Annotated in this window: 368 protein-coding genes, 5 tRNA genes and 32 pseudogenes (2 of these 405 cut by a window edge); 259 read left to right on the top strand and 146 right to left on the bottom strand. The window is 31.4% G+C overall.

Features of this window, described 5'->3' with window-relative positions:
* The 3 genes and pseudogenes from AC0L4B_RS03145 to AC0L4B_RS03135 form a co-directional block, all read right to left on the bottom strand.
* Window positions 1–587, bottom strand: partial view of a choice-of-anchor L domain-containing protein gene (locus AC0L4B_RS03145; RefSeq protein ID WP_473438510.1) — the beginning only. 5,041 nt of this gene lie to the left of the window's left edge; the window shows 587 of its 5,628 coding nt (coding positions 1–587); it begins with the start codon at window positions 585–587; its stop codon lies off the left edge, out of view.
* A gap of 182 nt (window positions 588–769) precedes the next feature.
* Window positions 770–3,132, bottom strand: a pseudogene (gene pbpC / locus AC0L4B_RS03140) (penicillin-binding protein 1C).
* 36 nt (window positions 3,133–3,168) lie between these two features.
* Window positions 3,169–8,750 (bottom strand): annotated as a pseudogene (locus AC0L4B_RS03135) (alpha-2-macroglobulin family protein).
* A 256-nt stretch (window positions 8,751–9,006) separates the two neighbouring features.
* On the opposite strand from AC0L4B_RS03135, the gene amaB reads away from it, so the two are divergent.
* The 3 genes from amaB to AC0L4B_RS03120 all read left to right on the top strand — a co-directional run bounded on the left by amaB (window position 9,007) and on the right by AC0L4B_RS03120 (window position 12,318).
* Window positions 9,007–10,560 carry an L-piperidine-6-carboxylate dehydrogenase gene (amaB, locus tag AC0L4B_RS03130; RefSeq protein ID WP_289044594.1) on the top strand — a complete coding sequence of 518 codons (1,554 nt, stop codon included), beginning with the start codon at window positions 9,007–9,009 and terminating at the stop codon, window positions 10,558–10,560.
* 184 nt (window positions 10,561–10,744) lie between these two features.
* Complete coding sequence (locus AC0L4B_RS03125) at window positions 10,745–11,689, top strand: OmpA family protein (RefSeq protein WP_473438509.1); 945 nt, start codon at window positions 10,745–10,747, stop codon at window positions 11,687–11,689.
* A 14-nt stretch (window positions 11,690–11,703) separates the two neighbouring features.
* The gene (locus AC0L4B_RS03120) at window positions 11,704–12,318 is read left to right on the top strand and encodes a hypothetical protein (protein ID WP_473438508.1); all 615 of its coding nucleotides are present in this window, start codon (window positions 11,704–11,706) and stop codon (window positions 12,316–12,318) included.
* 106 nt (window positions 12,319–12,424) lie between these two features.
* Here AC0L4B_RS03120 and AC0L4B_RS03115 read toward each other — a convergent pair whose 3' ends face one another.
* From AC0L4B_RS03115 to AC0L4B_RS03100, 4 genes are read right to left on the bottom strand one after another with little or no spacing between them, the layout of a single operon-like run.
* Window positions 12,425–13,555 (bottom strand): DUF5929 domain-containing protein, encoded by a 1,131-nt coding sequence (locus tag AC0L4B_RS03115; RefSeq protein WP_473438507.1) that lies wholly within the window; start codon window positions 13,553–13,555, stop codon window positions 12,425–12,427.
* A 23-nt stretch (window positions 13,556–13,578) separates the two neighbouring features.
* Entirely contained in the window at window positions 13,579–14,205 is a 627-nt protein-coding gene (locus AC0L4B_RS03110) for an HD domain-containing protein (RefSeq protein WP_473438506.1), read from the bottom strand.
* The gene (locus AC0L4B_RS03105) at window positions 14,206–14,961 is read right to left on the bottom strand and encodes an SDR family NAD(P)-dependent oxidoreductase (protein WP_028291521.1); all 756 of its coding nucleotides are present in this window, start codon (window positions 14,959–14,961) and stop codon (window positions 14,206–14,208) included.
* A gap of 12 nt (window positions 14,962–14,973) precedes the next feature.
* Entirely contained in the window at window positions 14,974–15,849 is an 876-nt protein-coding gene (locus AC0L4B_RS03100) for an aldo/keto reductase (protein WP_473438505.1), read from the bottom strand.
* Between the two features lie 158 nt (window positions 15,850–16,007).
* On the opposite strand from AC0L4B_RS03100, the gene AC0L4B_RS03095 reads away from it, so the two are divergent.
* From AC0L4B_RS03095 to AC0L4B_RS03025, 15 genes and pseudogenes are all read left to right on the top strand, one after another.
* Window positions 16,008–17,009: an AAA family ATPase gene (locus AC0L4B_RS03095; RefSeq protein ID WP_473438504.1), complete on the top strand. Its 1,002-nt coding sequence runs from the start codon at window positions 16,008–16,010 to the stop codon at window positions 17,007–17,009.
* A 97-nt stretch (window positions 17,010–17,106) separates the two neighbouring features.
* The gene (locus AC0L4B_RS03090; RefSeq protein WP_473438503.1) at window positions 17,107–17,973 is read left to right on the top strand and encodes a DUF58 domain-containing protein; all 867 of its coding nucleotides are present in this window, start codon (window positions 17,107–17,109) and stop codon (window positions 17,971–17,973) included.
* A gap of 14 nt (window positions 17,974–17,987) precedes the next feature.
* Window positions 17,988–19,661, top strand: coding sequence for a hypothetical protein (locus AC0L4B_RS03085; RefSeq protein WP_473438502.1), 1,674 nt, complete (start codon window positions 17,988–17,990; stop codon window positions 19,659–19,661).
* The gene (locus AC0L4B_RS03080) at window positions 19,661–20,665 is read left to right on the top strand and encodes a vWA domain-containing protein (RefSeq protein WP_473438501.1); all 1,005 of its coding nucleotides are present in this window, start codon (window positions 19,661–19,663) and stop codon (window positions 20,663–20,665) included. Before AC0L4B_RS03085 ends, AC0L4B_RS03080 begins: the two co-directional genes overlap by 1 nt.
* Window positions 20,666–20,711: 46 nt before the next feature.
* Entirely contained in the window at window positions 20,712–21,749 is a 1,038-nt protein-coding gene (locus AC0L4B_RS03075) for a VWA domain-containing protein (protein ID WP_473438500.1), read from the top strand.
* 57 nt (window positions 21,750–21,806) lie between these two features.
* Entirely contained in the window at window positions 21,807–22,193 is a 387-nt protein-coding gene (locus AC0L4B_RS03070; RefSeq protein ID WP_473438499.1) for a hypothetical protein, read from the top strand.
* A gap of 26 nt (window positions 22,194–22,219) precedes the next feature.
* Window positions 22,220–22,666: a hypothetical protein gene (locus AC0L4B_RS03065; protein ID WP_473438498.1), complete on the top strand. Its 447-nt coding sequence runs from the start codon at window positions 22,220–22,222 to the stop codon at window positions 22,664–22,666.
* Between the two features lie 26 nt (window positions 22,667–22,692).
* Window positions 22,693–24,477 (top strand): BatD family protein, encoded by a 1,785-nt coding sequence (locus tag AC0L4B_RS03060; protein WP_473438497.1) that lies wholly within the window; start codon window positions 22,693–22,695, stop codon window positions 24,475–24,477.
* Window positions 24,474–24,722: pseudogene (locus AC0L4B_RS03055) on the top strand (tetratricopeptide repeat protein); the annotation flags it as partial. The gene AC0L4B_RS03060 and the pseudogene AC0L4B_RS03055, both read left to right, overlap by 4 nt.
* An 84-nt stretch (window positions 24,723–24,806) precedes the next feature.
* Window positions 24,807–25,268, top strand: coding sequence for an SH3 domain-containing protein (locus tag AC0L4B_RS03050; RefSeq protein ID WP_473438496.1), 462 nt, complete (start codon window positions 24,807–24,809; stop codon window positions 25,266–25,268).
* A gap of 59 nt (window positions 25,269–25,327) precedes the next feature.
* Window positions 25,328–25,612, top strand: a complete 285-nt coding sequence (locus tag AC0L4B_RS03045; protein ID WP_473438495.1) for a hypothetical protein — start codon at window positions 25,328–25,330, stop codon at window positions 25,610–25,612.
* A 96-nt stretch (window positions 25,613–25,708) separates the two neighbouring features.
* The gene (locus AC0L4B_RS03040; RefSeq protein ID WP_473438494.1) at window positions 25,709–27,286 is read left to right on the top strand and encodes a SulP family inorganic anion transporter; all 1,578 of its coding nucleotides are present in this window, start codon (window positions 25,709–25,711) and stop codon (window positions 27,284–27,286) included.
* A 23-nt stretch (window positions 27,287–27,309) separates the two neighbouring features.
* A complete protein-coding gene (locus AC0L4B_RS03035) occupies window positions 27,310–27,936 on the top strand; it encodes a carbonic anhydrase family protein (protein WP_473438493.1) in 627 nt (208 codons plus the stop codon).
* 12 nt (window positions 27,937–27,948) lie between these two features.
* Window positions 27,949–28,631, top strand: a pseudogene (locus AC0L4B_RS03030) (DUF2490 domain-containing protein).
* 104 nt (window positions 28,632–28,735) lie between these two features.
* Window positions 28,736–30,597 (top strand): annotated as a pseudogene (locus AC0L4B_RS03025) (SulP family inorganic anion transporter).
* Here the strand turns inward: AC0L4B_RS03025 and AC0L4B_RS03020 are convergent.
* The gene (locus AC0L4B_RS03020; protein ID WP_473438492.1) at window positions 30,598–31,140 is read right to left on the bottom strand and encodes a CvpA family protein; all 543 of its coding nucleotides are present in this window, start codon (window positions 31,138–31,140) and stop codon (window positions 30,598–30,600) included. It lies immediately after the preceding pseudogene.
* Between the two features lie 51 nt (window positions 31,141–31,191).
* On the opposite strand from AC0L4B_RS03020, the gene AC0L4B_RS03015 reads away from it, so the two are divergent.
* The 7 genes from AC0L4B_RS03015 (at window position 31,192) to AC0L4B_RS02985 (ending at window position 39,737) form a co-directional block, all read left to right on the top strand.
* Window positions 31,192–31,548, top strand: coding sequence for a hypothetical protein (locus AC0L4B_RS03015; RefSeq protein ID WP_028291537.1), 357 nt, complete (start codon window positions 31,192–31,194; stop codon window positions 31,546–31,548).
* 141 nt (window positions 31,549–31,689) lie between these two features.
* The gene (gene pheS, locus AC0L4B_RS03010; RefSeq protein WP_473438491.1) at window positions 31,690–32,709 is read left to right on the top strand and encodes a phenylalanine--tRNA ligase subunit alpha; all 1,020 of its coding nucleotides are present in this window, start codon (window positions 31,690–31,692) and stop codon (window positions 32,707–32,709) included.
* A gap of 173 nt (window positions 32,710–32,882) precedes the next feature.
* Window positions 32,883–33,386, top strand: a complete 504-nt coding sequence (locus AC0L4B_RS03005; protein WP_473438490.1) for a GbsR/MarR family transcriptional regulator — start codon at window positions 32,883–32,885, stop codon at window positions 33,384–33,386.
* Between the two features lie 16 nt (window positions 33,387–33,402).
* A complete protein-coding gene (locus tag AC0L4B_RS03000) occupies window positions 33,403–34,533 on the top strand; it encodes an efflux RND transporter periplasmic adaptor subunit (protein ID WP_473438489.1) in 1,131 nt (376 codons plus the stop codon).
* Between the two features lie 22 nt (window positions 34,534–34,555).
* A complete protein-coding gene (locus AC0L4B_RS02995; RefSeq protein ID WP_473438488.1) occupies window positions 34,556–37,693 on the top strand; it encodes an efflux RND transporter permease subunit in 3,138 nt (1,045 codons plus the stop codon).
* 4 nt (window positions 37,694–37,697) lie between these two features.
* The gene (locus tag AC0L4B_RS02990; protein ID WP_473438487.1) at window positions 37,698–39,116 is read left to right on the top strand and encodes an efflux transporter outer membrane subunit; all 1,419 of its coding nucleotides are present in this window, start codon (window positions 37,698–37,700) and stop codon (window positions 39,114–39,116) included.
* An 18-nt stretch (window positions 39,117–39,134) separates the two neighbouring features.
* The gene (locus AC0L4B_RS02985; protein WP_473438486.1) at window positions 39,135–39,737 is read left to right on the top strand and encodes a TetR/AcrR family transcriptional regulator; all 603 of its coding nucleotides are present in this window, start codon (window positions 39,135–39,137) and stop codon (window positions 39,735–39,737) included.
* 89 nt (window positions 39,738–39,826) lie between these two features.
* On the opposite strand, the gene AC0L4B_RS02980 is transcribed toward AC0L4B_RS02985, so the two are convergent.
* The 3 genes from AC0L4B_RS02980 to AC0L4B_RS02970 are packed head-to-tail and all read right to left on the bottom strand — an operon-like array spanning window position 39,827 to window position 44,948.
* The gene (locus tag AC0L4B_RS02980) at window positions 39,827–41,566 is read right to left on the bottom strand and encodes a thrombospondin type 3 repeat-containing protein (protein WP_473438485.1); all 1,740 of its coding nucleotides are present in this window, start codon (window positions 41,564–41,566) and stop codon (window positions 39,827–39,829) included.
* 30 nt (window positions 41,567–41,596) lie between these two features.
* On the bottom strand, window positions 41,597–42,793 hold the full coding sequence (locus tag AC0L4B_RS02975; RefSeq protein WP_473438484.1) for an HmuY family protein: 1,197 nt from the start codon (window positions 42,791–42,793) through the stop codon (window positions 41,597–41,599).
* A 37-nt stretch (window positions 42,794–42,830) separates the two neighbouring features.
* Window positions 42,831–44,948: a TonB-dependent receptor plug domain-containing protein gene (locus AC0L4B_RS02970; RefSeq protein WP_473438483.1), complete on the bottom strand. Its 2,118-nt coding sequence runs from the start codon at window positions 44,946–44,948 to the stop codon at window positions 42,831–42,833.
* Between the two features lie 93 nt (window positions 44,949–45,041).
* On the opposite strand from AC0L4B_RS02970, the gene AC0L4B_RS02965 reads away from it, so the two are divergent.
* The 6 genes from AC0L4B_RS02965 (at window position 45,042) to AC0L4B_RS02940 (ending at window position 50,491) form a co-directional block, all read left to right on the top strand.
* On the top strand, window positions 45,042–45,950 hold the full coding sequence (locus AC0L4B_RS02965; RefSeq protein ID WP_473438482.1) for a DUF6607 family protein: 909 nt from the start codon (window positions 45,042–45,044) through the stop codon (window positions 45,948–45,950).
* Window positions 45,951–47,414 (top strand): ankyrin repeat domain-containing protein, encoded by a 1,464-nt coding sequence (locus tag AC0L4B_RS02960; protein WP_473438481.1) that lies wholly within the window; start codon window positions 45,951–45,953, stop codon window positions 47,412–47,414.
* A 10-nt stretch (window positions 47,415–47,424) separates the two neighbouring features.
* Window positions 47,425–47,910, top strand: coding sequence for a DUF2271 domain-containing protein (locus tag AC0L4B_RS02955; RefSeq protein WP_473438480.1), 486 nt, complete (start codon window positions 47,425–47,427; stop codon window positions 47,908–47,910).
* Between the two features lie 10 nt (window positions 47,911–47,920).
* Window positions 47,921–48,577 carry a PepSY-associated TM helix domain-containing protein gene (locus AC0L4B_RS02950; protein WP_473438479.1) on the top strand — a complete coding sequence of 219 codons (657 nt, stop codon included), beginning with the start codon at window positions 47,921–47,923 and terminating at the stop codon, window positions 48,575–48,577.
* A 173-nt stretch (window positions 48,578–48,750) separates the two neighbouring features.
* On the top strand, window positions 48,751–50,118 hold the full coding sequence (locus tag AC0L4B_RS02945) for an NADPH cytochrome P450 oxidoreductase family protein (protein WP_473438478.1): 1,368 nt from the start codon (window positions 48,751–48,753) through the stop codon (window positions 50,116–50,118).
* A 16-nt stretch (window positions 50,119–50,134) separates the two neighbouring features.
* The gene (locus AC0L4B_RS02940; protein ID WP_473438477.1) at window positions 50,135–50,491 is read left to right on the top strand and encodes a DUF6686 family protein; all 357 of its coding nucleotides are present in this window, start codon (window positions 50,135–50,137) and stop codon (window positions 50,489–50,491) included.
* A 74-nt stretch (window positions 50,492–50,565) separates the two neighbouring features.
* On the opposite strand, the gene AC0L4B_RS02935 is transcribed toward AC0L4B_RS02940, so the two are convergent.
* Together AC0L4B_RS02935 and AC0L4B_RS02930 are read right to left on the bottom strand one after the other, a co-directional pair.
* The gene (locus tag AC0L4B_RS02935; protein WP_473438476.1) at window positions 50,566–51,699 is read right to left on the bottom strand and encodes a hypothetical protein; all 1,134 of its coding nucleotides are present in this window, start codon (window positions 51,697–51,699) and stop codon (window positions 50,566–50,568) included.
* A 21-nt stretch (window positions 51,700–51,720) separates the two neighbouring features.
* A complete protein-coding gene (locus AC0L4B_RS02930) occupies window positions 51,721–52,503 on the bottom strand; it encodes a hypothetical protein (RefSeq protein ID WP_473438475.1) in 783 nt (260 codons plus the stop codon).
* Window positions 52,504–52,615: 112 nt separating this feature from the next.
* Between AC0L4B_RS02930 and AC0L4B_RS02925 the strand changes: the two genes are divergently transcribed.
* Complete coding sequence (locus AC0L4B_RS02925; protein WP_473438474.1) at window positions 52,616–53,011, top strand: hypothetical protein; 396 nt, start codon at window positions 52,616–52,618, stop codon at window positions 53,009–53,011.
* A 152-nt stretch (window positions 53,012–53,163) separates the two neighbouring features.
* On the opposite strand, the gene AC0L4B_RS02920 is transcribed toward AC0L4B_RS02925, so the two are convergent.
* On the bottom strand, window positions 53,164–54,165 hold the full coding sequence (locus AC0L4B_RS02920; RefSeq protein ID WP_473438473.1) for an NAD(P)H-dependent glycerol-3-phosphate dehydrogenase: 1,002 nt from the start codon (window positions 54,163–54,165) through the stop codon (window positions 53,164–53,166).
* 131 nt (window positions 54,166–54,296) lie between these two features.
* Here AC0L4B_RS02920 and AC0L4B_RS02915 point away from each other — a divergent pair, with 131 nt between their 5' ends.
* The gene (locus tag AC0L4B_RS02915; protein ID WP_473438472.1) at window positions 54,297–55,238 is read left to right on the top strand and encodes a nicotinic acid mononucleotide adenyltransferase; all 942 of its coding nucleotides are present in this window, start codon (window positions 54,297–54,299) and stop codon (window positions 55,236–55,238) included.
* 402 nt (window positions 55,239–55,640) lie between these two features.
* Here AC0L4B_RS02915 and AC0L4B_RS02910 read toward each other — a convergent pair whose 3' ends face one another.
* From AC0L4B_RS02910 to AC0L4B_RS02880, 7 genes and pseudogenes are all read right to left on the bottom strand, one after another.
* A complete protein-coding gene (locus AC0L4B_RS02910; RefSeq protein ID WP_473439385.1) occupies window positions 55,641–59,150 on the bottom strand; it encodes a CheR family methyltransferase in 3,510 nt (1,169 codons plus the stop codon).
* Between the two features lie 8 nt (window positions 59,151–59,158).
* The gene (locus AC0L4B_RS02905; protein ID WP_473438471.1) at window positions 59,159–60,073 is read right to left on the bottom strand and encodes a chemotaxis protein CheB; all 915 of its coding nucleotides are present in this window, start codon (window positions 60,071–60,073) and stop codon (window positions 59,159–59,161) included.
* Window positions 60,074–60,156: 83 nt separating this feature from the next.
* Window positions 60,157–60,450: pseudogene (locus tag AC0L4B_RS02900) on the bottom strand (nicotinate-nicotinamide nucleotide adenylyltransferase); the annotation flags it as partial.
* Between the two features lie 62 nt (window positions 60,451–60,512).
* Window positions 60,513–61,403 (bottom strand): hypothetical protein, encoded by an 891-nt coding sequence (locus AC0L4B_RS02895; protein ID WP_473438470.1) that lies wholly within the window; start codon window positions 61,401–61,403, stop codon window positions 60,513–60,515.
* 92 nt (window positions 61,404–61,495) lie between these two features.
* Window positions 61,496–62,077: a nicotinate (nicotinamide) nucleotide adenylyltransferase gene (gene nadD / locus AC0L4B_RS02890; protein ID WP_473438469.1), complete on the bottom strand. Its 582-nt coding sequence runs from the start codon at window positions 62,075–62,077 to the stop codon at window positions 61,496–61,498.
* Window positions 62,078–62,107: 30 nt separating this feature from the next.
* A complete protein-coding gene (gene gmk / locus AC0L4B_RS02885) occupies window positions 62,108–62,695 on the bottom strand; it encodes a guanylate kinase (protein WP_473438468.1) in 588 nt (195 codons plus the stop codon).
* A gap of 11 nt (window positions 62,696–62,706) precedes the next feature.
* Window positions 62,707–63,567, bottom strand: a complete 861-nt coding sequence (locus AC0L4B_RS02880) for a YicC/YloC family endoribonuclease (protein ID WP_473438467.1) — start codon at window positions 63,565–63,567, stop codon at window positions 62,707–62,709.
* Window positions 63,568–63,686: 119 nt separating this feature from the next.
* Here AC0L4B_RS02880 and AC0L4B_RS02875 point away from each other — a divergent pair, with 119 nt between their 5' ends.
* Window positions 63,687–64,166, top strand: a complete 480-nt coding sequence (locus tag AC0L4B_RS02875) for an acyl-CoA thioesterase (RefSeq protein WP_473438466.1) — start codon at window positions 63,687–63,689, stop codon at window positions 64,164–64,166.
* Here the strand turns inward: AC0L4B_RS02875 and AC0L4B_RS02870 are convergent.
* From AC0L4B_RS02870 to AC0L4B_RS02860, 3 genes are all read right to left on the bottom strand, one after another.
* Window positions 64,147–65,049, bottom strand: a complete 903-nt coding sequence (locus tag AC0L4B_RS02870; protein ID WP_473438465.1) for a DMT family transporter — start codon at window positions 65,047–65,049, stop codon at window positions 64,147–64,149. The two genes, AC0L4B_RS02875 and AC0L4B_RS02870, sit on opposite strands and share 20 nt — an antisense overlap.
* On the bottom strand, window positions 65,039–65,395 hold the full coding sequence (locus tag AC0L4B_RS02865; protein WP_473438464.1) for an arsenate reductase family protein: 357 nt from the start codon (window positions 65,393–65,395) through the stop codon (window positions 65,039–65,041). Before AC0L4B_RS02865 ends, AC0L4B_RS02870 begins: the two co-directional genes overlap by 11 nt.
* Before the next feature lie 65 nt (window positions 65,396–65,460).
* The gene (locus AC0L4B_RS02860) at window positions 65,461–65,943 is read right to left on the bottom strand and encodes an OsmC family protein (protein ID WP_473438463.1); all 483 of its coding nucleotides are present in this window, start codon (window positions 65,941–65,943) and stop codon (window positions 65,461–65,463) included.
* Between the two features lie 89 nt (window positions 65,944–66,032).
* Here AC0L4B_RS02860 and AC0L4B_RS02855 point away from each other — a divergent pair, with 89 nt between their 5' ends.
* Complete coding sequence (locus AC0L4B_RS02855; protein ID WP_473438462.1) at window positions 66,033–66,488, top strand: DinB family protein; 456 nt, start codon at window positions 66,033–66,035, stop codon at window positions 66,486–66,488.
* Here AC0L4B_RS02855 and AC0L4B_RS02850 read toward each other — a convergent pair.
* Window positions 66,485–67,222 (bottom strand): PdaC/SigV domain-containing protein, encoded by a 738-nt coding sequence (locus tag AC0L4B_RS02850; RefSeq protein WP_473438461.1) that lies wholly within the window; start codon window positions 67,220–67,222, stop codon window positions 66,485–66,487. The two genes, AC0L4B_RS02855 and AC0L4B_RS02850, sit on opposite strands and share 4 nt — an antisense overlap.
* 73 nt (window positions 67,223–67,295) lie before the next feature.
* On the opposite strand from AC0L4B_RS02850, the gene AC0L4B_RS02845 reads away from it, so the two are divergent.
* Window positions 67,296–68,435 (top strand): cystathionine gamma-synthase, encoded by a 1,140-nt coding sequence (locus tag AC0L4B_RS02845; protein ID WP_473438460.1) that lies wholly within the window; start codon window positions 67,296–67,298, stop codon window positions 68,433–68,435.
* A gap of 68 nt (window positions 68,436–68,503) precedes the next feature.
* Here the strand turns inward: AC0L4B_RS02845 and AC0L4B_RS02840 are convergent, their stop codons facing one another.
* Window positions 68,504–69,304, bottom strand: coding sequence for a THC0290_0291 family protein (locus AC0L4B_RS02840; RefSeq protein WP_473438459.1), 801 nt, complete (start codon window positions 69,302–69,304; stop codon window positions 68,504–68,506).
* A gap of 225 nt (window positions 69,305–69,529) precedes the next feature.
* Between AC0L4B_RS02840 and gdhA the strand changes: the two genes are divergently transcribed.
* On the top strand, window positions 69,530–70,873 hold the full coding sequence (gene gdhA, locus AC0L4B_RS02835) for an NADP-specific glutamate dehydrogenase (RefSeq protein ID WP_054852470.1): 1,344 nt from the start codon (window positions 69,530–69,532) through the stop codon (window positions 70,871–70,873).
* A gap of 46 nt (window positions 70,874–70,919) precedes the next feature.
* Here the strand turns inward: gdhA and AC0L4B_RS02830 are convergent, their stop codons facing one another.
* The 4 genes and pseudogenes from AC0L4B_RS02830 to AC0L4B_RS02815 form a co-directional block, all read right to left on the bottom strand.
* On the bottom strand, window positions 70,920–71,243 hold the full coding sequence (locus tag AC0L4B_RS02830; RefSeq protein ID WP_473438458.1) for a hypothetical protein: 324 nt from the start codon (window positions 71,241–71,243) through the stop codon (window positions 70,920–70,922).
* Between the two features lie 21 nt (window positions 71,244–71,264).
* Window positions 71,265–71,615, bottom strand: a pseudogene (locus tag AC0L4B_RS02825) (alginate O-acetyltransferase AlgX-related protein); the annotation flags it as partial.
* Window positions 71,611–71,958: a hypothetical protein gene (locus tag AC0L4B_RS02820; protein WP_473438457.1), complete on the bottom strand. Its 348-nt coding sequence runs from the start codon at window positions 71,956–71,958 to the stop codon at window positions 71,611–71,613. The pseudogene AC0L4B_RS02825 and the gene AC0L4B_RS02820, both read right to left, overlap by 5 nt.
* A 259-nt stretch (window positions 71,959–72,217) precedes the next feature.
* The gene (locus AC0L4B_RS02815; protein ID WP_473438456.1) at window positions 72,218–73,432 is read right to left on the bottom strand and encodes an MBOAT family O-acyltransferase; all 1,215 of its coding nucleotides are present in this window, start codon (window positions 73,430–73,432) and stop codon (window positions 72,218–72,220) included.
* Window positions 73,433–73,515: 83 nt separating this feature from the next.
* Here AC0L4B_RS02815 and porZ point away from each other — a divergent pair, with 83 nt between their 5' ends.
* From porZ to AC0L4B_RS02795, 4 genes are all read left to right on the top strand, one after another.
* Window positions 73,516–75,879 carry a type IX secretion system anionic LPS delivery protein PorZ gene (gene porZ / locus AC0L4B_RS02810; RefSeq protein WP_473438455.1) on the top strand — a complete coding sequence of 788 codons (2,364 nt, stop codon included), beginning with the start codon at window positions 73,516–73,518 and terminating at the stop codon, window positions 75,877–75,879.
* Window positions 75,879–76,601, top strand: coding sequence for a DNA repair protein RecO (gene recO, locus AC0L4B_RS02805; protein WP_473438454.1), 723 nt, complete (start codon window positions 75,879–75,881; stop codon window positions 76,599–76,601). Before porZ ends, recO begins: the two co-directional genes overlap by 1 nt.
* A 4-nt stretch (window positions 76,602–76,605) precedes the next feature.
* Complete coding sequence (locus AC0L4B_RS02800) at window positions 76,606–79,011, top strand: TonB-dependent receptor (RefSeq protein ID WP_473438453.1); 2,406 nt, start codon at window positions 76,606–76,608, stop codon at window positions 79,009–79,011.
* 130 nt (window positions 79,012–79,141) lie between these two features.
* The gene (locus tag AC0L4B_RS02795) at window positions 79,142–79,504 is read left to right on the top strand and encodes a regulatory protein RecX (RefSeq protein ID WP_473438452.1); all 363 of its coding nucleotides are present in this window, start codon (window positions 79,142–79,144) and stop codon (window positions 79,502–79,504) included.
* A gap of 60 nt (window positions 79,505–79,564) precedes the next feature.
* Here the strand turns inward: AC0L4B_RS02795 and AC0L4B_RS02790 are convergent, their stop codons facing one another.
* The 3 genes from AC0L4B_RS02790 to AC0L4B_RS02780 all read right to left on the bottom strand — a co-directional run bounded on the left by AC0L4B_RS02790 (window position 79,565) and on the right by AC0L4B_RS02780 (window position 82,824).
* Window positions 79,565–80,059 carry a DUF6646 family protein gene (locus tag AC0L4B_RS02790; protein ID WP_473438451.1) on the bottom strand — a complete coding sequence of 165 codons (495 nt, stop codon included), beginning with the start codon at window positions 80,057–80,059 and terminating at the stop codon, window positions 79,565–79,567.
* Window positions 80,060–80,072: 13 nt separating this feature from the next.
* Window positions 80,073–80,936 (bottom strand): cupin-like domain-containing protein, encoded by an 864-nt coding sequence (locus tag AC0L4B_RS02785; RefSeq protein WP_028607599.1) that lies wholly within the window; start codon window positions 80,934–80,936, stop codon window positions 80,073–80,075.
* Window positions 80,937–81,003: 67 nt separating this feature from the next.
* Window positions 81,004–82,824, bottom strand: coding sequence for a TonB-dependent receptor plug domain-containing protein (locus tag AC0L4B_RS02780; RefSeq protein ID WP_473438450.1), 1,821 nt, complete (start codon window positions 82,822–82,824; stop codon window positions 81,004–81,006).
* Window positions 82,825–82,903: 79 nt separating this feature from the next.
* Here AC0L4B_RS02780 and AC0L4B_RS02775 point away from each other — a divergent pair, with 79 nt between their 5' ends.
* Window positions 82,904–84,391 (top strand): aminotransferase-like domain-containing protein, encoded by a 1,488-nt coding sequence (locus AC0L4B_RS02775; RefSeq protein ID WP_473438449.1) that lies wholly within the window; start codon window positions 82,904–82,906, stop codon window positions 84,389–84,391.
* Here AC0L4B_RS02775 and AC0L4B_RS02770 read toward each other — a convergent pair whose 3' ends face one another.
* The gene (locus tag AC0L4B_RS02770; protein ID WP_473438448.1) at window positions 84,392–84,853 is read right to left on the bottom strand and encodes a putative signal transducing protein; all 462 of its coding nucleotides are present in this window, start codon (window positions 84,851–84,853) and stop codon (window positions 84,392–84,394) included.
* On the opposite strand from AC0L4B_RS02770, the gene AC0L4B_RS02765 reads away from it, so the two are divergent.
* A complete protein-coding gene (locus AC0L4B_RS02765) occupies window positions 84,813–85,022 on the top strand; it encodes a helix-turn-helix domain-containing protein (protein WP_473438447.1) in 210 nt (69 codons plus the stop codon). The genes AC0L4B_RS02770 and AC0L4B_RS02765 overlap by 41 nt on opposite strands.
* Before the next feature lie 58 nt (window positions 85,023–85,080).
* Here AC0L4B_RS02765 and AC0L4B_RS02760 read toward each other — a convergent pair whose 3' ends face one another.
* The gene (locus tag AC0L4B_RS02760) at window positions 85,081–86,499 is read right to left on the bottom strand and encodes a flotillin family protein (protein WP_473438446.1); all 1,419 of its coding nucleotides are present in this window, start codon (window positions 86,497–86,499) and stop codon (window positions 85,081–85,083) included.
* A gap of 8 nt (window positions 86,500–86,507) precedes the next feature.
* Window positions 86,508–87,083 (bottom strand): hypothetical protein, encoded by a 576-nt coding sequence (locus tag AC0L4B_RS02755; RefSeq protein WP_473438445.1) that lies wholly within the window; start codon window positions 87,081–87,083, stop codon window positions 86,508–86,510.
* Window positions 87,084–87,292: 209 nt separating this feature from the next.
* On the opposite strand from AC0L4B_RS02755, the gene AC0L4B_RS02750 reads away from it, so the two are divergent.
* Both AC0L4B_RS02750 and AC0L4B_RS02745 read left to right on the top strand, forming a co-directional pair.
* Entirely contained in the window at window positions 87,293–88,552 is a 1,260-nt protein-coding gene (locus AC0L4B_RS02750) for a Y-family DNA polymerase (RefSeq protein ID WP_473438444.1), read from the top strand.
* Window positions 88,553–88,676: 124 nt separating this feature from the next.
* Window positions 88,677–89,117, top strand: a complete 441-nt coding sequence (locus tag AC0L4B_RS02745; RefSeq protein ID WP_028291585.1) for a LexA family protein — start codon at window positions 88,677–88,679, stop codon at window positions 89,115–89,117.
* A gap of 71 nt (window positions 89,118–89,188) precedes the next feature.
* Here the strand turns inward: AC0L4B_RS02745 and AC0L4B_RS02740 are convergent, their stop codons facing one another.
* The 7 genes from AC0L4B_RS02740 to AC0L4B_RS02710 form a co-directional block, all read right to left on the bottom strand.
* A complete protein-coding gene (locus AC0L4B_RS02740) occupies window positions 89,189–89,467 on the bottom strand; it encodes a F0F1 ATP synthase subunit delta/epsilon (protein WP_028291586.1) in 279 nt (92 codons plus the stop codon).
* 60 nt (window positions 89,468–89,527) lie between these two features.
* Window positions 89,528–91,036: a F0F1 ATP synthase subunit beta gene (gene atpD, locus AC0L4B_RS02735; RefSeq protein ID WP_054852482.1), complete on the bottom strand. Its 1,509-nt coding sequence runs from the start codon at window positions 91,034–91,036 to the stop codon at window positions 89,528–89,530.
* 178 nt (window positions 91,037–91,214) lie between these two features.
* Window positions 91,215–92,834, bottom strand: a complete 1,620-nt coding sequence (locus AC0L4B_RS02730) for an SGNH/GDSL hydrolase family protein (RefSeq protein ID WP_473438443.1) — start codon at window positions 92,832–92,834, stop codon at window positions 91,215–91,217.
* Between the two features lie 3 nt (window positions 92,835–92,837).
* Window positions 92,838–95,675: a TonB-dependent receptor gene (locus AC0L4B_RS02725; protein WP_473438442.1), complete on the bottom strand. Its 2,838-nt coding sequence runs from the start codon at window positions 95,673–95,675 to the stop codon at window positions 92,838–92,840.
* Window positions 95,676–96,163: 488 nt separating this feature from the next.
* Window positions 96,164–98,011 carry a glutamine--fructose-6-phosphate transaminase (isomerizing) gene (gene glmS / locus AC0L4B_RS02720; RefSeq protein ID WP_473438441.1) on the bottom strand — a complete coding sequence of 616 codons (1,848 nt, stop codon included), beginning with the start codon at window positions 98,009–98,011 and terminating at the stop codon, window positions 96,164–96,166.
* A gap of 6 nt (window positions 98,012–98,017) precedes the next feature.
* Window positions 98,018–99,655 carry a DUF4270 domain-containing protein gene (locus AC0L4B_RS02715; protein ID WP_473438440.1) on the bottom strand — a complete coding sequence of 546 codons (1,638 nt, stop codon included), beginning with the start codon at window positions 99,653–99,655 and terminating at the stop codon, window positions 98,018–98,020.
* A gap of 29 nt (window positions 99,656–99,684) precedes the next feature.
* The gene (locus AC0L4B_RS02710) at window positions 99,685–100,494 is read right to left on the bottom strand and encodes a glycogen/starch synthase (RefSeq protein ID WP_289044541.1); all 810 of its coding nucleotides are present in this window, start codon (window positions 100,492–100,494) and stop codon (window positions 99,685–99,687) included.
* Window positions 100,495–100,603: 109 nt separating this feature from the next.
* Between AC0L4B_RS02710 and panC the strand changes: the two genes are divergently transcribed.
* From panC to AC0L4B_RS02655, 11 genes and pseudogenes are all read left to right on the top strand, one after another.
* Window positions 100,604–101,452, top strand: coding sequence for a pantoate--beta-alanine ligase (gene panC, locus AC0L4B_RS02705; protein WP_473438439.1), 849 nt, complete (start codon window positions 100,604–100,606; stop codon window positions 101,450–101,452).
* 13 nt (window positions 101,453–101,465) lie between these two features.
* A complete protein-coding gene (gene panD, locus AC0L4B_RS02700; protein WP_473438438.1) occupies window positions 101,466–101,816 on the top strand; it encodes an aspartate 1-decarboxylase in 351 nt (116 codons plus the stop codon).
* Between the two features lie 36 nt (window positions 101,817–101,852).
* Window positions 101,853–102,771: pseudogene (locus AC0L4B_RS02695) on the top strand (lysylphosphatidylglycerol synthase transmembrane domain-containing protein).
* Between the two features lie 36 nt (window positions 102,772–102,807).
* Window positions 102,808–103,953, top strand: a complete 1,146-nt coding sequence (locus tag AC0L4B_RS02690; RefSeq protein ID WP_473438437.1) for an alpha/beta hydrolase — start codon at window positions 102,808–102,810, stop codon at window positions 103,951–103,953.
* Window positions 103,954–103,956: 3 nt separating this feature from the next.
* A pseudogene (gene radA / locus AC0L4B_RS02685) lies at window positions 103,957–105,320 on the top strand (DNA repair protein RadA).
* 395 nt (window positions 105,321–105,715) lie between these two features.
* Complete coding sequence (locus tag AC0L4B_RS02680) at window positions 105,716–111,853, top strand: GEVED domain-containing protein (protein ID WP_473438436.1); 6,138 nt, start codon at window positions 105,716–105,718, stop codon at window positions 111,851–111,853.
* A 28-nt stretch (window positions 111,854–111,881) separates the two neighbouring features.
* The gene (locus AC0L4B_RS02675) at window positions 111,882–114,770 is read left to right on the top strand and encodes a PQQ-dependent sugar dehydrogenase (protein ID WP_473438435.1); all 2,889 of its coding nucleotides are present in this window, start codon (window positions 111,882–111,884) and stop codon (window positions 114,768–114,770) included.
* A 128-nt stretch (window positions 114,771–114,898) separates the two neighbouring features.
* The gene (gene ileS / locus AC0L4B_RS02670) at window positions 114,899–118,303 is read left to right on the top strand and encodes an isoleucine--tRNA ligase (protein ID WP_473438434.1); all 3,405 of its coding nucleotides are present in this window, start codon (window positions 114,899–114,901) and stop codon (window positions 118,301–118,303) included.
* 4 nt (window positions 118,304–118,307) lie between these two features.
* Entirely contained in the window at window positions 118,308–118,691 is a 384-nt protein-coding gene (locus AC0L4B_RS02665; RefSeq protein WP_028291600.1) for a TraR/DksA family transcriptional regulator, read from the top strand.
* A gap of 107 nt (window positions 118,692–118,798) precedes the next feature.
* Complete coding sequence (locus AC0L4B_RS02660) at window positions 118,799–119,422, top strand: hypothetical protein (protein ID WP_473438433.1); 624 nt, start codon at window positions 118,799–118,801, stop codon at window positions 119,420–119,422.
* Window positions 119,423–119,482: 60 nt separating this feature from the next.
* Window positions 119,483–120,139, top strand: a complete 657-nt coding sequence (locus AC0L4B_RS02655; RefSeq protein WP_473438432.1) for a lipoprotein signal peptidase — start codon at window positions 119,483–119,485, stop codon at window positions 120,137–120,139.
* Here the strand turns inward: AC0L4B_RS02655 and AC0L4B_RS02650 are convergent.
* From AC0L4B_RS02650 to AC0L4B_RS02635, 4 genes are read right to left on the bottom strand one after another with little or no spacing between them, the layout of a single operon-like run.
* Window positions 120,111–120,677 (bottom strand): 5-formyltetrahydrofolate cyclo-ligase, encoded by a 567-nt coding sequence (locus tag AC0L4B_RS02650; RefSeq protein ID WP_473438431.1) that lies wholly within the window; start codon window positions 120,675–120,677, stop codon window positions 120,111–120,113. The two genes, AC0L4B_RS02655 and AC0L4B_RS02650, sit on opposite strands and share 29 nt — an antisense overlap.
* Window positions 120,678–120,683: 6 nt before the next feature.
* The gene (locus AC0L4B_RS02645) at window positions 120,684–121,652 is read right to left on the bottom strand and encodes a succinylglutamate desuccinylase/aspartoacylase family protein (RefSeq protein ID WP_473438430.1); all 969 of its coding nucleotides are present in this window, start codon (window positions 121,650–121,652) and stop codon (window positions 120,684–120,686) included.
* Window positions 121,653–121,654: 2 nt separating this feature from the next.
* Window positions 121,655–122,533: a 30S ribosomal protein S6--L-glutamate ligase gene (gene rimK, locus AC0L4B_RS02640; protein ID WP_028291605.1), complete on the bottom strand. Its 879-nt coding sequence runs from the start codon at window positions 122,531–122,533 to the stop codon at window positions 121,655–121,657.
* A gap of 2 nt (window positions 122,534–122,535) precedes the next feature.
* Window positions 122,536–122,958, bottom strand: a complete 423-nt coding sequence (locus AC0L4B_RS02635) for an ATP-dependent zinc protease family protein (RefSeq protein ID WP_473438429.1) — start codon at window positions 122,956–122,958, stop codon at window positions 122,536–122,538.
* Between the two features lie 148 nt (window positions 122,959–123,106).
* Here AC0L4B_RS02635 and uvrC point away from each other — a divergent pair, with 148 nt between their 5' ends.
* From uvrC to AC0L4B_RS02585, 10 genes and pseudogenes are all read left to right on the top strand, one after another.
* A complete protein-coding gene (gene uvrC / locus AC0L4B_RS02630) occupies window positions 123,107–124,900 on the top strand; it encodes an excinuclease ABC subunit UvrC (RefSeq protein ID WP_473438428.1) in 1,794 nt (597 codons plus the stop codon).
* Window positions 124,897–127,140: a patatin-like phospholipase family protein gene (locus AC0L4B_RS02625; protein ID WP_473438427.1), complete on the top strand. Its 2,244-nt coding sequence runs from the start codon at window positions 124,897–124,899 to the stop codon at window positions 127,138–127,140. Before uvrC ends, AC0L4B_RS02625 begins: the two co-directional genes overlap by 4 nt.
* 334 nt (window positions 127,141–127,474) lie before the next feature.
* Entirely contained in the window at window positions 127,475–128,632 is a 1,158-nt protein-coding gene (locus AC0L4B_RS02620; protein ID WP_473438426.1) for a homogentisate 1,2-dioxygenase, read from the top strand.
* A gap of 85 nt (window positions 128,633–128,717) precedes the next feature.
* Window positions 128,718–129,881: a 4-hydroxyphenylpyruvate dioxygenase gene (gene hppD / locus AC0L4B_RS02615; protein ID WP_028291610.1), complete on the top strand. Its 1,164-nt coding sequence runs from the start codon at window positions 128,718–128,720 to the stop codon at window positions 129,879–129,881.
* A 142-nt stretch (window positions 129,882–130,023) separates the two neighbouring features.
* Window positions 130,024–130,805, top strand: a pseudogene (locus AC0L4B_RS02610) (DUF3108 domain-containing protein).
* Window positions 130,806–130,812: 7 nt separating this feature from the next.
* Entirely contained in the window at window positions 130,813–131,736 is a 924-nt protein-coding gene (locus AC0L4B_RS02605) for a tryptophan 2,3-dioxygenase family protein (protein ID WP_473438425.1), read from the top strand.
* On the top strand, window positions 131,694–133,046 hold the full coding sequence (locus AC0L4B_RS02600; protein ID WP_473438424.1) for a peptidoglycan DD-metalloendopeptidase family protein: 1,353 nt from the start codon (window positions 131,694–131,696) through the stop codon (window positions 133,044–133,046). The genes AC0L4B_RS02605 and AC0L4B_RS02600 overlap by 43 nt, the downstream gene beginning before the upstream one ends.
* Window positions 133,012–134,655, top strand: coding sequence for a glucose-6-phosphate isomerase (gene pgi / locus AC0L4B_RS02595; protein WP_473438423.1), 1,644 nt, complete (start codon window positions 133,012–133,014; stop codon window positions 134,653–134,655). Before AC0L4B_RS02600 ends, pgi begins: the two co-directional genes overlap by 35 nt.
* 158 nt (window positions 134,656–134,813) lie before the next feature.
* Window positions 134,814–137,426 (top strand): TonB-dependent receptor, encoded by a 2,613-nt coding sequence (locus AC0L4B_RS02590; protein WP_473438422.1) that lies wholly within the window; start codon window positions 134,814–134,816, stop codon window positions 137,424–137,426.
* Between the two features lie 103 nt (window positions 137,427–137,529).
* Window positions 137,530–137,964 carry a hypothetical protein gene (locus tag AC0L4B_RS02585; protein ID WP_473438421.1) on the top strand — a complete coding sequence of 145 codons (435 nt, stop codon included), beginning with the start codon at window positions 137,530–137,532 and terminating at the stop codon, window positions 137,962–137,964.
* A 64-nt stretch (window positions 137,965–138,028) separates the two neighbouring features.
* Here AC0L4B_RS02585 and AC0L4B_RS02580 read toward each other — a convergent pair whose 3' ends face one another.
* Window positions 138,029–139,099 carry an endonuclease/exonuclease/phosphatase family protein gene (locus tag AC0L4B_RS02580; RefSeq protein WP_473438420.1) on the bottom strand — a complete coding sequence of 357 codons (1,071 nt, stop codon included), beginning with the start codon at window positions 139,097–139,099 and terminating at the stop codon, window positions 138,029–138,031.
* A gap of 141 nt (window positions 139,100–139,240) precedes the next feature.
* On the opposite strand from AC0L4B_RS02580, the gene AC0L4B_RS02575 reads away from it, so the two are divergent.
* From AC0L4B_RS02575 to AC0L4B_RS02565, 3 genes are read left to right on the top strand one after another with little or no spacing between them, the layout of a single operon-like run.
* Complete coding sequence (locus tag AC0L4B_RS02575) at window positions 139,241–142,051, top strand: carboxypeptidase-like regulatory domain-containing protein (RefSeq protein WP_473438419.1); 2,811 nt, start codon at window positions 139,241–139,243, stop codon at window positions 142,049–142,051.
* A gap of 40 nt (window positions 142,052–142,091) precedes the next feature.
* Window positions 142,092–143,522 carry a DUF5689 domain-containing protein gene (locus tag AC0L4B_RS02570; RefSeq protein ID WP_473438418.1) on the top strand — a complete coding sequence of 477 codons (1,431 nt, stop codon included), beginning with the start codon at window positions 142,092–142,094 and terminating at the stop codon, window positions 143,520–143,522.
* A 56-nt stretch (window positions 143,523–143,578) separates the two neighbouring features.
* Window positions 143,579–143,956, top strand: a complete 378-nt coding sequence (locus tag AC0L4B_RS02565; protein ID WP_473438417.1) for a hypothetical protein — start codon at window positions 143,579–143,581, stop codon at window positions 143,954–143,956.
* A 124-nt stretch (window positions 143,957–144,080) separates the two neighbouring features.
* Here AC0L4B_RS02565 and AC0L4B_RS02560 read toward each other — a convergent pair whose 3' ends face one another.
* From AC0L4B_RS02560 to AC0L4B_RS02545, 4 genes are all read right to left on the bottom strand, one after another.
* Entirely contained in the window at window positions 144,081–144,470 is a 390-nt protein-coding gene (locus AC0L4B_RS02560; protein WP_473438416.1) for a plastocyanin/azurin family copper-binding protein, read from the bottom strand.
* Between the two features lie 24 nt (window positions 144,471–144,494).
* Window positions 144,495–144,662: a hypothetical protein gene (locus AC0L4B_RS02555; RefSeq protein WP_473438415.1), complete on the bottom strand. Its 168-nt coding sequence runs from the start codon at window positions 144,660–144,662 to the stop codon at window positions 144,495–144,497.
* Window positions 144,663–144,783: 121 nt separating this feature from the next.
* Window positions 144,784–145,611, bottom strand: coding sequence for a helix-turn-helix domain-containing protein (locus tag AC0L4B_RS02550; RefSeq protein WP_473438414.1), 828 nt, complete (start codon window positions 145,609–145,611; stop codon window positions 144,784–144,786).
* A gap of 36 nt (window positions 145,612–145,647) precedes the next feature.
* On the bottom strand, window positions 145,648–146,553 hold the full coding sequence (locus tag AC0L4B_RS02545) for a histone deacetylase family protein (RefSeq protein ID WP_473438413.1): 906 nt from the start codon (window positions 146,551–146,553) through the stop codon (window positions 145,648–145,650).
* A gap of 128 nt (window positions 146,554–146,681) precedes the next feature.
* Here AC0L4B_RS02545 and AC0L4B_RS02540 point away from each other — a divergent pair, with 128 nt between their 5' ends.
* Window positions 146,682–147,026, top strand: coding sequence for a hypothetical protein (locus AC0L4B_RS02540; protein ID WP_473438412.1), 345 nt, complete (start codon window positions 146,682–146,684; stop codon window positions 147,024–147,026).
* 94 nt (window positions 147,027–147,120) lie between these two features.
* Window positions 147,121–147,621, top strand: a complete 501-nt coding sequence (locus AC0L4B_RS02535; protein ID WP_473438411.1) for a hypothetical protein — start codon at window positions 147,121–147,123, stop codon at window positions 147,619–147,621.
* A gap of 57 nt (window positions 147,622–147,678) precedes the next feature.
* On the opposite strand, the gene AC0L4B_RS02530 is transcribed toward AC0L4B_RS02535, so the two are convergent.
* From AC0L4B_RS02530 to metG, 4 genes are all read right to left on the bottom strand, one after another.
* A complete protein-coding gene (locus AC0L4B_RS02530; protein WP_473438410.1) occupies window positions 147,679–149,799 on the bottom strand; it encodes a Tex family protein in 2,121 nt (706 codons plus the stop codon).
* An 88-nt stretch (window positions 149,800–149,887) separates the two neighbouring features.
* A complete protein-coding gene (locus AC0L4B_RS02525; protein WP_473438409.1) occupies window positions 149,888–150,592 on the bottom strand; it encodes a YiaD family glycine zipper/OmpA-like lipoprotein in 705 nt (234 codons plus the stop codon).
* 5 nt (window positions 150,593–150,597) lie between these two features.
* Window positions 150,598–151,068, bottom strand: a complete 471-nt coding sequence (locus AC0L4B_RS02520; protein WP_473438408.1) for a lipocalin family protein — start codon at window positions 151,066–151,068, stop codon at window positions 150,598–150,600.
* Window positions 151,069–151,173: 105 nt separating this feature from the next.
* A complete protein-coding gene (gene metG / locus AC0L4B_RS02515; RefSeq protein WP_473439384.1) occupies window positions 151,174–153,285 on the bottom strand; it encodes a methionine--tRNA ligase in 2,112 nt (703 codons plus the stop codon).
* A 100-nt stretch (window positions 153,286–153,385) separates the two neighbouring features.
* Between metG and AC0L4B_RS02510 the strand changes: the two genes are divergently transcribed.
* The 4 genes from AC0L4B_RS02510 to AC0L4B_RS02495 all read left to right on the top strand — a co-directional run bounded on the left by AC0L4B_RS02510 (window position 153,386) and on the right by AC0L4B_RS02495 (window position 156,239).
* On the top strand, window positions 153,386–154,300 hold the full coding sequence (locus AC0L4B_RS02510; RefSeq protein ID WP_473438407.1) for a S66 peptidase family protein: 915 nt from the start codon (window positions 153,386–153,388) through the stop codon (window positions 154,298–154,300).
* Complete coding sequence (locus AC0L4B_RS02505; protein ID WP_473438406.1) at window positions 154,300–154,656, top strand: YraN family protein; 357 nt, start codon at window positions 154,300–154,302, stop codon at window positions 154,654–154,656. The genes AC0L4B_RS02510 and AC0L4B_RS02505 overlap by 1 nt, the downstream gene beginning before the upstream one ends.
* Before the next feature lie 79 nt (window positions 154,657–154,735).
* Window positions 154,736–155,446 (top strand): zinc metallopeptidase, encoded by a 711-nt coding sequence (locus tag AC0L4B_RS02500; protein WP_473438405.1) that lies wholly within the window; start codon window positions 154,736–154,738, stop codon window positions 155,444–155,446.
* A gap of 79 nt (window positions 155,447–155,525) precedes the next feature.
* A complete protein-coding gene (locus AC0L4B_RS02495; RefSeq protein WP_473438404.1) occupies window positions 155,526–156,239 on the top strand; it encodes a Bax inhibitor-1/YccA family protein in 714 nt (237 codons plus the stop codon).
* A 66-nt stretch (window positions 156,240–156,305) separates the two neighbouring features.
* Here AC0L4B_RS02495 and AC0L4B_RS02490 read toward each other — a convergent pair whose 3' ends face one another.
* The 3 genes from AC0L4B_RS02490 to AC0L4B_RS02480 all read right to left on the bottom strand — a co-directional run bounded on the left by AC0L4B_RS02490 (window position 156,306) and on the right by AC0L4B_RS02480 (window position 158,822).
* Window positions 156,306–156,986, bottom strand: a complete 681-nt coding sequence (locus AC0L4B_RS02490) for a response regulator (RefSeq protein ID WP_473438403.1) — start codon at window positions 156,984–156,986, stop codon at window positions 156,306–156,308.
* Window positions 156,976–157,779 carry a sensor histidine kinase gene (locus tag AC0L4B_RS02485; RefSeq protein ID WP_473438402.1) on the bottom strand — a complete coding sequence of 268 codons (804 nt, stop codon included), beginning with the start codon at window positions 157,777–157,779 and terminating at the stop codon, window positions 156,976–156,978. The genes AC0L4B_RS02490 and AC0L4B_RS02485 overlap by 11 nt, the downstream gene beginning before the upstream one ends.
* 608 nt (window positions 157,780–158,387) lie before the next feature.
* Window positions 158,388–158,822, bottom strand: a complete 435-nt coding sequence (locus AC0L4B_RS02480; protein ID WP_473438401.1) for a hypothetical protein — start codon at window positions 158,820–158,822, stop codon at window positions 158,388–158,390.
* Between the two features lie 210 nt (window positions 158,823–159,032).
* Here AC0L4B_RS02480 and AC0L4B_RS02475 point away from each other — a divergent pair, with 210 nt between their 5' ends.
* Window positions 159,033–159,614: a phage tail protein gene (locus tag AC0L4B_RS02475; RefSeq protein WP_473438400.1), complete on the top strand. Its 582-nt coding sequence runs from the start codon at window positions 159,033–159,035 to the stop codon at window positions 159,612–159,614.
* A 272-nt stretch (window positions 159,615–159,886) separates the two neighbouring features.
* Here AC0L4B_RS02475 and AC0L4B_RS02470 read toward each other — a convergent pair whose 3' ends face one another.
* Window positions 159,887–160,621 carry an SAM-dependent methyltransferase gene (locus AC0L4B_RS02470; protein WP_473438399.1) on the bottom strand — a complete coding sequence of 245 codons (735 nt, stop codon included), beginning with the start codon at window positions 160,619–160,621 and terminating at the stop codon, window positions 159,887–159,889.
* Between the two features lie 581 nt (window positions 160,622–161,202).
* On the opposite strand from AC0L4B_RS02470, the gene AC0L4B_RS02465 reads away from it, so the two are divergent.
* A complete protein-coding gene (locus tag AC0L4B_RS02465) occupies window positions 161,203–165,870 on the top strand; it encodes a T9SS type A sorting domain-containing protein (RefSeq protein ID WP_473438398.1) in 4,668 nt (1,555 codons plus the stop codon).
* A gap of 96 nt (window positions 165,871–165,966) precedes the next feature.
* On the opposite strand, the gene AC0L4B_RS02460 is transcribed toward AC0L4B_RS02465, so the two are convergent.
* Window positions 165,967–166,437: an Lrp/AsnC ligand binding domain-containing protein gene (locus AC0L4B_RS02460; protein WP_028290624.1), complete on the bottom strand. Its 471-nt coding sequence runs from the start codon at window positions 166,435–166,437 to the stop codon at window positions 165,967–165,969.
* Window positions 166,438–166,653: 216 nt separating this feature from the next.
* Window positions 166,654–168,017, bottom strand: a pseudogene (locus AC0L4B_RS02455) (saccharopine dehydrogenase family protein).
* A gap of 75 nt (window positions 168,018–168,092) precedes the next feature.
* Here AC0L4B_RS02455 and AC0L4B_RS02450 point away from each other — a divergent pair.
* Together AC0L4B_RS02450 and pckA are read left to right on the top strand one after the other, a co-directional pair.
* Window positions 168,093–168,485: a DUF423 domain-containing protein gene (locus AC0L4B_RS02450; protein ID WP_473438397.1), complete on the top strand. Its 393-nt coding sequence runs from the start codon at window positions 168,093–168,095 to the stop codon at window positions 168,483–168,485.
* A 63-nt stretch (window positions 168,486–168,548) separates the two neighbouring features.
* Window positions 168,549–170,165 (top strand): phosphoenolpyruvate carboxykinase (ATP), encoded by a 1,617-nt coding sequence (gene pckA / locus AC0L4B_RS02445; RefSeq protein ID WP_473438396.1) that lies wholly within the window; start codon window positions 168,549–168,551, stop codon window positions 170,163–170,165.
* 80 nt (window positions 170,166–170,245) lie between these two features.
* On the opposite strand, the gene AC0L4B_RS02440 is transcribed toward pckA, so the two are convergent.
* Complete coding sequence (locus tag AC0L4B_RS02440) at window positions 170,246–170,995, bottom strand: uroporphyrinogen-III synthase (RefSeq protein ID WP_028290620.1); 750 nt, start codon at window positions 170,993–170,995, stop codon at window positions 170,246–170,248.
* Window positions 170,996–171,018: 23 nt separating this feature from the next.
* Entirely contained in the window at window positions 171,019–171,612 is a 594-nt protein-coding gene (locus tag AC0L4B_RS02435; protein WP_473439383.1) for a DUF4271 domain-containing protein, read from the bottom strand.
* Window positions 171,613–171,765: 153 nt separating this feature from the next.
* Between AC0L4B_RS02435 and AC0L4B_RS02430 the strand changes: the two genes are divergently transcribed.
* From AC0L4B_RS02430 to AC0L4B_RS02420, 3 genes are read left to right on the top strand one after another with little or no spacing between them, the layout of a single operon-like run.
* Entirely contained in the window at window positions 171,766–172,491 is a 726-nt protein-coding gene (locus tag AC0L4B_RS02430; protein WP_473438395.1) for a polyprenol monophosphomannose synthase, read from the top strand.
* Window position 172,492: 1 nt separating this feature from the next.
* Window positions 172,493–173,839, top strand: a complete 1,347-nt coding sequence (locus tag AC0L4B_RS02425) for a dihydroorotase (RefSeq protein WP_473438394.1) — start codon at window positions 172,493–172,495, stop codon at window positions 173,837–173,839.
* A gap of 35 nt (window positions 173,840–173,874) precedes the next feature.
* A complete protein-coding gene (locus AC0L4B_RS02420) occupies window positions 173,875–174,258 on the top strand; it encodes a DUF4296 domain-containing protein (protein WP_473438393.1) in 384 nt (127 codons plus the stop codon).
* 3 nt (window positions 174,259–174,261) lie between these two features.
* Here AC0L4B_RS02420 and AC0L4B_RS02415 read toward each other — a convergent pair whose 3' ends face one another.
* Both AC0L4B_RS02415 and AC0L4B_RS02410 read right to left on the bottom strand, forming a co-directional pair.
* The gene (locus AC0L4B_RS02415; RefSeq protein ID WP_473439382.1) at window positions 174,262–175,101 is read right to left on the bottom strand and encodes an NAD-dependent epimerase/dehydratase family protein; all 840 of its coding nucleotides are present in this window, start codon (window positions 175,099–175,101) and stop codon (window positions 174,262–174,264) included.
* Between the two features lie 5 nt (window positions 175,102–175,106).
* The gene (locus tag AC0L4B_RS02410) at window positions 175,107–175,277 is read right to left on the bottom strand and encodes an NAD-dependent epimerase/dehydratase family protein (protein WP_473438392.1); all 171 of its coding nucleotides are present in this window, start codon (window positions 175,275–175,277) and stop codon (window positions 175,107–175,109) included.
* Between the two features lie 86 nt (window positions 175,278–175,363).
* Between AC0L4B_RS02410 and tyrS the strand changes: the two genes are divergently transcribed.
* Window positions 175,364–176,674 (top strand): tyrosine--tRNA ligase, encoded by a 1,311-nt coding sequence (gene tyrS / locus AC0L4B_RS02405; RefSeq protein WP_473438391.1) that lies wholly within the window; start codon window positions 175,364–175,366, stop codon window positions 176,672–176,674.
* Window positions 176,675–176,805: 131 nt separating this feature from the next.
* Here the strand turns inward: tyrS and AC0L4B_RS02400 are convergent, their stop codons facing one another.
* From AC0L4B_RS02400 to AC0L4B_RS02390, 3 genes are all read right to left on the bottom strand, one after another.
* The gene (locus AC0L4B_RS02400; protein ID WP_473438390.1) at window positions 176,806–177,783 is read right to left on the bottom strand and encodes a LuxE/PaaK family acyltransferase; all 978 of its coding nucleotides are present in this window, start codon (window positions 177,781–177,783) and stop codon (window positions 176,806–176,808) included.
* An 86-nt stretch (window positions 177,784–177,869) separates the two neighbouring features.
* A complete protein-coding gene (locus AC0L4B_RS02395; protein ID WP_473438389.1) occupies window positions 177,870–178,787 on the bottom strand; it encodes a T9SS type A sorting domain-containing protein in 918 nt (305 codons plus the stop codon).
* A 92-nt stretch (window positions 178,788–178,879) separates the two neighbouring features.
* On the bottom strand, window positions 178,880–180,586 hold the full coding sequence (locus AC0L4B_RS02390) for a T9SS type A sorting domain-containing protein (protein ID WP_473438388.1): 1,707 nt from the start codon (window positions 180,584–180,586) through the stop codon (window positions 178,880–178,882).
* Between the two features lie 278 nt (window positions 180,587–180,864).
* Here AC0L4B_RS02390 and AC0L4B_RS02385 point away from each other — a divergent pair, with 278 nt between their 5' ends.
* Both AC0L4B_RS02385 and AC0L4B_RS02380 read left to right on the top strand, forming a co-directional pair.
* On the top strand, window positions 180,865–181,548 hold the full coding sequence (locus tag AC0L4B_RS02385; protein WP_473438387.1) for a response regulator transcription factor: 684 nt from the start codon (window positions 180,865–180,867) through the stop codon (window positions 181,546–181,548).
* Between the two features lie 74 nt (window positions 181,549–181,622).
* Window positions 181,623–182,585: a sensor histidine kinase gene (locus tag AC0L4B_RS02380; protein WP_473438386.1), complete on the top strand. Its 963-nt coding sequence runs from the start codon at window positions 181,623–181,625 to the stop codon at window positions 182,583–182,585.
* Here the strand turns inward: AC0L4B_RS02380 and AC0L4B_RS02375 are convergent.
* Window positions 182,566–183,621, bottom strand: coding sequence for a glycosyltransferase (locus AC0L4B_RS02375; RefSeq protein ID WP_473438385.1), 1,056 nt, complete (start codon window positions 183,619–183,621; stop codon window positions 182,566–182,568). The two genes, AC0L4B_RS02380 and AC0L4B_RS02375, sit on opposite strands and share 20 nt — an antisense overlap.
* A 186-nt stretch (window positions 183,622–183,807) precedes the next feature.
* Between AC0L4B_RS02375 and trmB the strand changes: the two genes are divergently transcribed.
* From trmB to AC0L4B_RS02340, 7 genes and pseudogenes are all read left to right on the top strand, one after another.
* On the top strand, window positions 183,808–184,482 hold the full coding sequence (gene trmB, locus AC0L4B_RS02370; protein WP_028290608.1) for a tRNA (guanosine(46)-N7)-methyltransferase TrmB: 675 nt from the start codon (window positions 183,808–183,810) through the stop codon (window positions 184,480–184,482).
* A gap of 3 nt (window positions 184,483–184,485) precedes the next feature.
* Window positions 184,486–185,043 carry a LysE family transporter gene (locus AC0L4B_RS02365; RefSeq protein WP_473438384.1) on the top strand — a complete coding sequence of 186 codons (558 nt, stop codon included), beginning with the start codon at window positions 184,486–184,488 and terminating at the stop codon, window positions 185,041–185,043.
* 74 nt (window positions 185,044–185,117) lie between these two features.
* Window positions 185,118–185,452 (top strand): annotated as a pseudogene (locus AC0L4B_RS02360) (MGMT family protein).
* Between the two features lie 222 nt (window positions 185,453–185,674).
* Window positions 185,675–186,814 (top strand): Mrp/NBP35 family ATP-binding protein, encoded by a 1,140-nt coding sequence (locus tag AC0L4B_RS02355; RefSeq protein WP_473438383.1) that lies wholly within the window; start codon window positions 185,675–185,677, stop codon window positions 186,812–186,814.
* Window positions 186,815–187,051, top strand: a complete 237-nt coding sequence (locus AC0L4B_RS02350; protein WP_028290604.1) for a NifU family protein — start codon at window positions 186,815–186,817, stop codon at window positions 187,049–187,051.
* A gap of 203 nt (window positions 187,052–187,254) precedes the next feature.
* Complete coding sequence (locus AC0L4B_RS02345) at window positions 187,255–188,307, top strand: NAD(P)/FAD-dependent oxidoreductase (protein ID WP_473438382.1); 1,053 nt, start codon at window positions 187,255–187,257, stop codon at window positions 188,305–188,307.
* A gap of 13 nt (window positions 188,308–188,320) precedes the next feature.
* The gene (locus tag AC0L4B_RS02340) at window positions 188,321–188,656 is read left to right on the top strand and encodes a 2Fe-2S iron-sulfur cluster-binding family protein (protein ID WP_473438381.1); all 336 of its coding nucleotides are present in this window, start codon (window positions 188,321–188,323) and stop codon (window positions 188,654–188,656) included.
* Window positions 188,657–188,792: 136 nt separating this feature from the next.
* Here AC0L4B_RS02340 and AC0L4B_RS02335 read toward each other — a convergent pair whose 3' ends face one another.
* From AC0L4B_RS02335 to AC0L4B_RS02320, 4 genes are all read right to left on the bottom strand, one after another.
* Complete coding sequence (locus tag AC0L4B_RS02335; RefSeq protein WP_473438380.1) at window positions 188,793–189,971, bottom strand: acyl-CoA dehydrogenase family protein; 1,179 nt, start codon at window positions 189,969–189,971, stop codon at window positions 188,793–188,795.
* Between the two features lie 372 nt (window positions 189,972–190,343).
* Window positions 190,344–191,057: a tRNA1(Val) (adenine(37)-N6)-methyltransferase gene (locus tag AC0L4B_RS02330; RefSeq protein WP_473438379.1), complete on the bottom strand. Its 714-nt coding sequence runs from the start codon at window positions 191,055–191,057 to the stop codon at window positions 190,344–190,346.
* A 76-nt stretch (window positions 191,058–191,133) separates the two neighbouring features.
* Window positions 191,134–191,664 carry a ribosome maturation factor RimM gene (gene rimM / locus AC0L4B_RS02325; RefSeq protein WP_028290599.1) on the bottom strand — a complete coding sequence of 177 codons (531 nt, stop codon included), beginning with the start codon at window positions 191,662–191,664 and terminating at the stop codon, window positions 191,134–191,136.
* 71 nt (window positions 191,665–191,735) lie between these two features.
* Complete coding sequence (locus tag AC0L4B_RS02320) at window positions 191,736–192,233, bottom strand: 30S ribosomal protein S16 (protein ID WP_473438378.1); 498 nt, start codon at window positions 192,231–192,233, stop codon at window positions 191,736–191,738.
* Window positions 192,234–192,378: 145 nt separating this feature from the next.
* Between AC0L4B_RS02320 and AC0L4B_RS02315 the strand changes: the two genes are divergently transcribed.
* The 19 genes and pseudogenes from AC0L4B_RS02315 (at window position 192,379) to AC0L4B_RS02225 (ending at window position 208,361) form a co-directional block, all read left to right on the top strand.
* A complete protein-coding gene (locus AC0L4B_RS02315; RefSeq protein ID WP_473438377.1) occupies window positions 192,379–193,080 on the top strand; it encodes a DUF6252 domain-containing protein in 702 nt (233 codons plus the stop codon).
* A 188-nt stretch (window positions 193,081–193,268) separates the two neighbouring features.
* Window positions 193,269–193,718, top strand: a complete 450-nt coding sequence (locus AC0L4B_RS02310) for a ferritin-like domain-containing protein (protein WP_473439381.1) — start codon at window positions 193,269–193,271, stop codon at window positions 193,716–193,718.
* Window positions 193,719–193,865: 147 nt separating this feature from the next.
* Entirely contained in the window at window positions 193,866–198,257 is a 4,392-nt protein-coding gene (gene dnaE / locus AC0L4B_RS02305) for a DNA polymerase III subunit alpha (protein ID WP_473438376.1), read from the top strand.
* A 144-nt stretch (window positions 198,258–198,401) separates the two neighbouring features.
* Window positions 198,402–198,719: a thioredoxin gene (trxA, locus tag AC0L4B_RS02300; RefSeq protein WP_028290594.1), complete on the top strand. Its 318-nt coding sequence runs from the start codon at window positions 198,402–198,404 to the stop codon at window positions 198,717–198,719.
* 89 nt (window positions 198,720–198,808) lie between these two features.
* On the top strand, window positions 198,809–199,354 hold the full coding sequence (locus AC0L4B_RS02295; protein ID WP_473439380.1) for a ClpP family protease: 546 nt from the start codon (window positions 198,809–198,811) through the stop codon (window positions 199,352–199,354).
* Window positions 199,354–200,283: a DUF58 domain-containing protein gene (locus AC0L4B_RS02290; RefSeq protein ID WP_473438375.1), complete on the top strand. Its 930-nt coding sequence runs from the start codon at window positions 199,354–199,356 to the stop codon at window positions 200,281–200,283. Before AC0L4B_RS02295 ends, AC0L4B_RS02290 begins: the two co-directional genes overlap by 1 nt.
* 64 nt (window positions 200,284–200,347) lie before the next feature.
* Window positions 200,348–200,421 (top strand) — tRNA-Asp (locus AC0L4B_RS02285).
* Window positions 200,422–200,846: 425 nt separating this feature from the next.
* Complete coding sequence (locus tag AC0L4B_RS02280; protein WP_473438374.1) at window positions 200,847–201,020, top strand: hypothetical protein; 174 nt, start codon at window positions 200,847–200,849, stop codon at window positions 201,018–201,020.
* Between the two features lie 61 nt (window positions 201,021–201,081).
* Window positions 201,082–201,255 (top strand): hypothetical protein, encoded by a 174-nt coding sequence (locus AC0L4B_RS02275; RefSeq protein WP_473438373.1) that lies wholly within the window; start codon window positions 201,082–201,084, stop codon window positions 201,253–201,255.
* Window positions 201,256–201,316: 61 nt separating this feature from the next.
* Entirely contained in the window at window positions 201,317–201,490 is a 174-nt protein-coding gene (locus tag AC0L4B_RS02270; RefSeq protein ID WP_473438372.1) for a hypothetical protein, read from the top strand.
* Between the two features lie 61 nt (window positions 201,491–201,551).
* A complete protein-coding gene (locus AC0L4B_RS02265; RefSeq protein ID WP_473438371.1) occupies window positions 201,552–201,725 on the top strand; it encodes a hypothetical protein in 174 nt (57 codons plus the stop codon).
* Between the two features lie 68 nt (window positions 201,726–201,793).
* Window positions 201,794–201,967 carry a hypothetical protein gene (locus tag AC0L4B_RS02260; protein ID WP_473438370.1) on the top strand — a complete coding sequence of 58 codons (174 nt, stop codon included), beginning with the start codon at window positions 201,794–201,796 and terminating at the stop codon, window positions 201,965–201,967.
* A gap of 75 nt (window positions 201,968–202,042) precedes the next feature.
* On the top strand, window positions 202,043–202,219 hold the full coding sequence (locus tag AC0L4B_RS02255) for a hypothetical protein (RefSeq protein WP_473438369.1): 177 nt from the start codon (window positions 202,043–202,045) through the stop codon (window positions 202,217–202,219).
* Between the two features lie 48 nt (window positions 202,220–202,267).
* Window positions 202,268–204,304, top strand: a complete 2,037-nt coding sequence (locus tag AC0L4B_RS02250; protein WP_473438368.1) for a tetratricopeptide repeat-containing sensor histidine kinase — start codon at window positions 202,268–202,270, stop codon at window positions 204,302–204,304.
* 3 nt (window positions 204,305–204,307) lie between these two features.
* Window positions 204,308–204,985, top strand: coding sequence for a response regulator (locus AC0L4B_RS02245; RefSeq protein WP_473438367.1), 678 nt, complete (start codon window positions 204,308–204,310; stop codon window positions 204,983–204,985).
* A gap of 339 nt (window positions 204,986–205,324) precedes the next feature.
* A pseudogene (locus tag AC0L4B_RS02240) lies at window positions 205,325–205,682 on the top strand (BlaI/MecI/CopY family transcriptional regulator).
* A gap of 2 nt (window positions 205,683–205,684) precedes the next feature.
* Window positions 205,685–206,968, top strand: coding sequence for a M56 family metallopeptidase (locus tag AC0L4B_RS02235; protein ID WP_473438366.1), 1,284 nt, complete (start codon window positions 205,685–205,687; stop codon window positions 206,966–206,968).
* Window positions 206,969–207,125: 157 nt separating this feature from the next.
* Window positions 207,126–207,878 carry a PDZ domain-containing protein gene (locus AC0L4B_RS02230; protein ID WP_473438365.1) on the top strand — a complete coding sequence of 251 codons (753 nt, stop codon included), beginning with the start codon at window positions 207,126–207,128 and terminating at the stop codon, window positions 207,876–207,878.
* Window positions 207,879–207,884: 6 nt separating this feature from the next.
* Window positions 207,885–208,361 (top strand): hypothetical protein, encoded by a 477-nt coding sequence (locus tag AC0L4B_RS02225; RefSeq protein WP_473438364.1) that lies wholly within the window; start codon window positions 207,885–207,887, stop codon window positions 208,359–208,361.
* A gap of 31 nt (window positions 208,362–208,392) precedes the next feature.
* Here the strand turns inward: AC0L4B_RS02225 and AC0L4B_RS02220 are convergent, their stop codons facing one another.
* The 3 genes from AC0L4B_RS02220 to AC0L4B_RS02210 are packed head-to-tail and all read right to left on the bottom strand — an operon-like array spanning window position 208,393 to window position 211,408.
* Entirely contained in the window at window positions 208,393–209,265 is an 873-nt protein-coding gene (locus AC0L4B_RS02220) for a hypothetical protein (protein WP_473438363.1), read from the bottom strand.
* 50 nt (window positions 209,266–209,315) lie between these two features.
* Entirely contained in the window at window positions 209,316–210,446 is a 1,131-nt protein-coding gene (locus tag AC0L4B_RS02215; protein ID WP_473438362.1) for a glycosyltransferase, read from the bottom strand.
* On the bottom strand, window positions 210,446–211,408 hold the full coding sequence (locus AC0L4B_RS02210; RefSeq protein ID WP_473438361.1) for a lysylphosphatidylglycerol synthase domain-containing protein: 963 nt from the start codon (window positions 211,406–211,408) through the stop codon (window positions 210,446–210,448). The genes AC0L4B_RS02215 and AC0L4B_RS02210 overlap by 1 nt, the downstream gene beginning before the upstream one ends.
* Before the next feature lie 49 nt (window positions 211,409–211,457).
* Between AC0L4B_RS02210 and AC0L4B_RS02205 the strand changes: the two genes are divergently transcribed.
* From AC0L4B_RS02205 to AC0L4B_RS02110, 20 genes and pseudogenes are all read left to right on the top strand, one after another.
* Window positions 211,458–212,087 carry a cell envelope biogenesis protein OmpA gene (locus AC0L4B_RS02205; RefSeq protein ID WP_473438360.1) on the top strand — a complete coding sequence of 210 codons (630 nt, stop codon included), beginning with the start codon at window positions 211,458–211,460 and terminating at the stop codon, window positions 212,085–212,087.
* Window positions 212,088–212,641 (top strand): annotated as a pseudogene (gene ruvC, locus AC0L4B_RS02200) (crossover junction endodeoxyribonuclease RuvC).
* Window positions 212,642–212,675: 34 nt separating this feature from the next.
* Window positions 212,676–213,851: a radical SAM family heme chaperone HemW gene (hemW, locus tag AC0L4B_RS02195; RefSeq protein WP_473438359.1), complete on the top strand. Its 1,176-nt coding sequence runs from the start codon at window positions 212,676–212,678 to the stop codon at window positions 213,849–213,851.
* An 81-nt stretch (window positions 213,852–213,932) separates the two neighbouring features.
* Complete coding sequence (locus tag AC0L4B_RS02190; RefSeq protein ID WP_473438358.1) at window positions 213,933–214,682, top strand: cyclase family protein; 750 nt, start codon at window positions 213,933–213,935, stop codon at window positions 214,680–214,682.
* Window positions 214,679–214,996: a DUF4230 domain-containing protein gene (locus AC0L4B_RS02185; protein ID WP_473439379.1), complete on the top strand. Its 318-nt coding sequence runs from the start codon at window positions 214,679–214,681 to the stop codon at window positions 214,994–214,996. The genes AC0L4B_RS02190 and AC0L4B_RS02185 overlap by 4 nt, the downstream gene beginning before the upstream one ends.
* A 2-nt stretch (window positions 214,997–214,998) precedes the next feature.
* Window positions 214,999–215,319, top strand: coding sequence for a DUF4230 domain-containing protein (locus tag AC0L4B_RS02180; RefSeq protein ID WP_473439378.1), 321 nt, complete (start codon window positions 214,999–215,001; stop codon window positions 215,317–215,319).
* On the top strand, window positions 215,310–215,678 hold the full coding sequence (locus tag AC0L4B_RS02175; protein ID WP_473438357.1) for an MmcQ/YjbR family DNA-binding protein: 369 nt from the start codon (window positions 215,310–215,312) through the stop codon (window positions 215,676–215,678). The genes AC0L4B_RS02180 and AC0L4B_RS02175 overlap by 10 nt, the downstream gene beginning before the upstream one ends.
* A gap of 112 nt (window positions 215,679–215,790) precedes the next feature.
* Entirely contained in the window at window positions 215,791–216,063 is a 273-nt protein-coding gene (locus AC0L4B_RS02170) for a hypothetical protein (protein ID WP_473438356.1), read from the top strand.
* Between the two features lie 150 nt (window positions 216,064–216,213).
* Window positions 216,214–216,609 (top strand): response regulator, encoded by a 396-nt coding sequence (locus AC0L4B_RS02165; protein WP_473439377.1) that lies wholly within the window; start codon window positions 216,214–216,216, stop codon window positions 216,607–216,609.
* Window positions 216,610–216,611: 2 nt separating this feature from the next.
* The gene (locus AC0L4B_RS02160; RefSeq protein WP_473438355.1) at window positions 216,612–217,151 is read left to right on the top strand and encodes a heme NO-binding domain-containing protein; all 540 of its coding nucleotides are present in this window, start codon (window positions 216,612–216,614) and stop codon (window positions 217,149–217,151) included.
* Window positions 217,132–218,742, top strand: a complete 1,611-nt coding sequence (locus tag AC0L4B_RS02155) for a sensor histidine kinase (RefSeq protein WP_473438354.1) — start codon at window positions 217,132–217,134, stop codon at window positions 218,740–218,742. The genes AC0L4B_RS02160 and AC0L4B_RS02155 overlap by 20 nt, the downstream gene beginning before the upstream one ends.
* Window positions 218,743–218,745: 3 nt before the next feature.
* Entirely contained in the window at window positions 218,746–219,879 is a 1,134-nt protein-coding gene (locus AC0L4B_RS02150; protein WP_473438353.1) for an FIST signal transduction protein, read from the top strand.
* Window positions 219,879–220,925, top strand: a complete 1,047-nt coding sequence (locus tag AC0L4B_RS02145; protein ID WP_473438352.1) for a sensor histidine kinase — start codon at window positions 219,879–219,881, stop codon at window positions 220,923–220,925. Before AC0L4B_RS02150 ends, AC0L4B_RS02145 begins: the two co-directional genes overlap by 1 nt.
* A gap of 4 nt (window positions 220,926–220,929) precedes the next feature.
* On the top strand, window positions 220,930–221,247 hold the full coding sequence (locus AC0L4B_RS02140; protein WP_473438351.1) for an Hpt domain-containing protein: 318 nt from the start codon (window positions 220,930–220,932) through the stop codon (window positions 221,245–221,247).
* Window positions 221,248–221,256: 9 nt separating this feature from the next.
* Window positions 221,257–221,967: a LytR/AlgR family response regulator transcription factor gene (locus AC0L4B_RS02135; RefSeq protein ID WP_473438350.1), complete on the top strand. Its 711-nt coding sequence runs from the start codon at window positions 221,257–221,259 to the stop codon at window positions 221,965–221,967.
* Between the two features lie 211 nt (window positions 221,968–222,178).
* Window positions 222,179–222,667 (top strand): CAP domain-containing protein, encoded by a 489-nt coding sequence (locus tag AC0L4B_RS02130; RefSeq protein ID WP_473438349.1) that lies wholly within the window; start codon window positions 222,179–222,181, stop codon window positions 222,665–222,667.
* A gap of 121 nt (window positions 222,668–222,788) precedes the next feature.
* Window positions 222,789–225,401, top strand: a complete 2,613-nt coding sequence (locus AC0L4B_RS02125; RefSeq protein WP_473438348.1) for a DUF6923 family protein — start codon at window positions 222,789–222,791, stop codon at window positions 225,399–225,401.
* Window positions 225,402–225,573: 172 nt separating this feature from the next.
* On the top strand, window positions 225,574–226,848 hold the full coding sequence (locus AC0L4B_RS02120) for an APC family permease (protein WP_473438347.1): 1,275 nt from the start codon (window positions 225,574–225,576) through the stop codon (window positions 226,846–226,848).
* A gap of 234 nt (window positions 226,849–227,082) precedes the next feature.
* Window positions 227,083–227,397: a TlpA family protein disulfide reductase gene (locus AC0L4B_RS02115; RefSeq protein WP_473438346.1), complete on the top strand. Its 315-nt coding sequence runs from the start codon at window positions 227,083–227,085 to the stop codon at window positions 227,395–227,397.
* Between the two features lie 170 nt (window positions 227,398–227,567).
* Complete coding sequence (locus tag AC0L4B_RS02110) at window positions 227,568–228,344, top strand: thioredoxin family protein (RefSeq protein ID WP_473438345.1); 777 nt, start codon at window positions 227,568–227,570, stop codon at window positions 228,342–228,344.
* An 81-nt stretch (window positions 228,345–228,425) separates the two neighbouring features.
* Here AC0L4B_RS02110 and AC0L4B_RS02105 read toward each other — a convergent pair whose 3' ends face one another.
* Entirely contained in the window at window positions 228,426–230,492 is a 2,067-nt protein-coding gene (locus AC0L4B_RS02105) for a tetratricopeptide repeat protein (protein WP_473438344.1), read from the bottom strand.
* 138 nt (window positions 230,493–230,630) lie between these two features.
* Here AC0L4B_RS02105 and AC0L4B_RS02100 point away from each other — a divergent pair, with 138 nt between their 5' ends.
* The 4 genes from AC0L4B_RS02100 (at window position 230,631) to AC0L4B_RS02085 (ending at window position 233,921) form a co-directional block, all read left to right on the top strand.
* Window positions 230,631–230,903: an STAS domain-containing protein gene (locus tag AC0L4B_RS02100; protein WP_473438343.1), complete on the top strand. Its 273-nt coding sequence runs from the start codon at window positions 230,631–230,633 to the stop codon at window positions 230,901–230,903.
* Window positions 230,904–230,941: 38 nt separating this feature from the next.
* A complete protein-coding gene (locus AC0L4B_RS02095; protein WP_473438342.1) occupies window positions 230,942–231,220 on the top strand; it encodes an STAS domain-containing protein in 279 nt (92 codons plus the stop codon).
* Window positions 231,221–231,250: 30 nt separating this feature from the next.
* Window positions 231,251–232,495: an oligosaccharide flippase family protein gene (locus AC0L4B_RS02090; RefSeq protein WP_473438341.1), complete on the top strand. Its 1,245-nt coding sequence runs from the start codon at window positions 231,251–231,253 to the stop codon at window positions 232,493–232,495.
* A 232-nt stretch (window positions 232,496–232,727) separates the two neighbouring features.
* Entirely contained in the window at window positions 232,728–233,921 is a 1,194-nt protein-coding gene (locus tag AC0L4B_RS02085; RefSeq protein WP_473438340.1) for a glycosyltransferase, read from the top strand.
* 71 nt (window positions 233,922–233,992) lie between these two features.
* On the opposite strand, the gene AC0L4B_RS02080 is transcribed toward AC0L4B_RS02085, so the two are convergent.
* From AC0L4B_RS02080 to AC0L4B_RS02070, 3 genes and pseudogenes are all read right to left on the bottom strand, one after another.
* The gene (locus AC0L4B_RS02080; protein WP_473438339.1) at window positions 233,993–235,507 is read right to left on the bottom strand and encodes a cellulase family glycosylhydrolase; all 1,515 of its coding nucleotides are present in this window, start codon (window positions 235,505–235,507) and stop codon (window positions 233,993–233,995) included.
* On the bottom strand, window positions 235,501–236,685 hold the full coding sequence (locus tag AC0L4B_RS02075; protein ID WP_473438338.1) for a hypothetical protein: 1,185 nt from the start codon (window positions 236,683–236,685) through the stop codon (window positions 235,501–235,503). The genes AC0L4B_RS02080 and AC0L4B_RS02075 overlap by 7 nt, the downstream gene beginning before the upstream one ends.
* 34 nt (window positions 236,686–236,719) lie before the next feature.
* Window positions 236,720–239,808, bottom strand: a pseudogene (locus AC0L4B_RS02070) (hypothetical protein).
* 202 nt (window positions 239,809–240,010) lie between these two features.
* On the opposite strand from AC0L4B_RS02070, the gene AC0L4B_RS02065 reads away from it, so the two are divergent.
* From AC0L4B_RS02065 to AC0L4B_RS02045, 5 genes are read left to right on the top strand one after another with little or no spacing between them, the layout of a single operon-like run.
* On the top strand, window positions 240,011–241,174 hold the full coding sequence (locus tag AC0L4B_RS02065; RefSeq protein WP_473438337.1) for a response regulator: 1,164 nt from the start codon (window positions 240,011–240,013) through the stop codon (window positions 241,172–241,174).
* 49 nt (window positions 241,175–241,223) lie between these two features.
* A complete protein-coding gene (locus AC0L4B_RS02060; RefSeq protein WP_473438336.1) occupies window positions 241,224–241,718 on the top strand; it encodes a glycosyltransferase in 495 nt (164 codons plus the stop codon).
* 18 nt (window positions 241,719–241,736) lie between these two features.
* Entirely contained in the window at window positions 241,737–242,540 is an 804-nt protein-coding gene (locus AC0L4B_RS02055) for a type I phosphomannose isomerase catalytic subunit (RefSeq protein ID WP_473438335.1), read from the top strand.
* Between the two features lie 17 nt (window positions 242,541–242,557).
* Entirely contained in the window at window positions 242,558–242,755 is a 198-nt protein-coding gene (locus tag AC0L4B_RS02050) for a hypothetical protein (RefSeq protein ID WP_473438334.1), read from the top strand.
* 44 nt (window positions 242,756–242,799) lie between these two features.
* Window positions 242,800–243,378 carry a PhnA domain-containing protein gene (locus tag AC0L4B_RS02045; protein WP_473438333.1) on the top strand — a complete coding sequence of 193 codons (579 nt, stop codon included), beginning with the start codon at window positions 242,800–242,802 and terminating at the stop codon, window positions 243,376–243,378.
* Between the two features lie 52 nt (window positions 243,379–243,430).
* Here the strand turns inward: AC0L4B_RS02045 and AC0L4B_RS02040 are convergent.
* From AC0L4B_RS02040 to AC0L4B_RS02020, 5 genes and pseudogenes are all read right to left on the bottom strand, one after another.
* Window positions 243,431–244,530, bottom strand: a pseudogene (locus AC0L4B_RS02040) (DUF4407 domain-containing protein).
* Between the two features lie 117 nt (window positions 244,531–244,647).
* Window positions 244,648–246,423 carry a M56 family metallopeptidase gene (locus AC0L4B_RS02035; RefSeq protein ID WP_473438332.1) on the bottom strand — a complete coding sequence of 592 codons (1,776 nt, stop codon included), beginning with the start codon at window positions 246,421–246,423 and terminating at the stop codon, window positions 244,648–244,650.
* A 2-nt stretch (window positions 246,424–246,425) separates the two neighbouring features.
* Window positions 246,426–246,791 carry a BlaI/MecI/CopY family transcriptional regulator gene (locus tag AC0L4B_RS02030; RefSeq protein WP_473438331.1) on the bottom strand — a complete coding sequence of 122 codons (366 nt, stop codon included), beginning with the start codon at window positions 246,789–246,791 and terminating at the stop codon, window positions 246,426–246,428.
* A 282-nt stretch (window positions 246,792–247,073) separates the two neighbouring features.
* Complete coding sequence (locus tag AC0L4B_RS02025) at window positions 247,074–247,964, bottom strand: DMT family transporter (protein ID WP_473438330.1); 891 nt, start codon at window positions 247,962–247,964, stop codon at window positions 247,074–247,076.
* Between the two features lie 97 nt (window positions 247,965–248,061).
* On the bottom strand, window positions 248,062–249,450 hold the full coding sequence (locus AC0L4B_RS02020) for a dipeptidase (protein WP_473438329.1): 1,389 nt from the start codon (window positions 249,448–249,450) through the stop codon (window positions 248,062–248,064).
* A gap of 117 nt (window positions 249,451–249,567) precedes the next feature.
* On the opposite strand from AC0L4B_RS02020, the gene AC0L4B_RS02015 reads away from it, so the two are divergent.
* Window positions 249,568–249,649: transfer RNA gene (locus AC0L4B_RS02015), tRNA-Leu, on the top strand.
* A 113-nt stretch (window positions 249,650–249,762) separates the two neighbouring features.
* Here the strand turns inward: AC0L4B_RS02015 and AC0L4B_RS02010 are convergent.
* The 4 genes from AC0L4B_RS02010 to AC0L4B_RS01995 form a co-directional block, all read right to left on the bottom strand.
* Entirely contained in the window at window positions 249,763–252,660 is a 2,898-nt protein-coding gene (locus AC0L4B_RS02010) for an alpha-amylase family glycosyl hydrolase (protein WP_473438328.1), read from the bottom strand.
* A 115-nt stretch (window positions 252,661–252,775) separates the two neighbouring features.
* Complete coding sequence (locus AC0L4B_RS02005) at window positions 252,776–253,807, bottom strand: SusE domain-containing protein (protein ID WP_473438327.1); 1,032 nt, start codon at window positions 253,805–253,807, stop codon at window positions 252,776–252,778.
* 11 nt (window positions 253,808–253,818) lie between these two features.
* A complete protein-coding gene (locus AC0L4B_RS02000; RefSeq protein WP_473438326.1) occupies window positions 253,819–255,750 on the bottom strand; it encodes a RagB/SusD family nutrient uptake outer membrane protein in 1,932 nt (643 codons plus the stop codon).
* 15 nt (window positions 255,751–255,765) lie between these two features.
* Window positions 255,766–258,675, bottom strand: a complete 2,910-nt coding sequence (locus AC0L4B_RS01995) for a SusC/RagA family TonB-linked outer membrane protein (protein ID WP_473438325.1) — start codon at window positions 258,673–258,675, stop codon at window positions 255,766–255,768.
* 250 nt (window positions 258,676–258,925) lie between these two features.
* Here AC0L4B_RS01995 and AC0L4B_RS01990 point away from each other — a divergent pair, with 250 nt between their 5' ends.
* From AC0L4B_RS01990 to AC0L4B_RS01935, 12 genes and pseudogenes are all read left to right on the top strand, one after another.
* Entirely contained in the window at window positions 258,926–259,981 is a 1,056-nt protein-coding gene (locus tag AC0L4B_RS01990) for a LacI family DNA-binding transcriptional regulator (RefSeq protein WP_473439376.1), read from the top strand.
* Window positions 259,982–260,112: 131 nt separating this feature from the next.
* Window positions 260,113–261,485: pseudogene (locus AC0L4B_RS01985) on the top strand (MFS transporter).
* A gap of 4 nt (window positions 261,486–261,489) precedes the next feature.
* On the top strand, window positions 261,490–262,146 hold the full coding sequence (gene pgmB / locus AC0L4B_RS01980; protein ID WP_473438324.1) for a beta-phosphoglucomutase: 657 nt from the start codon (window positions 261,490–261,492) through the stop codon (window positions 262,144–262,146).
* Window positions 262,147–262,234: 88 nt separating this feature from the next.
* A complete protein-coding gene (locus AC0L4B_RS01975; protein ID WP_473438323.1) occupies window positions 262,235–264,541 on the top strand; it encodes a glycoside hydrolase family 65 protein in 2,307 nt (768 codons plus the stop codon).
* A gap of 20 nt (window positions 264,542–264,561) precedes the next feature.
* Window positions 264,562–266,481: a glycoside hydrolase family 13 protein gene (locus AC0L4B_RS01970; protein ID WP_473438322.1), complete on the top strand. Its 1,920-nt coding sequence runs from the start codon at window positions 264,562–264,564 to the stop codon at window positions 266,479–266,481.
* Window positions 266,482–266,523: 42 nt separating this feature from the next.
* Complete coding sequence (locus tag AC0L4B_RS01965; protein WP_473438321.1) at window positions 266,524–269,910, top strand: TIM-barrel domain-containing protein; 3,387 nt, start codon at window positions 266,524–266,526, stop codon at window positions 269,908–269,910.
* Between the two features lie 96 nt (window positions 269,911–270,006).
* Window positions 270,007–271,680 (top strand): alpha-amylase family glycosyl hydrolase, encoded by a 1,674-nt coding sequence (locus AC0L4B_RS01960; RefSeq protein WP_473438320.1) that lies wholly within the window; start codon window positions 270,007–270,009, stop codon window positions 271,678–271,680.
* A gap of 8 nt (window positions 271,681–271,688) precedes the next feature.
* A complete protein-coding gene (locus AC0L4B_RS01955; RefSeq protein ID WP_473438319.1) occupies window positions 271,689–273,110 on the top strand; it encodes an alpha-amylase family glycosyl hydrolase in 1,422 nt (473 codons plus the stop codon).
* 198 nt (window positions 273,111–273,308) lie between these two features.
* Window positions 273,309–275,264 carry a YgiQ family radical SAM protein gene (locus AC0L4B_RS01950; protein ID WP_473438318.1) on the top strand — a complete coding sequence of 652 codons (1,956 nt, stop codon included), beginning with the start codon at window positions 273,309–273,311 and terminating at the stop codon, window positions 275,262–275,264.
* Window positions 275,265–275,341: 77 nt separating this feature from the next.
* A complete protein-coding gene (locus tag AC0L4B_RS01945) occupies window positions 275,342–276,544 on the top strand; it encodes a right-handed parallel beta-helix repeat-containing protein (RefSeq protein WP_473438317.1) in 1,203 nt (400 codons plus the stop codon).
* 348 nt (window positions 276,545–276,892) lie between these two features.
* Window positions 276,893–277,699 (top strand): tryptophan-rich sensory protein, encoded by an 807-nt coding sequence (locus AC0L4B_RS01940; RefSeq protein ID WP_473438316.1) that lies wholly within the window; start codon window positions 276,893–276,895, stop codon window positions 277,697–277,699.
* Between the two features lie 200 nt (window positions 277,700–277,899).
* The gene (locus AC0L4B_RS01935; protein WP_473438315.1) at window positions 277,900–278,136 is read left to right on the top strand and encodes a hypothetical protein; all 237 of its coding nucleotides are present in this window, start codon (window positions 277,900–277,902) and stop codon (window positions 278,134–278,136) included.
* A 10-nt stretch (window positions 278,137–278,146) separates the two neighbouring features.
* Here AC0L4B_RS01935 and AC0L4B_RS01930 read toward each other — a convergent pair whose 3' ends face one another.
* From AC0L4B_RS01930 to AC0L4B_RS01890, 9 genes and pseudogenes are all read right to left on the bottom strand, one after another.
* A complete protein-coding gene (locus tag AC0L4B_RS01930; RefSeq protein WP_473438314.1) occupies window positions 278,147–279,547 on the bottom strand; it encodes a Sau3AI family type II restriction endonuclease in 1,401 nt (466 codons plus the stop codon).
* Window positions 279,540–280,709: a hypothetical protein gene (locus tag AC0L4B_RS01925; RefSeq protein WP_473438313.1), complete on the bottom strand. Its 1,170-nt coding sequence runs from the start codon at window positions 280,707–280,709 to the stop codon at window positions 279,540–279,542. Before AC0L4B_RS01925 ends, AC0L4B_RS01930 begins: the two co-directional genes overlap by 8 nt.
* Window positions 280,709–282,003: pseudogene (gene dcm, locus AC0L4B_RS01920) on the bottom strand (DNA (cytosine-5-)-methyltransferase). Before dcm ends, AC0L4B_RS01925 begins: the two are co-directional and overlap by 1 nt.
* Window positions 282,004–282,171: 168 nt before the next feature.
* A pseudogene (locus AC0L4B_RS01915) lies at window positions 282,172–282,300 on the bottom strand (helix-turn-helix domain-containing protein); the annotation flags it as partial.
* A gap of 80 nt (window positions 282,301–282,380) precedes the next feature.
* Window positions 282,381–282,551 (bottom strand): annotated as a pseudogene (locus AC0L4B_RS01910) (DNA polymerase); the annotation flags it as partial.
* A gap of 19 nt (window positions 282,552–282,570) precedes the next feature.
* Complete coding sequence (locus AC0L4B_RS01905; protein WP_473438312.1) at window positions 282,571–282,921, bottom strand: hypothetical protein; 351 nt, start codon at window positions 282,919–282,921, stop codon at window positions 282,571–282,573.
* A 125-nt stretch (window positions 282,922–283,046) separates the two neighbouring features.
* Window positions 283,047–285,362 (bottom strand): right-handed parallel beta-helix repeat-containing protein, encoded by a 2,316-nt coding sequence (locus AC0L4B_RS01900; protein WP_473438311.1) that lies wholly within the window; start codon window positions 285,360–285,362, stop codon window positions 283,047–283,049.
* A 37-nt stretch (window positions 285,363–285,399) separates the two neighbouring features.
* Entirely contained in the window at window positions 285,400–288,252 is a 2,853-nt protein-coding gene (gene polA, locus AC0L4B_RS01895; RefSeq protein ID WP_473438310.1) for a DNA polymerase I, read from the bottom strand.
* 160 nt (window positions 288,253–288,412) lie between these two features.
* Window positions 288,413–289,318, bottom strand: a complete 906-nt coding sequence (locus AC0L4B_RS01890; RefSeq protein ID WP_473438309.1) for a T9SS type A sorting domain-containing protein — start codon at window positions 289,316–289,318, stop codon at window positions 288,413–288,415.
* A 391-nt stretch (window positions 289,319–289,709) separates the two neighbouring features.
* On the opposite strand from AC0L4B_RS01890, the gene AC0L4B_RS01885 reads away from it, so the two are divergent.
* From AC0L4B_RS01885 to AC0L4B_RS01865, 5 genes are all read left to right on the top strand, one after another.
* The gene (locus AC0L4B_RS01885) at window positions 289,710–290,747 is read left to right on the top strand and encodes a tail fiber domain-containing protein (RefSeq protein ID WP_473438308.1); all 1,038 of its coding nucleotides are present in this window, start codon (window positions 289,710–289,712) and stop codon (window positions 290,745–290,747) included.
* 7 nt (window positions 290,748–290,754) lie between these two features.
* A complete protein-coding gene (locus tag AC0L4B_RS01880; RefSeq protein WP_473438307.1) occupies window positions 290,755–291,249 on the top strand; it encodes a Spi family protease inhibitor in 495 nt (164 codons plus the stop codon).
* 128 nt (window positions 291,250–291,377) lie between these two features.
* On the top strand, window positions 291,378–292,250 hold the full coding sequence (locus AC0L4B_RS01875) for a C10 family peptidase (RefSeq protein WP_473438306.1): 873 nt from the start codon (window positions 291,378–291,380) through the stop codon (window positions 292,248–292,250).
* A 230-nt stretch (window positions 292,251–292,480) separates the two neighbouring features.
* Window positions 292,481–293,701: a ComEA family DNA-binding protein gene (locus AC0L4B_RS01870; protein ID WP_473438305.1), complete on the top strand. Its 1,221-nt coding sequence runs from the start codon at window positions 292,481–292,483 to the stop codon at window positions 293,699–293,701.
* Window positions 293,702–293,736: 35 nt separating this feature from the next.
* On the top strand, window positions 293,737–293,904 hold the full coding sequence (locus AC0L4B_RS01865; RefSeq protein ID WP_473438304.1) for a hypothetical protein: 168 nt from the start codon (window positions 293,737–293,739) through the stop codon (window positions 293,902–293,904).
* Window positions 293,905–294,027: 123 nt separating this feature from the next.
* Here the strand turns inward: AC0L4B_RS01865 and AC0L4B_RS01860 are convergent, their stop codons facing one another.
* The 5 genes from AC0L4B_RS01860 to AC0L4B_RS01840 all read right to left on the bottom strand — a co-directional run bounded on the left by AC0L4B_RS01860 (window position 294,028) and on the right by AC0L4B_RS01840 (window position 298,538).
* Window positions 294,028–294,672: a response regulator transcription factor gene (locus AC0L4B_RS01860; RefSeq protein WP_473438303.1), complete on the bottom strand. Its 645-nt coding sequence runs from the start codon at window positions 294,670–294,672 to the stop codon at window positions 294,028–294,030.
* Window positions 294,669–295,448, bottom strand: a complete 780-nt coding sequence (locus AC0L4B_RS01855) for a sensor histidine kinase (RefSeq protein ID WP_473438302.1) — start codon at window positions 295,446–295,448, stop codon at window positions 294,669–294,671. Before AC0L4B_RS01855 ends, AC0L4B_RS01860 begins: the two co-directional genes overlap by 4 nt.
* Window positions 295,427–296,077, bottom strand: a complete 651-nt coding sequence (locus tag AC0L4B_RS01850; protein ID WP_473438301.1) for a hypothetical protein — start codon at window positions 296,075–296,077, stop codon at window positions 295,427–295,429. Before AC0L4B_RS01850 ends, AC0L4B_RS01855 begins: the two co-directional genes overlap by 22 nt.
* Window positions 296,078–296,080: 3 nt before the next feature.
* A complete protein-coding gene (locus AC0L4B_RS01845; protein WP_473438300.1) occupies window positions 296,081–296,746 on the bottom strand; it encodes a hypothetical protein in 666 nt (221 codons plus the stop codon).
* Window positions 296,747–296,873: 127 nt separating this feature from the next.
* On the bottom strand, window positions 296,874–298,538 hold the full coding sequence (locus tag AC0L4B_RS01840) for an MFS transporter (protein ID WP_473438299.1): 1,665 nt from the start codon (window positions 298,536–298,538) through the stop codon (window positions 296,874–296,876).
* 174 nt (window positions 298,539–298,712) lie between these two features.
* Here AC0L4B_RS01840 and AC0L4B_RS01835 point away from each other — a divergent pair, with 174 nt between their 5' ends.
* Both AC0L4B_RS01835 and AC0L4B_RS01830 read left to right on the top strand, forming a co-directional pair.
* Complete coding sequence (locus AC0L4B_RS01835) at window positions 298,713–299,942, top strand: metallophosphoesterase (protein WP_473438298.1); 1,230 nt, start codon at window positions 298,713–298,715, stop codon at window positions 299,940–299,942.
* A 52-nt stretch (window positions 299,943–299,994) separates the two neighbouring features.
* The gene (locus AC0L4B_RS01830; protein ID WP_473438297.1) at window positions 299,995–300,291 is read left to right on the top strand and encodes a thioredoxin family protein; all 297 of its coding nucleotides are present in this window, start codon (window positions 299,995–299,997) and stop codon (window positions 300,289–300,291) included.
* On the opposite strand, the gene AC0L4B_RS01825 is transcribed toward AC0L4B_RS01830, so the two are convergent.
* Together AC0L4B_RS01825 and AC0L4B_RS01820 are read right to left on the bottom strand one after the other, a co-directional pair.
* Window positions 300,288–300,914, bottom strand: a complete 627-nt coding sequence (locus AC0L4B_RS01825) for a polysaccharide deacetylase family protein (protein WP_473438296.1) — start codon at window positions 300,912–300,914, stop codon at window positions 300,288–300,290. The genes AC0L4B_RS01830 and AC0L4B_RS01825 overlap by 4 nt on opposite strands.
* Window positions 300,915–304,223, bottom strand: coding sequence for a glycosyltransferase family 117 protein (locus AC0L4B_RS01820; RefSeq protein ID WP_473438295.1), 3,309 nt, complete (start codon window positions 304,221–304,223; stop codon window positions 300,915–300,917).
* 149 nt (window positions 304,224–304,372) lie between these two features.
* Here AC0L4B_RS01820 and AC0L4B_RS01815 point away from each other — a divergent pair.
* Window positions 304,373–304,446: transfer RNA gene (locus tag AC0L4B_RS01815), tRNA-Gln, on the top strand.
* A gap of 52 nt (window positions 304,447–304,498) precedes the next feature.
* On the opposite strand, the gene AC0L4B_RS01810 is transcribed toward AC0L4B_RS01815, so the two are convergent.
* Entirely contained in the window at window positions 304,499–305,326 is an 828-nt protein-coding gene (locus AC0L4B_RS01810) for a universal stress protein (RefSeq protein WP_473438294.1), read from the bottom strand.
* Window positions 305,327–305,488: 162 nt separating this feature from the next.
* On the opposite strand from AC0L4B_RS01810, the gene rimP reads away from it, so the two are divergent.
* Genes rimP through infB form a run of 3 tightly spaced genes read left to right on the top strand, consistent with a single transcriptional unit; the run spans window position 305,489 to window position 310,028 of the window.
* On the top strand, window positions 305,489–305,950 hold the full coding sequence (gene rimP / locus AC0L4B_RS01805) for a ribosome assembly cofactor RimP (RefSeq protein WP_473438293.1): 462 nt from the start codon (window positions 305,489–305,491) through the stop codon (window positions 305,948–305,950).
* A gap of 13 nt (window positions 305,951–305,963) precedes the next feature.
* Entirely contained in the window at window positions 305,964–307,196 is a 1,233-nt protein-coding gene (gene nusA, locus AC0L4B_RS01800) for a transcription termination factor NusA (RefSeq protein WP_028289344.1), read from the top strand.
* A 39-nt stretch (window positions 307,197–307,235) separates the two neighbouring features.
* Window positions 307,236–310,028 carry a translation initiation factor IF-2 gene (gene infB / locus AC0L4B_RS01795; RefSeq protein WP_473438292.1) on the top strand — a complete coding sequence of 931 codons (2,793 nt, stop codon included), beginning with the start codon at window positions 307,236–307,238 and terminating at the stop codon, window positions 310,026–310,028.
* 76 nt (window positions 310,029–310,104) lie between these two features.
* Here infB and AC0L4B_RS01790 read toward each other — a convergent pair whose 3' ends face one another.
* Window positions 310,105–310,497, bottom strand: a complete 393-nt coding sequence (locus AC0L4B_RS01790) for an SPOR domain-containing protein (protein WP_473438291.1) — start codon at window positions 310,495–310,497, stop codon at window positions 310,105–310,107.
* Window positions 310,498–310,709: 212 nt separating this feature from the next.
* On the opposite strand from AC0L4B_RS01790, the gene AC0L4B_RS01785 reads away from it, so the two are divergent.
* The 35 genes and pseudogenes from AC0L4B_RS01785 (at window position 310,710) to tsaB (ending at window position 356,299) form a co-directional block, all read left to right on the top strand.
* Window positions 310,710–312,017 (top strand): c-type cytochrome, encoded by a 1,308-nt coding sequence (locus AC0L4B_RS01785; RefSeq protein WP_473439375.1) that lies wholly within the window; start codon window positions 310,710–310,712, stop codon window positions 312,015–312,017.
* A 74-nt stretch (window positions 312,018–312,091) separates the two neighbouring features.
* Entirely contained in the window at window positions 312,092–315,223 is a 3,132-nt protein-coding gene (locus tag AC0L4B_RS01780; protein WP_473438290.1) for a TAT-variant-translocated molybdopterin oxidoreductase, read from the top strand.
* 34 nt (window positions 315,224–315,257) lie between these two features.
* Window positions 315,258–316,715, top strand: a complete 1,458-nt coding sequence (gene nrfD, locus AC0L4B_RS01775) for an NrfD/PsrC family molybdoenzyme membrane anchor subunit (protein WP_473438289.1) — start codon at window positions 315,258–315,260, stop codon at window positions 316,713–316,715.
* A 3-nt stretch (window positions 316,716–316,718) separates the two neighbouring features.
* A complete protein-coding gene (locus tag AC0L4B_RS01770) occupies window positions 316,719–317,249 on the top strand; it encodes a DUF3341 domain-containing protein (protein ID WP_473438288.1) in 531 nt (176 codons plus the stop codon).
* A 9-nt stretch (window positions 317,250–317,258) separates the two neighbouring features.
* Window positions 317,259–317,816 (top strand): c-type cytochrome, encoded by a 558-nt coding sequence (locus AC0L4B_RS01765; protein ID WP_473438287.1) that lies wholly within the window; start codon window positions 317,259–317,261, stop codon window positions 317,814–317,816.
* A 27-nt stretch (window positions 317,817–317,843) separates the two neighbouring features.
* A complete protein-coding gene (locus AC0L4B_RS01760; protein ID WP_473438286.1) occupies window positions 317,844–319,229 on the top strand; it encodes a quinol:cytochrome C oxidoreductase in 1,386 nt (461 codons plus the stop codon).
* A gap of 30 nt (window positions 319,230–319,259) precedes the next feature.
* A complete protein-coding gene (locus AC0L4B_RS01755) occupies window positions 319,260–320,336 on the top strand; it encodes a cytochrome c oxidase subunit II (RefSeq protein ID WP_473438285.1) in 1,077 nt (358 codons plus the stop codon).
* A 33-nt stretch (window positions 320,337–320,369) separates the two neighbouring features.
* A complete protein-coding gene (locus AC0L4B_RS01750) occupies window positions 320,370–322,160 on the top strand; it encodes a cytochrome c oxidase subunit I (RefSeq protein WP_473438284.1) in 1,791 nt (596 codons plus the stop codon).
* A 111-nt stretch (window positions 322,161–322,271) separates the two neighbouring features.
* Entirely contained in the window at window positions 322,272–323,294 is a 1,023-nt protein-coding gene (gene ruvB / locus AC0L4B_RS01745) for a Holliday junction branch migration DNA helicase RuvB (RefSeq protein WP_473438283.1), read from the top strand.
* 45 nt (window positions 323,295–323,339) lie between these two features.
* The gene (locus tag AC0L4B_RS01740) at window positions 323,340–324,665 is read left to right on the top strand and encodes a cytochrome P450 (protein WP_473438282.1); all 1,326 of its coding nucleotides are present in this window, start codon (window positions 323,340–323,342) and stop codon (window positions 324,663–324,665) included.
* Window positions 324,665–325,591, top strand: coding sequence for a tRNA epoxyqueuosine(34) reductase QueG (gene queG / locus AC0L4B_RS01735; RefSeq protein ID WP_473438281.1), 927 nt, complete (start codon window positions 324,665–324,667; stop codon window positions 325,589–325,591). Before AC0L4B_RS01740 ends, queG begins: the two co-directional genes overlap by 1 nt.
* Window positions 325,592–325,691: 100 nt before the next feature.
* Window positions 325,692–327,989, top strand: a complete 2,298-nt coding sequence (locus AC0L4B_RS01730; protein ID WP_473438280.1) for an NADP-dependent malic enzyme — start codon at window positions 325,692–325,694, stop codon at window positions 327,987–327,989.
* 48 nt (window positions 327,990–328,037) lie between these two features.
* The gene (ruvA, locus tag AC0L4B_RS01725) at window positions 328,038–328,619 is read left to right on the top strand and encodes a Holliday junction branch migration protein RuvA (protein WP_028289322.1); all 582 of its coding nucleotides are present in this window, start codon (window positions 328,038–328,040) and stop codon (window positions 328,617–328,619) included.
* Window positions 328,620–328,625: 6 nt separating this feature from the next.
* The gene (gene sov, locus AC0L4B_RS01720) at window positions 328,626–335,834 is read left to right on the top strand and encodes a T9SS outer membrane translocon Sov/SprA (RefSeq protein ID WP_473438279.1); all 7,209 of its coding nucleotides are present in this window, start codon (window positions 328,626–328,628) and stop codon (window positions 335,832–335,834) included.
* Between the two features lie 60 nt (window positions 335,835–335,894).
* On the top strand, window positions 335,895–336,275 hold the full coding sequence (gene gcvH / locus AC0L4B_RS01715; protein ID WP_473438278.1) for a glycine cleavage system protein GcvH: 381 nt from the start codon (window positions 335,895–335,897) through the stop codon (window positions 336,273–336,275).
* A gap of 138 nt (window positions 336,276–336,413) precedes the next feature.
* A complete protein-coding gene (locus AC0L4B_RS01710) occupies window positions 336,414–336,638 on the top strand; it encodes a VanZ family protein (RefSeq protein WP_473438277.1) in 225 nt (74 codons plus the stop codon).
* 58 nt (window positions 336,639–336,696) lie between these two features.
* Window positions 336,697–337,425, top strand: coding sequence for an energy transducer TonB (locus tag AC0L4B_RS01705; protein WP_473438276.1), 729 nt, complete (start codon window positions 336,697–336,699; stop codon window positions 337,423–337,425).
* Between the two features lie 136 nt (window positions 337,426–337,561).
* Complete coding sequence (locus AC0L4B_RS01700; protein WP_473438275.1) at window positions 337,562–338,341, top strand: energy transducer TonB; 780 nt, start codon at window positions 337,562–337,564, stop codon at window positions 338,339–338,341.
* Between the two features lie 115 nt (window positions 338,342–338,456).
* On the top strand, window positions 338,457–340,595 hold the full coding sequence (locus tag AC0L4B_RS01695; protein ID WP_473438274.1) for a gliding motility protein RemB: 2,139 nt from the start codon (window positions 338,457–338,459) through the stop codon (window positions 340,593–340,595).
* Window positions 340,596–340,757: 162 nt separating this feature from the next.
* Window positions 340,758–342,788, top strand: a complete 2,031-nt coding sequence (locus tag AC0L4B_RS01690) for a hypothetical protein (RefSeq protein WP_473438273.1) — start codon at window positions 340,758–340,760, stop codon at window positions 342,786–342,788.
* A 526-nt stretch (window positions 342,789–343,314) separates the two neighbouring features.
* The gene (locus AC0L4B_RS01685; RefSeq protein WP_473438272.1) at window positions 343,315–344,289 is read left to right on the top strand and encodes a hypothetical protein; all 975 of its coding nucleotides are present in this window, start codon (window positions 343,315–343,317) and stop codon (window positions 344,287–344,289) included.
* Between the two features lie 92 nt (window positions 344,290–344,381).
* A complete protein-coding gene (gene cyoE, locus AC0L4B_RS01680; RefSeq protein WP_289044782.1) occupies window positions 344,382–345,329 on the top strand; it encodes a heme o synthase in 948 nt (315 codons plus the stop codon).
* Between the two features lies 1 nt (window position 345,330).
* Window positions 345,331–345,915 carry a cytochrome c oxidase subunit 3 gene (locus AC0L4B_RS01675; protein WP_473438271.1) on the top strand — a complete coding sequence of 195 codons (585 nt, stop codon included), beginning with the start codon at window positions 345,331–345,333 and terminating at the stop codon, window positions 345,913–345,915.
* 120 nt (window positions 345,916–346,035) lie between these two features.
* A complete protein-coding gene (locus tag AC0L4B_RS01670) occupies window positions 346,036–347,013 on the top strand; it encodes a cytochrome c oxidase subunit 3 (RefSeq protein ID WP_473438270.1) in 978 nt (325 codons plus the stop codon).
* Between the two features lie 24 nt (window positions 347,014–347,037).
* The gene (locus AC0L4B_RS01665) at window positions 347,038–347,418 is read left to right on the top strand and encodes a cytochrome C oxidase subunit IV family protein (RefSeq protein ID WP_473438269.1); all 381 of its coding nucleotides are present in this window, start codon (window positions 347,038–347,040) and stop codon (window positions 347,416–347,418) included.
* A gap of 155 nt (window positions 347,419–347,573) precedes the next feature.
* On the top strand, window positions 347,574–348,221 hold the full coding sequence (locus AC0L4B_RS01660) for a hypothetical protein (protein WP_473438268.1): 648 nt from the start codon (window positions 347,574–347,576) through the stop codon (window positions 348,219–348,221).
* Between the two features lie 8 nt (window positions 348,222–348,229).
* Window positions 348,230–348,976 carry an SCO family protein gene (locus AC0L4B_RS01655; RefSeq protein WP_473438267.1) on the top strand — a complete coding sequence of 249 codons (747 nt, stop codon included), beginning with the start codon at window positions 348,230–348,232 and terminating at the stop codon, window positions 348,974–348,976.
* Between the two features lie 44 nt (window positions 348,977–349,020).
* Window positions 349,021–349,566, top strand: a complete 546-nt coding sequence (locus tag AC0L4B_RS01650) for a DUF420 domain-containing protein (RefSeq protein WP_473438266.1) — start codon at window positions 349,021–349,023, stop codon at window positions 349,564–349,566.
* Window positions 349,567–349,568: 2 nt separating this feature from the next.
* Entirely contained in the window at window positions 349,569–349,799 is a 231-nt protein-coding gene (locus AC0L4B_RS01645) for a hypothetical protein (RefSeq protein ID WP_473438265.1), read from the top strand.
* A 99-nt stretch (window positions 349,800–349,898) separates the two neighbouring features.
* Window positions 349,899–350,599: pseudogene (locus tag AC0L4B_RS01640) on the top strand (ABC transporter ATP-binding protein).
* Complete coding sequence (locus AC0L4B_RS01635; RefSeq protein WP_473438264.1) at window positions 350,592–351,821, top strand: ABC transporter permease; 1,230 nt, start codon at window positions 350,592–350,594, stop codon at window positions 351,819–351,821. The pseudogene AC0L4B_RS01640 and the gene AC0L4B_RS01635 overlap by 8 nt, the downstream one beginning before the upstream one ends.
* 3 nt (window positions 351,822–351,824) lie before the next feature.
* Window positions 351,825–353,066 carry an ABC transporter permease gene (locus AC0L4B_RS01630; RefSeq protein ID WP_473439374.1) on the top strand — a complete coding sequence of 414 codons (1,242 nt, stop codon included), beginning with the start codon at window positions 351,825–351,827 and terminating at the stop codon, window positions 353,064–353,066.
* Between the two features lie 57 nt (window positions 353,067–353,123).
* Window positions 353,124–354,242, top strand: coding sequence for an efflux RND transporter periplasmic adaptor subunit (locus AC0L4B_RS01625; RefSeq protein WP_473438263.1), 1,119 nt, complete (start codon window positions 353,124–353,126; stop codon window positions 354,240–354,242).
* A 12-nt stretch (window positions 354,243–354,254) separates the two neighbouring features.
* A complete protein-coding gene (locus tag AC0L4B_RS01620) occupies window positions 354,255–355,619 on the top strand; it encodes a TolC family protein (protein WP_473439373.1) in 1,365 nt (454 codons plus the stop codon).
* Between the two features lie 2 nt (window positions 355,620–355,621).
* Window positions 355,622–356,299 (top strand): tRNA (adenosine(37)-N6)-threonylcarbamoyltransferase complex dimerization subunit type 1 TsaB, encoded by a 678-nt coding sequence (gene tsaB / locus AC0L4B_RS01615; protein ID WP_473438262.1) that lies wholly within the window; start codon window positions 355,622–355,624, stop codon window positions 356,297–356,299.
* Here the strand turns inward: tsaB and AC0L4B_RS01610 are convergent, their stop codons facing one another.
* The gene (locus AC0L4B_RS01610) at window positions 356,300–357,112 is read right to left on the bottom strand and encodes a mechanosensitive ion channel family protein (RefSeq protein ID WP_473438261.1); all 813 of its coding nucleotides are present in this window, start codon (window positions 357,110–357,112) and stop codon (window positions 356,300–356,302) included.
* Window positions 357,113–357,365: 253 nt separating this feature from the next.
* On the opposite strand from AC0L4B_RS01610, the gene AC0L4B_RS01605 reads away from it, so the two are divergent.
* On the top strand, window positions 357,366–363,836 hold the full coding sequence (locus tag AC0L4B_RS01605) for a choice-of-anchor L domain-containing protein (protein WP_473438260.1): 6,471 nt from the start codon (window positions 357,366–357,368) through the stop codon (window positions 363,834–363,836).
* Window positions 363,837–363,927: 91 nt separating this feature from the next.
* On the opposite strand, the gene AC0L4B_RS01600 is transcribed toward AC0L4B_RS01605, so the two are convergent.
* Window positions 363,928–364,128, bottom strand: a complete 201-nt coding sequence (locus AC0L4B_RS01600; RefSeq protein WP_028290217.1) for a dodecin family protein — start codon at window positions 364,126–364,128, stop codon at window positions 363,928–363,930.
* 121 nt (window positions 364,129–364,249) lie between these two features.
* Complete coding sequence (locus AC0L4B_RS01595) at window positions 364,250–365,152, bottom strand: NifU family protein (RefSeq protein WP_473438259.1); 903 nt, start codon at window positions 365,150–365,152, stop codon at window positions 364,250–364,252.
* Between the two features lie 261 nt (window positions 365,153–365,413).
* Here AC0L4B_RS01595 and AC0L4B_RS01590 point away from each other — a divergent pair, with 261 nt between their 5' ends.
* Entirely contained in the window at window positions 365,414–366,424 is a 1,011-nt protein-coding gene (locus AC0L4B_RS01590; protein WP_473438258.1) for a PorP/SprF family type IX secretion system membrane protein, read from the top strand.
* A 138-nt stretch (window positions 366,425–366,562) separates the two neighbouring features.
* On the opposite strand, the gene AC0L4B_RS01585 is transcribed toward AC0L4B_RS01590, so the two are convergent.
* Window positions 366,563–366,883 carry a hypothetical protein gene (locus tag AC0L4B_RS01585; protein ID WP_473438257.1) on the bottom strand — a complete coding sequence of 107 codons (321 nt, stop codon included), beginning with the start codon at window positions 366,881–366,883 and terminating at the stop codon, window positions 366,563–366,565.
* Window positions 366,849–367,490, bottom strand: a complete 642-nt coding sequence (locus AC0L4B_RS01580; protein ID WP_473438256.1) for an SIMPL domain-containing protein — start codon at window positions 367,488–367,490, stop codon at window positions 366,849–366,851. Before AC0L4B_RS01580 ends, AC0L4B_RS01585 begins: the two co-directional genes overlap by 35 nt.
* Window positions 367,491–367,697: 207 nt before the next feature.
* Between AC0L4B_RS01580 and AC0L4B_RS01575 the strand changes: the two genes are divergently transcribed.
* The 3 genes and pseudogenes from AC0L4B_RS01575 (at window position 367,698) to AC0L4B_RS01565 (ending at window position 371,123) form a co-directional block, all read left to right on the top strand.
* On the top strand, window positions 367,698–369,860 hold the full coding sequence (locus AC0L4B_RS01575) for a histidine kinase (protein ID WP_473438255.1): 2,163 nt from the start codon (window positions 367,698–367,700) through the stop codon (window positions 369,858–369,860).
* A gap of 2 nt (window positions 369,861–369,862) precedes the next feature.
* A pseudogene (locus AC0L4B_RS01570) lies at window positions 369,863–370,596 on the top strand (LytR/AlgR family response regulator transcription factor).
* Window positions 370,597–370,610: 14 nt separating this feature from the next.
* Window positions 370,611–371,123 carry a gamma carbonic anhydrase family protein gene (locus tag AC0L4B_RS01565; RefSeq protein WP_473438254.1) on the top strand — a complete coding sequence of 171 codons (513 nt, stop codon included), beginning with the start codon at window positions 370,611–370,613 and terminating at the stop codon, window positions 371,121–371,123.
* A gap of 203 nt (window positions 371,124–371,326) precedes the next feature.
* Here AC0L4B_RS01565 and AC0L4B_RS01560 read toward each other — a convergent pair whose 3' ends face one another.
* Together AC0L4B_RS01560 and AC0L4B_RS01555 are read right to left on the bottom strand one after the other, a co-directional pair.
* The gene (locus tag AC0L4B_RS01560) at window positions 371,327–371,575 is read right to left on the bottom strand and encodes a hypothetical protein (RefSeq protein WP_473438253.1); all 249 of its coding nucleotides are present in this window, start codon (window positions 371,573–371,575) and stop codon (window positions 371,327–371,329) included.
* Window positions 371,576–371,605: 30 nt separating this feature from the next.
* Window positions 371,606–372,400, bottom strand: a complete 795-nt coding sequence (locus tag AC0L4B_RS01555) for a DUF2797 domain-containing protein (RefSeq protein WP_473438252.1) — start codon at window positions 372,398–372,400, stop codon at window positions 371,606–371,608.
* 42 nt (window positions 372,401–372,442) lie between these two features.
* Between AC0L4B_RS01555 and AC0L4B_RS01550 the strand changes: the two are divergent.
* A pseudogene (locus AC0L4B_RS01550) lies at window positions 372,443–373,956 on the top strand (GH3 auxin-responsive promoter family protein).
* 196 nt (window positions 373,957–374,152) lie between these two features.
* Here the strand turns inward: AC0L4B_RS01550 and clpX are convergent.
* The 6 genes from clpX to AC0L4B_RS01520 all read right to left on the bottom strand — a co-directional run bounded on the left by clpX (window position 374,153) and on the right by AC0L4B_RS01520 (window position 379,674).
* A complete protein-coding gene (clpX, locus tag AC0L4B_RS01545) occupies window positions 374,153–375,385 on the bottom strand; it encodes an ATP-dependent Clp protease ATP-binding subunit ClpX (RefSeq protein WP_473438251.1) in 1,233 nt (410 codons plus the stop codon).
* 90 nt (window positions 375,386–375,475) lie between these two features.
* A complete protein-coding gene (clpP, locus tag AC0L4B_RS01540; RefSeq protein WP_028290206.1) occupies window positions 375,476–376,150 on the bottom strand; it encodes an ATP-dependent Clp endopeptidase proteolytic subunit ClpP in 675 nt (224 codons plus the stop codon).
* Between the two features lie 137 nt (window positions 376,151–376,287).
* Complete coding sequence (tig, locus tag AC0L4B_RS01535; RefSeq protein ID WP_473438250.1) at window positions 376,288–377,619, bottom strand: trigger factor; 1,332 nt, start codon at window positions 377,617–377,619, stop codon at window positions 376,288–376,290.
* Window positions 377,620–377,817: 198 nt separating this feature from the next.
* Window positions 377,818–378,171, bottom strand: a complete 354-nt coding sequence (locus AC0L4B_RS01530; RefSeq protein WP_473438249.1) for a phage holin family protein — start codon at window positions 378,169–378,171, stop codon at window positions 377,818–377,820.
* A 22-nt stretch (window positions 378,172–378,193) separates the two neighbouring features.
* Window positions 378,194–378,955 (bottom strand): alpha/beta fold hydrolase, encoded by a 762-nt coding sequence (locus tag AC0L4B_RS01525; protein ID WP_473438248.1) that lies wholly within the window; start codon window positions 378,953–378,955, stop codon window positions 378,194–378,196.
* A 5-nt stretch (window positions 378,956–378,960) separates the two neighbouring features.
* Window positions 378,961–379,674, bottom strand: a complete 714-nt coding sequence (locus AC0L4B_RS01520; protein WP_473438247.1) for a pyridoxine 5'-phosphate synthase — start codon at window positions 379,672–379,674, stop codon at window positions 378,961–378,963.
* Between the two features lie 93 nt (window positions 379,675–379,767).
* On the opposite strand from AC0L4B_RS01520, the gene AC0L4B_RS01515 reads away from it, so the two are divergent.
* The 9 genes and pseudogenes from AC0L4B_RS01515 to AC0L4B_RS01475 all read left to right on the top strand — a co-directional run bounded on the left by AC0L4B_RS01515 (window position 379,768) and on the right by AC0L4B_RS01475 (window position 389,075).
* Window positions 379,768–380,427 carry a CBS domain-containing protein gene (locus AC0L4B_RS01515; protein ID WP_473438246.1) on the top strand — a complete coding sequence of 220 codons (660 nt, stop codon included), beginning with the start codon at window positions 379,768–379,770 and terminating at the stop codon, window positions 380,425–380,427.
* Window positions 380,428–380,488: 61 nt separating this feature from the next.
* Window positions 380,489–381,298: an NAD kinase gene (locus tag AC0L4B_RS01510; RefSeq protein ID WP_473438245.1), complete on the top strand. Its 810-nt coding sequence runs from the start codon at window positions 380,489–380,491 to the stop codon at window positions 381,296–381,298.
* 99 nt (window positions 381,299–381,397) lie between these two features.
* Complete coding sequence (porG, locus tag AC0L4B_RS01505; RefSeq protein WP_473438244.1) at window positions 381,398–382,087, top strand: type IX secretion system protein PorG; 690 nt, start codon at window positions 381,398–381,400, stop codon at window positions 382,085–382,087.
* Window positions 382,088–382,145: 58 nt separating this feature from the next.
* Window positions 382,146–382,745 (top strand): annotated as a pseudogene (uppS, locus tag AC0L4B_RS01500) (polyprenyl diphosphate synthase); the annotation flags it as partial.
* Window positions 382,746–382,799: 54 nt separating this feature from the next.
* Window positions 382,800–385,415, top strand: coding sequence for a BamA/OMP85 family outer membrane protein (locus AC0L4B_RS01495; protein ID WP_473439372.1), 2,616 nt, complete (start codon window positions 382,800–382,802; stop codon window positions 385,413–385,415).
* 232 nt (window positions 385,416–385,647) lie between these two features.
* The gene (locus AC0L4B_RS01490) at window positions 385,648–386,481 is read left to right on the top strand and encodes an OmpH/Skp family outer membrane protein (protein ID WP_473438243.1); all 834 of its coding nucleotides are present in this window, start codon (window positions 385,648–385,650) and stop codon (window positions 386,479–386,481) included.
* 220 nt (window positions 386,482–386,701) lie between these two features.
* A pseudogene (locus AC0L4B_RS01485) lies at window positions 386,702–387,210 on the top strand (OmpH/Skp family outer membrane protein).
* A 67-nt stretch (window positions 387,211–387,277) separates the two neighbouring features.
* The gene (murI, locus tag AC0L4B_RS01480; RefSeq protein WP_473438242.1) at window positions 387,278–388,057 is read left to right on the top strand and encodes a glutamate racemase; all 780 of its coding nucleotides are present in this window, start codon (window positions 387,278–387,280) and stop codon (window positions 388,055–388,057) included.
* Between the two features lie 157 nt (window positions 388,058–388,214).
* A complete protein-coding gene (locus AC0L4B_RS01475) occupies window positions 388,215–389,075 on the top strand; it encodes a hypothetical protein (protein WP_473438241.1) in 861 nt (286 codons plus the stop codon).
* Between the two features lie 150 nt (window positions 389,076–389,225).
* Here the strand turns inward: AC0L4B_RS01475 and AC0L4B_RS01470 are convergent, their stop codons facing one another.
* Genes AC0L4B_RS01470 through AC0L4B_RS01455 form a run of 4 tightly spaced genes read right to left on the bottom strand, consistent with a single transcriptional unit; the run spans window position 389,226 to window position 390,860 of the window.
* The gene (locus AC0L4B_RS01470) at window positions 389,226–389,705 is read right to left on the bottom strand and encodes a hypothetical protein (RefSeq protein ID WP_473438240.1); all 480 of its coding nucleotides are present in this window, start codon (window positions 389,703–389,705) and stop codon (window positions 389,226–389,228) included.
* A gap of 1 nt (window position 389,706) precedes the next feature.
* A complete protein-coding gene (locus tag AC0L4B_RS01465) occupies window positions 389,707–390,126 on the bottom strand; it encodes a hypothetical protein (RefSeq protein WP_473438239.1) in 420 nt (139 codons plus the stop codon).
* 12 nt (window positions 390,127–390,138) lie between these two features.
* The gene (locus AC0L4B_RS01460; RefSeq protein WP_473438238.1) at window positions 390,139–390,549 is read right to left on the bottom strand and encodes a hypothetical protein; all 411 of its coding nucleotides are present in this window, start codon (window positions 390,547–390,549) and stop codon (window positions 390,139–390,141) included.
* Window positions 390,546–390,860: a hypothetical protein gene (locus AC0L4B_RS01455; protein ID WP_473438237.1), complete on the bottom strand. Its 315-nt coding sequence runs from the start codon at window positions 390,858–390,860 to the stop codon at window positions 390,546–390,548. Before AC0L4B_RS01455 ends, AC0L4B_RS01460 begins: the two co-directional genes overlap by 4 nt.
* Window positions 390,861–390,954: 94 nt before the next feature.
* Here AC0L4B_RS01455 and AC0L4B_RS01450 point away from each other — a divergent pair, with 94 nt between their 5' ends.
* The gene (locus AC0L4B_RS01450; RefSeq protein ID WP_159261367.1) at window positions 390,955–391,176 is read left to right on the top strand and encodes a helix-turn-helix domain-containing protein; all 222 of its coding nucleotides are present in this window, start codon (window positions 390,955–390,957) and stop codon (window positions 391,174–391,176) included.
* A 155-nt stretch (window positions 391,177–391,331) separates the two neighbouring features.
* Here the strand turns inward: AC0L4B_RS01450 and AC0L4B_RS01445 are convergent, their stop codons facing one another.
* Window positions 391,332–391,766 carry a JAB domain-containing protein gene (locus AC0L4B_RS01445; RefSeq protein WP_473438236.1) on the bottom strand — a complete coding sequence of 145 codons (435 nt, stop codon included), beginning with the start codon at window positions 391,764–391,766 and terminating at the stop codon, window positions 391,332–391,334.
* A 60-nt stretch (window positions 391,767–391,826) separates the two neighbouring features.
* Window positions 391,827–392,225, bottom strand: a complete 399-nt coding sequence (locus tag AC0L4B_RS01440) for a hypothetical protein (protein ID WP_473438235.1) — start codon at window positions 392,223–392,225, stop codon at window positions 391,827–391,829.
* 264 nt (window positions 392,226–392,489) lie between these two features.
* Here AC0L4B_RS01440 and AC0L4B_RS01435 point away from each other — a divergent pair, with 264 nt between their 5' ends.
* The 8 genes from AC0L4B_RS01435 (at window position 392,490) to AC0L4B_RS01400 (ending at window position 401,818) form a co-directional block, all read left to right on the top strand.
* Window positions 392,490–395,288, top strand: coding sequence for a hypothetical protein (locus AC0L4B_RS01435; RefSeq protein ID WP_473438234.1), 2,799 nt, complete (start codon window positions 392,490–392,492; stop codon window positions 395,286–395,288).
* Window positions 395,289–395,692: 404 nt separating this feature from the next.
* On the top strand, window positions 395,693–396,505 hold the full coding sequence (locus tag AC0L4B_RS01430) for a hypothetical protein (protein ID WP_473438233.1): 813 nt from the start codon (window positions 395,693–395,695) through the stop codon (window positions 396,503–396,505).
* Window positions 396,495–398,384 (top strand): hypothetical protein, encoded by a 1,890-nt coding sequence (locus AC0L4B_RS01425; protein ID WP_473438232.1) that lies wholly within the window; start codon window positions 396,495–396,497, stop codon window positions 398,382–398,384. The genes AC0L4B_RS01430 and AC0L4B_RS01425 overlap by 11 nt, the downstream gene beginning before the upstream one ends.
* Window positions 398,385–398,390: 6 nt before the next feature.
* On the top strand, window positions 398,391–399,104 hold the full coding sequence (locus tag AC0L4B_RS01420; protein WP_473438231.1) for an ADP-ribosyltransferase: 714 nt from the start codon (window positions 398,391–398,393) through the stop codon (window positions 399,102–399,104).
* 20 nt (window positions 399,105–399,124) lie between these two features.
* On the top strand, window positions 399,125–399,853 hold the full coding sequence (locus tag AC0L4B_RS01415; RefSeq protein ID WP_473438230.1) for an LEM-3-like GIY-YIG domain-containing protein: 729 nt from the start codon (window positions 399,125–399,127) through the stop codon (window positions 399,851–399,853).
* Window positions 399,854–399,859: 6 nt separating this feature from the next.
* A complete protein-coding gene (locus tag AC0L4B_RS01410) occupies window positions 399,860–400,441 on the top strand; it encodes a hypothetical protein (protein ID WP_473438229.1) in 582 nt (193 codons plus the stop codon).
* 3 nt (window positions 400,442–400,444) lie between these two features.
* A complete protein-coding gene (locus AC0L4B_RS01405; protein ID WP_473438228.1) occupies window positions 400,445–401,383 on the top strand; it encodes a hypothetical protein in 939 nt (312 codons plus the stop codon).
* Between the two features lie 36 nt (window positions 401,384–401,419).
* A complete protein-coding gene (locus tag AC0L4B_RS01400) occupies window positions 401,420–401,818 on the top strand; it encodes a hypothetical protein (protein ID WP_473438227.1) in 399 nt (132 codons plus the stop codon).
* 221 nt (window positions 401,819–402,039) lie between these two features.
* Here AC0L4B_RS01400 and AC0L4B_RS01395 read toward each other — a convergent pair whose 3' ends face one another.
* The 6 genes from AC0L4B_RS01395 to AC0L4B_RS01370 form a co-directional block, all read right to left on the bottom strand.
* Entirely contained in the window at window positions 402,040–403,071 is a 1,032-nt protein-coding gene (locus AC0L4B_RS01395) for a DUF3871 family protein (RefSeq protein ID WP_473438226.1), read from the bottom strand.
* A gap of 15 nt (window positions 403,072–403,086) precedes the next feature.
* A complete protein-coding gene (locus tag AC0L4B_RS01390; RefSeq protein ID WP_473438225.1) occupies window positions 403,087–403,962 on the bottom strand; it encodes an AAA family ATPase in 876 nt (291 codons plus the stop codon).
* A 90-nt stretch (window positions 403,963–404,052) separates the two neighbouring features.
* The gene (locus tag AC0L4B_RS01385; protein WP_473438224.1) at window positions 404,053–405,285 is read right to left on the bottom strand and encodes a phage integrase SAM-like domain-containing protein; all 1,233 of its coding nucleotides are present in this window, start codon (window positions 405,283–405,285) and stop codon (window positions 404,053–404,055) included.
* Between the two features lie 67 nt (window positions 405,286–405,352).
* Window positions 405,353–406,243, bottom strand: a complete 891-nt coding sequence (locus AC0L4B_RS01380; RefSeq protein WP_473438223.1) for a hypothetical protein — start codon at window positions 406,241–406,243, stop codon at window positions 405,353–405,355.
* Window positions 406,240–406,569, bottom strand: a complete 330-nt coding sequence (locus AC0L4B_RS01375) for a helix-turn-helix transcriptional regulator (protein WP_473438222.1) — start codon at window positions 406,567–406,569, stop codon at window positions 406,240–406,242. Before AC0L4B_RS01375 ends, AC0L4B_RS01380 begins: the two co-directional genes overlap by 4 nt.
* A gap of 89 nt (window positions 406,570–406,658) precedes the next feature.
* Window positions 406,659–407,522, bottom strand: a complete 864-nt coding sequence (locus tag AC0L4B_RS01370; RefSeq protein ID WP_473438221.1) for a hypothetical protein — start codon at window positions 407,520–407,522, stop codon at window positions 406,659–406,661.
* A gap of 99 nt (window positions 407,523–407,621) precedes the next feature.
* Here AC0L4B_RS01370 and AC0L4B_RS01365 point away from each other — a divergent pair, with 99 nt between their 5' ends.
* From AC0L4B_RS01365 to AC0L4B_RS01355, 3 genes are all read left to right on the top strand, one after another.
* Window positions 407,622–408,107 carry a hypothetical protein gene (locus AC0L4B_RS01365; protein WP_473438220.1) on the top strand — a complete coding sequence of 162 codons (486 nt, stop codon included), beginning with the start codon at window positions 407,622–407,624 and terminating at the stop codon, window positions 408,105–408,107.
* 409 nt (window positions 408,108–408,516) lie between these two features.
* Window positions 408,517–408,840 (top strand): hypothetical protein, encoded by a 324-nt coding sequence (locus AC0L4B_RS01360; RefSeq protein WP_473438219.1) that lies wholly within the window; start codon window positions 408,517–408,519, stop codon window positions 408,838–408,840.
* A gap of 429 nt (window positions 408,841–409,269) precedes the next feature.
* On the top strand, window positions 409,270–409,683 hold the full coding sequence (locus tag AC0L4B_RS01355) for a hypothetical protein (protein ID WP_473438218.1): 414 nt from the start codon (window positions 409,270–409,272) through the stop codon (window positions 409,681–409,683).
* Window positions 409,684–410,016: 333 nt separating this feature from the next.
* Here AC0L4B_RS01355 and rpsU read toward each other — a convergent pair whose 3' ends face one another.
* The 4 genes and pseudogenes from rpsU to AC0L4B_RS01335 form a co-directional block, all read right to left on the bottom strand.
* Complete coding sequence (gene rpsU / locus AC0L4B_RS01350; RefSeq protein ID WP_028283445.1) at window positions 410,017–410,211, bottom strand: 30S ribosomal protein S21; 195 nt, start codon at window positions 410,209–410,211, stop codon at window positions 410,017–410,019.
* A 103-nt stretch (window positions 410,212–410,314) separates the two neighbouring features.
* Window positions 410,315–411,178 (bottom strand): sigma-70 family RNA polymerase sigma factor, encoded by an 864-nt coding sequence (locus AC0L4B_RS01345; RefSeq protein WP_028290194.1) that lies wholly within the window; start codon window positions 411,176–411,178, stop codon window positions 410,315–410,317.
* Window positions 411,179–411,332: 154 nt separating this feature from the next.
* Complete coding sequence (locus AC0L4B_RS01340; protein ID WP_473438217.1) at window positions 411,333–414,020, bottom strand: AsmA family protein; 2,688 nt, start codon at window positions 414,018–414,020, stop codon at window positions 411,333–411,335.
* 91 nt (window positions 414,021–414,111) lie between these two features.
* Window positions 414,112–414,817, bottom strand: a pseudogene (locus AC0L4B_RS01335) (queuosine precursor transporter).
* A gap of 72 nt (window positions 414,818–414,889) precedes the next feature.
* On the opposite strand from AC0L4B_RS01335, the gene folK reads away from it, so the two are divergent.
* Window positions 414,890–416,026 (top strand): 2-amino-4-hydroxy-6-hydroxymethyldihydropteridine diphosphokinase, encoded by a 1,137-nt coding sequence (gene folK, locus AC0L4B_RS01330; RefSeq protein ID WP_473438216.1) that lies wholly within the window; start codon window positions 414,890–414,892, stop codon window positions 416,024–416,026.
* Window positions 416,016–416,495: a GyrI-like domain-containing protein gene (locus AC0L4B_RS01325; protein ID WP_473438215.1), complete on the top strand. Its 480-nt coding sequence runs from the start codon at window positions 416,016–416,018 to the stop codon at window positions 416,493–416,495. The genes folK and AC0L4B_RS01325 overlap by 11 nt, the downstream gene beginning before the upstream one ends.
* Here AC0L4B_RS01325 and AC0L4B_RS01320 read toward each other — a convergent pair whose 3' ends face one another.
* The gene (locus AC0L4B_RS01320; RefSeq protein WP_473438214.1) at window positions 416,496–417,029 is read right to left on the bottom strand and encodes an RNA methyltransferase; all 534 of its coding nucleotides are present in this window, start codon (window positions 417,027–417,029) and stop codon (window positions 416,496–416,498) included.
* 145 nt (window positions 417,030–417,174) lie between these two features.
* On the opposite strand from AC0L4B_RS01320, the gene mutS reads away from it, so the two are divergent.
* The 22 genes and pseudogenes from mutS to AC0L4B_RS01210 all read left to right on the top strand — a co-directional run bounded on the left by mutS (window position 417,175) and on the right by AC0L4B_RS01210 (window position 445,019).
* Complete coding sequence (gene mutS / locus AC0L4B_RS01315) at window positions 417,175–419,781, top strand: DNA mismatch repair protein MutS (protein ID WP_473438213.1); 2,607 nt, start codon at window positions 417,175–417,177, stop codon at window positions 419,779–419,781.
* 102 nt (window positions 419,782–419,883) lie between these two features.
* Window positions 419,884–419,955, top strand: a tRNA-Gly gene (locus AC0L4B_RS01310).
* 26 nt (window positions 419,956–419,981) lie between these two features.
* Window positions 419,982–420,065, top strand: a tRNA-Leu gene (locus tag AC0L4B_RS01305).
* A 133-nt stretch (window positions 420,066–420,198) separates the two neighbouring features.
* Window positions 420,199–422,589, top strand: coding sequence for a polysaccharide lyase 6 family protein (locus AC0L4B_RS01300; RefSeq protein ID WP_473438212.1), 2,391 nt, complete (start codon window positions 420,199–420,201; stop codon window positions 422,587–422,589).
* A gap of 11 nt (window positions 422,590–422,600) precedes the next feature.
* The gene (locus AC0L4B_RS01295) at window positions 422,601–423,668 is read left to right on the top strand and encodes a heparin lyase I family protein (protein WP_473438211.1); all 1,068 of its coding nucleotides are present in this window, start codon (window positions 422,601–422,603) and stop codon (window positions 423,666–423,668) included.
* A 181-nt stretch (window positions 423,669–423,849) separates the two neighbouring features.
* On the top strand, window positions 423,850–424,782 hold the full coding sequence (locus AC0L4B_RS01290) for a polysaccharide lyase family 7 protein (RefSeq protein WP_473438210.1): 933 nt from the start codon (window positions 423,850–423,852) through the stop codon (window positions 424,780–424,782).
* 14 nt (window positions 424,783–424,796) lie between these two features.
* Window positions 424,797–427,097, top strand: coding sequence for a chondroitinase-B domain-containing protein (locus AC0L4B_RS01285; RefSeq protein WP_473438209.1), 2,301 nt, complete (start codon window positions 424,797–424,799; stop codon window positions 427,095–427,097).
* Between the two features lie 99 nt (window positions 427,098–427,196).
* Window positions 427,197–428,306 (top strand): polysaccharide lyase family 7 protein, encoded by a 1,110-nt coding sequence (locus tag AC0L4B_RS01280; RefSeq protein ID WP_473438208.1) that lies wholly within the window; start codon window positions 427,197–427,199, stop codon window positions 428,304–428,306.
* Window positions 428,249–430,111 carry an NADP-dependent phosphogluconate dehydrogenase gene (gene gndA, locus AC0L4B_RS01275; RefSeq protein WP_473438207.1) on the top strand — a complete coding sequence of 621 codons (1,863 nt, stop codon included), beginning with the start codon at window positions 428,249–428,251 and terminating at the stop codon, window positions 430,109–430,111. Before AC0L4B_RS01280 ends, gndA begins: the two co-directional genes overlap by 58 nt.
* Window positions 430,112–430,140: 29 nt before the next feature.
* Window positions 430,141–431,415 (top strand): Nramp family divalent metal transporter, encoded by a 1,275-nt coding sequence (locus AC0L4B_RS01270; RefSeq protein ID WP_473438206.1) that lies wholly within the window; start codon window positions 430,141–430,143, stop codon window positions 431,413–431,415.
* A gap of 55 nt (window positions 431,416–431,470) precedes the next feature.
* Complete coding sequence (locus tag AC0L4B_RS01265; RefSeq protein ID WP_473438205.1) at window positions 431,471–432,238, top strand: SDR family NAD(P)-dependent oxidoreductase; 768 nt, start codon at window positions 431,471–431,473, stop codon at window positions 432,236–432,238.
* Between the two features lie 106 nt (window positions 432,239–432,344).
* Window positions 432,345–434,617, top strand: a pseudogene (locus tag AC0L4B_RS01260) (alginate lyase family protein).
* Between the two features lie 17 nt (window positions 434,618–434,634).
* Window positions 434,635–435,009, top strand: a complete 375-nt coding sequence (locus tag AC0L4B_RS01255) for a cupin domain-containing protein (protein ID WP_473438204.1) — start codon at window positions 434,635–434,637, stop codon at window positions 435,007–435,009.
* 325 nt (window positions 435,010–435,334) lie between these two features.
* Window positions 435,335–438,385, top strand: a complete 3,051-nt coding sequence (locus tag AC0L4B_RS01250) for a SusC/RagA family TonB-linked outer membrane protein (protein ID WP_473438203.1) — start codon at window positions 435,335–435,337, stop codon at window positions 438,383–438,385.
* Window positions 438,386–438,401: 16 nt separating this feature from the next.
* Window positions 438,402–439,829, top strand: coding sequence for a RagB/SusD family nutrient uptake outer membrane protein (locus AC0L4B_RS01245; RefSeq protein ID WP_473438202.1), 1,428 nt, complete (start codon window positions 438,402–438,404; stop codon window positions 439,827–439,829).
* Between the two features lie 64 nt (window positions 439,830–439,893).
* Window positions 439,894–440,718 carry a PKD domain-containing protein gene (locus tag AC0L4B_RS01240; RefSeq protein ID WP_473438201.1) on the top strand — a complete coding sequence of 275 codons (825 nt, stop codon included), beginning with the start codon at window positions 439,894–439,896 and terminating at the stop codon, window positions 440,716–440,718.
* Window positions 440,719–440,773: 55 nt separating this feature from the next.
* The gene (locus AC0L4B_RS01235; RefSeq protein WP_473438200.1) at window positions 440,774–441,475 is read left to right on the top strand and encodes a FadR/GntR family transcriptional regulator; all 702 of its coding nucleotides are present in this window, start codon (window positions 440,774–440,776) and stop codon (window positions 441,473–441,475) included.
* A gap of 22 nt (window positions 441,476–441,497) precedes the next feature.
* Window positions 441,498–442,136 carry an MFS transporter gene (locus AC0L4B_RS01230; RefSeq protein ID WP_473438199.1) on the top strand — a complete coding sequence of 213 codons (639 nt, stop codon included), beginning with the start codon at window positions 441,498–441,500 and terminating at the stop codon, window positions 442,134–442,136.
* A gap of 59 nt (window positions 442,137–442,195) precedes the next feature.
* Window positions 442,196–442,423 (top strand): hypothetical protein, encoded by a 228-nt coding sequence (locus AC0L4B_RS01225; RefSeq protein WP_473438198.1) that lies wholly within the window; start codon window positions 442,196–442,198, stop codon window positions 442,421–442,423.
* Between the two features lie 37 nt (window positions 442,424–442,460).
* The gene (locus tag AC0L4B_RS01220) at window positions 442,461–443,123 is read left to right on the top strand and encodes a hypothetical protein (RefSeq protein ID WP_473438197.1); all 663 of its coding nucleotides are present in this window, start codon (window positions 442,461–442,463) and stop codon (window positions 443,121–443,123) included.
* A gap of 46 nt (window positions 443,124–443,169) precedes the next feature.
* Window positions 443,170–443,930: pseudogene (locus AC0L4B_RS01215) on the top strand (SDR family NAD(P)-dependent oxidoreductase).
* 84 nt (window positions 443,931–444,014) lie between these two features.
* Window positions 444,015–445,019 (top strand): sugar kinase, encoded by a 1,005-nt coding sequence (locus tag AC0L4B_RS01210; RefSeq protein WP_473439371.1) that lies wholly within the window; start codon window positions 444,015–444,017, stop codon window positions 445,017–445,019.
* Here the strand turns inward: AC0L4B_RS01210 and AC0L4B_RS01205 are convergent.
* Window positions 444,999–446,036 carry a LacI family DNA-binding transcriptional regulator gene (locus tag AC0L4B_RS01205; RefSeq protein WP_473438196.1) on the bottom strand — a complete coding sequence of 346 codons (1,038 nt, stop codon included), beginning with the start codon at window positions 446,034–446,036 and terminating at the stop codon, window positions 444,999–445,001. The genes AC0L4B_RS01210 and AC0L4B_RS01205 overlap by 21 nt on opposite strands.
* A 138-nt stretch (window positions 446,037–446,174) precedes the next feature.
* On the opposite strand from AC0L4B_RS01205, the gene AC0L4B_RS01200 reads away from it, so the two are divergent.
* From AC0L4B_RS01200 to AC0L4B_RS01190, 3 genes are all read left to right on the top strand, one after another.
* Entirely contained in the window at window positions 446,175–447,221 is a 1,047-nt protein-coding gene (locus AC0L4B_RS01200; RefSeq protein ID WP_028290173.1) for a sugar kinase, read from the top strand.
* A gap of 4 nt (window positions 447,222–447,225) precedes the next feature.
* Complete coding sequence (locus tag AC0L4B_RS01195) at window positions 447,226–447,891, top strand: bifunctional 4-hydroxy-2-oxoglutarate aldolase/2-dehydro-3-deoxy-phosphogluconate aldolase (RefSeq protein WP_473438195.1); 666 nt, start codon at window positions 447,226–447,228, stop codon at window positions 447,889–447,891.
* 62 nt (window positions 447,892–447,953) lie between these two features.
* Window positions 447,954–448,796, top strand: coding sequence for a DMT family transporter (locus AC0L4B_RS01190; RefSeq protein WP_473438194.1), 843 nt, complete (start codon window positions 447,954–447,956; stop codon window positions 448,794–448,796).
* Window positions 448,797–448,798: 2 nt separating this feature from the next.
* Here the strand turns inward: AC0L4B_RS01190 and AC0L4B_RS01185 are convergent.
* A pseudogene (locus AC0L4B_RS01185) lies at window positions 448,799–450,038 on the bottom strand (3-deoxy-D-manno-octulosonic acid transferase).
* Window positions 450,039–450,158: 120 nt separating this feature from the next.
* Here AC0L4B_RS01185 and AC0L4B_RS01180 point away from each other — a divergent pair.
* The 3 genes and pseudogenes from AC0L4B_RS01180 to AC0L4B_RS01170 all read left to right on the top strand — a co-directional run bounded on the left by AC0L4B_RS01180 (window position 450,159) and on the right by AC0L4B_RS01170 (window position 452,791).
* The gene (locus tag AC0L4B_RS01180; RefSeq protein ID WP_473438193.1) at window positions 450,159–451,316 is read left to right on the top strand and encodes a DegT/DnrJ/EryC1/StrS family aminotransferase; all 1,158 of its coding nucleotides are present in this window, start codon (window positions 450,159–450,161) and stop codon (window positions 451,314–451,316) included.
* Window positions 451,317–451,417: 101 nt separating this feature from the next.
* Window positions 451,418–452,430, top strand: a pseudogene (gene galE, locus AC0L4B_RS01175) (UDP-glucose 4-epimerase GalE).
* Window positions 452,431–452,599: 169 nt separating this feature from the next.
* On the top strand, window positions 452,600–452,791 hold the full coding sequence (locus AC0L4B_RS01170) for a hypothetical protein (RefSeq protein ID WP_473438192.1): 192 nt from the start codon (window positions 452,600–452,602) through the stop codon (window positions 452,789–452,791).
* Here the strand turns inward: AC0L4B_RS01170 and lspA are convergent.
* From lspA to AC0L4B_RS01155, 3 genes are all read right to left on the bottom strand, one after another.
* Complete coding sequence (gene lspA / locus AC0L4B_RS01165; RefSeq protein ID WP_473438191.1) at window positions 452,746–453,306, bottom strand: signal peptidase II; 561 nt, start codon at window positions 453,304–453,306, stop codon at window positions 452,746–452,748. The genes AC0L4B_RS01170 and lspA overlap by 46 nt on opposite strands.
* Entirely contained in the window at window positions 453,306–454,199 is an 894-nt protein-coding gene (fabD, locus tag AC0L4B_RS01160; RefSeq protein ID WP_473438190.1) for an ACP S-malonyltransferase, read from the bottom strand. The genes lspA and fabD overlap by 1 nt, the downstream gene beginning before the upstream one ends.
* A gap of 85 nt (window positions 454,200–454,284) precedes the next feature.
* Window positions 454,285–455,841, bottom strand: a complete 1,557-nt coding sequence (locus AC0L4B_RS01155; RefSeq protein WP_473438189.1) for an NAD(P)/FAD-dependent oxidoreductase — start codon at window positions 455,839–455,841, stop codon at window positions 454,285–454,287.
* A 120-nt stretch (window positions 455,842–455,961) separates the two neighbouring features.
* Here AC0L4B_RS01155 and dnaG point away from each other — a divergent pair, with 120 nt between their 5' ends.
* Complete coding sequence (gene dnaG / locus AC0L4B_RS01150; RefSeq protein WP_473438188.1) at window positions 455,962–457,926, top strand: DNA primase; 1,965 nt, start codon at window positions 455,962–455,964, stop codon at window positions 457,924–457,926.
* On the opposite strand, the gene AC0L4B_RS01145 is transcribed toward dnaG, so the two are convergent.
* Window positions 457,909–458,544 (bottom strand): response regulator, encoded by a 636-nt coding sequence (locus tag AC0L4B_RS01145; RefSeq protein ID WP_473438187.1) that lies wholly within the window; start codon window positions 458,542–458,544, stop codon window positions 457,909–457,911. The genes dnaG and AC0L4B_RS01145 overlap by 18 nt on opposite strands.
* Before the next feature lie 96 nt (window positions 458,545–458,640).
* Window positions 458,641–459,429: an NAD(+) synthase gene (nadE, locus tag AC0L4B_RS01140; protein WP_028607289.1), complete on the bottom strand. Its 789-nt coding sequence runs from the start codon at window positions 459,427–459,429 to the stop codon at window positions 458,641–458,643.
* 91 nt (window positions 459,430–459,520) lie between these two features.
* Here nadE and gldB point away from each other — a divergent pair.
* A pseudogene (gene gldB / locus AC0L4B_RS01135) lies at window positions 459,521–460,482 on the top strand (gliding motility lipoprotein GldB).
* Window positions 460,482–460,808, top strand: a pseudogene (gene gldC, locus AC0L4B_RS01130) (gliding motility protein GldC); the annotation flags it as partial. The pseudogenes gldB and gldC, both read left to right, overlap by 1 nt.
* Before the next feature lie 77 nt (window positions 460,809–460,885).
* On the opposite strand, the gene pruA reads toward gldC, so the two are convergent.
* A protein-coding gene (pruA, locus tag AC0L4B_RS01125) for an L-glutamate gamma-semialdehyde dehydrogenase (RefSeq protein ID WP_473438186.1) crosses the window boundary here: on the bottom strand, window positions 460,886–461,373 show its 3' portion. Its footprint extends 1,141 nt past the window's final position; only the last 488 of its 1,629 coding nucleotides appear in the window; its start codon lies off the right edge, out of view; the stop codon is at window positions 460,886–460,888.

Below are 461,373 nucleotides of genomic sequence, written 5' to 3'. Positions count from 1 at the left end.
GTTGTTGTTATATTGTCAACTGTTAAAGAGGTTGGGTTTGGACAAGTTGAATTGTATATTGAGATATTATCAATTAACCAATACCACGCCCAGCTATTTGCATCATCATAAATAAATCTTACTTGCATTGCTGTATTAGCATATGGTGTAATGTCAATGTGTTGTTGGTCAGGAGTATTAAAACCACCAGCATCAGTTGTTTGAGTTAATATAGCAACCCAATTGGTTCCGTCCCAGACTTCTACTATTGCAGTGTCACTACCTATATTATTATAGTATTGGTCAAAATCTAGAAATAATGCTGTAGCTGTTGAAGTATCAAATACTGGTGATGTTAACGTTTCAACTAATAGTGTTCCGCTACCTACTGCGTCACTATCTACGATAGCTGCATTAGTACCATCTAGACTATTTGTAGAACCTTGTTGTCCTGAGTACCATGAGTCACCCGTACCATCTCCTGCATCTGTTATTGTCCATGATGTAGGTATTGAGGAGTCAAAATTTTCTTGTAAATAAATTTGTGAGTTAGCTTGCCATCCAACTAATAGGAATAGCAAAGCTAAAATGAATGTAGTTTTTTTCATTTTTATGGGATTGGTTGTTTAGTTATTATGTCCTAAAATTTTTGTATTAAAACACAGGTTGTTGTTTTAAAGGTATACTATTAAAAAGATTAATTTAAGACAGATAGATGAAATGCATTTTTTTCGATAAAACAATAGTATTCTGTTAAAAAAATAAGAATGTTCGGTGTGTTTTGGTTGTTTTATTTAGAAATTATGATGTTTTGACTCATTTCATTGCCGTTTTCATCAATAATAAAAACCTTGTGATTGCCTGTTTTAGGTGATATTGCGATATTATGAATATCATTAGTTTGACCAATATAAGTTTTGTTCAAATACCAAAAAAGAGTGCTATTTTTTTGAGAATGTGCAACTTTTAAGACGACTTCATTTACGTTTTCGTCAAAATCTTTAGGTAGAAAAATGATAGAAGATTTTTTAGGATAGATGAACTCCATTTTCACTTCGTTTTTATTAAAACAATCTGATCTGGTCGGAGGAAGAACTTTGTAAAATGGATTATTACTTTTATAGTAGTATTCCATTAAAGGTGGAAGTACAAACCAAGGTGTTGTATTAATAGCGTTGACATCCTCACATGAGGAGTTAACTTGGTAGGTGTTGCTTTTGTCTAAATGAATTAATTTGTGATAAGGACATGGTTCAGTCTTTGTTCCGCTTAATTGAATATATTGTTTTTTTATTTGATTACAATTTACTGATGCTCTATATCCACTTATAGCACATAATTCAACTTTTTTCATTTCGTCATAAGGTGTTGTAAACCATTGGCTATTGGGTAGAAGATCAAAAATGTCAAATAGGATTGGTGCAGCAGCTTGTACACCAACTAAGCCAGGTCTTCCTTCTCCATCCGCATTACCAACCCAAACACCTACAACATAATTTTTAGTAGTGCCAATTGCCCAAGCATCTCTAAATCCAAAACTAGTTCCTGTTTTCCAAGCAATTTGTTTAGAATCATCAAAAAACTGCCAATTGTCATCACCTTCAGGTCTATTGACTTCTTTCATGCTTTCATAGGTCAAGTAAATTGAAGCAGCATCAAAAAGTGTTTTTTCAGTGGATTTTGTTCCAAAATCAATGGTTTTATTTTTGTAGAAAGTAGGTTCGCAAAATTCGTTTGAAAAATATTGAGAAGAGTTATCGTTAAAATGATTAATTGTACCAGAAAATGCTGCATAACTTTTACATAAATCCCATAAGTTGCTTTCTGCTCCTCCTAGTATTAAAGATAATCCATAATGGTTTGCATTGTAGGTTATGTCTTTAAGTTGTAACGCTTTTAAGTAATGGTAAAAACGGTCTAGTCCAAATTCTTGAAGCATTCTAACAGCAGGAACATTTAATGAGCGTGATAATGCACGTTTTGCTGGTACAGCTCCATCAAAGGTTTTATCATAATTTTGAGGAGAATAACTTCCGAATTGTGAAGGGATATCTGCAACTAATGTATTTGGTAAAATGTCTCCTGCGTCTAGCATTGCTGCATATAAAAAAGGTTTTAAAATGCTACCTGTACTTCTTGGTTTATTTATAATATCTACGCTATTTTGATGTTTTTTATCTGTTGGTGCATTACCAATATAGGTTAATACTTTACGTGTATTGACATCTAAAATTAGTACAGAGATATTATGTATTTCATTTTGTTTTAAAATATTATAGTGGTTTAAAACGACTGTGTTGGATTGCTCTTGCAGTCGTTTATCAATTGTGGTGGTAACGCGTTGACCTCTGTTGGTTTTAGATATGTTTTGAAGTAAGTGTGGAGCAATTTGTGGTAATGCATAAGGTTTGTGTGGCAAAGCTTCAGCAATAGACAGGTTATAGGTTAGGCTGTCTATGGTTTCATTTTTTAATAATTTTTTGAGTAACCTATTTCTTTTGTTTAATAATAATTTTTGATTTTTCCCAGGATATATTAAACTTGGTGCATTTGGTAAAACCGCTAGTGTAGCGCTCTCTGCCCATGATAAGTTATGAGCACTTCGATTAAAGTAGCGCCAAGCTGCAGCATCAATACCAACAACATTTCCGCCGAAAGGTGCATGACTAGCATATAGATTTAAAATCTTTTTTTACTATGTTTAAGCTCTAAACGTGTTGCTAAAATTATTTCTTTAATTTTTTCAAAATAGGTTCTAGATTGTCCTTTTCTAGAAAGCCTGATTACTTGTTGTGTAATAGTACTTCCGCCACGTTTAATTTTTCCTTGACTTAGGTTTTCTTTTAAAGCTTTTACTATTGAAATTGGATTAAAACCAGGATGACTAAAAAAATATTCGTCTTCAAAAGCTATTATGCAGTCTTTAAATTTTTTAGGAATACTATCGCTTTCTGGAAATCTCCATTGACCATCCTTAGCAATTTGAGCTCCTAATAACTGATTGTTATCACTAGTAATAACTGTTGCTGTTGGGTCTTTGAATAATTTTGAAGGTAAACAGAAATAAAACAAAATCACTAATATAAATGTGATTAGTGATTTTGTTTTGTTCTTCTTTATGAAGATTAACATCTTTTGTAGGATGTTAATCATTGTATTATTGGGTGTTATCAATGATATTAAATGTCTTTATTTTTCTACCTCAATCCATTGTCCTTTATTACGAACTAAAAATTTGTTATCATACATAGCCTCAGCTTGAACACCTGGTAAATAATACTGTCCTAAGTAAGATGCGTTAAGCATTACATTAAACGTATTAGTCTTTTTAGGGCCTAAATCAAAGTAGAAATTAACACGATCGTCTCTAATGTCTGTAAATCTAGCTTGACTAGAGGTGGAGCTTCCAAAAGCTGTAAAGCGTGTGTTTACAATTTCCCAACCTGATGGAAATATTTGTGTTAATGCTACGTCATTTACGCTATAGTCTTTTGTGTTTGTAACTTGCACAGTTGCTACAAAATCTTGACCTTGTTGTAATTTGCTAATATCAATATTGTTGCCTTTTAAGTCTTTGTATTTAACATTAGCGGTTAAGCCTCGTTGTTCTGTAAGCTCTTGTCCTAATGGTAATTTACCCGAATTTAAGACACGAACATACACTACGTTGTTTTTGTTGTTTTTAACTGTTAGTGTATTATTGCCTTCATTAACAGGTAAATCACGATTTGCAATTGCGTTTTTAGTATCAATAGTTTTGGTTTTACCATTAATAGTGTAATTTAATTTAATTGCTTTACCTCCATTGGCATTTACCATTTTAGCCATAGATAATAAACTGTATGCTGTTGTTTGTGTACTCATCCAGCGTTGGCTAGAAAGGTCTTTTGCAATAGTTTCGGCTAAATTTTTAACACGTTTGTCTTTGGTTAAAATCATGGTTTCTAAAGCCATAGCTCTGTTTCTGTCTACAGACCCATAAGTGTAATAATTATATTTTTTAGGTTTAAAATTTATGTTTGCAGTACTTGATACTTGATTACTTGCTTCGGCTTGGCCAGCTAAAGCATAAGCAGCAGCTAAACGCCATTTTGCTTCGTTAGAAATTTCAGAAAATTCGCGCAACCTATTCATTGCTCCTAAATCTGGACTACCAGCTAAAGCTAAAGTATATAACCTGTAGGCTTGTGCTAAATCAGAATTATAAGATTTATAGCTAGGTCTCCAATTTTGTGCAGCTTGCTTTTGATATTTTAACCAGTTGCTTTTAAAGGTTAACGGTAAAACAAAACCTTTTTTCTCTGCTTCTAATAAAAAGTGTCCAGAATAACTGGTTCCCCAATCATTAGCGCTATTTTCTCCCATCCAATAGCTCATGCCACCATTTGGTCTTTGAAAGTGACCTAAACGCTTAATTCCGTTTTCTATATTGGTTTGTATTTTTTGTTTTTGATCAAATGGTAAGTCAAAAATATCTTGTAAAAATAATTGCGGAAATACACTAGATGTTGTTTGTTCTAGGCAGCCATGAGGATAACGGACTAAATATTCTAGGCGTCTTGTAAAGTCCATTGGAGGTAATGTTGAAAACTCAACACTTGCACTGTTTGTTCCTGTAACACCAAATGTTGAGAAATCTATAGTTTGAGTAGTGTTAGCCTCTAATGTAGTATCTAAACTTTTTGATGACATTGGATTAACGTTTTCTACATCTATTTCAACTTTGTATGAAGACGATTCACCATTTCCGTTAGCTATAACTTCTACTGTGTTGATCCCTTTAGCCTTGCTAACATCTAATTCAAAATATGCCATTTGTTCATCCGGACGTGCAAATGATAATGTTTTTTTCTGTCTCCAACTATAGTAATTCCGTCACTTAATTTCAGTTTAACTGAAACTTTCTTAACATTTGGTTCCATAGCAAAAACTGTAACTGGTAGCGTTACTTTTTCTCCAGGACTTAGTTTTCTAGGTAGTGTTGCTAATACCATTAGTGGTTTTTTAACTTGCACGGACTTGTCTGTACTACCATATGCTTCGGTTTTATTATTACCAGCTACAACCATAGTTCTGACTGAACCAACGTAATTTGGTAATTTTATTTTATGTGTTTTTCGTTGTCCAGCGTCTAGTTTAAAAGGACCTAAAAATTTAACAACAGGTTTAAATCTGTTTGCTTTTTTATTTTTTCCGTCTGCTGCACTTCCGTCTCCACCAATAGCAAATACTTGCTCAATGCTTCCGCTATAAGCGCCAACAACATCGTCAAACATATCCCAAGTTTTTATACCTAAAGCTTCTCTTGCGTAAAAGGATTGCCATGCGTTAGGTGTTTTAAATCTTGTAAGGTCTAGCAAACCTTCTTCTACCATAGCAATTGTATAAGTCATTGCTTTATTGTTTTTTTCGGAAACAAAAACTTCAAATTCTTGCTCAGGTTGAAGTACGCTAGGCATTTTTAGTTCTGGTTCTAATTTTGTGTTTGGATCTTCGACTAAAATAGGGATAATACCAAATAATCGTAATGGTAAATCGTTAGCTGTTGAAGCGTGAGGTTGTAATAATGAAATATTTACAAACACATTTGGAGCCATCTCTTTGGTGATTGGCACATCTACAGTCGTTTCTCCTTTTTGTGTTTTTACCCATTTAGTTTGAAGGACTTCAGATCCGTTTTCTATACTAATTAAAGCACGACCTTCGGTACCAGAAGGGAATGTGATTTTTGCAGTTTCGCCAACATTGTAATTGTCTTTATCAGCAAAGAAGACTAGCATTTGTGCTGCTTCTTTGTCTCCAGAAGGTTGACGTTGCCACCAGTTTTTATAGAAATACGCAGTACGTCCTGTCATGTGTCCAGAAACAGGGTCTTTAACAGTAATGTAATAACGTCCACCTTGATTGTCTGGCACATTTATATTAAAAGAAGCTTTACCACTGTTACTTGTAGTTACTTTGCTGTTTAAAAAGGGTTTATGGTAGCTGCTTGAGGTGTATTTTGATAAATTATCTCGAGACGAGTTCCACCACCAACGCCACTCTATTTTATAAACTTTGACTTCAAGATCTTTACGCTTAATAGCATTACCTTGATTGTCTACAGTTGCAATATTAAACGTGTGGTTTTGATCTGTGTAATATGAACCATAGGCTTTTCCTTTTGGTGATTTTAGTCCAACAAAAGATTTGTAAGGTGCGTATGGCATTGTAAAAGCGTCCATGGAGAAGTCTCCTCCGTTTTCAAAAGCACGAACTAAAAATTGTGCATTTAACATGCCTGGTGCGTCATGTCCAATGTTGATGTTTTTAGTTACATCTGCTAAACCGTCTGCATCTACATTACCTTCAAAAACGGTGATTTCTTCTGGGTTAAATGTTTTTGATGGATCCCTAAACACGTAATCTGGAAAGTTTTTAAATCCTGAATATGATGTGCTAAATTTTGCTTTTATTTCGGTTTTTACATTTTTTGCTGGAGCACCATGTAGCCAATTTACTGCCAGTTTTCCGTTTAACGGTGTATTGGATTGAAGTACTTTGTCTTCAAAATCTATTTTAATTTTAAGTCTATTTGGTTTTACAGTTTCGACTTTAAGTCCTTTGTAAAATTTAGCTCCACCAACACTGATTTTAGCATTCCAATTTCCTGTTTTGTCTTCGACTGCAGTCGGAATTGTAAACTGAAAAAAGTTATTAAGACCATTAGTGGTTACGTTTTTGTAAGCCAATTTACCATTAGCATCTGTGACTTCTAGTTTTACGGGATGTCCTTTTGGTAGTTTATTAGCAATGTCATTTAACATAAATGTTAAATGTATAGAGTCGCCTGGTCGCCATACACCTCTTTCGGTATAAATATAACCTTTAAGTCCACGTTGTAACGTTGCTCCTGAAACGTCAAATTTACTAAGTGATAACGAGTTTCCGTCACGCAACTTAACATACGTAGTATTATTGTCTTTAGTTATAATTGCAAATGCAGCTAAGTTATTGGTTGTAAGTTTTGCTAAACCTTCGCTATCAGAATTTGTAGTAGCTAATTCTTGTTGCTGGAAATTATATAACGTAATTTTTGCGCTAGCCTCAGGATTTGTGTTTAAGATATTAGTGACTGCAAAATGGTAGGTGTTGTTAGTACCTTTTTTTACAATAGCACCTAAATTAGAACCTATTAAATTTTGAGATATGACTTTGTTAGAATTGTAGTAAGAATCATGACAAGGGTTTTTGCGTTCTCTCCAGTTGTAGTTGTCATTACGATAACTATAAGTGATGTTATCCCAATATTCTTCTTCTTTTAGGTCTTCGTCTTCTGTGTTTGTATTACTATAATCGCCATCGTAATAATACTCATCTTCATAATAATATTCATCATCGTAATAGTCGTCTTCGTCATCATCATTATTACTTGTGTTTGCATTAGCTTCGCAATCATACAAACTGTATTCTTTTTTGTAGTCTAACTCAACACGATAGATGGCTCCTGGATCTGCTTTTATGTATTTAGAAAGATCTATGCTATAGGTTTTCCATTTACCATCGTTATGTAATGGGTTTTCAATTAATTTAATGGTGTGTTTTGCTATGCGACGACCAACACGTCTTATTTGGTGTTCGTTATTACTTTGTATATTATTGTCTTGTAAAAACTGAAGGACATTGTCTTGAAATATCTTAATAATTCTAACATCTACAGCGCTTAAATTAACCGCTTCAAAATTAAATTTTAATTCTTGAGAGTTTGGTAAAATCACACCACTATTAACAAGTTTAACTTCTGGTTTAATGTCTTCAAAAGCAATAGTTTCGCTAAAAGAATTTTTAAGTTTGTAGCCTTCAGTGTTTTTTATCCCTTGAAACACATCTACCTGAAGATTACCAGTTATTTTTGAGTTTGGATAGGCTTTTAAAACATTGCCATTAACAATAAATTTTGGATTTTTAGTATTTTGAATAGTCACTAAACCATCAAAATTTTGTTGTTTTTTAATTGGATCAGAAAAATTTATTGATAAATATTGTTCAGGAGATTGAACCACATTTACAGACATAATCTTAAAATTGTTTTTACCAGGAATTGGTAATGTATTTTCGCCAGAGTGATTTGCGCTTATGGCTTTTCCGTCCCATTTTACTAGTATTTCAGTGTCTTCAATTTTACGGTTAATACTATCTATTTTAAATTCAAAATATTTTGAAGGCATGCTTTTTTCATTCCATACAATAGTTAGTTGTTTTCCGTTTTGAGACGCTTTTATTAGCTGTTTTGCTTGCTTAAGCGTAATAATATCAGAAGATTTTGCAACACCTAAAATATATTGCCACTCTTTAGAGTAAGATTGTAAATCATTGGTTTCAATATTAAAGTTTGGTGTTATAGTTTTAAAATTGAAGGTGTACTTGTTGAAATTTGAAGGTAAATCTTTATATAACTCACCAAGATCTATAGTAACTGTATATTCTGTGTCTGGAGATAAGTTTTCGTCTGGAATAAATCGTAGAGCATGATCATTAATTACAATTGCTTTTCCTTCTACATAAGGACTGATTTTAAAAACGTCACTATCTAAAACTTGATCGGCTTCCCAACCTTCCACTATTTTAGCTAAATTGACGTTAATGTTTTCGGCTACAGATATACGACCAGATGTGGTGTAACTGATGTAGTCTCTAAATTTAAAAAGGTTGTCGGTTTCGCTTTCTTTTTGTTTACAAGAAACAATAAAAAAAATAACAAGTACTAGGGATAATAGCGACTTTGACTTCATGAAGGTAAAAATTATTAAGTAAAATAGATCTGTAATCTATATTAAAATGGTTGTTGGTTTATTGAAAAAAAGAGAAGTCATAAAGTTATAGCAAAATTTAAAATTAACACGTTAAAAGAAGATTATTTTTAAAATTAAAAAGGCCTTCAAACGTGTCAGAATAATACTGTTTATTAAATCGTTAACTCATAATTTAAACCAAACAAATATTAGTATATTAGCTAAAAATTAAATAATTCGTAAAAATCATTAAAATATGGAAGCAGTTGCTACCGATTTCGGAATAAAAGAAGCCTTAAACCAATTAGGGTTAAAAGATATAAATCAAGGAACATCTACTGGATCTGATAATTTTGGAAGTGGAGATTTAATCGCATCCTACTCTCCAACCGATGGACAGCTAATAGGTAAGGTATCTACAACGACAAGAGAAGATTATGATAAAGTAATTGCTAAAGCGTCTGAGGCATTTTTAAGTTTTAGAGCTATGCCTGCACCACAGCGAGGTGAAATTGTTAGGCAGTTTGGTAATAAATTAAGAGAGCTAAAAGAACCTTTAGGTAAATTAGTGTCTTATGAAATGGGTAAATCTTTACAAGAAGGTTATGGTGAGGTTCAAGAAATGATTGACATATGTGATTTTGCTGTAGGTTTATCAAGACAATTAAACGGTCAAACTATTCCGTCAGAAAGACCAGGTCACGTTATGCGTGAGCAGTGGCACTCTCTAGGTATTGTTGGGATTATTTCTGCCTTTAATTTTCCTGTTGCAGTTTGGGCTTGGAACACTGCTTTAGCTTGGGTTTGTGGTGATGTTTGTGTCTGGAAAGGGTCAGAAAAAGCACCACTTTGTGCAGTTGCTTGTCAAAATATTATAGCAGATGTATTAAAAGAAAACAACTTGCCAGAAGGTATATCTTCAATAATAAATGGAGATTATAAAGTTGGAGAATTCATGACTACAGATCATAGGATTCCGTTAATATCAGCAACAGGATCTACTAGAATGGGACGTATTGTTGGAGCAACAGTAGCAGAGCGTTTTGGAAAATCTTTATTAGAATTAGGAGGTAATAATGCTATTATTATCACACCAACAGCAGATTTAAAAGTTGTTGTTCCAGGAGCTGTTTTTGGAGCAGTAGGGACTTGTGGACAACGTTGTACATCGACACGTCGTTTAATTATTCATGAAACGGTTTATGATAAAGTAAGAGATGCAATTGTAGGTGCCTATAAGCAGCTAACTATTGGAAATCCTTTAGATGAAAAAAATCACATAGGTCCATTAATAGACAAGGATGCGGTAAACACGTATTTAGCAGCTATAGAAAAAGCTAAAGCTGAAGGTGGAACTGTTTTAGTAGAAGGTGGTGTTTTAGAAGGTCAAGGTTACGAGTCTGGTTGCTATGTTAAGCCAGCTATAATTGAAGCTAAAAATGATTTTGAAATTGTACAATCTGAAACATTTGCACCAATTTTATATTTAATGAAATATTCTGGAGATGTTGAAAACGCTATAGGTATGCAAAATGGAGTAGCTCAAGGATTATCTTCTGCAATTATGACTAACGAAATGAAAGAAGCTGAAAAATTCTTATCATTTGCAGGTTCTGATTGTGGTATAGCAAACGTTAATATTGGTACTTCAGGAGCTGAAATTGGAGGTGCTTTTGGTGGTGAAAAAGAAACAGGTGGAGGACGTGAGTCTGGATCTGATGCTTGGAAGGTGTATATGAGACGTCAAACCAATACAGTCAATTATTCAGACGAGTTGCCTTTAGCTCAAGGTATTAAGTTTGATTTATAAAAAATAAACGCTTTCGCGGAAATAAAAGCCACATCTAAATGATGTGGCTTTTGTGTTTTTAACCATTTTTCATTGGATTTAATCGATTATTTACAATTAATTAAGTTTTTATTAATTGTAAATGTTAAAAAATTACAAAATTTTTAATAACTTGATAATCATTAACTTAAAACCAATTATTATAATGAGTAAAAAAACCGGTTATCTTTTAGGTATTTTACTGACCATTATTCTGGGTACAATTTTGTACTGGTTTTTCTGTTGTAAACCTTGCCTTGAAGCAAATAATAGTGCTTCAAAAATAGTAACAGAAACAGATGACACGTCAGTAGAAGCAGACCTTAAAACTGCAACCATGAACGCATTTACGATTAAAGATGCTAATGGTAGTTTAGATTTTAAGATTAACGACAATTTAAATTTTAACACCTCTGGAGCTTCTATTTTAGAGCCAGTGTCTGCAAAAGTCGATACTACAGCAACAGATGTGGTTAAATATTTTAATGACAATCCAACAAAAACATTAAGCATTACAGGTCATTACAGAAGTGAGGAAACAAATAACTCGGCATTTCCTAACTTAGGATTAGCTAGGGCTAATGCTGCTAAAAATTATTATGTAGCAAAAGGCATGTCTTCAAAATCAATAAATACTTATGGTCAATTAGATGATACTTTTTATCCTGACGTAAATGGTGTTTTAAATGGACCGTTAATGTATGATGTTGTAACTACAAATGCTGAAGACCACACTGCAGAAGATGCAATAGTAAAATTAGGAGAAAGCATCAAGGCTAATCCTTTGGTGTTATATTTTGATACAGCTCAAGCATCTATTAGTTTAACACCTGCTCAACGACAAAAAGTAGCAGATATGGTGCGTTATACAGATAAAATTGATGGTGCTCAAATTAACACTATTGGTCATACAGATAATACAGGTAGCCGAACGGCTAATATTAATTTGGCTCAAAATAGAGCTGAGTTTGCTAAAGACTATTTGGTAAATAACGGTATATCAGCAAATAAAATTAGTGCTTCTTCTCAAGGTCCAGATCAGCCTATTGCAGATAATAATACAGCGGAAGGAAGAGCAAAAAACAGACGTGTAGTCGTAACTATTAACTAACAAAAATTAAAATCATGAATTTATCATTAAATATATTTAGTAGTATCCCTTGTTGGCTAATCCCTTTATTAGTAGGTGTAATATGTGCAATCTTGGGTTATCTTTTAGGTCGATTATTTGGAGGAGGAAATAGTAATGAAGACGTTGATCTTAATGTATACAAAAACAGGATAAGTAAATTAGAAACGGATTTAGCAGCTTGTAAGGCAAGTAAAGATAAAGTTTCTAGGTCATCAGGAGCGGGAAACACAGTATCTTCATTTGCTGCAAATGCAGTTGTTGCAGGTGCAGTTTCATCTCAAAAAGAAGAAGTTAAAATAGAAACAGGAGTAGTTTTTGATGCAGCAGCAGCAAAAGCAGTTTTTGGTAAAACTATTAAACAGGACGATTTAACTGTTGTTGAAGGTATAGGTCCAAAAATAAAAGAATTATTTCATAATCATGACGTAAAAACTTGGGCTGCATTAGCTGCTTGTTCAGTTGAGAAATGTCAAGAGGTTTTAAATAGTGGAGGTAAGCGTTTTGAAATCCATAAACCAGGGACTTGGCCAAGGCAAGCAGATCTTGCGGCTAAAGGATTATGGAAAGAATTAAATGATTGGCAAGACCAATTGGATGGTGGAAAATAACAATACATTTTACTAAATAAAAAAAGCCAATATTTATAAGTGTAAATATTGGCTTTTAAGTTATTAGACCTTACTCAATGCCGAAACTTTATCGGGAGAATAAAGGTTAATTGTATTTTACCTTCCTTAAAATACGAATAACTTCTTTGTATTTATGGTAGATTTCTGGATAAGCTTTCAAAAAGGGTTTCGCCTGGTTCAAATAGTTTAAAGCTTCATGAAATAAATTTAAATAACATATTAGATACGTATCAGGTAGGTTGTTTAGATCTTTTATTTCAATATTATTTAAAATTTCTTTTCTTTTTAACTTTTCTAATATTGCATTATTAGCGTTAAAAATGTGATGAAGTATTTTTTTATCAAATTGTGGAGGGTTAAAAATTAGGGTAGAATCTATGTTGTAGCTAGCATTGTCATTAAAACTTATAGTGGTTTCTTCAAGAGGGTAATATTTATAAGAATTTTGAAGCCCAAGTTTTAAATATTCAATTATTGTAAATGAATCTTCAGTGAAATTTATAGCGACTTCATCCAATGTTGAAAAAAATAATCGCACTTGTTCGTTAACTAACTCAATATCTACTCTAGAGTAAAATATTTCGTTTTTAACAACTTTTTTTATGCCTGACCAACATAGCACAAAATACTCTTTAAATACAATGTATTTAGGATTGTAATCTTGGCGTTTATTCATAAAATCAAAAACACCATCTAAAGTGTATTGTATGTTGTTTTGTGCATGATTTTCAATAGATTCAACTATTTTTGAGTTGACATCTTTTATTTCGCTTTTAAAAATTTTAGGCATGCTTATGCTGCCATCTCTAAAAAAGATTGAGCCACCATAATATTTCCAAATGTTTTTTCTTAATGAGGTTAAACCATCATTGGCTCTGATGGTAACTAAGCCTACAACCTTATGGTCAGGTAAATGTGGAAAAGGTATATTCTCATACTGTACAATGGGTGGATTGGTTAAGTAGGCGTTAATAAGGTTTTGTATTTTTGAATCGTCAAAAAAATCAACACCAATGATTTTGTTGTCTTCATCTTCAACTCCAATAACTATAAACGAATTGTTTTTTGGGTTGGAGTTTGATAGCGCACAAACATGTTTTAAAAATTTTGCTTTACCTTCCTTCTGACCAATATCAATCTTTCGTTTTTTGTCATAAAAACTATTCTCGTCGTTATGAGCAAGTAAGTTTTTAATTAAAAGACGTTTGTTAATCATGGTCAATTATGCTTAGGTTTTGTTCATAGTAAATCTAATTCTTGTTTCAAGTTTTGTCTAGCTTGATTTTCATGTTGGTCAATATAGTTTTTTGTAAAGTAAATTGTGTCTTTTTTTAAAAAGTGAGTTAGTGCTTTTTTTCTTCCTGAATTATACATAAAATCTGGGTAGATTTTATACTCTTTTCTAATATTAGATACATATTTACTGTAGGTGTCCCAATCTGAACTTAATATTTGTAAATCCAAATCTAAAATAATTGCATTATCCTGATTTTGAGTTAAAATTATATTATGTTTTTTGGTTGAAAGAATTAATTCTTGAACCGTTTTAATCCTTTTTTGTTCTACATTGATTTGTTTTAGCCTTTTTTTAGCAAAAAGTGCGCTTTTTTCTTCATTGTCATTTCTTGTTGGTTTGTAGATAATATCATGGTACCAAATTGCAAACTTAAGACTGTCTAAATCTTTATTTTCTGATTTAGACAGTTGTAAATTTTTAAGCATATCAAACAGGTGGTTTAGATTGTGATAGTGTTTGCTTTTTAGTGTATAATGTGTTTCAATTTCTTTCCATAGTACATTGGATAAGTTTTGATCACAATATTGTATTGCAAGGTTGTGCCATTCTGTTTTTAGCCAATCTATCATCTATTCCTTTTTTACTATTGTAGAGCTTGCTTGAGCAGTACAAAACATTAATAAATCTGCAATATTAACGTGTGGTGGACGTGATACCGCAAAGTGGATTGCATCAGCAACATCCTCAGGTTGTAAAGCTTTATAGCCTTTATATACGTTATCTGCTTTAGCATCACCTTTAAATCTAACTTTAGAAAATTCGGTTTCCACTAAACCTGGATTAATTGCGGTTACTTTTATTCCAAAAGGATTAAGATCGATGCGCATACCTTCTGTAATTGCAACAACAGCATGCTTACTTGCGCAATAGACATTGCCTTTTGGGTAAACTTCTTTTCCTGCAGATGATCCTATATTAATAATATGACCAGATTCACGTTTGGTCATTTGTGGTATAATGGCTTTGCTGACGTATAATAATCCTTTTACGTTAATATCCATCATGGCATCCCAATCATCTATATTTCCATCTTGGATAGCATCTAATCCATGTGCGTTTCCTGCATTGTTAATTAAAATGTCAATCTGTTTAAAGTCTTCAGGAAGAGTATTTATAGCATTAGCAACTGCTTTTTTGTCGCTAACATCAAAATTTAAGCTATGTACGTTGGTTTGTTTTGATAGCGCTTTTTGTATGGTGTCCAAGCGTTCTTGTCTACGACCACAAAGTATAAGGTTAATACCATGTTTGGCAAATACATGTGCTGTTGCACGACCAATTCCGCTAGTTGCTCCTGTAATTAAGGCTGTTTTTGTAGTATTCATATATTTTAATTTTTATGGCACTTTATGTCCTTGACTTGCTACTAAAATTAAAAACCAATCTTCTAATTCTAGGTTTATACTTGAAGCAGTATGAGCATCTGACAAGCGTTGCGTATTTGTGGTTCCTACAACGGGTAAAATATTAGCAGGATGTTTTAGTAGCCAAGCTAATAATAATTGATCTTCAGTTGCATTGTATTTTTGCAATAAAGAGCCTAATTGTTTATGTATACGTCTGGTTTGTTCGTTATCTTCTTTAAAGACAGATCCTAAAGGAGACCAAGACATTGGTTGAATATTGTTAGTTTGCATATAGTCTAAGCTGCCATCATGCATTGCAGTATGTTCTGTTAGTGAAAACTGAATTTGATTGACATCAATAGTCACATGTTTAGAAATTAAATCTGTTTGTGTGTTGGTAAAGTTTGATACACCAAAATTTTTAATTTTACCTTGTTGTTTTAAGGCTGAAATAGCTTCAGCAATAACCTCGCCTTCCATTAAAGGACTAGGTCTATGTAATAAAAGTAAGTCCAGATAGTCCGTTTTTAAATTGCTTAAAGACTGTTCGACTGACCAAATAATATAATCTTTACTGTAATTGTAATGCTTTACTTTATTTTCTGATCTTATATTTCCTAAATATTGAATTCCGCATTTAGATATTAGTTCAATTTTATTTCGGTCAATACCACTTTCTGCAAAAGCGTTTCCAAATTCTTTTTCGGTAGTATAATCACCATAAATATCTGCGTGGTCAAATGTAGTTATATGATTATCAATGCAATGATGCATTAGTTTAACCATGCCTTTAGTGTCTAATTGTTTTCCCCATTGTCCCCAAGTCATCGTTCCTGCAATCACTTTAGAGTACTTGTTTTGTGTCATAGTAAAATTTATTCAATAAAAGTAAAACATAAATTACTCTTAAAAGTCCAACAAACACCCTATTTTTAACCAATTATTAACACGTTTGCAATAAAAAAATTAACAATTTGCACCACTTGAATTTAAATAATAGTTTTTTTCTTAAAAAATAACAGATAATGGAACAAACAGGTACTATTGATATTAAATCAATTAACGAAAAAATTGAAAAAGAAAGTGCATTTGTAGATCTACTAATGCTAGAGATGAATAAAGTTATCGTTGGACAAAAACACATGGTCGAACGTTTGTTGATTGGTTTATTAGGACAAGGTCATATCTTGTTAGAAGGTGTACCTGGTCTTGCAAAGACCTTAGCAATTAATACTTTGTCACAAGCTATAGATGCTAGTTTTAGTCGTATACAATTTACACCTGACTTATTACCAGCAGATGTTGTAGGTACTTTGATTTTTAATATGAAAGAAAATGATTTTTCAATTAAAAAAGGTCCAATTTTCGCCAATTTTGTATTAGCCGATGAGATTAACAGAGCACCAGCAAAAGTACAATCTGCTTTATTAGAAGCTATGCAAGAAAAGCAAGTAACTATTGGAGACGAAACTTTTAAATTAGATAAGCCATTTTTAGTAATGGCAACTCAAAACCCAGTTGAGCAAGAAGGAACCTATCCTTTACCAGAAGCTCAAGTGGATAGATTTATGCTTAAAACAGTAATAGATTATCCTAAGCAAGACGAAGAACAATTAATTATGCGTGCTAACTTAAAAGGAAGTTGGGATAAGGTTAATCCTGTTGTGTCTGTTGCACAAATACTAAAAGCACAAGATGCTGTTAGGGAAGTGTACATGGATGAAAAAATTGAAAAATATATATTAGATATCATATTTGCGACACGTTATCCAGAGCGATTTAAATTAGATGAACTTAAACCTTTAATTTCTTTTGGAGCGTCACCACGTGGAAGTATTAACTTAGCAACAGCAGCAAAATGTTATGCATTTATTAAACGTCGTGGTTATGTTATACCAGAAGATGTTAGAGCTGTAGTTTACGATGTATTACGTCATAGAATAGGGATTACTTATGAGGCTGAAGCCGAAAATGTAACCTCTGAAGACATCATCAGTAAAATTGTTAATGTTGTTGAAGTACCATAAATAGTTTCAGTCTATACAAAGCGATTGCCCAATAGACTTACTTAAATTAATGTGTCGTTAAATTGTTAACAACGACAGAAAACTATTTACTGAATAAATGGATACTAAAGAATTACTAAAAAAAGTACGTAAAATCGAGATTAAGACACGTCGTTTGTCTGATCATATTTTTGGAGGAGAATACCATTCTACCTTTAAAGGTCGTGGTATGACTTTTTCTGAAGTAAGACAATACCATTTTGGAGATGATGTTAGAAATATTGATTGGAACGTAACAGCGCGTACTAATCAACCACACGTTAAGGTTTTTGAAGAAGAACGTGAGTTAACCATGATGATAATGGCTGACGTATCAGGATCTGAATTATTTGGTACACAAAATCAATTTAAAAATGAAATTGTTACCGAAATAGCAGCAACTTTAGCTTTTTCTGCAACACAAAATAATGATAAGATAGGATTGATTTTATTTTCTGATGATATCGAGTTGTTTATTCCTCCTAAAAAAGGACGTTCTCATGTGCTTAGAATTATTAGAGAGTTAATCGAGTTTCAACCAAAAAGCAAGCAAACCAATATTGCACAAGCTTTGAAGTTTTTAAGAAACGTCATGAAAAAGAAAGCTATTGTGTTTATCATGAGCGATTTTATCGCAGATGATTATAAGCAAACTTTAAAAATAGCAGCAGGTAAACATGATATAACTGGTATCAGGATTTTTGACAAACATGAAGAAACTATTCCAAATCTAGGAATGGTACAAATGGAAGACGAAGAGTCAGGAGAGTTGATGTTGGTTAACACCAATTCTAAAACCGTCCGAAAAAATTACGCTAAATTTTACAGCCAAAAAGTAGACTATTTTAAAGATAGTTTTGCTAAATCAGGTGCAGGAAGCGTAGCTTGCAGAACAGACGAAAGTTACGTTAAAAAATTACTAGGTTATTTTAAAACAAGAGGTTAATTAATTAGTAAAAAGTGAAAAAAGAAATACATTACAAAACAGTAACATCAATCAAAACTATAGGGTTTTGTCTTATAGCGATTGCAGTTCTGTTTTTACCTACAAGTTCTTTTGGTCAAGTTAAAACTTCAATAGACTCTACTTCAATAAAAATTGGTGCACAAGTTACTTATAAAATAGAGGTAGAAACAGACACAGCAAATAGTGTCGTATTTCCGGTAGGTCAAAGTTTTATGCCTTTAGAGATGATCGAGGCTTATAAAACTGACACTACTAAGCAAGATGCTAAATATAAGTTGATTAAAAAATATGGTTTAACACAGTTTGATTCTGGACAATATACTATACCTAAGCAAAAGGTGATTATTGCAGGAAAGCAATACATGACAGATTCACTTTTGGTCACTGTAAATGAAATTCAAGTAGATACTACAAAACAAAATCTGTATGATATTAAACCAATGATTGCAGTAGAGAAGCCAGCAAGTAATTGGTGGATTTATGTTTTGGTAGGTTTAGCCATAGCAGCATTAGTTGGGTTTTTAATATACTGGTTTGTTTGGCGAAAAAAACCATTAACAGAAGAAGAACAAATTGCGTTATTACCACCTTATGACAGAGCAAAATTAGCACTTCAAAAATTAGACGAAAGTAATTACTTAATTCAAAATAACTACAAAGATTATTATTCAGAGTTAACCTTTGCAATACGTAGGTATTTAGACGAAAAAGTATACGACAAAGCGTTGGAAAGTACAACCGATCAACTTATCACTAGATTGGAAGTGCTTAGTGATGGAAGTCAAATAGAATTATCTAAGGATGATATTAAAAAGCTTGAAACTGTTTTAAAACGTGCCGATTTAGTAAAATTCGCTAAGTCTGCTCCAGATGTAGAGTTGGCAAAAATAGATAGAACAGTTATAGATCAAGAAATAGATCAAGTTAAAGAAGCTTTACCAGAACCAACTGAAGAAGAAAAACTTTTAGATTTAGAATACAAAAAGCAACAAGAACGTAAAGACTTTAGACAAAAAGTTTGGGTAACCATTGCAGCTATTGTTTTTATGTTAGGACTAACTTTTGCAGCCTTTAGTTACAGATATGGATTTACTTATGTAGTAGATACCATACTTCAAAAAGATACTAAACAACTGTTAGAAGGTAGTTGGGTAGATAGTGATTATGGTTTTCCTCCAATAACATTATCAACTCCAGAGGTTTTAAAAAGAGAAGAAACACCTGTTCCTGATGAGCTTAAAGACAAAGTTAAAGTGTCTTCATTCGGGTTTGAGTTAGAAGATAAATTTACAATAGAAACCGTAACAACCACTTTTATTAAGTCTCCAACTGAAGAAAACGCTCCATCTGCTGAAGATAATTTATTGCAAGCAATTGAAGCTAATCTTAAGGCAATTGAAGCTCAAGGAGGAAGAAACATTATATCTAATAAAGATAAATTTAAGACGCCAAATGAAGCTGAAGGTGTTAAAACCTCAGGTACTTTACAGTATCCAATTGATGACGATAAAGAAGACTATGTAGATGGTCAGTTTGTAATATTAAGTTTTGCTAATAAGCAAGTCATGCAGCAAATTGTGATCACCTATTTAAAAGACGATATTTATTTAGATCAGGTGGTTGAGCGTATTTTGGATTCTGTAGAACTTATTCAAAAAGAAAAATAATGCTAGATACTATAACATTTGAAAATAAGATATTTTTCTGGTTGCTATTAGCGTTACCATTAGCTATTGTTTGGTATGTTTTAAAACATAAACAACAGACGGCTCAATTAAAAATATCAAGCTTAAAAGGGTTTAAAATTACCAACTCAATATTGCCAAAACTTAAGCATGTATTATTTGCTTTAAGACTATTAGCTTTAGGTTTTTTAATTACTGCTTTAGCAAGACCACGTACATCAGAGACTAACACAAAAACAAAAACAACTAGAGGTATTGATATTGTTATGGCAATCGACGTTTCTGCAAGTATGTTAGCAAAAGACTTAAAGCCAAACCGTTTAGAGGCTTTAAAAAATGTCGCTGGTAAATTTATAAAAGGACGTCCAAATGACAGGATTGGACTTGTGGAGTACGCAGGAGAAAGCTATACAAAAACACCAATAACAAGCGATAAATCTATTGTATTAAGATCTTTAGACGATATAAAATATAATACAATTATAGAAGGAGGTACAGCAATTGGTATGGGATTAGCAACATCTGTTAACCGCTTAAAAGATAGCAAAGCAAAAAGTAAAGTTATTATTTTATTAACGGATGGTGTCAATAATTCTGGTGTATTAAATCCTAAAATTGCTAGTGAGTTGGCAGTTGAGTTTGATATAAAAGTATACACCATTGGATTAGGTACAAATGGTATGGCAATGTCGCCAATTGCAATTTTACCAAACGGAAGATTTCAATATGACAGAGTACAAGTAGAAATTGATGAAGATCTGCTTAAAGATATAGCAAATGTTACTGGAGGAAAATATTTTAGAGCGACCAATAACCAAAAGCTAGAGCAAATTTATGCTGAAATTAATAAGCTTGAAAAAACAGAAATTGACGAAATTAAATTTACAACCTATGAAGAGCATTTTAGACCATTTGTCTGGATAGCTGCAGCATTATTGTTGTTAGAGTTTATTGTTAGAGTAACACTATTTAAAAGTTTTGTGTAACTGGCTTAATTTCCGCGAAAGCGAAAAAAATAAAATTAAAAAATAAATGTTTCAAATAGAAGAAAAAATATGGTTTTGGACGCTACTGGTAGTACCAGTTTTAGTTGTCTTCTTTTTGTTGCTTCAGTTTTGGAAAAAACGCACACAAAAAAAGTTTGCTAATAAAGATTTATTAAAACGTTTAAGCCCAGAGCAATCTTTATTTAAATCAATATTAAAGTTAGTCGTAATCTGTTTGGCTTTTGCTAGTTTAAGCATCGCTTTGGTTAATCCAAAAGTAGGGACTAAATTAGAAACTATTAAACGCGAAGGTGTTGATATTGTATTTGCTGTGGACGTTTCTAAAAGTATGTTGGCAGAAGATATTAAGCCTAGCAGACTTGAAAAAGCAAAGCAATTGGTGTCTAAAATAATGGATAACTTAGGGAGTGATCGTGTTGGTATTATTGCTTACGCAGGAAAAGCATTTCCGCAGTTACCAATTACAACGGACTATGCAGCTGGAAAAATGTTTTTACAAAACATGAATACAGATATGCTATCCTCTCAAGGGACTGCTATTAATGAAGCTATAAATTTAGCTAAAACGTATTATGATGATGACCAACAGACTAATCGTGTTTTAATGATTATTTCTGATGGTGAAGACCATAGTGAAGATGCTATAACAGTTGCAGAAGAAGCAAGTAAAGAAGGAATTAAGATTTTTACAATTGGTGTAGGAAATGTCAAAGGAGGTCCAATTCCATTAAGACGTAAAGGCGCATTATTAGGTTATAAAAAAGACAAACAAGGCGAAACTGTTATTACTAAATTAAACGAGCAAACGCTTAAAGATATTGCTGGTCAAGCTAACGGAACTTACATCAATGGAGCTATAACAGATAAGGTTGTAAAACAAGTTAAGGACCTTTTAAATAAAATGGATAAAAAAGAATTTGAAGCACAACAAATTGCAGACTATAAAGATCAATTTCAATGGTTTTTAGGTTTAGCAATACTGTTACTTTTAATTGATGTTTTGTTATTAGAAAGAAAAACAGCTTGGCTGAAAAAACTAAATCTATTTAACGAGAATTTATAAAACCCTTAACAGCAACATTTTTAAGTCTTTAGTATATTTACGAGTTAATAAATTTAAATGAAACACATTTTTACCTTTATAATATTACTGTTATCTATTACTGCAATAGCTCAAGATGCTGATGCGATAACAGCAGAACAAAAAGAAGCTTTAAAGCAGGAATTAAAAGCGCAAAGTTATGTAGCAGATGCTAATGACTTGGCTAATAATGATGCTTTTGTTGAAGCCGAAATGGAATACCGTAAGGCATTGTCTGTACAACCAAAACAAGCAGCAGGTGCTTATAATTTGGGACATCAATATTTTAAAAAAGGAAATTTTGAAGAAGCTTTATATAGACACCAACAAGCAGCTAAAAATGCAGTGACTAAACAAGAAAAGCACAAAGCCTTCCATAATATAGGTAATATTTTAATGGAAGAAAAAAATGTAAAGAAGCTGTAGAAGCTTATAAAAATGCATTAAGAAACATGCCTACTGATGATGAGACTAGATACAACTTTGCAATAGCAAAAGAGTGTGCAAAGCAACAAGAAGATGATAAGCCACAGGAGGACGATAAGGACGGAGAAAATAATAAAGACAAGGACGAGAATAAGGACAAGGATCAAAAAGAAAATAACGAAAAGGAACAGGAAGATAAAGATCAAAAAGATCAAAAAGATCAAGGTGATCAAGATAAAAAGGAAGGTGATAAAGATGAAGATAAAGAAGGAGAGCCTAAAGATGATAAGAAACAAGATCCAAAAGAAGGTGATCAGAAAGATCAACAAAAACAACCACAACCAGGACAAATGTCGCCTCAACAAATTAAAAATTTGTTAGAAGCTATGAATAATCAAGAACAAAAGGTTCAAGAAAAAATTAACGCGCAAAAAGTTAAAGGTGCAAAGCAAGAGACTGATAAGGATTGGTAAGTAAATCCCTATATTTGCAAAATTATATGAAATTATTACAATACATATTAGTTGTTTTTTTAACCTGCTCGACAACATTTGTAGTTGCTCAGGATAGTGATACGGTTTCGTTTCAAGCTAAAGTTAGTAAAAAACGTTTAGCATTAAACGAGCGTTTACGTGTCGATTTTCAAATGAATAGAGATGGAGACAATTTTGTACCTCCAAGTTTTTCAGATTTTGTTGTTGTAGGTGGACCAAACCAATCCGTAAGTAATTATTGGGATGGTAAACAACGTAGATTTACTAAAATCTATAGTTATTTTTTAGCACCAAAAAAAATGGGAACTTTCACCATTAATACTGCTAAAATAGAAGTTGATGGTGTGGCTTACACCACAAAACCAATAACAGTAAAAGTAACAAAAGCACAAGAAAAACCTGAAGATCCAAATGATCCTGATTATATACTTCAAGAAAGTATTCATCTTGTAACAGAGGTGTCAAAAAGTAGTCCTTATCTAAACGAACCTATTACAGTAGTTTACAAACTGTACGTTGCACCAAGAACAGGTATTAGCAATTATCGCGAAATTGAGAGTCCTAAATTTGATGGGTTTTGGAGCCAAAATCTAAACGATAAAGGTATTAAAATTCAAAACGGAACTTATAAAGGTGAAGATTATAGATTTGTAACTTTAAGAAAAGCTGTTTTATATCCTCAAAAAACTGGTAAGCTAACAATAGAGCCTATTAGCCTTGATATTACTCTTGAAGTACCAACCAATAGACGTGATATTTTTGGAAACCGAATTACAACTCAAGCACACAGGACTATAAGTGCTAGTACCAGAACAGTAGATGTAAAAGCATTACCAGAAGATGGTAAACCGGATAACTTTACTGGAGCAGTAGGAGATTTTAAGTTTAACGTTACTGCCTCAAAAAACAGTTTAAACGCAACCGAGTCTTTGCAAGCTAAGATATTAGTTTCAGGTAAAGGTAATTTAAAGTTATTTGAGTTGCCTGAATTAAAAACACCAAGCACTTTGGAGGTTTACGAGCCAGAACACCAAGAAAATGTAAGAACTTATTCTGGAGGTATGCAAGGTTCAATATCAGATAGCTATACAATTATACCTCAATACAAAGGTAAATTTCCAATACCATCTGTAAGTTTTTCATATTTTGATTTAAAAACTGAAACCTATAAACAAATAACCTCAGAAGATATTGTAATAAATGTTATTGAAGGTCCTGTCTATGCGGAAGACGATAATAACTTACCAATTTCTAGTACAGGAAAACAAGCTGTTACTTTAAACGAAGATCAGTTTGCTTTTATTAAAACTAAGGCTAATTTTCAAAATAAAGAACATCAAACTTTTTTAAATTCACCTATATTTTGGACCAGTTTGTTAGGTCCATTATTAGCCATTCCGTTAGCACTAGTTTATAGAAGAAAGCGTGAAGAACGATTGGCAGATGTATCTGGTAACCGCAAACGTAAAGCAGATAGATTAGCTAAAAAGTATTTAACAGAAGCTAAAAAAGCATTAGGCCAAAAAGAAGCCTTTTACATTGCGCTTGAAAAAGCATTACATAATTACTTAAAAGGAAGGTTGTCTATACAGACTTCGGATTTAAGTACAGAAAAAATCACAGGTTTATTAACAGAAAAAGGAGTAGAAGACCATGTTATCAAAGATTTTGAAGCGATTTTAGAAAACTGTAATCTTGCGCGTTATACACCCATAACAACAGTAACAATGCAGCAGGATTATCAAAAATCTGCCACGACAATAAACTTAATAGACAAGCAAATTAAATAACCTGTTTTATTTCCGCTAAAGCGGAAACCCTTACAAATGAAACATATAATTTACATATTTCTTTTTTCTTCGGAAGCTTAGCTGCTCAAAATCAATCTGTTTTTGAACAAGCCAATGCATTATATACCGACGGAAATTACAAAGAAGCTATAGCTAAATATGAATCTATATTAGATAGTAAACAACATGCAGCTGAGGTCTATTATAACCTAGCCAATGCACACTATAAGCTTAATAACATTGCTCCAAGTATTTATTATTATGAAAAAGCTTTACAGCTAAACCCTAATGATCAAGAGGTTTTAAACAACATGGTTTATGCTAAAAAAATGACTGTCGATGCTATACAACCAGTGCCTAAAATTGGTTTGTCAAGATTTTTTAATAAAATAACAAATCTATTGACTTTTGATAGTTGGGCAAGATTAGCAGTAGCGTTAATGGTAGCTTTTGTAATTTTATTTTTAGTATACTATTTTACATTTAGTACTGGTTTTAAAAGGCTGTCTTTTACTTTAAGTGTTATCTTTTTATTTTTATCATTAATAAGTTTAGGTTTAGCATTTCAAAAACAAACTTTAGATAAAAAAAATAATCCAGCAATTGTTTTTGCTCAAGAAAGTGAAGTAAAGTCAGAGCCAAACCTAGGTAGTGACAAAGCTTTTGTGTTACATGAAGGTACTAAAGTACAAGTTTTAGATACTATTAATGACTGGAAAAAAATTCAAATTGCAGACGGTAAAGAAGGATGGATTATAGCAACAGATATTAAATTGTTGAATAATTTTTAAATAATCCTTAACGTTTAAGTGAAGCTTTAGCATTATATTTGTTTTTATCAACAAGAAAAATGCATAAAAAGCTAATTTCCATATTTTTTATATTATTGTTTGTGGGCTTAATTACAGCTCCATCAATAATTGTTGTTATAGATGATTCTGTAGACATGTCCGAGTTTTATAGCTTGTCAGAAGAAGAGGAAGAAAACAAAAATGTTAGCTTGATTTTTATAGTACAAGATTTAGAAGACAGTTTATCAGAACATTCAGATGATGATAATATACTAGAGTACTTTTCTAAGAGTTATCCAAAACCTCACCTAAACTTAATATCTCCACCTCCCGAATTCATTTAGTAATTACAGACCAACTAGACTTTTTTTTGGAGTCTATTTAATTAATTATTAAAATATCCGTTAAGCAAGTTCTTAATGGTAAAAATGAATTTAAATATGTTTAAAACATTAAAAAATGACTTACCTGCAAGTATTGTCGTATTTTTTGTAGCATTACCATTATGTTTAGGTATTGCTTTAGCCAGTGGTGCGCCACTTTTTTCAGGGTTAATAGCTGGAATAATTGGAGGTATAGTCGTCGGAGCTTTAAGTGGCTCTAAAATTGGTGTTAGTGGTCCAGCAGCTGGATTGGCAGCAATTGTTTTAACTGCAATCGGTAGTTTAGGTGGTTACCAAAACTTTTTAGTTGCAGTTGTTCTAGGAGGAGTTATTCAAATTGTATTTGGAGTCCTAAAAGCTGGTATTATTGGATATTACTTCCCTTCATCTGTTATTAAAGGGATGCTTACAGGTATTGGTATTATAATTATATTAAAACAAATTCCTCACTTTTTTGGGTACGATGCAGAGCCAGAAGGAGCAGATAGTTTTTTAGAAACTTCTGGAGAAAATACATTCTCGGCAATATTAAATATCACAGATAATATCACAATTGGATCCATGGTCATTGGTCTTATTGGTTTAGCTATTTTGTTATTATGGGACAAAGTATTATCTAAAAAAGGTAAAATTTTTCAAATAGTACAAGGTCCTTTAGTTGCGGTTGTTTTAGGTATCGTATTTTATGTAGTAACTCAAGGTTCAAGTTTAGCTATAAATCCTTCTCACTTAGTAAGCGTACCAGTGCCAGAGGATGCAGCTTCATTTATAGGACAATTTAGTTTTCCTAATTTTTCTGCTATTACAAATCCACAAGTATGGTTAGTAGCTTTTACTATAGCATTAGTAGCAAGTTTAGAAACGTTATTGTGTGTAGAGGCAACAGATAAGATAGATCCACATAAAAATGTAACACCTACTAATCGCGAATTATTAGCCCAAGGGACAGGTAATATTATTTCTGGTTTAATCGGAGGTTTACCTATTACTCAAGTAATTGTGCGTAGTTCGGCAAATATACAATCTGGAGGTCGCAGTAAATTGTCTGCTATTATACATGGTTTTTTATTATTAATTTCGGTAATATTAATTCCAAGATTACTTAATATGATACCGTTATCAGTTTTGGCAGCTATATTATTAATAGTCGGTTACAAATTAGCAAAACCAGGCTTGTTTAAAAAGATGTATGATATGGGATGGAAACAGTTTATTCCATTTGTTGTCACAGTATTAGGTATTGTTTTTATTGATTTATTATGGGGAATCGGTTTAGGATTATTAGTTGGTATTGCAGTTATTTTAATTAAAAGCTATCAAAACTCACATTTTTTAAATATCGAAGATAAAAGCGATGGTAGACATACTATTAAGATGACATTAGCTGAAGAAGTTACTTTTTTTAATAAAGGAGCTATTTTAAAAGAATTGGAAGCGTTACCAATAGATACATATCTTGAAATTGATGTTAGAAAAACCAGATATTTAGATAATGATATTATTGAAATCTTAGAAGATTTTGCGTTTAAAGCAAAAGAAAGAAATATTGATATTCAAATCATTTCAGAACGTGGTGTTGTTGAAAACCCAGATAGTTTTATAGAGTTTTTTAAACTTAGACCATTGACAACATAACAAAATAAACAAAAGACAAATTGATGAAAGCACATACAAAAGAAACACAATCAACAATGACTCCAGAAAAGTCATTACAATTTTTAAAAGAAGGAAATCAAAGATTTCAAAGTAACTTAAAAGCTAATCGTAATTTACTAGAACAAGTAAATGATACTAGTGAAGGACAATTCCCTTTTGCAACTATTTTAAGTTGTATAGACTCACGTGTGTCTGCCGAGTTAGTGTTTGATCAAGGATTAGGAGATATTTTTAGTGTACGTATAGCAGGTAACTTTGTAAACGAAGACATTTTAGGTAGTATGGAGTTTGGTTGTAAATTAGCAGGAACAAAGCTGGTTGTTGTATTAGGACATACTAGCTGTGGTGCAATAAAAGGTGCTTGTGACCATGCAGAAATGGGTAACTTAACTAAGTTAATCGAGAAGATTAATCCAGCAGTAAATGCTGTTACAGAGCCAAAAGACGAAGGTCAACGTAATTCTAAAAATTTAGCATTTGTTGATGAAGTGTCTAAAAAAAATGTAGAATTAACAATTGAAAGAATTCACGCTGAAAGTCCAATTTTAAGTGAAATGGAAAAAAACGGTGAAATTAAGATAGTTGGAGCAATGTATGATATTAATACAGGAGCTGTTGAGTTTTATTAATAGTAGATACTAATGCATACATTTAAATCGAAAACAAAAATTATTTTAGCAACACTAACATTTATGTTAGTGTTGCCTTTTTATGGTGTAAGTCAAGAAAGTAATTTAGGAAACTGGTTAATATATATAGGTAGTAAGCAGTTAAATAACGGATGGAATATTCACAATGAAGTCCAACACCGAAACTATGATGCTGTAGGAGATCTAGAGCAATTGTTGTTAAGAACAGGTTTAGGATATAATTTAACCGAAAACAATAATAACATATTATTAGGTTATGGTTACATTCTATCAGAGAACTATGTTGGAGATACAAATGTGAAGGTATCAGTAAACGAGCATCGTATTTATCAGCAATTTACTACAAAACAAAAAATAGGTAGCATAGGTTTAAGTCATCGTTATCGTTTCGAGCAACGTTTTGTAGAAGATGATTTTAAAATGCGTTTCAGGTATTTTTAGGATTAAAAGTTCCGCTTCAAAATAAACCAGATGGTAATAATTCATTATACCTTTCAGCTTATAACGAGATTTTTTTAAACACAAAAACTTCTATATTTGATCGTAACAGGTTATATGGTGGTTTAGGATATCAGTTTAATAAACAACTTCGTTTAGAATTAGGTTACATGAATCAGTTTTTTGAAACCTCAAGCCGAGACCAAATAAATATAATAGCCTTCGTAAATTTTTAAAAGGCTATATTATTGTAGTGTAAATTAAAGCCGATAGCTTACTGTCGGCTTTTTTTATGCTAAAAAGTAGTACATTGTAATAACCAATCTAATAATATAAATTAATGAAACGTTTGTTTAGTAATATAAAAGGTGATGCTTTTGGAGGTATAACAGCTGGTATTGTGGCACTACCATTAGCTTTAGCATTTGGTGTGTCTTCAGGTTTAGGGCCAAGTGCAGGTTTATATGGAGCCATTTTTATAAGTTTTTTTGCTGCACTTTTTGGTGGTACAGCAACACAAATTTCTGGTCCAACTGCACCTATGACAGCTGTAAGTATGGTTGTTATTGCAGGTATAATAGCAACTAATGATGGTGATGTCACTAAAGCATTACCTTATATTTTATCCGTTTTCTTATTAGCAGGTTTAGTGCAAGTAGGATTAGGTGTTTTAGGTTTTGGTAAATACATAAAGTATATACCATATCCAGTAGTTTCAGGGTTTATGACAGCAATAGGTGTCATTATTTTAGTAACTCAAATTTTACCATCAATTGGTTATTATCCAAAAGAAGATACAGCATATGTAAGTCAATTTAATGCAGAAGCAGAAGAGGTTATACTTCAAAATTATTTAAATGAAGATGCTAGTAAAAGAGCTTTAGTAATAGATGACTTTAAACAAACCATAGTTAAGGCAGAAGCAATTACAGCTGCAAGTATTGATAAAGAGGCTAAAACTATTGCCAAAGCCAAATCGTCTGGAGTTTTGGGTACTTTAAAAGTCTTACCAAGAGCACTTCAAAATATAAATTGGTTAGAGTTAGCATTAGCATTATCAACAATATTTATCGTGTATGGTTTTAAAAAAATCACTACTAAAATACCAAGTGCATTAGTGGCATTAGTAGTCGTGTCAGGAGTTGCTTATGGCTTCGGTTTAGGTTATAAACCAATAGAAGAAATCCCTTCAGGTTTACCAATTCCAAATTTTGAGATAATAACAGGGTTTAGCTTTAGTAGTATTTCACCATACATATTTACAGCTTTAACATTAGCAATGTTAGGTGCAATAGATTCCTTATTAACAAGTGTTGTAGCAGACAATATGACTAAAACAAACCATAATCCTAATAAAGAATTAATAGGTCAAGGTATTGGTAATAGTATAGCGTCAATTTTTGGAGGTATTCCAGGAGCAGGAGCAACCATTAGAACCGTTGTTAATATTAATGCAGGAGGACGTACTAAATTATCAGGTATGATAGCTGGTGTAATGTTGTTATTTGTATTATTAGCTTTAGGACCGATAGCTTCAAAAATACCAGCTGCAGTATTAGCCGGAATATTAATTACCGTTGGTATTGGTGTAATGGACTATAAAGGTCTAAAAGCAATAGCAGCTATGCCTAAAGACATGAAAATTGGTCCTGTTAAACTTAGCTCAGAAGTATTAATCATGTTTATTGTTTTAGTACTGGCTAGTGTATGGGATTTAATTTTTGCAGTAGGTATTGGTTTAGTTATAGCATCATTGTTTTTTATGAAAAAAATTGGTGATTTAACAGCTCAACATTCAGATGTAAAACCATTAAAAGAAGAAGCTTGGGATGATGAAGGTGACTTTCCATCAGATTTAAAAGAAGAAGTTTTTATAAAACACATCAAAGGACCACTATTTTTGGATCAACCTCAGACTTCCAACAGTTAGCAAAGCAAATACCACCAACAGCTAAAAAAGTTGTGATTAGATTAGGACGTATGCCATATATAGACCAATCTGGTTTATACGCAATGGAAGATGTTTTACTAGACTTAAAAAGACGAAATATTGACGTTTTATTTGTCAACCTATTAAAACAACCCAAATACATGATGCAACGTATAGATATTGTTCCAGATTTAATCCCAAGTCAGCACATGTTTAAAGACTTCAATACGTGTTTAAATTGGATAAAGTCAAATGTAAAAGACGCAGTTTAACTAAGCGTCATTTTCGTTAGTAGTTTCAACAGGATCAATAATAGGATTATTATCCTCTTCGTCAGATTTAATTATTGTCGGAAAAACCATTGGAGCTAAAGACTTAACAGGAGCATATAATATAGAATCTTCAATATCGTCATCCTCAACAAAGGGGATGGCGTTATTCATTTTGTCAAAAACAATAAGAAGAACACTTAAAATCAAACCCACTTTTAAAACACCAAAAGCAGCACCTAAAAGCTTATTTAAAATTCCTAAAGACGCAAAGTCTGCTAATTTAGTCAAGGCTTTTCCTGCCAAACTAATTACCAAAATTATAATCACAAAGGTAATTGCAAAAGCAACAGTGTTAATTGTTTTCTCGTTCCATGATGTTTTATCCATTAAAAATTCAGCAACAAAATAACTAAAATGGATAGCACCATAAACACCAGCAATTAAGGCAACAATAGAGGCAAGCTCAACAAAAAGTCCCTTAAATAAACCACGTACTAAACCAAATAAAAGTAAAGCACCTAAAACAATATCAATTAAAGCCATAAAGTTAGATTTTAGACAAATATAAATTAACTTTGCGACTTTAAAATTATTATGGCAAGAGACGAAGAACTAAAACAACGTTGGGACGAAGTAGTAACCAAGCTATCAGCCCAATTTGCAGATGGAGATACCTTAGACTTGGACGCAATTATATATCTAATTGGCGTGCAAGAATTAGGACAATTAGAGCGTAAATTTAAAAAAGACCACAAATTAGACCTAATGCATATAGCAATTTGCAAACTACTAACACCATATGGTTACTACGAGTTTGATTTTGTCGATAAAGACGGTTGGCCACACTACAAAGCAAAAGAAACATTACCACACTTAAAAGCAGGAGAACAAAGCATTTTAATGAAAGAAGCCATTGTAAATTACTTTATAGAAACCCAGTATATAAAATAATTTTGGGCGTTACCCAAGGGTCGCGCTCTCGGCAGTCGCTTTTAATTTGCTTTAAGGCAAATAAAAGAGCTTCAACAAATGCCTCCATCGCTAACGCAAATCACGATAAAATTCATAAATTTGCCAACTATTTAGAAGATTATGATAGACAAGATTAAAGAACTAATTGCAGAAGCAGAAGCATTTAAAGCAGAAACTAAAGAAGACATAGAAGCCTTTAGAATAAAGCTTTTAGGACAAAAAGGTGTTGTTAAGCAATATTTTGCCGAATTTAAAAATGTTGCAAACGATCAGAGAAAAGAATTTGGTCAAGTAATTAACACCCTTAAAAATACAGCTCAAAATAAAGTTAATGCTTTAAAGGAAGAGTTAGAAAACAATACACAAGACGCTGGAATTAGTGGCGATTTATCACGTCCAGGAGAGCCAATACAAATAGGATCACGTCATCCAATATCTATAGTTAAAAATCAAATTATAGATATATTTTCTAACATTGGATTTAATGTAAGTGAAGGCCCAGAAATTGAAGATGATTGGCACAATTTTACAGCATTAAACTTACCAGAATACCATCCAGCAAGAGATATGCAGGACACGTTTTTTGTACAAACTAATCCAGATATTTTATTACGTACGCATACCAGTTCTGTACAAGTAAGATACATGGAAGATAACAAGCCACCAATACGTACAATTTCTCCTGGTAGAGTCTATCGTAATGAAGCAATATCTGCACGTTCGCACTGTTTTTTCCATCAAGTAGAAGGTTTGTACATTGATAAAGACGTTAGTTTTGCAGACCTTAAACAAACCTTACAATATTTTACAACCGAGTTGTTTGGTAAATCTAAAATTAGATTACGTCCTTCATACTTTCCGTTTACAGAGCCAAGTGCAGAAATTGATGTGTATTGGGGACTTGAAACAGAAACAGATCACAAAATTACAAAAGGAACAGGATGGTTAGAAATTGGTGGTTGTGGTATGGTAGATCCTAATGTATTAACCAATTGCGGTATTGATGCAGAAGAATATTCTGGATTTGCATTTGGAGTTGGTATAGATCGTATAGCCATGTTATTACATCAAATTAGCGATATAAGATTGTTAAGTGAAAATGATGTAAGATTTTTAGAGCAATTTAAATCTGCTTTATAGAGTATTGATATTCAGATATATAATATTAAAAGCCAACTGTTAACAGTTGGCTTTTTTATTTAACAACACTTTAACTTCGTTTAGTTCGGTTTGTTACGAACTAAAATATATTTTTGTAACTTATTTATTATAAGTCAACGTATGCTGTCTAATAATTTCAAAACATTTAATTAATGAAACAAGATATTTGCAAAGAAAAAATGGGACTAGTTGAAAAGCTTGGTGTCCATTTAGAAAACCGAGAGCAATTAGCTCCTGTTGCTGCACGTATATTATCCTATGTTATTTTAACAGGAAAAAAAGGAACCACATTTGAAGATATGGTAACTGTGTTGTGTGCTAGCAAAAGCACTATATCCACACATCTTAACCATTTACAGGATTTAAATAAAATACAATATTTCACAAAAACAGGAGATCGTAAAAAGTATTTTATAATCAAAAAAGATATCATCATACAACATATAGATAAGATGGTAGATCATTGGAGGGACGAAAAAAATATTCATCAAGAAATTAAAGAATATAAAGAGACTATCAATATTCAAAAGATAGAAAATGAAGAAGAAAAATTTGATTTAAATTTTCATGATGACTACATAAAATTTATAGACGAAGCTTCTGCTTCCATAGGTGCATTAAGAGAAAAAATAATAGACAATCAATTCGATATTTAAACTAAGCAAAAAGAAAATGAAACATAATAAAATACTAACGTTTATAGCACTAAGTGTGTTTTTAGTCATTATAAGTTGTGGCAAAAAAGATCAAAATGCGACTCCAGCAGCAACACCTCCTGCACCTTATCCAGTAGTACAACTGCAACCTAAAACAGTTACAGGTTTTACAGAGTATCCAACAACTATTGAGGGTAAAGTAAATAGTGATGTAAGAGCAAAAACCTCTGGTTATGTAGAAAAAGTTTATGTTGACGAAGGTCAAAAAGTACGCAAAGGACAGGTGTTATTTAAACTAGAAACACAATCATTAAGTCAAGATGCAGGAGCAGCAAAAGCACGTGTAAACGTTGCTCAAGTAGAAGTTAATAAACTTGTTCCTTTAGTAGAAAAAAATATTATTAGTCCTGTGCAGTTAGAAACAGCTAAGGCTAATTTAAAACAAGCACAAGCTAATTATAGTAGTGTGTCAGCTAATATTGGTTATGCAACTATTAAAAGTCCTATTGATGGTTATGTTGGTGCGATTAATTTTAGAGAAGGTGCTTTAATTAGTCCAAGTGATGCAACACCATTAACAACAGTAAGTCAGATAGATCAAGTCTATGCCTTTTTTAGTTTTAATGAAGCGCAATATATAGATCATCTGCAACGCTCAGAAGGTCAAAATAAAGCAGAACGTATTAAAAATTCGCCAGACCTAACTTTAGTTTTAGCTAACGGAAAAGAATATTCAGAAAAAGGACGTATTCAAACCAGTACAGGTCAAATTAACCAAAGCACAGGTACCATTCAAATAAGAGCAGCTTTTAATAATCCAAACGAAATTTTAACTAACGGAAACAGTGGAAAAATTAAATTTCCAGTAGAGTATAAAGACGCTATAGTTGTACCACAAGCATCAACTTTTGAGCAACAAGGTAATGTTATGGTTTTCAAACTTGGAGCAGAAAATAAAGTGCAAACGTCTATTATACAAGTAGAAGGGACAGTTGATAACCTTTATGTGGTAAAATCAGGATTAAAAACAGATGATAAAATAGTAGTTTCTGGAGTTAGTAAACTAAGAAACGGAATGGCTATTTCTCCTCAAGAAACCGCTTTTGATGAAGTAATCAAGCCAATTGAAACCTTATTTAGAAATTAGATAAACACTAAACATTTTAATTATGTTAAAAACATTTATTGAAAGACCAGTGCTTTCAACAGTAATTTCTATTATTATAGTTTTACTAGGAGCCATAAGTATTGGGACTTTACCTATTGAAGAATATCCAGATATTGCACCACCAACCATTAAGGTAACAGCAAGTTATACTGGTGCAAATGCCGAAACTGTCTTAGAGAGTGTTATTATACCTATCGAAGAGCAAATTAATGGTGTAGAAGGGATGACTTACATTACTTCTACTGCATCAAATACCGGAACTGCAGAAATTACAGTGTATTTTGATCAAGAAATGGATGCAGATATTGCTGCGGTAAACGTACAAAACCGTGTAGCTAGAGCTGCTCCTTTACTACCGTCTGAAGTAACACAAACAGGAGTTATTACGCAAAAGGTAGAAACTAGTGCGTTAATGTTTATTTCTATGTATTCTGAAAGCGATAACTATGATGCTACTTTTATTCAGAATTACTTAAAAATAAACGTTATTCCAGCCATGCAACGTATTAGTGGTGTTGGAGATGTTAGCGTGTTTTCTCAACAGGATTATGCCATGCGTATTTGGTTAAAACCAGAAAAATTAGCTGCTTATAATTTAATACCGTCTGATATTTCTGCAGCTTTAGCCGAACAAAATTTAGAGGCAGCAGCAGGATCATTAGGTCAAAATAATGGTGAGTCTTTCTCATATACACTAACCTACAGTGGTCGTTTTAAAGATGAATCACAGTACAGCGATATTGTTATTAAAGCCTTAGGTAATGGTGAGTTTTTACGTTTAAAAGATGTGGCGACTATCGAGTTGGATGCACAATCATATGCTGCAAATGCAATGAGTTTAGGTAATCCAGCTGTGTTTATGGGGATTTTTCAAACCAAAGGATCTAATGCACAAGAAATTATTGAAAATATTAAAACAACATTAAAAACCGTAGAAAGCGAGCTGCCTGAAGGTTTGGGCGTTTTTGTACCATATGATACTAGTTTATTTTTAAATGCCTCTATAGAGAAGGTTATACATACTTTATTAGAAGCTTTCCTTTTAGTATTTTTAGTGGTATTTATCTTTTTACAAGATTTCCGTTCTACATTAATTCCAGCAATTGCAGTACCAGTTTCAATTATAGGTACTTTCTTTTTCTTGAGTGTTTTTGGCTATTCCATTAACTTACTAACGTTATTTGCATTAGTTCTGGCTATTGGTATTGTGGTTGATGATGCTATTGTAGTTGTAGAGGCTGTACATGCTAAAATGGATGAAGGAGAACATAATCCTAAAAAAGCCACATTAACAGCCATGAATGAGATTTCTGGTGCTATTATCTCAATTACCTTAGTAATGGCAGCAGTATTTATTCCGGTAACCTTTGTTACTGGACCAACAGGAGTGTTTTACGAGCAGTTTGGTGTAACCTTAATTATAGCTATTTTGATTTCGGCAGTAAATGCCTTAACCTTAAGTCCAGCATTATGTGCTTTACTATTAAAATCTCATGATAATGATGAGGAAATTAAAGGTAAAGGTCCTTTAAAACGCTTTTATACCTTATTTAATCGTGGTTTTAATGCTACTATACAACGTTATGGTAACTCATTACAATTCTTATATAAAAACAAATTTGTATCAGTATTATTATTAATTATAGCAATTGTAGGTATCTATTGGGCAGCAAACACAACACCTACAGGTTTTGTACCTAATGAAGATAGAGGAATTATTTTTGCTAACATCGAGTTGCCAGCAGGTGCATCTTTAGATAGAACAGATGCTGTTTCTAGAAAATTATATTCCAAAATAGAAGGTATGGATGGTATCGTTGGTGTTAACTTTATTAAAGGTAGAAGTTTAATAAACGGTACTGGTTCCAACTACGCAATGGGTATTATTAAATTAAAAGATTGGAGCGAGCGTGAAGATGCTAGCTTATCTGCACAAGCTATTACCGGAAAATTATTTGGTGTTGCAGCAGGAGTTCCTGAAGCTAAAATTATTTTCTTCTCACCACCAAGTATACGTGGTTTTGGTAACTCAGCTGGTTTTGAGGTAAATTTATTAGATAAATTTGGGGGAGAATTTAAAGACTTAGATAAAGCAAATCAAGAATTTGCAGCTGCATTAATGAGTCATCCAGAAGTTAAATATGCACAGTCCTCTTTTAGTACAAACTATCCACAATACGAAATGGAAGTCAATGTACCGTTAGCTAAAGAAAAAGGAGTTTCTGTAAACAGTATTTTCTCTACTTTACAAGGTTATATTGGAGGTGTTTATGCATCCGATTTTTCTAAATATGGTAAACAATTTAGAGTTTACATTCAAGCCTTACCAGAAGATAGAGCAGACAAAAGCGCTTTAAATAGCATGTATGTAAGAACCGATACAGGCCAAATGACACCAATAACTCAGTTTGTAAATTTAAAACGTGTGTATGGACCACAATCGGTAACGCGTTTTAACTTATTAAACTCTACAGGAATTACAGGTGCAACAAACGATGGATTTAGTACAGGTGATGCCATTAGAGTTATAGAAGAAGAAGTAGCAAAACTACCAAGTAACTATACTGTTGCGTATTCTGGATTAACTAGAGAAGAGGTAAGTGCTGGTAACCAAACTATATTTATATTTATATTAAGTATTGTATTTGTTTACTTTTTATTAAGTGCGCAGTATGAAAGTTACTTATTACCATTTGCAGTAGTATTATCTCTACCATTTGGTGTATTTGGAGCCTATATTTCTACTAAGTTTTTAGGGTTAGAAAACAATATTTATTTTCAGATATCCTTAATCATGCTTATTGGTTTATTAGCTAAAAATGCTATTCTTATTGTTGAAATTGCATTACAAAAAAGGCGAAATGGAGAAAGTATTATTGAAGCTGCTATAGATGGAGCAAAATCACGTTTACGACCAATTTTAATGACCTCTTTTGCTTTTATACTAGGTTTAATGCCATTAGTTTTAGCTAAAGGTGTAGGGTCTGAAGGGAATAAATCTATTGGTACAGGTGCAGTTGGAGGATTACTTATTGGTACCATTTTAGGAGTATTTGTAATTCCTATCTTATTTATATTATTCCAATGGTTACAAGAAAAAATTTCGGGTAAACCAACAGTACAAACTATTGAAGACTAAAACAATGAAATCAATATTAAAACATAGAAACTTTAGTAAAGGCGCATTAATACTAGTTGTTGTATTAACACTACAAAGTTGTTTTGTAGCTCAAGATTATGTGAGACCAGATTTAGATGCTGAAACGCAAGCACTTTACAGAACCGATAATTTACCAACAGATAGCGTCTCTATTGCAGATGTATCTTGGAAAAATTTGTTTACAGATCAATACCTTCAACAATACATAACAGAAGGTTTGCAAAATAATATGGATGTACGTATCGCTTTGCAGCAAATTTTAGCAGCACAAGCTTATGCAAAACAAGGAAAAGCAGGTTACTTGCCTTCTGCAAATGTAGGAGCTAATTATACACGTCAAGAGTTTTCAGAAAATAGCCAATTTGGTTCAATTTTTAGCGGTGGATTAGATACGTATGATATTACAGCTAATTTATCTTGGGAAGCAGATATTTGGGGAAAAATTAGAAGCAATAAGCGTGCAACACAAGCTGCTTACTTACAAAGTGTCGCAGGACATCAAGCGGTAAAAACACAATTAATTTCTAGTATTGCGAATACATACTATAATTTATTGGCTTTAGATGCACAATTAGAAGTGACTAAACAGACTATTTTAACTAGAGAAAGTGGAGTAAAAACCATTAAAGCTTTAAAAGATGCTGGACAAGTAACTCAAGTTGCAGTAGACCAAAATATCGCACAGTACAATAGTGCTAAAGCTTTACAAGTAGATATTGAAGTCGCTATTTTTAAAACTGAAAATACGCTAAGTATTTTATTAGGTAAAACACCTCAAACATTTGAAAGAAGTAGTCTAGATATTCAAAATATAGATCAAGATATAGTATTAGGTGTTCCTGCAACGTTATTAAGCAACAGACCTGATGTTATGGCTGCAGAATATGGTTTAATAAATTCGTTTGAGTTAACTAATGTTGCTAAAAGTAATTTATATCCTTCATTAACATTAACCGCTTCTGGAGGATTAGAAAGCTTGGATGTAGATAATTTAATTAATGTTAATTCAATTTTCGCAAATATTATAGGCGGAATTACACAACCTATCTTTAATCAACGTAAGTTAAAAACTCAAAGAGAAGTTGCTTTTGCACAACAAGAACAAGCTTTACTTCAGTTTAAACAAACCTTGTTAGTAGCAGGAAGTGAAGTATCTAATGCATTATATACATACAAAGCCGAAACTAAAAAGTTTGAGTTTAGAAAAAATGAGGTGGAAGCGTTACGTACAGCCGAAGCCAATTCTAACGAGTTACTTAAAAATGGTTATGCTAACTATTTAGACTTATTAACAGCAAGAGAAAGTGCTTTAAATGCCGAACTTAATATTATTGACAGCCAATTACAACAACTAGTGTCTGTTGTAGATTTATATGAAGCGCTTGGTGGTGGATGGAAATAATAATGTAATAAAAAAGAAATGATAACAAAAACTCAATTGTTACAATGTGCTATAACTAAGTTTACAAGATTTGGTAGTAAACACGTTACTTTAGACGATTTAGCAACTGAGCTTGGGATATCTAAAAAAACAATTTATTCTTTTTTTAAAAACAAAGAAGACTTGGTAAAATCAAGTTTAGAAAGTTTATTAAACGAGTATAAAACCGATATAAATAGGATTGTTAATAGCAATGGTAAAGATCCTGTTTTGTGTGTTATTTTAATTTACCGTAGAGGGTTTGAGTATTTAAAGTACTTTAAACCCTCTTTTATTTTTGGATTACAAAAATATTATCCTAAAGCAAGTTTGTTGTTCGATAATTTTTCTGAAGAATTAGCGCATAAAACCATACAAGATTTACTTATTGAAGCACAAGTAAAAGGAGATATAAGACCCGAAATTGATATTGAATTAATAGTGAGAATCTATTTTTTTAGAATCGATAACCTTGTTTTTAAAGAGAATAACTTGTTTGAAATTTATACAAAAGAAGCATTGTTTAAACACTTAGTGCTTTATAATTTAAAAGGTATTACAAGTGATAATTACACTAATAAATATTTAGAACTTGAATTTTAAGCATAAAAAAGCCTTAACAGAACTGTTAAGGCTTTTTTGAGATAAACTTACAGTCACATCAAGATTGTAAGTTTAAATAAATAAAAAAATTATAATTTAAATTTCTTTAGATAGATGTCATTTATATGAATTATGTAAACTCCTTGCAATAAATTAGGTGTATCAATTATTTGATTATTAATCACATTATCATTTATAATAGGAAACGAAGGGTTAATAATATTATAAACTTTCAAATTGTAAGTGCCTTCTTTAAGCTCTTTTGTTAAATTTACATTTTGGCTTTCTAATGGTATCTCTATTAAATTATTGTTATTATTTAAGTAAGCTTGTTTACTACTAGCTCCTGAATAATATTTAAATTGTACAGCTTTATACCCCGTTTCACTATCGCCACTAGTACTATCTGGATCCAGTTTTATTAATAAATAATAAGTACTTCCATTTGTTAGTGTTTCTCCGTTTAATGTTGTGGTATATGTAATATGAATAGAGCCTGAAACAACTTGTAGTCCATCTCCACTAATTGAAGGAACATCAATATCATAATCTAAAGCAGTATCCGAAGAGTCTAATGTAGAGTTACTTGAAATGTAACATCTTATCTTTGTTGGATTTGAGCTTCCTAGACCGTCATTATCCACTATAATCTGATTTAAACTAAACACTCCATTTCCATATTCAATTTTATGTACATCTCCTTCCGAAATATCAAGAGCGCAATCAAAGCAATCACTAACCATTAATATTGTTGATAACGAAATGTCAGGGAAACCTATTTCATTATCACAAGAATCATCTATACCATCATTATCAGCGTCTACACCTGAATTAGGTGTTAAAGGACAATTATCTTGTGAATCTGGAATTCCATCATTGTCATCATCTGAGTCACAATCATTCCCTAATCCATCTCCATCGGTATCTATTTGATTTGAGTTTGAGTTGTTTGGGCAATTATCACAATCATCTCCAACGCTATCATTATCAGAATCTATTTGATTTGGATTAGATATACTTGAACAATTATCACAAGTATTTCCAACGCCATCATTATCCGAGTCATCTTGACTTGAGTTAGAAGTGCTAGGGCAATTGTCATTTATATCTAAAACACCATCATTATCATCGTCGTCACAAGCATCACCAATTCCATCATTGTCGGTATCTGTTTGGTTTGGATTAGCAGTGTTCGGACAGTTATCAATTAAATTATCAACTCCATCTTCGTCAGGGTCATAAAATGGACCAGTCCAATTTGAGTAGGATGTTTGACCTCCAGAAGTCACTTTTCTCCTATAATAAATTATAAAAGCGTTACTTGCACCAATTTGCTGTTGATTTAATGTAATACTTTGCGTTGTACCATTAAAATACATAGGCCCTTCAGATAAAGTATAAACAAAAGAATCCCATGAATAAGTGTAATATCCACTTCCACCACTTGGTGTACTTCCAATAATATCCGTACCATTCCAAGTAATAGTATTATTTGTAATTGTTTGTACTTCATTTATATAAGCCCAATTAGAGTATGATACCTGTCCATTAGAAGATACTTTTCGCCTAATGGAAAAATTAAACAACATAAAGAATTCAATTTGATTTGGTGTAAGGTTCAAATTTTGATTTGAACCAGAAATGGTATCTCTAAATCCGCTTTCAAAACTTATCCATTCCCAAGAATAAGTATATGTACCATTCCCTGTACTGGGTGTACTACCAATAAAGGTAGTAGCACCATCCCAAGTAATAGTATTATTCGTAATTTGACCTAGCATTTTTACGGAAAGCATCAATGCTATTGTAATAAAAATAATTTTTTTCATATTAATTTTCATTAGTTTATTAATAATGCTTTATTCAACTAAAAGGTCATATTGAAATTGAGGATTCCCTCTTTCTCCAGTTTCGCTTATAACAGCTGTAAATCTTAATTTATAGTAGTTACTATCAGTATCTTTTATTATGTAATATCTGTTTGCAATAACAGAGGTTTCAGCTGTTAAATAATTAACACTTCTCCAACCACTTCCTATATGTGCACGATTATTAAATACTAAATTACCTTCGTTAATATCACTAAATGAAAAATTAGTATAGGTTGGTGTTGTGTCATCTTCTACATCTATTTGGTATACGCCTACACCACTTAATGTATTATGTAAAGTATAATCTGAATAAGTTAATCCTGCGTCAAATCCTTGTGACCCATAATAAGAAAACACACCTCCTAAATCTAAATCCCAGTTAGAAGATATTGGTTCTGTTTCTATTATTAGACCATTAGTTAAACTTACACCAGTTAAATTGTAACTACTATCTTTAGTTACGGTAATTTCAGAAAAATCTGTTGTATTACTTAATGCTGCGTATTGAATAGTATAAGTGTTTCCGTCGCTTAGGATTCTAACTTTCATAAAACCTCTAGCCTCTCCAACATGATTTAATCCTCCATTCTCTTCAGTAGGTATTTGGTTACCTAAGTTTACAATATAAACATTGTTTTCACTATCAGTTGTCGAAATTTCTCCAAATGCAGTTCCTGTCAATTCTCCTTCTTTACTATCTGTAAAAGAAATACCTTCATCAAGATTACCATATTGAGAATAACTAATTGGTAGACCTTGCATTAATTCTGAGACCGTGTTTACAGTTACTGTTATATTATCTTGTTGATTTTGAGTTGCATCATATGTGTTTAAAGTCATAGGAGTGCTTAATTCTGTAGTTTCTGTAACAGATGTAATATCTGTAATACCACTTAACTCAGCAGCAGACACTAATAATGAATTATTAAGATACACTCTGTTTTCTGATCCATTATAAACAGCCAGTTCCCAAGTATCACGTTGTACTGCTACTTCTTCACCTGTACTTAAATCAAAATAGACACGATTTGATTGGTTAAATCCACCAATTGTAGGATCAATTATTCCACCTGTAGAAGCAGGAGTTGGAGTTATTGTAGGGTTTGTGCTATCATCATCACTACTACAGTTTGTAAAAGTTAATGCAGTTAAGCAGACTATTAAAGTTAAAAATTTGTTTTTCATTTTTGATTTGTATTAAAGTTTAAATTATAGGCTAGTTTTAAAAAAATGATCGACCGTTACCAATCAATCTAGAAGTTGAGGTAGACGCAGAATGAGCACCTGCGGAAATACCTGTATTAATATCGACAACATCTAAAAGATTTCTTACACCTAATGTTGTAGATAATTTAGGCGTTATATTTGTTTTTATAGATAAGTTTAACCAGGTGTATGCATCAGTTTCACCAATAAATAATTCTCCGTTAGTATCATTAAATACACCTTGTGTTTTACCGTTGTATTTAAGTTGGCTAGAAATGTTAGTGTTCCACTTTTCAATCTGATAATTAATTGAGGTTTGAAGATTTAAAGCCCATAAATAATCAGATGTGTTATTAAGTGATTTGTTTATTGCGTTAGTTGTCCCTAAGTATGTAGCTCCTAGTCCAATATTCCAGTTTTTATAGATAAAATTATTGTCTAAAGTAAATCCTAAACGCTTACTGTAATCTATGTTATCTTGTGTAAATAAAACACGACCATCATCATCCTCTGAAGTTACACTGGCAATAGCATCATTTAAGTCAATATAAAACGTATTAAACCCTGTTTTTAAATAAGCATTTTTATTAATTTTATAGCTATCCTTTAGGTTAACAAAAATGGATAGTCCATCTTCAGGTTGTAGATTAGGATTTCCTCTTACATTATGGTTAGAGTCTACAAAATAGAAGAAAAGTTCTTCAAAATTAGGTGCTCTGTAAGCAGACCCAACAACAGCTTTTAATTTTAGTTTTTCTGTAAAATCATAGGTTGAAGATAATGACCAAATAAGATGATTATTAAATTGCGAACTATGCGTAAATCTAGCTCCAGGATTTAAAGATAATTTTTTGTTTACATTAAACTCTGTGATGCTAAATAACTCATAATTTGTTATTGTATTTTTTACGACATCATTAGAGTAGTTTCCTGTAGCTATGGCATCAAAACCTGTTTGATTAGTAAATTCATAACCTAATTGGAAATTAAAGATTTCAGAATTTGGTATAATATTATTTACAAAAGCTTTGGAGTACCAAATGTTACTTGATTGGCTAACAGCATCGGTTTGTACAGATTCTGTTTTTTGGTCTAAAATATTATAGACATATTCTTTATAATTTCGTTCTTGATTTTGATAGGATAGTGATACGTTATATTTAGTATCACCAATTAAGCTACCAGATGCGTTTAAATTGCTTACCCATCTATTAGTGTTGTAATTTTTATCTAAAGCGGTTGGATTAAGTCTTCCGTCTTCATAACGTCCATTAACAGACCTATTATAGATTTCTAGGTCTTCATTAAAATACTGTAATTTGTAAAATAAGTTATGTTTACCTAGATCTAAATCAACATTTAAAGAGGTTGTAATTTGCTCTTTAGGATTCCATTCTGTACCACGCAAACCATCATTAACAACAGCTCCATCTTGTATGTTTACATAATTTGGACCTTTATAAGTATTATAAAAACCAGCGAAATCGTTTCTAGAAGCACCAACTGAATAGGATAATTTATCATTAACTTGATTAGTTACTTTAAAATTTTGAATATGTTTCCCTTTGTCAAAAAACTCAAATTCGTTACCTACAGATTCTTCTTGTAATGCTAGTTGAAGCTGCCAACCATTATCTTTTAACCCTCTTTTTGTAATAATATTAATAACTCCAGCAACTGCATTATCACCATATAAAACTCCCATTGAGCCTTCAACAATTTCAACACGTTCCACATCATCTAAATTTATTTGTGTGATATCTATGTTATTACCAACACCATTATCACTTACAATAGGTATTCCGTCAATTAATATTTTTACATACTGACCATCTAATCCAAATAAACTTACTGTAGACTTACCGTTGGAAGCGTCAGGATTAATAGAAATGTTTAAGTTATTAAATAATACATCTGCTAACGTATTTCCAGCTACATTCTCAATATCTTTTCTCTTTATGGTGTTAACTGTAAAAAGCTTTTTACTTAAAGACATAACATTGCTTTCTCCAGTAATAACTACTTCTTCTAAAACCTCAATATTAGTAGAGTCTTTTATTTTTTCTTGTGCAGAAAGTATTACCACATAAAAAAATATAAAATAAACCGTTAAATTGTTTTTATTTAGAATCATTCTTGATTAAATTTGTTACAAATATATGTCTTATTTTAATTCAGTCTAAATAAGAACTGATTTTTTTAATATAAAATTACAAACTCACTAAAAATGAAACGATTAACAATTCTACCATTACTTTTAATAGTATTTTCATTATCTGCAACTGCTCAAAACAAGAAAAAACAAGATCAAAATGCTATTAAAAGCATGTGTGGTTGCTATGAAGTAACTTTTAACTTTACCGAAACATTTAATTACAGTCAAGATTCGTTATACAAACCTTCTGATACAAAGATCGCTTCAGGATTAGAATGGGCTCAATTAGTAGAGGATAGTGATGATAAAATTTCAATCCAACACTTGTTACAAGTAGGTAGTCCTACTGCTCCACATATTGTTAAACATTGGAGACAAGATTGGTTGTTTGAAAACACCGATTTTTACATGTTTAATGGAGACAATAAATGGACGTACCAATCTAAACCTAAAAAAGAAGTTAAAAATCAATGGACTCAAAAAGTTTATCAAGTAGACGACAGCCCACGTTATGAAGGATCTGCAACTTGGGTACACGTAGATGGTAAAAGTTTTTGGGAAAACACAACAACTGCACCTTTACCAAGACGTGAATATACTAAAAGAAGTGATTATAATGTAACCTTAAGAGGTAACAGACATGAGATTACCAAATATGGATGGTTACACGATCAAGATAACGAAAAACTAATTAGAGAAACAGGAAAAGATGATGTAGTTTTAGCAAAAGAAAAAGGATATAATACTTATGTTAAAGTAGATGATAGTCGTTGTCAAGCTGCACAAGATTGGTGGAAAAATAGCCAAGAAAAATGGGCTAAAGTAAGAACAAAGTGGGATGAGGTTTTTGCAAGACACCAAAATTTAGCTTTACACGCTAAAGTTGATAATAAAGTATTGTTTAAATATTTGTTTGATGATGAAAACTACTCTACATCAGCGCAAATAAATCCATTAATAGAAAGCTTTATAATTAAATAAATGAAAAAATTAATTACAGTAGTTATACTTTTATTAAGTATACAAATCACAGCACAAGACAATATATTATTAAACCGAAAATTTTGGAATCCAACGGTTTCTGTTGCAACGGTACAATCTGAGATTGCAAAAGGTAATGACCCAACACAGTTAAATAATAATAATTTTGACCCAATGGTGTATGCTATTTTGCAATCTGCACCTAATGATGTTTTAAAGTTTATGTTGTCTCAAGAAGGAAATGATGTAAATAAGTTAACACACGACGGTCGTACTTATATTTTTTGGGCAGCTTACGCTGGTAATGATACAATAATGGAATACCTAATTAGTAAAGGTGCTAAAACAGATATTTTAGATGACCATGGATATACTGTATTAAATTTTGCTGCAAATGCAGGACAAACCAACACTAAAGTGTATGAGTTATGTATAGATAATGGTGCAGATTTAAAAAAAGATGTAAACCATGATGGTGCAAATGCTATGTTGTTAGCTGCGCCAAGTAATATCAAGTTGTCAAATTATTTTATTCATAAAGGAATTAGCGTAAAAAGTGTGGATAATAATGGAAACGGAATTTTTAATTACGCTGCTAAAACAGGTAATATCGAAGTTTTAGAAGGCTTAATTAAAGAAGGTTTAAAAGGTAATGATCAAGCATTTATTTTTGCAAGTCAAGGGACTCGTGGTAAAACTAACGGTCTTGAAGTCTATAAATACCTAGAAAGTATTGGTTTAAAACCTAATGTTAAAACAATTGAAGGCATAACTCCATTGCATAATACAGCTGCTAGAAGTAAAGATGTAGAGGTTAGTAACTACTTTATAGAAAATGGTGTAAGTGTAAATGCGGCAGATAAAAACGGTAACACTCCGTTTTTAAATGCAGTTAAAAACAATTCTGTTGAGGTTGTCACTTCACTTTTAAGTAAAGCTGATAACATTGAGTATGCTAACAAAAAAGGACAGACAGCATTAATGTTAGCAGTGCAAAACAATAATACTGCTGTTGTTAAATTATTACTATCTAAAAATGCCAATATTGATGTTACAGATGCTAAAGGTAATAATTTAGCTTACTATTTAATAGAGTCCTACAGTCCAAGAAACGCTAAAGATTTTGAGACTAAATTACAGCTTTTAGAAAGTAGTGGTTTAGACTTTACTGCGCCTCAAAAAAATGGAAACACGTTATTACATTTAGCTTTAGATAAAAATGATACTAACTTTTTAAAGCAAATCGCTCAGTTTGATGTAGACGTTAATGCTGTAAATAGTGAAGGTTACACTGCGTTACATTTAGCAGCAATGAAAGCACAAGACACTACAGTAATTAGATACTTATTATCTTTAGGAGCTGATAAAAAGATAAAAACATCTTTTGACGAAACCGTTTTTGACTTAGCTTCAGAAAACGAATTATTATCTAAAAAAGGAGTATCATTAAACTTTTTAAAATAAATAATTATCAATGAAAAATTATAAACTAATTTTTAGTCTAGCGTTACTTTGCGTCGCATTATTTTCTTTTTCAACTGTTGCAACTTCTACCAAATACAAGTGTATGGTTCAAATGACTAACTATACAGGTGAAGGTGCATATATTGCGATTTCATTAATTAATCCAGAAGGGGAATATGAAAAAACACTTTACGTACAAGGTGATGATGAAGAGTGGTACCATGATATTACACAATGGTGGAAATTTCAAGGTAAAGTGCGCACAGATATTGATGCCTTAACAGGAGCAACAATTTCTGGAGGTGAGCGTGCTATTAGCGTTATAGAAATTGAAGATTCTAAAATAGATTCTGGTTACAGCATACGATTTGAAACTGCTGTCGAGGATCAAGAATATTACACAAAAGACGTTCAGTTTTTACTAACATCGGACAGTGTAAAAAGTAAAAAAGAAGGTACAGGATTTATACGTTACATACGTTTAATGCCTAACTAAACTCATCTCTATGATCATTTCTATTTGGAGGTATAGTCATTTAGCATTAGCTATAACTTCTTTTGTATTTGTTTTTTTAGCGACAGTAACAGGAATAGTGTTGTCATTTCAACCTATTTCAGAACAGATACAACCTTTTAAAATAGATGGTATAGAGCAACTAAATGTTGCGCAAACAATTGCCACATTTAAAAAACAATATCCAGAAATTATTACTATAGAAGTAGATGCAAATCAATTTGTGTCTGCTTCTGTAATAACAGAAGAGGGTAACTCTTTAAATGGATATTTTAACCCTAAAACCGCTACGTTTTTAGGCCAAAAACCTGAGGTCTCAAACCTATTTAAGTTTACCACAAGTTTACATCGCTCGTTATTTTTAAAAGGTATTGGACGCTTTTTTGTCGGTTTGGGTTCTTTTTTATTATTTCTAATTGCATTTACTGGAGCTATATTAATTATTAAGCGTCAAAGCGGAATTAAAAAGTTTTTTGCCAAAGTTATAAATGAAGATTTTGCCCAATATTGGCATGTTATTTTAGGACGATTATCTTTATTACCAATTATAATAATAACACTTACAGGTGTATATTTATCGTTGTTAAAGTTTGATTTAATCGAAGAAAAAAAGGCAAACACAATGTTAATTTTGAAACTACTGCTGTAGCAGAAATCAAGCCTGAAACTTCAGTTTTTGAAGCTATTAGTTTAGATGATGTTGAAACTTTAGAGTTTCCATTTTCTGAAGATGAAGAAGATTATTTTATCTTAAAACTAAAAAACAAAGAACTTCTTGTACACCAATATTCTGGTCAAGTTTTAAGCGAAGTTAAAGACCCAATGGTTACTTTTTTATCTAACTGGAGTTTAGTTTTACACACAGGAAAAGGAAGTATATTATGGTCTATTGTATTATTTATAGCTTGTATCAATATCTTATTTTTTATCTATTCTGGATTTAAAATGACTATTGATAGACGTAAAAACACAGTAATACCAAAAAATAAATTTACCAAGGATAATGCAGATATTATAATACTTGTCGGATCTGAAACAGGTAGTACATACCATTTAGCAACAGCCTTTTTTAAAGGGTTATTAGATAAAGGTAATCGTGTTTTTATTTCAGATTTAAACAGTTATACTAATTATAAAAGTGCTTCACAATTAATTGTGTTAACATCCACTTATGGCGAAGGTGAAGCACCAATAAATGCTAAAAAGTTTTTAACGTTATTAAACACTATAAAACAAGAGCGTTTAATGTATTATGCTGTTGTCGGCTTTGGCTCTTTACAGTATCCTGAGTACTGTAAGTTTGCTCAAATAGTTGATGCTAATTTGCAATTGCATCCTCAATTTCAGCCTAATGTTGAACTGTTTAAAATTCATAATCAATCCGAATCCGATTTTAAAAATTGGGCTCAAAACTGGTGTCAATCGGTTAACTTAGATTTTGATGTTTCGACTATAAAAGTTTCTAATAAAGTAAGAAAAGACCAACTGTTTACTGTCGTAGATAAAACCGATATTAATATAGATAACACGTTTATTATTACATTAAAACCTAATAAAAAACTTAAGTTTAAGTCGGGAGATTTACTCTCTGTTATTCCAGAACAGGATAAGGTAGAGCGACTATACTCTATTGGTAAAGTAAATAATAACATTGTCATAAGTGTTAAAAAACATGAGTTTGGAGTGTGCTCTAATTACTTTTATAATTTAAAAGTCAACACCCAAATTAAAGCTATTGTTAAAAACAACACAAGCTTTAATATACCTAAAGCTAAAACAGTACAAGAAGTTGTTTTTATAGCAAACGGAACAGGAATTGGACCGTTTTTAGGTATGATACAACAGTCTAAACCTATCACTAAGCATTTGTTTTGGGGAGGACGTACTAAGCAGTCGTTACAGTTGTATAAAAATACAATAGATGGTAGTTTAAATAATAAATCTTTAGCTAGTTTTAATATGGCTTTATCTAAAGAAACCAATGATAAAGTTTATGTGCAAGATGTAGTAGCAAAACAGCAAGACCTTATTGCTAAGGTATTAAGCAATAATGGTGTTATAATGATTTGTGGATCTATTGCTATGCAAAATCAAGTGTTAGATGTTTTAAATAAAATAACAACTAATACATTGCAACAACCATTAAGTGTTTTTGAGCAAAATAATCAACTATTAACTGACTGTTATTAATCTTTAAAACAATAGTATGTGTAAAGGAATAGAAGCGATTAATAAAACCTCTAAAGGCGAATTAAATTTTTGTAAAAACTGTCAGCAATTTCATTTAGAATTTAATAATATTTATTTTGAATTTACACCTGTTGAGTATAATCAGTTTAGAAAATATGTAATGTTTATTGAAACGGAATACTGGGAACATAAGTATGCAAATGCTAATGTCAAACGTAAAATTCCGATACCAACGTTACAAGAAAATTTAGTTTTAATGTTTAATAGGCAAGAAATAAAAGAGCTTAAAGCTTTAGTGACTAATAAACATCAAGATATCTTTAATACCTATTTAAATGTGGATGATATAGATTATACCTTGATAGTTAATTAAACCTGAGTTTAACTAATATAAAAGCCCAACGTTAGATTAAAGTTGGGCTTTTTATTTGAAGTGATTTTAAAATTTTATTTTAAAATTATTTCATAAGGCACATCGTTGTTTAACGAGTAGTTACCTGAAATTTCTTCTACAACCTTATCGTCATTACTATTAAAGTAAGTGATTCTAAATTGTTTTATTTGATCTTGTGGATACGAGTTTATTGTTAATTCTATTAAACCACTAGCATCACTTGTTTTACTTTCTTTAAACTTGTATTCTGTTAATACATCAATTGTGACTTGTACAGCATGACCATTAACATTTAAAAATTTAGCTTTAAAAAATTGTTGCTCAATTTCTGGCTCATTAACATAGTTTAAATGCTGTTGATTAGTGTTTTGGTGTTTGTTTCGATAAAACCCTAAATGCAAGTTATTACTAACGTCATCTAAAAATGTATTGTATCCCTTTTTTTCTGCATTGTCAAAGTATTTACAAGATTCGCTAGTGTGCTGTCTTGCTACTTCTACTTCTTTGCTATATTTTTTTCTGTTGCTATAGTTTTTATATGCGACTACAGATCTTTTAAATAAGTAAAAAACAAACAGACCAGCTAAGACTTCTAAAACGTAAAATAATACAGGTAGGATATCTTGAATCCCAAAAGCCGATTCTCTTATTCCTGCAGCAATTTCTCTAGCCACACGTTCTTTTGAAAAATAAAATATGGCTCCTCCAATAGCTATAAACAAAATAACTCCAAAAATAAATTGTCCTCTGGCGTGTTTGTAAACACCCTTAACAATATCTGAGTCTGGTGTCGACGCATTGGCTAATATTTTTTTGTCTTCAAAAAAACGTCTATTTCTAGTGTGAGAACTTAACATTCCTACCAATAACTCGGCAATAACTATAGAAATAAAAATAATACCAATACCAATAACCCAAGGTGCTTGAGGTAAAATATCACGATAAATCTCGCGACTAAAATAGTATTCTAATATACAAATAACTATAAAGGATATTGTAAAAGGGACTACGTAAGCATTGGACATTATTTTGTCCCATTGGTTAAGCTTTGCTTCTTCAGGTTTTAGTACTTCAAATGTGTCTCTAGCACGTTTTGATGCCGAATTAGCTCTTGCTGCGACTTCATCAGAGATTGAGTATAAGTTTTCTGACTCGTCTGTTGATGGTTGATTCCAGTTAACAATCATAAGTTGGTTATGTGTGATTTATTATAAGCATTCAAAATCTTCTAGGTAGCTAAAAAAGCCTTCTTTCCCTTCAAATTCATTAATTTCAATTCCTCCAAAAATAGAAGTATCTTTCCATCCGACAAGGTATAATTCTGCATTATCAGTTAGTTCTAAATTATTTTTGATGTCTACAATTTTTCCAGATCTAACAGGCTCGTTAACACCATCTGTAAATAAAGCAACTATCACTTTATCATAGTCTTCAATATTTGGTTCTTTTAAAAGTTTATTGATATGACCAAACGCTAGGTCTATATTTGTAATGTCATTACCCTTATGCGGTTTGTATCCTAATATAGAAGACTCTAATGTTTTGGATAAAAAGCTTTTTAAACGAGATTGGTTTTTCTTTTTAATTTTTTCGTTTTTAGCTTTAATTTTTTCGTTGTGCTTTTTTTGTTTGGCTTGCTCTGTTAATGTTGGGTTTTCAGAGGTTAAAATATCTTCGTAAGGTTTTAATGCGCTTACTTTTAGTCTAAAAATTTCTTTAGAGTTTGGTGCAGGATTACCAATTATGGTTGAAGCAAAGTAGCCATGTCCGTTTTGGTTGATAATGTCTATTACAGCTTCATAGTCTGTTTTGTCTAATTTTTGAATACTTTGTGACGAGCCACTTCGGTCATCACCTAAAATAATCATTATTTTACAATCAGGTATGTCTTCTTCTTGCATTGCAGAGTGTGCTTTTGATGCTCCATCTACACAGGAAGTTAAGGTGATTGCTAAAAATGTTAATAGTAAAATTGGTTTAAAATTGGTCATTGTTTATTAATTTATGCTAATATATGTAATAAAAACTTACCGAATGTTACATAATCTATACTACTAATCTATATTTTTGCAGTAAATTTTTGATAATTAGTATTGTATATTTATGAAAAAAGATATTGTTATTCCTGAGGTTAAAGATGTACATGTTGCTGTTGTACAAGAACAGCATTTAGAGTATAAAACCCTAGATTGGAATGCTTATATTATTAATAATAGTGATGTAGATTTGGATACTGTTTTAATTGTGTCACAAGGCTATAATGATACTAAAATGACGCCTCCAATGCGTCATACTATTGCAAAATTACCTGCCAGAAGTTATGCTAAAATAGAATTTTTGCAAGAGAAGGTTTTAGCGTTAAATAACCAGTTTAAGGTGACTTTTTTTGAAGGTAACCAGATGTATGATAAAACGTATTTGTTTAGAAAAAACACGATTAATATTAAGGCTTTACAACCTTTACCTTTAATGCAATTAAAAGGTGTTTTGGTTAAGTAACTAATTGGGCTGTGATTGCGTTAGCGATTGCAGTGTAAATCCTTTTTATGAGGCACGATTAAAAAGATTGCAACGTAAAGCGCGACCTTTAGGTAATGCCCAAATTATAATTTAAAGTTTATAAAAAAATCCCTTTTTGCAAAGGGATTTTTTTAATCTAATTTATCGGTTAATTTTTTAAATACCTTTTTAGCATCTTTACCTTCATACAATACATCATATACTGCGTTTACTATTGGTAAACGTGTCTTTTTCTTGTTTTTTGCGTTTAATAGGTGTGCGCTTTTTGTAGCATAATACCCTTCAGCCACCATGCTCATTTCCATTTGGGCAGATTTTACGGTGTAGCCTTTACCTATCATGTTTCCAAACATGCGATTACGTGAAAATGTTGAGTAGCCTGTAACTAATAGGTCACCTAGATAGGCTGAGTTGTTTATGTTGCGTTTCATTTTATGCATTTTTTTAATAAAACGTTTCATTTCGCGTATGGCATTACTCATTAATACACTCTGGAAATTGTCTCCATATCCTAAACCATGTGCTATTCCTGCTGCTATTGCATAAATGTTTTTAAGCATTACAGCGTATTCTGTACCAATAATATCATCGCTGATTTTGGTTTTTATATAGTCGCTAGATAATGCATCTGCAATGTGCTGTGCTTTTTGTTGGTCTGCACAAGATATGGTTAGGTAAGATAATCGCTCAAGTGCAACCTCTTCTGCATGGCATGGTCCAGCAATCACACCAATATTATCAAATGGTATGTTATAATTATCATGAAAATGCTCGCCTAACAGTTTTCCTGTTTCTGGCAAAATCCCTTTTACTGCAGAAACTACTGTTTTGTTGGTAATGTCTACGGTTAGTTTTTGTAGCTCAGAATGTATAAAAGCAGATGGTACTACAAAAATTAGTACGTCTGCATAATTAGCCATTTCGTTAATATCATTACTTAGTTTTAGTTGTTCTAAATGAAACTCGACTGAGCTTAAGTAACTTGGGTTGTGTTGCTCTTTTAATAAATGCTCTTTGGTGTAAACGCTACGCATGTACCATCCTACTTCATCCAAGTTTTCGCACAGCATTTTTACAATTGCAGTAGCCCAACTTCCGGATCCAAAAACAGCGTATTTTAATTGTTGACTCATTATTTAATTTTAATAACTAATTCAAAAATACATAAAATTTAAGTCATAAATGTTAATGGATTATCAATGTTGTGTGCTTTTTGGCACAGCTTTTGAAAAGGACTATATATCAATCCTTAAAATAACAAATTATGAAAACCTTAAAACTACTTTCCGGTTTTGCTTTAATAGCAACTTTGTTTACTTCGTGTTATACAGAAGTAGCTGTAGATAATTATAACGATCCTATACCTGTTAATATAAACCAATTGCTTAATTCTCATGAGTTATGGTATGTTGCTGTTGAAGAAACTATAGGTTATGGAGAGTCTCCATTTTTGCAAATAGCCTTTACCGTATCTTTTAGAAACGGAACCCTTTACGCCAATAATAATTTAGTTGGTATTGGAAGTCAAGGTAATGGTTATGGGATACCAATTGGTTATTACAATGCTTATGATAATATCTTAGACATAGATCATGATATTGATGGATATGATAGTTTTGATGTTTATCAAATAGATAATAATACTATCGAGTTATATAATCCGTTTAGTGATACATCGTATTTTTTACATGGTTACCAACGTAATAATTTTGATTATGACTATGTGTTTTATGATAACATCCAATATTTTTTACAAGAATATGAAGCATGGGAAAAAACATATACCAGCAATTATGGTGCTTTAAATGAATTTGATAACGAAAATTATTTACAGTTTTTAACTGGAGGAAACGATGATACTTTTAGAAGTAGTCAAGATCCAAACGGAATTAATCCAAACAATTTATATTGGGATTATTCAGGGTTTTACAACGTTGGAAACGTTAGTGGTAACATGTACTTAAAAACTTTAGTTTTAGATTATGATTATTTTGATAACGAGCAGTTTGAGTTAAGTATTATAAATGATCAACGTATAAAATTATTTCATCCTTCTTCAGGAACGTTATACGAGTTTACAGGACGTGGTTATATACAATATTTAAAAGAAGGTAAGTCAATTGATACATCAAAAAGTTCAGGTCTTAAAAAACGTGTTCAGCACACCAAAAAACAAGATAATGCTAGAGAAAACTCTAGAGCATAATATTTTTATTAGTTAGTTTGTAAAAACCGTTTAAAACATTTGTTTTAAGCGGTTTTTTAATTTTTTAAGACCTTAGTGGTATAAGTATTAAAAACGCAGGAGCAAAAGTTGTGGGAATAAGAAAAATAGCTAATGAGGAGGTTGTAGAAGTTTAACAGCCTCGAACACAATTTTATACTGTTGTTAATGGTGTTGCTTTAAGTAAAATTGCAAAGCATTATTGTAATGGTGAGATCTAATACCTCAATATATTTGAAGTTAATAAGCTTATGTTAACCGATTCTGATAAAATTTATCCAGGTCAAGTATTACGTATTCCTGCTTTAGATTAATTAATACATTAGTTTATATAAAAAAAGCAATGCTTATCGGATCCCTTTTTATTTGTCTAGCATGTTATAGCTAAACTATCCATTTCTGTAGTGTGTTAAATAATTCGTCTTTTACTACGGGTTTAGTTAAAAAATCAACACAGCCTTTGTCATAACATTTTTGTTTTTCGTCTGGCATTGCATATGCTGATTGCATTATAATTTTGGCATCAGGATTTATTTTTATAACTTCTTCAATTACTTGTATACCATTCATTTCTGGCATTCTAATATCTAGTAGTATTAGATCAATGTGTTTCGTTTTTTTGTAAAGATCCACAGCGATTTTTCCGTTTTCAGCAAATATTATTTTAGCTCCTGTATCTTTCAATACTATTTTAAATAATAATCTAATTAAAGCATCATCTTCTGCTATTAAAACAGTTTTATTTTCTAAGAAACTTTTTTTACTAGTATGATGTTTTTGTATTTTTTTTGTAGGAGTATTAGTTTTGTTTAAAGGTATTGTAAATTCAAACAATGTCCCTTTATTAAATTCTGATTTTACGTTAATTTCTCCACCTAATAAAGTGACTATTCCTTTGCAAATACTTAAACCTAATCCTGTACCACCATATTGTGCATTACTTTCGTAATTTAATTGTTTAAAACGTTCAAAAATTTCAATTTGTTTGCTTTTTTTAATACCAATACCATTGTCTTTTACAAAGAATTTTACAAATTCACCTTCTACGTTAAAGCCAAAAGCAATTTCTCCTTTTTCAGAAAATTTTAAAGCATTGTTTAGTAAGTTTGATATAACTTGTTGTAAACGTTGTTGGTCCGTAATTATTTGTAAATTTTGATGCTTTTTTGGTATGTGTGTTGTAAAAACAATATCGTCTTTAAGTTTAATTAATTTTAATTGGTTATAAGTAATCTCTAGGTTTTTTACCATTTTAGAGATCTCACATTCATTTAATGATATTTTTAATTCGTTAGACTCTATTTTAGCGATATCTATTATGTCATCAATTAAATTTAATAGTTGTTTGGAGTTGCTATCTATAATTTCTAGATATTTTAATCGTTCTTTTTTTGTTAAACTATCTTTTTTTAGTAGTTCAGAAAAACCTAAAACACCATTCATTGGTGTTCTAATTTCATGACTCATATTCGCTAAAAAATAATTTTTATGCAGGTTTGCCGATTCGGCTATTCTTTTAGCATTTATTAATTCAAACTCTATTAGTTTTTGTTTTGTAATATCTTGTGCTGCACCTCTTAATCCAATAATTTTACCGTGTTTGTTTTTTACAGCTTCCCCTTGTGCTCTTAACCATCCTTCGTCTCCGTTTGTTTTAATAAGATGTAGCTCTATCACATAAGGAATGCCTGTTTCTTGCGTTTTTTTAACTGCCGTATTTAATTTTAACCAACTATCTTCTGTAAATAGTTGTTCTTGTTTTTTATAGGTTGGAGGTTCTGAATTTGGATCTAAACCATACATTTTAAAGAGTTGTTCTGTCCAATAAACTTTGTCAGATTTTAGATCTAGATACCAACCACCAACTAATGTTAGTTCTTGTATTCTGTTTAATTCGGCTTCACTTTTTTTAAGTGCTTTTTCTTTGTTTTTTAATTCTGTGAAATCTGCTATAGTTCCAGCAAATTCTCCTTTTTTTGGAGAGAAAACGTTGACTACGAAATGTTTTTTATGTTGTTTAACATAACCTTCAATAGTTTGATCCTGTCCTGTTAAAGCGGTTTGGCCATATTTTTCTAACCATATTGTGTCTATGTTATTTAAATCAGGAATAATGTCAGACACTTTTTTTCCAATGATATCTTTGGCTTTTAGATTAAATAGTTTTTCATAAGATGGATTAACATCAATATACTGCCAATCTATTGGTTTGTTGTTTTTATCTGTTATTATTTTTGCATGGACAAAGGCTTCGTTTAAATTTTTAAATAGTTTATGGTATTTTAAATCTGTATGAGCTAATTCGTCTTCGGTTTCTTTTAATTTATTAATATTATTTAAGGTGATTACTACTCCATTTATCATATTATCTGATGTAATAAAAGGACTAATGCGTTGTAAATAATAATTGTTGTCTTTGTCTTTTACTTGTTTTTCTATAACTGATAGTTGTTGTAATACAACTTTAGAGTCTTGAAGAATAGAGTGTCTTGTGTTTTCATCAAAATTAGATGTGAAACTTGACAATGGTCTGCCTAAATCAATTTCGTGTAAGTTAAATACTGTTTTTAACGCTGGTGTAAATTTTCTTATTCTTAAATCCGTGTCCAAAAATAATGTAGCAATATTTGTGTTGTCTAATAGGTTTGTTACATCATTATTAAGGTTTGTAAGTTCTTTGTTTTTTTCCTGCATTTCTGTGTTTACAGTATACAGTTCTTCGTTTACAGATTGTAGTTCTTCATTGGTGCTTTGTAGCTCTTCATTGGATGCCATTAACTCTTCATTAGAGGATTGCAACTCTTCGTTACTTGTTTCTAATTCTTCAATAACATTTTGTAATTCGGTTTTAGCTATTTTTAAGTCATTTTCTAAATCTTCTAATCTTTGATTTGAAACTTCATCAATATCAATATTATTAATAACTAAAGGTTGATTATAGTTAATAATTGTATCATTGCTAAACTCTATTAAGTAGCAATTATTTAGATTTTTATAATCTTTAGGTTGGTGAAAATTTAAGTCAAATGTAAAATTTTGATTATCAGTTTTATTTTGTACTCCTTTAATTATTACGTCTTGTTTAGTCGCTTCTAATCTTCTTATTCCGCTTCTAATAACTACAGCAACATCAGCGCTAACCATTTGTAATAAGTTGGTCTGGAATAGACCTGAGTTGTGTGATAAGCGTTTACCAGCGTCACCATTTATAAATAAAATATTAAAATCTTTATCTATAAATATTGATGCAGGACTAAATTTTTTACTTAAATATTTATGAAATACTAATTCTGGACTTTCTTTAATTTTAAGTGATTTTGTAATAGGTGTTTCTTGTGGGTACTTATAAGCTAGTGATGATATTTTTTCTGTGTTGGTTACCTTATAAGGCACTTGTTTTGATGATGAAATATTTTGAAAAATTTTCCATTTAACATCAATGGTTTTAAAATGTTTAGAGACTTCTCCTAAAGACTCACTGTTTCCTAGAAATAAATAGGCATATTGATTTAATGCAAATTGAAAATTATGCATTACCTTTTTTTGAATTTTAGAATCAAAATATATTAAAAGGTTTCTACAAGAAATTAGATCCATTCTTATAAAAGGAGGATCGTTAATCAGGTTATGATGAGAGAAAACAATCTTTTCTCTAATACGTTTTATAATTTGTATTTTATCTCCGGATCTAATAAAATACTGATCTAAATAATGTTTTTCAATTTCGTTGATAATATTTATATGGTAACGACCTAATCCTGCAATGGATAAAGCATTTGGGTCTATGTCTGTTGCAAATATTTTGAAGTCAAGGTTTAGTTGGTGAGTTCTAATATAGTCGTCTATTAAAATTGCTATAGTATAGACTTCTTCTCCTGTTGAACAGCCTGCAATCCATATCCTTATGGTTTCAGAGCTTTTTTGTTTTTACAAAGTTCTGGAATCACTTTGTTTTTTAACTGTTTAAAAGCTTCTGTATCTCTGAAAAACCTGGTAACTCCAATTAAGAAGTCTTCTTGAAGTATTTGTTGCTCTTGGGTATTACTTGAAACGTAAGTTGCGTAATCATATAAATGTTGTATGTTATTTATATTCATACGTTTTTCAATACGTCTTAATAGTGTGTTTTTTTTGTATTCTCTAAAATCTATTCCAGAGTGTTTATAAACATTGGTTAATATATTTTTAATTAAGCTTTCATTAGATGGGTTGTTTTTAAAATCATTGAGTAATAGCGGTCTGCTTACGGGATTTTTATGCAAAATTTCTGCTATTTTTTTTGGGTTTAAAATATAGTCTGCTGTATTGGTGGATATTGCAGAGTTTGGCATTCCATCAAATTGTGCAGATGTTGGTTCTTGAACAATTATGGTTCCTCCACCTTCTTTTATTGTTTTTATACCTCTAGATCCATCAGACCCTGTTCCAGATAAAATAACACCTATAGATCTGTCTTTAAATTCTTCTCCTAGAGTATGAAAAAAAATATCAATAGGTAAGTTTAAATTGTGTTTTGGACCTTTATCTAAAAGGTATAATTCTTGTCCTTTTACATGTAGATTTTTACTTCGTTGGTTAAGGTATATACAATTTGGCTTTATAGTTTGTTTGTCCTCTGCTGTATAAATAGGCATTTTAGTATGCTTACTTAATAACTCAGGCATTAAACTTTTGAAATCTGGTGATAAATGTTGTATGATTATAAATGCCATCCCTGTATTTTCAGGAATATGATCAAACAGAGTTTGAATTGCATCTAATCCACCTGCTGAAGCACCAATACCAACAACATAAAATTGAGAAGATTTTTTCTTCATTTAAATGAATTATTTCGAATAAGGGATTTCTTAAAAGAAATAAATATATTAAACAAAGTTATTATATAGTAAACTTTTATAATTTATTTATAAAATCCCATTTGGTCTAAATAGGTCCAAACGTCTTCACTTAATAACGGTTTGACATTTTTATCAGCTTTGATACTGTTACGTATTAAGGTAGAAGAAATTTCAATTATTGGTGCTTCGACAGGATGAATTTTAGGGTGATTATCAAATTGTGTTTCAGTAATGCCTTCACTTATTCTTGGATAAACATAAATGTGGTGGTTGTCTAAAATAACTTGATAGTTTTTCCATTTATGGAAGCTTTTTAAGTTGTCTTCACCCATTATTAATGAAAAATCTTTTATAGGGCAATGTATAACTCAATAGTTTTATTATTGTGTTGCCAAAATTGATTATTGTTGTACGTTTTTTACTTTTCTAATTCTAATTTTTCAAGTCTTGATTGCAAGTCAATAAGTTTTTTATTCTGTGTTTTTAATTCTTCTATTTCCTTTTGTTGTTGAATTATATAAAGAGTCAATTCTTCAATTTTGAGAAGTAATTTTGAGTCCATTTCCCCTAAAAAGATCCCGTTTTCTTCTACTTCTTTTGCGCTCGGAATATCTTTTAAATGTTTATTTTCTTTAATATGGTTTTCTACTTCTTGAAGCGATGGTAATTTGTAGTCTTCATTAAAGACAAAATCAGCCCATTCAGTTTCTACTTTTATTTCTTTAGCTCTTATGTTACCATTTACAGCTAATTTCCATTCTTCATTATTTATTGTACCTATTCCTACGTTCCCGTTATCAACGATAAGGTCTCCAGAAGGAAAATACCATTCCCCTGTAATAGGGACATCCTCGTATAAACTGGTATCGGAAATTAGGATAGGACTTTCAGGAATATCTATAATTAAAGTTTGTTCCTTTGTGATAGAACACTCAAATGAAAAATGTCCCCAACCCCCATCTGAATAGCCCCATAATTCATAAACCTTAGAGCTGATTTTTTTAAATTTCAAAACAGATTGTTTTGTTCCACTAACATTACTTTGCCAGTTAGAAATAGATACATTAGGATTTTCTCTTAATCTTATTATGGCAGATGAGTTATATTTAGTTGCAGTGCTTACATAGTTGTAATCTACGGAAATATTAACAGAATTAAAACCACCGTTGTCGTTTAAATCAATCTGAAATAGTTTATACCATTTATTTGTTGAATTTATACCTAGTGAGTATTTAGCGTTATAGTGGTCTTGTGCATTAACTTTAAAGAAAACTAATAACAATACGATTGATAAAAATAAATTTTTCATTATGTTTAGTATTTAAGAGGTTGTTTTAATTAGTGTTAAGTTGGATTTAATCGAATTTACTTAAAATTATTATAATAGGAAATATAGTAGTCTCAATACCTATAAAATCCCATTTGATCTAAATAAGTCCAAACGTCTTCAGTTAACAAAGGTTTAACGTTTTTATCAGCTTTAATACTGTTACGTATTAAGGTAGAAGAAATTTCAATTATTGGTGCTTCGACATGATGAATTTTAGGGTGATTATCAAATTGTGTTTCAGTAACGCCTTCACTTATTCTTGGATAAACATAAATGTGGTGGTTGTCTAAAATAACTTGATAATTTTTCCATTTATGAAAGCTTTTTAAGTTGTCTTCACCCATTATTAAAGAAAAATCTTTTGTAGGATGTTTTTCAGTTAAATAAGCTAGCGTGTTTACAGTGTAGTTGGGTTGCGGTAAATTAAACTCGATATCACTTTCTTTTAGTGTGTCATAGTCTTTGGTCGCTAAATAAACCATTTCTAATCTTTGATGATTATCCAACAGTGTGCTTTTCTTTTTAAATGGATTGTGTGGTGTTACAACAAACCAAATTTGGTCCAAATCACTATTTTCTACTAATTGATTAGCGATAATTAAGTGTCCAATATGTATTGGGTTAAACGATCCAAAGTATAAGCCTATTTTCATGTTTTACGTCTATGCTTAGGTGTTTTCTAATTAGCTTTTAATAAAACTTTCAACTAAATGTTCCGCTTCATTTAAAGCTTTTTCAAGGTTGTCATTTTCTATAATAACATCAAATAAAGGTGCTGTAGCTAATTCTGCACTAGCTTTAGAGATGCGCATATTTATTTTGTCTTCACTTTCTGTTTTACGCTTTTTAAGTCTGATTTTAAGCTCGTCAATACTTGGTGGTTTAACAAAAATGGCTACAGTTTGCTCCGGAAATTTTCTTTTAATACGTAATCCTCCAGAGACATCAATATCAAAAATCACATTTTTACCTAAAGCCCAAATACGTTCGACTTCTGTTTTTAAAGTTCCGTAAAAATTGTCTCGATACACTTCTTCCCACTCTAAAAAGTCATCATCTTTTATGTGCTGTTTAAAATCTTTAGCAGATAAAAAATAGTAGTCTTTACCATCTACTTCTGTTCCGCGTTTTTCTCTTGAAGTTGCAGAAATTGAAAATGCTAAATTTAATTGTTCCTGTTTAAGCAAATGTCTTACAATGGTCGTTTTTCCTGAACCTGAAGGTGCAGAAAATACAATTAATTTGCCTTGTTTTGTTGGTTGTTTAGTCAATGTAGTAGTGTTTAAAGCGCGTTTAATAATTGTTCTTTAATTTTTTCTAGTTCGTCTTTCATTTGTACCACCAATTGTTGCATTGGTGCATAATTACTTTTAGAACCTATTGTGTTGATTTCTCTACCAATTTCTTGCGCGATAAATCCTAGTTTTTTTCCGTTTGAATCCGGACTGTTTATGCTTTCGTTAAAATAGTTAAGGTGGTTATTTAGTCTTACTTTTTCTTCGGTAATATCAAACTTTTCAATATAGTAGACTAACTCCTGCTCAAAACGATTGTCATCGTATTTTTCTCTTAGTTCTTCAACGCCTTTTCTTAAACGATCTCTAACACCATCTATACGTTCTGGATCCATAACAATGACTTGTTCAAGTAAGTCTGCAATGTTTTTAATACGATCTTTAAAATCTTGTTCTAAAACCTTACCTTCATTTAGTCTATAATCTGATAAATGGTTTAAAGCAGTTTTTATTTCGGCTTCAATTTGTGTCCATTCACTGTTATCTATTTCTTCTCTAACAGTATTTAATGCATCAGGAAAACGAACAGCCATTTTGAGTAATTCCATTTCGTTACCATCATTATAAACTGCTTTTAATTGTTCCATGTACTGTTTTACAACAGGAGCATTAATTTGTGTTGAGGTATCATCAGCTGTGGTTTCTACATAAATAGAAAAATCTACCTTACCACGTACCAATTGTTTAGCAATTAGTTTACGTAAATCTAGTTCTTTCTCTCTGTAAATTGAAGGCATTCTAGCATTCAAATCTAGGTTTTTGCTATTAAGAGATTTTAACTCTATAGTTATTTTTTTTGTTGGCAATTGTAATACAGATTTGCCATAACCTGTCATCGAATAAATCATATAAACACTAATTAATTGCTACAAAGGTAAGTAAAATGTCAACGCTTAAGAAATAGAAGTTTTATTATGCGTGCGCAGCAAATTATTGTAAATTTGAGTGACCAAAAAACACTATAATTATGTACAAAAAAGATTTTGAAATAAGATGGAGTGATATTGATGCTAATAGACATTTAGCTAACTCTGCATATATAAATTACATGTCACACACACGTACTGCTTTTTTACAAGATCATGGGTTTTCTTTAATGACGTTAAGTAAAGCTGGTTTAGGTCCTGTGGTGTTCCATGAGCATGTGCATTATTTTAAAGAAGCCTTTTTAGGGCAGCCAATTACAGTAAGTCTTGAGGTATCTGGTTTAAGTGAAGACGGTATGTTTTTTAAATTTGACCATAATTTTTACAATAGTAAAGGCGAAAACTTAGCTTTTTGTGAAATTGTAGGTGCATGGATAGATTTAAATACAAGAAAACTTACAGATTTACCTGAAGATTTATTACAAATGGCTAATAAGTTTCCGCAAACGGAAGATTATAAGATATTAACCAAAGACGACATGCGTAGTCATGGTCGTGTCCCTAAGAATTTAACGGTATAACTTTAGGCTTTTTAGTTACTAAATACACACCAAAAAATATTAGTGATGATGCTATTAGCTTAACAGAGGTAATAGCATCACTACCTACTATAATAGCGTAAATACCTGCTATTAGTGGTTGTAGGTATATAAAAACAGTCACTGTTGATGCTTTTAAATGTCTTAATGCTAAAGGATTTAGTAAATAAGTTCCAAAAGTAGCGCCAACAATTACAAATGCTATTGAAAACCATATGTAAGGTGTGAAATTGGTTATGTCAATAGCTACTACATCATTAAATCCAAAAGGTAAAACCATAAAAAAGCCAATTAAAAATAACCATCTTATAAATGTAAAAGGATGGTATTTATAGGTGAGTTTTTTTATAATTATAATGTAAATACTGTAAGAGATTGCATTAAGTAAAATCATTATGTTACCTAAAAACACATTGTCTCCTGGGCTTTTAGAACCACCATAAATAGTTAAAACTGCTGCTCCTGTAAATCCAAAAACAACACCTAAAACTTTTAGTTTAGTAACTTTTTCTTTTAAATAATAAGAAGATAGTAATAATACGATAATAGGACTAGTTATCATTATTACAGAGGCATGTATTGGTGTGGTTAATTCTAACCCTTTAAAAAATAAGAGCATGTTTGTAGCCACACCAAAAAAGGCAGCATAAACCAGTGTTAAAAAGTCTTTTTGGTCTATTTTTTCTTTTGGACCTAAAAAACTGAATAACCAAAACAATATTGCTGTTCCACCAACACGAAGCACAATAAAACCAAAAGGCTTTACAAATCCACCAACCATCACATCTTTAGCAAATGTGTAGTTTAATCCATAAAGGACTTGAACGGTTAAGGCTGCTAATAATGCCCAATATCTAGCTTTCATCCAATGCTTGTTTTGTAAGTAGAGTTGTTTTTTTAGAATTACCAATAAATATCTGATTATCTATAACAATGACTGGACGACTTAAAAAGGTATAATGTTCTAGTAGATAATGTTTGTAATCTTTTTCGGTTAGGGTTTGGTCTTTTAAGCCCATTTCTTTGTATAGTTTAGCTCGTCTGCTAAATAATGCTTCATAACTACCTGCTAATGCTGCTAACTCATCTACTTGTTGAGCTGTTAATGGATTTGCTTTTATGTCTTGTAACTGAAAAGTTTCAGGAAGATTTAATTCGTTTAAAATTCTTAAACAAGTGTTACAGGTTTTAAGGTAGTATACTTTTTTCATTTGTACCGATTTTTAAACAAAGGTCGTTTTTTTTAGTAAAAAATAACTTGTTTTTGTTTTAAAAACTATGTTTGGCTTGGCGAAGCTTCCGCGAAAGCGTTATGTGTTACTGGAAAATTGCATGATCTAGCTATAAAACACATTTGATTTGCTTGATGATGTAGTTGATTGGCTTTATCTACCATGTTTTGATCTTTGACTTGTACTTTTGGGTTTAATGTAACTTTGGTAAATTGTCCACTTCCGTTGGTGTTTTCTTGCATTATGCCTTCTGGTTGGTCTTGATAATTGGTAACAACAATATGGTTGGTTGCACATAGGTGTAAATACCATAACATATGACAGGAGGCAATGGATGCTAGTAAAAGTTCTTCTGGGTTATATCTTGAGGGATCACCCAAAAACGTTGGATCTGCACTAGCCAATATAGTTTGACTTTTTTGGTCGTGATTAATGGTGTGGTTACGATTATATGCTTTGTAGTTGGTGGTGCCTTGACCTAGATTACCTGTCCAGTTTAGGGTTGTTTTATAGTGGTGTGTTTTCATGTTAATTATATTTGGTTACAAGTTAATTATTGAAAACTTATTTTTTTGAAGATTTTTAATTTACTTACTTTTGACAAAAACAGAATATTATGGACTTTACTTTTGATGTTGCAATTAAAAACAGAATGTTATTTAAGCATTTTTTAGAAAACTTTACTTTAGATCAGTTAAATAAAGTGCCTGAAGGATTTAGTAATAATATGTTTTGGAATATTGCACATACAATTGTAACACAACAGTTATTGGTTTATAAATTATCTGATGTGCCAATGCTTGTAAGTGATGCTTTGGTTGAAACTTACAGAAAAGGAACTAAAACAGAAAGACCAGTAACACAAGCTGAAGTGGATGAGGTTAAAGGGTTATTGTTTTCTACTATCGAAACCACAAAAGTGGATTATAATAATAACGTGTTTAAAACTTACACGGAATATACAGTGTCTACAAAAAGTACGTTAACTTGTGTAGATGATGCGTTGGTTTTTAATAATTTTCATGAAGGTATACATTTAGGGTATATCCTTGCGCTTAAAAAGTATGTTTAATAATTTAAATACTGATTGACAACAGTATAAGGTATAGTAAATTCTACTAGTTGCTTGGTAAAGTTACCAAGTTCAAAATTATCATATACTATAATGACTCCGTCTTCATTAAAACCAATAGTTTCGGGTAGTTTAAAATTATCTGTAGTATTGTTAACACTGGTGTAAGTGGTAAGTAGCTCTTTATCGTAATATTTTTTTACTAAAGCCTTAAACGCTTTCATGTTATTGACCATATCTTTGGTTGTCAGTGATTTTCCGTTGGATACATCAAAGTTAAAAAACTTAAATTTTAAACTGCTATTTGCTGCTCCTGTAGTAATACTACCATTCATGGAAATAGAAACTAATGCTTCGTTTTGGTAAGATACTTCACCATCTATCAAAGCTTCCCATTTTGGAAACTTAGTATCAAAATCGGCTAATAATGTTTCATTAAAATTAACATAGGCAGCATTAAAAGCGTCAATACTTTCATTGATTGTAGTCGATTTATTTTTGGCACTATCAATATTTAAAACATCACATGCAAAATTAGTTAATGTGATGTTTATATTTTTTGCAGTTTTTGATTTTCCGTTTGCTTTTGGAATAATAACCTCGACAAAAGTTTCTTTTTCTTTTGTGATTTCGGTTTCAGAGAAACTCAATTTTTCATCTTTATCACAAGATAAAGTGATTAATAAACAAGTGATTACAGTAAATACTGTTATTTTAGATGTAGTGTTAAACATAGACTAAAGGTTGGGTTCTAGTTTGAATACAACGAAGTAAAAACTATTTTTGTTGTTAACAAAAGTTTTGAACATGAAATTTAACACAAAAACGATTCATGGTGGTCAAAAACCAGATCCTGCTTATGGAGCTGTCATGCCACCAATTTACCAGACATCCACTTATGCGCAGACGACTCCAGGAGGACATAAAGGTTTTGAATACTCTAGATCTCATAATCCTACACGTCAAGCTTTAGAAAATGCTTTTGCGAGTTTAGAAAATGGATCTTATGGTTTAGCTTTTGGTTCTGGATTGGCAGCTATTGATGCTGTTTTAAAATTATTAAAATCTGGAGATGAGGTTATTTCTACCAATGATTTGTATGGTGGAACTTACAGATTGTTTACAAAAATATTTGAAAATTTCGGTATCAAATTTCATTTTGTAGGTATGAATCAAGCTAGTAATATAGAGCAATACATTAATAAAAATACAAAGTTGATATGGGTAGAAACACCAACTAACCCGATGATGAATATTATTGATATCTCTGCAACTGCTAAAATTGCCAAAAAGCATGATGTGCTTTTGGCTGTAGATAATACTTTTGCAACACCTTATTTACAGCAACCTTTAGATTTGGGTGCAGATATAATCATGCATTCAGCTACAAAATATCTAGGTGGTCATAGTGATTTAGTTATGGGAGCTCTAGTTGTAAAAGACAAAGCATTAGCAGATAGGCTGTATTTTATACAAAATGCAAGTGGCGCAATTTGTGGACCACAAGATGCTTTTTTAGCGTTAAGAGGTATAAAAACTTTACATGTAAGAATGCAACGTCATTGTGAAAATGCTAAGGCTGTAGCCGAATTTTTAAACACTCATCCTAAAATTGAAACTGTTTATTGGCCAGGTTTTGATCATCATCCAAATCATGATATAGCTAAGACACAAATGAAAGGTTTTGGAGGTATGTTAAGTTTTGTTACTAAAGGAAACGATTATAAAGAGGCTATTAATATAATTGAGAAGCTTAAGGTGTTTACTCTTGCAGAGTCCTTAGGTGGAATAGAATCTTTATGTGGTCATCCAGCCAGTATGACTCATGCTAGTATACCTAAATCAGAGAGAGAGAAAGTTGGTGTTGTTGATAGCTTAATTAGATTAAGTGTAGGTATTGAAGATGAAGCTGATTTAATAAATGATCTTAAGCAAGCTTTAGCCTAAGCATTATGTTATAAAAATAAAAAAGCTCAAGTTATTAACTTGAGCTTTTTTATGGGTTTAATTATATTTTAATCTAAGTAGTAAATATAACCAACGTTTAGCCAAACTAACCAATCATTATTTTTGTTACTGCTAAGTTGGTGGTCTAAGCCATCAATTAAATCGTTAAAATAATATTGACCACGTAAATCTAACATTAAATCAGATATAGCATTTAATTTATATCTAACACCAACACTAGAAACTATAGACCATGTAGAGCCAGATTCTGGGTTTACAGATCCAGGTTGCCAAGGAGAATAAAAATTATTGCTATCTAAAACATTTCCAACATCATTTGTTCCGTTATCATAATTAGTGTAAACTTTTGGATTATATGAAACGTAATGTGCACCTAAACTCACAAAAGGAGCAAGCTTATATCCATAAGCTTGAAAAGATCTAATACTTAAAGGGTAAAACTCTAACTGCATACCAATGTCAAAATTATTAGCTTCACCAGTATGACTTCTTAGTTTTTCAGATTCTTCACTAGTTTTTGAGTCCTCAACCCATTCACCAAAATGACTTAATTTTGTTTTATTAAATGAAATTTCTGTACGTAATTTAAAATGATCATTAAAATAATTATCAGTAGTATAGCAATTACAATTTGCTTGATATGAAAAATTAATGTAGTGTACTAAACCAATTCCAAAACCAGTATTTCCTGAGTTTGTTTCGAAATCAGTACGTACTCCAAAATCAGATTTAAATGCCACAGGACCAGTAATAACACCTATCTCATGAGAGAACCCTAACTGAGAAAATGCATTGCTTGTACATAATAAAATAATTACAGCTAGAATTAATTGTTTATAGTTAAACATAATTAGGCATATTTTTAAGAGCTATTTATTCAACAAATATATGAAATCACGACTAACATACAAATTTTACAGATAAAACGCAGTAATTAATTTTTAATTTTTTATTTATTTCGGTATCAACTATATCGATTGCGAAAATCAAAAAAATAGGTGTAATATTAAAGATAATGTATCTTTGTATTACTTTTTTACAAATAGTATAACAACATTGTAATTATTTACATAATGAAAAATAAAATTGAAGCATTTTTAGACTTAGTAAAGGAAAAAAATAGTCACGAACCAGAGTTTTTACAAGCAGTTCATGAGGTTGCAGAAACTGTAATTCCTTTTATAGAAGACAATCCTAAATATCAAGGTAAGATGTTATTAGAGCGTATGGTGGAGCCAGAGCGCACTATAATTTTTAGAGTGCCTTGGATTGATGATGAAGGTAATACTCAGGTTAATAGAGCCTTTAGAGTTGAGTTTAACTCGGCAATTGGACCATATAAAGGTGGATTACGTTTTCATCCATCTGTAAATCTTAGTATTTTAAAATTCTTAGGGTTTGAGCAGGTGTTTAAAAACTCTTTAACAACTTTACCAATGGGTGGAGGAAAAGGAGGAAGTGATTTTAATCCAAAAGGAAAAAGTGATAACGAAGTTATGCGTTTTTGCCAATCTTTTATGAGTGAATTATTTCGTCATATTGGAGCAAATACTGATGTGCCAGCTGGTGATATTGGTGTTGGAGGAAGAGAAATTGGTTACATGTTTGGTCAATATAAACGATTAAGAAACGAGTTTACTGGTGTATTAACTGGTAAAGGAGCTTCTTATGGTGGATCATTAATAAGACCAGAAGCGACAGGTTACGGTACTGTGTATTTTGCTAAAAATATGTTAGCAACAAAAGGAGATTCTTTTTCTGGTAAAACAGTTGTGATTTCTGGATCAGGAAATGTAGCACAATATGCTTGTGAAAAAGCAACACAATTAGGTGCTAAAGTTTTAACAATGTCAGATTCTTCAGGATACATACATGATGCTGATGGTATTGATGCTGATAAGTTAGCTCACGTAATGGAACTTAAAAATGTACAACGTGCTAGAATTAGTGAATACGTTACTAAGTATCCAAATGCAACTTTTCATAAAGGTGAAAGACCTTGGAGTGTTAATTGTGATATTGCATTACCATGTGCTACACAAAATGAATTAGATAAATCTGAAGCAGAAGCTTTAGTGAAAAATAATGTAATTGCTGTAGCAGAAGGCGCTAACATGCCAACAACTCCTGAAGCTATTGAAGTTTTACAACAAGCTAAAGTATTATTCTCTCCTGGTAAAGCATCTAATGCTGGAGGAGTAGCAACTTCTGGTTTAGAAATGAGTCAAAACTCGTTGCGTTACAATTGGACTAGAGAAGAAGTTGATGCTAAGCTTAATCAGATTATGGATGATATTCATGCGTCTTGTGTACAATACGGAACACAAAAAGATGGATATGTAGATTACGTAAAAGGGGCTAACGTTGCAGGATTTGTTAAAGTTGCAGATGCTATGCTTGCACAAGGTGTTGTGTAATTTTAAAATATAAATAATTTAAAAACACCCTTAATCTTTTAAAAGATTAAGGGTGTTTTATTAATAAAGGTTTTGTTATGTAGGGAAGGTTACGTTCTACAATTTCATAAATAACAATATCAGGTTTGTAATCTTTGATAAGTGTAGTGGATATTTGGTTGTAATTTTTTATATATTTAGTTTGATTAAAACTAGTGTTAAAAAACGGAATCCATGCATCACTAAAAGAATCTCTACTCATAAGTAACTTTAATTTTTTATTAGGATTACAATACGTTAAATCATCATATTTTGATGATATAGTATCGACTTTACTTGAGTTTTTTTCATTTAAATCAAAAACCTTTTCTTTTCTATTGATATTAATCATTTTTGATAAATGATTAACAGGTTTAATTGAGCTACCTACAGTGAAGTCTTTTATAAACACTTGATCTATAATATTAGTTTTATTAATGGTTTTTATAACTTCTTGATACGCATAAAACGCTCCTAAATTATTCCAATGAGAGTCAGTTTTATGATATAGTTTCTGTTCTTTTTTATGACTTAATAGTGTTTGGTGTAAATCAATATAATTAATGTTATTAACTTCAAATTCTTTTTTAATTTGATTATAAAACGTGTTGCTGTTAGATAGTTTATAAGGCAGATGCTCTTTGTAAATACTATGTTTATTTGGTGCTACAGTTACATAAAACTCGATGTTGTTTTCTTTTAAATATTCAGAAAGAGTTTTAATGTTTTTTATAACTTGTAGGATTTGTTTTTTTATATTGGGATTCGAAGGTGTTAGTTAAGACTTGTTTGTATGAATCTCCTAAATAGTACCAATTATCATGTCCAATTATCACTTTGTTAGGTAATGGGTTTTCGTTTAAAATATCAGATTTAAAGTTGAGGTATTGATTAACAAATGTTCTTTTTAATCCATAATTGCCTAAATAATAACTTTTGTAATTTTTTAATGTTAACCCAATGTTTTTTAAATTGATTTTTGGAGGTGTTTCAAATTGAGTGTTTTCATTATTAGTGATGCTTTTTTCTATTCCCAAAAACATAACAATATTAGGTGCTGTAAGCATTATTAAAAATGTGGCGATAAATAATTTATATTTTAATTTTTTCAACTGTATCATATCTAAAATTTAAAATATATAAATGGGTTGTATGCATTAGTTGCTATATAATAGTAACATAACCAAAGCATAGCTAATAACATTAATGATTTTGTTATGACATAGGATTGGTAAATAACACTGCTTTTATTTTGTTTATTAAAAAAGCAAACTATTTTCTTGTCTATGGACGTTGATAAAATCAAACCAATAATTAAGGCCAATACTACTTCTGTTGTAAAATAAAAATTAAAATAGTCGTAGTTGGTTTCGCTGTTAAAGCTAAAAGTTTTTCTAAAAAGTAAGTTGCTTGTTCAAGTGTTTCACTTCTAAAAAACACCCAACCAAAAAGAATAACCAATAATGTGTAACAATGCGCAATAGCTGAATGAGTTTGTTTTAATAAGTTAGTAAAACCAAGTCTTTCGATAATTAAAAATAAACCATGCCATAATCCCCAAATTAGAAAGGTCCAATTGGCTCCATGCCATAATCCTGTTAATGTAAATACAATTAATAAATTAATATAAGTTCTAGTCTTGGTTTTTCTATTTCCGCCTAACGGTATGTACAAATAATCTTTAAACCATCTAGATAAAGTCATATGCCAACGTCTCCAAAATGATTTTATAGATTTAGAAATATATGGATAGTTAAAATTTTCTGGAAAAGCAAAGCCAAACATTAGTCCTAAGCCAATTGCCATATCAGAATATCCAGAAAAATCAAAATAAATTTGTAGTGCATAGCAAATTAAACCTAACCAAGCAACAAGCATAGACAACTCTGCATTAGGTAAATTAAAAGCTGCATCTGCAAAAAAGGCACAATTGTTTGCTATTAGCATTTTTTTTGATAGTCCGATTATAAAGCGTTTGCACCCTTTATAAAATTGATGTGTGCCTAAATTTTTATTTTTAAGATTGTCTTTAATATCTGTATACCTAACTATAGGTCCTGCAATTAATTGTGGAAACATCGTTATATAGCAAGCAAAATCTATAAAGTTATTATTAGCTTTAATTTTTCCTTGGTACACATCTAAAGTGTAGGACATTGTTTGAAAAGTAAAAAAACTTATTCCAATTGGTAATATAACTTCAATTGTTGAAAACGAAATATTAAACGTACTATTTAATAATAATGAAGCATTATAAGTTATAAAGTAAGCGTATTTAAAATATAAAAGAATTCCTAAATTAAAAAATAAAGAGGTATAAAGGCCTGTTTTTTTATACCCATTTTTAATTAATAAGCCTGCAGAATAATCTACAGAAGCTGAAATTAAAAGCAGTAAAACTAAGTTTTTTTCTCCCCAAGTATAAAAAGCTAAGCTAAATATTAGGAGGACTAAATTCTTAAGATTTTTAGGTGCTAGATAATAGAAGCATAATGCAATTGGCAGAAATAAAAATAAAAAAATAGGGTCTGTAAATAGCATATTGTTTACTAAAAAGCTAACTTAAAATACAATAATAATCAGTAATTTTGGTTTTTGATTAATATAGCTTAAAAAATATAATAATGCGCATTTTAAAGATAGTCTTATGTTTGTTGGTATTTGCTAATACTACAGCTAATTTTGCGCAAGATTTTACAGCTGATTGGACTGGTCATTACAGTTATCTAGATATAAAGGATGTCACTAAATCACAAGAAAAATTATATGTAGCAGCAACAAATGCAGTGTTTACATATGATTTCAATTCTAGAGAAATACATACAATATCCACTATTAATGGTTTGTCAGGAGATGATATTACAAGCGTTTTATATATTGAGGATAAATCAATTTTATTAATTGGTTATGACAACGGTTTGATTCAGGTTTATGATGAAATTGATAATTCTGTTTTTAGTGTTGTTGATATATTAGAAAAACAAACCATACCTGCTGCTAGTAAAGTAATTAATCAATTTTCTAGATTTGAAGATGTTGTTTATATATCAACAGGTTTTGGTATTTCAGTCTATGACATTAATCAATTAGAATTTGGTGACACCTATTACATTGGTACTAATAATACTCAGATTAATGTCAATCAAACAACTGTTTTTAATGGATTTATTCATGCAGCTTCTTCACAAGGTATGTATAAAGGAGAGTTAACAAATCCTAATTTGATTGATGCTGTAGAGTGGCAAAATATTAACGCAAATAATTGGGTTGGTATACAAAAAGTACAAGATTATTTATATGCAGCTTCAAGTAATAATAAAATATATGAAGTTGTAAATAATAACTTTATAGAAAAAACAACTATCCAAGGTGCTATGTCAGATTTTAAATCTGTTGATAATCATTTAGTAATTACTGCTACAAATCTTGTGAAAGTATATAGTAATGATTTTAATGAAGTGTATAGTACATTAGTTGATGCTTCAGAATTCTCTAATTTAAATACAGCATTAATTGCTAATCAAAATGAAGTTTTTATTGGTACCAAAGCTATTGTAAATTCTGGTAATGCTGGATTAGGTATTTTAAAAACATCTTATTTTGATCAAGATATTTATGAAGAAATTCATCCTAGTGGTCCATTAAAAAACAGATTTTTTCAGATTAATATTAACGGTAATCATCTTTGGGGAACGCATGGAGGTCACAATGCTATTTTAAACTTTGAAATTGAAGACTATAGACGTATAGGACTTAGTTATTTTAATTCTGAAGAATGGAATAATATTCCTTACAAAACCTTTAATGAGTCAGTTGCTAATCCATTTTTTTTAACAGGAATTGAAATTAATCCATTTAATATAAATCAAGTCTATGTGACTTCTTATAATTCAGGATTAATAGAATTAACTAACAGAGAAATAACTAATTATTTTAATCAAGATAACAGTACTTTATCCCCATTTTACGCAAATTTTTATTTGACCTCTAAAGCTATTTTTAATGAAGATGGTGAACTTTGGGTTGTGAATGGAAGAGTAGATAAGCCTCTAAACATTTACTCAAATAATCAATGGTCTTCTTTTAGTTTTGAGGATGTAATTCCTGATCCTTTTGATGAAAATGGTTTTTTTGACACTGTGTTTGATGACTCAGATAACCTTTTTTTAGGAACCCATCGTTTTGGAGTCATAGGGTTAAATAAAAATGGTAATAACATTACCTTTAATCACCTTTCGGAAGAGGAAGAAGGTATGCCTTCTCCATCCGTAAAAACTCTTACAATAGACAATAATGGACAACTTTGGCTTGGTACAGATAAAGGGTTGAGAATTGTCTACAATACTGACCAATTTGTAAATGGAGACGCAGAGGTGGATAACATTGTAGTTTTGGATGATGGTGTAGCTAGAGAGCTTTTGTTTCAGCAATACATAACAGATATAGAAGTTGATGGATCTAATAATAAATGGATTGCAACATTAGATACAGGTTTGTACTATTTTTCGTCAGATGGACAAGAGACTATTTTTCATTTTACAAAAGATAACTCTCCTTTGCCAACTAATGATATTCTGGACGTAGATATTGATGATGTCAATGGTATTGTGTATATAGCAACAGACAAAGGTATGGTATCTTACAAATCGGAAGCTTCAAAACCTCAAACAACCCTAGAAAACGCTTATGTTTACCCAAACCCTGTAAGGCCAAATTTTAATATTATAAATGATAAAGTTAAAATTAGAGACTTGTCGGAAAATGTAAATATTAAAATATTAGATATTGAAGGTAATCTAGTGGCTGAAGCCGAAACAAATACAAACTCAAGATTTAAAGGGTATAATTTAGAAATTGATGGAGGAACAGCACTATGGAATGGTAAAAACCTTGGCGGAAACATTGTCGCTTCAGGAGTATACTTAATAATGCTAAACGATTTAGATACTTTTGAAACTAAAGTGCTAAAAGTAATGGTTGTTAGATAATGTTAACACCAACAAATGCAATTGTACTCTCAAAGTTAAGGTTTAAAGATAACGACCTGATAGTAAAATGCTATACCCAAAAGCAAGGTGTGGTTAGCTATTTATTAAAAGGAGTTTTAGCCTCTAAAAAAAGTAATAAAAAGGTGGCGTATTTTCAGCCATTATCTCAATTACAATTAATTACAGACTATAAGCCTAACCGTTCTTTACAATATATAAAAGATATAAAAACAGATTTTTTATATAGTTCATTACATACAAATATTTTAAAAAGTGCTATAGTTATGTTTCTTGCCGAAGTATTGTCAAATGCACTTCAAGAAGAAGAGCAAAATGATCCTTTATATAGCTACTTGCAAGCCACTTTGCAATGGTTAGATGCCAATGATGATTATGCCAATTTTCATTTATTATTTCTATTAGAACTTACTAAATATTTGGGATTTTACCCAGATCAAACAAACATAGAAATTGCAACGTCGTTTAATTTACAAGACGGAGATTTTCAAGAGATAAGTATTTCAAAATATAATGTAACTGGTCAAAATTTAACACTCTTAAAACAATTGTTAGGTACAACATTTGATGAGTTACATACTATAAAAGTTAATGCTAAGCAAAGACAATCTTTTTTAACACTTGTATTAGTCTATTTTGAGTTACATTTAGGCAATTTTAAAAAGCCAAAATCTTTACAAATCCTTAATGACGTATTTAATTAAAAATATGAAATTTACAATAAGCACGTTTATCCTTTTATTTTTCACTATATCCATGTCTTCTCAGACTATTAAAGTGCTTAATAAAACTACTAAACAACCCATTTTTGGTGTTGCTATTTATAATAAAGAACAAACCAAAAGCGAAATCTCTAATCTAAATGGGGAAGCTACTTTAGATAAGTTTTTACCCAATGAAACCATTTATTTTAAGCATATAACTCATCAATTAAAACAGGTCAATAAGGAAGCTGTAAATGGTGTCGTTTATTTGGTAGACAGTCAGCAAGGGTTGGACGAGATTATTATCTCTGCATCTAATTTTGGACAAACAAAAAAAGATATTCCAAAAACAATAAAAACCGTCACTGCTAAAAATATAAGTTTTAACAATCCACAAACAAGTGCAGATTTACTAGAAGCTACAGGACAGGTTTATATGCAAAAAAGTCAATTAGGAGGAGGAAGTCCAATGATTAGAGGGTTTTCGACTAATCGTTTATTAATTACTGTTGATGGAGTGCGTATGAATAACGCTATTTTTAGAGGCGGAAACCTGCAAAATGTTATATCAATAGACCCATTATCTATTCAAAATACCGAAGTTACTTTAGGTGCAGGATCTATTATTTACGGTAGCGATGCTATAGGTGGAGTTATGAGTTTTTATACCAAAAAACCAGAGTTTTCTTTATCTGATACTTTAGATCTTAAAAGTAATGTAATGTTGAGGTATGCGACTGCAAGTCAAGAAAAAACTGCACATTTTGATCTTAATTTAGGCTATAAAAAATGGGCTTTCTTAACTAATGTGAGTTATACAGATTTTGATGATTTAAAAATGGGAAGTCATGGTCCTGATGATTATTTAAGACCAGAATATGTAGTAACCCAAAATAATCAAGATGTCATTATCCAAAACAATGACAGTCGTATTCAAAAATTTACTGGTTATAATCAAATTAATCTAATGCAAAAGGTAAGCTATAAAGCTGCTGATGATTTAGATTTTGGATTGGGTGTTTTCTATACTACAACCTCTGATTATTCAAGGTATGATAGACTTATAAGGTATAGAGGTGAAAATCTGAGGTCAGCCGAGTGGAATTATGGTCCTCAAAAATGGTTTATGACCAATCTTAATGTTGTTAAAAGAAGTAGTCAAGCGACTTTTTATGATAATATAAAAACAACATTTGCTTATCAAAATTTTCAAGAAAGTAGAATGGATAGAGATTTTCAGGATAATGAAAGAAGTGTTAGAGAAGAGTCTGTAGATGCATTGTCTTTTAATATAGATTTTGAAAAAGCTTTAAGTGAAACATCATTTTTATTTTATGGTCTAGAGTATGTTTATAATACAGTTGGATCTACTGGCTTTACAGAATATATCGATAACAATACAGCACAGCCAACAGTGTCAAGGTATCCTGATGGAGCAACTTGGAGTAGTGCAGCTCTTTATGCAAGTTATAAGTATAAACCAAATCAAAAGTTTGTATTTCAATCAGGTTTGCGCTACAATACTGTGACTCAGAAGGCGGATTTTACAGCTAATAATGTGTATTTAAACTTACCGTTTTCAGAATCTGATAATACGTCTAATGCATTAACAGGTACTGCAGGTGTGACATGGTCACCAAACCAATTATTGCAATGGAAATTTAACCTATCGTCAGCCTTTAGAGCGCCTAATATAGACGATATTGGTAAGGTCTTTGACTCTGAACCTGGATCTGTAGTTGTGCCAAATAATAACCTAGATCCAGAGTATGCTTACAGTGGTGAATTGGGCTTGAAATTAGACTTTGATAAGATTTTTATTTTAGATATGGCAACGTATTATACGTATTTGGATAATGCTTTAGTAAGGCGTGATGGTACATTAAATGGGCAATCGCAAATTATATATGATGGCGAGTTAAGTAATGTGCAATCCTTACAAAATGCTTCTAAATCATGGATTTATGGTTTCGAAATTGGTGCTCAGATTAACTTTTCTAAAGCTTTAAGATTAACTTCTCAGTATAACGTCATTGGAGGAACAGAAGAGACTGATGGGATTGAGTTACCTGTTAGGCATGTCGCTCCAAATTTTGGAAATACGCATTTAATTTGGCAAAAAAATAAGTTTAAAATTGATGGTTTTATTAACTATAATAATGCCTTATCGTTTGAACAGTTAGCTCCTTCTGAGTATGAAAAGGATTATATTTATGCTCTAGATAAAAACGGTAATCCATATGCACCAGCTTGGTATACTTTAAACTTAAGAACGCAATATCAATTAGGTGAAGATGTTACCTTAACAACAGCTCTAGAGAACATTACAGACCAACGATATAAGACGTATTCATCAGGTATTGCTGCACCAGGCAGAAACTTAATAGTATCATTGAAGTATAGTTTATAAATACTAGTTGTTTATTTTTATAACATGAAATCAACCCAATCGTTTTCAGTAGAAGAAGCAAAAAAAGCTTGAGCATTATTGTGCTTATCAAGAGCGTTGTCATCAAGAAGTCAAGCAAAAATTGAAAAATATGAATATGATACCTGAAGCTTCAGATGTCATAATTGTACATCTTTTAGAGCATAAATTTTTAAATGAGACACGTTTTGCTAAATCCTTTGCTAGTGGTAAATTCAGAATTAAAAAATGGGGTAAACGTCGTATTGCACTTGAGTTGAAACGAAAAGAAATTACTAAGTATAATATAGATCAAGCGCTTAACGATATTGATGAGGAGGAATACCTAGAGGTTTTTAATGCTTTAGCAGAAAAAGAAGCTTCGTTAAAAGAAACTGATAATTATAAGAAAAAGAAAAAACTAATAGACTACCTATTGTATAGAGGGTGGGAGAATTATTTAGTTTACGATAAAGCTAATGAGCTTATTTTTTAGACATAAAAAAAGCCTTTCATAACTAAAAAAAGGCTTTTGTTTTATGATGTTTATATCTAATTATAGATTAAATACAGCTCCAATATTTACAGTAAACTGATTGTGTATTTTTTCTGCAGGTGTTAATGCATCAGAATTAAATTTTGCAAACGTTGTCCCAAACTCAGAGAATATACCAAATCCATCAGAGAAAAAGTAACGCATTCCAAAGTGTCCACCAAAGTTTTTAAGGCTTAAGCTAATTCCTGGGTAGAAATCAAAATTATCGCTAACATTAACAACATTACCTAAATTAGCATTAAAACGACCTTCTAACTCAAAACGATCAGTAAAATCTGCATCTAAACCATTATTTAAGTTTAAAGCATATCCTGTAACCACTCCAACAGATATGTTTTCACCAAGACCATAGTCGTAAGCTAATGTAATACCATTAACGTTATTTTGTAAATTTGCTCCAATTGACAGTTTTTGATCTCCTGTACCATCAAAAGCTTGTGCATTAACTAATCCTGTTGTTAGTATTAATGCTACTAAAAGTAATCCTTTTTTCATCTTTTTTATATACTTAATTTAAATTCTTATTGGTGTTAATTATGGCTTTCTTGTTTTTCCAATCAATCCATTTTTGACCTTTAATGCGACGCATTAAGTTGTCAAAATTACGCATTATAAAAACATTGTATATAGCTTTTGTTAAATTTTTTGGATTTCGTGCTATTGCACGTAAGCTCATTGAAAATCCGGGAGTTATATATCGCATATAATGCCAATAACCTTCTGGCATGTATAAAACCTCACCATGATTTAACTGACACTGCCATCCTTTAGCATTCTTTAAAGCAGGCCATTTGTTAAAATCAGGATTTGAAAAATTTATGTCTTCTCGAGTAATTAAGGCATGTGGTACTTTGTAAAGATGTTTGTTTTGTTTTTGATCAAACAAAATTATTTGTTTTTCACCTTCAAAATGAAAATGAAAAATATTAGCCAAGTCTATGTCATAATGCATAAAGGTATAACTATCACGACCGCCAAAAAACAACATTGGTAATCCCTTCATTAGACGTAATCCAAAGTCAGGAAACTTAAAATCTTTTTGAAGCTGAGGGACTTCTTTTAAAACATTCCACAGAAAAATTCTAAATTTTGTTGGCTCACGCTTAAGTAAATCTACGTAGTCCCTCATTTTCATTGTTGCATGAGGCTGGTTAAACCCATCTTTATAATCTACAGGCCTATCGTCGTATAATGGCACAGTTTTATCACCTGCAACAGCTTTTATATACTCTAAATTCCATTTAGTATATGCTGGCCAATCGGTAATAAATTGTTCTATAACTACAGGTTTTTGTGGCTTAAAATAATTTTTAATAAAATCCTGTTTAGTTATACTTTTTACTCTTGGTATATCTTGTAAGTCTAAACTCAAATTTAAAATTTAAGCTTCAAAGTTAATAAAACGTTATTAAAAGTAAAGTATTTGTGTGTGTTACACTTTAGTTAAAGTTATAGCGCAGTCCAAATAACACGTTGCTTGGTGGCATTGGTACAAAGCCAGCTTCAATATATTCTGCATTAAAAATATTACTAGCTGTAGCTGTTAATGTAAATTGTTTTAGGCTAATATCTATAGATGCATCCCATACATTATAACTGTCACCTGTAGTACGCTCTGCATGTTTGTAAACAATATTTTGACTTACGTTTTTAAATAGTTTTGTGCTTAAACGCGATGTAAAATGATGTTTTAACGTGTTTAAAGAGTATCTAGATAAATCTTTGTTTTGGTCTAAGATGTCATCTTCTAAAAAATTATAAGCTACTGTAAATGTTTGTTTGTAGTTGTTTATTTTGAAATTATATTTAGCATCTATTTCAAACCCTTTAGTTTTGACTTCTGCAATATTGTTAGCTGTAAAGACTTCTGTAGTATTATCAGGTCTAATAAAATCTATTAAATCTTTAGCATCACGATTAAATACTGCTGCAGAAATAGAAAGTTTTTCAGTATTGTATTTTAATCCAACTTCTTGAGCAAATGCTTTTTCTGGTTCTAAGTTTTCGTTTCCAGAGGTAAAAGAATCATTGTAATACAAGTCTGTATAAGTCGGTACGCGATAGGTATAACCAATATTACCATAAGCTTTTAGGTTGTCATTAATTTTAACTCCAACATCTAATCCAGGAAAGGCGTAAAACTTAAAGTCTGAAAAATAGGTTACAGCTATACCAGGTGTAACATCTACTGTTTCATCAAATAATTTAAATTGATGTTCAAGAAACAGATTAGACATAAAACGTTGTCTGTTACCTAGATTATTACTACTTATATAAATTTTAGATAAGTCTACACCAAAACCAGTCGTTCCTAATTCAGATTTGTAAGAGGCATTTGCTTCTGCACCTATTTTATTAGTAATATGTAAGTTTCTGTATACTGTAGGATCTTCTCTTAAATAAACATATTCATCTTGATTACGTTTCCAATATAAACGAGGTTTAATAGTTAAATTATCGGTTTTAAATTTAGTTGAAAACGCTATTAAGCTATTTTGTGTTTCTTCATACTGATCTACAGCACTTGCACGAGCATAAAACCCGTTTGCTCCAAATTTACGTTCTTGAAAAGTTGTAATCATTTCAACCGCTTTTCTCTTTTTATTAAAAACGCTTTTTACAAAGTAGTTGCTATTATCATAATCTGTATTATATCTGTAGCCTTCAGAAGTCATTTTGTCTATATGTACAATGTGTGACGAGTTTTCTAAGTTGCTACCAACAGTAACTCCAGCATTAAATTGTCCAAAAGATCCAGTTTCTAATTTTGCAGAAACGGTATTGGTCAAACTGTTTTTAGTTACAATATTAATGGCTCCAGTAAATGCATTTTGACCAAATACTCTAGCAGCAGGACCTTTAATAACCTCGATACGTTCAATAACTTCAAGTGGTAAAGCAGCATTCATGGTATGATGACCTGTTTGTGCATCGTCCATTTTTATACCATCAATTAATAATAATGTTTGGTCAAAACCACCACCTCTAATATATAAATCAGCTTGACTTCCTGCAGTACCACGTCTTCTAATGTCTACTCCAGCAACTTGTTGCAGTAAATCGGCAACATTAGTTGCGGCACTGTTTTTAATATCTGAAGCAGAAATTACAGTAATGGTTCTAGAATTTTCCTTAAATGGTAAATCTATACGTGAAGAGGTTATTATTACCGAGTCTAGTTGCTGCTCTTGTTCTAGATCCTGAGCTTGTGTTGTAAGGGAAAACAAAGCTGTTAAGATGAATAAATATTTGAATGTCATAATTAATTAATTTGGTGTTTTTTTCAGGCTGCAAATTTCGTAACTTTCCGGATCACTAAAGTAGTCCAGTTTTAAAACAATGCATAGTCCGGTTGATGGTATCTTAAAATCTTTAATTCATTTTGAAAAATCGCCTAATACAGCTATTTATATTCAGATTGCACAACAAATTATTAATGCTGTTCAACGTGGGTATTTACTAGAAGGAACTGCTCTGCCAGGAACAAGAAAGTTTAGTATCTTACTTGGTATAAATCGTAATACAGCAGTTGCTGTTTATGATGAGTTGGCTTCGCAAGGTTGGGTGGATATAGTTGCTAATAAAGGTACATTTGTTTTAATGCCAGAAAAAAAGACAGCTGCAATAAAAGGTGCTTTACAGGGTTTAGAACAATTAAAAACGTATCCTAAAGTTGCAGGTTTCAAGTTTCAATCGTCTTTTAATTTAGCATCTACTGAAGAGTTTTCGGTTAGTAAATATGTTATAAACGATGGACAACCAGATTTACGCTTACATCCAACACATCAGTTTTCAAAATGGTATAGTGCTTCCATGAAGCGTTCATCTTTAATCTCTAAATGGAATCAAACCCAAGAACAGTCTTACACTAATTTTAGCAAACAATTGGGTAATTACTTAAATGCTACCAGAGGCTTTTATATAAAACCTAATAATATAGTAAGTACACGAAGTACAGAAATGAGCCTGTACATAGTGTCACAGCTTTTAATTAAACAAGGCGATGTTGTACTTGTTGGTCATTTAAGTCATTATAAATCTAATATGATTTTTCAACAAGCAGGAGCAAATATTATTACTATTCCTGTAGATGCTAACGGAATAGATGTAGATTTTATAGAGAAGAACTTTACCAAAAACAGTATTAGATGTGTGTATGTCTGTGCTCATAGACAATATCCAACAACTGTAACTTTAACAGCAGAGCGACGATTAAAGTTGTTGCAATTAGCCAAAGCTTATAATTTTGCTATTATTGAAGATGATTTTGATTATGATTTTCAATTTGATGGCTCAGCGATGCTTCCTATGGCTAGTTCTGATGGCGCAGGAGTCGTTATTTATTTAGGACGTTTAGGACAATCTTTTTTTCCTAGTTTTCAAATTGGGTTTGTTGTAGCTCCCGAAAATATTATAAATGAAGCCAAAAATTACTTGCAAATTTTAGATAAACAAGGAGATTTAATTCAGAAACAAATCTTAACCGAATTAATTTCTGAGGGTGAAATACATCGTTTAATCAAAAAAAACATCACTATTTATAAGCAACGACGTGATTATTTATGTGCATGTTTAACGACTCATTTTAAAGATGATGCTACTTGGCAAGTTCCTACAGGTGGTTTAGCGGTTTGGATAAATTTTAAGCCTAGTATATCACTTGTGAAATTAGCAGAAAAAGCAAAAATGTACGATTTATTTCTGCCAAAAACCATCTTGTATCAAAGTAAAGCTGTTTGTGCAATACGTTTAGGTTTTGGACATTTAAATGAGGGTGAAATAGAAATTGTTATTAAAACGTTGAGACTTGGTTTTGATGCTTTGTGATTATTTTACATCAAATTCAGTGTCACAATTTGCACATCTATATTTATCTTTTGAATAGAAGGGAAGCGTACCAGAAAGAAACCCAAAGACAAAAGCAAAAAAAGATTTAAGATCTTTAATGGTAGAAAACATAGCGACCTCAGTACTATTGCAATTGGGACAATGTATAGCATTACCATCATCATCAATAGAGTATTTATTAACACTTTCTAAAATATGTTGTGCTTGCATGGCATCTGTAGATAAAACCTTTAGCTTAACGCCTCCAATAGCATTACTGACCAAAGGATCTGTATCTATAGTTATATTGTCACTTAAAAATACTTGAATACCTTCAGATTCTAGTCTTCCTTTTATAATTTGTGCTTCAGCTGTATACTGAAATTTAGCTATGGTTTTAAAAGTTTGACTCATATAACAAATGATATTATGCTTGGTTAAATATACGACGTCTGGTTTCATTTTTAAAATGAAAAGTAAAGATTTAGCTGAAATTATAGGTATAACAACTGCTAATTTATCTATCCTAAAATCAGGAAAAGCTAAAGCAGTGCGGTTTTCTACTCTGGAAGCTATTTGTAAAGCATTAGACTGTCAGCCTGCAGATATTTTAGAATATATTGAAGATTAAAAAAACCTCACTGATATAAAATCGGTGAGGTTTTTTTATTTATAATTTAATAGTAAAGTTATTCGGTCTTACTATCCTCTATTATAGCTTCTTCAATACTTGATTTATCTTTTCCTTTTAAATACTCAGGTAGATCCATTCCAGCCATATTAAACATGTCTTGTAATGGTGGTACTGATTTGTACATTCCGGATAAGAAATTAGCTGTAGATGACTTTCCGTCTTCTCCTTTTCCTCCATTTTCCCAAACGGTAACTTTATCTATTTTGATATTTTTAATAGCTTCAGCTTGTGTTTTTACTAATTCAGGAAGTTTATCGGCAATTAACAATAATACAGCGTCTTTAGAGCTGTTCCCTGCAGCTTTAACGATTTGGTCTAAACCAGCAGCTTGTTTGGTTAATACTTCGTAAAGACCTTGTGCTTCGGCTTGTGCTTTAAATAAAATGGCATCAGCTTCACCCTTTGCAATTCTTCTTATGTTTTCGGCTCTTGCTTCAGCATCAATTTCTACCTTTCGTTTATCAATTTCAGCAGGTACAATTACATCAGCCATTTGAGAGGAACGTTCACGTTCTGCTCTTGCTGCTTCGGCATCTTGTTCCGCTGCATAAGATTCTTCTAAGGCTTTTGCAGTTTGTACTTTTTCTGATGCTACTGCTACACGACCAGCTTCGGCTTCACGTTGACGACGTAATGAATCTGAATTGGCAACAGCAATTTTTGCGGTATTTTCTCCTTCTACTGCTTGTGCATTTGCAGCAGCAACTTGAGATCTTTCATCTTGTAAAGCATTAGCTTCACCAATAGATCCATCTCTATTTTTTTCTGCTACAGATTTACGAGCTGCGTTAATTGCATGTGCTGCAGCTTCTTTACCTAAAGCTTCAATATAACCAGATTCGTCTACAATATCTGTAATGTTTACGTTAATTAGTTTAAGTCCAACCTTTTTTAGTTCAGATTCAACACTTTGTGATATGTTGGTTAAAAATTTGTCTCTGTCGCTATTAATTTCTTCTATATCCATTGATGCTACTACTAAACGTAATTGACCAAAGATAATCTCTTGTGCTAGCTCCTGAATGTTGTCTTGGTTTAAACCTAATAAACGTTCGGCAGCATTTTGCATAATTCCAGGTTCTGTAGATACACCAATGGTGAATCTAGAAGGGACGTTTACACGAATATTTTGTTTTGATAATGCATTAACTAAATTAACTTCTATAGATATTGGTGTTAAATCTAAGAATTGATAATCTTGTATAACTGGTAAAATAAAGGCAGCTCCACCATGAATACATTTAGCAGATTGTCCACCACCTACTTTTCCGTATACTACTAGTATGCGGTCAGAAGGACAGCGTTTATAACGTCTTATTAGCACTATTAAAAATAGGAAAATAAATAATGCAGCTGCTATAATGGTTATAGGGAAGCCTAAATTAAAAGTGTCTTGTGTGGTTTGTAAAAACATAGGTTTAATTAGTTGTTAAGTTTTTCAATGATTAATATTCCGTTTGATGTTACAGATTTTACTTTTATTACTGTACCAGTTTTTAAATCTGTTGTACTGTCTGTTAATGCTTCTAACTCTCTTAAAGCACCTTGAATCCTGACGTGGGCTTTTCCTATATTGGATCGTTTAGCGCCAACGGTTAGGTAAACTTCTCCTATTTGGTTTATAGCATTACTGTAATTAAGTGTGCCACTATCGCTTAGTTTGCGCATGTAGTAAAACATGGCAGCCATAATAGCCATCATAATAAGTCCACAAATACTAGCAATAATTATGGTTAATGGTTTGGACAATCCAGCATCTATACACGCGATACCTGACCATCCAAAAATGGTGAAAAAACCAACTAGATTTTTAAAGGTTATGAATTGAAATCCAATTCCTGTATCTGCATCAATATCTGCGTCTACATCGCCAAAATCACCTGTGTCTCCACCAATAAAAGACAGCGCTATAGTAATTATAAAAATTAATGACGCTATTAAGGCAAGGCTCCAAAATACTTTTGAAAACATCTCTAAACTAGAAAACCAATCTAACATAAGTATAAATTTTAGTGATTAAATATAGGACGTTTAAAATTGTTACACAATTAAATATGTTTTACATTTTGTTGTCTTATTTTATTGGTAGTTGATTTATTAATTTTGTTACAATTTTTTAGTTATTAATTTTTATCAGTTTTTTAAATTTAACATTTTACAAAATATTTTTTTCAAAAAATTCAAATAGTTTATGTATTTTCGCACATATGTTTGCACTTGTGGATTGTAATAATTTCTATGCTTCTTGCGAACGTGTTTTTAACCCTAATTTACAAGGAAAACCAGTCGCTATTTTAAGTAATAACGATGGTTGTGTTATCTCACGTAGTGACGAAGCTAAAGCGTTGGGTTTACCAATGGGAGCTCCTATTTTTAAATGGGAATCCTTTTGTAAAGCTAATAACGTTACTATTTTGTCATCTAATTACCCATTGTATGGTGATATGAGTAATCGTGTTATGTCCATACTTAAACAGTTTTCACCAGATATTGAAGTGTATAGTATTGACGAATCTTTTTTAGAATTTAAAGGTTTTGATAATTACGATTTAGAGGTTTATGGACAACAAATAAAAAAACGGATTTTAAAATGGACAGGAATACCAACATGTGTTGGTATTGCTCCAACTAAAGCATTAAGTAAAGTTGCAAATAAAATTGCTCGTAAATTTCCTGTTCAGACTAAAGGGGTTTATGTTATTGATTCAGAAGAAAAAAGGGTAAAAGCTTTAAAATGGTTGAAAATTGAAGATGTTTGGGGAGTTGGAAGACAGCTGTCAAAACGTTTAAAGACTAAAGGATGTCAAACTGCTTATGATTTTACAAAACTTGACGATGATTGGGTGAAACGTAATTTTTCGGTAGTAGAAGCAAGATTAAAAAGAGATTTAGAAGGGGTAACAACATTAAAACTAGATGAAGCTGTAGATCAGAAAAAAATGATTGCCACTACTAGAAGTTTTGATTTTAGTTACTCTGATAGTAGTTATATTAAAGAACGTATAGCTACATTTGCTGTTGTTTGTGCAGAAAAGTTACGTAAACAAGGGTCAAGTTGCCATGTTATTATAGTTATGTTAAAAAGTGATAAACATAAAACCGAATTAAGCCAACATCGTGCAAGTACTAGCGTAAATTTATCTTATCCAACAGATTCTTCTTTAGTAATTAGTAATTGCGCTGTTAGTGCTGTGATGTCCATTTTTAAAAAAGGTATAAAGTATAAAAAAGCAGGTGTCATTGTTACAGGGTTAGTGCCTACAGATAATCATCAGTTACATTTATTTGATACCGAAAACCCCAAACACAAACCATTAATGCAATCCATAGATGCTATTAATGCTAAATATAAAGGTGCAGCCATTAAAATAGCTAATCAAGATTTAAAACAAACCTGGAAAATGCGTCAAGACCGACTGTCACCAAGGTACACCACAAATATTAATGACATTATAGTCGTGAAATAAAATGACTTTTATAATAAACTAATCTCACTAATAATAAGTAAATTTATAAACAGAATAATTTAGATAATACAGTATGGGTTTGCTTATAGCTTATTGTAATATCAATATATAAATAGAGATAACTATGATTGCACATAAATCTGGAAGTTTAACCTTCTATACGCCAGAAACTATTGACGGAGTTGCAGGTCAATTTTTTGATACAGGAATTTCGGCAGGATTTCCTTCGCCTGCAGAAGATTTTAAAGAACATCGTTTATCTTTAGATGAAGAATTAGTGAAAAATAAAGAAGCCACTTTTTATGCAAAAGTTAGTGGGCAATCTATGATTGGAGCTGGGTTAGATGATAACGATTTATTAGTTATAGATAGAAGTCTTGAGCCAGCAAATAATAAAATTGCAGTTTGTTTTCTTGATGGAGAGTTTACGGTAAAACGATTACGTGTGTCTAAAGACGAAGTTTGGTTACAACCAGAAAACCCTAACTATCCAATTATTAAAATAACAGAGGATAATAACTTTTTAATTTGGGGAATTGTTACTAATGTAATTAAGAAGGTTTAATTTTTAAAAAATAGAGCATAAAAAAGGCGAAACATATGTTTCGCCTTTTTTATTGTGATCTAGTAAAAGTATTAGTCTGCTAATACAATTAACTTATTGTCATTCATTTCTAGCGTACCAGAATTTATTTTTAATAGTGTCGTATTATTGTTTCCTTTTGTAAATTGGTCTTCAACCTCTTTATCTAAAGTGATATTTCCCACAATTTTAACCGTACCTTCTTTTAATATAGATACAATTGGTGCGTGATTATTTAACATTTCAAACTCACCATTAATACCAGGAACAGTAACACTTGTTACTTCTCCTTTAAATAATGTCGCTTCTGGTGATACAATTTCTAAATACATAGTCTTTTAGTTTGCAGTTTGCAGCTGTAGTTTATAGTTAACTAAATACTGCTAACTAATTTATGCCTCAGCTAACATTTTTTCTCCAGCTTCAATAGCTTCTTCAATAGACCCTTTAAGGTTAAATGCTGCTTCTGGTAAATGATCTAATTTACCATCCATTATCATATTAAAACCTTTAATAGTTTCTTTAATATCTACTAAAACACCTTTAAGTCCTGTAAATTGTTCTGCTACGTGGAAAGGTTGAGATAAGAAACGTTGTACACGTCTAGCTCTACCTACAGCCATTTTATCTTCTTCAGATAATTCTTCCATACCAAGAATAGCAATTATATCTTGTAATTCTTTGTAACGTTGTAATAACTCTTTTACTCTTTGTGCACAGTCATAGTGCTCATCACCTAAAATATCAGCAGTTAAAATTCTTGAAGTAGAATCTAATGGATCTACTGCAGGATAAATACCTAGCTCAGCAATTTTACGAGATAATACTGTCGTTGCATCTAAGTGAGCAAACGTTGTTGCTGGTGCAGGATCCGTTAAATCATCCGCAGGTACGTAAACCGCTTGTACAGATGTAATTGATCCTTTTTTAGTTGAAGTAATACGCTCTTGCATAGCTCCCATTTCAGTTGCTAATGTAGGTTGGTAACCTACTGCAGATGGCATACGTCCTAATAATGCAGATACCTCAGATCCAGCTTGTGTAAAACGGAAAATGTTATCAACAAAGAAAAGTACATCTTTACCTTGACCATCTCCAGCTCCATCACGGAAATATTCTGCTATAGTTAATCCTGAAAGTGCTACACGAGCACGAGCTCCAGGTGGCTCATTCATTTGTCCAAATACAAAAGTTGCTTTAGAATCTTTCATAGCAGACTTATCTACCTTTTGTAGATCCCATCCACCTTCTTCCATAGAATGCATAAAGTCATCACCATACTTGATAATTCCTGACTCTAACATCTCTCTTAAAAGGTCATTACCTTCTCTTGTTCTTTCACCAACACCAGCAAATACAGATAATCCACCGTGTCCTTTTGCAATGTTATTAATTAACTCTTGAATTAATACTGTTTTACCTACTCCTGCACCACCAAATAATCCAATTTTACCTCCTTTTGCATAAGGCTCAATTAAGTCAATTACTTTAATACCAGTAAATAATACTTCCGTAGATGTAGATAAATCTTCAAATTTAGGAGCAGATCTATGTATTGGTAATCCAGCATCTCCAGCTTTAGGTAAATCACCTAAACCATCAATAGCGTCTCCAATTACATTGAATAATCGTCCGTAAACATCACCACCAACAGGCATTTGTATTGGAGCTCCAGTTGAAACAACTTCTGTACCTCTACTTAAACCGTCTGATGAGTCCATTGCAATAGTACGTACTGTATCTTCACCAATGTGAGATTGTACTTCTAGTACTAATTTTGAACCGTCAGCTTTATTAATTTCTAATGAATCGTAAATTTTTGGAAGTGCAGTACCTGCGTCGAATTCAACATCGATAACTGGACCTACTATTTGAGCAACTTTACCTGTAACTTTTGACATTACTTATCTGTTTAATATTATGGTATTTAATTGAAAGAAAACACCTTCTGTTTTCGCGTGCAAAGATAGGTGTTTTAATTTAATATAAAAGGGGTTTGTTAACCTTTTTTATATACGTGAAACGTCCGCTTTTTTTATTACTAAAAAGCAGACGTTTTTATTATCATTTATAATGTGTTTACTGTAATGTTGGTGAGTATGTCACGCCAAAATCTTCAGCTTTTGCAACATTACCTGAAGCGATAAAGTTTGAGCCATAGGTTGAGTCTATAGCTTCTAAAAATTTATTAGCCATTAAAGCATAGCCTCTAGCTGTTAAGTGTATACCATCTAAACTAACCAAGCCACCTGTAGCTAAACTTGTAGTTAAGTTGTAGTCATCAAACATGATACCTGTAGAAGAGGCTTGACTTAAAATTCCGTTTAAATCAACTAAAGCTAATCCTTTTGTGCTGGCAACATTTGCTATAGTAGCATTGTAAGCATCTGTAGCTGTTTGTATTTCATCTTGTTCTGAAGTCAATAACACCCATTTGTCTTCTAATGGTAAGCTTACACCTTCTACAGAAAATTGTCCAGCTAAGGCTTGTGGTAAACCTTGTCCCATTAGTGCCCCTACATTAGCTTCGTTTATAGTTCCTATAATTGAAGAACTTGGTAATACTAATAAATCAGCTGGTGTTGCTTGTCTTGTTTGTCCATAAGTAGCACCTAAAAGGTTTGCTACTAATGGTGCGGCTTGGGCTGGTAATCCAAATTGTGCTATAAAAGCTGGAAAAGTTGGACTAGCATTTAGCTGTGCGCTAATTATTGCAGATATATCATCTAAAGTTTCGTCTTTAATCACTACAGGACTTGCTTCTGTAGTAGAAAACACAATAGCTCTTGCCGGATCTACAGCTTCAAATATTGGGTTTAGTGCACCAAATATTGAGTTTAATAATGGTATTTGTGGGCCAAAATCAGGGTTTGTAGGATCTAGAGGGTTGTGAGGTACTGTTGTAAAATGTGGTAAATCTGTAATATATGGTACATTAGTAACTACTCCATTAGGTGTTACAGCAGTTAATTGATTAACCATATCGTTAAACACAAAATCAAATGTTGTTGTCGGCGTAATTGGGTTGTAATTGTCTGATGTAGTATCACTTTCTCCTCCTGAAGTGGCATAGCCTAAAACATCATTACCTCCAATTTCTGACAAAGTAAAAAATGTTGGGTTTTGTGCAATAGCATATTCTAACATTGATACTGTTTGCGAATTTGCAAAACGCCCAAAATATGGATTTAAACTAGCGTAACCATTTAAACCTATGTGCGTACTTTTAGCGCCAGGAACACCAACGTTTTTAAAAATTCTTCCATCTGTAGCTAAGCTAATTTCTATATCTGTAGTTGGTATAGCGGGTAGAACTTCTGGTCCAGTTCCATTAAAGTATAGTCTAGGATTAGCTACTATATTGTTTTGATACACTAAGCCACCAATATTATCATTCATTAATGGTTGGTTAAAAGCGCCTCCATTTGCTACAGAAAATATTTTTGATAGTGTCTTTGGGAAAGAATCTTCCTGACTAGCTTCAAATAATGCACCATCAGTAAAACCTGCAGTAAAAGATGCGCCTAATGAGACAAAAGTTGAAAAGTCTGCTGAACCACTCGTTAATGCTGGTAGATTAGCTTCTTGCGTTGGTGGTTGATCTAAAAGCTCTTCAAAATCTTCCTCGTCGCTACATGCTGTGAAGCTAATAGCTACAGCAAGTAATCCAATATATTTTATGTTTTTGAATGTTTTCATTTCTTATAAATTATTAATCGTTAATGACGCATAGTACATAGATCCAATAAATCCTGTTCCAAATGCAGTGAAGTATTCCTGACCTGTTAAGTTAGTTGCTCCAAGTTTTATAATTGACTTTAGATTTGGTATTTTATAATTAACTTGAGCATCAACTACATGAAATTCAGGGATTATACCATTTCCAAAAGTGGCTTCCCAGAAATAGTCATCACTAAATCTATATGATACATTGAAACCAAAGTTTTCAAATACGTTAGTATGTCCAAATGAAGCTTTAAATTTATGTTCAGGTGTATTAAAGTTTGTTTGAAAATCTGGGTTTCCTGCTTTATCAAAATCTTGTTTAGTAAAAGTGTAACTTCCGCTTAAATCAAATCCATTAAATACTTTAGTGGATAATCCAATGGAGGCTCCGTATGAGCTAACATCTGCACTAGAGTTTGTATACGCACTATAAGTTTGGTAATCGCCATTTGCTAATGCTGCTACTGATAAACCATTATCACCTGCTGTACCATAAAATGGAGAAATCACAACTTCTTGAGAGATAAAGTCTTCATATTTGTTATAATAAGCACTTAAGTCAACGATAATACTTTCATATTTTCCTCTATATCCAACTTCCATTGAAGTTACTTTTTCGGGTTTGATAATATCTGGGTTTGATACCTCTAATAAGGCTGGATTTCCAGTAGCTGCAAAATCAATTACTGAACTTGCTGAATAAGAGTTGTTGTAAGCTGCAGCTCCAGTTTGAGTAACTTGAGAAGGTTGTCCGTAGAAGGTTTGTCCTTCTAAACTGATATCGTAATCTCTAGTATATCTATCAAGATTGCTAGGAGCAGAACCAACTAATATAGCTCTACCTGCATCAAGTCCTATAAATAAATCCTGTGTTGTTGGATTTCTGAAACCTGTTTGCACAGATGCTCTTACATTATGATTTCTGTTTAATGTTAATGCTGCAGATAATCGAGGAGAGAAAAAACCATCAAATAACTCTGATTTGTCATATCGTCCAGATACAGTCAGCTTTAATTCTTTTTCGCCTTCAAGTTCTAGATTTTTTTGAATTTGTGAATATACTCCAAATTCTGAATATTCAATAGGACTATCACCATCTGTGTAAATTGTACCACCAGAGTTTAATTTGTATTTTCTGTATGATCCACCAACTTGAATTTCAGCTATATCTATTAAATGACTAAAGTTGTAGTTAGCATCACTGTGGAAGTATTTTGAGGCATCCTGGAATTTTGATCCTGTTGATAAGTCAGGGTCATTGATACTTTTGTTAAATGCAGCTTTAAATTCAGGTGAGCCAGGCTCGTATCTAATAATACCATCTGATTCAATTGGATTGCCATTACCATCAATGATGGGTTGTCCATTGGTATCAATATCATAATGTTCATCTGCAACATTTCTAGCATGTTTATGCTTTTGTTCATCTGTGAATCCTCCTGGATTTCCATTTAATTCAACTCCTGCATAGGCTTCGATGTAGTCTTCAAACCAATCTTGATCATTTTTCCAAGCTCTATTTATATTGATTCCAGTAAAAACCATATCGTAAGAATCTCCTGCTTTATCAGAAACTTCATAGGCTCTAACAAAAAAGTTGTCATTTCTAACTTCTAATTTATGTTGTTGTTGGAAGAAATTATCAATATTATATCTGTTAGTACCTTGATAAATTGTTGTTCCAGTACCTACTTTTCCAACATATGATAATTCTAAACTGTTATCTTCAATTGGACGATAGTATAATCCCCAATCTGCTTTTACACTCTCAGCATTGTAAGGTGTTAAATCTCTTTCGTTATACCCTGTTCTGCTAACAACTACATCAGGTATGATTCCTAAGCCAGAAGCAGCTCTAATGTTTGTTGAAACCTCGTCTCCATAGACATTGATACCATCATAATTAGTGTTTGATCTGGTTCTTGTTGGATCGATTTTGTCAACCGTACTAGTTGCTTGCCAATCTGTACCTTTTAAGTAACCAAAGTTAACTTTAGCAGCAAATTTATCATTAAACTTGTGAGCCATTCTTAAACTTAAATCGGTATAAGGATTATCACCAGCTGCTTCTTGAGAGGTGATTCCTCTTTTAAATGAAGCACTAATGCCTTCATGGTCAAACGGGTTTTTACTTCTCATGAATAAAATTCCGTTAAATGCATTTGCTCCATATAAGGCTGATGATGCTCCAGGAAGTAATTCAACACTTAAAACATCAGTTTCAGTCATACCTACTAAATTTCCGATAGGAAAATTTAATGCTGGAGTTGAGTTGTCCATTCCGTCTACTAATTGCATAAATCTAGTATTTGCAAATGTTGCAAAACCACGTGTATTAACAGATTTGAATGTTAAGCTGTTTGTGTTTACGTCTACACCTTTTAAGTTTTCTAATCCATCATAAAAATCTGCAGAAGCTGTGTTTTTAATTTCTTTTAATCCAAATCTTTCGACAGTTACAGGTGATTCAAAAATACGTTCAGGTGTTCTAGACGCAGATATTACTACTTCATCTAACGATGTACCTTCATTAAGGACGATATTAAATTTTTGATTGTTTGAAGTAACTTCTATGTCTTTACCTGTAAACCCAACACTACTTACTTGTATTTTAAATGGAGGTTTTTGATCTGTGGTTAAGACAAAGGTACCATCAAAATCAGTCGCAGTTCCTGTTGATGTACCTGCTATTACGACATTTGCACTAGGAATAGGTTGCTGACTTACGTCGTCTACCACAGTTCCTGATATTGTTGTTTGCGCGAAAGAAAGTCCACAAAAACATAACAATATAATTGAAAGGATTGTTCTCATTTTTTAGATTTAGTTAATTTAATTACGCCAATATACGTTTTTTAACTAAATTTTAATAAAAACTCACTAAAAATTATGCGCGCATAATAAGTTATTCTAAAAATAACATGGTTAAAAGTAGTTTTTTCATAAAAAAATAAAGTGAATTTTAGGGAATTGTAAACTTTGATGATACTGTAAAAAATACTTAATAATATCTGTATTTTTAATAGGTTTTATAAATTATTTAACTGTAAAGACTATTTTAAACAGATTAATAATTGATTAGATTTTTCGAGGTTAATTGTTTTAATGCTAGAACTACCTTTGATTGTAATTTGAATATCTCTGTTTTATTGTGAATAATTAAATTTTAAATTGATTTCAGTTTTTTAAATGCTATTCTTTAGAGCCTATATTCGTTAAATTTATAGTATGCTTTAAAAAAAAGAGTTCCCTTTAAGGAACTCTTTTTTTAATGAAATCTTGATTAAAGATGTATGATTTAGTTATTCCACGGTAACGGATTTTGCTAAATTACGAGGTTGATCAACATTTTTATTTAACATTACTGCAATATGATATGATAGTAGTTGAAGAGGGATTGTTGTAAGCAATGGAGTCAGTGATTCAATAGTTTCAGGAACCTCAATGATGTGGTCAGCTACTTTTTTTACATCTTCATCACCTTTGGTAACAATTCCTATTATTTTTCCCGATCTAGATTTGATTTCTTGAATGTTACTCACTACTTTTTCGTAATGACCTCTTTTCGTAGCGATTACAAAAACAGGCATCTGCTCGTCAATCAATGCGATAGGTCCATGTTTCATTTCTGCAGCAGGATAACCTTCAGCATGTATGTATGATATTTCTTTTAGTTTTAATGCGCCTTCTAGTGCAACAGGAAAATTATATCCACGTCCTAAGTATAAACAGTTTTTAGCGTCTTTATAGGTTTGTGCTACAAGTTTGATATGGTCATCTGCTTTTAAAGCCTCTTTAACTTTATCAGGGATTAACTCTAATTCTTGTAAGTGATGATGGAAATCAGAATTAGACATGCTTCCATTGGCTTTAGCTAATTTTAAAGCTATTAAAGTTAACACAGTAATTTGTGTAGTGAATGCTTTGGTTGAAGCAACACCAATTTCTGGACCTGCATGTGTATATGCACCAGCATTAGTTTCTCTTGCTATTGAAGACCCAACAACATTGCAGACTCCAAATACAAATGCACCTTTAGATTTCGCTAACTTAATTGCAGCTAACGTATCTGCTGTTTCTCCTGATTGTGAAATAGCAATAACTACATCTTTTTCTGTTATAACTGGATTACGATACCTAAACTCTGAAGCGTATTCTACTTCAACAGGTATTCTTGCTAAATCTTCAAATATATATTCAGATACTAGTCCAGCGTGCCATGAAGTACCACAAGCAACTACAATAATGCGATTAGCATTTAAAAATTTTTCGATATTATCATCTATCCCAGCCATTCTAATGATGCCTTCTTTAGCAAGAAGTCTTCCTCTGTAGGTGTCTAAAATAGCATTAGGCTGTTCGTGTATTTCTTTTAACATGAAATGTTCATAACCACCTTTTTCAATTTGTTCAAGATTTATTTTTAATTCTTGAATATAAGGAGCTACAAGTGTATCATCTTTAATTTTTCTTATTTTCACTCCCTTTTTCATACTTATAATAGCCATTTCTTCATCTTCTAAATAAATAGCTTTTTTTGTGTATTCAAGAAAAGGAGAGGCGTCACTTGCGATAAAAAATTCATCTTCACCCATACCAATAGCAAGGGGGCTACCAAGTTTTGCAACAACAACTTCATTTGGTTTATTTTTATCAAATACAGCTATAGCATATGCGCCTACTACCTGATTAAGGGCTATTTGTACTGCTTTTCCTAATTTTACTTTTTCGTTTTTCTTTACGTCTTCGATTAAGTTAATTAATACCTCAGTATCTGTATCTGAGTGAAAAGTGTAACCTCTATTAATTAATTCTTTTTTTATAGATTCATAATTTTCAATTATACCATTATGTATAATTACTAAATCTCCAGAATTTGAGTAATGAGGATGTGAGTTTACATCATTTGGTACTCCGTGAGTAGCCCAACGTGTATGTCCAATACCTACATGACCATTAGTGCTTATCTCCTTTTTGACACGATTTTCTAAATCTATTACTTTTCCTTTGGTTTTGGCTAATTTTAAATCTGTACCATCATAAAGTGCTATGCCGGCACTATCATAGCCTCTGTACTCCAATCTTTTAAGACCTTCCATTACTATAGAATAGGCTTCTCTTTTGCCTATATATCCTACTATTCCACACATATGTATTTAGTTTTCTGGTTCTGTATAATAAATTTGAAAAGTGGCTTTTAAATCATCAGGAACTGATGTTGTGTTCCCGTATAGTATAGTTCCTTCAGGAGCTAAAGTTGTGCCTCTAGGTATTGCATTAACATCATCATCATCACTTGTGGTGTTTAATATTTTTGAAGTCGTTGTGTAATTTATATTGGTAGTTACAAAAAGTCCTAATTTGACATTAGTTGAGTCTTTAAGTAGTATATCATTTATGTGTTCTGTCAATCTTATTTTATACTTTACTCCGTTTTCATCTTCATCTCTTTCAAGTTTAGGAGAATAAATTAGATGAGAATTGAAAGGGTCTGCTGTGTTTGAACTACTATCAAATAAGTAATCAATAATAGGAGAGTTGTTGTTCAGGTTGTATAAAGTTATTCTGTCTGGTTCTACAGTTCCTGATTGATCAGGAGGTAGGTTTACATAAAAACTTAAAGTGGCTTCATTTATTAACCACTGCTCTTCTTTAGATCTAAAATATTCAAGTGCATCTTGAGTGTTATTGTCTTCGTCTATTACGTTTCCATTAAATAAATCAAGAACAGTCATGGATCCTTCAAAACCTTTTAGAAATAATTGATCATCACCTGTGGTTTCATTACCATCAGTTAACGTAACGTTTGAAGTTAAAGTTTCAAATATATTAAACTTGTTGCTATTAAGATTAAAGGTATAGGTATCTCTTTCTCTTTCGTCAGTTGTTGTGTCTTCAATATCTGTTTCGTATCTTAAATCTATTTTTGCTGTAGTATCAATGTTTAGAAAAATCATGTTTCCATCATTACTATTAATTTGTTCTACTTTAAAAATTAAACCTCTAAAAGCGTTTTTAAAGTTATTAGCACTTGATAGGTTAGGGTTTGTTGTTCCATCAGCTTGAACTAAAAGGTCTTTCCATTGGTCTAAACCATATTCTTGATTAGTTAAATCTAAATATAGTCCTGGTGCTCGATTATCTTCAAGGTCTTCAAGTTCTGTCTCCTCTAAGGGTATTTCTTGAATAGCCACATATTGATCACTTGGTAAGAAACCATTTATGTCACTCTCATATATAAGCTCTCCTTCAAAAGCGCTTAAGTTTAAATCTGTGTATGCATTTGAATAGTATGCTTGAGTTTCTTCAAAATCAGATTCTGGATCTAAATCTCTTAAAAAATATTCGTTTTTATATATAGATAATTTATACCCACTGCTTGCATCTCCAAATAATGAATCTAATGTATATGTTGTGTTGCCATCGTCGTCAGTACCTTCAACTGTAGAAAAGTAAGGAATGTAAAGTTTTACAGATTTAACCTCTAGGTTATCTTCAAATTCAGGATCTACTTCGTCTGGAACTATTTGTGTTACTATTCCAGCAGATGTAAGACCAAAATTAGGGTCGTTATATGTACCTAAAGCGTAACTGGATAAGTCATTGGTTTGAACTGGATCAATTTTTTTATTATATGCTATAAATGGAAATATTTTACTATTTGTAGTAAAGTTTTCTGCACCAGTTATGTCACTTTCTATATTTACAAAATCTTTTTCACAAGCTATTGATGTAATAGCAATAATCATCAATAGCGCTAATGGCTTGATGAAGTTTATTATGGATTTTTTCATAGGGAATTCTTGAGTATGGCAATATTGCGTTAATCTAAAACGCTAGTTGTATAAAAATTAGTGTATGCTTCGCTAAATTCATCTTTAGCATGATAACCTAAAACTGGTTTTTCTGAGTTATCTAAGTATTTAGTTAACTCTTCAGGAAGGTCTTCTGATCCAACAATTAATGCGTCAGAGCTATCTATAGCTACTTTCATTAGATTATTGTAAGTTGGGTCTTTAAGTAATTTGATTTTGTCGTCTTCGATGTTATCAAATTTAATTTTTTTGACTAAATCTGTATTTAATGTTTTTTCAAAGCCACTTTTGTAAATAGAAGTTACAATTTTACTTTCGTTAAATAAAGGTTCGTCTTTATAAAACTGCTTTAAGTATAAAGGTAATAAAGAAGCTAACCATCCATGAACATGAATAATATCTGGTGACCAGTTTAATTTTTTCACAGTTTCAATAACACCTTTTGCAAAAAAGATTGCACGCTCATCATTATCTTCAAAAAGATTTCCGTCTTCATCTGTTAAAGTTGCTTTTCTTTTGAAGTATTCGTCATTATCTATAAAGTAAACTTGTATACGTTCTTTAGGTATAGAGGCTACTTTTATAATTAAAGGCATGTCTAAATCGTTAACAACAAGGTTTATTCCAGATAATCTAATCACTTCATGTAATTGATGTCTTCTTTCGTTGATATTTCCATATCGTGGCATAAATATTCTTATTTGTCCACCTTGTTGGTTAACCATTCTAGGTGTCTCAAATGACATTGAAGAAATTTCTGTTTCTGGTAAGTAAGGCACCACTTCAGATGATACGTATAATATCCTCTTATCTTTCATATATTGTTTGGCTTTTCGGAATTATCAATAAAAAACACGCAAAAGTACAAAATTTTATGCTAATTGTTACTAAAATATTAAGTTTGCAATAGTTAATTAAATATTAATAATGCTTGTATTTACTAATAAAAACAAAATAAACGATCATATTTCTGCTTTCAAGCAGAGTAATAAAACGATTGGATTTGTCCCAACAATGGGAGCTTTACATCAAGGTCATTTGTCTTTGATCAAAGAAGGCTTGTCTAATAACGATATTATGGTTGTTAGTATTTTTGTCAATCCTACTCAATTTGACAATGCTCAGGATTTGAAAAAGTATCCACGCACTTTGGATAATGATGTAGCACTTTTAAAAACTGTGTCTAAAGATATTGTGGTTTACGCACCAAGTGTTGAAGATATCTATCAGGAAAATGTTGAAGCACAAAAGTTTAGTTTTGATGGTTTAGAATTTGAAATGGAAGGACGTTTTAGACAAGGACATTTTGATGGTGTTGGTACTATAGTCAAGCGCTTATTTGAAATTGTTACGCCTGACAACGCTTACTTTGGTGAGAAAGATTTTCAGCAACTAACAATAATTAAAAAATTAGTTGATAATTATGATATACCTGTAAATATTGTAGGCTGTGAAATACACAGAGAAGCCAATGGTTTGGCTATGAGCTCAAGAAATGTACGTTTAAAACCAGAATATAAAACAGCTGCTCCATTTATTTATAAAACTTTACAGCATGCCAAAACTAAGTTTGGCACAAAAAGTGCTAATTATGTTACACAATGGGTTGAACATCAGTTTGCAAATCATGATTTATTACAATTAGAGTATTTTATAATTGCAGACACTGACACATTAAAAACAGTTACACAAAAACATAAATCTAAAACCTATCGAGCGTTTATTGCAGTTTATGCTGACGATATAAGATTAATTGACAATATCGCTTTAAATTAATTATCTTTGCCCTATGCAAATACAAGTAGTAAAATCAAAAATTCACAGAGTTAAAGTAACAGGTGCTGACTTAAATTATATTGGTAGTATAACTATTGATGAGGATTTAATGGATGCAGCAAATATCGTTCAAGGAGAAAAAGTGCAAATTGTAAATAATAATAATGGTGCACGTCTAGAAACTTATGCTATTCCTGGTCCAAGAAATAGTGGAGAAATAACTTTAAATGGTGCAGCATCAAGATTAGTTGCTAAGGATGATATCCTAATATTAATAACATATGCGTTTATGGATATTGAAGAAGCTAAAGTGTTTAAACCTTCATTAGTTTTTCCAAACGAATCAAATAATTTACTTAAGTAAGTGTCAAAAAAAACATTTATAAAAATATTAAAAATCATGCTCCCAATTTTATTGGGAGTTTTTTTAATATACTATTCTCTGTCAAAATTATCTTTTGAAGAGCTGCTGCAGTATGCAAAAAATGCCGAATATAAATATATTTTTTTAGGTCTAATTTTCGGGTTGCTTAGCCATTTGTCAAGAGCCTATCGTTGGGTGTTTATGCTGGAGCCATTAGGTTATAAAATAAAATTAGGTAACAGCATAATGGCAGTATTTTCTACTTACTTAATTAATTATACTATTCCAAGAGCTGGTGAAGTAGCAAGAGCAACTATTCTTAAAAATTATGAAAATGTTCCTTTTGAGAAAGGATTTGGGACTATCGTAGCAGAGCGTATTGCAGACATGATCGTTATGTTGGTTATAATAGCTGTTACCTTAAGTCTTCAGTTTGATTTTATCTTTAATTTTTTAACTCAAAAATTCAATTTAACTAAAATTATTATTGCATGTGTTGCTTTAATGGTTTTAACTTTAGTGTTTGTTTTTTTGATAAAAAGAAGTACTAATGTTATTGCGTTAAAAATAAAAGGCTTCGTTAACGGGTTAATTGAAGGTGCGCTTAGTATTTTTAAAATGAAAAAAATGGGCGTTTATTTTTCATACCCTGTTTATATGGTCTATGTATATGCTAATGTTTTATGTCACAACTTTAGCTTTTAAAGATTTAAACGCATTGCCTTTTGCTGCTATATTAGTCGCTTTTATTTTAGCAACTTTTAGTATTGCAGCTACAAATGGAGGTATTGGCTCTTATCCAGAAGCTATCGTGATTGCATTTACTTTATTTAGCCTTCCAGAAGATCCAAGTCGTGCATTTGGATGGATAATGTGGACCTCACAAACATTATTGGTGTTTGTCTTTGGAGGTCTATCTTTATTATACCTTCCGTTTTTTAATCAAAACAAATAATTTGTAACTTAGACCCAAATTTAAATCGTAATTATCATGAAACGTATTTTATTGTTATTAATAACCTGTTTTATAATGTCTAATAGTATGGCTCAAACCATTTACAAAGAAATGGCTTCAGAAAAATTAGGAGAATCTAGGCAGATAAAAATACAGTTACCTCGAAACTACGATACTTCGGATAAAAAATATCCTGTAGTTTATGTTTTTGATGCAGACTATTTATTCGAGCCAGTTGCTGGTAATGTTGATTATTATAGCTATTGGGAAGATATTCCGGAAGCAATTGTGATTGGTGTAAATCAATATGATTTAAGAGAAAACGATGTGTATTTTAATCCACTAACTTCGTTGCCTGTAGAAACTGGAGCAGAGTTTTTTGAGTTTGTTAGTATGGAATTGGTTCCGTTTGTAAATAAAACATTTAGAACAGAAAAATTTAAAGTAGCGGTTGGACATGGTAAAACTGCCAATTTTATTAATTATTTTTTATTAAAAGAAGTACCATTATTTCATTCTTATATAGTCTTAAGTCCAGATTTAGCTCCTGAAATGCCTAATTTTTTAACCGAAGTTTTTCCTAAATTAGAACAAAAAACATTTTATTATTTAGCAACAACAAATAACGATTCTAAAGGAATTCAGGCTAAAACGGAAGCTTTAGCAAATACTTTAAAAGCGATCGAAAATAACAATGTATTAAAAACCTTTGATACTTTTGATGGGCCATCACATTACACATTACCAGCACACGCTATACCTAAAGCTTTAGAAAGTATATTTTTAGTGTTTCAGCCAATAAGTAAAAAAGAATATAAAGAAACCATTCTTAAATTAGATACCAATCCAGTAGATTATTTAGCTGAAAAGTATCAAATGATAGAGGATTTATTCGGAATTGAAAAAACCATTTTAATAAACGATTTCAAAGCAATCGAAGCCGCAATAAAAAAGCACGAAAAATGGGAGTATTTTGAAGATTTAGGTAAACTTGCTAGAAAAGAATATCCAGATACTTTATTAGGAAATTATTACTTAGGACGTTTTTATGAAGAAACAGGATCTCCTAAAAAAGCAATGAAAACCTATCAGTCTGCTTATGTTTTAGCCGAAATTGGAGGGATTACAAAAGATCATGTCTTAGAGTTGTCAGAACAAATTAAAGCAGATTTTGGATATTAATACATGGCTAAAGTAAAAACCACTTTTTTTGTCAAAACTGCGGAACGCAATATGCTAAATGGCAAGGACAATGTAATGCTTGTAAGGAATGGAACACCATTGTAGAAGAAGTAGTCCAAAAACCTGAAAAAAGCGACTGGAAAACACCCAGCAGCAAAACAAATAAACGCGTTTCAAAACCATTAAAGGTTAATGAGATTGATGCTTCTAAAGAAGCTAGATTAAACAGTTTGGACGCAGAGTTTAATCGTGTACTTGGAGGTGGTATTGTACCAGGATCTTTAACGCTTCTTGGAGGAGAGCCAGGAATTGGTAAAAGTACTTTGTTGCTTCAAATTTCTTTAAAACTACCTTACAAAACATTATATGTTTCTGGAGAAGAAAGTCAAAAACAGATTAAAATGCGTGCAGAACGTATAAATCCTGTTAATGACACGTGTTATATTTTAACAGAAACAAAAACACAAAATATTTTTAAGCAAATTGAAAGTTTAGAGCCTGATATTGTTATTATTGATTCTATTCAAACCTTACACTCTGATTATATCGAGTCTTCTAGCGGAAGTATTTCTCAGATAAAGGAATGTACAACAGAGCTTATAAAATTTGCAAAAGAAACTAATACACCTGTCATCTTAATTGGTCATATAACTAAAGATGGGAATATTGCTGGTCCAAAAATTTTAGAACATATGGTGGATACCGTACTTCATTTTGAAGGCGATCGTAACCATGTATTTAGAATTTTAAGAGCTCAAAAAAACCGTTTTGGATCTACTCATGAGTTAGGTATTTATGAAATGCAAGGTTCAGGTTTAAGAGAGGTGTCTAACCCTAGCGAAATTTTAATATCTAAAAAAGACGAAGCTTTATCAGGTAATGCAATTGCTGCTACACTTGAAGGAGTTAGGCCATTAATGATAGAAGTGCAAGCCTTGGTTAGTACCGCAGTTTATGGGACGCCACAACGTAGTGCCACAGGTTTTAATGCCAAGCGTTTAAATATGTTATTGGCAGTTTTAGAAAAACGTGCAGGATTTAGACTTGGAGCTAAAGATGTTTTTTTAAATATTACAGGAGGTATAAATGTTGACGATCCTGCAATAGATTTGGCTGTAGTTGCAGCTATTTTATCATCAAATGAAGACGAAGCATTGCAAGCTGATTTTTGTTTTGCAGCAGAAGTTGGATTGTCTGGAGAAATTCGACCTGTACAACGTGTTGAACAACGAATTTTAGAAGCCGAAAAATTAGGTTTCTCAACTATTTTTGTTTCTAAATACAATAAAATATCTTTAAAAGATACAGCGATCAAAATTCAATTAATCTCAAAAATTGAAGATCTTGTAGATCTAATTATAATCTAACTGATTGATTTTATAACATTAAAGTATTCCTCTCAAATAATTCAAACCTCTTATAGGTGTTCACTCAACGAAATTAATTTGCATTCTATCGAACAATTGTGGTTTTTTAAAACCAACGAAGCATCTTTGTCGTAGATATGTTGCTTTTATACTAAAAACTTTCCCTCATAGCTTTTATAAAAAAGTATAAAATTTAATAATTAATGTATTACGTTAAAGTTATGGGTTTAAAATTCTTCTTTCAAAAAAATCTTTCAAATATTTAATTTCAACCAATTTAATTGTATTTCGTCGATTTTTGTTTGTTGCATTACCTTCAAAATGTCTAAACATAAGATATCATTTATCTTCGTAAAAAGCTCATTTTCAATATTCTCCCTTTAAAATTTATTATTATGAAATTACAGATTAACAAATTTCACATAAAGTACGTATTAGTAGTTTTGTTGTTGCTTGCTTTTAAGCAAACTTTTGCGCAGTGCGTACCAAATAACTTACAAGGTTTTAATATTAACTATATTTCTAATGTTAATTTTGAAACAATTAATAATACTACTACAGGTACTACAGGTGCTTATGTGGATTATTCAGGTTCTATAAATACATCAGTTTCTCCTGGAGTTACAGTTACGGGTTCGGTTACAATTACTCAAAATGCATATAATACAAATACGAATAAAGTGGCTGTTTGGATTGATTTTAATCAAAATAATGATTTTGAAGATTCAGGAGAGTTTTTTGAATTTGTATTTACTTCAGTAAATGGTGTTGAAAATTCAATTGTTCCAATTAGTATTCCTATTCCTGTTTCTGCTTTATCAGGAAATACTAAAATGAGAATTGGTTTTTTAAATAACCCTGGAGCAGAGATATATACTTCTTGTGATTTTAGATATAAAGCTGGTGAGGTTGAAGATTATGGATTAAGTATAATGGCTTCGTCTGCTTCTCCTATTGCTGCTTGTCAAAATTTGAGCATTACTTTAGATAGTAATGGAAGTGCATCTATTATACCTTCAGATATCGATAATATGTCAAGCGATGATAACGGAATAACTAGTTATTCTTTAGATATAGATACATTTGATTGCTCTCATCTTGGAGACAATACGGTAACTTTAACAGTAACAGATGCAGATGGTCAAACAGACAATTGTACAGCAACAGTTAATGTTAGTGGGTATTCAGGAGCTTTAATTGCTCCAACATTATCGGATGTTACTGCGTCTTGTAGTTATACAGTACCAACACCAGCAGATTTGTCCTATAGTTGTGTGGATATTACTCCTGTTTTTGATAATTCTACTTCGGGATCAACAACGTTTACAAGTGATGGTACAATAACTTGGTTATATGATGATGGTAATGGTAATACGGATACAGCAACTCAGAATGTATACATTAATTTAATAGAACCAGCTAATATTGCTGTTTCTGCTATAACTCAAACAACAGCATCAGTAACTTGGGATGATGAGTTAGGAGATGAAACGTACTCAATTAGATTTAGAGAGAGTGGTGCTTTAATTTGGTCAGAAGTTGCTGTGTCAACTAATAGTTATAACATTTCGGGTTTAACAGCAGCAACAACTTATGAATTTGAAGTAGCAACTGTATGTGGTATAGCTACATCAAATTATTCAACTACTCAAAATTTTACAACATCTCCAATCAATAACGCATGTGTACCAAATATACCAAGCGCTAATTCAACTCATTACATTTCAAATGTATATTTACCAGGTGATAACCTTACAGAAATAAATAATTCATCTGGTTATGATGGTGGTTATGGCGATTACACTACTACACCTAGTGTTGATTTAACCAGAGGACAGAGTTATACAATGGAATTATCTGTATCTAATCAAATGGCTTCTGAAAATAGATCTGGTTGGGCTGTGTACATAGATTTAAATGGTGATGGTGATTTTGTAATTGGTGAAATGGTTTGGAGTAGTTCAGGAGAAGATAATTCATTGTCAGCTACAGATAACACGTTTGATCCAGGTACAATTACTGTACCTGCTACAGCTGTTTTAGGAAAAACATTAATGAGAGTAGGAACTAGAAGGTATTGGCATTCTGCTGATCCTTGTGGGAATAATGATGGTCAACCTGAGGAGTTTGAAGACTATATTGTAGATATAAAAAATGATGCAACTTCTCAAGATATTGATGTATATGGTAATAGTGTAAATATTATTTCTGGTACAACAACTACAACAACTGATAATTATACTTATTTTGGTGTCTTTGATATTAATTCAGGAGCAACAACTAGAACTTTTGAAATTCAGAATACAGGTGTTGCAGATTTAATTTTACAAGCCCCTTATGTAAGTGTTGTCGGTTCGGTTGAGTTTAGTGTTGGTAGCCAACCTTCATTAACAACATTAATGCCTGGAGAGTCTACTTCTTTTACGATAGCTTTCAATCCTGATTCAATCGCTTCATATACAGCAGAAGTTTCTGTTTTATCAAATGATGTTGATGAAAATCCTTTTGTATTTACTGTTCAAGGTGAAGGTGCACAAACATTCCCTGATACAGATGGCGATGGTGTTCCTGATAATGTAGATGTAGATGATGACAATGATGGCTTAAGTGATTCTTATGAGTCTGTATCTTGTTCAAGTTATACAAATGCCACTACCACAGATCTTGTGTTTTTAAATGAAACTTTTGGTGCAGGTACAAATCGTATTCAGATTAACGGTAATTACGCAGGTGTAACCACTACTTATTGTTATGAAGATGGTTTTGGATCATGCCCTGCGACTTATAATCCAACAAGCGTAAATGATGGTGATTATACAGTACATCATACAGTAACTAATAATAATGGAGTAACGGAAGGTATAGATGTTGACGTGTCTGATTGGGCTGAAGATTTTTGGTACGCAGGAGAGGATCATACTCCAGGAGATGTTAATGGAAGAATGGCTATTTTTAATGCAGCTGAAGATCCTGGTGTTTTTTACAGTCAAGATATTTCTGGAGTTACTATAGGTGTTCCAATTCAATTTGGATTTTATGCTATTAATTTAGATAGAGTAGATGCTCCTTCGGTCAGTACTAGACATAAGCCAGAAGTAACAATTGCGATTTATGATGCTTCGGGTAATTTATTAGCTACAGAATCTTCAGGTCTTATTGATCCTACAACGCCAGCAGGTGATTGGGTAGAGGTTTCTGCAAGTTTTACTAGTCCTGTTTCTCAATTTACAGTGGTTTTAACAAATTCTCAATTAGGAGGTCAGGGTAATGATTTAGCAATTGACGATATTTTTGTCAAACAAACACTTTGTGATTTAGATGGTGATGGAGTAGCAGATTTAATTGACTTAGATAATGATAATGATGGTATACCAAATGTAGTAGAGCTAGGTTATGTTGACGATAACTTAGATGCAACAGTATTTAACGATACAACAAACCCATGGATAGATGCTAACGGAAATGGGATGCATGATGCTTATGAAGGATTAACACCTTTAGATAGTGACGGAGACGGAATACCTAATCACATAGATTTGGATAGTGATAATGACGGAGTTTTTGATAATATTGAATATAATGGACAAGGAGATGTTGATGTAAATGGAGATGGTGTCGGAGATGGAACAGATTACCAAGACACAGTTATTAATGATACAGCAGATGATCAAGATGGAGATGGTCTATTACCTATTGTTGATAATAATGATACTGATGTAGATGGTGCTTTTGATACAGATCATGGAACTTTTAGTTATGTTATTCCTTTGGATTCTGATGGAGATGGTGTACCAGACTACTTAGATATTGATAGTAATGATGCTAGTAACGATACTTCAAACGGAAGTGATATTAGTAATAGCATATATGCGAGCTTAGATACTAATAATGACGGTATAATTGATGGTAATTTAGATGTTGATAATGATGGATTATTAGATGCTTTTGATACTAATAATAGTGTTTTTGGTTCTCCTTTAGATTTAAACGATTCATTTAGTTTGTTTTTTGATGGACGTAATGATTATGTAGAAGACAATAATGTTATTTCAAGTGGAAATGCTTCAATTATGGCTTGGATTAAGTCTGAAGGTGATAATACGTTAAATAATAATAGAGTTGTTGCTGGGCAAAGTAATTTTTACTTAATGGTTAACGATGCAGATAACTCTGTTTCTGTTGTGTTAAATGGAGGTGTAGTGTTAACATCTTCAGATATTGTAACAAATAATATTTGGGTGCATTTGTCAGCTACTACAAACGGATCAGAAACAATTTTATACGTAAATGGTGAAGCTCAAGGAGCACCATTAGGTTCTGGAGGTGTTAATTCTGATGCTTCTAATTTCACCATCGGAAAATTATCTAATGTAGATGGGAATTATTTCCATGGAGAAATTGATGAGGTTAGAGTGTTTGATATTGCATTAACCGAACAGGAAGTGCAACGTACAGTGTATCAAGAATTGGATGAGAATCAAAGTTTTAATCAAGGAAAAATAATTCCTAAAGACATATCAACAAATGCTATTGGATCTAATTTAGTACGTTATTATAAAATGGATAGTTATAAAGATGATATAACTGATAATAAAGTAACACCAACAGTTGATCAAGTTACAGGAGCTAAATTATACAATATCAAAGATGTTTATTTTCAAACAGCACCTTTACCTTACAAAACCATTCAGGACGGACCTTGGACAACAAGTTCAAACTGGCAATATGGTGACGTTTGGGATATAGATGTTGTGACAAATAATAAAGATTGGAGCATTGTAGAAATTAATAATAATATTTCTACGACAGCATCACATACTAATTTAGGTTTAGTAATTCAATCCAATAAAATATTGAGTTTGTCAGGAGATAATTTTGTGGATAACTCATGGTATTTAGAGTTAAACGGAACATTAGATTTACCAAATGATTCACAATTAATTCAATCTATAACCAGTGATTTAGTAACAGGATCACAAGGAAAAATTTTAAGAAGACAAGAAGGGTACGCTAATAAATACAGGTATAATTATTGGGGAACACCTGTTGGAACTATGGGTGTAACCTCTATTACAGATAATAATACAGCTATATCTAATACCAACAACACTCCTTTTAATTTAGATATGTTAAAAGATGGTTCTGGAACAGCAATACCGTTTACCACAAGTTATGATCAAGTAGGAAGTTTAAGTACTTATTGGACGTATACTTATCAAAATGGGTTTTCATATTATAACTGGTTAAATATAAGCGAAACAGATAACATTCCTACAGGATTTGGTTATATTCATAAAGGTGTTGGAATAGGTACTACAGATTTTCAATATTTATTTGAAGGAAAACCAAATAACGGAACAGTCGTTATTAGTGCAACAGACGCAGGAGGACCAGGTTCGGTAGGTGGATCTTCAAGAACAACTTCAGTATTGGGTAATCCTTATCCTTCAGCAATAAGTGTAGCATCATTTATTGCAGACAATAGTGCTGTTATTAGTGGTGAAGTTTATTTGTGGGAACAATGGGCTGGAGATACACATGTTTTAAACCAATACCAAGGAGGTTACGCAACGGTAAATAATCTTGCTGGTGTTAAGGCATATCAATTTATTGGTTTAAATGGTGATAGTACCGAAAGTGGAGGTGGAGCAGCCGAAGGGACAAAAACTCCAACAACGTTTTTACCAGTAGCTCAAGGTTTTGTGGTAGAAATAGTAAACAATGGAGATATTAAGTTTTTAAATTCACAACGAGTATTTAAAACGGAAGCAGCTAATGAAACGGTCTTTTTTAGACAGACTGAAACTACAGACATAACTACAACATCATCAACTCCTTCAGAAGATATCATCAAAAAAATGAGACTTCAATTAACTACTGCTGATGGTTTAGGAAGAGAAATTGTAATGGGTTTTAGTAATATTACACAGGATGATTTTGATTATGGTTATGATGCAAAAGCATATGAAACTTTTAGTAATGATTTATTAATGGTTTTAGAAACAGATAAAATGGTACTTCAAGCTTATTCAGATATAACACCAGAAAAGGTAGTAGATTTGACTTTTATAGCAGATGGTAATGGCGTTTATAATATTAAAGCAACAGAGTTTGTTGATTTTTCATCAGATCAGTCAGTATTTTTATTAGATAATTTTACAGGAACCTACTTTGACTTATCACAAGATCAAGGATATGATTTTACATCTCAAGAAGGAGAATTTTCAGATAGATTTGATATTGTGTTTCAGGAAGCTGAAGCTTTAAATACCGATCACTTTAACATTAGTGATAATGCAATTATTTATTTCAGTTCTAATGAGGATAAGTTGTTTGTAAAGCAATTAGATCAAGATCTTAAAAGCTTAACTGTATTTAATGCATTAGGACAAAAAATACTTCAATTGCAAGATGCAAAAGCTGTTGATTTACAAAACGGTATTAGGCTAAATAATACTAGTACAGGTATGTATGTTGTAGTTTTAAAGACTGATGATGATACTGTAGTAAACAAGAAAATTATAATTGAATAATCACCCATTATATTTCAAATTAATTTACATGAAAAAAAGACTACTATGGATTTCTATGTTTTTAGTGTGTTCACTAAAAGCACAAATTGCGATGACACCAAGTGCATCTGCAATAACGGCAGGATCAGATTGGTCCACAACAAAAATCACAACAGATGATGCTTTAGATTATCCATGGGAAATAACTTATGGTCCTGATGGTGATTTGTGGGTAACGGAACGCGTTGGGGAGAAAATTTCTAAAGTAAGTACAGCAACTGCTACAAATACACCTGTTACCTTGTTGGATTTAAGTGCTAAAGTTACCTATTCTAAACAAGGAGGTTTGATGGGGATGGCAATTCATCCAGACTTATATAATCCAATGGTAACGACTAATAATTATGTGTTTGTTTCGTATACATATGATGATGGTTCTGGTTTAAAATTAAGAATAGCTAGACTTGTTTATAATGAAACTTCAGGAACTTTGGTTGAAGACCCAGCATTGGCGCCAAATGGAGCTATCTTGGAAGGTATTCCTGCAAGTGGAGATCACAACTCAGGACGATTAATTTTTGGTCCTGACAATAAACTATATTATACAATTGGTGATCAAGGTGCTAATCAATTTGATTATGCCTGTAATCCAATTCTGTCTCAAGTTTTACCAACATCAACAACGGACTATGATAATTATCCAGGAAAAACGTTGAGGTTTAATATTGATGGAAGTATTCCAACAGATAATCCTACGTTGGATGGTGTCAAAAGTCATGTTTATACTTATGGTCATAGAAATGCCCAAGGTATTATTTTCGCAGAAGATGGTACATTGTATGCTTCAGAACATGGCGCAAAAGTTGATGACGAAATTAATATCATAAAATCAGGTAAAAATTACGGTTGGCCTCAAATTTCTGGTTATTACGATAATATGGCCTATACTTACTGTAATTGGTCATCTTTAAATGGTAGTTGTAATGCTGGTGATTTTAGTGATCACAATTGTCCCTCTGGAGCACAAACAGCTACAGAGTTTGAATCTTATCCAACTATTAATGATGTTCCTGTAAATTTTGAACCACCTATTGGGACTTATGGTGGTACTGTAGCAACAGATCCTCCAGGAGGTTGGTTTACATGGCCAAGTGTAGCGCCTTCAAGTATAGATATACATGAGTCTAATGTAATTCCGGATTGGGGAAGATCTCTTTTAATTCCTACTTTAAAAAAAGGGACAATTTATAGAGCAAAATTAACACCTAATGGAAATGACATTGTTGGAGATGATAATGTAGGTACTATAGACGGTTATGAAGAATTTCATTCTTCAAACGATAGATACCGTGACATAGCAATTTCACCTGATGGTTTGACAATTTATGCAGTGACTGATAATGGAGGAGGTACTTCAGGACCTTCATCAGATAGTGGTGTGTCAATAACTAATCCTGGTGTAATAATTAAAATTGAATATTTAGGACCACAAATTACAAATGTCCCTGTAGCTAACTGTCAAGATATAACAGTTACATTGGATGCATTTGGGCAAGCAACTATTATGCCTTCAGATATAGATAACGGATCTGTAAATGCAGATTCAATGTCCTTAAGTATGGATGCTTTTGATTGCTCTCATATTGGTACGCCACAGACTGTTTATTTAACCGTTTATAGCGCAGATGGAGGAGAAGATACTTGTTCTGCAACTGTAACGGTTAATAATACAACAGATGCTATTACTGCTCCAGCGTTACCAGATGTTACAGGGTACTGTTCTGTAACAGCAGATGCTCCAGTTTTGACTTATAAATGTATAGATTATACAGGTACTACATCTGATGCTACAACTTATAATACAGAAGGTACTAATGTTATACAATGGACTTTTGATGCAGGTTCTGAAGGGGTTGTTATGTCTAACCAGAATGTTATCGTCAACGCATTAGATGCTCCAACTAATGTTGTGGTTTCAAGCGTTGGTAATACGTCTGCAATATTAAATTGGGATAATTTTGATGGAGCAACATATCAAATACAATACAGACTTCAAGGTGCTTCATCATGGACAACCTTGTCTTCGGGTGTAAATTCTGTTACTATTTCTAGTTTAGATATTAATACAACTTATGAAGCACAGGTTAGTGCGGTATGTGGGTCAAGTAATTCAGATTACAGTACACCATTAGTTGTGTTTACCACTACCCAAATTACTTATTGTGCATCTCAAGGAGTTAATAATGGTCATATTTCTAATGTTTTAATTAACGGAGAAAGTACTTCTTTTATAAATAACTCATCAACAGGTGATACAACGTATACGGATTTTACAAATGTTACTCCAGTAAATTTAACGTCAGATGGAGAATCTGTTTATACATTAAATGTTAGTACCAGCTTTAACGATGCAGGTGTTGCTGTTTGGATTGATTATAATCAGGATGGTGATTTTGATGATAGTAACGAAAAAATTTGGGACGATGCTGAAGGGACTACAGGTGCTAGTCCAAGAAGTAACACCTTTGTAGTACCTTCAGGTGTTGCAGATGGTAATACGAGAATGCGAATTGCTTCAAGACAATATTGGACGCCAAGTGGTAGCTGTGGAGATGTAGTGGAAGCTAATCAGGATTCTGAAGTAGAAGATTATACTGTTAATATAGTTCCTCCAACGCTTTCGGTTCGGGATTTAGATGTAAATACATTTGTGTTATACCCTAATCCAGTTCAAGATAATTTTACAATAAAATTAGCTACTGTAGCAACAACAGATCTAAGTGTTAAATTAATGGACTTACAAGGTCGAATTATTCAACAAAAAATATTGATTAAAAATGAAAAAACACTGACTTTTAGCGAGTTAAATAAGATAAATAATGGTGTGTATTTTGTGTCAATATTAGAAGGGAATAAAACAGTAGCTTCAAAAAAATAGTTAAAATGTAATTTTATTACAGTTATAAAAGCTCCAATACATTAGTGTTGGAGCTTTTTTTATGCTCAAAAAACAGAGTTTTAAACAGAATTCATTAATTTCGCGAGTCTATAACGAAATTTGAAAAAATGAGCACAGGATTCACTGAATATAAAGGACTTAACTTACCAAACGTAGCAGAAGAAATTCTTAAATATTGGAAAGACAATAACATCTTTGAAAAAAGTGTAACAACTCGTGAAGACGCAGAACCTTATGTGTTTTTTGAAGGACCACCTTCAGCTAACGGTTTACCAGGTGTACATCACGTTTTAGCACGCGCTATAAAAGATATTTTTCCGCGTTACAAAACCATGAAAGGATTCCAGGTTAAGCGTAAAGCAGGTTGGGATACGCATGGTTTACCTATTGAGCTTGGTGTAGAAAAAGAACTAGGTATTACCAAAGAAGATATAGGTAAAACAATTTCAGTAGAGGACTATAATGCGGCTTGTCGTAAAGCAGTAATGCGTTACACAGATGTATGGAATGACCTGACTCAAAAAATGGGATATTGGGTAGATACGGACGATCCATATGTAACCTATGAGCCTAAATACATGGAAACCGTTTGGTGGCTTTTAAAGCAAATTTATTCTAAAAAGCTAATGTACAAAGGGTATACTATTCAACCGTATTCTCCAAAAGCTGGTACAGGTTTAAGTTCGCATGAGGTTAATCAACCAGGTGCATATCAAGACGTAACAGATACTACAGTAGTTGCTCAGTTTAAAGCAATTGAAAATACATTGCCAGATTTTTTACAAAACGAAGGTGATATTCATTTTATAGCATGGACAACAACACCTTGGACTCTACCAAGTAACACAGCATTAACAGTTGGTCCTAAAATTGACTATGTTTTAGTCGAAACTTATAATCAATATACTTTTAAACCAATCAATGTTGTTTTAGCAAAAGCATTAGTAAATAAGCAATTTGATGGTAAGTTTAATAAGGTTGAAACTAAGCCAGAATTATTAGAGTATAAAGATGGTGATAAAAAAATACCATATTACGTAGTAAAAGAATTTAAAGGTAACGACCTAGTTGGTATTAAATACGAACAATTATTACAATACGCATTACCAAATGATAATCCTCAAGATGCATTTAGAGTAATTGCTGGTGATTTTGTTACTACTGAAGATGGTACAGGTATTGTACACACAGCTCCAACATTTGGTGCAGATGATGCTTTAGTTTCTAAGCAAGCTACTCCAGAAATCCCACCATTATTGGTAAAAGACGATAATGGTAATTTAGTGCCTTTAGTTGATTTACAAGGTAAGTTTAGACCAGAAATGGGAGAATTTGGTGGTAAGTATGTTAAAAATGAATACTACACAGATGGTGAAGTTCCAGAACGCTCAATAGACGTTGAGTTAGCGATTAAGTTAAAAGAAGAGAATAAAGCCTTTAAGGTTGAAAAATATAAACACAGCTATCCACATTGCTGGCGTACAGATAAACCAATTTTATACTATCCATTAGATTCTTGGTTTATTAAAGTGACTGACGTTAAAGATAAAATGGTGGCTAATAATGACACTATTAACTGGAAACCAAAATCTACAGGTACAGGTCGTTTTGGTAACTGGTTAGCAAACGCTAACGACTGGAACTTGTCAAGATCTAGATATTGGGGAATTCCATTGCCTATCTGGAGAACAGAAGACGGTAAAGAAGAAATATGTGTAGGATCTGTTGAAGAACTTAAAGCCGAAATGCAAAAAGCAGTTTCAGCAGGAGTTTTAGCTAAAGATATTTTTGAAGATTTTGAAGTTGGTAATAATTCTGAAGAAAACTATGCAAAGTTAGATTTGCATAAAAATATTGTTGATGATATTGTATTAATATCACCAAGTGGACAGCCAATGCATCGTGAAAGTGACTTAATTGATGTATGGTTTGATTCTGGATCAATGCCTTATGCACAATGGCATTATCCATTTGAAAACAAAGATAAAATTGACGATAATAAAGCATTTCCTGCCGATTTTATAGCAGAAGGTGTAGACCAAACTAGAGGTTGGTTTTATACATTACATGCCATAGCAACTATGGTATTTGACTCGGTTGCCTATAAAAATGTAGTGTCAAACGGATTAGTACTAGATAAAAATGGGCAAAAAATGTCTAAGCGTTTAGGTAACGCTACAGATCCTTTTGAAACTTTAGAAACTTATGGACCAGACGCAACACGTTGGTACATGATTGCTAATGCTAATCCATGGGATAATTTAAAATTTGATTTAGAAGGTATAGAAGAGGTTAAACGTAAGTTTTTCGGGACATTATATAACACCTATTCATTCTTCAGTTTATATACAAACTTAGATAAGTTTACATACGCTGAAGCGGAAATTCCATTGGCTGATCGACCAGAATTAGACCGTTGGATTTTATCAGAGTTACATACGTTAATCCAAAAAGTAGATGAATATTATGCCGAATACGAGCCTACTAAAGCAGCACGTGCTATTTCAGATTTTACACAAGATTATTTAAGTAACTGGTTTGTAAGATTAAGCAGAAGACGTTTCTGGAAAGGCGATTATCAGACAGATAAGATCTCAGCATACCAAACACTTTACACCTGTTTATTAACCATCGCAAAATTAGGAGCACCAATTGCGCCATTTTTCATGGATAAACTTTACATAGACTTAACAAAAACAACACAATCAGAAGCATTTGAGAGTGTACATTTGGCTGAGTTTCCAAAATTTGATAAAACTATTGTAGATAAGTCGCTGGAACGTAAAATGGAGAATGCGCAAACAATATCATCACTAGTATTATCGTTAAGAGCTAAAGAAAAAATAAAAGTACGTCAGCCTTTACAAAAAATTATGATTCCTGTAGAGTCAGAACAACAAAAAGAAGAAATTTTAGCGGTATCAGACCTTATTAAGCACGAGGTTAATATTAAAGAAATTGAACTATTAGCTGATGCATCAGATATTTTAGTAAAACAAATTAAACCTAATTTTAAAGCATTAGGACCTCGTTTTGGAAAAGACATGAAAGTTATAGCAGGAGCCATAAATAAAATGACTGCTGAAGACATCAAAATTGTTGAACAAAAAGGAGAGATAGATGTCGATTGTAACGGAAAAAGTATTACATTACAACGTGAGGATGTAGAGATTACATCTCAAGATATTGAAGGTTGGTTAGTTGCAAACGAAGGTAATGTTACGGTTGCTTTAGATGTGACCATAAGTCCAGAATTAAAAGAAGAAGGTATTGCTAGAGAGCTAGTAAACCGTATTCAAAACTTGCGTAAGGATTCTGGGTTTGAAGTAACCGACAGGATTACTGTACAGCTTCAAGAAGACCAAAATATCGTGCAGGCAGTACAAGCTAATTTAGATTATATTAAGGCAGAAACCTTAACTGATGATTTAAAAATTATTAATCAATTAAATAGTGGTATAGAAATTGCTTTTGATGATGTAAATACCAAACTATTTATTCAAAAAAACTAAAATTATGGCAACAGATATAAACGAAAGATATTCTGATAAGGAATTAGCAGAATTTAAAACGCTAATTCAAGATAAAATTGAAAAAGCTAAGCACGATTTAGAGTTAATTAAAAGTGCTTATGTTAACGACCATAACAATGGTACAGATGATACCTCTCCAACGTTTAAAGCGTTTGATGAAGGAAGTGAGACCATGAGTAAAGAGTCTAACTCAGCTTTAGCCATTAGACAAGAAAAGTTTATACGTGACTTAAAAAATGCCTTAATTAGAATCGAAAACAAAACCTATGGTATTTGTCGTGTAACAGGTAAGCTTATAAACCCTAAACGTTTAGAGTTAGTACCACATGCAACATTAAGTATAGAAGCCAAAAACATGCAAAAATAAGGTTGCATAACAGTCATAATAATGCTTTATAACAGTAAAGCAATCACTAAACAAAACGCTTCAAATTAATTTGAAGCGTTTTGTTTTTATAATAAATACAACATTTTTTGAAACTTAAAATAACGCTATCACTTTTACTGTTTACTAGTTTTTTATATGCTCAAATAAGTAAAGAAAAAACATGGGAAGCCACAGCAATTAAAACGGTGAATATTTCCGCAGAAGGTGTGTTTAAAATTAATGTAAAAAATAGTCCTTCTAAAACCTTAAGTTTAAAAGCTAGAATAGAAGGCGAAAATGCACAACATTTGGTGATTTTAGATAGTATTTCATCTGAAACTTTGTTTATAAATTCAGCATATCAACCATTATTTAAAAATAATAACGATAAGCTAAGTGCGCATAAAGTTTTATCTGTTGAGTATGATCTTTTAGTGCCAAATCATATGATTTTGGATGTTAAAAGTGATATAGCATCTGTACAAGTTGTAGGCGAATACAATTATGTGTTTGTAGAGTCTAATCAAGGTGACTGCAGTTTAAAACAATTTTTAGGTAATGCAACTATTAATACTATTGATGGTAATATTGCAGTTCAGACTAATAATGCTGAGGTTACAGCGATTAGTAAAACTGGAGTTGTGCAATTTCATCAATTTAAATACGGAAAATTTAATATTAACTGTCATTCTATTAATGGAAACATCCATGTCTCCAAAACCAAAAATTAAGTCTATTTTTGTCATGTTAACTAGCTAACTTTTACAACACTTAATTTGTTTAAGTGTCCTATGATTTATGAATTTAAAAAAGCCTCTCTTTTAATTATTTCAATTTTACTTATTGATCAAATAAGTAAAATATACGTTAAAACTCATTTTGTTTTAGGCGAAGATTATACAGTGTTTAATTGGTTTAAAATATATTTTATTGAAAATAGTGGTATGGCTTGGGGAACCAAACTTAGCGATATTCTTCCTTTTATTACAGATCGTACAGCCAAATTATGTTTGACTGTTTTTAGGGTGTTTGCAATAGTTGGTATTGGATACTGGTTGATTAATACAATTAAAAAAGAGCAATCGAAAACATTAGTTTTAGCCTTAGTATTTATTTTTGCAGGTGCCTTAGGTAATATATTAGATTCTATATTTTATGGAGTTTTATTTGATGATAGTTTGTCTCAAGTAGCTACTTTTTTACCACCTGAAGGTTATGATAGTTTGCTGCATGGTAAAGTTGTAGATATGTTATATCTGCCTTTATGGAAAGGTTATCTTCCAGAATGGATACCTATAATTGGAGGAGATTACTTTACGTTTTTTGAACCTGTTTTTAATATAGCAGATGTAGCTATAAGTATAGGTTTTGGGATATTAATATTTTTTAATGGTAAAGCGTTTCCTAAAAAGAAGACGCTTAAAATGTATAAACCTGTTTTGGTGTGACACACATGTCTAAAGGAATATCACCTTCAAAAGCATCTTCAATGGTTGTTGTTTCTGCTTCAAAAAAAGACAAGCCTATTTTTAAGGTTTCGGGTTTACATTTAGCTAAAAAATTATCGTAAAATCCTTTTCCGTATCCAACTCGATTTCCTTTTAAATCAAAAGCTAATAGAGGGATAAAAACAACTTCAATTTTAGAATCTGCAATTTCAATTCCATCAACTGGTTCTGGTATGTTATAAGCGCTAAGTTTAAGTTTTGTGTTATCTGTTAATAAAAAATTATCCAGAGTATTAGTTTTAAAATCACTTTTAGAAATGATAATATTTTTATCTTTTCCAGATAAGATGTTTAGTATAAAATCGGTGTTAATTTCCTGCTGTGTTTCAATGGTTAAAAACAAGTGGTAAAAACTATGATTCCAAATGGGTAAGCCTATTAATTGGTTAGCAATAGCCATGCTAAAATCATCAATTTGATCTGTAGTTAATTGGCTTCTTAAAGCTTTATAATGAGGTCTTAATTGAGCCTTTTTCATTGTTGTTTATGTTAAAACTTCTGTAGACACATGAAATAATGCATCACCTTGATACACAATTGGAGCTTGATTGATGTTAATAACATAACCAGCGTGTTTGGATTTTACAAAATGATTAAACTTACCATAAGGATCTGTAATGTTACCAATATCATCACCAACTTTAACTTCCACACCTAATTTAACGGTTGCTTTAAACATTCCAGAATGCTTAGCTCTAAGCCAAGAACTATCAGTAATTTTCACACATTCTTTTTTAGGTTCTGATACTTTAAATTGTCGACGCAACATACCAAAATGATTTAATATACGTTTTGATCCGTTAACACCTGTGTTGGTTACTGTATTGTCCAAGTAAAACGATTTTCCGCCTTCATAAAGTAAAATAGGTTTGCCTAATTTATTACAAGCATTTCTAAAAGATTTATTTAAATTTTTAGAATACAATATAAATGGTGCTCCAAAAATTTCAGCCATTACATCATCATCTTCGTTGCCTTGCTCAATTCGTATTTGTGGTGCATTAAAACGTAAAGCTCCACCAGTATGAAAATCAACTATAAAATCTACATGTGGTATAACTTCATTAATTAATTCGTAAGCAACACGACTAGCTAATGATCCGTTTTTATGTCCTGGAAACACACGATTTAAATCGCGTCCATCAGGAAAAGCACGTTCCATGTTTATAAAACCAAAAATATTTAGAACAGGTATACAAATAGTAGTACCAATTTTGGGCTTATTAATGCCTTTAGATATTAATTGACGGACAATTTCTGTTCCGTTAATTTCATCACCATGGATACCAGCAGTAAACAATACTGTAGGTCCTGGTTTTTTTGAACGTTCAATAATTATAGGTACATCTACAGGTGTCCTTGTATGTAATTTGGCAACGTTAAAACTAACTTCTGCACTTTGTCCAGGTTTGATAGTTTCACCTAAAATTTCTAAAACGTCGTTATTATTCATATTTAATACTTGTAATTTCTTTCTATATAAGTCATAATGCTTTTGGCAATATTTTTTCCGGTAGCATTCTCAATACCTTCTAATCCAGGACTAGAGTTTACTTCTAATAATAAAGGACCTCTTTCAGATTGTAACATATCCACACCACAAACAGGAAGTTTTAATGCTTTTGATGCTTTTTGGGCAACTAATAATTCAGCTTCGCTTAACTTAATAATCTCGGCATTTCCACCACGATGTAAATTAGATCTAAACTCACCTTCTTTTCCTTGACGTTTCATAGCACCAACAACGTTTCCGTCAACAACTAAAGCACGTAAATCTGCACCTTTAGCTTCAGCAATAAATTCTTGAACAATTACTCTAGCTTCAAGACCATTAAAGGCTTCTAAAACAGATTCGGCAGCATTTTTAGATTCAGCTAAAACGACACCCAAACCTTGTGTTCCTTCAAGTAATTTTATAATAACAGGTACGCCTCCAACGTGTTCAATAACTTCTTCAACATCTCTAGAATAGTTAGTAAATACCGTTTTTGGCATTCCTATTCCGGCTTTGCTAAGACGTTGCAAGCTTTTTAGTTTGTCTCTTGATCGTAAAATGGCGTCAGAAGATGCAGTGGTAAAGACATTCATCATTTCAAATTGTCTAACAACTGCACAGCCATAAAATGTAACTGAAGCTCCAATGCGTGGTATAATGGCATCAACGTAATCTAAATATCGATCTTTGTAGTAAATAGAAGGTTTTTCTTTTTCAATAATAATATCACATTTTAAAGGATCTATTATTTCAATTTTATGACCTCTTTTTTCGCCTTCTTCTACTAAGCGATCTGTAGAGTATAAATTAGCATTTCTGGATAAAATTACAATGTTCATTGTTAGTTATTATAGTTAAAGGATTGGTTTAGTATGTCTACATCGACTAGAAATTTACGTTTTAAAAATTGTCTTCCAATTAAAACCGGAAATCTCATATCGTCTCTTGTGCTTAAAGTTAAGTTAATCTTGAATGTTTTACCAAAAAATACAACATCAGTTTTTATTTTGTATCGATTTTCTACAAAACCATTACTACTTTTTACATCTGTAAAAGTGTAGTCCTTAAAGACTTTAGTTTTACTATTAAAATTTGGGTGACCTTTACTGTAAAATGTACAATGTAAGCCATCGTCTTTTACAGCTACTTTTGAGCAATGTATGGCAGAGGTGTAAGCGCCTGTATCTATTTTGCAATCTACTTCAAATAAATCTAAGTTTGGGAAGTCGATTTTGTCTGTTCTACCTAGTGTTTTTTTAGTCATTTTTTAGGTTTAAAATGAGATGCAAGGTAATGAATAAGTCAATATTATAATTTTATTTTTAGGTTAAAATTTATAGTAAAAAGGGTTAGTTGTTTTTAAATAATTACCTTTGGTTAACTTTAAATTACACTTGATTTTTAATGTTATAATGAGCCAAACACCACTTGATATACAACTTAAAACTTTACCTGATTCTCCTGGTGTTTATCAATACTTTGATGCTGAAGGCACTATAATATACGTAGGGAAAGCTAAAAACTTAAAAAAACGAGTAAGCTCTTATTTTACTAAAAATCATGATAACGGAAAAACTAGAGTTTTAGTAAAGCGTATTGCTAGTATGAAGCACATTGTTGTCAAGACTGAAACAGATGCTTTACTGCTAGAAAATAACTTAATAAAAAAACACAAACCAAGATATAATGTCTTATTAAAAGATGATAAAAGTTATCCATGGATTTGTATTAAAAAAGAACGATTTCCAAGAGTGTTCCAAACTAGAAGATATATAAAGGATGGAAGCGAATATTTTGGACCATATACCAGTGTAAAAACCGTTTATACTTTATTGGATTTAATACGTGGTTTATACCAGCTTAGAACCTGTAATTTTGATTTATCTCAAAATAAAATAGAATCAGGTAAGTATAAGGTTTGTTTAGAGTATCATTTAGGAAACTGTAAAGGACCATGCGAAGATTATCAAACAGAGGCGTCTTATGACGAAAACATAAAAGCTATTAGAGAACTTTTAAAAGGAAATTTTAAAGACTCTTTATGGCAATTTAGGTTGCAAATGAAACAATTTGCTGAAAATTTAGAATTTGAGGAAGCACAGCGAATAAAAGAAAAAATTGAAGTTTTAGAAAACTATCAAGCAAAATCTACCATAGTAAATCCTAAAATTAGTAATGTAGATGTGTTTTCTATAGTTAGTGATGCTGGTCATGGATACATTAATTTTTTACAACTCTCTTATGGTTCTATAATAAGATCTCATACTCTAGAAATTAAAAAGAAATTAGATGAAACTGACAAAGAGCTTCTAGAATTAGCGATAATAGAAATAAGAGCACGATTCAACTCTAACTCAAAAGAAATATTTGTGCCTTTTAAAGTCAATATTGGCGAGGATATTAAAGTAACAGTCCCTCAGTTAGGAGATAAAAAGCATATTTTAGATTTATCTATAAGAAACGCTAAATATTACAGGCTTGAGCGTTTTAAACAGGTGAAAATAACAGATCCAGATAGACATGCCAATCGTATAATGGCACAAATGAAACAAGATTTACGTTTAAGTGAAGAGCCTAGACATATTGAATGTTTTGATAATTCCAACATTCAAGGTACAAATCCAGTTGCAGCTTGTGTTGTGTTTAAAAATGGTAAACCAAGTAAAAAAGACTATCGTCATTTTAATATAAAAACAGTTGAAGGTCCAGACGATTTTGCGTCTATGGAAGAAGTCGTTTTTAGACGTTATAAAAGGTTGCTTGAAGAAAATCAACCCTTACCACAGTTAATCATTATTGATGGTGGTAAAGGACAATTGTCTTCTGCGTTAAAAAGTTTAGACGCATTAGACTTAAGAGGTAAAATAGCTATTATAGGTATTGCCAAAAGATTAGAAGAATTGTTTTATCCAGAGGATCCAATTCCTTTATATTTAGATAAAAAATCCGAAACACTTAAAATCGTTCAGCAATTACGTAATGAAGCTCACAGATTTGGTATAGAGCATCATCGTAATAGACGAAGTAAACAAGCATTAAATACAGAAATGGAAACCATTCCTGGAATTGGAGAAAAAACAATAGTGCAATTATTAAAAGTATTTAAATCGGCAAAGCGTATATCAAATGCTAAAATTGACGAGTTAGAAGATGTTGTTGGAGTGTCCAAAGCCTCTAAAATTTATAACTATTATCATAAAGAATGAAACATTACCTAATAATTCTTATAATCTGTTTTACTGTATTAAATACCGTTACTGCACAGCAAAAAATGGATAGCATACCAGAAAACCCAAAAGTCGGGTTGGTATTAAGTGGTGGTGGAGCCAAAGGTTTTGCGCACATAGGTGTACTAAAAGTTATAGATAGTCTGGATATCAAAGTAGATTATGTTGCTGGTACAAGTATGGGAGCAATCATTGGTTCTTTATACGCGTCTGGTTATTCCGGAAAACAATTAGATTCAATCTTTAAAACAGTCAATTTTGACGATCTTATTAGCGATAATATACCAAGATCTGCAAAATCAATCTATGAAAGAGAAATTTCAGAGCGATACGCAATTACACTTCCTTTTGATCATTTAAAAGTACAACTTCCATCTGCGTTGTCTAAAGGGCAAAATATATTTAATTTATTAACCAAGTTAATGTTGCATGTTAGTGCACAAAATGATTTTTCTAAATTACCCATTCCTTTTTTCTGTATAGCAACAAATGTAGAAACTGGTCAGCAAGTAATTTTGGACGAAGGTAATTTGCCACAAGCAGTAAGGGCAAGCGGTACCTTTCCGTCGTTGTTTAAACCAGTAGAAATTGGAGAAGATTTATTAATAGATGGAGGCGTTGTTAATAATTATCCATTAAGAGAATTAAAAGAAAAAGGAGTAGATGTAATCATTGGTGTAGATGTGCAAGATGGATTAGCTAATCGTACAGATTTATCTTCGGCACCTCAAATTTTATTTCAAATAAATAATTTTAGAACCATTAATGATATGAAAAGAAAGTCTAAAAAGACTGATATTTATATCAAACCAGATATCACTAAATTTACAGTTGTGTCCTTTGATGATGGTCGTCAAATTATAGAAAATGGTCTTAAAGCAGCAATGGTAAATATTGAAGACTTAAAGCAACTACAATCTAAGCAGCATACCAAGCCATCTAAAAATCATGTAGCTAATACGCCAGATAGTTTGCAGATAAATTATATAGAAACACATGGCATGGAAAGGTACACAAGATCCTATATCTTAGGTAAGCTTAAAATCAGGCCATATAGTAAAATAGCCTATAAAGATTTGTTTGAAGGCACTAATAACATTGTTGGTACTAATAATTTTGATAGCTTTTTTTACGAGCTTAAACCAGAGCAAGGCAATGCGTATAAGTTAGTCACAAAAGTGACCGAAACTAAAAAAACAACATTTTTAAAACTAGGATTACACTATGATGATTTATACAAAAGTGCCATTTTAGCTAACATTACAAAAAACAGATTTTTACTTAAAAACGATGTTGCTTCCTTAGATTTAATAATTGGTGACCATGTAAGGTATAATTTTGACTACTTTATAGATAAAGGTATTTATTGGAGTGTCGGTTTAAAATCAAGATATAACGAGTTTAATCAAGGTGTAGTGGCAGATGCTTTTTTAACACCTACACAAATTTCTTCTGTTGGAATAAATAAAATAGATGCTGAATTATCAGATTTTAACACTCAATTTTACGTACAAACCTTGTTTCGTAATGACTTAGCATTGTCATTAGGTGTAGAACATAAAAAACTAAAAGTAAAAACCGAAACTATTTTATCCTCAGATAATCAAACCGAAACCGTTTTTGAAAACAGTAATTACGTCAGTCTGTTCGGAGCCTTAAAGTTTGATACCTATGATAGTAAGTACTTTCCAACTAACGGAATGTTTTTCTCAGCAGAAGGTAATTATTACCTGTATTCAACAGATTTTTCAAGTTCCTTCTCGCCATTCACAATCTTAAAAGCCGAGTTAGGCTATGCCTTCAAAGCAACAGATAAATTATCTTTAAACATCACTACAGATGGAGGCTTTAAAATAAACCCAAAAGCCAATCAATTTTTAGATTTTGTTTTAGGAGGATACGGAAATAATTTCATCAATAATTTTAAACCATTCTATGGCTATGATTTTTTAAGTATATCAGCAGATTCATACTTAAAAACAAGTATAGATTTAGACTATCATTTCTTGCCAAAAAACCATTTGATATTTTCGGCAAATTTTGCAAACGTAGAAGATAGGATGTTTGATTCAACAGATTGGTTTTCGTTTCCAGATTATTCAGGATTTGCTTTAGGATATTCATTAGAGTCTTTTCTTGGTCCAATCGAAGCTAAATACTCATACTCACCAGAGACTAAACAAAGCTACTGGTTTTTTAATCTAGGCTATTGGTTTTAATTGGGCGTTTTACCTGTAATACTTTTAGGGTATTACAGGTAACCAGGTCATCCATTATATCTTTTTTTGCCTTATATGGAAGCAAAAAAAGGATGCCATTACTACCCTTAACGCAAGGCTAGACGCATAGACTAGTAAACAAAGTTAAAACCTTTTCCATACTCATAAAATTTTACGATATTTGTTAGATTATGAAGACAATTTGGAGCGATTTATTATCTCATTTAAAATTCTTGATTAAGCGTAATCCAGAATGATCCTTCTTCCTTGTTAAGCATTTAGTAAAGCGTCACACGATTCTTAGACGTTATTTTTCAATTTAAAAATTAAAAAAATGCCATTTTATCATAAACTAGGAAAAATTCCACCAAAAAGACACACACAATTCAGAAAGCCAGACGGTTCTCTGTACGCAGAGCAGTTATTTGGTACCATAGGTTTTGACGGTATGTCTACAAACTCATATCATGAGCATAGACCAACGCAAGTTAAAGCTATAAAAAAACAATACAGTGTAGCACCAAAAATTGCTAAAAAAAATCATATACAATCCTATCGTTTAAAAGGATTTCAAGTTAAACCAGAAAACGATTATTTAGAGTCGCGTAAAACCGTATTAATAAATAGCGATTGTAGTATCATTTTGGCAGCACCAAAACAATCAACTAAAGATTATTTTTATAAAAACACAGATGCAGACGAGCTTATCTTTATCCATAAAGGGACAGGTAAGTTACGTACACATTTAGGTAATTTAGACTTCAAATATGGAGACTATTTATTAGTCCCAAGAGGTGTAATTTATAAAATGGATTTTGACACAGAAGACAATAGACTGTTTATTGTCGAGTCTAAAAGACCAATTTACACACCAAAGCGTTACCGCAATTGGTTTGGTCAATTACTAGAGCACTCTCCATTTTGCGAGCGTGATTTAAGACAACCACAAGAGTTAGAGACACACAATCAAAAAGGAGATTTTTTAATTAAAGTTAAAAAGCAAGACGATATTTTTGAAATGGTGTATGCAACGCATCCTTTTGATGTTGTTGGTTATGATGGATATAATTATCCTTATGCATTTTCAATACACGATTTTGAGCCTATAACAGGTCGTATTCACCAACCACCACCAGTGCATCAAACTTTTGAAACAGATGCCTTTGTTGTATGTAGTTTTGTGCCAAGACTATATGACTATCATCCAGATAGTATTCCTGCACCTTATAATCATAGCAATATAGATAGTGATGAGGTGTTGTATTATGTTGATGGAGATTTTATGTCTCGTAACGATATTGATGCAGGACACATATCCTTACATCCTGCAGGAATACCTCATGGTCCACACCCAGGAGCAACAGAGCGAAGTATAGGTAAAGTTAAAACAGACGAATTAGCAGTAATGGTAGATACTTTTAAACCATTAATGGTTACTGAAGAGGCTTTGAAAATTGCAGACGAAGATTACTTTAAATCTTGGTTAGAGTAAGGCTTTTATTTCCACGAAAGTGGTAAACTATTTATTATTAAAACAAAAATAATCACAACAGTGGTTATCAAAATATATATTTATTATGAGTAAAAAAGAAATTGAATCAGTAAACTACGGTTTAGAAAAAATATTTGAAGGTGCACAAGATTTTTTACCACTTTTAGGAACCGATTATGTCGAGTTTTATGTTGGTAATGCAAAACAAGCAGCTCACTTTTATAAAACAGCTTTTGGTTTTCAGTCACATGCCTACAAAGGTCTTGAAACAGGATCTACAGATCAGGTAAGTTATGTCTTAACTCAAGATAAAATTAAGTTGATGCTTACAACGCCTTTAAATAGTAAATCACCAATAAACGACCATATTGTAAAGCATGGTGATGGTGTCAAAGTTGTAGCATTATGGGTTGAAGATGCAAGAAAAGCATATGAAGAAACAACCTCAAGAGGTGCAAAATCCTACATGGAACCAACCGTAGAGTCTGATGAGCATGGTGAGGTTGTAAGAGCAGGAATCTATACTTATGGAGAAACGGTACACATGTTTGTAGAACGTAAAAATTACAAAGGCGCTTTTTTACCAGGTTTTCAAAAATGGGAATCAGATTATAATCCACCAACTGCTGGTTTAAAATACATAGACCATATGGTTGGTAATGTTGGTTGGAACCAAATGGACGTTTGGGTAAAATGGTACGAAGACGTTATGGGATTTGAAAACTTTTTGTCATTTGATGATAAGCAAATTCATACCGAATATTCAGCTTTAATGAGTAAAGTAATGTCCAATGGAAATGGACGAATTAAATTTCCAATTAACGAACCAGCTGAAGGTAAAAAGCGTTCTCAAATAGAAGAGTATTTAGATTTTTATGAAGGTGCAGGAGTGCAACACATTGCTGTAGCTACAGATGATATCTTAAAAACAGTGTCTCAATTAAGAGCCAACGGAGTTGAATTTTTATCTACACCTCCAGACGAGTATTATACGTCTGTACCTGGTAGGCTTGAAGAGTTTAGTCATGAGTTAAAAGAAGATATCGAAAAACTGAAAAGTTTAGGTATTATGATTGATGCAGATGAAGAAGGGTATTTACTTCAAATTTTTACAAAACCAGTAGAAGACAGACCGACTTTGTTTTTTGAAATAATACAACGTATGGGAGCACGTGGTTTTGGAGCAGGTAACTTTAAAGCATTGTTTGAATCTATTGAAAGAGAACAAGCGAAAAGAGGAACACTTTAAGAAATTCATAATTTAATAACAAAAAAATGCCATCAAATATTAAGATGGCATTTTTTTGTTTTATATTTTTGGAATAGTAATTGTAATCTAAGTTTTAAACAATCCATAGCTGTTTACAAATAGCTATATAATTACATGAGTTATGAAAAAACAAATACTTATAATATTAGCAATATTTACAGCAAGTGTATCTTTTGCAGTTCAACAAGAACCTGCGTTTAAAACTGGCGAATGGTTTAAGTTTAAAATGAGTTATAGCGGGTTTTTAAAAGCTGGTAATGCAACATTACAAGTTAAAGAAACTAGTTTAAATGGTAAGCCTGTTTTTCATGTAGTGGGTAAAGGGTGGACCACAGGTATGATTAAGTGGTTTTTTAAAGTAGAGGATCGTTATGAAAGTTATTTTGACAAACAAACCATATTACCTTATAAATTTATAAGAAAAATTAACGAAGGTGGTCATAAAAAAATATCCAAATTGATTTTAATCAATCTAATAAAACAGCTTTAGTATATAACAAAAAGCATGATACTAAAAAGACTCTAACAACAAAAGATAAGGTGCAAGACATGGTGTCTACCTTTTATTATCTTAGAAATAAATTAGATACAAGAACATTAAGTAAAGGAGATGAGATTAAATTAGATATGTTTTTTGATGAAGAAAACTATGGGTTTAAACTTAAATATCTTGGAAAAGAAAACCTAGATACTGACTTTGGAACTGTTGAAACATTAATGTTTAGACCATATGTAATGGCAGGACGTGTATTTAAAGAGGAAGAAAGTTTAACCCTTTGGGTGTCTAATGATAAAAATAAAATACCTTTACGTATAAAAGCAGACTTAGCAGTTGGGTCCTTAAGAGCAGATCTAGAGGCTTACAAAGGTTTAAAGCATAGCTTTAAAATTATAGTAGATTAAATAAGTAATGAGTATAGATAAGAATATAACAGACCAATTAACAGATAAATACAATGCATTGGACCAAAATGTTAATACACATTTGGATGGTTTGTTGCACAGTAAACCCATAGATTACTGGGATTATATTCAGACGGATGCACTTTTAAATTTACAAGTACAACGCACAACTTTACCAGATGAGATGGTGTTTTTAATGTATCATCAAGTTAATGAGTTGTTGTTTAAAATGATTTTATGGGAAATAGATCAAGTTGCCAAACAAGATAATATTTCAGCGTCTTTTTTCGAAACTAAAATCATGCGTATTAGTCGTTATTTTGATGTTTTAACGTCTTCATTTACTGTCATGAAAGACGGAATGGATGTAGGGCAATACAATAAGTTTAGAAGTACATTGACTCCAGCAAGTGGGTTTCAGTCTGCTCAATACAGAAAAATTGAATTTGCTTCAACAGAGCTAATCAATTTAATAGACAATAGATTTAGAGATACTATTGATAGAAACACGTCTTTTGAACATGCTTTTGAACATTTATATTGGCAAGCTGCAGGTAAAGACTACAAAACCGGTAAAAAAAGCTATACATTAACAGTTTTTGAGGACAAATACAAAGACGAATTTATTAGATTTGCAGAATTCTATAACACTCATAACTTGTGGACTATTTTTAAAGGATTACCACAAGAGGTTAGAGAAGATCAAGATTTAATTAAAGCAATGCGTCATTACGACTACACAGTTAATATAACTTGGGTAATGGCACATTATAACACAGCAAATCATTACCTAAATATAGGTGGTAAAACTGCAGAAGCAACAGGAGGAAGCGAATGGGTAAAATATATGCATCCAAAATATCAAAGACGAATATTTTTTCCAGACTTATGGAGCAAACAAGAACTGCAAGATTGGGGCAAAAATGTATAATACTTCTTATAATTACATTAGCAATATATAGTTGCAAAGAAGATAAAGTAAAACCAGTTGAAACAGTATTAGTAGAAGAACCAGAAGACGTTTATGAATTTGGTTTTAAACTAGAAGATTACGTTGTTAAGCGTGACACTATTAAAAAAGGAGATAGTTTTGGCGAGATTCTTCAGCGCAATAAAATAGATTACTCTAAAATTTTCCAAATAGCAGAACAAACAAAAGATAGTTTTGATATAAGACGTCTACAAGTTGGTAAACCTTATACGTTATTATGTTCTAATGACTCACTACAAGAGCCTAAGTGTTTTATTTATCAGCCTACAAAAACAGATTATGTTGTTATAAACTTTCAAGATTCAATACATGCTTATTCAAGTACAAAGCCAATTAAGTTTGTAGAAAAAGAAGTCTCGGGTGTTATTGAATCTAATATTTCTGAAGCTTTAGCAAAACAAGGTAAAAGTGTCTTGTTAGCCTATAAAATGTCCGATATTTATGCATGGACTATTGACTTTTTTAGACTTCAAAAAAACGATAAATTCAAACTTATTTATACCGAAAAATATATTGATGATAGCATTTACGCAGGAATAGATAATATTAAAGCAGCCTACTTCCAACATAACGGAGAACCTTTTTATGCTTTCGAGTTTGAAACTGATACAGTAAAAGGACTAAAAGATTACTTCTCTGAAGATGCTAAAAATTTACGTCGTGCTTTTTTGAAAGCACCAGTTGAGTATAAGCGAATTTCTTCTAGATACAATTTAAATCGTAGGATTGCTTTATACGGTAATCGTGTACGTCCGCATAGAGGGACGGATTTTGCAGCAAATATTGGTACGCCAATCAGAGCTACTGCAAATGGTACTGTAGTTCAATCTCGTTATAGTAAATCTGCAGGTAATTTTGTAGCAGTTAAGCATAATAGTACTTACACTACTAAGTATTTTCATATGCAAAAAAGAAATGCTAAAGTTGGTGATTTTGTAAAGCAAGGAGATGTTATTGGTTATGTTGGTATGACTGGAAATACTTCAGGACCTCATGTGTGTTATCGTTTTTGGAAAAATGGTAAAGAAGTTGATCCTTTCAAACAAAAATTACCAGAAGCTGAGCCTATTTCGGATAGTTTAAAAACGGAGTACATAAAATTTATAGAACCACTTAAAATTCAATTAGACGGAATAGATTTTATTTCGCCTATAGAAGAAGAGCAAATTTTAGATATACAAACTAGTACTGAAAATTTAATTACATATACTAACCATGACACTACCATCAATCAACCCAACAAGCACTAAAGCTTGGCAAAAATTAAAAGATCATTTTGAAGCTTCAAAAGATTTAAAAATGAAAGAGTTATTTGCTCAAAATAAAGACAGAGCAAATCAGATGACTATTAATTGGGAAGATTTTTACGTAGATTATTCAAAAAACAGAATCACTTCAGAAACTATTACACTTCTTTTAGAATTAGCTGAAGAAACTAAGTTAAAAGATGCTATACAAGCACAATTTTCTGGAGAAGTAATTAATAAAACAGAAGACAGAGAAGTGTTACATACAGCTTTACGTGCTAAAGCAACAGATACCGTTTTGGTAAATGGTGAAAATGTAATGCCAGAAATTTTTGAAGTTAAAGAGAAAATTGAAGCATTTTCTAATCAAATTATTTCGGGTCAACTTAAAGGTTTTACAGGTAAAGCATTTACAGATGTTGTTAATATAGGTATTGGAGGTAGTGATTTAGGACCTGCTATGGTAGTAGACTCATTACAGTATTATAAAAATCACTTAACAACACATTTTGTTAGTAATGTAGATGGTGACCATGTAAATGAAGTGTTAAAAACGCTAAATCCTGAAACTACATTATTTGTAATAGTTTCTAAAACATTTACAACTCAAGAAACCTTATCTAATGCCAATACAATAAGAACATGGTTTTTAGAACATGCAAAACAAGAAGATGTTGCAAAACATTTTGTAGCAGTATCTACAAACATTGAAAAAGTAAAAGCATTTGGGATAGATCAAGATAATATGTTCCCGATGTGGAACTGGGTTGGCGGACGTTTTTCGCTTTGGAGTGCAGTAGGATTAACTATTAGTTTATCTATAGGTTTTAAAAACTTTGATGCATTGTTATCTGGTGCCAACGCTATGGATACGCATTTTAAAACAGAAGAATTTGATAAAAATATCCCAGTAATATTAGCTTTACTTAGTGTTTGGTATAATAACTTTTTTAAGTCTGAAAGCGAAGCTGTAATACCTTATACACAATACTTAACTCAGTTTGCAACTTATTTGCAACAAGGTATAATGGAAAGTAATGGTAAAAGTGTAGATCGAAATGGTGCAAAAATAGACTATCAAACCGGAACTATTATTTGGGGAGAACCAGGTACAAACTCGCAACATGCTTTTTTTCAGTTAATCCATCAAGGAACTAAACTAATTCCTGCAGATTTTATAGGTTTTGCAAAATCGCTCCATGGTAACCAAGACCATCAAGATAAGTTAATGTCTAACTTTTTTGCTCAAACGGAAGCTTTATTAAACGGAAAGACTAAAGAGGAGGTTAAAGCTGAATTTGAATCTCAAAATACGTCTTCAGAAAAAATAAAACAATTAACTCCTTTTAAAGTATTTGAAGGTAATAAACCTACTAATACTATTTTAATAAAACAATTAACTCCAGAAAGCTTAGGGAAACTAATAGCGATGTACGAGCATAAAATATTTGTTCAAGGTATTATTTGGAATATTTATAGCTATGATCAGTTTGGTGTTGAGCTTGGAAAGCAATTAGCTAATAAAATTTTAAAAGAATTTGACAACGCTAATTTTGACAATCATGATGTTTCTACTCTTAATTTATTAGAATTCTATAAAAATTTAAGATAAAAAATAATAATTACGATTTTTCTTACCTTTTTTAATGTTTTATTTTAGTTTTGTTAAACTTAGTGTTAACACATTTGTTAACATTAAGTTAATATTGTAATTATATTTAGTCGTATTTTTGCAAAAGAATTTGAATAAACAAATCTTAAATTAACAAAATGAAAAACACAATTAAAGTTATGTTTTTTGCAGTAGCATTTATGTGTACTGCATTTACAATGGCCCAAAGTACTGTTACGGGAACGGTAATGGATGCCGAATTAAACTCTGCGTTACCTAGTGCAACAATTGTTGAAAAAGGAACGACAAATGGAACGACTACTGATTTTGATGGTACATTCTCACTTACTACTCAGTCTAGTTCAGGTGTACTTGAAATTTCATATGTAGGTTTTGGGAAAATTACTAAGTCTTTTAATGGAGATACTGATTTAGGTAATCTGTCTTTATTTTCGGACAACTCTTTAGATGAGGTTGTAATTGTTGGTACTGGAGTAATAGATTTAGCAGCAGGTAGACAAACACCAGTAGCTGTTTCTACTATTAGAGGAAAAGACATTCAATTAAAAGCATCTGGTAACGTTGAATTTGGTGAGTCTTTAAAAAACACACCATCTGTATATGTATCTAATCAAGCTGGAGGATTTGGTGATAGCCAAATATTTTTAAGAGGTTTTGACCAAGTTAACACAGGTTACTTATTAAATGGTCAACCAATTAATGGAATGGAAGACGGAAGAATGTACTGGTCAAATTGGTCAGGTATGAGTGATGTTGCTAACGCTGTTCAAATCCAACGTGGATTAGGAGCATCAAAATTAGCAATTTCTTCAGTTGGAGGTACAGTAAATATTGTATCAAAAACTACAGAAAATAAAGAAGGTGGTTTTATCCGTTTTTTAGGAGGTAACGATAGTTATGCTAAAGCAACAGCTTCTTATAGTTCAGGTTTAAAAGAAAGCGGTTGGGCTTACACAATTTTAGTTGACCACTGGCAAGCACACAGGAAATATGCTGCTGGTACTGCAGGTCAAGGACAAAACTATTTATTCTCTGTAGGATATAAGCCTAATGATGAGCATACTTTTAACTTCTTGTTAACTGGTGCTCCACAATGGCATGATCAAAATTACTCTAGTGATTTACAAGATTATGAAGATTATGGTGAAAAATATAACCCAAACACAGGTTTCTTAGAAGGATCTCGTTATACTGAAAGAAGAAACTACTACCATAAGCCAGTAGCAAACTTAAACTGGGATTATGAAATTAAGGAAGGATTAGAATTATCATCTGTATTATATGCATCATGGGGACGTGGTGGTGGAACCGGAAATGTTGGTAATGGAAGAGTTCGTACTGATTTGGGAGAAATTGATTTTGATCAAATTGTTGAAAATAACGTCAATACTGCTACAGATGGTGTAGGTAATTTTGGAGATTCTTACTTAAGAAGATCTTCTGTAAATAACCATAACTGGTATGGTATACTTTCTAATTTAAATGTTGAAATGAATGACAATTGGTCATTTAATATTGGTGTTGATGGAAGAACCTACACAGGAGAACACTTTAGACAAATAAATGATTATTTAGGTTTAACTGGTTATAATGATAATTTTAGAACTGATAGACCTGGTGATTACGTGATAACAGAGAGTTTTGAGGCTAATCCATGGTCTGCTTTATTTGATTATGCAGATGATGATCAAAGATATGATAGAAACTACTCTGAGTATATAAACTATTTAGGAGGTTTTGGACAAGTAGAATATAAAAACGATAGCTTTTCTGCATTTTTTCAAGGTGCTTTATCTACTCAGTCTTATCAAAGAGAAGGAAAGTTTACTGGAACTGGAGATGGTTTAGGTAAATCAGAAAAAATAACTAAAACAGGTTATAACTTAAAAGGAGGTTTAGCTTATAAATTTAATGAAAAACACTCTATTTTTGGTAATGCTGGTTTCTTTTCTCGCCAACCATTTTTAGATAATATTTTTGCAGATATCTTATACTCTAATGAGATAGTAGACCCTGAAGTTGAAAATGAAGAAATTACAGGTTTAGAAGCTGGTTATAGATTTAAAGCAGGTGAATGGAGAATTAATGTTGATGTTTACTCATCTAATTGGGGTAACAGATTTTTAACTTTTGGTACAGATTTAGAAGGAGCGGATGGTGAATTAGGTAATGATGATGATGAATTTGGTACTTACAGATTAACAGATGTTAGACAGGTGCATACAGGTGTAGAATTTGATTTTGAGTATAGACCTACCGCTTCTTCTTTAAGCTTTAGAGGTTACGGTTCTGTTGGAAACTGGAAATATGATGGTGAAACACCATATACTTTACAAAATACTGACACTGGTGATTTTATAATAACTGATGGTGTAGTTGATTTAACTGATGTAAAGATTGGTAATGCGCCTCAAACGTCTTTTGGAGCTGGTATTAGAGCTAACTTATTTGAAGGGTTATCTGTTGATATGGATTATAATATTTATTCAGATTTATATGAGTTTGTTGACCCAGAAGAAGTTGCAGCTACTGCAATAGCGGGTGGTAAATATAGATCTAAAAGATTGGCTTCTTACACCTTAGCTGATGCAGGATTAACTTACAAATTTGATTTAGGATCTAATAAAATGACTTTTAGAGCTAACGTTTATAATTTATTTAACGAAGCATATATTAACCAAAGAGATGCATTTGGTTATTATTTAGGAGTTGGAAGAACTTATAACGCTAGTTTACGTTATAACTTCTAAATCTAATTAATAATAAGATTTTAAAAGCCTCTTCAATATGAAGAGGCTTTTTTTATGCAATTAATTATTACCTTTATCCTTTAATTTAATAAACAGAAAATATATGTATTCAACACTTAAAATATTACATCGTTATTGGGCTTATTTAGTGCTTTTTATGATAGTAATAGCAACCTTTAATGCTTTATATAAATCAATTACTAAAAAAGAGTATGAAGCGCGTGATTTTAGGATGTCTTTATTCACTTTAATTGTGTCTCATATACATTTATTAATTGGCATGGTATTGTGGTTTGCTGCAGACTACTTTAGTGAAATGAGTATGGGTGAAATCATGAAGAATGCAACTATGAGATCTAATGTTGTCGAGCATCCTTTAACTATGATTATTGCTGTAGCTTTAATAACTATTGGATATTCTAAGCACAAAAAGAAATTAACCTCAAAAAATAAGCTTAAGACAATTGCTATATTTTATACTTTAGCATTAATACTAGTTTTAGCTAAAATACCATGGAAGATTTGGTTAGGTTTATAGAATCAAAAAAGCGACCCTTAGGGTCGCTTTTTATTGTGTTAATAGAAAACTAATCTTCTATATTTTATTTAGTTTTAGTGTCATTTACTTCTTTAATTAAATAAATGTATACGGGAAAGTGATCGCTAAATCCATTAGTAAATCCACCATCTGCAAAGCTTCTTAATGGATAACCTTTATAACGTCCTTTTTTATTTACTAAATAGTACTTATTAAAAATCCCTGCTTTATAGTATGTAAGGTTAGAATAATCTTTATCTAAAAATGGTTTAGTAATCATAATTTGATCAAATAAACTCCAAGCATCTCTATATGCAGTAGTACCTAAACCTTCTTTTTTAAACATATCAATATAAGGGTTGTAAATACCTTTAAAATCAACTTTGTCTTTGTTTCTTTCGGCTTTTAAAACGTCCTTAACACTAGCATTGGTAGGGTCATCATTTAAATCTCCCATTGTAATAATTTTAGCATACGGATCTACAGATTGTAAACTGTCAATAATTCTTTTGTTAAGCTTTGCAGCAGCAACACGTTTTGGTCTACTTTTAGCTTCACCACCACTTCTAGAAGGCCAATGGTTTACAATGACGTGTATTTTTTCTCCTTCTAAACGACCTGTAACTAATAATTGATCTCTAGTATTGATACGTTTTCTTGTTTTGTCATCATATATTTTAAGCGTGTGCGTGCTTTTTGTCATGACTTGAAATAATGACTTCTGATATAATAAGGCGACGTCAATACTTCTGTTGTCAGGACCGTCAAAATGTACTATGCCATAATCTTTACCAAGTAGTAAAGGGTCGTTGGCAACATCTTCAATGACATTAACGTTTTCTACTTCACAAATTCCAATTAAAGCAGGCGTGTTATTTGTAACTTCACTACCTATGTCTGCAATTACACGAGCCATGTTGTGGACTTTTTTCTTGTAGATTTCAGACCTATTAGCTTTGATTTCCATCATTGGGCTAGCTTCATCGTATTTAGTAGGATCGTTAATTGTATCAAATAGGTTTTCTAGGTTATAAAAGGCTACTGTATGGACCTTGTATTTCTTCTTTTCTTGAGCGTTTAAACTTACAAAAGCTGTAAGTAAAAATGTTGTAAACCAAAGTTTTAAGTGTGTCATTATGATTTTGTGTTATGTTAACGTTATCTTAAATACAAAACGCTTGCCAAAAGTATATATTTATTAGAAATAATGTAAATTTGCACGCTTTAAATAATCATTATTTAACGTACCAACAATTAATTAACTATAATTTATAGTATGAAAAAAAGTTATTTATTTTTCTTATTAGGGATTCTTTCAACGTTTACACTTGTTGCACAACAGACTACCGTTAAAGGTAGTGTTAAGGATGCTGTAACCGATGAGCCTATTCCTGATGTAACCGTTACCATTGAAAAATCATTATTATCAGAACAAACTGATGGTTTTGGACAATTTACCTTTACAAGTGAAATACCTCTAGGTGAACAAATTCTTAAAATTGAAAAAGAAGGTTATCAAACCAAAAGATATCCTATTATTGTTAATCAAGGTAAAACACTTGATATACAGGATATGACATTAGATGTGTCTATAGCTAACGAACAAGACTTGTTTACAATTACTTTATCTGACGACGAATTAAATGATGATACTAGTGGATCTGATAATATCTCAGGATTACTATCATCATCACAAGATATTTTTCAACGTACAGCTGCATTTGAGTTTAGCTCATCATTTTTTAGAGTTAAAGGTTTAGACTCAGATAACGCCAAGGTCCTAATTAATGGAGTAGAAATGAATAAGCAAGACACAGGTCGTCCACAATGGAGTAATTGGGGAGGATTAAACGACGTTGTACGTAACCAAGAGTTAAGTACTGGGTTGTCACCATCTGCTTATAGTTTTGGAGGTGTTTTAGGAACAACAAACATAAATACTAGAGCTTCTAATTATAGAGAAGGTGGGCGTATCACCTATTCATCTTCAAATAGAAGTTATACTAACCGATTAATGGCTAGTTATGCTTCTGGATTAATGGAAGACGGTTGGGCTTACACACTTATGGTAGGTAGACGTTGGGGAGATGAAGGGTATCAAGATGCTACTTTATATGATTCTAACTCGCTTTTTGCTTCTGTAGAAAAGAAAATTAATGATAAACACAGTATTAACTTTACTTCAATTTACGCTCCAAACCGTAGAGGTAAATCATCTCCAAATACACAAGAAGTATATGATTTAAAAGGTATTAAGTATAATGAATACTGGGGAAATTATGATGGAGAGAAGAAAAATTCGCGTATTAAAGAAGTTGAAGAACCAATTTTATTATTAAATCACTTTTGGGACATATCAGATAAGACAAGTTTAAATACTAACATTGGTTACCAATTTGGTAAAGTTGGTAATAGTCGTATTGATTATGGTGGTGGATCAAACCCAAGTCCTGCATATTATCAAGATTTACCAAGTTACTCTGTAGCAGATGAAGATTATGCTGCAGCATATATTGCTGAGCAACAATTTCTAAATGATGGACAGATTGACTGGGACAGAATAGTGGATGCCAATCTAACTAATAATATTTCTGGTACAAATGCTGCTTATGTATTATACGAGGATAGAAATGACGATAAACTTTTAACTGTTAATACCATTTTTAATACAGAATTAAATGAAAATATTTTATTTAATGGAGCTATTAACTATCGTAGATTACGATCAGAAAACTTTGCTGAAATCATTGATTTACTAGGAAGTACTACAGGAGTTTTAAACATAGATTCTTTTGATGGTTTTCAATATGACTTATTAAATCCTAATCAAGTTGCTTATGTAGGAGATAAATTTAGATATAATTACAATTTATATTCAAATGAAATATCAGGGTTTGCACAAGCACAATTTAAATACAATAAAGTAGATTTCTATTTATCAGGTAGCATAACTAAAACAGATTACCAGAGAGAAGGATTATATCAAAATGAAGCAAATGTTACTTTAGATACTGATGATAATGTAATAGCTGACAATTCTTATGGTAAAGGTGATAAAATAGACTTTACAGGTTATGGAGCTAAAGGAGGATTTACCTATAAGATTTCAGGAAAGCATTTATTAGATTTTAATGGTGGTTATATAGCTAAAGCACCTTCTTTAAGAAATACTTTTACTAACTCAAGAGCAAATAATGATTACGTTGGAGTTGTTAACGGAGTAGATATAACAGGTCAAGATATTACTGAAGAAAAAGTGATGTCCCTAGATGCAAGTTATATTTTTAGATCACCAATAGTGAAAGCTAAATTGACAGGTTTTTATACTAAAATTCAGGATGCTAACGAAACCTCTTTTTACTATGCAGATGGTATTGGTGGATTTATAACCTCTGATGGTATCGTTGAAACTAATGCTTTAGTTTCAGAGGTGTTACAAGGTGTTGATAAAAAACATATTGGTTTTGAATTAGGGATTGAAGCTCAAGTTACACCAACAATTAAGTTAAAAGGAGCAGCTTCTGTAGGAGAGTACACTTATGAAAACAATCCTAATTTATATGTGTCTTCAGATAGTCAAGTTTCAAATTTTGGAGAAGCTTATTTAAAAGATTATAAAGTTGCTGGAGGTCCACAAAGAGCAGCATCTATTGGTTTTGAATACCGTGACCCTGATTATTGGTGGTTTGGTGCTACAGCTAACTTTTTCTCAAACGCTTATATAGATGTAAGTCCATTAAACAGAACTTCTAATTTTTATCTTAATCCTTCAGATGGTTTACCATTTAATGATTATGATACTGAAATTGCTAAAGAATTGCTTAAGCAAGAACAGTTTGATGACTATATGGTAGTAAATTTAGTAGGAGGTAAATCTTGGAAAATTGGCGATAAATATGTTGGTTTTTTTGCAAGTGTAGGAAACCTTTTAGATAAAGTTTATAAAACAGGAGGTTTTGAGCAAGGTAGAAATGCAAATTATCAAGAACTTAAAGAAGATGTAAGTCTTGAAAAAAGAGTTTTTGGTCCTAAGTATTGGTATGGTAGAGGCGCTAATTACTTTGTAAATGTGTATCTTAGATTTTAAAAAAGGAAAAGAAAAATTATTAATAATTAATATTACAATTATGAAAACGAATAAATATTTAACATTAGCTTTTAGTCTTATGGCTTTATTAGCTGTCACATCTTGTGTAGAAGACGATGATTTTTCAGTGCCACAATCTCAAGGTACAGAAGAAAACAATGCTTTAAATACTTTATTGGCTTCTTCAACAGAAGTCGAAATGAGTTATGCTAAGGCTTTATATAATTCAGATCCTAATAACGATAACGATACTAGTGATGCAATACCTTTTCTAGTTGAAAATGATATATACATTAAAGGGTATATTTCTTCAAGTGATGCAACAGGAAACTTTTTTAAAGAAATATATATGCAAGACGATATAAGTGATCCTTCTGGTGCGGTAAAAATTATTTTAGAGCAAACAGATACTTATAATCAATTTAATAAAGGTCGCGAAGTTTACATAAACTTAAAAGGTCTTTATATAGGTGAAGAAAGAACTGGAAGTGGAGTAATAACTATTGGTGGTGGAACTGAATTTGACCAATATGGAGGTACAGTTACAAGATTAAACATAAATCAAATAGCTCAAAAACTTCTTCGCTCACCTATGACAGAGGATTTAATTCCTCTTGTAACTACATTTTCGGAAATAGATGATAGTAAAGTTGGTGTTTTTGTAGAAATTCAAGATGTAGAGTTTACAGACAATTTAAACGGAGCACGTTATTTTGATCCTAATGAAGTTTATGATACAGCTAGAACAATGCAAGTTTGTAATGGTTCTAATTATGACGAATTTATATTAGAGACTAGTTCATTTGCTAATTTTAAAGAACAATTATTACCAACAGGGAATGGTACAATTCAAGCTGTTGTTAGTAAAACTTTTGATGCTAGTAGTTATGTCTTAGCTTTAAATACAGCAGAAGATGTTAACATGGAAGGTGATAGATGTCTTTTGGCTTCGACTATTTTTGAAGAGCGTTTTGATGATGCAACCGCTGGAACTAATTTAGATACAACAGGTTGGTTAAATATTGCTCAAGATGGTAGTGAGTTATGGACAGAGCAAGTTTATAATGGAAATGGTTATGCTGAATTTTCAGCTTTTGGTACAGGAGAAATAAGTAATGTAGGTTGGTTAATTACTCCAGGAATAGATTTAGATGTATATTCAACTGAAACATTAACATTTCAAACAGAACATGCTTACCCAGATGCAGGTCATGATGCTTTACAAGTGTATATCTCAACAGATTTTGATGGTAATTCTGCTAATGTTGCATCTGCGACATGGATTCCTTTAGATGCTAATACAAGTTATGAGGAAGATTTTGAAGCTTGGTTTACATTTACAAACTCTGGACCAATAGATTTATCTTCTTATTCAGGAACTGGTTACATAGCATTTGTTTACACTGGAAGCGATACTAATAATTTAAACACGACATTACATATTGATAATGTTTCAGTTTCAGGTGAATAGTAAAAATTAAACACTATAAAACCTGCTACATTGTAGCAGGTTTTTTTATATCATTTATGACAACATTCGATCACTTATTTTTTACTGTTTTTACAGCCTTTAAAACACGTTTTAAACAAAAAGCAAACACTATAGCTTTGTTTTATATTTCGGCATTGCAAATCGCATTAGTTTTTGTTTCGGGTGTGTTTATAGCTACTTTTTTAACTAAAATGAATGCTTCTACCATATCTAATGATAAAGCTTGGATATTATTTGCAATTATTTCATTTATTATACATATTCAAAATTGGTTAAAGTATAATGGTAAAACTAGAAAGGTTTTAAACGCTAAATTTAACAAAAGCAAATCAAGTAAACATAATTTAGGTTTATTGTTAAGTTTGCCTTTTGTGTGTGTATTATTAGGGGTAATTCTACTTCAAAGTTTTTAAAGATCAATACATAAGTAAAAAGCCTGCTATAATTTAGCAGGCTTTTTTTATTTTAAATAAAAATATAATGGCTATCAATCATTTATTTTTAAGTCTTTAAATAATTTGAGAAGACTTTAGTAATCTACTGTACAGTTAAGGTGTACTGAGGTGTATTATTTAATGGGCAAAAATAAGTGTATTCACCTTTAGCTAATATTGTAGCTTTGCTACTTTGTGTTTCTCCGTCTTTAACAACGCTAGTGACATAAGCAGTTTTGATGTGGTTTTCTGGATTGGATGCATCAGCTCCTTTTTTGATTAGTACAAAACCAACATCTTTACCAACTGCATTATTTGCAATTTCAAATATATAAGTTCCTTCACTTACAGTTAAACCTTTTTGTGTAAACTCACCAGTGGTCTGCTCTAGTGCTACTGTTTTTACAGTATCGTTTTTCATCATTTTGTCTTGTGCATTAACAGATACTAAAAGAGTTAATGTTAATACTAAAGTTGTGATTAATTTTTTCATTGTCTTAAATTTATAGATTTGTTATTATATAATTGAATTGTCAATAATTCCTTTGTTTAATTCTGCGTCACAATAATAGTCGTGTAGTTGTTTGTGCTCACAATGCTCTTGTGGATTAACAGTTTTAGCTATATTTCGTTTAGCTTTTGTGAATATTTCTATTAAATTGAATATGGATCTTGTTGTTCTCATCTTGTATATGTTTAAGTATTATACTGCAAAGATGCGATGTGAAAGTAGATTTTAAAACGACAATATTACCTTAGTAGATGTCTATTTTTCCCTAATTGTGGTTTTGTTGTAAAAAAAGAGTTTATAAGCTGTTTTTAAATTCTGATATAGTTACCATCGTTTGTTTTTTAAACAGTCTGCTTAAATGTGAGGCGTCTTCAAAACCAATATCATAAGCAATTTGTTTTGCAGTTTTATCCGTATACATTAATTGACGTTTAGTTTCTAAAATTAACCGTTCATGTATTATTTTTAGAGGACTTTGTCCGGATTTTGAAAAACTATTGGATAGTGTTTTTGCTGATTTATTAAGTTTGTCTGCGTAAAATCCAACATGATGTGCGTCCTTAAAATGAGCTTCAACTAATAAGTTATATTGTCTTAAGGTTTCATCTGTAGATTTGACAATGGTATCACTTGTAGTTTCGGTCTTAAGCAATCTGGTAGTTTTAATAATAAACCTAGCCAAAAGCATTCTTAGCATTTCTGCTTGAATAGTATCTTGAGTTTCAATTTCTTCTAAAAACATATCATGCAACATATTAAATTTATCTTGCTCGATAGTATTTAAAGTAATAACAGGAATAGTATCGTTTCCAAAAAACAAAACACCAGCACAACCAACTTCTTTATCATGGTCTTTAATACAATAAAATTCTTGATTAAATTGATAAACAACACTTTGCTCTCCAGCTACATATTTTAACTGTTGTATTGGTGTTAATGATAAAATTTGATGTGGTTTTAAAACTAGTGGTACACCATCTACAATCAAGTCTAAACTAGAATTTTTAGTAACAATAAAGGTATATAAGCCAATTTGTTTAGAATTGGTAAACGTTTTTAAATGGCTTTGGTCAGAGATTGTTAAGATCCCGTTGGTAGAAAATTCTGTAAATGTTTTTAGCATAACCTTATAGTCTATAAAATTAGCTAATAATTACAATTAAAAATAAATATCCTGAGCTAATCTATAGGTGTTGGCATGCGCATTTACAATGGTTTTTATGTCAGGACTATAGCCTCCACCCATACTGCACATAACAGGAATGCTGTGTGTTTTACAGGTGTTTAAAACAAATTGATCTCTTGTTTTGCAACCAGCTACTGTTAAGCCTAGTTTACCTAATTTATCTGTTTTAATGACGTCAACACCACTTAAATAATAGATAAAATCAGGTTTAAAGTCTGTTATTAATTTAGGTAATATTTTTTGTAAAATTGAAAGATACTCAGTGTCTTCAACATCGTTTTCTAGAGCAATATCTAAGTCGCTTTGTTCTTTTTTAAATGGATAATTGTGTTTTCCATGCATTGAAAATGTAAACACAGACTTATCATTCTTAAATATTTCGGCAGTACCATTACCTTGGTGTACATCCAAATCTACAATTAAAATACGATTAGCTAAACCTTTATTTTGCAAGTATCTTGCACCAATTGCTTGGTCGTTTAACATACAAAAAGCTTCACCACGATTGCTGTAAGCGTGATGTGTACCTCCAGCAATATTCATAGCAATACCATGTTGTAGTGCAAATTGACTGGCTTTTATAGTACCATCTGCAATAGTTATTTCTCGCTCTATCAAAACCTCACTCAAAGGGAAGCCAATTTTACGTGCAGCACGTTGATTTAAAGTGATATTTAGTAAATTGTAATAATACTCAGGATCATGTACAGCTAAAATAGGGGCTTCATTAATCATCCTGTTAGGTTCAAAAAAGTTAGCTTCAATACAAGTGCCTTCATGCAATAATTGTTCAGGTAATAATTGATATTTTATCATCGGAAACCGATGCTTTTCTGGTAACGGATGACAATAAATAGGATGGTAAGCTATTTTTAGCATTCAAAAAGTAGTTTAAAAATTTAAAGTTAAGGCTTCCTAATTTTATAAACAATTAGGTCTGTTTAAAAACTTTAAGACACTCTTAACAAGATAAGTTATATCTTTGTCAACTAAACAAAAGTATAATAATGTCAAAGCTTAACTTTTTAGTTATAACGCTTTTATTAAGTGTCTCTACTATCTTTTTTTCAGAAGGTAAAGATACCAATATTGTACAGCATACTTTTCCGCAACATACCGTTCAAGCCAGTCCTTCATTAGACTCTCAAGGTATTATTGTAAATTCTGACATTGAGTTATCTGTTAACCTTCAGTTAGAAGATAATACCTCATTTTACAAGCAGTATGCATTGGTTAAAACGGTAAATAAAACACAACAAAATACTGTTTTATTATATCAAAAAAACTGTGCTAGTATTACTGTAGGATTATCCAAAACACAGATTATTTATCCATTTCATTGGTTTACTTAAAAGCAATACGTTTTACCCAACTATTGCAGCGCTAAGTCTTTAAAATTAAGACTTTGTGTTGATGTATTATACATTAAATCTAAAAATTAAAACCATGAAATTACCATTCACGCTACTAGCAATATTAGTAGTTTTAAGCGTATTAGTCCCTTTTTTTATATTTGTATTTAAAGGATTAAATAGCAAAACAAAAACAAAACATAAAGCCGAAAAACTATTACTTTCCAATGGGTTAAAGTATACTATGTCCGAAACTTGGAATAATAAATATATGGCTTTCGCCGAAAACCAAAACATGCTATCTTATGTTCATTTTAAAGATGAAATTAATGTGGTAAAAACCATAGATTTATCTCAAGTCAAGTCTTGTGAAATTATCTCTGATTATCAAAAAGGAAGAGATAAAGTATCAAATTTGAAGCATTTAGATTTGCAATTACAATTTATATCGCCTAAAAAAGAAGCTTTAACATTGTCTTTTTTTGATGCAAATGAGGCATTTATTGAAGATTATGAAGCCAAACGTATTCAAAATTGGCACGATATAATTGAAACTAATTTGTTTAAAGCCATTACTTTAAAACAAGCATCATAAACAAGTTTTTCTAAAGTTAAAAAGCATCAATCTCATATAAGGTTGATGCTTTTTTTGTTATTTATGTAATTTTAACTGAATCCTTTTTCTAGTAACATCAACCTCTAAAACCTTAACAATAACTTGTTGGTGTAAATGCACATGCTCATTTACATCCTTAACAAAGCTATCTGATAAATTAGAGACATGAATTAATCCACTTTCTTTAATACCAACATCTACAAAACAGCCAAAATTGGTAATATTATTAACTATTCCAGGTAATAATTGTCCGGACGATAAATCGTTAATTGTTTTAATATTTTGATTAAAAGTAAAGACTTTAGCTTCCTCTCTAATATCCAAACCAGGTTTTTCAAGTTCTTTAATAATGTCTTCTAATGTTAGTAATCCTACAGTATCAGAGCAATAGTTTTTTAAATCTATTTTTTTTAGTAGTTCTTTGTTACCAATTAAATCGTTTAAAGTTACTTTTAAATCTTTAGCCATATTTTTAACAATAGTATAGCTTTCTGGATGTACAGCCGAATCGTCTAATGGATTTTTAGGTTCTCTAATTCTTAAAAAGGCTGCACCTTGTTCAAACGCTTTTGCGCCTAAACGAGGAACCTTTTTAATATCACTTCTACTTTTAAAGATACCATTTTCAGACCTGTAATTAAAAATATTTTCGGCTAATTTTGGGCCAATTCCAGACACATAACTTAACAAAGAGGTACTTGCAGTATTGATGTTAACGCCAACACTGTTAACACAATTTTCAACAACAATATCTAATTGTTTTTGTAGTTTGCTCTGATCTACATCATGTTGATACTGTCCAACACCAATAGACTTGGCGTCAATCTTTACCAATTCAGCTAAAGGATCTTGTAAACGACGTCCAATAGATACAGATCCTCTAACGGTAACGTCGTAATCAGGAAACTCGTCTCTAGCAATCTTTGAAGCCGAGTATATACTTGCTCCAGCTTCACTAACAACAAAGACTTGAATGTCATTCTTGAAATGGACTTTTTTTACTAAAGCTTCTGTTTCTCTAGATGCTGTTCCGTTTCCTATAGCAATAGCATCAATAGTATAGGCTTCAGTTAAAGTTGCTAATTTTTTCATGGCACCAACACTATCATTTTTTGGAGCATGTGGATAGATGTTTTCATTATGTAATAAAGTCCCTTGTGCATCCAAACACACCACTTTACAACCTGATCTAAAACCAGGATCTATAGCAAGTACTCTTTTTTCGCCTAAAGGCGAACCTAACAATAATTGTTTTAAGTTTTTAGCAAAAACACTTATAGCAGATTGATCTGCTTTTTCTTTGGCGTTTTGTAAAGCTTCATTGCTTAATGACGGAAACAGTAAACGCTTGTAGGCATCACTTATTGCAAGCTCTATTTGGTCAGCACAAGCATTGTCGCTTTTTATAATTCTGCGATCAATGTTTTCTAATGCTTTAGTTTTATCTATTTCAATCTTAACTCTAATAAAACCTTCTTTTTCGGCTCTTAAAATAGCTAACAGTCTGTGTGATGGTATGCGACCTAATGCTTCTTCCCATTCAAAATAATCTCTGAATTTTTGAGCGTTTTCGTCCTCTTTTTTTGTTTTTACCACTGTCGTGGAAATCATAGCATGACGCTCTAATTGTTTACGCAAGTTATTACGTATGTCTGTACGTTCATTAATCCATTCAGCAATAATATGTCGTGCACCTTCTAAAGCATCATCAACTGTTGTAATGTCTCCTTTAACGTATTTAAAAGCAATAGCTTCTACATCATTTGCATTTTGGCTCATGATGATTTTTGCTAGAGGCTCTAAGCCATTTTTACGTGCAGTTTCTGCTTTGGTTTTTCTGCTTTTTTTATAGGGTAAATATAAATCCTCTAAAGTAACAAGATCTGTACAAGCTTCAACTTTAGCTTTTAAAGCTTCGGTTAATACGGATTGTTCATCTAAAGCTTTTAAAATTGCGGTTTTACGTTTTTCTAAAGTTTCAAATTCTTCTTTATATTTTACGATAGCTCCAATCTGTACTTCATCTAGATTTCCAGTTGCTTCTTTTCGATATCTAGAAATAAACGGAATTGTAGCATCTTGGTTAAGTAAGTCAATGGTGTTTTGAACTGACGTTTTAGGTAGTTTAGTTTTTGAAATTATATAATTTATAAGCATAAAAAAAGACCTTATTTTTTAATAAATAAGGTCTTGTAATATATCTAACTCAGTTTAATTTTCCGAATAAAATTTATAAAGAATTATATTAATTTTGAGTTTCTTGTTGTGCGTCGTTAATCATTTTTTCATTTGGTAAAATGGCAACATTTACACGTCTGTTTTTTGCACGTCCTTGTGCTGTACTATTATCGTTTATTGGTTGAGTTTCTCCAAACCAATTAGTTGTAAAACGACTGCTGCTTAAACCTTGATTAGTCAGGTAGTTTGTTACAGCGTATGCTCTGTTTTTGGATAAAGTCATATTGCTTTCTTCGCTCCCAACACTGTCTGTATGACCAACTACTAATATGTTTGTGTCTGGATATTCTTTAAATACAGAGACTAATTTGTTTAGACTAGTCTGTGATGCTGCGTTTACATTATATTTAGCTGTATCAAAAAACACACCACTATTTTCATCAAAGGTTATTACAATTCCGTCATCAACACGCTCTACAACTGCACCAGGAATTTCTTCTTCAATTTGTTGCGCTTGTTTGTCCATTTTATTTCCGATAAGCACACCAGCTCCACCACCAACAACACCACCAATAACAGCACCTAATTCTCCATTACCACCTTTACCAACATTGTTACCAATTATGGCACCTAGGATGGCTCCACCTGTGGCTCCAATAACTGCTCCTTTTTGTTTGTTATTTGCGTTTTGTACACTGCTACAGCTAGATACACTTGCTATTAAAAATATAGCTAAAGCACTTGTCGATATATTTTTTATTATAGTTTTCATAGTGTTTATTGTTTTATAAAGTTCATGTTAATAGTAAATGGTTTACCGTCTACAGTTAAGGTTTGTTCCCATCTCATATTAGTTTCTGATAATTGTGCTAAGGTTAATCTAAACCCTTGGTTAGTATCACTTTTACCTTTGGCGTCAGTAGGCTTTAATAAAAAACTATATAAGCCTGTAGTTTGATCTACTTCTTGAATTGTAAAGTTGAAATTTCTTTCACCTGTACTACAATTAGCATTATTTATAGTATATGTACCAGAGTAGTTATTTGGTATAAATTGCCATGTACTTTGTTCAAAACATTCTTTTGAAGCATCGTTTAAAAGTGTGACATTGTATGTTCCGGGTTGACTGTAGTTAATCGAGTTTAATACCCATGACCCTTTTATGGTTTTTCTTGATTCTCTTACGACTTTTGTTGATCCACAACTAAAAAGTAGACTCAAAAATAAGACGGTTACAATTTGTTTCATAATATTGGTTTTAAATTATGATACAAAGATACAACCGTCTTTGATATTTTATATTACATGATTGTTTTCATGCATTATATAATTTCCATTTTAGATAGAAAAAAATTAACTAATATGTAATCCATTGTTTACTGAAGCATCGTCAGGGTTAACAAATACCAATGCACCTTCAGCATTTTCAGTCATTAATATCATTCCTTGACTTTCTACACCACGTAATGCTCTTGGTGCTAGGTTAACTAAAACAGTAACTTTTTTACCAATAATATCTTCTGGTTTAAAGTGTTCAGCTATACCAGATACAATGGTGCGAACGTCAATACCTGTATCCACTTTTAAGACTAATAATTTTTTTGCTTTAGGCATTTTTTCTGCCTCCAAAATTGTTCCAACACGTAAATCTAATTTTGTAAAATCGTCAAAAGTAATTTCTTCTTTTTGAGGTTCGACTACTTTATTAGCAGCTTCATTTGTTTTTTTACTAGCCTCTAATTTATCTAATTGAACTTGTATGGTAGCATCTTCAATTTTACTAAATAATAATTCACCTTTACCAATTTGGTGTTCGGCAGGAAGTAAAACGTCTTTGGTTGCTATATCACTCCAAACATTAGTACTTGTGTTTAATATGTTTTTAAGTTTTGTAGATGTAAATGGTAAAAATGGTTCTGATAAAGTTGCCAATGCACTTGCAATTTGTAACGCAACGTACATAATGGTTTTAGTTCTGGCTTCATCAGTTTTAACTAGTTTCCAAGGTTCTTCGTCTGCTAAATATTTGTTTCCAAGTCTAGCTAGGTTCATTAATTCTTGACCAGCTTCTCTAAAACGGTAACGCTCTAATGAGCTTTCAATAACTGCTGGATACGCTTTAACGGTTGCTAAAGTTTCTTGATCAATAGCTTCAAATTCTGAAGGAGTTGGTACAATACCATCATAGTATTTATTGGTTAAAACTACAACACGGTTGATAAAGTTACCAAAGATTGCTACCAACTCGTTATTGTTTCTAGCTTGAAAGTCTTTCCAAGTAAAATCGTTGTCTTTACTTTCTGGTGCATTTGCAGTTAAAGCATAACGTAACACGTCTTGTTGATTAGGAAAATCTTGTAGATAATCTGGTAACCAAACTGCCCAGTTTTTTGAGGTTGATAATTTATTGCCTTCAAGATTTAAAAACTCGTTAGCAGGAACATTATCAGGTAAAATATAGCTGCCTTCTGCTTTTAACATTGCAGGAAATATAATACAGTGAAACACAATATTATCTTTACCAATAAAGTGTACTAATTTTGTGTCCTTATCTTTCCAGTATGGCTCCCAATCTTTACCTTCTCTTGCAGCCCATTCTTTTGTAGATGATATGTAGCCTATTGGTGCATCAAACCATACGTATAATACTTTTCCTTCTCCTCCAGGAACAGGTACTGGAATTCCCCAATCTAAATCTCTAGTTACAGCACGTGGTCTTAACCCATCATCAATCCATGATTTAACTTGGCCATATACATTAGGTTTCCAATCTTTTTTATGACCTTCTAAAATCCATTCGCGCAAAAATGCTTCATGCTTATTTAAAGGTAAAAACCAATGTTTAGTTTCTTTTAATGTTGGGACATTACCAGTAATTGCAGACTTAGGATTTATTAAATCTGTTGCATTGTGTGAGGTTCCACATTTTTCACATTGGTCACCATAACTTTCTTCATTACCACATTTTGGGCAAGTTCCTATTACAAATCTATCTGCTAAAAATTGGTTAGCTTCTGCATCATATAATTGTTCTGAAACTTCTTCAACAAATTCATTTTTATCATATAAAGTTTTAAAAAACTCAGAAGCAGTATCATGATGGATTTTTGCTGATGTACGAGAATAATTGTCAAAGGTAATTCCAAATTCTTCAAAAGAATCCTTGATAATTTTATGATAGCGATCTACAATTTGTTGAGGTGTAACCCCTTCTTTTTTAGCTTTAATAGTAATTGGCACACCATGCTCGTCACTTCCGCAAATAAAAGCAACATCGTTACCTGTTAATCTTTTGTATCTAGCATAAATATCTGCAGGAACATAAACACCTGCTAAATGACCAATATGTATTGGACCATTAGTATAAGGTAAGGCTGCTGTAATTGTATATCTTTTTGACATCTTTATTTTCTTTTGAAGCCGTAAAAATACGCAATTTGATAGCCATTTAGAAAAAAATGTAATTTTACAATATGACAAAAAAGAGATTACTATTGATTATGTGTTGTATGTTTTTTTCTTAGGGAATAAAACAACGTTAGCACAAAATAAAACTGAAACAAAATTGATACAGCCACCTTATTTAAAAGCAGGAGATACTGTTGCTATTGTTGCACCTTCAGGAGTTTTAAAAAATAGAAACGATGAAGTTAATCGAGCAAAAAAACTTTTAGAAAGCTGGCAATTGCATGTTGTGATTGGTAAAAATATATACAATCAAGCCGATCATTTTGCAGGAACAGATCAGGAACGATGTGAAGACTTTCAAATCGCATTGGACGATCCAAAAATAAAAGCCATTTGGTCAGCTCGAGGTGGCTATGGAACAGTCAGAATATTAGATAAATTAGATTATACTAAATTTTTAAAACAACCAAAGTGGCTAATTGGTTATAGTGATATCACAGCATTACACAATCAAATTCATAATTTAGGTGTGCAAACTTTACACGCTATTATGTGTGTAAGTTTACCAACAGATTTGTCTAATATTCAGCAAAGTATTGCAACTTTTAAAAATACCCTTTTTGGTAAACCTTTAAATTATACTTTAAAAGGATCAAACTATAACAAGTCAGGAGATGCCAATGGAGCATTAGTTGGTGGGAATTTAACTATTTTACACACCATGTTGGGCTCAAAAGAAAGCATAGATACTAAAGGTAAAATTTTGTTTATTGAAGAAATAGGAGAATATAAATACCATATCGATAGAATGTTGCAAAGTTTAAAACGAGCAGGTTATTTTGATGACTGTGCAGGAGTTTTAGTAGGCGATATGAGCAAAATGAGAAAGAATACGACCCTTTGGGGAACTTCAGTAGAGCAGCTTATTTTAGATGTTTTGTCAGAGTATGATTTTCCTGTAGCTTTTAATATGCCTGCTGGACATGAAAAAGATAACAGAGCTTTAATTTTAGGACGTGAGGTATTTTTGAAGGTTGAAAAAAATAAATCAAGTGTAGTATTTAAGCAATAATGGCTAGTCATAACGAACTTGGTAAAAAAGGAGAACAATTAGCAGTTGATTTTTTAATTGAAAACAACTATGATATTTTAGACCGTAATTACCGTTTTGCTAAAGCAGAAGTTGACATAATAGCCAAAAAAGATGTTTTAGCTATTATTGAAGTTAAAACACGATCAACCACTAATTTTGGTAATCCGCAAGATTTCGTTAAACCTAAACAAATACAACGTTTAGTAAAAGCAGTAGACCAATATGTAACTACAAATGGCTTAGATGTAGAAATTCGTTTTGATATCATTGCTATTGTTAAAGTTAATAATCAATTTAGTATCGAACATCTGAAAAATGCATTTTATCATTTTTAAGTGTTTACTGACAAAATAGCTTGCTGTTATATTGGCTCACTTTTTGTTATATTTATATTGTTAATTTAAAATAAAGAATATGTTTTCAGGATATATGGGTTATTACATTTTAATTGGTGTAATAGGTATAATTAGTGGTATTGTAAGTAATAAACTTAAAAGTAAGTTTGCATTTTATTCTAAAGTACACTTGCGTAATGGGATGACAGGTAAAGAAATTGCCGAAAAAATGTTGTCTGATAATGGGATTAGAGATGTAAAAGTAATTTCTGTAAAAGGACAATTAACAGATCATTACAATCCAACAAACAAAACAGTTAATTTAAGTGAGGTGGTTTACAATCATGCCAATGCAGCAGCAGCAGCTGTAGCAGCACATGAGGTTGGACATGCAGTACAACATGCAACAGCTTATAGTTATTTAACCATGCGATCTAAATTAGTGCCAGTAGTACAAGTCACATCTAGTATGTCACAATGGGTAATTATTGGTGGTATTGCTTTAATGGCATCCAACATTTTAGGTGCAGGTGGATTTTATGTCGCTATCGCAGGATTAGTAATGATGGGTTTCGCAACCTTATTTAGTTTTATAACCTTACCAGTAGAGTATGATGCTAGTAATAGAGCTTTAGCTTGGCTTAAAGCAAAAAATATAGTGACTCCAGATGAGTATAAAGGATCTGAAGATGCGCTTAAATGGGCAGCCAGAACCTATTTGGTTGCTGCAATTGGTGCATTAGCCTCTTTATTGTATTGGGCTATGCAAATTTTGGGTAGCAGAGACTAAAATATATTAAACCTAATAAGTAAAATTATTAGGTTTCTTTTTTTACATTTGATTAACCAATTTAAACTATCAATAATTTATGGACAATAATTTAGAAAATTATCAAGGAGGAACACATTTAACTATGGCTTCTGAAGCAGATAGAACTGCATTTTATAAAAAAACTTATGGTCACGTTGCTGGAGGTGTTTTAGCTTTTGTACTATTTGAATATTTATTATTACAAAGTGATGCTTTAGTAGAGTTTATGTTGTCAATGACGCAAGGCTATAAATGGTTGTTACTATTAGGAGGATTTATGTTAATTACAACCTATGCCGAAAGTACAGCTATGAAAACAGCTGATAAGAATAAGCAATATTTAGCCTACGGAATATACATTTTAGCACAAGCTGTTATTTTTGTGCCTATGATTTCTATTGCAGCGTTTTATATGGATTCTGGAGCAGAAATATTACAACAAGCAGCACTAGTAACTTTAGCCTTATTTACAGGTTTAACAGCGGTGGTGATGTTAACAAATAAAGATTTTTCGTTTTTAAAAGCTGGATTAACTATCGGTTTTTTTATTGCTTTAGGGTTAATTATTGCTGGAACAATATTTGGGTTTGACCTAGGTTTATGGTTTTCTGGTGCGATGTGTGTACTAGCAGCTGGATCTATACTTTATCAAACGTCTCAAATTGTAAATAAATATTCTACTGACGATTATATACCTGCAGCTTTAGGTCTGTTTGCGTCGTTAATGTTATTATTCTGGTATATTCTAAGAATTTTTATGTCAAGAGACTAATCACTTTTTAATAAAAAATTAAATTTTAAAGCGTTTTGAATTAAATTCAAAACGTTTTTTTGTTTTTTAGAAGGAATCATTTTCTAAAGAAACTAATTTGTTCTTAAGAGCATATATAACTAATCCTGCAACGTTTTTAGACTCTGTTTTTAACAATAAATTATTACGGTGCCCTTCTACCGTTCTTGGACTGATAAAAAGTTTTTCGGCAATATCACTAGTAGTTAGTTGCTTGCATATTAGAGTTAAAACTTCTGTTTCACGTTTTGTAAAATAATTAGTGTCAAAATTAGATTTTACTTTTTTGTCTGAAGGATTAGTGATGTTTTCATGAATATATTGTAGAACTTGTTGGTCATAATAAAACCCTTTAGAAGCGACTTCTTTTATGGTTTTTATCATTAATGCAGGTGTGCTGTTTTTTGCTAAATATGCAACAGCTCCTATAGAAATCATATTTAAAATAAAAGGTTTACTAAAATAGCTGGTCAAGGCAATAACCTTAATTTCAGGAAACTCTTTTTTTATAAGTTTAGTGACTTCTACACCATTAAGTTCTGGCATTTTAAGATCAGTAACTACTATTTCGGGTAAAGTTTCAGTATTACGTAATTCTTGTATTAAGTATTCTCCGTTTTCAACATCAAAAAGAACTTCTATTGCTTCATTAGTTTCTAAAATAGCTTTTAGACCTTGTCTAAACAAAAGTTCATCATCAGCTAATGCAATCTTTATTTTATCTTTCATAATTACAACGTATAATAAATTGACTTCCGTTATTTGGTGTGCTTTCTATTTTAAGTGTTCCTTTTAAAATTTTAACTCTACTTTTAATATTTTGAAGGCCTATCCCTGGTTTTTCATGTGTTTTATTGACATCAAACCCTTTACCGTTGTCTTGATAGTGTATTATAAAACCTGTTTCATTTTGTTCCATATATACTACTAATTCATTTGCTTTACCATGTATAATAGAGTTGTTAATAAGTTCTTGAACAATTCTAAATACATGTAATTGGTCGCTTTTTGATAATCTAGTTAAGGTTTCAACGTTATCTTCAATTTCTATTTTAGTGTGTTTAGAAAAGTCTTCAAATAATTCTTGTAATGCAGCCTTTAGACCAAATTCATTTAATATAGGAGGTAATAAATCGTGTGCAATTTTACGTGAGCTTTCTAAAGTTCCTGTAGTGATGTTTAATATTTGCTCTAAGGCTGTTTTTTGTTTCTCAGTAATAGTTTCATCTATAAGTAAAACATTTGTGGTTAAGCTTACAATATTTAATTTAGAACTGATAGCATCATGTAAATCCTGAGCAATACGTTTACGTTCTCTTTCTTGAATAGCGATAGAGGTTTGTAATATTTTTTGTTGATTTTTAAGTTTTAAATCAGCTTTTTCAAGTTCTTTTTGAATAATTTTTTGTCTTGAATAATGGAAAAATAATATAAGTCCAGTAGTAAGCAACACTAAAAAAATAAGACCATAGACTAGAGCGACTATTACTTGTTCTTGTCCATCGATAATGTTGTCTTCCATTCTATAAAAATTAATATTAGATATAATAAATATAATATTTTGTTTACCAACCAAATCTTCTTAATTGTTGCGTTATTATATTCAGATAAATAATCTCCTAAAATGAATATTAAAGTGCTAGTTGTCAAGTAGATTAAAACTCCTGCATTTATGTATATAAAAGCACCTTTTTTGCTTATTGAATTATAGAGATGAATAATAGAATATATAACAATAGGAAATGAGGTTATAAAAATTTCAAAAACAAAAAATTTAAAGAACAAAATAGGTCTATTAATATATTGTATTGATAAAGTTAATAAAACTAAGAGTAAAATTGTATTAACTATCTTCTTTTGAGTTGAGTTAAATAATTCTCGATAAAATAAAGATAATAGAATAAATTGTCCAATAAAATAAAAGTGAGACAAGTAAAGATTGTCTTTTGAAAAATATGATAGCGTAGATGTTAGTACTACAATAATCAAAGAAGTCCCTAAATAATAACTAAAATATTTAAAAGCCATACTTTTTTTAGAAGTATAGCTTTTAAAAAATAGTATAGCAGTAATAAAAAGTATAGCTATTCCAGTGTATTCAAAAATAGAACTTATTAATTTCATTAAATTTTATGGGTTGAATAAAGGACTATTTATATCACAATCACTTGGGCAAGGTGATGTAAAATCAAAAACGCCACTTCCTGTTAATGCATTTACAGCTGTTTCGACAATACCGTCATCACAACCTGAAGGTTTTTCGTCTTCTATAATATCACGATGAATCCCCTTACAGTCTACTTTAGTTCCAACAAGTAATAGTTTTTCTCCAAAACCGTCTTCAATTTCTTCATCAATTGCCAAATAGGCACGGACGCTACTAGAATCGACGTTTTGAAGGCTGTAGTTACCGTCGTCTTGTTTTACTAAAACGTTCATTTCAATAAAAGTCTCTATTAAATCTATAGAGGGCATCAAAAAAGCTTTACAATGCTTTGGGTTTTCAGTTTGCCATTTTTTAGCCCAATTTTTTGCATTTTCTAGTGTTACTTCATTTTTACTCATGGTTTTTTATGTTTTGGTTAAATTATATCATAAATCTAGTCATACTAATTCACATAAAAAACCGCAATACTAAAATCAGGTGTTTTTACGTGGTTTTAATACACCGTGATTATACGCTTATTAGAAATGGTTATAGGGTATAGTTTTGAGGTTGTTATTATATATATATATATTACATCTAGAACTTTTTTTAAACTAAAATTTATTATTATGGCATCAGCAGACCCACTTATAGGATCGGTCAGTATGTTTGCAGGAAGTTTTGCCCCAAGAGGCTGGGCTTTTTGCAACGGACAATTATTATCAATTTCACAAAACTCAGCTTTATTTTCAATTATAGGAACCATTTACGGTGGTGATGGAAGAACTACTTTTGCATTACCAGATTTAAGAGGTAGAGCTCCAATTCACTCAGGGAATAGTGCAGGGCCAGGACTTACACTTAGGCCTTTAGGTCAAAAACTAGGAGGCGAATATCATACCTTAACTGAGCTTGAAATGCCTAGTCACAACCATCTTGCTCAAGGAGAAATAAAAGTCAGCTCTGGTAATGCTACTCTACAGTCAGCAACTAACAACTCCTCAATTGCATCCCCAGGAAAAAGTTCTGGTAGAGATTTTGATCCATCATTAGGTTTTAATGAAGCGACGCCTGACATTGTTTTAAATCCTAATTCAAATTCTGTACAAACACAAAATAAGGGTGGAAATCAACCTCACCAAAATATGCAACCATCTTTAGCAGTTAATTTTATCATCGCTTTAGTAGGGCTTTATCCTTCAAGAGATTAATATTAAGAACAATGCTCTATTAATGTTTCTATAGAGCATTGTTTATTTTATATACCAATTTGGGGTATTTGTCATTGTATAGTACAGCTTGTATTTATTCTTTTTTAAAGTATATAACGATTTAACACAATAAGGATTGGTTATCAAAGATTCCCCGTCATTTATAAAAACATCTTCAAACACTCTAATTTTTGTGTAAATGCAAATATCTGGAGTGGTTTCAAAGTCTTGATAAAAAAAGAGCCAATCAGATTCGAAATTAAACTTAGACTTTATATTTTTATTGATTGAGAATAAAACTTTTTTTCTTCTAAGTTAATATAGTCTTTATAGTTTGTACTTGACTTAAATGCCTTTTCTTTAACATGAAATGATTTTCTAGTGCTTATTTCTATTTCTTCTGGAACTAAAATTCCTTTTTCACAAAGTTGCATTACTAAATTTTGAGTTATTGAAACTTGTGGTTCTTTTGTAAGACCTTTATCCATAGTTTCTGTAACGGCAACATGTATATGCGTTCCTTCCTTAAATTTAAAGGTTGTTGCATCTTCTATTAAGTACGCTTTTACATAGTCTTTAAAACCTAAATAATTAATTATTTGTTTTAAATTTAAAACAGAGTCTTCATGAATATCTATAAATGTAATGGAGATATCATTACTATTAAATAAAGGTAGTAATGGGATTAGTAATGTGCCTAATGGACCCGTACCTGCATAAACGATTTCAATTTTTTTGTTTTCGAAAATTTGTTTTGCCTTTTGTATTGCTTTGTATGTTCCTTTAATAAAACGAGCAGTTCTTACATAGTCTTCTAAACAATCTTTAGCATGTTTTGGAGATAACGCTAGGCCACCTCTTACCTTTGTGTCAGTTACTATAAAACTCTCAAATGTGACGACATCTAAAATTTTAGAATAAAAATTTGATAATAAATTAACAGCCTTAATTTCTTCTTTCTCTGTTTGTGAATGAATTAATAGTATAGTTATTTCTTTTAAATGCAAGTCAGAGAACATAGTGTTTTTTATGATGTTTAAAAATGTAATTAAAATTAAACAAATTATTTAGAAAAACACGTCTTATATAACTAGCGTTGCTCAAATATCATCACGTGTATAAATATCTGTTAATTTAGGACGTATAAATAGTTGTTTCCTACATACGTATAAATAATTGTTTATCCTATACGTATAAACACGTGTTTTTTTACTCGTGTATAAGTACTTGTTTTTTAAAAAGTTACAGAGGTGTTTGGTGTTAGGTAATAAAAAAATATATTTGTAACTGAACTGTAAATGCAAAAAAAGATGAAACAAAAAACTACTCAATTTTTACCCTTTAAATACTTACAATTTTTTGTAGTATTTCTTTTTTAAGCTCTCTAAGCTTAAAATCTTCGGCTCAAACTACAGAAGTATTTGAGGATGAGCCTGTTAGCGCAACCACTTTTAATGATAGTGGACAGAGTTTTACTATTGAAAATGGTTCTGGTGATAATAGTTATGACATTGAAATCTTCTCTGGAGGAGGTTGGAATGGAACTTCTGCTGATAATTATTTTATTGATAACTCAGGAGGAAGTCCTGTGCTAGGTGATGGTTCTTCTTTTACTATTAAAACTACTGATGGTACCGATATTACTATTAAAAGTTTTTATTTATTTGTTTCCAATAGAAGTATAACTGGTCCTGCAACAACAACATTAACATTTACAGGAAAGGTTAACGGTACTACTGTATATAGTAGTGTAAAAAACTCGGGTATTGTTAATGGTTCATCTTTTAATCCTAACAATGGCTTTACATTCATTGACTTTACAACTGAGGGAGGTTTAGATAATTCAAACATTGCTGTTGATGAAATAGTAATATCTTCAACAAATGATGCAGATTATTTAGCTTTAGATGCTTTTAAATGGGGAGCAGCTCCAATTTGTACAGCACCTGATATCCCAACAATTACATCAGCACCTCCAACTATATGTGATGGTGGTAGTGCTTTACTTAGTATTTCGGGAAACTTAAATGATGCAACACAATGGTCTGTTTATACAGGTTCTTGTGGAGGAACATTAGTAGCTACAACAACTTCATCAACTGTTATTGTAACACCTACACCACCAGGTACGACCTATTATATTAGAGGTGAAGGTGGTTGTGTTACACCTGGATCCTGTGGTAGCATTACTATAAATACAACTCCTAAAGAGGACGCTTCTTTTAGTTATGATGCTTCAGCATATTGTGTAGATGGTTCAGATCCAACTCCAACTATTACAGGAGTTTCTGGAGGTTCTTTTTCATCTTCAGGAGGATTGTCTATAAATACTAGTACTGGTACTATTGATGTGTCAGCTTCAACACCCAACACATATACTGTTCAGTATAATACACCCGGTTTTTGTGATGGGACAGAAACAGCTAGTGTTACTATTAATGCTTTGGATGACGCAAGCTTTAGCTACAGCGCAGCATCGTATTGTGTTGATTCTAGTGATCCGTCACCAACTATTACAGGTGTAACAGGTGGAACATTTAGTTCTACAGCAGGTCTAAGTATAAATTCTGGTACTGGAGTAATCGATTTGTCAGCTTCAACACCTAATACATATACTGTTCAGTATACAACTACAGGAAGTTGTCCAAATAGTTCAAATGTAAGTGTTACTATTAATGCTTTGGATGATGCCAGTTTTAACTACAGCGCAGCATCGTATTGTATTGATGCTAGTGATCCGTCACCAACTATTACAGGTTTAACAGGTGGAACATTTAGTTCTACAGCAGGTCTAAGCATAAATGCTGGTACTGGAGTAATTGATTTGTCAGCTTCAACACCTAACACATATACTGTTCAGTATACAACTGCAGGAAGTTGTCCAAATAGTTCAAATGTAAGTGTAACAGTTAATGCTTTGGATGATGCAAGCTTTAACTACAGTGCAGCATCGTATTGTACTGATGCTAGTGATCCGTCACCAACTATTACAGGTGTAACAGGTGGAACATTTAGTTCTACTGCAGGTCTAAGTATAAATGCTGGTACAGGAGTAATTGATTTGTCAGCTTCAACACCTAACACATATACTGTACAGTATACAACTGCAGGAAGTTGTCCAAATAGTTCAAATGTAAGTGTAACAGTTAATGCTTTACCAACAGTAACATTTACAGCACCTGCTGATTTATGTATAGATGCAGGAGAACAATCTGGTTTAGGAAATGGAACAACCACAGGTGGTGTGTATTCAGGAACTGGAGTTACAGATGATGGTAACGGAATGACGTATTCATTTGATCCGGCAATAGCAGGAGTGGGTACACATACAATAACTTACACTTATACTAATGCAAATGGATGTACAAGTTCAGCTAGTGATAGTGTTGAAGTATTTGCATTACCAGTAGTAGCATTTACAGCTCCAGAAGATGTTTGTATAGATGCAGGTGTTCAAGCAGGTTCTGTTGCTGACACTAATATTTTGTTTGGAGCAGATAATCAAGGGAATTATTTTAGTATTGATGTTGCTACGGGAGCCTCTACTATTTTAAATACAGGTTTTTCAGGAGGTTGTGGATCAGGCGTTACTGCATTAGGATATGACCCAATTAGTGGTATTGGTTTTGGAGAGGAAACCAATGGATGTGGTAGTGGTTTTATGTTTGACATTTCAACAGGAAATCTACTTGGGGTTGGTTCACCTAATGTTGGAACACCACCATATTTTCAAGGTGTAAGTATTTATAATGGAGTTTGGTACACCGTAGGTGTATCTGGAGCTCCTTTAAGTACTTTTGATCCAGTAACACAAGAATTAACAGAGGTTGGACCAACATTTTTGAATTTGAGTAGTCTAGCTATTGATCCAGGTACGGGGATTGCTTATGCTGCAGCTGGACAAGGAGTCACGGAGATTTATACGATTGATTTAATAACAGGAACGCCAACATTATTAGCTAATACAGGTGTTGTGTTAGGGAGTCTTGAGTTTCACAATGGTGTCTTATTCGCTGGTGGTGCTCAAGTTGATTCTGGAAATATTTATTCTATCAATATTACCACTGGATCTGCTACAATAATTGGGTCTACAGGTATTAATACAACGATCACAGGATTGACTTCCGTTGTAGTGTCTCAGGGTCAAGGAGCTCCTGTAGGGGGAGTGTATAGTGGTCCAGGAATAACAGATAACGGTGACGGTGTAAACTATTCATTTGATCCTGCAGTAGCAGGAGTAGGTACACATATAATAACTTACACTTATACGAATGCAAATGGATGTACAAGTTCAGCTAGTGATGATGTTGAAGTATTCGCTTTACCAACAGTAACCTTTACGGCTCCAGCAGATTTATGTATTGATGTAGGTGTACAAACTGGTTTAGGAAGTGGAACAGCAACAGGAGGCGTGTATTCAGGATCAGGAGTTACAGATGATGGAAACGGAATGACTTATTCATTTGATCCTGCAGCAGCAGGAGTAGGTACACATACAATAACTTACACTTATACGAATGCAAATGGATGTACAAGTTCAGCTAGTGATGATGTTGAGGTATTCGCTTTACCAACAGTAACTTTTACAGCACCTGAAGATTTATGTATTGATGCAGGTGTACAAACTGGTTTAGGAAGTGGAACAGCAACAGGAGGCGTATATTCAGGGTCAGGAGTGACCGATGATGGAAACGGAATGACGTATTCTTTTGATCCTGCAGTAGCAGGAATAGGTACACATACAATAACTTACACTTATACTAATGCAAATGGATGTACAAGTTCAGCTAGTGATGATGTTGAGGTATTCGCTTTACCAACAGTAACCTTTACAGCACCTGCAGATGTATGTATAGATGCAGGCGTACAATCTGGTTTAGGAAGCGGAACAGCAACAGGAGGTGTATATTCAGGAACAGGAGTGACCGATGATGGTAACGGGATGACGTATTCCTTTGATCCTGCAGTAGCAGGAGTAGGTACACATACAATAACTTACACTTATACTAATGCAAATGGATGTACAAGTTCAGCTAGTGATGATGTTGAAATATTCGCTTTACCAACAGTAACTTTTACAGCACCTGAAGATTTATGTATTGATGCAGGTGTACAAACTGGTTTAGGAAGCGGAACAGCAACAGGAGGTGTGTATTCAGGATCAGGAGTGACCGATGATGGAAACGGAATGACTTATTCCTTTGATCCTTCAGCAGCAGGAGTAGGTACACATACAATAACTTACACTTATACTAATGCAAATGGATGTACAAGTTCAGCTAGTGATGATGTTGAAGTATTCGCTTTACCAACAGTAACCTTTACAGCACCTGTAGATTTATGTATAGATGCAGGTGTACAAACTGGTTTAGGAAGTGGAACAGCAACAGGAGGTGTGTATTCAGGATCAGGAGTGACAGATGATGGAAACGGAATGACGTATTCATTTGATCCTGCAGCAGCAGGAGTAGGTACACATACAATAACTTACACTTATACTAATGCAAATGGATGTACAAGTTCAGCTAGTGATGATGTTGAAGTATTCGCTTTACCAACAGTAACCTTTACAGCACCTGCAGATTTATGTATCGATGCAGGCGTACAAACTGGTTTAGGAAGTGGAACAGCAACAGGAGGTGTGTATTCAGGATCAGGAGTGACAGATGATGGAAACGGAATGACGTATTCATTTGATCCTGCAGCAGCAGGAGTAGGTACACATACAATAACTTACACTTATACTAATGCAAATGGATGTTCTAACTCTGCTAGTGATACTATAGAAGTTATTGAAGTAGATAACACAGTATCACAGGTTGGTGTTGTTTTAACAGCCAATGAATCTGGAGCAACTTACCAATGGTATGAATGCCCTAATACTTTATTGACAGGAGAGACTGCTCAAAGTTATACACCTTCAGCAAATGGCGATTATAAAGTGGTAATTACTTCAGAAGGATGTATTGTTGAGTCAATTTGTGTTACTATTTCTTCATTAGATATTGAGACGTTTGATAGTAAACCTAAATTTGCTATGTACCCAAATCCAAGTAGCAACAATGTAAACATTAAATCTTCAATTGGTGAAAGCTTTGAAATCGTTAATTTATTAGGTCAAACGGTAAAAGTATTTAAAGTAAGTGCTAATGTAGAAAAGACTATTTATATTGGAAACTTAAGTGATGGTATGTATCTTGTTAAAGTTTTAGGCGATTCAAATATATCTGCTAAAAAGCTTATTATAAGAAAATAAGTTTTAAAAATTAGTTATAACAAAAGCGGGAATTTTTTATAAAATTCCCGCTTTTACTTTTTTAAAATATACCTTTTGACGGTTTAAAAAATAGTGCTAAATTTTAATTTGTCGTTCTATTTGCTGGTCTAGAGATATAAATGTCTCTGTTCTTGAAACTCCTGATATAGATTGTATATCGTTGTTTAATAAATGCATTAAATGCTCGTTATCCATGCACAATATTTTTATTAGAATACTCCAATTTCCGGTAGTATAGTGACATTCTAAAACTTCAGGTATTTTTTTTAGTTGTTTTACTGCATCTGGATTACTAATGGCTTTGTCAAGATAGATTCCTACAAATGCCATAGTTGTATAGCCTAATACTTTTGGATTGATTACAAATTTTGAACCTGCTATTAGTTTAGATTTTTCTAGTTTTCTAAGTCTTTGGTGTATTGCTGCTCCAGAGATACCGACTTGTCTTGCTATTTCTAAGACAGGTGTACGTGCATCTTGCATTAATGCACGAAGTATTTTCTTGTCAATTCCGTCTATGGTTATGTTGTTATTTGAAGTTTTCAATTGTCAGATTGTTGTAATTTAAAACATAAAGTTAATCATTATGTTTTAAACTGAAACTTAAATTTGAATAATGTCCTTAATGTGATTGTGTTAAGGATAGAAGTGGCATCCTTTTTTGTCATTAAAAACAAAAAAGATATAACGGATAGCCTGACCTAAGTAAATTGTTCAAAGCACTTTAAAGCTTTGAACAATTTATGTGGTAACACCCAAAGATTAAATATTTAAAGGGTTGTAGCCAAGGTATGGTACATGCTTTTCTTTAAATGTAATACCATATTCTTCCAATTCTTTTAGTATTGGTGTGTATACTTCTTTGGTAATTGGTATTTGTACTCCTGGTGTTGTTATGGTTTTGTTTAATATAGCTAAAGTTGCTATCGCTACTGGTAATCCAACGGTTTTTGCCATAGCTGTGTAGGTTTGGTCTTGACCTAAGGTTACCATTGTAGAATCTATTTGATGTTTTTCTCCATTTAGTTCGTATCCAAACTTATGGTACATTACGATCATGTCTTTATCTGTAGGATCTAATGTCCAACTGTCAAGTAATATTTTTTGTAGTATTTGTGCTGGTGTGGCTTTGTCTAATGTCACCTTTTTTGTCTTGCTAAATAGGTCTAACTCTACAAATTTGTCCCAAATAATATCATCTTGGTCTATTTTTAAGGCATGTCTAAATTTAAGCTCTACAGAATCTGTTGGACTGTAAGGTAAAAAGGCATTAACAAAGTCACGATAACTCATGTTTTTGCTGTCATCTATGGTGTAACTATCATCAGTCATACCAAGTGCTACAAAGACTTGCCAAGCTCTGGAAAACCCTACGCGACGCATGGTCCCTCTGTATAGGGTTTTAATATCATTTAATCCATAAACGCTTTGGTATTTAAGGGAATCACGATTAGCATAAGCTTCAAAACGACCATAATTTTCTACATCTAAAAACTCGGTACGTCTAAATAACCTGTTGTATGGTATGTATTTAAAGGTACTTTCTTGTAAGAATTTTGCTGCTCCACCTTGACCTGCTGTGACTACGTTTCTTGGGTTCCATGTAAATTTATAATTCCATAAATTGGTGTCACTTTCTGGTGCGACTAGTCCACCAGTAAAGGATTCGAATAAAATAATTTTTCCACCTTTATCACGAATAGAATCTATGACTTGCATCGCACTCATATGGTCCAAACCAGGGTCTACACCAATTTCGTTCATGAATACTAATCCGTTGTCTTTTGCATCTTGATCTAGTGCTTGCATTTCATTACTAACATAAGATGCTGTAACCATATTTTTTTGAAAGTAATACAATCTTTTGCAACTTCTATATGAAAACGAGCAGGAAGCATTGAAACAACAATGTCTGCATTTTTTACAGCCTCTTGTCTAGATTTTTGATCAAAAACATCTAGTGTTATAGCGGTAGCGTTTTCATGATTTTCAATCATTGCTTTTGCATTGTCTATATTGATGTCACCTACTGTTATATGAAGGTTTTCTGACGTAGATTTGTTTAATAAATATTGAATTAAATATGCGGTAGATTTTCCGGATCCTATGACTAAAATGTGTCTCATAATGAGTTTTGTTGAGTATATTTGGTTTACGAATGTAGAAAAATTTAATTGGGTTTTATCCAAAAAAATAATTATATGAATAAGCGATTGTTAATTTCAGGGAGTATTTTGGGGTTTTTAAGTGTTGTTTTTGGAGCTTTTGGAGCACATGGTTTAAAAGCTTTAGTATCTGCTGAAGCTGTTGTAACTTTTGAAACGGGAGTACGTTACCAAATGTACCATGCGATACTACTTTTAATTGTTGGTGGACAGCAATTACTTAGTAAACAAACTAAAAACTTAATATTTTATTTGGTTTTAATAGGTGTTGTGTTGTTTTCAGGTTCGATTTATGGATTAGCGACTAATACATTAACCGCTTTTAATTTTAAATCGATAGGCTTTGTAACGCCAATTGGAGGCTTGTTTTTACTAGGATCATGGCTAGTATTGATAATCAAGTTTTTAAAGATTAAACAGAATAATTAGTATTTGTTTGGCGTTTATATCTTATTAATTTTAACTTTGCACTATAAACAACACAAACAAATTATGGTAGACCATACCCAATTTACGAAATCGATTTCGTTGGAACAATACGGAATCAAAAATGCCCAAGTAAAATATCAATTATCACCAGAGCAACTTCATGATATTACTTTAGAAAAAGGTCAAGGAAAAGAATCGTCATCTGGAGCTTTAGCTGTAAATACAGGCGAGTTTACAGGACGTTCTCCAATGGACCGATTTATAGTAAAAGATAGTATTACTGAAGATAAAGTGTGGTGGGGAAATATCAACATTGCTTTTGATGCTGATAAATTTCAAAAACTATATGATAAAGTAACAGATTACTTGTCTGAAAAAGAAGTTTTTGTAAGAGATAGTTATGCTTGTGCAGATGAGAACTATAGATTAAACATACGTGTAATAAATGAGTATCCATGGAGTAACATGTTTGCTTACAATATGTTTTTAAGACCAACTAATGCTGAGTTAGAAAACTTTGATCCAGAATGGACAATAGTAAATGCGCCAGGTTTTATGGCTGATCCAGAAGTGGATGGTACACGTCAACATAATTTTGCTATTCTTGATTTTACAAGAAAAATTGCTTTAATTGGTGGAACAGGTTATACTGGAGAAATCAAAAAAGGAATCTTTTCCGCATTAAACTTTATTTTACCAGTATTTAAAAACACATTACCTATGCATTGTAGTGCTAATGTTGGTAAAGATGATGATACTGCTATTTTCTTTGGTTTATCAGGAACAGGAAAAACAACCCTATCTACAGATCCAGATAGAAGCTTAATAGGAGACGATGAGCATGGTTGGACTGCAGAAAACACAGTATTTAATTTTGAAGGAGGTTGTTACGCGAAAGTAATTAACTTATCAGGTGAGCAAGAACCAGAAATTTTTGGTGCCATTAAAAAAGGAGCTATTCTTGAAAATGTTATCATGAATGATGCTGGTGTAGTTGATTTTGAAGATACTTCTATCACGCAAAATACACGTGTAAGTTACCCAATACACCATATTGAAAACATTAAAAAACCGTCTATTGGAGAAAATCCTAAAAATATTTTCTTTTTAACAGCAGATGCTTTTGGTGTATTACCTCCAATATCTAAATTAACTCCATCTCAAGCTGCGTATCACTTTATATCTGGTTATACAGCAAAAGTAGCAGGTACAGAAGCAGGTATTACAGAACCAGTACCTAGTTTTTCTGCTTGTTTTGGTGCTCCATTTATGCCTTTACATCCAACTAAATATGCTGAGATGTTAAGTAAAAAAATGAAAGATGCTAACGTTAACGTTTGGCTTATCAATACAGGTTGGACAGGAGGTTCTTACGGAGTAGGAAGCCGAATCAAGTTAAAGTACACAAGAGCTATGATTAGTGCTGTACTTAATGGTGATTTAGGATTGTATAATTATAAGGACTATCATATCCATTCTGTTTTTGGTGTAGCACAACCTAGAAGTTGTCCTGGAGTGCCAGCAGAATTATTAAGTCCAAGAGCAACTTGGAATGATGATAAAGCTTATTACGATACAGCTTTTAAATTGTCTAATGCATTTAGAGAAAATTTCCAACAATTTGAATCTTATGCAAGCGAAGAAATTAGACGTGGTGGACCACAACGTTACGCTGAATAGTATTAAATATAGTGTTAATTAAAAGCGCCAATTGAAAATTTCAATTGGCGCTTTTTATTTTATAATAATGTGATAAAGGATTATTTTCCTTTATTAGCTTTGTCAATGTATTTTTGAAGTGCCATAGTCATAGATGGCGTTTCAGGTGTAGGTGCAGCTATATCTACACGCAAGCCTTTAGCTTCAACAGCTTTAATTGTTGTGTTACCAAATACAGCTATTCTAGTATCGTTTTGTTTAAACTCTGGAAAGTTATGGAACAAAGACTCAATCCCACTTGGACTAAAAAACACTAAAATGTCATAAGTAACATTTTCTAAATCAGATAAATCACTGATTACCGTTTTGTAAAACACAGCTTCTTTCCAGTTAATTTTTAAACCATTTAAAATTTCTGGTACTTCAGGTTTAAGTTTATCTGTTGTAGGTAATAAAAAAGTCTCGTCTTTATACTTTTTGATTAAAGGCGATAAATCGGCAAAATTACGTTTACCAACATAAATTTTACGTTTTCTGTAAACAACATATTTTTGTAAGTAAAAAGCAACTGCTTCTGACTGGCAAAAATATTTCATCGAGTCTGGCACTTTAAAGCGCATTTCTTCAGCTACTCTAAAAAAGTGATCAACAGCATTTCTGCTTGTTAAAATAATAGCAGTATAATTTTTTAAATCTACTTTTTGATGTCTAATGTCTTTTGAGGAAACTCCTTCTACGTGGATAAAAGGTCTAAAGTCTATTTTAACTTTCTGCTTTTCAGAAAGGTCAAAATAAGGCGAATTTTCTATTTTAGGTTCTGGTTGGGAGACTAAAATTGTTTTCACTTTCATATGTTGTTTCGTTTAATTTGGACCTAATAATATGTTATAAATTGGTATATAACAACGTAAGGTGCAATTTCAAGAGTGCAAAGATACAAAATAAAATAAAACAAGTTCTTTTTAAATAAATTAAGATTAGTTTTTATAAACTGAATAATACCTATTGACAGCAATAAAGTTAAGACTATAATTACTGCAAGTAAAACCGTTGAGTTTGGTTTTAAACTATATACCAAAAGGGTGTTGATAGGTAACAGAAGTAAACCAATAAAATTGCGATAGGTTAGTTTCTGAAATACATAGCTTTCTATTAAAGTATCTATGTTTAATAGCGTGGCTATTACTTTTTCAAATAAAATTTTGACTATTAAGAATAGTGCAATAAATAAACTGTATTTAAAAAGGTTTATTTGCTGGATTGTATTGTAATAATTTAAAACAAGATAAAGTAATAAGCCTATATTTAAGCTAAAATTTAAAAAAAGCAAAGCTTCAAACACATCTACAAAACGTTGTTCTTTTGCATAGTGGCTAACATATCTAGAACTAAATAATAGTTTTGAAAAATCTATAAATCGTTTGGTGAAAAGCACCTTGCTTAAGGTCACTAAAAGTAGGCAGCCCATTAAGGTTAACGTTAATATGTCCAATGTATTTACGACTCTTAGCATGTGTCAAAATTATTATTTTTAAATAGGAAAACGTCTAATAATTAAGGAATTTTTATAATTAAGTAAATTTATAAAAATGTACATTTGCCTAAATTTTAAATAGTATTGATGCAAGACGCTGTTGTAATTATACCAACATACAACGAAATTGAGAATATAGAAGCTATTATTAGAGCAGTTTTTGCACTTCCAAAGACATTTGATGTCTTGGTAGTTGATGACAATTCTCCTGATAATACTGCTCAAAAAGTAAAAGATTTACAAACTGAATTTCCTGAACGATTATCACTTGAGGTTAGACAACAAAAATCAGGTTTAGGGACAGCCTATATCCATGGGTTTAGATGGGCTTTAAAAAAACAATATCAATTTGTTTTTGAAATGGACGCGGACTTTTCCCACAATCCAAAGGATTTAATACATTTGTATGATGCCTGTTGTCAAGGTGGAGCAGATTTAGCAATTGGTTCAAGATATGTTAAAGGAGTTAATGTTGTAAATTGGCCTTTAGGACGTGTTATTTTGTCCTATGGAGCTTCAATGTATGTAAGATTTGTAACTGGTATGAAAATTAGAGATGCTACCGCTGGTTTTATATGTTACAAAAGGCAAGTGCTTGAAAATCTTGACCTTAATCAAATAAAATTTGTAGGCTATGCGTTTCAAATAGAAATGAAATTTAAAGCCAATCTTAAAAAGTTTAAAATAGTAGAAGTACCTGTGATTTTTACAGATAGAACTAAAGGCGAATCCAAACTTAGTTCTAGTATTATATCTGAAGCTATTTTTGGTGTTATTAGTATGAAACTTAAAAGTTTATTTAAATCCAATTAAAATGCAAAATCGAAAAACACTAATTAAGAATGCTAAAATTGTTAATGAAGGCACAATTTTTAATGGAGACATTTTAATTGAAGGCGACATTATAACTAAAATAGATCAATCAATTAGCCCAAAATCTGCAGATGTTAATGTGTTTGATGTAGAGGGAAGGTATGTTATTCCTGGTGCAATTGATGATCAAGTTCATTTTAGAGAACCTGGTTTAACCCAAAAAGCTAATATTGAAACAGAGTCAAGAGCTGCATTAGCAGGAGGTATTACTTCATTTATAGAAATGCCTAACACAAAACCACAAACGACAACCATTGAAAAATTAGACGAGAAGTTTGAAATAGCTTCAAAAAAAGCTTGGGCTAATTATTCTTTTATGTTTGGTGGTACTAATGATAATTTAGACGAAATTTTAAAAGTTAATAAAAAGGAAGTTGCTGGTTTAAAATTGTTTTTAGGGTCGTCTACAGGAAACATGTTAGTAGACAATCCAGAAGTTTTAGAAAAGATTTTTAAAAGTACAGATTTGCTGATTTCTGTGCATTGTGAGGATGAAGCGACTATAAAAGCAAACCTTGAGATTTATAAAGAACGTTATGGAGATGACATACCTGTGCGTTTTCATCCAATTATAAGAAGTGAAGAGGCGTGTTATATCTCGTCTTCAAAAGCTATTGAATTAGCTAAAAAAACAGGAGCTAGATTACATGTTTTTCATCTATCTACAGGAAAAGAAACAGCATTGTTTGATAATAAAACACCATTAAAAGATAAAAAAATTACAGCTGAAGTTTGTATTCATCATTTATGGTTTAGTGATAAAGATTATGATGAGAAAGGGACTTTTATTAAATGGAATCCTGCGGTTAAAACCGAAAAAGATAGAGCACAGTTATTAAAAGCTTTATTAGATGATAAAATAGATGTTATTGCTACAGATCATGCACCTCATACTTTTGAAGAAAAATCAAATGTATATACGTCAGCACCTTCTGGAGGACCTTTAGTACAACACGCATTACCTGCTTTGTTTGAAATGTATCATGATGGCGATATTACAATAGAGAAAATAGTAGAAAAGTTTTGTCATAATCCAGCTATTTTATTTGAGGTAGAAAAACGTGGTTACGTAAAAGAGGGTTATTTTGCAGATTTAGTAGTCGTAGATTTAAATAATCCATGGACCGTAAATAAAGATAATATTTTATATAAATGTGGTTGGTCACCTTTTGAAGGAACGACCTTTAAGTCAAGAATAACACACACCTTTGTTAATGGAGGTTTAGCTTATAAAAACTTTAAATTTTATGAGACTAATTATGCAAAGCGATTAACTTTTAATAGATAATAATGTACAAAAAACACCAGCTATTATATCTTTTAATGACATTAGTACTAGTGTCGTGTTATGACGTGCAAAAACCAGAAAAACCTGATGATCTAATTAGTGAAGATAAAATGGTAGATGTTTTGGTGGAAACTGTAATTATGTCTTCGGCTAAAGGTATAAATAAAAGAGAACTTGAAAATAAAGGGATTCTACCAGATTCATTTATATATAAAAAGCATAAAATTGACAGTCTTCAATTTGTAAATAGTAATAATTATTACGCTTATGATATCGAGAATTTTAACCAGATTTACACACGTGTAAAAGATAGTCTTGAAGTCTTAAGATTACACTATAAAGAGGTGCAAAAAAAGGAAGAAAAAGCCAAGAAAAAGTTACCGGTTAAGGATAAAAAGTTAAAAGCTATTCTTAAATAATGATTACTGTTTGTTATCAATTTTAAAATAACTAACAGTGTCTTTCAAACTTAAATCAACAGTCTTAAATGTATAATTTAAGGCTGTTTTTATTTTGGAGTTACCGTAATTACTTTTAGATAAAGCACTATAAGCAGTTTGTTTTGAAAGTTTTCTTCGTGATCCTGTAAGTTTGTGTAACAACCAATCCAAACGCCAACCAATAGCTAAAATAAAAGAAGAGGCTTCTTTCTTAGGAGCAGTAACATTAAGGTGTTCTGCAGTTTTATAAATAAAATGTTTAAAACTTAGGTTTTGACTTACAAGTATAAATCGTTGGTTTACTATTTCGCTTTTTAGTAATAACAACATGCAATTTACTACATCGTTTACATCCACATAACCGGTTTCACCTGTTGTATAATAGCGCATACCTTTATTGACCATAGTAATTAAAGAGCCACTACCATAGTTCCAAATTCCAGGACCAATGATAACTCCAGGATTTACAATTACTGCATCAAGACCTTCTTGTGTACCACGCCAGACTTCTAGTTCTGCACCATATTTGGTAATCGCGTAAACACTATTATCAAACTCGACGTTCCAGTCGTTAGCTTCAGTAATGGTTTTAGTTTTTACAGCAGGTGTACCTATTGCAGCAATTGAGCTAACATAGCATAATTTTTTAACCGTATTTGCTAAGCAAAGGTTAACAATGTTAGCTGTACCTTCAATATTAGTTTTGCGTAGTAATTCAAATTTGTTAGGTTCAAAAGAGACAAATGCTGCGCAATGGTAAACATAGTTTATGTCCTTAAAAGCTTCGGTTAAAGCAGGAATATCATTAAGGTCAGCTTTAATCCATTCTATTTTATCAAATAAAACATCAGGTGTTTTACTGTAGTAGTTAAAAATTCGTTTAACGGTTTCAAACTTTTTTTAGTTCTGTAAATAGCACGTACAGGTTGGTTTTCATTTAAAAGTTTAAATAATAAATGTGCGCCAACTAAACCTGTACCTCCTGTAACTAAAATCATAGGTCTAAGGTAATAAATATTAGATATTGTATGTAGTTTATAACACGATTTTTATATTTGCTTTTTCAATAATAAAACACAATAAAATGGCTAATGCATTTGTAGAAGAATTAAGATGGAGAGGAATGGTACACGATATCATGCCTGGAACCGAAGAGCAACTGGATAAAGAAATGACCACAGCCTATATTGGTTTTGACCCAACCTCTGACTCATTACACATTGGTAGTTTAGTGCCAATAATTTTATTAGTACATCTAGAAAAAGCAGGACATAAGCCTGTTGCTTTAGTTGGTGGTGCCACAGGTATGATTGGTGACCCTTCTGGAAAAAGTGACGAGCGTAATTTGCTTGATGAAGCAGCACTTAACCATAATGTAGCTGGTATAAAAGCAGTATTATCACGATTTTTAGATTTTAACTCAACTAATACAAATGCACCAGTTTTAGTTAATAACTATGATTGGATGAAGTCGTTTTCGTTTATAGATTTTGCACGTGATGTTGGTAAGCGTATTACCGTAAATTACATGATGGCAAAAGATAGCGTTAAAAAACGTTTATCTGGAGATGAAGGTAGTGTAGGGATGAGTTTTACCGAGTTTACTTACCAATTAATTCAAGGGTATGATTTTTACCATTTACATAAAGCCCTAAATTGTAAATTGCAAATGGGTGGAAGTGATCAATGGGGAAACATCACAACAGGAACAGAGTTAGTAAGACGTATGAATGTTGGTGATGATACAGCAAAAGCATATGCTATGACTTGTCCATTAATTACTAAAGCCGACGGAAGTAAGTTTGGTAAAAGCGAAGGTGGTAATGTCTGGCTAACAGCTGATAAAACTAGTGTGTATAAGTTTTACCAATTTTGGTTAAATACCACAGATGAAGATGCAGAAAAGTATATCAAAATTTTCACCTTTTTAGATAAAGAAACCATTGACGCTTTAATTACAGAACACAAAGAAAACCCTGGTTTTAGAGCATTACAAAAACGTTTAGCTCAAGAGGTGACCACTTTTGTACACAGTAAAGACGAATTTGAAAATGCACAAAAAGCAACAGGTATATTATTTAGTAAAGATTTTAAAAATGAAATTAAGCAACTAAACGAAAATTTGTTTTTAGAGGTTTTTGAAGGTGTGCCACAAGCCGAAGTGTCTAGAGATAAAATTGAAGCTGGTTTAGACATGATTGCAGCTTTATCTGCCGAAACTAACTTTTTAGCAAGTAATGGAGAAGCACGTCGTGCATTAAAAGAAAACTCGGTATCTGTAAATAAAGACAAAGTTAAAGACGATTATACAATAACTACCGATGATTTAATAAACAACAAATACGTTGTTATTAATAGAGGTAAGAAAAGTACCTTTATTATTAAAGTTAATTAAAAAACTTAATAAAATATCATACAAAAAAAGCCTGCTTAATTTAAGCAGGCTTTTTTTAGTCCAATTAGTTAACCAACCAAAAACTAATTTTTCTTATTCATAATTAGTTGGTCGTTATATGTGTGTTGTCCTTACAGTACCATTAAATTACAACCTCTAATGTCGCTGTCGTCAAAACGACCAATGATTTCAAAATCAGTGGTATTATAAGTTTTTCCTAAGTCTTGAGTGGCTATAAAACTACAGGAATTTATGTTGGCTAGATCGATAACGTTAATTCCTCCAGTTTTAGGATGATTAAAAACAGTCAGTGCATCTTCAGGATCTCTGGTTAAAATTCGCATCCATGGTGGGCAATTAAAAATTCCATGACCTTTACTATAGCCTTGACTTAGTAGTTCAGTCATGCCATATTCGCTATGTATAGCCTCAACACCAAAGCCAGTCTTTAAAATTTGGTGTAGTTCATGTCTAATTAGTTCTTTACGCTTCCCTTTCATACCTCCTGTTTCCATAATTATGGTATGTTTTAAATTAAAGGTATAAGATTCGATTAAATCCAATAAAGCAAAAGATACACCAATCAATAATACCTTTTTACCAGCTTGATCTAGTGTAATTAACGTGTCTTTAAGGGCTTCTAAATTATGTAGGTAAAAGCCACTATTTGGTTGTTTAGAGTCTTTAATTAAATGATCAACCATGTGTACTAAAGACGACCCTTCACGTTCTAAATAATTAGGCAATAAAGCTAAAATAGTATAGTCTGTAATGTCACCATAAAAATGCTTAAAGCCTTGTTTAAAGCTAGTTTCATAAAGATTTAAATCGGTAACATGATGTTTACTGGTTACTTGACCAGTGGTACCACTACTTGAAAATGTAGTTTGTATAGGGTTAGTAGAACTTAAGACTTGACGCGTTTTAAAAAATTGAATCGGTAAAAACGGAATCTCATGCAACTCATGCACATCACTTGGATTAACATACAATAGGTCACAAAACGAACGATATATAGCATTATGATTAAACTGATGCTTAAAAACCTGTAAAGCCTTGTTTTTAAATTCTGTGTCGTTGGAAATATTAAATAAGGAAGTCGTGTCCATGTTAATGTATAAAACACAAAAGTATATAAAATAAAAAAGCGTTGCTAATCTAATAGCAACGCTCTTAAAATAATAAAACAGAATGCTTATTTAATTACTAGTTTTTTAGTAGTTGTAGCGCCTTCTTGTGTTAAGTTTAAAATGTATACTCCAGATGTTAATGACGATACGTCTAAACGGTTTGCAGTTACAGTTGTATTAATAACTTGTTTACCTAAAACATCATAAGCAGCAACAGCTATTGGTTGGTTGTTTGATGTTTTAATATTTACAAATCCTGTTGTTGATGGATTTGGAAAAATTGAAAATTCAGTTGTTTTAAAAGATGTAGTTGAAAGTGTTGGGATTGTAAATGTACAAGCTGTTAGGGGTTGATTAGATTGACTAGTAGTCCAATTAGCAGGATCATTTATAGCAGTTTTTAATGTGTCTACATCTCCAGTAGTAGTTGAGCAATCATAAACACCACTATCTGATTCTGGATCTAAAGCTATAAAGTTTGCGTTTACTGTAACGACATCAATGCCATTATTTGGATTAGCAGATGTGTTAGAGCTAGTTGAATCTGAATCCCAACCACCATTCATTTGTATTCCTGCATAAAAACCTGAGATGTTTGTTCCATTAGGCACATTATTCGGGTCATAAGCAAAAACTTGGTCACCACTTGCGGATAAATTAACGTTACTATTTGCATACGTTCCGTGTGTAACTTCATCAGCTGCAATATTAGTAAATGTAACAACTGTTCCAGCAGTTAAAATAGTATTAGGAGAGGTCCAAACAAAGGTTCCTTCATTCGTTCTAAATCCACCAGATGCTTGCCATCCATTGTCAGTAAATTCTATCTGTGTTCCTGCAGGCATATCTACAAAAGTTACAAAAGAAAAACTATCTGGTGCATCAGAATTGTAACCAGTAAAGGCTATATCTCCAGCTTGAATTTGAGCACTAGCAGTAAAGACGCTAGTTAAAGTAAAAAGTAAAAAGTAAAGTTTTTTCATATTAAGTGTTGTTTATATTAATCTCAAATCTAATTAAAAAAAAGAGTTATCTAATGGTAGATAACTCTTTTAACAATAGCTTAATATAGCTTTTATTGGATTACTAAGCGCTTAGTAGCGATAGCACCTTCTTGATTAAGTTTTAAAATATAAACTCCTGTAGTTAGGTTAGAAACATCTAAACTATTATTCTGGATAGTTTGTGATAATACTTGTTTACCTAAAACATCAAATACTGTAACAGTAATAGTTGTGTTGTTTTTTGTGGCAATAGTAACTGTTCCAGTGCTAGTTGGGTTAGGATAAATGTTAAAATTATCCGCAACTTCAAATGTTTTTGTACTTAAGGTAACATCATTCCATGTTGTAGCTATTTTTAATTCATCCATTATCATAAACGGAGTTTCTGTTGCACTATCCTGACGGATTAAAAACTGTGAAAACGTGTTAGCTGTACTTGTAGAAGCTTCAGATAAATCTGCAACAGGCTCAGCTCCTCCTGGAGTAGGGTTAACCCATGCATTAACCATGTTATTGTCAATGTCGTAATTGAAAACAATAAAATTAGTGTCTCCAACATTTAAATCTGTAGCGCTAATTTGTGTTAATGCAGCACCATTACTTATTCCAACTCTATAAGTAGAAGCTCCAGTTGGAGAGATCCATAAACGTGATTCATAACTTCCAGAATCTGTTCTTAAAACAGCAAAATAACCATCTGTTGCAGCAGCATCCAAAGCAGTAATGTTCAACATGAAAGAAGCATAAACACTTCCACTTGTTGTAGGTGTAAAATCCACAACAGGATCTGCTCCTGAACCATCAAATGATATTGAGTTAGCTGTTCCTGTTAAAGGAGGGAAAGATAGACTTCCAGTTTCAATTAATACATCGTCACCAGAAAAATAATTAGTCCATGCTGTTTGTGATGCTAAAGCTTCTGTAGCAGTGTAGTTAAAACTTTCTATAAAAGGAAGAGATTGTACTTCATAAACGTTAAAAGTTGTACTAGCAGTAACAGGTGTTGTTAATGGTGTATTGCTATTGTCTACTAATTCTAAGTTAATAGTGTGTTCTCCAGTTGTTAAACCAGTTAATGTGATAGGATCAGTATCGTACTTCATTACTACAGACCCACCATCAACAGTATATTGGATGTGACCATCACCTGTTCCGTTAGCGACCATAAAATTTTGTACACTTAAGTCAACATTAACATCAGGTCCAGCTACATTATCACCATTGTTAGGAGAGGTAACACCAAGTGTTGGTACAGCAGTAGATTCTTCAAAGAAAGAAAAATCATCCCAATAAACAACTGCACTTCCATAAGTTCTAACTTCAAAATAAAAAGTATCAGCAGTAGCAGGAGCAGTTAATGTTACTGTGTATTCTGTCCAAGCATTACCGTTTGCATCAAAATAAGCATTATTTGGACCTCTTAGTTCATCAGCATTACTAGTAATATTAGACGAGCCAGCTTTCCAGTAACTCCAGATTCTTGCATCAGTTCCATCTCCAAAAGCAGCATCAACTTTATACCATAAGGATATAGTGTAAGATGTTCCTGCAGTTACACCATTTACGGTTTGACTAAGTTTAGATGTTCCTCCTGTGTGTTTAACAGCATAAGTACCAGTATGTACTTCAGTAGCCTCTTGTTCTACGCTTTGTATTAATTCGTAGTTTTCAGGAGTAGTAGTATCTGTCCAAGATTCAAAATTTCCATTGACTAATAGTTCTTGTCCATAGGACAATGTTGTAATAAATAAAGTAAGCAAAAAGTAAAGTTTTTTCATAATATATTGTGTTGTTTTTAAGGCATAAATATAAACAGAAATTTAATGTGTGGCTAATTTTAAAATGATTAGTCAATCATCTTTACATTAAAATAACATCGTTTCAATTATTTGAAAATCAATATGCTAATTACTTACTGATTATGTGTAAATTATAATTTAATACAAATTAAACTCATGTTATCTTAATGTTATTTATACTTAAATAATCAAAAGTTTTAGTATTAATTTTATCTTTACGATAACATAACTATAAAGTAAATTCAAGTTTAAATTCCATGAATAAAAAAGATATTAAAATTCTTTTAGTAGACGACGAGCCGGATATTTTAGAAATTGTTGGTTATAATTTAACTAATGAGGGCTATCAAGTAACTACAGCTAAAAATGGTGTCGAGGCAGTCAAAAAAGCTAAAAAAGAAAAACCTCAATTAATCATTTTAGATGTAATGATGCCAGAAATGGATGGGATTGAAGCTTGTGAAGCTATTAGAAAAATACCAGAATTAAGTGCAACTATAATCACCTTTTTAACAGCGCGTGGTGAAGATTATTCACAAGTTGCAGGATTTGATGCAGGAGCAGATGACTATATAACTAAGCCAATCAAACCAAAAGTATTAGTTAGTAAAGTTAAAGCATTATTAAGACGTTTAAAGTCAGAAGATGGTGCCAAAGCTTTAGTAACTATTGGTAATCTTGTTATTAATAGAGAAGAATATAAAATTGTTTTAGAAGGAAACGAAATAATTTTACCAAGAAAAGAGTTTGAACTATTATCTTTGTTAGCCTCTAAACCAGGTAAAGTTTTTAAAAGAGAAGACATTTTAGATCGTGTTTGGGGTAACGAGGTAGTTGTAGGAGGACGTACAATTGATGTACACATTAGAAAACTACGAGAAAAAATTGGTGACGACAGCTTTAAAACCGTAAAAGGTGTAGGCTATAAATTTGTAGAATAATTTTGAAACTAAAAAAGACTTATAAATTTGCATTAAAAACATCGTTTTTAATCACTGTTTTTTTAACGCTCTTTATGAGTGTTTTTTTGTACATGTATTATTCTATTAATGCATTAGTAATTCTGTTATTTGCGTTGGCAACTTACGGATTATCCTTTTTAATAATTCAGTATCGTGTAGAGCATTTTATTTATAAAAGAATTAATAAAATATACAAAGACATTACTTTGTTAGAGTCTGCTAGTTTTAGAAAAAACAGTATAACAACAGACATGGCTACTCTAACTAAGCAGATAGATCAATTTGCCAAGGGTAAAAAGTTAGAAATCGAAACTTTAAAAGTCAGAGAAGAATACCGTAAAGAGTTTATGGGTAACGTATCCCATGAGCTTAAAACCCCTTTATTTACCGTTCAAGGTTATCTAGAAACATTAATAGATGGAGCCATAAATGACAAAAATGTAGCCGAAAAATACCTAACCAGAGCCACAAAAGGTGTAGAAAGGTTAATCTATATTGTCAAAGATTTAGACATGATTACTAAGTTAGAAGTCGGAGACCTTAGTTTAAATCAAAAGGACTTTGATATTGTTCAGTTAGTACAAAGTGTGTTTGAATTATTAGAAATGAAAGCTGCTAAAAAGCAAATCACATTAACTTTTGATATGGATTATAAAAATCCTGTAATGGTAAAAGGCGATGAAGAAAGATTGCAACAGGTGTTAACAAATCTAGTTGTAAACAGTATAAAATACGGTCGAGAAAAAGGAACTACTGAAATTAGTATTGAAAGACTAGTAAAAAATAAAGTTATAGTAAGAGTAACCGATAATGGAGAAGGTATAGCAAAACAACATTTGCCAAGATTGTTTGAGCGTTTTTTTAGAGTCGATAAAAGTGGCTCTCGTAAAGAAGGAGGTTCTGGTTTAGGCTTGTCTATTGTAAAGCATATTATAGAGGCTCATGACGAAAAAATTTATGTAGAAAGCGAGCTTAATATAGGTAGCGAGTTTTCATTTACTCTCGAAAAAGCTTAAATAATTCGCTAAAATCAGTTTCATTACTAAAAATATTTAAACCCGAATAGTCGTTAGTTCTATCCAATTCGTTTAAACAAAAGTCCTTTTGTGCACAACTTGCAACAAGACCTTTTTTATCAAGGTATTTAGCAAGATATTCCTGTTCAAACTGTCCAGGAGTAGGTATAAAAAAAGCACGTTTACCCAGTTTAGCTAAATCCATAATTGTGGTATAACCAGATCTAGAAATTACCAAGTTGCAATTATTTAAAGCATGTTGTAATTCGTTGGTTTGCATAAAATTATAAATCGTAAAGGGTTGCTCTTTGCGTACCGTTTGCTTAGCTTCAATTTTACCACGTACAAAAGTAATATGGCCTTTATAATTACTAAACTCACTAAGTAGTTTTTCTTCTAATAAAGTACGTTGTGGTTCTGGTCCAGACAATAAAACCATAATATCATCCTTAGGTTTTATATCCAAAGTGTTCAATCGGCTTAAAGCACCAATATATTTAACCTTTAAGCCTTTGTTGTTAAAATCATGACCAAGTTTTCCGCTTAAATTAGGCTCATTTTCAAAATCCGGAATCCAACACTCATCAAACTCCTTTAAATAAGTATCATGAAAAAAAGTACTTAATTTAGTTGTCTTTCCGCTTAACACATTAAGTTGATGTGTAATAAAAACAGAGGGTTTAGATTTAGAGTAAACACCCATACGGTTGTCAGATATAATACCATCAATAGCATATTCATGTATAATTTTTTTAATCGCTTTTCGTTCCTTTTTAATCGCTTTTTTAATTTTAGGTAATTGCCAAAGCATAAGCCACTTAAAACCTGTTTTACTTCTAGAGTAACGCACGTTGTAAGCTGGTAACTCAATAAAAACAGCGCCTTTAAACTCCTTTTTAAGTAGCTCTAAAGCTTGACCATCACTAGCAATAATGGGCTCAAAACCTTCAGTAATCAAGGCGTTTATAATGGGTATGCATCGCGTAGCGTGACCAATTCCCCAATGTAAAGGCGCAACTAAAATTCTTTTTTTCATGTCATTAATTTGGGCGTTACCCTAAAGGGTCAGGCTATCCATTATATCTTTTTTTGCCATATATGGCAGCAAAAAAAGGATGTCATTACTATCCTTAACGCATAAAATGCTAAAATCAAAGGTAATCATAAACAAGCTTAAGTATATTTCCTTAATTTTACGCCAGAAATAACAAATAGTTAAGAAGTGGGAAGCAAGAACAAGCAAAAACGATTCAGAGAAAACGAAACCTTTGACAACGTATTCCAACCAACTAGAAGTCAGTTGGTGGATGAGGTTTATGAGCATAAAGGAAACTGGAATAAAAATGTCTTTAAAAACAACAATCCTTTAGTTTTAGAACTTGGATGTGGTAAAGGTGAGTACAGTGTTGCTTTAGGAAAAAAATTCCCAAACAAAAACTTCATAGGTATAGATATTAAAGGTGCGCGTTTTTGGAGAGGAGCCAAAACTGCGGTTGAGGATAATCTTAAAAATGTTGCATTTATACGTACGCAAATCGAGTTAGTAGAATCTGTTTTTGCCCAAAACGAAGTTGACGAAATCTGGATAACCTTTCCAGACCCACAAATAAAATACAAGCGTACCAAACATAGGATGACCAATTCTACCTTTTTAAAACGTTACAAAAACATTTTAAAACCAGACGGAATTATGAACCTTAAAACCGACTCCGAGTTTATGCATGGTTACACCTTAGGCTTATTACATGGTGAAGGTCATGAAGTATTACATGCCAATAATGATGTGTACAGACAAGAAGGAAGTCCAGAAGAGGTAACAGATATTCAAACACATTATGAAGGGATTTACCTAGAGCAAAACAAACCAATTACGTATATTAGGTTCAAAATCAAATAAGTAGTGAGTATTACTATTACCTTTTTTATAAGTTTGTTAATCGCTTTAGTAGGAGTCATTCCACCAGGACTACTTAATATGACTGCTGCAAAAATTAGTATTAAAGAAGGCTATAGTCGTGGCTTAACGTTTTCAATAGGTGTTTGTATAATAGTAATAATACAAACCCTTATAGCAGTTATTTTTGCACGCTATTTAAGTAGGCATCCAGAAATAGTACACGTATTGCAACGTGTAGCTTTTATTTTATTTGTATTGATAACAGTTTATTTTCTGCTTTTAGCAAAAAAAGAACCCAAACCAAAAAGAGAACAAGAGCGTAAAAGTAAACATAGCCAGTTTTTTTACGGTATGTTACTGTCAGGATTAAACGTCTTTCCAATTCCGTATCAAGCCTATATGTCTATTACTTTAGCTAGTTTAGGTTGGTTAACTTTTGATAATGTTAGTGTTACATCTTATGTTGCAGGAGCAGCAACAGGGACATTTGTAATGTTATATATTTATGTGTTTTTTTCAAACGCATTAAAAACAAACGCCTTAAATCCCAAAAAGGAATGAATTATATTATTGGTGCTATTACAGGCATAATATCTATCGTGACTTTAATTAATATTGTAAAAACACTATAAGTTATGAAGCCAGAAACACTAAATTTCTTTGATAAAGTGTATGAGGTGGCTAAGCTTATACCAGAAGGTCGTGTTACAAGTTATGGCGCAATAGCTAATTATTTAGGAGCAAAAAAAGCGCTAGAATGGTAGGTTATGCTATGAATGGATCACATAACAAAGACGTTCCTGCTCACAGAGTAGTAAACCGTAAAGGTTTACTAACAGGAAAACATCATTTTGATGGTACCAATCTTATGCAGCAACTTTTAGAAAATGAAGGCATAGTAGTTATAGATAATCAAATTCAAGATTTTGAAACGCTATTTTGGGATCCAACACAAGAACTTATCCAGTGAAACATTAATGATTATAATCTGTTTTAAAGGTGTTTAATATGTTATAACTTTCAACTATCACACTATAAAAAACATCAAACTAACCACTTTATTCTTCAAGGTTTAAGTAGTATCTTTGCAAACAAGAGTCAGTCTCAATACTTTAAATATTATCAAGAGTTGGTTTTAGGGTTATACAGTAGTATAATTTTTTTGTACAAACTCTTTTTTCTAGCATAAACAATGAAATTAAATAAACAAGACATCCTTAAAGCATTGCAAACCATAACAGTTCCTGGAGAAGGAGAAAACATGGTAGATAGTGGTGCAATAACTAATGTAGTTACATTTGCTGACGAAGTAATTGTAGATATTACGATAACTAATCCAGCGCTTCAAGCACGTAAAAAAACTGAAGTAGAAATCTTGCAAACCATTCACAAATTAGTGTATGATAAAGCAAAGATTAAAGTTAACATCAAAGTCGATGCACCACAAAAATCAGCACCAAATGTAATCAAAGGAAAAACCATTCCTGGTATTCAAAATATAGTAGCTGTAGCCTCAGGAAAAGGAGGTGTAGGTAAATCTACAGTAACAGCAAATCTCGCAGTTACGTTAGCAAAAATGGGCTTTAAAGTAGGTGTTTTGGATGCAGATATTTATGGCCCATCAATGCCAATTATGTTTGATGTTGAGGCAGAAAAACCTTTATCTGTAACCGTTGACGGTAAATCAAAAATGAAACCTGTAGAAAACTACGGAGTAAAAATATTATCCATTGGGTTTTTTACAAAACCAGACCAAGCAGTGGTTTGGCGTGGACCTATGGCAGCAAAAGCATTAAACCAAATGATATTTGATGCAGCTTGGGGAGAATTAGACTTCTTATTATTAGACCTTCCTCCAGGAACAGGAGACATTCACTTAAGTATTATGCAATCACTACCTATCACAGGAGCAGTAGTTGTTAGTACGCCTCAAAATGTAGCCTTAGCAGATGCTAAAAAGGGAGTCGCAATGTTCCAACAAGACAGTATTAATGTACCAGTATTAGGTATTATTGAAAACATGGCATATTTCACACCAGCAGAGTTACTAGATAATAAATATTATATTTTTGGTAAACAAGGAGCAAAACACTTAGCAGAAGACTTACAAGTTCCATTATTAGGTGAGTTACCATTAGTACAAAGTATTAGAGAAGCTGGAGATGTAGGACGTCCAGCAGCAATGCAGACTAATACACCATTAGAGCAAGCCTTTCAAGACATAACAAAAAACGTAGTACAACAAGTTGTAGACCGTAACGATAATTTGCCAGCAACAGAAGCAATTAAAATTACTACTATGGCAGGATGTTCTGCAGTTAATAAAAAATAAATGACAACACAAGAACTTAAACTAAACGTAGAAAAGGCACTAGAAGAAATTCGTCCGTTTCTTCAAAACGATGGAGGAGACATTAAGTTAATTTCCATCGAAGACAACGAGGTAACAGTGCAGCTTCAAGGCGCATGTACATCCTGTAGTGTTAATCAAATGACCTTAAAATCAGGTGTAGAAATGACAATCAAAAAGTACGCACCACAAATAGAAAAAGTGACTAATATCGCTTAAGAAAATAAATATGGCGTTACCATTATCCTGAAAAAAATCAGGATAATGGTCAGGCTGTCACTACTCGCTCTCTGCGAGGAGCTCAAACAGACCGTTCCATCCTTAACGCAGGTCAAGCTAACAAAAGTCATAAAATAGTAAATGTTGGTAATTTACCTTTGCAAGTAATAACCAATGCATCAAGGTAGACAAAAGAAAAAGTAATGATAAAAACAGATATATTAATAATAGGAGCAGGACCAACAGGTTTATTTGCAGTATTTGAAGCAGGATTATTAAAACTTAAATGTCATTTAATTGACGCATTACCACAACCAGGAGGACAATGTTCAGAGATTTATCCAAAAAAACCTATCTATGATATTCCTGCTTATCCCGAAATTTTAGCTGGAGATCTTACTCATAAATTAATGGAACAATGCAAGCAGTTTGAACCTGGTTTTACATTAGGTGAGCGTGCAGAGACTATAGATAAGCAAGACGATGGATCGTTTATTGTAACAACTAATAAAGGAACAAAACACCATGCACCAATAGTTGCGATTGCTGGTGGATTAGGTAGTTTTGAGCCACGTAAACCTAAAATTGATAATCTATCAGATTATGAAGATAAAGGTGTTGAATATATCATTAAAGAGCCAGAATTTTACCGAGACAAAAAAGTTGTCATTGCAGGAGGAGGAGACTCTGCTTTAGATTGGAGTATCTATTTAAGTGACGTAGCTTCAGAAGTCACTTTAATTCATAGAAGAAATGAATTTAGAGGACATTTAGATTCTGTAGAAAAAGTACAAGAATTAAAAAATGCAGGTAAAATAAACCTGATTACACCAGCTGAGGTTATTGGTGTTGAAGGTGAGAATAAAATAGAAGCAATAACAGTAAAGCAAGATGATAAAACGTTTACTAAATCGTGCGATCATTTTGTACCATTATTTGGGCTGTCACCAAAACTAGGACCAATAGCAAATTGGGGATTAGAGATAGAAAAAAATGCAATTAAAGTAAATAACGCTTTAGACTACCAAACTAATATACCTGGTATATATGCGATAGGAGATGTAAATACTTATCCAGGAAAATTAAAATTAATATTGTGTGGTTTTCATGAAGCAACTTTAATGTGTCAATCGGCATATCAAATTATTAATCCAGGTAAACGTTTCGTTTTAAAATATACTACAGTCAGTGGTGTAGATGGATTTGATGGTACACGTAAAGAAGCTCCAAAAGCTGTAGTTAAAAAAATAGAATAAAAATAGTAATGTAATGGTAGATCAGGACATAAACATCAAGATAACAGATAGAGATGGTGTAACGCATGAGATTGTAGCACCAACAGATATGGCTATGAATTTGATGGAAGTAGTGCGTAGTTACGAGCTTGCTCCCGAAGGCACCATAGGTATTTGTGGAGGTATGGCTATGTGTGCAAGTTGTCAATGTTATGTAGTAAGTGATACGACGCTTCCGGAAATGCAAGATGATGAAGAAGCCATGTTAAGCGAAGCTTTTAATGTGCAAGACAACTCAAGATTAGGTTGTCAAATTCAAATCACTCCAGAAATGGAAGGTTTAGAAGTTATTTTAGCACCAGAAGAATAAACAATAAAAACACTTAATTATATTAACTAATTTTCTGGCTATTTTAAATTGTCAAATATTCAATAAAAAAAGCACTTCTAATGAAGTGCTTTTTTTATTAGAATGAAGTATACTTAAAATTTTACTGGAGTACTTTTTATTTAAAAGCATTTAAACCAGTAACATCAAGACCAGTGATTAATAAATGGATATCATGAGTACCTTCATAAGTAACAACACTTTCAAGGTTCATCATATGTCTCATGATGCTATATTCTCCACTAATACCCATTCCTCCTAACATCTGTCTAGCATCTCTAGCAATTTTTAAAGCCATATCTACATTGTTACGTTTAGCCATTGAGATTTGTGCTGAGGTTGCAGTGCCATTTTCACGCATGACACCAAGTCGCCAAGCTAATAATTGTGCTTTAGTAATTTCGGTAATCATTTCAGCAAGTTTCTTTTGTTGTAACTGAAACTGACCAATAGGTTTTCCAAATTGTAAACGCTCTTTGCTATAACGTAAAGCAGTGTCATAACAATCCATAGCAGCACCAATTGCTCCCCAAGCAATACCAAATCTAGCCGAATCTAAACACCCTAAAGGTGCGCCTAATCCAGATTTATTAGGTAATAAGTTTTCTTTTGGGACTTTAACATTATCAAAAATAAGCTCTCCAGTAGCAGAAGCTCTTAACGACCATTTGTTGTGTGTTTCAGGAGTTGTAAACCCTTCCATACCACGTTCTACAACCAATCCATGGATACGTCCTTCTTCATTTTTAGCCCAAACAACAGCAATGTTGCAAAATGGTGCATTAGAAATCCACATCTTAGCACCATTTAAAAGATAATGGTCTCCCATATCTTTAAAATTAGTAACCATTCCACCAGGATTACTACCATGATCTGGCTCTGTCAAACCAAAGCTACCAATCCATTCTCCACTAGCAAGTTTAGGTAAGTATTTTTGACGTTGTGCTTCGTTACCGTATTTCCATATTGGATACATGACTAAAGACGACTGTACAGAAGCTGTACTACGTACTCCAGAATCACCACGTTCTATCTCTTGCATGATTAATCCATAAGCAATTTGATCTAATCCTGCACCACCATATTCTTCAGGAATATAAGGTCCAAAAGCACCAATATCTGCTAATCCTTGTACTATTTGTTTCGGAAATTCTGCTTTTTGAGCATAGTCCTCTATAATTGGAGACACATCACGTTTTACCCACTCACGAGCAGCATCTCTTACTAATTTATGTTCTTCGGTTAAAAGTTCGTCAAGATTGTAATAATCTGGAGCTTCAAATAAATCTGGTTTCATCTAGTTAGTATTAAAATACAACAGTTAAAAATAGTGTATTGTTTAATAACAAAAATAACGAAATCGATTGCAGGACACAATTTTTATTGTCTTTTTAAGAAAATCTAGCTCAAAATTTATGTAATTCACATTCTTGTGAAGTTTTAGTCCTACAACAACCGGTTTCATTAACAAAGTTGAAGCTTTTAAGGTGTAATCAGGATTAAATTGTTTTTAGCAAATACTACGTTACAGTCGTTATTCTGAATTTATTTCAGGATCTCATCCAAACTATTAGAGTAATTACAAGCGATACGAGTATCAATTTTAGCCAAAAAAGCAATCAAATGTTCTGCGTCAGGTCCTATAAAAAAGAAAGTACTAAACGATAACCTACATATTAAGGTAAAAGTCTTGAGTTAAATGTATATACTCTTGGGTATATTGGTGTCTTTCAATTTCAATAACTAAAGCTTCGGTTTTTATAACGCTTTCGCGGAATGAAAAAGTGAGTAGACTTCGTTTGATTTCAGAATGTTCAGAGCCTTTAACATGTAAAATACGGTTTGGGAACAATCCGACTTGAGAGGCAAGCGTAATAAAATGGGATTCTTCTTTATAAGGTATTACTACCGAAAATATACCGTCTTTTGCAAGTAGTTTAGAGACGCTATCAACCAAATGCTCAAAAGGTAAAGCATCTGTAAATCTAGCTAAGTCACGTTGGTTATTATCTGTTTTAAAATCTTCTGAATAAAAAGGTGGATTAGAAATAATCAAATCATATTGGTCTTCTATTTCTTCAGTAAATTCAGCTAAATCAGCATGGTAGCAAAATAAACGGTCAGCCCAAGGCGAAGCTTCAAAATTATCCACACATTGCTCATAAGCAAGCTCGTCAATTTCTAATGCATCAATAACTTGAGCAGCACTACGTTGTGCCAATTGTAATGATAAAACACCAGTTCCTGCACCAATATCTAATACAGAAAACGGGTTAGTGTTTAAAGGTGTCCAAGCACCTAGAAGAACACTGTCTGTACCAATTTTCATGGCACATTGATCTTGTTGTACAGTAAAAGCTTTAAATTGAAAAGGTTTGCTCATAATATATCTTCCTAAATTAATTTTAAGAGCTCATTATTTTGGTTGTAATGCTGATGTAAATTCGGCTTAAGAAGGGTTATTCCTCTAAATATAAATCAATTAAACCTTCAGGAGTTTCAACAAAAATAGTGTTGTTGGGTTTATCGACTTTACTAATAAACTCATCATTCATCGGAATTAAAATCTCAATACCATCTCTGTCAATTTCAAATAAGGATTGAGCAGTAGAGTCATTAACACCAGTTATAGTACCAACGGTTCCAAAGTTTTTGTCTTCAACGGTAAAGCCAATAATTTCATGAAAGTAAAACTTGTCATCATCTAATTCTGGCAAGACAGATAATGGTAAGTATACATTACTTTTAATTAAGCTATCTGCATCAGCTTCTGTATCTACGTCTTCAAACTTAACGCGTAGTAATTCTGACTTATGAAGCTGTGATGTTTCAATAAAAAACGGAACTAAAGAACCACGCAAATCTATTAAAATAGAGTCTAGGTTTTCATATAAACCAGGTTCGTCGGTATCTAGTTTAATAAGTAATTCGCCTTTAAAACTATATTTTTTTACAATTTTACCTAAAAAGAAACAGTCTTTAATATCCATAAAATAAAAGTGTTTTGCATAAAAAACTCCGATAAAAGCTTATCGGAGTTTAAAAGTATAAAAATTAATTTTTATTCTTCTTCGTTTGAAGCTGTAGCGTCATCTGCTGCTGCTTCAACTGCTGGAGTTGCTGCTGCAATTCTAGCTTCGTTTGCTGCTTTTTCAGCTTCAAAAGCTTTTGCCTTAGCATCAGCATCAGCTTTTGCTAAACCATCTTTTTTAGCATCTACTTTGCTAGCTTTTTCTTCAACCCATGCATCAAACTTAGCGTCTGCTTGCTCTTGTGTTAAAGCTCCTTTTCTAACACCACCTGCTAGGTGATTTTTTAACATTGCTCCTTTGTAAGACAAAATAGCTTTTGCTGTGTCAGTTGGTTGTGCACCATTTTGTAACCATTGCACTGCTCCATCAACATTTAAATCAATTGTTGCTGGGTTAGTGTTTGGATTGTAAGCGCCTAATTTTTCTAGGTATTTACCATCTCTTTTGGCTCTTGAATCTGCTGCAACGATCCAATAGTAAGGTTTTCCTTTCTTACCGTGTCTTTGTAATCTAATTTTTACTGGCATAAATAATTAATTTGTGAGGTTCTCGACCTCTATTATTAATAAGTGCGCAAAGATACTATAATTTTTTAATTTTCAAGTTTTTAATATAAATCTGTTATATATAATAAATTATTATATTTTTGAATTTCCATAAATCGCTAAAAACATGAAAAAAATAACACTCCTCCTAGTTTCAATAGTAACATTACTATCTTGCAACGAAGATTTAGTTTTTAATAGTCCCGCATTAATCGGGTATAATGATGGCGTATTGTGGGAAGCCAGTTCGTTTAGAGCTAATGTGGAAGTAAATGGAAACTTAACAATCATTGGTGTTAAAGGTGCGCAGGTTGTAAATTTAAAAGCAATACAAGCAACAGAAGGGACCTACCAATTAGGTAATACAACATCTGTAGCAACATTTGATGACGGTTTAGGTAAGGTGTTTTCAACTAATAACATTCCAGATCCTAGTGTGCAAATTTATCCTTCTGAAGGCTCTATTGTTGTAACCGAATTTAATGATATTGAAAGAACCGTATCCGGAACTTTTACATTTCATGCATTTGATAGTAGTGGATTAGATTCAGAAAATTTTAATAGAGGCTACTTTTATAATGTGCCAATATTAAATGTAAATGTAGTAGATAGTCCAACAGGTGAGACTCAGGCTTGTCTTAATGCAACTGCAGTATCAGCTACTACAGGAACTAATTTTGAAAGTAATGCAGATACTGCTTCAGATGAACAATACACGCAGTTATGTAATTCATATAAAACATCGTTAGAAGTTAAATTGCAACAATGTGGTGATCCAGATGGATCTATACAAGCACAAATTAATAGTTTAGGCGACTGTACAAATTAAACTATATGTTAATATAAATTAAAAGCCAACACGAAAGTGTTGGCTTTTTTTGTTAAATACTCTTAATCTATCTTAAACCCTGTTAAATGCTTTTGTTTGCACTGTAATACGCTGTATGTTAGTACTGCAGATGTGAAACAATAAGCATCTTAAAAAAGTTATTGAAATTTAAAATGATAAAAGATACAATGAGTTACAGTGAAGAAATTTCAAATAAGTTAAACGAATTATTAGTTAAAAATTATGATGCCGAAAAAGGGTATTTAAATGCAATTGATAATATTGAAAGCAACGATCTAAAAATGTTTTTCAAACGAAGAGCATCAGAGCGTAGCGAGTTTGCTAAAGAGTTAAGAACCGAAATATTAAGATACGGTCAAATCCCCGAAGAATCAGGTAGTTTTAAAGGGACAATGCATCGTAATTGGATGAGTTTAAAATCAACCTTTACATCTAATAACGAAGAGTCAGTATTAGAAGAAGCTATTAGAGGTGAGGAAGCTAGTTTAGAAGGGTATGATAAACTAATGAAAGAAAATAACTTACCACCAACAATAGATAATCTAATTTTAAAACATCGTAATGCCATTCAGGCAGCAATTAATACCGAAAAAGTACACGAAGAGTTAGTGTCATAATTGGATAGATAGTAGTTTGAAAAGTCAGCACATTGTGCTGACTTTTTTTATGCGTTGTTTTTTAGTTTCAGAGATTAAAAAATTAATAATTCTACGTACTTTTACATGCTCGTATTTTTCACCTAAAACTTCAAAATAAAACACTACATGTATTTAATATTTGATACTGAAACCACAGGATTACCTAAACGTTGGGATGCACCAATTACGGATAGCGACAACTGGCCAAGGTGTATACAAATAGCTTGGCAATTACATGATGAGATGGGTAATTGTATAGAGCATCAAGATTATTTAGTACAACCAGAAGGCTTTAATATCCCATATGATGCCGAAAAAATACATGGTATCTCTACTGAGTTGGCAGAAGAACAAGGTGTGCCATTAGCAGAAGTATTAGAGAAATTTAATATTGCTCTTAGTAAAACCAAATTTGTAGTCGGTCAAAACGTAAAGTTTGATTTAAATATTATGGGAGCCGAGTTTGTGCGTCAAAGTGTAGACAACCCTTTGCAAGAGCTTCCTGTTTTGGATACTTGTACAGAAGATACTGCTAACTTATGTCAAATTCCTGGTGGTCGTTATGGTAAATTTAAATTACCAACGTTAACCGAGTTACATGAGTATTTATTTAATCAACCTTTTGCAGAAGCTCACAACGCAACTGCCGATGTTGAGGCAACAACACGTTGTTTTTTAGAGCTAATTCGTTTAAAAAAATATACTAAAGAAGCTCTAGACGTTCAACCGGATTATTTCGAAAATTTTAATAAAGAAAATCCGCAAACCATCCAGCTAATAGGATTAAAGCACATTAACCTTAAAAAGGAAAGTGCAAAAATCCAAGCAAGATTACAAAAACAAAATACTAATCAGGTCTCTTCAGAAGAGATTAAGGAGAATATAAAAGACCTTCAGTCTGCCGAGTTTGTTCATTTGCATAACCACTCGCAGTTTTCAGTATTACAATCTACTATTGGTATTTCTGAAATGGTAGACTTAGCAGCACAACAAAACATGCCTGCTGTAGCCTTAACCGATCATGCAAATATGATGGGAGCGTTTCATTTTGTAAAAGCAGTAAATGGTTATAATAAATCTATAAAGGCAAAAATAGAAGAAGCAGAAGCAAGAGGCGAATCACCAAAAGCAAAACCAATTAAAGGAATTGTAGGTTGTGAGTTTTTTGTTTGTGAAGACCATCAAGATAAAACCAGAAAAGACAATGGGTATCAAATCGTACTTATTGCAAAAAATAAAAACGGGTATCATAACTTAGCTAAACTGTCATCGCATGCGTTTGTGAATGGGTTTTATTATGTGCCTCGTATTGACAAAAAATTAATAGAACAATACAAAGAAGACTTAATCTGTTTAACAGGAAATTTATATGGTGAAGTACCAAGTAAAGTTTTAAATGTAGGAGAAAGTCAAGCAGAAGAAGCTTTAATATGGTGGAAACAATTATTTCAAGACGATTTGTATCTAGAAATAATGCGTCACAACCAAGAAGATGAAAACAGAGTTAATCCAACCTTAATAAAATTTGCACAGCAACATAATGTAAAGCTTGTTGCTACAAACAACACCTATTATGGGAAGCAGGAAGATGCTAATGCACACGATATTTTATTATGTGTAAAAGATGGTGAAAAACAAGCAACACCTATAGGACGTGGACGTGGTTATCGTTATGGATTGCCAAATCAAGAATACTATTTCAAGTCTTCAGAAGAAATGAAAGCCCTATTTAGGGATATTCCTGAAGCAATTACAAACATCCAAGAAGTTGTTGATAAAATCGAAGGTTTTGAGCTAGCCAGAGATGTATTATTACCAGCGTTTGATATTCCTGACGAATTTAGACATGAAGAAGATGAAATTGATGGTGGTAAGCGTGGTGAAAATGCATTTTTAAGGCATATTACTTACGAAGGTGCTAAAAAGAGATATGGTGAGGAATTGTCTGATGAAGTTACAGAACGTTTAGATTTTGAGCTTGAAGTTATTGAGAATACTGGATATCCAGGTTATTTCCTGATTGTAGAAGATTTTATTCGTGAAGCCAGAAAAATGGACGTATCAGTAGGTCCAGGACGTGGTAGTGCAGCAGGATCTGTAGTTGCTTATTGTTTATGGATCACTAATATAGACCCATTATTATATAACTTACTTTTTGAGCGTTTCTTAAATCCAGATCGTGTCAGTATGCCAGATATTGATATAGATTTTGATGACGAAGGTCGTAGTCGTGTTATGGACTATGTAATTGATAAATATGGAAGTAATCAAGTTGCACAAATTATTACTTATGGTACTATGGCTGCAAAAAGTAGTATTCGTGATACAGCACGTGTATTAGATTTACCACTTTTTGATGCCGACAGAATAGCAAAGCTTATTCCTAATATGTCTAAGCTTAAGAAGATATTTGGATTATCTGAAAAAGAATTAGCACAAAAATTTAGAGCTGAAGATTTAGAAAAAATCAACGAGCTTTTAAATATATCTGAAGGTAGCGGATTAGAATCTGAAACTTTAAACTTAGCAAGAACCTTAGAAGGTTCTGTAAGAAACACTGGTATTCATGCTTGTGGTGTAATTATTACGCCAGATGACATTACCAAATTCGTACCTGTGTCTTTGGCAAAAGATTCAGATTTATACGTTACACAATTTGATAACTCGGTAGTAGAAAGTGCAGGTCTTCTAAAAATGGACTTTTTAGGACTAAAAACCCTAACTTTAATCAAGGATACAGTAAAAATTGTTAAAGCAAAACATGATATTTTACTAGATCCTGAAAACTTTCCGCTTGACGATGTAAAAACATTTGAGTTATTCCAAAGAGGAGAAACGGTTGGTGTGTTTCAATATGAATCACCAGGAATGCAAAAACACCTTAAGGATTTAAAGCCAACTGTTTTTGACGATTTAATTGCCATGAATGCCTTGTACAGACCAGGTCCAATGGAATACATACCAAGTTTTGTTAGAAGAAAACATGGTGATGAAGATATTGAGTATGACTTACCAGCAATGGAAGAGTACTTAAAAGAAACCTACGGGATTACCGTTTATCAAGAGCAGGTAATGCTTTTGTCACAGAAGCTAGCAGACTTTACTAAAGGTGAAGCCGATGTACTACGTAAGGCAATGGGTAAAAAGCAAATTGCTGTACTTGATAAAATGAAACCTAAGTTTATTGAGCAAGCAAGTGCTAAAGGACATGATGCTAAAAAACTAGAAAAAATTTGGAAAGATTGGGAAGCATTTGCAAGTTATGCCTTTAATAAATCCCACTCGACCTGTTATGCATGGATTGCTTACCAAACAGCGTATTTAAAAGCACATTATCCAGCAGAATATATGGCTGCAGTGTTATCTAATAATATGAATGACATCAAGCAGGTTACATTTTTCATGGAAGAATGTAAACGTATGAAGTTGTCTGTACTTGGGCCAGATGTAAACGAGTCGTTTTATAAGTTTTCGGTAAATAAAGATAATGCTGTGCGTTTTGGTATGGGAGCCATTAAAGGGGTTGGTCATGGTGCAGTAATGACTATAGTGAATAATAGAGAAGAAGATGGTCCATATACTTCTATTTTTGATTTAGCTAAACGTATAGATTTGCGTGCAGCCAATAAAAAAGCTTTTGAAAACCTTGCTCTAGCAGGAGGTTTTGACGAGTTAGGGGATACGCATCGTGCTCAATATTTTTTTAAGGATGGAAGCGAACTAACTTTTCTAGAAAAAGCTATCAAATATGGAGCAAAGCATCAAGAAAATGAAAATTCATCTCAAGTCAGTTTATTTGGTGGAGAAAGTGAAGTGCAAATAGAAGAGCCTCAAATACCAAATTGCGACACTTGGGGAACAATGGAAAAATTATCTAGAGAACGAGAAGTTGTAGGTGTCTATATTTCTGGACATCCTTTAGATGATTTTAGAACAGAAATGAAATCGTTTTGTAGTGGAACTGTTTCGTATTTTCATGATTTAGCTCCTCATGTAAATAAAGAAATCACCTTTGGAGGAGTCGTTACAGATGTGCAACATCGTGTAAGTAAGCAAGGAAAAGGTTGGGCAATGTTTACCATTGAAGATTATACAGACTCTTATGAGTTTAGAATTTTTGGTGAAGATTATTTAAAACACAGACCATTTTTACTTCAAAATACCTTTGTACATGTTAAAACGTTTGTGCGTGATGGATGGGTTAATCGTGATACAGGTAAAAAAAGTGATCCTAGGTTGCAGTTTAATAGTTTCCAATTATTACATGATGTTTTAGAAAAAAATGTCAAAAAATTATCGATTCAATTAAATATAAAAGAACTTGAAGAAGATAAAATTAAGCAGCTTAAAGAGTTAATCTCAATGTATCCTGGTAATCATGCCTTAACTTTTTTAGTGTACGATAACAGAGATAAAATTAAATTAACAATGATGAGTCGTAGACAAAAAATTAACGTTACTAATGAGTTATTAAATATTTTAAACGAAAACCAAATACATTATTTAATAAATCAGTAAAGTAGACTTAAAACCTTGTGTATAATATAAGTCAAAACAATACACCAATAGTTAAAACAAATTGTAAGCTTGTAAGCTTTGGCAAAATTTTTGACTAATATTGCATATTAACATGTAGTAAAACACAATTAAAACATAAATATTATGGCATTAGAAATCACAGATGCAAATTTCGAAGAAACAGTATTAAAAAGCGATAAGCCAGTAGTAGTAGATTTTTGGGCTGCTTGGTGTGGACCTTGTCGTATGGTTGGACCAATCATTGACGAGTTAAGTACAGAGTACGATGGTAAAGCAGTAGTAGGAAAAGTAGATGTAGATGCAAATCAGGAGTTTGCAGCAAAATACGGAGTACGTAACATACCAACAGTATTAGTTTTCCAAAATGGAGAAGTAGTAGGTCGTCAAGTTGGTGTTGCACCAAAAAATGCATACTCTGACGCAATAGACGCTTTATTATAGGTCTATTTTATTAAAGTATTGATAAAAGGTTTGCTGTAATGGCAAACCTTTTTTTATTTTAGATGAATAAAATTAAAGAAAGATTAAAAATGAGTAAACCAGTAAAAGTTCAAGACGCAATAGATAGCAAATTATTAGAAGAACGTAAAGTATTTCTTTGGGGAATGGTTGACGACAAATCTGCAAAGCACGTTATAGATAGATTATTATATTTAGATAGTTTAGAGACTAAAGATATTACCTTATATATAAATAGTCCAGGAGGATACGTAACCTCAGGATTTGCAATGTATGATTGTATCAAAGGATTAAAAAGTGATGTATCAACAGTATGTACAGGTTTAGCAGCATCAATGGGATCTATATTGTTGTCTGTCGGAGCAAAAGGAAAACGTTTCATACAACCACATGCTAGAGTAATGATTCATCAGCCAAGTGGAGGAGCACGTGGTCAAGCAAGTGATATAGAAATTACAGCTCAAGAAATTGTAAAAACAAAAGAATTAAGTGCTAAAATATTAGCTGATAACTGTGGTCAAACCTATGATAAAGTTATGAAAGACTTTAATCGTGACCATTGGATGGGTGCAGAAGAAAGTGTTGCATACGGAATTGTAGATGGTGTTACAGAATAATGAAGTTACAAGACGAACTGAATAAAGCAGGAGGATTTAAAAACCTCGAGCACTTAGCAAAGCAAGTGGTCGAGGGATTTATTTCTGGTATGCACAAAAGTCCGTTTCATGGGTTTTCAGCCGAGTTTGCAGAACATAAAATATATAATCCAGGTGAATCTACTAGACATATCGATTGGAAGTTATTTGCCAAAACAGACAAGTTGTACACCAAGAGGTATGATGACGAGACTAATTTACGTTGTCATATTATACTAGATAACAGTAGTTCTATGCACTATCCAAAAATGGATAGTTTTTCAATTAATAAGTTAAATAAAGCAGCTTTCTCTGCATTAGCAGCTGCAGCACTAATGCAAGTGTTAAAAAAACAACGCGATGCAATTGGGTTGAGTATTTACAGTGATACATACGATTTTTATGCTCCAGAAAAAGGAAGTGATCGTCATCATCATATGCTTTTGCATCAATTAGAAGAAGCTGTTAAATCAAAACCTGTCCAAAAACAAACAGAGACTTATGCTTATCTACATGAGATTGCGGAAAAGATCCATAGACGATCGTTAATTTTTGTATTTACAGATATGTTTCAGGTAACTTCTGAAAATGATAAGTTGTTTGAAGCTTTAAGACATCTAAAACATAATAAACATGAAGTTGTACTGTTTCACGTTTTTGATAAAAACAAAGAGTTAATCTTTGATTTTAATAATAAGCCTAAGCGATTTATTGATGTTGAAACTGGTGATTTTGTAAATTTATATGCAGATCAAGTTAAAGATAATTACGAAAATGCTGTAAAAAGTTATTTTGAAGAGATAAAAATGAAATGTTTACAGTATAAAATTAAATATGTGGAAGCAGATGTAAACCAGTCGTTTAACGCTATTTTGACGGCTTATTTTATAGAGCGACAAAAATTTATTTAAAAAAAGTAAAAAAAGTTTGCCACATTGATAAAGAAGTCTATCTTTGCACTCGCAATAACGCAACGGTCTGGTAGTTCAGCTGGTTAGAATGTCGCCCTGTCACGGCGAAGGTCGCGGGTTCGAATCCCGTCCAGACCGCGAAAATTGTCAAAAGCTCCGATATATTCGGAGCTTTTTTTGGCAATAAAACTTAGTTGTGTTGTTTTGATAGATGTAGTAGTCTATCAAACTGGTAGAAAGCTAGTCAATAGCTTGAACCGATGGAAAGCTTTCCTTTTTTCTTATAAGAAAATTGGGATGCTTTTTTGTTTTAAGGCATTTCGTCTTAATAAGTTGCTCTTCAACGATTTATTTGTTAATTTTAAAGTCTATTATAGCATGTGTTTTAAACTTTAAAAATCCTCTTCATTTTGTTTTTAAAAGTTAGAACACTGTAATACAGGTAGTTAAAATTGTTTTTTGTTTAATAAATTGTAACTTGTTTATCATCTATAATAGATAAATTTTTATTGCTTAAATTCAAGTATAATCAATATATAAAATTAACATTTAAATTCACTCTTATGAAATCTCTTAAAATAACAATAGTAGCTCTATTTTCGATAGTATTATTAACAGCAGTAAGCACTTTAGATGATACTTCAATAGTAACTTCAGAAACAACAGTAAAGCCAATTGAGGTTAAGTTGTTAGCAACAAACGGAATTAAGAAAAGCAAAGTACCTACTCAAGGATAGTCTTCAATTTAAATAAAGCATCTCAAACAACAAACAATTAATAGTCAAACCATTTATCATTATGAAATCTCTTAAAATAACATTAGTAGCTCTATTTTCGATAGTATTATTAACAGCAGTAAGCACTTTAGATGATGCTTCAATAGTAACTTCAGAAACAACAGTAAAGCCAATTGAAGTTAAGTTGTTAGCAACAAACGGAATTAAGAAAAGCAAAGTACCTACTCAAGGATAGTCTTCAATTTTAATACAATATATCAAACGCCATATAATTAATAGTCAAACCATTTATCATTATGAAATCTCTTAAAATAACATTAGTAGCTCTATTTTCGATAGTATTATTAACAGCAGTAAGCACTTTAGATGATGCTTCAACAGTAACTTCAGAAACAACAGTAAAGCCAATTGAGGTTAAGTTGTTAGCAACAAACGGAATTAAGAAAAGCAAAGTACCTACTCAAGGATAGTCTTCAATTTTAATACAATATATCAAACGCCATATAATTAATAGTCAAACCATTTATCATTATGAAATCTCTTAAAATAACATTAGTAGCTCTATTTTCGATAGTATTATTAACAGCGGTAAGCACTTTAGATGATACTTCAATAGTAACTTCAGAAACAACAGTAAAGCCAATTGAAGTTAAGTTGTTAGCAACAAACGGAATTAAGAAAAGCAAAGTACCTACTCAAGGATAGTCTTCAATTTAAATAAAGCATCTCAAACAACAAACAACAAACAATTAATAGTCAAACCATTTATCATTATGAAATCTCTTAAAATAACATTAGTAGCTCTATTTTCGACAGTATTATTAACAGCAGTAAGCACTTTAGATGATACTTCAATAGTAACTTCAGAAACAACAGTAAAGCCAATTGAAGTTAAGTTGTTAGCAACAAACGGAATTAAGAAAAGCAAAGTACCTACTCAAGGGTAATCTTCAATTTAAATAAAGCATCTCAAACAACAAACAACAAACAACAAACAATTAATAGTCAAACCATTTATCATTATGAAATCTCTTAAAATAACATTAGTAGCTCTATTTTCGATAGTATTATTAACAGCAGTAAGCGCTTTAAATGATGCGTCAACAGAAACGCCCTCAGAAGTAACAGAAAAGCCAATTGAGGTTAAGTTGTTAGCAACAAACGGAATTAAGAAAAGTAAAGTACCTACTCAAGGATAAGTTTATGTTATTTATCATAAATTTGACACCAACATTTTTTGAAATAAATTGATAAAATATTTTACTTTATTAACAGCTATATTAATATCAAATTTTTGTTTTGGGCAAGAGAATGATTCAATATTCTATTACAGAGGTTTATCCAAAAATGAGGATTTTTCAAATATTGAAAGGATTAAATATGCCGAAAAAGCAGTTTACCTATCTATCAAATTGGATGTTGATAGTACACTGCTAAACAGTAATAAAAACCTTTCTTATTTATATATCATTAATGAAAAATATGAAAAATTAAAAGAGATAAATTTTGCCAATATTGATTTAGCTTATAAGTTAAAAGACACTTCGTCTATTGCTAATGCCAATTATAATTTAGGTTATGCATATGAAAAGATTCAAAAAATTGATAGTTCTTATTATTACTACTTTAATGCAGCCAAACACTATGATAAATTAAAAGATTATAAGCTTCAGGCTGCTGTATTGCTTAATATGGCAAACTTGCAAGAAGCTGAAAGAGATTATATAGGAGCACAAAATAATGTGATAAAAGCAATTGAATTAGTAAAAAAATTACCAATAAATGCTTTTAATTTAGACACACAATGGTCATTATATAATACAATAGGGATAATTACAGGAGAGTTGCACCAATATGAAAACTCTATAGATTATCATAAAAAGGCTATAAAAACTGTTAATACAACTCAAGCACAATTACAACTTAGTAATGATGCTATTTATTATTACAAAGTTTATTCCAATATAAATATTGCTTCTACGTATCGTAAAAAAGGAGATTATAATTTAGCGATTACAAAATGTAACCAAATTATTCATGATACTAAATTATTAAATGAAGATCCTATAACTTATGCTTATATTTTAAATGAGCTAGCTTATTCCAAATTTTTAAATAAAGAATCTAATAATATTAAAATCGAATCTCTATTTAGAAAAGCATACAATATATGTGATTCGGTTTCAGACAAAGAACTCAAACAAACTGTTTCTATCAATTTTGCAGAATACTTTTTATCAAGAAAGATTTCAGATTCTGCTAACTATTATGCAACTATAGGTTATAAGTTAGGAAAAGAATTAAGTCATAATAAAAATATTTTAAGAGCACTTCTGTTAAAATCTAAAATTGAAAATGGTGAAGATTCAAAGCAGTATTTGTATGAGCATATTAAGCTTAATGATAGTTTAATATTGACAGAAAGAGCAAATAGAAATAAATTCATGCGTATTGATTTTGAAACCGACGAAATCAAGCAGGAAAACAAGCAAATGTCAAGAGAACGTTTGTGGTTGTTAATTACCTCTATTAGTCTATTGGTAATTCTTTTCTTTTTATATATTTTAAAAACTCAACGTGAAAAAAATAGAGAATTACAGTTAGAACGTCAACAACAAGAGGCTAATGAAGAGATTTATAACCTTATGTTATCCCAACAAAATAAAATTGATGAAGCTAGAAGTTTAGAAAAAAATAGAATTTCTAAAGATATACATGATGGCATACTTGGTAAATTGTTTGGGGTAAGATTAAGTTTGGATGGATTAAATATGAGTAAAACTAATGAAGCAACAGAAAAAAGGGGCTATTATATTACCGAATTAAAAAATATTGAAGACGAAATTAGAAAGGTATCGCACGAGTTAAATTCAGACTTCATACATCAAGCAGGTTTTTTTGATATCATAACAGCATTAGTAGAAACCCAAATGACAGCTTATAACATTAATTATACACTTGACATTCAGGATGATATTAATTGGGAGTCTTTAAATAATAAAATCAAAATTCATTTATATCGTATTTTGCAAGAAACAATGCAAAATACCTATAAACATGCCAATGCAACATTGGTCGATATTTCATTTAAGTATGAAAAAAATCTATTAACTTTAACTGTTTCAGATAATGGATCTGGATTTGATTTAAATAAGTCTAGAAAAGGGATAGGCTTAAAAAATTTAGACTCCAGAATAGAAGAAATTAACGGTAAGTTAAATATAGAAAGTGAAATTAATAAAGGAACGACAATAACTATTAAAGTTAAAGTAACAAGTCATTAACCTATGGAAAACAGTACTTTAAAAATTTTAATGGTAGACGATCATCCAATGATTATCGAAGGCTACCAACACACATTATTAGCAAATAAAAAACCTAATCAAACCTTAGATATAGACATAGCAACAGACTGTGATTCAGCTTTAGAAGCAATAAAAAAATCAAGAAGTATGGGTAAACCTTACAATATTTATTTTTTTGATATTAGCATTCCAGCTTCTCAAGATGGTATTTATAAATCCGGAGAAGATTTAGCTAAGTATATTAAACAAGTACAACCAGAAGCAAAAGTTGTCATTTTAACTATGTTTAATGAGGTGTACAGAATCCATAGTGTTATTAGATCTATTAATCCTGAAGGTTTTTTAATTAAAAGCGATTTAACCTCTAATGAGTTAGCAAGTGCTTTTGATGCTATTCAAAATAATCCACCCTTTTACACTGGTACAATCACAAATGTGATTAAACGTAGTATCTTTAATCCAATTGAAGTAGATGAAATAAATCATAAAATGCTTCATTTTTTATCTTTGGGAGTCAAAACCAAAGACCTTGTTGGACATCTTGGAATTACTTTAAGTGCTATTGAAAAACGTAAAAAAAACCTTAAAGATTTGTTTATTGTCGATGACGGAAAAGACGAAACTTTAATAACAATAGCCAAGGATAAAGGCTATATTTAAGCTATAATGTTAAAATTTTATTTTTTTCTCTTCAAAAAACATCTTAAGCTTAAGTTATTGTTAAAACGTGTGGTTTTAACCACAATAACCTTGTGGTTTTTGCCATAAAGGCTAACTTTTATATTTTCTATATTTGGATATAACTTTTAGTATAAGTTAATATTATTCCCAAACAAACTTCTTGTTTGATTAATAGCATTTTTTACATTTACACACTCAATAAAGCAACATTCCTCGATGTTGCTTTATTTATTTTTAAGCAATTTTAAACTAAAAAATTAGTTTAAACTAATTTTTTAGTTATATTTGTATTGTTGAACTATAAATTTAGTTGAAAAAATGAAAGCACTTACAAAAGCAGAAGAAGATATAATGCAAGTATTATGGCAGTTAGAAACAGCTAATGTCAAACAAATTATTGAAGAGTTACCTAAACCAAAACCAGCCTATAATACAGTATCTACAATTGTTAGGATTTTAGAATCTAAAGGTTATGTGGACTATGAAAAAAAGGAAAAGGACATTTTTATTTTCCAATATTAAAAAAACATGATTATAGTAATCAGTCTATAAATAAGTTAGTAGATAATTATTTTCAAGGATCTTTTAAAAGTATGGTGTCTTTTTTTGTTAAAAAAATGATATTAGTTTAAACGAGTTAGAATCTGTTTTGAAAGAAATTAATTCAAAAAAATAGTCATGATAGCATTTGTATTTCAAACCATATTGTTTCAAAGTATATTTTTACTAACCTATCAATTACTTTTTAAAAACGAAACTTTTTTTAATTACAATAGGACATATTTATTATTAACTTCTTTATTGTCATTAATTCTACCGTTTGTAAATATTAATGCGTTAAGTCAAGGAGGAGTCGGTAATTATTTAGTAAGCTTACCAGAAGTTATTTTATCTAATACATCATCTAGTAAAAGTTTTATTAATTATTCACAATCACTATTTAATAACTCTTTATTTAATCTTGTTACTATTTATTACGTTATAACTGTAGTTATGTTTTTTGTGTTTGTTTTCAAGCTTTATAAATTAGTTAAAGTAATTTTTAAAAATGAAAAAACAAAGATGCCTAAATACACTATCATTCATTTAAAAGATAGTATTTCAGCATATTCCTTTTTTTATTATGTGTTTTTAGGAAACCAAATCAGTTCCAGCCAAAAACAACAAATTTTAGCACATGAAAGTATCCATGTTTCTCAACGTCATACTCTAGATTTACTTTGGTTTGAAGCATTAAAAATATTGTTTTGGTTTAATCCTTTAGTTTATATATATCAAAATAAAATTAATGTTATTCATGAGTTTTTAGCAGATAAAAACGCTTTAAAAAATAATAAAACAGAATATTACCAACAGTTGTTACAACAAGTTTTTAATGTCAATAACTGTTCATTTATCAATCCATTTTTCAAACAATCATTAATCAAAAAACGAATCATTATGTTACAAAAATCAAAATCAAAACAAGTAAATTTAGCTAAGTACTTATTATTAATTCCTATGCTTTTAGCAATGTTAGTTTATGTCTCATGTTCTAACGATCAATCTACAAACCAAAAAGAAGAACAAGTTATCGAAACCAAAACTATGGATAATTCTAAGGTGTATGGCATAAGCGAGGTTGATCAGCTTCCAATATTTGAAGGCTGTGAGGTTTTAAAGGATTTAGATGCTCAGAAAAAATGTTTCTCTGAAAAAGTATCAAAACACTTATTAAAAAATTTTAATACTAAAATTGCAGAAAATAAAGGTCTAACTGAAGATGTATATAAGGTTGTTGTTCAGTTTAAAATTACTTCAAATGGAGATGTAGAAATTATTAAGGCTAGAGCTCCGCATGAGGATATAGAGTCGGAAGCTATTAGAGTAATTAATAGCTTGCCAAAACTAATTCCAGCAACTTTAAATGGTCAGCCAGTTAGTGTTAATTATGCCTTGCCTATCAAGTTTAGAATTAATTAGAAGTACTCTAGTACAAAAAGTCAAAGCTTTGCTTTGGCTTTTTGTATTTTATCTATAAAACATTTATTTAATCCATAAAGTTTAGTTTTTTTGAACAAATATTTAATTTCTCTAAAAAAATACTATATCTTGATGAAGATTATTAAAATACCTTTATATGAAAAGAGCTTTACCTTTATTTATACTTTTATTATCTGTTGTTAGTTTCTTACAGGCTCAGACAACACAGCAATGCAAAAACACATGCACGATTGATAAAATTGTTTACGAAACTGCTTTTTTAGGAGTACAATTTGGAAGTCCTTGTGATAAGGAAAGCAAAACAGATAAAGGTGTTATTATAATGAAAGTTATTGATGATACCGCTGCATCAAGTAATGGTTTACAACCTTATGATTTAGTTTTAGCTATAGATGGTTTGGAAGTTAATAGACGTGGTGATGCTATTAATGCGGTTAAATCTTATCAACCTTTTGATGCTGTTAGATTTACAGTTTTAAGGGACGGAAAAACACTAATAAAAACTATCACTTTAGGCGCAAAAACGACTAAAGTTGTACAAGAAGAAGTGTGTTGTGATCAGGCAGTAAGCTCATTATCTAAAGAAAATATTAGTCTATATCCAAATCCAGCTGTTAGTAAACTAAATATTGCTTTTAAACAAGTAGTACAAGGTCAATATAATATTGCTGTTTATATGACTAATGGTGTTTTAGTACAACAATACGATACACAATTTACTAAAGGTGATTTAAACGAAACGATTAGTGTTGATAAATTGGAAGATGGAGTTTACGTTTTAAAAATCACAAAAGACAGTAATACTTATTCAAATTTATTTGTTGTAAAAGAAATTAGTACGTTACAAGATTTAGTCATTTTAAAAAGTCGTATTTTTCCGCTATATTAGTTAATTATGAAACAAATAGCTGTTATTTTACTACTTTTAATATTGGTATCTTGCCAGTATTTTAATGTAAAAAAGACAACTTCTGAAGCTATTTTAAATGAAGAGTTAAAAACCTTCAATTGGAACGAAGTGGATAACTATCCTACTTTTTCAGTATGTGATTCATTTCAAGATAAACAAGATATCAAGTATTGTTTCGAAACTACTTTGGCTAATCATATTTCAGAGCAATTACAATATCAAACGATCATTGTCAATCAAGATGTTAAGGACACTATTATGTTATCTTTTTTAATTTCTGAAAAAGGAGAACTTCTAATAGATAATATTGAAATAGATAGTATAACCACTCATGAAATCCCTAATCTAAAAGCTTCAATTACGGAAAGTTTAAATAGTTTACCTCAAATATTTCCTGCAGTAAAACGTGGTCAGCAAGTTAAAACGCAATTTAAAATGCCTATTATAATTCAGGTGAATTAAAGGTTGGAAGCGTATTTTATTAGTTAATATTTTATAAATTAAACTTATAACCTATAGCAAAATCTATTGGGAATTGATCTTCATTGTCTTGAAAAACAGCAAATAAACTATCATATACTAGTGTTATAAAACCTGCTCCAATTTTAAAATCAGCACCAAGTCCAAAAATTAAAGGTACATCAAACCCGTTGCTTTTATTTTCAATAGTTATAATGTTTTCAGGAGATTCTGGGTCCTCATAAGTAGACTTTGTTTTTGAGGATGTATAAGTCGCAATTTTAGTTTGTGCATAAATGTTAAATGCTGTTTTGTTTATAAATCTAAAACGATAACCTAAAGCAATTTGATTTAAACTATATTCAAAATCGTTTGTTTTTAACGACGTTCTAAAATTTAAAAAACCAGAATGTGCTGGCATTGCTTTACTTTCAAAAAACTCTAATTCTGCTCCAAAATAAGTTGCTTTATTATTATCAGGATTATATACAAACGGATGGTTTGTTAATCCTCCAAAAAGTCCCAATCGAGTTTTTAATTTTAAGCTATTATCCTCAAAAGCATAGTTTGGATTACTGGCTGCATTGGCTTGATTAAAATATTTTTTTAAACTGTAAAGGGTAAATTTTGTTTTTGATGCATCAAGATTTGTTACAGATTTTAAAGTGTTTTTGTATTCAAAATCATAATTATTATTAATTTGTTTGGTGTTTTTTAGCTCTATAAGTTGTTCTGACTTATCTTTTATAAAGTATCTAAATTGACCATCAAATGTATTCCAAAGTAAATCATAATCACCTTCAACTTCAGTTTTAAGCGCTATAGTTTGATTATTGTACGTATAGTTGTCTTGTGCAAAACTTAAAGTGGTCACTAGTAAACAAAATAATAAAGTAAGTGTTTTCATGATCTAATGGATTGATTTACTGCTAAAGTAGAATTTTTTAATGTAAATCACTATTTTTTAAAGGCTCGACCTTTCCATTTGTATGTTGTAAATAAAGAAGTAAAAGCAATATAAACGCTAAAAAAAGGATATATAAAACTGCTCCATAAAAAATGATGTAATATGTTTTTATTGCTCAAAAATTGACTGGTTTTGTAAATTAATATAAAGTCTACACAGTTTTTTAGTATAAATAACAAACCAACTGATTTAAAATTAATTTGCTTTAATAATGCTATCACTAAACCAATAATTAGAATGGCATTTGCAAATAAAACCAACACACCAACTAGTTTAGCAAAAGTGTTGTTATAATTAGTGGTTTTACTTGCCCAACGTACACGTTGCTCAATTAAATCTTTTAAATTATCCAAAGGTTTTGTAATTACAATAGCATTTTTGTTTTTTAAAAACTTAACAGTATTGGGGCTATTTTGTAATGCTTTTTCCATTAAAAAAATATCGTCTCCGCTAGCAATGTTTGAGTTTCCATTAAAACCATTTAGTGTTTCAAAAAAATCTTTTTTATAAGCCAAATTTGCACCATTACTTAAAAATGGTTTTTTTATACCAAATCCTCCAATAGTTGCTCCTATAAGACTAATAAAATCTAATGCTTGAAAAGTATGTAAAAGCGATTGGTTATAGTGGTAAGTGACAGGTCCAGCAATCATCTTTACGTCATGCTTTTGGATAAAGCTTGCAAAACTAGTTAGCCAATATTTAGGTAATATACAGTCCGCATCTGTAGTAATAATCCAATCGTATTTTGCTTGTTTGATAGCGCATGTTATGGCATCTTTTTTTGGTGACTGTGTTAGGCGTTGATTTTTTAATATTTTAAAATCAATAATATGATCTTTTAAATTAAAGCAGTTGTTAATGGTGTTGATAGAAGCGTCTTTTGAGTCGTCATCTACCAAAATAATTTCAAATAAGTGTTTTGGATATTGTAATTGTGATATGGAGTTTATTAAGTGTGGTAAATTTTGGGCTTCATTTCTAAAAGGTATAAAAACAGTAAATGCGGTTTTTGGTTTTTGGTTAGCATTAGTTTCTGTTTTTATGGTGTCAAAGCCAATAATAAGACTGATTATTAATAATAGATAAAGGGATATTATAATTATAAATGTAACAACCATTAGTTTTTAATTAAATCGAATTTTAAAACATAATAACAACCAACAAGGCTTGGTATTGCAAAATTTAAGATCCACATTAAAAGAATACAACTTAAAACGGGTAATTGGGCTACGTTGACTAAACCAAATAAATATAAGGCAATGCTTCCTTTAATAACAACATCAAAAACTGAAATTGTTGGTATTATTGAAGCTAGAAAATACATACTTGATATTATGGTCATGGCTTGCAAGTATTCTAAATTCACATTAAAAAGTTTTAAAATATAGTAAAATTGAAACGAGAATATTAAATATCGTAATAAGGATAATGTCAAGCCAACGAGGCTATACTTTAAGCCTAAATTGGTTAATTTATTTTTAATCTTTATCAAATCAATTTTTTGTAATCGATACTTTGTTTGTTGTAATATAAAATAACCTAAAATTGTTAAGGTAAGTAGTATTAGTAGGCCTTTAAAAATATTAAAATAATCAAGTGATAGAGTGTGTTTTTTATAAAATAGAAGTAATCCAATACTGCCCAATAAAACAGTAATGCTAAGTTGCATTAGGTTGCCAATTAAATTAGTAAACACAATTTGTTTGCGTTGTGCTTTTTTATAATACATGGCTTTTGCACCATACTCTCCAATACGATTTGGCGTTATTAATGATGCTGTTAAAGATCCTAAACATTGTGCTGTAGCTTGCAAAAAGCTTAGTTTTTTTAGATTTGAGACTAAAAATTGCCATTTTTTGATTTCTAAAAACCAATTTAAAAACGATAAACCAAGTAGTATTAGACCATTTTTGACTGTAAATAAACGGTTTTGTGTCAAAAAAAGCACAAAACCATTAAAATCTAAGTTGTCGTTATGTGTAATTTTATGATAAATAAAATAAAAAGCACCAACAACTATACTTAATTTAATAAGTACAACAAAGAATTGTTTAGTTTTGTAAGGCAAGCTAAAGGGCATTATTAGTTGGGCAAAGTTGAGGCTTGCAAATTAAACTAAATATTACACAATGTTATCTACTATTAAACACTATTGTATTATTGTAATTACTGTTTTGGCAGTAACAACATCAAGTGCACAAATTGAAACTAGTAAATGGAAAGCCTTAATGGCTTTAGGTATTAACAGTCCATCTCAAAGTGGTTTGGTTGCACCTTTTGAAGCTAATAGTATTAATTTTCCTTCTATAAATTTAGGACTTCAACGTATGTTTACACCTCAAATAGGAGCAAAATTAGATTTTGGATACAACCGTTTTGCTAATGCAGATAATACACCAGAATTTAAAACTAATTACTCTCGTGTTAATTTACAATTTGTTTATGATGCGACTCGTTTTTTTAGTTTTTTACCTATTGATACAGGAGTTGTCTTTCATGCTGGACCAGGTTATTCTATGATTAAACCATTAGGTAACTATGGAGATAATAAAACAACGTTTTTAAACGGAATGGCTGGATTAGAATTTCATTACGGAATAAGTAGGAGTGTTTCAGCTTTTATAGATACATCATACATTTATGGTTTTGCTAAAGATTTTGATCCAATTACAGAAGGGTTTGGTTCCTTTAACGGAAACCTATTAACCGTAAGTGTTGGTATTGCTGTGTCTTTAAGTGGTTGTTATACTTGTAACTAAATGAGCAAAGAACAAATAATTTTAGGTATTGATCCTGGTACAACCATTATGGGTTTTGGACTAATAAAGGTGGTTAACAAAAAAATGAGTTTAATACAGTTAAACGAATTGGACTTAAAAAATACGATGACCATTACCTAAAACTGAAACTTATTTTTGAACGTACTATTGAGTTGATTGAAACGCATCATCCAGATGAAATTGCTATTGAAGCACCATTTTTTGGTAAAAATGTACAAAGTATGCTCAAGTTAGGTCGTGCACAAGGCGTTGCTATGGCAGCTGGATTAAGTCGTGAGGTGCCAATTACAGAGTATGCACCTAAAAAAATAAAAATGGCAATTACAGGAAGTGGTAATGCAAGTAAAGAGCAGGTTGCAAAGATGCTTCAAGGGATGTTGGGTATAAAAACCTTACCAAAAAATCTAGATTCTATGGATGGACTTGGTGCAGCTGTATGTCATTTTTATAATCAAGGTCGTGTAGAAATTGGTAAAAGCTACTCTGGTTGGGCAAGTTTTGTTAAACAGAACGAAAAGCGAGTAAAAAAGTAGTAATAATCGTTTTTACAGTTAATAACTGAATAATATGTCAGGAATATACATACATATACCGTTTTGCAAACAAGCTTGTCATTATTGTGATTTTCATTTTTCGACGTCATTAAAAAAGAAAGATCAATTGGTTTTCGCTTTAGCAAAAGAACTAGAATTACGTAAAGACGAATTTAAAAATTCTACAATTGAAACCATATATTTTGGAGGAGGTACACCAAGTATTTTGTCAACAAATGAGTTGCAATATTTAATAGATAGTGTTTATTTAAATTATAAAGTCACCGATCATCCAGAAATAACTTTAGAGGCTAATCCTGACGATTTAATTATCAATAATGTTGATACTTTAAGTTCGGCAGAAGTGCAGTCTTTGTATAAATCTAAATTTGAAGGCTTAAAAAAAACAGGTGTTAATAGACTTAGTATTGGTGTACAATCGTTTCATGAAAAAGATTTAAAACTAATGAATCGTGCACACAATGCTAGTGAAGCTAAGCGTTGTCTTGAAACTGCAACTCAATATTTTGAAAATATAAGTTTGGACTTAATTTATGGTATTCCAAACAGTACTAATCAAGAATGGATGGATAATATCCAAACCGCTTTAAGTTTTGGTATTCCTCACATTTCTAGTTACGCTTTAACTGTCGAGCCTAAAACAGCGTTGGCTAGTTTTATTAAAAAAGGAATCATTGATAATGTTGACGATGACCTAGCTCATGAACAGTTTCATATATTAATAGACCAGCTAAATCAAGCAGGTTTTGAACATTATGAGTTGTCCAATTTTGCTAAAAAAGGATATTATAGTAAAAATAATAGCGCTTACTGGTTAGGTAAGTCTTATTTAGGGATTGGACCTTCTGCACATAGTTTTAATGGTACACAACGTGCTTGGAATATTAAAAATAACACCATTTATATAAAAAAAATTAACCAAGATCAGCTTCCGTTAGAGATTGAAACTTTAACTAAAAATGATAAATATAACGAGTTTATTATGACTGGTTTGCGTACCATTTGGGGCGTTTCGTTAACTGAAGTCCAAAAACAATTTGGAGAATCGTTTTTGGAATACTTGTTGCAACAAGCTAATCAGTACATAAATAATCAAATGCTATGTATTGAGGATAATAGTCTAAAAACAACACAAAAAGGAAAGTTTTTAAGCGACGGAATTGCTTCGGATTTATTTAAATTAAGGTAATTATAACTTTTTAGCATTGGTTTTATATGTTTTTATTTTTAACTTATAGCAACCTAAAAACAAAAAATACAAGACGCTTAAATGATAACCACAATAATCATAAATACTAAAAAATATACAGTAAATTTAGCTCAACCCTTAGATATTTCAATGCCACTTCGTGCATCCAAAAGCAATGCTAATGCATGGTATATTGATGAGCCTAAAATAGAACCTGTAGTAATTAATGACTGGACAGCAAGTGTAAAGGAAGGTGCATCAATCAACTTTAATACCATCCAGTTTAATCCACATGCTCATGGTACACATACAGAGTGTGTTGGTCATATTACAGAACAATTTTATAGTGTAAATAAATGCTTAAAGCAATTTTTCTTTCTATCCGAAGTTATTTCGGTTGCACCAGAATTAGTAGGAGAAGACCAAGTGATATCAAAAGCTCAGCTTCAATATTTATTAAAACAACGTAAACCGCAAGCCTTAATAATAAGGACGATGCCTAATACAAAAGAGAAAAAATCAAGACAATATTCTAATACTAATTGGCCTTATTTAACAGAGGATGCAGCAACATTTATACGAAAAATAGGTGTTAAGCATTTGCTTATAGATTTGCCAAGTGTAGATAAAGAAAAGGACGAAGGTAAGTTGTTAGCACACAAAGCATTTTGGGATTTTAATGGTAAACTCAGGAAAAATGCAACCATAACAGAGTTTATTTATGTACCAAATAAAGTTAAAGATGGTAAGTATATATTAAACCTTCAGATTGCACCTATACAAAACGATGCAACACCAAGTAAACCCATTTTATATAAAATAGAACAATAGATGGAAACATTTTTTACACTAGTCGTTGGTGGTATTTTAGCCTTGGGTGCTTATACTTTATATGGATATTTTCAGTCCAAAAAAAGGTCTCTGCACAGTCTATAATTCTTTTAGACAAAATAAAAAAAGTATGTAAATTTATTACTGTAGAAGGTGATTTTGCCGAAATCTATCATTATGAAGACGTTAAAGAACGGTTTTTAAAATTAGTATCTAGTAAGAAAAAAGCGTTAGTCGTTATTAATGCCAAAGCTTATGTTGGTTATGATTTTAATAAAATTGAATTAACCTCTAACCCTAAAAAAAGACTGTAACGATAAGTCATTTTCCGCAACCAGAAATATTATCAATCGAAACCAATATAAATTATTACGATAAAAAAGATGGTTATTTTAATAAGTTTGAAGCTACAGATTTAACCAATCTAAGCGAAGAAGCTAAACAGCATATTATTGATAAAGTACCAGAAAGTGGTTTGTATAATGTGGCAAAACAAGAAGCGTTAGAGTCTTTATTACTTGTTGAAAATATAGTTCAAACCATTGGGTGGACTTTAGACTATTCGGCTTTAAAAATTAATTCTAAAGACAATTTAAAACTAAAAAATAAGACAATTGTATTTTTTAAATGGATATAGAACAACTCAGAGCATACTGTCTAAGTAAACCAAAATCTACCGAAGATTTTCCGTTTGATCAAGACACTTTAGTTTTTAAAGTATTAGGTAAAATGTTTGCATTAGTACCATTAAAAAAATGGGAAGCTGGATTAGCATCAATTAACCTAAAATGCGATCCTGAATATGCTATACAACTTCGTGAAGACTATCAAAGTATTGAAGCTGGTTGGCACATGAGTAAAAAACATTGGAATACTATTTATTTACACCAATCTGAATTAGATTTAGCGCTAATTACTAAGCTTATAGACCATTCTTATGACATGGTAGTTAGAGGTATGACTAGAAAGATGCAAAAAGAAATAAATTTAGAATAATGCTTATCGACAGATAAGTGCAATTAACCGAAGCAAAAAGTGTAATTGTAGAAAAGTTTAATAGTTCAGGCTCTATCTTATTAATTTTGAAGTGTTAAAACATATCAAACACATGAAATTCCCTCTTTTACAAACAGTTATAAGTGCATTTAATAAAGAAAAGAAACAGTCTATAAAACAAGTTAAGACTAAACCAACTTTTAAGACTAATAATAAAGTATTAAAGTCTAGTCTAAAACAACTTGAGTTTATTTCATTTTTAGAAATGCACCTGAGTAAGAAAGAGTTAAATAAATGTTCTTTAAATTTTTTAATTGAGTTAAGTAAAATTAAACACCAAGCAAAATCAAATACTATAAAATCTATACAATATTTTAAAGAATGATACCCTTATTTTCCATTCGTCGACACTTAAACGTCATTCACCTTGTTTAAAATCGGTCTAAACGAATATTAATTAAAATTACTCACTTATTATATTAGATTTGGTCTAAATTAATAGTCAACATACCCTCATAATGCAAAAAAACTCAAAATTCTCCTGATAGAAGATGATATGATTGAAAAAATGAAGTTAAACAGAACGACTTCAGCTTTACAATTAGATCACGAAATTATTGAAGCTAATAACGGTGAAGAAGCACTTCAGTTATTAGAAAATAAAGACAATTTACCAGACATTATATTACTAGACCTAAACATGCCAAAAATTAATGGTATTGAATTTTTAGGTATTCTTAAAAAAGACGATGTATTAAAATATATTCCTACAATCATATTAACAACCTCTAACAACCAAAAAGACTTATTAGAATGCTATAAGATTGGTGTTGCTGGTTATGTTATAAAACCATTAAAGTACGAAGATTACGTTAGTAAAATTGAAAAATTATTAGCATATTGGAGTGTAAATGAATTAATTGTGGTTTAATTATGAAAGGAATTGTTTTTACAGAATTTTTAGAACTAGTCGAAGATAAGTTTGGACTAGAAATGGTTGATAATATTATATCAAGTTCAGATCTAGAATCTGGAGGAGCATACACAGCTGTTGGGACATACAGTTTTTCTGAAATGTTACAACTCTTACAACACCTTAGTGCTAATACAGGTATCTCTATTGATGATTTATTGTTAGTATATGCTGAGCATTTTTTTGGTGTTATAGAAGAAAGTTATCCGGGTTTACTAGCAACTTATAATGACCCAATAGAAATGATTTCGTCTATTGAAAATCATATTCATGTTGAGGTTAGAAAAATTTATCCAGATGCAGAGTTACCAACTTTTGTAGTAGAGAACAAATCTGAAAACGATTTAACTGTTATCTATAAATCTAGTCGTGCAATGCATCATTTTGGTTTAGGATTAATGAACAAAACGTTCGAGCATTTTAATGCAACAGCAAACATAGAATTAGAAAAAATTAAAGAAGACGGAACTGAAGTAAGATTTGTTATTCACAAAAACTAATGAGTCAAAACCAAGTAGAGATATTACAACGCGCTTTAAAAGAGAAAAGGCTGCTAGAAAAGCAGCTGAGAAAATTCTTGAAGAAAAATCAAGAGAACTTTTTGAAACTAATCAAAAATTAAAAGAAACCAACTTTCATTTAGAAACTTCATTAACACAAGTAGACTCACAATTGCAAGGTGTTTTTGAAAACATCGTTGATGCCTACGTCATAACAGATTTATGGGGAAACATTCTAAAAATGAATGATTCTGCAGTAGCGCTTTTGGGGTTTGAAGATGCTAATGAGGATTTTAATCTTTTAGAAATGCTTAATCTTACAGAAAAAGATAAAGTACAATCTTGGTTTAAAGGGATGCTTAAACAAGGATCTTCAACAGATTTTCATGTCAATATTACCACCAGAGATAAACAACAAAAGTTAGTCCACATTAACTCTAGTTTGATTTATGATAATGATGTAGCTGTTGCTGTCCAAGGTATTGTTAGAGATGTAACTATTCAAAATAAGTACAAAAAAAGTTTAGAAGCCGAAAGACTAAAGTATAGCAATATTATTGCTAACATGAATTTAGGGCTTGTTGAAATAGATTTAAAAGGTAATATTATAATGATAAATCAGAGTTTTTCTGATATGTCAGGATATAATCAAGACGAAATTATAGGTTTTACAGCAACTGATGTTTTTACTTTAGATAATGAAGGAAAAGAATTAATAGAAGAAGAAAAAAGAAAACGTGTTAAAGGCGAGTCAAATTCTTATGAAATTAATGTCCAAACTAAATCAGGAGATAATAGGCATTGGTTAGTTAGTGGTGCACCAAATTATGATATAGAAGGTAAGCATACAGGATCTATTGCTGTGACATTAGATATTACAGATTTTAAAACACTTCAAATTCAAAAAGAAAAATTACTAACTAAGTTAGAAAAAAGTAATGACGAATTACAAGAGTATGCACACATCGTATCACACGATTTAAAGTCTCCATTACGAAGCATAAACGCATTGGTCAGTTGGATAAAAGAAGATAACCAAGGAAAGTTAGATGACGTAAGTCTTCAAAATTTTGCGCTTATTGAAACGACTCTTGAAAAAATGGAACAATTAATTACAGATGTACTTAATTATTCTAGTGTTGGTGCACAAACATCTCCTCAAGCAGATGTAAATATTAATGATTTGGTGTTGGATTTATGCCAAATTTTATATGTACCAGATCACATTAATATAAATGTTTTAAACGCTTTGCCAACAATTAAAGGAGACAAAACTAAATTACAGCAATTGTTTCAAAACTTAATAAGTAATGCAGTTAAGTTTATAGATAAACCCGAAGGATTAATACAAATAGATGTAGTGGATTTGCCAACGCATTATGAGTTTTCAATACAGGATAATGGAATGGGTATTGAAAAGAAGTTTCACGACAAAATTTTCAAAATATTTCATTCATTAAATAAAAGTAAAGACTCCACAGGAATAGGATTATCCATAGTTAAAAAAATTGTGGATTTACATGAAGGAGAAATTTGGTTAGAAAGCGAACCAAAAGTAGGTACAACCTTTCACTTTACATTAAAAAAGTAAGACATGAAAACAGTACAGTTAGTCAAACATAAAAATAAAGATTGGCAATACGTTGTTAAAAATCAAGATTTAAAAACACCTTTAGTTTTAGTGTTTGGTAATAGGTATTTGTTGGAAGATAATACGATTTATGAAGATATTAAGGCTAAATTTCCGGATGGACACATTGTTTTTGGATCTGCTTGTGCAGAGATTTCTTCTAATACTGTAAACGAAGATAGTATTACAGTAACCGCTATAGAGTTTGAAAAAAGTACGTTTCAAATCAAGACCAGTAACGTTTTAAATACAAATTTAGATAGTTTTAAAACAGGTAATGATCTAATAAAACAATTGCCACAAGACAATTTAAAGTATGTTTTAGTTGTCTCTGAAGGAAGTTTTATTAATGGTAGTCAATTAACTAAAGGGATGAGTGCATCTACCGAAGATAATTTGCTTATTACAGGTGGATTATGTGGTGATGATGCGCGTTTTGAAAAAACATTGGCCTCTTATAACGAAAATCCAAAAGAAGGAGAACTAGTTGCAATTGGGTTTTATGGAGATACACTTGAGATATCATTCTCAATTCATGGTGGCTGGACGCCTTTTGGTCCAGAGCGTACCGTTACAAAGTCTAAAGACAATATTTTATATGAATTAGATGGACAGCCTGCTTTAGATTTATATAAAACCTATTTAGGTGAAAAAGCTAAAGACTTACCAGGTGCAGCATTATTATATCCATTAAATGTTACGTCTGAAGACGAAAACCAGTCAATTGTAAGGTCTATTTTAAATATTGACGAGGCTGAAAATGCTGTGGTCTTAGCAGGTGACATTAAACAAAACTCTAAAGTACAGTTAATGATGACTAATGTAGATAACATTGCAAATGCTTCAGAGCAAGCAGCAAAACAAGCGTTAGAACATAGACAAAACAAACCAGAATTAGCATTATTAGTTAGTTGTATTGGTCGTAAATTGGTGTTAGATCAGCGAGTAGAAGAAGAAATTGAAGAAGTTATAGAAGTAATAGGTAAAGACACTGTAATTAGTGGTTTTTATTCCTACGGAGAAATTGCACCTTTTCATGGAGAGGTAGCTTGTCAACTTCATAATCAAACGATGACTATAACGTTAATTAGTGAATAATGAATTCACTATTAAAAAGACAAATTCGAAAATATTTAAGTGAAGATTTAAAAAATAATGAGCAATTAACTCAGTTTTTTAATGCAATAGATAGCTCTTACAATAATTTTGACGAGCAGTCAACTATGATTCAAAGAGCCATGTCCATTAGCTCAGACGAGTTATATGCAGCCAATCGTAAGCTACAAAACGAAGCTGAAGAGCAAAAAGAAGTTATTCAAAAACTTAAAAGTGTTATTGATACTTTAAAATTTTATAACTTAACAGAAGAAGATAATACAGAAAATGTAGAGCTAACAGGATCTAATTTGGTGGATTTTATTGACAATCAAACCAAAGAAATTGTTCAAATAAATAAACAAAAACAAGAATTATTAAACGAATTAGCCTATCAAAATCAAGAGTTAAGTGACTATGCACACATGGTCTCTCATGATTTAAAATCGCCACTACGTAGTATTGATGCTTTAACGACTTGGTTTACCCAGGATTATCAATCTGTTATTGATGAAAATGGAAAGAAAACACTTAAACTAATAAGAGATAGTGTTGATAAAATGGAAAAACTAATAAGTGGTATTTTAGAGTACTCAACTATTGGTAAAAACCAGATTGAAGTTTATGATGTAGATTTAAACAGTCTATTGGATAATGTTCTCGATATAATCCAGATACCAAATCATATTAATGTTACAAAATTTAATTTACCAATAGTCAAAGGTGATAAATATAGGTTACAACAACTATTTCAAAATCTAATTGGTAACGCTATTAAATATAACGATAAAGACAAAGGAATAATTAAAATTGGAGTAGAAGAACAAAAACAATATTGGCAATTTTATATTAAAGATAACGGAAAAGGTATTGATAGTACTTATTTTGATAAGATCTTTAAAACCTTTAATAAACTCGAAAACACACCAGATTCTTCAGGAATTGGTTTGTCTATAGTTAAAAAAATTGTCGAATTGTATGGAGGTAAAGTATGGCTAGAATCGCGAGTCAATATTGGAACAACATTTTATTTTACATTAAAAAAATAACACCATGGAACAACCAAACCAAACCTACATTGATAGCCTATCAGGTGGAGATGCTTCTTTTAAACAACAGTTAATAGATGTAATTAAAAAAGAGTTTCCGGAAGAGCAAAAAGAATATTTTGATAACTATAATACACGAAATTTTAAACTAGCAGCAGATAATGTGCATAAACTTAAGCATAAAATTAGTATTTTAGGGCTTGAAAAAGGATATGAAGTGGCTGTAAATTATGAGAATAGTTTGCTAGAAAGTAAATTTGATTATAAAAATGAATTTGAATCAATACTTAACACGATAACATCATATCTAGAGACCCTCTAAATATTATATATGAATTGTATTGTAATTGATGACGAAGCAACAGCTAGAATAATAATTTCTCAATTATGCTCAAATGTGCCAAGTTTAAATGTTTTAGAAGACTTTCCTAATGCAATGCAAGCCATAAAATACTTAAATCAAAATGAAGTTGATTTGATATTTTTAGATATTCATATGCCAGATTTTACAGGTTTTGATTTTATCGAAACACTTAAAAATCCTCCCAAAATAATATTGACGACCTCAGATCCTAATTTTGCAATCCAAGCTTTTGAGTACGATTGTATTGTAGACTATCTTGTAAAACCAATAACTCAAGCACGTTTTGATAAAGCTATTGTTAAGGCAGAAGCAAAACAAAGTACTCAAAAAAGCACTACTAATGCAGAAAAAGTAGAGTCTACTTCAGGAAACGATTTGTACGTAAACATAGACAGACGTTTAATAAAAATAGATATACCAAGTATTTATTTAGTAGAGGCTAAAGGTGATTATATTCAAGTTAAAACCGAAGACAAGAATTATACTGTACATTCTACATTAAAAAAGATAGTAGAAAAACTACCAGATGATTTATTCTTGAAAGTACACAGATCGTATGTTATTAATGTCAAAAAAATTATTGATATTGAAGATAATAGTGTCCTTATTAAAAAAGACGTAGTTCCAGTTAGTCGCTCTAACAGACCAGAATTAATGAAGCGATTAAATCTTTTGTAAAACACTGTTTTTAAGTATTTTTTTACGATTTTCTTTCAGCATAACTAACCAGTTTACTCTTAAAATTTAACAAAATATCAGATTAACTGTATTAAAAATCGTTTAACTGTTTATTTATGTCATTCGTCGACACTTAAAAATGCGCTAATCGAAAATCGTTAATTCCATAAGACATTACATTTAATTTTACCATCAAATTAATCCAATTAAGATGAGAAAATTATTAGTAGTCGTGTTAGTATGTAGCACATTTTTAATGTCTTGTTCCTCTCAAGGTGAAGACCAAACAGAAGAATTATACACTAAAAACATAAATGTAACCTATTCAACTCTAGATTATGAAGTTGTAGAGTTGCTTAATGCACACAGAATTTCTTTAGGATTAAATAGTTTAAAAATATTAGACAACGCATCAGCTGTAGCAATATCACACAACCAATATATGGTTGATCAAGGAGAAGCCAGCCATGACAATTTTTTCAGCAGATTACAACATTTAAAAGATCATGTCAATGCCAAGGCTGTGACAGAAAACGTAGCCTATGGATTTACTAATGCAGAAGCATTGGTAAACGCGTGGTTAAATAGTGAAGGTCATAGGCAAAATATAGAAAATCCTAGTCTAACAGATTTAGGTATAGCTTCTAAAAAAGACAATTCTGGTAAGCGTTATTTTACTAATATTTTTGTGAAAATATAATATTAAAATAGCTTGTCTACAGATACTTACCATTCGTCTACACTAGCAAAGCACTAATCGAAAAACATTAAAAAAAGCTAATATCTAACCTAAATTTGTAGTGTAATTAAAACCCAAAATCATGAAAAGAACTTTACCTACTTTTATACAAAAACTTACAGCGATAGCTATATTGCTTTTAAGTTTTTCTGTTAAAGCACAAAACATTCCTTTTAATTGTGATTACAGTGCTTATTTATTTCAATACAATGATGTGTATGCAATAGATTTAGCTTCCGGCAACTCTTTTCTTGCAGCAGAAGATATTACTTCTGGAAATATAAACGCAGCAGCTTATAATCCTGCAGATGGTTTTATTTGGGGATATTTAAGCACACCTTCTAATACTATAGTTAGAATTGGTAAAGACTTTCAAACAACTTCATTTATAATTCCAGAGTTAACTACAGGTAATAAATATGTTGGAGATATAAGTCCTGACGGTATATATTATTTTAAGGCAGGTGGTACAACTTACTTTAAAGTAGATTTAAATCCAAACTCACCAACATATACTCAGTATTTATCTACCGAAACGTTATCACAGAGTATAAGTATACATGATTGGGCTTTTAATGCGGTAGACGGAAACTTATATGCAGTAGAAAAAAACAGCAATATATTATACAGAATTAATCCTGCTACAAATATTGTTGAGAGTTTAGGTGAAGTACCAATTTTAGCTGGATTAAAATACACTTATGGAGCAGTTTATTTTGATGCTGACGGACGTTTTTATGTATCTGCTAACCAAACAGGAACAATATACGTTATTCAAAGTGTACAAGACTTGACTCCTTCAAGTCAAATGAGTTCTAACTTATTTGCTTTTGGACCATCAAGTGCTAGTAACGATGGTGCACGTTGTCCAACAGCTCCTGTATTACAAGAAATTTGCGATAATGGTATTGATGATGATGGTGACGGATTAATTGATTGTGACGATCCTTCATGTTCAGGATTTGGTAGTTGTGCTGTAATTCCGGCTCCAACAACAGCTAATGATGGTGGTTTAGAAAGTAATGGAAGATTATCTGAAGCTATTAATAAACGTAATTTTAATCGCGCTAAAAACAGTTATAAATTTGATCAAAAGTCAGCAAAAAGAGTGACTAAAGATAGTAGTAACACATCTGCAAACAGAGCAGCATCTAATACCAATTTTCAGTTACAAGATTTTGTACCACTAACAACTATTTACGAAGATTACGCAGTAGACTCAACACCTCTGGATTTATTAAATATTACTAATGCAACAGAAGTATATTCTGTAGATTACATACAAAATAATGCTTCAATAGCTTCTGTTTTAGCTTTAAAAACTGAAAATGGAGTTTATGAACACACAAAATATATTTGCGATAGATTATTAGGAGGCGAATTAATTTCGGTTTCAACCATGGATATTAATGGTCAGCCTTTTATTAAATCAATTATAAAAAATGTAGACGGAAGTTTTGAATACGTATTAAGTTTATCAGCTAAGCTAGCTAATAACGATGCCAACTTTGCGATTGAGAGTCACTGGAATTTAGATTTATACGAAGCAAATGTAACCTTTTACAATTTCCAAATATGGTCAGATTCGATAGACGATTTATATAGCTTAGCAGAAGAAGTTTTAATTTTATTGGATGCAGAAAAAGCAATTTCGACTTACCAATTATCAAGTCCTCCAACAGTATTTGTTAGAAAAGGAAAATATAATAATGGAGCTTTAGACCTTCAAATTATAAATACAAATGCTACCGGAAATGTTGGATTTGATTCAGGATTCAGGGTTACAGAAACTAGTGATTTTAACTACTCAAATTCTACTATAGATTTAAATCAAGATTATATAACAGAGTTAGAAGTTGCTACAGGTAATTTATTTGATATAGGATTTAGAATTGGAGATGGTATAAACACACCAGACGATTTATTTATGTCAGATGGACCTTGGGGAATTGACGATTCTGAAGCTAATACAACAGTAAATAATTACTTAGTGTCTCCAAACACAACTACTTTTGATAGTCAAGATTTTCCAATTGAAAGAAATGTGACATTAAATGCTACAACAGATACTTATGTAGCAGCATACAGAGCTTTAACACCACGTTTTAAAGCAGTTGATTTAACGGATTTTACTAGCTTTAAATTTAAAGCAAAAGGTACTGGAAATTTAGAAATCACTTTAGTAAAACAAAGTATCACAAACTGGGATGAGCAATACAAAACAACTGTTGCTTTAACTGATGCTTACCAAAGTCATGCTGTATTGTTTTCAGAGTTTACTTCTACTTTAACCCCTTCATTAGAAGCTAACGATATTGTAACTATTGTATTTACAATGGAAAGTGAGGATGGATCTGTAACCACTAAGCAAATGGATATACAAGATGTTCGTTTTTCAAGAGGAAATGCTTTATCAGTAAACGATTTTGAAACTGAAACAGTTAATACATTAGTAGCTTATCCAAACCCTATGATAGAGGCTTCTAACTTACATTTTACTAGCCAAAAATCTGAAAATGTTGAACTAATAATTTACAACCAATTAGGAAAAATAGTGTACAATACATCAGTAGAGTCATTAGTTGGAAATAATATTATACCTATAAATAGTCAAAACTTAAGTTCTGGATTATACATCTGTAAATTATCTAGTACTAACACAAACTATAAACCCTTAAAGTTGCTGGTTAAATAGTAACTGCCCATTGTTTTTTGATTGATAGCGAGGGAAACCAAAAAGTTAAATTAGTTTTATTTGGTTTCTTAAACAGGCAAGAGAGTTAACTCTTGCCTGTTTTTTTTGTAATAATTTTACAGCATTCAAACCTTATTATTCTGTATATTTAAACACAATTAACCTATCAATTTTGAATAATAAAATTAATCTTAAAGAAGCGATTTCTATTGGAATAGGCGGAATGGTTGGTGGCGGAATTTTTGCAGTGCTTGGTTTGGCAGTTTCATTAGCTAAAGGAGGCACACCTGTTGCTTTCTTATTTGCAGGTGTTATAGCTTTGCTTACTGCATATTCTTATGCTAAATTATCTAAAAAATTCCCAGACAAAGGAGGAACAGTAAAATTTGTACATCAACAATACGGAAATGGTATTTTTGCAGGAGGTATAAACAATCTACTTTGGGTAAGTTACATTGTAATGTTAGCATTATATGCCTCAGCTTTTGGGTCTTATGCTGCAGAACTTTTTACCATTACTGGGAAAAAACATTTAGATGTCCGTATTTGTCAAACAGTAATAATTATAGTTGCTTTAGTAATTAACTATTTAAGTGTAAGCTTAGTTAGTCGTATCGAGTCTATTGCTGTCGTAATAAAATTATCTATTCTAATAGCTTTTATAGCAATTGGATTTTATGGGTTTTCATTACATCCAGAACATCTACATCAATTAAAACCAAGCAATTGGGAAGCTCCTTTTTTATTGCTTTCTGGTGGTATGGTCATTTTTGTAGCTTATGAAGGTTTTGAGCTTATAGCTAATTCAATTTCAGATTTAAAAAATAGAGAACAAAATACTGAAAAAGCCTATTTTGGAGCAGTCGGTTTTGTTGTAGTATTATATGTTTTAATAGCAATAGTTACTGTTGGATCTTTGACTTTTGATAAAATTGCAGATGCTAAAGACTATGTTTTGGCTCAAGCAGCAGCTCCAACATTAGGGCAAATAGGATTTACTATCATTACTATTACAGCATTGATTTCTACATTTTCAGCGATTAATGCTACAATTTTAGGAAGCGGAAGGGTAAATTATGATATAGCCGAAGATCAAGAATTGCCAAAATACTTTTGTCGTAAGTTTTTAGGCAAACCAATAGGTTTTTTAATTACTGCAATATTATCAATCGTGCTAGTTAATTTATTTAATCTTCAAAGTATTTCAACTGCAGGAAGTGCTGGATTTTTATTAATATTTTGTTTAGTAAACTATATTGGATTTAAAAAACATCAAGAATTGAAGTCCAAAAAAAGTATTCATCTAATAGCTAGTATATTATGTTTTGTAGCTTTTTGTACACTAATTGTTCAGCAATATCAAACCAATAAAATGGGTGTGATAATTGCTGTAAGTATTATCCTGTTTTGTTTTATTATGGAGTGGTCGTATAAATCTATTACTTAAAAAAATAGATGTGTTTTTGTTATAAATAATAAAGTTTAAGACTTTTAAATTGTAGTTGCTTTATATGTTAACATTAATAGTTTCCTGTTGTATAAAAAAGGATTTAAAAAATTTACAGAATAAAAATTAAACCTTTATAGATTTAAAAAGTCTTATATTTTTAAAGCAGTATTAAATTTTAAAAAAAGACAATTGTTAAAATTAAACTTAAAGCAACCATTAGTGTTGTTAACCATGTTTTTTCTACTAGCTAGCTGTAACAAATCTAAAAGTAATACAGAGCAAGTAAATAACGACAATATTCCTGTTTATAACTTTAATCAATTAGAACCGTTATTATATACAGATAGTAATAAAACTTATTTGGTTAACTTTTGGGCAATGTGGTGTGCACCTTGCGTTAAAGAATTACCATATATTAAAGCCTATTCAGACAAACATCCAGAAGTTGAAGTGTTATTAGTTAGTATGGATTTTCCAAAGGATATAGATACTAAGCTTAAACCTTTTTTAAAGCAAAAAAAATTACAAATAAGGTTGTTATTTTAGACGACCCAGATGCTAATACTTGGATAGATAAAATAGATCCTAATTGGTCTGGAGCCATTCCGTTTACTATTATTTTTAATAATAAAAAGCGTGCGTTTTACGAGCGTTCTTTTGAAAATGAAACAGACTTAGAAACCCAAATAAATAAAATAATTAATAACTAATTTACAATGAAAAGATTAAAAGTAGTACTTACTATGGTTGCTGTTTTGGCAATTGTTTTAGTGTCATGTAAAAATAAAGAGGATAATAAAGCAGATGAAGCTGTAGCACAAGAGAATGGTAAGCATCATCCAGAAGACAGAAAAGGTCCACCTCACAATGGAGACAGAAAAGGCCCTCCTCCTGGAGGAGATAGAAAAGGACCACCAAGAGGAGGAAGTCCAGAACAAACAAAAACATTAGAAGAAATTGGTGGATATAAAATAGGTGAAATTGCTACTGATTTTGATCTTAAAAATGTTGATGGTTCAATGGTATCTTTAGCAAGTATAAAAGATGCTAAAGGTTATATAGTAACTTTTACTTGTAACGAGTGTCCATTTTCTAAGCTATATGAAGACCGTCTAATTGCATTGCATGATACGTATGCACCACAAGGTTATCCTGTAATTGCTATAAATCCTAATAGTCCAGAAAACGAAAAAGAAGCTTATGCTGCAATGCAAACTAGAGCAAAAGAAAAAGGATTTACTTTTCCTTACCTTTTTGATGGAGAACAAAAAATATATCCACAATATGGAGCAGTAAGAACACCTCATGTATTTGTTTTAGATCAAGATCGTAAAGTGCAATATATTGGAACAATAGATGATAATGCGAAGTCTCCTGAAAATGTAAAAACAAAGTATGTTGAAGATGTAATTAAAGCTTTACAAGCTGGTACAGCACCAACAACTACATTTACTAAGGCTATAGGTTGTCCTGTAAAAGCTAGCAGAGGATAATTTTAAATATTATTTTATATTAAAAAAGACAAGCTTTAAAGCTTGTCTTTTTTTGTGTTATATTTTTACTATTAAATCAATTTAGTTTTTGCCTCTAAACACTGGTTTGTCAAATAATAACCATTTAAAACGCATACCAATTTCGTTATAAGTAAAACCAGCAGCAGTTGCAGATGCTATATTACTTCGTGTTCCAAATATATTAGCCAAACAACGCTCTGAAAATTTATAACCTAATTTTCCTTGTATTCTGTAAGTGCTTTGGCTTTCGTCGTCGTCAATAAATTGTAATCCAGTAGCAGCAGTAAGCTCATAAAACCATTCTTTAGGTTTGGCTATGTTTTCATCTTTAATAAGATTTGCAAAAACCTCTGCAGCATTAAAGGTTTCTGGTGAAAAGTAAATGCTTGGTACTTGGTCTTTAAAAGTAATGTATTGGTAGTTTAGACCAGCTTTTAGTGATGGTTTTGGTAAAATATTATAATACAAAGAAGTAAACAATAAGTTTCTAGCGTTGTCATCGCTTTGTTTTGTATAAAAATATTGAGTAAACCATCCTAAATTAAAATTAGTATTTAGACTGTAATTGGCGTAGTAGTTATTTTGTACGATTTCTCGATCTATTAATTCGGCATTAAAACTTTGTATTTCACGTTTGTATCCAACCGTTAAATCTTGCAATTTAAAAGGTTTAATATTAAAAGAAATATCTGCTAAAACTTGAGTGTAGTCATTAGTTGTCGCTGTAGCTGAAGTTAATCCAGCAGTACCTTTTAAGGTTAAATTAGGTAGTAATTGATAGGAAGCACCTACGCTAAAGTCATTTGAAGTAGCATCATTATTAGTAACAGGGTTAGTTGTATTACGATAGTTGTAGCTTCCTAAGATTTTAAATTTTGTAGAAAACGGAAACTCTAGAGTGTTATTAAAAGCAAAAGCTTCATTGTCTCCATTATCAAAACTATAGGACACTTTACCTTCATAAAAAGGTGTAAATGTTGTGTTTAAATTTTTTATAAAGTTAGTGGCATCTTTTTGATTATCGTAAAATTTTAAAGTGTTTTCAGCAGACTTATATGCAGCTTCATATTTCCCTAATGCTTTTAATGCATTTGCGTTACCTAAGTTTCCGTCAAAAGATGTACTGTCATTAACCAAAATTTGATCATAATCTGTTACACTTTTTTTAAAGTCACTTTTATAAATATTAAGTGTTGCACGTAAAGCTAAAACCCAATTGTCATTAGGTTTTGTTTCAATTAAATTCGCGATAAGCGTGTCTGCAGTTTTGTATTTTTTATTCCAAATTAATGCTTGTGCATAACGCTCTGTGGTTTGTTGTGTCAGTGTAGCGTTTGAAGTTTCATTTAAACTGTTATAGGCTTGTGTACTTAAATTAAGTGCCTCTTTTTCTTTTCCTTTTAAATGAGATACTAACGCTAAACCATTTAAAGCTGTTATTTTGTTTTCAGGCTTTTTAGCTAAAATATCATATGTAGCTTGAGCGTCATCATATTTATTTGCAATTAAATACAGATTGGCTAAGTTTAATAAAGTGTCTTTGTCATTATTAAAAAGCGCAAGACTTTTTTTAAGTAATGCTTCGGCTTCATCGTATTGTTGTGCTTGTTGTTTTTGGTAAGCATAACCTAAATACATGTATTTTTTAGACGTTAGTGCGTTTGGGTTTCCTGGAGACACCTCTAAAGCTTTGTCAACATATTTTAAAGCATTTTCATATTCTTTTAAATTAGAAAGTGTGTTTGCATAACTTAATAGTGCAGCAAAACTTTTTGGATCTTCGTCTATTAAAGATTTAAAATAGGTTTTAGCTTTAGGAAAATTACTAGTCCATAATAAAGACTCGCCATAATTTAGCTTGACTTCAAAATCATTAGGGTAATCTGCCAATAGGTTTGTAAATAAAGTATTGGCTTCTTCAGGTTTACCGTTTAGACCTATAGCACGACCATAACAAAGTCTTGCAGTTTTATTGTCTGGATATTGTTTTAAAATAGACTGAAAAAAAGTTTCCGCTTTAGCGTACTTACCAGTTTCTAAATAAGTGAACCCTTCTTGCATATCTTGGGTATATCCCAAAAAAGAAGTTGATAAAAAGGTAAGTAGAAATATAAATTTAAGTTTCATGTTCTGGTTTTAAGTCATTTGCAAGTTAAGCATTCATTTCCATTCATTCATCTACACCAATTGTCGACTCGTCGAAATTCAACTGAATTTGAGAGGTTTACGTTGCATCTTTGTATCAGAAACAAACAAGAAACCAATATGGCTTTAAAAATATTAAGAGACGATAACACATTTACTTTAGAAGGGCAAATTGATGCAAGTACAGCAAGTAGTTTTCAGACTCATTTTAATATCACTCTTAATACTTTAGAAAACCTAACGATTGACATTAGTAAAGTTACCCAAATAGATACAAAAGGGGTGAATGCTTTTAAAGTTATTTATAATAATGCAAAATCATGGGATAAACCCTTTGTGATTGTTGGTCTTGGTTGTAAAGATATTTATGAAGAATTACTAAGTATAGCTTAACCACTTATATCCAAATTAAACTTTTAAACTTAAATATTATGGCACTAACAATAACACAACAAGACAATACAATTTTTTTAGATGGTGTTTTAAACACAAAAAACATTGCTAGTTTTAAAAAACATTTTAGCTATATATTAGAGTCTAATACAAATATGACATTAAATATTGAAAACGTAGAATCTATTGATATAACAGCATTACAAGTTTTAAAAGTTATGTATAGTCAAGCGATAATGAAACAAAACATGTTTTTTGTTGAAGGTGAAAATAGCGAAACTATTTACGAAGCCTTTAGTTATCCTAATGTAGCTTAATCATAATTCCAACCTTAAATCGCTATTAAGATGCAAGTTTTATCGATGTTAAAAACAAGAAAAATATCTCCAGAGCAACTGTTTATGCTAAGTGTATTGGCAGTAAATGGAGGTAACTATTTATACAACTTAATTTTAGGTCGTGTATTAGGACCAGCACAATTTGCGGATGCAGCTGTTTTAATTACCTTTTTGTTGGTGTTATCTTTTGTAGCCATGACATTTCAGTTAGTAACAGCAAAGTTTTCGGTGATTTTTGAAAATGAAACGTTTTCCAATTTTGTAGCTAAAATATACAAGCATGCTACTATTGTTGGACTGGGCTTTGGAGCTTTAATTATAATATTTGCAAAACAATTACAGGATGTTTTTAATACATCGTCCTCAAGCATGTTTACCATATTTGGAATTGGTGTACCGCTTTACTTTTTAATGAGTGTAAACAGAGGTGTGTTTCAGGGTAAAAAAGAATTCAAGTTTTTATCAATTACTTATCAAGCAGAAATGCTAAGTAGATTGATTATTACCTTAGGATTGATCTTTTTATTTAACATGCAATCATCGGTTGTGATTGCTATCGGGATTTTAATTTCATTTGGTTTTGGATTAATTCCGTTTAAGTTTAAAAATATAAAATTTAAAAATATATTAGCTATTGATGCAACGCAGTCAAAACAAGTTCGTAGCTTTTTTATAATTACTGCGTTTTATGAGCTAACACAAATTATAATTAATAATAGTGACATATTATTAGTTAAACATTACTTTGATTCTTACGACGCAGGACTGTATGCTTCACTAGCCTTAATAGGTCGTATAGTGTACTTCATAGCTTGGATGTTTGTAATGTTATTACTACCAACTGTAGTACAGTTAAAAAAAGAAGGTAAAGCAACAGCGCCAATATTATTTAAATATGTAGGTTACATAGCAGGAATTGCAACCGTTATAGTTATTGGTTGTGCTTTATTCCCCAAAACAGCAATTACCATTTTATTTGGTGACAGTTATTTAGCTATGGCTCCTTTATTATGGAAGTACGCTTTGGCAACAGGTTTGTTTGCCATCTCAAACATATTTGCATATTACTATTTATCATTAGACAGATACATTCCTGTTGTAATTTCTGGAGTATTTGGAATGCTTCAAATGGGATTAGTAATATTTTTTCATGACAGTTTAGAGCAAGTGGTGCACATGCAGATTATAGCCATGTCGTTATTACTTGTCATACAAATTAGTTTTTTTGTTTTCGACTCTAAGTTGAAACAATAGAATTGAGTGTTTTTTTAGTTTATTTTGGTTGAAGGCTGTAGTTTTTACTACAGCCTTTTTTGTTTCTTATTGGTTTTGTAACTATCTGTTAAATAGGTGAGTCTATAGATTTTTGCCATTCGTCTATACCAAAATGCATCCTGTCTAAGGTTAATAGAATAACCCTTTTTAAATGCGCAAATTTGTATTGTTATCAAAAATAAGACATTAAAAAACTATAAACACAGGTATTATGAAACTAGCAATCGTAACCGCATATCCACCAAGTAAAGTCACATTAAACGAGTACGCATACCATTTGGTTAAGCATTTTAGACAAAAAGATAATGTAACTGAAATAATACTACTTACGGACAAAACTGAAGACGCAAAAGATATCGCGTTTACAGAATATGGATGTAAAATCACAGTTAAAGAGTGTTGGGCATTTAATAGTTATACTAATATAATAAACGTTACTAAAGCTATTAATGCAACCAAACCAGATGCAGTACTATTTAACTTGCAGTTTATGAAGTTTGGAGATAAAAAAATAGCTGCAGCCTTAGGTTTAATGTTACCTTTAGTTTGTAAGTTAAAAAACATACCAAACATAGTTTTATTACATAATATACTTGAAGAGGTAGATTTAGGATCTGCAGGATTTACAAGTAATAAACTAATGCAAAAAGTATATGGTTTTATTGGTACGACTCTAACAAAACTAATATTACAAGCAGATACAGTTGCAGTAACAATGCAAAAGTACGTTGATATTTTAGAGAAAAAATATAACGCTAAAAATGTAACATTAATTCCGCATGGCACTTTTGAAGTTACTGAAGTACAACCAGATTACAGCTTACCAAAAGGTCCTTTGCAGATTATGACTTTTGGAAAATTTGGTACCTATAAAAAAGTTGAAGGTATGATTGAGGCTGTAGAAAAAGTTAGAAAGTATACAGGAATGGATCTTGAAGTTGTAATTGCAGGAACAGACAACCCAAATGTACCTGGTTATTTAGCAAAAGTAAAAGAAGATTATAAACATGTACCACAAGTGCGTTTTACAGGTTATGTAGAAGAAGTGGAAGTACCAGTGTTATTTAGCGAAAGTGCAGTAGTTGTATTTCCATATACATCTACAACAGGAAGCTCTGGAGTTTTACACCAAGCAGGAAGTTACGGTAAAGCAGTTGTAATGCCAGATTTAGGGGATTTAGCTTTATTAGTTAAAGATGAAGGTTATAAAGGTGAATTTTTTGAACCAACATCTATAGATAGTTTAGCCAAAGCAATTGAAGCTATTGTTACAAATAATGATTACAGAATTGAATTAGGTAAAGCAAATTATGAAGCTGCAACAGCTTATCCAATGGAGAAAATAGCAGGAATGTATTTGAATAATTTTGATAAAATTATTCAAAAAAAGACCAATAAAATCTAAAAAAAGCAAACAATAGATATACAGCCTACTACAGTAGATTAATTATAGTATACCTTTTTTGTCCCAAACAATTAATGCGTAATATATTTAAACGAAGGCTTTTTTGTCCCATTTTTATCAATAAACCCAAAATGTTTTTGAGTATTTTTACGCCAAGGTAGTCTACCTACAACATCGTTAGGCACAGAAGTAAAATCATATAAAGTCCAAGACATAAATTGCAAATTATTTGCTGCAATTTGTTCTTGGATTTTTTTATGGTAATTAGCCTGATCTTCATCTGAAGACCCAAAAGGTTTCCATAGTCCAGAATAAGAGGATAATCCAAACTCTTGTAAGACTAAGGGTTTGTTTGGTATTTCTTTTTTCATGGTTGTAATGGCTTCATCTAATTGTTCCAAATCTTCATAATAATGAAACGATATAAAATCAACCTTATCTTTTAAAATAGTTGCACTTTCAGTATTAGACCAGCCTATAGTTACTGGATGTACTGTATCAATTTCTTTTACCAAATTAATCATATTATCTAACCATGCAATAACATTATCTTTTCCTCTAGATTCAAAATCTAAATTAGGTTCATTTTTAATATCCCAAGCTAATAAGGCTTTGTGGTCTTTAACAGCATTTACAATAGCTTCTGCGTGACGTTGATTTAAAGTCCAACTCATAACATTATAATCTCCATAAAAGTCAAAAAGCGTTAAAACTACTTTTAAATTATTAGCAGCTGCCACATCTAAAGTTTGCTTTAATTTGTCTACTTTTTTATAATCTATCTCAGCTTTACCAAAATCTTCGTATTGCACAAACAGTCTTACCGAATTTAAGCCTGCATCTTTAATTATTTTAAAATCTTTTGCAATAGTATCTGTAGAAAAAGCATTACCAAACATGTCCCAAGGATTGGCTTGTGGATAGTAATTAATGCCTTTAATATTTAAACTATCAACAGCAATTTGTTTTGGTTGCTTATTGTAAATATCAGCTTCTTCTTTAACCAAATGTCTAATACGCCAAAAGCCATCTTCAAGCAAAAATACCATTTGGTATGTTGAGGTTTCCGTAGTTTCTAAAACCAACTTATTAGCTTTAAAAATACGTTTGTACTCGATAACATTTCGGTCTGTAATGACAGCCATTTGTCCGTCTTCACTAAAAAACTCTAAAGTAGGGTTGTGTTTTAAAGTAGTAGCTTCAATGGTAATATCTTGCTTTTTGTTTAAGTCTATAAAGGCAAATAAGTTTTCTCTTGCATTATCTGTATAATAGTCTTTTATTCCAGCAGTTTTATTGGTTTTGTAAGCAATTTGCTTAACATACCAAGCATCTAAATAATCGTTTTGTAATGCATTTAGGTTTTCGTTATCCATTGGTCGTCCTTCGTTTTGTAAAGGTTCCCAATCTATTGTAGGTAAATATTGCTCTACTTTTTTAATTTCGGTATGCAGCATTTTACTTCGGTCTGCACCAGTATTTAGGTAACTAAATAAAGCACTAACTCCAGAAATAATTAAGGCTACAAGCATAATATACGAGGCTATTAATATGGTACGCATAATATTTTTATTAATGCTTACCATAGTTTGATTGTTTTAAATTGTTTTGCTATTCCAGCAGTTTCTACACTAAAATCATAATTTCCATGACTGTAAATAGCAGGTTTTAGCTTAAAAGTTGCATAACCATTAAACGATGTCTTAGTTGACGTTTCTACTAATGTATTGTCTTTGTATATTTTAAGTTTAATATGTAATCCATCCGGAATCATTTGTTGCATAAAACTTTGTAAAGGTCCAACGGTTATTAAGCGATTTTTTTCAGAAAAATCAACTTCAAAATCTTCAATAACTTGTTTGTAACTTAAGGTAATGCTATTACTTTCAGACATACCATCAACATACGCTTTTATGCTCCAAGTATCTGCATAATCTGGATGAATCATTTTTGAAGTTGCAATGCCATCAATGGTTGTACCAGTTGTTTTTAAAACATACTGTTCTTGATTGGTAATAAAAAAGGTTACAAAAGTACCGTCACTAACTACATTATCATGTTTATCTTTTATAATAGAGGTTGTAAATGTAGTAATTTGATTTCCATCGGAATAATTATGAGGTCTTGTGGCACTTATAGTAAATCCTGTAGGGATTGTTGGCATAACATTAATGGTGAATTCTTTAGAGTTGATGCCTAAACTTTCTGACGAAACCAACATACGACCTCTTTCTTTTTTCGAATAAATATTTCTAAAAGAAATAAGGTTGTTTGTAAAAATATCATGGGTTTCTTCCGAAGATAAAAACTGATGCTTCTCGTTTACTAAAGTATTTTTAGGTACAGGATTATCTAAAGAGTCTGTTGGAATAACAACCAACATGGTGTAATCTGTTCCACCAGCTTCAATGCTTGGAGGACCAATATAGGTTTCCATGGTTGCAACTTCTGCTTTTGGAAGTATATGTAATGTTCCAGAAAGCGATTTGTTTGCATCTAAAATAGTCCAATTGATGACGCCAATTTTTTTGGTAATGTTTTCTGGAATGACATATTCTAGTGTGTTGTTTTTTATAGTCGAAGTAATTAAAGTAGAACCATAACTGTTAGAACAATAAAGCAACGGTTTGTCTGCTTCTTGTGTATTTGAAAATTGTAATATAACAGTTTGACCAACCTCAAAGTCCGTTTGTGTAGTTAAAAGTCTTATAACAGCGGAAGCTTCGTTTTGTCTTACGATTGCGAAGGATGATAATAAAATCAATCCTAAAAAAATAGATATGTTCGTTGTTTTTGCATTAATTTGGACTACCTATATAGGTGTTAATTTCTATTTTAATATAGCTAAAATCAGGATGCTCAATAGGTTGTAATTGTGCGTTGGTATGATCTATAATTCGGTTTGGTACTATTTTTTCAGAGATATCTTCGTTGGGTAAACCATTAACAAAAATGTTTTTCATACTATCGTTAATAATTTCAACTTTACCATCTTGTAAAATAGTATAATCAAAATGTTGCTTACGTTGTTGCCTTACACCAGCTTTAACAAATAAATGATCTACCCAAACCATAGTTTTGTTTTCATCATAATACGTAATTAAAAGTTGAGGTATTGTAATTTCTTGAATACCGCTATTAAAAAGGTTTCCATCTAGTATAGAATCTTTAATTTTTACTTCACTTAAAACTACATTTTTATATAAATCTGTACCAGCAACATTTCCGGCAATTTGTAAGTTAAATTTAGTGGGTTGCTCTTCAAATTCAACAGGTGTAAATTCGTCTGGATTAAATGTATCTGGAATAGAATCTTGCGTTTTGGACCAGGCAATACCTTCAAAATTAATTCTAAAACTACTAGATTCTTTAGGCATTAGTTTATGCTTGACGTGGTATTTAGCATTGTAGGTTGCTAACTGTTTGTTGTCATCATTATATAAAGTTCCTTTTAAAATAACATCAGACGGAACATTATCTATGTTTTGCACTTCACCAATAATAGCATAACTGCCATCGTAATGAACTAGTTTAGCCGAAACAACTTCTAAAACGGGTTGTTTTAAAATATCTTCATGATGGGTTGCTTCAGTTGTAATGCGTCGTCGTCCTTGATTAAAATACTTAGTAACGTTGTCTGAATACAATTGATCTGGAGGTAAATCGTTATTTAAATCATCTGGTTGTAAAAACCATTTTCCTTTAATTTTAGACAATGATTTGTAATCTGTTTTTTCAATTTTCTCTAAAGGCGTAATCCATTGACTAGTTACTTTTGCTGAGACTGTACTATCGTTTACAGCAGTGATTTCGGTTTCAATAGCATCCATTTTTGCGTAACTACTTAAAAGTCCATCAGTCACTGAAATTTCTAACATGTATTGCGCAATTGGTATGTTACTACTAGGATCAATTAAACTATGTGCTTTTTCAAATTCTTTAAAATCTAAGGCATCATAATAGGCAATAATTGCATTTTCTGGACTAAGTTGTGATTCGTTTTTAATATAGAATAAATAGACTCCGTAAAACACAACACCAGCCAAAACTAAAGACCAAAGGTGTGTGATGCGTAATACATTTCTATTAAATTTATTATAAGTAGTTGGAAACTTTAAAAAATCTGGAAGTGGTTTTTCTTTGGTTTTTAAAGCAATAACAAACAGCATTTGAATGTTTAATACGAACGCTATTAAAACGGTTAAAAAAGGCATAATTCCCCAATGAATCTTCAGCCATTTAGCAACATCTTCTTTAGGTAAAATAGCAGAAACTGGCGGAATGTTTAAACGTTCCCAAACCATAATACCATTTTCTAATTGTCGTAAACGTTGCCAACCACAGAAATAGAGAATTGGGTCGTAAAACTTATCGTTAGAAAATATATACTTTAGATTGTACTTTTCTGGCGTAGTTAAAAATTGCTGTAAAGACCCAATACCAGCAACACCTTTAAATTTTGAGTTTTCTAAACGCTCAATAGGCCTTGTCGTTAATTCTGGTAATCTTCTGGCTGAATGGTAATTTCCATCTACAGTCATGGCATCCGTTTGTGCACTTAGCCAAGCCATTTGGTCTCCAAAACCAAGCGTTAAAAATCGCCATTTATCATGATCATCTTGATTTAAGAAGTTGACAATAGGTAGCATTTTAATTTTTTGTGGTTGTGATGGTCTAAAGTAATTTAAACTCATAGTAAAAACCACCATAAAGACTAATAAGCCTGCTAATATTCCACCAATAATACGATGGTAAACAGCACCAAATTTAGATTGAATTAATGCTTTTAAATCGCCTTGAACAAAGCGATATGCAAATTCACCCATTAAAGGAATGGATAAAATGGAAGCCCAAAGTGTAAATCTATCTAAGGTTAAAATATTAAAAGCTGTTTCTCCTAACATTTTTAATGGTACAGGAGTCGTTCCTCCAGTTCCTAAAATGGTACAAATAGTAACCGATAATCCAAAAAACAGGTATCGTTTGCTATAATATCTATAAAAAATGTAGGGTAATAATATTAGTAAAATTCCCCAAGGGATTAAAAAAACACCAATCCTGAAGACGTTATTTCTAAAAAATTATCACGAGAACCATGCGGAATAGGTACTTGAGTAATTGGGTTGGCTTTAGAGTTTAACCAATACGGAAAAATACAACCTACAATTAACACCAAAGACAGCATTCCAAAGCTTACAATACGTTTGAAAAGCTTGAAAAAGCTATTCAAAAATATTTTGAAGGTTACTTCTTTCATGCTATTTACTTGCTCTCTAGAAACATCCATTAAAACCATGCCAATTAAAGGAAAAATAAAAAAGACCATTCCAAATATTGGCGTTACATGATGCGAAGTAACAGTAACTGCTATAAGCGATAAACTAGTGGCTAAATACCATTTTCTTCCTGTTTTTAACCATAAGTAGATTTCTGGCAAGGCATGCATTAAAACCGAAACACCAACAATACTGGGTAATTGCCCAAAAATATGTAAGGTTTCTACAAAAGAAGATGAAAAAACAGCCAAAACACAAGCGTAACCAGCTACTGTTTTGTTTGATGTCATTAATAAAGAAAAACGATACGTACCAGTTACAAATAAGACAATTGCAATAAGTGCAACGCTAAACATACCAAATTTTAAACCTCCAACTAAAGATAATAATCCAATGGTTTGATGTACTAACGGTGGATAACTTTGTACTGTAAAACCTGTATACCATTCATAATTCCAAGGTTCAAACCAACTATTGGCATAGTGATCTGCAAAAAACAAATGGATTAATGCATCATAAGTAGTTTCCAGTGTGAAAAATATGGAACTACCATGAAAGGATAAAGCTAAAAGTAATGCAGCAATTAAAAATTTGTTAGAAGTTTCTTTCAAGGATTGATTTTTCTTTTTCTTTAAATGACTAAGTTACAATATTGTGGTAAATATAAATAAATAATATAGTGCTTTCATTTTTAATTATCTACAGCAAATTACCATTCGTCGACACTTAATGTGTGCTTAATCTAAAGAAGATAATTTCATTACAATTCTGTACTACTTTTGGTATATCAAAAAACAACAAAACACCCTAGTTATGAAAGTATTAGCAATAGATGATCAGCAGTTGGTTTTACTGCCTTTACAAAAAAGATTAACCGAGTTAGGTTATGAAGTTAAGATTGAAACTGATGGTCAGAAGGGATTAGAGTCATATGATTCTTTTAACCCAGATTTAGTCATTGTGGACATCAATATGCCTGGATTATCTGGATTGGAAATTGTAAAATACATAAGGGTTACTAAAAAATCTGAAACACCGATAATGGTGTTGTCTGGAGATAATAAAGACGAGACCATTACAGAAGGATTTGATTTGGGTATTAATGACTACATGAAAAAACCTTTAAGTTTAAACGAGATAAGTGCACGTGTTAAACGTTTAATTGGTGCTCCAGAAGTCCAAAATATAGTTGCTAAAAGCGATGTGGTAATACAAGAACGTTGCGTAGGTGTTGTAATACCTTGTTATAATGAAGAAGAACGTTTATTAAGCGAAGAGTTTTTGTCTTATATAGATAAATATACAGGCTACCATTTATGTTTTGTAAACGATGGTAGTAAAGATAAAACACTAGAGGTTTTAAAAAATCTACAAAAAGGAAGAGAGGACTTTATTACAGTTTATGACTGTGAGAAAAATGGAGGAAAAGCCGAAGCGGTACGTTTAGGGATGTTACACATGGCAGAAAAAGAAGATCTAGACTATATAGGGTTTTTGGATGCAGACTTATCCACAGACTTAGCCGATTTTGACGATTTAGTTAAAACAATTGAAACTTCAGACTTTAAAATAGTTAGTGGGTCAAGAATATCAAGAATGGGAGCAGACATAACTAAAGAGTCTGCTAGAAAAATAATTAGTTTGACCATTAACTTCATTATCAGAAAGATTTTAAGCATGGATTTTAAAGACACACAATGTGGCGCTAAAATCTTTAGTAAAGACGTTATCCAAATTGCATTTGGTAAAAAGTTTGTTACACAATGGATTTTTGATGTCGAAATTTTTAAACGAATGAGTATTCATTTTGGATTAAAAAAAGCAAAATCAATGCTTTGCGAGCAACCATTAAAAAGATGGATTCATGCAGATGGCTCTAAGCTATCAATGAAAGATTCAGTAAAAATTATATTTCAACTAGCTCAAATTGCTTGGGTATATAGAGGAAAAAAAGCCAGCTATAGCCAAAACAACTAAGCTAGAAGTAGTACAGTAAATAAAAACCCCAAATACCTAACCTAATATCATGAAAATAGGAGTAATAATAATTTTTCATAATAACGAAACTGAAATCGATACTAATTGTTTTATCAAGCAAATCCAGCAAACCCCTAATTTAGAGCTTTGTTTAGTAAATAATAATAGCAGAGATAATACCTATAATATTTTAGAACAAATTAAAGACCAGTGTACTAATGTGTCCGTTGTAAATATTAGAAAGTTTAAGTCTGATGTGTCTGCTGTTAGAGCAGGAGCAAGATTTATGTATAACAATTTTAATCTTGATCATTTAGGTTATGCAACAACTAATCTTTTAAATACAAACCAACATGGTTTAGATGGATTGATTAAAGCAATTTCTGAAAATCAAGATTTAATTATGGAATTTAATTTAGAAAATCTTAAAAGAAGAGATATTAAATTAACCTTATTTAAAAGTTTATTTTCAATCGTTGATTATTTAAAGAAATTAAATGTAAAAAACCAATTTGTAAACTTACAAAGTTTAAGTAAGTTATAACATAATACAATTATCATTATGAAAGCATATCCTATAAAATTTAATCCTATTCTAAAAGAAAAAATCTGGGGCGGAAACAAGCTTGCTAATCTTTTAGGGAAGGCTACCAATAAAGATAATGTTGGAGAAAGTTGGGAGATATCAGACGTAAATGATAATGTTTCTGTTGTATCTAATGGATTATATCAAGGTCAAGATTTAAAACAATTAATCGCAGAGCATAAGGCTGAAATGGTTGGTGTTAATAATTTTGAAAACTTTGGTACCAACTTTCCTTTATTAATTAAATTTTTAGATGCTAAAACAGATTTGTCTGTACAAGTACATCCAGATAATCAAATGGCAAAAAAACACCATGATAGTTTTGGTAAAACTGAAATGTGGTATATTATGGATAGTGATGATAATGCAGATATTGTTTTAGGATTAAAAGATAAAGACACAAATCCAGAGTTACTTAATCACATCACAGCACAAAATGTGGATACTGTTTTTAATCGCGAAAAAGTAAAAAAAGGAGATAGTTATTTTATTCCAGCAGGAAAAGTGCACGCTATAGGAGCAGGTGTTTTAGCTGCCGAAATACAACAAACATCAGACATTACTTATCGTGTTTATGATTGGGATAGAGAGGATGATGCAGGACATAAAAGAGAATTACACACAAAGTTAGCAGCTCAAGCAACTAAACATTTTGAGTCTAACGGAAAGGCAGATTATAATTTGTTACCTAACGGAAATAGTAATTTGGTTAATTGTGATTATTTTACAACTAATATTATTGATGTAAAAAAATCAGGGTTAAAGATTACACTAATTTAGACTCGTTTATAATTTACATGTGTGTAGAAGGTGAAGTAGAAGTTACTACAGGTTTACATACCGAAACCGTTAAAATAGGAGAAACCATTTTAATACCTGCTATTGCAAAAGAAGTCGTTTTTAATGCTAAAAATGCAAAGTTATTAGAGGTGTTTATTGATAACAAAACTTCTGATTATTCAAGTAAACATCTTAAGCCTACTTTTGCTGCTTAAACCCAAAGCATTTGCTATATTTGTGCGCATCAAAAAAATAAATTATGAGCGTACTTCAAATGTTACAAGAAAGAAGCAACTCAACTTGCGAGTTATGTGCTTCTGAAAAAGATACAAGACAATATAATATTCCACCATCTTTAAACGAAACTGTAGACACTTGCTTGTTGGTTTGTGGAAACTGTTATGATCAAATCGAAAAAAACACAGAGATGGATGTAAACCATTGGAGGTGTTTAAACGATAGTATGTGGTCAGAGCACGTTTCTGTTCAGATTATGGCTTGGAGAATGTTACAAAGGCTAAGAGCCGAAGGCTGGCCAAAAGATTTGTTAGACATGATGTACTTGGATGATGATAATTTAGCAATTGCTAGATTAACCGATGAGCACAAAGACGAAGCAGATAAAATTATCCATAGAGATTGTAATGGTGTGATTTTAGAGACAGGAGATAGTGTTGTATTAGTTAAAGATCTTAAAATTAAAGGGTCTAGTCAAGTTGCTAAACAAGGTACTGCTGTTAGAAATATAAGATTAGATCGTGAGAATGCTAATTATATTGAAGGTAAAGTAGGACCTACACTTACTGTTATTATTACAGAGTACGTTAAGAAACTATAATCTTAATTAATACATACAAAAAAGGCTTCAGTTTTAATTGAAGCCTTTTTTGTTACAATGCTTTTTGTTGCTGTTTATAAAAAGCTTCCGCTTGAAGCTGCATTAAAACTCTAGCTTTTTTTGTTTGTAGTGATACAACTCATCTTCTTCTGATAAATTTGCATATATTTTATCATTAATTTTAAAATCTGCAGCAACGGATAATTGCCTTTCCTTGACGCGTTGTTCTACGACAGTTTTAATGGCAGTTTCATGATTTTCAAGTTTAAAATCATATTCTCCTTTTGGAGTCAAAAGTTTTGCTATTATTGGAGAAGTTTCGATAGCTAAAAATAATAAAAAGACAAAAAATGAAGGTAGCCATGGCAAACTGTTTAAAGCATTTATTCTGGCCATTAAACCATCAAATCCATCAATTATTGGTTGTGTATTAGCAACTTGATTATCATAATTAGTTTTAAGTTCTAATAATTCAGATTCAATTGCTGTAATTTTTTGTTTTGTATCTGTTTTAAGTGTTTGTAGTTCTGCTAAAGCAGCATCATGTTTTTCTCTTTTTTCTTTGTATACAGGTCCTTTGCCTAATTTATTTGTTCCAGAACTACCTTCAGCTTCTGCAATATAGGTGTTGTAAAGTGTATTAACTTCAGCCTCTTTAACAGTGATGTTATTTTCAAGGTTAACTATAGCTTGTTTTAGTTGTTTTTCTTTAGGTGAAAATTGTAAAGCAATAGCATCTTGGTTTTGAAGCGTCATTGCATTTTTTTCGGTTAATAAAACTTGATTGATTTCTTTTTCAAAAAGCTTTAACTCTAAAGGTTTAGATATAACTATTGCTATAATTAGTGCTAGTATTAATCTTGGAGTAGCTTGTAGCAATTCTCTAGTAAAGCTTCCTCGTTTTTTGATAGTCGAAACAATAAAACGATCTAGATTGAAAATTAATAAACCCCAAATTAGACCAAATCCAATAGCAGCATAGACATTATCAAAGACTGTAAACAATGCATAGCTTGAAGCTATAAAGGCCATTATAGCTGTAAAAAATACAGTAGCGCCAATTCCAACATACTTGTTCTGTTCGCCTTTAGATGCTGTATTAAGTAGGTCAGTATCTGCTCCAGAGCAGATAATAAAAAATTGTTTTAACATGATATGATTGATTTTGATTGATGATATCTATTAGAACGCTAAAAGCGTGTTTTTGTTACAGTTTTGAGCAAAAAAAGCTTCAAATTATATGAAGCTTTTTTTGTTTTATAACGAATATTACTCGTTTACAACTTTACCATTAACCGTTTTTATTGGTTTTTCAGACAGATGTACAGTGGACACACCGTTATTTGTATGTGATGATATGTTTAACTCTGAATTATTTTTAGCTAAATCCAAAGCCTTATCAGAGCTAATTGCTTCGCCATTATAATAAAATGAAGCGTCTTTTTTGGCTATTCTAATAATGTGATCTGTAGTGTTTATTGGAGGTGGTGGAGGAGGAAGTGTTATGTCGTCATTCCAAGTTTTTTTAAATTCTGAGACTATTTTACCAGCTTTAAAAACTTTAGTTATTTTTTGACCCGGAATTACTTTGCTTCCATCTGTTTGAGTATTAGATAATTTATTCCCTTTTTTATCTACCTCAAATCCATTTCTGTTATAATATTTAGTTTTGCTTTTTAATTTTACATAAAAATGAGTTTGCTCTTTTATATTTACAAAACCTGTGGTTTTATCAGAGTTTAATGGAGCTGGAGGAGGAGGAGGAATACTAGACGCGTCTCCTTTTTTTACTTTAGGTGATTCCGAATAGTTCTCATCATTTTTGTCTACAACCTTTATAATAACAGGCTTAAATTTATTGGACTTAGTTTTAATGTCAAATACTTGGATTATATCCCCTTTTTTGGTTTTTAAAACATTTTGTCTAGTTTCATTGTCTGGCATGTTACCATCGTTAAATAAGGTTTTAATTCCTGGGATTTTCAATTTAAAATGGGATATATCTTCTTTATTAGTTGTGCTTAAAATCAACTCTGCTATTCCTTTTTTTGATAAGTTAAGCTTACAACCATCACATTCTATTCCGTTTACCAAAAGAATTGAATTTTGAGTTTGTGTGATTTCTTGTTTAGTTAAATCTTCAGTTGGTAAATTGTTTTTTATTTGTTTTAAAGTTTCTTTTTCAACTTCTATTGTATTGCTGAAGCTGTAAATTAAAATTGCTAATAATGGAAGCAGTAGTAAACTGCGTAACCAAACGACTGATTTTGGTGTTTGTGTTTTCATAAGTGTGAAACGTTTTTTGATTGATGAATAATTGATGGCATTAACTAACGCCTGTTCTTGATGGTTTGATGAGAACGCTAGTAAAATGTTTTGATAGTTTTTAGTGTCTACTCCTTGATTTAAAACTGCTTGGTCTGCTAAAAACTCGTGATTAAGTTTAATCTCTTTTTTTAACCAATATAACAATGGATTAAACCAAAATATTATTTGTATTAGCTCAATAAGTAATACATCCAAACTGTGTTTTTGTTTAGCATGTGTTTGTTCGTGTAATAATACTTCGTGTGGAATTTGATTGTGTTCAAATTTATTTTTATTTAAAAAAATGAAGTTGAAAAACGTATGCGGAATTTCCAGTTGATATATTAAAACATTGATGAAATTGTTATGTTTAATTTTTTTATGTTTTTTAATTTTTGAAACGATACCAAGAATATTTTTTCCAAACCGAATCAAAAATAAGCTAACACCAATTGCATATACACTCCATAATATAATTGCTAAGTAATTAGTGTCTTCTGCTATTTTAAAAGGTGTATTTAATGGTGTTGTTTCTGCGTTATTAATTATCAGTACCTCATCAACAGCAGGAACTACATATTTTACAAAGTTTATAAAAGGTGTAATTATAGATATTAAAATAGCGATTAATAAATAAGCTCTTTTAAATTTATGGTTGCTTAAAAATTCTAACACTAATTTATAGAATATAAGTAGAATTAATAAGCAAGCACTGGATTTTAATAGCAGTAATACCATGATTATTTGTTTTTAATTTCATCGTCAATAATAGACCGTAATGCTTCTAATTCTGATTTGCTTAAATCAGTTTCTTTTGTGAAAAACGAGGCAAATTGTGAGCTGCTATTGTTAAAAAAGTTTTTAATCAAGCCATTAACATGCTTAGAAAAATAGTCTTTTTTATTAACTAAAGGATAGTATTGTCTTGAGTTACCAAATTTAGTGTAACCTATAAAACCTTTATCTGTCATACGTTTTAGTAATGTCGCTATAGTTGTATTTGCTGGTTTAGGTTCTGGATAGGATTCTAGTAAATCTTTCATGAAAGCCTTTTCTAGTTTCCATAAATGATTCATTAATTCTTCTTCCGTTTTTGATAATTGCATGTCTACAAGTTTAGATTAACCTCTACAAATGTAGAATAAAAATTTGATTCTACAATTGTAGAGGTGTTTTTTTGTGATTTTAGTGATAAAACAAAGTGTGGTTTTGTTTCATTATGAACAAGTTACGATTGAGTAATATTGTATGTGTTGTACCTACACTAGGTCATCCTGAACTAGTTTCAGGATCTCATCCCAAACAGAAATAACTATGTTATTACTAAAGGCACGACTAAATAAAGACTTTTTATTAAGTGATTTTTTATGAGAATTTTGGATTAGTCGCTACTTTCTAGAGCGTAAACTCTCAATAACAACCGTTGATAGGATTAGCATTCCGCCAATAAAAGTGTTCCAAGTTGGAATTTCATTTAAAAAGAAAAAAGCAATTATAATTCCAAATATTGGTTGTGTACTTCCAATAATACTAGCTGTGCTGACTTTAAAATGGTTTAAACTTTGAATAAATAATGTATGTCCAATTGCTGTGGTTACTAATGCTAGAATAATAACATACGGAAACTGAGTGTTTATGTTAGAACTATCATATATAAATAATACAGGAAGTAAAACAATACTTATTATAAATAATTGAAAAAACATTAGGCTACTACCATGGTAGGAGGTTACGTATTGTTTAAGTATTAAAATACGCATAGCATAACAGAAGGCAGAAAATAGTCCAAACAAAATCCCTTTTACGGAGTCATTTTGAATGTCTAATTCTGGAGAGAGAATGTAAATCCCTAAAAGGACCATTGCGCCTAATATAAGGTGCATGTAATCAAATTTTGTTTTAGAAAATAAGGGCTCTAATAATGCTGTCATTATTGGAAATGTAAATAAGGCTAACATACCAATAGCTACACTTGACAATTGTAGCGCTATAAAATAAGTAATCCAATGTGAGGCCATAAATAATGCGCTTAACACAAAAGCACCCAAGTCTTTTTTAGAATTTATTTTAAGGGTAATATTTTTGTATTTGCAATAACCTAATAATAAAAATAGTGCTAGACAGCTTCGCCACCAAATAGTAACAGGTGCAGGCATACTTATATAGCGACCTAAACTACCTGATGTGCTAATTAGTAGTGTTGCAAAGGTTAGTGCTAGTACGTGCTTTAAATGTTGGTCTTTCACTTTGGTTGGTTGTGTAAGCGGTAGTAGTGGCATCCTTTATTTTGCTGCCATATATGGCAAAATAAAGATATAACGGATGACGCGACCACCTTTTGCCTCCTAAAAGCAAAAGGTGGTGACACCCTAATTATTATTTATGCATTTCTGTAAAGTACTTGTAGAAATACGGAATGGTTTCTATCCCTTTTAAGTAGTTCCACACTCCAAAATGTTCGTTTGGACTGTGGATTGCATCGCTATCTAAACCAAAGCCCATTAAAATGGTTTTGCTTTTTAGTTCTTGCTCGAATAATGATACGATTGGTATGCTTCCTCCACTACGTTGTGGTATTGGTGTTTTACCAAAGGTTTCTTGATAAGCTTTGCTTGCTGCTTGGTAACCGACACTATCTATTGGTGTCACGTAACCTTGTCCACCATGATGAGGTGTAACTTTTACTTTAACGCCTTTTGGAGCAATACTTTCAAAATGTTTTTTAAATAGGTCTGTAATATTTTCCCAATCTTGGTTTGGTACTAATCGCATAGATATTTTTGCAAATGCTTGGCTTGCTATTACTGTTTTTGCACCTTCACCTGTGTAACCACCCCAAATACCGTTAACGTCTAAGGTTGGTCTAATGCTATTACGCTCGTTGGTTGTATAACCTTCTTCTCCGTAAACAGCATCAATATCTAAAGCTGCTTTGTATTTGTCTAATGAAAACGGAGCTTTAGCCATTTGTGCACGCTCGTCTTTTGATAATTCTTCAACATTATCATAAAAACCTGGAATGGTAATATGATTATTGTCATCATGAAGAGAGGCTATCATTTTAGTCAATACGTTTATTGGATTTGCTACTGCACCTCCATATAAACCAGAGTGTAAATCGCGATTTGGTCCAGTAACTTCAACCTCAACATAACTTAAACCACGTAATCCTGTTGTAATTGATGGTGTGTCTTGTGCAATCATACCAGTATCACTAATTAAAATGACATCGTTAGATAGTTTGTCTTGGTTTTGCTTTACAAATTTACCAAGGTTAACACTACCAACTTCCTCTTCGCCTTCTATCATAAACTTGACGTTACAAGGTAAAGTATTATTTTTGGTCATAAATTCCATTGCCTTAACGTGCATGTACATTTGACCTTTGTCATCACAAGCTCCTCGAGCAAAAATAGCACCTTCTGGATGTAAATCTGTTGTTTTAATTACAGGCTCAAAAGGTGGAGAGGTCCATAAATTTAATGGATCTGGTGGTTGTACGTCGTAATGACCATAAACTAAAACGGTTGGTAAATCTTTATCAATTATTTTATGTGCGTAAATAATTGGATAGCCTTCTGTTTCGCAAATTTCGACAACATCGCAACCAGCGTCTGTTAAGCTTTTTGCTACGACCTCAGCAGTGTTTACTGTATGCTCTTTATAAGCTGAGTCTGCACTTATAGAGGGAATCTTAAGTAGCTCTATTAATTCGTCAAGAAAACGTTGTTTGTTTTCTTGAACGTAAGATTTTATGTTTTTCATTTAAAAAATAGTATTGAATTTAGGTAAAAATACAAAAAGGAAAATAATTTGTTTGAAGTTATTATGAATATTCAAACTATTGTTTATATTTGCAATCCGAAATTATCGGTATAAGTTGCAGGCGTGGTGGAATTGGTAGACACGCTAGACTTAGGATCTAGTGCCGCGAGGTGTGAGAGTTCGAGTCTCTCCGCCTGTACAAAGTAAAAAAGCTTCTCATTTTTGAGAAGCTTTTTTTATGTCATTTAGTTTATATAACAAAAAAAGCTTCAGCGGACAACTGAAGCTTTTCGGGTTAAATGTATTAAATAATTATGATTTAATCAGTTTTGTGGTTTTTATTAAACCTTTATTTGTTGTTGTTTTAACAAGATATAGGCCTTTTGCTAAGTTACTTATGATAAACTTATGTCCTGCATTAAAACGCCCTTTAAAATCCTTTATTAGCTTTCCTGACACATCCATTATTTGAACGTTATTTACTATTTTATTGACCGAAAAGGAAGTACTTGACGGATTTGGATATAGTTTAAAAGTACTAGACAGTGTAAACTCCTCTGTGCTTAAGTTTTGAGGTGCTGCATTACCATAAATTTTAAATTGTCCTGCAGGAATAGTTATTGGTGCTGTTGTACTTGTAACGTTTATACTTGTACTATTAGTCGCGTCCATTAAATCATACCAAGTACCTGTTGAAGGAAAGTCAGGAGTTATATTTTGTGAGGTAACATTAAAGTTAGCTAAAATAACAACATTGTTTAATTGATCTGAAGGAATTGAGTTATCTGAAATGAAAATTCTTGGAGTTAAAGTATTAACATCAGGATTAGTTGTGTTGTTAATAACATATTGACCTTCAAAAACAGGTTGGTTTACTTTTAAATCATTAAGTCTTGCCCAATCATTATAAACTTGACTTCTTGTAGCATCTGACAACCAATTGTTGTCCCACTGAGGTTGAGGTTTTGTATCTAATTTACAGTCTCCATCTGATCCTGAAGTATCATTAACATTACCATTATTACAAGTGTAAATCGAGTTTTCCATACCTAGCTCTCCAAAATGCCATATCATTTTTGGTCCTGGAATTGTTAAACTTACAGCTCCTAAAGCAGACATTCTTGATATTGCTGTATTTAAATTGGTAACATCATGGTTTGTGTTAGTACTGTTTCCATATTGTAAATTTCTATACATTAATCGCTCTTCATCATGGCTTTCTGGATAACCAATTAATCTAGGTGCATCAAAGTTTCGGCTATTGTGTCCCATTCCGTTTATGTTACTTCCTGAAGCATAACCCATAGTTAATTGATTGTAAGGATCTGTCATTTTTCCCCAAAGCATGATTCCTTTACCTTCGCTTATTCTGTAATCAGCCCATTCTTTTTCTTCTTGTGTCCCACCTAAATGTTCGAAAATCACATAATGATCATCATCAAGAGACCAAGAATAATCTGCGTATTGTTTTAAAATAGCAACTCTGTCTGCTTGATATTGATTAGTACAATTTTCGTCCGAGTCAGTACAATTTTGGGTAAATCCTTTAGTTAAGTCCCAACGTAATCCATCAATATTAAACTCTTCAATCCAATGTTTTACTACGCGTTGAACATAATCTTGAGTTTTTGAGTTAGAGTGATTAAAATCAGAACCAACACTATAAGTGTGTGTAGCTACTTGATTAAAATAAGGGTTTTCGCTACTTGGTTCTCCCCAACCATCATTATCAGGATCGTCCATCCACATTCTAACCATAGGGTTGCGTCCAAAAGCATGGTTTAAAGCAATGTCTAAAATGACTGCAATCCCATTTTGATGACACACATCAACAAACTCTTTAAGTTTATCTTCTGTACCATAATACTTATCTAAAGCCATATGGAAAGACGTGTTGTATCCCCAACTTTCGTTACCTTCAAATTCCATTACTGGCATTAATTGAATGGCATTAACATTAAGGTTTTTGAAGTAGTCTATTCGATCTATTAATTGTTGGTAATTACGACCTCCATCAGCATTTTTGTCAAAATCTCTTATTAATACTTCATAGATTACTAAGTCCTCTTTTTTAGGTTTTTCAAAGTCAGTTACTTGCCAGTTATAGGCTGTTTGACCTGTTTGTAAAACTGTAACTTCTCTATCTTGACCTATTGGGTAACTAGGTAAGTTTGGATAAGACGATGCTGGAATAAAAGGATCGTCAAATGGAGATAATACTAACGTAGAATACGGATCTGCTGTTTTTACAAGATTTGGCGAGTTAGAAACAGGGTTTTCTGCACCAACCCAATATTGATAAGTTTCTGTTTGACCAGCTGTTAATCCAGTTAACTCTAACCAAAATTGTCCAGTTGTCGGATCTTTTTTCATTGCATAAGCAGATGTAGGTGAGTAATTATTGAAGCTTCCTGCGACATATACAAAATCTTTTAAAGGAGTCTCTAAAACTAATGTTGCAGAGGTGTTACTGGTGTAGTTAATACCGTTTTCCATATTAGCAGGTAATGCTTGAGATGTGCTGCTATTTACAAGAATTGTGAAGTTTTTAGTAACCACTTCTGTTCCTTGTGTGACTTCCAATTGACAGTATTTGTTTTCTGTTATATTAGAAAAAGAATAGTTATAAAAATTGGTAATTGCTGTATTAATAGTTGTACCATTAGCTTTAAGTACATAATTAGCATCACCATTTGAATTTTGAGCAATGATTTGTGTGTCTGAATTGCTAGTTACAACTATAACTCCGTCAGATTCTGGGTTAATCATATCTACTTGAAAAGCTCCTACATTAAATACAAAGTTTTGACAACCACCATTGTCTAATTTTAATTCTTGGCTACCGTTTGGGTTTCTAAACACTATCCCCATTTTGGTGACTTCAGTTTCTTCAGTAGCTGTTAAATTAAAATAAGTACTAGGTGTGATTGTTATACTCCAAGTTCCATCACCATTATTGGTCATTTCACCAACGCCATCATCTTGTCCCCAATTACCTACGACTTTAATTCCGTATTCGTCACTTTCATTTCCAACACCTAGATGAGCATATACTTTTGCAGGATTAACAATACTATTACAAGTAGGTGCAGTTATATCTACAGTTATGGTTACTGGTTGATTTACTAATATAGGGTTTGGATTAACAGTGACTTGGCCAAGTACTAGTAATGGTAGAAATAATAATAAGTTGAGTAATAGTTTTTTCATTTTAATATTTTTTAAAATGTGAAATTAAATTTAGTTTATAAAGAAAAAGCCTATTTACTTTTACAAGTAAATAGGCTTTAAAAGTTTTATTTAATACAATATTAAATTTATAAGATTACGGTTCTATTTCTAACGTATAAGTTAGATTAAATAAATCTATAACAATATTGTAAGTTCCAGCTGTTACAATAATATTATCTCCACCATCATCTAGAGTATTATCTAAACCTGTGTCTCCGTAGTTGGTTCCCCAATCATTGTTTAATCTTAATTTAAGTTCACCATCAGTTAAATTAACTTGAGTTACGTAAAGGTCATTACCTGCTGGGTAAAAAGTCCAGTCTGGTCCATCCCAACCATTAGGAGTTGAATCTCCAACTAGTCCCCAAATATCAGTAGTTGAAGCATCTTCCATTGTATAGGTAAGATTGTTTAAATCTAGGGTAATATAATATGTTCCTTCTGTAACAGCTATATTTCCTCCGTCAGCTTCTAAAGCGTTATCTACTCCAGTAGCTCCATAATTTACCTCCCAATCATCATCATCTCTAAACTTAATTTCACCATCAATTAAATGTACATAAGCTGCAAGTACGCCTTCTGTGTCTGTTTTGTAAAGAGGTATGTCTGGTCCATTCCATACATTAGGTGTTGCATCACCCACTATTCCCCAAGTTGTACTAAGGTCTGGAAGTCCTGGATAAGGTGTTACAGTTAAATTTATAGCTTCAGAATATACACTTGATACATTACTTAATTTAACTTCAACTTTTAGTTGTACTTGAGCTTCTACGTTAGGGGGTAATTCAAGCTCTGTTAAGAGTGCGTTTAGTTGTTGTACTGTAAAAGTTTTTTCTAAAGGCATACTTGCTGTAGCACTTTCTGGTGATGAAAAATCACCATTTTCTGTATCTATTAATACATTATATGCAAGAGGTGCTGCACTAAAACCAAAGTTTGGTTCTGTCCAAGTTACTGTTAAAGCTTCTTCATCTGCAGTAGCTTCTGTTAAAACTACTGTATTTTCTGAAACTGAAACTACAGGAATTCCGTTACTATTTAATTCGGTTATTTCCGTTTCATCGCAACTCACAAAAAGAGTTGCAATGCATAACGAAAGGACTAATTTATAAAATATATTTTTCATTTTAATAGTTATTAATAGCCTTCATTTTGAGAAAGGTTTGGGTTAACTGTTATAATACTGTTTGGTAAAGGAAATAAGTTTCTGTAGTTTGAAACAGAAGTCCCTTGAGGACTATTACCTTTAAATGGCCATAAGTAAGCATCTGTTGTAAAATAGTCATAACGAATTAAATCACTACGTCTTTGTCCTTCCCAATATAATTCTCTTGATCTTTCATCAAGTATAAAGTCTAAAGTAATGTCTCCACTTGATACGTTAGCGCTTGTGTCTCCATTAGCTCTTTCAATTAATTCGTTAATTTTTGTTGTAGCAAGATTTAAGTCACCGCCACCACCTCGAAGAGTAGCTTCAGCATAGTTTAAATAAATTTCAGCTAATCTAATTAGTGGAAGATCTGTATCTACAAAATCTCCAGCAGAATCAACACCTTGGTCACCATCACTATCTATATTTTTAAATTTAGTAACAGCATAGCCATCTGTAAACGAGGAGATATCTTCAATTTCTAAATTTTGACCATTAGTATAAAACATTGCTCTTTTATCACCTTCTATATATGTTTCTAATAGATCATTGAAATCTACATTTTCAATACTATAGGTTAAATTATCAAGATCTAAAGTGATATAATATTGTCCTGCTAAAACTGGGATATTTTGACCATCTGATTCTAAAGATAAATCAGTATCATCATCACCATAATTAGTTCCCCAATCATTATTAAATCTAAATTTTAGAGAACCATCAGTTAATTCAGTATATATTGAAAATTGGTTATTTCCAGTTTGATACATTTTAGTATCTGGGTCATCCCAGCCATTTGGTGTACCATCTCCTATGATTCCCCAATCAGACATTGGTCCTAATTCATCATTAATTTCTTGTATATCTTGAGTAAATACGGTATAGTTAAATTTTTCTTCTAGTTTTTTTGTGGTTCTATGTCCACTCCATCCACCATTAACACCAAATTCTGTGGCATCCATAGTTCCACCTATAGCTGCACGTACTAAAAATGTACTACCACCATAAGTTTGTGATCTTAATCCATCAAAATTTAAAGCGAATATAAATTCGTCTTGAGCTCCATTGGTATCATTATCAGCTAAAAATAACTCGTCATAAGCTGTACCATTACCATTAGCATCATTTATGTTAATGCTGTATCCTGAGTTTATAACGTTATTAGAATAGGTCACGCAATCTGTATAACGTGCAGTGCCAGTCCATACTTCTGCATTTAAATATAATTTAGATAATAAAGCCCAAGCAGCAACTTCATCCACTCTCCCATATTCGTTAGAGCGACCAGGTTTTAAATCTCCTTGAATATCAAGTAGCTCTGATTCTACAAAATTAAATAATTCTATTCTAGAGGCTTGTTGTGGTAAATCTGTAGATACTTCAGTTACTAAAGGAACATTACCAAATAAGTCAATTAAGTTATAATAAGCAAAAGCTCTTAAAAAACGTGCTTCTGCAATAAAACTTGACACTTCTCCACCAGCTAATGAAGCAGCATTGGTTATAAATGAATTACAAAATGATACTTCTTGAGCTAATCTATAATACATAGCTTCAGTAAAATCATTGTTACCGGACCAATACTGACCATGTAAGTCTTGTAAGCCAGCATCTCCCCAACCTACAACTGCATGATCTGTCGTTAATTCGTTTAGGTTAAAAAGCATTCTAGAATACTGAGAAAATCCTTCATTAATATCTGCAATATCTGCTTGTCCCGAAGGACCTTGTTGTCCTGTTAATGCTAGACTGGCATATAATTTTGCTAATGCACCTTTAACTTCGGTTGCATTTGCAAATACATCTTCTTCAGTAAAACTATCTGGATCAATTGGTGATTGATCTAAATCGTCGTGACATGATACCAATCCTAAGGACAGGACCATGATTACAATTAGGTGTTTAAGTTTTGTTTTCATTTTTCTTTTCTTTTATTAAAAATCAATGTTTACTCCCATTACAAATGATCTAGGTCTAGGATAAAAATTATTATCGATTCCTAAATTAATTTCTGGGTCCAATCCATTGTAATCTGTTACTGTTAATACGTTTTGTAATGATCCATAAAATCTAAACGTTGTATTTTTTACTTTATCTAAAGTATAACCAATTGTAATATTGTCTATTTTAAAGAAAGAAGCTTCTTGTACAAAGTGATCACTTATAGCTGTATTAGCATCTAATACAGTAAAACCAGTATTGTAATAATCTGTATGAATGTTTGTTAAGATATTATTGTTTGTTGCATTAGATAAAATTCCTCTATTAGCTTCAACATCATTATACATATAGTTACCTAGGCTAGCTCTTGATTGTAGTGAAAAATCCCAGTTTTTATAGTTTACATTAGTATTAAAACCCATTAGGACATCTCCAAAAGGATCTTCTTTGATGTATTTGTCTTCATCATTAATAATGTTATCACCATTTCTGTCTACAAATACACCTTCTAGTGGTGTCCCATTAGCGTCATAAACTTGTTCAAAAACATAGAAACTATTTGCAGATTCACCTTCTCTGTGTATTTGAACTGTATTACCTACACCTGTAGAGATACCTCCTTGAGGTTGGTCTGTGTTTAGTTTAGTTATCTCGTTTTCGTTTAAGGAAATATTGTAATTAACTGACCACTCAAAATTATCAGTTTTTACAGGTGTCACATTTAAATTGAATTCTAAACCTTTATTTTCCATGTTACCAATATTGGCATTTATTCGGTTTCCAAAGTTTGTGAAAGGGTCAACTAATGAACTAGCAATAAGGTCATTTGTTTCTTTCATATATGCATTTATTGATCCAGAAACACGTCTGTTAAAAAAGGCATAGTCTAAACCAATATTAAATGTTTTTCCAATCTCCCAACGTAAATCTTCATTAATAGGTTCTGGTCTGTAAGTTTGAAAAAAGCCACTTCCAAATTGATAATTTGCTGTATCTGTACTTCCGTTATAACGCGTTAAAAACTGGTAATCTCCTAGTCCGTTAACGTTACCTACTTCACCATATCCAACACGTAATTTTAATTCATTAAAAAATGAATCTTGCATAAAATCTTCTTGATGAATACTCCAAGCGGCAGCTACAGAAGGAAAAATTCCCCAACGATCATCAGGATTTAATTTTGAAGAGGCATCGGCTCTTAAAGTAGCAGTTACATAATATTTGCTATTATAATTGTAATTTGCTCTACCAAAATAAGATAATAAAACATTTTTAGATTTATCTATAAACTCAAATTGATTTCCGTCTTCTTCAGCTTCACTATCATTACTGAAATTATCGTACTCAAAAGACTGGTATGAGTATCCTCCAGCAACTGTTAAATTATGTACATCATTAAGTGTTTTATTGTAGGTTAAATAAGCATCGAACAATTTGTTATAAGAATTTTGAACATAACTTGTTTTTGATCCGTTGAATGTCTCATCAGAAGTAGGTATTAGCTCACTAGTAACAGTACGTCCATGACTATTTGATGTGTCATAACCAACATTTATAGTTGCAGTTAGAGCTTCAAAACCATGTATTTTATAATCTACTTTGGCATTTCCAACAAAACGTCTCACTTCTGCTGTATCATCCTTTAAGTTTAATAAAGCTAGTGGATTAGTAGGAGCCAAACTATTTTGGTTACCAGTTCCATTATCTAACCAAGTAAAGTATCCGCCATATTGTGAGTTAGGATCAAATATAGATTGTGTCGGGTCAAAACTTACAGCGCTTCCAATAGCACCTCTATCAACAAAAGTGTTTTCCGTGTACATTGCTCTTGCATTTAAAGCAACTTTTAAATGGTCATCTAATAGGCTAGGAGTTAAACTTAAAGATCCAGTAGTACGTTGTAAATTGTCTCCATCTAATATTCCATCATGTTCAGAATATCCTAAAGAGGCACGCATTGGTACTCCAAAAGCACTTCCTAAAGCACTAAAATTATGATCCTGTCCAAAAGCAGTCTTATAGATTTCATCTTGCCAATTTGTATTAGCATTACCTAATAACGCAATTTGCTCAGGAGAACCAATGTCGTTAATCAAAGTTCTAAACTGACTTGCAGACATGACATCAATATCATCAATTGGACTATAAACAGTTGTCTGAGAGCTAACATTAAATTTGAAATCTTTGTTTTTTCCTTTTTTTGTTGTAATTAAAACAACACCATTTGCAGCTCTTGAACCATAAATAGCGGTTGAAGAAGCGTCTTTTAAAACAACAAATGTTTCGATATCATTTGGGTTTATAAAGTTTAAAGGATTTCTTGTTCCTCCAACTCCACCATTGTCTAATGGTATACCATCAATAACATAAAGTGGTTCAGTAGTTAAAGATAAAGATCCAGCACCACGAATTGTTATACTTTGTCCTTCACCAGGTGCGCCACTTCCAGAAGTTACATTTACACCTGCAACTTTACCACTAATTAAAGATTGAGCAGATACTATAGGACCTTTGTTAAAATCTTCACTTGTTAGTAGGTCTGTTGTACCTGTAATGTCTTCTTTTTTAACACCACCATATCCAATTACAACGATTTCGTCCAAAAGCGCAGCGTCTTCAACTAATTTTATATTAAGAGTAGATTCACCATTATAAGTAATTTCTTGTGTGTTGTAACCAACGTAAGAGAATACTAAAACATCTCCTTTGTTAGCCTCAATGGTAAACTGACCATCAAAATCGGTAGTAGTCCCTTTTGTTGTATTTTTTATAACAACATTGGCAGTTGGTATGGGTAGGGCAGATGCTTGCTCTGTTACCTTACCTGTAATTGTGCTTTGAGCCAAGATTACAGTAGGAATAAACAGTAAAGCTAATAGTAGCCTTTTAAAAATTGTTTTCATACAATATTATTAAGTTAGTTTTAATTTTTTAGTATATATTTTTACTTCTCGATGATAAATCTATGTAAATTTTGTGTTAATTTTTTGTATCGATTTTGAGAATATACTACGAAAACGTTTTCGTGTTGACAACTTTTTGCGATTTTAAGAAAAATCACCTCCAAATAATGAATAATCATCACTTTGTGACTTTCGTTTTAATTAAACTAATAACTTTACGTCATTATTTTTATTAATCTACAACATTGTCATTCAGTTTAAATTTTATGAAAAAAAAGTAACCCTAAAACAAATAGCAAGAGAGTTAGATGTGTCTATTTCAACAGTATCTAAAGCCTTAAGAAATAGTATCGAAATTAGTGAAGATACACGTCAAAAAGTTCAGGCTTTTGCTAAGCTATATAATTATAGACCAAATAATATTGCACTGAGTTTAAAAAATAGGAAGACAAAGACCATAGGTATTATAATACCAGAAATTGTGCATCACTTTTTCTCCAAGGTCATTAGTGGTATAGAGGCTGTAGCCAATCAAAGAGGGTATAATGTTATTGTTGGATTATCAAACGAGTCTTTTGCTAAAGAGGTTATAAATATGGAAATGTTAGCCAACGGAAGTATCGATGGTTTTATATTGTCTATTGCTAAAGAAACTCAGCAACAGCAAGACTTTCATCATTTTACTGAAACTATAAATCAAGGGATGCCAATTGTAATGTTTGATCGTGTGGTTAACGATATTAAATGCGATAAAGTAATCGTTGATGATTCTGAAGGTGCAAAATTAGCAGTTAATAAATTAATTGCTTGCGGTTGTAAAAACATAGCAATTGTAACTACTAAAGATTATGTAAGTGTTGGTAAATTAAGGACTCAAGGTTATTTAGAAGCTTTAGAAGATCATAAAATAGCACCAAAAGCAAGCTTAATATTAAAGGTTCATGACCAATTGTTGTCTGAAGATCATCTGGATTCTTTAGAAATAGAGATTGAAAACTTATTTAAAAATAATAAAAAAATTGATGGTGTTTTTGCTGTAAACGAGCTGTATGCTATTACAACAATGAAGGTTGCTAGAAAGTTAGGTTTAACAATTCCAGACGATTTACAAATTGTTGGTTTTACAGATGGTGTTTTATCTAAACATGCAGTACCTGCTTTAACTACAGTTAGTCAACATGGTAAGAAAATAGGCGAAAAAGCAGCTGAATTATTAATCAATAACCTTGAACGTGAGGACGAAGAAGACATCTACGAAACTGTAGTTATTGAAACCGAATTAATTGAAAGAGCATCCACAAAATAAAAATTTAACATTGCTCATTTAAAATCTTTTATATCTTTACGGCATTCAAAACATATATTTTTACTTCTCAGGTAATATAGTTTTGATAAGTATAAGCTTGTCAAAATAGTAATAATTTAAACTTACTATTTATGAAAAAGCGTACCCTTGGCTTTTGGGAAATCTGGAACATGAGTTTCGGTTTCTTAGGAATTCAATTTGGTTTTGCATTACAAGGAGGCTTCATGTCTCGAATATTTCAAACATTAGGAGCAAGTAAAGACGAAATCCCATTATTGTGGATTGCAGCACCTTTAACAGGATTGTTGGTACAACCCATTATTGGTTACATGAGCGATCGTACTTGGAGTGTAAAATGGGGACGACGACGTCCTTATTTTTTAGTAGGAGCTATCTTAAGTTCTCTAGCCCTATTTTTTGTGCCTTATTCTCCAGCACTTTGGGTTGCAGCAGGATTTTTATGGATTCTTGATGCTTCCATAAATGTCTCCATGGAACCGTTTAGGGCTTTGGTAGCAGATAAATTACCTGACTCACAACGCTCGTATGGCTTTGTAGTACAAACACTAATTATTGGTATTGGTACATGGGTTGCAAGTAATTTACCTTGGATGGTATCAAAATTTGGAGTTAGTGATGCAGCAGATTTAGGTGTTATTCCAGACTCTGTAAAAATTGCATTCGCAATTGGAGCATTCGTGTTTTTAATAAGTATTCTCTACACTGTATTTACTACAACAGAATATCCTCCAGAAGACATGGAAGAGTTCGAACGTGAAAAAGCTAAAAAGAACAACTTCATTCCAGACATTTTAAACAATATTGGTAACATGCCATTAACCATGAAAAAATTAGGAGTCATCCAATTCTTTTCTTGGTTTGCTTTTTTACCATGTGGAGTTTAGCCAATCCTGCACTTACAGAGCATGTGTTTAATACACCAGCTCCAATAGAAAGTGCTTTTGATATGGCAGACACAGTACAAAAAGCAGCGTTTGATACGCAAAACACAGCGTTTCAAAAATCATCAAATTTAGTAGGTTCTGCAATGGGAATTTACGGTTTATCATCAATGGCTTTTGCATTATTATTAGTACTGTATACTTCTAAAAGACGCATCAACCGTAAGCTAGTACATATGGGATCTCTAATTTTAGGAGGTGTTGGTTTCTTGGCCATGAATTATGCTTCGCCAGAACATCTTAAGTATTGCTTTGTTTTAATTGGTTTTGCTTGGGGAAGTATTCTTTCCATGCCTTATGCCATGTTATCTAGTTCTGTGGATCCTAAAAAAATGGGAGTAATCATGGGTATTTTCAACATGTTTATTGTAATCCCACAAATTATTGCTGCCTTAGGCGGAATCAACTTTGTCTCTAGTTTATTAGGTGACGAAGCTATAAATGCAATGACAGTTGCAGGAATAAGTTTAATAATTGCAGGACTTTGCAACTTATTAATCACAAACAAAAACGCAATTACTTATCAAGCTGAAGACATTTAAAAAAATGAATAAAAAAGGATTCATATTCGATTTAGATGGTGTCATAGTGGACACTGCAAAATATCACTTTTTAGCATGGAAAAACCTTGCAAAAAGTATAGATATAGATTTTACACACGAGCAAAACGAACAACTTAAAGGTGTAAGTCGTGTAAAATCATTAGAAAAAATACTGGATTGGGGAAATAAAACCATTTCAGAAGAATTATTTACATCATTAATGGGTAAAAAAAATGAAGAGTATTTAAGCTTCATTGCAAAAATGACAGATGAAGAAATTTTACCAGATGTACCAAAAACTTTAGATTATTTAATAGAAAAGAAACAGCCAATTTCCTTAGGTTCTGCAAGTAAAAATGCAAGACCAATTTTAGAAAAGGTCAATTTACTTTCAAAGTTTGATGCTATTGTGGATGGTAACGATGTTAGTAAAGCAAAACCAGATCCAGAAGTGTTTTTAATTGCAGCAAAGCATTTAAACATGAAACCAGAAGATTGTATTGTTTTTGAAGACTCTGTAGCTGGTGTTCAAGCTGCAAATACTGCAAATATGATATCTATTGGTATAGGAGAAAAAGAGGTATTACATGAAGCAGATTATATTTTTTCAGATTTCACCGAAATTGAAAACAGCTTCATTCAAGAATTAATAAACAGATAAAACAACGTCATTCTAAACATAGTGAAGAAATCTCATCTAAAGCGTATCTCTTCATTTTATGCTTCGCAATGACAAATAAATATAAAAAATGAATCAAGATTATATACAACCAGACAATTGGTCTATCATTGAAGAAGGTTTTGATGCAGATCGCGTTAAGTCTTCAGAAAGTTTATTCAGCATCGGAAATGGTGCAATGGGTCAACGTGCTAATTTTGAAGAACAATATACAGGTCCAACCTTTCAAGGAAGCTACATTGCAGGCGTTTATTATCCTGACAAAACCAGAGTTGGTTGGTGGAAAAATGGTTATCCAGAGTATTTTGCTAAAGTACTAAATGCTCCAAATTGGATAGGTATTAATGTAGAAATTAATGGAGAACAACTAGATCTAAATACGTGTGTTTCGGTTTCTAATTTTAGAAGAGAGCTTAACATGCAAGAAGGTTGGTTAACTAGATCGTTTACTGCAATGCTTCAAAATAAATTAGAAATTGAAGTGAAAGTACTTCGTTTTTTAAGTTTAGATTTAGATGAAGTTGGAGCTATAAATTATCAAGTAACACCTTTAAATGGAGAAGCGACTATTAAGTTTCAACCGTATTTAGATTCAGGTATTACAAATGAAGATACCAATTGGGACGACCAATTTTGGGATACTTTAAACGTAAGTACAGAAAACGAGCAAGCATTTATTGAAGCAAAAACAATGAAAACAGGTTTTCATACTTGTACTTTTATGCAATCTTCGGTTTTTGTAAATAATACAAAACAAGAACAAACACCAGAAATAGATAAACAGGAAAATGCTATTTCATTTACATATACAGTTTCTGTGAATTCAGGTGAAACCGCAAGCATCCAAAAGTTTGGTGGTTATACAGTAGATAGAAATCACGATAAAAATCAGTTAGTTTCAGCAGCTAAAAAAGCATTAGATACTGCTTCAAATTTAGGTTTTCAAGCACTTTTAAATAACCAAAAAGAGGCTTGGTCAAAAATTTGGGAAATGTCAGACATCACAATCGATGGAGATGTAAAAGCACAACAAGGTATTCGTTTTAATATCTTCCAATTAAACCAAACCTATTTAGGAAAAGATTCTACCTTAAACATTGGTCCAAAAGGTTTTACAGGAGAAAAGTATGGTGGAAGTACCTATTGGGATACCGAAGCGTATTGTATTCCTTTTTATATGGCTACCAAAGATCAAAAAGTAGCAAGAAACTTACTGCAATATCGTTACAATCATTTAGAAAAAGCGATTGAAAATGCAGAGAAATTAGGCTTTAAAAATGGAGCAGCATTGTATCCAATGGTAACCATGAATGGTGAAGAATGCCATAACGAATGGGAAATTACCTTTGAAGAAATTCACAGAAATGGAGCAATCGCTTTTGCTATTTTTAACTACTATCGTTATACAGGAGATTACAGCTATATTCCAGAAATGGGATTAGAAGTCCTTATCGGAATTGCTAGATTCTGGCAACAACGTGCTACGTTTTCAACAGATAAAAACCAATACGTTATTTTAGGTGTTACAGGACCAAATGAATACGAAAACAATATAAATAACAACTGGTACACAAACTATTTAGCAAAATGGTGTATTGATTATGCGTTAGAAAATATTGATAAAGTAAAAGAAGGTCATCACGAAGATTATTTGCGTATTTCTGGTAAAACAAAAATTACAGACAACGAACTAGAAGCTTGGAAAAAAGTAGCAGATAATATGTTCTTTCCATATTCTGAAAAGCACCAAGTATACTTACAACAAGATGGGTTTTTAGATAAAGAATTAATTACGGTTGCAGATTTACCAAATCAAGATAGACCAATAAACCAAAAGTGGAGTTGGGACAGAATCTTACGTTCGCCTTACATCAAACAAGCAGATACTTTACAAGGTTTTTACTTTTTTGAAGACCAGTTTTCTACTGAAGAATTAAAACGTCATTTCGATTTTTACGAACCATTTACAGTACATGAAAGCTCATTGTCACCTTGTGTGCACAGTATTCAAGCTGCCAAGTTAGACCAAATGGATCAAGCATATACGTTCTATTTACGTACGTCTCGTTTAGATTTAGACGATTATAATAAAGAGGTAGAAGAAGGCTTGCACATTACAAGTATGGCTGGAACATGGATGAGTATTGTAGAAGGTTTTGGTGGTATGCGTGTAAAAAACGATACACTACATTTTGAACCTCGTATTCCTAAAGAATGGGAAGCATATTCGTTTAAAGTAAACTTTAGAGATCAAATTTTAAAAGTGAATGTATCACAAGCGGAAACAACTTTCGAGTTAGAAGGGAATACAGATTTAAACATTCAAGTAAATGATAATTCAGTAACAGTATCGCCAAATAACTTGGTGAAAATTTAAAACTAAACACACTAATTAAAATGAAAAAATTAATACATCTAGCATTAATAATTTTAATTAGTGTTAGTTTTTCTTGTCAGAAGAAAACTGAAAAAGTAACAACTTCAGAAGTTGTAACCGAAGTTAAAAATGATATCGAGCGTATAGAACCTCCACATTGGTGGACAGGTTTTAATAATACACAAGTACAATTATTGGTGAAGCATCCAAACATTATGGAAGCAACACCTAGTATAAATTATGCAGGCGTTTCTATTGAAAAAGTGCATAAAGCTGATAGTCCTAATTATCTGTTTTTAGATCTAAATATTTCAGAAAGTGCGAAAGCAGGACAATTCAATATTCATTTTAAATTTAATGAAGAAAAGGAACTCATTCAAACTTACGAAATTAAAGCACGTGTCAAAGAAGCTTCCGATTATCAAGGTTTTGATAGTACAGATGCTATTTATTTAATCACTCCAGATCGTTTTGCAAATGGAGATACTTCTAATGATATAAAGGAAAGTTTAAAAGAAAAAACCATCAATAGAAAAGACGATTATGCACGTCATGGTGGTGATTTACGAGGTATTATTCAGCATTTAGATTATATAGAAGAAATGGGTTTTACCCAAATTTGGTCTTGCCCATTATTAACCAATGATATGCCAGAATCGTCCTATCATGGTTATGCTATGACCGATTTTTACCAAGTAGATCCACGTTACGGAACTTTAGAAGAATACCAAGAATTAGCTGCAAAAGCGAAAGAAAAAGGTATCGGTTTAATCATGGATCAAGTAGCTAATCATTGTGGAAGTGCACACTGGTGGATGCAAGATTTACCATTTAAAGATTGGGTGAACCAACAAGATAGTTTTGAGAATAATAAACCATTAAATAATTCCAACCACAGACGTACGAGTAACCAAGATTTGTATGCTTCTAAACGCGATAAAAAAGAAATGGCAGAAGGTTGGTTTGTACCAACAATGCCAGATTTAAATCAGCAAAATCCGTTTATGGCAAACTATATTATTCAGAATAGTATTTGGTGGATTGAAACCTTACAATTAAGCGGAATCAGACAAGATACTTATCCTTATCCAGATAAAATGTTTATGTCGGATTGGGCTGGAGCTATTATGGACGAGTATCCTAATTTTAGTATTGTAGGAGAGGAATGGAGTTACAACCCATTACTAATTGCCTATTGGCAAGAAGGTCATGACAATAAAGATGGTTACGATTCTAATTTAAGATCGACTATGGATTTTGCTATGCAAAAAAATACGGTCGATGCTTTAAATGAAGACGAAAAATGGGATACTGGTTTGGTAAAAATATACGAAGGGTTGGCAAACGATTTTGCCTATGCATCACCAAAAGATATCATGGTATTTCCAGACAATCATGATATGAGTCGCATTTTTACACAATTAAAAGGAGATGTGCCAAATACCAAAATGGCTTTAAGTTATCTGTTAACCTTACCAAGAATTCCGCAATTGTATTACGGAACAGAAATCTTAATGAACGATTTTGAAAAACCTGGCGATCATGGTTTGATACGCACCGATTTTCCTGGAGGCTGGCAAGGAGATGCTGTTAATGCATTTGCAAGTGAAGGATTAACCGAAGTACAAAAAGACATGCAGTTATTCCTTAAAAAAGTATTGAATTACAGAAAATCTAGTGATGCCATTCACAATGGACAAACCATCCATTTTGCTCCATTTATGGGAACGTATTTCTTATTTAGAGTTATAGAAGGTGAAACCGTTGTACATATCATTAATAAAAATAATGAACCAATTAGTTTAGATTTAAAACGTTTTGAAGAAGTTGGTTTACAAGGCAAAACATTAAAAAACATAGTAACGAATGAAACTTTTGTTTGGGAAGATGAAATTACCTTAAACGAAAGAGGAAGTTTACTATTATCTACTAAATTATAAATTAAATGTCACCTCGAGCGCAGTCGAGAGGTCTCCATCGTAATGAAAAATATTTTATACATATTATCCTTCTTACTATTTCAATTCACCTTTGCACAGGTTACTATTGTAGTTGAAGAACTTCCAAAAGATACTCCAAAAGATGCTTCTATATTTATTTCAGGAGATTTTGAAGGTTGGTCTGGAGGACATAAAGACTACCAATTACAACAAATAAATGGACAGTATCAAATAACACTTCCTAAAACAGAACAACGCATTTTATTCAAGTTTACCTTAGGGAATTGGGAGACTTCAGAAAGCACAAATAAAGGGTCGAAAATAGATAATCGTATCTATAAATTTTCAGAAACAAACGATACGCTAAAAGTAAAAATCGCAGGTTGGAGTCATTTGTTTGATCTTCAGGAAGCATCAACTGCTTCAAAAAATGTTACTGTTTTATCCGAAACGTTCAACATACCACAACTCAACAGAAAACGTCGTGTTTGGATGTATTTACCTGCAGATTATAAAACATCTAAAGACAATTATCCTGTAGTGTATATGCACGATGGGCAAAATGTTTTTGATGCCAGTACGTCTACATATGGTGAGTGGAAAGTAGATGAAATTCTAGACAAACTATTTAAGGAAAACCTAAAACTTATTGTGGTTGCTGTAGATAATGGCGAATCCAAACGCTTAGATGAATATTCTCCATGGACACATCCAGAATATGGTGGAGGCGAAGGTAAAGCTTATGTAGATTTTATTGTGAACACTTTAAAACCGTATATCGATACTAATTTCAATACTAAAAAAGGCAAATCTAATACCGCTATTTTTGGTAGTTCCATGGGTGGATTGATTTCACATTATGCTGCTTTAAAATACCCAACAGTTTTTGGAAAAGTTGGTGTGTATTCTCCTGCATTTTGGTTTGCTCCAGCAGTTAATGAGTTTTCAAAAAAACGAGCTAATATTCAAGACACAAAAATGTACTTTTTAGCTGGAGGAAAAGAAGGTGAAAATGCAGGTTTTAATGAAATTAGCCAAACGGTTACAGACATGAATCGTATGGTTTCTATTTTAACCGAAAACGGATTTCCTAAAGAAAACATACAATCTAAAGTTGTTCCTGAAGGAAAACATAATGAAGCGCTATGGGAAAACAATTTTGAGGAGGCTATTACTTGGCTGTTTGCAGATGCGATTCAAAAAAGAGAATTTAAATCTGTTGCATTTGAAAACAATCAATTACATATTCAGGTTTCCGATGGAAGCTATTCCATGCATTTTTACCATCCCGAAATTATCGAGACTACATTCTTGCCAACAGGAGAAGTATTTAATGAAAAATCACACGCGGTTGTTTTAGATAAAGCACTTTCTGATGTAAAATTTAATGAAACAGCTTCAGAGATTCGTTTTCAATCTGAAAAATTAAAAGTAAAAATCACCAAAGCACCTTTTCATATTTCGTATTGGAAAGATGGAGAGGAAGTGACTTCGGTAAAAAATGGCTATCAAAAAACGGATGCATTTGAAACTATTCATTTTAATTTAAAATCAGATGAAGTTTTATATGGTGGAGGCGCAAGAGCTCTAGGTATGAACCGAAGAGGAAACCGTTTAGAGTTGTACAATAAAGCACATTATGGGTATGAAGATAGAAGTGAGTTAATGAATTACACCATGCCAATTGTGGTGTCTTCTAACAAGTATCTTATTCATTTTGATAATGCACCCATTGGCTTTTTAGATTTAGATAGTAAAGGAGATAATACACTAACGTACGAAACGATTTCTGGTAGAAAAACCTATCAAGTGGTGGTTGGCGATTCTTGGTTAGATCTTACTAAAAACTATACTCAGCTTACAGGAACACAACCCATGCCACCACGTTGGGCTTTGGGTAATTTTTCTAGTCGATTTGGTTACCATTCTCAAGAAGAAGTAACTGCTACTGTAGAAAAGTTTAGAGAAGAGAATATTCCATTAGATGCTATAATTATCGATATTTTTTGGTTCGGAAAAACCGTCCAAGGTACCATGGGAAACCTAGCGTTTGATCGCGATTCTTTTCCAAACCCGAAACAAATGATAAAAGAATTAAAAGACAATAATGTTAAAACTGTTCTGGTAACAGAACCTTTTGTATTAACGACTTCTAATCGTTGGGACGAAGCGGTAAAAGCAGATGTTTTAGCTAAGGATTCTATAGGAAACCCATTTACTTTCGATTTTTATTTTGGTAATACTGGTCTGATTGATATTTATAATCCGAAAGGAAAAAAATGGTTTCAAAATATTTACAAAGACTTGGCCGATTTTGGTGTTTCAGGTGTTTGGGGAGATTTAGGAGAACCAGAAGTACACCCTAAAGGATTGCAACACGCAACTGGAACAGCAGACGAAGTGCATAATATTTATGGTCATCATTGGGCAGAATCTGTGCAGGAGATGTACACACAAAACTTTCCAAACACAAGACCGTTTATTTTAATGCGTGCAGGTAGTTCGGGATCACAACGTTTTGGAATGATTCCTTGGTCTGGTGATGTAAATAGAACTTGGGGAGGATTACAATCTCAGCCAGAAATTGCACTGCAAATGGGATTACAAGGTTTGGCTTTTATGCACAGCGATTTAGGTGGTTTTGCTGGTAATAATTTAGATGATGAGTTGTATGCACGATGGTTGCAATATGGCGTTTTTCAACCAATTTACAGACCACACGCGCAAGAAGAAGTGCCTGCAGAACCTGTTTTTAGAAGTGGTAAAGCGAAAGCTTTAGCAAAACAGGCAATCGAATTACGTTACCAATTACTACCTTATAACTACAATTTAGTTTTCGAAAATAACCAAACAGGAGCACCTTTAATGCGAGCTTTATTTTTTGAAGAGGAAGACAATACGAAGTTGCAAACTATGGTATCCACATACCTTTGGGGAAATGATTTTTTAGTGACACCAATTGTAAATCCACAACAAAAAGAAGCTGAAGTGTACTTTCCTAAAAACAGTAATTGGTTCGATTTTTATACCAATAAAAAAGTGGAAGGTGGACAAACACTTACTGTTAAAACAGAAGAAAATAGCATTCCAACGTATGTTCGTGGTGGCGCATTTATTCCAACTGCAAAACCTATGCAAAGTACTGCAGAATATAATGGAACCACTTTTGATTTGCACTATTATTATGATGCTTCTATAGTTAAAAGTGAACGCAAAATGTACAATGACGATGGTGAAACCAAAAATGCTTTTGAAAAAGGAAGCTATGAAATTCTAGAATTTGAAGTGGAAACCACTGCAAAGCTTTTAGAATTAGAGTTTGAAGCAGAAACAGGTACTAATTACAAAACAACTACTAAAAACATAGATGTTGTCATTCATAATTTTCCAAAAGCACCAAAAAACATAAAATTCAATAGAAAAAAATAGAGTTTAACTATAATGAGGTTTCAAAAACATTGACTTTTCAGGTGAATTGGAATACTTCAAATGAAGTAGAAACACAAATTAAATATTAAGTATAACATGAAAAAAAACATACTTTTACTTGCAATCGCTATTCTTGCTTTTAGTTGTAAAACAGATAAAAAAGCAAAGCAAGATATTGCAGAAAATCAACAAAAAGAAGACGCTAAAACGCCTTTTGTTTGGGAAGCAGCAAATATCTATTTTTTATTAACCGACCGTTTTAATAATGGCGATAAAACGAACGATGTTAATTACAACAGAAACAAAGAAACTGCTGTTTTACGTGGTTTCGAAGGTGGCGATTTACAAGGAATCACCCAAAAAATTGAATCGGGTTATTTTACAAATTTAGGTATCAATGCTATTTGGATGTCGCCAATTGTAGAGCAAATTCATGGCGCAACCGATGAAGGTACTGGAAATACCTACGGATTTCATGGTTATTGGACTAAGGATTGGACTAATATCGATGCTAATTTAGGAAACAAAGAAGATCTTAAAAACCTAGTAAATGCTGCACACAAAAAAGGCATTCGTGTGTTGCTAGATGCAGTAATTAATCACACAGGTCCTGTTACAGAGCAAGATCCTGTTTGGCCAAGTGATTGGGTAAGAACAGATCCACAATGTCGTTACGATAATTACGAAAATACCGTTACTTGTACCTTGGTTAAAAACCTTCCAGACATTAAAACCGAAAGCAACGAAGCTGTAGAATTACCACCACAATTGGTAGAAAAATGGAAAGCCGAAGGTCGTTATGACCAAGAAGTTGCAGAGCTAGATGCCTTTTTTAAAGCCACAGGTCATCCTCGTGCACCTCGTTTTTACATCATGAAATGGTTGAGCGACTATATTACAGATTTTGGTATTGATGGTTACAGAGTAGATACTGTTAAACATACAGAAGCTTTTGTTTGGCAGGAGTTTAAAGACGTTTGTGATAACGCTTTCGCGGAATTTAAGCAGCAAAACCCAAACAAAGTTTTAGACGATAATGCTTTTTACTTGGTTGGAGAAGTGTATAACTACGGAATTTCTGCAGGAACCGCTTTCGATTTTGGAGATAAAAAAGTAAACTATTTTGATGCTGCTTTTAATAGTCTAATCAATTTTGAATTTAAATGGAATGCTGCACAGCAAACTTATGAAGAACAATTTAAAAAATACGATAGTCTTTTACATACCAATCTTAAAGGTTATGGTGTTTTAAACTATTTAACGTCTCATGACGATGGGCAACCTTTCGATAAAAACAGAGAGAAAACCTACGAAACTGCAACACGATTATTACTGTCTCCTGGAGCGTCACAAGTATATTATGGAGACGAATCTGCAAGAGATTTAACTATAGAAGGTACTGTTGGAGATGCTACTTTAAGAAGTTTCATGAATTGGAATGAAATAGCACAAAAACAAGATTTACTTATCCATTGGCAAAAATTAGGACAGTTTAGACGTAATCATCCTTCGGTTGGAGCAGGAAAGCATACCATGCTAAGCAATACACCTTACTTTTTTAGTAGAAGTTATACCAAAGGCGATTTTAAAGATGACGTCATTGTTGGTATCGATATTCCTCAAGGAAAACATACTATTGATGTGTCTTCAGTATTTAACGAAGCCTCTCAAATTAAAGACTTCTATTCAGGAGAAATTCTAGAAGTTACAAACGGAAAAATTACAATTGAAACAGAATCTAACATCCTATTATTAGAAAATATTAAATAAAAATTCACATGAAAAAACTAATCTTATCTCTTGCAATACTTAGCGTTTTTGCTTGTAAAGAAGAGAAAAAACAAGAGGAAACTAAAGTTGTTACAGAAGAAAAAGTAGCAATAGAACCTATTTCTGCTTCCGATTTAGAAACTGCTGTTATATATGAAGCAAATATTAGACAATATTCACCAGAAGGCACTTTTGAAGCCTTTACAAAAGACATTCCGCAGTTAAAACAATTAGGTGTAAAAGTAATTTGGTTGATGCCTGTATTTCCTATTTCGGAAACAAAACGTAAAGCTACAGGAGGAGAAGATAGCAAGTTTGCAACCGATTTTCCAGAAGCAGAACAAGACAAATATTTAGGTAGTTATTATGCGGTTTCCGATTTTACTAAAATCAATCCAGAATTCGGGACCATTGAAAATTTTAGATACTTAGTAAAAACAGCACATGACAATGGTATCTATGTGATTTTAGATTGGGTTCCTAATCATACAGGTTGGGATCATACTTGGTTAAAAACCAATCCAGAATATTACACACAAAACGAAAAAGGAGAAGTAGTACATCCTGTAGATACAGATTGGACCGATGTTGCCGATTTAAATTACGATAATCAAGAGATGCGTAAAGCAATGATTGCAGACATGACCTATTGGTTAACAAAGGAAGGTGTTGACGGATTTAGATGTGATGTTGCAGGATCTGTACCAACCAACTTTTGGCAACAAGCGATACCAGAATTGCGTGCTAAAAAAGACATTTTCATGCTAGCAGAAGCTTGGAAACCAGAATTGTTAAAAGACGGTTTATTTGATATGGGTTATGCTTGGGATAGACACCACGCTATGAATGCTATAGCTCAAGGTGAAAAAGATGCAACCGAATTTACAACTGCATTACAAACCGATTTTGATCGTTATGAAGCAGACGATATTTTAATGAATTTTGTAACCAATCACGATGAAAATTCTTGGAATGGTACCGTTAAAGAACGTATGGGAGATGCTAGTGAAATGATGACTGCTTTAGCTTATGTAACTCCAGGAATGCCATTAATTTATTCTGGTCAAGAATATGATTTAGACCATAGGTTATTGTTTTTTGAAAAAGATAGTTTTCCGCATACCAAAGGTAAAACATGGAAAGTGTTAGAACAATTAGCAACATTAAAACAGAATAATGCTGCTTTACATGGTGGAAAAGTTTCAGCTAAATACAACGCAATTGATAATGGAAAAGATGTGATTTCTTTTTCAAGATCAAAAGGAAATGATGAGGTTGTTTTTATTGCAAATGTTTCAGAAGAAAACGTAAAAGCTAATGTGCCTCAAAAAGGTAATTTTGTAGACTATATGTCTAACGAAACAGTAGAATTAAATGGTGATGCTATTCCTTTAGCTAAAAAGGAATACAAGATATTGGTTAAACAATAGTTACAGTAGTCTTATCTTTAAAAAGTTGGAGGAAACTCCAACTTTTTTGTTCTAAAAAACTAATAAAATCTCTTTATCAGTGAGTTATGTTTTAAATGCGGTGTATTTTGGTTAAAATTATGTGGTTTTGATGTTTTAAACGCTAAACCCTTTTATAATAATAGATAAGAGTGTTTTTTTATCTATTTTTGCAGTCTTATGCAAGATTTAAAACTTTCAGATTGGTTACCTACCACAAATAAAGAGGTCAAAATTCGAGGATGGGAAGCACTTGATGTTATCCTATTTAGTGGAGATGCTTATGTAGATCATCCAACTTTTGGACCTGCAGTAATCGGTCGTATGTTAGAAAGTTTTGGTCTGCGTGTGGCTATTGTTCCGCAACCAAATGTTAACGATAATCTTCAGGATTTTGTTAAACTAGGGAAGCCAAAATTATTTTTTGGTGTTACAGGTGGTTGTATGGATCCAATGATTAGTAATTATAACGCTAATAAAAAGAAACGTGATAAAGATGCGTATACTCCAAATGGAGATATTGGGTTTAGACCAGATTACGCAACATCAGTTTATTCTAAGATTTTAAAAGATAAATGGCCAGATACACCAGTTTTAATTGGTGGTATAGAAGCGTCTTTACGTCGTGTAACACATTATGATTATTGGAGTGATAAGTTGTTACCTTCTATTCTAGAAACGTCAAAAGCAGATATGTTAGTGTACGGAATGGGAGAACAACCCTTGCGTGAAGTAGTACGTTTGTTAGAAAGAGGCGTGCCTTTTTCTAGTATAAATACAGTATTACAAACTGCTGTACTTTTAAATAAAGACGATAAAATTCCGAAAAACAGTAATTGGGAAGATGTAGAAATAGCATCGCATGAAGTGTGTTTAAAGGATAAGAAAAAATATGCTTCTAACTTTAAAGTGATTGAGCAAGAATCTAATAAGTTAGCTGCAAGACGTATTTTTCAGAAAGTAGGCGATAAGACGTTGATGATAAATCCGCCTTACCCAACCATGACTGAGGCTGAAATTGATGCGTCTTTTGATTTGCCTTACACAAGATTACCACATCCAAAGTATAATAAGCGTGGACCTATTCCTGCTTATGAGATGATTAAGACCTCTATAAATATTCATCGTGGTTGTTTTGGTGGTTGTAGCTTTTGTACTATTTCTGCACATCAAGGAAAATTTATTGCATCTCGTAGTCAAGAATCTATTTTAAAAGAAGTTGATAAAGTTGCTAGTATGCCAGATTTTAAAGGCTATTTAAGTGATATTGGAGGACCAAGTGCTAACATGTACCAAATGAAAGGTAAAGTACAATCTATTTGCGACAAATGTGTAGCACCAAGTTGTATTTCGCCAGTAATATGTAGTAATTTAGATACGTCTCACAAACCATTAACCGATTTATACCAAGCTGTAGATAAGCATCCAAAGGTTAAAAAATCGTTTATAGGTTCGGGTATTAGACACGATATGTTAGTACCAGAATTTAATAAAAATGCCGATCCTAAAGAGTTGGACGCTTACACAGAAGAGGTAATGACTAAGCACGTATCTGGACGACTTAAAGTGGCGCCAGAACATACTAGTGATCCTGTCTTAAAATTGATGCGTAAACCGTCGTTTAAATACTTCCATAAGTTTAAAGAACGTTTTGATAAGATTAATATTAAAAAGGGATTAAAACTTCAGTTAATACCTTATTTTATATCAAATCATCCAGCTTGTGAGGTTGAAGATATGGCAAATCTAGCTGCCGAAACTAAAGACATGGGTTTTCAGTTAGAGCAAGTGCAAGGGTTTACACCAACGCCAATGACTGTGGCTACTGTAATTTATTATTCAGGTTACCATCCATACACGCTTAAAAAAGTAAATACCCCAAAAACTAGAAAAGAAAAGGACGAGCAACATCGTTTTTTCTTTTGGTATAAAGACGAAAATAAAGCGTGGATTAAAAAGACGTTAAATAAAGTAGGACGTCCTGACTTATTAAAAGTGTTATTACCTGGAAAAGAAGAAAAATGGCGAAAAAATAAGCCTAAAGGTGAAGCCAAAAACACATTTAATGATGCAGTACCTTTTAATCAGCGTAAAAACAAAGTAAAGTATAAAGGCAATAAAAAGAAACGTCGTTAATTGTCTTGATGTTTTTTTGAAGTTTTCAAAAAACAATTATTTTTGAATAGCATTTAACTGTTTAAAAATCAATCAAAATGACTAATAAAATACTGTTTGCTCTAACTTTTCTTATTCATTCATTTTTATACAGTCAAAATGTAGGAACAAATTATTGTGGACCATATACAATATCGCAACCTTTAGTTTATAACAATATTCATAATGTAACCATTTTTGGATTAGAAATTACAAATCCTAATGGACACTGTATTGTGCTTAATAATTGTAGTAATATTACTATTGAAAATTGTTTATTAAAAGAAGCAACTGGCAATGCAGTGAATATCGAAAACTCTAACGGAATTACTGTTACCAATTGTAAAATGGAATCTGTTTCCAGTGGAGTTTATGTGCAAGGACAAAGTTCTCAAATTCAGGTTTTATATAATACTTGTAAAAATGTAAATGGACCATTTCCTAGAGGTCAGTTAGCACAGTTTAATGGTGTCTCTGGAGTAGGAAATAAAATTAATTATAATGTAGCCGAAAATATTTTAGGTGACAGTTACCCTGAAGATATAATTAATATTTACAACTCAAATGGTACAGCAGCAGACCCAATTCAAATTAAAGGCAATTGGATTCGTGGTGGTGGACCAAGTGCGTCTGGAGGAGGCATTTTAATTGGCGATAACGGAGGGTCTTACACTACCGTTGAAGATAATATTTTAGTAAATCCTGGTCAATACGGTCTTGCAGTTGCAGGTGGAAATAATATGATATTATTAAATAATACAGTTTTTGGAGAACAAAACTATTTTACTAATGTTGGTTTGTATGTTTGGGACCAATATCAATCGTCATGTAGTAATATTACAGTTTCAGGAAATCAAGTCCATTGGACACATGCAGATGGTTATTCAAACAGTGCTTGGAACGGTAATAATTGTGGTGTGATTGCAGATTGGGATAACAATACATGGGATGCAAATATTGATGCCTCTATTTTACCTAATGTGATTGATAGTTGTAATAGTTTAGGTGTTACAGATACGCTTCAAAGGGAGTTTACATTTTTTCCTAACCCAACAGCTGGTTTGTTTTCAATTAAATTTGAAGAATTTCAAGATAACATCACTATTCAAGTCCTTTCGGTTTTAGGACAGGTTGTTCAAAAAGAAAAATTTCAAAATACCAATCAGATACGTTTACATATTAATCAATCTGCAGGAATTTATTTTGTAAAAATCATTGATTCTAATATTAGAGAAGATATAATACGAGTCATTAAACAATAAGAAAAATCCACTAATACTATTAGTGTTTTTTGGTTGATTGATAGGAGAGGTTGTGGTATTACTCTTTTTATCTTTTAAAGTAACGATGTATTAATCATTTGGTAAAGACATGACGTTAACAATATCTGTGTTTATCCATTTTCTTGATTAAATTAAAACGTTGTAAATTGAATATGGTTTTACTGTATTATAATCTATTTATTGTAGATTTTTACTTGCATTTTAGGAATGAATATGTCTTTAATTCAGAATTAATATGTGACTATATTTTTTTGAAATAAAGTAAAAACGAAATTGTAAATTATTTTAATTAAATTGATTGCTAAGTTTAGAATATAACTTCTTACTATGAAAAAAAGCTTACAACTACTTAATGGTATTGCATTTGTTTGTGTAATAATCATGAACTTTTTAGCCAATACAGGTTTGTTAAACGATACAACCATTGGAGAAGTGTCTAAACAATACAATACTTTATTTACTCCAGCAGGTTATGCATTTTCTATTTGGGGAATTATCTACTTATTGCTATCTGGATTTATAGTATATCAAGGTAGAAGTTTGTTTGTTACTGTCCGAAATGACGATTTTTTATTAACCACAGGCTTTTGGTTTTTAGCGTCTTGTTTAGCCAATTGTTTATGGATTGTCTCATGGATTTACGGTTACACATTAATATCTAGTGTTTGTATTTTTTTATTACTATTTACCTTGATTAAAATTGTACTAAACAATAACATGGAATTGTTTGATGCACCAATCTCAGTAATTATATTTTTATGGTGGCCTTTTGTAATTTATAGTGGTTGGGTCGCTGTAGCAAGTATTGCCAATGTCTCAGCAGTATTAGTAAAATATAATTGGGATGGTTTTGGATTGTCTGCAACCGTTTGGACGGTTATAATGTTACTAATAGCAACAGCGTTAAATTTAGTGGTGACATGGACACGTAATATGCGTGAATTTGCACTTGTTGGAGCTTGGGCACTAATTGCCATTTATATAGCTAATAAAAATGGAAATGTAACAGTGGCTTATACAGCTATTACTACTGCAGTAGTTTTAATAATAAGTAGTTTATCCCATGGTTTTATAAACCGAAAAACAAATCCTGCAATTAAATGTATGGAGTTTTTTGAAGGGAAGAAAGGTTAGAGCTTAACCAATCGAAAGTTTCGCTGCATCTTTCCATAAATAATTAGGCATTGGTTCATTTAATTTCCAATTAATACTCATTGGTTTTGAACCGTAATTATTGATTTTTAATATCGTATATATATATAGTGTAAAGTATTGTTTTTATAGGTTTTAATCTCGTTTTTTTTGTATATTTAAGTAGCTAAATATATGATTTTATGAATTTTATTGAAAGAGATAAACTAAGACATCCATATTACAAAATTATGGAATTGGACAAAGAAGAACTTTTAGTTGAATTGACTAGTTGGTCTCGCTTAGAGTTAATAGATTGGTTATGTTGGAATGATAAAAATGGAATTTATAGAGATGATGAATCTTTAAGTGAAGTTGGTGTTATTTTGGATAAAGAAATTGCTATTGAGATTATGAGTAGGCAGATTTTAGAGGGGTAATTTTAGCTGTTTATTTTAAATATATTTCGTCTCTTACATAACTAGCATTAAACCAGAAACAATGTTTTGTATAATCTGTTAGTCCTGTTAATTTATCCGCAATAGGTAATGGATAAGTATCGTCGCGATTTTGAGCATGAGGTCTAACATGGCTGATTCTATTTTCAGTTTTCTTTGGAAAATATGTTTTTCTTATGCCTTTATTGGTGATTTCTTTTACAATTTCTCCATTTGAAATGGTTTTTACCATTTCCTCCCAAACATTTTTTGCTTCAAGAATATCGGAATAAGGCATATTCCAAAATTTGACTTTTCGTAAAATTAAATTGTCATCCTCAAATTGATAAAACACAAAGAAAAATTTACTTTCCAAAATGTTTTTAAAATCGGAATCTTCCCATTCTATTTCAATTAATTCTTCATATTTAAATGTTGGAAATGAAATATCTTCTTTAGGTAAATTATTCTCTTTAAGCCTGATTGTTTTTACTTGTATGTCAGCTTTTTCAAATTCTTCTATTTTTTGACCAAGTTCAAGACCAAGAATTGTATTTGTTAGGTTCGCAAAATAACTTTTTGCTTTTTTATTTAATTTTAAACCTAATTCTTTTTCAATTTGTTCCGAAGATTTAGCATAAAAAGGATGGAATTTTAAGATTACTATTTCCTCAAATGTCTGGACTTTATCTAAAATTTGAGGTTGTTGTATTATTTTGCCATATACAGCTGTTTCCTCTTGTGCTATATTTGCAATAATGTGATTTACATAACCTTGTTTAAGTGAATATGCTCTTTGTTTAGCTTTCTCTGTATTGAATGGTTGCTCTCTGTAAGATTTTGCAGCTGTAGATCCTTTAGTGCATGCGCCAAGATAAAAGGTGTCGCCTTCAGATAGTTCGTGAGCTTTACCATCTTTAATTTTTCTATTTATTAGCTCCCAGTCTTGTTTAATGATTTTTAAATCTTCATTTGGATATTTCCAACCGTCAACTAGTTTAATTATATAATCTAATAGGTTTAATTCTCTATCGTGAAGATAAAACACTAAAAGTAGATGAGCATTTTTCTTAATAAATGAACTAGATTCAAAAACTTCTTTATGTACTTCTAAATAGTTGATGATATTTAAAACAAGTCGCTCTTTAGAACGAAATTCTCCATTCTTTAAAGTTTTTAATGGAGTTGACTTTAACTCTAGACCTGCTTCTAAAAAATCTGGTTCAGCATCAGAATTTGGTTCGTATCCAAAATAGAATTTTTCTAATATTTGGCCGAAGTTTCCTTTTCCTTTATATCCGTGTTTTTCAATTTCAGAGCCACAAGCTTCCCTTAAAGTTTTGTTTTTAAGTTGTTTTGAAAATTCAATAATTGAATTTGGTGAGTTTATATCATAGTTACCTTCTTTATTCATTTGGTGTAATATCTGTAAAGTCTAATGAATTGTTCTCTTCGTTGAATCTGTACTGAACTAATTTTACATTATTCCATTCTGTAGAAACAGATGGTCTTACACCTTTTATGAATTTACGTTCAACATTTTCAAGAAAAGTATCTAAAGCATCTTGTGTATAATTAAAACCGAGCATAAATGCTTTAATCATACTATAATCGCCATAAGCATATTCGTTTTTTACCCAATCAACATATTTCATTAGTTGTAAAATGTCTTGAGAATTAATTTCATCTTTCTTAATTTCTACTACCAAATAATCTGAAATTGTTGGTTTTTGATTTTGTATATATTTATATCCAAAAACATCCATTTTATCCATATAATCAACTGGTTTAAATGGTGAAGCAATAACTTGATGAGTAATATAATCCCAAGAACCAAATATGTTTATTGCGTTTTGTAAATTATTTGTTATTTGATAAATTAGAGATGCTTCAATAGCCATTTCGTGTCTTAAACTACCGTTTGGTTTATTTATGGTGTTTAAAAAAGGTGCTATATTTAATTGGTAATTAAGATTGTTATTTATTTTTTCTCTTATTAAATCGTGATTAATTTGATAATTACTTTCAAAGGTGTTATTGTTATCAGGATTGTTAATTGCATCAATATTTCTCCTTAAGATTATATCTTTAAATGCTTGATTCTCGGTATCTGAAAATTTTATAAAACTTAATTTCCAAAAAGCTCTTAGTATTTTGAACTTTCCAGGAGCAGATGACAAAGTTTCATCCATATCAATTCCATTTTGGAAGAAAAATGGATAAGGCTCAAAAGTGCAAATGAATCTATTATTTATACTATTTTCTCCATTATCGTAAAGCAAATCACTTTGAATGTCAATATAGTTTTGATTGTTGGGTAAATTAGCATTAGGGTAGTTTAGAAACTTACAGCTACCATTTATATTAATCAATTTACCAATTCCATAAATTTTTCTCTCAAAAAAGAAGTAGACATTATCACCTTCTTTCATAGAACAATAATCAGCAAAAGTTCCTTCGTGTTGTATCCTCCAAATATTATTTTGTGGTCTTGAAATTAAAGTTGAGTAAACACCTAAATTTATAGATTCAATTAATGATTCAATGCTATTTAAACTAAATAAATATCCTGCCATTATAAATTTACCTGTTTATAAAGTTCTTTACCAATTCTTTCAATAACTCCAACAACGAGCGCATTTCCCATAAAAAAAGCTCTTTTGGTATCTGTAATGCCTTCAAGTTGTGTATGATTATCTGGAAACATATTTAGCCTTTCTAATTCAATAGGTGTTAATCTACGTAATCCTCTATCGGATTTAACAACATGCTTAAATCTAGATGGAGATTTTCCTCCTTCTCCAGTAATTATAGTTCTTGATGCATTGTCAAGAGAATCAGGATAAATCATTGCTCCTTCACCATAATTGTATTCAAAGCCATCTTGTGTAATTCTTTTTTCTTTTTTGATCCTTTTAAGTATTCCCACATTTCAATTTCTGTGGTTATGACTCGTTTTTCTCCATCTCTATTTGTTATTGTTTTTGGAGTTTTTAGTTTTTTATCTTTGATAAAGAATTCATCTGTGACTTCTCCATTTTGTAGTAAATCACCTAGTTTGGTTTTATTGCCTTTATATTCTGGTTGACTTTTAGTAGTATAAACTTTACCTTCAATCAACATTCCTGTGTTTTGAAAAGGAGATAGTTTACCGTCTTTATTAAAATTATCTGTTATTTCAACCAAGTTACCTTTTAGTTCAACTTCTTGTAGCTTATTTGGTTTTAAAATAGGGAAAGCTTTAGCAATAGTTCCTTCTTCTGAAAGCCAATCTATTTTATTAGTTTTTTTAAGTTCTTTGTAAGCGTTTGTTGATTTGTGATATCCAATAAAGAACACTCTACGTCGTCTTTGTGGCATTCCATATTCAGCAGCATTAATAACTCGCCATTCTACAGCATATCCTAGATCATTTAAGCTTTGAAGCATTACAGCAAAATCTCGTCCTCTTTGTTTTGCAGGAGATTTTAAAAGTCTATCAACATTTTCTAAAAATAAATATTTAGGTTTATTCTTTTTATTTTCTAAAATGCTATGTATTGACCACCAAAGGACTCCTTTTTTTCCTTTTAGTCCTTTAGAATTATGTAGGGTAGTAGCAACAGAGTAATCTTGACATGGAAATCCTCCAACTAAAAGATCATGATCAGGTATTTCTTCTACATTTCTAGTTACAACTTCATTTATATCTTCATTTGAATGATTTTCTTTTCCAAATCTTGCTTCATATACTTCTGAAGCATGTTGTTTTTTTGTAGAAGGTTCCCATTGATTACTCCATACAATTTCAAAATCACTTTTCTCAAGTCCAAGTCGGAAACCACCAACACCAGCAAATAACTCTGCTACTTTAATTTTTTTATTTGCCATTATCTTGAGTTTTATAATAATTGATTTTTTTTCTGCTACTTTTAATATTTCAGTAGTAGATTCTGAATATTTTAAATCTTCTGCAATTTTATCAGAATACCAGCTTATGATTAAATCTTTCTGAGAAAGATTATAAAAATCTGCAAGTCTAATCAATTGCTCTTTTGTAGGTTTGCGTTCGTTCTTCTCAAATTTACTTATAAGCGATTGGTCAATATCAACTTCTGCTGATACTTTTCTTAGAATTAAATTAATTCCATCTCTTGCTTCTTTGAGAGTCTCTCCTAATGTTTTCATTAGACAAATTAGTTTTAGACAATTTTTGTCCAAATATAATTATTTTTATATTTAAAACAATGTTTTAGTTTAAAAATCTATTAACGCGCCTCCAACCAATTCAAACCAGTATCTACCTCAACATTCAAAGGCACCTCCATTTTAAAGGCATTTTCCATTTCGGTTTTAATTAAAGTACTCATTTCCTCAAGCTCTGGTTTGTAGACATCAAACACCAATTCATCATGTACTTGTAGTAGTATTTTGGTTTTGTTAAAAATCATTATTTTTTTAATTACCATTATAAGTTTTCCAGGTGCCTTTTACCTTTTCGTTATCTTTATACATGCCTTCTTTTATTAGGACACTATAGTTATTGTATTCTTGATACAATCCTGTTTTTTTTATGGTATAATTTGAATCCATAAATATGGATGTTTTACTTGATAAGGATTCAAACCAACCTTGATAAGTGTTTACGATACCTGAGCCTTTTTCATCGATAGTCATGCTGAATAATTTATTACCATTTACTTCATAGATGTCTGTTTTTAAACGTGCACTATTATTATATTGTGAAAATATTGTGTTAGCATTGGGTGTCCTTATAAAGGATTGATCATCTTCTTGATTAAGAATCATGTAAAATATTTTTGAAAACCCATGTTTTTCCCCTTTGTTATTAGTTTGGTAAAATCCTATAAACTGATTACTAAATTCTGGTTTATTGGTGTTTTTACTACTTTCTAGTATTACTACTTTGTTTCTTAAGCTTTTTTTGGAAGATTAGATACTATGTCTGATTTTGCACTATTTGTTACGGTTTTACTTTTTATGAAGTCTAATTGCTTGCCTTTATTATCGAAGAATTTAGTTTTTTCAATATTTACAGATGCATCATCATTAAATACCATATGACATAATTGTTTACCATTGGTATAATAGTTTGAAATAATGCCTTTGTCAACGTTAATGTGGCTTCTTACTTCTCTTTTGTTACCATTTGGATAATAGGTAATAAAAGGTCCTATTTCTTTATCATTTTTATAATTTAAGGTTTTGGTAATAATCCCTTCTTGATTATAAAAATGCCATGTTCCTGTTTTCTTATTATTGATAACTTTCCCCTCAATAATTAAATTGTTTCCAAATCCATAAATTTTAATATCTCCATTTGCGGTACCATTTACATAGTTAGCATCCAATATGAAATCTTCTCGATTGTTTGTGGTAAACCTCCAAGGACCTTCAGGTTTTCCTTGTCTACATTCGCCATAACCATATTTAAATATATGATAAACATTATTAATAAATGATAAGTCTAGTCCAAGAAACTTATTGGTTTTAGCATACTGAGTTTCAAATTTTAAGGCTTGAAACCCATTTAATTTATAGTCTAGTTTTGTTTTAAGTTGGTTGTTTTCATTTTTAAGTAAGTTATCTTTCTCTCGAATTATATAAGCTTTGTTGTTTATAATTATGCTGTTTTCAGAACTAGCAATACTATCAAGTTTTTGGTTAAATATATTGTTTGTTACAGTTAATGTATCTTTTTGATAATTGGCTGAATTATTAATAAATTCATAGTAGTTTTGGTTTGCTTTAATCTCGCTATTTTTTATAAATATTTTACTACCATTATTAGCAATAATATAATCTCCATATCTTCCAGAGTTTTTTGTAAAACGGCTATTGACGAAGTTAAAATTAGTTTCGTTATCCGAATTAATTAAACCAGAAATTCCATTGTTTTCTATGACAGTTTCAAAACAATCTAATTTTAAAACTTCTAAATAAAATACAGCGTCATAGATATGATTATTAGTTATACTAACATTTTTTAGAGTAATAGTATTCTCGTAATCATAATATTCCTCTTCTTCCTCTTCTTCCTCTTCTTCTGGATTTTCTTTTATTTCAGAAAAAATAATAGAATTTAAATCGTTGTTATAGAAAGCACTGTTTTGTACATTAATGTTTTGTGATGATGTGCACGAAATTCCGTATATATTATTATTAAAAAAATGACAGTTTTTAAAATCGATATAATTACTATCTCTAATGTAAGCGCCAATTTGACCACTACCGTTAAAGTAGGTATTGTTAAATAGTAAATTGTTACTTTCAAGGATAATCACAACATCTCCTTCACAACTAGTGCTTACATTATGATAGAAATTTAAGTTTTCAAGTACTAAATTTTGACAATTATTAATGGTAAGCACATCTGAAACTTCATCGTTAACTACAAAAGCAACAGTTCTATCTTTTCCTCTTATAATTAAATTATCATAACCATACAAACCTAATGCTAATAACTCGGCATCATATTCATAGCTATAGCTAGTAGTGTAATAGGTTTCATGATTTATTTGTTTAATATCATCTTGTGTATTTATGCTCTCTTTATTTATTGATTTAAAGTAAGTTTCAAAATTAAGCGTGTCTGTTGCTACTTCTATTAAACGGTTTGAAGATAATGCTTCCAAAAACTCTGCTTCATTTTTTACTGTAATAGTATCGCTTATTGCTACTAATGGTTTTGTGTCTATGTGATAGTTGATAAACTCGTCTAGGATATATCCTGATAATATATTATAATCAGGAGTTTTATATTCTACTTTAACCCATTTACCATTTAATAGTTTGTCTTTTTGAGTTTTATATTGTTTAAATGTGTTGCTTGTTTCAACGATATGTACCAAAGCACCTTGTGGTAATGTTGAGACTATTTTACTATCAAAATTTTGTTTATTGTAGATGTGTGTGCCTTCTGTTCTGTTTATAAAACCTTGATGAATAGCTGTTGAATTTTGTAACTCAAAGTTTTGTAAGGAGTCTACTTTAATTTTGAAATCAGGTTGCTTTTCTTCTAAAAAAATAGAATGAGGAGTAGTTGGTTGCCATTCTTCAATCTCAGTTAATTCTGTGTATTTATGATTGGTTATATCATAATTGCCTCGTACTATAGGCATGTTTGTTTTGGTTTCGGGAATAATTACCGTTTCTTTTTCTTTTTTACAACCATATAGTGACACTAAAACAATAACTGTTATTGTTTTAAGGATTTTAATTGATTTCATGATATTATTTTTAATGTTTAAATAGGTTGTTTTCATATTAATGCGCCTCCAACCAATTTAAACCAGTATCCACCTCAACATCTAATGGCACTTCCATTTTAAAGGCGTTTTCCATTTCGGTTTTAATTAAAGTGGTCATTTCCTCAAGCTCTGGTTTGTAGACATCAAAGACCAATTCATCATGCACTTGTAGTAACATTTTGGTTTTATAATTACCAGCGTCTAGTTTGTTGTAGATATTTATCATGGCAATTTTAATAATATCTGCAGCACTACCTTGTATTGGTGCATTTACAGCATTACGCTCGGCAGCACTACGTACCATAGCGTTTCTAGAATTAATATCTTTTAGGTAACGACGTCTTTCTAAAATGGTTTTCACGTAGCCATTATCGCGTGCAAAATCTACTTGCTCGCTCATGTATTTTTTAAGTTTTGGGTAGGTTTCGTAATAGGTGTCAATAAGCTCTTTGGCTTCACCACGCGATAAATCAGTCTGGTTACTTAATCCAAAAGCAGACACACCATACACAATACCAAAGTTTACAGTTTTGGCATTGCTACGTTGTTCTCTGGTAACGTCCTCAATTGGCACACCAAATACTTTAGAAGCTGTAGAGGCGTGAATATCTTCGCCATTTTTAAAGGCTTCAATCATGGTTTCCTCTTTACTTAAAGCTGCAATAATACGTAGTTCTATCTGGCTATAATCGGCAGCCAGTAAGGTGTAGTCTTCATTACGAGGGATAAACGCTTTACGGACTTGACGTCCACGTTCTGTACGTATCGGAATATTCTGTAAGTTAGGATTATTACTACTTAAACGTCCTGTAGCAGCAACGGTTTGCATATAGTCTGTATGTACACGTCCAGTGGCTTCTTCCACTTGAAGTGGTAAAGCATCTACATACGTACTTTTTAATTTTGCAAGTCCACGATATTCTAAAATATTACGGATAATCTCGTGGTCTTTGGCTAAGGCAGATAAAATATCTTCGCCTGTTTTATATTGTCCGGTTTTGGTCTTTTTAGGCTTATCGACAAGCTTCAATTTTTCAAATAAAATAATACCTAACTGTTTTGGTGAGGCAATATTAAATTCTTCTCCAGCAACCTCGTAAATTTTAGTTACTAAAGCATCAATATCTTTGTTTAAATCTTCAGATAAAGACTGTAAAAAATCTTTGTCTAAGTTTATACCTTCTAGTTCCATAGCAGCTAAAACACGTAGTAATGGCACTTCTATGTCTGTAAATAACTTTTGTGTGTTGGCTTCGCCTAATTCTTTTTCAAAATGTTCTTTTAGTTGCAAGGTAATATCTGCATCTTCAACCGCATATTCGGTTTGTTTGTCTAACGGAACATCACGCATTGACAATTGGTTTTTTCCTTTTTTACCAATCAATTCTGTGATTGCAATTGGTGTGTAATTTAAGTAGGTTTCGGCTAAAATATCCATATTGTGTCGCATGTCTGGATTTATTAAATAATGCGCTAACATGGTATCAAATAAAGGACCTTTAACTTGTACGTTGTACTTGGCTAAAACCTTAATGTCATATTTTAAATTCTGTCCAATTTTCTGGATAGTTTCACTTTCAAAAAATGGTCTAAGCGTTTCGATTAGGTCTTGCGCTTCGGTTTTGTCCTCAGGAAACGGAAGGTAAAAACCTTTACCAACTTCCCATGAAAATGAAATCCCAACTAACTCTGCAATTAAAGGGTTTAAACCTGTGGTTTCGGTATCAAAACACACGCTAGTTTGACTCATTAAATTTTTAATGAATAGTTTGGTTGCCATTCCTGGTAAGATGCTTTGGTAAAAATGAGAGGTGTTTTCGGCAGTTTTTCTAACAAATGCATCAGTTTCTGTTGTTGCTGTTGCAGAATTTGGGTCGCCTCCAAATAAATTGAACTGTCCAGCTCCTGCGCTTTCAGCTTCCTTAGGCGTTACTTTTGGCGTTTTTTCTGCGGAAGCTTTATTGGCAAGAGAAGTGGCTTCTGCACCTGAGGTAAATGTTTTTGTAAAATTATCTATTAAGCGTCTAAATTCTAATTTTTGAAAAATCTCAGTAACTTTTGGGATGTCTGGTTGGTCAAGCTCAAAATCTTTAGCATTAAACGTCACAGGAACATCCAACATGATTGTGGCTAATTTTTTAGATAATAAACCAAGTTCTTGATTGGCTTCAATCTTTTCTTTCATTTTACCTTTAAGCTCATGTGAGTTTGCAAAAAGGTTTTCCATGCTACCATAAGCTGCCAAGAATTTTTTAGCAGTTTTTTCTCCAACACCAGGTAATCCAGGAATATTATCGCTGGCATCTCCCATCATCCCTAAATAGTCAATGACTTGTAAAGGATCTGTGACTTCAAATTTTTTCTGTACTTCTGGGATTCCCCAAGTTTCATAACCACCACCAAAAACAGGTCTGTACATAAAAATGTTATCGCTTACCAATTGCGCAAAATCTTTATCAGGCGTTACCATAAAGGTTTGGTAGCCTTCTTTTTCGGCTTGTTTGGCTAGTGTGCCGATAACATCATCAGCCTCAAATCCCTCCTTAAAAATAATTGGAATATGCATGGCTTTTAAAATCTCCATAATGTAAGGTACAGCAGTTTTGATGCCTTCAGGAGTTTCGTCACGATTGGCTTTGTAGGCTTCAAACATTTCGACTCGGTCTGCACTTCCTCCTTTGTCAAAACAGACTGCTAAATGATCAGGGCGTTCTCGTTTTATGACATCTAATAACGAGTTCATGAAACCCATTATGGCAGAGGTGTCTTCTCCTTTGGAGTTTATTCTTGGATTTTTAATAAAGGCATAATAACCTCTGAAAATTAAAGCGTAAGCATCGACTAAAAAGACACGTTTATTATCTGACATAATTGTAATTTTGATAGAATATCAAAATTACAAAACTTAACTCAGGTTTGCTTTAAATTTTATTAACATATAAGAGATTAAAAAGAGAAACATAAAAGTAGGTTTGTTGCGCTTCTCTTTATTATAAAACTATAATAATTATTTTTTAATTATTTTTTAATTATTTTTTTGTAAACTCTCCTTTGGTTGTTTTTACTATGACTAAGTATAAGCCAGGATTAATATTAGATAAATCTAATTTACTGTTGTTTTTAACCATCATGATACGTTTACCTAGTAAATTGTAAAGCTCTAAGCTTTTGATTTTTGTTGTACCAGTAACAATTATTGAATTGGTTGTTGGATTTGGGTAAATACCAATATTTTGAGATGTATTAAAATCTAAGGTGTTTAAAGTGCTACAATTTGTTGCAAAACTTGAAGCTGGGTCTTTGCTAAAGTTAGCATCTGCATACGCTACATCATCAACTTCAATACAGGTTAAAGAGGGGTTATTATTAGCAATGAAAAATGTCATGTTTGTGTTGTTTGTATTTTTAGCATTTAATTCTGCAAGTGTATTGTTTCCCTGACATCTTAACTGAACAAGATTAGTGTTGCTAGAAATATCTATAGTAGTTAAGTTATTATTCTGAACTCTTAATTGCTGTAAATTAGCATTGGAAGTTGTATTAATTGTTGTAAGAGCGTTGCTTTGTGCCCAAAAATGAGTTAATAACGTGTTGTTAGAAACATTTAAGGTGGTAATGTTGTTGTTTCTACAACGTATTTGAAGTAATTCAGTAAGTGTTGAAAGATTCAAGGTATTTAAATTGTTATACTCACAATCTAATCTGCTTATGTTTGTAAAAGCTTCTATTCCGGTTAGATCAGCAATATTTTTATTATCAACATTTAAAATCCCAGTTTTTGCAAGTGCATCAGCTGTAGAGATTTGCCCATTGACAATACCATCTGTGTCTATGCCTTGCGCGATAAGTTCAGTTTCAAAATTGCTGTCAGGTATAGATACTTGTGCAAATATTGGAAAGGCAAAAAGTAATAATAGGTAGGTCGTTTTTCTCATACTTTTTTTAAATATAAAAATACGATTTTAAATAATTGATATTCAATATTTATTTGAGTAATTATTGTTTTTATCAATAAATCTCATCTTGTTTATAATAAAGAGGTTAAGTAATAAAGGTAAAGTGTGAAATAACTACAGTATGTGATTGTTGTACCCTAAATACTTCTGCTAATCTACCTTGTAAATAAGAGTAATTAAGATTAGAAAGGTTAATTAACCTAAATAAATAAGGTTTTAATTTATGACATTTTAAGGTAAACCACTTGGTTGTTATGTATTTGATTTCTAGATATTTGTATTGTATTTCGAAATACCTATTAATCAATAATTTAAATAATAAAAATGTCAAATACTATACAATATAGTAGACAGTAAAAACCAAATAATTATGAGACTGATAAAAATTTTAACCATTGCAATAAGTTTAACAATGGTGACAACAGCAACAGCACAATTACAAGTGTTACAAAATGGAAACACGATACTAGGAGGAGGGAATTCATCTTTTCCATATGCTACTACAAAACTTTCGGTAAACGGTTCAACAAGTTTGAAAAGTAGTTTAGAAATTATGAATTTAAATAATACTAATTCCGGTTGGGGTGGACAGATAAGATTTACATCTAATAATCTTAGCGGAATTAATCATCTTATTGTTGATAATGGTGCACATGAGATGATTTTATTTCCAGGATATAGTCATAGTGATGCAGCGACTAGAAAAGTCACTCTTGCTGGAGCGTTGGATGTTTATGGTTACTCAAGCTTAGCAGGAGGAGGTTATTTTTCTGATATTAATTTAAAAGAAAATGTAACAAAATTAGAAGGTAGTTTAGATAAAATCCTGAAATTACAAGGTGTTAATTTTACTTGGAAAAAAGGTGTGACAAAAAAATCAGGGAAAGACCGTGTTGATATTACAGCAGGACTTCCAAAGGGTAAACAATTAGGTTTTATTGCTCAAGAAGTTGAAGCTGTAATACCGGAAATTGTTAATACAACAACTAGTGGCTATAAGTCTTTAGAATATCATACTATCACAGCTTTATTGGTTGAAGCTATGAAAGAACAACAATCACAAATTAAAACATTAGAGGCTCAGGTAACAGCTTTAACAGAAACATTAGAAAAACAGAGTAGTGATAGTTTTATTGAAGAAAATACAAGTGTTAGTTTGTCTCAAAACATACCAAATCCTTTTTCTACTTCAGCTAAAATTAATTATTCTTTACCAGAATCTTATGGAAATGCTGTTTTAATGATTAGTGACTTGCAAGGAAAAGCACTTAGATCAATAGCTTTAAAAGCAGGAATAGATCAAGTTTTAGAAATTTCTTCAGAAAAATTCCAAAACGGAATATATCTGTATAGTATGATTGTTAAAGGAAAGGTGCTTAAAACTAGACGTTTTGTAATTTCTAAATAAAATAGATATGAAAACTAAAATTTTTAATGTATTATTTTTTTGTTTTTTAGGAACTCATCTAATATCAGCACAAAGTGAAAACTCAGACTTTATATCTTTTGAAGTAGCTAATAAGGTTGCAGAAATATGGATGAATGCTAAAGGGTATGAGAAAACAGTAGATCAATCAGCATCGTTTACAAATGTTGAAATAGAAATTGGTAAATCATTAAGCTTATATGTGCTTAATTTTAATGAAGGAGGCTTTGCAATTGTACCTGCAACTAAAAAGGTTATTCCTGTGTTGGCTTATAATGATAAATTGCTTTTTAATAGCGATAGAAGAATTGAAGGTGCGCAACATTTTTTGAAAGCTTATAATGAGGCTATTACTATTCATCTCGATACAGATACAGCAATGGAATTAGCTAACGAGCAATGGGAAACTCTTTTAACGACTTATAGTATTGCAGATTGTACAGGTCAAAGTACCTTATATCCATCATTATTGGAGCAATACTGAACTTCTAGATGGGCTGGTTGGACTAATATTTATGACTGCGTTACACCATTATCTCCTTTAGCTCCAAATGCATTAGATTTTAATGATGGCATTGGTGGTACCTGTGTTCCGACTGCATTAAGTCAGATATGCGCTTTTTTAGACATCCTTTTGTAGGAGTTGGTACAGGTAGCCATACAATGGCTATTGGAAGTGCTGTGGGACAAACGGTTAGTTCTGATTTTTCAAGTCAAGCTTTTGATTATGATCTTATGCCTTATGCTTTGCAACGTCAAGGTCCAGCAGATGGATATGGAAACAGCTCTTCTAACGATTGGTTACACTTTACCGAAGAGTGCTCTGATGAAAGAAATGAAGTTGGGTTTTTAACTTTTAATTTAGGAGTGGCAGCCAGAATGAACTGGTATTCAGGAGGGACTTTTGGAAGTGCTGCTAATTGGGCTCAAGATTTAGTAGACCATTTTGATTATGTATGGAATCCTAGTACAGACTATGTGACGACTAGTTCTCCTGCTTTATTTAAAAGTAGATTAAGAAACTCTTTGGATAATGAAAGACCAGTTTTAGCTGCAGGTTTTAATAATGGAGGTGGTCATTGTTTTTTGTATACAGGATATGAGTGTGATAATTATTTTTATGCAAGTTTAGGTTTTGGTGGTAATTCTGATGGATTCTATTATATTTTTACTACAGATGCAAATGGTAATTATCAAAATACATCTTATACTAATTCTCAAAATTGTGCTACAAATATTAGACCTAATTGTGATTTGCCAAGTTATTATCAAGTACCTACTATTACATATGCTAATAATAGTGCAATTGTAGAACAAGCTTTAATAGATTTGACTGTAGCAGGATTAGGTGCTTCTGTGCAACTAGATAGTGGAGCTGAAGTCTTTTTTATTGGAGGAAATTCTGTCACTTTAAATGCTGGTACAAATGTCGATTTAGGTGCTCAATTACATGTAAATATAGAAGATTGTAATGGACCTAATTAAAGTTGAGATAATCTTAATCTTTTAAAAAAAACTAAATACTCACCAAATGGTGAGTATTTTTTTTGCTCTAATAATTTTGATATGGGTTGAATAACCTATTTGAATTGAGGTGTATGGTCTTTATTATTAGGGTTTTTTACTCTACAGTTTTAAAGGAGTAAGTCCCGAAATTTGTTTTAACAAACAGGGAACCGAAAACTGTAACATAGAGTAGGATTTAAATTATAATTATGAAAACAATTAATCAATTATTAGAATTTATCAATTACTCTAATACCACTCAATTAGAGTTTTTTGCAGATGGAGATAAAAAAGGTATAGGGGCTACTAGTGCTAAACGTATTAAAGAAGTACAGTTGCAGCTTGAAACGCAATTGTTTACTTCTATTGATCAGGTTTCTTCTATTAAAGGTATTGGAGAAGATAAAATAAAAGATATGTTATCTGCTGTTGAAAAGATGACTGAAAAGAAAACTTTAATTAAATCTAAAACCGTTTACGCTTTTAAAGGGGAAGTACCAACTTTTGAAAAATTTAAAGATCAAATACAATTAGTACCTACTAAATTAGAACCTGAAGAATCTGAAGAGAAGAGTTATTTTTTATATTACGATAAAAGCTTAAATAAAAAACAAGTTTTAAAAACATTAGAAACTTATATGGGTTTTACTAATAGCTGGTTAGATGAGTGGTGTGTTATTCAAGGAGATAATGGAACGTTTTTATCTGCAGATCCTGCAACAGGAGTGGTTAAATTTGTATCTCAAATAGGAACTGAAGGGAAGGAGTATTTTAAAATTTCAACTAATTTTAATTCGCATGCTAATTTTGATCCTAATTATCAAACAGGTAATACAGATGTGCAAAAATATTCTTTTTTATATGCGCTTTTAAAATGTCAAGCAGATCCAAACCAAACTTATAGTAGTCCATTGTCTTCTTTATATATTGATTATTCAAGTAGAGAATTAAAATACGGTGTTGCATCCAATACAGTTAATCATCCTCATCATTTTGATATTTACGGGATATTAGGTCAGCCTTCTTGGATCAGTGGTGAAAATCCGTTTAGAAGTTTTACTTTGATGACTTACTTTAATAATAGTGTACTTAATCCTGATCAAAGAGTTTTTGTTAGTCAAGAAGGATCTAGTTTAAAGGGTTTAGTCGGAAATGACGTTGGGTGGCTTTTCAAAAACTGGTTTAGATATGTAGATGTGGTAGAAGATATCTGTATTAAAGCTAGGTATGAAACAGATGCTTATAGAAATATGCATTTAGCAGTTAATTCAAATAATGGTGTATCGTTTAATCATATTCATACTTGGCAAAACATTCCTAATAATACAAAATTTGATATGTTGGTGTTTTATGGAAATTGGGGAGATAGAAAAGGGATAGTGACAAAAGTATTTTTAGATCAAAAGAGAATCATAAGTTTTTATCGGTAGATGTTAATAATAATGTGAGTTGTAATAGTTCAACTATGGGTGATAATGAATCATTTTTTATAGAACAAGGTTGGGGTACAGCTATAGATGATGTTTTATTAAAAACATATCATGGTAAATATTTTTATCATTATCAATCGCATGCAGTATCAGGTACTGTAACTCCAGTTACAGCAGAACAAATGACAATTGTGATTCCTTAATTATATTTGATTTATTTCAATTATTAAAAAAAGCCCATCTAAAATATAATTTAGATGGGCTTTTATAGTGGTTATTTAGGATTTAAATCAATTGTTTTTGGTGAGAATTGTGAATTTTATAAATTACTCCGTATACCCATTTTTAAGGGCATATACCGCTAAGCCAACTCTAGTTTTAAGTTCTAATTTTTCAAATAAACTATCTCTATAATTTTCAACAGTTCTAGGGCTACAAAACATTTTTTCTGAAATCTCTTTATAAGTCATTTCTGTAATAGTGTACTTAAGAAACTCGGTTTCACGATCGGAAATTTTAATTTTTAATTTAGCATCAATAGCATCGTCACTTATGCTTGTAAAAATTTTACTTGCTGCCCATTCAGGAAAATAATGCCCTTTATTTGCAATTGTATTTAGCGCTATTTCAAGCTCTGTTGGGTGTACATTTTTTAACATATAGCCTTTAGCTCCATTTTTAATCATTTTAATTAGGCTATCATCATCATCTTGCATGCTTAATGCCATTATTAATACATTAGGATGTGTTTTTTTAAGCCATTTTGCAGTTTCAAAACCATCCATAATAGGCATGCTAATATCTAATAGTACCAAATCTGGTACAGGATGTTTTTCTTTTAATTTATCCTGAAAATCTTGACCATTTTCACAAACATATAAAACTTCAAATTGATTAAAATTAGATATTATACCGCTTAATGCATTTGCTATTAAAACATGGTCGTCTATAATTACTATACTACGTTTCATTTGATAGGAATTTCTATGGTTAATGTTGTTCCTTTTTGATCCAGGCTTTCTAGATTATATTGACCACCAATTAATTCGGTTCTCTTTTTTATGTTTTTTAACCCAATCCCTTCGGAATTTAATACACTTGTATTAAAACCTTTTCCGTCGTCTTTTAGAATTAAAACCAATGTGTTGTCTGTATCTTTTAATAATACAAAGATGTTTTCACAATTAGCATGCTTGATACTATTCTGTAAAAACTCTTGAGTTATTCTAAATATAATACTTTTAATTTGATAGGATTCAATTTTGGTTTTTGAATATTTTGTGAAGTGAACCACACATTTTTTTAATGCGTTAATTTTTTTGCATTCATTCTCTATTAATTCAGAAATTGAATGGAGTTCTATTGAATTGTCAGTTAAAGATTTGGATAGTTTTCTTAATTCAGAGAGTGATTCGTTAATAATGCCTCCAATATTTTCAATACATTGATTAACCTGAGGTGCTTTATTTTCAAAAGCTAATTGTTGAGTGTATAAACTAGCAAGTGTTAATTTTTGACCTATATTATCGTGTATCTCTCGTCCAATATGTTGCATGGTCTGCATTTGTATTTCGACTTGAGTTTCAAGAAGCTCTTTTTTGTGAGTCTCGTCAATAGTTTCTATTTGTTTTAAATGAGCTTTCTTTTTTATTCGATATTCCCGAATAAAAATTATGATTCCAGTAATGAAAGCTAGAAAAATGATGTTAAATAAAACTAAGGATGTTATGATTGAGTTTTCCCCCATATGAATGAAGCTGAAAATAATAAATACATAATACAATTAGAAATTAAAAAATATAAATAATAATAATTCCAAATGGTTGTTAAAGATTTTGATAAATAATCATAAAAAGAAAAAAGTGGATATGTGCCTATATAAAAGAATATGACTCCTAAATTTATGTAAAACATCTTGTTTTCTTTAAATTTTAATATATCATCGTTTTTTATTTGTTTCAAAAATTCTAAAACGACTAATATTGATAGTAATATTGTTCCAATAGTTAAGTTTAATGAATAGACTACATTTATTTTATCTACTTTTAGTGTTAAAGGAATGAATGAAATAAAATAGAATATCAAGCAAATTAGAAACATTTTTTTATTCTTTAAAGATTTTAGCGCATATAACCAGAATAAGAATATGTATTGAATAGGAATGCCAAAAAATAAATAGTAGTCTTGTTTTCTAATAACTGCTAACGAAGTGTTAAATTTCCAAAAAAACTCTTGAATAAAAATAAATACTAAGTAAATAGTTAAGAATCTCCAATAGCTGTGTTTTAATCTTTTAAAATATATAATAGCAACTAGGGCAGAGAAAAACTCTATCCCTAGTAATATATCACCTAAAAAAGAATAATATTCTAACATATTTTAAATAAATAACCCTGATGTATTACCTGGAGGAATTAAACTTCCATGGTTTTGTGCTCCAGTTAATTGGTTTTGAGACGATTTTGTCAAAGGTAAAGATGCGATTGGTCCACTATAGTTAGCAGGTATCCCTTCTTCTAAGGTTTCAATTTCTAGAGGATTAAAATCGATGTTAGGACTGTTTTCATTTTTCCTGTAGGTAGGTATTGCAATAAGGGTATGATGTTTTGCATATTTTGTAGGTACAGTATTTAAATCACTGTATTGACTTGGTAACTCATCTGGATAACGAGAATAATAGAAACGTAGCCCTAAGTTTTCGGGGTTTATACTGTTATTATTTTTTAAGGCTTCATGTTCTATATGATAAATAAACTTTTTAAGAATTTTTAAATCAAACCATATAGAGTAAGCATCGTTTATATTTTCAGCTGCATTTATATGAACTAATTGATTTTTCCTGTAGCCATAAACCATATCTCTAATTAAGTCCATTTCTAGTGTGTTCATATTTTCATCAGAATAATCCATGCATATTTTATCGTTTATGCTTGATTCAGGTACTGAAGGCTCACTGATTGATATTGTCCTTTGGTTAGGAGGATTTTTAAAAACATAAATACCAAAGGCTATAATTGTAATAATTAATAAAATGGTTGAAATCATAATTTGTTTTTTTAAATATAAGTGGTTGGTTGTTAAAATACTATGCAAATAAACAATTAGATTGTTATATTCAAAAAAGTATTAAACCTATTTTAAAGGGTTAAATGACCTAAAAAACAGAATCGCTTCAATAAGTCACACCTTGTTTGTCCAAAACGGTTTTAGTTCTGAAAGCAAAAAACAATAGATAAGCAAAGCATAAAACAGCAACAATATACGATTGTTGTATACCAAACACATCTGCCAATTTACCTTGTAAAGGTGGTATAATAGCACCTCCTAAAATCATCATGATTAAAAAGGCGGATCCTTGTGAGGTGTACTTTTTTAACCCTGCAATACTTAATGTAAATATACAAGGCCACATTATTGAACAAAATAAACCACCAGATAAAAATGCAAATAGTGCAACATTACCTGTGGTTACTAAACCGATAATAATTGCTAAAACACCAAAAAGGCTAAATATTTTTAAGGTTTTTACAGGATTGTCTTTTGCTAAAAAGAAACCTCCAATTTGTACAGCAATGCAAATGGCAAAAAATAAGATTTGATGGATGGAGTATTTACCAAAATTGACTAATAATATTACACCAAAAGCAATATAAGGTACAATAATTAGTAACCATTTTTTTAATCCTTTACTTGGGTTAAAAACGGTTATGGATCCAACCCAACGACCAACCATTAATCCTCCCCAATATAAAGATACAAAAGGGGCTATTTGAGCATCGTTTAAGGTTGGTAAACCTAACGTGTTAAGATTAGTTCCGTTAATAGACTGTTTTAATAATTCGCCTAAATTACTACCAACAGTTACTTCTACGCCAACGTAAGTAAAAATAGCTAGCATCCCTAATACTAATTGTGGGTATTTCATTGCTCCCCAACCTTCGGGTTGTTTTGCTGATCTTGAGTAAGCAAATAATAAGCAACCAATAACTGCAATTAGTGCGACAATTAATAAGGTTAATCTGATGTTTTCTGTGGTTGTTGAAGCGATTTGACTTCCTGTGTAAGTACTAAAAATATAACCAAAACAGCCAATAATTATTAATGTTAAAAATATCAGTAAATTTTTGGCTTTGTTAGCAGGTTCAAAAGCGGTTTCAGATTGTAGTGCTGGTAATTTTTTTGAAAAATGAAATAATGCAGCAGCAACTAAAAATAATACTCCTACACCAAGGTATAATGCTTGTACTGTGGTTAATTTAATTTGATTATTTTTAATCATGTCTGTTAATTCTTCTCCTGATATAGGTGCAGATCCAAAAATGATAAAAGCTACAACAATAGGTCCAATCATGGTTCCAAAAGAGTTAATACCACCTGCTAAATTTAATCTGTGAGAACCCGTTTTTGGATCACCTAAGGCAATTGCAAAAGGATTTGCTGAGGTTTGTTGTAGCGAAAATCCTAATCCAACAATAAATAAAGCAATCAGAACAAAATAAAACACACTAGTTTGTCCTTGTTCTGCTCCTGCAGTTGCTGGATACATAACAAATGCACCAACTGCAGATAGTAATAGTCCATAAATAATTCCTTTTTTATATCCCCAAGCATTTAAAATGTCTTTTTTAATAGAACTTGATAAGATAAATAGCAACAAGGCTCCTATGTAGTAAGCACCATAAAAAGCAAAGTCTACTAGTTGAGATTGGAATTGATCTATATTAAAATAAGTTTTTGAAAACGGAATAAAAACCCCGTTTGATGCAGCTATAAATCCCCAAAAAAAGAAGACTGTGACTAAAGTGGCTAAAGCTGATTTATTGTTTTGGTTGTTCATTTAGTTAATTTTTATTTGTCTAAATATAGACATAAATCTGTTTTGATTAATAATACTTGTTACTCATTTAAATAGTAACATCAATCAATAAATCTGATTTTAGTAATTTAACGTTTAACAATATAATAAGATTTTTAAATTTTGTAATCGCTAATTTTGCATACAAATTAGACTATGACGCGTTTTATTATACTTGCAATTATATATGTTGTTTTTACTGTTTATGGCTATCAAGCCATTAAAACAGTGTTTAAAGCTAGTTGGATACACTATTTGTTTTTTGCTGTAGCCTTTTTAGTAGCTGCTAATATTGTTTATCAATTTTCTACACCAGGTGAGGGTCGTGTGATTTCAGGAGGGAGAGCTTATGCGATTGGTTTTATGTTATCTTTTATGGCTTTTAATTTAGTGATTACTCCGTTGTTGATTGGAGAAGATATTATACGATCATTTATTGCTTTATATGATAGGTTTTTTATTACTAAGGAGTCGTTATACTTGCCTTCAAGACGTAAATTTATTAGTCAAGTTGCATTAGGTTTAGCAGCTATCCCTTTTTCTGGTTTGTTATACGGAATGTATAAAGGTCGCTATAACTATAAAGTACTAAAATATACCTTGCATTTTGAAGATTTACCAGAGGCTTTTGATGGTTATAAATTAACTCACATAAGTGATATTCATTCTGGGAGTTTTGATAATAAAGAAAAAATTAATTATGCAGTAGATTTAGTTAACCAACAGCAAGGAGATGCTATTTTATTTACTGGAGATTTAGTTAATAATAAGGCGTCAGAAATGTATGACTGGAAAGATACCTTTGCTAAGTTAAATGCTAAAGATGGTGTGTTTTCTGTGCTTGGTAATCATGATTATGGTGATTATGTAGATTGGGAGACCGAACAAGAAAAGCAAGCAAATTTAGACGAGTTAATTACCATCCAAAAGGACATGGGTTTTGATTTGTTATTAAATGAAAATCGTTACATCGAAAAAAATGGACAACGTTTAGCCTTAATTGGTGTCGAAAACTGGGGAAAAGGTGGTTTTAAAAAAGCAGGTGATTTAGACAAAGCTTCAGCATCAATACAATCTGATGATTTTAAAATATTAATGTCTCATGATCCTTCTCATTGGGATGAAAAAGTTATTTCACACAAAGATCATTATCATTTAACTTTAAGTGGTCACACGCATGGTATGCAATTTGGAATTGAAATTCCTGGTTGGATAAAATGGAGCCCTGTAAAATGGCGTTATAAGCATTGGGCTGGAATCTATCAAGATAAAGGACAATATATAAATGTAAACAGAGGATTTGGTTATCTAGCCTATCCAGGGCGTTTAGGTATTTGGCCTGAAATAACTCTTATCGAACTTAAAAAAGGTAAGCAAGTAGCTTAATTTAATCTAAATGTTATATTTTAGTAACACACTGTAACTTAAATACATTTATATGTCAAAATTTGGAGAATTAATAGATGTTGATGTTCCTGTCTTGCTAGATTTTTTTGCAGAATGGAGTGATTCATCTAAAGCCATGCATCCTATACTGCGTGATGTAGCAGTAGCGTTAGGTAATCAGGCTAAAATTATTAAAATTGATATAGATAAAAATAAAGTATTATCTGAGGCTTTAAGAGTTAAAGGTTTGCCAACTTTAATTATTTATAAAAATGGCGAAATGAAATGGCGTCACAGTGGTGATCAAGAGGCTAGTGCTTTAATAACTATCTTAAAAGAATTTATTTAAAGCGATTTAAACTGATAGCCTTTTTTACTAAAATGATCTAGCATTTTAGGTAATGCATATTGCATGTTTTTTGAAGCTTTAACGCTATCATGAAACACCACAATACTTCCCGATGAGGTGTTTTTAAGTACATTTTTTAAGCACTTTTCTTGACTTACATTAACTTCCCAATCGTAAGATAATACACTCCACATAATAATTTTATAACCTTTATTAATAAGTGCTTTAGCTTGCTTGCGTTTAATTTTACCAAATGGTGGTCTAAATAAATGTTTCTGTTTTGGGTTAATTACTTCTTGTGCTTTTTCGGTATTATCAATATAATCTTCTGTGTTTGTATTCCAGCCTTTAAGGTGATTGAAAGTGTGATTACCTATAGTATGTCCTTCCTTATTAAGATTGTCAAAAATAGTAGGGTGTTTTTTGACGTTATCTCCAATGCAAAAAAACGTAGCTTTTGCATTATAATGTTTTAGTGTGTCTAAAGTCCATTGTGTTATTTCAGGAGTTGGTCCATCATCAAAAGTTAAATAAATGGTTTTAGATAAAGACGCCTTTTTCCAAATGTAAGTTGGAAAAAGGCGTTGAATAAATTTTGGTGTTTTTACTGGAAAAAAAGGCATTTATTCGCTTTTAATAACAGTGTCTAACTGTTGTAATAAATCTTGATCTGTTCTGATAGGAGCAGTTTCAGCTTCTGGTTGACTATCATAGTATTGTTTGAACAATTCAAGATAGTTTGTAAAGGTCATAGACTCTTCTTTAGCAAACGTTTTATCATATTCTACCAAAACGTCTACTAACGCTTTATAACGTTCAATATCTGTAAGTATTTCAGTAAAATTATTGTCTTGATTATCTCTAGTTAATGTGCTATAGTATTTTAGGTTTTCTTGATATTTTATAGCTACATCTTTAAACAATTGTCTTGCTTTATCTTTATTTCCAACTTCGTAGTAAGCGCTAATAAAAGGTTCTAATAAAGTATAGAATCCAAACTTATCAACTGGCATGTTCTTCATTGCAATGTCAGCTATTTCTTCAGCTTTGTCTAATTGATCCTCGTTAATTAAAGCTTCAATAAGTCTAGCTAAATTACCTCTATAAGTAATCGAGTTTCGTCTGGTTTCTGGATCGTGATAAATCTTGTCGCTTCCACTATTTCCCCAATCCCAATTAATAACTTTATTATACATAAAATCTGTATCTAAGCGTCCCATGTCAAAAGGGTTAGCTTGAGCAACAGGAGTTTTTATAGGTACCAATTTGTAAACCATACCGTCTAATTGTAGGTAGTCTTTCATCCATATATAATCAGATTCGCTAAATGCACCTCCAGTAAAATATATAGGACGTTCCCAATTATTGCTAGCCACAATATCTAACATTAGTAATCGGTTTTTAGTTATTGCATTATCTGTGATTTTTACATCTAAATAATCTTCAATTAGATCTGCGTCTTTAGCTTTTACTATCTTGTTTTTTAATACAGATTGTTTATCAACTGGGACTCTAATATTTTCTACAGGAAAATAGTTAGTGTTTAAATACTGATCTGGATAGTTGCTAGGGTCTTCGCCTTCTTGAATTAATGCATAGCTAAGCTTTGTTTTAGGTTCATCACTAGATATAAAATTCATAAAAGTATTAATGTCTAAAGTGTCTTTAGATCTTAATCGCTTTATTAAGTAATCTCTAGTACCATGCTTGTACTTGTCATGTGTTAATTTAGAAGGAATTGGATCGCTTTCATAAGCCTTACGCTTCATTTGATCTATGTACCAATCTGTTTGAAATAAGCTAGTATTAACAACACGTACATCTGTACGATAGTTTTCAATTTCTTGAGCGTACCATAATGCAAAGGTGTCATTATCACCAATTGAAAATAGTATTCCGTTTTCACCACAAGAATCCAAATATTTTTTAGCCATAGCTAATGCAGTATATTTTCCTGATCTATCATGATCGTCCCAGTTTTGAGAGGCTAAAATAGCAGGTACTAATAATAAGCATATAAGTGAAACTGTAGGTGCTAATATTTTAGCAGATACATAGCTTTTTAATAAGTCAAAAATAGCATAGACACCTAATCCTATCCATAAAGCAAAAACGTAAAAGGATCCTACTACAGAGTAATCACGCTCTCTAGGCTCAAATGGTCTTACGTTTGTGTATACTTGTATGGCTAAACCTGTAAATAAGAAAAATACTAAGGTTACCCAAAATAGTTTTTTATCTTTATTAAATAAGAACACTAATCCTATTAATCCTAAAATAAAAGGGAAAAGGTAATACGTGTTTCGTCCTTTATTTTCTGCTACATCAGTAGGTAAATTGTCTTGAGATTGACCTAATAATATTTCGTCAAAAGCTTTTATACCAGTAATCCAGTTACCGTGTTGGTCATAGCGACCTTGAAGATCATCTTGACGACCAGAAAAATTCCACATAAAATACCTCCAATACATATAACCTAATTGGTATTCAAATAAATAAGATAGGTTAGTTGCTAATGATGGTTTTTCAATATTTATAAATTGACCAAACTGTTTTAAAAAGTTATGATAGTCTTCATAATCTATCATTCCTTTGTTTACATCACTTTTAAAATCAAGTATTGATTGAACAAGGCGTTGCTCTCCTTGATATTCAGGTTTCAAGCTAAAATCTAAAAAGCCTGTAAACAACATATAGTTTTCTGCATTTTCACCACTCCACATTCTTGGAAGGATGGAAGCTTGTTCAGAATTGTAATTTTGTCTAGCTTTTTTATACTGGTTAACTATTATATAAGTTCCGGTAGCTTCGTCTTTTTCGTATTTGGGTTTGTCATCTACATACGGTTCGTTTTCGTCTAAACCAGTGTACTGTTCAGTAAATAATGGACCGTAAAATAAGTGCGTTTCAGGATATTGCTCTAAGTTATAATACGCTAAAAGTTCTCTGGCACTAGATGGATTGTTTTCGTTAATCACAACATTAGCATTGGCTCTAATTGGTAGCATTAACCAAGTAGAAGATCCAATTAAAACAAATAACAAGCACAATATAGCAGTGTTATATGGGTACAGTTGTTTTTCTCTGGTGTATTTAAGTCCATAATAAAAGGCTGCAATTAATAAAATACCAGCAATTATAGATCCTGAATTAAAAGGAAGACCAATTTGATTTACAAAAAACAATTCTAAAGCACTAAAATACCTTAGTACATTAGGGAACATTAGTTTGAAAACAAATAATAAAACAGCAACCGAAACGATATTAGCAATAATGAAGTTTTTAACCGTAACTGTTTTGTAATTTTTAAAAAAGTAGATTAATCCAATTGCAGGAATAGTTAATAATCCCATAAAGTGAATACCAAAAGATAATCCAACAACAAAAGCAATTAATATTAACCATCTGTTACCTCTAGGTTGATGCATATCTTTTTCCCAACGCAATCCTAAGTAAAACATAACAGCCATAATTAAAGTAGCCATAGCATAAACTTCGGTTTCAACAGCATTAAACCAAAACGAATCTGTAAACGCAAAAGCTAAACTTCCAACAAAAGCACTTCCTAAAATGGCTATTTTTTGTCCTTTTTTTAATAATTCAGGGTTTCCAATTATTTTTTCTAATAATAAAATTATGGTCCAAAACATAAATAAAATAGCAAATGCACTAGACACAGCACTCATCATATTCATTAAAAAACCAATTTGTGAAGCATCAAAAGCAAACACTGAAAATACTGCTCCAAACATTTGGAACAAAGGTGCTCCTGGTGGGTGACCAACTTGAAGTTTTGAGGATGTAAGGATATATTCTCCAGCATCCCAATAGCTTACAGTAGGTTCGGCTGTTAAAGTGTAAGTAATAAGAGCAATTAAAAAAGCGAACCAACTTAAAATTAAGTTCCATTTTTTAAAGTTTAAAGACGTCATAAATTATTGGTTTATTATGTGAGGCGAATTTAGTAATTATTCTGTTACAGAAGTCGCTTTTATGCTAACGTTAGTTTTTTATTATTATTTTTTTAAAAAAATTTGCAAGTATTAATAATTGTCTTAAATTTGCATCCTCAATACGAGATTGGCCCATGGTGTAACTGGCTAACACATCGGTTTTTGGTACCGAAGAGTCTAGGTTCGAAACCTAGTGGGCCAACAAAAAAAGCTTCCTTTTTAAGGAAGCTTTTTTATTTTATGCTAGTTTTGAACTATATTTTAAATGTAACGACTGGTCTATTAGCGTGATGTACTAAATCTTCACTAATACTTCCGTTTAAAAAGTGAGAAATACCCTGTCTGCCATGTGTACTTATCCCGATTAAATCGGCATTAACAATCCTAGAAAAGTTTAAAATTCCTTTTTCAACAGTATTGTCGTTGTAAATATTTATTGTGTAATTGTCAAATGTAGTTTGTTCTGTAAATTCTAACATTCTAACTTTTGATGCTGCGGTAGTCGTAAAGTTACTAGGTGTATTTACATTTAGTAAATGTATTTTGGCGTCAAATAAATTGGCTAGCTTTATAGCTTGCAAGTAAGTTTCTTTATTGTCATTATTAAAGTCCGAAGCAAAAACAAATTCTTTAATATCAAAATGCTCGTGGGTATTTTTAATGACTAGAACTGGTATGTTAGAAGTACGTACTACCTTTTCTGTATTTGAGCCCACAAATAAATCCTTTTGCTGCTCTATGCCATGAGATCCCATTACAATTAAATCAACATCATATTTTTCACAAGCATCTAATATCCCTTTAGAAACTTCGTTAAATTCTACAGTTTCACTAATTGTAATATCTTTTAAATACTCATTATTGATTTCTGTTTCAAATTTTTTATGCGCCAATTTCATAAAAAATAGTGCTTCAGGGAGATTTTCAGGCGAAGCCATTTCTGTGCTTATTTGGTTTAATGGTAGCTCTATCATATGAAGTAAAATAATTTCGCAATCATATTTTTTTGCTAATTGTGCTGCAACTTTTAATGCGTTTTCGGCTTCTCCAGAAAAGTCTGTTGGGACTAGTAATTTTTTCATAATAAAGATTTAGTTGGTTTGTAAAGAACTTATTATAAAGTTAGTAATAAAAAATGACTTTTAAAAAGCTATGAAAATCAATAAAAAAATGTATATTTGCAGCGTTGATAGAGAAAAACGAAAATTGAGGGGACTAAAAGTCCCCTCTTTTTATACTTAGAAATGTTTATAGAAATAGTAAAAAAATTATTACAAGACGCCTTAACAGAACGCAATGATTTATTTTTAATAGATTTTAGTGTAGTAGGAAATAATGAGATTAAAATCATTATTGATGGAGATGAAGGTGTAAGGGTTGAAGATTGTATGTTTGTAAGTCGTGCAATAGAACATAACATAGATAGAGAAGAGCATGATTTTGCACTAGAAGTTATGTCTGCAGGAGCAGCTGCACCTTTGACCTTATCAAGACAATATCCAAAACATATTGGACGTAACTTGGGGGTTACAACTAATGATGGTAAATTTGAAGGGACTTTAACTGAAGTAAATGACGAAACATTTACCTTGCAATGGAAAGCCAGAGAGCCAAAACCTGTAGGTAAAGGTAAAGTGACAGTAAGTAAAACAGAAATAATTGCTTACAACAATGTTGTAGAAGCAAAAGTTATAATAAAATTTTAATTCAAATAGAGTTATGGAAAATATAGCGTTAATTGAATCTTTTTCAGAATTCAAAGACGATAAATTAATAGATCGTGTCACCTTAATGGCTATTTTGGAGGATGTATTTAGAAATGCGTTAAAGAAAAAATTTGGAGATGACGATAATTTTGATATTATTATAAACCCAGATAAAGGAGATTTAGAAATTTGGAGAAACAGAATCGTTGTTGCAGATGGTGAAGTAGAAGAGCCAAATCAAGAAATATCATTAAGTGCAGCTAGAAAAATCGAGCCAGATTTTGAAGTAGGAGAAGATGTGTCTCAAGAAGTGAAATTAATAGATTTAGGACGTCGTGCTATTTTAGCATTACGCCAAAACTTAATTTCTAAAATACACGAGCATGATAATACTAACGTGTTTAAGCAATTCCAAGAGTTAGTTGGAGACTTATATACAGCAGAAGTACATCATATTCGTCACAGAGCAGTAATTTTATTAGATGATGAAGGTAACGAAATCATCTTGCCAAAAGATAAACAAATACCATCTGACTTTTTTAGAAAAGGAGATAACGTAAGAGGTGTTATTGATAGTGTTGAGCTTAAAGGAAATAAGCCAGCAATTATCATGTCAAGAACATCACCTAAGTTCTTAGAAAAATTATTCGAATCTGAAATACCAGAAGTGTTTGATGGTTTAATTACAATCAAAAATGTTGTGCGTATTCCAGGTGACAAAGCTAAGGTAGCTGTAGATTCTTATGATGATAGAATTGATCCAGTTGGAGCTTGTGTAGGTATGAAGGGATCAAGAATACACGGAATTGTACGTGAGCTTGGTAACGAAAACATTGACGTTATTAATTACACAACCAATTTACAACTTTACATTACTAGAGCATTAAGTCCTGCAAGAGTAACATCAATTAAAATTGATGAAGAAAACAAACGTGCAGAAGCTATCTTAAAGCCAGAAGAAGTAAGTAAAGCTATTGGGCGTGGTGGTCACAACATTAGATTAGCAGGACAATTAACAGGTTACGAGATTGATGTGTTAAGAGAAGGTGCTGAAGAAGATGTTGAATTAAGTGAATTTTCTGATGAAATCGATAGCTGGATTATTTCAGAATTTAGTAAAGCAGGTCTTGATACGGCTAAAAGCATTTTAGAACAAGATGTGGCAGATTTAGTAAAGAGAACAGACTTAGAAGAAGAAACAATTTTAGATGTTATCAGAATTCTTAAGGAAGAATTCGAAGATTAACATATATTTGAGAAAAAAAGAAAAGGTTAAAGGCAATTTATGGCTGAAACAATTAGATTAAATAAGGTATTACGTGAGCTTAACATCTCTCTTGATCGCGCTGTAGAGTTTTTAGACTCTAAAGGTGTGGAGATCGAGAAGCGACCGACTACCAAAATTTCAGAGAAAACTTACAGTATTCTTTCCGACGAATTTCAAACTGATGCTAACAAGAAAATGGCATCGCAAGAAGTTAACGAAGCTAAGAATAAAGAGAAGGAAGAACTGCGTGTTAAACGCGAAAAAGAGTTAGCAGAAAAGCAAAAAGCTGAAGATGCTGCCAAAGCTGCAAGAGCAGCAAAAGCAGCTAAGGCAGAGCAAGAAGCTAAGGAAAAGAAAAGGAAAGAGGAAGAAGTGATTAAGGCTTCTAAATCTATATCTAAGCTTAAGCCTGTTGGTAAAATAGATTTAGACGCTGGTAAAAAAGTCGCTAAAAAAGCAGACCAAAATACACAGTCTAAAAAAGAAACGCCAAAAGCTCAAGAGCAAAAAACTTCACCAAATAAAGTTACTCCTAAAGTTGAAGCTAAATCAGATGCCAAGCCTAAAGTTAAAACTGAGGCTAAACCTGTAGCTCAAACACCAGCTAAAAAGGAAGAAGCTAAAGCAGAAGAAAGTAAAGCTCCTGTTGAAGAAAAGCTTAAAACAAAATACACCAAACTTTCAGGTCCTAAAATTGCAGGTGATAAAATTGATCTATCTCAATTTAATAAACCTAAAAAGAAAAAGGAGGATACTAAAAAAGACGATAATGCCAATAAAAGGAAACGTCGTCGTATCTCAAAACCAGGTGATAATAACCGTAAAGGATCAGGACCATCAAGAGGAAATGATAGATTTAAAGGTAGAAAACCAGGTGGTCGTAAAACTATTGTTAAAGCAGAGCCTAGCGAAGAGGATGTTAAAAGACAAGTACGTGAAACTTTAGAGAAACTTCAAGGTAAGTCGTCTAAAGGTAAAGGTGCTAAATATAGAAGAGATAAAAGAGATCAGCATAGAGAGCAGACTGAAATCGATCAACAAATCGAAGCAGCAGAAAGCAAAATACTTAAAGTTACAGAGTTTGTTACTGCAAACGAAGTAGCAACTATGATGGATGTTCCTGTAACAAAAATTATATCTGCATGTATGTCTCTTGGTATGATGGTTACCATGAATCAGCGTTTAGATGCTGAAACATTAGCTATCGTAGCAGAAGAATTTGGTTATAAAACTGAATTTGTAACAGCTGATATTGAAGAGTCTATTGAAGAAGTTCAAGATAAGCCAGAAGATTTAAAATCTCGTGCACCTATTGTAACAGTGATGGGACACGTAGATCATGGTAAAACATCTTTATTAGATTACATTCGTAAAGAAAATGTAATTGCAGGAGAGTCTGGAGGTATCACACAGCACATTGGTGCCTATGGTGTACAATTAGATAATGGACAAAAAATAGCATTCCTTGATACACCAGGTCACGAGGCCTTTACAGCCATGCGTGCTCGTGGTGCTCAAGTAACAGATATTGCTATTATTGTTGCAGCAGCCGATGATGATATAATGCCTCAAACAAAAGAAGCAATATCTCACGCACAAGCAGCTGGTGTGCCAATTGTATTTGCAATTAACAAGATTGATAAACCACACGCTAACCCAGAAAAGATTAAAGAAGGTTTAGCACAAATGAACTTACTAGTTGAAGATTGGGGAGGAAAAATTCAATCTCATGATATCTCTGCCAAAGTAGGAACAGGTGTTAAAGAATTATTAGAAAAAGTATTGCTTGAAGCAGAACTATTAGAGCTTAAAGCAAATCCAAATAAACCAGCAGTAGGTACTGTTGTTGAAGCGTATTTAGATAAAGGTAGAGGTTATGTATCTACAGTATTAGTTCAAGCAGGAACATTACGTGTAGGAGATTATCTATTAGCAGGTAAAAATAGTGGAAAAGTAAAAGCGATGCATGACGAAAGAGGTTATGATATTGAAGAAGCTGGACCATCAACTCCCGTATCTGTATTAGGTTTAGATGGAGCACCACAAGCAGGTGATAAGTTTAACGTATTTGCAGACGAGCGTGAAGCTAAACAAATAGCAACTAAGCGTACACAGCTACAACGTGAGCAAGACGTTAGAACGACTAAAACATTAACGCTAGCCGAAATTGGTCGTCGTATTGCTTTAGGAACGTTTAAAGAGCTTAATATTATCCTTAAAGGAGATGTGGATGGTTCTGTTGAAGCATTAACAGATTCTTTCCAAAAACTATCTACTGAAGAAATTCAAGTTAACATCCTTCATAAAGGGGTTGGTGCAATTACTGAAAGTGATGTATTACTAGCAACAGCATCAGATGCCATCATTATTGGATTTAATGTTCGTCCTGTTGGAAATGCAAGAACAATTGCTGATAGAGAAGAAGTAGATATCAGAACGTATTCAATTATATACGACGCTATCAACGATCTTAAAGACGCTATGGAAGGTATGTTATCTCCAGAAGTTAAAGAAGAGGTTACAGGTACTGCTGAAATTAGAGAAATCTTTAAAGTTTCTAAAGTTGGTACTATAGCAGGTTGTATGGTAATGAATGGAAAAATATTTAGAAACTCTCAAATACGTTTAATTAGAGATGGGGTAGTAGCCTATACAGGTGAATTAGCTTCATTAAAACGTTTTAAAGACGACGCTAAAGAAGTTTCTAAAGGATATGATTGTGGTATGCAAATCAAGAATTACAACGACATTAATGTTGGAGATGTAATTGAAGCATTCCATGAAGTAGAGGTAAAGAAAAAACTTAAATAATTATTTAAGTTTAATCATAAAAAAAGCGATTCATTGTGAATCGCTTTTTTTATTTTAATTATTAATGTTTAAAACTTTAATCCTTCTTTGGTTTAAAAATAAAAGCATCTTTAAACTTTTTCTGAACATCTAACAAAGCGCGTTCAGCTTCTAATCTTGTTCTGAAATTTCCTACCCATACTTTGTAATTTGGAGACTCAAAAGTTAACTGAGATTTCCACACACCTATTGAATTATCAAATTTAGATTTGTTACTTTCAGCTTTACCTACACTTCCAGAATAAATCTGAATTTTATATCTATCGCTATTATTATCATCTTTATTAATGTCCTTTTTAATCTCAAGTAATTTAGGTATTGAAGGATCTTCATTGACTACTACTGTACCTTGTTGAGCAATTGTAAATGTTGAAAAATACATTGTTATTAAGGCACTTAGATAATAGGTTTTTATTTGTGTAATCTTCATATTTTAGTATATTTATTGCAAATGTATAAGTATTAAACGTAAAAGTGATATAATTTGTTATTTAGAATATCTCTAAATTAGTAATTAAGACTTCCTTAAGATTTCTAAAATCGACTTTAAGTATTACTTTTGCTAAACGTTTTTTGAACTGTATTTTATTAAAATAGATGAAAAAACCATACCAAAGTTTAGAAGTAAATTCAATATATAATATGAAACAGGTGATTCACCGTAAGTTAAGTCGCAACACTCTTCGTTTAAGCTTAATTTTTTTACTAACATTCTCAACCTCTCTTTTCGCACAAGATGGCGACGCTGTTACAGGTAAAGCATTGTTTAATGCAAACTGTATAGCTTGTCATAAATTGGATAAGAAAATGACAGGTCCAGCTTTACGTAATGTAGAGGCTCGTTTAGCAGATACTGAAGGATTGGATAGAGAGTGGTTGTACAAATGGATAAAAAACAGTGCAGGACTTATTAAATCTGGAGATGCTTACGCAAACAAGATTTATAACGAGTTTAATGGGGCTGCAATGAGTGCGTTTCCAACGTTAACAAATGCGGATATTGATAATATCTTAGCCTATACAGCTTCTGAAGCTCCAGCTCCGCCAAAACCTCCAGTAGAAGTTGATGGAGGTGGTAGTAGTTCTACTTCAGGTGAAGGTGGGATTTCAAATAAATTAATCCTTGGTGCTTTAGGTGTGTTGTTTGCTTTGTTAGCAGCAGCATTATTTTTAGTGAATAAAACTTTACGTCGTTTTGCTGAAGCAAAAGGTGTTGAGTTGCCTCAATCTTCAAAACGTACTCCGCTTTGGAAAGCTTTTGCTCAAAATCAGTTTTTGGTTTTAGTTTCAGTTGTCGTTTTAATGTTGGCTAGTGCGTATTTTGTTTACGGTTTCTTAATGCAAGTTGGAGTCAATCAAGGTTATGAGCCAATACAGCCAATACATTATTCTCATAGAATTCACGCTGGAGACAATGGTATAGATTGTAAATACTGTCACTCTTCTGCAAGAGTAAGTAAGCATTCAGGTATACCATCTCTAAATGTGTGTATGAATTGTCATAAATCAATTTATGAAGTTGCGCCAGAAACTCAGGCTGAAGGTTTGGCTGAATACGGTGTAGATTATAATGCTGAAATTAAAAAATTATACAATGCTGTTGGTTGGGATGATGGTGAACAAAAATATACAGGAGAAAGTTCTCCAGTTAAATGGATTCAAATTCATAAACTACCAGATTTTGCTTATTTCAATCACTCGCAGCACGTAGTTGTTGGAGGTGTTGAGTGTCAAACTTGTCATGGTCCTGTTGAAGAAATGGAAATTATGTCTCAGCATGCACCTTTAACTATGGGATGGTGTATTAACTGTCACAGAGAGACAGATGTTAAAGTAAAAGATAATGCTTACTACACAAAAATCCACGAGCAGTTGTATAAAAAGTATGGTAAAGACAACTTTACTGCAGCTCAAATGGGAGGTTTAGAATGTGGTAAATGTCATTACTAACAATATAGGTTTACTTCCTTTTTAGAGGGAAGAGATTAAAATAATTAATAAAGAAATAAATTCAATTATATAATATGTCATCAAACAAGAAATACTGGAAAAGTGTTGAGGAGCTAAACGATAGTTCTATTGTTGAGACGCTAAAACAAAACGAATTTGTTCAAGAAATTCCTACTGATGAGTTTTTAGGTGATAAAGATACATTAGAGAGTTCTTCAACAACACGTCGTGATTTCTTAAAATATGTTGGTTTTAGTACTGCAGCAGCATCTTTAGCTGCTTGTGAAGGACCAGTAGTTAAATCTATTCCTTACGTAGTTCAACCAGATCGTATAGTTCCTGGTGTTGCAAATTATTATGCAACGACAATAGCTAACGGTTTTGATTTTGCAAGTGTTTTAGTTAAGACTCGAGAAGGTCGTCCAATTAAAATTGAAAACAATACGTTAGCTTCAACTAATGGTCATGCAAACGCTAGGGTTAATGCTTCTGTTTTAGATTTATATGATAGCTTAAGGGTTCAAGGTCCTAAAAAAGGAGATAAGGCAATTGCTTGGTCTGATTTTGATGCTGAAACTATTAAGGCTTTAAATAGCTTAAAAGATTCAGGTAAGCAAATTACTTTATTAACTCAAACTTATGCTAGTCCATCGACATCTAAATTAATTGCAGAGTTTTCTGAGAAATTTGGTAACGTAAACCATGTGGTTTATGATGCTGTTTCAGAATCGGCTGCTTTAGATGCTTATCAAGCAATGTATGGAGAACGTGGTTTAGCAAATTATGATTTTGCTAAAGCAATGACAGTTGTTTCTGTTGGTGCTGACTTTTTAGGAGATTGGCAAGGTGGAGGCTTTGATGCTGGTTATGCTTCTAAAAGAATACCTGATCACGGTAAGATGTCAAGACATATTCAATTTGAATCTAATATGTCATTAACTGGTGCTAATGCAGATAAGCGTGTGCCATTAACACCTACTCAACAAAAATTAGCTTTAGCACAACTACATAGTTTAATTGTAGGTAGCTCTGTTAATGCTAATGCATTACCTGCAAAAATTAAAGATGCTGTTCAAAAAACAGCTTCAGAATTACTTAAAGCAGGAAGTAATGGAGTAGTAGTAACTGGTATTCAAGATGTGAATGCTCAAACAGTTGCTTTAGAAATAAATAAAAAATTAGGAAGTAAAGCTTTTGATCCTGAAACGCCAATTAAAACGCGTCAAGGTAATAACAACGCAGTACAAACTTTAATTGCTGATATGAAAGCAGGTAAAGTTGGAGCAGTTATCATGAGTGGAGTTAATCCAATGTATACTTTACCTAATGCAAAAGACTTTTCTGAGGGATTAAAGAAAACTTCTTTATCTATAGTTTTTACTTCTAAGGAAGATGAAACAGCTTTAGTATGTCAATATACAGCAGCAGCACCTCATTACTTAGAATCTTGGGGAGATGTTGAAATTAAAAAAGGTCATTTTGCTTTAATGCAACCAACAATTAGACCTTTATTTGATACTCGTCAATTTCAAGAAGCTTTATTAAAGTGGACTGACAATGGAGTATCGTTAAACGATTATATAAAATCAACTTGGAATGATTCAATTCTGAATGGAAGTTCTTACAATCAAGCATTACATGATGGTGTATTTGTAAGTAATGTTTCAGCTGAAGATCTTCTTGAAGAAGAAGAAGAAGTTGAAGAAATAGTAGTTGAAGAAATTGCTATTGATGAAGCTCCTGCAAATAATGCAGCTATAGAGTTAGCTTCTTCGGCAAAAACTACAGGAACAGAATTAACATTATATACTAAGGTAGGTATGGGAGATGGTCAACAGGCCAATAACCCATGGTTACAAGAGTTTCCAGATCCAATTTCAAGAACATCTTGGGATAATTATTTAACAGTTTCTAAAGCAGATGCTGAAGCTTGGAATATCATTAATGAAAATGATTCTACTGGAGCATTAAATGGTAGTTATGTTACTTTAAAAGTTAAAGGTGCTGAGCCATTAACCGTACCAGTAATTATTCAGCCAGGTCAAGCAAAAGGTTCTGTTGGTTTATCATTTGGTTATGGTAGAACCACTGGTCTTAAAGACGAAATGAAAACTGGTGTTAATGCATATGCATTATATACTAATTTTGATACTGTACAAAGTGTTTCTATCGAACCAGCTAACGGAATGCATGAATTTGCTTGTGTTCAGTTACAAAACACGTTAATGGGTCGTGGAGATATTATAAAAGAAACTACTTTAGAGATTTTTAACACAAAGGATAAACATTACTGGAATGAAGTGCCAATGGTGTCTTTAAACCACGAAGAAACTCCTGTAACATCTCCAGAAGTTGATCTTTGGGATGAGTTTGATCGTTCTATTGGACATCACTTTAACTTATCTATAGATTTAAATGCTTGTACAGGATGTGGAGCATGTGTTATAGCATGTCACGCAGAAAATAATGTACCAGTTGTAGGTAAAGAAGAAATAAGACGTAGTCGTGATATGCACTGGTTACGTATTGATAGATATTATTCATCTGAAGATACATTTGCTGAGGATGATGCTAAAAAAGAAGGGTTCTCTGGTTTATTTGGAGATAATGGTTCTTTAGGAGGTTTTGGAGAGTTAGAAGATCCTGCAGATAATCCTCAAGTAGCATTCCAACCAGTAATGTGTCAGCATTGTAACCATGCACCTTGTGAAACAGTTTGTCCTGTTGCCGCAACTGCACACGGAAGACAAGGTCAAAACCATATGGCGTATAACAGATGTGTTGGTACAAGATATTGTGCAAACAACTGTCCATATAAAGTAAGACGTTTTAACTGGTTCTTATACAATGGTAACGACGAGTTTGATTACCACATGAATAACGATTTAGGTCGTATGGTAATTAACCCAGATGTAACTGTACGTTCTCGTGGTGTAATGGAAAAATGTTCTATGTGTATTCAAAAAACACAAAAAACAATTCTAGATGCTAAACGTGATGGACGTGAGATTAAGGATGGTGAATTCCAAACAGCTTGTTCTGCAGCATGTGGAAGTGGAGCAATGGTATTTGGAGATATAAACGATGAAGAAAGTAAAGTTGCAAAACTTTTAAAAGACGATCGTATGTATCACTTATTAGAAAGTGTTGGTACTAAACCTAACGTTCAGTATCATACTAAAGTAAGAAACACAACAGAAGCATAAAATAGATTAATTAATAAACAATTATAAAAGGATTATGGCGTCTCATTACGAAGCACCTATTAGAAGACCTTTAGTTACTGGCGAGAAATCGTATCACGATGTAACTGTAGATATCGCAGCTCCTGTAGAGGGTAAAGCTAACAAACAATGGTGGATTGTGTTTTCAATCGCTCTTGTAGCTTTTCTTTGGGGAATAGGTTGTATTATTTATACTGTTTCAACAGGAATAGGAACTTGGGGTCTAAACAGAACAGTTAACTGGGCTTGGGATATTACTAACTTCGTTTGGTGGGTTGGTATTGGTCACGCAGGAACATTAATTTCGGCAGTACTATTATTATTCCGTCAAAAGTGGAGAATGGCAATTAACCGTTCTGCAGAAGCGATGACAATTTTCTCGGTAGTTCAAGCAGGTTTATTTCCAATTATACACATGGGTCGTCCATGGTTAGCATATTGGGTATTACCTATACCAAACCAATTTGGTTCATTATGGGTAAACTTTAACTCGCCACTACTTTGGGATGTATTTGCAATTTCAACTTATTTATCTGTATCATTAGTATTCTGGTGGACTGGTTTGTTACCTGACTTTGCGATGCTTCGTGATAGAGCTGTTAAACCTTTCCAGAAAAAGATATATGCTTTATTAAGTTTTGGATGGACAGGTCGAGCAAAAGATTGGCAACGTTTTGAAGAAGTATCTTTAGTATTAGCTGGTTTAGCAACACCTTTAGTACTTTCTGTACATACAATTGTATCTTTTGACTTTGCTACCTCTGTAATTCCTGGTTGGCACACTACTATTTTCCCTCCTTATTTTGTTGCAGGAGCAATTTTCTCGGGATTTGCAATGGTAAATACACTTCTTATCATTATGAGAAAGGTATGTCATCTAGAAGACTACATTACTGTACAACACATAGAGTTAATGAACATCGTAATCATGCTTACAGGTTCTATTGTAGGTGTGGCTTATATTACTGAGCTTTTTGTTGCTTGGTATTCTGGTGTTGAATTTGAGCAATATGCTTTCTTAAACAGAGCAACTGGACCTTATGCATGGGCTTATTGGATGATGATGTCATGTAACGTATTTTCACCTCAATTTATGTGGTTTAAAAAATTACGTACAAGTATTATGTTCTCGTTCTTTATATCTATTGTTGTAAATATAGGAATGTGGTTTGAACGTTTCGTAATTATTGTAACTTCATTACACAGAGATTACTTACCATCATCATGGACTATGTTTTCACCAACTTTTGTTGATATAGGAATATTTATTGGTACTATTGGATTCTTCTTTGTATTATTTTTATTATACTCTAGAACATTCCCAGTAATTGCTCAAGCAGAAGTTAAGACAATTTTAAAATCATCTGGACAACGTTATAAGAACATTAGAGAAAATGGTGATAGTTTAATGGGAACAGGTGCTGATGCAAGAACATCAGATGTGATTAATAAAGAAATAAATAATTTAAAGTAGCATATGGAAGCTTCAAAAGTAATTCACGCTATTTATAACGATGACGATGTTTTAATGCATGCTGTTAAAGAAGTAAGAGCAGCAAAGCATCACATCGAAGAAGTATATACTCCTTTTCCAGTTCATGGACTAGATAAGGCAATGGGATTAGCTCCAACACGTTTAGCAATCTGTGCATTTTTATATGGATGTGTAGGTATAACAGTAGCAACATTAATGATGAATTTCATTATGATTGAAGATTGGCCACAAGATATTGGTGGTAAACCAAGCTTTAGTTATTTAGAAAATTTACCAGCATTTGTACCAATTATGTTTGAGTTAACAGTATTTTTTGCAGCTCACTTAATGGTAATTACATTCTATTTAAGAAGTAAAATGTGGCCTTTTAAACAAGCTGAAAATCCAGACCCTAGAACTACAGATGACCATTTCTTAATGGAAATCCCAGTACTTGGAAATCAACAAGATTTACACAATCTGTTAGAAAAAACTGGAGCAGTAGAGATTAACGTAGTAGATAAAGCACATTAATTAGATACAATGAAACATTTAATTAAAATAACAATAGTAGCATTAGTAGCCATAACTTTTACTTCTTGTAACAAAAGTTCGCGACCTAACTATCAATACATGCCAAACATGTACGAATCTGTAGGCTACGAAGCATATCAGGAATCTGATGCATTTGCAAACGGAGTAGAAGCACAATTACCTGTTGATGGAACTATCCCAAGAGGATATACACCTTTTGAATATACAAGTGATGTTGCTGGTTACGATTTAGCTAAAGCAGAACTTACAAGTCCTTTAGATTCAACTCAACTTGATGAGCCAAGAGCTAAAGAACTTTATAACATTTATTGTGGTATTTGTCACGGTAATAAAGGTGATGGTAAAGGTAACTTAGTAAAAAGAGAAAAGATTTTAGGAGTGCCTAGCTACGATGATGCTGGTAGAGCTATTAATTCTGGTAGTATTTATCACGTTATGTATTATGGTAAAAACTCAATGGGTTCTTATGCTAATTTCTTAAATGAAGAAGAGCGTTGGCAAGTAGTTGCTTATGTTATGAAATTAAAGGCAGACCTACAAAAATAAGATTTTAGATAAAGTTTATATATAGATATGTACACACTTTCAAATAGACTAAAAATAGTTTCGCTAATCCTAATCATTTTAGGAGCAGTATTATGGGGAACAAGTTATTACTCATCTCATCATGTAACTAAAGATGATGTTAAAGCAATGTTAGCTGATGAAGCTAGTCATGGTTCTCATGGTGATGCTCATGCTGTAGCAGATAGTCATGCTCCAGTTGCAGCTCATGATACTCATGGTAGTGAAGACTCTCATGAACAAACAGATTCTCATTCTGCATCAGCAGATCATGGAGATGAACATGCTGAGCATGTAATGCACCAAATTCACAATAGACCTTATTCTGCTCTTTACGTTGCAGCATTTTTCTTTATGATGATTGCTTTAGGAGCTTTAGCTTTTTATGCTATTCAATTTGCAGCCCAAGCTGGATGGTCTCCATTGTTATTTAGAGTAATGGAAGGTATTACATACTATCTTTTACCTGGAGCCTTAATCGTTTTAGCAATCGCTATGTTCGCAGGTGATCATATCTTTGTTTGGATGAATGACGAGATGGTTAATCCTGAAAGTGATAAGTTTGATAAGTTGGTTGCTGGTAAATCAGGATGGTTAAATACTACTGGTTTCTTTATTAGAGGTCTAATTTTTATTGGAGGATGGTCTTTATATAGATTTTTTGCTCGTAAATTTTCTTTGGCACAAGATGAAGCACCAGAAGGAGACAAAAGAAACTTTAAAAAATCTTTCCGTATAGCAGCAGCATTTTTAGTATTCTTTATATATACTGAATCAATGATGTCTTGGGATTGGATTATGAGTGTTGACCCTCACTGGTTCTCTACTTTATTCGGATGGTATGTCTTTGCAGGTATGATGGTTTGTGCTGTCACTGTAATGGCAATGATCACAATATATCTTAAATCTAAAGGCTTATTGCCTCAAGTAAATGATAGTCATATTCATGATTTAGCTAAGTTTATGTTTGGATTTAGTATTTTCTGGACATACTTATGGTTTTCTCAATTTATGTTAATCTGGTATTCTAACATTCCAGAAGAGGTAACATATTATATAACAAGAATTAACGATTATAACTTACCATTCTTTGGTATGATTGCAATGAACTTCTTATTCCCATTATTATTATTAATGAATAGCGATTATAAGCGTATTCCTTGGTTTGTAATAATGACAGGAGTTGTAATATTAGCTGGACACTATATTGATGTATTCAATATGATTATGCCTGCTACAGTTGGAGATAGATGGTTTATCGGTATGCCTGAAATAGGAGCAATCTTATTATTTGCAGGTTTATTCTTATTCATAGTATTCTATGCTATATCTAAACAACCACTTATAGCTAAAGGAAATCCTTTCATTAAAGAAAGTGAACATTTCCATTATTAATAAAAAATAAAATAAAGAAGAACGATAACAATGACGACTTTATTATCAATTTTAGTTTTAGTATTTATTTTCGTTGCTATTTGGCAAATGGTTAAAATCTTCGATTTGACCCAAACAGGCAAAGCAACTGAAAATAATCAAGTAGCAAACGATAACGATAACCGTATTAATGGTTATTTAATGATAGGTTTTTTAATCTTCATCTATGCCATTACCATTATCTGTTTTGTAAAATGGGGTGATTTACCATTAATGTCTAATTCAGCTTCAGAGCATGGACCTGGAATAGATAACTTAATGATTATATCAATGATTGTTATTTTCTTTGTACAAACAATCACACAGTTTTTATTACATTACTTCGCATTTAAATACAGAGGAGAAAAAGGTAGAAAAGCTTTATTCTTTGCTGATAATAACAAATTAGAAGCTATTTGGACTATTATTCCTGTAATTGTATTAGCTGGTTTAATTATTCAAGGTTTATTTACTTGGACTAGTATCATGAATATTGATGAAGATGCTGATCCAATGGTTGTTGAGCTTTATGCACAACAATTTAACTGGAAAGCAAGATACTCTGGTATTGATAATGCTTTAGGTAAAGCAAATGTTAGATTAATAGATATTAATAGAGCTAACGAACTAGGGGTTGATGAGGCTGATCCAAACGCACAAGATGATATAATTGTAAAAGAATTACACTTACCAGTTGGTAAGCCAGTGTTATTCAAAATGAGATCTCAAGATGTATTACACTCTGCTTATATGCCTCACTTTAGAGCACAAATGAACTGTGTTCCTGGTATGATTACTCAGTTTAGTTTTACTCCAACTAAAACTACAGCAGAAATGCGTGAAACTGCCGAAATTCAAGATAAGGTAGCTAACATTAATAATATAAGAAAAACAAAAAGTCAAGAATTAATGGCTAAAGGTGAAGAAGCTTTAGAACCATATGAGTTTGATTATTTATTATTATGTAATAAAATTTGTGGTACTTCACACTATAACATGCAAATGAAAATAGTAGTAGAAACACAAGAAGAATATGATGCATGGATTAAAGAGCAAAAGCTTTTTGTAGATTCATTAGTAAAAAATTAAAGTAAAGAAAACTCAAATTAAAGATTTTAGATTATGTCAGCACACGTAGAAGAACATGGACATGACGATCATGGTCATCATCATAAAGAAACATTTATAACTAAATATATTTTTAGTATTGATCATAAAATGATTGCTAAGCAGTATTTAATTACTGGACTAATAATGGGTGTTATTGGTGTAGCAATGTCTATTATGATGCGTATTCAAATAGCATGGCCAGAAGAGGCTAATCCGATGTTTGAAGCATTACTAGGTAAATGGGCTCCTGATGGAGTAATGAGTGCAGATATTTACTTAGCATTAGTTACTATACATGGGACAATCATGGTGTTTTTTGTTTTAACAGCAGGTTTAAGTGGTACTTTTAGTAACCTTTTAATTCCGTTACAAATTGGAGCCAGAGATATGGCATCTGGTTTTTTAAACATGGTATCTTATTGGTTATTCTTTTTATCAAGTGTAATCATGATAAGTTCTTTCTTTGTTGAAGCTGGACCAGCTGCAGCTGGTTGGACAATTTATCCTCCTCTTAGTGCTTTACCAATGGCTCAGGGTGGATCTGGTTTAGGTATGACTTTATGGTTAGTATCTATGGCAATATTCATTGCTTCCTCTTTAATTGGATCATTAAATTATGTTGTAACTGTAATCAATCTTCGAACAAAAGGTATGTCTATGACTAGATTACCTTTAACAATCTGGGCGTTTTTTGTTACAGCTATCATAGGTGTAGTTTCTTTCCCTGTATTATTATCTGCTGCATTATTATTAATAATGGACAGAAGTTTTGGGACTTCATTCTTCCTATCTGATATATTTATTCAAGGTGAAGTATTACACTACCAAGGTGGTTCTCCAGTTTTATTTGAGCACTTATTTTGGTTCTTAGGTCACCCAGAAGTATACATTGTATTATTACCAGCATTAGGTATTACTTCAGAGATAATTGCAACTAACTCACGTAAACCAATTTTTGGTTACCGAGCAATGGTCGCTTCAATTTTGGCAATTGCATTTTTATCTACAATTGTTTGGGGTCACCACATGTTTATCTCAGGAATGAATCCATTCTTAGGATCTGTATTTACTTTTACAACATTATTAATTGCTATTCCTTCAGCAGTTAAAGCGTTTAATTATATTACTACTCTATGGAAAGGTAACCTTCAAATGAATCCAGCCATGCTGTTTTCAATTGGATTAGTTTCAACTTTCATAACAGGTGGATTAACAGGAATTATCTTAGGTGATAGTGCTCTAGATATTAACGTTCATGATACTTACTTTGTAGTGGCTCACTTCCACTTGGTTATGGGTATCTCTGCATTATATGGTTTCTTTGCTGGTGTATACCACTGGTTCCCTAAAATGTTTGGACGTATGATGAACAAAAACTTAGGTTATGTTCACTTCTGGATAACTGCAGTTTGTGCTTATGGTGTATTTTTCCCAATGCACTTCATAGGTATGGCTGGATTACCAAGACGTTATTATACTAATACTAACTTCCCATTATTTGATGATTTAGCTAGTGTAAATGTTGTTATTACAATGTTTGCTATTATTGGAAGTATTTTTCAAATAATATTTTTATATAATTTCTTTTCAAGTATTTTCTATGGTAAGAAAGCTGAGCAAAACCCATGGAGATCTAACACTTTAGAGTGGACAACTCCAGTAGAGCATGTACATGGTAACTGGCCAGGAGCTATTCCTCAAGTACATAGATGGGCTTACGACTACAGTAAACCAGGTCATGTTGAAGATTTTGTGCCTCAAAATGTACCTTTAAAAGAAGGAGAAGAAGAATTACAACACTAGATTTATATCTATATATAATATTGAAAAGCCTTTCTGTTTAAACAGAAAGGCTTTTTCTTTATATTTGTTTATATACAATTATTAATGCTATTACGCTTTCGCGGAAATATTATGAACGAAAACCTAGATCCAACTAACGATAATTTTTCTCCTGAAGAGTTTGATGTCGAAAGACAATTAAGACCTCTATCCTTTGATGATTTTACAGGTCAAGATCAAGTATTGGAAAATCTGCAAATTTTTGTTCAAGCCGCTAACATGCGTGACGAAGCACTTGACCACACTTTATTTCATGGACCTCCAGGTTTAGGTAAAACAACCCTTGCTAATATATTGGCAAACGAGCTTGGAGTTGGAATTAAAATTACATCAGGACCTGTATTAGATAAACCTGGTGATTTAGCAGGTTTATTAACAAACCTAGATGATAGAGATGTTCTTTTTATAGACGAAATCCATCGTTTAAGTCCAATTGTAGAAGAGTATTTATACTCAGCTATGGAAGACTATAAAATTGATATTATGATTGAAACTGGTCCTAATGCAAGGACTGTACAAATCAATTTAAATCCATTTACTTTAGTTGGTGCTACCACACGTTCTGGTTTATTAACAGCTCCAATGCGAGCACGTTTTGGTATCCAAAGTAGACTTCAATATTATAAAACAGATTTACTGACTACAATAATTCAGCGTAGTGCAGATATTTTAAATGTACCAATTTCTATGGAAGCAGCAATTGAAATTGCTGGACGCAGTCGTGGAACTCCTAGAATTGCCAATGCTTTACTACGTCGTGTACGTGATTTTGCACAGATTAAAGGAAACGGTAGCATAGATATTAAAATTGCCAGATATAGCTTAGAAGCGCTTAATGTTGATGCTTATGGTTTAGACGAAATGGATAATAAAATACTGTCAACTATAATCGATAAATTTAAAGGTGGTCCTGTAGGTATTAGCACTATTGCTACTGCTGTTAGTGAAAGTACAGAAACGGTTGAAGAAGTGTATGAACCCTTTTTGATACAACAAGGTTTTATAATGCGTACTCCACGTGGACGTGAAGTCACTGAGCTTGCCTATAAACATTTAGGGAAAATTAAAGGACCAACTCAAGGAGGCTTATTTTAGAATAAAGGTATAAGTAGAGTTTTATAATTGAATTAAATATTTTAAATGAAAAAAATACCAGAAGTTTCGTTATTAAAATTCATTAAGCATTCATTAGAAATTTTAAAAAATCCATTACCTTTTCATAATAAGAATTTTATTGAAAAAGGTGATATTTTTAAATTGAATGTCAGTTTTAATTCTAAAATATACTTTTGTCGTGATGCAGCTTTTGCACAATATGTTCTTCAGAAAAACCAAAAAAACTATACTAAGTCTAACATCCAAACAGAGGATTTAGTAAAATATGTAGGTGAAGGTTTATTAACCTCTGAAGGTGAAAAATGGAAAAAACAACGTAAAATGATGCAACCCGCTTTTCATAAAAAGCAATTGCAGAATTTGTTAAGCGGTATGCAAGACACCATTGTAGAAGAATTTAATAAAATTTCTACAAACAAAACTATTGATATCTTCCCTATACTAAATGACCTTGCGTTTCAAACTGTAGTTAAATCTTTATTTACCAAACCAGCTAGAGCCAAAGATATGGAACGTCTTCAGTTTATAACTGAAGCCAATCAACGTATGTTAGTAAAAGAACTTAGACAACCTTATTTAGGTTGGTGGTTTAAAACAGGAGGTGAACTGAAAAAACATTTAAAACTATCTGAAGAAGCAAGGGTTATATTAAAGGGTATTGTAGCAGACCGTAAAGTTTCAAATAAACGTTATGACGATTTGTTGGATATGCTTTTAGAGACCAAATATGATGATGGTCAAGGCATGTCAGAGCAACAATTAATAGATGAAATATTAATCATTTTTACAGCAGGACATGAGACAACTTCAAATGCTTTAACTTTTACTTTTCAGTTACTAGCTAAGCATCCTGAATGGCAAGATAAAATCTATGCAGAGTGGTTATCTTTAGGTGGTGATGATACAGATTTAATGACAAGGGTTTCTTCTTCAAAAATCTGTCAACAAGTTTTAGAGGAAGCTATGAGGTTATATCCTCCTGCTTATTTTATAGACCGAGTAAACATTAAACCAGATGATTTTAATCAGTATCATTTTGAATCTGGTAGTAATTTATTGTTTTCAGTTTATGAAATGCATAGACATCCAAAGCTATGGGACCAACCAGATACTTTTTTACCAGAGCGTTTTAAAGATGGAGGTCGTCAATATTCTGCACAATATTTTCCTTTTGGTGCTGGACCTAGAAAATGTATAGGTAATAATTTTGCGATGTTCGAAATGATTATAGCTGTTACAGAACTACTTAAAAAGTATAAAATAGAACCTAAATCTGAAACTATTGAAATTACCCCTTTAATTACATTAAAACCTAAAAACGCATTGTTACGTTTTCAGAAAAGAAATTAATGTTTAATAATAAAACTAAGTATACTAACCTAATTAAGGATGAGGCTAAACGTTTAGGTTTTTTATCTTGCGGTATCAGTAAAGCCGAATTTTTAGAAGTAGAAGCTCCAAGATTAGAACGTTGGTTAGACAACAATATGAATGGTCAAATGGATTACATGCAAAATCATTTTGACAAGCGTTTGGATCCAACAAAATTAGTAGAGGATTCAAAGTCCGTAATTTCATTGTTATTAAATTATTATCCTGAACAACAACAAATAAAAGACACCTATAAAGTTTCTAAATATGCATATGGATATGACTATCATCATGTCATAAAATCTAAATTAAAACAATTATCGCAATACATTCAAGAACATATTGGAGAGGTGTCTGGACGTGCTTTTGTGGATTCTGCTCCAGTTTTAGATAAAGCATGGGCTGCAAAATCAGGTTTGGGTTGGATTGGTAAGCATAGTAATTTATTAACTCAAAAAGTGGGTTCGTTTTATTTTATTGCAGAACTGATTATTGACTTAGAGTTGGATTATGATACACCTGTAACAGACCATTGTGGTACTTGCACAGCGTGTATTGATGCCTGTCCAACACAAGCAATTGTAGATCCTTATGTTGTAGATGGTAGTAAATGTATTAGCTATTTTACTATTGAACTAAAAGATCAATTACCTAACACAATGAAATCTAAATTTGACGATTGGATTTTTGGTTGTGATGTCTGTCAGGATGTGTGTCCTTGGAATAAGTTTTCTAAACCACATAATCAACCGTTATTTAATCCTGATCCAGAATTGTTAGACATGTCCAAAAAAGACTGGGAAGAGATTACAGAGGATGTATTTAAAAAAGTGTTTCAAAAATCAGCTGTAAAGCGTACTAAATATTCAGGTTTAACCCGAAATATAAAATTTCTTAAAGATTAACATTTTTATCTTTAAATCTACCGTTTATCCATCCTTATTTTAAACTTGTTTTCTTCTAAAAAGATTACATTTGTAATTCACTAAAAATTGAAGTGAAGTTATGAGCAAACAAAGTAGAAGACGTGAAGCTTTAGTATATCATGCAAAGCCAACTCCCGGAAAAATAAAAGTTGTTCCAACAAAAAAATATGCATCACAAAGAGATTTAGCATTGGCTTATTCTCCTGGTGTTGCAGAACCTTGTTTAGAAATTAAAAAAGACGTTAACAACGTTTATAAATATACAGCAAAAGGAAACTTAGTAGCAGTAATATCTAATGGTACTGCTGTTTTAGGATTGGGTAATATTGGTCCAGAAGCCTCTAAACCAGTAATGGAAGGTAAAGGGTTGTTATTTAAAATATTTGCAGATATTGATGTTTTTGATATTGAAGTTGATACTGAAAATATTGAACAATTTATAGAAACTGTTAAAAATATAGCTCCTACTTTTGGAGGTATAAACCTGGAAGATATCAAAGCTCCAGAAGCTTTTGAAATTGAAAGACGATTAAAAGAAGAGTTGGATATTCCTGTTATGCATGATGACCAACATGGTACTGCAATCATTTCATCTGCAGCATTAATAAATGCGTTAGAAATTGCAGAAAAAGACATTGAGACTGTAAAAGTAGTAATCTCTGGAGCAGGATCTGCAGCCATGGCTTGTGTAAATTTATATGCGGCTTTAGGCGTTAAGCCAGAAAATATTACCATGTTTGATAAAGATGGTGTTTTACATAAGGATAGGACAGATTTATTAGATAGTCAACTTAAATTTGCTACAGATAAAAAATTCAATAGCTTAGCAGAAGCTATGGTGGATAGTGATGTGTTTTTAGGGTTGTCTGTAGGTAATTTAGTCTCGCAAGACATGTTAAAAACTATGGCTAAAAATCCTATTGTTTTTGCTATGGCTAATCCGGATCCAGAAATCAGTTATGAGCTAGCGATAGATACTAGAGAAGATATCATAATGGCTACTGGACGTAGTGATCATCCTAACCAAGTTAATAATGTTTTAGGGTTTCCTTTTATATTTCGTGGTGCATTAGATGTACGTGCGACTAAGATAAATGAAGAAATGAAAATGGCTGCAGTTAAAGCTCTGGCTAAATTAGCTAAAGAGTCTGTACCAGAACAAGTAAATATTGCTTATGGAGAAACTAGACTAACCTTTGGTAAAGATTATATAATCCCCAAACCTTTTGATCCTAGGTTAATTAGTACTGTACCTTTAGCTGTTGCAAAAGCAGCAATAGAAAGTGGTGTTGCTAAAGAACCAATAACGGATTGGCAAAAATATGAAGACGAGTTATTAGATCGTTTAGGCAGTGACAATAAAATTGTTAGATTATTATTAAACAGAGCTAAATTAAACCCAAAACGTGTGGTGTTTACAGAGGCAGACTCATTGGATGTTTTAAAAGCAGCGCAAATTGTTTATGAAGAAGGTGTTGCAATTCCTATCTTGTTAGGAAGAAAAGATGAAATCGAACGTTTAAAAGAAGAACTAGAATTTGATGCAGATGTATTAATTATAGATCCAAAATCGGACGAGCAATTAGAACAAAAAAATAAATACGCAAAAGTATTTTGGGATCAAGGTAAGCGTAAAGGTGTCACTCAGTTATTAGCTGAAAAGCTAATGAGAGAGCGTAATTACTATGCAGCTATGATGGTTAACGAAGGTGATGCAGATGCTTTAATATCTGGTTATACACGTAGTTATCCTTCGGTTGTAAAACCAATGTTAGAGCTTATTGGTTTGGCTCCAGGATCTACAAGAGTTGCTACGACTAACGTGATGATGACACAACGTGGTCCAATGTTTTTAAGTGATACTGCTATAAATATTAACCCATCTGCTCAAGATTTGACTAAAATTGCACAAATGACAGCAAAAGTGGTTAAAATGTTTGGTATGGAGCCCGTTATGGCAATGACTTCTTTTTCAAACTTTGGATCATCCAAAGACCAGACAGCAACAAAGGTTAGAGAAGCAGTTTCATATTTACACAAAAGACATCCAGACTTATTAGTTGATGGTGAGTTGCAAACAGATTTTGCTTTAAATAGTCAGTTATTATCGGATAGTTTCCCATTCTCTAAGTTAGCAGGTAAAAAAGTAAACACCTTAATTTTTCCAAATTTAGAATCTGCAAATATTACTTATAAGTTGCTAAAAGAACTTAATAAAGCAGAATCAATCGGACCAATAATGATGGGTATGCGTAAACCTGCTCACATCCTACAATTACACGCTAGTGTAGACGAAATTGTAAACATGGCAGCTATTGCAGTTATTGATGCTCAGCAAAAAGAAAAACAAGAGCAAAGTATAAAAAATAGCAACTAATTTATTCTATAAATAAATTTCTTACATTTGAGGGATTAACATAAATTTATGATTACACATATACAAGGAAAATTAGTAGAGAAAAATCCAACAGATGTAGTCATCGATTGCAATGGTGTAGGATACATGTTAAATATATCTTTACACACCTTTTCTCAAATTCCTGATCAAGAATTTTTAAAATTGTATACGCATCTTCAAGTCAGAGAAGATGCGCATACATTATATGGTTTTGCATCAACTACCGAAAGAGAATTATTTAGATTATTAATTTCGGTTAGTGGTATTGGAGCCAATACAGCTAGAACCATGTTGTCCTCTTTAACGCCTAAACAAATTAGAGAAGGAATTGCTACTGAAGATGTAGCCTTAATTAAATCTATAAAAGGTATAGGTATTAAAACAGCACAACGTGTTATTATCGATTTAAAGGATAAAATTCTTAAAATTTATGATATTGATGAAGTTTCTGTAACACAAAGCAATACTAATAAAGATGAAGCGTTATCTGCATTAGAAGTTCTTGGTTTTGCTAAAAAGCAAGCAGAAAAAGTGATTGACAAAATTGTTAAAGTAGAACCTGAAGCTAACGTAGAAACAATTATCAAACTAGCCTTAAAAAATTTATAATTTATTTTGAATACACGTCAACATACTTTTTATAAATCCCTTAAATATTTTTTATTAACAGTATTTGCATTATTGACTACAACTTTATCTTTTGCTCAAGAAGATGATGGTGCAGTGGAGCAAGATAGTACCAAAACTGGTTTTAATTTAGGGACTATTAATATGCCAAATCCAAACAGCATAGAGTCTAAATATACTTATGATCCTGTTACAGATCGTTATATTTATACTGAGTCAGTTGGTGCATTTAATATAAATTACCCTGTCATATTAACACCACAAGAATATCAGGATTTAGTATCTCAGCAAAATTTGAAATCTTATTATAAAGATAAAATTGATGCTTATGAAGGTAAAAAGGGTAATTCTGAAGAAGCTCAAAAAAATCTAATTCCTGAGTTTTATGTAAACTCTAGTTTTTTTGAAAGTATATTTGGTGAAGGACCAATATCTATAGTGCCTCAAGGTACAGTTGAAATGGATTTAGGAGTATTATTTACTAAGCAAGACAACCCATCATTTTCACCAAGAAATAGACAAAACTTTTCTTTTGATTTTGATCAACGTATCAGCTTAAGTATGTTAGGTAAAGTAGGATCTAGATTACAGGTTAATGCAAATTATGATACACAGTCAACCTTTGACTTTCAAAATCTAATAAAATTAGAGTACACACCAACAGAAGACGATATCATTCAAAAAATTGAAGTTGGTAATGTTAGTATGCCACTTAACAGCTCTTTAATTACAGGAGCGCAAAGTTTATTTGGAGTAAAAACACAATTAAAATTTGGTAAAACAACAGTTACTGCTGTGTTTTCAGACCAAAGGTCTGATGCAAAATCAGTAACAGCTCAAGGAGGAGGAACTTTAGACGAGTTTGATTTTTTTATTCGTGATTATGACGAAAATCGTCACTTTTTCTTAGCCCAATACTTCCGTAATAATTATGATAATGCATTATTAAATTATCCATTTATAAATAATAATATTCAAATTACTAGAATTGAAGTTTGGGTAACCAACAGAAGTAATTCAACAGAAAATGTAAGAAACTTTGTAGCATTTCAAGATTTAGGAGAAACAGATGTTATCGGTAACTCTGGTGTTGCAGTTTCTGGTGGTCCCAATGCTTATCCTGATAACGGAAACAATGGACTTGATCCAACTAATATTGGTAATGCAGGATCGCAATTAAATGATGCAGTAAGAGATATTGCAACGGTTCAGAATGGGATTTCAATTCCTAGTTTTAATGAAGGATTTGATTTTGCTAAACAGGAAAATACTAGAAAACTTACCGAAGGTCAAGAATATACCCTAAACACACAATTAGGTTATATATCTTTAAGTCAACGTTTAAATAATGACGAAGTCTTAGCTGTTGCTTATCAATATACAGTAGGAGGTCAAGTGTTTCAAGTCGGAGAATTTGCTAATGACGGTATTGGTGCAACAGATGTGGATGTTAACACAGATGGACAAGTCACTAACGTCACTAATAACGCATTAATTTTAAAACTATTAAAAAGTAGTATTACTAGCGTTTCGCAGCCTATTTGGGACTTAATGATGAAAAACGTCTACGATACAGGTGCATACCAATTAACGCAAGAAGATTTTACACTTAATATATTTTATAATGAAGCTGCTGCTTTAAATTACATTTCTCCTGTAGAAGGGACACCTTTTGGAGTTGATTTTAATGGAGAGCCAATAGAGCAAACTACATTATTAAAGCTATTTAATTTTGATAAATTAAATTATAACAATGATCCACAAACTAATGGAGATGGTTTTTTTGATTTTGTTTCTGGTATAACTGTTATTCCGGCTAACGGTAAAATTGTTTTTACAAAAGTAGAGCCTTTTGGTCGTTATTTATTTGATGTTTTAGACAACGATGGTAACACAGGAAATAATACAACAGATTATGAAGCGGACACTTATGCCAACCCTAACCAAGAAAAATACGTATACGATTTACTTTATAAAGCGACAAAGACAGCAGCTTTAGATGAAAGTGAAAAAAATAAATTCCAAATTAAAGGACGTTACAAATCTTCAGGAGGAGATGGAATACCAATTGGTGGATTTAATGTACCAAGAGGATCTGTTCAGGTAACAGCAGGAGGTCGTGTTTTAGTAGAAGGTCAAGATTATACAGTTAACTATCAATTAGGACGTGTTTATATTATTGACGAAGGTCTTAAAGCATCAAATATTCCAATAGAAGTTTCAACAGAAAATAATTCTATTTTTGGACAACAAACCAAGAGATATACAGGTTTAAATATAGAGCATCAATTTAACGAAGACTTTGTTATTGGTGCAACATATATTAATTTAAACGAAAGACCTATTACTCAAAAAGCAAATTATGCTAATGAACCAATAAATAATACCATACTTGGTTTTAATGCAAACTTTTCATCTGAAGTACCATTCTTATCAAGATTAGTAAATAAATTACCAAATATAGATACAGATGCACCTTCCAATATTTCTGTTAGAGGTGATTTTGCATATCTACTACCAGGTGCTCCAAAAGGTACAGATTTTAATGGTGAAGCAACTGCTTATATAGATGATTTTGAAGGCACACAAAATGGGATAGATTTAAAATCTGCTCAGTCATGGAGTTTGTCAAGTAGACCATTAAACGTTAACAATGTTACTACTTTTGATGACAATGGTATCGAAAACGGTTATGGTAGAGCAATGCTTAACTGGTATACGATTGATCCTATATTTTACGGTAGTCAACGTCCAAGTGGTATTTCTGACGATGATATGTCTAGCCTATATACTAGTCGAGTTTTTGTAAATGAATTATTTCCAGAACAAGATATAGCACAGGGACAAACAACAGTATTAAACACATTAGATTTATCGTATTACCCACAAGAACGTGGACCATATAATTTTGAACCTGGTACTGAAAACGAAACCATAGCAAATCCAGCAGCAAGTTGGGCTGGTATTACACGTCAAATAACTTCTACGGATTTTGAACAAGCCAATGTAGAGTATATTGAATTTTGGTTACAAGATCCTTTTCAAGAAGACACTAGTAATCCAGGAGGTAAACTTTATATTAATTTAGGTAATATTTCTGAAGATGTATTAAAAGATGGACGTAAACAATATGAAAATGGATTGCCTCAAGATGGTAATGTTAGTTTGTTACCACAAACAGCTTTTCAATCTGTAGTTCCTCAAAATCAAGCCTTAATTTATGCATTTGATACAACAGGACAAGAACGTACAAATCAAGATGTTGGTTTTGATGGTTATGATGATGGGGAAGAAGCAACAAGTTTTCCTTCAGGTTTTGCAGGATTAACAGATCCAGCAAAAGATAATTATAACTACTATCTTAATGCCGAAGGAGATATTTTTGATAGATATAAGTTATATAACGGAGTAGATGGTAACTCTCCTGATACGTTTAGTGATACAAACCGAGGGTCTACAACACAACCAGATGTTGAGGATGTAAACCGTGACAATACAATGAATACTATTGATAGTTATTTTGAGTATGAAGTAGAAATCACTCCTGCATCACTTAATATTGATAACGAATATATTGTAGACACTAAAAACGTAACAGATAATAATAATCCTAGAGTCTTACCAAATGGAGATACTGCTTATCCAAAATGGTATCAGTTTAGAATTCCTATTCGTACAGATGATGAGTTTGTAGTTAATGGTATAACAGATTTACGTTCGATAAGATTTACAAGATTATATTTAAACGAGTTTCAACAAAATACAACCTTACGTTTTGGTACTTTAGAGCTAGTACGTAGCGATTGGAGACGCTTTCAGTTAGCTTTAGATGGTGGAGCAACGCCTTTAGATTTTGAAGATACAGATTTTACAGTTGGAGCAGTTAGTACTCAAGAAAATGATGGTAGTTACGTGTCTCCACCTAGTGTAGTGCCAGAGCAGTTAAATAATAACAATACTATAGTTAGGCAAAACGAACAAGCTTTAGTCGTTGATGTTTGTGATTTAAAAGCAAAAGACGCAAGAGCTGTGTTTAAAAATATAAGTTTAGACATGCGTCAATATAAAAAACTAAGGATGTTTATGCATGCTAGAGATGGCGAAACACCTGGTTTGTCAGATAATGAACTTGTAGGATTCATAAGAATGGGTAATGACTTAACTCAAAACTACTACCAAATAGAAGTGCCTTTAAGTGTTTATAGTGGTGGATCCTCAGCAGAAGCCTTTTGGCCAGATGTAAATGAAATTAATATAGAGTTAGAAGTTTTACAACGAATTAAATCGTTAGGTATAAGTAACCAAACGTTAACCGATGGTTCAGCTAATTTTTATGATGTTGTAGGTTCAGACTTAGTACCTGTTGTAGATCAGTTTGCAGGTTATGTTACAGGTCAACAGCGTGTCGCTATTAAAGGAAATCCAAATTTTGGTGATATCAGAACTTTAATGGTTGGTGTTAAAAACGGAACCAATAACGTGCAATGTGGTGAAGTTTGGTTTAATGAATTAAGGTTATCCGAAATGGATAATGAAGGTGGTTGGGCTGCAATTGTAACGGTTGATACACAGTTAGCAGATTTTGCAAGTGTTAGTGCATCAGGAAGGATGAGTACTGCAGGTTTTGGAAATGTTAATCAAGGTCCAAGTGAGCGTAGTTTAGAGGATAGTAAACAATATGACGTTGTTACAAATGTAAATGTTGGACAATTATTACCTAAAAAATGGGGTATTCAGATTCCGTTTAGTTATGGTCAAGGGGTTGAGCTTATTACTCCTAAATACGATCAACAATATGAAGATTTAGAATTAGATACAAGGTTAGATGAAGCAGCAGATTCTGAAGAAAGAGATAGGATATTAGAACAGTCAGAAGAATATACCAAACGTAAAAGCATTAACTTTATTGGTGTTAAGAAAAACAGAGTTGGAGACAGTAAACCTCGTTTTTATGATGTCGAAAATGTAACATTAAATTATTCGTACAACAAACTAGAGCATCGTGATTTTGAAATCGAAAGATCTGTAGATAAACAAGTAAGAGCTGGTGTTAACTACGCTTATAACTTTGAACCTAAAATTATTGAGCCTTTCAAGAAAAACGATTCATTGTTTACGGGTAAATATTGGAAAATTATTAAAGACTTAAATGTTAATGTACTGCCTGCAAGTTTCACAGTAAATACAGATTTAAATAGACAATTTAACCGTCAAAAATTTAGAGATATTGACCTAACTGGTGATAATATTGGATTAGAAGAATTGTATAGACGTAATTATACTTTTGACTATCAGTATAATGTTAATTGGAATTTAACTAAATCTTTACAAGTCAATTATTCATCTTCAAATAATAATATTGTTCGTAATTACTTTAAAGATAATATCATTAACGGAGAACCTGATCCGTTATTAGATGTTTGGGATGGCTTTTTTGATTTTGGTGATCCAAACAGACAGCAACAACAAATAGGAGTTAATTATGAATTACCATTAAATAAAATTCCGGCTTTAAGCTTTTTAAAAGCAACGTATTCTTATTCTGGATTATTTCAATGGGAAAAAGGATCGGATCTATATGGAAGCTTATTAGCTGATGATGGAAATACTTATGATTTAGGTAACTCTATTTCTAACGGAAATACCCATAATATTAATTCAACTTTAGACATGAATAAGTTGTATAAATTTTTAGGTATAGCAAAAAAGAGAAAAACAAGTAGAGGTAATAAAGTTGCTCGAGGATCAAGAGCAAGTGGACCACCAATTGCAGAAAAAGGTAAAAAGAAAACGGAAACCAAAAAGAAAGGAGATGGTTTTGGTGCTAAAATAGGAAACATAGGTCTTGGGTTATTAACCTCTGTAAAACGTATACAAGCAGTTTATAGTGAAACTAATGGTACTTATTTACCAGGATATTTACAAACACCAGGGTTTTTAGGAACCGTAAAACCTACTCTAGGTTATACTTTTGGTAGTCAAAGTGATGTTAGAGCGTTGGCTGCAAGAAATGGTTGGTTAACAACTTTTCAGGATTTTAACCAACAATACACTACCAATCAAACTAAACAGTTAGATGTATCTGCAAATCTAGAACCTTTTAATGATTTTAAAATTGATCTAGTTGGTTTTAGGACTTATGCTGAAAATTATACAGAAAACTACAGAATTGAAAATGGTGACTATTTATCATTAACACCAAATACATATGGTAATTTTAGTATTTCAGCATTTACATTACCAACAGCATTTGGTAAAAGTGATGAAAATGGATCACAAGCATTTGATGATTTTAGAAACAATAGATTAGCAATAGCAAGGCGTCTAGCAATACAAAATGGATCAGATCCTAACGATGTAGATGAAGACGGTTATCCTAAAGGATTTGGTAAAACAAGTCAACAAGTTTTATTACCTGCTTTTGTTAGTGCATATACAGGTCAAGATGCTAGTAAAACTAAACTAGGAGCTTTACGAAATGTGCCAATTCCAAACTGGGATATTAAGTATTCTGGATTTATGAAAATGAAATGGTTTAAAAAGAATTTTAAACGTTTCTCATTAACCCATGGATATCGTTCTAGCTACAATATTGGTCAGTTTAGGACTAACTTGGACTATGATGGTATTGATTATTCTCTAGATTACGATAATCAACCAACCGAAGACCTTGATCAAGCAGGAAACTTTAAAAGTGAAGAATTATATAGTAGTGTGACTTTGACAGAAATGTTTAGTCCGCTGTTTAGATTTGATATGGAAATGAAAAACTCGGTTAGAGTATTGTTAGAAATGCGTAAAGATCGCATGTTATCTTTAAGTTTTGATAATAATTTAATGACTGAAATTTCAGGAAACGAATATGTAGTAGGTTTAGGGTATCGTATAAAAGATGTACGTATCAAATCCAATTTAGCAGGACCTAAAAAGGCAATAGTATCCGACTTAGTTATGTCTGCAGATGTATCTGTAAGAGATAATAAAACAATTATTAGATATCTAGATTTGGATAATAATCAAATCACAAATGGACAAACAATTTGGGGCTTAAAATACAACGCAGAATACGCTTTTAGTAAAAACCTAACAGGAGTGTTCTACTTTGATTATACATTCTCAGAATACGCAATATCAACAGCATTTCCACAAACAACAATACGTTCTGGATTAACCTTAAGATATAATTTCGGAAATTAATAGGTCATTGTTTGAAATTAATCGTCATTAAGTTACATTTGTAATTCAAAAAATAAAATAATGAATATACCATCAGAATTAAAATATACTAAAGATCACGAGTGGGTTAAAGTAGAAGGTGACCAAATTACAGTTGGAATTACAGATTTTGCACAAAGTGAATTAGGTGATATCGTTTATGTAGAAGTTGAAACTTTAGACGAAACCTTGGATGCAGACGAAGTATTTGGTACTGTTGAAGCAGTAAAAACGGTTTCAGATCTATTTTTACCAGTATCTGGAGAAATAGTTGCTTTTAACGAAGACTTAGAAGACGAACCAGAAAAAGTTAACACAGACCCTTATGGTGATGGTTGGATGGTTAAAGTTAAGGTGTCTGATGCATCTCAATTAGATAATTTATTATCAGCAGACGATTATAAAGCATTAATTGGTGCGTAAAACGTTACCAATAATTAGCTTTGGTTACAGCTTATTGTTATTGTACGTATGCCTTATAAATGTAAATGAGGTTGTAGAAATACCAAGTTATAATGATAAGGTCACACACCTAATAGCTTATTTTTTATTTACTAGCGTTTGGTTTTTGTTTTTTTATGGTTTTCAAAAAAAACAAAAAAACAAGCTTTAACACGTTCATTTATCTTTGCCATAGTATTTGGTATAATAATTGAAGTATTACAAAAAGTATTAACAGAGCATAGGGAAGCCGATTATAAAGATGTTATAGCCAATGTAATAGGTGCTCTAATAGCAGTTATAATTATTAATTTAATAACATACTGGAAAGTTAAAAACAACTAATAGCTTGTTTTTTTAACAAATAAATAGTTATTTTAGCAGTCAGTAAACATCAAAAGATATGGAATCTAAAAAAAATACAAAAGCAAATGTAGGACGTAACAGTTCTCTTTATGTTGCGGTAGGACTAGCATTAATGCTATTTTTATCTTATGTAACAATCAATTACACAACAACAGAAAAATCTGACATTGATATAGGTATGTTAGTTTTTGATGATACTGATGATGAGGATGTGCCAATTACTGAAATTCAGAACACTCCACCACCACCACCACCACCACCAGCTGCTCCTGAAGTAATTGAAGTGGTAGAAGATGAAGAGGAAATAGAAGAAACTATTATAGAATCAACTGAAACTACTCAAGAAGAAGTTGTTGAAATAGAAATTGCAGAAGTTGAAGAAGTTGCAGAAGTTGAAGAAGATATAGATGTACCATTTTCAATTATTGAAAACGTGCCAATTTATCCAGGATGTGAAAGTGCTGGTAACAATGACGCTAAAAAGAAGTGTATGTCTGAAAAGATTGGGAAATTCGTTAGAAAAAACTTTAACGCAGACTTAGCACAAGATTTAGGTCTTGATAGTGGTGTCAAAAGAATTAATGTTGGTTTTAAAATTGACAAAACAGGTAAAATTGTAAATATACAAGCTAGAGCACCTCACCCAAAGTTAGAAGCAGAAGCTAAACGTATTATTGCTAAATTACCAAAAATGAAACCTGGTAAGCAAAGAGGGAAGCCTGTAAATGTACCTTACGGATTACCTATTACTTTCAAAGTAGAGTAAAACATATTCCATATAAATATTAAATCCCGTTACTTTTAGTAACGGGATTTTTGTTTTTGGTACGTTTATTGTTAAATATTCATAATATTAATATTTAAACTATCTTTATTATGAAAAACCCTATCAAAAACAAAGAATGTTGTCAAGAAAACCAGAAAACATTCAAAAAGTCTCAAAAAAAGAAGCTAATTTATCAAAGAATACAGCGTTATATTTTCAGATTGGTTTAATAATGTGTTTGTTAGCAGCTTATGGTGCTTTAGAAATGAAATTTGAAGAGCACGATTTTAATCTTCCTGATACAGCCACAATAGCTTTAGATGAAGATTATATGTTTGCGCCAACAATTGCAATACAGCCAGATGCTGTAGAAACATCGGAACCTGTTAAGAAGCAGCCACAACCTGTGATTGATCCAGAGATAATTCCAGATGATACGCCTGAAAAAGAAACAAGTAAAAAGTTAGAGTCAGATATATTCAAACCAACTAAAACCGAAAACACAAAACCAACTGTTAATCCTGGCGATCTTGAGGTTTATAAAATTCCAGAGGAAGTACATGTTAATTTTGTGGATTTGGTGCCTGTGTATCCAGGTTGTGAAAGTGCAAGTAATAATGATCAACGCAGAAAATGTATGTCAGAAAAGTTATCAAATTTAGTTCAGAAAAAATTTGATAGAGATTTAGGTGCTGACTTAGGTTTAAAAGAAGGGATTCAACGTATTTATGTTAATTTCAGAATTAATAAAGATGGATTAGTAGAAATTATAAATACAAGAGCAACACACAAAGACCTTGAAAAAGAAGCCAACAGAGTAGTGGATAAAGTACCGCAAATGACACCAGGTAAACAAGGTGGTCAACCTGTTTCGGTTTTATATAGTTTACCAATAATATTTCAGGTAAAATATTAATAGTATTAATTATAATGTTTTAAGTCGCTATCATAATCAGGTAGCGACTTTTCTATTTTATAGCGTTAATAAAAAGCAGTATCTTTCGCCTTAATTAAACCCTTAAAAACTAAATATGAAGACTTTCATTTTAGGACTAATATTAATTTTTTCTACTGTTGCTTTTTCTCAAGATACTTCTGTATATCATGTATCTCCTAGATTTGAAGTTTGTGACACTACTGATTTAAAACAGCTTGATGTTTGTTTTAATCAAGAAGTGTATAAAAATTTTTATACTAATTTTCAGCAACCTAAAACAGTTAAACCTGATTATGAAGGAGAAGTCGCTGTGGTTTTTGAAGTTTCTAAATCAGGAGAGTTTAAGACTATTTATATTGATGCACAGTTTAATCAATTAAAAGAAGAAGTTAAACGTGTGTTTGCAGAATTTCCTGTGGTAAAGCCAGCCACCTATAATGGTAATCCTACATTTAAACAGTACAGCATCACGCTGTATTTTCCGTTAAACGAAAATAATTCACCTGTAAATTCATCTAAAACTATTTCAATTTCTGATGACAATCAAAATAATACAGTTAACAAAATAGAGCAATTAACAGCGTTACAACTTAAAGCTAAGCAGGAATTTGATAGTGTTCAAAAATCGGTTACTGATTATACAGACAAAGCGTATTCAAGTCAAGTTAATATACCTTTTTCTCATGAAAATTATTTTAGATTTGATCAAGATATAAATAGAATAGGTACAAATAGCCATACAGCTTCAAAACCTTTTATGTATGAAGATGTTGATGATTATTATAGTTTTTCAGAAGAAAATAAGGCCTTAAAAAAAGAAACATCAACTTGGTCTGGTCGTAAATTATGGAATCAACATCTAGTACAACTTCAAAGTAAAGATTACTGGTTTACTTTAGACCCTATTTTTGATTTACAATTAGGAAAGGATACTGATGCAGATTTTAATTACACGTATAATAATACTCGTGGTGTGTATATACAAGGTGGTTTAGGTAGTAAATTTAGTTTTTCGGCCTCTGTTTATGAGAGTCAAGGTCGATTTGCTCAATATTTTAACCAATATGCAGAAACCTTAAAAGCATTTGGTCCTGATCCAGCCATAATACCTGGTCGTGGTATTGCTAAAAGATTTAAGGAGGATGCTTATGATTATCCTGTTGCAGAAGCTTATATGTCTTATTCTCCAGCTAAGTTTATGAATATACAATTTGGTCACGGAAAACAATTTATAGGAGATGGTTACCGTAGTTTATTACAAAGTGATGTTGCAAGTCCTTACCCCTTTTTAAAACTAAATACTAAGTTTTGGAAAATTAAATATACTAATACTTGGACCTGGTTAAAAGATGTGCGTGATGAAGTTGAAGAAGATAAAGCTTTTAAAACAAAATATATTGCAAATCATTATTTAAGTTGGAACGTCAACAAACGATTAAACTTAGGTTTTTTTGAGTCTGTTATTTGGGAAAATAGTAACGATCGTGGTTTTGATATAAACTATTTAAATCCATTAATATTTTTTAGAGCTATTGAGTTTGAAACTGGACAAGGTGCAGGGAATGCCATTTTAGGTGCTTCAGGTAAATATAAGTTAAGCGATAATGCTAACGTTTATGGACAGTTTATTTTAGACGAATTTTCATTAAGTGATGTCACAGGAGGAAATAAAAGCTGGAAAAATAAATATGGTTTTCAGTTAGGAGCAAAATATTACAATGCTTTTAAAGTGAAAAATTTAATGCTTCAAGCTGAATATAACCAAGTGCGACCATATACGTATTCTCATAATACAATTGTGTTAAATTATGCTCACAATAATCAACCTATGGCACATCTTTGGGGAGCAAATTTTAAAGAGTTAGTCTTAATTGGTCGTTACCAAAAAGACCGTTGGTTTGCAGAGGCTAAATTAATTGCAGGTATTAGAGGATTTGATATTAATGACGGAACAGATAATTTTAGTTATGGTGCTGATATTTACCGCAATTATAACGATAGACCGTTTGATACAGGTGTGACCATTGGTCAAGGCATAAAAACTACAACTGTAAATGCCAGTACACAATTGGGTTATTTAGTTAATCCAGCGTCTAACTTAAAAGCATTTGTTAATTTAAGTTACCGTAATTTTAATCCAGAAGCTCAAACAGTTTCTGTCATAAATAATAGTACAGTTTGGATAAATTTTGGTGTCAGAACAGATTTGTTTAATTGGTATTTTGATATGTAGACCGTGTTTTTTTAGCCTTTTGACCTAAAAAAGTCCCAAGTGTGGTTTTAACCACAGCAATATTTTGAAAAATATGGCTTTTTCGATGAAATGCATTGTTTTTTGAAAAATAAATTAGTTTAGAAGTTTTTTTTTGATTTGAGCAACCTATTATAAATCAATATGAAAAAATCAAAAAACCATTTGTCAATCTTACTTTTTTTAAGTCTCTTTTTAGTCTTAACTAATTGCGAAAAAGAAGAAGATTTGTATGTAAAACAAAATTATAAAACACAGCACTCAAATTTTAGAGTTTCACATATCGGTGAAACTGAGATTAGTCAAAATAAAAAGCTTTCAGAAAAGTTGCATACCTTATTAGATGTAATTGAGGAAAGTAAAATAGCAAAATCAGGTAAATTAATTTTTTCAGAGGCAGATGATTTTTACATAGAAACAGATGTTGCTACCTACATAGAAGATTTTATCACAAATAGTCACTCATATACCTTTCCTGTAACTAGGGTAGGAGATGGTAGTGGTATTGAAAACCTATTAATAGTTTCACAGCAAGACGGTAGTTATAAAACGTTATTAATTAAATATGATCTTACGCCTCAAGAGGTTTTAGATATAGAACATGAGGTTTATGTTGATATTACTAATAAAGTAAGTGTTTTTAATTTGGACGATAATACACTCATAAATGATATTTTTAATAAAAACGTGTTTGCTGAAGAAGAAGAATGTATACGTGTATTAATGTGTCCATGGAGCTCAGATGGTTTAGGAGAGCCTCATCCAGCAGGTCAAGAATGTATAGACGCAAATAGAACTGGGTCAGATGCTTTATATTATACTTTTACGGGTAATTGTACAGGTAGTGGTGGTGGTACAGGAGATACTGCTAACCCAACAGATACGTCCAATGGTCCAAATTATGGAGGTAATACAAATGGTAATACTACATCTATAACTACGTTAAGTCCAAAAAAGAAAAGACAAAAGGGTTTTAATATTAAATTAAGACATCTTAACTTAATACAATGCGAGAATGTTGATAATAATCTAACTAATGAAGATTGGGAAGAACTTTACGACTATTTGGAAAGTGAATTGTTATTAGTGGATCCTGATGGGTTAGCTACGGAATATCCACAGGAAGCAGAGGACTTTGCAATTAGTGCTGTAGAAGCTGTCTGTGAGGATGGGGGTTTTGATTTTGAGGATGTTAGTGAGTTTATTGAAATTTTAGAAGAAATTTCAACAGCTAAACTAGAAAGATATTTAGAGTTATTAGAGATTATAGATAATGACCCATGGGCATTAATACAAAATTGTGCAGAACAAAATGGTTTAGACACGTCTAATTACTTAGATTTATATAATTTGCCTTTCCCTGAAGAATGCTCTAGTAGATTAGGCCAATTAGGCTCAGGTTTTGGGGGTAATCCAGCAGCTTATATGCACCAACCTATTACTGATGGTAATGTGCCACTTGCAAATATTGATTATTATGGAGTAGAAGTTACAAACTATCCTGATTTTAATGATGATGGTGCCGATGACTCAGAAGCTGAAATATATCAGGCATTTAGAGATAGGTTTATAGATTTAGCTAGTGGAGAAGTAGAAGACTTTCAATTCAGTTGTGATATTCCTGGCAACTCTACAGACACAGCCGATATTGCTTGGGAGTTTGTACCCTTAGGTACAAATGATGGAATAGATTTTGTTTCTAATAATCCAATAGCTTCTATTTTATTGATTGAATCTGAAGCTGAAGGAATATTACCATCAATTGCTAATGACGAGGGAGCTGTTATAGTTACTGAATTTACAAATAATGATTGGGCAATTTCTACAATTATTACACCAAGTAATGGTACACAACCTTTTTCAGGTAATCGTCAATGGGGTTGGTTAATTAACGAAAATGGAAATTTAGAATTATTTACAAGAGCAGTTGATGTAGCTAATATTGCTAAAATATTAAATCTTGCTCCTGGTACTGATACAGAATGTCAGCAAAATTCATATTATGATTTAGCTGCAGCAACTTGGCAAAATATGCAAGAAGAAATTGTACAATGGGTAAATGAGAATGGAGGTCAAGCTAATATTGTTACAAGTACAGCAGCTAGAGTTGATAAAGAAAAAATAGAAGAATTACTAACAAGTAACGAAACAATAGAAGAAATTAATTGTGAGTAAAATAGCTAAAATAATTATCGTCCCTATACTTTGTGTGTTGTCATTGAGTTTTATAAATTTTTGGATTATACCATTAATATTTTGTTTGGTAATTATATTATGTAATTTAAATGAATTCAATTCTGAGATTACTTTTAAATTTTTTATTGCCTCAAATATTAGTTTTATTATTGGGATATTAGTTTATTCTTTGACAGGAAATTTATTAGAGTTAGTGCTTGAAAAAAGTTTCTAATAAGAAATTGGGGTATTGTAGATATTTCGTATTTAGTTGCTGTTGGTATTATATCTCCAATGTTATTTTTTTATATGAATTCATTATTCATAAAGAAAATAAGCTTTTTTAATAACTTGAGAAAAATCTTGATTGGAGTTATTATTATTTCTGTGGCTTTAATAATAATTTATTCATATGATATTCATTCAGATTTTAGTTTTAAAATATGGCAATTTGTTGTCGCTTTTATACTCCAATTTATTATATTAAATGATTTTGATAATACTAGTGAAATGTAAATATGAAAACATGAATAAAAATAACTTAATATTAATATTTATTAGCTTCTCATCATTTGTTTTTTCACAAGATGTTAATGATGATAGTCAATTATTTAGAGAAATAAATGAACAAATTTTTGACTTGGCTCCTAAAACAACTATAGAAAGCAATAAGAGATTTGGTAGGATAAATGGTAAAGTTAAAAAAGAAATTATTATTTATTCGGATAGTCTCAAAATTATAAACCTATATAATAAGCAAGTTAAGTTGACGCAATCTAAGGTGTTTGATAAAGATAAATTTAAGTATGATTTTAACTATATTTATGCTGATGATGGTATAACACTTCTAAAACAAACTGGCATCTATAATCTGGATTATAAAGTTCTTAAAAAAGATAAATATTCAAATAATTATTATGCTGTAAAATCGGATGGAAAAAAGCAAGGTTTAGCTTACAAATATTTAGATACGCTTTTTGTAAAAGATTCTAAGTTTGAATATGAGTATATCAAACAAATTAATTCTAAATACAGTTCTATCAACGAGTTTAAATATATTTATAAATATGGTTACTCTAAGTTTTTAAAAGAAATTAAAATCTTTAATAATAACATTCAAGTTGGTCATGCTAAAAATTTTTACAATACAAATAAGCAAGTCATTAAACAAGAATTATTTTGGCATTATGACATGTTTGTAGAAGATACAGGTTTTCCATCAGTAAGAAATTTTATAAGTAGAATAAAATATTCTGATGGATTAATAACATCAATTGAAAAAGAAGCTTATTATCCTGATAATTTAGAGTGGAGAAAATCAACCATAAATTATGATTGTAAATTAAGTAAAGTAAAAACAATAACGACTGTTAACTGCAATTGTGATAATAATGAAATCATTACCATTGATATTGATTTTAATGGAAACTGGATAGAAAAATCAATCAGAAAGGACAATAAGGTAATAAAAGACACTAGAATTATAGAGTATTATCAATAAAGAATGGATTATAATTTAAATCTACTTGAACAAAACAAATGCCAAATTATTATTTGTCAAAACCACAAGTCTAAAAACCTTGTGGTTTTTTTATGCCAAATTCCTTTTTAGCAGTATCTTTGCACAAGCAAAAAAATAACGTTGGTTTGAGTACAACAGCAACAACTACAATAAAACATACAGTAATATCAGATTTTAAAGAAATCACTAAAATGCGTTTGTCATTAAGTGTTGTGTTTTCGTCAGTTGCTGGTTATTTTTTAGGAGCCGAAACTATCAGCCTAAAAATTGTGTTATTACTAGCATTAGGAGGTTATTTTATGGTAGGAGCAAGTAATGCGTTTAACCAGATAATCGAAAAAGACTTGGATGCTTTAATGCATCGTACAAAGCACAGACCTGTCGCATCAGGTCGTATGACAGTAAATACAGCCTTTTTAATAGCATGTTTATTTACTGTTTTAGGTATTACAATTTTATATACTATTAATGCTCAAACAGCTATGTTTGGAGCTATTTCTATATTTTTATATACTAGCGTTTATACGCCTTTAAAAACAAAAACACCATTATCTGTTTTTGTTGGAGCTATTCCAGGAGCTATTCCATTTATGTTAGGTTGGGTTGCTGCTACAGATAATTTTGGTATAGAGCCAGGAACATTATTTGCATTGCAATTTTTTTGGCAATTCCCACACTTTTGGGCTATAGGTTGGTTTTTATTTGACGACTATAAACGTGGTGGCTTTTTTATGTTGCCTACAGGTAAACAAGATAAAGGGACAGCCATACAAGTGTTATTATATACCATTTGGACAATTCTTGTATCTATTGTGCCAGTATTTGGTGTGACAGGACGATTAAAACTATCTATTGTCGCAGCAGTTGTAGTTTTTGGTTTAGGAATTATGATGTTAACTTATGCTATTAAACTCTATAAAAATAGAACCGAAAAAGCTGCAAAACAATTAATGCTATCAAGTGTATTGTATATAACTTTAATACAAATAGTATACGTTATCGATAAATTTATAAGATAAAATGGATTTAACTCAAGGAACCTTAGAAGAAAAAACAGGACGTGCTAGAAAGATGATGCTGTACTTTGGTATTGCTTCTTTAATCATGTCTTTTGCAGGTTGGACTAGTGCCTTTATAGTGAGTAGTTCTAGGCCAGATTGGCTTCAAAATTTTCAAATGCCACAACCATTTTGGATCAGTATTATCATTATGATAATAAGTAGTATTACCTTTATAGTGGCAAAAAAAGCATTAAAACAAGGCAATACTAATTTAACGACAGCAATGTTGGTGGTTACTTTTGTTTTAGGGTTAATTTTTATTTACAATCAATTTGTCGGATTTAATCAAATAATAGGTGAAGGTTATAACTTTACAGGACCAACAAGTAATATAACCGTTACTTATATCTACCTTATAGCAGTTGTGCATATAGTGCACGTTGTTATAGGTTTGATTCCTGTTTTGGTTGTGTTAGTCAATCACTTACGTGGAAAATATTCTGAAAAAAATATAGTTGGATTTGAGTTAGCCGAAACATTTTGGCATTTTGTAGACCTACTTTGGTTGTACTTATTTTTCTTCTTATACTTTTTTCTTAACTAAAGAAAAACAAACATTAAGTACAAAAAGCTTATTTAGATAGTATAAAATTAGACTTTGCTATTTTTTTAACTGAATAAAATGATTATTTTTGTGCCACATTTTAACAACTAATTTAACACTATGAATACTACAGTTGCAACTACTGATACAGAAGGAAAGACTTGGGAAGGTGGTAACCAACCACTAAAGGCAAGTTATGGTAAGATGATGATGTGGTTTTTTATCCTATCAGATGCATTAACATTCTCTGGGTTTTTAGCAGCCTATGGTTTTTCAAGATTCAAATTTATAGACGCTTGGCCAATTGCTGACGAAGTTTTTACACACATTCCATTTTTTCATGGTAACTATCCAATGATTTATGTAGCGTTTATGACGTTTGTATTAATTATGTCTTCAGTTACAATGGTATTAGCAGTAGATGCTGGACATCATTTAAATAAGAAAAAAGTAACGTGGTACATGTTTTTAACCATCATTGGTGGTATCATCTTTGTTGGTTCTCAAGCTTGGGAATGGAATACTTTTATCAAAGGAGACTTTGGTGCAGTACAAACAAAAGGAGGGAATATACTTCAGTTTGTGGATACAGATGGTAATCGTGTTGCGGTTAGAGATTTTGTTGCAGTAACACCTACAGAAAGAGAAACACACGAGCGTAACAAAGGACTTTGGTTTGTTGGTGAAGATGCTTTACCACCTTATCAAATTAATGATGTAGTAACTGGTTTTGAAGCCAATTCAAAAATCTTAGTAAGAACACAAACATTAAATGAAGAAGGACATAAAACAGTATTATCTAGAACAGAGTCATTAAAAGCTTTAAAAGAAAATGGTAAAGTTGTTGTAGAAGGTGCTAACCTTCATGTAAATGAATATGGATCTCCATTATTTGCAGACTTCTTTTTCTTTATTACTGGATTTCACGGTTTTCACGTATTCTCTGGTATAGTGCTTAATATTATTATTTTCTTCAATGTTGTTCTTGGTACGTATGAAAGACGTAAAAGTTACGAAATGGTTGAAAAAGTAGGTCTTTACTGGCACTTTGTAGATTTAGTTTGGGTATTTGTATTTACATTCTTCTACCTAGTTTAATAATTTTTTTAGAAACAATATATCATGGCAGACGCACATAAATTAGAAATATTTAGAGGATTAGTAAAGTTTAAATCTAATACTCAAAAAATCTGGGGAGTTTTAATCTTACTTTCTGTAATTACAGCAGTTGAAGTTTTATTAGGTATATACAAGCCATCTTGGGGAACTAATATGGTATTAGGTATGAAACTTTTAAACTGGATTTTTATAATCTTAACGATAGTAAAAGCATATTACATTACTTGGGACTTTATGCACATGCGTGATGAAGTACCTGGTTTAAGACGTGCTGTAGTATGGACAGGTATCTTTTTAATTAGCTACATAGTATTTATTTTGTTGCAAGAAGGAGGTTATGTATTTAACGTTTATGACAACGGTTTTATTAAAAGAGATTTTTAATACTGTTATCAATATAAAATATAGTTAAAAGGTGGTTTTTTAAAGCCACCTTTTTTATTTTTGTAATCTCATACAAATACAATAAAAATGGATAAAAAAATATCAAAAAAGTAGTTACGTTAAGCGCTTTATTTTTTCTTCCAGTTATATTTTTATTGTTTTTATATCCATCAACAAACAACTATAATCCTTTAGAAGTTGTTAAAACAGAAGTCTTAGATCTTCAAAATTTAACCTCTACAAATACAGAGACTCAATTCAAAGACTACATTACTGTATTAGGCTTTTTAGGTAAAGATCCTGAAGCTAGAGTTGTCGAGATGTCTAATCTTAAAGAATTAATCTACGATAAGTTTCAAGGTTTTAAAAAGTTTCAAGTTGTGACTTTGGTTTCAGAAGAAGCTAAAGAAGCAGCAGGTAGATTAAAACAGGAGCTTACTAAATATGGCGAACTTAAATACTGGAAGTTTGTGTATTTAAATGATTCCGATATTAAAAAAATGTTTAATAGTTTAAGATCAAGTGATGTATTGGATTTTAATCTTTCTACAAATAAAGTTTTCATTATAGATAAAGCATTAGATCAACGTGGTCGTCTAGATAATCGTACAAAAAAAGAAATAGAAAACAAGCGTGAAGCTTATCCTTTAACAGCTTATAATGCAGCAGAGGTTGCGCAACTTAAAAATGTGATGGGAGCAGATGATTTACGTGTTTTATTTACTGAGTATCGACAAAAGCGTAAAGGCGAGTTTAACTCTACTTCAAGACGTGCAGACGATTTAAAAGGGGATTTAAATTAATAAGTATCATGAGCAAAAAAACAAATTATTCTTACATAGGTATTTCATTTATAATCCTATTATTTGGAATTATTTTTATTCCTAAAATATTAGATCGTATAAATAATAAAGATGTTAATCGTGCTGCCGAAAGTAGAAGTAACGGTATACTTGTTAATACTAACACAGACTCCTCTAAAACTAGCGGATTAGACTATTTAGTTATTGATGGTAAGCGTAAAAAAGTACCAGAGTTTAGTTTTACAGATCAAAATGGTAAAACCATAACTAACAAAGATTACTTAGGTCAGGTTTATATCGTAGATTTCTTTTTTACTACATGTCCAACAATTTGTCCAAGGATGAGTTCTAACCTAACAGTTATTCAAAACACTTTTAAAGACCATACAGACTTTGGTATTGCCTCTTTTAGTATTATGCCAGATAATGACACTCCAGAGGTCTTAAAAGCGTATGCAGAAGATTATGGTGTTACTAGTCCAAATTGGCATTTAATGACTGGTTCAAAAGAAGACATTTACAAACTAGCAAACTTAGGGTTTAATATTTTTGTTGATACAGACAATTTTGAACATTCTGGTGATTTTGCATTAGTAGATAAAGAAGGTTATTTAAGATCTAGAAAAGACGATTTTGGTAACCCTAAAATATTTTACAAAGGGGTAATTAGCGAGCAGGAAAAAGTAGATGAAGATGGAAATGATCAAGAAATTACTATCTTGAAAGAAGATATTGCCAAATTGTTACAAGAGTAAATAAAACATTATTCTAATAATCATTAGATTTATTAACACCTATTATGAGTACTAGAAAATTAAACGGAGAGGAAAAATACAATAAGTGGATCATCATTTTATCAATTGTAATTCCTGTTGCAGTAGCAATACTATTTACCATAAAATTAAAAGATTTTGGTTTTAATATAGAGCCATTAACTTTCTTACCTCCAATTTATGCTGGTGTTAATGCTTTAACAGCATTGGTGTTAATAATAGCTGTTTGGGCAATTAAAAATAATAACCAAAAACTACATGAAAACTTAATGAAGTTTGCTATAAGTCTATCGGTTTTATTTTTATTAATGTATGTTGCTTATCACATGACTAGTGATTCAACTAAGTTTGGAGGAGAAGGCATGATTAAATATGTTTATTATTTTATTTTAATAACGCATATTTTACTATCAATTGTAGTTATTCCTTTTGTGTTAATTACTTATGTAAGAGGTATAACAAATAATTTTCAACGTCATAAAAAAATTGCAAAAATAACCTTCCCAATATGGTTGTATGTTGCTGTAACAGGTGTTATAGTGTATTTAATGATTTCGCCTTATTACGTTTAAGTATGAAAAATAAGATTATATTTTTTGTAATTTCAGTGTTGTTTACAATCCACAGCAATGCACAATGTGCAATGTGTCGTGCAGTTTTAGAAAACGAAGAAGGACAAACTGCTGCTAAAGGAATAAACAATGGTATCGTATACCTAATGTCCATACCTTACATCCTAGTTTTTGGATTAGGATTTTTTATTTATTGGAAATATTTTAAAGTTAAAAAAGATAAGACTGCTTAAAAAATAGTTGTTTAAAAAAAGTTACAAAATTATGTAACATTTTGTAAGCTTAGTAGTCTTATTTGTATTGAGTCATTTATCAATCAAAAAACCATCACTATGCTCAAAATAAGCAAGCTTCACAAGTCTTACCCAATAGGCGATTCTAGTCTACATGTTTTAAAAGGAATTGATCTTTCTGTAGAAGAAGGAGAAATGGTTGCTATTATGGGATCTTCAGGTTCTGGTAAATCAACATTACTTAATATTATTGGGATGTTAGATGAAGCTGATGAAGGCGAATATGTTTTAGATGGTGTACCAATTGTAAATCTTACCGAAAAAAAGCTGCTATTTATAGAAATAAGTTTTTAGGATTCATTTTTCAATCCTTCAACTTAATAAACTATAAAAATGCAATCGAAAATGTAGCACTTCCACTATATTATCAAGGACTTAAACGTAAAGAACGTTTAGAAAAATCGTTATTTCATCTTGAAAAAGTAGGATTAGCTAATTGGGCAAACCATTTACCTAACGAGTTATCAGGTGGTCAAAAACAACGTGTAGCCATTGCAAGAGCTCTAGCAGCAAACCCTAAATTATTATTGGCAGATGAGCCAACAGGAGCATTAGATACTAAAACATCTTATGAGATTATGGATTTTATCCAATCGTTAAACGATGAAGGTAAAACCATCTTAATGGTGACTCATGAAGAGGATATTGCAAATATGTGTAAGCGTATTGTGCGTCTTAAAGATGGTGTGATTATGGAAGATGTATTTGTTAATCAAGAAAGAGCTTCTGCACATGTTTGATAGAGACCTTTGGCGCGAAATTTTTCAAAGTATAAACATGAATAGGACCAGAAGTTTACTATCTGGTTTTACCGTAGCATTTGCTATTTCTTTATTTGCAATACTATTTGGAGTAGTTAATGGTCTTGTTAATACATTTGATAATGCATTTGCTGATGATGCAGCTAACTCTGTTTTTATACAATCTGGACGTACCTCAAAAGCCAATAAAGGATTGCAAGCTGGTCGTCAAATTCAATTTAAAAATGAAGACTACCAGTATATCAAAGATGAATTTGGAGATAAAGTTCAATTTATAACTGCAAGAGTTTACAGAGGAGGTATAGCTTCTTTTAGAAACGAACAAAGCAGTTATAATATTAGAGCAGTTCATCCTGATCATCAATTTTTAGAAAACACTAAAGTAGAATATGGTCGCTATATCAACCAGTTAGATGTGGATAACAAAACAAAAGTAGTGGTCATTGGTCGATTAGTTGAAGAAGATTTGTTTTTAAAAACTACAGCCTTAGGAAAATACATTAACCTTAACGGAATACAATACAAAGTCGTTGGGATTTTTAGTGACGATGGAGGAGATAATGAAGAGCGTTTAATCTACATGCCAATTTCTACAGCGCAACAAATTTATGGTAATAACGATTATATAGACCAAATTAACCTGACTTATAATCCTGATTTAAATTTTGATCAAGCCATCGGTTTTAGTAATCAACTTACAAAAAAACTAAAAGATAGATTTTTAGTATCTCAAAATGATCAACGCGCCATTAGAGTAAGAAATTTGGCTAACGAATCTAAGGCTATTAACCAAATGACAGGAGGTTTAGGTGTTATGGTTTTAGTTATTGGTTTTGGAACATTAATAGCAGGAATAGTTGGTATTAGTAACATGATGATATTTATTGTTAAAGAGCGTACTAAAGAAATTGGTATTAGAAAAGCCTTAGGTGCTTCACCTAAATCCATAGTACTTATTATATTGTTAGAATCTATTTTGGTTACTTTAATAGCTGGATTTGTAGGTTTGCTTATTGGTATGGGAGTTGTAGAGTTAGCAGGTCCAATGCTTGAAAAATATTTTATTAAAGATCCATCTGTTAGTTTAAGTGTAGTAGTTGCTGCATCAATAACACTTATAGTTGCTGGAGGTATAGCAGGCTATTTACCTGCAAAAAAAGCCTCGAGAATTAAACCGATTGTTGCACTTAGAAATGATTAAATTATAATGTTTTTATTCGAAAGAGATACATGGCAAGAAGTTTACGATAGTTTAAGTAAAAATAAACTACGTTCTGCATTAACTATGGTTGGTGTATGGTGGGGAATTTTATTACTTATTGGATTATTAGGATCTGCAAAAGGATTAGAAAATTCTTTTAATCGCTTATTTGGTGACTTTGCTACAAATAGTGTGTTTGTTTGGGCACAAAGTACTAGTAAACCTTTTAAAGGTTTTCAAGAAGGTAGACAAGTAAACTTAACGGTTAGTGATGCTAAAAAAATTGAAGAAAATGTAGAAGGAATAGAGTTTGTAGTGCCAAGAAATGTAAATTCTACATTAGTAGTCCATGATTTTTTATCAGGAAGCTTTAGTGTTAATGGTGATTATCCAATTTTGGATCAAGTCCAAAAAAAGAAAATGATTCAAGGTCGTTTTATCAACCAAACAGATATTGATGAAAATCGAAAAGTAGTCGTTATTTCAGAAGAAATTTACAAGCAACTTTTTGAAAAAGATGCTGAAATGATAGGAGAATACATTCAGTTAAACGGAATGAATTTTAAAGTTGTTGGTATGTTTGAAACAGGTAACGCTAATATGGGACCTTCAAGTGATATGCATATTCCATTTACAACCTTTCAGCAAATCTATAATATGGGAGACGAGATTAGATGGATGATGATTACTGGAAAAGCAGACTATGACATCTCTCAAATTGAAGCAGATGCTAAACTAATTTTAAAAAACTTAAACAACATTCATCCTGATGATAAGCGTGCTTTTGGAAGTTTTAATTTAGGAAAAGAATTTGCAAAAATCACAGGTTTTTTAACTGGTATGCAGTTTTTAACATGGTTTGTGGGTATAGCAACCTTAATAGCTGGTGTATTTGCTATTGGTAATATCTTGTTAATTACGGTTAAAGAGCGAACCAAAGAGATAGGTGTAAGACGTGCCTTAGGTGCAACACCATATGAAATTAAAAGACAAATAGTAGTAGAAGCTGTTTTTATAACACTATTAGCTGGACTTCTAGGAATAATTAGTGGAGGTTGGATTTTGATAGCGCTTGATGCTGCTTTTGGACAAGGTACAGAAGCTGTTATTGTCAACGCATCAGTATCTATTGCTGTAGTATTTATAGCCTTATTAATATTAGTGTTTTTAGGAACTTTAATAGGATTAATACCTGCTTTTAAAGCTACAAGTATAAAACCTATAGATGCTTTAAGAGAAGAATAAAAATCAATCAAAATATAGATTTAAACCAATAAAATCAACTGAGTAAACTGTATAAAAATGAAAAAAATAATCAAAATAATTGTAATAGTAGCTTTGGTAGCAGCTCTAGTTATGGTGTTAAAATACTTTAAAGACTCTAATTCAAAATCTGTTGAAGATTTTAAAACAGCAGTTCCTTTTTACACATCTATGCAAACCAAAACAGTTGCAACAGGTAAATTAAATCCAGAGGAAGAGGTAGAACTTAAACCTCAAATATCAGGAATTATCGATAAAATTTTAGTTGAAGAAGGTGATATTGTTCAGAAAGGAGATGTAATAGCTAAAATTAGAGTAGTGCCAAACGAGCAAAGTTTAGTTGGAGCAAGTGGTCAAATATCTACAGCAAAATTATCTTTTAATAATGCTAAAACATTGTACGATCGTAATAAAACATTATTTGACAAAGGTGTAATATCTAAACAAGATTTTGAAAATAGTCAATTAACTTTAAATCAAGCACAAGAAACTTTAAACCAAGCTCAAAATAATTACCAAATTATAAAACGTGGTTCATTATCTGGTGGTGGTTCTGCTAATACAAATATTGTAGCATTAATACCTGGTACTATCCTAGAAATTCCTGTACGAGAAGGTGATCAGGTTATTGAAAGTAACAACTTTAATGCAGGTACAACTATCGCTACAATAGCAGATATGAGTAAAATGATTTTTGAAGGAAAAGTTGATGAAGCTGAAGTAGGAAAATTAGAAGAAGGAAAAGATATTAAGGTTATTCTTGGAGCAATAAACGAAAAAGAATTTCCTGCTAAACTGACATTTGTAGCTCCTAAAGGTATGGAAGAAAATGGAGCTGTACAGTTTACAATTAAAGCAGATGTAACTGTAGAGTCTTCAACAAAAATTAGAGCTGGTTATAGTGCTAATGCAGAAATAGAAATGGAAAGCAGAGATAGTACTTTAGTAATTAAAGAATCTTTACTACAGTTTAACAGAATTACAGAAAAGCCTTTTGTTGAAATTGAAAAAGAAGCTGGTAAATTTGAAAAACAAAATGTAGAATTAGGATTATCAGACGGTATAAATGTTGAAATTACAGATGGTGTTAAAGAAGGAGATAAAATTAAAGTGTGGAATAAAGCATCAAAAGAAGATAACGATGAAGATGAAGACTAAAAATATACTACAATTTACATTAGCATTTTTTATAGCTATAACAGCAGTAGGTCAAGAAAAAAATGGACTTTAAAGGAAAGTGTAGATTATGCTTTACAAAATAATATTTCGGTAAAACAATCTATATTAGATCAGCAAATAGCAGAGCAGGACTTAAAATCTGCAAAAGGTAATTTTTTGCCAACGGTTAGTGGTAGTGCCTCTCAAAACTGGAATTTTGGTTCTTTTATAGATCAAAATGGAAGTAGAATCTCAGTAGATTCTAGAGGTAATGGATTCGGGCTTAGTACAGGTGTTACTTTGTTTAATGGTTTCAGAAATACAAATCTGCAAAAACAAGCCGAATTAGGTATTGAAAGTAGTAAAGTACAGTTAGATATTTTAAAAAATAATATCTCATTAAATGTGGTTAATGCTTATTTAAACATTCTATTTAATCGTGAAGCTGTAAAGCAGGCCCAAGAGCAAGTATCAATCAGCCAAAAAAGTTTAGATCAAGTTCAAGAACTTGTGGATGCTGGAGCAAGAGCAAGAGCAGATTTGTTAGTGTCTAAGTCTCAATTAGCATCAGATAATGAGCGTTTAGTTAATGCAGAAAATAATGTCGAATTATCATTATTAAACTTATCTCAACTGTTACAAGTTCCTGCAAAAGGGTTTGATATAGAAAATGTAAATATTGATTTAACTGAAGCAGTTTTAGCATATAATAACTCAAATGAAATATTATCTTACGCCTTAGCCAATAGACCAGAAATTAAAGGAGCTCAATTAGGTATAGATAATGCAGAATTAAATTATCAAATTGCTAGAAGTACTTATTATCCTACTTTAAGTTTTGGTGCAGGAGCAAGTACCTCTTACCAGCATTTACAAGGTCAGGAAGATGTATTACCAATTATAGTAGGTTTAGACCCTAATACAGGATTACCTATAATTGAAAATCAAAAAAATGGATTTTTAGAGCAAATTGAAAACAATTTGGGTTACAATGTTGGGTTTAGTTTAAGTATTCCAATATTTAATGGTTTTAGAACTGATGCGAGTGTTAAACGTGCTGAAATCACAAAAGAACGTGTTACTTTAGCTTTAGAGCAAGAAAAGCAAACACTAACGTCTAATGTTGAACAAGCTTTTGCAGATGCTAAAGCTTCATTAACACAATATGAAGCTTCAAAAATATCATTAGAATCTCAAGAATTAGCGTTTCAAAATGAGCAGGATAAGTATGATTTAGGGGTCAGTACTTCGTTTCAACTAGAACAAGTTAGAAATAGGCTAATAAATGCACAATCCTCTTTTTTGAATGCAAAATATAACTATGTATTTAAAACTAAAGTTTTAGATTTTTATCTTGACAAACCAATAACAGAATAAAAGTGGCATATATATTAAATATAGAAACATCAACAACAAACTGTTCAGTCTCTCTTTCTAACCAAGGAGAGACTTTGGTGTTAAAAGAAGATTATGGAAATGGATATTCTCACGCAGAAAAACTCCATGTTTACATTGAAGAAGTTTTAAAAGAAGCTAAAATAAACTCAGAACAATTACAAGCAATAGCTGTAAGTAAAGGTCCTGGTTCTTATACAGGATTACGTATTGGTGTATCTGCAGCAAAAGGTTTAGCTTATGCTTTAAATATACCTTTAATCTCTGTATCAACTTTGCAAGCTTTAGCAAAACAAGTTGAAGCAGATTCTGGTCTTATTGTACCAATGTTAGATGCAAGACGTTTAGAAGTCTATTCTGCTATATTTGATATAAATAATACATTGGTTAGAGAGATTAAAGCTCAAATATTAGACGAAAAGTCTTTTGAAGAACAATTAAATCTAGGTAAAGTTTATTTTATTGGTGATGGTGTTGCAAAAACTAAAACATTATTATCTCACACTAATGCAGTTTTTATCGAAAACAAGTTGCCATCTGCAGACCAAATGAGTGCATTAAGTTTTGATAAGTATAAAAAAAGCGACACCGAAGATGTCGCTTATTTTGAGCCTTACTATTTAAAAGACTTTGTTGCGTTAAAACCAAAGTCTAAAAAATAATTATCCTTCTTTTTGAATTTCAACAGAATGTGGGTAAGGTATTTCTATTCCTGCAGCATCTAATGCTTCTTTAGTTTGTTCAGTAACATCAAAGTACACAGTCCAGTAGTCCTCAGTTGTAGACCATGGTCTAACAGCAAAATTCACCGAGCTGTCAGCTAGTTCCATAACATTAACTGTTGGCTCTGGAGATTGTAAAACTTTTGGGTGATCTTTTAAAACTTTCATTAAAACGTCCTTTGTTTTTTTAATGTCAGAATCATATCCTACACCAAAAACTAAGTCTACACGACGTGTTCCTTCAGTAGAAAAATTAATAATATTTCCGTTAGATAAAGAACCATTTGGTATAATAATTTCTCTGTTTGATAAACCTGTAAGTTTAGTAGTAAATATTTGAATTTCTTTTACAACGCCAACTTCTCCTTGAGCTTCAATTAAATCTCCTATTTTAAAAGGTTTAAATAACATTATTAAAACACCACCAGCAAAATTACCTAATGAGCCTTGTAATGCAAGACCAATTGCTAACCCAGCAGCAGCAATAATAGCAGCAAAAGAAGTGGTTTCAACACCTAATGTGCCCAGTACTACAATTATTAAAACAATTTTGAAAATCCAATTAATAAGGTTTAGTAAAAACTTCTGTAGGCTTTCATCATAACTTCTTATAGCCATTAATTTTTTTAAGCCTTTAACTAATTGCTTAATTATAAAATTACCAATAATCCAAATAGCAATAGCAGCTACTAATTTTGGAGTGTATTCAATAATTAACTCTGTGCCTTTATCAAGCCATTTTTGTAAATCCATAATATATAATTTTTGTTTTAAGCAAATATAATTATTAATGTTAATCTTTTTCTTTGGGTAGGAATAAATAGATTAAAATTGTTTTATTCAAAACAGATGTATTGTTAATTTAAATAAGCTCTATTTTTCTTACAAAAAAAGGAGCTATTTTATTGATTTTAATACGTGTAATAGTGTTTTTGCTAAATTTATTAATCATAATTTTAGTATAATTGTAAATCGTAATTATATCAATCCCTTATTATAATAAAACATGAAAAAACTTCTACTAGTTATAACTTTCCTCAGTATTGTACTAAATGCTAAATCTCAAGATATTATTATGCAAAACGGAACAGTTAACCAATGTTCTGGAGTGTTTTATGATTCGGGTGGATCTACAGCAAATTATATGGATGGAGAAAACTATGTAATGACTATTTGTCCTGATGGACCAGATCAGTTTGTTCAATTACAATTTACTTTATTTAGTACACAATTAAATTCGGATATTATGACTATTTACGATGGTGATGATATTACAGCTGATGTTATTGGTGTTTTTTCAGGAGGAGGAGCAGCAAATAATCCAGGTACAGTTTCTGCATCCTCAAATAGTCTTTCAGGCTGTTTAACAATAGAGTTTATATCAGATGCTAGTACCAATACTTTAGGTTGGGCAGCAAATGTATCTTGTCTACAGTCCTGTCAAGATATTACGCCAACAATAGATACGACAAATCCTGTAGCAGATGGTACAGGGGTAATTCAAATTGCTTTGGGTGGAACTGTCAGTTTTGATGGTAGTGCTGTTTTTGGAGATGATGATACAGGTGCTATTTATAGTTGGAATTTTGGTGATGGTACTTCCGCAACAGGACAGTCTGTTAGTCACGACTATAATAATATTGGGACTTACACTGTGACATTTACTGCAAGTGATATTAATCCAACAGGATGCTCAGAGTCAGTTACTATTGAAGTTGACGTTTTAAGTCCATATATTGATGTTGATCAAACAACATATACTGTTGATGAGTTAGTAGAAAATGTGTTAATTGATAGTCCATGTGCAACAGTTTCTTCTATTGGATCTAGTACTGGTATTAATTTTGGACAAGAAAACGGGATAGGATATTTTACAGCACTTCCTGGTGCTTTTGCTTTTGAATCTGGAATTGTTTTAAATTCTGGTGATGCTATGGAAGCTGAAGGACCTGAAACAGGAACCCAAAGTAGTGGCGGATGGGCTGGTGATGCTGATTTAGAAAATGCAATTCCTGGTTTAAATGTAGGAGATACTAATGATGCAACATATATTGAGTTTGATTTTGTACCAATTGCTAATTCTATAAGTTTTGATTTCTTATTTGCTTCTGAAGAATATGGAGGTTTTCAGTGTAGTTTTACAGATGCATTTGCGTTTTTATTAACAGATCTTACAACAGGGAATGTTACTAATTTAGCTATAGTACCAGGAACAACAGATGTTGTGTCTGTTTTTACAGTAAGAGATAATACTTATAATGCGTCTTGTGCTTCAGTTAATCCTGGATATTTTGATTCGTATTATGGTGCAGGAGGAGAGCCTGCTATAAATTCTCCAATTGATTTTAGAGGTTATACTCTACCAATGACAGCTTTCGCAAATGTCATTCCAAATAATAATTATAAGATAAAATTAGTTATCGCTGATGATGGAGATTCAGCATATAATGCTGCAGTGTTTTTGGGAGCAGGTTCTTTTAATTTAGGAGGTGATTTAGGAGAAGATGTTACCATAGCTCAGGGTACAGCAATTTGTAGTGGAGGTGTAATTCCTCTTGATACAAATGTACCTTCTGCTACTCATATATGGTATTTAGATGGTAATGTTATTCCAGGAGAAACGGGGTCAACTTTAGACGCTACACAAAACGGTGTTTATAGTGTAGATGTTATTTTTTCGGGATCTTGTCAAACTTCTGATTCTGTTATTGTAGAATTTATTCCAGGTCCAACTGCAGAAAACATTATTGATATAGAGGTTTGTGATAATCCAACTGGAGACGAGGTGTTTGATCTTACTCTAAACGATGTTGAAGTGATAGGTACTCAAGACCCAACAGAAGTAACTGTTAGCTATTATAATCTTTTAGCTGACGCAGAAAATGATATAAATGAAATTGTAGATCCATCAAATTATATAGGAACAGGTACTTATCCTGAAACAATATATGTTAGAATTGATGATACTGCTTCTCAAACATGTTTTGATACGGACTCATTTAATATAGATGTTACTATAACAGATATCAATCCTGTTTTGGATATGGAAGTATGTGATGATATCTCAAATGATGGATTTGAGCTTTTTGATTTAGAATCTCAAACAGCTTCTATTTTAGGGACTCAAGCCACTTCAGATTTTGTTGTAACTTATCACACTTCTTTTACAGATGCAGATACAGGTGCTAATGCTTTGTCAAGTCCATATAATGGAAGTAATGGTGAATTTATTTTTGTTAGAGTAGAAAATATTTTAGATCCAACTTGTTATACTGTTAGTCAAGATCCAAATGGGGAATTTACTTTAGTTGTTAATACTGTAGCCATAGCAACACAACCAATGGATATGGTCGTTTGTGATGATCAATCAGAGGATGGAGTTGAAATTTTTGACCTAACGTCACAAGAATCTATAATCTTAGGAACTCAAGATCCTAATGATTATACTGTTTCTTTTTATGAAACTATGACTGATCTATCCACTGAAACTAATGCTATTGCTAATCCTACAACGTATCAAAATACAGTTTTATCTCAACAAACTATTTATGTTCGTGTTAATGAAAATGCTAATCCAACATGTTATGGTAACACTACTTTTGATTTAATTGTAAACCCACTACCCACCGCAGTGACACCAACCGCATTATCAGTATGTGATGATGGTACACCAGATGGATTAACTAGTATAGATTTAAGTATAAAAAATAATGAGATTAGTGGAGGTAACCCATCATATGCAGTGACATATTATTTGACACAAGCAGACGCAGACGCAGAGGTTAATCCTTTACCAATACCTTACGATAACATCAGTAATCCACAAATTATATTTGTACGAGTAGAAGATGTAAATACGACGTGTTATACAACTACGACATTACAATTAGAAGTAGAGCAAGCACCAGTAACCTTTCCACCATCAGATTTAACATTTTGTGATCCAGATAGTGATGGTTTTGGAGTGTTTACATTAACAGATGCAGATGCCGAAATCACAGCAGGCGCACCAGGATTAACGGTAACCTATCATGAAACGTCAAGTGACGCTCAGTTAAATGTTAACCCTTTAACTAGTTCATATAATAATATAGTCGAAAACACTCAAACCATTTATGTTCGAGTAGAAAGCACAACAATATCAACAGCATGTGCTAGTTATGAAACGTTAACTCTAATCGTTTACCCAACACCTCAAATCACAGATCCAAGTCCATTGGAAGTTTGTGATAACGATGCCGATGGAATTGCAATTTTTGATTTAGAATTAAATAATGCAGAGATTTTAAATCAGTTAGATTCAGATACAAGTAACGATTTAGCTACAGCAGATTACACGATTACATTTTACGAGACTTTAGCCAATGCAGAAGTACCACAAAATGCAATAGCAACCCCAAATGCTTATACAAACACTACTCCAGATTTACAAACTATATGGGTTAGAGTAGACGATAACGCCAATGGATGTTCAACAGTAACAACCATGGATTTAGTAGTTAATCCATTACCAGTATTAGTACAGCCAGATGCATTAGAGTTGTGTAATGCTACAGATTTACCAGGAGAAACTAGCGCTTTAGCGCAAGAAGAATTTACTTTAGAAGATGCCAATGCACAAATTTTAAACGGACAAAGTGGTATTACGTTAACGTACTATTTCACACAATCTGGAGCCGATAATGCAACAACAGCAGACCAAATCTTTAGTCCATATACCAATGTTGCCAATGCCCAAACGGTGTATATCAGAGCCGAAGACAATGTAACTAATTGCGTTAGTACCATTACTTTAGATTTACGAGTAAACCCAACACCATCACCACAAGCTACACCAGCAGCATTAGTAGTATGTGATGATGATAACGACGGATTCTCAAGCTTTGACTTAGACAGTCAAACTACAACAATCTTAAACGGAGAGCCAGATGTCACTATTAGCTACCACGAAACCGAGTCGGATGCCATCAACGACATCAATGCATTAGTAAGTCCATATACCAACATTGTAGCCAATACCCAAATGGTCTATGTGCGTGCAGAAAATGACAACACAGGATGTTTTACTATCGTTATGCTACCATTAGACGTGCAACCTTCACCAGTAGTACCAGTAGCAATCGACGATTACGTAGTTTGTGATGATAATGACGATGGTTTCAATCAATTTGATTTTGATACGGTTATGACACCACAAATCTTAGGGACTCAAAACCCATCAGATTTCACACTAACCTACCACACCACACAAGCCAATGCAGACAGTGGTACTAGTCCAATCGCTAACACAAGTAACTATACCAACGTAACCAACTCACAAACTATTTATATACGTTTAGTAAGTAATACCAATGGATGTGTTAGTACAGGCGAATTTATAATCAGCGTAGAATTTCCACCAGTAATCGTACAACCAACACCATTAACCATTTGTGATGAGTTAGATGCTAATTATTACGAAAACAATGATGAGATAGCCACTTTTGATTTAACCGTTAAAAATGATGAAATCACAGCAGGTACTGCTAGTTGGATTGTGACGTATTACGAAACACAAGCCGATGCTAACGCAGACAGTAATGCTATAGTAGACCCAACCCAATACACCAATATGATGGTCGGTACCAATCCAGCCAATCCACAAACAGTGTATGTACGTGTTACCGATGGTGACACAGGATGTTTTTCATTCACGACGTTAACCATACGTGTATTACCAAACCCAACACCAACACCAAACCCAGATAATATCGTGTTATGTGATGATGTTGATGTAGCTGGACCAAACGATTTAATCGAAATCTTTGACCTAACCACCAACGAGGTTGCAACCATAAATGGAGAAGCCAACGTTAGTGCAAGTTACTACACAGATCTAGACGATGCCTTAATGGGAAGCAATCAGATTGTAGATCCAACCATGCATAGTAATGAAGATCCAAACAATCCAGGCGTAGCGATTACACCACAAACTATATATGTACGTGTAACTAATGGGTCAGATGCTTTAGGAACAGGTGGAACAGGATGTTTTACTATTGTAAGTTTTGATATCATGGTCAACCCATTACCAGCAGTAGTGCCAATATCAGATTATATTTATTGCGAATTATTTAATGACGGACAATATGGATTTGATTTAGAGAGTAAAACGGACGAAATCCTAAACGGACAAGACCCAACCCTTTTTACAGTCACTTATCATGAGACACAAGCAGAAGCAGACCAATCTGTTAATGCCTTGGTTAGTCCATATACCAACACTAGTAATCCACAAACCATTTATGTAAACATCACTAATACCATCACTGGTTGTGATACCACAACAACGTTTGTGATAGAGGTTCAAGAAGCAGCACAAGCCAATCCAGATATGGATCCAATAAATTATGAGTTATGTGATGACAACATGGAAACCGATGGAGACACCACCAATGATAGTGTACAATTTGATTTAGAAAGTTTAAATGACGAAGTATTAGACGGACAAGATCCATTAAACTACATTGTAAGTTATTATGAGTCACAATCAGATGCAGATGCAGGCATCAATCCATTACCATTATTATATGAAAACATCGTTAACCCACAAGTTATTTACGTAAGAGTAGATAACGACACAATGGTAGACGATGGAACCGGAACCATGGTAGACAGTTCAATCTGTTATGATACAGCCGAAATCATCTTACAAGTCCATCCATTACCAGAGTTTGATTTAGAAGACAGTTATTTACTATGTATCAACACCAATGGGTCAGAAGTAGTCAGCGCACCAATCATAGACACAGGATTAGATGAGACCCAATACACCTTTGAGTGGTCATTAGACGGAGTAACCCTTTCGGGAGAAACAGGAAGTAGCTTAGAGCCAACCCAAGCAGGTACTTATGAAGTTATAGTAACCAATGTAACCACTGGATGTGAAAACACAGATACGACTATAGTCGAAGAAAGTGAGCCACCAACAGTAACCTATGAATTATTAACAGAAGCCTTTGCAGATGTTCATAATATAGAAGTTACAGCAACAGGAAGTGGAGTAGGAGTTTATGAGTTTAGTTTAGACGATGGACCATGGGAAAGTAATATCCCAAACAACGGAAGCTTTACCTTTAAAGATGTAGGAGCAGGAGACCATATAATAACAGTAAGAGATATAAACGGATGTGGAGAGCGAAGTGTACCAGTATCAATCATGGACTATCCACACTTCTTTACACCAAACGACGATGGGTTTAATGACACATGGAACATCTACGGGATCGGCAATCAACCAGATGCAGTTATTTACATATTTGATCGTTACGGAAAGCTAATAAAACAGTTAAGTCCAATAGGATCAGGATGGGATGGAACCTACAATGGTAACCCAATGCCAACCAGTGATTATTGGTTTACTGTAGATTACAGAGAGCCGAATGATACTAATAACACCAGAAAACAATTTAAAGCGCACTTTACCCTAAAACGCTAAAGTAGCTTTAAAAGCAAATAAGTAATACACAAAAAAAAGCCTGAACATAATGTTCAGGCTTTTTTATATAAAGTAAAACTACTAGAAGTTATTACTTAACTTCAAAAGTAATTTTAAGGTTAACTCTAAAGTCAACAACCTCGTCATCTTTTACACTAGCACTTTGATCTTGTACATACACAGATCTAATATTTTTAACGCTTTTAGCTGCGTGTTTTACTGCTTTTTTAGTTGCGTCTTCCCAACTTTTTTCCGAGTTAGATAATACTTCAATTACTTTTAATACTGCCATAATATTTTGTTTTAAATTATTGATTGTCCTTTAAAATTACGAATATTAAATTAGAAACAAGTTAGTTTCAAATTCAATTAGAACAATAAAACAGATAAAAGGTAGTATTTATCTGTTTAAATTAACCATTTATGGCAACTACCGAGTTTACTTTACCTGCTAACATTTCTTTTAGCATATTTTCAATTCCGTTTTTTAATGTAAAAGTTGATGATGGACAACCACTACAAGCACCTTGCAAAATAACTTTAACAGTTTTTGTGTTTTCGTCGTAAGACTCAAATTGAATGTTTCCTCCGTCACTAGCAACTGCTGGTTTAACGTATTCTTCTAAGATATTTACAATTTGTTTAGAGGTGTCATCAAGTGTTTCAAAGTGAGCTTCAACTTTTTCAATAGTTTTTTCTTCTACTTCTGGTGCATTTGGTGATACAATCTCTTTGGCATCTTCAATGTATGTTCTAATAAATTCTCTTAGTTCAAAAGAAATATCATTCCACTCTGCTATATCGTATTTTGTTATTGAGACAAAATTTTCGTCAAAAAAGACACTTTTAACAAACGGAAAATGAAATAATTCCGTTGCCATAGGTGATGGTTTTGCAGTTTCGATTGAAGTAAACTCGTAAGATGCGGTTACTAATTTTTTGTTAGCCACAAATTTTAAAACTGATGGGTTTGGCGTGCTTTCCGTGTAAACGGTAACAGCAACTTTTTTAGTTTCGGCATTTTCATTGACAACAACACCATCGTTATTTAAATAGCTTTCAATTTGTTGTGCCACTTCTTGTTTTACATCATCCCATTGTACAATGTTGTAACGTTCTATAGCAATAAAATTACTAGAAATATATACTTTTTTAACAAATGGTAGGTAAAATAATTGTTGCGCTAACGGAGAGTCTTTAGCGTCGTCTATGTTATTAAATTCGAAACTTTGATGTTTAGTAATAAACTGATTTAATTCGAATTTTAATATGGCTGGATTTGAGGTTTCTTGTGTTGAAACTTTAAAATTACTCATCTTTATTTTTTTACAAAAATAGTAAACAAAATAATAGATATCTATTATATTTATGTTTTACTGAATCAGGAGTTTATTACAAAAAGTAAGGTTTGTACTATAAAAGAATTTATATTTAAATCTTTAACTTTTAGGATTGAATTTATTTGCTCTAAATTTATATATTTGAGTTTTATTTATACTTTTTAAGTTAAAATTAAGTTATTAATTTAATAGTTTAGCTTTTATATAACTAACCAACCTACCTCGAAAAAAGGAATTATGAATTTAAAAAACATATTTTTATTAGCTATTGTTACAATTTTTGGATCACAGTTTGTTAATGCCCAAGAGGGTTTACCTATTTATTCTGATTATTTAACGGACAACTACTACTTAATTCACCCTTCTATGGCTGGTGCAGCAAATTGTGCTAAGGTTAGAATAACTGGTAGACAACAATGGTTTGGAGATGATGATGCGCCTAAATTGGTGACTGCTAGTGTTAATGGTCGTATTGGTGATGGTCCTTCTGGTATTGGAGCAATTGTATACAGTGATAAAAATGGGTATCACTCTCAAACAGGTGCTTACTTTACTTACGCACACCATTTAATGTTTTCTAGAAGTACTACCGATTTAAATCAGTTATCGTTTGGTTTAAGTGCTGGAGCAATACAATATAAATTAGATGAGACTTCTTTTCTAGCTGATGGATTTGATCCAATCATTGCAGGTATAGAGCAATCTGCAACTAACTTTAATGTAGATTTAGGTATGTCTTATTTTTTGTATAACTTTTATGCTCATGCTACAGTTAAAAACCTTTTAAACAATGAAGGTGTTAATTTTAACGAGCAAGGTTTAAGTTATGATAATTTAAGAACATATTTAGTCTCTGTTGGAAATACCTTTGGAAGCTACGGAAGTGATTGGTCTTTTGAACCGTCTGCGATGTTTATGTATAGAGATGCTACTGAAGAAGCCTCTTTTGATATTAATCTTAAAGCATATAAGTCTGTTGACTTTGGTAAAGTTTGGGGAGGATTATCTTACAGACGTAGTTTAGATGGAGCAGAATTTGTTGATGGTACAGGTGTAAGTAGTCAAAAATTGCAATATATAACGCCAATTTTAGGTGTAGAGGTTAATAACTTTGTATTTGCTTATACTTACAGTTACCAGTCAAACTCTGTGGTGTTTAATAATGGTGGTTTTCATCAATTAACATTAGGGTTTAACTTTAATTGTGGTAAAGAAAGATATAGCTGTAATTGTCCTGCAATTAACTAGTCTATTTTAAAATATTAAAAAAAGCCTCGATTTAATCGAGGCTTTTTTGTGTGTAAAACTATTGTGTTTTTAGTTCTTTTACATCAATGGTTCCGTTAGGAGAAATAACATAGTAGGTTGGTTTAATTTGCGTTTTAACTATTGGTTCTTTTTTTGGATTTTAGGCTTTGGTGTAAAGTGTAATTTTATTTCCATACCAATTTGTACTACAGGTTCTAAAATGGAAGGGTTTATTATAACATCATAATTTTCATAGGTTATAGGTTGGTAGTAATATGAGGTTTGTTTTTTAGCTTCGGTTACTCCTTTGTTTTGTTTTAATGCTTGAAATGAAATACTATTAAATGCTTGATAGCTTTGATAAAAGTCTTTAGGGAAGTAACAATATTTTTGATCTGCCATCATAACATGGTATTCAGAAAGATTAAAGCCTAAAAGGTTGTAATACTTTTTTATCATCAATTAAAGCTAATAATTCTTTTTGAAGATTTTTATAGACTTGAGTAATATTGTCTATAAAATAATCCACTTTTACTAAGTTGTAAATTTCATTTTTTGCACATGCAGTTAATATGTTTTCAAATTGTTGTGTGTTATTAAATTTAATATGGATGTTTTGTTGTAGCTCGAAACCCTTAGGGACTTCGGTATATGTTTTACTAAATAACTTTTTGGTGACTTCTACTTCATAAACAGGAACAAAAGAGATAACATCAATAGCAATATCCTTGTCTAGTATACCAAATTGAAGTAATTCATTTTTAATCAGATTGATACGCTTAGTCATTAATTGATTAGTTATTTCTGCAGTTTGACCAATTTGTGAGACATTAAAAACAGCAGTATACGAGGTTGCTTTTACGTTTTGTAATGCTTTAACATCAATAACAATAGTACTGCTTGGATTTAATTTTGGAGTAATATGTTTGGGAGTGTGACCATATACTATGGCGTTGCCAGTAGCAATATTTTGTCTAGATAAAGTTTGATTGTAGTTACCTTTATGCTGTGAAAAAGCATTTAAAGTAATAATTATAAATAATAAAAATAGCTTGGTTTGTTTCATGATAAATTTAGTTTTAATTTAAGTAAACCTAACCGCAACTTTATTGATTTAAAAACTATAATGAGTGTAATAGGTGTATGACTTAGTATGTCTGTAGTGTAAATTAGTAAAGTCAGTAGTTTTGATTAGTTTAACTATAAATAGCTAAAACCTGTATTTTAATTAATGGGTTAAAGTGCGTAAGTTTATGTTTTATAAAACCTATTAATGAAAAAAATCAAATTTATATATATCTGCATTTTATGTTTTGTGTGTTTTAATACAATTAATGCTCAGCAAAATTTAGAAAGTAAAAAAGAAGCTACTTTTACAATAAAGGGAGAAGTTATAGATAAGGATAGCTTTGATCCAATATCAAACGTTAATGTACAAGTAAATGGTGGATCTTACACAAGTACTAGTTTAAGTGGTGATTTTAGAATTAATGTAAAGATTGGTGACGAAATCATGATTAGTCATAAAGATTTTGAAACTATTTACTATACCGTTAAGTCGGATGATGATATCAAAGTAGAGGTGCAATCTTTAATAGAAGGTGTTTCTTTTGAAACAAAAGCAAGTAAAGTTCATTCGTTTGAAAGTATTATTGACTCTGCTCTGTTTTATAAAAAAATATCTGCAGAAAAAAGTATTCAGTTTATAACGGAAAGCATTCCTAAAAGTAATTCGGTTAAACAAAACGCAGAAGCTTTTGAGGTTTTAGCAGATGTATACATGCACTGGAAACAATATGATCTTGCTGTAACAAACTATAGAATAAGTATAAAAAATGTCAACTCAAAAGACGTCCAATTAAAATTAGCAAAAGCCTTTTACCATAACAAAAACTATCAAGAAAGTTTAGCGTTATATAATAGTTTAAAGTCTGAAGATCTTTCTAATTGGCAACGTATAATACGTAATGAAGGTTTGGGTGACGTTTATGTCGCTATCAAACAAAATTCCAAAGCAGAAACCGCTTATAAAAAAGGATTAGAGGTCGCAGAAGTAAACAATATTAAGCGTAAAGTTACAGACCTTAACTCTAAATTAGGTCAAGTATATACTTCTGATGGTAGAAAACGTAAGGCAGAGGTTATACTTGAAAATTCTGTTGCACTTGCAGCTCAAGAAAATAAAACAAGAGAGGTCGAACAAAAGATAAAATTTGCTGATTTTCAAAATACAAACCGTTCTTATAGTGAAGAAATTAAATTGAGAAAAGATATTATCAATGATATTGATACAATCGAAAAAGACTCAATCATTTCTAACGAAAGCAGTTTAACCAAACAGAAGCAAAATTATAAAATTGGTAATGCTTATTTTCTTCAAAAAGAATACAATGAAGCCATTCCATATTTAGAAAAAAGTATTGAAGAAGCAGATGTAAAAGAAGATTTAATTGTAAAAAAAGACGCGACCAAAAAGTTGACCGATGCATACGTGGAGTCTGGTAATTTTACTGAAGCTAAAAAAACCTTTGAAGAATATGTCAAAACCGTTGATCAGCTTTACATTAAAAAGGAGCAAGAAATATCACAAGCAGCACGATTTAATAAAAGTATTGCGGAAAAACAAAATAGGATAACAACCCTTGAAACAGATCGTAAATTAACTTTAAGTCAAGTTGCTCTTTCAGAAGAAAAAAATAAAAGCCAGCAGTTAATAATTTATTCATTAATTGGAGGATTATTCCTATTAGCTTTAACCGCTTATTTAATGTACAAGTATATTAAGCAGCAAAAGTTAGCAAACAATTTGCTAGCATTAAAATCATTACGTAGTCAAATGAATCCACATTTTATTTTCAATGCATTAAACTCGGTTAACAGTTTTATTGCAACAAATGATGAGCGTACAGCAAACAAATACCTTTCAGATTTTTCTAAGCTCATGCGTGCAGTTTTAGAAAACTCTGAAGAAGATTTTATTCCGCTTCAAAAAGAAATTGAGTTGATTCAATTATACACAAAATTAGAGCATTTCAGGTTTAAAGATAAGTTTGAATACCAAATAAATGTAGATAAAAGTATTGATATCGAAGCCTATAAAATTCCGCCAATGCTATTACAGCCATACATTGAGAATGCAGTGTGGCATGGACTACGTTATAAAAAAGAGTTAGGTTTATTAGATATATCAATAACCAAAAAGCAAATAGGAGTCATAACAATAACTATTGCAGATAATGGTATTGGACGCAAAAAATCCAAACAATTAAAGACTGAAAATCAGCAAAAACATAACTCAAAAGGATTAGGTAATATCAAAAAAAGAGTATCTATTTTAAACCAAATGTATAAAGACAAAGTAGATGTTTTTATTGACGATAATAGCGTAGAAGGTGACGTTGGGACAAAAGTCGTAGTAACTATAAAGAAAGATTAATCATGACATTAAAAGCAATATTAGTAGAGGACGAAGCACAAAGCAGAGCCATATTAAAAAATTACTTAACCAAATACTGTCCAAAAGTAGAGATTTTAGGCGAAGCCGAAAACATTAATCAAGCCCTAGAGTTAATTCGTACTTTAGAGCTAGATTTGGTTTTTTTAGACGTAGAGATGCCATACGGAAATGCATTTGATCTATTAGATAAAGTGGGTAATCGCGATTTTGAAACCATATTTGTAACCGCTTATAATAACTACGCTATGGATGCCTTAAACGCACACGCATCCTATTATTTAATGAAGCCTATTGACATAGACGAACTTATTAAAGCAGTAGATTACGTCTCTACAATAAAAATCAAAGAAAACGCTTTACAAGATCAAGTCCTAGTGCCAAAAACAAACACAGTAGTAGGTAAAATAACCATACCACAACAAGATGGATTTGAAGTTTTAAATACAACAGATATTTTATATTGCAAGGCAGACGATAATTACACAGAAATTTATTTAAAAGACAACAAAAAAAGTTAGTAAGTAAAACACTTAAATATTTTCAAGACGCTTTAACACCATCAGGATTTGCACGTGTACACAAAAGTTATTTAGTAAACGTGTCCGAAGTCGTTAAGTATGTAAAAGGTAAAGGCGGAAGCGTAATATTAAGTAACCAAAAACAAATCATGGTATCAGCTTCCAAAAAGTCTGACTTACTATCTTATTTTAATTAAAAAAAACTAAAACTATGCCAATAATAAAGCCAGTAAACGGTAAATCACCTCAAATATCAGAAGACTGTTATATTGCAGAAAACGCAACTATTGTAGGTGATGTCCAAATAGGACAACAATGTAGTATCTGGTTTAATGCTGTATTACGTGGAGACGTCAATTATATAAAATTAGGCGATAAAGTTAATGTCCAAGATGGAGCAGTAGTACACTGTACCTATCAAAAATATCCGACCATAATAGGAGATAATGTGTCCATTGGACATAATGCAATAGTGCATGGATGTACCATTAACGACAATGTTTTAATAGGTATGGGAAGCATTGTAATGGATAACTGTGTTGTAGAAAGTAATAGTATAATTGCAGCAGGAGCAGTCGTAACCCAAAATACAGTGGTGGAGTCTGGTAGTATTTATGCAGGCGTACCAGCAAAAAAAGTAAAAGATATTAGTAAAGCATTAATAAATGGAGAGATCAATCGTATTGCAGAGAATTACGTTAAATATTCAGGTTGGTTTAAATAATTTTTGGGCGTTACCACAAGGGTCGCGTCATCCATTATATCTTTTTTTGCCATATATGGCAGCAAAAAAAGGATGCCATTTCTACCGCTAACGCAGCATGTCGCAAGAGTTGGATTCAATAGTAAGTATAAGTTCCTCAACAGAAGTTAACGCTTCAATTTTTGTAGACGATAAAAAAGTTGATAACGTCGTTTTGTTTTGACTTAGTATAATAGGATAGTTATAGCTTTTGTTGTTAAATTTTTTTCAAACTCATCACTATGTAAAAATTCAATATTTAAAGCAGTTCGTTTTCTAAAATCTTTCCAAATAGTATTCTCTCTAAAAGTGTCAAAAGTCAAAGCGCATAAGCTACAAGCATATGTTTTAGGGCTAAATAATTTATGCGCAATATCTATTGCTAAGTTTTTTAAACCAGATTTGGCATTGTAAACAAATATTAATGTAGTCATGTAGACTAAGTCGTAATTAATACTTCTTAATTACAAGATATTTATACTAACAACAGTACCTTCATTACTTCTTATATTACAAACAGTGTCATCTTCAAAAATTAAATATTGACCTTTAATACCTTTTAACACACCAGTATAATTTGCGGTTTTTTTAAAGTTTAAAGATTTAGGTTTTTTAGGATATTGTAATACCGGAAACTCAATGTTTGTCTCCTTATTATCTTCTATAAAAAACTGCATAGCTTCCTCAGGTATAAAAGGCTTTAATTTATCTCTCCATTCAATTAAATTTTCATCTTTAATTTCATTTTTAAGCATGGTTCTCCAATTGGTTTTATCACCAACATGATCTTTTAAAGCAACTTCAGTAATACCAGCAAGATAACGGTTTGGTACTTCAACAATCTCAATAGCTTCATGAGCACCTTGGTCTATCCAACGCGTTGGTACTTGACCTTTTCTAGTTACACCCACTTTTACATTGCTAGAATTAGCCAAATAGACTATGTGAGGTTGTAATTGTGCTTGTTTTTCATAGGCTAAATCACGATCTTCAATATCCAAATGCGCTTTACTTAATTCGGGTTTCATGATCCAATCTGCTGCTTGTGGCACATCAAAAAAGCAGCTTTTACAAAAACCTTGTCTGTAAATAGGCTTATCCAAATGGCAATTTAAACACTCGTAACCTACAAAATTAAAACTTAAGGTTTTGTTTAGTAATTGGTTAAAATTTATAAAGTCGTTTTTAAACACCAAATAGTAGTTTATGGGATCAGAAAACTCGGTTTGCATTTTTGTCAATACACCTTGGTAGGTCATAAAAAAAAGTATTATTTTTAAAACTTAAAGATACAAATAACTATGTCAATCCCTCTTGTAAATTCTATTGCATCTTGGTTTTTAAAAAAACGTTTTCATCAAATAGAATTGTTTTTAAAATACCCAAACGAGGTCCAACAAGAACTTTTATTTAGCTTATTAGATATTGCAAAGGATACCGAAATTGGTAAACAGCACCAGTTTTCTTCTATTAAAAATTATGCAACATTTGCAGATCGTGTCCCAATTTGTACCTATGAAGATGTGCATGATAATATTGAACGCGCACGACGTGGAGAACACAATATTTTTTGGCCCAAACCAATAAAATGGTTTGCAAAATCTAGTGGAACAACAAGTGCAAAAAGTAAATTTATACCAGTTAGTAGTGACAGTTTAGAAGATTGCCATTATGCAGCTAGTAAAGATTTATTATGTATGTATTTAAATAACAACGAGGACTCACAGTTATTTACAGGTAAAAGTCTTAGGCTTGGTGGAAGTAAAGAACTTTACAAACAAAACGGAACTGTTTTTGGAGATTTAAGTGCTATACTAATAGACAATATGCCTTTTTGGGCAGAATACAGTAGTACACCTAGTAGTAAGGTTAGTTTAATGAGTGAGTGGGAAACTAAAATGGCTGCTATTGTTAACGAAACAATTAATGAAAACGTAACCAGTCTTGCTGGAGTACCAAGTTGGATGTTAGTGTTACTTAATAACGTGTTGGATCAAACGGATAAATCAAGTTTGTTTGATATTTGGCCAAATCTAGAAGTTTATTTTCATGGTGGAGTAAGCTTTAATCCTTACATAGAGCAATACCGAAGTGTATTACCTAAAAAGGATTTTAAGTATTATGAGATTTATAATGCTTCCGAAGGTTTTTTGCTATTCAAGATCAAAACTACACAGGTGATTTATTGTTAATGTTAGATTATGGTATTTTTTATGAGTTTATACCAATGGATACTTATGGCACTAAAAATCAAAAAGTAATTCCTTTAAGCGAAGTCCAACTAAATAAAAATTATGCTGTAATTATAACTACTAATGCAGGACTTTGGCGCTATATGATTGGTGATACTATTAGGTTTGTATCTATTAGTCCGTATCGTATAAAAGTGTCTGGTCGAACAAAACATCATATTAATGTTTTTGGTGAAGAGTTGATTATCGAAAATGCTGAAGATGCCTTAAAAAAAGTGTGTATTAAAACAAGTTCAGAAATTGTAGATTACACTGCTGCACCAATATTTATGGAAGGTAAAGAAAAAGGTGCTCACGAGTGGTTAATCGAGTTTAAAACTCCTCCTGAAGACATCAATTATTTTAATGAATTGTTTGATAACGCACTCAAAAGTTTAAATTCTGATTACGAAGCTAAGCGTTATAATAATATGACGTTAAATAAACCAACTATACACATTGCTAGACAGCAGTTGTTTTATGATTGGTTGAAACAAAATAATAAGCTTGGAGGTCAGCATAAAGTCCCTAGGTTGTCTAATACGCGTCAGTATTTAGACGAGTTGTTAGTTTTAAACAAATAAAAATAAATTACCTAAGAGAATACACCTCTTCAAAGTTTAAATAATTAAAAAATGTAATCACTTGTAAATCAGACAAATAAAGTGTATATTGAGTGTGCTGTTAATTTGATTTTTAGGGAGAGAGTCAGATTTAAATTAATCAAAAAACCACTTTAAACAAAGTTTAAAGTGGTTTTTACGTACTGTTATTTTATGATTAAGACACAGCTTTTAGCTTTTTGATAGTGGTCTTACTTAGTTTTTGTTCTGCATAAGATTTAGTTACGCTAAGTTTCTTTGTCTCACTTCCTGGTAGTTCAAACATTGCATCGGTCAATATTTCTTCACAAAGACTACGCAAACCACGTGCTCCTAATTTGTACTCTATAGCCTTTTGAACAATAAACTCTAAAGCGCCATCTGTAATACTTAATTCTATTTCATCCATTTCAAACAACTTTTTGTATTGTTTGATAATAGCGTTTTTAGGTTCGGTTAAGATTGCTCTAAGTGTTTTACCATCTAAAGGATCCATGTAAGTTAATACAGGTAAACGTCCAATAATTTCTGGTATTAGTCCAAAGTCTTTTAAATCTTTAGGTATAATATATTGTAATAAGTTGTCATGGTCTACAACGTCTTCTTTTATTGAAGCACTATAACCAACAGCTTGCATGTTTAATCGTTTAGAAATTACGCGCTCAATACCATCAAAAGCTCCACCAGCAATAAATAAGATGTTTTCCGTATTGACTTCAATAAATTTTTGATCTGGATGTTTACGACCACCTTTAGGCGGAACATTAACAACTGTACCTTCTAATAATTTTAGTAATGCTTGTTGTACACCTTCACCAGAAACATCTCTTGTGATTGAAGGGTTGTCACTTTTACGTGCAATTTTGTCGATTTCATCAATAAAAACAATCCCTTTTTGGGCTTTGTCTAAATTGTAATCAGCAGCTTGTAATAATCGTGTTAAAATACTTTCTACATCTTCACCAACATAACCTGCTTCTGTTAATACTGTTGCATCAACAATTGCTAAAGGGACATTTAACATTTTAGCAATGGTTTTAGCCATTAATGTTTTACCTGTACCTGTTTGTCCAACCATAACGATGTTTGATTTTTGAATCTCAATATCGTCATTACTAGGTGGCTGAAGTAAGCGTTTGTAGTGGTTGTATACAGCTACAGACATTACTTTTTTAGTGTATTCTTGGCCAATAATATATTCGTCTAAGAATGTTTTTATTTTTTGAGGTTTTTTTAAAGTCAATTCCGCAGATAAGTCTTTAGCGTCTTCTTCTTTAGATTCTTCTATAACTATACCATGTGCTTGCTCTATACATCTGTCACATATGTGTGCATCTAAACCTGCAATTAATAAATTGGTTTCTGGCTTTTTTCTACCACAAAATGAACATTCTAATTCTTCTTTTGCCATTTTTTTGTATTAAAAAAGTGAGTTGTTAATAGAATTATATTTTTATTATAACATCATTCTACCAACCTAATCACTATTATATTTTTAATTTTATTTACGAGCTAATATCTCGTCAATCATTCCGTATTCTTTAGCCTTATCAGCTTTCATCCAGTAATCTCTGTCACTATCATTGTATACTTTGTCGTAATCTTGACCAGAATGCTTACTTATTATTTTGTAAAGCTCTTCTTTAAGTATTAAAATTTCTCTTGCTGTAATTTCAATATCACTTGCTTGACCTTGAGCACCTCCTAATGGTTGGTGTATCATTACTCTAGAGTGTGTTAAACCACTACGTTTTCCTTTTTCTCCTGCACATAATAATACGGCTCCCATTGACGCAGCCATACCAGTACAAATTGTAGCAACGTCAGGTTTAATAAACTGCATTGTGTCATAAATACCTAAACCTGCGTAAACACTTCCTCCTGGAGAGTTAATGTAAATTTGGATGTCTTTGTTTGCGTCTGTACTTTCTAAAAACAATAATTGTGCTTGTATGATATTAGCAACCTGGTCGTTAATTCCTGTTCCTAAAAATATAATACGATCCATCATTAAACGAGAAAACACATCAAAGATAGCAATGTTCATTTGACGCTCTTCAATAATGTTAGGTGTTAAGTTAGTAGGATACATACTACTAATTATTTTGTTGTAATATGTACTACTTATACCTTGGTCTTTTATAGCGAATTTTTCGAATTCTTTTCCGTAATCCATAGTTTGAATAAATGTTATTTTTATTGAAAAAATTAGGCGTTGCTTAGTCTTGCTAAACAACGCCTAAAGATAATGATTATTTTGTTAAACCACTGCCAATAGAGTCTTATCAAATTGATAAAAATCCATCACGTAATTTATGCTTTATCACCATAAACCTCTTTTACAAAAGCATCATAAGACATTTCTTTTGCTTTGATGTTTGCTTTTTCTTTATAAAGATCTAGTAATTTTTGACTTACTACTTGTTCAGAAATACGTCTAACTTCGTCTTGGTTTCCTAAAACACGCGCAGCAATATCATCTAATTCTTTTTCAGAAGGATTTAATTGACCAAATTGTGCCATTTGCATTTTGATCATATTTTTAGCGTTAGTTTTAACGTCTTCAAAGTCTACTTTAAGATCATTGTCTTGCATTAATTTACCTTCAATTAATTGGTAACGTAAGCTTTTTTCTGATTTTTCGTATTCTTCTTTTGCAGTTGCTTCATCCATTTCTTTTTCACCTGCAACTTGCATCCATTTAGTTAAGAATTCTGCTGGTAAATCAAATTTAGTGTTGTCTACTAAATGTTCTGTAACATCATTTAAAAGCTTTTGGTCAGACTGCTGTACAAATTGCTTTTCTGCATCTTCTTTAATTTTAGCTTTTAATTCTGAAGCAGATTTTACGACATCTTTACCAAATAGTTTATCAAATAAATCTTGATCTAAATCTGCAGCTTCACGACTGTTAACTTCATTGATTGTAAAAGTTACTTCAATATCTAAATCATGTGCATCATCATGTTGTATTTTTAATGCATTTATTAATTCATGATCATCTTCGTAAAGGCCTTTAGTTTTTAAAGTAATGACGTCTCCTGGTTTAGCACCAATAAATTTCTTTTCAGTAGCTTTTCCTTTAAACTTGTCTAAAGTAATTGTAACAGTATTGTCAATTTCTTTGTCTTCGTTTTTAAAAGTACCAGTAATTTCGCTATCCTTTTTAACTTCAGTTTCTGAAGTTATTTTACCGTATTGGTTTTGGATACGCTCAATTTGCTCGTCAATCATTTTATCATCTGCAACGATGTTGTAATGTGTGATTGCTTTTTTGCTATTTAAATCTACGGTAAATTCTGGTGCAAGACCTAATTCAAATTCAAAAGAAAAAGAATCAGAATCCCAGTTTATTTCGTCTTGTTGTTTAGGTAATGGTTGCCCTAAAACGTCTATTTTTTCTTCAGTTAAATACTTGTTTAATGCATCTTGAAGTAATTTATTTACCTCATCAACTAATACAGCTTTACCATATTGTTTTTTTACCATTCCCATTGGTACATGACCTTTTCTAAATCCTGGGATGTTAGCTGTTTTTTTGTAATCTACTAAGATTTTTTCAACTTTATCGTTATAATCTTCTTTAACGATGTCTACTTTTACTACAGCATTTAATGCATCAATGTTTTCTCTTGTAATATTCATTATATATGATATAAAGCCCAATTGGGCAATTAACACTAGTTTTATTGTCCTCAAGTATTTATGAGGTAATTATTCAACAGAATTTTAAAAAGCAAGCTTTTATTTTGAATATTTCTGTTAAAAAGGTGTGCAAAAGTACTACTTTTTTACAGTATTACAAAGTTTTTAACGTCTTGTGTAACAGACTATTTTTAAGGGTTACTTAGTTTTGGTGTCTGACTTTATAAAGGATTGCAATAACCATTGTAAAATGGATAATAAAATACTAAATAAAATTGCAGTCCAGATGCTTGAAACTGCAAATCCATCTATAAATTTATCGGCTAACAAAATCATTAACCCATTGACAACAAATAGAAATAACCCTAAGGTTAGTATAGTAATTGGTAAAGTTAGTATTACCAAAATTGGTTTAACAATTAGGTTTAAAATAGATAGTACTATTGCAACAACAATAGCTGTAATATAGTTGTCTAAAAACACTCCATTTAATACATGAGCTAAAGCAAATACAGCAATAGCGTTGATTAGTAATCTTATAATTAAATTCATAATAGTTTTTATTTATTAGACTTTAATTTACAAAATTTGTTACAGCATCGTAAAATTCTTCTGGGTTTTCAGCATGTAACCAATGTCCAGCATTAGATATGGTTATAATATTAGCTTTAGGAAAATGGTTTTTTATTAAAGCTTCATCTTGATTACCAATATATTCGCTTTTATCTCCTCTTAAAAATAATGTGTCTTCTTCAAATTTAGCATGGAATGGTAAAGCTTCTCCAACTTCAGAAACATTATCTGTTAATGCATGTAGGTTTAGTCTAATACCTAGTTGACCTTTTTCTACCCAATATAGGTTTTTCAATAAAAATTGTCTTGTGCCTAAATCAGACACATAGTTGGCTAATTGTTTATCGGCTTGACCACGACTTTTTAAGGTCGAAAAATCTAGACTATTTAAACCTTTTAAAATAGCATCATGGTGTATTGGGTAAAATCTTGGAGAAATATCTGCGACTATAAGCTTACTAACCAATTCTGGATATAATGTTGAAAACAGCATAGCAGTTTTTCCTCCCATTGAATGTCCTAAAAGTATAGCGTCTTTGATGTTATGATGATCAAAATAGTGTTTTAAATCTTCGGCTAAAGCTTCATAATAAAACGAATCGTCATGAAAGCTTCTACCATGATTGCGTTGGTCCACTAAATGGACTTGAAAATGTTCAGCAAATTGGTTTCCTAAAGTTTTCCAATTATCACTCATGCCTAAAAAGCCATGTAAAATTATAAAGGGCTTACCTTCTCCTAAAATATTAGAATGTAAAAGCATAATAATTATTTTAGTTTGTTTTTGTACATATTTACTACGTTTTCAATACCTAAATATAAGCTTTCAGATATTAAAGCGTGACCAATTGAAACTTCTAAAAGTTCTGGTATGTTTTGTTTAAAAAATTGGATGTTATCTAAAGATAAATCATGTCCAGCATTTACACCAAGCCCTAAGTTATTAGCTAGTTTGGCACATTCAGCGTAAGGTAATATTGCTTTTTGATTACCTAAACTATATTGGTGAGCAAAAGCTTCAGTATATAATTCAATTCTGTCAGTTCCTGTTGCTTTAGCACCTTCAATTTGGTTTAAATCTGGATCTACAAATATTGATGTGCGTATGCCTTTCTTTTTAAATTCAGAGATAACATCTATCAGAAAATCTTTATTTTTAATCGTGTCCCAACCTGCATTACTAGTTAAAGTGTCAATACTGTCTGGTACTAAGGTGACTTGGGTAGGTTGAATTTTTAAGACCATTTCCATAAATTTTGGAATTGGATTTCCTTCAATATTATACTCGGTATACACTTCAGGTTTTAAATCGTATGCATCTTGGTATTTAATATGACGTTCGTCTGGTCTTGGGTGTATTGTCACACCTTGTGCTCCAAAACGTTGTACATCTTTTGCAAACTGAACGACGTTAGGTGTGTCACCACCACGAGAATTTCTTAAAGTTGCTATTTTATTAATATTTACGCTTAATTTTGTCATAATATGCAATAATTTAAAACACAAAAATACAAAGTATAAGAGGCTTTTTGTGCTAATTTTTAATTAATTTGCGCAAACAAAAGTTTTTATAAAATGAACCTTTCTGATTACATAATAAACGATATTAAACCATTATTTAATACCAGTGTGGTAAGCGATTTGCAATTACTGTTTAATCAACTAACATATTCGCACATTCCTATAAAAAATGATGCAGATGTGTATTTGGGATGTGTCTCAGAAAATGATGCACATTGTTTTCAAAAAGCACAAGTGATCTCTGATTGTAGTTATGCAATTGAAGGTTTTTTTGTTAGAGAGGATGCTAACTGGTTAGATGTTTTAGAAGCTTTTGCTCAAAATTCTACTAATATAATGCCTGTTCTAAATTCAAGAAATAAGTACCTTGGCTATTATGAGCTTAATGATGTTATTGGATTGTTTAATGAAACACCTTTTTTCTCTGAAAATGGAGCGATATTAATTGTTGAAAAAGGATTGCCAGATTATAGTTTTAGCGAAATAAGTCAGATTGTTGAAAGTAATGACGGTAAACTATATGGAGCTTTTATATCTAAAATCGAAAATGATGTAGCTCAAATCACCTTAAAAATAGGTAATGTAGGACTAAGTGAAGTCATGCAAACCTTTAGACGCTACAGTTATAATATTGTGTCTGGTCATGAAGAAGATAGTTATTTGGATGGTCTAAAAGAACGCTCTGATTATTTAAATAAATATCTAGATATGTAATGATGAAAGTTGCAATTTATAGTCAATTTCAGAAAAAAAACCATTAGCCTCTTTAGAGGTTTTGTTAGAAGTACTTCAAAAAAGAAACATTGAAATAGTAATTGAAGCTAGTTTTTATAAAGGCATATTGCCTAAAATAAAAACGGAGTTTGATACTTTTTCTTCATTAGATGCTAGTTTTGATTTTTTAGTAAGTATTGGAGGTGATGGTACAATATTAAGAGCCATTACGTTAGTTAAAGACTTAAATATACCAATTGTAGGGATTAATACAGGAAGACTAGGGTTTTTGGCGACCATACAGCATGACGAGATTGAAGATGCTATTGATAATATAATTAACAAGCAGTATTCTATTTCAGAACGTAGCTTATTAACTATTGAAAGTTCTGAGGAAAATGCTGAAATAAATTCATGTAATTTTGCTTTAAATGAAATTGCTGTAAGCCGAAAAAACACAACCTCTATGATTACGGTTGAAACCGAACTTAACGGAGAATATCTTACTAGTTATTGGAGTGATGGTTTAATAATATCTACACCTACAGGATCAACAGGATACTCGTTAAGCTGTGGTGGACCAGTTATAACTCCAAATGCAGCAAGTTTAGTATTAACACCAATTGCACCTCACAACTTAAGCGCAAGACCATTGGTTATAGAAGATACAACTGTTATAACTTTAAAAGTAGATGGTAGAGAAAAGCAACACTTAGTCTCTATGGATTCTAGAATTGCAACTTTAACTAATAAAACGACAATAACTATTAAAAAAGCACCATTTACTATAAAAATGATGGTCTTTAAAAACGAAACTTTTCTTGATACATTACGCAAAAAACTACTTTGGGGAGAAGACAAGCGTAATTAAAACAATAAAAACCTGTTAAATCTGTTTAAAAGTGTAACTATTTCAATCAAATTGTTATAGGCTAATCTTATTTATTATATTTGCAAACTTTGAATATTTATGAAGCAGTTAACACTTTTAGTACTAACATTTTTTTGCATGCAATTTAGTAGTGCACAAATCAACGAATTTGGGTTGTATTTGGGTGGTTCTAATTTTATTGGAGATGTAGGTGCTACAGATTATATTGCACCTAATCAACTAGCTATTGGAGCCATTTATAAATGGAACCGAAGCACTAGACATTCTTATAGGATATCATTAACTTTTTCTGAACTAGAAGGGATAGACAAAAACTCTGACGATCCAAGTAGACAAATAAGAGGTTTAGAATTTAGCAATCAAATCATTGAGTTAGCTGCAGGAATCGAGTTTACTTTTTTTGATTTTAATTTACATCAAGGTAGTTTTGTATCTACACCATATATATTCACTGGTGTAACTGCAACACAACATGATAATTTTTATTATAATAATTTAGGCGAAATACAATCTGAAGACTCTAATAGTGTAGCTTTTGGGATTCCAATAGCTTTGGGTTATAAAGCCACGATTTCTCCTAGTTTTGTGCTAGCATTAGAAGTCGGAGCACGTTACACGTTTTCAGATGAGTTAGACGGAAGTGTTCCTAACAATTCAGAGTTAGAAAGTTTAAGTTTCGGTAATTTAAATAATAATGATTGGTATACCTTCACAGGAATTACTTTAACATACACCTTTGGGAAAAACCCATGTTATTGCGGATATTAAATTGGATTTATTAAACCACATACATAAACAAAATTTGCCAGAGCATATCGCCATAATAATGGATGGTAATGGTCGTTGGGCAAAACAAAAAGGAATGCTACGTGCTTTTGGACATGAAAATGGTACAAAATCAGTACGTCATACAGTAGAAGCTTGCGCAGAACTAGGCGTTAAAAACTTAACGTTGTATGCGTTTTCTACTGAAAACTGGAAACGTCCTAAATTAGAAGTAGATACATTAATGAGGCTTTTAGTAGCATCATTAAAAAAAGAAATTAAGACTCTTCGTGACAATAACATTAAATTAAATGCTATTGGAAACCTAAAATCTTTACCCAAAAAAGTATACAAAGAGTTACAAGAAGTTATTGATTTAACTAAGGGAAATACGCACATGAATCTTACTTTAGCCTTAAGCTATGGGTCAAGAGAGGAGCTATTAAATGCTGTTAAAGAAATCAGTACTAAAGTTAAAAATAATATAATTTCTACAGAAAAAATTGACGAAACCGTATTTAATGCACATCTTTACACGCAAAGTTTACCAGATGTAGATTTACTTATAAGAACAAGTGGAGAGCAACGCATTAGTAACTTTTTGTTATGGCAAATAGCTTATGCTGAATTGTACTTTACAAAAGTACTTTGGCCAGACTTTACAAAGCAACACCTATATGAGGCTATTATTGAATATCAAAAAGAGAACGACGATTTGGGAAAACCAGTGAACAAATTAGCTAAACAATTACCATTGAAAACATTATTAAACTACACATTGTTTGTCATTGCTTTTTTAAGCACATTAACAATAAGCGCTCAAGATTTAAATTACGAAGACGGTAAAAAATACACAATTGCTGAAATTACTGTAAAAGGTAATACAAGTTTCAGTGAGCAAACCATAATCACATATTCTGGATTAAGAAAAGGTGCCGAAATAATGGTTCCTGGTGAAGAAGTCAGTAATGCAATTAAAAAACTTTGGAAATCTAATCTTTTTAGTGATATAGAAATGTATCTATTAAAAGTAGAAGGTGATAGTGCTTTTTTAGAAATTAGATTATCTGATTTACCAGAATTAAAAGAAGTTAAAATAACTGGTGTTAAGAAAGGTAAACACGAAACTATTTTAAAAGAAAATAAACTTCAAAGAGGAGCTAAAGTAACAGAAAATTTAATTACTACTACGCAAAATTACTTAGAGAATAAGTATAAGAAAAACGGTTTTCTTAATGCTGATGTAAAAGTAAATACTTTTGATGTAGCTAATGATACTATTGATAAGCCTTTTGTTAATATGATTGTTGCTATTGATAAAGGAGAGAAAGTAAAAGTAAAAAATATTGATTTTGAAGGTAACACTGTTTTAAGCGATAAAAAGCTTAGAAAAGCAATGAAAAACACTAAAAAAATCAATCCTATCAGAATCTTAAAACGTTCTAAATTTATTGAAGCTGACTTCAAGGAAGATCTTTCTAGTGTAGTTGATAAATACAAAGAAATTGGGTATAGAGATGCTAGAATTGTAGCAGATACACTTATTAATAACAATGACAAAACAGTATCTCTAAATATAGCTGTTGAAGAAGGAGAAAAATATACTTATGGAGATATCACTTTTATTGGTAATACAGTTTATTCTGATGAAATCTTAAAAAGATTATTACGCATAAATAAAGGAGATACATATAATGGTATCGAACTTCAAAAGCGTATTGCTGATGAAACAAGACCTGATGGAGAGGATATCACTAATTTATATCAAAATAATGGTTATTTGTTTTCTACAATTAATCCAGTTGAGGTAAATGCAGATGGTAATGTTATTGATATGGAGATTAGAATATCAGAGGGGAAACCTGTTTATTTTAACAAAGTATCAGTTACAGGGAATCAAAAAACTAATGATCATGTAATTTACCGTGAGATTAGAACAAGACCTGGTGATTTATATAGTAAAGAAAATGTTGTTAGAACAATTAGAGAATTAAGTCAGTTAGGTTTCTTTGATGCTGAGCAATTAACACCAAACTTTAAAAACCCAAACCCAGAAGAAGGTTCTATTGATATGGAATACGCTTTAGTAGAGTCTGGATCTAGCCAAATCGAACTACAAGGTGGTTATGGTGGTGGTGGTTTTATTGGTACTTTAGGGTTGTCATTTAATAATTTTTCAATAAAAGATTTATTTAAAAAAGATGCTTACACTCCTGTTCCTATGGGAGATGGTCAAAAGCTAGCATTACGTCTACAAGCTAGTACATTTTACCAAACCTATAGCTTTTCATTTTCAGAGCCTTGGTTAGGAGGTAAAAAACCAGTACAATTTTCAACGACAATATCTCAAACAAAACAGTTTTTATATGATGCAACTACAGGTGATGCAGATAAAGACAGTCGTTTTAATATCACTGGTATTACTGTTGGTCTTGCAAAACGTTTATCAATACCAGATGATTATTTCACATTGTCTCAGGCAGTTAGTTTTCAGCATTATAACTTAAAAAATTATAACTCAGGATTGTTTACGTTTGGAGACGGTTATTCTAACAACCTATCATATACTTTAGGTTTAAGTAGAAATAATACATTTAATGATCCAATTTTTCCAATGGGAGGATCTAGTTTTACAGCAACAGCTAAGTTATCTTTACCTTATTCATTATTTAATAGTACAGATTATGATGCGCTAAAAGAAGAAAGAGATACTAATGAAGAAATTGCAAACGACACAGACGCTAATATTCTTGTTAGAACTGAAGCTGCTGATAGAGTTAGTGAAATTGATCAAGAACGTTACAAATGGTTAGAGTTTTATAAAATTAAATTTAGAGGAGATTGGTATACAAAACTAGTAGATAAACTAGTGTTGAGACCAAGTGTTGAGTTTGGTTTCTTAGGGGCTTATAACCAAAATAGAGGAGTTATTCCTTTTGAACGTTTCTTTGTAGGAGGAGATGGATTAGGAAGTTATAGTTTAGATGGTAGAGAAGCAGTAGCGCTTCGTGGTTATCAAAATCAAGCTCTATCATCAACAGATGGAGGAACAATCTATAATAAATTTTCTTTAGAATTAAGATATCCAATTACATTAAAACAATCTGCTAAAATTTATGCTTTAGGGTTTTTAGAAGCAGGTAATTCATATGATAGTTTTAATGACTACGATCCATTTGCTCTTAAAAGATCAGCAGGTTTTGGGTTAAGAATATTTATGCCAGCCTTTGGTTTATTAGGTATTGACTTTGGTCATGGATTTGATCCCCAAGTAGGAGAAGTATCAAAGCATGGTTGGGAAACACACTTCATAATTGGTCAACAATTTTAATTAATTATAGTTTAACCCAATAAAACCAATCAAATAACAACTATAGTTTTTATATTTTTTTATTTTTGGCACGATATTTTCTAATAACATAACAGGGATTTGATTAAAGAATTAAAATTTTTAACATGAAAATTCGTTATTTTGAAAACATTAAACTTTAAAATGTGTTAACAATACAATGTTAAATCTTATTTTGAGTTTATAAACTAGAAATAATTAAACCATATCCAAAATGAAATTAAAAGTTCTTATTGTAATTTTGATGCTTACAGCAGCTTTTTCTGCTAACGCACAACGTGGTGTTAGAATTGGTTATATTGATACAGAATATATTTTAGAAAACATTCCTGAATATACAGATGCAACAAATCAATTAGAAAGTAAAGTCCAGAAATGGAAAAAAGAAATTGAAGCTAGTTTAAAGGGAATTAAGCAAAAAAGAGAAACGCTTAATAATGAAAAAGCACTTTTAACTAAGGAGTTGATCGAAGAGCGTGAAGAAGATATCTTTTTTGAAGAAAAAGAAATATTAGATTATCAGCAAAAACGTTTTGGTCCCAATGGAGATTTGATGATTCAAAAAAGACAGTTAATGCAGCCTGTTCAAGATCAAATTTTTCAAGCAGTTCAAGATATTGCTAAATCTAAAAAATATGATTTTGTTTTTGATAAATCTGCAGATGTGGTTATGCTGTATTCCGCAGAGCGTTTTGATATGAGTGATTTAATCATCAGAACAATTTCTAGAGCTTCAAAACGTACCCAAGCTAAAAATAAAGCAGAACGCAGGAATGCTAAAGATGAAGATGCAGTTATAGAGGTTAATAAAGCACAAGAAGCTAGACAGAAAATTTTAGATGATAAAAAAGCAGAACGAGAAGCAGCTACAGCAAAACGTAAACAAGAAATATTAGACGCTAGAGCAGCTAAGAAAAAAGAAGCAGCAGAGAAGAGAGCTAAGATTCTTGAAGACAGAGCTAAAGCAAGAGAAGAAAAGCTTAAAGAGCGAAATAATATCAATGATTCTGAAGAGAAAGATGAAAAATCAGAGGAAGATATTGACTAAAATATAAGTATTGATTATGCTCCTAAACTAAGAGCATAAATTTAAGAATAAAGAAAATAAAACAGTTAGTACATAAAGCTTTTGAAAAAAGCTATATAAGCTAAATAACAGAAAATCTTAGAATACCGTCAAAAAGCTAAAGAAGAAAAAGAGAGCACAGAAGATCAGGATAACTAAGACAAATACAAATAATTTATAACACACAAATACTATTTTAAAAATGAAACAATTTAAAACACTTTTATTTGCTGCAGCATTATTTATTGGAGCGACAAGTTTTTCTAATGCACAAACAAAAGTTGCACATGTTAATACAACAGAGCTTGTAGCGTCTATGCCATCTATGAAAGCTGCTCAAGCTGAAATGGAAAAAATGGGTAAAACTTTTGAGGCAGATATACAAGAAATGGTTAAAGAATACCAAACTAAAGCAAAGCAATATGAAGCTGAAGCTGCTACAAAAACTAACGAACAAAACCAACAACGTGGTGAAGAGTTAGCACAAATGCAACAAAGTATTCGTCAATTTCAAGGTGATGCACAAACACAATTACAAAAAAAGAAATGGACTTATTAAAACCAATCACAGATAAAGCTAAAGCAGCTATATTAAAAGTTGGTAAAGCACAAGGTTTTAATTATGTATTAGATTCTTCTCAAGGTGGTGGTGTTATCATGGCTGAAGGAAAAGATCTTATAAAAGACGTTCAAAAAGAATTAGGATTTTAATATAAAATCCTTTCAAATTAAAATTAAGCTGTCTAACTTTAGACAGCTTTTTTTATGCACAATTTTTATGAGTAAAAACCCGATTGGTATATTTGATTCAGGCGTTGGTGGTACGTCTATTTGGAAGGCTTTAAACAGCTTAATGCCTAATGAAAACACAATATACTTAGCAGATAGTATCAATGCGCCTTACGGTCCAAAAGGGAGGGATGCGATTATGGCACTTTCTGAGAAAAATACAGAGTATTTGTTAGAACATAACTCTAAGCTAATTGTAGTGGCTTGTAATACTGCTACAACTAATGCTATAGGCCATTTAAGACATAAGTTTGACGTCCCATTCATAGGTATTGAGCCAGCCATAAAACCAGCAGCTCTACAAACACAAACTAAAGCTATAGGGATATTGGCAACTAAAGGTACTTTGAGTAGTGAATTATTTAACAACACATCTCAATTATATAATAATGGAGTTACTATAGTAGAGCAAGAAGGAGAAGGTATTGTACAATTAATAGAAGCAGGTTTGATTAACTCTGATCAAATGACACAATTACTTACTAATTATTTAAAATCAATGATTAAATCAAATATAGATTATTTGGTTTTAGGCTGTACACATTATCCTTATTTGATACCTCAATTAGTAAGATTACTCCCAAGTAATGTTAAAATTATAGACTCTGGTGCTGCAGTTGCTAGACAAACTAAAACGGTTTTAAAAGAACACGGTTTACTAAATTTAGTGATTAATAAACCTGCTTTAAAATTTTATTCTAATGGTAATCCTAATATTATGAAAGGTTTGTTGGATGGTGATTTTGAAGTTGAATTTTTAAGTTTTTGATTCAATAAAGTCTCAAGTGTGGTTTTAACCACAACAAGATTTTGAATAAAATGGATTTTTCGATGAAATACATTGTTTTTTGAGAAAAAGTTTTGCTGAAAAGTTTTTTATTTTTTTGATTTGGGGATTATTTTATTAATCTTTAAACCAACCAACCATGAGAAAAATCAAAACCAATTTACTATCCTTAAAATTTATAGTCTTATTAGGACTTGCCTTTTTAGTTTTTGCTTGCCAAAAAGATGAGCTTTTAACAGAACAGGAAAATAACTTTGCACAACCTAAATTTGAAATAAAAACCCTTAACAGAACAGAGATAAAAGAAAACCAAAAAATTTCAAAAAAAATTTCCAACCTAAATATTAAAAACAAAGCGATTAAGGGGCAATCTGACAACCAAAGAGTCATTAATAATACTGATTTTGGTTTTTCTATAGACACAGATTATGTAAAGTATTTAGAAGATGCAGAAACAGGATATCATTCTTATAATTTCCCATTAACTAGAGATAGTTTACAGGTAGATAATGTCGAAAATTTATTGCTTTCTTTAAATGAAGATGGAGAATATGATGCATTTATAGTAACTTACGGTTTTACAAAACAAGAATATCTAAACATGGATACTAATACATTGACTTCAAGAATAACTAAATATGTGCCTATTAATTTTGATACTTCTGTGTTTAACTCTAATGAATTATTAAAAATGGTTGCTGAGTATTCTTGTTTAGAATTGTGGTCTTATGAATATGGATGGAATGAAGGTCATGGTTATTTACATGGAGCTGGATGTAATAGTAGTTGTGGAGATTGGGTTTTGTCTTCCTCAGATTGTGGGTGGATAGCTTATGACGATGGAAGTAATAATAATGAGACAAGTGGAGGAGGAGATGTTTCAAATGGTGGTGTTACTTCTGGAGGAGGAGATAGTAGTCATCCAACTGGTGGATCAGATTCGAATTACGATCCAACGGACTCTAATATTCATGGAAATGGGTCTAATGGGGCTACCTGACGTTGAGTCTGTAACTGATATACTTCTTTTCATTTCTTTTAATTGTAAATGTTTGATTTATAGATTTTTGAAAAATATATTAGTTTCAGTTAATTGCTTTTTGTTTCTTTTAATTGATAAAATGTTTGACCTATGTTTGACCCAAAATAATTATCCTATTGATTTATTCTTCAAACCTATCCCCGTATTTCCATCTTTTTTGACCAATAGTTCTAAAACTGTATTTGAATCTAAATTACAGATTGCTCTGTAAGCTACAAATGGGTCTATTGTCATTTTGTTATCAGATGGTAATTTTTTATTTATCTGCTTTAATAAGTATTCAAAGTGATTTCCTTGAAACCTGTAGTAAACAGCACTCAAAATATCAGCATTAAATAGTAATAAGATTCCTCTGGAAATAGGTAAATCAAAAAGTGTTTTAAAATCATCCTTTTCATATAGGTAAATTTCATAGCAAATTTCATTTACTGTTTTCTCTCCTATTGATTTTAATACAAACTCATAGTTTTCATATTGCTCTCCAATAGTGAAACGAAGTGTTTTTAAAAGTTTTCTTTCACTTCTAAAAATACTCTTAATAAAAAAAAGCCACCTTATTAGATGGCTTGTGAAATTCCTAAAAATCATTTTATTTATTAATATTATTTATTTTGAATGTGAGTAATGAATCTCCAAAATCTGATTTTTGAACCTCTGTGTTAGTCATTATTAAAATACCATTTTCTTTTATTTTGTCTATAACATAAAAATTACCATATGTTTTTTCTTTCATTAATTTAGTACTGCTATCTATATCTTTTAGATATTCAAACTGCATAAATGTTAGACCTTTTCCTTTATAGTTGTATGCTATAGTATATGATTTATAAAAGGTATTAAATATTATAAATTCAACTTTTCCAATTGGTTTATTAAAAATTTCTTCTTTAGTTTTCTTGTCATTACTAATCATATATAAATCCCCATTAGAATACTTAATTTCATTTGAGTTTTGAGAAAAAGAATTTAATGAAAAAATAAAAAGTGCAACTATATAAAAATATTTCATGGTCATTTTAATTTAGAAATTTTCACAATTATAACTTGATAGAGAGGATGTAAATTCACTCATTCCTTTACCAATTTTTCCTTTATCTAAAACAAGTGCTACTACTTCTCCATTACACTTAGCAAATATTTTGTACCTAAATGATGGTGTTGGTGAAGAATCTATAATTTCAGCAGATATTATACTTGCATCCTCTTTTGTAAAATCTACAGAAATAGATGATGAATTTGTAACACTAAAAGTTTCTAAAATATCCTCACTATTTATTTTTAAGTAAATTTTTATTTCTTGAAGTTCTTGTGAAGCATTTAACTCTAAAGTGTATGTGTTCAAATTGACTGTTTCCTCATCGGTATTACTATTATCATCAGAACAAGATGATAATATAAAAAAGGCTATTAGTATTAAATAAAATTGTTTCATTGTTTTGATTGTTTGTAATGAGCATCAAGATTAGCTTGATTTTCTTCGTTTAAATAATTTTCTAATTCAGAGTAATAGTAATCTCTACTTTCTGAAAATATATTTTGATGTATTTCTTTAAAATTTTCATTCCTAAATCCATTGCTTAACCATCCCATTTTAAGTGAATCAAAAAGGTAATTAGCCGTTGAGATTCCTTTCAATCTTAGGCAATCTTTTATCAGGTCAACAAATGTTGGGTACTTACTGTATTGTTTAAAATACTCATCAACAAGTTGTTTTACTATGTGTTTTTCTTTAGTGTTAACCATTATACAAAACTCTATTTTATCATTTATGATAACTGGTCAAATATAATAAACTTCATCTTTGTATTTATCATAAAAGATAACTTAATAATTAAGTATGACAGATAAAGATGATTTACAAAGAGCTATTGGTAAGCGAATTAAAGCATTAAGAGAGTCAAAGAATATAGCTCAACAAGATTTAGCAGCTGCTTGTAATTTTGAAAAATCTAACATGGCAAGATTAGAAGCAGGAAATACAAATCCTACTATTTATACCCTTAAAAAGATTGCCGAGAATTTAGAAATTGAGTTAACAGACTTGGTTAAGGATTTATAAAATCGCTATTAATACCTATTCTTAAATTATTTACCGTTTTAAATTAATCTTTAAATCATAGGTATTTAAATAAGTTCACAAATACATCCGCTTAATATTCATTTAAACCTGTAGTAAAAAGAATGTATAAACAATGCTTTACCTTTATACAGGTACTACATAATTCCTTCATCATTAAAACTGTAATAGCCATCTTTAGTAATTACCAAATGGTCTAATACTGCAACATCTAAATATTCTCCTGCTTTTCTAAGTTTGTTAGTCATTATTTTATCAGCTTCACTAATTTTTAGGCTACCACTTGGGTGATTATGCGCTACAATTATGCCTTTTGCATTACATTTTAAAGCTACTGAAAACACCAATTTAGCATCTACATTTACACTAGAACTTCCTCCTTTAGCTAATGGATAAATACCTAATACTTGATTGGTGTTATTTAGTAATAATACTTTAAACTCTTCCTGTAATTCTATAGTATGTTTATTCCAACAAGCTAATAGTAAATCATAAGACATTTTACTGTTAGTTACTTTTAATCGTTTCTTGTTATTGTTGGTGTAAGAAACTTTAATTTCTGCTATTTCCATAAGATTATTAAAATTTAAAAAGGCATCACTTTAGTAGTAATGCCTTTATTGTAGGATTTGTTAAGAAGCATATTGTAAAGCTCCATTTTGACTAAACTGCTCAACATTTGGTTGAAGAGTTTCAGCCTGTAAAGAAGAGTTTTCTGTTACAGGTTCTTTTACATCTTCTGGCACATAAGTCCATCTATGATGCATTATAATTTCCTCTCCTGTTTCTTTAACAATGTACTCATAAGGTTCACACTCTTCTTTGATAATGCTACCCTGCATTTCTGTACCTGTTAAAGCAATACAAGTTTGCTCATCAAAAGTTGAAGGGATATAAGCCTTTTTTGCAGTTGCATAAAAATTGCCAGTAGATTTTGACCTAATCAATTCTACGCCACCTTGAAGTTCCAGAACATAGAATAGCTCTCCATCTTCTTTTTGTCTTTGTTTGTAACCAATAATTCTTACCATTTTAAAAGTTTTTGAGTTGTACAATACCACCAATAAAAACAATGCTTCTACCATAAAAACTACAACTATCACCTTGAGTTTTTACTGGCTGGAAAAAAATTATTTCTATATAAAAGTGGTGGGGGAATCTTCATTCCTAAAGATGGGTGGGGGTGTTAATAATGGTGGTTTACATTCTCACAATACTGTTTTAATTTTTTTAGAAAAAAATAAAACAGAATTTAAATCTTACTAAATTGTCAACGTAACAGTTATATATTTTATATGAGTGCTATTTCGGCATTAAAAGGGTATCGTACACAATTTTTATATTCTTTATTTAGAATATTAAAAGACCATGATAAAGATTATATTTTTAGAGTAGAAGGAGATTATGAAGACTTAGATGTTTTAGATTCCTCTTACAATTATATAGAGTCAATTCAAGTCAAAAACAAAGGCAATTCTTTGAGTTTTTCCGATATGTTTTCGTCAAAAGATTCATTTTTTAAAAGAGCTGAAAAATTAGTTTCTCAAAATCCAAAAGCAATTGTAAAAATTGTTTCATTTAATATCGTAAGTGATGATTTATATGATAAAAGAAAATTAAATAAGAAACTTTTAAAAAAGGGATTTAGTAAATCAAAAATTGATAAGTTATTAAATAATTATCATGAACCTGAAATAGTTAATGAGAAATATATAGAAGAAGATATTATTAATTTGCTAAAAGCATATAACATTTTCTCAAACCCTGAAGTAGCTTTAGAACTTTTATTATTCTGGATTTATAAATCAGCAGAAAATCAAAAAGAGATAACAACTAAAAGTTTGCTTGCAGACTTAAATGGAATTGGAAAATTTTTGAGTGAACAAATCACTTTTCATAAACAATTTGGAAACTCAATTATTCCACTCAGTGTTAAAACTTTAAAAAATGAAAATAAAGAATTACTACAACAAGGGTTTTATTATGGAATTTCCGCAAAGTATGAACACATTCTTGCTGATTTAGATGTAATTAGAAATGAAAAACTAGATATTATATGTTCTGCATTTAAGAAAATTAATATTTTTTTCATTCATGGTGCATCTGGACAAGGCAAGAGTACTTTAGCTTATAGATATTTAAATAACTTTACAAATAATAACACAGCTTACGAATTAAAGTTATCTGACAAATTAGGAGAAGTTTTTGAAACTATTAACAGCTTAGATGCCCTTTCAAAGGGGTTAAAATTTCCAATAACTCTCTACATAGATGTTTCCCCAGAAAATAATTACTGGAATGAGGTATTAAAAGAACTGTCAACAAAATCTAATCTTAACTTTTTAATTACACTTCGCCAAGAAGATTGGAATAGAACAACTTTAGGAGTAGATTTTGAATTTGATGATTTTGAGCTAACATTTGATAAAAATGAGGCAGAAATAATTTATGAATCCTTGTCTAAATATAAAGTAAATTTAAAATTTACTGACTTTGAAGAATCCTGGTTGCAGCTTGGTGAGAAAGGAATGTTATTAGAATATGTATATCTTCTTAATCAAGGGGATAAACTTAAAACTAGGTTACAAAGTCAAGTTAGAAGATTAGAAAAAGAAAAAAGAGTAAATGAACTTGAAATTTTACGATTTGTTTGCCTTTGTGATTCCTACAACTCCAAGATTAACTTTGTCAAACTTATCAAAAGTTTGAATATTAATGTTGGAATATCAAACTCATTTATTGAATTGCTTGAAAAAGAATATTTATTGAAATTCAATGAAAATAAAAAATATTTAACAGGATTACATCCTATACGTTCTAAACTATTATGTGAAATATTATTTACTGAAAATGAATATATTGAAATTCATGAATACATAAACAAATCCCTTTCTTTAATTAACGAAAAAGACTTACAAGTATTTTTGCTTAACAGTTTTCACAATGGCTATGATATAGAATATCTAAATAGTCAATTAAATCATATAGAATTAAATTCATTTACAGGATTAAATAATGTTTTTAATGCTCTATTATGGAAAGGTGTATATGATTTTATATTTGTCAAGAATAAACCTTTGTTTGACACTCTTTATGAAGACTATAAAGGTTTTTGGAATTTTCTTATTCCTTATGATTATTCTGGAGTTACTGGTGGAGCAATTCATGAATTGTTTAAAGAGCATATTCCTGAAGAGGTTAATGAAGAAATTGAAAAATTACAATCTCAGTTTACACCTAAAAATGATATATACGAATATGTTAAAAATTGGTTAGTAAATAAAAAAACAATTAGCTCTAAATGTGTTGATGATTCAGATATATATTCTTTAGGCAGGTTTTTATTTTGGATTGGTCATTTAAAATTAAGTGATAACGTGAAAATTAGCTTAATCGAAAACGATGTTATTAAATTAATACAGAATAATAACACCCCGTTAAATAATGTTTCAGAACTCATATTAGGCTTAGAGTATTACAAACTTTATGATAATCTACTGTCAAATTTAAAATCTCATATTATTCCTATTTTAAGAGATAAATACAACATAATAAACTTATATATTCAGAAAGAAATTGAATGTACTTATTTCTACAGCCCTGTTAAGCATGAGGAAAGTAATGATTCTGATGGGAACTTTTTTAATGAAAGAACTATGGAGATAATTGACCTTCTAAGAAATATTTTTCCATTTAAAGAAAGATATAGTGTTATAGGTAGAGGTAAAACATTTTTTGGAATTGAAATGCCCTATGACCCTTCTGAAAAGAATATTGAGAACAAGAACTTACCAATACCTTATTTAGTTCAAATTAATGTCTTAATTAATAATTTATATTCTTACCAATATAGACAAAATAATTGGTCAGAATATATAGCATCTTTAAAGCACAAAAGAGAGAAATACAATGAGTTAAGCTCCAATCTAATAAGCTCTTTTATAAATTATTTCAGGTCTAATGATTATAAAGAGTTTATAGACATAGTTTCTGAAATAGAGATAGGAGTAAAAAAATCAAGACCATTCCATTACCTAAAAATATATCAGATCGGTGGGGTTATATTTCTGAAGGAAAAGCTAGAGATTCTATAATAGGAAATGAAGAAGAGTCTAATGATAGTCAACAATTAAATAAATCAATATCTCTTAAAAAATATAAGTCTTTCAGAAAATCACAAAGAGATTATTTTTCATCGCTAGAAAATTTTTTAAATCAAATAGGTCAAAATATTTTATCGTTATATAAAATAAGAGCTGGAATAGAAAATATAGAAGATTACAATTCAGGAGCTATCACATACAATATTAAAAATGCATTACTTAGTCACTTTTTATACTCATCAAATTTTGAAAAACATTTTGAAAAATTTTTAGATAAATCTCAGTTAAAGAAAATTAACAAAATTGAGGAAGACAACATTATATCTTTATTCTATTGCTGGAAACAAATCTTAAATCAAAAGGGAAATGTGAATAACAAGGTTCGTAAAAATGCAATGAAGAGTTTTCAGGAAACTAAAAATAACTTAACCAAAAGAATAAAAAAGGAGAGACAGAAAATATTTGATGACTTTGGATTATCATTTACGGTTGAAGTAAATAATACAAATAGTGAGCTTGGAAAAAGACTCCTATTGACATGTGATGTTGATGCTGATACATATTTAATATCACTTATAGCTTCACGTATTCTAATTCAAAACTCTCTTAATTCAGATTATTTTAGTTTCAAAAGGGTAATAATTGAATCAAATATTGAATCTGCTATATTCATCCCTCTTTTTGAAGGAAAAGCTCTTAATCAAAATGCAATAGAAATATCATTACATAATCTTGATAAAGATATTGAAGAAGAAAACATATTCTCATACATCAATCCTTTTTCTAAAATTGATAATAGTATTATCGAACACCTAAGTTTAACTTTTTGGAATGACAACATTTCTGAAATACAGGATTATGAAAATATTATGGGAGAAATTTCTAACATTAAGGAATTATCAAATCAAATATCAACTTTAGACTTAGAAAAAAAGGATGATTTAGGAAAATCTATTTTTTTACAATACAAAAAGGACACGAAAAATTTTCTTGATAAAAGGATAAAAACTTCTTTGAGATGTCTCAATAGGATTGGAGAGCATTTAGACAATGAACTGTATAACGAAATTAGCACCATATTTGAAAACTATTCGCTTAGTGAAAATGATTCAAATACTTTAGAATCACTTCAACAAAAACTCACAGGAAATTATTATTCCTTTTCAGAATTAATGATAGAAAATAACATACTGACAAATGAAATATAATGCCCCAAAGATTAATAATACATTTATCTGTATAGTAAATCGAGATAACTATGTTTTAGCTTCTTTAATAGCCAGTTATATTTTCACGCCAGATATGTATAATTTAATTTTTGAATTCCCATCTGTCACAGCCGAATTTAAAGATTCTATTGAAGAAAAATTTGATGAACATCGTATTACAAGAATAAGAGCAAATGAATTTAATATAAAAGTCAATAATGCAATTAATCAAGTTTATGGTTGTGAAAATTTAATAATTGCAGGATTAAATGAGGAACAGAAAAGCTATCTAACTTTTTTAGAAGATTATAATATCATAGAAATCCAAGATTATTCAGATGTTGAGATTTATCTAAGTGCATTTAGCATTAAGAAAAATATTATTAAATGTAGAGAAGTCGATATTTTGAATGGCTTATATATTGCCGCTAAATCAGATGCAGTAATTAAAATAGATAATAGTGCAGAAAGTATATCGTATGAACTTAATAATAGTAATGGAATTATTGTTGTCGAAGATATACAAAAAGTATCATCTGTAATTGCTATTGTCTATGCTTTATCTCTAAATTTAGCCATATCAATAGTACCAAAAATAGATATTGATAAAAGAGAAATAACATATTTAATTGAAAAATGGAAAAAAACTAACAACAGTCAGTATTTCAATAATTTACGAGCTATAATATATCCCAATATTGAACATATCGAATTTAATGAATATGAGTTTGCTACTTTTTTCACAGTTGGTATTCCTTATTCATTAATATTAGAAAATGTGATTCCTTGTAGCCATGTACATCTTTACATAAATCCTGATTTTTTTGTTTTTAACGGAATTTATTTTCAAAATAGTTTTCAATTAAACTCTGCAATAGTATTTTCTCCTAAAGAATTTGAAGATGAAGAAATAGATGCGATTATTCAAAACTTAACAGATAACAATTATTATGTTAAAGAACTAATTGACAAAAAAGCTTCTGCAAATAATTTTGATTTTCATATAAGAGAATTTCCTTTTGACTTATTACATATTTGTAGTCATGGTGGAGAAATTGGAGGTTATGCATCTAAATTGAATTTTGAAGATAGAGATGGTAATGAACATATAGTTGAATTTGATGAAGTTGTAACTTATGACCCTTCAACAATAAATTGGGCTAATCTTGAACAAGAAATACCTGTAAGAACTAAATATATATACAAGAAATTTAATGGTTTAATATGGAGAAGTAAGGAACTTAAAGATAGAGGTTATCCAAACTATGTTTTTTCAGATATGGAAAATGCTATTACTAGCAAAAAAGATTTGACAAATAGAATACCTAAAAAAGTTATAGCTAACTCTTGTGCAATAAAGTGCTATTATTCATATTACCAAGCTATGTTTAATATTATAGCAGGTGTTCACTCTCCAATTATCTTTAATAATACATGTTGGTCTTGGTCTGATATAGCTGACCATTTTATAGCTTCAGGGGCAAGAGGTTATATAGGAACTTTATGGAATATTAATAATGACATTGCTAAAAAAAGTGCTGAATATTTTTATTCAAGTATATTTTCAAAAACTATAATGAACGCTCTTTATGATTCACATATATATTCTACTGGCAAAAAAGATGAAAACATTTATATATACTATGGGCTTCATTTTTCATCTCTAAATAAAGCTACTTCTCTAAAAAACAGTAAAGAGAAAGTTGTATATAGATTACTTACTTCATTAGAAAGATGGAAAGACAAATTAACTAACACTAAAAAGGAGTCAACAAAAAGGAATATAAAAGAGTTAATAGAATGGAATGCTACAATATTGTCTCAAGATTTCAAAGAGGAGACAATGAAATTTATTAAAAATCAAAATAAAAGACAATAACAAAGTATGCTTTTAAAAAAAGTTGCTGACAATATATTTGAGTATTATTATAAAAATTATATAAATACCATAATAAATAAAGACTTTAAACCTAATCAATACCTGTTTTTTGAAAACACTAAAGAGATTGAAAAAAAGATGATTAGATACAAAAGTTATTCTATAAAAATTGAAAAGGAGTATAATGATTCATATTTTAGTGATAGTAGAGAGTTATTACCGTATATGACAATTCAATATTATGCAGGTTACTTTCATGAAAAGATTAATGATTATTTAAGAGGTGTACTATCTGAATTTCATAAGTCATTAGTCCTTGATGAAATAATTAAACGCACTGAAATCCTCCAAAAAGAAATCAATAAATTTCAATTAGAATCAAATGTTGTTGTAATTAGAAGAGTTAGCAATACCTTTTTTAAGAATGCTTATTTAAAAAGTAAAAAAATAAAGAAAAATATGATAATTCAAGATTTAGGTTTTTTAAGTACCTCACTAGATTTATTTTACAGAAAAGACTATCAAAGTGATTATGCCCCTTTAAAAAATGAAACTATTATGATAATAAAAGTCCCTAAAGGAATTGGGGCTTTATATATAGAACCTATAAGTAAGAGAGATGAATTTGAATTGCTATTGGATTGTAGTTTAAATATGAGAATTGAAAATAAAAAATCAATATTAGGGAATAATATAGTCTTAACTCAGGTTATAAAATAAGTTGTATAATTCCGATGAAAATGTTTGACAATAAAACCATAGAACATTTAGGATATTATGTCTATGCATTAATAAATCCAGAAACTAATATTCCTTTTTATATAGGTAAAGGAGTTGGTAATCGAGTTTTTAATCATAAATATGATGCAGAAAATTTAGAAGATATCTCTACTTTAAAATTAGACATCATAAGAGAAATAAACAGTAAGGGCTTTGAAGTTAAACATATTATAATCAGACATGGTTTAAAAGAATCAGAAGCCTTTGAGGTGGAAGCATCTTTAATAGATTTTGGTAATTATATAGGGTTAGGTTTATCAAATATTGTGGAAGGACATCATGTAGACTATAAAGGATTAATGACTACAGATGAGATTATTAGATTACACAATGCAGAGCCTTTACATGAACTACATCATCCAATTATCCTAATCAACATCAACAAAAAATATGAAAGAGGAAAATCTGTAGAACATATTTATCAAGCTACAAAACAATCTTGGGTTATAGGAGAACACCGAAGAAATACTGTAAAATATGCATTATCAGAATATACAGGCATTATCATTGAAGTTTTTGAAATAGAAGAATGGTATCCAGTTCAAATTCAAGATGCAAAAAGACAAAACAGATGGGGCTTTAATGGAAGAGTAGCCAATGATGAGGTAAGAAATCTATATATCAACAAATCAATAGCCCATACTAAGAAAAAGGGAGCTGCAAACCCTATCAAATATAGATTAGACTAAAAAAACATGTTTAAGACAACAACTATTGATGAATTAAAAGAACATCTCATTACTGTTAATGTATCTGAGGTCAGTTATTTAAACACATATCCTTTTTTTGTCAAGTATTTTAATGATATAGAAAGTATAGAAAAAGAGCATTTAATTATAGCATCTCATTTTGTTTATGGTTGGATGCCGACTATTATTGATTTAAACTTAAACAATATAGATGCTGTTTTATGTATATTGAATAAAGCCAAACAAGGAGAACTATTAAATGAAGATGAGTTATTAATTGGTAAAGAAGCTATAAATAACTCAATAGTTGGGTTATCTAAATTACTTCATTTTATAAATCCTAAAACATATGCCATTTGGGATAGTAGGATATTCAGATTCTTGACAAAGAAAAAATCAATTTATGGTATTACAGAACCTAAAAACTATATAGCATATTTACATTACTTAGAAGCATTAACAAAAGACAAGCTATTTCAAGATTTTCAAATAAGTGTTAATGAACTTATAGGTTACAATGTTTCCGCATATAGAGCTTTAGAGTTTACAATGTTTGAAGCTGATAAAAAATCATTGAAAACTATATAGATAATGGCATTTTTAACCAATTACAATTTTAGTAAACTAGCTCAAAAGTTAAAGGTTGATAGTGAAATTTCGATTGAATTATTTACTGAACATATATGCAGTGATAGAGAGATTTTTTACATTCTTAATAAAAGAGAAATAGCTTATTTATTTTCATATAAAATGCTGGCTTCAAATGAAAAGGAATTTTATTCAACTTACTTTAAGCATATACCAGAAGCTATAGATGATAAAAAAAGAGTCTTTACAAAAGGTGGCAAAGTGAAATATCATTTATCATTAGATTGTAAATCTTTTTCCAATGATTATGTAGATTTTAGAATCCCACAAGATATTGTAGATATTAGCATTCAAAGAAATGCTCCTTTAATTATTGAAGAGTACAGAGATTGGTTTGTAAAAAACGAGTTTAAAGAAAAATACTTAAAAGGTAAAATAGACAAAGAGTACATTGTAAGACAGTTTAATTTAATATATCCCCAAAAACACCAACTGGAAGAATTGGAAGAAAACTCTAATACTTTAGTTATTGAAGCTAAAAATTCTAAACACGCATCTGTAAATGGTGAGTTTGATATAAATAAATTTAAGTCAGACCTAGAAGAAGCAAAAAGGCAATGGCAGAATAGTTTCCAATGCAAAAACTCAAGAATTATAAGCAAATGGAAACATTTAGAATCTAAAACTGACGATGAAATAATACAAATTATGACCGATGTGTTTTCTCCATTATTTGTTTCAAATTTTGGAGTAGCTAAATTCAAAGAGTATTTCAAATTATCTAAAACACACACTTATAGGATTACAGCGTTGCTTCTTGAATATTTGAAATGGACCTATAACTTGAAGGATAAAAAATTTGATAAAGTTACCTTAGAACAATTTGGCTTAGAATGTTGTTACTATTGTAAAAATAGGATTGATATAGATTCTTTATTTTAATGTACTAAAGCTTTTGATTATTTCGTTAATAATTTGATGAATAACAAAATAGTACTGTTTTCTTTAATCTTAATACTACCATTATTATTTGTAGTATCAATAAACGAATACTCAAGACTTAACAACACAAATAAAGGTTTTGTTAGAAAAGGGGTTACTGCTATTAATCCCAGTATAAAAACACCTGAAAAATGCAGTTGGTATTGCCATACAGATACTGGTTACTGTAAAAAGCATCATACCCACTTACTACATAATCATACTTCTAAAATTGACTCTTTTTATTTTGGCATCATAAACTCACTACATAATGTAGGAGATTATGGCTTAGCCAATATCATTTTTTTAGTGATTCTATTTCCTGCATTAATCTATATACTTTTAATTAAAAGCGTAAGTATTCAAAGAAAAATTAAAGAGCTAAAAAATGGATAGACTGATGGATATAGTGAATTTTGTTTATGCTTATTGTACAGATTTTGTAATCAATATAGCTAACATTTTAGGGTTGTCCTATTATGAAGTAAATACCTTTATTTTTGTGATTCTATACCCTTTACTGTTAGTTGGTTTGACTTGCTTATTTGTAATCCAAATTTTAAGGTTGAGGTACTGGAAAAAGAAACCCAACCTCTAAAATAGAGATTGGGCATCACTCAACTCAAGAACCAATGATAAGAACCATCATTGACAGCTTTTGAGATGCTTTTAGTAAAATCAAAAGCATTTACATTCCTATCTAAAAAAGTGTCAATGTAGCTACTCTTATTGGCTGAGGTAAACAAATTGTACATATTCCAAAGGTTGATGTTTCCTTCTTCATTTTTACAAAACCTTTCATCTTGGTAGTAATCTTTGGCTATAGTGGAGATTTGACCATCATTAATAAGCAATTGGGGTATTTCTAACTTTTCTTTTTTAGGTAAGAATTGATATAGTTTAGCTCTACCAACTAATTGAGCAAATTGCTTTTCTGAAAGTTGGTATTGGGTTAAATTTTGCATAGATTTAAAATGATGCTCCATTTTGTAAGACTGTAACAACTCTAAAATTTTGGCTTTCAATTCTGCATAGCTAGATACTTTTATTTCAGCAGAAAAACCATCTGTAGAAATACACAAATTACAGCATACCATATTTTGAAAACCTATAAAGACTTGAAACTTTTCAAATGACTTTTTACTATACAGGTTTTCTCTGTTATAAGCTCTAACTCCACCAACAATTAAGGATAGCGTGTTTCCATTAATAGTTTCGGTTATACTTGGTATGCGTATAATAAAAGCCATTCTTTCAAAATATTGAGTCCTTTCATGGTCTAATAAATCTTTAGCCGATTTATGTATAGCTTCAGGAATTCTGCCTTTAATTTGGTGGCTAATTCTAATTTCAGGTTTACTAATATGATGTCTATTAAACGTTGATGTTACACAGTCATTTGTAATATCAATAAACTCTTGGTGTGCTATGGTTTTTTCGTTGTCTTTTGCAAAAACGGGAATTACACAGTCCTGCTTTAAACAAGAAAGGCTAACCTCTTTTGTGTTAGCCTCTATAAAAGGATTTTGCTGAAATTGTAAAGGTTCATTTGATACCTGTATTAAAGAGGAACTATTGTTATTAACTCTTTTTACTACAGGTGCTTTGTTTAGGATTGGGATATCCTTAGATACTGGTATAAGTTCCATAATAATTGATTTTAATTAATTAGTAGAAGGGCTATGTACTCCATTTGAACTGAAATTTTGAGGATTTATCAAACTTTCAAGTTGTTGTTTTTTAGTTCTAAATTCTTCTTGATGAGACTGCTGAAATTGTGGATTTTGCTTGTACAATTCCATCAGCTTGTTTACTGAAAGACATTCACTAATCCTATCTGATATAGGTTTGTTGTTTACAGGTTCAACACTACTCCATTGCAATAGTTTTTTACCTGTAGCAGAGGATATTATAAATTCAGGTTTTCCATTAAACAAGCCTGTCCTGTCTTTTGATGTTTTAACTAAATGTTTATCATTAAGGAGTTCAAAATTAACTGTCAGCTCATACTCAAAACCCTCCCTAGTGATTTCTTTAGTTCCATGTTTTACAACTTTAGTTCTACCATTAGAACCTACATCTAAAGAGTAATCAATCTTTCTCCTTGTAGTGGTAATAATATGACAATTAGACTGCAATATTTTATCAATAAATGCTTGATGTCTCGGTGTAACCTTTGCCCAGTCTTGAAACCTGCCACCTAGTTGTTCTTGTATTTGTAAACAACCACCAGTACCAGACCACTCATGTGTGATGGAATCCAAAATGCAGACTTCAATTCCTGCTTGTTCACACACAGATATAGCTTCAATATATCTTTCAGGAGAAAAAGGTGCTTGTAAATCTAATACCTTATAATTACCTAAATGACTGTACAATGAAGCTGAATTATTTTCTGTATCTATTACAGCTATTTTAGACCAGTCACTTGTTAATCCATATGCCAATAATAAGGCACTTGTTGTTTTTCCAAACCCACTTGGTCCAGAAATTCCTATACGTAGTTTTACATTACTACGCTTACTTTGTTTTAGTTGCATAATTTTTATATTTAAAAAAGTTAATATTTATTTGAAAAGATTCATTTATAAATGAAAAAGACTCTCAAAAAGGAGAGTCTTTATACTGTTTTAAGAAGCATATTTTAATTTAGGTTCTTCTAAGAGTTTCTGCATAGCATCATCAATTACTTTATCTTCAAATTCTTTTAGATATGCTTTTGTAACACTAACATTATGATGCCCCATAGATTCACCAATTAAATCAGTTGAAATACCAGCAAATTTTAAGTTTGTAGCAAAACTATGTCTTATAACATAAGAAGTTACATTTTGATGTACACCTTGTATTTCTGCTATTTCCTTTAATTGTTTATTGAATTTCTTTAGGGTTTTATGCTTCCTATTCTCAATTTGTATAGGTGTTAAGTTGTCTTTTAATAAAATTGGAAACACATAATCTGTAGGTCTATTTTGAGTTTTATAATATTCAACTATTTCTATGATAGGTTGTAACATTTTAACCGAAAATCTACCCTTAGTTTTAGAACGGATATATAAAATTCTATCTCCTTTGATATTTTCCCATTTTAACTTCATCATATCTACAAAATTCATACCTCCCATATAGTAGCTAAAAATCATATAGTTTTTGGTGTCTAAAAGGTGAGGATACTTGTTAGTGTCAATAGTTTCCATTGACCTCATTTCATCTCTGCTTAATGCTTTCTTTATTCCCTTACCTTTTAGTTTGGAAACTTTGTAGGTTTTAAATGGATAGTATTTTTCTTGCACAACACCTTTTTTGATAGCATCATTAAACAATGCTCTAATCTCTCTCATTTTTACACCTATACCACCATCAGTATTGTTGTTGCTTCTTAAATAAACTTCATACTTGTCTAATAGGTTTGGTGTAATTTCTCTGAACTCTAAATTTTTGTTCTTACAGAATTTAAAGAATGAATTATATACATCTTTATAAGCTCTTGCATTTCCTGTTCTTCCTGATTTATTTAAATCTTCTATCTTTTGTAACCAAAAATTAGATACTGTTTGCCCATTCTGTTTTTTACCTCTAAATTTTTGTTCAAATTGAGTTAAAGTGAAGTCAATGTCTTCTAATCTAAATTCATCAATAATTTTAAGAGCTTTTTCTTGAAGTTTTAGCAGTACTCTATTTCTTTGAGATGCATTTGGATATGTTCTTTTAAAGCTGTTTTTTTTAGTATCCCAATCTTGCTTTTTACAAGCCATTCCTAGAGATATTAGTTTTGATTTTCTGTCCTTTACAATTCTTAGTATTACTGGATGTTCTTCTTGCTTATTAGCCTTATTTCTTAAAGTTATAGTTATGCTTGCCATGATATTTATATTTAAGGTGTGACATTATCCATATATAGGAAGTTAGGATAATGTCATTTTCAATTTGTTATTGATTAATTAAGAGGTGGAATTTTTGTTTTAATAAATCTCTCAAATTTGATTTAGTTTTCAGTAAATCATATTTTGATAATAAGTGTTCAAACTCTTTTTTATGCTTTGATTTTATATTTCTTGATTTTCTGTCTGATACTTTTTCCCAAAAAATAATATTCTGATAGTTCTCAACCTTTGTTATTATCTCTGGGGGAATTTCATCAGAATTGAGTTTGTCTACAATTACCATTTCATCAAAACGTCTTAGTAGATACTTAAATAATTTTTCTAGGTTTTCTTTTGATTTTAAATCATCTATTAGTTTTATTCCTAAAGCATTAAACTCTTTCTTGTTAATGAATTTTACTTCAAATCTTAAAATATTATTATATCTATTATATTGTTTTGCTTTGTCATATACCTTTATGTAATAGTTAGCATGGTCATATTGTTTGTATTCTCCTTTACCTTTAAACTTTTTATTATGATTATAAGCTTTAAGTATATGGAAGAATATATTTTCTTTGATTATCACTTCTGCAGGTTTAGGGGCTTCAATATTTAACCCAAATTCAAGTTGAGTAATATCAGCTTTATTAAGGTCTTTTAAACTGCTTTTTAAATAATCTATTGACCAATTTAAACTTGAATAATTAAAATTATTATGATTTTGATTGCCTAATCCTTGTGTTAAATTATAAAACTTGTGTAATGAATTTTTTATGTATGCTGATTTTTCATTAATTGTAACCTCCATATTATGAATGTTTACGTTTTTAGGGTACAAAATTTCTCCTGAATGATATTCAAATGAGGTAATAAGCCTCTCAAAATTTTTTTGTTCTGAAACAAAAGGTTCAATAATACTTTTATCTTTATACTGCATTCTAATAAAATCTATCATAGCGTTAGATTTTTATTAGTTCTACTTAGGTAGTTTTCAACATCACATTCCAATTCATCATTAGATGTAATCTTACCGTTAAAAACCCATTCATCAATTTCTGATTTCTTGAAGTAGATTTTTTTGCCACCTGGTTTATAAAAAGGAATTTCCTTATTACTGGTCATCTTGTGTAAACAAGATTTTGATAATTGTAAATAGATTATAGCATCATCTACTGTTAGAATTTCCTTTTGCTGAATATTTTGAGCAAGTAGAAGTTTCTTTAATTCTTTAATTTCTTTCTGGATAAATTCCATAATTTTAAAAATTATGGATGTGCACATCCTTGTTAATGTGCTACAAAGAAACAGTGATTAAAAGCCTGTTTTTTAGAATTGTAAGTAAGGTGTAGGTAAGATGTAAGATTATTATCTTACACTTTTTGAAGTAGATTTTTTATTCTGTCAGACATCATTGATATTTCAGAATTTAACTTTAACCTTTGTTTGGCTGTATCATATATTTGAACAGTAATATGTTTACCTTGTTTGGTTATAAGTTTTTTGGATTCTTGAATATCTTTAGCTTTGAAGTTATTAAATAAGGGTTGAATATCTAATAGAAATTGTATCATCATAGAATTATTACAGTAAAACTGTATAAATGAATTATCATTACTATTATCCGTTAGGGTTTTTATAAAATCATCTTCATTTATTTTTTCATAGTCTATAACTCCATATTCATCGGCTATCATATATAAGTCTGAAAAGATGCTTTTTTTAACGTTAGATTTTACACTAAAAGAAGAGTTTACATCTGTTTGATTATTTGTGTTTCCAGAATTAAATACTACATTATTATTAACTGAAAAATGATTTATTAAGTTGTTAATTTGTTCAAAATATTCAATTAGAAAATTAAACTCTAAGCTACTCTTATTTAAAACTTGCTTTAGTTTAATTCTTAAAAAATCAGCATAGCCTACAATTTCTTTTTTATCTGCAAAACGTTTTTGAAATTCACTCTCAATGAAATTTTTGGTAATATTGATTTCTCTGTTAAGTTTTGATTTTATACTTCCTTCAAAAGAAAAAGTAATATAATCAGCTTTGACTTCTTCTTTATGATGAATATTAGGAACTTTGATAATATGACGTACTTTATCTATTTCTTCAATATTATTAAAGTAAAGTTCTTCTGTAATGTTAGAATAAAACTCTTTTAAGTCCTTTTGAATTTGGTTTTCAAAATAGTCATCAAAAAATAAGAAAGGATGTTCTGCTGTACTTTTCATAATTCCAAAAATATAAAAATGTTTGACCTATGTTTGACCCAAAAAACAAAAGCACCTACAAAATAATTGTAAGTGCTTGATTTTAAGAAGTGGTCCCACATGGACTCGAACCATGGACCACCTGATTATGAGCAAGAGGAAGAAGAAGAGGAAGGAGAAGATTGTACTTCGTCTGTACCTGAAAATGTTACATCAGAACTTGATAATGCTTTTGGAGCTGGTAATTATGAAACGGATTGTAGCATAAATTCTGAAGATATACCTCCAGAATTACACTTTGATACACAAGAAGAGCTTCAAGCTTTTTTAAGTGCTTACAATGCAGCAATAGAAAATGCGACCTTTGAGAATGAAACAGTTTTTATTAATGAATTAAATGGTGAGTACATTGAGAAATTTTCTTTTACTGCTTTTCCGTATACTGTATATACAGTATTTGTTAAACAAAATTTGGGAGTTGATTATCAGTTTTTTTCTGACTATTCGATTACTGAGGTAACATCTACTTTGTCTGGGCTTGATTTTTGGATTCCTGGATTCAAAATAATTATTATCATAATATGGATAGCTATAACTCAACTATAGATTTATATGGAACGGCAGGAATTGTTATTTTTTATAAAGGGTTTGGTAATTTAATAGAGGAAGTTCATCATTTTAGGATGACAACAAATGCTACAGATGGCAGTTTTATTTCACAAGAATGGGTAGATTAAAGATAGCTATATGATAAACTTGAAGAATATACTTGTAGCTCTTACTATTTGGAGAGTATTAATGTTTTTTTTATCTGCTATTTTGATATATTTTATAATTAAATTTTGTATAAAAATTTATAAGTATTTGGATTCAAAAAATGATTAATCTAAAATTAAAAGTAATTATTATGAAACTTTATTTTATTTCTCTTATCAATGTCGGTATTTCTAGGTTGCAAGACAGTGAAACAAAATAATCTAAAAAAACTATTCAATTAACCTCAAATGAATATAATATGATTAAAGATGACCTAGAGATTACAAAAGTTTTATCTTTTGCATTAGCAAAAAACATCGAACTTTTAAAAATTAAAAGTTTACTAGATGAATATTTTGTTAGTAAGAATAAGGATGAGCTGATTTCTAGACTTGAATTGTATTATGTTTTTCAAGGTAAAAATGTATCAATAAAAACAATACCTAATGATAGTATAGATGTGAAAAATAAAATTATTATTAATTCTTTTGAAGATTTACAAACTTTTAAAAGTAAAAGAGATAAAGAAATGAAAAAACTGAAACATTCCTTTAACTCAGAGAATGTGAAAATGAAAAAATAATAATAGAGTCTTTGAATAAAAACCTTAGATGATTTCAGAAAATCATCTCGAAAGATAAAAGAAATTAATACGAATAGTTGTTTGTGTACTAACGAAACTTTCTTTATTTGACAATAATCAGAACTTCAAATGTAAATAATATGATATTGATGGTGTATATGATGGAAAAAAGTTTAGTTTCTAAAACTCTAGGAATGCCAAAAAAAGTTCAGGACTCACTAAATAGACAAAACAAGAAAAATTAGTATTTAAATATTGTATTGATGTTGAAACAGAACTAGTTTTTTTAGTTTAATTTATAGATTATATTATGAAAAAACAAGATTTATTATATTCATTTGATGTAAAGCTTTTACTTGTTCAAGTATTAGCAATAATTATATTGTTAGCAATTGGTATATTTATTTATAAACTTATAAGAAAATCTAAATGAAGACATTTTGCTATTTTTTTATTTTAATATTTTTTAATTGTAGTTCTAGCTCATCTATTATTAAAAATAAATTAGATTTAAGTAACCAGCAATTTAGACAAATTAAAAGTATAGATTCTGTATTGTTTTTAATATCTAAAAGTTTAAATAATAACGTTAAACCAGCAAGAATTAGACGAAGACTTGACTCTTTCTATTTAAATAGTTATACCAAAGGTGAATTAAAAGCGATGTTACTTGGAGAATATATTTTTAGAAATGATAAAAATCCAAATTTCGAATTGGATAGGTCAATGAAACCTAGTGAAGGTTTTAATATGGATGGTGTGGATGATGGTAAAAAGTTTCTGGATAGTGTTATTGCTAAAAATTTTAATGTCAAAACAATAGTTCAAGATTCATTAAAATAGCCTAAAAAAGCCACAAGTCTTAAAGCCTTGTGGTTTTTACATTTTTGGTATTCCTTATCATGCGTGTTTAAAATAAGTACTATAAAATTTTAATTATTGCTTAGGCATTATATCTAAATTTAGATAAATGCATGTAGATGGTTTAAAGTGTTTTTAAGGTTGTGTTTTAAAATTTAAATGCCAACTACTCACAACTACTAATAGATTGGGCCAAACACGTTAAAATAAGTACGATACTTCCCTAATAATATAAGATGATTACCAAATAAAAGTCAACAAAAAAACCACGACATTTAAAAATGCGTGGTTTATTTATATAAATTAAAGCTTTAATTATATGTTCTCTGCGTCTCTAAGACCTTGAATATAACTAGCTTTTTGTATTTGTCTTCTGTTTTTTACAGATGGCTTAGTAAAGTATTGCTTCTCTCTTAAGTTTTGCATAACTTTTACGTTTCTGTGCTTACGTTTGTAACGTTTTAGTGCACGTTCTATATTTTCGCCTTCTTTTATTTCAATTCTTAACATATCTTAATTTTAAATAGGATGCAAATATCTATTAAATAATAATATTATTCAAATTAAAATTGCACTTTTTTTAATATTTTGTATTAAATATAATGTATTAGGATTATCCTAAATACGTTTTTAAGATCTTACTCTTAGATGTTTGTCGTAAACGTCTAATTCCTTTTTCTCTGATTTGTCTTACACGTTCGCGTGTTAAATCAAAAGTACGACCTATTTCATCTAGTGTCATAGCTGGTTGATCGCTTAATCCAAAGTTAAGTCTAATCACGTCACTTTCTCTAGGCGTTAGTGTTTCTAAAGCTCTTTCAATCTCAGTGTTTAAAGATTCGCGCATTAAGTTTGTGTCAGGATTTGGCGACTCGTTAGAGCTTACTAAATCATATAAACTGTAATCTTCTCCTTCTTTTAAAGGTGCATCCATTGACACGTGTCTGCTAGAAATTTTCATAGATTGCTTAACATCACTGATGGTTAAGTCTAATTCTTTCGCAATTTCTGACGCACTAGGTGGTCTTTGGTTAATTTGCTCTAGGTGAGAAGTTACTTTTCTTATTTTGTTTATCGACCCAATTTTATTTAATGGTAGTCTTACAATTCTTGATTGTTCTGCTAAAGCAGATAAAATTGCTTGTCTAATCCACCAAACTGCGTAAGATATAAATTTGAATCCTCTAGTTTCGTCAAAACGTTTTGCAGCTTTAACTAAACCAGCATTACCTTCATTTATTAAATCTGGTAATGTTAATCCTTGATTTTGATATTGTTTTGCAACAGAAACCACAAATCGTAAGTTAGCAGTCGTTAATAAATCTAATGATTTTTGACAACCTTCCCTTATCTTTTGGGCTAATTCAACTTCCTCTTCTGCTGTAATCATAGGAAGTTTACTTATGTCTTGTAGGTATTTGTCTAGTGATTTAGATTCACGATTGGTAACTTGCTTGGTAATTTTTAATTGCCTCATTCAGTCCAGATTATTTAATGTTATTGTATCAATCTAACAATATAAATGACAAATCCTAATATTTAACACTTTCTTTTGAAAAAAGTCTCAAACCATTAAAATTCATCAAATTTTGAGTTTTAAACGAGGAATAAATGTTAAAGTTTTTAAAAACTTACTCTTTGGTTTTCTTTTTACCAAATAATCCTTTGATAGCATCCTTAACTTGGTCTTTAGGTGTTTCAGTTTCGGTATTTGAAGTTGTATCTTTTGGTGTTGTTGTGTTTCCGTTATTTAGTAAGCCTCCAATGACATCTTTTACGTTTCCGTTTGATTGTGTGTTAGTGGTATCATTACTTTGTGATTGATTACCTCCTAAAATATTTCCAACAACATCTGTTAGTTTGCCCTTTCCTTTATTAATTAGTTTTTGTTTTTCAATTTCTATTAATTGAGAGGTTAGTGTTTTTACACCACTTGTCAAGTCGGTTTGCACTTGTGGTTGTGTTGTGTTACCTGTTATGTTTGCTGTAACAGGAATGGATATATTGTTTACAGAACTATCATCTATTTTACTTATTAAACTATTAACGTCACTACCAAGATATTTTGCAGGTACGTCAAAAACTACTTTATAGTCCATTGTATTGCTAAATGTATGAGACCCATTAACAGTCATTTTTATATCATTATATTTAATGTCAAATGGCTTTACTGAGACTTGTCCATTGTCAAAGGATAGTTTTGTTTTTAAATCTTGAAGATTCAATTTACTAAAATCTAAAAAGCTTAACTTGTTTTCTAGTAGTGAAAATAATTGTTCGTTTTTAGGTTGAATTTGTGTGGTTAATAATTCCGCGAAAGCGTCACCAGAAACACTATTTAAAAGTGGGGTGAAATCTTGTCCTAGTTTACCTGATAAATTAATGGTACTATTAAGTTTACCTTGTAGCGCCTTTGTAATTGGAGCTATGGCTTGTAGTAAATTTAGGTCGTTAAAAGATTGTGTGATGTCAAAGTTTTTGGCGCCTACATTCATGTTAAATGTTGGTTGCTCTGTTTTTGTGTCTACTAAACCTTCTAAGGTTAGGTTACCATTAAAAAGACTTGAAGACACGTTGTTAAGTTGTGCTTTTTCGTCTGCAATTTTAAGGTTTCCTTTAACGTCTTTTAATATTAAGTTGTCATAGTATACTGTTTTTGCATCTGCTGTAATTGAACAATCTAAAAAAGCAGGTATTTTTAAAGCTGTTGCTGGTTCGGCACTTTGGTTAACAGGAGCGTCGCTTCCTCCTTCTACCATAAAATCACTAATTTTAAAGGTGTTAGATTGTAGGTTAAAATCTCCTTTTAGTTTTTGATCGCTTAATAAAAAGCCTAATAAATTATTTACAGTACCTGTAGCGTTTAAATCTGTTGTACCTGTAGATGCTATAAATTTGTCTAAAGTTATTGTGCCAGGATTAAAGTTAACTGAAGCTTGATTAATATTAATAGGATTTACAATGTCTGCTGATGAAAATACAAAATCAGATAACTCGATACTACCATTGTTTTTTATTCTTTCATAGGCATTAGTTTCGATTGCATTCATATCAAAACTTGTATTTAGTTTAGCTTTAAGTATTCCTTTTAATTCGTTTTCTAGCTCTATTGGATACGCTTGGTTTAGGTTGCCAAGATTTAAAACACCATCTAAATGAGCATCGACCAACATGTTTTTGGTTAGATTTTTTATTGTAGCCGAACTTTTAAATTGATCTTGATCTATCTTAAAGTCTAAGGTGTTTAAATTTACATATGTGTCATCTACATTACCTGATTCGTTTTTTATTTGAGCATTAATACTAATGTTTTCTACACGCTTTGGTAAATCTGCAAATTTAAACGATGCATTATTTGATAAAATATTAATGTCTAGGGTTGGTATTGTGGTTTCAGTAGCTTGTCCTTTTATGATACCATTTATTTTAAAATTACCCGACGTATCAACATTGTCTAAGTTTTTTGCGTAAGTTTTTGGTATAACAGCTAAAAAATCTTTAAAGGTCGAGCCTGGATTTTCAAAGCTTATATCAATATTTTGTCCTGCTTCTATTAATTGTACAAATCCTTTAAACTCTAATGGTAAGTCGTTAATTAAAGCTTTATTGTCTTTAAATGTGTATTTGCTGTTTGTTAAGTCTAAGTCTAATAATGCGTCAAGTTTAATACTGTTATTACTTAAATACTCTGTTCCGTCAAAACTAAAAGTTACGTTAGCTTCGGTTTTTGTGTCTAACTCGGACACATCACCAGAAAATGTTCCGTTACCAGAATGATTTAAGTTGCTGATTTTAAATATGGTATTTGTGCTTTCGTCTAAATAATTAAAAGCACTATTGTTTAAACTGTAGTTTTCAATATCAAAAGCAAACCCTTTGCTTGAGGTTTCGGTTGTAGTTGTAGTATTTGAAGATGCTTTTGCAATGTCCCAATTAACTTGACCTTCGGCATTGGTTTTTAAATTTACTAAGGCATCATCAATATTAATAGAGTTTACTATTATTGGATCCTCTTCAGCATTTTTAAATAATTCTTTAATAGACATGTCTAAAGACAATACTTTTACTTTGGCTAAAGTGTCGTTGGTAAAAGGTTCAAAATTTGTAATGACTAAGTTGTCTAAAGTGACGTTGGCTTGTGGAAAACTGCTAATAAAACTTAAGTTAACATCATCAAAAGCAACTTTAGCATTAACGTTTTCATTTATATAATTGCGCACCATATCCTTGATTTGACTTTGGAAAATAAAAGGGCTTGCAATTAATAATGTTATAAGTATCAAAAGTGATATACCAGCAATTTTTAGTTTTTTCTTCATTAAATTAAGTGTTAAGGATGCAGTTTTATTTACGTTTAAACTAAGTAAATAGTTGTATTAACAAAAGTATTTAATAAAAGTTTAGTATTTGTTAAAGTAGGTTTAATTCTTGGTTGTCTTTTAGCTTAAATCGTTTTTTAAATAAATAGACACCTAAATATAGAAAAGGCGTATCTATTATAGCGATAAGAACTTTAAAAATGAATCCGCTAATTAGTAAACCGTAAAATTTGTCCCAGCCAATTTCTCCAAAGCTACATAGTAAAAATAAAACCGAAAACGTATCTACAAACTGAGATAAAAAGGTGGAAAAATTATTACGTAGCCATAAATGTTTACCATTGGTTATGCGCTTCCAAAAATGATAGATTTGTATGTCCACTAATTGAGCTAATAGGTAAGCCATCATACTAGCAAATACAGCAATAATTGTATTGCCAAAAACTGTAGTAAATAAGCTATCAGAGACAGGAGACCAATTGGTTGCAGATACTGTGTTGGCTGTAAACACAATTAATAACGAGAAAACGGAAGCAAAAATACCAGCAATCACAATTTGATTAGCGCGCTTTTTACCATAAATTTCACTAATCAAATCGGTTATTAAAAAGGTAATAGGGTAAGGTAGTATACCAACAGAAATTTCAAATAATTTAGCTCCTAAAATGGTAATATCAAAAGAGGTACCAGTAAAAAAATTTTTGAAATATAAGGTTAGAAACCACTAAAGAGGTTATAAAAAGAGCTCCTAGAAGTAAATAGATTTTTTGAGCTAGTAATTTATCTTTTATTGACATAAAAACTTATTAACAGATTTGATAAAGATAAGAACTAAGTGAATTTCTTTTAGTTATTTTGCTGAAGAAATTATGCAAGAGATTAAAACAGTTTACATAGCGTTAGGAAGTAATAAAGGCGAAAAGTTTAAAAACTTACAAAACGCTGTAGATGCTATATTTACAGAAGTTGGTAATGTAGTTGCTATTGCAAAAGTTTTTGAAAGTAAGGCATTGGGTTTTGAAGGAGATGATTTTTTAAACACTTGTATTGCAGTACAAACTACTTTTAAAGCAAAAAAAGTACTGCGTGTTTTACAGCAAATAGAAAAACAATTAGGTCGTCTGCCTAAAAAATCGGCAGGCTATCAATCAAGAATTATAGATTTAGATATTATCTTTTTTGAAGATGAAGTCATTAATGATAAATATTTAATAGTACCACATCCCGAAGCGCATAAACGTCGTTTTGTATTAGAGCCTTTACAGCAAATTGCATCTGCATTTAATCATCCAGAATTTAATGTCACTGTTGACCAGTTATTAGACCAATGTAAAGATCAAACAACTTTAGAGTCTTTAAATATCTGGTTAAAAAATCCTAATAAACAATTTGATTTTTCTAATCATAATTATATTGCTATTGAAGGTAATATTGGTGCAGGAAAAACCAGTTTATCTACTCAAATAGCAAAAGATTTTAATGCTAAATTGGTTTTAGAACGTTTTGCAGATAATCCGTTTTTACCAAAATTTTATAAAGAGCCTCAACGGTATGCTTTTACCTTGGAAATGTCTTTTTTGGCAGATCGTTACCAGCAAATTACAGATGATTTAAATCAATTAGACTTGTTTAAAGATTTTATAGTTAGTGATTATGACGTATTTAAATCTTTGATTTTTTCTAAGATAACTTTGCAACCAGACGAATTTAAGTTATATCGAAAGCTGTTTTATTTAATGTATAAAGAGATAGCTAAGCCAGATTTATATGTGTATTTATATCAAAATACCGAGCGTCTTCAGGCGAATATAAAAAAACGTGGTCGTAAATACGAAAGCGAAATTGACGATGATTATTTAGAAAAAATTAATGCAGGTTATTTAGATTTTTTGAAAAGTCAAACCGAATTTAATGTTAAAATAATCGATATTTCTGATAAGGATTTTGTCAAAAACAGAGCAGATTATTTGTGGTTGTTAAAACAAATATGTAAAAATGAAGCCTAAAATTATTGCCACAAAACCTATTATTATTGTTGGCCTAAAAGCAAACTTATCTTTTGTAACTAATGGTCCAGGAACAGCGAAGTTAGCTAAACAATTCATGCCAAATCGTAACCAGATTTTAAACCGTATTGGGGCAGAAAAGTTTTCAATTCAGGTGTATGATCAATTTGATTACAGTAAAATGTCGCCTAATACATTATTTGAAAAATGGGTAGGCGTAGAGGTGTCAAATACTGAGGGTTTACCAGAAAATATGGAAGTCTTAACGATACCATCTGGACAATATGCTGTTTTTAACTACAAAGGAAAACCAGAAGGTTTTTTAGAAGCTTGGCAGTATATACATACAACTTGGTTGCCTAATTCAGAGTTTGAAATTGATGATAGACCTCATTTTGAAAAACTACCTGAAGATTATCATCCGTCAAATCCAATAACAGAAGAGGAGATTTGGGTGCCTGTAAAATAGTTACAACGCTTTTAGTTTACTAAACAAATCCCAAGTTACAACACCACAACTAACACTAATATTAAGAGAGTGTTTTGTTCCAAACTGAGGGATTTCAATCACCACATCACTAGCGCTAACTACATCTTGTGCTACGCCTTTAACTTCGTTACCAAAAACTAGAGCGTATTTAGTGTTGGCTTCAACTTTAAAATCGTCTAACATAGTCGCATTTTCAGCTTGTTCAATTGCACAAACTTTTACATTGTCAGCTTGTAATTTTTCAACTAAATCCATGGTGTTTTCAACGTGTTCCCAAGCAACCGTATCTGTACTTCCTAAAGCTGTTTTATGTATGTCTTTATGTGGTGGTGTCGCAGTGATTCCGCATAAATAAATTTTTTCAACTAAAAAGGCATCACTAGTTCTAAATACACTTCCAATATTATTTAAGCTTCTAATGTTGTCTAAAACAATTATAATAGGTGTTTTTTTAGCAGATTTAAAGTCGTTAATGCTTAATCTGTCTAGTTCACTATTTTTTAATTTTCTCATGTAGATATTCTGTAGTTTGCACAAGTTTGTAAAGTGACAATCTGTAACGTTACATTGTGGATAATTATCTATAACTTAAATCAATTTGACTTCAATAAAAATCAATATTTAGTTACATTGCAAACTTAATAAAAACGTATATCCTTTGGCAACAAAAAGCAAAAAAGTCACTCCGTTAATGAAGCAATATAATACCATCAAGGCTAAATATCCTGATGCGTTATTATTATTTAGAGTTGGTGACTTTTACGAGACATTTGGGGAAGATGCAGTAAAATCTGCTGGAATTTTAGGAATCACCTTAACCAAAAGAGGAGCAGGTAGTGATAGTGAAACTGAGTTAGCTGGTTTTCCGCATCATTCAATCAATACCTATTTGCCAAAGTTGGTCAAAGCAGGAGAGCGTGTTGCCATTTGTGACCAATTAGAAGATCCAAAGCAAACTAAGAGTATTGTCAAACGTGGTGTTACAGAGTTAGTGACTCCTGGTGTTGCATTAAACGACGAGGTGCTTCAGTCTAAGACCAATAACTTTTTATGTTCGGTTTATTTTGGAAAAGTTAATATCGGAATTTCATTTTTAGATATCTCAACAGGTGAGTTTTTGACCTCTCAAGGTAATCAAGAATACATAGATAAATTACTTCAAAACTTTAGTCCAAGTGAAGTCTTGGTTGCTAAGCCTAAACGAAATAAATTTACAGATAGTTTTGGTGAAGATTTTCATACCTTTAATTTAGAAGATTGGGTGTATCAACCAGATTATGCTAACGAAACGCTATTAAAACATTTTGATACAAAATCTTTAAAAGGGTTTGGTGTAGATGGTTTAGCTGAAGGTATTATTGCTTCAGGATCCATTTTACATTATTTAGCCGAAACACAGCATAATAAACTACAGCATATTTCTTCAATTTCGCGTATTGCGGAAGATGATTACGTTTGGATGGACCGTTTTACTATCCGAAATTTAGAGCTGTATAACTCTACCAATAATAATGCAGTAACCTTATTAAATATTATAGATAAAACCATTTCGCCAATGGGAGGACGTTTGCTTAAACGTTGGTTAGCATTGCCTTTAAAGCAAATAGATCAAATCAAGCAACGTCATGAAGTTGTATCATATTTAAAGACAGATACTGTGGTTTTAGATAAGATTCAACACCACATAAAATTAATAGGAGATTTAGAACGTTTAATTTCTAAAATAGCCACCCAAAAAGTTAGTCCACGTGAGGTAATTCAGCTTAAAAATTCGCTTGAAGCTATTATTCCCATTAAAGGATTAGCAACTAATTGTGATAACGAGTCTTTAAAAGTGATAGGAGATAATTTACAAAGTTGTAATGTCCTTCGCGAAAAAATTAAAGAAACCTTAAACGAGGAAGCTCCAGTTAATATCCTAAAAGGGAATGCTATTGCAGCAGGTTTTTCAACCGAGTTGGATGAACTTAGAGCATTGTCAACCTCTGGTAAAGACTATTTGGATAAAATGTTGGAGCGTGAGAGTGAGCGTACAGGTATTACTTCGCTTAAAATTGCATCAAACAATGTTTTTGGATATTATATTGAAGTAAGAAATACACATAAAGATAAAGTTCCGGAAGAGTGGATAAGAAAGCAAACATTAGTTAATGCCGAGCGTTATATTACAGAAGAATTAAAAGAATATGAAGCTAAAATCCTAGGAGCAGAAGAACGTATAATGGCTATCGAGCAAAAATTATTTGCAGATTTAGTCCTATGGATGAATCAATACATAAAACCTGTGCAACAAAATGCCTATCTAATTGGTAAGGTAGATTGCTTGTGTGGCTTTGCACAATTAGCAACAGATAATAATTATGTCTATCCTGTTTTAGATGACTCTCATGATTTAGATATTGTAGATGGACGTCATCCAGTTATTGAAAAACAATTACCAATTGGCGAGCCTTATATTGCTAATAATGTGTTTTTAGACAGAGAAAAACAACAAGTTATAATGATTACTGGGCCTAATATGTCTGGTAAGTCAGCTATTTTACGTCAAACAGCTTTAATTGTACTATTAGCTCAAATAGGAAGCTTTGTGCCTGCAAAAGAAGCTAAAATTGGTGTTGTAGATAAAATATTTACTCGTGTTGGTGCAAGTGATAATATATCTATGGGAGAATCTACGTTTATGGTAGAAATGAATGAAACAGCATCCATATTAAATAACATTTCAGATAGAAGTTTAGTCTTGTTAGACGAAATAGGAAGAGGGACAAGTACCTATGACGGAATTTCTATTGCTTGGGCTATTAGTGAGTACCTGCATGAGCATCCAGTAAAACCTAAAACATTATTTGCAACGCATTATCATGAGTTAAATGAAATGACAGAAACCTTTGAACGTATAAAAAACTTTAATGTTTCTGTAAAAGAACTTAAAGACAATGTTTTGTTTTTACGTAAACTAGTAGAAGGAGGAAGTGAGCATAGTTTTGGTATACACGTAGCTAAAATGGCAGGTATGCCACAACAGGTTTTAAAAAGAGCTAATCAAATATTAAAAAAACTAGAAAAAAGTCATTCTAGTGAAGAATTAACAGACAAAGTTAAATCTATGCAAGATGAGGTGCAATTAAGTTTCTTTAATCTAGACGATCCATTACTTGAAAACATAAAAGATGAGATTTTACTTACAGACATTGATACGTTAACACCAGTAGAGGCTTTAATGAAGCTAAATGAGATTAAGCGTATGTTACTGAAAGAGAAGTAGATAAAAAATAATTTAAAATTTTTTCAAAAAAAGCTTTGTAGTTCCTATAAAAGTCCTAAATTTGCACCCGCAATCATACTATTGCACGTTCATTTAAAGACTGCGAAAGTAGCTCAGGGGTAGAGCATCACCTTGCCAAGGTGGGGGTCGCGGGTTCAAATCCCGTCTTTCGCTCTGAGACTTTCTTATAATATACCAATGCTGAAGTGGTGGAATTGGTAGACACGTTGGACTTAAAATCCAATGTCCATTAGGACGTACGGGTTCAAGTCCCGTCTTCAGTACTAAAGCCTTATCAATATTTTGATAAGGCTTTTTTTATGCTCAAAAACTACTTTGTGTTGTTGTCTTTAATTGTTTTTTTATTTTGGAATCCTTTTTGATTATATTACGCTAGTTAATTTATTCTATACTATTATGATTATAAAAAATGTTGTTTCAATAATTTTTTCTTTTTTATTAGTTTCTGTAGCTTTCTCTCAAGATTTTACGGTATCAAACATTCAAGAGTTTGATCAAGCAATTGGTCAAGTAAAGCCAGGAAGTACGATTATTTTAAAAAATGGAATTTGGAAAGACGTAAACCTAAAAGCTTATGGTCAAGCGACTAAAGATGCACCTGTAATTATTAAAGCTGAAACACCAGGTAATGTGGTTTTAACAGGTGATTCTAGTTTAAGTATTTATGGAGAATATGTTATTGTCAGTGGATTATGGTTTAAGGATGGTGTCACAACATCAAAATATGTGGTTCAGTTTAAAAAGGATAGTAAGACTTTTGCAAACAACTGTAGATTTACAAACTCGACTATTTCAAATTATAAAGTAAAAGATGCGGATAATAAAAATCATTGGGTAGATTTATGGGGGAAAAATAACAGAGTCGATCATAATAATTTTACAGGTAAAACATCTTCTGGGACTACTTTGGTTGTTTGGTTAAAAGGAGATGCGCATATAGAGAATAATCATATTATTGATTATAATTTTTTTGGACACAGACCTGACTTGGGAGAAAATGGAGGAGAAACTATAAGGATTGGAACAAGTGCTAATTCTATGAAATCTTCTAAAACTATAGTTGAAAATAATACGTTTAAAAATTGTGATGGAGAAATCGAAATCATTTCTAATAAATCTGGAGATAATATTTATAGAAACAATTTGTTTTTAGAAAGTAAAGGTACTTTGACCTTAAGACATGGTAATAATGCATTGGTAGAAAATAACGTGTTTTTAGGAAATACAGTAGCTAATACAGGTGGAATTAGAATTATTAATGAAGGGCATGTGGTTAGAAATAACTTACTAGTCGGACTAACAGGAGATGGTTACAGAGGACCTATTGTGATGATGAATGGTGTGAAAAATTCACCATTAAATAGATATCACCAAGTAAAAAATGTTGAGGTTGTAAATAATACAATTATAAATTGTGGTCCAATAGCTTTTGGTGCAGGTAAGGATAAAGAAAAAACCTTAGCTCCAATAAATACAATATTTGCTAATAATATTATATCTAATACAACTGGGAATTCTGTTTTTGAAGCTCAAGATAATATTACCGGAATTACTTTTAGTAATAATATTGTTGATAGTCAAGCAACAGTAGATCCATTATTGTTTACTAAAGCTTCAATTGATTGGAAGATGCTTAAAGCATTACCAATGCCTTCAATTAATAATGCTATTTTAAAAAATGTTGTACCAACCAATAAAGCTTCAGATAAAGATATAACAGGGTCAATTTGGACAAACTATGTTGCTGGTGCTTTCAATCTTGAAAATAATAAATACCCTAAGGCATTGACGCTTAGGACTGGTCCAGGATGGAAGCCTGTAATTGAAACTCCAAAAGCTAAATCTATTTCTGTTGATATTAGTGTGGATCCAGGAGTTGGAACATTAAGAAAAGCTATATCTAAAGCAGGTAACGGAGATGTTATTAGTTTAAAACCTGGGATTTATTACTTAGACAAACAAATTAAAATAAAATCTGATTTAAAGATTAATGGTTCTCCTGATGGTAAAACAATAATTATGGCTAGTTCTAAACTAGAAAAGCCTCTTAGTTATTTATTACGTGTTAGTGCAGGAATAACTGTTAGTATTACTAATATTACATTTGATGGCTCAAACAAGACTCCTGTAAAATATGCAATAGTTTCACCAGATAAGATGGAATCAGATCTATATAATCTAACCATAGATACTTGTGTGTTTAAAAATTTCAAAAATGATAATGGAGGAGCGATTATTAAGGGATATACTGGAACAATAGCCGAATTAATTTTAATTAAAAATTCTAGTTTTGAAGATAGCTTTAGAGGGGTAAATCTATCATATGAAAAAAATCAAGGTCAATTTAACGCAAATAATCTAATTATCGAAAATACTATTTTTAATAACATTGAAGAATTTGCTATAAATTATAAGCGTTCCATTATCGATTCAAATATAAAAGGAGGTAATTTAATGATTGATCATTGTGTGTTTAATAAAGTTTCTAATAAAGAAAAAGGAAGCATAATAAAAGTTAAGGGTATCCACCAAGTTAATATACAAAATAGTGTATTCGATAATAGTTTTTTAATAAAAACGCCTGTAGTATTAGAGGGTAGTAGTAATAAGATTGATAATTGTTTATTCCATGACAGTGGATTTGTAAAAGTGTCTAAAGGTGCTTCAGAAAGTAATATCATTTATAAAAGTCCTAAATGGGAAGACAAGAAAAAATTTATTCCAAGTAAAAAATCACCTTTACTTAAAAGCAATAATCAAATTGAGACTATAGGACTAATTAATTAAAAGCCTTTTAAATGTATATCAAAAAATTACTAATAGTATTAAGTATTTTGATTGCTCAAAATACTCAAAGTCAAGTTCTATTGGAGGCTAATGAAGCAGGAAATACTTACGAAGATATAAATGCAGTTTTAGCACCTGGTTATGATGTTGTTGAGACTCCTGATTGTAATCATCCTCAATTTGGAAGACATATAGAAGAGGTGTTTGATAAAGAGTTAAATACAGATGTATTTAAGTTTTCTATTCATACCAGTCCTGATAATGACCGTTGTAAAAAATACGACAGACAACGCAATGAGATTAAAACCTATGCCTCATCTCCAAGTTATTTAAAAGCAACTAAAGGTGAAATGGTTGAGTATAAATGGAAATTTAAATTACCAAAAGATTTTAAGGTGTCTTCAAGTTTTACTCACATCCACCAAATTAAATCTGTAGGTGGTCCTTATGCGTCAATTCCTATGATTTCTTTAACATTAAGAAAAGGGTCAAAAGATAAGTTAGAGTTACGTTATACATCCACAAACAAGCAAACAACTATTAAAACAATGGACTTGGATCAAATTAAAGGGCACTGGGTTGAGGTTAAAGAATTAATTACTTTTTCCAATCAAGGATCATATGCTATTGAATTAAAAAAAGTTTTGACAAATGAAACCGTTTTTTCTTATGAAAATTTAAAAATGGATATGTGGCAGGAGGAAGCTTTGTTTTCAAGACCAAAATGGGGAATTTATAGAAGTCTAAATAATAGCCAAGATTTAAAAGACGAAGCTTTGCTTTATGCTAGTTTTAGTATTCAAGAAATAGATTTAAAATTAACAGCTCAAAAATTATTAGATAAAGCTATTTACCAAACTTTAACATCTAAATCCACAGATACTTTTTTAAATATTAAATCTGTTAAACCAAAAGATATTAATGCATTTGTTTTATTTGATAATGAAGCTAACTTAATTGGAGAATTTAAAATTGATAAAAATAATTTTGATACTACTGGTTTAGCAGTCGGTAATTATTTTATGGTGTTTTATAAAAATAGTAAGGTGTTTAAAGTCATTAAGTATGCAATTAATTAACATTAAATCAAATTTTTAAATAACTTGTAAAATAGCCTAAAATCCTATTTTTGTATAGGTTTTAAGTGTTCAAATTAACGATTTTTTAATTTTTGATGTCATTTATTGGGTATTTTGTTTTATTTGTATTAAAAAAACCATATATTTGGTAAACCAGATTGGTAAACCAATTATTTGTGTTATGAAAAAGTTATTCTTTTATTCTGTTTTATTACTTGCTTGTATAGCTTGTAGTAATTCTGATGAACAAACTGAAACACAAAACTTAGGCCCTTCTACACTCGGTAATCCTGATGATAACCAATCTTCAGATGATAGCCAAGATAGCCAATATGACTATGCAAATATTGATTTTTCAAATTGGAAAGTCACACTACCTGTAGACGAAAACAATAATGGAAGTCCAGATGAATATCAACCTGATGCGTTAATTAATGGAGGCTATCGTATAAATACTTCAATTGCACCATTTATGTATGATGATGTTGATGATCAATCTATTGTTTTCTATACCTATCCTGAAGTGTCAACAACAAATAGTTCGTATTCAAGAACTGAATTAAGAGAACTTATAAATCCTTCAAATTCAAAAGAAAATTGGACTTTAGAAGAAGGGGGAGTTATGGAAGGTCGTTTAAATTTGGTTGATATTTCAGAAGATAATAATAGTAGTAATCAGTATCATAAAACTATAGTAATGCAAATCCATGGTATCATATCGCAATCAGATATGGATACTCATGGTTTTACTTCAAATAATGGACCTCCTTTAATTAAAATACGTTGGATTAATGGATTTATTTGGTCTTATAAAAAATCATTAGTAGATCCTTCAACTTCAGGCGAAGATCTATTAGATGTAACAAGTGCAACATGGGCAGATGAATCTACAAATATGGGTTACGTAGGTTTTGAACCTTTTGATTTTAAAATAACTGCATCTTCTGGAAAATTAGAGTTGCAATTAAATAATTTAACACCTTTAATATATGAAGATGTAAGTCTTGCTAAATGGCCATTTGAAAATTACTTTAAAGCTGGTAATTATTTAGGTACTACAGATGCTAATGCATTTTCTTATGTAAAATATTACCAACTAAACATTAACCACTAATTTCTAAATCAGTAATGAAAAAACACATTTTATCTTTTTGTCTTTTAATTTTAATCGTAGCTTGTAATGATTCAAAAAAAGAATCAATAAAGGTTTCTGATATTGACGAATTAAACAACGCTATTAAAGATGTAAAAGCAGGAGACCATATTGTTTTAGCAAATGGTGTATGGAAAGATGTTGAAATTAATTTTTCAGGTCAAGGGACTGAAGCAAAACCTATTGTTTTACGAGCTGAAACTCCAGGGAAAGTAACCATAGAAGGTGTCTCTAATCTTAAAATTGGTGGTGATTATTTAGAAGTACACGATCTTCATTTTAAAAACGGTTACACACCATCACGTAATGTTATTCAGTTTAAAATTAACGATACTTTAATTGCTAACCATAGTAAAGTTACAAATTGTGTTATTGAAGAGTTTACGCAGCCTGATAGAGACGTAAGTGATCATTGGGTTGAATTCTGGGGACGTCATAATGAACTTAGTAATAATTACATTGCTGGAAAATCTAATTTTGGACCAACAGTAATGGTTATGTTAAAGGGTAACCAACATATAAAAAATTACCATCAAATAGTTAACAATCACTTTGGTCCTAGACCAAGAAAAGGAGGTCCTCACGGTGAAACGATGCAAATAGGAGATAGTGGGACATCAATGACACCATCACACACTAATGTTGAGAATAATTTATTTGAACGTTGTAATGGTGAGGTCGAAATAATTTCTAGTAAATCCAATAATAATACTTTTAAAAATAATGTCTTTTTTGAAAGTGAAGGTTCTTTAGTATTAAGACATGGTAATTATGCGACTATTGATGGGAATATTTTTATAGGTAATGATAATTCTGAATTTATAGGAGGTATAAGAGTTATAAATACAGGTCATTGGATTACCAATAATTATTTTTATAAATTAAAAGGAAGTACGTTTAGAGCACCTCTAGCGGTAATGAATGGTATTCCTAAATCGCCTTTAAATAGATATAATCAAGTAACAGATGCTGTAATTGCATATAATACATTTGTAGATACTAAAACACCTTTTCATTTTAGCGTTGGTTCTAATGTATCACAAAGTGAAGTTTTGCCTAAATCAGAAATTAGATCAGCAAGACCAACACGTACTGTAGTTGCCAATAATATTTTATATAATCAAACTCCATTTGAATACCCAATTAAAAACTACGATAAAGTAGATGGTGTCTTGTTTAAAAACAATTATACAAATAGTGCAAACAAAAGTGAAGTGCAACCAGAAGGTTTACAAACAGTGGAACTAGATGTTCAAGAGGTTAGTAAAAGTTTGAAGGTGCCGACTTACGATTCTAATCAAATCTATTCTGGTTTTGATTTTGAAACCATAACAACAGACTTATTTGGTAACAAACGTGACAAGGATAATAATAGTTTAGGAGCGATTATTAAAACCAATAATCATAACGATTTATACAAGCAATCAAATTATGGTACTAGCTGGTTTAAAAACCAAAAAAATGATTCAGTTTCGCAAACGATTGAGATAAATTCAAGTCAAGAATTAGCTGCTGCCATTTCTAATGCTAACTCAGGAGATATCATTAGTTTGAATGCTGCTGAATATCAAATAAATCAATCGCTTCCAGTTGATAAGAACATTACAATCACTTCAAAAGATAAAAATAATAAAGCGCAATTAGTGTTTACTGCTGAAGGAACAGCTTTTCAAATGAAACCAAAAGGAATACTTCATATTGAAGATGTCATTTTAAAAGGAAGTGACAATCAGTCGGCTTTTAAAACATTAGATAAAAACATGAAAAGTGCTTACGGATTATGGTTAAAAAATACCGAAGTAAGTAACTTTAAAAGTGTGCTTGAAGTTTCAAAAGGGTCATTTGCAGATACCATTTCAGTAACAAATTCAATTATAAAAAATTGTAAAAGCGGAATTCAATTAAATAAAGAAACTAACGATAAAGGAGACTATAATAGCGAGTTTGTTTACGTTACAAACAATACGTTTACCAATGTGGATCAAGATGTTTTAAATTATTATCGTGGTGGTTATGACGAGTCTACAATTGGAGGAAACTTAGTTTTTCAAAATAATACAATTACAAAGTCAGGTCAAACAGATCAAGACAACATATTGATTAAAACAAGAGGTATTGTAAATGTCATTTTTGCTGACAATACATTTATTAATAACCCTGTAAAATATATCTCCATTCTTTGGGGTGAAAAAGGCCAAAAGCCAGAAAACAATGAGGTTAAAAACTCTGGTGAGATTAAAGTGGTTCAAAATTTAAAATTGAAATTAGTCTATTAGTACTGAATCACTTTAAAGCCTTTTGAATTAAAATAATTAAAACACTTACTAAATAGGTAGCAAAGTAATTTGCTGCCTATTTTAAAAATAAAATCCAAAATGAAAAACTCGCTATTTACCTTTGTTATATTATTAACAATATTGTCTTGCAAAAACGAAAGAAAGTCAACAGAAACAAAAGCTGAAACACAATCTACAGTTACCAAAATAGAGAAAAAAGCACCAAGCGATGTTATTCCGTTTATGGATAAATGGAAAATCCTTTTAGGTGACGGAACAAAATCTGAAGATTTAGTTGGTTTCCAAAAAGATGATTTCTTTTATGTCGAAACTGAAAATGAAACCGATTGGGTTGTTTATAAAACGCCAAATTCTGGTATAACTTCTAGAACTTCTAGCAATACCAGAACAGAGTTAGGTGAAAAAAGACATTGGATTCCAGAAGAAGGCGGAAAATTAACAGGAACTTTAAAAGTAAAGCATGTGTCTACAACAGGAGACGCAACAAAATCGTCTGCTTTTTCTGTGGTTGTTGGACAAATACATAGTGGAGCAGGTCATGAAAACGAACCTTTAAAGATTTATTACAAAAAATTTCCTGGTCACACAAAAGGTTCTGTTTTTTGGAATTACGAAATCAATACCAAAGGCGACAATGCTGGTCGTTGGGATTATTCAACAGCAGTTTGGGGTAATGATTTTTCTATAGTTGGTCAAGACGCTACAACTGCACCAAATGAACCTGAAGATGGCATTGCTTTAGATGAAGAATTTAGTTATGAAGTTAATGTTTATAAAGGTATTATGTATTTAACGTTTACAAGTGAAGGTCACGAAACGGTAACATTTACTAAAAGCTTAATCAAAACAGATTTTCCTACAAAAGCATCTATTCCACAACAAATTATAGACAATTATTCATCACGAAGAAAAGTAAGTGAGGAGCGTGAAATCGCATATGCTGGTGAAATAAATTACTTTAAACAAGGTGCATATAATCAAGCCAATGTTAAAACAGGTTCTAAAATCTATGAAAGTGATATTGCTAAGCAATATGAAAACGGAAGTTATGCAGAGGTATGGTTTAAATCTGCAACCGTAGGAGAATCAACAGTACCAAAAAATAATATTTTGAATACAGTTTTTTTGTCATGGGAGTTTCGGGTTGCGGAAAAAGCACCGTTGGAAACTTATTGTCCAAAGAATTAGAGATTCCTTTTTTTGATGGAGACGACTTTCATCCCGAAAGTAATATCAAAAAAATGTCTAATGGTGAAGCTTTAAATGATGAAGATAGACAAGGTTGGTTAGAGACTTTAAATGATTTAGCAAAAAAGCAAATTAAAAACAATAGTTGTGTAATTGTCTGTTCTGCGCTAAAACAAAAGTATCGTGATACATTAAGTTTTGGTATTCAAAATCAAACAAAATGGATTCATTTAACAGGAACCTTTGATCAGATTTATAAAAGAATGCAAAATAGGGTCAATCATTTTATGCCTTCAGCATTATTAAAAACGCAATTTGAAACCTTAGAAAATCCTGATAATGCAATTTCAATTGATATTAGTCTCACACCAGAACAAATTATTAAAAAGATAAAACAAAATATAATGAAAACGTCAGAATTTGGATTGTTTGGATTAGGAGTTATGGGCAAAAGCCTGTGCAGAAACTTAGCCAATAATGGATTTAAAATTGCGATGTTTAATAGACATGTTGATGCTGTTGAGGTTGATGTTGCCAAAAATTTTAAAGAACAATATAAAGAATTGTCGCAAGCAGAAGCTTTTGATGAAATTTCAGAATTTGTAAATTCTTTACAACAACCAAGACGCATTATGCTCATGGTAAATGCTGGTAAAACAATTGATTATGTGATTAAAGATTTGCTGCCTCACTTATCTGAAAATGATATTATTATTGATGGCGGAAATTCTAACTACAAAAAAACAAAAGAACGTTACGATTATTTAAAATCTAAAGGCATTCATTTTATTGGAACTGGTGTTTCTGGTGGAGAAGAAGGCGCTTTAAAAGGTCCTTCGATTATGCCAAGTGGAGACAAAGAGGCTTACAATAAAATTGCTCCTTTTCTAGAAACCATTGCTGCAAAAGATAAAAATGGATTGCCATGTTGCACTTATGTTGGTCCAGAAGGAAGTGGACAATTTATAAAAATGGTGCACAATGGTGTTGAGTATGTCGAGATGCAATTATTGGCAGAAGTAACAATCATTTTGGAAAATTTAGGTCAAAATCCTGATGAAATTTCTCAAACTTTAGAGTCCTTTAAAGACGATGCAAATAGCTATTTACTAGAAATTACTACCTCAATTTTTAAAAAGAAAGAAGGTGACGATTGGTTAGTAAAAAAGATTTTAGATAAAGCAGGAAATAAAGGTACAGGTAATTGGACCACTATCGCTTCCGCAGAACTAGGTGTACCAAGTACATTAATTAGTTCAGCGTTATTTTCAAGATATATTTCATTTTATAAAAAAGAAAGGCTTCAGTTGAATTCATTTTTTAAAACTGAAAATATTTCAGAATTAAATATTTCAACTAACCAGCTTTTAGAAGCTTATCAATTTGCAAGAATCATAAACCATTATCAAGGATTTAAATTGATTGCGGAAGCTTCAGAGAAGTTTCAATGGAATCTTAATTTAAGTGAAATTGCAAGAATTTGGACAAATGGATGCATTATTAGATCAACTTTAATGGAAGAATTGGTTGTTGTTTTTAAAGAAACGACTAATATTTTAACCAATGAAGAATTAATCAATTCATTGAAACAATTGAAACCTTCAGTTAAAAAAGTAGTTTCAGAATGTTTGCTAAATGATTTAACAACACCTGCTTTAAGTGAAGCTATTCAGTTTTTTAACGGAATTACTACAGCTTACGCTTCAGCAAATGTAATACAAGCACAACGCGATTATTTTGGTGCACACACGTATTTAAGGTTAGATGATGATTCGGGAGCACCACATCATACTAACTGGAATTAATTAAACTAACTAACCAACGCATTACTATTATGGAAGCAAGCACACAAAAAAAATCATTTCTTAAAAAGATTATTGCTATTATTTTAGGTTTCGGACCTGGTATTTTTGCTATTGGTTATACCATTGGTACAGGTAGTGTAACGTCTATGATTGTTGCAGGAAGTAAGTTTAATATGGATTTACTTTGGGTATTATTTTTAAGTTGTTTGTTTTCTGGGATATTAATGTTTGCTTACGGAAATTATGGATTAATAACAGGTGAAACTGCACTTTTCGGATTCAAAAAACATTTAAAATTTGGTAAAGCTTTAGCGATATTAATTATTGTTGGTATCACCTTTGGTCAATGGAATTCCTTAATGGGAATTTTAGGAATTTCATCTAATATCATTTACGAAATTTTAGCTGTTAATTTTGATGGGTTAAGTGCTTATAAATATGAAACCGTTTTAATAACAGCAATTGTAATTATTATTGCTTTTTACTTATTAATGTTAGTTGGTAAGTATACGTTTTTCGAAAAAATTCTAGTCATTTTTGTAACCTTAATGGGTTTATCTTTTGTGTTGTCATTATGTTTTGTGCAGCCATTACCATTAGATGTTGTTAAAGGCTTGATCCCTAAAATACCAGATGTACCAGGAGGGAAAATGTTGGTAGCAGCTTTTGTTGGTACAACTATGGCTTCGGCAACTTTTTTATCAAGACCTTTATTTGTAAAAGGAAAAGGTTGGACGATTAATAACTTAGATCAACAAAAAAAGGATTCTATTACAGCAGCTATTTTAATATTTATAATAAGTGGTGTTATTATGGCTGTTTCTGCTGGTGCTTTATTTTATGAAGGTAAAGAAGTAACACATGTATTGGATATGGCAAATACTTTAGAGCCTGTTGCTGGTAAATGGGCTGTTACAATTTTCTTTTTTGGAGCTTTAAGTGCTGGATTATCTTCAATATTTCCGTGTTTGTTAATTGCTCCTTTATTAATTGCAGATTATCAATCAGGTGAGTTAGATACCAATTCAAAACAATTTAGAATCATCACTTTTATTGCTTGTTTGGTTGCTTTAATTGGTCCTGCTTTTGGTGCAAACCCAATAGAAATTCAAATATTATCACAAGTATTTAATGTCTTTGTGTTACCACTTGTAATTTTAGGAATCATCATTATGGTGAATAATAAAAAAATAATGAAAAATTATAAAACCAGTTTGTTTGTAAACATTGGTTTGTTTGCATCACTACTTTTTGCATGCATCATTTCTTATAATGGGATTATAGCTTTAACGGAGCATTTTTAAATTTATTAACTAACAAATAATCAATTATTTACTACGATTTAAAAAACAGAATACAATGAAAAATAATAAATTAGAAGGAAAAAATATCTTAATCACTGCAGGAGCACAAGGAATTGGTGAAGCGATTACAAAGCATTTTATTGATAGTGGTGCAAATGTGGCTATTCATTATTTTTCTAGTGCAGATACTGCAAATGAATTGGTTGATTATGCAACAGGTAAAAAAGTGAAAGCTGTTGCAATTAGTGGTGACTTAACAAAAGAAGAAGATGCTAATAATGTAGTTGATAAAACTGTAGAAGCTTTAGGAGGTTTAGATATTTTAATCAACAATGCAGGATCTTTAGTTGCTCGTAATTTGTTAGAAGATTTAAAAACCGATTTTTGGCACAAAGTTATGGATATAAACATGACGTCAATGATGTTGGTTACTAGAGCAGCTGGCCCATATTTAGCCAAAAGTAACAATAGTAGTATTGTAAATTTAGCATCCCTTGCAGGACGTAAAGGTGGTCACCCAGGTTCTTTGGCTTATGCTACAAGTAAAGGTGCAATTTTAACTTTTACAAGAGCATTGGCAACAGAGTTTGGTCCACAAGGTACAAGAGTAAACGCTGTTGCTCCAGGACTTATTTTAGGAACTTCTTTTCATAACACCCATACAACTAAAGAGTCTGCTGCAGCGACAATTGCAGGTATTCCAATTGAACGTGCTGGTAATGCAGATGACGTAGCAAGAGCAGTAGTATACTTAGCATCAGAATATGATGGGTTTATTACAGGTGCAACTTTAGATATTAATGGAGGTGTTTACAATATGTAAGCTTAAAAAATATTATTAATGTGTTTTCAGTAGAAAACCATCCATTTTTGGCAACCAAAATATTATAACTATATTGGTAAGCCAAATTGGTAAACCAATTTGAAGTATGAAAAAAAGTATAGCTTTTAGATCTGTTTGTCTGTTTGTTTTGGTTGTATTGTCCTCATGTAAAAATGAAGATAATGCTGTTGCAAATAAGACTATCGAAACAGAAACAACACAAGATCATCCTAAACTTATTTTAACTGCTCAAGGTGTAAAAGACATTAGAGCACAATTAGGTACTATTCCCATTTTTGATAAATCGTTACAAGCGATTAAAGAAGAAGTTGATGCGGAAATTGAAACAGGAATAGATGTGCCAATCCCTAAAGACTATTCTGGTGGATATACACACGTTGTACATAAAAAAATTGGTTCATTCTTCAAAAAGCAGGTTTGTTATATCAAATTCTAGATGACGAAAAATATGCTAAATATGTAAAAGACATGTTGATGGAATATGAAGCATTATATAAAACCTTACCGTTACACCCAAAAACAAGATCTTATGCTAGAGGAAAATTATTCTGGCAATGTTTAAATGATTCTAATTGGTTAGTTTATGTAAGTCAGGCTTACGATTGTATCTATAATTACTTAACAGAAGAAGAACGCAACAAGCTAGAAACAAATTTATTTAGACCATTTGCAGATCACATTTCTGTAGATAGTCCGCAATTTTACCAACGTGTACACAACCATAGTACTTGGGGAAATGCAGCTGTTGGAATGATTGGTCTAGTTATGGATGACGAAGAGTTAATTAATCGTGCATTATACGGAATTAAAGATTTAAAATTAGATGCTAACAAAAAAGATGACGATGGTGGTTTTCTAAACAAAGACGGAAAAGTAGGTTTTTTGGCCAATATTGAAGAGCCTTTTTCGCCAGATGGTTATTATAATGAAGGACCATATTATCAACGTTATGCTATGTATCCTTTTTTAGTTTTTGCAGAAGGATTACATAATGTAAAACCTGAGCTTAAAATTTTCGAATACAAAGAAGGCGTACTTTTAAAATCTATAAATGCATTACTAAATTTATCTGATGCAGATGGCGATTTCTTCCCCTTAAACGATGGTCAAAAAGGAATGTCGTATTACACAAATGCACTAGTCACAGCTGTAGATGTGTCTTATCATTTTGGAAATCAAAATCCTGGTTTGTTATCAATTGCCAAACAACAAGATAAAGTATTGTTAGACGATTCTGGTTTAGCTGTTGCGCTTGGTATTAAAAACGGAAAAGAAAAACCGTTTACTAAAAAATCTATCAATTTATCTGATGGTCCTGAAGGAAAACAAGGTGGTGTTGGTGTTTTAAGAAACGAAAATTTAGAACTAGTTTTTAAATACGCTGCACAAGGTTCTAGTCATGGACATTACGATAAGTTATCGTATTCATTTTATGAAAATGGTGAAGAAGTTATTCAGGATTACGGGTTATCTCGTTTTGTAAATATCGAACAAAAAGGTGGAGGAAATTATCTAAAGGAAAATAAAACATGGGCAAAACAAACCATTGCTCATAATACAGTAACTCAAAATGAAACCTCTCATTTTAAAGGTAAATATGATATAGGAAGTTTACATCATTCCGATTTAAATTATTTTTCTTCGGAAAATGAAAATGTGCAAGTAGTAAGTGCAATTGAAAAAAATGCATATCCAGGAACCACAATGCTTCGTACGATGGCTATAATTAAAGATGAAGATTTTGAAAAACCATACTTACTTGATATTATGAAGATGACTTCAGCAACAGCTAACCAATATGATTTTCCTTTTTATTATTTCGGACAAGTATTGCAAACAAACTTTGAATACAATTCGCCTAAAACATTAAAACCATTAGGTTCTAATAATGGATATCAGCATTTATATTTAGAAGGATCAGGAAAAGCTGCCGAAGGTAATACTAAGTTTTCATGGTTTAATAATAATAAGTTTTACTCCTTAACAACAGAAACATCAGTTAAAGACGAATTATTATTTGCTAGAATTGGAGCAAACGACCCTGACTTTAATTTACGTCGTGATCCTGCATTAATTCTTAGATCTAAAAATTCAAAAAACAGAACATTTGTTTCGGTTATTGAAGCACATGGTAGTTATAGTCCAGTTTCGGAATCTGCAGTAAATTCTAATAGTAGTATCAAATCAATTACAACAGTTTTAGACTCTGAAGATTATACAGCTATCCAAATTACTAATATTAAAGGTAGTGTAAGGTTGTTTATTACTTCAAATTCATACAATTCAAAAGAAAATAAGCATAATGTAATAATTAACGGTAAGAGCTATGAATGGTCAGGTTCTTATTATTTCAAATAAAATAAAACAATTAAAAAATGAAAAGATTTAGCGAAAAGTACATAGTGTCAAAAGATATGGAATGGGAACAACTAGGAGGAGGAGTTTCTAGAAAGTTTTTAGGTTATGACAACCAGATCATGATGGTAAGTGTAAAATTTGAAAAAGGAGCATTGGGTGCGCCACATCAACATTTTCATACACAAGCTACATATTGTGTGTCAGGGAAATTTGAATTTGAAATTGATGGTGTAAAGCAAATTGTTGAAGCAGGAGATGGTGTTTACATCGAGCCAAATTTATTGCACAGTGCAGTTTGTTTAGAAGAAGGACAATTGATTGATACGTTTAGTCCAGTTAGAGAAGACTTTTTAAGCGGAGTTGGACCATCTTATTTTAGTGATAAAGAGTAGTTTAGTAAAGTATTGTGCTTATGCTAAAGTATCTGATTTGTTCTAAATAACTAGTCTATAAGCGTGTTAAAAGCAAATGTTTGCTAAATTAACTCAAACATTTGCTATTTTAACATATAAATTTTACGAAAACGTTGTAATTAACATTTTTTTATATATATTTGGTTAACCAATCTGGTTGACCAATTTTTTTGTGTAAATTTGAATGAATATTAACTGTAAAAGTAGTATTTGGGTTTATTGAATTTTAATTGGGATTTGTTTAATAACATATCATGACCAGCAAGCTAACTCAAAAAGTAAATTAATTATTATGGTTAAAAAAATGAAATTCGCATTATTACTAATGCTTTTTGCTAGTTTTTCTGTTTTAGGACAATCAACTAAAACAGTTAAAGGGACAGTTGTATCTGCTACAGATCAACTTCCCATTCCAAGTGCAAATGTTTTAATAGCAGGTGCAAATGATGGTACTTATACAGATTTTGATGGTAATTTTCAAATCACTGTAAAAAGTACAGATGTTTTAGTGTTTTCATATGTAGGTTATACGTCTCAGTCGGTTCCTGTACTTGATAACACAACATTAAATATAGCTTTACAAGAAGATTCAAGTCTTTTAGAAGAAGTGGTAATTGTTGGTTATGGTACTCAAAAGAAAAGCCATTTAACAGGTGCTATTTCTAAAGTGACAAATGAAGATTTAGATCAAATAGCAGTGTCAAGGGTGGATGACGCTTTAGTAGGGCAAGTTTCTGGTGTTAATATTGCAGCAACAGAAGGTGAAGCTGGTTCTGCTCCTACAATTAGAATTAGAGGTACAGGATCTGTTTCTGGTAGTTCTGACCCTTTAGTTGTAGTAGATGGAATTGTTGTGGATAATGACTATTTAGGTTCTATGAATATGAATGACGTAGAATCTTTTGAGGTTTTGAAAGATGCTGCTTCTGCTGCAATCTATGGTTCTCGTGGAGGTAATGGTGTAATAATGATTACCACAAAAGAAGGTAAAGCGGGAAAAACTAAGTTTACTTATAATACTTTAACAGGTTTTAAGGAAGCAAGACAAAGTGAGGATTATTATTTCTCAGTAGCAGAAACTGTTGAAGCTGAATTAGCTGCAACAGGAACTCTGTCAGATAGAACAAGATATAAGCAACTTATAGGTGTTGATAATGATTGGCAAAATATAATTTTTGATGGAGGTGTTATTACAACTCACTCTTTCAGTGCAAGAGGAGGTGACGAAAAAACTAAATTTAGTACATCGTTAGGTTATATTCATGATGAAGGTGTATTATTAACTGATGAGGTTAAAAATTATAGTTATAAGTTAAGATTAGATACAAAGCTTACAGAAAAACTAAGTATTGGAATAAATTTAAATCCTTCTTTTAATGATAAAAGACGTTTTGATGGTTCAACACATGATATATTGAGACAAACACCATGGTTGCCTGTTTATCATGACGCTAACACAATTAGATTTGTAGATCGAGATATTTATCCTGATGTTCAAATAGGTGATTATGCTACTCAACGTCATTTCGATAACTATGATTTATACGGTGACGGTAGTACATTAGTTGATATAAGTAATACGTCTAATACTAATCCTGCTGCTAAAGTTATTGAAAGACAAAGAAATGAATACAAATTAAAAATGAGAGGTAGTTTTTACGGTAAGTATGATTTTAATGACAATCTATCATTTAAAAGTACTATTGGTGGAGATTATCAAAACACAGTTAGAGAAAGAGATCAAGGTCCTTTAGCTAGTCGTAATGGCGAATCAGCTGTTCAATTTGATCAAGAAAAAACTAATGTTTCTAGATTCGTGTCTGATAATTTTATGTCATATAATAACGAATTTGGTAATAATGATATCTCTGCTGTAGCAGGAGTTTCTTCAGAGTTAATTAAAGGAGAATATAAAGCAGCTAGATTAACAGGGTATAATTCTGAACTTGAAGGTACATTAGGAGGTACAACTACTGTTGGAGCAGGTAATGAATTTGAGTATAAGCAATCTTTGTTTTCCTATTTCTTAAGACTTAATTACGCTTATGATGATAAATATTTAGCATCTTTAAGTTTAAGACGCGACGGAAGCTCAGTCTTTGGAGAGGATAATAAGTATGGTACTTTTCCAGCAGCATCTTTAGGGTGGAATGTTTCAAAAGAAGATTTTTTGTCTGATAGTGAGGTTTTTAGTAACCTTAAGTTAAGAGTTAGTTATGGTGTTACTGGTAACAATAGTTTAAGAATAGCATCAAACTCTGTATTAGATGATAGTGCATTAGTAAATTATTACCCGTCATTAGCATTAGTATCTGCATTTAGTTATGGTGGTGATACAGCTGTTGGAGCAATTAATATTGCAAACCCAGATTTACAATGGGAAAGATCTATAGAAATAAATCCAGGTATTGATTTTGGATTGTTTAACAATAAAATCACAGGTTCTGTAGATGTTTACAAAAGAACAAGTGATCAACTTTTATTATCAAACCCAATATCAACTACAACAGGTTTTAGTGAAGGACTAGTAAATATAGGAAAAGTAGAAAACAGAGGAATAGAATTAGAACTTAGAACAAAAAATATAAACACAAGTGGTTTTAAATGGACTTCTACAATTTTAGCTTCAAGAAATAAAAATGAGTTAATTGATTTTGCAGATTCCAACGGTCAAATTTTAAATGTAGATTCTAAGAGAGCAGCAGAATGGATTAACCAAGTTGGTCAGCCAATATCATCTTTTTATGGATGGGTTGTAGATTCTGATATTCCATTAGAATATATATCTAACCCATATCACCCAATTGGAGGTGAAGCTCAAGATGTCTATGTAAAAGATTTGAATGGTGATGGTGTTATTGATGATGATGATAAAACAAAATTAGGAGATCCTTACCCAGATATTGTTTGGAGTTTAACAAATGATTTTCAATTTGGTGATGTGGATTTAAGTTTCATGTTTCAAGGTAGTCATGGTGCAGAAATAAGAAATATGGGTGATCAATATTTATTTAACCATTTTAATTCATCTCAAGATTTTATATCTTCTACTCCTAATCAAGAGTTTATTAAAGAGAAAATTTTTACTGATGACATTATTCAAGATGCTTCTTATATAGCGTTAAGAACAATTAGTGTTGGCTATAACTTTAATAGTGATTTATTAGATAAAACATTATTTACTAAAGCAAGACTTTATGCAACAGGTCAAAACTTATTATATGTAACAGCAGATGATTACACAGGTTTTAATCCTGAGTCTGTAAATAATACATCAGCTACAACTTATGGATATCAAAGAGCTGGTTCTCCTATCCAAAGAACAATTTCATTAGGTTTAAACCTTGAATTTTAATTTAAAAAAAGATAAAATGAAAAAATATATAAAAACAGCAGCTACTTTAATGGTAGTGTTATTAGCATCTTCTTGCGAAGATTTTTTATCTCCAGAACCAACTTCAGTATCTAATGCTGAAACTTTTTTTCAAACTGAAGCAGACTTAGAGTTAGCAGCAGTTAGTATGTATGATGCAATACAAGGTGTAAATTCAACAACAACAACTGACAATCATGGACTTCAAGTGGATTTCTATGTTCAAGAAATGTTAAGTGATAATACTAGATCTAAAAATATCGGTGGAGAGGGTGAATCTGCTCAATTTGAAAGCTTCAATGTACAAGCAACTAATGGTATTGTAGATGATTATTATAGAAGTAACTATCAAACTATATATAGAGCGAATGTAGTTTTAGAAAATTTAGATGTAGCAGAAAGTAATGCGGTAAGATTCGAAGCTGAAGCTAAATTTGTAAGAGCTTATGCTTATTTCAATTTAGTACGCTCTTTTGGAGATGTACCTTTAATTGATCGTGTAATTGGTATTACAGATACTGATTTACAATTTACTCGTGTTGATAAAAATGTAATATACGATTTAATTATTAGTGATTTAACCACTGCTGTAGACGGTTTAGATAATGCTTACAAAACTAGAGCGTCAAAAGCTGCAGCTCAAGCTTTGTTAGCTAAGGTTTATTTAACAACAGGTACAAACTATCCTTTAGCGCAAACATTATGTGAGGCAATTATTGGTGCTGATTTCAGTTTAGAACCAAATTTTAAAGATGTATTTTACAATGAATTAAACAATGAAATTATTTTTGCTATTGATTATATTGGCGATTCAGCTCTTGATAGTCAAAATTATTCAGCAGAATGGTTAAATGCAGTTGGAAGAACAGCAGGTGTTAATTATACAACTCAAGAAGTCAGAGATGCATTAACTGCATTAGGAGGTGACAGATCAACTATTTCTTTTAGACAAGATCCTTTACAACCATCTCAATATCAAGTGGCTAAATATCTGCCAATTGATGATTCTAATCTAAATGTTACTGCTTCCTCTAGTAATCCTACTTTAGCTGGAAATGACTGGATTGTAATTAGATATGCAGATGTTTTATTGATGCATGTAGAAGCTATAATGGCAGGTCAGCAATCTACTTCGGCTCAAGCTGCCTTAGATTCTTTTGAAGAAGTTAGATTACGTGCTGGTCTTACAGGTGATGCTGATGGTACTATAACTAAGCAAGAGTTATTGGATGAAAGACGAGTAGAATTAGCTTTTGAAAATCACCGTTTTTTCGACTTAGTTAGATTTAATGTAGCTCAAGATGTTCTGTCATCATTTTCTGATGATAATGATTATAATTTTAGTGCTACTGATTTATTATTACCTATTCCTCAAAGGGAAATAAATTTAAGTCAAGGTGCTTTAAGCCAAAACCCTGGTTATTAATTTAAAAATATTGTAAGATGAAAAAACAAGTAAAAAAATAATTACGATTACTACTTCAATAATCATGGCTATATCTATACAGTCTTGTGATGATTTTGAGAAATTCGAACCTTTAGACTCAAACTCTATAGAGGATCAAACACCTCCTCAAGCAGATTTTTCTTATTCTCAAGGTGAAGGTACAGCTGGTGACGAATGGATGAGTTATTCATTTGGTAACTTATCTTCTAGCGCAACTACTTATAGTTGGGATTTAGGAAATGGTACAACTTCAACTGATTTTGAACCGACAACTATTTATCCAGGTGAAGGAATGTATACAGTAACTTTAACAGCTTCTGATAATTTAGGAGTTTCAAGCATTTTTTCTGAAACTATTGAAGTTATTGAACCTGAAGTTCCATCCGCAATCGTTCCAACTATAAATGAGGCTGGTTTTGAAGATGGTAGTGATGCTTGTGGTACCGCAGCAGATGGAAGAGATTGTTGGAGGAATAGTGATTTAGGAGGCGTAATTCAAATAACTTCAAGTCCAGTTCAAGAAGGTTCACAGGCAGCAAAATTTCCATCAGCTGGTGATCGTGTAGGATATCAAGAGTTAACAGTATCTCCTAATTCTGAGTATACTTTATCTTATTCTTATACTTTAAAAACTAGTAATCCAGGTTCAATTACTGTTTCAGTTTTAGCAGGAGGAGGTCATACAGATTTAACAACTGCATTAGCAGCAACAATTGAAGATTTTGAAGGTACCGATCAAACTAGTGCAAGTGATTATGTTGGTGGGTCAGTAACATTTAATACAGGCGCTAATTCTACTGTTTCTATATTGATTACTAATCAAGGAGAAGAAGCAAGAGTTGATAACTTTTCTATTATTGCAAATTAGTAAGTTGTTAACTTAAGGTTTTATATTTGCCCTTTAAACCATTAACTTAAAAACTATGAAGTTAGAGTCACTAACAAAGATTGATAATTTACATATTCAAAAACAAGTTATTTCTAAAATAGGGGATTTAATAAATTTTAAAAACCTAGAACCAGGAGATAAATTACCATCTGAAAGGATGTTATCTGAAAAGTTTGAAGTATCAAGAAGTCAAGTTAGGGAAGCAATTCAAAAATTAGAGTTTTATGGTTTGTTAAAATCAATACCACAAAGCGGAACATTTGTAGCAAATATTGGTGTTATTGCTATGAATGGGATGATAGAAGATATTTTAAGATTAGAAGATCCTAGTTTCAAATCATTAGTTGAGACTAGGATTCTTTTGGAATTAAAAACAGCTAGATTAGCAGCTTTAAGACGAACAGATGAAGATTTAGTAAAGCTTAAGCATTGTTTAAAAGCTTATAAAATTAAAGTATTAAAAGGTGAAGATGCTGTACAAGAAGATTTGTTGTTTCATTTAGCCATTGCTAAGGCAAGTGGTAATAGTACAATGAATACTTTAATGTTAATGATCACACCGGGAATTATAACAAATTTCGAAAAATATCATGTCTGTGATAGCAGTTTAGCTAAATCAGGTATTGAAGAGCACGAAGCTATTTTTGAGGCAATTGAAAAACAGAAACCTCAATTAGCAAAACAAAAAATGAAAGAACATTTTAAAGTATTATATCAGTTTTGTTATAATACTTAACTAATCAATTAGCATAGACTAAATGAAATTAAAAGGATTAAGATGGTGGGTAGTTGGACTAGTAGCATTAGCTGCAGTTGTTAACTACATAGACAGGCAAGCATTTGGTGCTTTATGGCCAGATATAGCAAAAGATTTATTCCCAGAAATGGATAAAGATGGACATAAAGCTATTTATGGAACCATCTCAACAGTATTTATATTGTCCTATGCAGGAGGTCAAGCTCTGTTTGGAAAAATCTTTGATTGGATTGGAACCAGATTGGGATTTGCGCTATCAATTGGTGTATGGTCTATAGCAACAATGTTTCATGCTTTAGCACAAGGACTAGTAAGTTTTTCAATATTCAGATCAATATTAGGAATTGCAGAAGCTGGGAATTGGCCAGGAGCAGCTAAAGCTAATGCAGAATGGTTTCCAACAAAAGAAAGAGCATTTGCTCAAGGGATATTCAATTCAGGTGCAGCATTAGGAGGTATTGTAGCTTATCCAGTGATCGGATTACTTTCTATATATTTTGATTGGAAAGCAATATTCATTTTTGTTGGATTGCTTGGTTTATTATGGTTGTTACCTTGGTTATATATTGTAAAATCAGGACCTAAAACACATCCTTGGTTAACAGAGGATGAAAAAAATATATATTATCAGGACAGCTAAATCAGGATCTTGATGAAGATAATAATTACGATGATGGTTATAATCCTAGTAATAGTGAATTGTTAAAACGAAAAGAAAGTTGGGGAGTGATAATAGCTTCAGCTGCTATCGATCCTATTTGGTGGCTCTTCATAGTTTGGATTCCAATATATTTATCCGAAGTTTTTGGTATGAATGTTAAAGAGATTGCATTTTCTGCTTGGGTACCTTATGTAGGTGCAATGATAGGTGCATGGTATGGTGGATTACTTGCCCAAAAAAATAACTTCAGGATGGAGCGTAGATAAAACCCGTAAGTATGTTATTACTTTGGGGTGTATAATTATGGTACCCTGTTTTGTTTTATTAAAATTCCCTGGTGAACCTAAGGTTTTAGAGGTTTTCGGAGTTGAAGAATCTGCTGCTATTACAATGGCTGATCCACAAGTTAAAAAGATCATGGATAACGAGGCTTTCAAAGACTTAAAAACAAATCAAGCATTTATTGAAAGCATTGCAGGAAAAAGCATTGATGAAATCAAATCCAATTCTGAATTTAAGAAAGTATATGAATCTGCTGTTTGGAAATCTCCAAAAGCAGACGCTTCAAAGGAAGAGCGTTTATTACCAAAATACGGACCACCTTCAGAGTCTGGAATTGCTGCTCTGGGATCTTTATCAGAAATTAATAAAGCTAGAAATACAGCAGCATTAATTGCAATTATAATTATGGCTATATTACTATTTGGTTTTCAAATAGCAATAGGAAACGTTCAAACATTACCAAGTGATATGTATAGTGGTAAAATTGTAGGGACTTTATCAGGTTTTGCAGGTATGGCTGCAAAATTAGGAGCAGCAGGTTTAACTATTTTAGTTACATTTATAACTACAGGTGGTAATTTTACACCTGCATTTTTAATAGGAGGAGCTTTAGCAGTTATTGCTTTACTTGCTGTTTGGATATTATGCCCAAAAATAGAACCCTTAAAACCTATAAATCATTAAAAAATAAATAATATATTTAACATTAATAATAAAATAAATTAAGAATATGAGTAATAAAGGTAAAGTAGCAATCGTTACGGGAGCAACCGGAGGAATCGGATTTGAAGTTGCCAAAAGATTAGGAAACGATGGTTATACTGTTGTTTTAAATGGTATTGATGACGAAGCTGGAGCTGAAAGATTAAAAGAGCTTACTTCTGATGGGATTGATGCTGAATATTATGGATTTGATGTAACAAGCGAAGAAGCTGTAACATCTAACATCACAAAAATTGGTGAAAAATATGGGCGTATTGATGTACTTGTAAATAATGCAGGTGGACTTGGTGGTCGTTCTAGATTTGAAGAAATGACTACTGACTTTTACAGAAAAGTTATGGCTTTAAACCTTGATTCTGTTTTTTTGCATCAAGAGCTGCTATTCCATTTTTGAAAAAAGGAGAACACCCTTCTATTATTAACTATACTTCTAACGCAGGTTGGACAGCAGGAGGACCTGGTGCAGGTATTTACGGAACTTCTAAAGCTGGTGTACATGCAATTACTAGAGCTTTAGCTAAAGACTTAGCAGAATACGGTATTAGAGCAAATGCAGTATCTCCAGGAACTATAGATACACCATTTCATGCACAAATTAAAGCAACTAAACCTGAAGTTTTTGCTTCTTGGGCAAACAACATTATGTTAGGTAGATTAGGTCAACCTGAAGATGTAGCAGGAGTAGTATCATTCCTTGCTAGTAAAGATGCATCATTTATAACTGCAGAAACTATCCAAATTGGAGGTGGTCAAGCACTTGGTATTTAATACCTTCTTATTATAAAATATATTAAAGCCTTTCTTTTAGAAAGGCTTTTTTTGTTTAAATTTATTTGATAAAAGAAATTAATGATGAGTCAAATTGTAACCTTTGGAGAAGTTATAATGCGTTTGTCACCTTTAGGAAATAAAAAATTTATGCAATCTAATCGCTTAGAGTTTTATTTTGGAGGTACCGAAGTTAATGTTGCTATTTCAATAGCTAATTTTGGCGGAAAAGTTAAACACATTTCTTGTATATCGGATGATTTTGTTGGCGATACTGCTATTTCTTATTTAAGAAAATTTGGAGTAAAAACAGCTTCAATTGTCAGATCAAACAGACCTTTAGGTGTTTATTTTCTAGAAGTAGGTGCAGTTATGCGTCCTAGTTCAATTTCTTATAATCGATCTCATTCTTCTTTTTCTGAAATTAAACCTAGTATGGTAGATTGGGAGACGTCTTTAAAACAGTGTACTTGGTTTCATTGGACAGGAATAACTCCTGCTTTATGTGAAGGTGGTTATCATACATTAAAAGAAGGGCTTAAGTTAGCTCAACAAAAAGGTTTAGAGGTGTCTGTAGATCCGACTTATAGAAGTGGTTTATGGAAATATGGAACTAATCCAAAAGAAACCCTTTCTGATTTAATAAATTATTCTACCATATTTATTGGAGGTATAAATGAAATTAATGAATTACTAGAGACTAATTTTACTTATTCAAATGAAGATTTTATTGAAGCTAGTAAACAGTTAATTATTAAGTTTCCTACTATTAAAAAAACCTTTGATAAAATTAGAACACCTATTAATGCGTCTTGGCATAAAATAAGATCAAGAATGTGGAATGGTAATGAGTTTAGAGAAACTGAAGATTTAGATATCACTCATATCGTTGATAGAATTGGAACAGGAGACGCTTTTGCAGCAGGATTGATATATGGATTACAAAACTTTGATGATTATAAAGCAATGCAGTTTGCTGCAGCAGCAAGTGCTTTAAAACACACCTATGAAGGAGATGTTAATTTTTCAAATGTTAATGAGGTCATGAATATTTTAGAGGGTAATACTTCAGGACGATTTAACAGGTAGGTCTTTATTAGAAGACTGACGAATAATCAATTCTGATTTCAAAATATTTTTATTCAGACTTGGTTTCCATTGTTCGGTATTAATTCTTTTAATTAGTGTTTCCGCAGTTAGTTTACCTATTTTTTGACTGTGTTGATTTACCGTAGTAATGGATGGATTGACAAACGATGTAAATGGCTCGTTACCAAAACCGACTAGGCAAATGTCTTCAGGGACTTTTAAATTATTTTCGTTTAATATTTGAAGAGCACCTAAAGCCGCATTATCACTAGCAACATAAACTGCATCTGGACGTAATTTTAAATCTAATAATTGTTGCATTTTCAAACGACCATCTTCAATAGTTAAACTACTTTCAATTAATAAATAGTCTTCTTGAGGTAAGTTATGTTTTTTAATAGCGTCAATATAACCACGTATTCTGTTGTTATATATACGTGTTCGACTAAAACCACCAATATGTGCTATGCGTTTGCAACCCTGAGTTATCAAATGTTCAACAATCATATGGCTACTATCGTAATCATCAATCCCAATATAATCAACATTTAAATCATTCTCTCCTCTATCAAATAATACTAAAGGAATACCTTTAGATTTAATTTTCTCAAAATGAGATAAATCAACAGTTTCATTTGCCATAGAAGCGATTATACCATCAACTTGGGTATAAAGTAGTGTGTCAATGCTGTCGCATTCTTTTTTAAACGATTCGTTAGATTGCGTAATAATAATGTTATAACCTTTTTTATTCAAGACTTCTTCCATATTTTGAATTACAGAAGAAAAAAAGTTACTATTTGTTCTAGGTACTATAACTCCTACCAGATTACTTTTGCCTTTTCGTAAAGCACTAGCTAAGTGGTTAGGTTGGTAATTTAGCTCTTGAGCAACACGTTTAACAGCAGCTTTTGTTTTTATGCTAATACGCGAATCGTCATGAAGCGCTTTAGATACTGCTGCAGGCGAAATATTTAAAACATTTGCAATGTCTTTTATAGTTGTTCTTTTTTTCACCTAGTTTATATATATTTGCTTAAACGTTTAAGCAAAAGTATTGTTAATACTTCAAAAATCAAAATATTAGTATTTTGATTTATTTTTTAGAATTTGGTTAAACGTTTAAGCAAACAATAACTAATTAAAAAATATAGGATGAAAAAAGTAGTAACTTTTGGAGAAATCATGTTAAGATTAGCTCCACAACAATTTTTAAGATTTTCTCAAGCATCTAGTTTTGATGTTGTGTACGGAGGAGGAGAATCTAACGTAGCAGTATCTCTAGCAAACTATGGTGTGCCTGTAGATTTTGTAACTCGTTTACCAAAGAATGATATTGGTGAATGTGCAATGATGGAAATGCGTAAAAGAGGAGTAGGTGTTGATAAAATTATATATGGTGGTGACCGTTTAGGAATTTACTTTTTAGAAACAGGAGCTGTAAGTAGAGGTAGTAAAGTGGTTTATGATAGAGCACATTCTGCTATTTCAGAAATCAAACCAGGAATGGTAGATTGGAAATCTGTATTTAAGGACGTAGCTTGGTTTCATTGGACAGGTATTACTCCTGCTATATCTCAAGGTGCTGCAGATGCTTGTTTAGAAGCTGTTAAAGTAGCTAGTGAAATGGGAGTTACTATTTCAACAGACTTAAATTATAGAGCAAAGCTTTGGACATTTTGTGATGAAGCCCATAGAGAAAAAATAATGACTGAGTTAACTTCTTACTGTGACGTTGTTTTAGGTAATGAAGAAGATGCAGAAAAACACTTTAATATTAAACCAGAAGGTTTAGATATTACAACACAAGGTCATGATGTGAAAGCAGAAGCTTTTTTATCGGTTTGTAAACAAATGATGGAAAAGTTTCCAAGAGCCAAAAAAGTTATTACAACTTTAAGAGGTTCAATTTCTGCCTCTCATAATACTTGGGCTGGTGTTTTATACGATGGTAAAAAAATGTACGAAACCCGTCAGTACCAAATTACTGATATTGTTGATAGAGTAGGTGGAGGTGATAGCTTCATGGGAGGATTAATTTACGGATTACTAAAATACCCAGAAGATGATCAAAATGCATTAGACTTTGCTGTAGCAGCTTCTTGTTTAAAGCACACAATTAAAGGAGATGCTAACTTAGTAACAGTTGCTGAGGTAGAAAAATTAATGGGTGGAGACGCTTCAGGACGTGTAGCAAGATAATATTATGGCAAATTTTACAAGAATACAAGTAGCAGAAGTTATGAAACAAACAGGATTAGTTCCGTTGTTTTATAATGGTGATTTAGAAATTAGTAAAGCGGTTGTAAAAGCGGTTTATGATGGTGGAGCAAGATTATTAGAGTTTACTGCTCGTGGTGATTATGCTCATGAAGTTTTTGGCGAACTTAATAAGTACGTTACAAAAGAATTACCAGGAATGATAATGGGAGTTGGATCTGTAACAGATGCTGCATCAGCATCAAGATTTATGGCTTTAGGAGCTAATTTTATTGTGACTCCAGTCTTAAGAGAAGATATTGCAATAGTCTGTAACAGACGTAAGGTCATGTGGTCACCTGGTTGTGGTACTTTAACCGAAATTTGTAGAGCAGAAGAGTTAGGTTGCGAGATTGTTAAGCTATTCCCTGGAGGAACTTATGGAGCCGATTTTGTTAAGGCTATAAAAGGTCCTCAACCTTGGACAAGTATTATGCCAACAGGTGGTGTCGCACCAACACAAGATAATTTAGAAGCTTGGTTTAAAGCAGGAGTTACTTGTGTAGGTATGGGATCAAAACTTATTGCAAAACAAAGTGATGGGACTTATGATCTAGATAAAATTAAAGCAATGACAGAAAATGCTTTAAAAATTATTAGTTCACTTAAATAATACGTTATTTAGCAAACTTAAATATAACCCTTCAATTTAGTATTGAAGGGTTTTTTTACTTAATGATGAATTACAATAAATCCATATTTTATATGATTATAAGTGCATTGGCTTTTGCACTTATGAATTTGTTTGTTAAATACCTTGAAGGTTTTAGCGTCTATCAAATTGTGTTTTTTAGAGCAATTGGGACCTTAGCTTTTACAATACCATTAATACTAAAACAGAAAATTCCTTTTTTAGGAACTCAAAAAAAACTTTTAGTAATTAGGGCTATTGTAGGTGTAATATCTTTAACCAGTTTTTTCTTGTCATTAAATCATTTAGCTGTTGGTACTGCTGTTTCATTACGGTATACAGCACCAATTTTTGCAGCTATTTTAGCGGTATTTCTTCTTAAAGAAAAAATTAAACCATTACAATGGATATTATTCTTAATAGCTTTTTTAGGAGTTTTAATTATAAAAGGCTTTGGAGAACAAATTAATACATTAGGATTAGTGCTAATATTTGTTTCTGCAATATCCAATGGATTAGTTTTTGTATTAATAAGAAAAATAGGAAAACAAGAAAGCCCATTAGTAATCATAAATTACTTTATGCTAACTGCATTAATTTTTGGTGGTTTAATGAGTATCTCTAATTGGAAAACACCAAGTCAAATAGAATGGCTAATATTATTAAGTTTAGGTGTTTTTGGGTATGTAGGACAGTTATATATGACAAAAGCTTTTCAAACAGGTAAAACCAGTATCGTTGCGCCTTTTAAATATGTGGAAGTTATCTTTACAATAGCAGTTAGTACTTTTTGGTTTCTAGAAAATTATAGTTTAATGGTGCTTTTAGGAATAGCCATAATAATTATAGCGCTTATTAGTAATACATTGTACGCTTCTAAAAAATAAATCTAATTATTTTGTTTTAAATAGTTGGTAATCTTTAATAAAGCTCCTGTGTTTTTATTAATGAAATTCTGATTTAGTAAACCAGTTTTAGACCTAAAAGCATCATCTATTATAAGTTTATTAAGATGCATGGTTAGTGTTTTTAAGTTGTCTATAGAAGTTACACCTCCATGTTTTATCATATCAAAAGCTTCAGGAAACTTAGCGTAGTTTTTACCAATTATTACAGGTATTCCAAAAACAGCAGGTTCTAGTATGTTATGCAAACCAGTATTACCCATTGCACCACCAACATAGGCAATGTCAGCATAGCTGTAAACTCTACTTAATAAACCAATAGTGTCTAGAATAAAAACGTCAAATTGTTTTAAATCTTGATGCTCTTTATTGCTAAATAATACAGATTTAACCTTTAAATTATCTTGTATAGTTTCAATCTGCTTAGATTTTATATTATGAGGTGCAATTATAAATTTAATAGCTTGTCCTTTGTGATTATTAATAAAATCTATCAGTAAGGTTTCGTCTTCAGGCCAAGAACTACCTACAACAATACACAATGTGTTATTTATAAAAGTCTTTATAAAGGGTAAGTTATTATCAATTTTTAATTGATTATTAACGCGATCAAATCTAGTGTCTCCAGAAACGGTTACTTGATTATAACCAATAGAATGTAGTAGTTTTTTAGAGTCTTCATTTTGAGTAAAAATATGGTCAAAAGCAAATAAGGCTTTTTTAGTTTGGCTACCATACCATTTGAAAAACGATTGATTATCTCTAAATACTGCCGAAATTAGTATGGCATTTAATCCTCTGTTTTTAATTTGTGATAAGTAATTTGGCCAAATTTCATATTTTACAAAAACAGTAAGATCAGGATTAACTATATCTATAAAACGTTTAGCGTTATTTTTACTATCCAAAGGTAAATAGACTACAATATCTGCAAACGGAGCATTTTTTCTGATTTCAAAACCTGAAGGAGAAAAAAGTCAAAACAATTTTATGTTTAGGGTAATCCTCTCTTAAAGCATTAAAAATAGGTAAGCCTTGTTCGTATTCGCCTAAAGATGCACAATGAAACCATAATGTATTATCATCTTTACTTAAATTCTTTTCAAGAATAGTAAAGGTTTCGCGTCGTCCATCTACACCAAGTTTAAGCTTGTTGTTAAACAAACTTAATAGCTTTAAGACTAGTTTTGCTAATTGGATAGCTATGTTATAAAGTAAATTCACGTATCTATTTTTGCTAAAATAAACAATTCATTGCTTAGCGTTTGGTATTTTTGTAAATTCGATAATTATAAATTAAAAGTAAAACTAAGTTTCTAACATTAGTTTACCACATATTTAAGCATGAAAAAAATACAAATGGTTGATCTTAAAGGTCAATATGCAGCTATAAAAAACGAAGTCGATAGTTCAATTCAAGAAATTATAGATAACACCAGTTTTGTAAATGGTCCAAAGGTACACCAATTTCAAAAAAATCTAGAAAACTACTTAGGCGTAAAACACGTCATCCCTTGTGCCAATGGTACAGATGCATTACAAATTGCAATGATGGGATTAGGTTTAGAGCAAGGTGATGAGGTTATTACAGCAGATTTCACCTTTGCAGCAACTGTTGAAGTTATAGCATTGCTTAAATTAACACCTGTATTAGTAGACGTTAATCCTGATGATTTTAACATAAGCATAGACGCTATTAAAAAAGCCATTACACCAAAAACTAAAGCAATTGTACCAGTACATTTGTTTGGTCAATGTGCAAATATGGATGCCATTATGCAAATAGCAAAAGAGCATAATTTGTATGTCATTGAAGATAATGCACAAGCCATAGGAGCAACTTATACTTCCACAACAGGAAAAAAAGCAAAAGCAGGAACAATAGGTCACGTAGCCTCTACATCTTTTTTTCCATCTAAAAATTTAGGATGTTATGGTGATGGAGGAGCCATTTTTACAAATGATGACGATTTAGCACACACCATCAGAGGAATAGTAAACCATGGTATGTATGAGCGTTATCATCATGATGTAGTAGGTGTAAACTCTCGTTTAGATTCTATTCAAGCAGCAGTATTAGATGCTAAATTACCAAAATTGGATAGCTATAATAATGCACGACGTGATGCAGCAAGAAAATACAATGCAGCCTTTGCAGATGTGCCACAAATTACAACACCTAAAACAGTAAATAATTGTGAAGGTATATGTGATACATGTGACTGTCACGTATTTCATCAATACACTTTAAAGGTAGATAATGTGGACAGAGATGCATTGGTAAAACATTTAAATGCCAATAATATACCATGCGGAGTATACTATCCAATTCCGTTACATTTACAAAAAGCATATAAGGACGAGCGTTATAACGAAGCCGATTTTCCAGTAACTAATCAATTGGTAAAACAAGTTATTTCATTACCAATGCACACCGAGTTAGAAGACGATCAAATACAATTTATAACAACAACCGTTAAAGATTTTATAGCAAATAATTAGAGCGTTACCACAAGGGTCGCGCTGTCCGCTTAAATCTTTTTTTGCCATTTGTGGCAGCAAAAAAAGGATACCGCTACCATCCCTAACGCGCCAACCAGCCAATGAAGATACTAGTTACAGGAGGTTTAGGATTTATAGGCTCACACACTGTTGTGCAGCTTCAAAAAAAGGATACCAAGTAGTAATTATAGATAATCTATCAAATGCCTCATTGGATGTTTTAAAAGGGATTGAGGCAATAACAAATCAAGTACCACTTTTTGAAAAATTAGATTTAAAAAATAAAACAGCAGTTCAGCAATTTTTTAAATCGCATCAAGACATAAAAGGGGTTATACATTTTGCAGCAAGTAAAGCAGTTGGAGAAAGTGTAAATACCCCTTTAATGTATTACGAAAACAACATAACAACATTAACCTATTTATTACAAGAGTTAATAAAGCTTAAAATATCAAGTTTTATTTTTAGCTCTTCATGTACCGTATATGGTCAAGCAGATGTCATGCCAATTTCAGAGTCTGCACCAATAAAACCTGCATTATCACCTTACGGTAATACCAAACAGATAGGTGAAGAAATAATAAAAGATACGTGTCAAATAAATGCTGATTTAAACAGCATTGCATTACGATACTTTAACCCAATAGGAGCGCATCCATCAGCAAAAATAGGAGAGTTACCTTTAGGTGTTCCTCAAAATTTAGTCCCTTATATTACTCAAACTGCAATTGGTAAAAGACAGCAGCTGTCTGTTTTTGGTAGTGATTACCCAACAAAAGACGGAACCTGTGTTAGAGATTATATTCATGTCGTGGATATTGCAGATGCACATGTTGTTGCCTTACAAAGATTATTAGACCATAAAAACAAAAGTAATTTTGAAGTCTTTAATCTAGGTACAGGCAAAGGAAGTACAGTATTGGAGGTTATTCAAGCATTTGAAACCGTTTCAAAACAAAAACTAAACTATAAAATTGTAGAACGTAGAGCAGGAGATGTTGTTTCTGCTTATGCAGATACTTCAAAAGCAAATTCAGTATTAGGCTGGACAGCACAATATAATTTAGAAGACGCAATGCAATCGGCTTGGAATTGGGAAAAAGCAATTAATTAGGATTAATAAATCCTAAGTCAAAGTTGTCTTTGATTATCAATCTAATAATTTAAGCGCCTTTGTTTTATTGTATTGATATTAATGTGTTGGTTAACAATATTTTAAACTTTGTGGTTCGTTATTGGTTAATATTCTTGTTTCCTTTGTGTCTAATGCAAATGATACAATAATGAAATTGATTACAGTAAAACGTCAGACAAGACAAGAAAACAGATTTGCTCCCAAAATGGGACGATTAAGCGCCAAAGTGACTTATATTAAAAAGCACATGTTAGGCATACCAATTCTAACGCTTCATAAATATCGTGAAACGTACTACGGAGAAGTTAAAGATTGCAGAGATTGTAACCTTGCTAGATAAATAAAAAAAGCCTCGATTAAATCGAGGCTTTTTTTATGCTTTTTCTTAATAAAACTGCCAACTATTAGGCAGCCCATTCCTACCATTACGGAGACATCAGCAATATTAAAAATTCCGGTTCTAAATACACCTCCAAAATCTATGTGTAAAAAATCTGTAACTGATCCATACACTATTCTATCGTAAACGTTAGCAATTCCTCCACCAATAATACAACAAAAACCAACTAAGGTCATTGTATCCATGGTTTTGTCTTTAATAATATGTCTTAATACTAAAGCTAAAACAACAATAGGTAATACTAATAATAATGCAATACGTAATGTAGGACTAAAGTCACTACCCATACCTAAAAAGGCACCTTTGTTTTCAACATTATGAAGTGTAAAATACTGTCCAAATATTTCGGTTTCAGTTCCAGCAATAACATCTGCTCTAACAATAAATTTAGACACTTGGTCTAAAACAATGTTAAGCAGTATCAGTCCAATAATAAGTATGTTTCTACTACTCATTATTCTTTAATTTCAAGAGTTGCAGATGCAGTTTGTGCTTCCCTGTTTATTTTTTTAACTAACCCTTGTAATACTTTTCCAGGACCAACTTCAGTAAATAAAGACGCTCCATCTGCAATCATTTGTTGTACAGATTGAGTCCAACGTACAGGAGCTGTTAATTGAGATATTAAATTGGCTTTAATTTCGTTTTCATCAGTAATTGCTGTAGCAGTTACATTTTGATAAATAGGACAATTAGGCTTGCTAAAAGTTGTGTTTTCAATAGCTGCAGCTAATTCTTCTCTAGCAGGTTCCATCATTGGAGAGTGAAACGCACCTCCAACTGGTAACATCAAAGCTCGTCTTGCTCCAGCGTCTTTCATTGCTTCACAAGCACGTTCTACAGCACTTACCTCTCCAGAGATTACTAATTGTCCAGGACAATTGTAATTTGCAGCAACAACAACACCTTCAATTTTAGAACAAATGTCTTCAACGATATTGTCTTCTAAACCTAAAACGGCTGCCATAGTACTTGGCTGTATCTCGCAAGCTTTTTGCATGGCTTGAGCACGTTGTGAGACTAATTTTAATCCATCTTCAAAGCTTAAAGCTCCAGCAGCTACTAATGCAGAGAATTCGCCTAAACTATGTCCTGCAACCATTTCTGGTTTAAAACTATCACCTAAAGTTTTTGCTAAGATTACAGAATGTAAAAATATAGCAGGTTGTGTTACTTTAGTTTCTTTTAATTGTTCAGCAGTACCTTCAAACATAATGTCAGTAATGTTAAACCCTAAAATTTCATTAGCATCTTCAAATAAATGTTGTGCTTCTGGTGAGTTTTCGTATAAATCAAGACCCATTCCAGTAAATTGAGCGCCTTGACCAGGAAATATATATGCTTTCATTTGTGTGTTTTAATATTTTAAACAAAAATAGGGAATATATCTTAAAACCATAATTGGTTTTAAGTCTTCTATGTCATCCTTAAATTTATAATTGTTTTGTTGCAGCTTCAGCACAACGTTCGCCATCCATTGCTGCACTAATAATTCCGCCTGCATAACCACCACCTTCACCACACGGAAAAAGATTTGTGATTTCTGGATGTGCTAAAGTTTCAGTTCTTGGGATACTAACAGGTGATGAGGTACGTGACTCTACACCAATAATATTTGCCTCTTCGGTATAGTAACCCTTCATTTTATCGCCAAAAGCTTTAAATCCTTTTCTTAATGAGCTTCCTATCAATTTAGGAAACAAACTATGTAAAGGTGCACTTTTTAAACCTGGTTGGTATGAGGTTTCATTTAAACTGTTAGATAGCTTACCTTCAACAAAGTCTGTCATGCGTTGTGCAGGAGCGACTTGACTTCTTCCTCCTGCGGTAAAAGCCAATCGTTCTAAATCTTTTTGAAATTCTAATGCTTTTAATGGACCAAAGTGTTCGTATTTTTTAAGATCACGATCTGCATTAATTTCTACTACAATACCAGAATTAGCAAATTTATTATTTCGTCTTGAAGGTGACATTCCATTAACCACAACCTCACCATTTGCAGTTGCAGCAGGAACAATAAATCCACCTGGACACATGCAAAAACTATAAACACCACGTCCATTTACCTGCTGTACTAAGCTGTATGAGGCAGCTGGTAATAAATCAGGTCTTGGACCTTCACAATGGTATTGAATGCTGTCAATAATATGTTGAGGATGTTCTGCTCTAACACCCATTGCAAAAGATTTTGCTTCAATAGCAATCTTTTTATCGTGTAGTAAATTAAAAATATCTCTTGCAGAATGTCCTGTTGCTAAAATAACTTTGTCAGTTATTAGTTCTTCTCCATTTTGCAGTTGGATAGTTTTAATTGTATTATTTTTAATAGTAAAATCCGTAACACGTGTATTAAAGTGGACCTCACCTCCGTATTTTATAATATTTTCTCTAATGTTTTGTACAACTTTAGGTAATTTATTAGTCCCAATGTGTGGATGCGCATCTACTAAAATTTGATCGGTTGCACCATGGTAAACTAGGTTTTCAAAAATACGACGTACATCACCACGCTTTAAGCTTCGTGTGTATAATTTACCATCACTATAAGTACCTGCTCCGCCTTCTCCAAAACAGTAGTTAGAATCTTCATTTACAAAATGGTCTTGATTAATAGCTTTTAAATCGCGACGTCTGTCTTTAACATTGGCACCACGTTCTAAAACAATAGGTTTAAAACCAAGTTCAATACAACGTAAAGCAGCCCACATTCCTGCTGGTCCAAAACCAATTATATGTATTGGTTTAGCTTTAGAAACATCTTTGTAATCAAATGTATAATCTGAGGTTTCTGGTACAGGTTGATTTATAAATACTGAAACTTTATAATTGAAAATAATTTTAGGTTTTCTGGCGTCAATGGATTTTCTTAACACCTTAATACCAGTGATTTTATCTCTTGAAATGGATAGCCATTCCGCAGATTTTTTAATTAAAATATCTGGAATTTCTTCTTCTTTTAAAGAAACACGTAATTGAATGTCTTTTACCATACTGCAAAATTAATCAAATTTGAGATAAAAATCTTATTGTAAATTTTATCTTATTAAACTATTTGTTATTGGTCATTACATATTACTTTTGTAGTCTACAATTTTTAAAATAAAAGACTTTTGATTTCTAAATCTACCATTGACCAAGTATACGAAACTTCTAGATTAGAGGAGGTTATTGGCGATTTTGTTCAGCTTAAAAAAGCAGGAACTAATTTTAAAGGTTTAAGTCCGTTTTCAGACGAGCGTTCGCCAAGTTTTGTAGTGTCACCTGTAAAACAAATTTGGAAGGATTTTTCAAGTGGAAAAGGAGGAAATGTGGTTGCTTTTTTAATGGAGCATGAACATTTTACTTATCCTGAAGCTATTAAATATTTAGCTAAAAAGTATAATATTGAAATTGAAGAAACAGAGCAGTCTGACCAGCAAAAGCAAGCTCAAGATAAACGTGAAAGTCTATACTTAGTTAGTGAGTTTGCTAGTAAGTATTTTCAGAACATTTTATTAAACACAGATCAAGGTAAGTCTATTGGATTAAGCTATTTTAAAGAGCGAGGTTTTACAGATGAAACTATCAAAAAATTTAATTTAGGATATAGTTTAGACCAATGGAGTGCTTTTACTGATGCAGCTTTAAAAAAAGGTTATAAACTAGAATTTTTAGAAGCAACAGGATTAACTATTGTTAAAGAAAACAAACAGTTTGATCGTTTTAAAGGACGTGTGTTGTTTCCTATACAAAGTATGAGTGGTCGTGTTTTAGGTTTTGGAGGACGTATACTAACCAACGATAAAAAAGCAGCTAAATATTTAAACAGTCCAGAAAGTGATTTGTACCATAAAAGTAAAGTTTTATATGGTATTTACAATGCAAAGCAAAGTATAGCTAAAGAGGATAATTGTTATTTGGTAGAGGGTTACACAGACGTTATTCAGTTTTATCAAACAGGAATAAAAAATGTTGTGTCTAGTTCTGGTACAGCTTTAACTAGCGATCAAATTAGATTAATTAATCGATTGACAAAAAACATTACTGTACTATTTGATGGTGATGCAGCAGGTATGCGTGCGTCTTTAAGAGGTATCGATTTAATTCTTGAACAAGGTATGAATGTAAAAGTTTGTACTTTTCCTGAAGGCGAAGATCCAGACAGTTTTGCAAAGACAAATACGCTTGAAGAATTAAAACAATATTTAGACGATAACGCTAAAGATTTTATACAATTTAAGGCTTCAGTATTATATGAAAGTGCTAAAAATGATCCGATAAAAAAAGCAGAAACGGTTAGAGATATTGTTAATAGTATTGCTAAAATTCCGGATAGAATTAAAACCGAAATTTATATTCAAGAGTGTGCTAGAATCATGGATATTAGCGAAGAAGTACTGTTTACTACCTTAGCACAATTAACAAAAAAGGAAGAAACAGAAGGTGCTAAGCAATCCAAAAGTGCAAAGCCAAACCAAGCATTTGAAGTTATTAAACCTCAAGCACCTGTTAAAAAGGTAGATGTACAATACGAGCTTGAACGTAAAATAATCGAAATTTTATTACTGTATGGTGATCGTACAGAGGATTTTGAAGATTTAATATTAAAAGAAAACGATAAAGGTCATTTAGAGTTAGAACCAATCATACAGCAATCTAAAGTATTTGAAAAGGTGTATTTGGACCTTCAAGAAGACGAAATGGAGTTTTTAAACCCAATGTTTAAGGATATATATTATGCTATAATTGAAGCTTTAAATCAAAACCCTGAGTTTAAAATTGAAAATATCATAAATACTATAGACCCTATTTTAGCTTCAGAAATCACTTCTATTTTAATGGAAGATGAGCGTTATGAGCTATCAGATTGGGAACGCAATAATATTTTTCCTAAGACAAAAAAAGACACAGTGTCACAGCTTGTAAGTGAAACTATTTTGACATTGCGTTGTTTTTTGATTGATCAAAAAGTAACGCAGTTTCAAAGAGAAACCCTTCAAGATAAAACTATGATAAACCGAGAAATCCTTGAAGAAGTCAAGGATTACTCAGGTTTAAAAATGTTATTGTCTAGAAAGTTAAATAGAGCTTTGTAACTCCAAGCTTTTAGATTGATTAACCAAATCAATTAGATTTGTAACATTAAGTTTTTTCATTAACCTAGCTCTGTAGGTACTTACTGTTTTTTCATTAATTTCTAGCTCTTGTGCTATTTCTTTGTTTCGCTTTCCATTAGATAAAAGTTTTAAAACTTCTACTTCTCTAATAGATAACTTTTTGTAGTACGTGTTTTTGCCAGAGTTTTTATCTAAAGCTATTTTTTTAGAAAGATTAGGACTAATATAGATGCCTCCTAAATACACCTTCATGACAGCCTCTTTTAATGTTATTAAGTCTGTAGACTTATTAACGTAGCCATCAGCACCAGCTTTAATAGCACTTATTGCATAAACCTCTTCTTGCTGTGCACTGTAAATAATTACCTTTAAGTCAGGATGTTCTTTCTGAAGACGTCTTAATACACTAATACCATTAAGTTTAGGTAAGTCGATTTCACAAATTAAAATGTCAGTAGTATACTGTTTTAAGGCGTCAAATATAGCTTCGCCATCTGCAACAGTTTGGACAATTTTAATGTCTCTAGAGTTTGCATAAATCAATTCCATTCCCTTTGTAATAATGGGATGTTGATCTGCAACCATTAGTTTAACCATGGTCAAATTGTTTTTTAAAGTACTTCTTAAAAAAGTACAAGTTATAGAATAATAATAGCATCGTAAAGGTATGTAAAATTATACTATTTATGACGTTTAGATTAAATCTTTAGGAATTTCGCAAACAGGAATTGGATTCATTTTGTGTAAGTTGCTGGTATTGTATCTTTTAAATATTTTGAAAACTTCTTTTTCTCTTCCTTCAAAGTCATTTTCTGTTTTTCCTTCATCATTCATTGACATGGCCCATTCCAATTCTGGATACGATGCACCAATTTGGTCTTCGTCACTTCTAGCGTCGCCAAAAAGCCCATCACTAGGCGCTGCATTAATGATAGATTCTGGTACTTTTAAAAATTGACCAATAGTATACACTTCACTCTTAAGTAAATCAGCAATAGGACTTAAATCTACACCACCATCACCATATTTTGTGTAAAAACCAACACCAAAATCTTCTACCTTATTACCAGTTCCAGCAACTAATAAGCCTAATAAACCAGCATGATAATATAAAGTTGTCATACGTAAACGTGCACGTGTATTAGCTAAAGCCATATCAACGGTAGCTTGTTGACCTTCAAGTGAGACTTCAGTTTTAAACTCTTCAAAAACAGGAGTTAAGTCAGACACTATTCCTTCAACATTTGGATAGCGTTCTTTAAGTTGTTTAATATGTTCTTGCCCTCTTGATACATGACTAGCAGCTTGGTGTATTGGCATTTCAATACATAAAACTTTCAATCCAGTTTCAGCACAAAGGGTAGAGGTTACAGCACTATCAATACCACCAGATATCCCAACAACAAAACCATTAACTTTTGCGTTAGTAGCATAGTCTTTTAACCATTTTACAATATGTTTAACAACTTTTTCTGTTTGCATAATCAAAGAATTTTAAGCAAAGTATAGTACCTTTGCCTAACAAAAATAAAGCAAACCCATTAGTAATAAAAATTAAGAGACCTTAACTTTTATGAGAGTATCCATTTTAATAGTATCATTATTTTTTTTATTGTTTTCTTGTCAAGATGATAATAAGCTTGAAGCGCAAATTTCAAAAATTGATATTAATGTAAATATAGAACGTTTTGATATCGCTTTCGCGAAAGCTGAGCCAGCCAATTTACCTGCTTTAAAAGCTGATTTTCCGTTTATGTTTCCAAGACAATATGATGATGCGTTTTGGTATAATAAAATGCAGGATACATTACAGCGACAATTAAGTGAAGAGACTATAAAAAAGTTTCCTACTTTAAAAAAGGAAACGGAAGACATAAAAAAAATGTTTCAACATTTAAAATATTACTTTCCTACCTTTAAAACACCACGAATAATAACAACAACCTCTGACGTAGATTATAAAAATAAAGTTATTGTTACAGACACAATTGCAATTGTAGAGTTAGATACTTATTTAGGTAATGATCATTTTTTTACGAAGGCTTACAATCCTATACAGTAGCAAACATGAAGCCGGATCAAATTGTAGTTGATTTAGCAAATGCTTATGCAGAAAAATATGTTTTAAACAGCAGGCGTAAACACCTTTTAGATGAGATGGTTTATTTTGGAAAACTACTATATATAAAAGACAAAGTGATTCCGTTTATTTCAGATGCTCAGAAAATAGGATATTCACAACAACAGTTAGATTGGGCTTTTGTAAATCAAGAACAAATATGGAAATACTTTATCCAAAAAGAACTGTTGTACAGTACGGACTCTAAATTACCAAATCGATTTATTAACCCTGCACCATTTTCAAAATTTTATTTAGCAGAAATCGATAACGAATCACCAGGTAAAATAGGTCAATTTATAGGTTGGCAAATAGTAAAAGCATACATGAATAATAATGATGTGACTTTAAGTGAATTACTAAATACGCCAGCACAAACCATTTTTAATAAATCATATTATAAACCAAGAGAATAATGGCTAATAAAACTTCAGAAATTACATTAACAGTTCAGTTAGACGAAAACAAAGTTCCAGAAAAATTAAACTGGACAGCTCAAGATGGAGGTATTACTAATGCAGAAGCAAAAGCAATGATGTTATCTGTTTGGGATAGTGCAGCTCAAGAGTCTTTACGTATTGACTTATGGACAAAGGATATGCCAGTAGACGAGATGAAAGTGTTTTTTCATCAAACATTAGTAGCCATGAGTAATACTTTTAATAGAGCTACTCAGGACGAAAAGATGACAGCAACCATGAAAGATTTTTGTGACTATTTTGCTGAAAAGTTAGAACTTAAAAATAAGTTTTCTAAATTATTTATTATAAAAAAACGCGAACCATTTGGCTCGCGTTTTTTTATAATGATAATTACGTTTTATTCACCTAAAAAAGGATATCTGTAATCTACTGGAGTTACAAAGGTTTCCTTAATCATTCTTGGAGATACCCAACGTAGTAAGTTTAATGCACTACCAGCCTTGTCATTAGTTCCAGATGCTCTAGCTCCACCAAATGGTTGTTGTCCTACAACAGCACCTGTTGGTTTGTCATTAATGTAAAAGTTTCCAGCACAGTTTTTTAATGCTTTAGTAGCTTCTACTACAGCATATCTATCTTGTGCTAAAATTGCTCCAGTTAATGCATATTCACTAGTTTGGTCAACTAATGTTAATGTTTCAGAAAATTTATCATCTTCATAAACATAAATTGTAATTACAGGACCAAATAACTCTTCTTGCATAGTTGTGTATTTTGGGTCTTCAGTAACAATAACTGTAGGCTCTATAAAGTAACCTTTAGATTTGTCATGGTTACCACCAACTATAATCTCTACATTGTTGTCCGTTTTTGCCTGGTCAATGT

Source organism: Olleya sp. NP1-10 (assembly GCF_055804415.1).
The sequence above is the reverse complement of the archived record's forward strand: the minus strand, read 5'-3'. Positions and strand labels throughout refer to the sequence as shown.

Bases quoted from the DNA above. Each gene is read 5' to 3' on its own strand.
- AC0L4B_RS03035 (WP_473438493.1), top strand. From the start codon at position 27,310: ATGAAAGCACATACAAAAGAAACACAATCAACAATGACTCCAGAAAAG.
- AC0L4B_RS01730 (WP_473438280.1), top strand. From the start codon at position 325,692: ATGAGCAAACAAAGTAGAAGACGTGAAGCTTTAGTATATCATGCAAAG.
- AC0L4B_RS02105 (WP_473438344.1), bottom strand. From the start codon at position 230,492: ATGAAACTTAAATTTATATTTCTACTTACCTTTTTATCAACTTCTTTT.
- AC0L4B_RS02145 (WP_473438352.1), top strand. From the start codon at position 219,879: ATGAATTCACTATTAAAAAGACAAATTCGAAAATATTTAAGTGAAGAT.
- clpP (WP_028290206.1), bottom strand. From the start codon at position 376,150: ATGGATTACGGAAAAGAATTCGAAAAATTCGCTATAAAAGACCAAGGT.
- gdhA (WP_054852470.1), top strand. From the start codon at position 69,530: ATGAAAAATAAAATTGAAGCATTTTTAGACTTAGTAAAGGAAAAAAAT.
- clpX (WP_473438251.1), bottom strand. From the start codon at position 375,385: ATGGCAAAAGAAGAATTAGAATGTTCATTTTGTGGTAGAAAAAAGCCA.
- AC0L4B_RS01445 (WP_473438236.1), bottom strand. From the start codon at position 391,766: ATGGAAATAGCAGAAATTAAAGTTTCTTACACCAACAATAACAAGAAA.
- AC0L4B_RS02010 (WP_473438328.1), bottom strand. From the start codon at position 252,660: ATGAAAAAACTATTACTCAACTTATTATTATTTCTACCATTACTAGTA.
- pgi (WP_473438423.1), top strand. From the start codon at position 133,012: ATGACACTACCATCAATCAACCCAACAAGCACTAAAGCTTGGCAAAAA.
- AC0L4B_RS02745 (WP_028291585.1), top strand. From the start codon at position 88,677: ATGATTGCACATAAATCTGGAAGTTTAACCTTCTATACGCCAGAAACT.
- AC0L4B_RS02620 (WP_473438426.1), top strand. From the start codon at position 127,475: ATGCCATTTTATCATAAACTAGGAAAAATTCCACCAAAAAGACACACA.
- AC0L4B_RS03080 (WP_473438501.1), top strand. From the start codon at position 19,661: ATGCTAGATACTATAACATTTGAAAATAAGATATTTTTCTGGTTGCTA.
- AC0L4B_RS02050 (WP_473438334.1), top strand. From the start codon at position 242,558: ATGTGTGTAGAAGGTGAAGTAGAAGTTACTACAGGTTTACATACCGAA.
- AC0L4B_RS02965 (WP_473438482.1), top strand. From the start codon at position 45,042: ATGAAACGATTAACAATTCTACCATTACTTTTAATAGTATTTTCATTA.
- AC0L4B_RS02775 (WP_473438449.1), top strand. From the start codon at position 82,904: ATGCATAGTCCGGTTGATGGTATCTTAAAATCTTTAATTCATTTTGAA.
- AC0L4B_RS01520 (WP_473438247.1), bottom strand. From the start codon at position 379,674: ATGACAAAATTAAGCGTAAATATTAATAAAATAGCAACTTTAAGAAAT.
- AC0L4B_RS02865 (WP_473438464.1), bottom strand. From the start codon at position 65,395: ATGAAAAAAGTATACTACCTTAAAACCTGTAACACTTGTTTAAGAATT.
- recO (WP_473438454.1), top strand. From the start codon at position 75,879: ATGTTAACACCAACAAATGCAATTGTACTCTCAAAGTTAAGGTTTAAA.
- AC0L4B_RS02870 (WP_473438465.1), bottom strand. From the start codon at position 65,049: ATGAAAGCTAGATATTGGGCATTATTAGCAGCCTTAACCGTTCAAGTC.
- AC0L4B_RS01385 (WP_473438224.1), bottom strand. From the start codon at position 405,285: ATGGCAAGCATAACTATAACTTTAAGAAATAAGGCTAATAAGCAAGAA.
- AC0L4B_RS01395 (WP_473438226.1), bottom strand. From the start codon at position 403,071: ATGGAACTTATACCAGTATCTAAGGATATCCCAATCCTAAACAAAGCA.
- AC0L4B_RS01270 (WP_473438206.1), top strand. From the start codon at position 430,141: ATGGAAGCAAGCACACAAAAAAAATCATTTCTTAAAAAGATTATTGCT.
- AC0L4B_RS01530 (WP_473438249.1), bottom strand. From the start codon at position 378,171: ATGAATTTAATTATAAGATTACTAATCAACGCTATTGCTGTATTTGCT.
- AC0L4B_RS02255 (WP_473438369.1), top strand. From the start codon at position 202,043: ATGAAATCTCTTAAAATAACATTAGTAGCTCTATTTTCGATAGTATTA.
- AC0L4B_RS02550 (WP_473438414.1), bottom strand. From the start codon at position 145,611: ATGCTAAAAACATTTACAGAATTTTCTACCAACGGGATCTTAACAATC.
- AC0L4B_RS02540 (WP_473438412.1), top strand. From the start codon at position 146,682: ATGTCAAAGCTTAACTTTTTAGTTATAACGCTTTTATTAAGTGTCTCT.
- AC0L4B_RS02475 (WP_473438400.1), top strand. From the start codon at position 159,033: ATGGCATCAGCAGACCCACTTATAGGATCGGTCAGTATGTTTGCAGGA.
- AC0L4B_RS01575 (WP_473438255.1), top strand. From the start codon at position 367,698: ATGAAAAAAATCAAATTTATATATATCTGCATTTTATGTTTTGTGTGT.
- infB (WP_473438292.1), top strand. From the start codon at position 307,236: ATGGCTGAAACAATTAGATTAAATAAGGTATTACGTGAGCTTAACATC.
- gndA (WP_473438207.1), top strand. From the start codon at position 428,249: ATGGGAGTTTCGGGTTGCGGAAAAAGCACCGTTGGAAACTTATTGTCC.
- AC0L4B_RS02730 (WP_473438443.1), bottom strand. From the start codon at position 92,834: ATGAAAACATTCAAAAACATAAAATATATTGGATTACTTGCTGTAGCT.
- AC0L4B_RS02310 (WP_473439381.1), top strand. From the start codon at position 193,269: ATGAGTTACAGTGAAGAAATTTCAAATAAGTTAAACGAATTATTAGTT.
- tyrS (WP_473438391.1), top strand. From the start codon at position 175,364: ATGGCTAATGCATTTGTAGAAGAATTAAGATGGAGAGGAATGGTACAC.
- AC0L4B_RS02740 (WP_028291586.1), bottom strand. From the start codon at position 89,467: ATGTATTTAGAAATTGTATCACCAGAAGCGACATTATTTAAAGGAGAA.
- rimM (WP_028290599.1), bottom strand. From the start codon at position 191,664: ATGGATATTAAAGACTGTTTCTTTTTAGGTAAAATTGTAAAAAAATAT.
- AC0L4B_RS01765 (WP_473438287.1), top strand. From the start codon at position 317,259: ATGAAACATTTAATTAAAATAACAATAGTAGCATTAGTAGCCATAACT.
- AC0L4B_RS01855 (WP_473438302.1), bottom strand. From the start codon at position 295,448: ATGGGGGAAAACTCAATCATAACATCCTTAGTTTTATTTAACATCATT.
- amaB (WP_289044594.1), top strand. From the start codon at position 9,007: ATGGAAGCAGTTGCTACCGATTTCGGAATAAAAGAAGCCTTAAACCAA.
- AC0L4B_RS01565 (WP_473438254.1), top strand. From the start codon at position 370,611: ATGCCAATAATAAAGCCAGTAAACGGTAAATCACCTCAAATATCAGAA.
- AC0L4B_RS01960 (WP_473438320.1), top strand. From the start codon at position 270,007: ATGAAAAAAAACATACTTTTACTTGCAATCGCTATTCTTGCTTTTAGT.
- tig (WP_473438250.1), bottom strand. From the start codon at position 377,619: ATGAATATTACAAGAGAAAACATTGATGCATTAAATGCTGTAGTAAAA.
- AC0L4B_RS01255 (WP_473438204.1), top strand. From the start codon at position 434,635: ATGAAAAGATTTAGCGAAAAGTACATAGTGTCAAAAGATATGGAATGG.
- AC0L4B_RS01155 (WP_473438189.1), bottom strand. From the start codon at position 455,841: ATGGTAAAAGACATTCAATTACGTGTTTCTTTAAAAGAAGAAGAAATT.
- AC0L4B_RS02000 (WP_473438326.1), bottom strand. From the start codon at position 255,750: ATGAAAACAAAACTTAAACACCTAATTGTAATCATGGTCCTGTCCTTA.
- AC0L4B_RS01190 (WP_473438194.1), top strand. From the start codon at position 447,954: ATGATGAATTACAATAAATCCATATTTTATATGATTATAAGTGCATTG.
- AC0L4B_RS02895 (WP_473438470.1), bottom strand. From the start codon at position 61,403: ATGAAAAATTTATTTTTATCAATCGTATTGTTATTAGTTTTCTTTAAA.
- AC0L4B_RS03000 (WP_473438489.1), top strand. From the start codon at position 33,403: ATGAAACATAATAAAATACTAACGTTTATAGCACTAAGTGTGTTTTTA.
- AC0L4B_RS02750 (WP_473438444.1), top strand. From the start codon at position 87,293: ATGTTTGCACTTGTGGATTGTAATAATTTCTATGCTTCTTGCGAACGT.
- AC0L4B_RS02065 (WP_473438337.1), top strand. From the start codon at position 240,011: ATGAAAGTATTAGCAATAGATGATCAGCAGTTGGTTTTACTGCCTTTA.
- AC0L4B_RS02830 (WP_473438458.1), bottom strand. From the start codon at position 71,243: ATGATTAATATCAATAGAAAAGAAAAGGTTTTTGATTTAAATGAAAAA.
- atpD (WP_054852482.1), bottom strand. From the start codon at position 91,036: ATGTCAAAAGTTACAGGTAAAGTTGCTCAAATAGTAGGTCCAGTTATC.
- AC0L4B_RS02170 (WP_473438356.1), top strand. From the start codon at position 215,791: ATGAAATTCCCTCTTTTACAAACAGTTATAAGTGCATTTAATAAAGAA.
- AC0L4B_RS01195 (WP_473438195.1), top strand. From the start codon at position 447,226: ATGGCAAATTTTACAAGAATACAAGTAGCAGAAGTTATGAAACAAACA.
- AC0L4B_RS02820 (WP_473438457.1), bottom strand. From the start codon at position 71,958: ATGCTTACAGCACCTAATATTGTTATGTTTTTGGGAATAGAAAAAAGC.
- AC0L4B_RS01675 (WP_473438271.1), top strand. From the start codon at position 345,331: ATGGATTTAACTCAAGGAACCTTAGAAGAAAAAACAGGACGTGCTAGA.
- AC0L4B_RS02340 (WP_473438381.1), top strand. From the start codon at position 188,321: ATGGTAGATCAGGACATAAACATCAAGATAACAGATAGAGATGGTGTA.
- AC0L4B_RS02055 (WP_473438335.1), top strand. From the start codon at position 241,737: ATGAAAGCATATCCTATAAAATTTAATCCTATTCTAAAAGAAAAAATC.
- AC0L4B_RS02935 (WP_473438476.1), bottom strand. From the start codon at position 51,699: ATGATTGTTAACTGGAATCAACCATCAACAGACGAGTCAGAAAACTTA.
- ruvB (WP_473438283.1), top strand. From the start codon at position 322,272: ATGAACGAAAACCTAGATCCAACTAACGATAATTTTTCTCCTGAAGAG.
- AC0L4B_RS01760 (WP_473438286.1), top strand. From the start codon at position 317,844: ATGTACACACTTTCAAATAGACTAAAAATAGTTTCGCTAATCCTAATC.
- AC0L4B_RS01625 (WP_473438263.1), top strand. From the start codon at position 353,124: ATGAAAAAAATAATCAAAATAATTGTAATAGTAGCTTTGGTAGCAGCT.
- AC0L4B_RS02150 (WP_473438353.1), top strand. From the start codon at position 218,746: ATGAAAACAGTACAGTTAGTCAAACATAAAAATAAAGATTGGCAATAC.
- AC0L4B_RS01265 (WP_473438205.1), top strand. From the start codon at position 431,471: ATGAAAAATAATAAATTAGAAGGAAAAAATATCTTAATCACTGCAGGA.
- AC0L4B_RS01585 (WP_473438257.1), bottom strand. From the start codon at position 366,883: ATGATAAAAAAGTATTACAACCTTTTAGGCTTTAATCTTTCTGAATAC.
- AC0L4B_RS02480 (WP_473438401.1), bottom strand. From the start codon at position 158,822: ATGAGTAAAAATGAAGTAACACTAGAAAATGCAAAAAATTGGGCTAAA.
- AC0L4B_RS02430 (WP_473438395.1), top strand. From the start codon at position 171,766: ATGCAAGACGCTGTTGTAATTATACCAACATACAACGAAATTGAGAAT.
- AC0L4B_RS02385 (WP_473438387.1), top strand. From the start codon at position 180,865: ATGAATAAAAAAGATATTAAAATTCTTTTAGTAGACGACGAGCCGGAT.
- AC0L4B_RS02345 (WP_473438382.1), top strand. From the start codon at position 187,255: ATGATAAAAACAGATATATTAATAATAGGAGCAGGACCAACAGGTTTA.
- AC0L4B_RS02680 (WP_473438436.1), top strand. From the start codon at position 105,716: ATGAAATTACAGATTAACAAATTTCACATAAAGTACGTATTAGTAGTT.
- pheS (WP_473438491.1), top strand. From the start codon at position 31,690: ATGATAGACAAGATTAAAGAACTAATTGCAGAAGCAGAAGCATTTAAA.
- AC0L4B_RS01425 (WP_473438232.1), top strand. From the start codon at position 396,495: ATGAAATATAATGCCCCAAAGATTAATAATACATTTATCTGTATAGTA.
- AC0L4B_RS01880 (WP_473438307.1), top strand. From the start codon at position 290,755: ATGAAAACTAAAATTTTTAATGTATTATTTTTTTGTTTTTTAGGAACT.
- AC0L4B_RS01285 (WP_473438209.1), top strand. From the start codon at position 424,797: ATGAAAAAACACATTTTATCTTTTTGTCTTTTAATTTTAATCGTAGCT.
- AC0L4B_RS02280 (WP_473438374.1), top strand. From the start codon at position 200,847: ATGAAATCTCTTAAAATAACAATAGTAGCTCTATTTTCGATAGTATTA.
- AC0L4B_RS01180 (WP_473438193.1), top strand. From the start codon at position 450,159: ATGAAAAAAATACAAATGGTTGATCTTAAAGGTCAATATGCAGCTATA.
- AC0L4B_RS02930 (WP_473438475.1), bottom strand. From the start codon at position 52,503: ATGACCAATTTTAAACCAATTTTACTATTAACATTTTTAGCAATCACC.
- AC0L4B_RS02110 (WP_473438345.1), top strand. From the start codon at position 227,568: ATGAAAAGATTAAAAGTAGTACTTACTATGGTTGCTGTTTTGGCAATT.
- AC0L4B_RS03110 (WP_473438506.1), bottom strand. From the start codon at position 14,205: ATGATAGATTGGCTAAAAACAGAATGGCACAACCTTGCAATACAATAT.
- AC0L4B_RS03045 (WP_473438495.1), top strand. From the start codon at position 25,328: ATGCATAAAAAGCTAATTTCCATATTTTTTATATTATTGTTTGTGGGC.
- AC0L4B_RS02400 (WP_473438390.1), bottom strand. From the start codon at position 177,783: ATGGACACGACTTCCTTATTTAATATTTCCAACGACACAGAATTTAAA.
- AC0L4B_RS02850 (WP_473438461.1), bottom strand. From the start codon at position 67,222: ATGTTTAACACTACATCTAAAATAACAGTATTTACTGTAATCACTTGT.
- AC0L4B_RS02140 (WP_473438351.1), top strand. From the start codon at position 220,930: ATGGAACAACCAAACCAAACCTACATTGATAGCCTATCAGGTGGAGAT.
- AC0L4B_RS01825 (WP_473438296.1), bottom strand. From the start codon at position 300,914: ATGCCTTTTTTTCCAGTAAAAACACCAAAATTTATTCAACGCCTTTTT.
- AC0L4B_RS01865 (WP_473438304.1), top strand. From the start codon at position 293,737: ATGGGTGATAATGAATCATTTTTTATAGAACAAGGTTGGGGTACAGCT.
- AC0L4B_RS02485 (WP_473438402.1), bottom strand. From the start codon at position 157,779: ATGGAAGACAACATTATCGATGGACAAGAACAAGTAATAGTCGCTCTA.
- AC0L4B_RS01970 (WP_473438322.1), top strand. From the start codon at position 264,562: ATGAAAAAATTAATACATCTAGCATTAATAATTTTAATTAGTGTTAGT.
- AC0L4B_RS02780 (WP_473438450.1), bottom strand. From the start codon at position 82,824: ATGACATTCAAATATTTATTCATCTTAACAGCTTTGTTTTCCCTTACA.
- AC0L4B_RS02315 (WP_473438377.1), top strand. From the start codon at position 192,379: ATGAAAAAAATAACACTCCTCCTAGTTTCAATAGTAACATTACTATCT.
- AC0L4B_RS02950 (WP_473438479.1), top strand. From the start codon at position 47,921: ATGATCATTTCTATTTGGAGGTATAGTCATTTAGCATTAGCTATAACT.
- AC0L4B_RS01750 (WP_473438284.1), top strand. From the start codon at position 320,370: ATGTCAGCACACGTAGAAGAACATGGACATGACGATCATGGTCATCAT.
- AC0L4B_RS02905 (WP_473438471.1), bottom strand. From the start codon at position 60,073: ATGAAGAAAAAATCTTCTCAATTTTATGTTGTTGGTATTGGTGCTTCA.
- AC0L4B_RS01810 (WP_473438294.1), bottom strand. From the start codon at position 305,326: ATGAAAAAATTACTAGTCCCAACAGACTTTTCTGGAGAAGCCGAAAAC.
- AC0L4B_RS01325 (WP_473438215.1), top strand. From the start codon at position 416,016: ATGAAGCCTAAAATTATTGCCACAAAACCTATTATTATTGTTGGCCTA.
- AC0L4B_RS01905 (WP_473438312.1), bottom strand. From the start codon at position 282,921: ATGATTCTTAATCAAGAAGATGATCAATCCTTTATAAGGACACCCAAT.
- AC0L4B_RS01885 (WP_473438308.1), top strand. From the start codon at position 289,710: ATGAGACTGATAAAAATTTTAACCATTGCAATAAGTTTAACAATGGTG.
- AC0L4B_RS01890 (WP_473438309.1), bottom strand. From the start codon at position 289,318: ATGAGAAAAACGACCTACCTATTATTACTTTTTGCCTTTCCAATATTT.
- AC0L4B_RS01900 (WP_473438311.1), bottom strand. From the start codon at position 285,362: ATGAAATCAATTAAAATCCTTAAAACAATAACAGTTATTGTTTTAGTG.
- AC0L4B_RS02725 (WP_473438442.1), bottom strand. From the start codon at position 95,675: ATGAGAACAATCCTTTCAATTATATTGTTATGTTTTTGTGGACTTTCT.
- AC0L4B_RS01375 (WP_473438222.1), bottom strand. From the start codon at position 406,569: ATGTGCACATCCATAATTTTTAAAATTATGGAATTTATCCAGAAAGAA.
- trxA (WP_028290594.1), top strand. From the start codon at position 198,402: ATGGCATTAGAAATCACAGATGCAAATTTCGAAGAAACAGTATTAAAA.
- AC0L4B_RS02960 (WP_473438481.1), top strand. From the start codon at position 45,951: ATGAAAAAATTAATTACAGTAGTTATACTTTTATTAAGTATACAAATC.
- ruvA (WP_028289322.1), top strand. From the start codon at position 328,038: ATGATTACACATATACAAGGAAAATTAGTAGAGAAAAATCCAACAGAT.
- hppD (WP_028291610.1), top strand. From the start codon at position 128,718: ATGAGTAAAAAAGAAATTGAATCAGTAAACTACGGTTTAGAAAAAATA.
- AC0L4B_RS02915 (WP_473438472.1), top strand. From the start codon at position 54,297: ATGAAAACCTTAAAACTACTTTCCGGTTTTGCTTTAATAGCAACTTTG.
- AC0L4B_RS01370 (WP_473438221.1), bottom strand. From the start codon at position 407,522: ATGAAAAGTACAGCAGAACATCCTTTCTTATTTTTTGATGACTATTTT.
- AC0L4B_RS02580 (WP_473438420.1), bottom strand. From the start codon at position 139,099: ATGACACACTTAAAACTTTGGTTTACAACATTTTTACTTACAGCTTTT.
- AC0L4B_RS01340 (WP_473438217.1), bottom strand. From the start codon at position 414,020: ATGAAGAAAAAACTAAAAATTGCTGGTATATCACTTTTGATACTTATA.
- AC0L4B_RS02655 (WP_473438432.1), top strand. From the start codon at position 119,483: ATGATTTATGAATTTAAAAAAGCCTCTCTTTTAATTATTTCAATTTTA.
- AC0L4B_RS02175 (WP_473438357.1), top strand. From the start codon at position 215,310: ATGGATATAGAACAACTCAGAGCATACTGTCTAAGTAAACCAAAATCT.
- AC0L4B_RS02025 (WP_473438330.1), bottom strand. From the start codon at position 247,964: ATGCCACTACTACCGCTTACACAACCAACCAAAGTGAAAGACCAACAT.
- AC0L4B_RS02100 (WP_473438343.1), top strand. From the start codon at position 230,631: ATGGCTTTAAAAATATTAAGAGACGATAACACATTTACTTTAGAAGGG.
- lspA (WP_473438191.1), bottom strand. From the start codon at position 453,306: ATGAGTAGTAGAAACATACTTATTATTGGACTGATACTGCTTAACATT.
- folK (WP_473438216.1), top strand. From the start codon at position 414,890: ATGCAAGAGATTAAAACAGTTTACATAGCGTTAGGAAGTAATAAAGGC.
- AC0L4B_RS02335 (WP_473438380.1), bottom strand. From the start codon at position 189,971: ATGAAACCAGATTTATTTGAAGCTCCAGATTATTACAATCTTGACGAA.
- AC0L4B_RS03090 (WP_473438503.1), top strand. From the start codon at position 17,107: ATGGATACTAAAGAATTACTAAAAAAAGTACGTAAAATCGAGATTAAG.
- AC0L4B_RS01655 (WP_473438267.1), top strand. From the start codon at position 348,230: ATGAGCAAAAAAACAAATTATTCTTACATAGGTATTTCATTTATAATC.
- AC0L4B_RS02350 (WP_028290604.1), top strand. From the start codon at position 186,815: ATGACAACACAAGAACTTAAACTAAACGTAGAAAAGGCACTAGAAGAA.
- AC0L4B_RS02130 (WP_473438349.1), top strand. From the start codon at position 222,179: ATGAGAAAATTATTAGTAGTCGTGTTAGTATGTAGCACATTTTTAATG.
- AC0L4B_RS01995 (WP_473438325.1), bottom strand. From the start codon at position 258,675: ATGAAAACAATTTTTAAAAGGCTACTATTAGCTTTACTGTTTATTCCT.
- AC0L4B_RS02215 (WP_473438362.1), bottom strand. From the start codon at position 210,446: ATGGTTGTTACATTTATAATTATAATATCCCTTTATCTATTATTAATA.
- AC0L4B_RS01925 (WP_473438313.1), bottom strand. From the start codon at position 280,709: ATGGCAGGATATTTATTTAGTTTAAATAGCATTGAATCATTAATTGAA.
- AC0L4B_RS01365 (WP_473438220.1), top strand. From the start codon at position 407,622: ATGGACTCGAACCATGGACCACCTGATTATGAGCAAGAGGAAGAAGAA.
- AC0L4B_RS03005 (WP_473438490.1), top strand. From the start codon at position 32,883: ATGAAACAAGATATTTGCAAAGAAAAAATGGGACTAGTTGAAAAGCTT.
- AC0L4B_RS01170 (WP_473438192.1), top strand. From the start codon at position 452,600: ATGAAATTGATTACAGTAAAACGTCAGACAAGACAAGAAAACAGATTT.
- AC0L4B_RS02875 (WP_473438466.1), top strand. From the start codon at position 63,687: ATGTACAAAAAAGATTTTGAAATAAGATGGAGTGATATTGATGCTAAT.
- AC0L4B_RS02125 (WP_473438348.1), top strand. From the start codon at position 222,789: ATGAAAAGAACTTTACCTACTTTTATACAAAAACTTACAGCGATAGCT.
- AC0L4B_RS01965 (WP_473438321.1), top strand. From the start codon at position 266,524: ATGAAAAATATTTTATACATATTATCCTTCTTACTATTTCAATTCACC.
- AC0L4B_RS02045 (WP_473438333.1), top strand. From the start codon at position 242,800: ATGAGCGTACTTCAAATGTTACAAGAAAGAAGCAACTCAACTTGCGAG.
- AC0L4B_RS01355 (WP_473438218.1), top strand. From the start codon at position 409,270: ATGAAGACATTTTGCTATTTTTTTATTTTAATATTTTTTAATTGTAGT.
- AC0L4B_RS02355 (WP_473438383.1), top strand. From the start codon at position 185,675: ATGAAATTAAATAAACAAGACATCCTTAAAGCATTGCAAACCATAACA.
- queG (WP_473438281.1), top strand. From the start codon at position 324,665: ATGTTTAATAATAAAACTAAGTATACTAACCTAATTAAGGATGAGGCT.
- AC0L4B_RS02030 (WP_473438331.1), bottom strand. From the start codon at position 246,791: ATGCAATTATCAAAAACGGAAGAAGAATTAATGAATCATTTATGGAAA.
- pgmB (WP_473438324.1), top strand. From the start codon at position 261,490: ATGAATAAAAAAGGATTCATATTCGATTTAGATGGTGTCATAGTGGAC.
- AC0L4B_RS02675 (WP_473438435.1), top strand. From the start codon at position 111,882: ATGAAAAAAAGACTACTATGGATTTCTATGTTTTTAGTGTGTTCACTA.
- AC0L4B_RS02665 (WP_028291600.1), top strand. From the start codon at position 118,308: ATGGCAACAGATATAAACGAAAGATATTCTGATAAGGAATTAGCAGAA.
- AC0L4B_RS01200 (WP_028290173.1), top strand. From the start codon at position 446,175: ATGAAAAAAGTAGTAACTTTTGGAGAAATCATGTTAAGATTAGCTCCA.
- AC0L4B_RS02990 (WP_473438487.1), top strand. From the start codon at position 37,698: ATGAAATCAATATTAAAACATAGAAACTTTAGTAAAGGCGCATTAATA.
- AC0L4B_RS03050 (WP_473438496.1), top strand. From the start codon at position 24,807: ATGACTGTCGATGCTATACAACCAGTGCCTAAAATTGGTTTGTCAAGA.
- AC0L4B_RS02525 (WP_473438409.1), bottom strand. From the start codon at position 150,592: ATGAAAACTATAATAAAAAATATATCGACAAGTGCTTTAGCTATATTT.
- polA (WP_473438310.1), bottom strand. From the start codon at position 288,252: ATGTCAGATAATAAACGTGTCTTTTTAGTCGATGCTTACGCTTTAATT.
- AC0L4B_RS03020 (WP_473438492.1), bottom strand. From the start codon at position 31,140: ATGGCTTTAATTGATATTGTTTTAGGTGCTTTACTTTTATTTGGTTTA.
- AC0L4B_RS01475 (WP_473438241.1), top strand. From the start codon at position 388,215: ATGAGAAAAATCAAAACCAATTTACTATCCTTAAAATTTATAGTCTTA.
- AC0L4B_RS02095 (WP_473438342.1), top strand. From the start codon at position 230,942: ATGGCACTAACAATAACACAACAAGACAATACAATTTTTTTAGATGGT.
- AC0L4B_RS02115 (WP_473438346.1), top strand. From the start codon at position 227,083: ATGTTTTTTCTACTAGCTAGCTGTAACAAATCTAAAAGTAATACAGAG.
- AC0L4B_RS02535 (WP_473438411.1), top strand. From the start codon at position 147,121: ATGAAATTACCATTCACGCTACTAGCAATATTAGTAGTTTTAAGCGTA.
- AC0L4B_RS02755 (WP_473438445.1), bottom strand. From the start codon at position 87,083: ATGTTAGATTGGTTTTCTAGTTTAGAGATGTTTTCAAAAGTATTTTGG.
- AC0L4B_RS02235 (WP_473438366.1), top strand. From the start codon at position 205,685: ATGATAGCATTTGTATTTCAAACCATATTGTTTCAAAGTATATTTTTA.
- AC0L4B_RS02375 (WP_473438385.1), bottom strand. From the start codon at position 183,621: ATGAAAAAAAGAATTTTAGTTGCGCCTTTACATTGGGGAATTGGTCAC.
- nadE (WP_028607289.1), bottom strand. From the start codon at position 459,429: ATGCAAACAGAAAAAGTTGTTAAACATATTGTAAAATGGTTAAAAGAC.
- AC0L4B_RS02555 (WP_473438415.1), bottom strand. From the start codon at position 144,662: ATGAGAACAACAAGATCCATATTCAATTTAATAGAAATATTCACAAAA.
- AC0L4B_RS01610 (WP_473438261.1), bottom strand. From the start codon at position 357,112: ATGGATTTACAAAAATGGCTTGATAAAGGCACAGAGTTAATTATTGAA.
- AC0L4B_RS01420 (WP_473438231.1), top strand. From the start codon at position 398,391: ATGCTTTTAAAAAAAGTTGCTGACAATATATTTGAGTATTATTATAAA.
- fabD (WP_473438190.1), bottom strand. From the start codon at position 454,199: ATGAAAGCATATATATTTCCTGGTCAAGGCGCTCAATTTACTGGAATG.
- AC0L4B_RS02765 (WP_473438447.1), top strand. From the start codon at position 84,813: ATGATATTATGCTTGGTTAAATATACGACGTCTGGTTTCATTTTTAAA.
- AC0L4B_RS02570 (WP_473438418.1), top strand. From the start codon at position 142,092: ATGAAAACGAATAAATATTTAACATTAGCTTTTAGTCTTATGGCTTTA.
- AC0L4B_RS03115 (WP_473438507.1), bottom strand. From the start codon at position 13,555: ATGATTAACAAACGTCTTTTAATTAAAAACTTACTTGCTCATAACGAC.
- AC0L4B_RS02925 (WP_473438474.1), top strand. From the start codon at position 52,616: ATGAAAAAAGATATTGTTATTCCTGAGGTTAAAGATGTACATGTTGCT.
- AC0L4B_RS01405 (WP_473438228.1), top strand. From the start codon at position 400,445: ATGGCATTTTTAACCAATTACAATTTTAGTAAACTAGCTCAAAAGTTA.
- AC0L4B_RS01780 (WP_473438290.1), top strand. From the start codon at position 312,092: ATGTCATCAAACAAGAAATACTGGAAAAGTGTTGAGGAGCTAAACGAT.
- AC0L4B_RS01940 (WP_473438316.1), top strand. From the start codon at position 276,893: ATGAAAAAAAGCTTACAACTACTTAATGGTATTGCATTTGTTTGTGTA.
- AC0L4B_RS01440 (WP_473438235.1), bottom strand. From the start codon at position 392,225: ATGGTAAGAATTATTGGTTACAAACAAAGACAAAAAGAAGATGGAGAG.
- AC0L4B_RS01685 (WP_473438272.1), top strand. From the start codon at position 343,315: ATGAATAAAAATAACTTAATATTAATATTTATTAGCTTCTCATCATTT.
- AC0L4B_RS02225 (WP_473438364.1), top strand. From the start codon at position 207,885: ATGAAACAAATAGCTGTTATTTTACTACTTTTAATATTGGTATCTTGC.
- AC0L4B_RS01590 (WP_473438258.1), top strand. From the start codon at position 365,414: ATGAATTTAAAAAACATATTTTTATTAGCTATTGTTACAATTTTTGGA.
- AC0L4B_RS01460 (WP_473438238.1), bottom strand. From the start codon at position 390,549: ATGAAACAATTTTATTTAATACTAATAGCCTTTTTTATATTATCATCT.
- AC0L4B_RS01665 (WP_473438269.1), top strand. From the start codon at position 347,038: ATGGCAGACGCACATAAATTAGAAATATTTAGAGGATTAGTAAAGTTT.
- AC0L4B_RS01470 (WP_473438240.1), bottom strand. From the start codon at position 389,705: ATGATTTTTAGGAATTTCACAAGCCATCTAATAAGGTGGCTTTTTTTT.
- AC0L4B_RS01820 (WP_473438295.1), bottom strand. From the start codon at position 304,223: ATGACGTCTTTAAACTTTAAAAAATGGAACTTAATTTTAAGTTGGTTC.
- AC0L4B_RS02085 (WP_473438340.1), top strand. From the start codon at position 232,728: ATGAAACTAGCAATCGTAACCGCATATCCACCAAGTAAAGTCACATTA.
- AC0L4B_RS02575 (WP_473438419.1), top strand. From the start codon at position 139,241: ATGAAAAAAAGTTATTTATTTTTCTTATTAGGGATTCTTTCAACGTTT.
- AC0L4B_RS02420 (WP_473438393.1), top strand. From the start codon at position 173,875: ATGACATTAGTACTAGTGTCGTGTTATGACGTGCAAAAACCAGAAAAA.
- AC0L4B_RS03070 (WP_473438499.1), top strand. From the start codon at position 21,807: ATGAAACACATTTTTACCTTTATAATATTACTGTTATCTATTACTGCA.
- AC0L4B_RS02230 (WP_473438365.1), top strand. From the start codon at position 207,126: ATGAAAAGAGCTTTACCTTTATTTATACTTTTATTATCTGTTGTTAGT.
- AC0L4B_RS02790 (WP_473438451.1), bottom strand. From the start codon at position 80,059: ATGAAAAAAGGATTACTTTTAGTAGCATTAATACTAACAACAGGATTA.
- AC0L4B_RS01840 (WP_473438299.1), bottom strand. From the start codon at position 298,538: ATGAACAACCAAAACAATAAATCAGCTTTAGCCACTTTAGTCACAGTC.
- AC0L4B_RS01950 (WP_473438318.1), top strand. From the start codon at position 273,309: ATGCAAGATTTAAAACTTTCAGATTGGTTACCTACCACAAATAAAGAG.
- AC0L4B_RS01515 (WP_473438246.1), top strand. From the start codon at position 379,768: ATGAACCTTTCTGATTACATAATAAACGATATTAAACCATTATTTAAT.
- rimP (WP_473438293.1), top strand. From the start codon at position 305,489: ATGTTTATAGAAATAGTAAAAAAATTATTACAAGACGCCTTAACAGAA.
- AC0L4B_RS02265 (WP_473438371.1), top strand. From the start codon at position 201,552: ATGAAATCTCTTAAAATAACATTAGTAGCTCTATTTTCGATAGTATTA.
- AC0L4B_RS01605 (WP_473438260.1), top strand. From the start codon at position 357,366: ATGAAAAAACTTCTACTAGTTATAACTTTCCTCAGTATTGTACTAAAT.
- AC0L4B_RS01790 (WP_473438291.1), bottom strand. From the start codon at position 310,497: ATGAAGATTACACAAATAAAAACCTATTATCTAAGTGCCTTAATAACA.
- AC0L4B_RS01450 (WP_159261367.1), top strand. From the start codon at position 390,955: ATGACAGATAAAGATGATTTACAAAGAGCTATTGGTAAGCGAATTAAA.
- AC0L4B_RS02005 (WP_473438327.1), bottom strand. From the start codon at position 253,807: ATGAAAAATATATTTTATAAATTAGTCCTTTCGTTATGCATTGCAACT.
- AC0L4B_RS01465 (WP_473438239.1), bottom strand. From the start codon at position 390,126: ATGAAATATTTTTATATAGTTGCACTTTTTATTTTTTCATTAAATTCT.
- panC (WP_473438439.1), top strand. From the start codon at position 100,604: ATGCTTGTATTTACTAATAAAAACAAAATAAACGATCATATTTCTGCT.
- AC0L4B_RS01400 (WP_473438227.1), top strand. From the start codon at position 401,420: ATGAATAACAAAATAGTACTGTTTTCTTTAATCTTAATACTACCATTA.
- AC0L4B_RS02855 (WP_473438462.1), top strand. From the start codon at position 66,033: ATGGACTTTACTTTTGATGTTGCAATTAAAAACAGAATGTTATTTAAG.
- AC0L4B_RS01345 (WP_028290194.1), bottom strand. From the start codon at position 411,178: ATGAGGCAATTAAAAATTACCAAGCAAGTTACCAATCGTGAATCTAAA.
- AC0L4B_RS03100 (WP_473438505.1), bottom strand. From the start codon at position 15,849: ATGACACAAAACAAGTACTCTAAAGTGATTGCAGGAACGATGACTTGG.
- AC0L4B_RS01435 (WP_473438234.1), top strand. From the start codon at position 392,490: ATGAGTGCTATTTCGGCATTAAAAGGGTATCGTACACAATTTTTATAT.
- AC0L4B_RS01690 (WP_473438273.1), top strand. From the start codon at position 340,758: ATGAAAAAATCAAAAAACCATTTGTCAATCTTACTTTTTTTAAGTCTC.
- AC0L4B_RS02220 (WP_473438363.1), bottom strand. From the start codon at position 209,265: ATGAAAACACTTACTTTATTATTTTGTTTACTAGTGACCACTTTAAGT.
- AC0L4B_RS01875 (WP_473438306.1), top strand. From the start codon at position 291,378: ATGCGCTTTTTTAGACATCCTTTTGTAGGAGTTGGTACAGGTAGCCAT.
- AC0L4B_RS02425 (WP_473438394.1), top strand. From the start codon at position 172,493: ATGCAAAATCGAAAAACACTAATTAAGAATGCTAAAATTGTTAATGAA.
- AC0L4B_RS02530 (WP_473438410.1), bottom strand. From the start codon at position 149,799: ATGCTTATAAATTATATAATTTCAAAAACTAAACTACCTAAAACGTCA.
- AC0L4B_RS01650 (WP_473438266.1), top strand. From the start codon at position 349,021: ATGAGTACTAGAAAATTAAACGGAGAGGAAAAATACAATAAGTGGATC.
- AC0L4B_RS02880 (WP_473438467.1), bottom strand. From the start codon at position 63,567: ATGATTTATTCGATGACAGGTTATGGCAAATCTGTATTACAATTGCCA.
- AC0L4B_RS01525 (WP_473438248.1), bottom strand. From the start codon at position 378,955: ATGCTTTTACATTCTAATATTTTAGGAGAAGGTAAGCCCTTTATAATT.
- AC0L4B_RS02560 (WP_473438416.1), bottom strand. From the start codon at position 144,470: ATGAAAAAATTAATCACAACTTTAGTATTAACATTAACTCTTTTAGTA.
- AC0L4B_RS02260 (WP_473438370.1), top strand. From the start codon at position 201,794: ATGAAATCTCTTAAAATAACATTAGTAGCTCTATTTTCGACAGTATTA.
- cyoE (WP_289044782.1), top strand. From the start codon at position 344,382: ATGCCAAATTCCTTTTTAGCAGTATCTTTGCACAAGCAAAAAAATAAC.
- AC0L4B_RS02290 (WP_473438375.1), top strand. From the start codon at position 199,354: ATGAAGTTACAAGACGAACTGAATAAAGCAGGAGGATTTAAAAACCTC.
- AC0L4B_RS02845 (WP_473438460.1), top strand. From the start codon at position 67,296: ATGAAATTTAACACAAAAACGATTCATGGTGGTCAAAAACCAGATCCT.
- rimK (WP_028291605.1), bottom strand. From the start codon at position 122,533: ATGAACATTGTAATTTTATCCAGAAATGCTAATTTATACTCTACAGAT.
- AC0L4B_RS02860 (WP_473438463.1), bottom strand. From the start codon at position 65,943: ATGAAAACACACCACTATAAAACAACCCTAAACTGGACAGGTAATCTA.
- AC0L4B_RS02505 (WP_473438406.1), top strand. From the start codon at position 154,300: ATGGCTAGTCATAACGAACTTGGTAAAAAAGGAGAACAATTAGCAGTT.
- AC0L4B_RS02800 (WP_473438453.1), top strand. From the start codon at position 76,606: ATGAAATTTACAATAAGCACGTTTATCCTTTTATTTTTCACTATATCC.
- AC0L4B_RS02940 (WP_473438477.1), top strand. From the start codon at position 50,135: ATGTGTAAAGGAATAGAAGCGATTAATAAAACCTCTAAAGGCGAATTA.
- AC0L4B_RS01935 (WP_473438315.1), top strand. From the start codon at position 277,900: ATGAATTTTATTGAAAGAGATAAACTAAGACATCCATATTACAAAATT.
- AC0L4B_RS02920 (WP_473438473.1), bottom strand. From the start codon at position 54,165: ATGAGTCAACAATTAAAATACGCTGTTTTTGGATCCGGAAGTTGGGCT.
- AC0L4B_RS02635 (WP_473438429.1), bottom strand. From the start codon at position 122,958: ATGACTAAAAAAACACTAGGTAGAACAGACAAAATCGACTTCCCAAAC.
- AC0L4B_RS02060 (WP_473438336.1), top strand. From the start codon at position 241,224: ATGAAAATAGGAGTAATAATAATTTTTCATAATAACGAAACTGAAATC.
- AC0L4B_RS01785 (WP_473439375.1), top strand. From the start codon at position 310,710: ATGAAACAGGTGATTCACCGTAAGTTAAGTCGCAACACTCTTCGTTTA.
- AC0L4B_RS02840 (WP_473438459.1), bottom strand. From the start codon at position 69,304: ATGTTTAACTATAAACAATTAATTCTAGCTGTAATTATTTTATTATGT.
- dnaE (WP_473438376.1), top strand. From the start codon at position 193,866: ATGTATTTAATATTTGATACTGAAACCACAGGATTACCTAAACGTTGG.
- AC0L4B_RS01930 (WP_473438314.1), bottom strand. From the start codon at position 279,547: ATGAATAAAGAAGGTAACTATGATATAAACTCACCAAATTCAATTATT.
- AC0L4B_RS02020 (WP_473438329.1), bottom strand. From the start codon at position 249,450: ATGAAAAACATAAAATCTTACGTTCAAGAAAACAAACAACGTTTTCTT.
- AC0L4B_RS01830 (WP_473438297.1), top strand. From the start codon at position 299,995: ATGTCAAAATTTGGAGAATTAATAGATGTTGATGTTCCTGTCTTGCTA.
- AC0L4B_RS02080 (WP_473438339.1), bottom strand. From the start codon at position 235,507: ATGGTAAGCATTAATAAAAATATTATGCGTACCATATTAATAGCCTCG.
- AC0L4B_RS01555 (WP_473438252.1), bottom strand. From the start codon at position 372,400: ATGACCTACCAAGGTGTATTGACAAAAATGCAAACCGAGTTTTCTGAT.
- AC0L4B_RS02500 (WP_473438405.1), top strand. From the start codon at position 154,736: ATGTTTTCAGGATATATGGGTTATTACATTTTAATTGGTGTAATAGGT.
- AC0L4B_RS01945 (WP_473438317.1), top strand. From the start codon at position 275,342: ATGACTAATAAAATACTGTTTGCTCTAACTTTTCTTATTCATTCATTT.
- AC0L4B_RS02645 (WP_473438430.1), bottom strand. From the start codon at position 121,652: ATGAATAATAACGACGTTTTAGAAATTTTAGGTGAAACTATCAAACCT.
- AC0L4B_RS02495 (WP_473438404.1), top strand. From the start codon at position 155,526: ATGGACAATAATTTAGAAAATTATCAAGGAGGAACACATTTAACTATG.
- AC0L4B_RS01580 (WP_473438256.1), bottom strand. From the start codon at position 367,490: ATGAAACAAACCAAGCTATTTTTATTATTTATAATTATTACTTTAAAT.
- AC0L4B_RS03105 (WP_028291521.1), bottom strand. From the start codon at position 14,961: ATGAATACTACAAAAACAGCCTTAATTACAGGAGCAACTAGCGGAATT.
- AC0L4B_RS02330 (WP_473438379.1), bottom strand. From the start codon at position 191,057: ATGAGCAAACCTTTTCAATTTAAAGCTTTTACTGTACAACAAGATCAA.
- AC0L4B_RS01145 (WP_473438187.1), bottom strand. From the start codon at position 458,544: ATGGTTAAACTAATGGTTGCAGATCAACATCCCATTATTACAAAGGGA.
- AC0L4B_RS01490 (WP_473438243.1), top strand. From the start codon at position 385,648: ATGAAATTAAAAGTTCTTATTGTAATTTTGATGCTTACAGCAGCTTTT.
- panD (WP_473438438.1), top strand. From the start codon at position 101,466: ATGCAAATACAAGTAGTAAAATCAAAAATTCACAGAGTTAAAGTAACA.
- AC0L4B_RS02770 (WP_473438448.1), bottom strand. From the start codon at position 84,853: ATGAAACCAGACGTCGTATATTTAACCAAGCATAATATCATTTGTTAT.
- AC0L4B_RS02395 (WP_473438389.1), bottom strand. From the start codon at position 178,787: ATGAAAAAACTTTACTTTTTACTTTTTACTTTAACTAGCGTCTTTACT.
- AC0L4B_RS01360 (WP_473438219.1), top strand. From the start codon at position 408,517: ATGATTAAAGATGACCTAGAGATTACAAAAGTTTTATCTTTTGCATTA.
- AC0L4B_RS02440 (WP_028290620.1), bottom strand. From the start codon at position 170,995: ATGAAAGTGAAAACAATTTTAGTCTCCCAACCAGAACCTAAAATAGAA.
- AC0L4B_RS02410 (WP_473438392.1), bottom strand. From the start codon at position 175,277: ATGATTTTAGTTACAGGAGGTACAGGTTTAGTTGGCGCACATTTATTA.
- porZ (WP_473438455.1), top strand. From the start codon at position 73,516: ATGCGCATTTTAAAGATAGTCTTATGTTTGTTGGTATTTGCTAATACT.
- AC0L4B_RS02585 (WP_473438421.1), top strand. From the start codon at position 137,530: ATGTATTCAACACTTAAAATATTACATCGTTATTGGGCTTATTTAGTG.
- AC0L4B_RS01595 (WP_473438259.1), bottom strand. From the start codon at position 365,152: ATGAGTAATTTTAAAGTTTCAACACAAGAAACCTCAAATCCAGCCATA.
- AC0L4B_RS02715 (WP_473438440.1), bottom strand. From the start codon at position 99,655: ATGAAAAAATCCATAATAAACTTCATCAAGCCATTAGCGCTATTGATG.
- AC0L4B_RS02625 (WP_473438427.1), top strand. From the start codon at position 124,897: ATGAAACATTACCTAATAATTCTTATAATCTGTTTTACTGTATTAAAT.
- AC0L4B_RS01850 (WP_473438301.1), bottom strand. From the start codon at position 296,077: ATGTTAGAATATTATTCTTTTTTAGGTGATATATTACTAGGGATAGAG.
- AC0L4B_RS01230 (WP_473438199.1), top strand. From the start codon at position 441,498: ATGAAATTAAAAGGATTAAGATGGTGGGTAGTTGGACTAGTAGCATTA.
- AC0L4B_RS02605 (WP_473438425.1), top strand. From the start codon at position 130,813: ATGAGTATAGATAAGAATATAACAGACCAATTAACAGATAAATACAAT.
- AC0L4B_RS02955 (WP_473438480.1), top strand. From the start codon at position 47,425: ATGAAAAATTATAAACTAATTTTTAGTCTAGCGTTACTTTGCGTCGCA.
- AC0L4B_RS01955 (WP_473438319.1), top strand. From the start codon at position 271,689: ATGAAAAAACTAATCTTATCTCTTGCAATACTTAGCGTTTTTGCTTGT.
- AC0L4B_RS02135 (WP_473438350.1), top strand. From the start codon at position 221,257: ATGAATTGTATTGTAATTGATGACGAAGCAACAGCTAGAATAATAATT.
- AC0L4B_RS01670 (WP_473438270.1), top strand. From the start codon at position 346,036: ATGAATACTACAGTTGCAACTACTGATACAGAAGGAAAGACTTGGGAA.
- AC0L4B_RS02980 (WP_473438485.1), bottom strand. From the start codon at position 41,566: ATGAAAAAAATTATTTTTATTACAATAGCATTGATGCTTTCCGTAAAA.
- AC0L4B_RS03065 (WP_473438498.1), top strand. From the start codon at position 22,220: ATGCCTACTGATGATGAGACTAGATACAACTTTGCAATAGCAAAAGAG.
- ileS (WP_473438434.1), top strand. From the start codon at position 114,899: ATGAGCACAGGATTCACTGAATATAAAGGACTTAACTTACCAAACGTA.
- AC0L4B_RS01235 (WP_473438200.1), top strand. From the start codon at position 440,774: ATGAAGTTAGAGTCACTAACAAAGATTGATAATTTACATATTCAAAAA.
- AC0L4B_RS01295 (WP_473438211.1), top strand. From the start codon at position 422,601: ATGTATATCAAAAAATTACTAATAGTATTAAGTATTTTGATTGCTCAA.
- AC0L4B_RS01835 (WP_473438298.1), top strand. From the start codon at position 298,713: ATGACGCGTTTTATTATACTTGCAATTATATATGTTGTTTTTACTGTT.
- AC0L4B_RS01870 (WP_473438305.1), top strand. From the start codon at position 292,481: ATGAAAACAATTAATCAATTATTAGAATTTATCAATTACTCTAATACC.
- AC0L4B_RS02815 (WP_473438456.1), bottom strand. From the start codon at position 73,432: ATGCTATTTACAGACCCTATTTTTTTATTTTTATTTCTGCCAATTGCA.
- AC0L4B_RS02275 (WP_473438373.1), top strand. From the start codon at position 201,082: ATGAAATCTCTTAAAATAACATTAGTAGCTCTATTTTCGATAGTATTA.
- AC0L4B_RS02975 (WP_473438484.1), bottom strand. From the start codon at position 42,793: ATGAAAAACAAATTTTTAACTTTAATAGTCTGCTTAACTGCATTAACT.
- AC0L4B_RS02320 (WP_473438378.1), bottom strand. From the start codon at position 192,233: ATGCCAGTAAAAATTAGATTACAAAGACACGGTAAGAAAGGAAAACCT.
- AC0L4B_RS02985 (WP_473438486.1), top strand. From the start codon at position 39,135: ATGATAACAAAAACTCAATTGTTACAATGTGCTATAACTAAGTTTACA.
- AC0L4B_RS03120 (WP_473438508.1), top strand. From the start codon at position 11,704: ATGAATTTATCATTAAATATATTTAGTAGTATCCCTTGTTGGCTAATC.
- AC0L4B_RS02270 (WP_473438372.1), top strand. From the start codon at position 201,317: ATGAAATCTCTTAAAATAACATTAGTAGCTCTATTTTCGATAGTATTA.
- glmS (WP_473438441.1), bottom strand. From the start codon at position 98,011: ATGTGTGGAATAGTAGGATATATAGGCAAAAGAGAAGCCTATTCTATA.
- AC0L4B_RS02435 (WP_473439383.1), bottom strand. From the start codon at position 171,612: ATGGGCTGCCTACTTTTAGTGACCTTAAGCAAGGTGCTTTTCACCAAA.
- nadD (WP_473438469.1), bottom strand. From the start codon at position 62,077: ATGAAAATAGGCTTATACTTTGGATCGTTTAACCCAATACATATTGGA.
- AC0L4B_RS01770 (WP_473438288.1), top strand. From the start codon at position 316,719: ATGGAAGCTTCAAAAGTAATTCACGCTATTTATAACGATGACGATGTT.
- AC0L4B_RS01320 (WP_473438214.1), bottom strand. From the start codon at position 417,029: ATGAGAAAATTAAAAAATAGTGAACTAGACAGATTAAGCATTAACGAC.
- AC0L4B_RS02035 (WP_473438332.1), bottom strand. From the start codon at position 246,423: ATGGTATTACTGCTATTAAAATCCAGTGCTTGCTTATTAATTCTACTT.
- AC0L4B_RS01645 (WP_473438265.1), top strand. From the start codon at position 349,569: ATGAAAAATAAGATTATATTTTTTGTAATTTCAGTGTTGTTTACAATC.
- AC0L4B_RS03075 (WP_473438500.1), top strand. From the start codon at position 20,712: ATGTTTCAAATAGAAGAAAAAATATGGTTTTGGACGCTACTGGTAGTA.
- uvrC (WP_473438428.1), top strand. From the start codon at position 123,107: ATGAGCCAAACACCACTTGATATACAACTTAAAACTTTACCTGATTCT.
- AC0L4B_RS01250 (WP_473438203.1), top strand. From the start codon at position 435,335: ATGAAATTCGCATTATTACTAATGCTTTTTGCTAGTTTTTCTGTTTTA.
- gcvH (WP_473438278.1), top strand. From the start codon at position 335,895: ATGAATATACCATCAGAATTAAAATATACTAAAGATCACGAGTGGGTT.
- AC0L4B_RS02160 (WP_473438355.1), top strand. From the start codon at position 216,612: ATGAAAGGAATTGTTTTTACAGAATTTTTAGAACTAGTCGAAGATAAG.
- AC0L4B_RS02450 (WP_473438397.1), top strand. From the start codon at position 168,093: ATGAATAAGCGATTGTTAATTTCAGGGAGTATTTTGGGGTTTTTAAGT.
- AC0L4B_RS02795 (WP_473438452.1), top strand. From the start codon at position 79,142: ATGAATATGATACCTGAAGCTTCAGATGTCATAATTGTACATCTTTTA.
- AC0L4B_RS02245 (WP_473438367.1), top strand. From the start codon at position 204,308: ATGGAAAACAGTACTTTAAAAATTTTAATGGTAGACGATCATCCAATG.
- AC0L4B_RS02490 (WP_473438403.1), bottom strand. From the start codon at position 156,986: ATGAAAGATAAAATAAAGATTGCATTAGCTGATGATGAACTTTTGTTT.
- AC0L4B_RS01600 (WP_028290217.1), bottom strand. From the start codon at position 364,128: ATGGCAGTATTAAAAGTAATTGAAGTATTATCTAACTCGGAAAAAAGT.
- AC0L4B_RS02520 (WP_473438408.1), bottom strand. From the start codon at position 151,068: ATGAAACAAATTGTAACCGTCTTATTTTTGAGTCTACTTTTTAGTTGT.
- porG (WP_473438244.1), top strand. From the start codon at position 381,398: ATGAAGCAGTTAACACTTTTAGTACTAACATTTTTTTGCATGCAATTT.
- hemW (WP_473438359.1), top strand. From the start codon at position 212,676: ATGTCAGGAATATACATACATATACCGTTTTGCAAACAAGCTTGTCAT.
- AC0L4B_RS02590 (WP_473438422.1), top strand. From the start codon at position 134,814: ATGAAAAACACAATTAAAGTTATGTTTTTTGCAGTAGCATTTATGTGT.
- AC0L4B_RS02205 (WP_473438360.1), top strand. From the start codon at position 211,458: ATGTTATCTACTATTAAACACTATTGTATTATTGTAATTACTGTTTTG.
- rpsU (WP_028283445.1), bottom strand. From the start codon at position 410,211: ATGTTAAGAATTGAAATAAAAGAAGGCGAAAATATAGAACGTGCACTA.
- AC0L4B_RS02390 (WP_473438388.1), bottom strand. From the start codon at position 180,586: ATGAAAAAACTTTACTTTTTGCTTACTTTATTTATTACAACATTGTCC.
- AC0L4B_RS03040 (WP_473438494.1), top strand. From the start codon at position 25,709: ATGTTTAAAACATTAAAAAATGACTTACCTGCAAGTATTGTCGTATTT.
- AC0L4B_RS01740 (WP_473438282.1), top strand. From the start codon at position 323,340: ATGAAAAAAATACCAGAAGTTTCGTTATTAAAATTCATTAAGCATTCA.
- AC0L4B_RS01380 (WP_473438223.1), bottom strand. From the start codon at position 406,243: ATGATAGATTTTATTAGAATGCAGTATAAAGATAAAAGTATTATTGAA.
- AC0L4B_RS01560 (WP_473438253.1), bottom strand. From the start codon at position 371,575: ATGACTACATTAATATTTGTTTACAATGCCAAATCTGGTTTAAAAAAC.
- AC0L4B_RS01415 (WP_473438230.1), top strand. From the start codon at position 399,125: ATGTTTGACAATAAAACCATAGAACATTTAGGATATTATGTCTATGCA.
- AC0L4B_RS03015 (WP_028291537.1), top strand. From the start codon at position 31,192: ATGGCAAGAGACGAAGAACTAAAACAACGTTGGGACGAAGTAGTAACC.
- AC0L4B_RS01975 (WP_473438323.1), top strand. From the start codon at position 262,235: ATGAATCAAGATTATATACAACCAGACAATTGGTCTATCATTGAAGAA.
- nrfD (WP_473438289.1), top strand. From the start codon at position 315,258: ATGGCGTCTCATTACGAAGCACCTATTAGAAGACCTTTAGTTACTGGC.
- AC0L4B_RS01860 (WP_473438303.1), bottom strand. From the start codon at position 294,672: ATGAAACGTAGTATAGTAATTATAGACGACCATGTTTTAATAGCAAAT.
- AC0L4B_RS01410 (WP_473438229.1), top strand. From the start codon at position 399,860: ATGTTTAAGACAACAACTATTGATGAATTAAAAGAACATCTCATTACT.
- AC0L4B_RS01635 (WP_473438264.1), top strand. From the start codon at position 350,592: ATGTTTGATAGAGACCTTTGGCGCGAAATTTTTCAAAGTATAAACATG.
- AC0L4B_RS02090 (WP_473438341.1), top strand. From the start codon at position 231,251: ATGCAAGTTTTATCGATGTTAAAAACAAGAAAAATATCTCCAGAGCAA.
- AC0L4B_RS02995 (WP_473438488.1), top strand. From the start codon at position 34,556: ATGTTAAAAACATTTATTGAAAGACCAGTGCTTTCAACAGTAATTTCT.
- AC0L4B_RS02945 (WP_473438478.1), top strand. From the start codon at position 48,751: ATGGTTACTTTTTTATCTAACTGGAGTTTAGTTTTACACACAGGAAAA.
- AC0L4B_RS02545 (WP_473438413.1), bottom strand. From the start codon at position 146,553: ATGCTAAAAATAGCTTACCATCCTATTTATTGTCATCCGTTACCAGAA.
- AC0L4B_RS02565 (WP_473438417.1), top strand. From the start codon at position 143,579: ATGACAACATTCGATCACTTATTTTTTACTGTTTTTACAGCCTTTAAA.
- murI (WP_473438242.1), top strand. From the start codon at position 387,278: ATGAGTAAAAACCCGATTGGTATATTTGATTCAGGCGTTGGTGGTACG.
- AC0L4B_RS02650 (WP_473438431.1), bottom strand. From the start codon at position 120,677: ATGAAAAAGGCTCAATTAAGACCTCATTATAAAGCTTTAAGAAGCCAA.
- AC0L4B_RS01220 (WP_473438197.1), top strand. From the start codon at position 442,461: ATGGTACCCTGTTTTGTTTTATTAAAATTCCCTGGTGAACCTAAGGTT.
- AC0L4B_RS03095 (WP_473438504.1), top strand. From the start codon at position 16,008: ATGGAACAAACAGGTACTATTGATATTAAATCAATTAACGAAAAAATT.
- AC0L4B_RS01210 (WP_473439371.1), top strand. From the start codon at position 444,015: ATGAGTCAAATTGTAACCTTTGGAGAAGTTATAATGCGTTTGTCACCT.
- AC0L4B_RS01240 (WP_473438201.1), top strand. From the start codon at position 439,894: ATGGCTATATCTATACAGTCTTGTGATGATTTTGAGAAATTCGAACCT.
- AC0L4B_RS02710 (WP_289044541.1), bottom strand. From the start codon at position 100,494: ATGAAAGATAAGAGGATATTATACGTATCATCTGAAGTGGTGCCTTAC.
- nusA (WP_028289344.1), top strand. From the start codon at position 305,964: ATGGAAAATATAGCGTTAATTGAATCTTTTTCAGAATTCAAAGACGAT.
- AC0L4B_RS02190 (WP_473438358.1), top strand. From the start codon at position 213,933: ATGATAACCACAATAATCATAAATACTAAAAAATATACAGTAAATTTA.
- AC0L4B_RS01290 (WP_473438210.1), top strand. From the start codon at position 423,850: ATGAAAAAGTTATTCTTTTATTCTGTTTTATTACTTGCTTGTATAGCT.
- AC0L4B_RS01300 (WP_473438212.1), top strand. From the start codon at position 420,199: ATGATTATAAAAAATGTTGTTTCAATAATTTTTTCTTTTTTATTAGTT.
- AC0L4B_RS03060 (WP_473438497.1), top strand. From the start codon at position 22,693: ATGAAATTATTACAATACATATTAGTTGTTTTTTTAACCTGCTCGACA.
- AC0L4B_RS02210 (WP_473438361.1), bottom strand. From the start codon at position 211,408: ATGCCCTTTAGCTTGCCTTACAAAACTAAACAATTCTTTGTTGTACTT.
- AC0L4B_RS01280 (WP_473438208.1), top strand. From the start codon at position 427,197: ATGAAAAACTCGCTATTTACCTTTGTTATATTATTAACAATATTGTCT.
- AC0L4B_RS01755 (WP_473438285.1), top strand. From the start codon at position 319,260: ATGACGACTTTATTATCAATTTTAGTTTTAGTATTTATTTTCGTTGCT.
- AC0L4B_RS03125 (WP_473438509.1), top strand. From the start codon at position 10,745: ATGAGTAAAAAAACCGGTTATCTTTTAGGTATTTTACTGACCATTATT.
- AC0L4B_RS02380 (WP_473438386.1), top strand. From the start codon at position 181,623: ATGAGTGTTTTTTTGTACATGTATTATTCTATTAATGCATTAGTAATT.
- AC0L4B_RS02760 (WP_473438446.1), bottom strand. From the start codon at position 86,499: ATGTTTTTACAAACCACACAAGACACTTTTAATTTAGGCTTCCCTATA.
- AC0L4B_RS01455 (WP_473438237.1), bottom strand. From the start codon at position 390,860: ATGGTTAACACTAAAGAAAAACACATAGTAAAACAACTTGTTGATGAG.
- AC0L4B_RS02295 (WP_473439380.1), top strand. From the start codon at position 198,809: ATGAGTAAACCAGTAAAAGTTCAAGACGCAATAGATAGCAAATTATTA.
- AC0L4B_RS01695 (WP_473438274.1), top strand. From the start codon at position 338,457: ATGAAGACTTTCATTTTAGGACTAATATTAATTTTTTCTACTGTTGCT.
- AC0L4B_RS02690 (WP_473438437.1), top strand. From the start codon at position 102,808: ATGAAACGTATTTTATTGTTATTAATAACCTGTTTTATAATGTCTAAT.
- AC0L4B_RS01845 (WP_473438300.1), bottom strand. From the start codon at position 296,746: ATGATTTCAACCATTTTATTAATTATTACAATTATAGCCTTTGGTATT.
- AC0L4B_RS01245 (WP_473438202.1), top strand. From the start codon at position 438,402: ATGAAAAAATATATAAAAACAGCAGCTACTTTAATGGTAGTGTTATTA.
- AC0L4B_RS01700 (WP_473438275.1), top strand. From the start codon at position 337,562: ATGTTGTCAAGAAAACCAGAAAACATTCAAAAAGTCTCAAAAAAAGAA.
- AC0L4B_RS02970 (WP_473438483.1), bottom strand. From the start codon at position 44,948: ATGATTCTAAATAAAAACAATTTAACGGTTTATTTTATATTTTTTTAT.
- pckA (WP_473438396.1), top strand. From the start codon at position 168,549: ATGGTAGACCATACCCAATTTACGAAATCGATTTCGTTGGAACAATAC.
- AC0L4B_RS02600 (WP_473438424.1), top strand. From the start codon at position 131,694: ATGGAGCAAACAAGAACTGCAAGATTGGGGCAAAAATGTATAATACTT.
- AC0L4B_RS01705 (WP_473438276.1), top strand. From the start codon at position 336,697: ATGGAATCTAAAAAAAATACAAAAGCAAATGTAGGACGTAACAGTTCT.
- AC0L4B_RS01390 (WP_473438225.1), bottom strand. From the start codon at position 403,962: ATGCAACTAAAACAAAGTAAGCGTAGTAATGTAAAACTACGTATAGGA.
- AC0L4B_RS01430 (WP_473438233.1), top strand. From the start codon at position 395,693: ATGAAGAGTTTTCAGGAAACTAAAAATAACTTAACCAAAAGAATAAAA.